Annotated in this window: 430 protein-coding genes, 4 tRNA genes, 2 pseudogenes and 2 riboswitches (1 of these 438 running past the window's edge); of the genes and pseudogenes, 237 read left to right on the forward strand and 199 right to left on the reverse strand. The window is 70.0% G+C overall.

The window, feature by feature from the left end; all coding sequences use genetic code 11:
* The 4 genes from BLS25_RS16810 to BLS25_RS03330 form a co-directional block, all read left to right on the forward strand.
* Positions 1 to 273, forward strand: a 273-nt coding sequence (locus BLS25_RS16810; protein WP_218128152.1) for a hypothetical protein, incomplete at its 5' end; no start/stop codon positions are given.
* Positions 274 to 514: 241 nt separating this feature from the next.
* On the forward strand, positions 515 to 1756 hold the full coding sequence (locus tag BLS25_RS03320; RefSeq protein ID WP_074694431.1) for an aminotransferase class V-fold PLP-dependent enzyme: 1242 nt from the start codon (positions 515 to 517) through the stop codon (positions 1754 to 1756).
* Positions 1753 to 2214: a Fe-S cluster assembly sulfur transfer protein SufU gene (sufU, locus tag BLS25_RS03325; RefSeq protein ID WP_074694432.1), complete on the forward strand. Its 462-nt coding sequence runs from the start codon at positions 1753 to 1755 to the stop codon at positions 2212 to 2214. The genes BLS25_RS03320 and sufU overlap by 4 nt, the downstream gene beginning before the upstream one ends.
* 141 nt (positions 2215 to 2355) lie before the next feature.
* Entirely contained in the window at positions 2356 to 2799 is a 444-nt protein-coding gene (locus BLS25_RS03330; RefSeq protein ID WP_056225365.1) for a hypothetical protein, read from the forward strand.
* Positions 2800 to 2991: 192 nt separating this feature from the next.
* Here the strand turns inward: BLS25_RS03330 and BLS25_RS03335 are convergent, their stop codons facing one another.
* The 3 genes from BLS25_RS03335 to BLS25_RS03345 are packed head-to-tail and all read right to left on the reverse strand — an operon-like array spanning position 2992 to position 4677.
* Entirely contained in the window at positions 2992 to 3969 is a 978-nt protein-coding gene (locus BLS25_RS03335) for an SRPBCC family protein (protein WP_074694433.1), read from the reverse strand.
* Positions 3970 to 3987: 18 nt separating this feature from the next.
* Positions 3988 to 4362 (reverse strand): ArsR/SmtB family transcription factor, encoded by a 375-nt coding sequence (locus BLS25_RS03340; protein ID WP_056225361.1) that lies wholly within the window; start codon positions 4360 to 4362, stop codon positions 3988 to 3990.
* A gap of 42 nt (positions 4363 to 4404) precedes the next feature.
* The gene (locus BLS25_RS03345; RefSeq protein ID WP_056225357.1) at positions 4405 to 4677 is read right to left on the reverse strand and encodes a helix-turn-helix transcriptional regulator; all 273 of its coding nucleotides are present in this window, start codon (positions 4675 to 4677) and stop codon (positions 4405 to 4407) included.
* A 98-nt stretch (positions 4678 to 4775) separates the two neighbouring features.
* On the opposite strand from BLS25_RS03345, the gene BLS25_RS03350 reads away from it, so the two are divergent.
* The 8 genes from BLS25_RS03350 (at position 4776) to BLS25_RS03385 (ending at position 13585) form a co-directional block, all read left to right on the forward strand.
* Complete coding sequence (locus tag BLS25_RS03350; RefSeq protein ID WP_074694434.1) at positions 4776 to 6251, forward strand: proton-conducting transporter transmembrane domain-containing protein; 1476 nt, start codon at positions 4776 to 4778, stop codon at positions 6249 to 6251.
* On the forward strand, positions 6251 to 8797 hold the full coding sequence (locus tag BLS25_RS03355) for a DUF2309 domain-containing protein (RefSeq protein WP_074694435.1): 2547 nt from the start codon (positions 6251 to 6253) through the stop codon (positions 8795 to 8797). The genes BLS25_RS03350 and BLS25_RS03355 overlap by 1 nt, the downstream gene beginning before the upstream one ends.
* On the forward strand, positions 8797 to 9120 hold the full coding sequence (locus BLS25_RS03360) for a P-II family nitrogen regulator (protein WP_074694436.1): 324 nt from the start codon (positions 8797 to 8799) through the stop codon (positions 9118 to 9120). Before BLS25_RS03355 ends, BLS25_RS03360 begins: the two co-directional genes overlap by 1 nt.
* Positions 9120 to 9953 (forward strand): DUF6671 family protein, encoded by an 834-nt coding sequence (locus BLS25_RS03365; protein WP_074694437.1) that lies wholly within the window; start codon positions 9120 to 9122, stop codon positions 9951 to 9953. The genes BLS25_RS03360 and BLS25_RS03365 overlap by 1 nt, the downstream gene beginning before the upstream one ends.
* 490 nt (positions 9954 to 10443) lie before the next feature.
* Positions 10444 to 12228, forward strand: coding sequence for a putative T7SS-secreted protein (locus BLS25_RS03370; protein ID WP_074694438.1), 1785 nt, complete (start codon positions 10444 to 10446; stop codon positions 12226 to 12228).
* A gap of 83 nt (positions 12229 to 12311) precedes the next feature.
* Positions 12312 to 12731, forward strand: coding sequence for a hypothetical protein (locus tag BLS25_RS03375; RefSeq protein WP_143017811.1), 420 nt, complete (start codon positions 12312 to 12314; stop codon positions 12729 to 12731).
* A gap of 15 nt (positions 12732 to 12746) precedes the next feature.
* Positions 12747 to 13031 carry a WXG100 family type VII secretion target gene (locus BLS25_RS03380; protein ID WP_176786306.1) on the forward strand — a complete coding sequence of 95 codons (285 nt, stop codon included), beginning with the start codon at positions 12747 to 12749 and terminating at the stop codon, positions 13029 to 13031.
* A gap of 134 nt (positions 13032 to 13165) precedes the next feature.
* Complete coding sequence (locus tag BLS25_RS03385; protein ID WP_143017812.1) at positions 13166 to 13585, forward strand: hypothetical protein; 420 nt, start codon at positions 13166 to 13168, stop codon at positions 13583 to 13585.
* A gap of 126 nt (positions 13586 to 13711) precedes the next feature.
* Here the strand turns inward: BLS25_RS03385 and BLS25_RS03390 are convergent, their stop codons facing one another.
* Both BLS25_RS03390 and BLS25_RS03395 read right to left on the reverse strand, forming a co-directional pair.
* The gene (locus BLS25_RS03390) at positions 13712 to 14785 is read right to left on the reverse strand and encodes a DUF4241 domain-containing protein (protein WP_074694442.1); all 1074 of its coding nucleotides are present in this window, start codon (positions 14783 to 14785) and stop codon (positions 13712 to 13714) included.
* Positions 14786 to 14794: 9 nt separating this feature from the next.
* Positions 14795 to 15544 carry a DUF429 domain-containing protein gene (locus tag BLS25_RS03395; RefSeq protein WP_074694443.1) on the reverse strand — a complete coding sequence of 250 codons (750 nt, stop codon included), beginning with the start codon at positions 15542 to 15544 and terminating at the stop codon, positions 14795 to 14797.
* An 83-nt stretch (positions 15545 to 15627) separates the two neighbouring features.
* Here BLS25_RS03395 and BLS25_RS03400 point away from each other — a divergent pair, with 83 nt between their 5' ends.
* The gene (locus tag BLS25_RS03400) at positions 15628 to 15999 is read left to right on the forward strand and encodes a hypothetical protein (RefSeq protein ID WP_056225328.1); all 372 of its coding nucleotides are present in this window, start codon (positions 15628 to 15630) and stop codon (positions 15997 to 15999) included.
* Between the two features lie 4 nt (positions 16000 to 16003).
* Here BLS25_RS03400 and BLS25_RS03405 read toward each other — a convergent pair whose 3' ends face one another.
* Positions 16004 to 17086 (reverse strand): citrate synthase, encoded by a 1083-nt coding sequence (locus BLS25_RS03405; RefSeq protein WP_074694444.1) that lies wholly within the window; start codon positions 17084 to 17086, stop codon positions 16004 to 16006.
* Between the two features lie 52 nt (positions 17087 to 17138).
* Between BLS25_RS03405 and BLS25_RS03410 the strand changes: the two genes are divergently transcribed.
* The 4 genes from BLS25_RS03410 to BLS25_RS03425 are packed head-to-tail and all read left to right on the forward strand — an operon-like array spanning position 17139 to position 19479.
* The gene (locus BLS25_RS03410) at positions 17139 to 18320 is read left to right on the forward strand and encodes a citrate/2-methylcitrate synthase (RefSeq protein ID WP_074694792.1); all 1182 of its coding nucleotides are present in this window, start codon (positions 17139 to 17141) and stop codon (positions 18318 to 18320) included.
* A gap of 39 nt (positions 18321 to 18359) precedes the next feature.
* The gene (locus BLS25_RS03415) at positions 18360 to 18611 is read left to right on the forward strand and encodes a type II toxin-antitoxin system Phd/YefM family antitoxin (RefSeq protein WP_056225319.1); all 252 of its coding nucleotides are present in this window, start codon (positions 18360 to 18362) and stop codon (positions 18609 to 18611) included.
* Positions 18608 to 19021: a type II toxin-antitoxin system VapC family toxin gene (locus BLS25_RS03420; protein ID WP_056225317.1), complete on the forward strand. Its 414-nt coding sequence runs from the start codon at positions 18608 to 18610 to the stop codon at positions 19019 to 19021. Before BLS25_RS03415 ends, BLS25_RS03420 begins: the two co-directional genes overlap by 4 nt.
* Positions 19021 to 19479, forward strand: a complete 459-nt coding sequence (locus BLS25_RS03425) for a hypothetical protein (protein WP_056225314.1) — start codon at positions 19021 to 19023, stop codon at positions 19477 to 19479. Before BLS25_RS03420 ends, BLS25_RS03425 begins: the two co-directional genes overlap by 1 nt.
* Before the next feature lie 3 nt (positions 19480 to 19482).
* On the opposite strand, the gene BLS25_RS03430 is transcribed toward BLS25_RS03425, so the two are convergent.
* The 4 genes from BLS25_RS03430 to BLS25_RS03445 are packed head-to-tail and all read right to left on the reverse strand — an operon-like array spanning position 19483 to position 22438.
* Complete coding sequence (locus tag BLS25_RS03430) at positions 19483 to 19902, reverse strand: YkvA family protein (protein ID WP_056225311.1); 420 nt, start codon at positions 19900 to 19902, stop codon at positions 19483 to 19485.
* 7 nt (positions 19903 to 19909) lie between these two features.
* On the reverse strand, positions 19910 to 20737 hold the full coding sequence (locus tag BLS25_RS17110; RefSeq protein ID WP_256335523.1) for an NTP transferase domain-containing protein: 828 nt from the start codon (positions 20735 to 20737) through the stop codon (positions 19910 to 19912).
* Positions 20734 to 21930, reverse strand: coding sequence for a molybdopterin molybdotransferase MoeA (locus tag BLS25_RS03440; RefSeq protein WP_074694446.1), 1197 nt, complete (start codon positions 21928 to 21930; stop codon positions 20734 to 20736). The genes BLS25_RS17110 and BLS25_RS03440 overlap by 4 nt, the downstream gene beginning before the upstream one ends.
* A gap of 49 nt (positions 21931 to 21979) precedes the next feature.
* Positions 21980 to 22438 (reverse strand): GNAT family N-acetyltransferase, encoded by a 459-nt coding sequence (locus BLS25_RS03445; RefSeq protein ID WP_074694447.1) that lies wholly within the window; start codon positions 22436 to 22438, stop codon positions 21980 to 21982.
* 97 nt (positions 22439 to 22535) lie between these two features.
* On the opposite strand from BLS25_RS03445, the gene BLS25_RS03450 reads away from it, so the two are divergent.
* The 5 genes from BLS25_RS03450 (at position 22536) to BLS25_RS03470 (ending at position 26865) form a co-directional block, all read left to right on the forward strand.
* Positions 22536 to 22781 carry a hypothetical protein gene (locus BLS25_RS03450; protein WP_056225304.1) on the forward strand — a complete coding sequence of 82 codons (246 nt, stop codon included), beginning with the start codon at positions 22536 to 22538 and terminating at the stop codon, positions 22779 to 22781.
* A 22-nt stretch (positions 22782 to 22803) separates the two neighbouring features.
* Entirely contained in the window at positions 22804 to 23298 is a 495-nt protein-coding gene (locus BLS25_RS03455; protein ID WP_074694448.1) for a DUF1990 family protein, read from the forward strand.
* Positions 23299 to 23610: 312 nt separating this feature from the next.
* Entirely contained in the window at positions 23611 to 24534 is a 924-nt protein-coding gene (locus BLS25_RS03460; protein WP_074694449.1) for a carbohydrate ABC transporter permease, read from the forward strand.
* Positions 24534 to 25475 (forward strand): carbohydrate ABC transporter permease, encoded by a 942-nt coding sequence (locus BLS25_RS03465; RefSeq protein WP_056225295.1) that lies wholly within the window; start codon positions 24534 to 24536, stop codon positions 25473 to 25475. The genes BLS25_RS03460 and BLS25_RS03465 overlap by 1 nt, the downstream gene beginning before the upstream one ends.
* Positions 25476 to 25503: 28 nt before the next feature.
* Complete coding sequence (locus BLS25_RS03470) at positions 25504 to 26865, forward strand: ABC transporter substrate-binding protein (protein WP_074694450.1); 1362 nt, start codon at positions 25504 to 25506, stop codon at positions 26863 to 26865.
* Positions 26866 to 26915: 50 nt separating this feature from the next.
* On the opposite strand, the gene BLS25_RS17245 is transcribed toward BLS25_RS03470, so the two are convergent.
* The 7 genes from BLS25_RS17245 to BLS25_RS03505 form a co-directional block, all read right to left on the reverse strand.
* Complete coding sequence (locus BLS25_RS17245; protein ID WP_074694451.1) at positions 26916 to 28481, reverse strand: putative Ig domain-containing protein; 1566 nt, start codon at positions 28479 to 28481, stop codon at positions 26916 to 26918.
* 277 nt (positions 28482 to 28758) lie between these two features.
* Complete coding sequence (locus tag BLS25_RS03480) at positions 28759 to 29646, reverse strand: Asp23/Gls24 family envelope stress response protein (protein ID WP_074694452.1); 888 nt, start codon at positions 29644 to 29646, stop codon at positions 28759 to 28761.
* Between the two features lie 20 nt (positions 29647 to 29666).
* Positions 29667 to 30254, reverse strand: coding sequence for a hypothetical protein (locus BLS25_RS03485; protein WP_056225284.1), 588 nt, complete (start codon positions 30252 to 30254; stop codon positions 29667 to 29669).
* Complete coding sequence (locus tag BLS25_RS03490; protein ID WP_074694453.1) at positions 30254 to 30832, reverse strand: DNA/RNA endonuclease G; 579 nt, start codon at positions 30830 to 30832, stop codon at positions 30254 to 30256. Before BLS25_RS03490 ends, BLS25_RS03485 begins: the two co-directional genes overlap by 1 nt.
* Positions 30832 to 31224, reverse strand: a complete 393-nt coding sequence (locus BLS25_RS03495; RefSeq protein WP_056225279.1) for an Asp23/Gls24 family envelope stress response protein — start codon at positions 31222 to 31224, stop codon at positions 30832 to 30834. Before BLS25_RS03495 ends, BLS25_RS03490 begins: the two co-directional genes overlap by 1 nt.
* On the reverse strand, positions 31221 to 31409 hold the full coding sequence (locus BLS25_RS03500; protein WP_056225276.1) for a DUF2273 domain-containing protein: 189 nt from the start codon (positions 31407 to 31409) through the stop codon (positions 31221 to 31223). The genes BLS25_RS03495 and BLS25_RS03500 overlap by 4 nt, the downstream gene beginning before the upstream one ends.
* Positions 31406 to 31885, reverse strand: a complete 480-nt coding sequence (locus BLS25_RS03505; RefSeq protein ID WP_056225274.1) for an Asp23/Gls24 family envelope stress response protein — start codon at positions 31883 to 31885, stop codon at positions 31406 to 31408. Before BLS25_RS03505 ends, BLS25_RS03500 begins: the two co-directional genes overlap by 4 nt.
* A 301-nt stretch (positions 31886 to 32186) precedes the next feature.
* On the opposite strand from BLS25_RS03505, the gene fdhD reads away from it, so the two are divergent.
* The gene (fdhD, locus tag BLS25_RS03510) at positions 32187 to 33065 is read left to right on the forward strand and encodes a formate dehydrogenase accessory sulfurtransferase FdhD (RefSeq protein ID WP_056225272.1); all 879 of its coding nucleotides are present in this window, start codon (positions 32187 to 32189) and stop codon (positions 33063 to 33065) included.
* A 61-nt stretch (positions 33066 to 33126) separates the two neighbouring features.
* Complete coding sequence (locus BLS25_RS03515; protein WP_074694455.1) at positions 33127 to 35448, forward strand: FdhF/YdeP family oxidoreductase; 2322 nt, start codon at positions 33127 to 33129, stop codon at positions 35446 to 35448.
* 59 nt (positions 35449 to 35507) lie between these two features.
* On the opposite strand, the gene BLS25_RS03520 is transcribed toward BLS25_RS03515, so the two are convergent.
* Positions 35508 to 36503: a glycerate kinase family protein gene (locus BLS25_RS03520; protein ID WP_074694456.1), complete on the reverse strand. Its 996-nt coding sequence runs from the start codon at positions 36501 to 36503 to the stop codon at positions 35508 to 35510.
* A 226-nt stretch (positions 36504 to 36729) separates the two neighbouring features.
* Between BLS25_RS03520 and purL the strand changes: the two genes are divergently transcribed.
* The 4 genes from purL to BLS25_RS03535 all read left to right on the forward strand — a co-directional run bounded on the left by purL (position 36730) and on the right by BLS25_RS03535 (position 41217).
* Positions 36730 to 39069: a phosphoribosylformylglycinamidine synthase subunit PurL gene (gene purL / locus BLS25_RS03525; RefSeq protein ID WP_074694457.1), complete on the forward strand. Its 2340-nt coding sequence runs from the start codon at positions 36730 to 36732 to the stop codon at positions 39067 to 39069.
* A gap of 79 nt (positions 39070 to 39148) precedes the next feature.
* Positions 39149 to 39286, forward strand: a complete 138-nt coding sequence (locus tag BLS25_RS16815) for a hypothetical protein (RefSeq protein ID WP_164481587.1) — start codon at positions 39149 to 39151, stop codon at positions 39284 to 39286.
* Positions 39287 to 39444: 158 nt separating this feature from the next.
* Positions 39445 to 40437, forward strand: a complete 993-nt coding sequence (locus BLS25_RS03530; RefSeq protein WP_143017813.1) for an efflux RND transporter periplasmic adaptor subunit — start codon at positions 39445 to 39447, stop codon at positions 40435 to 40437.
* Between the two features lie 33 nt (positions 40438 to 40470).
* A complete protein-coding gene (locus BLS25_RS03535) occupies positions 40471 to 41217 on the forward strand; it encodes a hypothetical protein (RefSeq protein ID WP_074694459.1) in 747 nt (248 codons plus the stop codon).
* An 83-nt stretch (positions 41218 to 41300) separates the two neighbouring features.
* Here BLS25_RS03535 and BLS25_RS03540 read toward each other — a convergent pair whose 3' ends face one another.
* Positions 41301 to 41528, reverse strand: coding sequence for a DUF3253 domain-containing protein (locus BLS25_RS03540; RefSeq protein WP_256335524.1), 228 nt, complete (start codon positions 41526 to 41528; stop codon positions 41301 to 41303).
* Between the two features lie 80 nt (positions 41529 to 41608).
* Between BLS25_RS03540 and BLS25_RS03545 the strand changes: the two genes are divergently transcribed.
* A complete protein-coding gene (locus BLS25_RS03545; RefSeq protein ID WP_074694461.1) occupies positions 41609 to 42340 on the forward strand; it encodes a YqjF family protein in 732 nt (243 codons plus the stop codon).
* 53 nt (positions 42341 to 42393) lie between these two features.
* Here BLS25_RS03545 and BLS25_RS03550 read toward each other — a convergent pair whose 3' ends face one another.
* From BLS25_RS03550 to BLS25_RS03565, 4 genes are all read right to left on the reverse strand, one after another.
* Positions 42394 to 43299: a glycine betaine ABC transporter substrate-binding protein gene (locus BLS25_RS03550; RefSeq protein WP_074694462.1), complete on the reverse strand. Its 906-nt coding sequence runs from the start codon at positions 43297 to 43299 to the stop codon at positions 42394 to 42396.
* A gap of 133 nt (positions 43300 to 43432) precedes the next feature.
* Complete coding sequence (locus BLS25_RS03555) at positions 43433 to 44437, reverse strand: ABC transporter permease (RefSeq protein ID WP_074694463.1); 1005 nt, start codon at positions 44435 to 44437, stop codon at positions 43433 to 43435.
* The gene (locus tag BLS25_RS03560) at positions 44437 to 45771 is read right to left on the reverse strand and encodes a quaternary amine ABC transporter ATP-binding protein (protein WP_074694464.1); all 1335 of its coding nucleotides are present in this window, start codon (positions 45769 to 45771) and stop codon (positions 44437 to 44439) included. Before BLS25_RS03560 ends, BLS25_RS03555 begins: the two co-directional genes overlap by 1 nt.
* Positions 45772 to 46157: 386 nt before the next feature.
* Positions 46158 to 46463, reverse strand: a complete 306-nt coding sequence (locus BLS25_RS03565; protein WP_074694465.1) for a chorismate mutase — start codon at positions 46461 to 46463, stop codon at positions 46158 to 46160.
* An 80-nt stretch (positions 46464 to 46543) separates the two neighbouring features.
* Here BLS25_RS03565 and BLS25_RS03570 point away from each other — a divergent pair, with 80 nt between their 5' ends.
* Complete coding sequence (locus BLS25_RS03570; RefSeq protein WP_074694466.1) at positions 46544 to 47668, forward strand: AI-2E family transporter; 1125 nt, start codon at positions 46544 to 46546, stop codon at positions 47666 to 47668.
* A gap of 13 nt (positions 47669 to 47681) precedes the next feature.
* Here BLS25_RS03570 and BLS25_RS03575 read toward each other — a convergent pair whose 3' ends face one another.
* The 3 genes from BLS25_RS03575 to BLS25_RS03585 form a co-directional block, all read right to left on the reverse strand.
* Positions 47682 to 48884: a lactonase family protein gene (locus BLS25_RS03575; protein WP_056225215.1), complete on the reverse strand. Its 1203-nt coding sequence runs from the start codon at positions 48882 to 48884 to the stop codon at positions 47682 to 47684.
* Positions 48884 to 50170, reverse strand: a complete 1287-nt coding sequence (locus BLS25_RS03580; RefSeq protein ID WP_056225212.1) for an adenylosuccinate synthase — start codon at positions 50168 to 50170, stop codon at positions 48884 to 48886. Before BLS25_RS03580 ends, BLS25_RS03575 begins: the two co-directional genes overlap by 1 nt.
* A gap of 73 nt (positions 50171 to 50243) precedes the next feature.
* Positions 50244 to 51029: a hypothetical protein gene (locus BLS25_RS03585; protein WP_074694467.1), complete on the reverse strand. Its 786-nt coding sequence runs from the start codon at positions 51027 to 51029 to the stop codon at positions 50244 to 50246.
* Between the two features lie 104 nt (positions 51030 to 51133).
* Between BLS25_RS03585 and BLS25_RS03590 the strand changes: the two genes are divergently transcribed.
* From BLS25_RS03590 to BLS25_RS03615, 6 genes are all read left to right on the forward strand, one after another.
* Positions 51134 to 51859 carry a Pr6Pr family membrane protein gene (locus BLS25_RS03590; protein ID WP_056225206.1) on the forward strand — a complete coding sequence of 242 codons (726 nt, stop codon included), beginning with the start codon at positions 51134 to 51136 and terminating at the stop codon, positions 51857 to 51859.
* Positions 51860 to 51891: 32 nt separating this feature from the next.
* On the forward strand, positions 51892 to 52569 hold the full coding sequence (locus BLS25_RS03595) for a peptidylprolyl isomerase (protein WP_256335525.1): 678 nt from the start codon (positions 51892 to 51894) through the stop codon (positions 52567 to 52569).
* Between the two features lie 79 nt (positions 52570 to 52648).
* On the forward strand, positions 52649 to 54091 hold the full coding sequence (gene argG / locus BLS25_RS03600; protein WP_074694469.1) for an argininosuccinate synthase: 1443 nt from the start codon (positions 52649 to 52651) through the stop codon (positions 54089 to 54091).
* Between the two features lie 202 nt (positions 54092 to 54293).
* On the forward strand, positions 54294 to 54899 hold the full coding sequence (locus BLS25_RS03605) for a TetR/AcrR family transcriptional regulator (protein WP_056225198.1): 606 nt from the start codon (positions 54294 to 54296) through the stop codon (positions 54897 to 54899).
* Positions 54896 to 55510 (forward strand): hypothetical protein, encoded by a 615-nt coding sequence (locus BLS25_RS03610; RefSeq protein WP_056225196.1) that lies wholly within the window; start codon positions 54896 to 54898, stop codon positions 55508 to 55510. The genes BLS25_RS03605 and BLS25_RS03610 overlap by 4 nt, the downstream gene beginning before the upstream one ends.
* Positions 55507 to 57444, forward strand: a complete 1938-nt coding sequence (locus BLS25_RS03615; RefSeq protein WP_074694470.1) for a YhgE/Pip domain-containing protein — start codon at positions 55507 to 55509, stop codon at positions 57442 to 57444. Before BLS25_RS03610 ends, BLS25_RS03615 begins: the two co-directional genes overlap by 4 nt.
* 14 nt (positions 57445 to 57458) lie before the next feature.
* On the opposite strand, the gene BLS25_RS03620 is transcribed toward BLS25_RS03615, so the two are convergent.
* The 7 genes from BLS25_RS03620 to BLS25_RS03650 form a co-directional block, all read right to left on the reverse strand.
* Positions 57459 to 58817 carry a COG1470 family protein gene (locus BLS25_RS03620; RefSeq protein WP_074694471.1) on the reverse strand — a complete coding sequence of 453 codons (1359 nt, stop codon included), beginning with the start codon at positions 58815 to 58817 and terminating at the stop codon, positions 57459 to 57461.
* Positions 58818 to 58876: 59 nt separating this feature from the next.
* Entirely contained in the window at positions 58877 to 59503 is a 627-nt protein-coding gene (locus BLS25_RS03625; RefSeq protein ID WP_256335526.1) for a hypothetical protein, read from the reverse strand.
* 59 nt (positions 59504 to 59562) lie between these two features.
* Positions 59563 to 62445: a carbohydrate-binding protein gene (locus tag BLS25_RS03630; RefSeq protein ID WP_074694473.1), complete on the reverse strand. Its 2883-nt coding sequence runs from the start codon at positions 62443 to 62445 to the stop codon at positions 59563 to 59565.
* A 226-nt stretch (positions 62446 to 62671) separates the two neighbouring features.
* Positions 62672 to 64033 carry an ABC transporter substrate-binding protein gene (locus BLS25_RS03635; protein ID WP_074694474.1) on the reverse strand — a complete coding sequence of 454 codons (1362 nt, stop codon included), beginning with the start codon at positions 64031 to 64033 and terminating at the stop codon, positions 62672 to 62674.
* An 86-nt stretch (positions 64034 to 64119) separates the two neighbouring features.
* Complete coding sequence (locus BLS25_RS03640; RefSeq protein ID WP_074694475.1) at positions 64120 to 65073, reverse strand: carbohydrate ABC transporter permease; 954 nt, start codon at positions 65071 to 65073, stop codon at positions 64120 to 64122.
* Positions 65074 to 65082: 9 nt separating this feature from the next.
* A complete protein-coding gene (locus tag BLS25_RS03645; RefSeq protein ID WP_074694476.1) occupies positions 65083 to 66027 on the reverse strand; it encodes a carbohydrate ABC transporter permease in 945 nt (314 codons plus the stop codon).
* Positions 66024 to 68213 carry an alpha-galactosidase gene (locus tag BLS25_RS03650; protein WP_256335527.1) on the reverse strand — a complete coding sequence of 730 codons (2190 nt, stop codon included), beginning with the start codon at positions 68211 to 68213 and terminating at the stop codon, positions 66024 to 66026. The genes BLS25_RS03645 and BLS25_RS03650 overlap by 4 nt, the downstream gene beginning before the upstream one ends.
* A 137-nt stretch (positions 68214 to 68350) precedes the next feature.
* Between BLS25_RS03650 and BLS25_RS03655 the strand changes: the two genes are divergently transcribed.
* Positions 68351 to 69376 carry a LacI family DNA-binding transcriptional regulator gene (locus BLS25_RS03655; RefSeq protein WP_074694477.1) on the forward strand — a complete coding sequence of 342 codons (1026 nt, stop codon included), beginning with the start codon at positions 68351 to 68353 and terminating at the stop codon, positions 69374 to 69376.
* A 102-nt stretch (positions 69377 to 69478) separates the two neighbouring features.
* Here the strand turns inward: BLS25_RS03655 and BLS25_RS03660 are convergent, their stop codons facing one another.
* Positions 69479 to 70915 carry a sensor histidine kinase gene (locus BLS25_RS03660; protein WP_074694478.1) on the reverse strand — a complete coding sequence of 479 codons (1437 nt, stop codon included), beginning with the start codon at positions 70913 to 70915 and terminating at the stop codon, positions 69479 to 69481.
* Positions 70912 to 71634 carry a response regulator transcription factor gene (locus BLS25_RS03665; RefSeq protein ID WP_074694794.1) on the reverse strand — a complete coding sequence of 241 codons (723 nt, stop codon included), beginning with the start codon at positions 71632 to 71634 and terminating at the stop codon, positions 70912 to 70914. Before BLS25_RS03665 ends, BLS25_RS03660 begins: the two co-directional genes overlap by 4 nt.
* Before the next feature lie 133 nt (positions 71635 to 71767).
* Between BLS25_RS03665 and BLS25_RS03670 the strand changes: the two genes are divergently transcribed.
* The 3 genes from BLS25_RS03670 (at position 71768) to BLS25_RS03680 (ending at position 74701) form a co-directional block, all read left to right on the forward strand.
* Positions 71768 to 73228, forward strand: coding sequence for an ABC transporter permease (locus BLS25_RS03670; protein WP_074694479.1), 1461 nt, complete (start codon positions 71768 to 71770; stop codon positions 73226 to 73228).
* 31 nt (positions 73229 to 73259) lie between these two features.
* Complete coding sequence (locus BLS25_RS03675) at positions 73260 to 73967, forward strand: ABC transporter ATP-binding protein (protein ID WP_074694480.1); 708 nt, start codon at positions 73260 to 73262, stop codon at positions 73965 to 73967.
* A 191-nt stretch (positions 73968 to 74158) separates the two neighbouring features.
* Positions 74159 to 74701, forward strand: coding sequence for an SRPBCC family protein (locus tag BLS25_RS03680; RefSeq protein ID WP_074694481.1), 543 nt, complete (start codon positions 74159 to 74161; stop codon positions 74699 to 74701).
* Positions 74702 to 74708: 7 nt separating this feature from the next.
* Here the strand turns inward: BLS25_RS03680 and mnhG are convergent, their stop codons facing one another.
* The 7 genes from mnhG to BLS25_RS03715 form a co-directional block, all read right to left on the reverse strand.
* Positions 74709 to 75089 carry a monovalent cation/H(+) antiporter subunit G gene (gene mnhG / locus BLS25_RS03685; protein WP_074694482.1) on the reverse strand — a complete coding sequence of 127 codons (381 nt, stop codon included), beginning with the start codon at positions 75087 to 75089 and terminating at the stop codon, positions 74709 to 74711.
* Positions 75086 to 75355: an MrpF/PhaF family protein gene (locus BLS25_RS03690; protein ID WP_056225177.1), complete on the reverse strand. Its 270-nt coding sequence runs from the start codon at positions 75353 to 75355 to the stop codon at positions 75086 to 75088. The genes mnhG and BLS25_RS03690 overlap by 4 nt, the downstream gene beginning before the upstream one ends.
* Entirely contained in the window at positions 75352 to 75966 is a 615-nt protein-coding gene (locus BLS25_RS03695; RefSeq protein ID WP_056225174.1) for a Na+/H+ antiporter subunit E, read from the reverse strand. Before BLS25_RS03695 ends, BLS25_RS03690 begins: the two co-directional genes overlap by 4 nt.
* Entirely contained in the window at positions 75963 to 77519 is a 1557-nt protein-coding gene (locus BLS25_RS03700) for a Na+/H+ antiporter subunit D (protein ID WP_074694483.1), read from the reverse strand. The genes BLS25_RS03695 and BLS25_RS03700 overlap by 4 nt, the downstream gene beginning before the upstream one ends.
* Positions 77516 to 78109: a Na(+)/H(+) antiporter subunit C gene (locus BLS25_RS03705; RefSeq protein ID WP_074694484.1), complete on the reverse strand. Its 594-nt coding sequence runs from the start codon at positions 78107 to 78109 to the stop codon at positions 77516 to 77518. Before BLS25_RS03705 ends, BLS25_RS03700 begins: the two co-directional genes overlap by 4 nt.
* Positions 78106 to 81033, reverse strand: a complete 2928-nt coding sequence (locus BLS25_RS03710; RefSeq protein WP_074694485.1) for a Na+/H+ antiporter subunit A — start codon at positions 81031 to 81033, stop codon at positions 78106 to 78108. Before BLS25_RS03710 ends, BLS25_RS03705 begins: the two co-directional genes overlap by 4 nt.
* A 95-nt stretch (positions 81034 to 81128) precedes the next feature.
* Positions 81129 to 82178, reverse strand: coding sequence for a LacI family DNA-binding transcriptional regulator (locus tag BLS25_RS03715; protein ID WP_074694486.1), 1050 nt, complete (start codon positions 82176 to 82178; stop codon positions 81129 to 81131).
* Positions 82179 to 82256: 78 nt separating this feature from the next.
* Between BLS25_RS03715 and BLS25_RS03720 the strand changes: the two genes are divergently transcribed.
* Genes BLS25_RS03720 through BLS25_RS03740 form a run of 5 tightly spaced genes read left to right on the forward strand, consistent with a single transcriptional unit; the run spans position 82257 to position 88286 of the window.
* Entirely contained in the window at positions 82257 to 83513 is a 1257-nt protein-coding gene (locus BLS25_RS03720) for an MFS transporter (RefSeq protein WP_056225160.1), read from the forward strand.
* 9 nt (positions 83514 to 83522) lie between these two features.
* The gene (gene nucS, locus BLS25_RS03725; protein ID WP_074694487.1) at positions 83523 to 84221 is read left to right on the forward strand and encodes an endonuclease NucS; all 699 of its coding nucleotides are present in this window, start codon (positions 83523 to 83525) and stop codon (positions 84219 to 84221) included.
* Positions 84222 to 84268: 47 nt separating this feature from the next.
* The gene (locus BLS25_RS03730) at positions 84269 to 84973 is read left to right on the forward strand and encodes an HAD hydrolase-like protein (RefSeq protein ID WP_074694488.1); all 705 of its coding nucleotides are present in this window, start codon (positions 84269 to 84271) and stop codon (positions 84971 to 84973) included.
* A complete protein-coding gene (locus tag BLS25_RS03735) occupies positions 84966 to 86162 on the forward strand; it encodes a hypothetical protein (protein WP_074694489.1) in 1197 nt (398 codons plus the stop codon). The genes BLS25_RS03730 and BLS25_RS03735 overlap by 8 nt, the downstream gene beginning before the upstream one ends.
* A 60-nt stretch (positions 86163 to 86222) precedes the next feature.
* The gene (locus BLS25_RS03740; RefSeq protein WP_081349674.1) at positions 86223 to 88286 is read left to right on the forward strand and encodes a bifunctional lysylphosphatidylglycerol flippase/synthetase MprF; all 2064 of its coding nucleotides are present in this window, start codon (positions 86223 to 86225) and stop codon (positions 88284 to 88286) included.
* 60 nt (positions 88287 to 88346) lie between these two features.
* Here the strand turns inward: BLS25_RS03740 and BLS25_RS03745 are convergent, their stop codons facing one another.
* Entirely contained in the window at positions 88347 to 88553 is a 207-nt protein-coding gene (locus BLS25_RS03745) for a cold-shock protein (RefSeq protein WP_056225145.1), read from the reverse strand.
* A gap of 308 nt (positions 88554 to 88861) precedes the next feature.
* Here BLS25_RS03745 and BLS25_RS03750 point away from each other — a divergent pair, with 308 nt between their 5' ends.
* The 3 genes from BLS25_RS03750 to BLS25_RS03760 all read left to right on the forward strand — a co-directional run bounded on the left by BLS25_RS03750 (position 88862) and on the right by BLS25_RS03760 (position 90447).
* Positions 88862 to 89470 (forward strand): GntR family transcriptional regulator, encoded by a 609-nt coding sequence (locus BLS25_RS03750; protein WP_074694491.1) that lies wholly within the window; start codon positions 88862 to 88864, stop codon positions 89468 to 89470.
* Positions 89471 to 89518: 48 nt separating this feature from the next.
* Positions 89519 to 89947, forward strand: a complete 429-nt coding sequence (locus tag BLS25_RS03755) for a GNAT family N-acetyltransferase (protein ID WP_074694492.1) — start codon at positions 89519 to 89521, stop codon at positions 89945 to 89947.
* Positions 89948 to 90117: 170 nt separating this feature from the next.
* The gene (locus BLS25_RS03760; RefSeq protein ID WP_074694493.1) at positions 90118 to 90447 is read left to right on the forward strand and encodes a hypothetical protein; all 330 of its coding nucleotides are present in this window, start codon (positions 90118 to 90120) and stop codon (positions 90445 to 90447) included.
* Positions 90448 to 90451: 4 nt separating this feature from the next.
* Here the strand turns inward: BLS25_RS03760 and BLS25_RS03765 are convergent, their stop codons facing one another.
* Both BLS25_RS03765 and BLS25_RS03770 read right to left on the reverse strand, forming a co-directional pair.
* Complete coding sequence (locus BLS25_RS03765) at positions 90452 to 91450, reverse strand: endonuclease/exonuclease/phosphatase family protein (RefSeq protein ID WP_074694494.1); 999 nt, start codon at positions 91448 to 91450, stop codon at positions 90452 to 90454.
* A gap of 83 nt (positions 91451 to 91533) precedes the next feature.
* The gene (locus tag BLS25_RS03770) at positions 91534 to 91800 is read right to left on the reverse strand and encodes a GlsB/YeaQ/YmgE family stress response membrane protein (RefSeq protein ID WP_056225127.1); all 267 of its coding nucleotides are present in this window, start codon (positions 91798 to 91800) and stop codon (positions 91534 to 91536) included.
* 176 nt (positions 91801 to 91976) lie between these two features.
* Between BLS25_RS03770 and BLS25_RS03775 the strand changes: the two genes are divergently transcribed.
* Both BLS25_RS03775 and BLS25_RS03780 read left to right on the forward strand, forming a co-directional pair.
* Positions 91977 to 92900, forward strand: coding sequence for a DUF368 domain-containing protein (locus BLS25_RS03775; protein ID WP_074694495.1), 924 nt, complete (start codon positions 91977 to 91979; stop codon positions 92898 to 92900).
* A gap of 77 nt (positions 92901 to 92977) precedes the next feature.
* The gene (locus BLS25_RS03780; protein WP_074694496.1) at positions 92978 to 94396 is read left to right on the forward strand and encodes a ferredoxin reductase family protein; all 1419 of its coding nucleotides are present in this window, start codon (positions 92978 to 92980) and stop codon (positions 94394 to 94396) included.
* Positions 94397 to 94451: 55 nt separating this feature from the next.
* Here BLS25_RS03780 and BLS25_RS03785 read toward each other — a convergent pair.
* Positions 94452 to 94538 (reverse strand) — tRNA-Leu (locus tag BLS25_RS03785).
* 152 nt (positions 94539 to 94690) lie between these two features.
* Between BLS25_RS03785 and BLS25_RS03790 the strand changes: the two genes are divergently transcribed.
* The 7 genes from BLS25_RS03790 to pknB are packed head-to-tail and all read left to right on the forward strand — an operon-like array spanning position 94691 to position 103622.
* Positions 94691 to 95428, forward strand: a complete 738-nt coding sequence (locus BLS25_RS03790) for an FhaA domain-containing protein (RefSeq protein WP_074694497.1) — start codon at positions 94691 to 94693, stop codon at positions 95426 to 95428.
* Positions 95425 to 95964 carry an FHA domain-containing protein FhaB/FipA gene (locus BLS25_RS03795; RefSeq protein WP_074694498.1) on the forward strand — a complete coding sequence of 180 codons (540 nt, stop codon included), beginning with the start codon at positions 95425 to 95427 and terminating at the stop codon, positions 95962 to 95964. The genes BLS25_RS03790 and BLS25_RS03795 overlap by 4 nt, the downstream gene beginning before the upstream one ends.
* 9 nt (positions 95965 to 95973) lie before the next feature.
* A complete protein-coding gene (locus BLS25_RS03800; protein ID WP_074694499.1) occupies positions 95974 to 97212 on the forward strand; it encodes a PP2C family protein-serine/threonine phosphatase in 1239 nt (412 codons plus the stop codon).
* Positions 97209 to 98612 carry an FtsW/RodA/SpoVE family cell cycle protein gene (locus BLS25_RS03805; RefSeq protein ID WP_074694500.1) on the forward strand — a complete coding sequence of 468 codons (1404 nt, stop codon included), beginning with the start codon at positions 97209 to 97211 and terminating at the stop codon, positions 98610 to 98612. The genes BLS25_RS03800 and BLS25_RS03805 overlap by 4 nt, the downstream gene beginning before the upstream one ends.
* Positions 98613 to 98661: 49 nt before the next feature.
* Entirely contained in the window at positions 98662 to 100116 is a 1455-nt protein-coding gene (locus tag BLS25_RS03810; RefSeq protein WP_074694501.1) for a peptidoglycan D,D-transpeptidase FtsI family protein, read from the forward strand.
* Positions 100113 to 101891 (forward strand): serine/threonine-protein kinase, encoded by a 1779-nt coding sequence (locus BLS25_RS03815; RefSeq protein ID WP_074694502.1) that lies wholly within the window; start codon positions 100113 to 100115, stop codon positions 101889 to 101891. The genes BLS25_RS03810 and BLS25_RS03815 overlap by 4 nt, the downstream gene beginning before the upstream one ends.
* A 30-nt stretch (positions 101892 to 101921) precedes the next feature.
* On the forward strand, positions 101922 to 103622 hold the full coding sequence (gene pknB, locus BLS25_RS03820; protein ID WP_074694503.1) for a Stk1 family PASTA domain-containing Ser/Thr kinase: 1701 nt from the start codon (positions 101922 to 101924) through the stop codon (positions 103620 to 103622).
* Here pknB and BLS25_RS03825 read toward each other — a convergent pair.
* From BLS25_RS03825 to BLS25_RS03830, 3 genes are read right to left on the reverse strand one after another with little or no spacing between them, the layout of a single operon-like run.
* Complete coding sequence (locus BLS25_RS03825; protein ID WP_056225097.1) at positions 103594 to 104250, reverse strand: anthranilate synthase component II; 657 nt, start codon at positions 104248 to 104250, stop codon at positions 103594 to 103596. The two genes, pknB and BLS25_RS03825, sit on opposite strands and share 29 nt — an antisense overlap.
* Positions 104247 to 104402: a hypothetical protein gene (locus BLS25_RS16820; RefSeq protein WP_164481586.1), complete on the reverse strand. Its 156-nt coding sequence runs from the start codon at positions 104400 to 104402 to the stop codon at positions 104247 to 104249. Before BLS25_RS16820 ends, BLS25_RS03825 begins: the two co-directional genes overlap by 4 nt.
* On the reverse strand, positions 104402 to 105196 hold the full coding sequence (locus tag BLS25_RS03830) for a class E sortase (RefSeq protein WP_256335528.1): 795 nt from the start codon (positions 105194 to 105196) through the stop codon (positions 104402 to 104404). The genes BLS25_RS16820 and BLS25_RS03830 overlap by 1 nt, the downstream gene beginning before the upstream one ends.
* Positions 105197 to 105250: 54 nt before the next feature.
* Between BLS25_RS03830 and BLS25_RS03835 the strand changes: the two genes are divergently transcribed.
* On the forward strand, positions 105251 to 105490 hold the full coding sequence (locus BLS25_RS03835; RefSeq protein WP_074694504.1) for a cell division protein CrgA: 240 nt from the start codon (positions 105251 to 105253) through the stop codon (positions 105488 to 105490).
* 51 nt (positions 105491 to 105541) lie between these two features.
* Here BLS25_RS03835 and BLS25_RS03840 read toward each other — a convergent pair whose 3' ends face one another.
* On the reverse strand, positions 105542 to 106468 hold the full coding sequence (locus BLS25_RS03840) for a rhomboid family intramembrane serine protease (protein ID WP_074694505.1): 927 nt from the start codon (positions 106466 to 106468) through the stop codon (positions 105542 to 105544).
* Positions 106469 to 106486: 18 nt separating this feature from the next.
* Entirely contained in the window at positions 106487 to 107044 is a 558-nt protein-coding gene (locus BLS25_RS03845) for a peptidylprolyl isomerase (protein WP_056225086.1), read from the reverse strand.
* Positions 107045 to 107144: 100 nt separating this feature from the next.
* Between BLS25_RS03845 and BLS25_RS03850 the strand changes: the two genes are divergently transcribed.
* On the forward strand, positions 107145 to 107717 hold the full coding sequence (locus BLS25_RS03850) for a hypothetical protein (protein WP_056225083.1): 573 nt from the start codon (positions 107145 to 107147) through the stop codon (positions 107715 to 107717).
* Positions 107714 to 108187, forward strand: a complete 474-nt coding sequence (locus BLS25_RS03855) for an aminoacyl-tRNA deacylase (RefSeq protein ID WP_056228145.1) — start codon at positions 107714 to 107716, stop codon at positions 108185 to 108187. The genes BLS25_RS03850 and BLS25_RS03855 overlap by 4 nt, the downstream gene beginning before the upstream one ends.
* A 3-nt stretch (positions 108188 to 108190) precedes the next feature.
* Here the strand turns inward: BLS25_RS03855 and BLS25_RS03860 are convergent, their stop codons facing one another.
* A complete protein-coding gene (locus tag BLS25_RS03860; RefSeq protein WP_074694506.1) occupies positions 108191 to 108622 on the reverse strand; it encodes an NUDIX hydrolase in 432 nt (143 codons plus the stop codon).
* A gap of 76 nt (positions 108623 to 108698) precedes the next feature.
* On the opposite strand from BLS25_RS03860, the gene BLS25_RS03865 reads away from it, so the two are divergent.
* Entirely contained in the window at positions 108699 to 109961 is a 1263-nt protein-coding gene (locus BLS25_RS03865) for an acyltransferase family protein (RefSeq protein WP_074694507.1), read from the forward strand.
* A 57-nt stretch (positions 109962 to 110018) separates the two neighbouring features.
* Here BLS25_RS03865 and BLS25_RS03870 read toward each other — a convergent pair.
* The 9 genes from BLS25_RS03870 to dnaA form a co-directional block, all read right to left on the reverse strand.
* A tRNA-Ala gene (locus tag BLS25_RS03870) sits at positions 110019 to 110091 on the reverse strand.
* A gap of 14 nt (positions 110092 to 110105) precedes the next feature.
* Positions 110106 to 110179 (reverse strand) — tRNA-Ile (locus tag BLS25_RS03875).
* 65 nt (positions 110180 to 110244) lie between these two features.
* The gene (locus tag BLS25_RS03880) at positions 110245 to 110646 is read right to left on the reverse strand and encodes a DUF3566 domain-containing protein (RefSeq protein WP_056225075.1); all 402 of its coding nucleotides are present in this window, start codon (positions 110644 to 110646) and stop codon (positions 110245 to 110247) included.
* The gene (gyrA, locus tag BLS25_RS03885; RefSeq protein WP_056225072.1) at positions 110643 to 113273 is read right to left on the reverse strand and encodes a DNA gyrase subunit A; all 2631 of its coding nucleotides are present in this window, start codon (positions 113271 to 113273) and stop codon (positions 110643 to 110645) included. The genes BLS25_RS03880 and gyrA overlap by 4 nt, the downstream gene beginning before the upstream one ends.
* Before the next feature lie 47 nt (positions 113274 to 113320).
* Entirely contained in the window at positions 113321 to 115354 is a 2034-nt protein-coding gene (gene gyrB, locus BLS25_RS03890; protein ID WP_056225069.1) for a DNA topoisomerase (ATP-hydrolyzing) subunit B, read from the reverse strand.
* 119 nt (positions 115355 to 115473) lie between these two features.
* Entirely contained in the window at positions 115474 to 115962 is a 489-nt protein-coding gene (locus BLS25_RS03895; protein ID WP_056225066.1) for a DciA family protein, read from the reverse strand.
* Positions 115955 to 117109 carry a DNA replication/repair protein RecF gene (gene recF / locus BLS25_RS03900; protein ID WP_056225064.1) on the reverse strand — a complete coding sequence of 385 codons (1155 nt, stop codon included), beginning with the start codon at positions 117107 to 117109 and terminating at the stop codon, positions 115955 to 115957. The genes BLS25_RS03895 and recF overlap by 8 nt, the downstream gene beginning before the upstream one ends.
* A gap of 45 nt (positions 117110 to 117154) precedes the next feature.
* On the reverse strand, positions 117155 to 118306 hold the full coding sequence (gene dnaN / locus BLS25_RS03905) for a DNA polymerase III subunit beta (protein ID WP_056225062.1): 1152 nt from the start codon (positions 118304 to 118306) through the stop codon (positions 117155 to 117157).
* A gap of 451 nt (positions 118307 to 118757) precedes the next feature.
* Positions 118758 to 120182 (reverse strand): chromosomal replication initiator protein DnaA, encoded by a 1425-nt coding sequence (dnaA, locus tag BLS25_RS03910; RefSeq protein ID WP_056225058.1) that lies wholly within the window; start codon positions 120180 to 120182, stop codon positions 118758 to 118760.
* Between the two features lie 295 nt (positions 120183 to 120477).
* Between dnaA and rpmH the strand changes: the two genes are divergently transcribed.
* The 6 genes from rpmH to rsmG are packed head-to-tail and all read left to right on the forward strand — an operon-like array spanning position 120478 to position 123548.
* Positions 120478 to 120615: a 50S ribosomal protein L34 gene (gene rpmH / locus BLS25_RS03915; RefSeq protein WP_013584598.1), complete on the forward strand. Its 138-nt coding sequence runs from the start codon at positions 120478 to 120480 to the stop codon at positions 120613 to 120615.
* A gap of 8 nt (positions 120616 to 120623) precedes the next feature.
* On the forward strand, positions 120624 to 120962 hold the full coding sequence (gene rnpA / locus BLS25_RS03920) for a ribonuclease P protein component (RefSeq protein WP_056225054.1): 339 nt from the start codon (positions 120624 to 120626) through the stop codon (positions 120960 to 120962).
* A complete protein-coding gene (gene yidD, locus BLS25_RS03925; protein ID WP_143017815.1) occupies positions 120959 to 121315 on the forward strand; it encodes a membrane protein insertion efficiency factor YidD in 357 nt (118 codons plus the stop codon). Before rnpA ends, yidD begins: the two co-directional genes overlap by 4 nt.
* Positions 121316 to 121317: 2 nt before the next feature.
* Complete coding sequence (yidC, locus tag BLS25_RS03930; RefSeq protein WP_176786308.1) at positions 121318 to 122391, forward strand: membrane protein insertase YidC; 1074 nt, start codon at positions 121318 to 121320, stop codon at positions 122389 to 122391.
* A gap of 15 nt (positions 122392 to 122406) precedes the next feature.
* On the forward strand, positions 122407 to 122910 hold the full coding sequence (locus BLS25_RS03935) for a Jag family protein (RefSeq protein ID WP_056225050.1): 504 nt from the start codon (positions 122407 to 122409) through the stop codon (positions 122908 to 122910).
* Positions 122911 to 122918: 8 nt separating this feature from the next.
* The gene (gene rsmG / locus BLS25_RS03940) at positions 122919 to 123548 is read left to right on the forward strand and encodes a 16S rRNA (guanine(527)-N(7))-methyltransferase RsmG (RefSeq protein ID WP_056225045.1); all 630 of its coding nucleotides are present in this window, start codon (positions 122919 to 122921) and stop codon (positions 123546 to 123548) included.
* 123 nt (positions 123549 to 123671) lie between these two features.
* Here the strand turns inward: rsmG and BLS25_RS03945 are convergent, their stop codons facing one another.
* Positions 123672 to 124250, reverse strand: coding sequence for a TetR/AcrR family transcriptional regulator (locus BLS25_RS03945; RefSeq protein WP_074694508.1), 579 nt, complete (start codon positions 124248 to 124250; stop codon positions 123672 to 123674).
* 399 nt (positions 124251 to 124649) lie between these two features.
* Between BLS25_RS03945 and BLS25_RS17125 the strand changes: the two genes are divergently transcribed.
* The 4 genes from BLS25_RS17125 to BLS25_RS03965 all read left to right on the forward strand — a co-directional run bounded on the left by BLS25_RS17125 (position 124650) and on the right by BLS25_RS03965 (position 130996).
* The gene (locus BLS25_RS17125; protein ID WP_256335529.1) at positions 124650 to 125015 is read left to right on the forward strand and encodes a hypothetical protein; all 366 of its coding nucleotides are present in this window, start codon (positions 124650 to 124652) and stop codon (positions 125013 to 125015) included.
* Between the two features lie 3649 nt (positions 125016 to 128664).
* A complete protein-coding gene (locus tag BLS25_RS03955; RefSeq protein WP_371129306.1) occupies positions 128665 to 129591 on the forward strand; it encodes a ParA family protein in 927 nt (308 codons plus the stop codon).
* Complete coding sequence (locus tag BLS25_RS03960) at positions 129591 to 130565, forward strand: ParB/RepB/Spo0J family partition protein (protein ID WP_074694509.1); 975 nt, start codon at positions 129591 to 129593, stop codon at positions 130563 to 130565. Before BLS25_RS03955 ends, BLS25_RS03960 begins: the two co-directional genes overlap by 1 nt.
* Positions 130566 to 130648: 83 nt before the next feature.
* Positions 130649 to 130996: a tryptophan synthase subunit alpha gene (locus BLS25_RS03965; protein ID WP_074694510.1), complete on the forward strand. Its 348-nt coding sequence runs from the start codon at positions 130649 to 130651 to the stop codon at positions 130994 to 130996.
* A 242-nt stretch (positions 130997 to 131238) separates the two neighbouring features.
* On the opposite strand, the gene trxA is transcribed toward BLS25_RS03965, so the two are convergent.
* The 4 genes from trxA to BLS25_RS03985 all read right to left on the reverse strand — a co-directional run bounded on the left by trxA (position 131239) and on the right by BLS25_RS03985 (position 136526).
* Complete coding sequence (gene trxA / locus BLS25_RS03970) at positions 131239 to 131562, reverse strand: thioredoxin (protein WP_056225032.1); 324 nt, start codon at positions 131560 to 131562, stop codon at positions 131239 to 131241.
* A gap of 61 nt (positions 131563 to 131623) precedes the next feature.
* Entirely contained in the window at positions 131624 to 132610 is a 987-nt protein-coding gene (trxB, locus tag BLS25_RS03975; RefSeq protein ID WP_074694511.1) for a thioredoxin-disulfide reductase, read from the reverse strand.
* A gap of 74 nt (positions 132611 to 132684) precedes the next feature.
* Positions 132685 to 134283, reverse strand: coding sequence for a murein biosynthesis integral membrane protein MurJ (murJ, locus tag BLS25_RS03980; RefSeq protein WP_074694512.1), 1599 nt, complete (start codon positions 134281 to 134283; stop codon positions 132685 to 132687).
* Entirely contained in the window at positions 134280 to 136526 is a 2247-nt protein-coding gene (locus tag BLS25_RS03985; protein ID WP_143017816.1) for a DUF6049 family protein, read from the reverse strand. The genes murJ and BLS25_RS03985 overlap by 4 nt, the downstream gene beginning before the upstream one ends.
* Positions 136527 to 136633: 107 nt before the next feature.
* Between BLS25_RS03985 and BLS25_RS03990 the strand changes: the two genes are divergently transcribed.
* Complete coding sequence (locus BLS25_RS03990) at positions 136634 to 138148, forward strand: DUF7059 domain-containing protein (RefSeq protein WP_074694514.1); 1515 nt, start codon at positions 136634 to 136636, stop codon at positions 138146 to 138148.
* A gap of 53 nt (positions 138149 to 138201) precedes the next feature.
* Positions 138202 to 139629: a CCA tRNA nucleotidyltransferase gene (locus BLS25_RS03995; RefSeq protein WP_074694515.1), complete on the forward strand. Its 1428-nt coding sequence runs from the start codon at positions 138202 to 138204 to the stop codon at positions 139627 to 139629.
* A 198-nt stretch (positions 139630 to 139827) separates the two neighbouring features.
* Here the strand turns inward: BLS25_RS03995 and BLS25_RS04000 are convergent, their stop codons facing one another.
* The gene (locus BLS25_RS04000) at positions 139828 to 140862 is read right to left on the reverse strand and encodes an NAD(P)-dependent alcohol dehydrogenase (RefSeq protein WP_074694516.1); all 1035 of its coding nucleotides are present in this window, start codon (positions 140860 to 140862) and stop codon (positions 139828 to 139830) included.
* A 312-nt stretch (positions 140863 to 141174) separates the two neighbouring features.
* Here BLS25_RS04000 and BLS25_RS04005 point away from each other — a divergent pair, with 312 nt between their 5' ends.
* From BLS25_RS04005 to BLS25_RS04020, 4 genes are all read left to right on the forward strand, one after another.
* Positions 141175 to 142461, forward strand: coding sequence for a GAF domain-containing protein (locus tag BLS25_RS04005; RefSeq protein ID WP_056225008.1), 1287 nt, complete (start codon positions 141175 to 141177; stop codon positions 142459 to 142461).
* A gap of 79 nt (positions 142462 to 142540) precedes the next feature.
* On the forward strand, positions 142541 to 143065 hold the full coding sequence (locus BLS25_RS04010; RefSeq protein WP_056225005.1) for a hypothetical protein: 525 nt from the start codon (positions 142541 to 142543) through the stop codon (positions 143063 to 143065).
* A gap of 300 nt (positions 143066 to 143365) precedes the next feature.
* On the forward strand, positions 143366 to 144916 hold the full coding sequence (exaC, locus tag BLS25_RS04015; protein ID WP_074694517.1) for an acetaldehyde dehydrogenase ExaC: 1551 nt from the start codon (positions 143366 to 143368) through the stop codon (positions 144914 to 144916).
* A 116-nt stretch (positions 144917 to 145032) separates the two neighbouring features.
* On the forward strand, positions 145033 to 145422 hold the full coding sequence (locus BLS25_RS04020) for a DUF779 domain-containing protein (protein ID WP_056225001.1): 390 nt from the start codon (positions 145033 to 145035) through the stop codon (positions 145420 to 145422).
* Here BLS25_RS04020 and BLS25_RS04025 read toward each other — a convergent pair.
* From BLS25_RS04025 to BLS25_RS04040, 4 genes are read right to left on the reverse strand one after another with little or no spacing between them, the layout of a single operon-like run.
* Positions 145419 to 146024 carry a response regulator transcription factor gene (locus BLS25_RS04025; protein WP_074694797.1) on the reverse strand — a complete coding sequence of 202 codons (606 nt, stop codon included), beginning with the start codon at positions 146022 to 146024 and terminating at the stop codon, positions 145419 to 145421. The two genes, BLS25_RS04020 and BLS25_RS04025, sit on opposite strands and share 4 nt — an antisense overlap.
* Complete coding sequence (locus BLS25_RS04030) at positions 146021 to 147130, reverse strand: sensor histidine kinase (RefSeq protein ID WP_056228136.1); 1110 nt, start codon at positions 147128 to 147130, stop codon at positions 146021 to 146023. The genes BLS25_RS04025 and BLS25_RS04030 overlap by 4 nt, the downstream gene beginning before the upstream one ends.
* A gap of 19 nt (positions 147131 to 147149) precedes the next feature.
* Positions 147150 to 147947 (reverse strand): ABC transporter permease, encoded by a 798-nt coding sequence (locus BLS25_RS04035; protein ID WP_074694518.1) that lies wholly within the window; start codon positions 147945 to 147947, stop codon positions 147150 to 147152.
* The gene (locus BLS25_RS04040; protein ID WP_074694519.1) at positions 147944 to 148879 is read right to left on the reverse strand and encodes an ABC transporter ATP-binding protein; all 936 of its coding nucleotides are present in this window, start codon (positions 148877 to 148879) and stop codon (positions 147944 to 147946) included. Before BLS25_RS04040 ends, BLS25_RS04035 begins: the two co-directional genes overlap by 4 nt.
* 164 nt (positions 148880 to 149043) lie before the next feature.
* On the opposite strand from BLS25_RS04040, the gene BLS25_RS04045 reads away from it, so the two are divergent.
* From BLS25_RS04045 to BLS25_RS16555, 4 genes are all read left to right on the forward strand, one after another.
* Entirely contained in the window at positions 149044 to 149334 is a 291-nt protein-coding gene (locus BLS25_RS04045; RefSeq protein ID WP_143017817.1) for a type VII secretion target, read from the forward strand.
* The gene (locus tag BLS25_RS04050) at positions 149331 to 151100 is read left to right on the forward strand and encodes an alpha/beta hydrolase (protein ID WP_074694521.1); all 1770 of its coding nucleotides are present in this window, start codon (positions 149331 to 149333) and stop codon (positions 151098 to 151100) included. Before BLS25_RS04045 ends, BLS25_RS04050 begins: the two co-directional genes overlap by 4 nt.
* A 194-nt stretch (positions 151101 to 151294) precedes the next feature.
* Complete coding sequence (locus BLS25_RS04055; protein ID WP_074694522.1) at positions 151295 to 151585, forward strand: hypothetical protein; 291 nt, start codon at positions 151295 to 151297, stop codon at positions 151583 to 151585.
* 163 nt (positions 151586 to 151748) lie between these two features.
* On the forward strand, positions 151749 to 152066 hold the full coding sequence (locus tag BLS25_RS16555; protein WP_143017818.1) for a hypothetical protein: 318 nt from the start codon (positions 151749 to 151751) through the stop codon (positions 152064 to 152066).
* Between the two features lie 12 nt (positions 152067 to 152078).
* Here BLS25_RS16555 and BLS25_RS04060 read toward each other — a convergent pair whose 3' ends face one another.
* The gene (locus BLS25_RS04060) at positions 152079 to 152993 is read right to left on the reverse strand and encodes a class I SAM-dependent methyltransferase (protein ID WP_074694523.1); all 915 of its coding nucleotides are present in this window, start codon (positions 152991 to 152993) and stop codon (positions 152079 to 152081) included.
* A gap of 101 nt (positions 152994 to 153094) precedes the next feature.
* Between BLS25_RS04060 and BLS25_RS04065 the strand changes: the two genes are divergently transcribed.
* Both BLS25_RS04065 and BLS25_RS04070 read left to right on the forward strand, forming a co-directional pair.
* Entirely contained in the window at positions 153095 to 154036 is a 942-nt protein-coding gene (locus BLS25_RS04065) for an ATP-grasp domain-containing protein (RefSeq protein ID WP_074694524.1), read from the forward strand.
* Entirely contained in the window at positions 154029 to 155342 is a 1314-nt protein-coding gene (locus BLS25_RS04070; RefSeq protein ID WP_056224991.1) for an O-acetylhomoserine aminocarboxypropyltransferase/cysteine synthase family protein, read from the forward strand. The genes BLS25_RS04065 and BLS25_RS04070 overlap by 8 nt, the downstream gene beginning before the upstream one ends.
* A gap of 315 nt (positions 155343 to 155657) precedes the next feature.
* Here BLS25_RS04070 and BLS25_RS04075 read toward each other — a convergent pair whose 3' ends face one another.
* Positions 155658 to 156719, reverse strand: a complete 1062-nt coding sequence (locus BLS25_RS04075) for an LLM class flavin-dependent oxidoreductase (protein WP_218128157.1) — start codon at positions 156717 to 156719, stop codon at positions 155658 to 155660.
* A 123-nt stretch (positions 156720 to 156842) separates the two neighbouring features.
* Between BLS25_RS04075 and sfnG the strand changes: the two genes are divergently transcribed.
* On the forward strand, positions 156843 to 157976 hold the full coding sequence (gene sfnG, locus BLS25_RS04080) for a dimethylsulfone monooxygenase SfnG (RefSeq protein ID WP_074694525.1): 1134 nt from the start codon (positions 156843 to 156845) through the stop codon (positions 157974 to 157976).
* Between the two features lie 131 nt (positions 157977 to 158107).
* Positions 158108 to 159139: a putative FMN-dependent luciferase-like monooxygenase gene (locus tag BLS25_RS04085; RefSeq protein ID WP_074694526.1), complete on the forward strand. Its 1032-nt coding sequence runs from the start codon at positions 158108 to 158110 to the stop codon at positions 159137 to 159139.
* Positions 159140 to 159146: 7 nt separating this feature from the next.
* Here BLS25_RS04085 and BLS25_RS04090 read toward each other — a convergent pair whose 3' ends face one another.
* Positions 159147 to 160052 (reverse strand): LysR family transcriptional regulator, encoded by a 906-nt coding sequence (locus BLS25_RS04090; protein ID WP_074694527.1) that lies wholly within the window; start codon positions 160050 to 160052, stop codon positions 159147 to 159149.
* 104 nt (positions 160053 to 160156) lie between these two features.
* Here BLS25_RS04090 and BLS25_RS04095 point away from each other — a divergent pair, with 104 nt between their 5' ends.
* The 6 genes from BLS25_RS04095 to BLS25_RS04120 all read left to right on the forward strand — a co-directional run bounded on the left by BLS25_RS04095 (position 160157) and on the right by BLS25_RS04120 (position 168161).
* Positions 160157 to 161551, forward strand: coding sequence for an MFS transporter (locus tag BLS25_RS04095; protein WP_074694528.1), 1395 nt, complete (start codon positions 160157 to 160159; stop codon positions 161549 to 161551).
* Positions 161548 to 162297 carry a 3-hydroxybutyrate dehydrogenase gene (locus BLS25_RS04100; RefSeq protein WP_074694529.1) on the forward strand — a complete coding sequence of 250 codons (750 nt, stop codon included), beginning with the start codon at positions 161548 to 161550 and terminating at the stop codon, positions 162295 to 162297. The genes BLS25_RS04095 and BLS25_RS04100 overlap by 4 nt, the downstream gene beginning before the upstream one ends.
* A 266-nt stretch (positions 162298 to 162563) precedes the next feature.
* Positions 162564 to 164195, forward strand: coding sequence for an ABC transporter substrate-binding protein (locus BLS25_RS04105; RefSeq protein WP_074694530.1), 1632 nt, complete (start codon positions 162564 to 162566; stop codon positions 164193 to 164195).
* 120 nt (positions 164196 to 164315) lie between these two features.
* Positions 164316 to 165389, forward strand: coding sequence for an ABC transporter permease (locus BLS25_RS04110; protein WP_074694531.1), 1074 nt, complete (start codon positions 164316 to 164318; stop codon positions 165387 to 165389).
* Between the two features lie 13 nt (positions 165390 to 165402).
* Complete coding sequence (locus BLS25_RS04115; RefSeq protein WP_074694799.1) at positions 165403 to 166473, forward strand: ABC transporter permease; 1071 nt, start codon at positions 165403 to 165405, stop codon at positions 166471 to 166473.
* A complete protein-coding gene (locus BLS25_RS04120; protein WP_056224976.1) occupies positions 166470 to 168161 on the forward strand; it encodes a dipeptide ABC transporter ATP-binding protein in 1692 nt (563 codons plus the stop codon). The genes BLS25_RS04115 and BLS25_RS04120 overlap by 4 nt, the downstream gene beginning before the upstream one ends.
* 121 nt (positions 168162 to 168282) lie before the next feature.
* On the opposite strand, the gene BLS25_RS04125 is transcribed toward BLS25_RS04120, so the two are convergent.
* Positions 168283 to 169377, reverse strand: a complete 1095-nt coding sequence (locus BLS25_RS04125; RefSeq protein ID WP_074694532.1) for a hypothetical protein — start codon at positions 169375 to 169377, stop codon at positions 168283 to 168285.
* 2 nt (positions 169378 to 169379) lie between these two features.
* Positions 169380 to 170540, reverse strand: coding sequence for a hypothetical protein (locus tag BLS25_RS04130; RefSeq protein WP_074694533.1), 1161 nt, complete (start codon positions 170538 to 170540; stop codon positions 169380 to 169382).
* A 190-nt stretch (positions 170541 to 170730) separates the two neighbouring features.
* On the opposite strand from BLS25_RS04130, the gene rpsF reads away from it, so the two are divergent.
* From rpsF to BLS25_RS04180, 10 genes are all read left to right on the forward strand, one after another.
* A complete protein-coding gene (gene rpsF / locus BLS25_RS04135) occupies positions 170731 to 171123 on the forward strand; it encodes a 30S ribosomal protein S6 (protein WP_056224969.1) in 393 nt (130 codons plus the stop codon).
* Positions 171124 to 171128: 5 nt separating this feature from the next.
* On the forward strand, positions 171129 to 171650 hold the full coding sequence (locus tag BLS25_RS04140; RefSeq protein WP_074694534.1) for a single-stranded DNA-binding protein: 522 nt from the start codon (positions 171129 to 171131) through the stop codon (positions 171648 to 171650).
* 101 nt (positions 171651 to 171751) lie between these two features.
* Entirely contained in the window at positions 171752 to 172006 is a 255-nt protein-coding gene (gene rpsR / locus BLS25_RS04145; RefSeq protein ID WP_055832386.1) for a 30S ribosomal protein S18, read from the forward strand.
* A 10-nt stretch (positions 172007 to 172016) separates the two neighbouring features.
* The gene (rplI, locus tag BLS25_RS04150) at positions 172017 to 172469 is read left to right on the forward strand and encodes a 50S ribosomal protein L9 (RefSeq protein ID WP_056224965.1); all 453 of its coding nucleotides are present in this window, start codon (positions 172017 to 172019) and stop codon (positions 172467 to 172469) included.
* A 192-nt stretch (positions 172470 to 172661) separates the two neighbouring features.
* Entirely contained in the window at positions 172662 to 174032 is a 1371-nt protein-coding gene (locus tag BLS25_RS04155; RefSeq protein ID WP_081349677.1) for an adenosylhomocysteinase, read from the forward strand.
* Positions 174029 to 175333 (forward strand): amidohydrolase family protein, encoded by a 1305-nt coding sequence (locus tag BLS25_RS04160; protein WP_074694535.1) that lies wholly within the window; start codon positions 174029 to 174031, stop codon positions 175331 to 175333. The genes BLS25_RS04155 and BLS25_RS04160 overlap by 4 nt, the downstream gene beginning before the upstream one ends.
* Positions 175323 to 175754, forward strand: coding sequence for a cupin domain-containing protein (locus BLS25_RS04165; RefSeq protein ID WP_074694536.1), 432 nt, complete (start codon positions 175323 to 175325; stop codon positions 175752 to 175754). Before BLS25_RS04160 ends, BLS25_RS04165 begins: the two co-directional genes overlap by 11 nt.
* 114 nt (positions 175755 to 175868) lie before the next feature.
* The gene (locus BLS25_RS04170) at positions 175869 to 176735 is read left to right on the forward strand and encodes an ABC transporter substrate-binding protein (RefSeq protein ID WP_256335530.1); all 867 of its coding nucleotides are present in this window, start codon (positions 175869 to 175871) and stop codon (positions 176733 to 176735) included.
* Positions 176736 to 176739: 4 nt separating this feature from the next.
* Entirely contained in the window at positions 176740 to 177606 is an 867-nt protein-coding gene (locus tag BLS25_RS04175; protein WP_074694538.1) for an amino acid ABC transporter permease, read from the forward strand.
* Entirely contained in the window at positions 177603 to 178346 is a 744-nt protein-coding gene (locus tag BLS25_RS04180; protein WP_074694539.1) for an amino acid ABC transporter ATP-binding protein, read from the forward strand. Before BLS25_RS04175 ends, BLS25_RS04180 begins: the two co-directional genes overlap by 4 nt.
* A gap of 389 nt (positions 178347 to 178735) precedes the next feature.
* Here the strand turns inward: BLS25_RS04180 and BLS25_RS16825 are convergent, their stop codons facing one another.
* Entirely contained in the window at positions 178736 to 180493 is a 1758-nt protein-coding gene (locus BLS25_RS16825) for a hypothetical protein (protein ID WP_081349678.1), read from the reverse strand.
* 78 nt (positions 180494 to 180571) lie between these two features.
* A complete protein-coding gene (locus BLS25_RS04190; protein WP_074694540.1) occupies positions 180572 to 181603 on the reverse strand; it encodes a hypothetical protein in 1032 nt (343 codons plus the stop codon).
* Positions 181604 to 182300: 697 nt separating this feature from the next.
* Here BLS25_RS04190 and dnaB point away from each other — a divergent pair.
* Entirely contained in the window at positions 182301 to 183596 is a 1296-nt protein-coding gene (gene dnaB / locus BLS25_RS04195) for a replicative DNA helicase (RefSeq protein ID WP_371129313.1), read from the forward strand.
* 9 nt (positions 183597 to 183605) lie between these two features.
* Here dnaB and BLS25_RS04200 read toward each other — a convergent pair whose 3' ends face one another.
* Positions 183606 to 184184 (reverse strand): hypothetical protein, encoded by a 579-nt coding sequence (locus BLS25_RS04200; protein ID WP_056224939.1) that lies wholly within the window; start codon positions 184182 to 184184, stop codon positions 183606 to 183608.
* 209 nt (positions 184185 to 184393) lie between these two features.
* On the opposite strand from BLS25_RS04200, the gene BLS25_RS04205 reads away from it, so the two are divergent.
* From BLS25_RS04205 to BLS25_RS04215, 3 genes and pseudogenes are all read left to right on the forward strand, one after another.
* Positions 184394 to 190882 carry a DUF3320 domain-containing protein gene (locus BLS25_RS04205; protein WP_074694541.1) on the forward strand — a complete coding sequence of 2163 codons (6489 nt, stop codon included), beginning with the start codon at positions 184394 to 184396 and terminating at the stop codon, positions 190880 to 190882.
* A 47-nt stretch (positions 190883 to 190929) separates the two neighbouring features.
* Positions 190930 to 192150: an exonuclease domain-containing protein gene (locus BLS25_RS04210; RefSeq protein WP_074694542.1), complete on the forward strand. Its 1221-nt coding sequence runs from the start codon at positions 190930 to 190932 to the stop codon at positions 192148 to 192150.
* Between the two features lie 9 nt (positions 192151 to 192159).
* Positions 192160 to 192633 (forward strand): annotated as a pseudogene (locus BLS25_RS04215) (DnaB-like helicase C-terminal domain-containing protein).
* A gap of 120 nt (positions 192634 to 192753) precedes the next feature.
* Here BLS25_RS04215 and BLS25_RS04220 read toward each other — a convergent pair.
* The 10 genes from BLS25_RS04220 to BLS25_RS04270 all read right to left on the reverse strand — a co-directional run bounded on the left by BLS25_RS04220 (position 192754) and on the right by BLS25_RS04270 (position 210341).
* Complete coding sequence (locus BLS25_RS04220; RefSeq protein ID WP_143017820.1) at positions 192754 to 193236, reverse strand: hypothetical protein; 483 nt, start codon at positions 193234 to 193236, stop codon at positions 192754 to 192756.
* Positions 193229 to 194971 carry a GTPase gene (locus BLS25_RS04225; RefSeq protein WP_143017821.1) on the reverse strand — a complete coding sequence of 581 codons (1743 nt, stop codon included), beginning with the start codon at positions 194969 to 194971 and terminating at the stop codon, positions 193229 to 193231. The genes BLS25_RS04220 and BLS25_RS04225 overlap by 8 nt, the downstream gene beginning before the upstream one ends.
* Positions 194968 to 197142 (reverse strand): GTPase domain-containing protein, encoded by a 2175-nt coding sequence (locus BLS25_RS04230; RefSeq protein ID WP_081349679.1) that lies wholly within the window; start codon positions 197140 to 197142, stop codon positions 194968 to 194970. The genes BLS25_RS04225 and BLS25_RS04230 overlap by 4 nt, the downstream gene beginning before the upstream one ends.
* 12 nt (positions 197143 to 197154) lie before the next feature.
* Positions 197155 to 198213 carry a DUF3644 domain-containing protein gene (locus BLS25_RS04235; RefSeq protein ID WP_074694546.1) on the reverse strand — a complete coding sequence of 353 codons (1059 nt, stop codon included), beginning with the start codon at positions 198211 to 198213 and terminating at the stop codon, positions 197155 to 197157.
* A 4-nt stretch (positions 198214 to 198217) separates the two neighbouring features.
* The gene (locus BLS25_RS04240) at positions 198218 to 201613 is read right to left on the reverse strand and encodes a DUF499 domain-containing protein (protein WP_074694547.1); all 3396 of its coding nucleotides are present in this window, start codon (positions 201611 to 201613) and stop codon (positions 198218 to 198220) included.
* A 5-nt stretch (positions 201614 to 201618) separates the two neighbouring features.
* Positions 201619 to 204396: a DUF1156 domain-containing protein gene (locus BLS25_RS04245; RefSeq protein ID WP_074694548.1), complete on the reverse strand. Its 2778-nt coding sequence runs from the start codon at positions 204394 to 204396 to the stop codon at positions 201619 to 201621.
* Positions 204397 to 204419: 23 nt separating this feature from the next.
* The gene (locus BLS25_RS16565) at positions 204420 to 205595 is read right to left on the reverse strand and encodes an MBL fold metallo-hydrolase (protein ID WP_143017822.1); all 1176 of its coding nucleotides are present in this window, start codon (positions 205593 to 205595) and stop codon (positions 204420 to 204422) included.
* Positions 205592 to 209188 (reverse strand): helicase-related protein, encoded by a 3597-nt coding sequence (locus BLS25_RS04255; RefSeq protein ID WP_074694550.1) that lies wholly within the window; start codon positions 209186 to 209188, stop codon positions 205592 to 205594. The genes BLS25_RS16565 and BLS25_RS04255 overlap by 4 nt, the downstream gene beginning before the upstream one ends.
* A gap of 556 nt (positions 209189 to 209744) precedes the next feature.
* Positions 209745 to 209894 (reverse strand): helix-turn-helix domain-containing protein, encoded by a 150-nt coding sequence (locus BLS25_RS17040; protein WP_218128158.1) that lies wholly within the window; start codon positions 209892 to 209894, stop codon positions 209745 to 209747.
* A gap of 57 nt (positions 209895 to 209951) precedes the next feature.
* On the reverse strand, positions 209952 to 210341 hold the full coding sequence (locus tag BLS25_RS04270) for a hypothetical protein (RefSeq protein ID WP_074694551.1): 390 nt from the start codon (positions 210339 to 210341) through the stop codon (positions 209952 to 209954).
* Positions 210342 to 210468: 127 nt separating this feature from the next.
* Here BLS25_RS04270 and BLS25_RS16575 point away from each other — a divergent pair, with 127 nt between their 5' ends.
* The gene (locus BLS25_RS16575) at positions 210469 to 210972 is read left to right on the forward strand and encodes a hypothetical protein (protein WP_143017824.1); all 504 of its coding nucleotides are present in this window, start codon (positions 210469 to 210471) and stop codon (positions 210970 to 210972) included.
* A gap of 197 nt (positions 210973 to 211169) precedes the next feature.
* Here BLS25_RS16575 and BLS25_RS04275 read toward each other — a convergent pair whose 3' ends face one another.
* On the reverse strand, positions 211170 to 211625 hold the full coding sequence (locus BLS25_RS04275; protein WP_074694552.1) for a VOC family protein: 456 nt from the start codon (positions 211623 to 211625) through the stop codon (positions 211170 to 211172).
* Between the two features lie 98 nt (positions 211626 to 211723).
* Between BLS25_RS04275 and BLS25_RS04280 the strand changes: the two genes are divergently transcribed.
* A complete protein-coding gene (locus BLS25_RS04280; RefSeq protein ID WP_074694553.1) occupies positions 211724 to 212719 on the forward strand; it encodes a helix-turn-helix transcriptional regulator in 996 nt (331 codons plus the stop codon).
* 4 nt (positions 212720 to 212723) lie between these two features.
* Positions 212724 to 213284: a dihydrofolate reductase family protein gene (locus BLS25_RS04285; protein WP_074694554.1), complete on the forward strand. Its 561-nt coding sequence runs from the start codon at positions 212724 to 212726 to the stop codon at positions 213282 to 213284.
* 53 nt (positions 213285 to 213337) lie between these two features.
* Here the strand turns inward: BLS25_RS04285 and BLS25_RS04290 are convergent, their stop codons facing one another.
* Complete coding sequence (locus tag BLS25_RS04290; RefSeq protein ID WP_074694555.1) at positions 213338 to 214414, reverse strand: alkene reductase; 1077 nt, start codon at positions 214412 to 214414, stop codon at positions 213338 to 213340.
* Positions 214415 to 214574: 160 nt separating this feature from the next.
* On the opposite strand from BLS25_RS04290, the gene BLS25_RS16830 reads away from it, so the two are divergent.
* The 4 genes from BLS25_RS16830 (at position 214575) to BLS25_RS04305 (ending at position 217687) form a co-directional block, all read left to right on the forward strand.
* Positions 214575 to 214727, forward strand: a complete 153-nt coding sequence (locus tag BLS25_RS16830) for a hypothetical protein (protein WP_156371591.1) — start codon at positions 214575 to 214577, stop codon at positions 214725 to 214727.
* Positions 214728 to 214859: 132 nt separating this feature from the next.
* Positions 214860 to 215501 carry a pyridoxamine 5'-phosphate oxidase gene (pdxH, locus tag BLS25_RS04295; RefSeq protein ID WP_074694556.1) on the forward strand — a complete coding sequence of 214 codons (642 nt, stop codon included), beginning with the start codon at positions 214860 to 214862 and terminating at the stop codon, positions 215499 to 215501.
* 108 nt (positions 215502 to 215609) lie between these two features.
* Entirely contained in the window at positions 215610 to 216413 is an 804-nt protein-coding gene (locus tag BLS25_RS04300; protein WP_074694557.1) for a formate/nitrite transporter family protein, read from the forward strand.
* A gap of 113 nt (positions 216414 to 216526) precedes the next feature.
* Positions 216527 to 217687 carry a GTPase family protein gene (locus BLS25_RS04305; RefSeq protein ID WP_074694558.1) on the forward strand — a complete coding sequence of 387 codons (1161 nt, stop codon included), beginning with the start codon at positions 216527 to 216529 and terminating at the stop codon, positions 217685 to 217687.
* Here BLS25_RS04305 and nagA read toward each other — a convergent pair.
* The 8 genes from nagA to BLS25_RS04350 form a co-directional block, all read right to left on the reverse strand.
* Positions 217671 to 218801, reverse strand: a complete 1131-nt coding sequence (gene nagA, locus BLS25_RS04310; RefSeq protein WP_074694559.1) for an N-acetylglucosamine-6-phosphate deacetylase — start codon at positions 218799 to 218801, stop codon at positions 217671 to 217673. The two genes, BLS25_RS04305 and nagA, sit on opposite strands and share 17 nt — an antisense overlap.
* Positions 218798 to 219568, reverse strand: a complete 771-nt coding sequence (locus BLS25_RS04315) for a glucosamine-6-phosphate deaminase (protein ID WP_056224903.1) — start codon at positions 219566 to 219568, stop codon at positions 218798 to 218800. The genes nagA and BLS25_RS04315 overlap by 4 nt, the downstream gene beginning before the upstream one ends.
* A complete protein-coding gene (locus BLS25_RS04320; protein WP_256335533.1) occupies positions 219565 to 221358 on the reverse strand; it encodes a copper homeostasis protein CutC in 1794 nt (597 codons plus the stop codon). The genes BLS25_RS04315 and BLS25_RS04320 overlap by 4 nt, the downstream gene beginning before the upstream one ends.
* Complete coding sequence (locus BLS25_RS04330) at positions 221322 to 222329, reverse strand: asparaginase (protein ID WP_074694560.1); 1008 nt, start codon at positions 222327 to 222329, stop codon at positions 221322 to 221324. The genes BLS25_RS04320 and BLS25_RS04330 overlap by 37 nt, the downstream gene beginning before the upstream one ends.
* Positions 222330 to 222362: 33 nt before the next feature.
* Entirely contained in the window at positions 222363 to 223229 is an 867-nt protein-coding gene (locus BLS25_RS04335) for an amino acid ABC transporter permease (protein WP_074694561.1), read from the reverse strand.
* Positions 223226 to 223870, reverse strand: coding sequence for an amino acid ABC transporter permease (locus BLS25_RS04340; protein WP_056224894.1), 645 nt, complete (start codon positions 223868 to 223870; stop codon positions 223226 to 223228). Before BLS25_RS04340 ends, BLS25_RS04335 begins: the two co-directional genes overlap by 4 nt.
* A gap of 79 nt (positions 223871 to 223949) precedes the next feature.
* A complete protein-coding gene (locus tag BLS25_RS04345; RefSeq protein ID WP_235556917.1) occupies positions 223950 to 224903 on the reverse strand; it encodes a glutamate ABC transporter substrate-binding protein in 954 nt (317 codons plus the stop codon).
* Between the two features lie 61 nt (positions 224904 to 224964).
* Positions 224965 to 225735 carry an amino acid ABC transporter ATP-binding protein gene (locus tag BLS25_RS04350; RefSeq protein WP_056224891.1) on the reverse strand — a complete coding sequence of 257 codons (771 nt, stop codon included), beginning with the start codon at positions 225733 to 225735 and terminating at the stop codon, positions 224965 to 224967.
* Between the two features lie 149 nt (positions 225736 to 225884).
* On the opposite strand from BLS25_RS04350, the gene BLS25_RS04355 reads away from it, so the two are divergent.
* The gene (locus tag BLS25_RS04355) at positions 225885 to 227075 is read left to right on the forward strand and encodes an ROK family transcriptional regulator (RefSeq protein WP_074694562.1); all 1191 of its coding nucleotides are present in this window, start codon (positions 225885 to 225887) and stop codon (positions 227073 to 227075) included.
* A 67-nt stretch (positions 227076 to 227142) separates the two neighbouring features.
* On the opposite strand, the gene BLS25_RS04360 is transcribed toward BLS25_RS04355, so the two are convergent.
* Both BLS25_RS04360 and BLS25_RS04365 read right to left on the reverse strand, forming a co-directional pair.
* Positions 227143 to 228078: a nuclear transport factor 2 family protein gene (locus BLS25_RS04360; RefSeq protein WP_074694563.1), complete on the reverse strand. Its 936-nt coding sequence runs from the start codon at positions 228076 to 228078 to the stop codon at positions 227143 to 227145.
* Between the two features lie 236 nt (positions 228079 to 228314).
* Positions 228315 to 228668: an SdpI family protein gene (locus tag BLS25_RS04365; RefSeq protein WP_074694564.1), complete on the reverse strand. Its 354-nt coding sequence runs from the start codon at positions 228666 to 228668 to the stop codon at positions 228315 to 228317.
* A 48-nt stretch (positions 228669 to 228716) separates the two neighbouring features.
* Here BLS25_RS04365 and BLS25_RS04370 point away from each other — a divergent pair, with 48 nt between their 5' ends.
* Complete coding sequence (locus BLS25_RS04370; protein WP_143017825.1) at positions 228717 to 229244, forward strand: hypothetical protein; 528 nt, start codon at positions 228717 to 228719, stop codon at positions 229242 to 229244.
* A gap of 56 nt (positions 229245 to 229300) precedes the next feature.
* Entirely contained in the window at positions 229301 to 229960 is a 660-nt protein-coding gene (locus BLS25_RS04375) for a HEAT repeat domain-containing protein (protein ID WP_074694566.1), read from the forward strand.
* Positions 229961 to 229967: 7 nt separating this feature from the next.
* On the opposite strand, the gene BLS25_RS04380 is transcribed toward BLS25_RS04375, so the two are convergent.
* On the reverse strand, positions 229968 to 230984 hold the full coding sequence (locus BLS25_RS04380) for a serine/threonine-protein kinase (protein ID WP_143017826.1): 1017 nt from the start codon (positions 230982 to 230984) through the stop codon (positions 229968 to 229970).
* 53 nt (positions 230985 to 231037) lie between these two features.
* Positions 231038 to 231301, reverse strand: coding sequence for a DUF6458 family protein (locus tag BLS25_RS04385; RefSeq protein ID WP_056224881.1), 264 nt, complete (start codon positions 231299 to 231301; stop codon positions 231038 to 231040).
* A 138-nt stretch (positions 231302 to 231439) separates the two neighbouring features.
* Between BLS25_RS04385 and BLS25_RS04390 the strand changes: the two genes are divergently transcribed.
* From BLS25_RS04390 to BLS25_RS04400, 3 genes are all read left to right on the forward strand, one after another.
* A complete protein-coding gene (locus tag BLS25_RS04390; protein ID WP_056224879.1) occupies positions 231440 to 232102 on the forward strand; it encodes an arsenate reductase/protein-tyrosine-phosphatase family protein in 663 nt (220 codons plus the stop codon).
* Positions 232103 to 232273: 171 nt separating this feature from the next.
* Positions 232274 to 233080 carry a hypothetical protein gene (locus tag BLS25_RS04395; RefSeq protein ID WP_074694568.1) on the forward strand — a complete coding sequence of 269 codons (807 nt, stop codon included), beginning with the start codon at positions 232274 to 232276 and terminating at the stop codon, positions 233078 to 233080.
* Positions 233081 to 233163: 83 nt separating this feature from the next.
* On the forward strand, positions 233164 to 233910 hold the full coding sequence (locus BLS25_RS04400; RefSeq protein ID WP_074694569.1) for a L,D-transpeptidase family protein: 747 nt from the start codon (positions 233164 to 233166) through the stop codon (positions 233908 to 233910).
* A 15-nt stretch (positions 233911 to 233925) separates the two neighbouring features.
* Here the strand turns inward: BLS25_RS04400 and BLS25_RS04405 are convergent, their stop codons facing one another.
* Both BLS25_RS04405 and BLS25_RS04410 read right to left on the reverse strand, forming a co-directional pair.
* Positions 233926 to 234852, reverse strand: a complete 927-nt coding sequence (locus tag BLS25_RS04405; RefSeq protein ID WP_074694570.1) for a DUF1295 domain-containing protein — start codon at positions 234850 to 234852, stop codon at positions 233926 to 233928.
* A complete protein-coding gene (locus BLS25_RS04410) occupies positions 234849 to 236684 on the reverse strand; it encodes an AMP-dependent synthetase/ligase (RefSeq protein WP_074694571.1) in 1836 nt (611 codons plus the stop codon). The genes BLS25_RS04405 and BLS25_RS04410 overlap by 4 nt, the downstream gene beginning before the upstream one ends.
* Before the next feature lie 342 nt (positions 236685 to 237026).
* Between BLS25_RS04410 and BLS25_RS04415 the strand changes: the two genes are divergently transcribed.
* From BLS25_RS04415 to BLS25_RS04420, 3 genes are all read left to right on the forward strand, one after another.
* Entirely contained in the window at positions 237027 to 238217 is a 1191-nt protein-coding gene (locus BLS25_RS04415) for an acyltransferase family protein (protein WP_143017827.1), read from the forward strand.
* 9 nt (positions 238218 to 238226) lie between these two features.
* Positions 238227 to 238373, forward strand: a complete 147-nt coding sequence (locus tag BLS25_RS16840; protein ID WP_156371588.1) for a hypothetical protein — start codon at positions 238227 to 238229, stop codon at positions 238371 to 238373.
* A gap of 164 nt (positions 238374 to 238537) precedes the next feature.
* The gene (locus tag BLS25_RS04420; RefSeq protein WP_056224861.1) at positions 238538 to 240025 is read left to right on the forward strand and encodes an SDR family oxidoreductase; all 1488 of its coding nucleotides are present in this window, start codon (positions 238538 to 238540) and stop codon (positions 240023 to 240025) included.
* 32 nt (positions 240026 to 240057) lie between these two features.
* Here BLS25_RS04420 and BLS25_RS04425 read toward each other — a convergent pair whose 3' ends face one another.
* From BLS25_RS04425 to BLS25_RS04445, 5 genes are all read right to left on the reverse strand, one after another.
* Positions 240058 to 240468, reverse strand: coding sequence for an NUDIX hydrolase (locus tag BLS25_RS04425; RefSeq protein ID WP_074694803.1), 411 nt, complete (start codon positions 240466 to 240468; stop codon positions 240058 to 240060).
* 118 nt (positions 240469 to 240586) lie between these two features.
* Complete coding sequence (locus tag BLS25_RS04430; RefSeq protein ID WP_074694573.1) at positions 240587 to 241915, reverse strand: FtsX-like permease family protein; 1329 nt, start codon at positions 241913 to 241915, stop codon at positions 240587 to 240589.
* Positions 241912 to 242742, reverse strand: a complete 831-nt coding sequence (locus tag BLS25_RS04435; RefSeq protein WP_081349681.1) for an ABC transporter ATP-binding protein — start codon at positions 242740 to 242742, stop codon at positions 241912 to 241914. Before BLS25_RS04435 ends, BLS25_RS04430 begins: the two co-directional genes overlap by 4 nt.
* Positions 242743 to 242946: 204 nt before the next feature.
* Positions 242947 to 243318: a type II toxin-antitoxin system death-on-curing family toxin gene (locus BLS25_RS04440; RefSeq protein WP_074694574.1), complete on the reverse strand. Its 372-nt coding sequence runs from the start codon at positions 243316 to 243318 to the stop codon at positions 242947 to 242949.
* Positions 243315 to 243512, reverse strand: a complete 198-nt coding sequence (locus tag BLS25_RS04445) for a ribbon-helix-helix protein, CopG family (RefSeq protein WP_176786309.1) — start codon at positions 243510 to 243512, stop codon at positions 243315 to 243317. The genes BLS25_RS04440 and BLS25_RS04445 overlap by 4 nt, the downstream gene beginning before the upstream one ends.
* A 197-nt stretch (positions 243513 to 243709) precedes the next feature.
* Between BLS25_RS04445 and BLS25_RS04450 the strand changes: the two genes are divergently transcribed.
* Positions 243710 to 244012, forward strand: coding sequence for an LPXTG cell wall anchor domain-containing protein (locus BLS25_RS04450; RefSeq protein ID WP_074694576.1), 303 nt, complete (start codon positions 243710 to 243712; stop codon positions 244010 to 244012).
* A gap of 265 nt (positions 244013 to 244277) precedes the next feature.
* Here the strand turns inward: BLS25_RS04450 and BLS25_RS04455 are convergent, their stop codons facing one another.
* Positions 244278 to 244934 carry a type 1 periplasmic-binding domain-containing protein gene (locus tag BLS25_RS04455; protein WP_256335534.1) on the reverse strand — a complete coding sequence of 219 codons (657 nt, stop codon included), beginning with the start codon at positions 244932 to 244934 and terminating at the stop codon, positions 244278 to 244280.
* A 124-nt stretch (positions 244935 to 245058) separates the two neighbouring features.
* Here BLS25_RS04455 and BLS25_RS04460 point away from each other — a divergent pair, with 124 nt between their 5' ends.
* From BLS25_RS04460 to BLS25_RS04470, 3 genes are all read left to right on the forward strand, one after another.
* On the forward strand, positions 245059 to 246276 hold the full coding sequence (locus BLS25_RS04460) for a HupE/UreJ family protein (RefSeq protein WP_074694577.1): 1218 nt from the start codon (positions 245059 to 245061) through the stop codon (positions 246274 to 246276).
* Between the two features lie 131 nt (positions 246277 to 246407).
* Positions 246408 to 248399: a purple acid phosphatase family protein gene (locus BLS25_RS04465; protein WP_074694578.1), complete on the forward strand. Its 1992-nt coding sequence runs from the start codon at positions 246408 to 246410 to the stop codon at positions 248397 to 248399.
* A 64-nt stretch (positions 248400 to 248463) separates the two neighbouring features.
* Positions 248464 to 249525 carry a WxL protein peptidoglycan domain-containing protein gene (locus BLS25_RS04470; protein ID WP_074694579.1) on the forward strand — a complete coding sequence of 354 codons (1062 nt, stop codon included), beginning with the start codon at positions 248464 to 248466 and terminating at the stop codon, positions 249523 to 249525.
* Between the two features lie 272 nt (positions 249526 to 249797).
* On the opposite strand, the gene BLS25_RS04475 is transcribed toward BLS25_RS04470, so the two are convergent.
* Both BLS25_RS04475 and BLS25_RS04480 read right to left on the reverse strand, forming a co-directional pair.
* On the reverse strand, positions 249798 to 249983 hold the full coding sequence (locus tag BLS25_RS04475; protein ID WP_056224839.1) for a hypothetical protein: 186 nt from the start codon (positions 249981 to 249983) through the stop codon (positions 249798 to 249800).
* Positions 249984 to 250068: 85 nt separating this feature from the next.
* A complete protein-coding gene (locus BLS25_RS04480) occupies positions 250069 to 250704 on the reverse strand; it encodes a TetR/AcrR family transcriptional regulator (protein ID WP_074694805.1) in 636 nt (211 codons plus the stop codon).
* 73 nt (positions 250705 to 250777) lie between these two features.
* Between BLS25_RS04480 and BLS25_RS04485 the strand changes: the two genes are divergently transcribed.
* The 3 genes from BLS25_RS04485 (at position 250778) to BLS25_RS04495 (ending at position 252509) form a co-directional block, all read left to right on the forward strand.
* On the forward strand, positions 250778 to 251410 hold the full coding sequence (locus BLS25_RS04485) for a GNAT family N-acetyltransferase (protein ID WP_074694580.1): 633 nt from the start codon (positions 250778 to 250780) through the stop codon (positions 251408 to 251410).
* Between the two features lie 104 nt (positions 251411 to 251514).
* Positions 251515 to 252147: an acyl-CoA synthetase gene (locus BLS25_RS04490; RefSeq protein ID WP_081349683.1), complete on the forward strand. Its 633-nt coding sequence runs from the start codon at positions 251515 to 251517 to the stop codon at positions 252145 to 252147.
* Entirely contained in the window at positions 252144 to 252509 is a 366-nt protein-coding gene (locus BLS25_RS04495; protein WP_074694582.1) for an amino acid transporter, read from the forward strand. Before BLS25_RS04490 ends, BLS25_RS04495 begins: the two co-directional genes overlap by 4 nt.
* Positions 252510 to 252530: 21 nt before the next feature.
* On the opposite strand, the gene BLS25_RS04500 is transcribed toward BLS25_RS04495, so the two are convergent.
* The 5 genes from BLS25_RS04500 to BLS25_RS04520 form a co-directional block, all read right to left on the reverse strand.
* Positions 252531 to 253568, reverse strand: a complete 1038-nt coding sequence (locus tag BLS25_RS04500; RefSeq protein WP_074694806.1) for a zinc-dependent alcohol dehydrogenase family protein — start codon at positions 253566 to 253568, stop codon at positions 252531 to 252533.
* A gap of 160 nt (positions 253569 to 253728) precedes the next feature.
* Complete coding sequence (locus tag BLS25_RS04505) at positions 253729 to 257049, reverse strand: OmpL47-type beta-barrel domain-containing protein (RefSeq protein ID WP_256335535.1); 3321 nt, start codon at positions 257047 to 257049, stop codon at positions 253729 to 253731.
* A gap of 326 nt (positions 257050 to 257375) precedes the next feature.
* Positions 257376 to 258755 (reverse strand): adenylosuccinate lyase, encoded by a 1380-nt coding sequence (gene purB, locus BLS25_RS04510; RefSeq protein ID WP_056224831.1) that lies wholly within the window; start codon positions 258753 to 258755, stop codon positions 257376 to 257378.
* A 27-nt stretch (positions 258756 to 258782) separates the two neighbouring features.
* Positions 258783 to 259289, reverse strand: coding sequence for a low molecular weight protein-tyrosine-phosphatase (locus BLS25_RS04515; protein ID WP_074694583.1), 507 nt, complete (start codon positions 259287 to 259289; stop codon positions 258783 to 258785).
* A 34-nt stretch (positions 259290 to 259323) separates the two neighbouring features.
* Entirely contained in the window at positions 259324 to 259728 is a 405-nt protein-coding gene (locus BLS25_RS04520; protein ID WP_056224828.1) for a phage holin family protein, read from the reverse strand.
* A 145-nt stretch (positions 259729 to 259873) separates the two neighbouring features.
* Between BLS25_RS04520 and BLS25_RS04525 the strand changes: the two genes are divergently transcribed.
* The 4 genes from BLS25_RS04525 to BLS25_RS04540 all read left to right on the forward strand — a co-directional run bounded on the left by BLS25_RS04525 (position 259874) and on the right by BLS25_RS04540 (position 264541).
* On the forward strand, positions 259874 to 260950 hold the full coding sequence (locus BLS25_RS04525) for a histidinol-phosphate transaminase (protein ID WP_074694584.1): 1077 nt from the start codon (positions 259874 to 259876) through the stop codon (positions 260948 to 260950).
* 98 nt (positions 260951 to 261048) lie between these two features.
* Positions 261049 to 262179 carry a thiamine pyrophosphate-dependent enzyme gene (locus BLS25_RS04530; RefSeq protein ID WP_074694585.1) on the forward strand — a complete coding sequence of 377 codons (1131 nt, stop codon included), beginning with the start codon at positions 261049 to 261051 and terminating at the stop codon, positions 262177 to 262179.
* 8 nt (positions 262180 to 262187) lie between these two features.
* The gene (locus BLS25_RS04535) at positions 262188 to 263153 is read left to right on the forward strand and encodes an alpha-ketoacid dehydrogenase subunit beta (RefSeq protein ID WP_081349711.1); all 966 of its coding nucleotides are present in this window, start codon (positions 262188 to 262190) and stop codon (positions 263151 to 263153) included.
* A gap of 59 nt (positions 263154 to 263212) precedes the next feature.
* Positions 263213 to 264541, forward strand: a complete 1329-nt coding sequence (locus tag BLS25_RS04540; protein WP_074694807.1) for a dihydrolipoamide acetyltransferase family protein — start codon at positions 263213 to 263215, stop codon at positions 264539 to 264541.
* A gap of 32 nt (positions 264542 to 264573) precedes the next feature.
* Here the strand turns inward: BLS25_RS04540 and BLS25_RS04545 are convergent, their stop codons facing one another.
* Positions 264574 to 266013, reverse strand: a complete 1440-nt coding sequence (locus tag BLS25_RS04545; RefSeq protein ID WP_074694808.1) for an MFS transporter — start codon at positions 266011 to 266013, stop codon at positions 264574 to 264576.
* Positions 266014 to 266176: 163 nt separating this feature from the next.
* Here BLS25_RS04545 and BLS25_RS04550 point away from each other — a divergent pair, with 163 nt between their 5' ends.
* From BLS25_RS04550 to BLS25_RS04570, 5 genes are all read left to right on the forward strand, one after another.
* Positions 266177 to 267079: a MetQ/NlpA family ABC transporter substrate-binding protein gene (locus BLS25_RS04550; protein WP_074694586.1), complete on the forward strand. Its 903-nt coding sequence runs from the start codon at positions 266177 to 266179 to the stop codon at positions 267077 to 267079.
* The gene (locus BLS25_RS04555) at positions 267076 to 268101 is read left to right on the forward strand and encodes a methionine ABC transporter ATP-binding protein (RefSeq protein WP_074694587.1); all 1026 of its coding nucleotides are present in this window, start codon (positions 267076 to 267078) and stop codon (positions 268099 to 268101) included. Before BLS25_RS04550 ends, BLS25_RS04555 begins: the two co-directional genes overlap by 4 nt.
* A complete protein-coding gene (locus BLS25_RS04560; RefSeq protein ID WP_143017828.1) occupies positions 268098 to 268757 on the forward strand; it encodes a methionine ABC transporter permease in 660 nt (219 codons plus the stop codon). Before BLS25_RS04555 ends, BLS25_RS04560 begins: the two co-directional genes overlap by 4 nt.
* A 119-nt stretch (positions 268758 to 268876) precedes the next feature.
* Complete coding sequence (locus tag BLS25_RS04565) at positions 268877 to 269287, forward strand: DoxX family protein (RefSeq protein ID WP_074694588.1); 411 nt, start codon at positions 268877 to 268879, stop codon at positions 269285 to 269287.
* A gap of 315 nt (positions 269288 to 269602) precedes the next feature.
* Entirely contained in the window at positions 269603 to 270988 is a 1386-nt protein-coding gene (locus tag BLS25_RS04570) for a GmrSD restriction endonuclease domain-containing protein (protein WP_074694589.1), read from the forward strand.
* Between the two features lie 138 nt (positions 270989 to 271126).
* On the opposite strand, the gene BLS25_RS17045 is transcribed toward BLS25_RS04570, so the two are convergent.
* The gene (locus BLS25_RS17045) at positions 271127 to 271756 is read right to left on the reverse strand and encodes a TetR/AcrR family transcriptional regulator (RefSeq protein ID WP_200914111.1); all 630 of its coding nucleotides are present in this window, start codon (positions 271754 to 271756) and stop codon (positions 271127 to 271129) included.
* Positions 271757 to 271766: 10 nt separating this feature from the next.
* Positions 271767 to 272528 (reverse strand): acetoacetate decarboxylase, encoded by a 762-nt coding sequence (locus BLS25_RS04580; protein WP_074694590.1) that lies wholly within the window; start codon positions 272526 to 272528, stop codon positions 271767 to 271769.
* Positions 272529 to 272625: 97 nt separating this feature from the next.
* Here BLS25_RS04580 and BLS25_RS04585 point away from each other — a divergent pair, with 97 nt between their 5' ends.
* Positions 272626 to 273504: a 3-hydroxyacyl-CoA dehydrogenase family protein gene (locus BLS25_RS04585; protein WP_074694591.1), complete on the forward strand. Its 879-nt coding sequence runs from the start codon at positions 272626 to 272628 to the stop codon at positions 273502 to 273504.
* 11 nt (positions 273505 to 273515) lie between these two features.
* On the opposite strand, the gene BLS25_RS04590 is transcribed toward BLS25_RS04585, so the two are convergent.
* A complete protein-coding gene (locus BLS25_RS04590; RefSeq protein ID WP_074694592.1) occupies positions 273516 to 274841 on the reverse strand; it encodes an aspartate aminotransferase family protein in 1326 nt (441 codons plus the stop codon).
* Between the two features lie 84 nt (positions 274842 to 274925).
* On the opposite strand from BLS25_RS04590, the gene BLS25_RS04595 reads away from it, so the two are divergent.
* Complete coding sequence (locus tag BLS25_RS04595; protein ID WP_074694593.1) at positions 274926 to 276503, forward strand: PucR family transcriptional regulator; 1578 nt, start codon at positions 274926 to 274928, stop codon at positions 276501 to 276503.
* A 136-nt stretch (positions 276504 to 276639) separates the two neighbouring features.
* Here the strand turns inward: BLS25_RS04595 and BLS25_RS04600 are convergent, their stop codons facing one another.
* Positions 276640 to 278154: a CoA-acylating methylmalonate-semialdehyde dehydrogenase gene (locus BLS25_RS04600; protein WP_074694594.1), complete on the reverse strand. Its 1515-nt coding sequence runs from the start codon at positions 278152 to 278154 to the stop codon at positions 276640 to 276642.
* A 159-nt stretch (positions 278155 to 278313) separates the two neighbouring features.
* Here BLS25_RS04600 and BLS25_RS04605 point away from each other — a divergent pair, with 159 nt between their 5' ends.
* The 11 genes from BLS25_RS04605 (at position 278314) to rpsN (ending at position 286390) form a co-directional block, all read left to right on the forward strand.
* On the forward strand, positions 278314 to 279315 hold the full coding sequence (locus BLS25_RS04605) for a metal ABC transporter solute-binding protein, Zn/Mn family (RefSeq protein WP_074694595.1): 1002 nt from the start codon (positions 278314 to 278316) through the stop codon (positions 279313 to 279315).
* Positions 279312 to 280127, forward strand: a complete 816-nt coding sequence (locus tag BLS25_RS04610) for a metal ABC transporter ATP-binding protein (protein WP_074694596.1) — start codon at positions 279312 to 279314, stop codon at positions 280125 to 280127. Before BLS25_RS04605 ends, BLS25_RS04610 begins: the two co-directional genes overlap by 4 nt.
* Complete coding sequence (locus tag BLS25_RS04615) at positions 280124 to 280984, forward strand: metal ABC transporter permease (RefSeq protein WP_056224793.1); 861 nt, start codon at positions 280124 to 280126, stop codon at positions 280982 to 280984. The genes BLS25_RS04610 and BLS25_RS04615 overlap by 4 nt, the downstream gene beginning before the upstream one ends.
* Positions 280985 to 281072: 88 nt before the next feature.
* Positions 281073 to 281486, forward strand: coding sequence for a Fur family transcriptional regulator (locus BLS25_RS04620; RefSeq protein ID WP_056224791.1), 414 nt, complete (start codon positions 281073 to 281075; stop codon positions 281484 to 281486).
* Complete coding sequence (locus BLS25_RS04625) at positions 281467 to 282501, forward strand: permease (protein ID WP_056224789.1); 1035 nt, start codon at positions 281467 to 281469, stop codon at positions 282499 to 282501. Before BLS25_RS04620 ends, BLS25_RS04625 begins: the two co-directional genes overlap by 20 nt.
* Positions 282494 to 283351: a TIGR03943 family putative permease subunit gene (locus BLS25_RS04630; protein ID WP_074694597.1), complete on the forward strand. Its 858-nt coding sequence runs from the start codon at positions 282494 to 282496 to the stop codon at positions 283349 to 283351. The genes BLS25_RS04625 and BLS25_RS04630 overlap by 8 nt, the downstream gene beginning before the upstream one ends.
* Positions 283341 to 284765, forward strand: coding sequence for a hypothetical protein (locus tag BLS25_RS04635; protein ID WP_056224784.1), 1425 nt, complete (start codon positions 283341 to 283343; stop codon positions 284763 to 284765). The genes BLS25_RS04630 and BLS25_RS04635 overlap by 11 nt, the downstream gene beginning before the upstream one ends.
* Complete coding sequence (locus tag BLS25_RS04640; protein WP_056224782.1) at positions 284765 to 285436, forward strand: DNA-3-methyladenine glycosylase; 672 nt, start codon at positions 284765 to 284767, stop codon at positions 285434 to 285436. Before BLS25_RS04635 ends, BLS25_RS04640 begins: the two co-directional genes overlap by 1 nt.
* 237 nt (positions 285437 to 285673) lie before the next feature.
* Complete coding sequence (gene rpmB / locus BLS25_RS04645; RefSeq protein WP_055832508.1) at positions 285674 to 285910, forward strand: 50S ribosomal protein L28; 237 nt, start codon at positions 285674 to 285676, stop codon at positions 285908 to 285910.
* Entirely contained in the window at positions 285910 to 286080 is a 171-nt protein-coding gene (gene rpmG / locus BLS25_RS04650) for a 50S ribosomal protein L33 (RefSeq protein WP_013584775.1), read from the forward strand. Before rpmB ends, rpmG begins: the two co-directional genes overlap by 1 nt.
* Before the next feature lie 4 nt (positions 286081 to 286084).
* Positions 286085 to 286390, forward strand: coding sequence for a 30S ribosomal protein S14 (rpsN, locus tag BLS25_RS04655; protein WP_022878196.1), 306 nt, complete (start codon positions 286085 to 286087; stop codon positions 286388 to 286390).
* Positions 286391 to 286504: 114 nt separating this feature from the next.
* On the opposite strand, the gene BLS25_RS04660 is transcribed toward rpsN, so the two are convergent.
* Positions 286505 to 287956 (reverse strand): helix-turn-helix transcriptional regulator, encoded by a 1452-nt coding sequence (locus BLS25_RS04660; protein ID WP_176786310.1) that lies wholly within the window; start codon positions 287954 to 287956, stop codon positions 286505 to 286507.
* Between the two features lie 414 nt (positions 287957 to 288370).
* Here BLS25_RS04660 and BLS25_RS04665 point away from each other — a divergent pair, with 414 nt between their 5' ends.
* Both BLS25_RS04665 and BLS25_RS04670 read left to right on the forward strand, forming a co-directional pair.
* The gene (locus BLS25_RS04665; RefSeq protein WP_013584778.1) at positions 288371 to 288658 is read left to right on the forward strand and encodes an HU family DNA-binding protein; all 288 of its coding nucleotides are present in this window, start codon (positions 288371 to 288373) and stop codon (positions 288656 to 288658) included.
* A 77-nt stretch (positions 288659 to 288735) separates the two neighbouring features.
* Complete coding sequence (locus BLS25_RS04670; protein WP_074694599.1) at positions 288736 to 290718, forward strand: bifunctional copper resistance protein CopD/cytochrome c oxidase assembly protein; 1983 nt, start codon at positions 288736 to 288738, stop codon at positions 290716 to 290718.
* A gap of 7 nt (positions 290719 to 290725) precedes the next feature.
* Here the strand turns inward: BLS25_RS04670 and BLS25_RS04675 are convergent, their stop codons facing one another.
* Together BLS25_RS04675 and BLS25_RS04680 are read right to left on the reverse strand one after the other, a co-directional pair.
* Positions 290726 to 291805: a hypothetical protein gene (locus tag BLS25_RS04675; RefSeq protein WP_074694600.1), complete on the reverse strand. Its 1080-nt coding sequence runs from the start codon at positions 291803 to 291805 to the stop codon at positions 290726 to 290728.
* A gap of 42 nt (positions 291806 to 291847) precedes the next feature.
* The gene (locus tag BLS25_RS04680; protein WP_074694601.1) at positions 291848 to 292681 is read right to left on the reverse strand and encodes an NAD(P)/FAD-dependent oxidoreductase; all 834 of its coding nucleotides are present in this window, start codon (positions 292679 to 292681) and stop codon (positions 291848 to 291850) included.
* A gap of 51 nt (positions 292682 to 292732) precedes the next feature.
* Between BLS25_RS04680 and BLS25_RS04685 the strand changes: the two genes are divergently transcribed.
* Complete coding sequence (locus BLS25_RS04685; RefSeq protein WP_074694602.1) at positions 292733 to 293218, forward strand: helix-turn-helix domain-containing protein; 486 nt, start codon at positions 292733 to 292735, stop codon at positions 293216 to 293218.
* A gap of 9 nt (positions 293219 to 293227) precedes the next feature.
* A complete protein-coding gene (locus BLS25_RS04690) occupies positions 293228 to 294601 on the forward strand; it encodes an ATP-dependent DNA helicase (RefSeq protein WP_074694603.1) in 1374 nt (457 codons plus the stop codon).
* Between the two features lie 3 nt (positions 294602 to 294604).
* Here BLS25_RS04690 and BLS25_RS04695 read toward each other — a convergent pair whose 3' ends face one another.
* Positions 294605 to 295258, reverse strand: a complete 654-nt coding sequence (locus BLS25_RS04695; RefSeq protein ID WP_074694604.1) for a biliverdin-producing heme oxygenase — start codon at positions 295256 to 295258, stop codon at positions 294605 to 294607.
* A gap of 188 nt (positions 295259 to 295446) precedes the next feature.
* On the opposite strand from BLS25_RS04695, the gene BLS25_RS04700 reads away from it, so the two are divergent.
* The 5 genes from BLS25_RS04700 to BLS25_RS04720 all read left to right on the forward strand — a co-directional run bounded on the left by BLS25_RS04700 (position 295447) and on the right by BLS25_RS04720 (position 300704).
* The gene (locus BLS25_RS04700) at positions 295447 to 296718 is read left to right on the forward strand and encodes a serine hydrolase domain-containing protein (RefSeq protein WP_074694605.1); all 1272 of its coding nucleotides are present in this window, start codon (positions 295447 to 295449) and stop codon (positions 296716 to 296718) included.
* Between the two features lie 7 nt (positions 296719 to 296725).
* Positions 296726 to 297634, forward strand: coding sequence for an EamA family transporter (locus tag BLS25_RS04705; protein ID WP_074694606.1), 909 nt, complete (start codon positions 296726 to 296728; stop codon positions 297632 to 297634).
* A 70-nt stretch (positions 297635 to 297704) separates the two neighbouring features.
* Positions 297705 to 298031: a DUF3140 domain-containing protein gene (locus tag BLS25_RS04710; RefSeq protein ID WP_074694607.1), complete on the forward strand. Its 327-nt coding sequence runs from the start codon at positions 297705 to 297707 to the stop codon at positions 298029 to 298031.
* Between the two features lie 71 nt (positions 298032 to 298102).
* Entirely contained in the window at positions 298103 to 299101 is a 999-nt protein-coding gene (gene corA, locus BLS25_RS04715) for a magnesium/cobalt transporter CorA (protein ID WP_056224766.1), read from the forward strand.
* Positions 299102 to 299252: 151 nt separating this feature from the next.
* Positions 299253 to 300704 (forward strand): amino acid permease, encoded by a 1452-nt coding sequence (locus BLS25_RS04720; RefSeq protein WP_074694809.1) that lies wholly within the window; start codon positions 299253 to 299255, stop codon positions 300702 to 300704.
* A gap of 9 nt (positions 300705 to 300713) precedes the next feature.
* Here BLS25_RS04720 and BLS25_RS04725 read toward each other — a convergent pair whose 3' ends face one another.
* Positions 300714 to 301895, reverse strand: a complete 1182-nt coding sequence (locus BLS25_RS04725; protein WP_074694608.1) for a 4-hydroxybenzoate 3-monooxygenase — start codon at positions 301893 to 301895, stop codon at positions 300714 to 300716.
* Between the two features lie 205 nt (positions 301896 to 302100).
* The gene (locus BLS25_RS04730; protein WP_056224762.1) at positions 302101 to 302853 is read right to left on the reverse strand and encodes an IclR family transcriptional regulator; all 753 of its coding nucleotides are present in this window, start codon (positions 302851 to 302853) and stop codon (positions 302101 to 302103) included.
* 90 nt (positions 302854 to 302943) lie between these two features.
* On the opposite strand from BLS25_RS04730, the gene pcaH reads away from it, so the two are divergent.
* From pcaH to pcaC, 5 genes are read left to right on the forward strand one after another with little or no spacing between them, the layout of a single operon-like run.
* Entirely contained in the window at positions 302944 to 303756 is an 813-nt protein-coding gene (gene pcaH, locus BLS25_RS04735) for a protocatechuate 3,4-dioxygenase subunit beta (RefSeq protein WP_074694609.1), read from the forward strand.
* Positions 303753 to 304310, forward strand: a complete 558-nt coding sequence (gene pcaG, locus BLS25_RS04740; RefSeq protein WP_176786311.1) for a protocatechuate 3,4-dioxygenase subunit alpha — start codon at positions 303753 to 303755, stop codon at positions 304308 to 304310. The genes pcaH and pcaG overlap by 4 nt, the downstream gene beginning before the upstream one ends.
* Positions 304300 to 305670: a lyase family protein gene (locus tag BLS25_RS04745; RefSeq protein ID WP_074694610.1), complete on the forward strand. Its 1371-nt coding sequence runs from the start codon at positions 304300 to 304302 to the stop codon at positions 305668 to 305670. Before pcaG ends, BLS25_RS04745 begins: the two co-directional genes overlap by 11 nt.
* A complete protein-coding gene (locus BLS25_RS04750; RefSeq protein ID WP_074694611.1) occupies positions 305667 to 306455 on the forward strand; it encodes an alpha/beta fold hydrolase in 789 nt (262 codons plus the stop codon). The genes BLS25_RS04745 and BLS25_RS04750 overlap by 4 nt, the downstream gene beginning before the upstream one ends.
* Positions 306455 to 306862, forward strand: a complete 408-nt coding sequence (gene pcaC, locus BLS25_RS04755) for a 4-carboxymuconolactone decarboxylase (protein WP_074694612.1) — start codon at positions 306455 to 306457, stop codon at positions 306860 to 306862. Before BLS25_RS04750 ends, pcaC begins: the two co-directional genes overlap by 1 nt.
* 169 nt (positions 306863 to 307031) lie before the next feature.
* Here pcaC and BLS25_RS04760 read toward each other — a convergent pair whose 3' ends face one another.
* From BLS25_RS04760 to BLS25_RS04770, 3 genes are all read right to left on the reverse strand, one after another.
* Positions 307032 to 308351: a cytochrome P450 gene (locus BLS25_RS04760; RefSeq protein ID WP_074694613.1), complete on the reverse strand. Its 1320-nt coding sequence runs from the start codon at positions 308349 to 308351 to the stop codon at positions 307032 to 307034.
* A gap of 70 nt (positions 308352 to 308421) precedes the next feature.
* On the reverse strand, positions 308422 to 309507 hold the full coding sequence (locus tag BLS25_RS04765) for a Gfo/Idh/MocA family protein (protein WP_074694614.1): 1086 nt from the start codon (positions 309505 to 309507) through the stop codon (positions 308422 to 308424).
* On the reverse strand, positions 309480 to 310187 hold the full coding sequence (locus BLS25_RS04770; protein ID WP_074694615.1) for a ThuA domain-containing protein: 708 nt from the start codon (positions 310185 to 310187) through the stop codon (positions 309480 to 309482). The genes BLS25_RS04765 and BLS25_RS04770 overlap by 28 nt, the downstream gene beginning before the upstream one ends.
* A gap of 131 nt (positions 310188 to 310318) precedes the next feature.
* Between BLS25_RS04770 and BLS25_RS04775 the strand changes: the two genes are divergently transcribed.
* From BLS25_RS04775 to BLS25_RS04790, 4 genes are all read left to right on the forward strand, one after another.
* The gene (locus BLS25_RS04775; RefSeq protein WP_074694616.1) at positions 310319 to 310708 is read left to right on the forward strand and encodes an ester cyclase; all 390 of its coding nucleotides are present in this window, start codon (positions 310319 to 310321) and stop codon (positions 310706 to 310708) included.
* A gap of 121 nt (positions 310709 to 310829) precedes the next feature.
* Positions 310830 to 311114: a hypothetical protein gene (locus BLS25_RS04780; RefSeq protein WP_056224746.1), complete on the forward strand. Its 285-nt coding sequence runs from the start codon at positions 310830 to 310832 to the stop codon at positions 311112 to 311114.
* Entirely contained in the window at positions 311111 to 311548 is a 438-nt protein-coding gene (locus BLS25_RS04785; protein ID WP_074694617.1) for a BLUF domain-containing protein, read from the forward strand. The genes BLS25_RS04780 and BLS25_RS04785 overlap by 4 nt, the downstream gene beginning before the upstream one ends.
* 40 nt (positions 311549 to 311588) lie before the next feature.
* Complete coding sequence (locus BLS25_RS04790; protein ID WP_074694618.1) at positions 311589 to 312221, forward strand: Pr6Pr family membrane protein; 633 nt, start codon at positions 311589 to 311591, stop codon at positions 312219 to 312221.
* Here BLS25_RS04790 and BLS25_RS04795 read toward each other — a convergent pair.
* Positions 312216 to 312905 (reverse strand): SGNH/GDSL hydrolase family protein, encoded by a 690-nt coding sequence (locus BLS25_RS04795; RefSeq protein ID WP_074694811.1) that lies wholly within the window; start codon positions 312903 to 312905, stop codon positions 312216 to 312218. The genes BLS25_RS04790 and BLS25_RS04795 overlap by 6 nt on opposite strands.
* Before the next feature lie 20 nt (positions 312906 to 312925).
* Complete coding sequence (locus tag BLS25_RS04800; protein ID WP_074694619.1) at positions 312926 to 313510, reverse strand: YdeI/OmpD-associated family protein; 585 nt, start codon at positions 313508 to 313510, stop codon at positions 312926 to 312928.
* Between the two features lie 125 nt (positions 313511 to 313635).
* Here BLS25_RS04800 and BLS25_RS04805 point away from each other — a divergent pair, with 125 nt between their 5' ends.
* Entirely contained in the window at positions 313636 to 313992 is a 357-nt protein-coding gene (locus BLS25_RS04805; RefSeq protein ID WP_056224738.1) for a hypothetical protein, read from the forward strand.
* Positions 313993 to 314211: 219 nt separating this feature from the next.
* On the forward strand, positions 314212 to 314973 hold the full coding sequence (locus BLS25_RS04810; protein WP_074694620.1) for an SDR family NAD(P)-dependent oxidoreductase: 762 nt from the start codon (positions 314212 to 314214) through the stop codon (positions 314971 to 314973).
* A 13-nt stretch (positions 314974 to 314986) separates the two neighbouring features.
* On the opposite strand, the gene BLS25_RS04815 is transcribed toward BLS25_RS04810, so the two are convergent.
* The 3 genes from BLS25_RS04815 to BLS25_RS04825 all read right to left on the reverse strand — a co-directional run bounded on the left by BLS25_RS04815 (position 314987) and on the right by BLS25_RS04825 (position 316629).
* Positions 314987 to 315526 carry a DUF6611 family protein gene (locus BLS25_RS04815; RefSeq protein ID WP_074694621.1) on the reverse strand — a complete coding sequence of 180 codons (540 nt, stop codon included), beginning with the start codon at positions 315524 to 315526 and terminating at the stop codon, positions 314987 to 314989.
* A 291-nt stretch (positions 315527 to 315817) separates the two neighbouring features.
* A complete protein-coding gene (locus BLS25_RS04820) occupies positions 315818 to 316228 on the reverse strand; it encodes a hypothetical protein (RefSeq protein ID WP_074694622.1) in 411 nt (136 codons plus the stop codon).
* 330 nt (positions 316229 to 316558) lie between these two features.
* A tRNA-Gly gene (locus tag BLS25_RS04825) sits at positions 316559 to 316629 on the reverse strand.
* A gap of 263 nt (positions 316630 to 316892) precedes the next feature.
* Here BLS25_RS04825 and dcd point away from each other — a divergent pair.
* Positions 316893 to 317498, forward strand: coding sequence for a dCTP deaminase (gene dcd / locus BLS25_RS04830; protein WP_056224730.1), 606 nt, complete (start codon positions 316893 to 316895; stop codon positions 317496 to 317498).
* 58 nt (positions 317499 to 317556) lie between these two features.
* Here dcd and BLS25_RS04835 read toward each other — a convergent pair whose 3' ends face one another.
* Entirely contained in the window at positions 317557 to 318330 is a 774-nt protein-coding gene (locus BLS25_RS04835) for a MarR family winged helix-turn-helix transcriptional regulator (protein WP_074694623.1), read from the reverse strand.
* Positions 318331 to 318438: 108 nt separating this feature from the next.
* Here BLS25_RS04835 and BLS25_RS04840 point away from each other — a divergent pair, with 108 nt between their 5' ends.
* Positions 318439 to 318960 carry a MarR family winged helix-turn-helix transcriptional regulator gene (locus BLS25_RS04840; RefSeq protein ID WP_074694624.1) on the forward strand — a complete coding sequence of 174 codons (522 nt, stop codon included), beginning with the start codon at positions 318439 to 318441 and terminating at the stop codon, positions 318958 to 318960.
* 18 nt (positions 318961 to 318978) lie between these two features.
* Here BLS25_RS04840 and BLS25_RS04845 read toward each other — a convergent pair whose 3' ends face one another.
* Positions 318979 to 320349: an MFS transporter gene (locus BLS25_RS04845; protein WP_074694812.1), complete on the reverse strand. Its 1371-nt coding sequence runs from the start codon at positions 320347 to 320349 to the stop codon at positions 318979 to 318981.
* A 128-nt stretch (positions 320350 to 320477) separates the two neighbouring features.
* On the opposite strand from BLS25_RS04845, the gene BLS25_RS04850 reads away from it, so the two are divergent.
* From BLS25_RS04850 to BLS25_RS04870, 5 genes are all read left to right on the forward strand, one after another.
* Complete coding sequence (locus BLS25_RS04850) at positions 320478 to 322232, forward strand: DEAD/DEAH box helicase (RefSeq protein WP_074694625.1); 1755 nt, start codon at positions 320478 to 320480, stop codon at positions 322230 to 322232.
* Positions 322233 to 322630: 398 nt separating this feature from the next.
* The gene (gene dnaK, locus BLS25_RS04855) at positions 322631 to 324505 is read left to right on the forward strand and encodes a molecular chaperone DnaK (RefSeq protein ID WP_074694626.1); all 1875 of its coding nucleotides are present in this window, start codon (positions 322631 to 322633) and stop codon (positions 324503 to 324505) included.
* Between the two features lie 9 nt (positions 324506 to 324514).
* Entirely contained in the window at positions 324515 to 325132 is a 618-nt protein-coding gene (locus BLS25_RS04860) for a nucleotide exchange factor GrpE (protein ID WP_074694627.1), read from the forward strand.
* An 8-nt stretch (positions 325133 to 325140) separates the two neighbouring features.
* Entirely contained in the window at positions 325141 to 326121 is a 981-nt protein-coding gene (locus BLS25_RS04865) for a DnaJ C-terminal domain-containing protein (RefSeq protein ID WP_056224719.1), read from the forward strand.
* A gap of 92 nt (positions 326122 to 326213) precedes the next feature.
* The gene (locus BLS25_RS04870) at positions 326214 to 326651 is read left to right on the forward strand and encodes a heat shock protein transcriptional repressor HspR (protein WP_056224717.1); all 438 of its coding nucleotides are present in this window, start codon (positions 326214 to 326216) and stop codon (positions 326649 to 326651) included.
* Positions 326652 to 326766: 115 nt separating this feature from the next.
* Here the strand turns inward: BLS25_RS04870 and BLS25_RS04875 are convergent, their stop codons facing one another.
* Positions 326767 to 327360, reverse strand: a complete 594-nt coding sequence (locus BLS25_RS04875) for a hypothetical protein (RefSeq protein WP_056224715.1) — start codon at positions 327358 to 327360, stop codon at positions 326767 to 326769.
* A gap of 159 nt (positions 327361 to 327519) precedes the next feature.
* Here BLS25_RS04875 and BLS25_RS04880 point away from each other — a divergent pair, with 159 nt between their 5' ends.
* The 4 genes from BLS25_RS04880 (at position 327520) to BLS25_RS04895 (ending at position 334167) form a co-directional block, all read left to right on the forward strand.
* Entirely contained in the window at positions 327520 to 329247 is a 1728-nt protein-coding gene (locus BLS25_RS04880) for an ABC transporter ATP-binding protein (protein WP_074694628.1), read from the forward strand.
* A complete protein-coding gene (locus BLS25_RS04885) occupies positions 329244 to 331421 on the forward strand; it encodes an ABC transporter ATP-binding protein (protein ID WP_256335536.1) in 2178 nt (725 codons plus the stop codon). Before BLS25_RS04880 ends, BLS25_RS04885 begins: the two co-directional genes overlap by 4 nt.
* 217 nt (positions 331422 to 331638) lie before the next feature.
* A complete protein-coding gene (locus tag BLS25_RS04890) occupies positions 331639 to 332895 on the forward strand; it encodes a glycosyltransferase (RefSeq protein WP_074694629.1) in 1257 nt (418 codons plus the stop codon).
* Positions 332896 to 332898: 3 nt separating this feature from the next.
* Positions 332899 to 334167 (forward strand): glycosyltransferase, encoded by a 1269-nt coding sequence (locus BLS25_RS04895; protein WP_074694630.1) that lies wholly within the window; start codon positions 332899 to 332901, stop codon positions 334165 to 334167.
* Here the strand turns inward: BLS25_RS04895 and BLS25_RS04900 are convergent.
* Entirely contained in the window at positions 334104 to 334409 is a 306-nt protein-coding gene (locus BLS25_RS04900; protein ID WP_074694631.1) for a hypothetical protein, read from the reverse strand. The two genes, BLS25_RS04895 and BLS25_RS04900, sit on opposite strands and share 64 nt — an antisense overlap.
* A gap of 86 nt (positions 334410 to 334495) precedes the next feature.
* Between BLS25_RS04900 and BLS25_RS04905 the strand changes: the two genes are divergently transcribed.
* The 3 genes from BLS25_RS04905 (at position 334496) to rraA (ending at position 338376) form a co-directional block, all read left to right on the forward strand.
* Positions 334496 to 335500, forward strand: a complete 1005-nt coding sequence (locus tag BLS25_RS04905; RefSeq protein ID WP_056224707.1) for a GlxA family transcriptional regulator — start codon at positions 334496 to 334498, stop codon at positions 335498 to 335500.
* A gap of 137 nt (positions 335501 to 335637) precedes the next feature.
* Positions 335638 to 337836, forward strand: a complete 2199-nt coding sequence (locus BLS25_RS04910; protein ID WP_074694632.1) for an ATP-dependent Clp protease ATP-binding subunit — start codon at positions 335638 to 335640, stop codon at positions 337834 to 337836.
* 72 nt (positions 337837 to 337908) lie between these two features.
* Positions 337909 to 338376, forward strand: coding sequence for a ribonuclease E activity regulator RraA (gene rraA, locus BLS25_RS04915; protein ID WP_074694633.1), 468 nt, complete (start codon positions 337909 to 337911; stop codon positions 338374 to 338376).
* 190 nt (positions 338377 to 338566) lie between these two features.
* Here the strand turns inward: rraA and BLS25_RS04920 are convergent, their stop codons facing one another.
* Positions 338567 to 339151, reverse strand: a complete 585-nt coding sequence (locus BLS25_RS04920) for a nitroreductase family protein (protein WP_074694634.1) — start codon at positions 339149 to 339151, stop codon at positions 338567 to 338569.
* A gap of 159 nt (positions 339152 to 339310) precedes the next feature.
* The gene (locus tag BLS25_RS04925) at positions 339311 to 340672 is read right to left on the reverse strand and encodes a glucose-6-phosphate dehydrogenase (RefSeq protein WP_074694635.1); all 1362 of its coding nucleotides are present in this window, start codon (positions 340670 to 340672) and stop codon (positions 339311 to 339313) included.
* Between the two features lie 113 nt (positions 340673 to 340785).
* Here BLS25_RS04925 and BLS25_RS04930 point away from each other — a divergent pair, with 113 nt between their 5' ends.
* From BLS25_RS04930 to BLS25_RS04940, 3 genes are read left to right on the forward strand one after another with little or no spacing between them, the layout of a single operon-like run.
* A complete protein-coding gene (locus BLS25_RS04930) occupies positions 340786 to 342567 on the forward strand; it encodes a glycoside hydrolase family 15 protein (protein ID WP_256335537.1) in 1782 nt (593 codons plus the stop codon).
* Positions 342568 to 342606: 39 nt separating this feature from the next.
* Positions 342607 to 343392, forward strand: coding sequence for a hypothetical protein (locus BLS25_RS04935; protein ID WP_074694637.1), 786 nt, complete (start codon positions 342607 to 342609; stop codon positions 343390 to 343392).
* 14 nt (positions 343393 to 343406) lie between these two features.
* Entirely contained in the window at positions 343407 to 343787 is a 381-nt protein-coding gene (locus BLS25_RS04940) for a VOC family protein (protein WP_074694638.1), read from the forward strand.
* Between the two features lie 6 nt (positions 343788 to 343793).
* Here the strand turns inward: BLS25_RS04940 and BLS25_RS04945 are convergent, their stop codons facing one another.
* The 5 genes from BLS25_RS04945 to BLS25_RS04965 all read right to left on the reverse strand — a co-directional run bounded on the left by BLS25_RS04945 (position 343794) and on the right by BLS25_RS04965 (position 349235).
* Positions 343794 to 344951 carry a hypothetical protein gene (locus tag BLS25_RS04945; protein WP_074694639.1) on the reverse strand — a complete coding sequence of 386 codons (1158 nt, stop codon included), beginning with the start codon at positions 344949 to 344951 and terminating at the stop codon, positions 343794 to 343796.
* 97 nt (positions 344952 to 345048) lie between these two features.
* Complete coding sequence (locus tag BLS25_RS04950; RefSeq protein WP_371129309.1) at positions 345049 to 346194, reverse strand: ABC transporter permease; 1146 nt, start codon at positions 346192 to 346194, stop codon at positions 345049 to 345051.
* Positions 346191 to 347075 (reverse strand): ABC transporter ATP-binding protein, encoded by an 885-nt coding sequence (locus BLS25_RS04955; RefSeq protein WP_074694814.1) that lies wholly within the window; start codon positions 347073 to 347075, stop codon positions 346191 to 346193. The genes BLS25_RS04950 and BLS25_RS04955 overlap by 4 nt, the downstream gene beginning before the upstream one ends.
* A 230-nt stretch (positions 347076 to 347305) precedes the next feature.
* Entirely contained in the window at positions 347306 to 347983 is a 678-nt protein-coding gene (locus BLS25_RS04960) for a response regulator (RefSeq protein ID WP_074694640.1), read from the reverse strand.
* Positions 347976 to 349235 carry a sensor histidine kinase gene (locus BLS25_RS04965; RefSeq protein WP_074694641.1) on the reverse strand — a complete coding sequence of 420 codons (1260 nt, stop codon included), beginning with the start codon at positions 349233 to 349235 and terminating at the stop codon, positions 347976 to 347978. Before BLS25_RS04965 ends, BLS25_RS04960 begins: the two co-directional genes overlap by 8 nt.
* A 144-nt stretch (positions 349236 to 349379) precedes the next feature.
* On the opposite strand from BLS25_RS04965, the gene BLS25_RS04970 reads away from it, so the two are divergent.
* Positions 349380 to 349952 carry an NADPH-dependent FMN reductase gene (locus BLS25_RS04970; RefSeq protein ID WP_074694642.1) on the forward strand — a complete coding sequence of 191 codons (573 nt, stop codon included), beginning with the start codon at positions 349380 to 349382 and terminating at the stop codon, positions 349950 to 349952.
* Between the two features lie 80 nt (positions 349953 to 350032).
* Here the strand turns inward: BLS25_RS04970 and BLS25_RS04975 are convergent, their stop codons facing one another.
* The 3 genes from BLS25_RS04975 to BLS25_RS04985 all read right to left on the reverse strand — a co-directional run bounded on the left by BLS25_RS04975 (position 350033) and on the right by BLS25_RS04985 (position 352686).
* Complete coding sequence (locus BLS25_RS04975; RefSeq protein ID WP_074694643.1) at positions 350033 to 351292, reverse strand: RNA polymerase sigma factor; 1260 nt, start codon at positions 351290 to 351292, stop codon at positions 350033 to 350035.
* Between the two features lie 6 nt (positions 351293 to 351298).
* On the reverse strand, positions 351299 to 351724 hold the full coding sequence (locus BLS25_RS04980) for a YciI family protein (RefSeq protein ID WP_056224684.1): 426 nt from the start codon (positions 351722 to 351724) through the stop codon (positions 351299 to 351301).
* Positions 351725 to 351840: 116 nt separating this feature from the next.
* Positions 351841 to 352686, reverse strand: a complete 846-nt coding sequence (locus BLS25_RS04985) for an exodeoxyribonuclease III (RefSeq protein WP_056224682.1) — start codon at positions 352684 to 352686, stop codon at positions 351841 to 351843.
* Between the two features lie 83 nt (positions 352687 to 352769).
* On the opposite strand from BLS25_RS04985, the gene pyrE reads away from it, so the two are divergent.
* Complete coding sequence (pyrE, locus tag BLS25_RS04990) at positions 352770 to 353348, forward strand: orotate phosphoribosyltransferase (RefSeq protein ID WP_056224681.1); 579 nt, start codon at positions 352770 to 352772, stop codon at positions 353346 to 353348.
* Positions 353349 to 353495: 147 nt separating this feature from the next.
* On the opposite strand, the gene BLS25_RS16845 is transcribed toward pyrE, so the two are convergent.
* From BLS25_RS16845 to BLS25_RS05000, 3 genes are all read right to left on the reverse strand, one after another.
* A complete protein-coding gene (locus BLS25_RS16845; RefSeq protein ID WP_176786312.1) occupies positions 353496 to 353642 on the reverse strand; it encodes a hypothetical protein in 147 nt (48 codons plus the stop codon).
* 18 nt (positions 353643 to 353660) lie between these two features.
* Positions 353661 to 354491, reverse strand: coding sequence for an HAD-IIA family hydrolase (locus tag BLS25_RS04995; RefSeq protein ID WP_056224678.1), 831 nt, complete (start codon positions 354489 to 354491; stop codon positions 353661 to 353663).
* 111 nt (positions 354492 to 354602) lie between these two features.
* On the reverse strand, positions 354603 to 354773 hold the full coding sequence (locus tag BLS25_RS05000) for a CsbD family protein (RefSeq protein WP_055832729.1): 171 nt from the start codon (positions 354771 to 354773) through the stop codon (positions 354603 to 354605).
* A gap of 192 nt (positions 354774 to 354965) precedes the next feature.
* Between BLS25_RS05000 and BLS25_RS05005 the strand changes: the two genes are divergently transcribed.
* Positions 354966 to 355913, forward strand: a complete 948-nt coding sequence (locus tag BLS25_RS05005) for an SDR family NAD(P)-dependent oxidoreductase (RefSeq protein ID WP_056224676.1) — start codon at positions 354966 to 354968, stop codon at positions 355911 to 355913.
* A 56-nt stretch (positions 355914 to 355969) separates the two neighbouring features.
* On the opposite strand, the gene BLS25_RS05010 is transcribed toward BLS25_RS05005, so the two are convergent.
* Together BLS25_RS05010 and BLS25_RS05015 are read right to left on the reverse strand one after the other, a co-directional pair.
* Positions 355970 to 356605 (reverse strand): metal-dependent transcriptional regulator, encoded by a 636-nt coding sequence (locus BLS25_RS05010; RefSeq protein WP_056224675.1) that lies wholly within the window; start codon positions 356603 to 356605, stop codon positions 355970 to 355972.
* A gap of 9 nt (positions 356606 to 356614) precedes the next feature.
* Positions 356615 to 357958, reverse strand: a complete 1344-nt coding sequence (locus BLS25_RS05015) for an Nramp family divalent metal transporter (RefSeq protein WP_074694644.1) — start codon at positions 357956 to 357958, stop codon at positions 356615 to 356617.
* Positions 357959 to 358192: 234 nt separating this feature from the next.
* Here BLS25_RS05015 and BLS25_RS05020 point away from each other — a divergent pair, with 234 nt between their 5' ends.
* Positions 358193 to 358783 (forward strand): TrmH family RNA methyltransferase, encoded by a 591-nt coding sequence (locus tag BLS25_RS05020; protein WP_256335547.1) that lies wholly within the window; start codon positions 358193 to 358195, stop codon positions 358781 to 358783.
* 59 nt (positions 358784 to 358842) lie between these two features.
* Here the strand turns inward: BLS25_RS05020 and BLS25_RS05025 are convergent, their stop codons facing one another.
* A complete protein-coding gene (locus BLS25_RS05025; protein ID WP_056224671.1) occupies positions 358843 to 360177 on the reverse strand; it encodes an MATE family efflux transporter in 1335 nt (444 codons plus the stop codon).
* Positions 360178 to 360280: 103 nt separating this feature from the next.
* Between BLS25_RS05025 and BLS25_RS05030 the strand changes: the two genes are divergently transcribed.
* Together BLS25_RS05030 and BLS25_RS05035 are read left to right on the forward strand one after the other, a co-directional pair.
* On the forward strand, positions 360281 to 362260 hold the full coding sequence (locus BLS25_RS05030) for a M13 family metallopeptidase (protein WP_074694646.1): 1980 nt from the start codon (positions 360281 to 360283) through the stop codon (positions 362258 to 362260).
* Positions 362261 to 362308: 48 nt separating this feature from the next.
* Positions 362309 to 363274 (forward strand): serine hydrolase, encoded by a 966-nt coding sequence (locus BLS25_RS05035; RefSeq protein ID WP_074694815.1) that lies wholly within the window; start codon positions 362309 to 362311, stop codon positions 363272 to 363274.
* A 5-nt stretch (positions 363275 to 363279) separates the two neighbouring features.
* Here BLS25_RS05035 and BLS25_RS05040 read toward each other — a convergent pair whose 3' ends face one another.
* A complete protein-coding gene (locus BLS25_RS05040) occupies positions 363280 to 364485 on the reverse strand; it encodes an MFS transporter (RefSeq protein WP_074694647.1) in 1206 nt (401 codons plus the stop codon).
* A complete protein-coding gene (locus BLS25_RS05045) occupies positions 364482 to 365006 on the reverse strand; it encodes a winged helix-turn-helix domain-containing protein (RefSeq protein WP_074694648.1) in 525 nt (174 codons plus the stop codon). The genes BLS25_RS05040 and BLS25_RS05045 overlap by 4 nt, the downstream gene beginning before the upstream one ends.
* Before the next feature lie 154 nt (positions 365007 to 365160).
* Here BLS25_RS05045 and BLS25_RS05050 point away from each other — a divergent pair, with 154 nt between their 5' ends.
* On the forward strand, positions 365161 to 365436 hold the full coding sequence (locus BLS25_RS05050; RefSeq protein ID WP_056224661.1) for a hypothetical protein: 276 nt from the start codon (positions 365161 to 365163) through the stop codon (positions 365434 to 365436).
* 14 nt (positions 365437 to 365450) lie between these two features.
* Entirely contained in the window at positions 365451 to 366344 is an 894-nt protein-coding gene (locus tag BLS25_RS05055) for an FHA domain-containing protein (protein ID WP_074694649.1), read from the forward strand.
* A 122-nt stretch (positions 366345 to 366466) separates the two neighbouring features.
* Here the strand turns inward: BLS25_RS05055 and purU are convergent, their stop codons facing one another.
* The gene (purU, locus tag BLS25_RS05060) at positions 366467 to 367348 is read right to left on the reverse strand and encodes a formyltetrahydrofolate deformylase (protein ID WP_074694650.1); all 882 of its coding nucleotides are present in this window, start codon (positions 367346 to 367348) and stop codon (positions 366467 to 366469) included.
* Positions 367349 to 367486: 138 nt separating this feature from the next.
* The gene (locus BLS25_RS05065) at positions 367487 to 368605 is read right to left on the reverse strand and encodes a zinc-binding alcohol dehydrogenase family protein (RefSeq protein WP_074694651.1); all 1119 of its coding nucleotides are present in this window, start codon (positions 368603 to 368605) and stop codon (positions 367487 to 367489) included.
* A gap of 80 nt (positions 368606 to 368685) precedes the next feature.
* Here BLS25_RS05065 and BLS25_RS05070 point away from each other — a divergent pair, with 80 nt between their 5' ends.
* The 3 genes from BLS25_RS05070 (at position 368686) to BLS25_RS05080 (ending at position 371441) form a co-directional block, all read left to right on the forward strand.
* On the forward strand, positions 368686 to 369246 hold the full coding sequence (locus tag BLS25_RS05070) for a TetR family transcriptional regulator (RefSeq protein WP_074694652.1): 561 nt from the start codon (positions 368686 to 368688) through the stop codon (positions 369244 to 369246).
* Positions 369247 to 369399: 153 nt separating this feature from the next.
* Positions 369400 to 370722 (forward strand): MFS transporter, encoded by a 1323-nt coding sequence (locus tag BLS25_RS05075; RefSeq protein ID WP_074694653.1) that lies wholly within the window; start codon positions 369400 to 369402, stop codon positions 370720 to 370722.
* A 32-nt stretch (positions 370723 to 370754) separates the two neighbouring features.
* On the forward strand, positions 370755 to 371441 hold the full coding sequence (locus tag BLS25_RS05080) for a GNAT family N-acetyltransferase (protein WP_056224649.1): 687 nt from the start codon (positions 370755 to 370757) through the stop codon (positions 371439 to 371441).
* Between the two features lie 36 nt (positions 371442 to 371477).
* On the opposite strand, the gene BLS25_RS05085 is transcribed toward BLS25_RS05080, so the two are convergent.
* Positions 371478 to 371687 (reverse strand): hypothetical protein, encoded by a 210-nt coding sequence (locus BLS25_RS05085; protein ID WP_056228063.1) that lies wholly within the window; start codon positions 371685 to 371687, stop codon positions 371478 to 371480.
* Positions 371688 to 371692: 5 nt separating this feature from the next.
* The gene (locus tag BLS25_RS05090; protein ID WP_056224648.1) at positions 371693 to 372508 is read right to left on the reverse strand and encodes an SDR family oxidoreductase; all 816 of its coding nucleotides are present in this window, start codon (positions 372506 to 372508) and stop codon (positions 371693 to 371695) included.
* Positions 372509 to 372715: 207 nt separating this feature from the next.
* Here BLS25_RS05090 and menC point away from each other — a divergent pair.
* A pseudogene (gene menC / locus BLS25_RS05095) lies at positions 372716 to 373848 on the forward strand (o-succinylbenzoate synthase).
* Between the two features lie 99 nt (positions 373849 to 373947).
* The gene (locus BLS25_RS05100; RefSeq protein WP_056224644.1) at positions 373948 to 375336 is read left to right on the forward strand and encodes a glycine--tRNA ligase; all 1389 of its coding nucleotides are present in this window, start codon (positions 373948 to 373950) and stop codon (positions 375334 to 375336) included.
* Between the two features lie 80 nt (positions 375337 to 375416).
* Here BLS25_RS05100 and BLS25_RS05105 read toward each other — a convergent pair whose 3' ends face one another.
* Positions 375417 to 376427 (reverse strand): LacI family DNA-binding transcriptional regulator, encoded by a 1011-nt coding sequence (locus tag BLS25_RS05105; protein ID WP_074694654.1) that lies wholly within the window; start codon positions 376425 to 376427, stop codon positions 375417 to 375419.
* Positions 376428 to 376637: 210 nt separating this feature from the next.
* Between BLS25_RS05105 and BLS25_RS05110 the strand changes: the two genes are divergently transcribed.
* The 3 genes from BLS25_RS05110 (at position 376638) to BLS25_RS05120 (ending at position 384137) form a co-directional block, all read left to right on the forward strand.
* Positions 376638 to 377888: a hypothetical protein gene (locus BLS25_RS05110; RefSeq protein WP_056224640.1), complete on the forward strand. Its 1251-nt coding sequence runs from the start codon at positions 376638 to 376640 to the stop codon at positions 377886 to 377888.
* The gene (locus BLS25_RS05115) at positions 377885 to 379525 is read left to right on the forward strand and encodes an amidohydrolase (protein ID WP_074694655.1); all 1641 of its coding nucleotides are present in this window, start codon (positions 377885 to 377887) and stop codon (positions 379523 to 379525) included. Before BLS25_RS05110 ends, BLS25_RS05115 begins: the two co-directional genes overlap by 4 nt.
* A gap of 103 nt (positions 379526 to 379628) precedes the next feature.
* A complete protein-coding gene (locus tag BLS25_RS05120) occupies positions 379629 to 384137 on the forward strand; it encodes an SCO7613 C-terminal domain-containing membrane protein (protein WP_074694656.1) in 4509 nt (1502 codons plus the stop codon).
* A 12-nt stretch (positions 384138 to 384149) separates the two neighbouring features.
* Here the strand turns inward: BLS25_RS05120 and BLS25_RS05125 are convergent, their stop codons facing one another.
* Genes BLS25_RS05125 through BLS25_RS05135 form a run of 3 tightly spaced genes read right to left on the reverse strand, consistent with a single transcriptional unit; the run spans position 384150 to position 386425 of the window.
* Positions 384150 to 384728, reverse strand: a complete 579-nt coding sequence (locus BLS25_RS05125) for an HhH-GPD-type base excision DNA repair protein (protein WP_074694657.1) — start codon at positions 384726 to 384728, stop codon at positions 384150 to 384152.
* Between the two features lie 37 nt (positions 384729 to 384765).
* On the reverse strand, positions 384766 to 385047 hold the full coding sequence (locus BLS25_RS05130) for a hypothetical protein (protein WP_143017832.1): 282 nt from the start codon (positions 385045 to 385047) through the stop codon (positions 384766 to 384768).
* Positions 385048 to 385087: 40 nt separating this feature from the next.
* Positions 385088 to 386425 carry a glutamyl-tRNA reductase gene (locus BLS25_RS05135; RefSeq protein WP_074694816.1) on the reverse strand — a complete coding sequence of 446 codons (1338 nt, stop codon included), beginning with the start codon at positions 386423 to 386425 and terminating at the stop codon, positions 385088 to 385090.
* A 100-nt stretch (positions 386426 to 386525) separates the two neighbouring features.
* On the opposite strand from BLS25_RS05135, the gene hemE reads away from it, so the two are divergent.
* The 5 genes from hemE to BLS25_RS05160 all read left to right on the forward strand — a co-directional run bounded on the left by hemE (position 386526) and on the right by BLS25_RS05160 (position 390263).
* Complete coding sequence (hemE, locus tag BLS25_RS05140) at positions 386526 to 387563, forward strand: uroporphyrinogen decarboxylase (RefSeq protein ID WP_081349685.1); 1038 nt, start codon at positions 386526 to 386528, stop codon at positions 387561 to 387563.
* Entirely contained in the window at positions 387560 to 389068 is a 1509-nt protein-coding gene (gene hemG, locus BLS25_RS05145; RefSeq protein WP_074694660.1) for a protoporphyrinogen oxidase, read from the forward strand. Before hemE ends, hemG begins: the two co-directional genes overlap by 4 nt.
* Positions 389069 to 389179: 111 nt before the next feature.
* Complete coding sequence (locus tag BLS25_RS05150) at positions 389180 to 389581, forward strand: hypothetical protein (protein WP_056224623.1); 402 nt, start codon at positions 389180 to 389182, stop codon at positions 389579 to 389581.
* A gap of 3 nt (positions 389582 to 389584) precedes the next feature.
* Entirely contained in the window at positions 389585 to 389995 is a 411-nt protein-coding gene (locus BLS25_RS05155) for a phage holin family protein (protein WP_056224620.1), read from the forward strand.
* On the forward strand, positions 389985 to 390263 hold the full coding sequence (locus BLS25_RS05160; RefSeq protein ID WP_074694661.1) for a hypothetical protein: 279 nt from the start codon (positions 389985 to 389987) through the stop codon (positions 390261 to 390263). The genes BLS25_RS05155 and BLS25_RS05160 overlap by 11 nt, the downstream gene beginning before the upstream one ends.
* A gap of 103 nt (positions 390264 to 390366) precedes the next feature.
* On the opposite strand, the gene BLS25_RS05165 is transcribed toward BLS25_RS05160, so the two are convergent.
* Positions 390367 to 391155, reverse strand: a complete 789-nt coding sequence (locus BLS25_RS05165; RefSeq protein ID WP_074694662.1) for a bestrophin-like domain — start codon at positions 391153 to 391155, stop codon at positions 390367 to 390369.
* A 137-nt stretch (positions 391156 to 391292) separates the two neighbouring features.
* On the opposite strand from BLS25_RS05165, the gene hemQ reads away from it, so the two are divergent.
* The 6 genes from hemQ to BLS25_RS17135 all read left to right on the forward strand — a co-directional run bounded on the left by hemQ (position 391293) and on the right by BLS25_RS17135 (position 396408).
* On the forward strand, positions 391293 to 391964 hold the full coding sequence (gene hemQ, locus BLS25_RS05170; protein WP_074694663.1) for a hydrogen peroxide-dependent heme synthase: 672 nt from the start codon (positions 391293 to 391295) through the stop codon (positions 391962 to 391964).
* Positions 391961 to 392962 carry a hydroxymethylbilane synthase gene (hemC, locus tag BLS25_RS05175; RefSeq protein ID WP_056224616.1) on the forward strand — a complete coding sequence of 334 codons (1002 nt, stop codon included), beginning with the start codon at positions 391961 to 391963 and terminating at the stop codon, positions 392960 to 392962. Before hemQ ends, hemC begins: the two co-directional genes overlap by 4 nt.
* The gene (locus BLS25_RS05180) at positions 392959 to 393774 is read left to right on the forward strand and encodes a uroporphyrinogen-III synthase (protein ID WP_056224614.1); all 816 of its coding nucleotides are present in this window, start codon (positions 392959 to 392961) and stop codon (positions 393772 to 393774) included. Before hemC ends, BLS25_RS05180 begins: the two co-directional genes overlap by 4 nt.
* Entirely contained in the window at positions 393771 to 394754 is a 984-nt protein-coding gene (hemB, locus tag BLS25_RS05185) for a porphobilinogen synthase (RefSeq protein WP_074694664.1), read from the forward strand. Before BLS25_RS05180 ends, hemB begins: the two co-directional genes overlap by 4 nt.
* A gap of 103 nt (positions 394755 to 394857) precedes the next feature.
* Entirely contained in the window at positions 394858 to 396198 is a 1341-nt protein-coding gene (hemL, locus tag BLS25_RS05190; protein ID WP_074694665.1) for a glutamate-1-semialdehyde 2,1-aminomutase, read from the forward strand.
* A 78-nt stretch (positions 396199 to 396276) separates the two neighbouring features.
* On the forward strand, positions 396277 to 396408 hold the full coding sequence (locus tag BLS25_RS17135; protein ID WP_256335538.1) for a hypothetical protein: 132 nt from the start codon (positions 396277 to 396279) through the stop codon (positions 396406 to 396408).
* A gap of 2 nt (positions 396409 to 396410) precedes the next feature.
* Here the strand turns inward: BLS25_RS17135 and BLS25_RS05195 are convergent, their stop codons facing one another.
* The 8 genes from BLS25_RS05195 to BLS25_RS05225 all read right to left on the reverse strand — a co-directional run bounded on the left by BLS25_RS05195 (position 396411) and on the right by BLS25_RS05225 (position 400764).
* Positions 396411 to 396680, reverse strand: a complete 270-nt coding sequence (locus BLS25_RS05195) for a hypothetical protein (RefSeq protein WP_074694666.1) — start codon at positions 396678 to 396680, stop codon at positions 396411 to 396413.
* Positions 396681 to 396762: 82 nt separating this feature from the next.
* The gene (locus BLS25_RS05200) at positions 396763 to 397284 is read right to left on the reverse strand and encodes a hypothetical protein (protein WP_074694667.1); all 522 of its coding nucleotides are present in this window, start codon (positions 397282 to 397284) and stop codon (positions 396763 to 396765) included.
* A 40-nt stretch (positions 397285 to 397324) separates the two neighbouring features.
* Positions 397325 to 397672 (reverse strand): hypothetical protein, encoded by a 348-nt coding sequence (locus BLS25_RS16590; RefSeq protein ID WP_143017833.1) that lies wholly within the window; start codon positions 397670 to 397672, stop codon positions 397325 to 397327.
* A 73-nt stretch (positions 397673 to 397745) separates the two neighbouring features.
* Positions 397746 to 398285: a hypothetical protein gene (locus BLS25_RS05205; protein ID WP_074694668.1), complete on the reverse strand. Its 540-nt coding sequence runs from the start codon at positions 398283 to 398285 to the stop codon at positions 397746 to 397748.
* Positions 398282 to 398647, reverse strand: a complete 366-nt coding sequence (locus BLS25_RS05210; protein ID WP_081349686.1) for an SseB family protein — start codon at positions 398645 to 398647, stop codon at positions 398282 to 398284. Before BLS25_RS05210 ends, BLS25_RS05205 begins: the two co-directional genes overlap by 4 nt.
* Before the next feature lie 70 nt (positions 398648 to 398717).
* Positions 398718 to 400046, reverse strand: coding sequence for a hypothetical protein (locus BLS25_RS05215; RefSeq protein WP_074694670.1), 1329 nt, complete (start codon positions 400044 to 400046; stop codon positions 398718 to 398720).
* Positions 400043 to 400357, reverse strand: coding sequence for a hypothetical protein (locus BLS25_RS05220; RefSeq protein WP_074694671.1), 315 nt, complete (start codon positions 400355 to 400357; stop codon positions 400043 to 400045). Before BLS25_RS05220 ends, BLS25_RS05215 begins: the two co-directional genes overlap by 4 nt.
* 5 nt (positions 400358 to 400362) lie before the next feature.
* The gene (locus BLS25_RS05225) at positions 400363 to 400764 is read right to left on the reverse strand and encodes a YbaB/EbfC family nucleoid-associated protein (protein ID WP_170210724.1); all 402 of its coding nucleotides are present in this window, start codon (positions 400762 to 400764) and stop codon (positions 400363 to 400365) included.
* A gap of 140 nt (positions 400765 to 400904) precedes the next feature.
* Between BLS25_RS05225 and cofD the strand changes: the two genes are divergently transcribed.
* Entirely contained in the window at positions 400905 to 401870 is a 966-nt protein-coding gene (gene cofD / locus BLS25_RS05230; RefSeq protein ID WP_074694672.1) for a 2-phospho-L-lactate transferase, read from the forward strand.
* A gap of 13 nt (positions 401871 to 401883) precedes the next feature.
* On the opposite strand, the gene cofC is transcribed toward cofD, so the two are convergent.
* The 4 genes from cofC to cofG all read right to left on the reverse strand — a co-directional run bounded on the left by cofC (position 401884) and on the right by cofG (position 407456).
* A complete protein-coding gene (cofC, locus tag BLS25_RS05235) occupies positions 401884 to 402519 on the reverse strand; it encodes a 2-phospho-L-lactate guanylyltransferase (protein WP_074694818.1) in 636 nt (211 codons plus the stop codon).
* Between the two features lie 88 nt (positions 402520 to 402607).
* Positions 402608 to 403618 carry a glucose-6-phosphate dehydrogenase (coenzyme-F420) gene (fgd, locus tag BLS25_RS05240; protein WP_074694673.1) on the reverse strand — a complete coding sequence of 337 codons (1011 nt, stop codon included), beginning with the start codon at positions 403616 to 403618 and terminating at the stop codon, positions 402608 to 402610.
* Positions 403619 to 403635: 17 nt separating this feature from the next.
* Positions 403636 to 405105 (reverse strand): flavin-containing monooxygenase, encoded by a 1470-nt coding sequence (locus BLS25_RS05245; RefSeq protein WP_074694674.1) that lies wholly within the window; start codon positions 405103 to 405105, stop codon positions 403636 to 403638.
* On the reverse strand, positions 405102 to 407456 hold the full coding sequence (cofG, locus tag BLS25_RS05250; protein ID WP_074694675.1) for a 7,8-didemethyl-8-hydroxy-5-deazariboflavin synthase CofG: 2355 nt from the start codon (positions 407454 to 407456) through the stop codon (positions 405102 to 405104). Before cofG ends, BLS25_RS05245 begins: the two co-directional genes overlap by 4 nt.
* 111 nt (positions 407457 to 407567) lie before the next feature.
* Between cofG and BLS25_RS05255 the strand changes: the two genes are divergently transcribed.
* Positions 407568 to 407966, forward strand: a complete 399-nt coding sequence (locus BLS25_RS05255) for a hypothetical protein (protein ID WP_256335539.1) — start codon at positions 407568 to 407570, stop codon at positions 407964 to 407966.
* A 10-nt stretch (positions 407967 to 407976) separates the two neighbouring features.
* On the opposite strand, the gene BLS25_RS05260 is transcribed toward BLS25_RS05255, so the two are convergent.
* The 3 genes from BLS25_RS05260 to BLS25_RS05270 all read right to left on the reverse strand — a co-directional run bounded on the left by BLS25_RS05260 (position 407977) and on the right by BLS25_RS05270 (position 410934).
* Positions 407977 to 408795, reverse strand: coding sequence for a sulfite exporter TauE/SafE family protein (locus BLS25_RS05260; protein ID WP_056224583.1), 819 nt, complete (start codon positions 408793 to 408795; stop codon positions 407977 to 407979).
* A gap of 64 nt (positions 408796 to 408859) precedes the next feature.
* Positions 408860 to 409678: an ABC transporter permease subunit gene (locus BLS25_RS05265; protein ID WP_056224581.1), complete on the reverse strand. Its 819-nt coding sequence runs from the start codon at positions 409676 to 409678 to the stop codon at positions 408860 to 408862.
* The gene (locus BLS25_RS05270) at positions 409675 to 410934 is read right to left on the reverse strand and encodes an ABC transporter ATP-binding protein (RefSeq protein WP_074694676.1); all 1260 of its coding nucleotides are present in this window, start codon (positions 410932 to 410934) and stop codon (positions 409675 to 409677) included. The genes BLS25_RS05265 and BLS25_RS05270 overlap by 4 nt, the downstream gene beginning before the upstream one ends.
* A 109-nt stretch (positions 410935 to 411043) precedes the next feature.
* Between BLS25_RS05270 and BLS25_RS05275 the strand changes: the two genes are divergently transcribed.
* From BLS25_RS05275 to BLS25_RS05285, 3 genes are all read left to right on the forward strand, one after another.
* Positions 411044 to 412132: an enoyl-CoA hydratase/isomerase family protein gene (locus tag BLS25_RS05275; RefSeq protein WP_074694677.1), complete on the forward strand. Its 1089-nt coding sequence runs from the start codon at positions 411044 to 411046 to the stop codon at positions 412130 to 412132.
* A gap of 128 nt (positions 412133 to 412260) precedes the next feature.
* Positions 412261 to 413187: a DnaJ domain-containing protein gene (locus BLS25_RS05280; RefSeq protein ID WP_074694678.1), complete on the forward strand. Its 927-nt coding sequence runs from the start codon at positions 412261 to 412263 to the stop codon at positions 413185 to 413187.
* A gap of 38 nt (positions 413188 to 413225) precedes the next feature.
* Positions 413226 to 413408, forward strand: coding sequence for a DUF5302 domain-containing protein (locus BLS25_RS05285; protein WP_056224573.1), 183 nt, complete (start codon positions 413226 to 413228; stop codon positions 413406 to 413408).
* Positions 413409 to 413472: 64 nt separating this feature from the next.
* Here BLS25_RS05285 and thiD read toward each other — a convergent pair whose 3' ends face one another.
* From thiD to BLS25_RS05335, 10 genes are all read right to left on the reverse strand, one after another.
* On the reverse strand, positions 413473 to 414909 hold the full coding sequence (gene thiD / locus BLS25_RS05290; protein WP_074694679.1) for a bifunctional hydroxymethylpyrimidine kinase/phosphomethylpyrimidine kinase: 1437 nt from the start codon (positions 414907 to 414909) through the stop codon (positions 413473 to 413475).
* Positions 414906 to 415583 carry a thiamine phosphate synthase gene (locus tag BLS25_RS05295; RefSeq protein ID WP_074694680.1) on the reverse strand — a complete coding sequence of 226 codons (678 nt, stop codon included), beginning with the start codon at positions 415581 to 415583 and terminating at the stop codon, positions 414906 to 414908. Before BLS25_RS05295 ends, thiD begins: the two co-directional genes overlap by 4 nt.
* Entirely contained in the window at positions 415580 to 416404 is an 825-nt protein-coding gene (thiM, locus tag BLS25_RS05300; RefSeq protein WP_074694681.1) for a hydroxyethylthiazole kinase, read from the reverse strand. Before thiM ends, BLS25_RS05295 begins: the two co-directional genes overlap by 4 nt.
* Positions 416396 to 416487: riboswitch (TPP riboswitch) on the reverse strand. Its footprint overlaps the gene before it by 9 nt.
* Positions 416488 to 416540: 53 nt before the next feature.
* Complete coding sequence (locus BLS25_RS05305; RefSeq protein WP_074694682.1) at positions 416541 to 417920, reverse strand: hypothetical protein; 1380 nt, start codon at positions 417918 to 417920, stop codon at positions 416541 to 416543.
* Positions 417917 to 419170: a S8 family serine peptidase gene (locus BLS25_RS05310; RefSeq protein WP_176786313.1), complete on the reverse strand. Its 1254-nt coding sequence runs from the start codon at positions 419168 to 419170 to the stop codon at positions 417917 to 417919. Before BLS25_RS05310 ends, BLS25_RS05305 begins: the two co-directional genes overlap by 4 nt.
* A 44-nt stretch (positions 419171 to 419214) precedes the next feature.
* Positions 419215 to 419628, reverse strand: a complete 414-nt coding sequence (locus BLS25_RS05315; protein WP_074694684.1) for a hypothetical protein — start codon at positions 419626 to 419628, stop codon at positions 419215 to 419217.
* 149 nt (positions 419629 to 419777) lie between these two features.
* Entirely contained in the window at positions 419778 to 420443 is a 666-nt protein-coding gene (locus tag BLS25_RS05320) for an SDR family oxidoreductase (RefSeq protein ID WP_074694685.1), read from the reverse strand.
* Between the two features lie 237 nt (positions 420444 to 420680).
* A complete protein-coding gene (locus BLS25_RS05325) occupies positions 420681 to 422024 on the reverse strand; it encodes an HNH endonuclease signature motif containing protein (protein ID WP_074694686.1) in 1344 nt (447 codons plus the stop codon).
* A gap of 229 nt (positions 422025 to 422253) precedes the next feature.
* Positions 422254 to 422610, reverse strand: coding sequence for a GntR family transcriptional regulator (locus tag BLS25_RS05330; protein WP_056224558.1), 357 nt, complete (start codon positions 422608 to 422610; stop codon positions 422254 to 422256).
* Between the two features lie 3 nt (positions 422611 to 422613).
* Entirely contained in the window at positions 422614 to 424278 is a 1665-nt protein-coding gene (locus BLS25_RS05335) for a D-alanyl-D-alanine carboxypeptidase family protein (protein ID WP_081349688.1), read from the reverse strand.
* A gap of 29 nt (positions 424279 to 424307) precedes the next feature.
* A riboswitch (TPP riboswitch) is annotated at positions 424308 to 424418 on the forward strand.
* On the opposite strand from BLS25_RS05335, the gene BLS25_RS05340 reads away from it, so the two are divergent.
* The 3 genes from BLS25_RS05340 (at position 424410) to BLS25_RS05350 (ending at position 427275) form a co-directional block, all read left to right on the forward strand.
* Entirely contained in the window at positions 424410 to 425045 is a 636-nt protein-coding gene (locus tag BLS25_RS05340) for an ECF transporter S component (protein ID WP_074694687.1), read from the forward strand. It overlaps the preceding riboswitch by 9 nt.
* Positions 425045 to 426493, forward strand: coding sequence for an ABC transporter ATP-binding protein (locus BLS25_RS05345; protein ID WP_081349689.1), 1449 nt, complete (start codon positions 425045 to 425047; stop codon positions 426491 to 426493). Before BLS25_RS05340 ends, BLS25_RS05345 begins: the two co-directional genes overlap by 1 nt.
* The gene (locus BLS25_RS05350) at positions 426490 to 427275 is read left to right on the forward strand and encodes an energy-coupling factor transporter transmembrane component T family protein (RefSeq protein WP_074694688.1); all 786 of its coding nucleotides are present in this window, start codon (positions 426490 to 426492) and stop codon (positions 427273 to 427275) included. The genes BLS25_RS05345 and BLS25_RS05350 overlap by 4 nt, the downstream gene beginning before the upstream one ends.
* Positions 427276 to 427355: 80 nt before the next feature.
* On the opposite strand, the gene BLS25_RS05355 is transcribed toward BLS25_RS05350, so the two are convergent.
* Complete coding sequence (locus BLS25_RS05355; protein ID WP_056224552.1) at positions 427356 to 427850, reverse strand: GNAT family N-acetyltransferase; 495 nt, start codon at positions 427848 to 427850, stop codon at positions 427356 to 427358.
* A gap of 130 nt (positions 427851 to 427980) precedes the next feature.
* On the opposite strand from BLS25_RS05355, the gene BLS25_RS05360 reads away from it, so the two are divergent.
* Genes BLS25_RS05360 through BLS25_RS05375 form a run of 4 tightly spaced genes read left to right on the forward strand, consistent with a single transcriptional unit; the run spans position 427981 to position 431356 of the window.
* Positions 427981 to 428946 carry a hypothetical protein gene (locus BLS25_RS05360; protein ID WP_074694689.1) on the forward strand — a complete coding sequence of 322 codons (966 nt, stop codon included), beginning with the start codon at positions 427981 to 427983 and terminating at the stop codon, positions 428944 to 428946.
* Positions 428947 to 428991: 45 nt separating this feature from the next.
* On the forward strand, positions 428992 to 429753 hold the full coding sequence (locus tag BLS25_RS05365) for an SDR family NAD(P)-dependent oxidoreductase (RefSeq protein ID WP_074694690.1): 762 nt from the start codon (positions 428992 to 428994) through the stop codon (positions 429751 to 429753).
* Entirely contained in the window at positions 429750 to 430529 is a 780-nt protein-coding gene (locus BLS25_RS05370) for an enoyl-CoA hydratase/isomerase family protein (RefSeq protein ID WP_056224547.1), read from the forward strand. The genes BLS25_RS05365 and BLS25_RS05370 overlap by 4 nt, the downstream gene beginning before the upstream one ends.
* Positions 430526 to 431356 (forward strand): SDR family oxidoreductase, encoded by an 831-nt coding sequence (locus BLS25_RS05375; RefSeq protein WP_074694691.1) that lies wholly within the window; start codon positions 430526 to 430528, stop codon positions 431354 to 431356. The genes BLS25_RS05370 and BLS25_RS05375 overlap by 4 nt, the downstream gene beginning before the upstream one ends.
* A 138-nt stretch (positions 431357 to 431494) precedes the next feature.
* Here the strand turns inward: BLS25_RS05375 and BLS25_RS05380 are convergent, their stop codons facing one another.
* Positions 431495 to 432352: a Cof-type HAD-IIB family hydrolase gene (locus tag BLS25_RS05380; protein ID WP_074694692.1), complete on the reverse strand. Its 858-nt coding sequence runs from the start codon at positions 432350 to 432352 to the stop codon at positions 431495 to 431497.
* Between the two features lie 315 nt (positions 432353 to 432667).
* On the opposite strand from BLS25_RS05380, the gene BLS25_RS05385 reads away from it, so the two are divergent.
* The 5 genes from BLS25_RS05385 (at position 432668) to rlmN (ending at position 438663) form a co-directional block, all read left to right on the forward strand.
* Complete coding sequence (locus BLS25_RS05385; protein WP_074694693.1) at positions 432668 to 434569, forward strand: beta-glucoside-specific PTS transporter subunit IIABC; 1902 nt, start codon at positions 432668 to 432670, stop codon at positions 434567 to 434569.
* Positions 434556 to 436007 carry a glycoside hydrolase family 1 protein gene (locus tag BLS25_RS05390; RefSeq protein WP_074694694.1) on the forward strand — a complete coding sequence of 484 codons (1452 nt, stop codon included), beginning with the start codon at positions 434556 to 434558 and terminating at the stop codon, positions 436005 to 436007. Before BLS25_RS05385 ends, BLS25_RS05390 begins: the two co-directional genes overlap by 14 nt.
* Before the next feature lie 44 nt (positions 436008 to 436051).
* A complete protein-coding gene (locus BLS25_RS05395) occupies positions 436052 to 436882 on the forward strand; it encodes a PRD domain-containing protein (RefSeq protein ID WP_074694695.1) in 831 nt (276 codons plus the stop codon).
* 18 nt (positions 436883 to 436900) lie between these two features.
* A complete protein-coding gene (locus BLS25_RS05400; RefSeq protein ID WP_056224536.1) occupies positions 436901 to 437167 on the forward strand; it encodes an HPr family phosphocarrier protein in 267 nt (88 codons plus the stop codon).
* A gap of 212 nt (positions 437168 to 437379) precedes the next feature.
* Positions 437380 to 438663, forward strand: a complete 1284-nt coding sequence (rlmN, locus tag BLS25_RS05405) for a dual-specificity RNA methyltransferase RlmN (RefSeq protein ID WP_074694696.1) — start codon at positions 437380 to 437382, stop codon at positions 438661 to 438663.
* A 105-nt stretch (positions 438664 to 438768) separates the two neighbouring features.
* Here the strand turns inward: rlmN and BLS25_RS05410 are convergent, their stop codons facing one another.
* Genes BLS25_RS05410 through BLS25_RS05425 form a run of 4 tightly spaced genes read right to left on the reverse strand, consistent with a single transcriptional unit; the run spans position 438769 to position 444781 of the window.
* Positions 438769 to 440409: a class F sortase gene (locus BLS25_RS05410; RefSeq protein WP_081349690.1), complete on the reverse strand. Its 1641-nt coding sequence runs from the start codon at positions 440407 to 440409 to the stop codon at positions 438769 to 438771.
* Positions 440406 to 441287: a DUF4397 domain-containing protein gene (locus BLS25_RS05415; RefSeq protein WP_074694697.1), complete on the reverse strand. Its 882-nt coding sequence runs from the start codon at positions 441285 to 441287 to the stop codon at positions 440406 to 440408. Before BLS25_RS05415 ends, BLS25_RS05410 begins: the two co-directional genes overlap by 4 nt.
* 30 nt (positions 441288 to 441317) lie before the next feature.
* The gene (locus tag BLS25_RS05420) at positions 441318 to 443306 is read right to left on the reverse strand and encodes a glycosyltransferase family 39 protein (RefSeq protein WP_074694698.1); all 1989 of its coding nucleotides are present in this window, start codon (positions 443304 to 443306) and stop codon (positions 441318 to 441320) included.
* The gene (locus BLS25_RS05425) at positions 443303 to 444781 is read right to left on the reverse strand and encodes a glycosyltransferase family 2 protein (RefSeq protein WP_256335540.1); all 1479 of its coding nucleotides are present in this window, start codon (positions 444779 to 444781) and stop codon (positions 443303 to 443305) included. Before BLS25_RS05425 ends, BLS25_RS05420 begins: the two co-directional genes overlap by 4 nt.
* A gap of 243 nt (positions 444782 to 445024) precedes the next feature.
* Between BLS25_RS05425 and BLS25_RS05430 the strand changes: the two genes are divergently transcribed.
* The 6 genes from BLS25_RS05430 to BLS25_RS05455 form a co-directional block, all read left to right on the forward strand.
* Complete coding sequence (locus BLS25_RS05430; RefSeq protein ID WP_074694699.1) at positions 445025 to 445900, forward strand: ABC transporter ATP-binding protein; 876 nt, start codon at positions 445025 to 445027, stop codon at positions 445898 to 445900.
* A complete protein-coding gene (locus BLS25_RS05435) occupies positions 445897 to 446700 on the forward strand; it encodes an ABC transporter permease (protein ID WP_074694700.1) in 804 nt (267 codons plus the stop codon). The genes BLS25_RS05430 and BLS25_RS05435 overlap by 4 nt, the downstream gene beginning before the upstream one ends.
* The gene (locus BLS25_RS05440) at positions 446700 to 447923 is read left to right on the forward strand and encodes a sensor histidine kinase (protein WP_074694701.1); all 1224 of its coding nucleotides are present in this window, start codon (positions 446700 to 446702) and stop codon (positions 447921 to 447923) included. Before BLS25_RS05435 ends, BLS25_RS05440 begins: the two co-directional genes overlap by 1 nt.
* Complete coding sequence (locus tag BLS25_RS05445; protein WP_074694702.1) at positions 447920 to 448552, forward strand: response regulator transcription factor; 633 nt, start codon at positions 447920 to 447922, stop codon at positions 448550 to 448552. The genes BLS25_RS05440 and BLS25_RS05445 overlap by 4 nt, the downstream gene beginning before the upstream one ends.
* 109 nt (positions 448553 to 448661) lie before the next feature.
* Positions 448662 to 449675, forward strand: a complete 1014-nt coding sequence (locus tag BLS25_RS05450) for an aldo/keto reductase family protein (protein WP_074694703.1) — start codon at positions 448662 to 448664, stop codon at positions 449673 to 449675.
* Between the two features lie 147 nt (positions 449676 to 449822).
* Positions 449823 to 450146, forward strand: partial view of a DUF4407 domain-containing protein gene (locus tag BLS25_RS05455; RefSeq protein ID WP_074694704.1) — the 5' end (the start) only. Its footprint extends 1317 nt past the window's final position; 324 of the gene's 1641 nt are visible here — the first part of the coding sequence; its start codon is at positions 449823 to 449825; its stop codon lies off the right edge, out of view.

Genomic DNA, 450146 nt, shown 5'->3' on the forward strand with positions numbered 1-450146 from the left:
ACCGCCCACACCGACCTCCCGCACAACACCCGCCGCGTCAGCGGCGGAGGCGGCATCAACGTCAACGGCGTCAAATATCAGCTCGGCAGCCACCACACAGGAGCGCTCATCACCATCGTCCAAGACGACACCACGATCGCCTTCTACGACCTCGCCACCAGCGAGCTGATCATCGAGCACCCCCACCCCGCCCCCGGCATCACCTACGTCAGCAACGGCAACCCCAAAGGCCCCCGCCGCAAACGCTCGATCGAACCGTCACCGATGTCCTGAGACACCAACTGTCACCGATGTCCTGAGGCAGAACTGTCACCAAAGTCCTGAGACATGACAATCCTCGCCGCCGGATGACGCAGGGTTGTCGGCGAGATGCAGTCTCGCGGTGCTGCGGCGGGGCGTCGAGGCCGGCGCCGCGCTCAGGACGCGTCGCCCGCGATCTCGCGCGAGGTCGCGAGTCGGCTTCGTGCGAGCCGCACATGGCACCCACCCACCCGGCGCGACGTAGCCTGGAGGGGTGAGCCTCCCCTTCGACGTCGCCGCCGTGCGCGCCGACTTCTCGATCCTCGAGACCGAGATCGACGGTCGCCCCCTCGTGTACCTCGACTCCGGAGCGACGAGCCAGAAGCCTCGTGCCGTGCTCGACGCCGAACGTGAGTTCCTCGAGCGGGCGAACTCCGCCGTGCACCGCGGTGCCCACACCCTCGCGGCCGAGGCCACCGAGCTGTTCGAAGACGCGCGCGTCACGGTCGCCGAGTACGTGGGCGCCGAGCCCGAGCAGCTCGTCTGGACAAGCGGCGCGACGGCCGGCCTCAACCTCGTGGCGGGTTCGCTCGGCTACGCCGGGCGCCTCCGCGCGGGCGACGAGATCGTCGTGACCGAGGCCGAGCACCACGCGAACCTCATCCCCTGGCAGGAGCTCGCCGCCCGCACCGGGGCGCGCCTGCGCCACATCCCCGTGCTCGACGACGGCATGCTCGACCTGCACGCCGCAGCCGACCTCATCGGCGAGCGCACCAAGGTCGTCGCCTTCCCGCACGTGTCGAACGTGCTCGGCATCGTGAATCCCGTCGCGAAGCTCGTCACCCTCGCCCGCGGCGTGGGCGCGCTGACCGTGCTCGACGCGTGCCAGTCGGCACCTCATCTGCGCCTCGACCTGCCGGCATCCGGAGTCGATCTCGCCGTCTTCTCGGGCCACAAGGTCTACGGGCCCTACGGCATCGGAGCGCTCTGGGGTCGCGACGAGGTGCTCGAGTCGCTGCCGCCCTTCACCACGGGCGGGTCGATGATCACCACCGTCACGCTCGACACGGCCGAGTACCTGCCCCCGCCGCAGCGCTTCGAGCCCGGCACGCAGCCGGTGTCGCAGGCCGTCGCCCTCGCTGCCGCCGTCCGCTGGCTCGGCGCGCACGACCTGGACGCCGCGCACGCGCACGAAGCTGCGCTCGAGAAGCGCATGCGCGAGGGTCTCCGCTCGATCGACGGCATCCGTCTTCTCGGAGACGCGGATGCTGCGGAGCGCGTCGCCCTGCAAGCCTTCGAGGTGCAGGGTGTGCACGCGCACGACGTGGGCCAGTTCCTCGACTCGCGCGGCGTCGCCGTGCGCGTCGGACACCACTGCGCACAGCCCCTGCACCGCCGCTTCGGGATGACGGCGTCGGTGCGCGCGAGCGCCGCGATCCACACCACGGAGGACGAGATCGACACCTTCCTCGACGCCGTCTCGGGCGTGCGCGGCTTCTTCGGTGCCGGCGCATGAGCGGGCTCGAGTCGCTGTACCAGGAGCTCATCCTCGACCACGCGAAGAACCGCCGCGGCTTCGGCCTGGCCGCCCCCGGCGCGCGCAGCGCCACCGTGCACCAGCGCAACCCCATCTGCGGCGACGAGATCACCCTGCGGGTCGAGCTGTCGGACGACGGCGAGCGCGTGGCATCCGTCACCTGGGAGGGAGCGGGCTGCTCGATCTCGCAGTCGTCCGCGTCGATGCTCGTCGCCCTGCTGCAGGAAGACGGCGGCGACGAGGGCATGGCGAAGGCCGACGTTGAGGCGCTGATCGCGCAGTTCCGCGAGGCGCTACGCTCCCGCGGCAAGGTCCCCCTCGACGAGGAGACCTTCGCCGACGCCGCCGCCCTCTCCGGGGTCTCGAAGTTCACCGCGCGCGTGAAGTGCGCGATGCTCGCGTGGGTCGCCCTCGAAGAGGGACTGCGGCAGGCCTGAGCGCCTCGGCGCGCAAGCTCGGCGATACGCGCAAGCTCAGTCGGCATCCGCCGGTTCTGGCTGAAGGTGTGCGGATCGCGGAGGATACGACCGGGACGACGCGCGCTACCCTTCCGTCAGACGAATGAGAGGGCGGATGCCATGGCCACCGGCGGAGCAGGATTCAGCGACGAAGAACGCGCGGCGATGAAGCAGCGCGCCGAAGAGCTCAAGGCCATGAAGGGCCTGAAGGGCGCGGCGAAGCTCGAGAAGGAGAACGAGGCCTGCCTTGAAGCGATCGACAAGCTCGAGGGCGTCGACCGCGCGGTCGCCGAGCGCCTGCACGTCATCGTGCTCGAAGAGGCCGCGCACCTGAACCCGAAGACGTTCTACGGCTTCCCGGCGTACGCGAAGGACGGCAAGGTCGTCGTCTTCTACCAGCCGGCGTCGAAGTTCAAGACGCGCTACGGCACGGTGAGCTTCGACGACAGCGCGCAGCTCGACGACGGCCCCATGTGGCCGGTGTCGTTCGCGGTCGTCGAGGTGACGGACGCGGTCGAGCAGCGCATTCGCGAGGCCGTGCGCCGGGCGGCGCCCGCCGCCTGAGCGCGATGGCGCCCGCTGCTCGCCCGCATCGACCCCGCCGCTGCGCACAGCTCCTGCACAACCCGCGCGAAAGCGATGTTCCGGCTTGCGCAGGGCGTCAGGTGCAGGAGTTATGCATCGCACGTGCCCGGAACCCAGAGCGACGCTCCGACCACGAGTGGGCCCCCCGCTCCGCGCGCGCCACCCGCCCCCTCACCCGAGGACGACCCGCTCCATCCGCCGGAAGCTCTGCTCCATCCCCTCGACCATCCCCGTGGCGAGCACGGCGTCGCGGGTCTCGGCATCCGGATACTCGATCAGCAGGGTGACCAGCGTCGCCCCGTCTTCTTCGTAGAGAGACAGGTCGTTGATCGTCGAGGGGTAGTCGGTGCCGGTCATGTGCTCGGTCTGCACCATGCGGCGCGGCTCGTCGAGCAGCAGGATCTCGCCGTCGAATCCGAAGGGCTCCCCCTCGGTGCCGGGTTCGGGCTCCCACCCGATGCGGTACGCGCCGCCCTCGCGCCGGTCGACCTCGCGGTGGGTCATGCGCCATCCGTCGGGCCCGAGCATCCACTGTCGCATCAGCTCGGGGTCGACGTGGGCCCGCCAGACGAGCTCGCGCGGCCCGTCGATGAGCCGCGTGATGCGCACGTGCTGGTCGTCGAGGATCTCGAGCTGCGTGCCCTTGCCCTGCGCGAACTCCCGTAGCCCCTGCAGCACCGCGTCGAGCTGGTTGATGGCGAGGGTCGACCCCTCGACGGCGCCCATGGCGAGCACCGTTTCGAGACCCTCGAGGGAGTCGAAGTACGTCACGTTCGTCAGCCGCGAGCCGCCCTCGGTCTCGTCGAACGCGAAGGTCATGCGCATCGCGGGCATGCCGGGGATCGCCTCGCCGTCCTCGTCGACGAACGAGTCGACGACCTCGAAGCCGCGCGGAGCGTCGATGCCGAGGAACTCCCAGCTCCCGCGTGCGATCTCGCCGCTCGCGCTGGTCATCGAGTATCGGGCGCGACCGCCGACCTCGAAGGCGAACGATGCGAACGTCGCCGGCCATCCGGGGGGACCCCAGAAGCGTTCGAGCTGCCGCGGGTCGGTGAAGACCGTCCATAACCGTTCGGCGCCCACGGGGAAGTCGGCGACCAGGGTCATGGTGAGCGCTTCGGCGTCGCTCTCGACGGATGTGACGGGCATGACGGCTCCTTCGTCGGTTCAGTTCTCGGTGGGTTCGGAGGGCGGGAGGGATGCCGGCACCCCGGCGTCTTCGAGCAGGATCGCGTCGAGTCGGTCGATGCGTCCCCGCCAGAGCTCTTCGTACGAGCGCAGCAGGTCCTGCGCCCGGGCGAGCGCGGTGGGGTCGGCGGACACGAGTCGCACCCTCCCCTCCGCGCGTTTGGTGATGAGCCGCGCGTCGGCGAGCACGGCGATGTGTTTCGACACGGCGGCGAACGACATCGCGTAGGCCGCGGCGAGCTGCGTCACCGACTGCTCGGAGACGAGCGTGCGCCGCACGATGTCGCGACGGGTCGCGTCGGCGAGGGCGTGGAAGACCCGGTCGATGTCGGCGTCGCTTTGTTGTTCAACCATTTGGTTGCACGTTAGCGCGGAGGGCCGTGGCCCGCAAGGGCGTCAGCCGCGCAACGCCTGCAACAACGCGCCGACCGGGTGGTCGCTCTCGATCGGATGACGCAGCGGCAGGTCTTCGACGCACTCGTAGCGGTTGCGTCGACCCTCCTTCTCGCGCTTGAGATAGCCGGCATCGACGAGATCGGCCAGGATGCCGTGCGCCGTGCGCTCGGTGATGCCCACGGCATCCGCGATCTCGCGGACGCGGGCCCCGGGGTCGCGGGAGACGTAGATGAACACGTGGGCGTGATTCGTGAGGAACGTCCAGGTGGTCATCGCCACAGCATAGTGACCCGAGGTACCGGAATCCAAGTACCGGTTATTTGTTACCTGCGTTTTGACACACGCAATTTGTTGCATGTAACGTGCTGCGCATGTCCCTTCTCGCCCCGCTCACGATCGCCGCACTGCTCGCCGCGGTCGTCGCCGCCCTCCTCCCGGATGTCGCGCGTCGGCGCACCCCGGGCTCTCTCGCCGTGTGGCCCGCCGGCGCCGCCACGGTCGTCGCCACGATCGGTCTGGCCTCGGCCCTCGCCGCCGACGACGACGTGGCCGGTGCCGCGCTGTCGCTGCTCGTGGTCGCCCTCACCGTGGTCGTGCAGTCCTACGCCAGCCGCAACCTGCGCGGCGACCCGCGTTCGCGCAGCTTCTTCGCGTTGTCGTCGCTCGCGGCCGTCGGGACGACCACCGCCATCGCGGCCGGAGACGTCGTCTTCCTCGCCGCGGGGTGGACGCTCGGCACGGTCAGCATGATCGCGCTCATCCGCACGGGCGGCGCAGGTCCGCAGACCCGCGTCGCCGTCTCGCGGAGCGCGGTGGCCCTGCTGCTCGGAGACGCGGCGCTCTGGACGGCCGTCATCATCGCGGTCGCCTCGACCGGATCGGCGTCGCTGGCAGCTCTCGGAAGCGTCGACGCGATCTCGGCGGCGGTGGTGAGCGCGCTCGTCGCCCTCGCGGCGGTCGCCCGCGCCGGCGCCTTCCCCCTCCACGGGTGGCTCCCCGCCACCGCGGCCACGACCACTCCCGTGTCCGCCCTGCTGCACGCGGGCTTCGTGAACGCCGGCGCCCTGCTTTTCCTCCGTTACGCGGCCGTCCCCTCCGTCGTCGGCCCCTGGATCGTGGCCGCCGCCGGTGCGATCACGATGATCGTCGCGGGCCTCGCGATGCTCACGCGCCCCGACGTGAAGGGCCGCCTCGTGCAGTCCACGGCCGCGCAGATGGGCTTCCTGCTCCTGGCCTGCGGTCTCGGCGCCTTCGGCGTCGCCCTGGTCCACGCGATCGGTCACGCGCTCTACAAGGCGAGCCTCTTCCTCGGCGCCGGCTCCGCGGTCGAGCACGCGCTGAAGGCGCGGGGCGTCGCGCATCCGGCTCGGTCGACCGCGGGAGCGATCGTGGGCGCGGTGATCGTTCTCCTGACCGGGGTCGCGGCGATCGCGGCATCCGGCGCGTGGGAGCACAGCGCGGCAGTACTCCTGCTCTTCGCCGGGGCCACCGCGGTGGTCGCCGGGGCGCGGATCGGCGCAAGCTCCCGGTCGGTCGCCGCGCGCGCGGCCCAGCTCGCGGGCCTGGCCGCCCTCACGGCCGCCTACCTCGCGGTGGTCTTCCCTGCGGCCGAGGCCCTCGCGCCGGTCACGGCGGCAGACCCGGTCCCCGCCCTGTTCGCGGTGGCCGTCTTCGTCCTCGCCGCCGCATCGGGCCTGGCCGCCCGCGGCTCCGGTCCCCTCGCGGATCGACTGTTCGCCTCCGCCTTCTCGTGGGGCCGACCGCCCCTCCCTCCGACCGCATCCCGCATCGACACGCCCTGGACCCCGGCACCCGCCGACGGCCCCCTCGAGTACCGGAGATTCTGATGACCACCCCCGCCTCCCCTCCCTCTCCCGCCGTCATCCGGGGCTGGATCGCCGCCGCCGGCCGCGCCATCTCGCCCCACTTCCCCCTCGAGACCTTCATCGCCCGCAACCCCGTCGCCGGGTACGAGAACCTCGACTGGGAAGAGGCGATCGGACTGATCGCCCGGGATCACGGCGTCCTGCTCTCCCTTCCGGAACAGCGCTTCCGCGACCTGTACGCGCAGGGGCGGATCAGCCCCGCCGACCTGCAGGCGGCCCTGCGGTTCACCGTGCCCGAGGCGGGCGCCCCGCGCTCTCTCGACATCGGCGGCACGCGCGTCACGGTGGGCGAGATCCTCGGCCATGACCTGCTCGTCGCTCCCCCGCTGACTGCGGCCGCGCCCGAACCCACCCCCGCCGCACGGCTGTCGCCGCGGATCCACGCGCGCATCGACGACCTCACCGCACGTTGGATCGCCGCATCGCTCGGGAACGCCCCGTGGTCGCCGACGAACGACGAGAGCATGTGGGTGGCGTGGCGGCGCCTGACCGCGCTCGACCCGACCCTGTCGCGGAAGGTGCGCAGCGGCATCCGGCATTCCTCCGACGACCCGGCCGCGGCCATCGGCGACGCGCTCGCCCGGTGGGAGCTGGACGGGCCGGCCGCGGAATCGTTCCTCCGCGCCCACGTGCTCGCGTTGCCGGGGTGGGCGGCGCTCGTCCGGTACACGGCCGCGAGCGGCGTCGATCTGACCTCGCTCGTCGCGATCCGCGCGACGCTCGAACGGCTCCTGCTGCCCGCCGACGTCGCCCTGCCGGCAGCGTCCCCGACCGAGAAGGGCCCGACCGATGACGCCGCGCGGATCGGCACGGTCGCCCTCGCCCTCGGCGTCGACCCCGCCGACGCGGCGGTGCGGACCGCCCTTCGCCCCGTCCTCTCGCTGATCAACCCGGCCGCGCGCCTCGCCGTCTGGCAGGAGGCGTACGAGCGGGGAATCGCGCGCGAGCTCGCCCCCGCGACCGCCCCGGTGCTCCGCGAGAGCACGGCGCCGCAGCGGCCACTCGCGCAGGCCGTCTTCTGCATCGATACGCGGTCCGAGAGCTTCCGCCGGCACCTCGAGGCCGCCGGAGCCGTCGAGACCCTCGGTTTCGCGGGATTCTTCGCGGCGCCCATCTCGTTCCGGCCCGCCGACGGGTCGTTCGAGGTCGCCTCGTGCCCGGTGCTGCTCACGCCCCGCGTGGCGATCACCGAGTCGTCCGTGGAGCGCGACGCGATCGCGCGCTGGAAGCGGCAGCACGAGACGAGCGTGGAGCGGGATGCCACCATCGATTCCCTCAAAGAGTCCGCCGTGGCCCCCTACGCCTTCGCCGAGACCGCCGGGTGGGTGCTGGGCGCGGTGAGCGCCGCGCGAACGCTCGCGCCGGAGGGCTGGCGGGCGATGGTGTCGCGCATGCGGCCCAGCAAGCCGTCCACGCACGTCGATGCGAACGTCGTCTTCACGCTCGAGGAGCGTGTGCTGTACGCCGAGACCGCGCTGCGCATGATGGGCCTGGTCGAGGGATTCGCCCCGATCGTGCTGCTGTGCGGGCACGGCGCCACCGTCGCCAACAACCCCTTCGCATCGTCGCTGCAGTGCGGCGCATGCGGCGGCCACGAGGGCGAACCGAACGCGCGGGCGGCGGCGATGATCTTCAACGACCCCGAGACGCGCGACGCCCTCGCCGGACGGGGCATCTCGATCCCCGCCGACACGCTTTTCGTCGCGGCGCAGATGGACACCATCACCGACGAGGTCACCCTGCTCGAGCCCTGGGCCATTCCGGCGACGCACGAGACCGTCACGCTCGAGGTGACCCGGCTGCTCGAGACCGCGCGTGCGGCGAACGCCGCCGAGCGCAGCGCGAGCCTGCCCGGGTCGGGAGGGCGGCACGGCGCCGTCCGCGACACCGAGCGCCGGTCCGCGGACTGGGCCGAGTCGTACGCGGAGTGGGGTCTCGTGGGTAACGCCGCGTTCATCGTGGGTCCGCGCTCGATCACCGCGGGCACTGACCTCGGTCGCCGCGCCTTCCTGCACAGCTACGACGCCGCCGCCGACCCCGACGGCGCGGGCCTCGAGACGATCCTCACCGCGCCGATGATCGTGGCGCAGTGGATCAACGCGCAGTACTCGGCCTCGACCGTCGCCCCCGACCGGTTCGGCGCCGGCCCCAAGCCCCTGCACAACGTGGTCGGCACCGTCGGCGTGCTGTCGGGCTACGGCGGCGACCTGCGGCTCGGCCTGCCCTGGCAGTCGGTGGGCGTCGGCCGCGCGAGTCGGCACGAACCGATCCGGCTGCAGGTGTTCGTCGAGGCCCCGCTCGCGCGGGTGAACGACATCATCGACGCCTCCGAGGCCGTCCGCACCCTGGTCGCCAACCGGTGGATCACCCTCCGCGTCCGCGAGCACGACAGCGCCCGCTGGATGCGGTGGGGCCGCTACGGCTGGCAGGCCGACGACCTGGACACCCCCACCCCCACCGGCATCCCCGCCGCCACCGAAGAATCCACCACGAAGGAGATCCGCTGATGAGCCTGTCCGAACTGACCCCGATGGCCAAGATCGAGGTGGTCGTCGCGAGCGACGACGTCGCCGAGGTGTCCGCCCTCATGCAATCGCTCGGCGCGCGCGGGTACACCGCGATCACCGGCGTGGCCGGGGTGGGCCACCACGGACCCCGCGGCGGCCGCCTGCTCTTCAACGACCACGACACCCTGACTCTTCTCGTCACGGTCGTGGCGCCCGAGAAGGCCGATGCGATCATCGCCGGCATCCGTCCGGTCCTCGACCACGCCTCGGGCGTGATGTTCGTCTCGCCGACCTCGGTCAGCCGCGCGGACTACTTCGCCTGATGCGCACCGCGACGAGTCACCGGGGGGCGCCGTACGCCGGCGAGACGATCGCCGTTGGCACCCTGCACGGCAAGGAGTCCGCGTTCGCCCCGGCCTTCGCCCGATGGCTCGACGCGGGCGTCGCGCCGACGGCGCAGCTCGACACAGACTCCCTCGGCACGTTCACCCGAGACGTGCCGAGGGCGGGCACCGCCGAGCACGCGGCCACGGCTAAGGCCCGGGGGGCCGCGCTCGAGTTGGGGACGGCCACCGGTCTGGCCACCGAAGCGTCGTACGCCCCGGCGCTGGGCGGCTTCGGACCCATGATGCACGAGGAGCTCGCCGTCTTCATCGACCTCGAGCGCGGCATCCGCGTACGTCACGGCATCCGCCAGTACACGCACGTCGCCCCGGCCCGCACCGTGCGCACGTCGGCAGAAGCGCGGCGCTACCTCGCCCGCGCCGGATTTCCGCACCACGGCGTCGTCGCCCGCACCGCCGACGGCGTGCAGAAGGGCATCCAGGATGCCGCGGTCATCGACGCCCTGCTACGCCGCGGCCCCGTCGAGCTCGAGCCCGACCTCCGCGCGCACATGAACCCCACCCGGCGGCGGGTGCTGCGCCGCCTGTCGTGGCTGCTCGCCGCCCGACTCACCCAGCTGTGCCCGGGGTGCGGGTGTCCGGGCTTCGGAGCGGTGGGCGTGGTGCGCGGTCTCCCGTGCGCAGCGTGCGGCAACGCGACCTCGCAGGTGCGTCTCGACGTCGACGGCTGCCCCGCCTGCGACGAGCAGCGCGAGCGCCCGCGGCCCGAGCGGCAGGCCGACCCGGCGACGTGTGACGCCTGCAATCCGTAGCGGATGTCGCGAGGCCGGCGGGAGGGGAAAGGGATGCAGCGCGGTTGTGTCGCCGTCTCAGCCGACCGTGACGCGTCGGCCTCAGCCGCGACGGGACCCCCCCTAGCCGGCTTCTCCCGTGGAGGCGGGACGGGTGATTTACGGGCGGCGTCGGGGTGAAAAACCCCTGAAGTCCGCTTCGGCAGGGCAAGCTGGCGACTGCTCACGGACCGTCACCGAGGGGGGTAGTCATGTCGACGTTCTGCGTGGAACCCGAAGCACTGCGCGTCGCGGCGGCACAGCTGAGGGGCGCTCGGCAGGCTGAGCCGCCGCCACGGTGGCCGACGCTGCCGAATTTCGGGGAGCAGGTCCTCCAGGCTGCCGCCCGAGCCTTCGCTCAGAATGTCGCCGCGGTGTGGTCAGCCCGAGCGGAAGAGTTCGACGAACTTGTGGAGCGATTGCGGGCGTCTGCCGACGCCTACGAACAAGCGGATCTCGACGGGGTTCCTCGATGACGGAACTCGGCTCGACGCACGACCCCGTCGCATTGATTCCAGGCTCGCCCGATGGCATCGCAGATGCGGCGGTGGCGTGGCGCGCTGCCGGTCAGAGCGCCTCGCGGCTCAGCGAGTCGGTGTTCGGGGTCTCCCCCGCGGACTCTTGGACGGGGTCGTCAGCGGAAGCGTTCGAACACCGCCGGACGACCATCGCCGACAACTGGTCTGCGATGGGGGAAGCACTCACTCTGAGCGCCGCGGCGTGCGATGCCTACGAGGCCACGCTGCGGTGGGCGCAAGAACAGGCGGCCGAGGCGATACGTCTCTGGAACGACGGCCAGGCCTCCACGCGGAACGCGCAGATCGCTCATCGCGAGCAGGAGAGAAGTGCGGGCGGGCTGTCCATCGTGCCGACCTTCGTCGACCCGGGCGACGCCGCTCGGATCGCAGCCGCCGAGGTCTTGGAGACGGCGCGCGCGGCGGTGGAAGAGGCCGCGGCCGAGGCGACGATGCAGCTGCGTGTCGCATACGAGGCGACTCCGGAGAAAGGGCTCTGGGGAGTCTTGCTGACCGGAGGACCAGCGCTTTCTCTCACCGATCAGACGCCACGAGCCGCATCCGACCGACTGATCTTGTCGATCCTCGAGCGCTTGTCGCGCTCCGACGAGGAACAAGTCGCAGAACTCATGAAGCTCCACCCCGAATGGGTCTCACTGCTCAAAGATCATCAACCCGCCTCCGAGGTCCTTGCGACGTGGTGGAGCGAGCAGGACCCAACCGTGCAGCACGCTTTGCTGTCCTCCGCCCCCGGAATACTGGGCTCGCTCGGCGGCCTCCCTCCTGCTATCCGCGTGGCAGCGAACAGAGCGAATGCGGCCGCTCGAATCGACGTCATCGACAGCGCTCTCGAGGCCTCGGACGTCACCGGCGACGACCGTGCCGCGCTGGAACGGGAGCGCCGCTACCTCAGGGCCGCCGTCGATGGAGAGGTGCAGCTATACCTGTACGACCCCGAACGCGGAGACATCATCGAGATGGTCGGTCAGCCCTCGGACACGACATCAGCCACCGTGACGTACGTCCCGGGGACCTTCACCACCACGGACAGTTTCTACGGGAATGACGTGCAATCGGTGGCCCGGTGGCTGCACGGACGCGATCCGAACATCGTGGCATTCGTGTGGAAGGAGGGCACATTCCCTGGGGAGGTCGACAAGTCGCCCTATGGATCGGGAGTCCTCATTGAAGTTCCTGCGGCGACCGGGTTCATGGAGGCGAACGATCCGAAGCTCGCGGATGCGCAGGCCGAGCTGCTCGCCGGTTTCGAGAAGGAGATGAGGGCCTCTGACCCACGACTTTCCGCCGCTGAACAGATCGGCATGGGGCACTCGTGGGGGCTCGTCCCGATCACCGGGTCCGAAACTGACGGTGTTCACTACGATCAGGTGCACTCATTGGCCGGTGCCGGAATGCCTCCGGGCTGGGCACCCGCTCCCGGCACTTCCTACAACCACTGGAGCTATACGGACGCGCTGAGTATGGCGCAGCAGCTGGGCGTGGTGTGGGATGGGCAGAACCCGAATACGCACGCAGCATTCGACTCCCACGTGTACGCGAGAGAAGGGGACTTCGTGGTGCCGATCGGAGACCCGGAAGTCCCGCGGGTAGAAGGAATGGGAATAGAACAACCGACGTTCCGCGGCTCTCTTTCGCCGGTGGAGAATCACAATCTCATCGCGAGCGGCAGGGCAGAAAATCTGCAGGCCCTCGAAGAAATCCTCCGAAAGGTGAATCAGTGAAGCGAGGACTCTGCGCAGTGCTCGGGGCCACGGCCCTCATCGGAGCGCTCGGTGGCTGCTCGACGACGACGAATGGGTTCACGGTGGACGAGACTTTGGACGTGCACGGCGCGAAGGCGGTTGCACAATCGATGGAGAACGAATTGGCCGACTACGTGCCTGCCAGCGGTGTGTCTTCAGTCGAGCAGCTCGACAAAGGCGTCCTCATCACCTGTGGACTTGACGGCGTGTTCCAGTGGACGGGACACAAGTATTTGACCCTTTCCCGTCCGGTGGATGTGCGGCAGACGGTCGACGAGATCGAGCAAAGGTTCGCCAATAGATCGCCTTTCGCGTCGCGAGTCGAGATGACGCAGGACGGTGTACCTCGGGCACGGGTAATCGGGCCAGCGGGCTCTTCGTATTCGCTCACTCTCAGCGTCGATCGCTCGCGCATCGAGATCTTCTCCTTCTCACCGTGCTTCCGGCTGCCCGACGACATGAGCCCGTTCGCGGAGTATTGAAAGCAGAGAATGCTCATGCAGATCAAGCTCGACCCCGCGAAGCACCTGTTATTTCTCGACGAGATCAACGCGAGCATCTCGGCGATAGACGGTGAGTTGAACCGCCTCGATGCTTCCGTGAAGACGCTTCAATCGGCCTGGTCCGGAGAAGCGCGCGACGCCTATCGCGTCGCGCAATCGGAGTGGTCCCGTTCGATGCGCGAGCTTCGTGCGTTCCTCGATCATGCACGCGAGGGGGCAGCGGACGCGGGACGTAAGCTGCGGGCCGCCGACGAGGGTGTTCGAGGACTCTGGGACTGACGCCTCAGCCAAAAGGCCCCGAAAGACGCGCTTCGAAAGGTGATTCAGTGAGACGAGGACTCAGCCCCCTGATCCTGACTCTGGTCCTCATCGGCGCGCTCAGCGGGTGCGCGACAGCGGGGAGCGGAGCCGCGGTGGACGAGACCTTGGACGTCTACGGCGCGAAGGCGGTCGCGCAGTCGATGGAGAACGAGCTAGCGAGCTACGTCCCTACGAGCAGCGTGGCCTCGACAGAGCAACTCGACAAGGGCATCCTCTTGAGCTGCGGCGCCGATGGCATCTATCAGTGGACCGGACACAACTACCTGACTCTCTCCGGTCCGGTCGACGACCGAGAGTTGGTGGACGAAATCGCACAGGCATTCGCGCGCAGACCGTCTTTCGCAGCGCGCCTCGAGATGACGCCAGACGGTGCCCCTCGGGCGCGGGTAGTCGGACCAGCGGGCTCGTCCTACTCCCTCACTACCAGCGTTGATCGGTCCCGCATCGAGATTTTCTCCTTCTCGCCGTGCTTCCGACTGCCCGATGACATGAGCCGGCGCGCAGACTACTGATCAGGAAGAATCCTCAGGGGCTTTGCGATGAGGCCATCAGTGCCGGCACCCTCGCTCCACCCGGCCCCGAGGACCACACACTGACGGCCGCGCAGAGCGCCCACCGGCAGGATCAACCCCCAGATGTCACAGGTGCCGCCAGTTCCCCTCGTCATCCGCGGTGACGAGCACCAGGAAGTCGACGACGAGTTGGGCGACCGCGCCCGTCTCATCGAGCCCCCAGTACACCGGGTACTGGCCGTCGCCGTATCCGGATTCCGCGACGATCCCCACGTCGCGGGAACCGAGCGCGACCTCCTGCACGCTCGGTGACGGCGCGTACATGTACTCGGTGAATGCCGCCGCCTTGGCCCGGCGGCTCATCGTCGCGTACGCGGGCAGGTCGACGATGCAGGCGGAGCCGGCGTCGACACCGAAGAAGTGTCCCGGGCCGGACGGCAGATCGGCGGGATGCCAGGTCACCGGCATCCGTTCGCTGAAGCGCACCCGCAGGGCGGCGTTGCGACCGAACCCGGTCACCCGCTCGACGGGGTACGACCCCGGGGCCACGCTGCGGGCGAGGGGGCGCGCGCCGTCGTTGTCGTAGCCGAAGTCGAGCACCGCGAGCACACCCGATGAGGTGACGAGTGTTCCCGCCGGCGAGACGCGCACCTCCGATGATTCCTGGCTGCGCCGGTGGACGACCGTGCGCTCGGTGAAGTTGCGGACCTCGTCGAGGCCGCGCTGCTCGTCGGGCACGTCGTCGAGGCGAGCGTCCGGCATCGCGTCGGCGGCGAGGGCGCGTGCCTGCTCCGCACCCAAGAACGGGGTCCGCGGATCGTCGAAGTGCTGCTCGATCGCGGTGATCCTCCACCCGCGCCCATCGCGCTCGAGAACGTATTCGTGCTTCTTGCGCGTCTGCGATTCGAACACCTCGGTCAGCACGAACGCGCGGTCGCCCTCCACCTCCGACCGCACGATCCGTTCGACGGCCACCCCGTACTGCGGCGGCGTCCCGAACGACGAGTCCAGCCGAACGCGGTCTCCCGCAACGTGATCCCGCATCAGGGGAATCGTGAGATCCCGCCACTCGGCGAACGCATCACGCCTCGTGGCACGGTCCTCGAAAGCGGGCGCCGCCCGCCGCCACTGCGCGTCGTAATCCTCGAGGAAACGCTGCACGCGCTTCTCGGCCGCCTTCGCCCCGCGATCGCCCCACATGCCGCCAGCCTAGGTCGTCGCGAGGGCCTCGAACGGTCCGTCCGGCAACACGACCCAGCCCTCGCGTCGGGCGACGGAGAGCTTCTCGGATGCCGGGCGCGCGAACGACCCGAGAGCTCCGGCGCGCGTGGCGAGAGCGGCGATGACGGCGTCGAAAGCGTCGGCCTTCGCGATGGCGAGGTCGTCGAACCCGCCGAGGTCGAGCCACGGCGCGCGCCGGGTCAGTGCGTCGAGCAGGACGGCCCGGCGGGTGGCATCCACTCGGTATCCGCTCGTGTCGAAGCCCCACAGGCGCAGCGACCCACCGGGGTAGACCTCGAACAGGCGCCCCTCGGCGGCGCGGTCGACGGGGAATCCCGCTGCGGCCAGGCGGCGCAGCAGACCCGCGCCACGCAGAGCGGTGACCCCCAACCGGTCGGTCGAGACGCTCAGCGGCCAGCGGCCGATGCGCTCCCGCACGACGTGGTCGGTGTGGCGGTAGACGAGCGTGCGACGCCAGTCGGCTCCCCCGTCGACCGGCCCGAGCCGCGGGTCGACATCGGCGTGGTGGGCCTGCACGAAATCGACGAACGCGTCGGGCCAGCCGAGCGGACAGTCCACCCCGAGCCACGTCTCGCCTGCCGAGACGGATGCCACGATGTCGGCATCCTGAATCCCGATCTCGAGCCGCATCAGCCGAGCGGAGGCGTCCGCCCACTCGACCTCGGCGAGGGCGGTGCCGGGGGCTCCGGCGGCGAGGTCGACTCCGACGGTTCTCATCCCGTCGAGCCTAGGCGCCGTGGCAGACCGCGCGGCCCGTCAAGACCTCGCCGAAAGCCCACGCGACCTGGGAGGATCGGGACATGGCAGACGACGATCTCCCCGATTCGCTCGAACCGGCCGTCGACATCCCCCCGCGCGAAGAACCGCCCGCACCCCCGACGCCGAAGGGCGATCTCCGCGCCGTGTCGATCGTCGCGATCGTCACCGGCGTGATCGTCATCGCCTGGTACCTCTTCATCGCCACGGCGAGCGCGATCGCCGAGATCGACAACCTCCCGTTCATTCAGATCGGCATGTGGGTGCTCGCGGTGGTCTCGTTCGTGTGCGGAATCCTGAGCCTGAACGCGCGCATGGCGCGCGAGCTCGCCGCCGCGGGGTTCATCGCCGGGGTCGCCGCCGGTCTGCTGTCGGTGACGATCGGTCTGTTCAGCGGTCTCGAGCTGCTGGGCTGACGGCTCAGCCCCCGAACGACGGCCCCACGTACCGGGCGGCCGGGCGGATGATCTTCGGGTCGGCCGCCTGCTCGAGCACATGCGCGGTCCAGCCGATCGTGCGGGCGAGGGCGAAGGTGGGTGTGAACATCGCGCGCGGGATGCCGCACTGCTCCATCACCACGGCCGCGTAGAACTCGACGTTGGCGTGCAGCGGGCGCTCGGGGCGGCGCTCCGCAAGTTGCCGCTCCGCCTCGCGCTGGAAGGCGAGTGCCTGGGCGACGCGGTCTCCTCCGAGTCGTTCGGCGACCCCGCGGAGCAGCTCGGAACGCGGGTCGCTCGTGCGGTACACCGCGTGTCCGAAGCCCATCAGACGCCGCCCGGCGGCGAGCTCGCCCGCGATCCAGGCGGCCGGGTCGTCGCCGGCGCGGTCGAGGCTGTCGAGGGCGCGGGCCGGAGCCCCGCCGTGCAGGGGTCCCGACAGCGCGCCAAGCGCGCCGGACAGGCAAGATGCCATGTCGGCACCGGTCGAGGCGATCACGCGGGCCGTGAAGGTCGAGGCGTTGAAGCCGTGGTCCATCGCCGCGACGAGGTAGGCCGACAGCGCGCGCACATGCTCCTCGTCGGGCTCGCGGCCCGTCACGCGCTCGAGGTAGTCGGCGACGACCCCCCGGCCGCTCGGGCTCCCGGGAGCCAGCGCGAGCGGTGCCATCGCGGCGAACGTGATCGCCTCGTCGAGCCGCGCGGCGGGAGCGAGGTCGTACAGCGGCGCGGAAGAGCGGGCGGATGCCGCGAGCGTCCACACCGCGCGCAGCGCGGCGAGGGGCTGGTCGGTGCGGGCCGCGACCGCGCCGACCAGTTCGGGCAGGGCCGGATCGGCCTGGGCGGACGAGACGCGCGCGGCGAAGGCGGCCCGGGTCGCGGCATCCGGGAGCTCTCCGACGACCAGCAGGTGCCAGACCTCCTCGAACGACCGGGTGCGCGCGAGGTCGACGGCGGAGAATCCTCGGTAGTGGTAGACGCCGGCGTCGCCGTCGACGTCGCTGATGGTCGTCTCGGCCGCGACGACGCCGTTCAGTCCGCGGGGCACATCGATCAGGTCGCTCATGCGCTCAGTGTGCGAACATGACGACGACAGCGTCAACGTTGATCGGATCAAGATGAGCGCGCCTCTCCCCCGTCTTTCCGCCGCTCAGGTGGCCGCCCGGCTCGGCGTCAAACCCGAGACCGTGTACGCCTACGTGTCACGCGGCCTCCTCACCCGTGAGCGCGACGCCCGCGGCTCTACCTTCGACGCACTCGAGGTCGAGGCTTTCGCCGCCGGTCGCCGTCGCGCGGCCGTCCGGACGCCCACCCACCCCACGACCGGCATGCCCCTCGGGGTCGTGCAGACCGACGTGGCCGACATCGAAGACGACGAGCTGCTCTACCGGGGGCGGCGTGCCCGCGACCTGATCCCTCAGCCGTTCGCCGAGGTCGTCGCCTGGCTGTGGAACGCGGAGCGCATCGACGCCCCGGACCCCGCTATCGGCAGCGCCCGCGCGATGGTCGAGGCGCTCCCGCTCCCGGCCGGGGCGATGGACCGCCTACGCGCCGCTCTCACCGGATTCGCCGCCGACGATCCCCTGCGTTACGACGCCTCGGCGGACACCGCCCACCGCATCGGCTGGACCCTTCTCACGGGCCTGCCCGTCGCCCTCGGCGGGCGCCCGCACCCCGATCTCGCGCGTTCGCTCACGAGCACGTGGACCCCCACCGCCGACGACGCGACCATCACCGCCGTCAACGCCGCACTGGTCCTCGCCATCGACCACGACCTGGCGGTCTCGACGTTCGCCGCGCGCGTCGCGGCCTCGGCACGCGCCGACGGCTACGCCGCCGTCAGCGCCGCCCTCGGTGCGGCCGACTCCCCGCTGCACATCTCCGCCGCGACCCGCACAGCGCGACTGCTCGCGCGGGTGAACCGCGGTCAGGAACCCGAGCGGGCACTGACCGACGCGCTTCAGGAGGGCAACGGCATCCCGGGCTTCGGTCATCCGCTCTACACCGGGGGCGACGACCGGGCCGCGGCACTGTTCCCCCTTCTGGCCGGACTGCCCGACGGAGACCGGACGATGGATGCCGTGCACCGGTTGTCCGAGGTCGTCGCCGCCCGGACGGGGTTGCTGCCCAACGTGGACCTCGCGCTGGCGGCGCTCGTCTCGGGCGCCCGCCTGCCCCACGATGCCGCGAGCACGATCTTCGTGCTGGGGCGGATCGCGGGATGGATCGCGCACATCGCCGTGGAGTACGCCGAACCCGCGATGCGACTGCGCCCGCGCGGGGAGTACGTGGGGCCGTGAGGGTTGAACCTAGCCATATTCCTGGCTAGGTTGCACGGCATGATGTACAACGTCCTGGAGGCGCGGAACAGCCTCTCGAAGCTGATCGCCGACGTCGAGTCGGGCGCCGAGGTGACGATCGCTCGGCGAGGTGTCCCGGTCGCGAAGATCGTGCCGATCGATTACGTGCCCCGGCGCGCAGGCAACGCTTTCGCGCAGTGGCTCGAGGAGCATCCCCTGAGTCCCGAGCGCGCCCGCCCGGTGAACGAGATCGAAGCGATCATCGCCGAGAACCGAGCAGCCGGGGCGTGATCTACATCGACAGTTGCCTGGTGATCTACGCGGTCGAACGCGACGACGAGATCGGTGAACGCACACGCGCCACCCTCGCTCGCGCCGACGAGCCCCTCGCAACGAGCCCCCTGGTCATGATGGAGGCGTTGGTGAAGCCGATGCGGGCCGCCGATGCCGAGGCGCAGCTGACCATGTGGAGCGCCTTCGATGCCTTCGAGCTGCTCCCGGCCGACCCCGATGCGTTCCTCGATGCCGCGCTGTTGCGTGCTCGATACAGCGGGCTGCAGACGGCCGATGCCCTCCACCTCGCGATCGCCCGCCAGGCCGGATGCCGTTCGCTGTGGACCAACGACTCGCGCTTGGCGGTCGCATCCGGCGGTCTCGCCGTCGACATTCTCAACGATCCCGATGCGGCCCGGGTCGCCTGATGCGCCGCACCGCAGCCCTCGTCATCGCCGCCCTCTGCGTCTCGCTCTCCGCCTGCTCCGCCCCCGCGCCCGAGCCGCAGACCGCGGCGAAGCATAGCGACGGGCGCCTCCGCACCGACCTCGCCCCCCTCGCCGAGAGATACCCGCAGCTCGCGTCCGCCGAGTCGGTCGAGTGGATGGGCGGCACGCTCGGCTCGCGCGATGTCGGCCCCTCGACGTACTGGGTCGACGTGATCGCGGTCATGCCGGAGTCCGAGATCGACGTCTACCGGTCCACCGCGGACCTCGTGAAGGTCGATCCGCCCACCCTCGTCGACGATCTCGCGCCGAAGCTCCCGACCGGTCCGTTCGAAGGAAGCCCGGAGCTCGACGACCTGTTCTCGTCGGGCGGTCACGGCGCGACGGTCGCCATCGACCCGCAGACGCGCACGGTGGTGCTGTCGGGGGTCTTCGGCTGACATTCAGTCCTTCGCCGCGCCGACGAGCGTGAGGACGCTGCTCAACCCCTCGGGCGTTCCCGGCCAGTGGCGCTCGATGGCCGGCATCCCGGCATGACGGATGGCGAAATGCAGCGCGATCGCGACCACGATCGCGTCGTCGGCGTAGCCGATCACCGGCAGGAAGTCGGGCACGAGGTCGATCGGCGAGAGCAGGTAGGCGAGTAACCCGATCAGCCACCACCGCGTCGCCCGCGGCACGGCCGGATCGACGGCGAGGCGGCGCACCAGGCGGATCACATCGGGCGCCAGGCGCAGCACGGCCCGCCAGTCGACGTCGCCACCCGAGCGCCGTTGCTGCCACCACAGCACGGCGATGAGCGCCCCCCACACGAGCACGAAGCCCGCCACGACGCCCAGGGCGACGATCAACCACTCGGGCATGGCCCGCTCAGTCGTTCTTCCACCCGCGGGCCATCTCGACGACCGCGGCGACCGCGGCTTCGGTGTCGGCGGGTGAGACGCCGGCGCGACCGGCGACCAGCCCCGCGACGAAGGCGCTGAGCGGCGCGGCCGGCCGGGCCACCCCGTTCGCGACGTCGCGCGCGAGGTCGAGGATCAACGAGATGGGGATGTCGCCCTCGGCCAGGCCGAAGCGCTCCGCGAGCGCAGCGCTCCAGTCGTTCAGCGCCTCGGGCGGCAGGGTGCGGGAATCGGTCATGGCTCCTCCTCGGGCTACCCGGAGATCGTCCCACGTGTCGATGTCGCGCGTCAGGGACGCGTCCGCGGCGATCGCGGCGATGCGCAGTCCGCCCAGCAACGCGCGCATGGAGGCGTCGCGCCCCTTCTCGGGGAGGCCGGATGCCGCTTCCCGCAGCGCCGCGGCACGGTAGCGACCGATGAGCCACTGTCGGCGGCCATCGTCCAGGCAGGCGCCGTCGATGTCCGGGGCCAGTTCGTCGGGCAAGAGACCGACCGCAGCGCGAGCGGTCGGCAGGTCGCACGCGAGCACGAAGACCTCGTCGGCGCGTAGGCGGGTCAGGGCGGCGACGATGGCCGCGACCGGTCCACCGAAGGGCGGGTCTTCGCGCACCCACTCGACGTCGAGGTCGTCGGCGAGCGCGGGTGCGGCCACGACGATCCGTTGCGCACCACGGGAGCGCACGGCCCCGATCGCCGCGTCCAGCAGGGTGATTCCGTGCACCTCGAACAACGGCTTCGTCGCCCCGTCGACGCGCGAGGCGCGTCCACCGGCGAGCAGGATCGCGTCCACGCTCACCACAGCAGCACCTCGACGGGATCTCCCGCGCCGGTCGCGCGCGTCCCCGGGGGGATCACGGCGAGGCCGTTCGCCTCTCCGAAGCCGCGCGTACCGCGTTCGACAGGCTCGGCCACCGGGAACGCCGGGTCTGACCGGTCGATCCGAACGGGCACGTACTGCGCCCGCTCGGGCCGCGCGCGCCACTCGGCGGGGAACGGCACGACGGCACGGGAGCGGTCGAGTTCACGATCACCCTCGAGCGCGCGCAGGGCGGGTCGCACGAAGAGCTCGAACGACACCGCCGCGCTCACCGGGTTGCCCGGCAGCCCGAACAGCAGCGTCCCCGCCTCGGAACGACCGAAGCCCTGCGGCTTGCCCGGCTGCATGCGCACGGGCTCGAACCGCATGAGATCGCCGAGGGTGTTCTTGACGACCTCGTAGGCGCCCGCGCTCACCCCGCCCGAGAACACGACGACGTCGGCGCCCGCGGCTTCGGCGGCGGCGATCGCCCGACGCGGGCCGTCGCCGCTGTCGTCGACACTGGTGCGCAAGACGACCTCGGCCCCCGCCTCTTCGGCGAGGCCGGCGAGCAGCAGACTGTTCGACTCGGGAATCTGCCCGCGTCGCAGCGGTGTTCCCGCCGGTCGCAGCTCGGATCCCGTCGACACGATGGCGATCCGTGCGGCGCGAGCGACCGAGACGGTCCCGACCCCGGATGCCGCGATCGCACCGACCCGACCGGCGGTGAGCCGCACACCGGCGGCGACGACGAGGGCCCCCTCCCGCACGTCGGACCCGCGACGACGGATATGCGCGCCGGGTCCGCGGGGCACCGTGAGCACCGTCACCGGACCGAGTCCGCCCGCGAGCCCGTCGGCGGTGTCTTCGAACGGCACCACGGCGGTCGCGTGCGTGGGCACGGGGGCTCCGGTCATGATGCGAGCCGCCTCGCCGGCCGCGATCGGCGGGTCGAGGTCGGCGCCTGCTGGCAGGTCGGCGACCACGCGCAGGGTCGTCGGCACGCCCGTGACGTCGTCTGCACGCACGGCGAAGCCGTCCATCGCGGAGCAATCGAACCCCGGCACGTCGACAGCGGCGTGCACGGCGACGCGCAGCACCCGGCCGCGCGCGGCCGCGACGTCACGCGGCCCGGGCTCGAGCGGCACGACCGTCTCGAGGATCGCGGCGAGGTGCTCGGCGACGTCGATCACGCGAGCGGACCGGGGACTGTCGACACCATCCCCTCAGCGTAAGCGCGCGTCAGAGGTCGTAGCGGTGCGGGATCGCGCCGTCCGTCTCCCGGTAGGGGACGAAGCCCATCGCCCGGTAGTAGGCCAGGGCGGGCTCGCTGTCGGCGCCGATCGTGGCATCGATGTGCCGCAGCCCCGTGGCGTGCGCCGCGGCGACCGATCGCGCGAAGAGGCTCCGCCCGATGCCGCTGCGCCCGAAATCGGGGTGGATGTGCGTGCCGATGATGCCCCACCCCTCTTCGACCCCGTACGGGTTGCCGGGCCACGCCCGCTTGAGCGACTGGAAGCCGACGACCACGCCGTCTCGCACGGCGACGGTGCACGCGACGGAGTGCTCGGCGTCGAAGTATCGTTCCTCGACGAGAGCGGCGTCGACCGGCCATGACCGCAGGCCCGCGCGGTGGATGGCGTTCTGCACCTCGACCATCGCGTCGATGTCGTCGAGGCCAGCTTCGCGGAAGTCGATCATCGCGTCATCCTCGCATCCCCCTCCGACGCCGCCTCGCACCTCGCGTGCGGGCCGCGCAGGAGGAAGCCCCCGAGACCCCTTCATCTCATTCACTCGAATGGGTACCCTCGTTGTCGATCCCGAGTTTTCCCGCGTCGGTTGTGTGGAGGAGCACGAGAACGTGATGAAAACGTACGTCGCCAGAGCCGTGGACAAAGTCTTGAGCGAGAGGCCTCACGTCGAGGTCAGATTCACGTCGGCAATCCACCCGGCGTGCCACTTCGAGAGCCCGACCGCCCTCTACCTGCACCCTGCTCACCGGGAGCTGATCGTCGGGATCCGCAAGACCCACCCGCCGCACTGACGGCCCCCGATAGCGTGAGGCCATGGGCGAGCTGACGTACGACGAGGTCGGCGCGACCGCCGGGCAGATGCCCGCGGGCTACCACCACGTGCGCGCCCGCCGCGTGATCGGTCGGGGCCCCGAGGACTTCGCCAGGGCAGCCGATGCCCTGCTCGCGGGAGAAGCGCAGCGCCGCGCCGGTGCGCGGATCGACCTGTCCGACACCCCGACGCGCGCCGGCACGCGCGTGACGATGCGCCTGGGTATCGGCATCCTGAGCCTGCGCATTCCGTGCCTCGTCGTGTGGGCCGACCGCACCGAGACCCTCGCGGGTTTCGCCTATGGCACCCTGCCCGGGCACCCCGAGCGCGGGGAAGAGCGGTTCACCCTGACCCTCACGCCATCTGGTGAGGTGGTGTTCGACATCGCCGCGTTCTCCTCGCCCGGGCGCTGGTTCACGCGTCTCGGTGCTCCCGTCGGCCGGCGGGTGCAGTCCTGGATGACGCGGCGGTACCTCCGCGCACTCGACGGGCGCTGAGCCAGCCCACCCTTGCGCGCGCGCACAGGATCGTGCGATGTCACGCGGTCCGAGCCGATCCTTCCCCGTGATCTCGCGCGAGGCGGGTGTCCTCGTGCCGGGGGACGCGGCTTATCCCACGTTCGCGCGCGCTTGGCAACGCCCTGGACCCCTTCTCCCCCCTTCTCGACCCTGGCGAAGCGCTTCTCGACGACGAAGGCGCACGCGAGAGGAGACCCCCATGAGCATCGAGACCACCGCCCCCGACCGGTTCTTCCGGTGACGCTCTCCCCCGCCCGGCCCAGAGACGACGACACCACCGATCCACCCTCCATGAAACGCGGCGTCCCGCGGCAGAAGGTGAAATACAACCGCCGTGAGGCCCTCGCCGGCTACCTGTTCATCTCGCCCTGGGTCCTCGGGTTCCTGATCTTCACCGCCGGGGCGATGATCTACAGCCTCGTCATCTCGTTCTCGAGCTACAACCTGGCAACGGGCGCCGCCCGGCCGGTCGGCACCTCGAACTATGCGCAGCTCTTCGAGGACCCGCGCGTCGCCGTCTCGCTCGGGAACACCCTGTTCTACGCGGTCATGGCCGTTCCGCTCGAGATCGCCTTCGCCCTGATCCTCGCGCTGCTGCTCAGCCGGGTCGGCCGGGGCGCCGGCGTCTTCCGCACCCTGTACTACCTGCCCAAGATGACGCCCGCCGTGGCGACCGCGGCGGTGTTCTTCCTGCTGCTGAACGGCAATTCCGGAGCGGTCAACCAGGCGCTCGGGGCCATCGGCATCCAGGGTCCGCAGTGGCTCGTCGATCCCGCATGGGTCAAGCCGAGCATCGTGATCATGGCGCTGTGGACGGTCAGCGGCACGATGGTGATCTTCCTCGCCGCGATCAAGAACGTGCCCGTCGACCTCTACGAGGTCGCGCAGATCGACGGAGCAGGTCCCGTCCGCCGCTTCTTCTCCATCACCCTGCCGATGATCTCGGGCGCGATGTTCTTCAACGTCATCGTGCTGACGATCGCGGCGTTCCAGGTCTTCGATCAGGCGTACCTGCTGTTCTGGCGCGATCAGAGCAACGCCTCGCCAGAGGCATCCCTCTTCTATGCCATCTACCTCTTCCAGCAGGCGTTCCGGCAGTTCAACTTCGGGTTCGCCGCCGCGATGGCGTGGCTGCTGTTCGTGATCATCCTGCTCATCACCCTCGTGCAGGTGCGCCTCGGCAACCGCTTCGTCTACTACGAGGGGGACCGCTGATGACGAACACCCTGCAGACCCCGGGCGTCGCCCAGGCCCGCCCCGAGCTCGCGGCCTCCGCCGCCCGGCCGTCCCGGTGGCGCCGGGCACTGAAGCAGCCGAAGACGCTCGCCGGCCGGGTCATCCTCGCCGGCGTGCTCGTGCTGTTCGCGTTGCTGTTCCTCTACCCCTTCGCGTGGCTGCTCGCTGCGAGCCTCAAGCCGCGCGGCGAGGTGTTCGACAACGCCCTCATTCCGAAGACCTTTCTCCCCGGCAACTACGTCGAGGTGTGGAACCAGCTGCCTTTGCTGAGCTGGATGTTCAACAGCGTGGCGATTGCCTTGCTCGCCGCGACCACCGTCGCCGTCATGAGTTCGATCGTCGCCTTCGGCTTCGCGTACTTCCGCTTCCCCGGCCGAGGGCTGCTGTTCGGTCTCGTGCTCGCGACGATGATGCTGCCGGGCGCCGTGACGATGATCCCGATCTACCTCATCTGGAAAGAGACCGGGCTGCTCGGCACGTGGGTGCCGCTGTGGGGCATGAACCTCTTCGGCTCGGCCTTCTACATCTTCCTGCAGCGGCAATTCTTCCTCGGCGTCCCGCGCGAGCTCTTCGAGGCGGCACGACTCGACGGGTGCAGCGCGTGGGGCCTCTTCTGGCGGATCGCCATGCCGTTGTCGATCCCGTCGTTCATCATCGTGTTCCTCTTCGAGTTCCAGGCGAGTTGGAACAACCTCCAAGCAGCGCTCATCTACCTGAACGCGGGCAGCGTCGAGGAGTTCACCGCGCCGCTGGGCATCGCGTACGCGATGACGAAATACAGCCCCAGCGCGGGCGGACAGGGCGACTACCAGTACGTGATGGTCGCCTCTCTTCTGGTGACCCTCCCGATGCTCATCATCTTCGCCTTCGGCCAGCGGTATTTCGTCGAGGGCGTCGCCACCCAAGGCCGTAAGGGCTGAGATCCCCCCGTCTCGAAAGGACCCCATCATGCGCAAACGCTCCCTCGCCGGTGTCGCCGCGGTCGCGGCATCCGCGCTCCTTCTCACCTCCTGCAGCGGGAGCGGCGACGATCCCGCCGCCGGCGCCGACTTCTCCGCCGCACCGAGCGGCACCCTCGCCGCCTGGGGCTTCGAGAACGCCGACGACGTCGGGCAATCCCGTCTCGACTATGCCGCCGAACAACTGCCCGATGTCGAGGTGACCCTGGATGCCACGGCCTTCGACGCCCAGAAGTTCACCACGCGCATCGCCAGCGGCGACGTGCCCGATGTCGTCCAGATGGATCGCCGCTACGTCACAACGTATGCCGCTCAGGGATTGATCATGCCGCTGAACGCATGCTTCGAGGCGAAGGGCGTGGATCCGACCGAGCGCTGGTACCAGAACGTCGTCGACGACGTCACGTATGCGGATGCCGTCTACGCGGTCTCGCAGTTCTACCAGCCGCCCGCGATCCTGCTGAACATGAACGTGCTGAACGAGGCCGGCGTGACGCCCGAGCAGTTCGACACCTCCGACATGGACGGCCTCCTGGCCGCGATCAGCAAGATCTACCGGGCGTCGGGCAGCAACCCCACGCGACTCGGCCTCGACCCGGTCGCCACCGGACAGGGCGGCCTCTGGGTGCTCGGCATGGGCGGACAGCTGACCGACGCCGACGGGAAGCCCACCCTCGACGACCCGGCCAACGCCGCGGGTATCGACGCGCTCAAGCAGATCACCGATGCCCAGGGCGGCTACGCCGCCGTGAAGAGCTTCACCGACTCGTTCGACACCTTCGGCGACGCCAACCAGTTCGTGCAGAACCAGGTCGGCGCGCAGGTCGCGAACCAGTGGTACCCCAACGTGCTCGGCGCCTACCGCGACCGGATCTCGCTGGAGGCGGTCCCGTTCCGGGATGCCGACGGGAAGCCGTTCTCTCTCGCCTCGGGGACCGCGTTCGTGATCCCCGCCGGTGCGAAGAACCCCGCCGCGGCGTGCGCCTGGATGACCGACCTCACGTCGACGGACGCCTGGATGGCGGCCGGGACCGCACGCGCGGAGACCATCTCGGGCAAAGGCGGGCTCAACACCGGCCTGTTCACCGGCTCACCCGAGGCCGACACGATGATCCGCGACCGATTCGTCGAGCCGACCGGCGACGCCGGCTTCGACCAGGTCATCTCGACCTACTACGACGTCGTCGAGAGCGGGAAGTCGTTCGGCTCATCTCCGGCGGGGCAGGACATCCAGAACGAGCTGAACAACGCCATCACCGCTGTGCTGCTCGGCGACAAGACGACCGAGCAGGCCTTGGCCGACGCGCAGCAGGCCGCGCAGCGCGCGTACGACAACGCCACGGCGAACTGACCGTCGAGGGGTGCCCGCAGAGATGCGCGGGCGCCCCTCGACCGTCGGGATCAGCTGCGGCGACGCCGACGAGCGACCAGGGCGACCGCCCCGGCGAGCAGAAGAAACGCCCCCACGATTCCCGCGACGATGACCGGGGTGCTGTCGACTCCTGTGACGGCGAGCCGCTTCGGACCCGTGGACGTCGCCCGTGCCGGCGCTGAGGCGGGCGTCGCCGATGACGACGGCGTCGTGCTCGACGTGGGGCTCGGCGACGACGTGGGGGCCGGCGCGGCGGAGATAGCGATCGTGTAGGGACGCGAGTCCGTGCCGCCGGGACCGGTGGCCTCGACGATGACCGTGAACGTGCCCGACTGCGTCGGCTGACCCGAGATGACCCCACTGACGGGGTCGAGAGTCAGCCCCGGCGGGAGGGTTCCGCCCGCCACGGCGAACGTCAGAGGACCCGTACCCGTTGCCTGCACCGTCTGCGCGTACGGTTGATTCACCGTGCCGCCCGCGAGTGCCGGGGTCGTGATCTGCGGGGGCAGCAGGCGCGCGAACACGATGTGCGTCATCGCCTGCTGCGTGGCCGTGCCGTCTTGCGTCGTCTGCGTGAAGACCACACCGGGCGGGCCCGGCAGTACCGTCGCCGTCGGTGACGACGCCCGGGGGCTGGTACCCGAGGTCGCGGTCGGCACACCCGCGCCGATCAGGGTGAGGGATCCGGGTGCGCGCAACGGCCCGTTTCCGGGGGTGTATCCCGATCCGAGCGCCGCGCCGTTGAAACCCCCGCTGGCGGCGGTGGATGCGGTCAGTTCGCCCCCCGACATCGTGATGTTCGCGCCGGGACTGTCGATGACACCCCCGATGCCGGCGCCTTGCGTCGCGGTTGCGGTGATGACACCGCCGGTGATGGTGATGTTGCCGCCGGATGCGCCGGCCGCACCTCCGATTCCCGGGCTCCCGCATGAGCCGTGGGCGGTGACGGTGCCTCCGGTGATCGTGATGTCCGCCGCGACGGTGTTGTACTCGCCGGCTCCGATGCCGGGGCCGCAGTCGTACGCCGTGGCGGTGATGTCTCCCCCGTTGATGGTGATCGACCCGCCTCCGGCATTCGAGAGGTTCGCACCCCCGATTCCCGCGCCGTCCCACACGGTGGAGACGTTGATCGTGCCGCCGTTGATGATGATCGTCCCGAGGTCGTCCCCGTTGTGAGCGCCGATCGCGGCCGACAGCGCTCCCCCGCTGATCGTGAGGGCGCCCCCGCCCGTGGCCTCGATGGTGAGCGTCTTGCCCGCACTGACGTCGATGCCCGCGTCGGGAGAACTGGGGCCTCCGGGGTTGAGCACGCTGGTCAGAGAGTGACCGTTCAGGTCGAAGATCACGTTCGACCCGACGGGCTGATTGAGGGACAGGTTGACCGTCGGTGACGCGGGGCTCGTGATGTCGGCCCCGAGGCAGATCACCGCCCCCGCCAGGGGGGCGTTCACGAAAGCGTCCTGTAGGTCGACCCACGTCGTGGGGGTCGTGGTGCAGCCCGCGGCCGCCGCGGGCGACGCGCCGACGGCGACGCCGGACGCGATCAGGCCGACGGCCAGAGCACTGACGGATACCGTCGTGGCCAAACGCTTCATGAGCTCTCGATTCACAGGAAGGACCGCAGCGCGGAGGGATCACCGAGAGCGGACGCGGCCGCTGGCATTGCTGTCTCATCGCGTGATCGACTCCGGCTCACGGGCACCGAAGGGAAATGCTGCCCATCATGCAGGCATGTCGCTTCTCGGGGTGGGATACCTGCCCGAGCGACAACTTCCGGTGACGTGTCCGGGACGTGTCGGGTGGGGTGCGTCTGCCGTGGCACGCGAGAGGGCGCCCCGGTCGAAGCCGGGGCGCCCTCTCGGATCTCGCGGTTCAGGCGCGGGGGCGCTCGTCCTCCACGACCGACTGCACACTGTCGGTCGCCGGGGTCTTGTCGTCGGCGCGCACCTCGTCGGCGGCGATCGCGATGTCGATCGCGGCGTCTTCGAGGGCCTCGGCGACGACGTCGCTCACGTCCCCGCGGTCACCCGCAGCCGGCGCGGACCGCTCGGGCTCGAGGCCCTCGGTCACGCGATCCGCGGCGTCGATGTCGGACTCCGCGTCGGCCGCGACCACACGCTCGCGTGCCTGACGAACGGTCTCGTTCACCGCAGCCGCTGCGCCGGCGGCGACATCCTTCGTCTTGGAGACGGCGGTGTTGATCGTCTCCGAGGCGCTGGCCGCGAGGTCCTCCGACCGCGACCGCAGATCTTCGGCCACCTCCGAGGCCCGGGACTTCGCGTCGTCGGCCACGGCCGACGCCCGGTCCGCGACGTCCTTCGCCTTGGCCTTCGCATCGTCGGCCACCTCGGATGCGCGGGCGGCGACGGCATCCGCCCGCTCTTCGGCCTCGGCCACGACGTCGCGGTCGAACGGCCCGAAGACGCCCGTCACCACCACGTCGACGTCGACCCGACCGCGGCCCAGCGGCTCGAGCGCGGTACGAACGGCCCGGCGGACCTCGTCCGACACCTCGCGCAGTTTGTGCGGGTAGTCGACGACGAGCGAGATGGTCGCGGTGACCGCGTCGGCCCGATCGGTGTCGATCTTCACGCCCGGAGCGGTGCTCGCGAGACCGACGCGCTCGCGCACGGCATCCGACGCCCGTCCGATCAGGCTGCCGAGCGCGTGGACGCCCGGGACCGAGCCGGCGGCGGTCGCCGCCAGGGTCGCCGCGGCGTCGAGGTCGGGCGGGTCGATGGTCGCATCGATGGTGGACATCACGTCTCCTCGTGGGGGTGTCAGTGGACGCGGGTGTTGTCGCGTGCGAGCTTCGCGCGCAGACCCGAGTGGATGGAGATGTAGGCGCGCAGGTTCTGGCCCGTGAGAGCGGCCAAGTTGGTGACCAGCGTGTCGACGTGCTCGGCGACGTCGCGGGGCGAGGTGTTCTGGCGCGGGGTGACGGCCACGTGCAGGACCGACTCCTTGCCGACCTCGCCGGCGCTGACGCGGGACGAGAGGATCTCGTCGCGCTCACCCAGGGCGTTCTTGAGGGCTTCGGACGCGAACCCGTCGGTGACGGTGATGCGTCCTTCGTCGTTCGCGCTGCCGGTCGACTGCAGCGGAGCCTGGCGGCGCCCGCGCACGGCGGCCGAGGCGATCAGGATCAGGATGATCGCCAGGACCACGATGGCCGCGACGGCGCCCCAGCCGGCGGACTCACGGCCCAGCGACTCGAGCCAGCCCTGGAAGCCGCCCATGACGGAGGTCCAGGTGTCGGTCCCGCCCGGGAGCAGACCCACGGCGAGCGCAAGGGCTCCCAGGCCCAGCAGCACCACGGCCACCAGGAAGAGGAGGAAGCGGTTCAGACCGCGTCGCGTCGCGTTCATCAGGACTCCTTGGTGTCGGGACGCTGTACGCGCAGGTGGGTGCGCACGGCGGGCGAGAGCTTGTACGAGCTGACTTCCTCATCGACGATGCGGCGCAGCTGCGCCTCGTCGACGGGGATGCCGACCGGGGGCCGCACCGTCACGTCGACGGAGCGGTGGGCGACGCCCACGACAATGTCCTCCCGAGCGATCCCCGACTCGTTGCTGAGGTGCTGGGCGAGGGCGGATGCCACGACGCCGTTGTCCACGACGACGGCCCGCTCCCCCCACGACATCTCGTGGCGCGAGAGGCGGCCGGGCTTGAGGGACAGGACCAGGACGATGACCCCGACGATGGCGAGCACGACCCCGCCGACGATGAAGGCGACCGGCATGAGAGCGGTGGGCGCCGCGACGACGGCGTTGAGGGCCTCGCCGGGGGCGACCAGCAGCGGCTGGGCTCCGGACAGGTCCAGGATGATCTCGACCGCGGCGTAGGCGAGGGCGAGCAGCAGCAGCACGACCACGACGAGCATGGCCACGGTGCGGGGCGAGTGGGTCTCGCGACGCACGACGGTGCGGAGCACGGTGTCAGTCATCACAGCACTCGCTTTCGCTGAGGGGCGGTGGCGCCCGAGATGGTGAGGTCGACGCGCGAGATCTCGCGGCCGAAGAGACGGGTCAGACGCGAGCGCAGCTCGGTCTGGGCGACGCGCGCGGCCTCCAGCACGGGAGTCGCGGCGCGCACGGCCTCGGTGTCGTCGAGGCGGGGGACGGGGAACGCAGTCGTCACACGCACGGCGGCGGTCTGACGGGCCGAGACGATCTCGACGCGGACGCTCTTGGCGTCCACTCCGATGATGTCGGCGGCGGCCCGCTCGGCCGTCTTCTGCAGCACGCGGTCCGAGATGGTCACCCGGCCGGCGGGGAGGCCGGGGCCGGCAACCGTGGTGCGGTTGCCGACCCCGGGGGAAGCGGTGACGGTGGTCACGATGTGCTCCGACCCTTGAAGGCGTTGACGATGTTGCCGAAGTCGAGTTCACCCGCCGTGATGCGGGCGACGACCACGCCGATCGCCATGAAGAGGGCGACCAGGATGAATCCCCAGAAACCGAAGATCAGGGCGCTGAGGGCCAGGACGAGGCCGACCAGGGCGCCCTTCGTGGTGGCGCTCACTGGACGCGCTTCTCGGACTCGGCGTCGTTGTTCTCGTCGCCCGGGATGTGGACGTCGTTCACGTCGACGTTGACCTCGACGACCTCGAGGCCGACGAGACGGTTGATGGCACCGGCCACGCGGGCGCGGACCTGGTCGGCGACCTCCTGGATGGGGGCGCCGTACTCGACGACGATGGTGACGTCGGCGGCGGCCTGGGTCTCGCCGACCTCGACCTTGACGCCCTGCGTCAGGTCGGTGGCGTTGATGGCGTCGCGGATGGCGCCGAGGGCGCGGGCTCCGCCGCCGCCGAGGGCGTAGACGCCGTTGACCTCGCGGGCCGCGATGCCGGCGACCTTCGCGACGACGCCTTCGGCGATCGTGGTCTTGCCCTCGGTGTGGGCTTCCTGACCGCGACCGGCGAGGGGACGGTTCACGCGCGACGCCGCCTGGGGGACGTTCTGCGCAGCGGGGGTGGTGGGGGCGTTCTCAGCCATGTCCGTGCCTTTCGAATGTCTGGACCCGGGTATCCGGGGTGGGCGCTTCGGCCTACATGACTAAGACGTACCGGGTGGGGGAATCGTCACGTCGGACTTGAAAAACTTCTGCGGATCTGTATTCGCATGAATGCGAATGGCCGGAAACCGCAGGATTTCGGGACTGTGCACGTTCCCATGGCGACCGGGTCTCGGCATCCCCTCGTTCGGTCATTTCGTCGCGGAAGAGCGCGCCGCGGTGTCGGAGGCCCGGCGTACGCTCGACCCATGTCCCCCTCAAGCTCTCGGATTCGGTCCTGACATGGGCCGCCTGACCGCGTCGCGTCGCGTGACGCGCCTCACCCTCGACGGCGTGAACAGACAGCGGCCGGATGCCGTGGCCGTCGAAGAACCGCTCGAGATCCGCGTCGCCGGTACGCCCCTGTCTGTGACGATGCGCACCCCCGGGCACGACGTCGAGCTGGCGGCCGGCTTCCTCGTGTCGGAGGGCGTCATCAGTCGCGGCGACGAGTTCGCCCGGGCGATCCACTGCGGCGGTCCCGGAACGGGCGGAGCCGACGGCAACACCTACAACGTGCTCGACCTCACGCTCGCACCCGGCGTGGAACTCCCCTCCCCCGACATCGCGCGTTCCTTTTACACGACGAGCTCGTGCGGAGTGTGCGGAACGGCGTCGATCGACGCGGTCGAGAAGGTGTCGAGCTACGACGTCGCCTCCGACGGCATCCGGATCCCCGCCCAGGACGTCGCTGCCTACCCCGATCGTCTGCGCGAGCAGCAGAAGACTTTCGACAAGACCGGCGGTCTGCACGGCGCCGCGCTGTTCGATGTCGCCAGCGGCGATCTTCTCGTCGCCCGCGAAGACGTCGGCCGGCACAACGCCGTCGACAAGGTCGTCGGCTGGGCCCTGCTGAATGACCGCCTGCCCCTGCGCGGCACCGTGCTGCAGGTGTCGGGCCGCGTGAGCTTCGAGCTCGTGCAGAAGGCCGTGATGGCCGGCATCCCGATGCTCTCCGCCGTATCGGCGCCCTCATCGCTCGCGATCGAGCTCGCCGAGCGGGCGGGTCTCACCCTCGCCGCCTTCGTGCGGGGCAACAGCATGAACCTGTACACGCGGACGGATCGCATCATCGCGCCGTCCACAACCCCCGCGACGACCGATCTCGCGAGCGTACGCTGACGACCGAGTGCAGGGCGAGTGGATGCCACCACCCCTGCGCCGCAATCCACGGAGGGTGAACATGGGTGAATCGTTCGGGCTGATGACCGAGGAACCGCGCCAGGGAGGCCTCGGCCCGCAGGTCGAGGGCGAGTGGTCGAGCACCGGCCCCTACGAGCACCCCGCGGCCGGCTGGGGCGCCGCCCTCACCGTCGGCAAGGTGCTCTACCAGCAGCGCCAGCCGGTCGCCGGCACCAGAGCGATGTTCACGATGAACCACCCGAAGAGCGGTTTCGACTGCCCCGGGTGCGCCTGGCCCGACGACAAGGGCGTCACCCTCGACATCTGCGAGAACGGCATCAAGCACGTCACGTGGGAGATGACGCACAAGAGGGTCGGCAAGGAGTTCTTCGCCGAGCACTCGGTGACCGAGCTGTCGCGATGGAGCGACTTCGAGCTCGAGGACGCCGGTCGACTCGTCGGTCCGATGGTCTACGACGCCGAGACCGACCGCTACGTGCCGATCTCGTGGAACGACGCGTTCCGCACGATCGCGCAGCACCTCACCGCGCTCGACTCCCCCGACCAGGCCGCCTTCTACACCTCGGGCCGCCTCAGCAACGAGGCGTCGTTCCTCTACCAGCTGTTCGCGCGCGAGCTCGGGACCAACAACCTCCCCGACTGCTCGAACATGTGCCACGAGGGCTCGGGCCGTGGACTCACGGCATCCCTCGCCACCGGCAAGGGCACCGCCGACCTCGAGGACTGGGAGAACGCCGACGCGCTGTTCATCCTCGGCGTCAACGCGGCTTCGAACGCGCCGCGCATGCTCACCAGCCTCGCCGAGGCGATCGACCGCGGCGCCCAGGTCGTGCACGTGAACCCGCTGCGAGAGGTCGCCGGCACCCGCACGATCGTGCCGCACGAGATCGTCGACATGGCGACCTTCCACTCCACCCCGACCAGCACGATGAACCTGCAGGTGCGCCCCGGCGGCGACCTCGCCCTCATCCGCGGCATGGCCAAGGTGGTCTTCGAAGCCTCGGCGACCGACCCCACCGCGATCGATCAGGCGTTCCTCGACCAGTACACCAGCGGACTCGACGAGTACCGCGCGATGGTCGAGGCGACGACGTGGGCCGAGCTTGTCGAGCAGGCGGGACTGACCGAGGCCGAGATCCGCGGAGCCGCGGCGGTGTACCTCGCCTCGGAACGCTGCGTCATCAGCTGGTGCCTCGGCGTCAGCCAGCACCAACACGGCGTCGACACCGTGCGCGAGATCGTCAACCTGCTGTTGCTGCGCGGAAACGTCGGGCGCAAGGGCACCGGCCCCTCGCCCGTGCGCGGCCACAGCAACGTGCAGGGAAACCGCACCTGCGGCATCAACCACAAGCCCACCGAGGACTGGCTCGCCAAGCTCGACGAGGTCTGCGGCATCACCTCGCCCCGCGAGCCCGGCCTCGACACCGTGCACACGGTGGCGGCGCTGCACCGCGGCGACCTCAAGGTCTTCCTCGGCATGGGCGGCAACTTCGTGCGGGCCGCTCCCGACACCACGCTCACCGCCGAGGGCATGGGCCGGTGCGAGCTGACGGTGCACGTGAGCACCAAGCTCAACCGCAGCCACCTCACCCACGGCAAGCAGGCGCTGATCCTGCCGTGCCTCGGCCGCACCGAGCGCGACGAGCAGGAGTCGGGACCCCAGTCGATCTCGACCGAAGACGCCATGAGCTCGGTCATGCTCTCGCTCGGGTCGCGCAAGCCCGCCTCGCCGCACCTGCTCAGCGAGCCCGAGATCATCGCGCGCATCGCCCGCGCCACCATGCCCGAGTCGGCGACGCCGTGGGAGTGGTACGTCGGCGACTACGACCGCATCCGCGACACGATGGCCAAGGTGCTGCCCGGCTTCGAGGGCTTCAACCAGCTCGTGCGCCAGCACTACGGCTTCCGCATCCCGCAGCCCGCGCGCGAGCGCGACTTCCAGACGCCGTCGGGCAAAGCCGAGTTCTCGCACGCCGAGCTGCCGAACGTCATCCCCGAAGAGGCCGATGTGCTCGTGCTGCAGACCATGCGTTCACATGACCAGTGGAACACCACGATCTACTCGGCCGACGACCGCTATCGCGGCGTGCGCAACATCCGCGAGCTCGTGTTCATGAACCGGCGCGACATGAAGCAGCGCGGCATCGCCGAGGGCGACCTTGTCGACATCGTCGCCACTTCGCGCGACGGCTCGGTGCGCAGCGTCACGGCGTTCCGCGCCCTGGAGTACGACACCCCGCGCGGCAGCGCCGCGGGCTACTTCCCCGAGCTGAACGTGCTGCTCGGCCCCGACGACTACAGCCGTCAGAGCGACCAGCCGCTGATGAAGGACATCCGGGTGCGCATCGCGAAGACGGCCTGACGCCGAGAAGAGTCGAGGCCCCCGCCGAGCCGAGCCTGCCCCGCGGAGGCCGCGACCCCTCAGAGGTCGAGCTGCCAGAGAGCCTGCGTCGTCGTGACGCGCAACGCTTCGGCGGCGTCGGCGAGCGCGCGCTCGGCCCCGACGATCTCGCTCATCGAGAAGACGCGCGAGCCGACGGCGTCGGCGGCGACGACCCCCGCGATGACGACCGCCGGCACCCGGTGGCGCGCGGCGACCGAGAGCACGTGCCCCGGCCCCTTGCCCGCAAGGCTCGTGGCGTCGAACGCCCCCTCCCCGGTGAGGACCAGATCCGACTCGGCGAGCGCCTCGCTCAGCTCGAGCGCCTGCGCGACGTAGGCCGCGCCGTCGACCACCTCGGCGCCGGCCGCGAGCAACGCGCCGGAGAGACCACCGGCGGCGCCCGACCTCGGCACGACCGAGACGTCGAGCCCGAAGCGCTCGGCCCAGTCCGCGGCATCCGCCCGCAGGCGCTCCGTCAGGCGCTCGACGAGCTCGACGTCGGCGCCCTTCTGCGGACCGAACACCTCGGCCGCGTGGACGAACGTCGTGGTCGTGTCGGTGAGCACCGTCACCTGCCCGGGAGCGAACGGCACGTGGTCGCCGAGCGCCTCGATCGCCGCGCGTCCGCCGTCGGTCGCCGCCACGCCGCCGGTGCCCACCACGATGCGGACCGACCCCGAGTCGAGCGCGAGCCCGATGAGCTCGCCGACGCCGCGTGTCGTCGCACCCCAGGGGTCGTTGGCCTCCGCTCCCCCGGCGAGGACGAGTCCGGATGCCGCCGCCGACTCGATCACGGCGGCTCGACCGTCGAGGCGCCAGGCCGCGCGCACGGGTGCGCCGAGCGGTCCCGTCACCTCGTCATGCACGTTGGCCCCGCCGAGGGCGTCGAGCGTTCCGTCTCCGCCGTCGGCCATCGGCACGATCGCGATCTCGGCACCCGGCCATCGGTCGCGCACGGCCAGGGCCATGGCATCCGCCGCCTCCCGCGCGGTCAGCGTGCCCTTGAACTTGTCGGGGGCGATGACGATGCGCATGGGCGTCCTCTCAGCGGGCTGCTGGCGGCGCAGCCCCGACCATCTTGCCCCGAGCAGCCGCACGGGCTCGGCGATCCGCACATCCTCAGCCCGGATGCCGGGAACCCGGCCGACTTTCCGAGGATCACCGAGGTTGCGCCCTCACGCTGCCGTCGACCCCGGGCATGTCGGCGCTCCCAACTAGACTGACTGGCGTCCGGCCCCTGCGATCTTGGAGCTCAGCCGCGTGACCACCCCGAACCCCGCCGCCCGTACCGCTCTTGCGGACACCGTCGACAACGCGATCGCCACTCCCGAGAAGGATCAGCCGTACGGCGCCCTCGGCCTCAAGAGCGACGAGTACGCGAAGATCCGCGAGATCCTCGGCCGCCGCCCCACCAGCGGCGAGCTGGCGATGTACTCGGTCATGTGGAGCGAGCACTGCTCCTACAAGTCGAGCAAGATCTACCTCCGTCAGTTCGGCCAGAAGGTCAGCGACGAGATGAAGACCCGCCTCATGGTGGGCATGGGTCAGAACGCCGGCGTCGTCGACGTGGGCGACGGCTGGGCGGTGACCTTCAAGGTCGAGTCGCACAACCACCCCAGCTACATCGAGCCCTTCCAGGGCGCGGCCACCGGCGTCGGCGGCATCGTGCGCGACATCATCTCGATGGGCGCGCGCCCGGTCGCGGTCATGGACCAGCTGCGCTTCGGCGCGATCGACCACCCCGACACCCCGCGCGTCGTGCACGGCGTGACCAGCGGCATCTCGTTCTACGGCAACTGCCTGGGCCTGCCGAACATCGGCGGCGAGACCGTGTTCGACGCGGTCTACCAGGGCAACCCGCTCGTCAACGCCCTCGCGGTCGGCGTCATGCGCCACGAAGACATCAAGCTCGCCAACGCCACGGGCGTCGGCAACAAGGTCGTGCTGTTCGGTGCCCGCACGGGCGGCGACGGCATCGGCGGCGCGAGCATCCTGGCATCCGACACCTTCGCCGACGGCGGACCCACCAAGCGCCCCGCGGTGCAGGTCGGCGACCCGTTCGCCGAGAAGGTGCTCATCGAGTGCTGCCTCGAGCTGTACCGCGACGACCTCGTCGAGGCCATCCAAGACCTCGGGGCCGCCGGCATCTCGTGCGCCACGAGCGAGCTCGCCGCCAACGGCGACAGCGGCATGAAGGTCGAACTGTCGAAGGTGCTGCTGCGCGACCCCTCGCTGACGCCCGAAGAGATCCTCATGTCGGAGTCGCAGGAGCGCATGATGGCGATCGTCGCGCCCGAGAAGCTCGACGCGTTCCTCGCCGTCGTCGGCAAGTGGGACGTCGAGACCAGCGTGCTCGGCGAGGTCACCGGAGACGGCCGCCTCGTCATCGACTGGTACGGCGAGCGCATCGTCGACGTCGACCCCTCGACCGTCGCGGTCGACGGCCCCGTCTACGAGCGACCTGTCGCGTACCCCACGTGGATCGACGCCCTTCAGGCCGACTCCGCAACGACACTGCCTCGCACGACCGACAACGACGTGTTGCGCGACCAGTTCACGACCCTCGTCGCGAGCCCCAACCTCGCCGACACCTCGTGGATCACCAACCAGTACGACTACTACGTGCTCGGCAACACGGCGCTGAGCTTCCCCGACGACGCCGGCATGATCCGCGTCGATGAGGAGACCGGTCTCGGCTTCGCGATCGCGACCGACTGCAACGGCCGCTACAACCAGCTCGACCCCTACAACGGCGCGAAGCTCGCCCTCGCCGAGGCGTACCGCAACGTCGCCGTCACGGGAGCGGTGCCCACGGCCGTCACCGACTGCCTCAACTTCGGCAGCCCCGAGAACCCCGAGGTCATGTGGCAGTTCAGCCAGGCCGTCGAGGGTCTGAGCGACGGCTGCCTCGAGCTCGGCATCCCGGTCACGGGCGGCAACGTCTCGTTCTACAACCAGACCGGCGACCAGCCGATCCACCCGACCCCGGTCGTGGGCGTTCTGGGCATCATCGACGACGTCGCCGCCCGCATCCCCAGCGGATGGCAGGACGCCGGCGAGAACCTGTACCTGCTCGGCGTCACCGCCGACGAGCTCGACGGCTCGCAGTGGGCCGGCACGATCCACGACCACCTCGGCGGCCGCCCGCCGAAGGTCGACCTCGGCATGGAGCGCAAGCTCGCCGAGCTGCTCCAGGCCGCAGGCTCCCAGTCGCTCGTCTCGAGCGCGCACGACCTGTCGTCGGGCGGTCTCGCGCAGACCCTCGCCGAGGGCGTCATGCGCTTCGGCGTCGGCGCGCGCGTCTGGCTGACCGAGCTCATGGAGCGCGACGGCGTGGATGCCACGGCCGCCCTGTTCAGCGAGTCGACCGGCCGCGTGCTGGTGAGCGTGCCCCGCGAAGAAGACGTGAAGTTCCGCGGACTCTGCGACGGTCGCGGCTACCCGGTGCTGCGCATCGGCGTGACCGACGTCGAGCCCGGCACAGAAGCCACCCTCGAGATCCAGGACGTCTTCACCGTCCCCGTCTCGGAGCTGCGCCGCCTGTCGAACGAGACGCTACCCGCGGTCTTCGGGCCGACCGTCTCGGAGCCGGTGGCCTGAGGCCCGGGCTCCGGCCCTGCACCGCACCCCCGCACCCCCCGCACCCCCGCACCCCCGCACCGACGAGAGGAGACGCGCGATGACCGATGAAGACGACGACATGACCGTGTTCAGCGACAAGCGTCAGAAGCGCGTCAAGATCACCGCGTGGGTCGTGATCGGCGCGCTCGTGCTCACCGGCGGCGGTGCGACGGTCATCTCGCTGATCCTCGGCTGAACCCCGCGATCCCCGCGTGAGGGGTCATCTCCTGTCGCCTGGCGAGCGCCTCGGCGACAGAAGATGACCCCTCACGCTTGTGACCCACCGGTCCCGCCGCTGCGGATTCCGGCTCGACACCCAGCCGCACGTCGGACCCCCGGCATAGCATGGGGACCGTGGAACCGCTGATGGCCCTTCTGGTCGACTGGTGGTGGATCGGCCCGGCCGCGGCCGGTGCGGGCACCGTCGGCTGGCTCGGCGTGCGTCGTTCCCGCCAGCGGGCTCTTCCCGCGGGCACCACGACCACCACAGATCGCGCCGTTCGCGCCTGGTCGTCGCGCCCTCTCGGCAAGGCGGCCGCGCGCCGCCTCGAGCTCGACGCCGCCGTGCTCGATCTCCAGACCGCGCGCCATGCCGTCACCCGCGGCCGCGCCGACGTGAAGGTCGCCGACGCCGAAGTCGTGCGCGCCCAGGCCGAGCGGGCGGCATCCCGCATCCCGTCCGACGCGGTCGCCGCCGCGCGGGGGCGGTTGACCGACGCTCAGCGCGACCTTCGCGCCGCCCTGGCCGAGGTGCGCGCGCGCCGCGCCGGGGTGAAGGCCGCGAAGGCGATGCTCCCCGCTATCCGCTCGGGCAGCGCGCCGTTGCCGGTCGCCCGCCTGCTGGCGGAGCACGACGCGATCCTCGCGCGCTGGATGGCCTACGAGACCGACCCCGGGCTCGCAATCGACTATCCGCAGATGAGCGACTCCCGCTCCCCCCTGCTCGCGGAGTTCCTCCGCGCGCACGAGAAAGCGCAGTGGCTCCGGCCGGCCTCGGTGCAGACGCGCCTGTCTCCCGCCGACTTCCTCGCCTACCGCGACGCCGTGCGCCGCACCGCTCACGCGTTCGACCGCGCCGAGCGAGCGGCCCGCCGCAGTGCCGGCGAGCAGCCGAGCGTCGAGGGTAACGACGCGTGGAGCCGCGTGGCATCCGACCTCGCCGAGACCGCCCAGCGCGCCCTCGCCCGCTCGATGGAGTCGGTGGGGCGTGCTGCCGCCCGCAACTGGAGCGAGCGGGGCGCGAGGCGTGCCCAGAAGAAGTCCCCGGATGCCGGGAGCCCGCCGCCGTCGAGCGGCCCGGTCTGGCCGCCGCCCGCACGCGACCGGCCGCCGGCGTCATCTTCCTGAGAACCGCTTGAGGCAGCGGCGTAGCATGACGCTGTGACGGAGCTGTTGAACTTCCTCGGCCACTACTGGTGGTTGGCCTTCCCCGTGTTCGGGATGACGATGGGAGCCGTCAACGCGCGCGTGAAGCGTCGGGAGCTCGCCGCCCGCCGTCGCCACCGTGAACAGCTCGAGCTGATCCGCGCTCAGGGTGGTGCGATCGAGACACCGGGTGCGGCGCCGATGCCCCTCGCCGCCCCGACCGACGGTCAGCAGCGCCTGATCGCCGCGCAGGACGCCGTCACGCACCGCTGGCTCGAGTACGAACTCGACGCGACGAAGCTCATCACCTACCCCGCGATGAGCGACGGCCGCCAGCCTCTGACCGCCGCATTCCTCCGGGCGAAGAAGGCCGCGGACAACCTGCGCCCCACCGAGGGCGAGACCCTGTCGCCCGAGCGGCTGCGGGAGTACCGCGACGCGGTCACCGACTACGAGGTCGCCTTCGACGTGGCCGAGCGCGACGCGCGACGCGTGAAGGACGCGGCGTTCACGGCCGACGAGCGCAAGCGCCTCGACACCGCCAAACAGTTGCTGACCGTCGCGACCGATCAGGCTGCCACCCCGAACGAGCGCCAGCTCGCCTATCGGCGGGTCCGTGAGGAGCTCGACGGGCTGATCCTGCTGTCGGACGAAGCCGTCGACGTGCTCGAGAAGAAGGTCGCGCTCGAGCTTCCCCGCGAGCGCACCGCACCCCCGGCATCCGGGCCCCCTGCCGAGGCGGCGCCCGGCTCCGCCGCCTGACCGCGTGGGCTCCGCCGGATCCGACTCCGGGTGGCGTCCGCAATCACGCCCAGTCCCGGTCCACCGGCTGAACACGCGCGCCTTCAGCCCACCCGACGGATGCGCACCGGCCCCCGGGCGGTGTTCACGTCGACCACTTCACCCTTCTGCGTCACCTCGACCTCGCCGAGCTCGACCAAGGAGTGCGCCGCGTCCCGCGCGGACTGCATGAGGTCGCGCCAGTCGTCGCCGCCGACCGCCCGCGCGGCCTCGGAGGGGCAGATCGTCTTCCCGGCGTCGCGCGCCGCGAGCAGCTCGCGAATGGATGCCACGAGCCGAGGGTCTGCACCAGATGACGGGGCCATCTGTCCAGTGTCCCTCCGCGCCGAGGCGACGGGGCCAGAATGACCCGGTGATCACCGAGCGACACGCCCCCGACCTCCCCGGACGCGCCGTCATCGCGCAGCGATGGAACCGAGCGGTCTTCGTGCATTGGCGCATCGACCCCGACGAGGTCGCTCCGCTGCTTCCTCGGGGTACGCGTCCCGACGTGCACGACGGCTCCGCCTGGGTGGGGCTGGTGCCGTTCGTGCTGAGCGAGTTCCGGTTCCTACCGCTGCCGCCGGTGCCCCTGCTGGGCACCTTCACCGAGATCAACGTGCGCACGTACGCCGTCGACGACGAGGGGCGTCGGGGGGTTGTCTTCCGCACGCTCGAGGCCGAGCACCTCGCCCCGGTGCTGGCGGCGCAGGCCCTGTTCGGACTCCCCTACCGCTGGGCGCGCGCGGGGGTCCGCACCGACGACGCGCGGATCGAGTTCCGGTCGCGGCGCCACGGGGGTCGACATCCGGGAACCCGCGTGCGGGCCACCCTCGGCACCGAGACGGTCGACACCCCGCTGTCGCGGTTCTTGACGGCACGCTGGGGATTCCACGAGCGGCACCTCGGCCGCACGATCTGGGCCGCCAACGAACACGAGCCCTGGCCCCTCGTCGAGGCAGCCCTCGACGTGCTCGACGACGACCTGGTCGCCGACTCCGGCTTCCCCCAACTCGCCGGTCGCACGCCCGACTCCGTACTGGCGATGCCAGCCGATCACCCCGGCTTCATCACGCGGTTCACGGGCGCGCACGCGATCGCCTGACACGACAACGCCCCCTCCGCCGCGAAGCGAAGGAGGCGTCATCGAGCGGGGCGTCAGTCGCGCTGCGTCGAGAACGCCGAGGGGTTCTTCTCGAGCCAGGCGTCCACGGCCTCGGCCTCGCGGCCCTCGCCGTACTCGTTCACCACGAGGTCCTCGAGCGAGCCGTACTGCTCGTCGTCGAGCTGGATCCCCTTGATGAGCTCAGCGGCATCCGGGTACTTCTCGGCGAAGCCGGACGTACCGAGGAAGTGCAGCGCCTCGGGGTCGCCCATCAGACCCTGGGGGTCTTCGAGGTCCTTGACGTCATAGGTGTCGTTGGCCCAGAACGGACGCCACAGCGTGACGGCGATGTCCTTCTGCGCCGCGATGGCGTTGTCGAGCTCGGTGAGCATCGCCGCGGTCGACGAGGTGACGAGCTCGAAGTCGCCGTCCAGCCCGTAGCCGGGCATCATGGTCTCCTGCGTCTGCGTGGTCAGGCCTGCGCCCGGCTCGATGCCGTAGATGCGGCCGTCGAAGCGCGCGGCGTTGGCCTTGAGCTGTTCAATGGAGTCGATGTCGACGTAGCTGGGGACCGCGATGGTCAGCTTGGCGTTGTCGTAGTACGCGCCGAGGTCTTCGATCTTGTCGCCGTAGCGGTCCATGTACGACTTGTGCGTCAGCTCGGGCCAGGCCGAGGGGTAGATGTCGACATCGCCCTGGGCGAGGCCCGTGTACAGAGGACCCGCCTCGGTGAGCGTCTGCATCTCGACGTTGTAGCCGAGCTTCTCAAGCTGGTCTTCGAGGAGGTACGCCGTGCTGAGGCCGTCCGTCCACGAGGGCAGGAAGCCGAGCGTGATCGTGCCCTTGTCGCCGCCGCCGCCGTTGCCGCCTTCGGCCTGGTTCCCGCTGGCGCAGCCGGCGAGGGCGAGGGCGCCCACGGCGCCGAGGGCGAGGGCAGAGGTGAGGTGTCGCGTGTTCATTGCTGTGTTCTCTTCCTTTTCGTATGTGATTCCGTGGGTGCCTTCCCGCGTGAGGGGTCGATTCGTGTCGCCTGGCGCGAGCCGGAGCGACCGGAAGCGACCCCTCACGCGGAAGAGGGAGGGATGCCGGGACTCAGTGCCCCGTCGACACCGGCGCTCGACGCGGCGAGGCCTTCTCGCGCTCGGCCTCGCTCGCGGCATCCGACGAAGACGTGTCGGCGTGCGGCGCAGCGGTGGGTCCGGCCGTGGCGGCGGTCGCGGAGCGCGCGGCGCGGCGACGCGAGAGCAGACCCAGCAGGGAACCGCGGTTGTCGGCACGGTTGCCGAGGGCCGCGGTCAACCGGTCGAGGTAGACCGCGAGCACCACGACGCTCAGACCCGCCTCGACACCCTTGGGCAGGTTGACGGTCGAGATCGACTGCACCACTTCCTTGCCCAGGCCGTCCGCCCCGACGATGCCGGCGACGACCGCCATCGACAGCGCGAGCATGATGACCTGGTTGACGCCCGCCATGATGGTGGGCATCGCGAGCGGCAGCTGGATGCCGCGGAGGATCTGACCGGGGGTCGCACCGAACGCGTGTCCGGCCTCGACCGTCTCGGAGTCCACCCCGCGGATGCCGAGCTCGGTCAGTCGCACGCCCGGCGGCAGAGCGAAGATGACGGTCGAGACGACACCGGGAACGACGCCGATCGAGAAGAAGGTGATCGCCGGGATCAGGTAGACGAAGGCCGGCATCGTCTGCATGAAGTCGAGGATCGGCTTCAGGACCGCGCGGACGGTGGGGTTGCGAGCCGACCAGATGCCGAGAGGCACCGAGATGGCGACCGCCACGATGGTCGCCACGAGCACCAGGGCGAGAGTCTGCATCGCGGTGACCCACTGGCCCATCGCCAGGATCAACGCGAAGCCGATGACCGTGCCGAGCGCGAGCTTCCACGAACGCAGCAGCCACGCGAGGGCCGCCGCGACCACGATGACCACGATGATGGGCGCTGCCAGCAGCACGTCGCTGAGCCCGCCGACGAGAAAACGCACGACCAGGGCGACGACGTCGAACAGGCCCGAGAGGTTGTCGCGGACCCAGTCCACGCCGGCATCCACCCAGGATCCGACCGGAATGCGGAAACCATCCATCAGCGCACCCCCTCGGTCTCGGATGCCGAGACCCCGGCATCGGCGGGAGTCCCGTCGAGGGCCGCGTCGATCTCGGCGGAGGGAAGGGGCTGGGGCAGCACGGTGAGCTCCTCGGTCGCGGTGGGGCCGGGGCCGAGAGCCGCGAGCAGGGTCACGCGGGGGATGACCCCGGCGAGGCGCCCGTCGGCGTCGAGGACGGCGAGGGGAAGGGGCGATTCGACCGACGGCACGAAGAGGTTCATCAGGACGTCGTCGACGCCCACGCTCTGCGGCAGCGGCCTGAGCGTGCCGAGCAGCGAGTTCTCGCCGGCGCGCACGAGCTTGATGGCATCCCGATCGGTGATGATGCCGAGCGGCTTGCGATCGCGGTCGGTCACGTAGACCGCGGACATGTAGGCGTCGCGCATCTGACGGAGCGCGGTGCGGGGACCGGCGGAGGCGTCGACACGGGGACGCGCACGCTCCATGACGTTGCCCGCGGTGAGCACGCGGGCGCGGTCGACGTCCTGCACGAACTGCTCGACGTAGTCGTTCGCCGGGTCGGTGAGGATGTCCTCGGGGGTGCCGATCTGCACGATGCGACCGTCGCGCATGACGGCGATGCGGTCGCCGAGGAACATCGCCTCGTTGAGGTCGTGGGTGATGAAGACGATGGTCTTCTTCAGGGTGCGCTGGAGTTCCAGCAGCTGCTCCTGCATCTCGCGACGGATGAGCGGATCGAGGGCGCTGAACGCCTCGTCCATCAGCAAGATGTCGGTGTCGGCGGCGAGGGCGCGGGCGATGCCGACGCGCTGCTGCATGCCGCCCGAGAGGGCCGAGGGGAGCTTGTCACCCCACCCGTCGAGACCGACGAGGGCGAGGATCTCGTTCGCTTTCGCGAGGCGCTCGGTTTTGCCGACGCCGCGGAGCTCGAGCGGGTACGCGACGTTCGCCGCGACCGTGCGGTGCGGGAGGAGCGCGAAGTGCTGGAAGACCATCGCGAGGCGATCGCGGCGCAGGGACCGCAGGCGCGCGGCGCCGACGCCGGTGAGAGCGTCGCCCTTCACCTCGACGGTGCCGGCGGTCGCCTCGTGCAGGCCGTTGAGCATGCGGATGATGGTGGACTTGCCCGAGCCGGAGAGGCCCATGATGACGAAGATCTCGCCGGGCTGGACGTCGAAGCTGGCATCGATGACGGCGGCGGTTCCGTCGTCGGCCACGTCTTCTCGTCGGGCACCGGAGCGGATCTTGTCGACGGCGGCCTGAGGGGCTCGACCGAAGACCTTGAACAGATTCTTGGCGGAGAGAGCGGGCGCCGCGGTTGCGGGCGGCGCGGAGGCAGGCGGATGGGTCACTGTGTGCACCTCAGCGGCCTCGGGTGGCCGCAGCGGTCACGCCCGGGTGGCAGCCGTCGGCGCTCTCCGGGGGTGGAGCGCGTCAGCGCCGGATATCGGATCCGGCGCTCAGGCCGCCGACCGTACGCTCACCGGGTCGACTCCCCCGAGTCGTCACCGGCGACCGCGGACTGGTCGGGTGGGCGGCCCGAGAACGGGCCTCCACAAACGTTTCACGCTGATGGAATCCCTGGCAAATCGCCCACGACCTTGCGATCCCGGATGCTGTGTGGCACGCGTGCGCGTGTGGGTGAGGTGGCTCCGCAGCCCCTACCGTCGACGCCGCCGATGTCAGCCCGGGCGTGTCGCCGACCCCGTGCGCGGGAAGGGAACGGTGCGGCGACGCCTCAGTCGACGGCCGGCTGCGCGGCGGCGGAGCGGTGGTGACGGATGACCTCGGCCACGACGAAGTTGAACCACTTCTCCGCGAAGGCCGGATCGAGGTCGGCCTGCTCGGCGAGCTGCATGAGCCGGGCGATCTGCTGTTCCTCACGAGAGGGGTCGGATGCCGGCATCCCGTGCTTCGCCTTGAGCACGCCCACCTGCTTGGTGCAGCGGAAACGTTCCGCCAGCAGGAAGATCAGGGCGGCGTCGATGTTGTCGATGCTGCCGCGGAGCCCCTGCAGAATCGTCGAAGGATCGGCCTCGGTCATGTGTCCTCCTCAATCGCTCCGACCCTACCGGTCGGCGCCGCCGCCCGAGCACGACTCTCAGCGAGTCCTACAGTGTGAGCATGAGCCGATCCACGCGCCCCGACCCGACCGCCGAAGGCGCAGACGCCGGGGCCACCACGTCGCGCGACAAGCCGGTCTGGTCCGCCCTGGCCCGCCCGTACGCGGCCGGGTTCTTCCTCACCCTGGGCGGACTCACGGCGATCCTGCTCGCACTCGCTCTGTCGAACCTCTCGACGGTGCTGATCTACATCGCCATCGCACTGTTCATCGCGCTCGCCCTCGACCCCCTCGTGCGTCTGCTCGTGCGGCGCGGGCTCTCCCGCGCGTGGTCGATCGTCATCGTGTTCGGCGGGCTCGCGGTGATCCTCGCCGGCGCCCTGTGGCTGCTCATCCCTCCCGTCGTGCGCCAGATCGAACAGTTCGTCGGCGACATCCCGACGTTCGTGAACGACCTCATCGACAGCGAGGCCGTGCGCTGGGTCGAGACCAACTTCGGCGACAGCCTGGGCGACGTCCTGAAAGAAGTGCAGGGCTTCGTCACCAACCCCGCCAACATCGCCGCGATCGGCGGCGGGCTGCTTCAGGTCGGGATCAACATCGGCACCTTCGTCTCGGGTGCGATCATCGTGCTCGTGCTGAGCCTGTACTTCTTGGCATCCCTGCCGAAGATGAAGAACTCGCTCGTGCGCCTCACCCCCGCCCGCAGCCGGGAGACCGTCGCCGACATGACGGGCCAGATCACCGATTCCGTCGGCGGCTACCTCGCGGGGATGGTCGTGCTGGCCCTCTGCAACGCGGTCTTCGCGTTCATCGTGCTGACCATCCTGCAGCAGCCGTTCGCCGCCCTGCTCGCCGCGCTCGCGTTCGGCATCACCCTCATCCCGCTCGTCGGGTCCGTGCTGTTCTGGGCGACCGCGACGATCTTCACGCTCATCGTCAGCCCGAGCGCCGGCCTGATCTTCGCGATCGTCTACCTCGTCTACATGCAGATCGAGGCATACATCCTCACGCCCCGGGTGATGAACCGCACGATCTCCGTGCCCGGCGCTCTCGTCGTCATCGGCGCGCTGGTCGGCGGCACGCTCCTCGGCCTGCTCGGAGCGCTCGTGGCGATCCCCGTGACCGCGTCCGTGCTGCTGATCGTCAAACAGATCGTGATCCCGCGACAGGATGCCAAGAAGTAGCGCCTGAGCCGGTTCAGCGCATCGGCAGCAGGCGCGTCGGAGACGGAGACGGGGTGCGGTGGCGCACCTTGCCGGGGATGCCGGTGCGGCCATCGAGCGGCAGCGAGACGATCTCGTGCGCCAGCTGACCCGCGACGAGCAGGGTGTCGTCGACGACGACGTGATGTCGCGGCCAACGGGTGCCCGTCTCGGCGAGAGCGAGCAGCTGCAGCTCTTCACCGTGCCCGCGCACCGAGAGCACGCCCACGGTGTCGCTGCCGCGCACGCCGGCGTACAGCGTCGACCCGTCGCGACTGCTCGACAGCTCGGCGGCGGTGTCGGTGTCGAGGGTGCCGAGCAGCGGCTGACCCGAGACGAGGTGCCACCGTCCCGCGCGGTCGGGCGCGAGGACGAAGACCTCGCAGCTCAGCTCGGTCACGACGTAGAGATGACCCGAGGGATGCCACAGACCGTGGCGTGGACCGCTGCCCTTGGGGAGGGCGACCTCTTGCGCGAGCCGTAGCCCGCCCTCGTGCGTGCGCCAGAACCGCACGAGGTCGAAGCCCATGTCGGTCGTCGCGATCAGGCCGCCGGGCAGGAACACCGCCTGGTGAGCACGCGACACGCGGGCTCCCGCGACGGCCTCTTCCGACTCGGCGTCGGTGACGGGGACATCGTCGTACGCGGGCACGAGGTGGGAGTACTCCTCCCCGGCTGCGTCTCGAAGAGCCCGTGCCGCGGCGGCCAGGTCGGGCACCACCGCGCCCGAGACCCGGGCGCCGGTCGAGACGGTGCCCTCGTCCGATGCCGCCCCGTGCGGATCCGCGGCCTCGGCGGCGACGACCGGGCGCGACGGCCGACCCTGGGCGTCGAGCGCGATGCGGACGATCCGGCCGTCCCCCCAGCAGCTCGCCACGAGGAACGAGGCGTCGGACGCGACCGCGATGTGGCAGACGGCACCACCCGCCTCGACGGGCGGTCCGAGAGATGTCAGGCGGGTCTCGGCGGTCCGTCGGAACGCCTGCACGGTCCCGTCGAACTCGACAGCGGCGTAGACGATGTCGTCATTCGACGGGTGCGCGGCCACCCACGAGGCGGAGCCCGGCACGGCGGCGGCGGTCGCGACCATGCCGAGGGGACCGCCGGCCCCGAGCGAGTCGGATTCGCCGGCCTGCAGGATGCCGATGCCCTCGGCCACCCCGGTGTCGGGGGCGTAGGCGCCGACCCAGAACCGCATCAGTCGATCAGGTCGTGGCGCACGATCACCTGGTCGCGGGCCGGGCCCACACCGATGACCGAGATCCGCGTGCCGCTCATCTTCTCGAGCGCGAGCACGTAGTCCTGCGCGTTCTGCGGCAGGTCCTCGAAGGCCCGCGCGGTCGAGATGTCCTCGCTCCAGCCCGGGTAGTACTCGAGGATCGGCTTCGCGTGGTGGAAGTCCGTCTGATTGACGGGCAGGTCGTCGAAGCGCTCACCGTCGACGTCGTAGGCGACGCAGACGGGGATCTGCTCGAGCCCGCCGAGGATGTCGAGCTTGGTCAGCACGAGGTCGGTGATGCCGTTGATCCGCGTCGCGTAGCGCGTGATGGGCGCGTCGTACCAGCCGACGCGACGGGGGCGTCCGGTGGTCGTGCCGAACTCGAAGCCGCGCGAGCGCAGCCAGTCGCCGCTCTCGTCGAACAGCTCGGTCGGGAAGGGACCCGAGCCGACGCGCGTCGTGTACGCCTTGACGATGCCGACGATGCGGTCGAGACGGTTGGGACCGACGCCCGAACCCGTCGAGGCGCCGCCGGCCGTCGCCGACGACGACGTCACGAACGGGTAGGTGCCGTGGTCGACGTCGAGCATGGTGGCCTGGCCGCCCTCGAAGACGACGACGTCGCCGGCCTCGAGCGCGTCGTTCAGCAGGAGCGAGGTGTCGGCGACCATCGGGCGCACGCGCTCGGCGTACGAGAGCAGGTCGTCGACGATCTCGTCGGCCGTGATGGAGCGGCGGTTGAAGATCTTCACCAGCAGGTGGTTCTTCTGGTCGAGGGCACCCTCGACCTTCTGACGCAGGATGTTCTCGTCGAAGAGGTCCTGCACGCGGATGCCGACGCGGTTGATCTTGTCGGCGTAGGCCGGGCCGATGCCGCGACCGGTGGTGCCGATCATGCGCTTTCCGAGGAAGCGCTCGGTGACCTTGTCGAGCGTGCGGTGGTACTGCGTGATGATGTGCGCGTTGGCGCTGATCTTGAGGCGGCTCGTGTCGAGGCCGCGGGCGTTGAGGGCCTCGAGCTCGTTGAAGAGCACCTCGAGGTCGACCACGACGCCGTTGCCGATCACGGGGGTGACCCCCGGAGACAGGATGCCGCTGGGCAGCAGGTGCAGCGCGTACTTCTCGTCTCCGATGACGACGGTGTGCCCGGCGTTGTTGCCGCCGTTGAACTTCACCACCCAGTCGGTGCGCTCACCGAGCAAGTCGGTGGCCTTGCCCTTGCCTTCGTCGCCCCACTGGACGCCGACGATCACGATTCCGGGCATGTGCGCTCCTCGCGTCTGATTCCGGCGGTACACCCCATCCTATCGAGCGGGTCCGATACGGCCCGCGCGCGCCCTATGCGCCGAAGGTGCTCGTGATGTCGTGCCAGGCGATCGACGCCGGGACGCTCGCGCCCTGCGCCGATGCGAGCACCAGGGTCACGGCATCCGGAGCCGACAGGACCTCGTTCGGCAGGACGCGGAACGAGCGCGTCGCGCCCGGGAGATCGACGAGGTCGCCCGCGGTGCTGGCCGAGGTGGCGGCGACCGTGTGCCGGAACCCGGGCGGGGTGGCTGCCGGCGTGCGCCTCTCCACGGTGAGACCGTCGCGCCCACCCGCGTACTGGACGTAGTCGTCCTCGCCGAGGTTGAGGATCGCGAATGCAGGCCCGCGGTGGTCGGCGATCCAATCGACCGACGCCGCCAGCAGCGCGGGGCTCGGATCGGCATGGGTTCCCCCGTTCTCGACCGTCAGGCTCGCTCCCCCCAGGGGGGTGGGATCGACCTGACGCGCGGGATCCGGACGCCAGAGCATTCCGTCCGTCACGCTGACGTCGTCGAAGCCCCATCCGTGCTCCGTGGCAAGACGGTGGACGACGGCGGTGAGGTCTTCGGCGTCGTACCACGGCGCGGAGAGGGACAGGAGCGCACCCTCGGGGGCGTAGTCGGCGAAGTGCTCCCCCTCCGTCAGGGTGTCAGGGGCCTCGGACAGGGGCCGGTAGAACTGCTGCAGGACACCGACGGCCCGGGTGATGAGCGCGCTGGGCTGCTCGTCGCGGGCGGGTCCAGCGAGCCATGCCCGCAGCGCCTCTCGTCCGATGGGGGCGGCGGCGGGGTCGAACACGTGGATGTCGTAGCTCACGTCGCACTCCTGGGTCGGGGTGCGACCACCCTAGCGGCCCGCTCGCGCGGGCCGCCCCGCCGCAACCCCTGCCCCCGCGTGCGGCCACTCACTAGCCTGGGGCAATGCAGACATCGCGCGGGTGGACGACCGGGTGGAACGCGGCACGCGTGGCGATCGCGGTGCTCATCCTCGTCGCGGTGGGGGCGCAGTTCTCGTCGTCGGTGGCCGAGGCGGTGGCGCGCGACCGCGACGTGGCGACCGTGACCGCGAATTTCTTCAGCTTCTTCACGATCCTGTCCAACGTCTCGTCGGCCGTCGTGCTGGTGCTTCTGGGCGTGCGGTTCTTCGCACGCGGCCGCCGGGTCGAGGTCGATCCGCCGGCCCTCGCGACCGCTCTCGCCTTCGTCTCCACGTACATGATCGTGACCGGCATCGTCTACAACCTGCTGCTGCGCGGCATCCCCCTCCAGCCCGAGACCGTGCCCTGGTCGAACGAGATCATGCACGTCTGGGGTCCGCTCTTCCTCCTGCTCGACGTGCTGCTCGGGCCGACGCGACGCCGCTTGCCCTGGTCGGCGGCGTTCGCCGCGGCGATCTTCCCCATCGTGTGGATCGTCTACACGCTCCTGCGCGCGCCCCTGATCACGAACCCGACCACGGGGGCGCCGTTCTGGTACCCCTACCCCTTCCTCGACCCGAACACCGGCGGGTGGGGCAGCGTCGCGGTCTACATCGTCGTCATCGCCGTGGCCATCATCGCCCTCGCGGTCGGTGTCGTCGCGATCGGTCGGGCACGTGGCATCCGGATGCCGATCGACCCGACGCCCGCGACGCGCGCACGGCCCTGACGAGTCGACGTCGACGCCCTACCCTGGAACCCGTGCGCACTCGACTGATGTCTGCGGCCCTCGCCGCTTCCACCCTGCTCCTGCTCGCCGGCTGCGCCGGTGGCACGTCGTCCGCCCCCGCCCCCGCGGCGAGCGCATCGAGCGCGAGCACCGCCTCGGGCGAGTGCTCGTACCCCGCCTCGGGACAGCCGTCCGTCGACGTGACTCCCCCGTCGGCGGGCACCGAGCGTCCCACGGGCACCGTCGACGCGACGCTCGAGACCTCGGCCGGGGCGATCCCGATGACCCTCAGCGGCGAGCGCACCCCCTGCACGGTCGAGAGCTTCGTCTCGCTGGCCCAGCAGCAGTACTTCAGCAACACCGAGTGCCACCGCCTCACCACCCAGGGCATCTTCGTCCTGCAGTGCGGTGACCCGACCGGCACGGGCCGCGGTGGCCCCGGGTACCGCTTCGCCGACGAGCTCGACGGCAGCGAGACCTACCCCGCGGGCACGGTCGCGATGGCGAACGCGGGCCCCGGCACGAACGGCTCGCAGTTCTTCCTGGTGTACTCCGACTCCCAGCTGCCCCCGGACTACACGGTGTTCGGCACGATGTCGCCCGAGGGGCTGCAGGTCGTGAAGAACATCGCCGCGGCGGGTACGGCCGGCGGCTCGACCGACGGCGCCCCCGCCACCCCGGTGACGATCAGCGCCGTGACGATCGGCTGACGCTCCTCATCATCGCTTTGGGCGCCCGATCCTCCCCCGGAGTCGGGGCTCGGCATCCCTCCGCTCTAGAATCGAGGGCATGTCCAAGGTCTTGCAGTCCCTTCCCGTCGGCGAGCGCGTCGGCATCGCCTTCTCGGGTGGTCTCGACACCTCGGTGGCCGTCGCGTGGATGCGCGACAAGGGCGCCGTCCCCTGCACCTACACGGGCGACCTCGGGCAGTACGACGAAGACGACATCGCGTCGATCCCGGGCCGCGCGACGCAGTACGGCGCCGAGGTCTCGCGCCTCGTCGACTGCAAGACGGCGCTCGTCGAAGAGGGCTTCGTCGCCCTCGCGTGTGGCGCGTTCCACATCCGCTCGGGCGGACGCACCTACTTCAACACCACGCCGCTGGGCCGCGCCGTCACCGGCACCCTGCTCGTGCGCGCGATGAAAGAAGACGGCGTCGACATCTGGGGCGACGGCTCCACCTACAAGGGCAACGACATCGAGCGGTTCTACCGCTACGGCCTGCTCGCCAACCCCGCGCTGCGCATCTACAAGCCCTGGCTCGACGCCGACTTCGTCACCGAGCTGGGCGGGCGCAAAGAGATGAGCGAGTGGCTCGTCGCGCACGACTTCCCCTACCGCGACAGCGTCGAGAAGGCGTACTCGACGGATGCCAACATCTGGGGCGCCACGCACGAGGCCAAGACCCTCGAGCACCTCGACGTCTCGCTCGAGATCGTCGAGCCCATCATGGGCGTGCGCTTCTGGGACCCCGAGGTCGAGATCGAGACCGAAGACGTCACCGTCGAGTTCGAGGCCGGTCGCCCCGTCGCCGTCAACGGCACGCGATTCGCCGACCCCGTCGAGCTCGTGCGCGAGGTCAACACCATCGGCGGCCGTCACGGCCTGGGCATGAGCGACCAGATCGAGAACCGCATCATCGAGGCCAAGTCGCGCGGCGTCTACGAGGCCCCGGGCATGGCCCTGCTGTTCCTGACCTACGAGCGCCTGGTCAACAGCATCCTGAACGAAGACACCCTCGCCACGTACCACGAGCAGGGCCGCCGCCTCGGTCGCCTCATGTACGAGGGCCGCTGGCTCGAGCCGCAGTCGCTCATGCTGCGCGAGTCGATCCAGAAGTGGGTCGGGTCGACCATCACCGGGTCGGTCACCGTGCGCCTGCGCCGCGGTGAGGACTACACGATCCTGAACACCGTGGCATCCGGAATGTCGTACTCGCCCGAGAAGCTCTCGATGGAGCGCGTGGGCGACGCCGCGTTCGGCCCGGTCGACCGCATCGGTCAGCTCACCATGCGCAATCTCGACATCGCCGACTCGCGCGCACGCCTCGAGCAGTACGCCGCGATGGGCCTGCTCGGCGGACCGACCGGCGAGCTCGTCGGCGACGTGGCCGCCGGTGGCGCGCAGGACATCATCGAGTCGGCCTCGCCGCTCGACGCGGCCGGCGAGCGCCTCGCCGACGCGACGGATGCCGCGGGCGAGGGCGCCGCGTTCGACGCCGGCACTGACTGACGCTTCCTCTCGGAAAGAGCCCGCGGTGCCCCTCCGGCACCGCGGGCTCTTTCGTGTCAGGGGGGCGCGTTGCGTGAGGGGTCGGAAATTGTCGCCGACGACGACGCCAGGCGACAAAACGTGACCCCTCACGCGCGGGGACGCTGACGCGGTGGCAGTAAGTTGCACACGAGCGTGCACTTTCGGCGTACACTGGTCACCCGTGAGTACCCCCACCCGCCGCGACGCCGTCGAGAACCGCGCCGGCATCCTCGACGCCGCGACCGCGGCCATCGGCCACGACCCGCGCGCCTCGATCGACACGATCGCCCGCCGCGCCGGCCTCTCGCGCCGCGCCCTCTACGGCCACTTCGACGACCGCAACGCCATCGTCCGCGAGGTCATCGCCGCCGGAGCGACCCGCTTCAACGCCATCGCCGCCCGCGTCGACGACCAGGACTCCCGCGTCGCGCTCGCCCGCCTGGCATCCGAACTCTGGCGCGAAGCCGCCCACGTGCAGGCCGCCGCCGCCCTCGCTCTCGACGACGCGCACCTCGCCGAGACCTCCGACGCGCTCGCCCCGCTCCGCCGCCGTATCGACCAGATCGTGCGCCGCGGGCAAGAAGCGGGAGAGCTGCGGACGGACCTTCCCGCGCCGACCCTCGCCCGCCTGCTCGAAGAGACCGGCCGCATGGTCGTCGCCCGAGTGGATGCCGGCTCCTCGACGGCCCGCTCGATCGCGGTGTGCGCGGTTCTGAGCATCGCCGGCCTGTCGTGGATCGAAGCGCGCGCCCTGCTGGAACAGCACCCCGACCTGGAGGCGCAGTGAGAATCGTCCTGACCGCCGTCGCCAAGGGTCGCGCGCAGAGCGCCCTGCCCGAGACGTCCACCGCGTATGAAACCGGCGGCGCGACCCTGGTGGTCGCCGAAACCGAGCAGCGTCCCACGGTGCTGGGCCTGGTGGCATCCGGTCGCATGAAAGTCGACAGCGGAACGGTCACGATCGACGGTCGCGCCGACGCGTCGGCCATCCGCCGACGTGTCGCCCTCGTGGACGCCCCCGTGGTGTCGGAACCCGAGTCGAACGTCACCGTGACCGGTGTCGTCGCCGAAGAGCTGATGTTCGCCGGACACGCCCCCAACCCGTTCGCCGCCGCGCGGTGGCTCGAGGGCGTCGGGCTCGAGTCGCTCGCCACCACGGCGATCGGCAACGTCGAGCCGGCCGCCCGCGTGCGTCTGCTGCTCGAGCTCGCGGCGCTCCGAAAGGACGTCGAGGGGCTCGTCCTGGTCGCCCCCGATCGCCACGGCGGAGAACCCCTCGCCTGGTGGCGGATCGCGCAGGAGTTCGCCGAGCGCGGCTACGCGGTGCTGGTGATCGCCGGCCACGCGTCGAAGACGACGATCGACGCCCTCGACGAGACGGTGGAGGCCGCCCGATGAAGATCCCGCAGATGATCACGGCCGAACTGCGCCGACTCACTTCGACGCGCATGTCGGTGATCGCGTTGATCGCGCTGCTCGCCGTGCCGATCCTGTACGGCGGCCTGTACCTCTGGGCCAACCAGGACCCCTACGGCAACCTCTCGAGCGTGCCGGTCGCTCTCGTGGTCGACGACCAGGGCGCCGACGTGAACGGTCAGCAACGCAACCTCGGCGACGAAGCCGCTGAGCAGCTGCTCGACAGCGACACCTTCGAGTGGCACCGGGTCTCGTCCGACCAGGCCGACGCCGGTCTGCAGGCGGGCGACTTCGACTTCATCGTGACGCTGCCGGCCGACTTCTCCGAGGCCGTCGCGACGCTGTCGAGCAACGCTCCTCGCCAGGCCGACATCGAGCTGCGTACAAACGACGCGAACAACTACCTCGCCTCGACGATCGGCACGCAGGCGGTGGCGAAGATCCAGGAGTCGGTGGCGAAGAAGGTCGTCAACGAGGCGGGTCTGTCGCTTCTCGACGCCCTGCACACCATCCGCGTGAAGCTCGTGGATGCCACGAACGGGGCGACCCAGCTCGTCGACGGCCTCGCGACCGCGAAGAACGGGTCGTCGCAGCTCGCGAGCGGCTCGACCACCCTCGCCGACGGCGCCGCGACCCTCGCCGACGGCAACGCGCGACTGGCGGCGGGCGCCGATCAATTGCGCGACGGAACCGCTCAGCTCCGCGACGGCTCGGCCCGTGTGGCTGACGGCGCCCAGCAGGTCGCCGGTGGCGTGGACCGCCTCGACGCCGCGGCCCGTCAGGTGGGCTCGGTCGCGGGCGATGCCGCATCGCAGCTACCGCAGGCCCGAACGGACATCGCGAAGGCGCTGGCCGACTCCGGACTCGACCAGTCCCGCATCGACGAGATCCTCTCGCGCCTCGACCCGGTGGGCGAGCGCCTCACGACCGCGAACTCGCGCGTGCAGGACACGGTGAAGCAGATCGATCAGCTCGACGACGGCGCCCGCCAGGTCGCCTCGGGAAGCGCCGCCCTGGCCACCGGCGCCGCCACCGCGGCCGATGGCGCATCGGCCCTCGCCGACGGCGCCGCCACCGCGGCATCCGGGGCCTCCCAGCTCCGCGACGGATCCGCTCAGCTGCGCGACGGAGCGACCCAGCTGGATGACGGCATCGGGCAGCTCTCGACCGGCGCCACCCAGCTGCGCGACGGTCTCAGCGCGGGCGTCCAGCAGATCCCCGACTCCGACGACGCCACGCGCCAGGCGCAGGCCTCGGCCATCTCGGACCCCGTCGCCGTGGGCACGAGTTCGGTCACGAAGGCGCAGAACTACGGCGCGGGGCTGGCCCCGTTCTTCGCCGCGCTGGCCGGATGGATCGGCATTTACGCGCTGTTCCTCATCGTCAAGCCGGTGTCGAAGCGCGCCGTGACGGCGCTGCGCTCGCCCTTCCGCGTCACCCTCGCCGGGTGGCTCACGCCCGCGGGCCTGGGGGCCCTGCAGATGGTGGGGCTGTTCACGATCCTCGCGTTCGCGCTGCAGTTCTCGTTCGCGAACCCGTGGGCAGCGCTCGGCATCCTGCTCTTCGCCTCGGCGACGTACGCGGCGATCGTCCTCGCGCTGAACGTCTGGCTCGGGTCGGTGGGTCAGTTCCTCGGCCTCGTGCTGATGGTGCTCCAGCTCGTCACCGCCGGGGGCACCTTCCCGTGGCAGACCCTGCCCGGGCCCCTCGCGGCGCTGCACCACGTGCTGCCCATGGGTTACGTGGTGGATGCCATGCGCCAGGTCATGTACGGCGGAGACGTCTCGAGGGTCGGTCAGGACCTGTTGGTGCTGGGTGCGTGGATGGTCGGCGGCGTGCTGGTCGCGGCGATCGGCGTGACGCGCATGACGCACCACCGCACCCTGCGCGACCTGCAGCCGAGCCTGATCGGCTGAGCAACGACCTCAAGTCACGCCCCTTGTCGTCGCACCTCGGCGGCGGGGTCCGCGCGACGTCGTCCTCTCGCGGTGTGGAGGAGCACGAGCGCGCCGCCGACCAGGACCACCCCCGCTCCGCCGACCATCAGCATCTCCGGCGCCGCGGTCCCGGTCTTCGCGAGCGTAGCGACCACGTCGGGGCCCGTCACGCTTGCGGGTGTTGCCGTCGGCCGCGGCGTGATGTCGACATCGACGATCACGGACGCCTCCGCCGGTGAGGCCAGCATCAGCGGCATCCCGAGTCCCCACGCCACGAGGAGCGTCAGCGCCGCGCCGAGCTGAGCCGCGTGGAGACCCTCGCGTCGCGCCTGCTCGACCTTCTGCTCCCACCGGCGCCGGCGCCGGAGGCGATCCCGGTGCGCGAAGAAGACCAGGATCGCGATGGCCGCGAGCACGACCAACTGACTCCACGGAACAGTGGCGACGATCGCCTGCGACTCGGCTCCGGCCGTCTCGCTCGCATCGGTCGCCGAGGTTCGTACGAGGGCCGTCGTCGCGAAGATGGGCCACACGTCGTCGATGACGGTCGTTGTCTCGCGCACATCGCCGGGGGCCATCTCGGGCAAGGGTCGATCTGGCGCGGACTGAGAAGCGACGCCGAACGGTCCTGCGGCGGCAACGGACTGTCTGACCGCGAGGCGCGTGTTGCCGCTGTTCGTCGTGGTGCTCACGACCGTGAGGCGTCCGGGTAGAAATGGATTCCACGAGGAGGCGTAGTCGGCGCTCACGGTAGAGGCGACGGCGGGAGCCAGCTGGCCGCCGACCCGCGTCATGACGCGGAACCCGATACGAGATTCGACGGCGACGCGCTCTCGCTCGGAATACACACCCGCTGCCACTCCGGCCAGATGGTCGCCCGGCGTGGCGTGCGCGGGCACGGCGAGCACGAACGGGACGACGGCGCTCGCGCTCGGGTCGATCGAGACCGAATCGGCCAGGGTAATCCACGTTCCCGCGTCGACCGACGTCTTGTCGGCGGGGAGCATGGAGAATCGACCCGAATCGGTGAAATACCCATCGGCGGCCGACAGCGCGAACGTCGCCCGCTGACCCCCGCGGTTTGTGACGCGCATGTATCCCTCGACCCGCTCACCGGGGTCGAGGGTGTATTCAGCCCACGGCTTCCCTGTGGGCTCGCCGTCCTCTCCGGCGGGCTCGACCGACCAACTGACGGCGGCGAGGACCGCGGAGTCGGCTCCTACGGGCGCCGCGGACGCCGCCGCGGTGGGCGAAGGGGCCGGGGTCGCTGCCGCGGCGGGCGGCGCGAGGTTCAGGAACAGCGCGGCGGCGAGCACGGACATAGCGGTCGTCGCCGTGAGAAGAGAGCGCATCAGAGATCCTTCGCGAAACGGCGCGCCCGCACGCAGAGCTGGCGCGCCGCTTCGATGCATCATTCGAACAGGGAGAGGGTGATGACCGACGAGTACGCGCCCGCGGGCACGGTGGACTCGACCTTGAGCGTGAGGTCAGCCGTCGCCGTCGAAGTCACTCCCCCGTCGGGCAGCGACTGCGGGTCGCCGAGCGCCAGCAGCTCCTTGTCGACGAGCCCGCGGTTGGTGTTGGCGTTTGCGCCGGTGCTCTCGTCGAGAGACGTTCCGACGTCACCGCCGATGGAGACCGCATCGGCATCGCCGGTCACCAGCTTGGGGCTCCACCCCAGGTGATCGGCACCGATGCTGGCGCCGCCGGCCCCGGTGAACGCGCTCGCACTGCCGAGCACGTACCACCCGGAGCTCGTCGCCAGCTGCGCGGAGTCCCGCGTGTCGGTGACGGTCACCTGAGGCAGCGAGCCGGTGAAGCGACGCACCGTGTCGGTCGACCCGTCCTCCGCGAGGGTCGCGCGACCGGGAGCCACGGTCATGACGAGCGCTCCCGGGGTCGTGACGCGGGTGATGTCGACGTCGACTCCGACGTCGCTGCTCCCGCCTGGTTCGACGGCCACCGCGATGGCCGATCCGCCGCAGACGAGCAGGGTTGCCGTCAGCGCGCCGACGCCGACAGCGAGGTGAATCCTCATGGGCATGTCCCTTCGAGTGGGGTGAATGAGTGGGGGCGGCGGCCCGCCCCCACTCGATGTCAGTTCTGGGCGTTGTACGAGGCGGTGATCTTCTGCGTGACCGGCCCCCCGTTGACGGTTCCGCTCAGCGTGATGGTCGCCTGCCCCGCGGGGATCGACGACTTCGTCGTGTTGATCGAGACGCTCACCTTCTTGCCGGGCTGCACACCCGTGAAGGTCTTGCTGCCGTACGCGGTCGCGATCGCGACATCCGTCACGACCGACGAGGTGTTGGTGACGTCGACCGTGATGTAGACCTTGCCCGCGAGCTTGCGGGTGGATGCCGTGGCATCCGCCTTCAAGACCGCATCGGCCGCGTTGGTGGTCTTGGTCACCAGAGGCGAGAGCGCGAGCCAGTCGATGTTCGGGGCGTTGCCGGTGGTGTTGCCCAGGCGCAGCGACCCGCTTGTGGTGGACACGTCCAGCGGAACCGTGTGCGTCCAGAATCCCTTCCACGAGTAGTTGTTGCGGAACGCACCGCGGGTGGTGGCACCACCGTCTTCCGTCACGTCGAGGAAGCGGGTGATGACGTCGGTGTTGTACGCATGACCGGTGTTCTTCTCGGCGTTGGAGTAGCGCACCGTCAGGTCGTACTGTCCCACCCCGAGCCCGCTCGGGCGGGTGAGGGTGGCGTAGTTGTCGGCGCCGCCGCCGAGGTAGCCGAGCTGCTTGCCCGAGACGTTGGTCGGCGCACCCGGGGTCTCCAAGCGGGCCGCCCCGTGCAGGGCGATACGCGAGGAGTCCTCGCCCTCGACACGCACGCTGGATGCGTCGCCGTCGACGGCTCGGGTGATCGTCACCGACTGCACGGCGGCCCACTCGGCCGATGCCAGACGCAGTTCGCTGATGCCCTCGGCGAGGTGCACCCGTGCCGTCGACGTCCAGGTGCCCGCCTTGTCGGCGCCGAGTCCGGTGACCGTGCGGTCGTTCAGACGCAGGCCGAGACCCGCGGCTCCGGTCGTGGAGTAGCGCACGGCGACGTCGTAGTAGCCCGTCTCGCGCGCGGATGCGAAGAACGTGGCGCTCTTGTCCCCGCTCAGCACCGCCGCGCCCTTGCCGTAGTCCAGCGGCGCGTCGGTGCGCGAGAGAACCGCCGGGTAGGTCGTCGTCTCGGGGCCGTCGATGCGCGTCAGGTCGAATCGGTCGAGCGAGATGTCGGAACCGGGGAGCAGTGTCGAGCCGTCGGCGCTCATGCGCACGGACAACTCGTGGCTGCCCTGGGTGAGCGAGACGAGGGTCTCGCCGCGACCCCGGTAGCTCCAGTCGAAGCCCGCCTCATAGTCGATCGTGGCCGCCTTCTGGCCGTCCACGAACAGCGCGTGCGAGCCCGGGCCGATCTTGCTGCCGTTGACGCCCGCGATCGCGCCGAAGCGGTACGTGCCCGTTGTGGGAACGTCGACCTTCCAGGTCAGCGATGACGTGACCTTGTTCGTCGACCCGACGTCACGCCCCCCGGAAGCCGAGAACGTCCAGTCCGCGGCCGGATCCTGGGCGTACGCCGTCACGTCTTTGAGGGCGGTGTTCTCCGCCTCGATGCTCGTCGACCACGTGGAATCGACGGCGGGGGCGGTGGGCAGGGCCGGCGTGATGACGGCCTGGTAGGCGTCGAGTCGGTTAGAGCTGGGCACGTCGATCTGGACCGTACCGCCGACGGCCACCCGCTTGGTGACGACGACGGGCGGCGCTTGGGCCTCGCCCTCCTGGCCCGACCACTCGGCCTCGCGCACCTGCACGTCGACGGTGCTGCCGAAGACGGCCGGGTCGAGACCGGACAGGTCGAGACGCGTGGCGTTGTTCGTGCCGCCGAACAGCACGGTCGCCTGCTTCTTCGCGGTGTCGACCGCGCCGATGCCCTGCAGGGTGTCGGGGGCGTTGAGGGCGGGCGGGGTGACCGAGACGGTCTGGCCGGAGAGGTCGCCGTACCACTTCAGGAGCCACCACGCGCCGTTGGCGCTGTTGTTCTTGGCCATGTTGTCGTTCAGGTTGCCGGCATAAGTCCAATACGCGGTCTGCGCGTCGACCTTCTCGTCCTCGAACATCGCCAACCACTGCACGAGGTTGCCGGGCACTGACATGTCGCGGCGCATGGCGTACTCGGTGATGTTGACCGGGCGCGCCGAGATGCCGAGGTCGCTCTCGATCTTGCGGTAGTCGGTGAGGTGCTGACGGAAATACTGCAGGCTGCTCCGGCTGAGCTCGTGCCACGTGAACATGTCGGGCAGCACGTTGTTGGCCTTGGCGTACGTGAGGAAGTCGCGCGTGCGATCGGGCTGCCAGCGGGTGTCGCCATTGCCTGCGATCTTGGCGTCGGGGTAGACCTCCTTGATGGCCTGGTAGACGGCCTTCCAATCCTGGAGGTAGGTGTCTTTCATGGCACCCCAGTCGCCGTACCAGTTGCCCCCGTCGGGCTCGTTGAACGGCGTGAAGACGTACTTCTCGGGGTGGTCGGATTCATCGACGACGCTCTTGACCACCTTGCGCACGATGGTGAGGTAGGTCGAGAAGTCCGACGGACGCTTGCCGCCGTTGTACGCCCAGTCGGGGTAATAGTCCTGGATGTTGGTCATCAGATACTGCCCGCCGTTGTCGAAGAACGAGTCCTCGACCTGGAGCGGGTCGCCGTTGGGGTGCTGCGCACCGTGCGGCGCCTTCTGGGTGACGTTCTTCGGGCTCGCGCCCGCGATGATCGGGTCGGTCGGGACGCCGTCGTCGGACAAGCCGTACAGCATGCCCGACGCGCCGCCCTTGACGGCCCCATCGGTCTTGCTGAAGTCGACGCCGATCACATCGACGGTCGCGGCGTTCGCGGGTGCGGCAGCTCCGACGGCGAGGCCGGAGATCACCAGCGCGGAGAGCGCCGTGCAGGCGGTCACTCGCGCGAGGTTCGGGCGGGGGCGGGTCACGTGTACTCCTTCGTACGGTGGGGCGGGTTCGGGCGGTGGAACGCGAGGCGATGATTCGTGGTGTTGGATGCGCCGGTCGCGACGGAAAGACGGATGCCGAGCCGGGGCGGGACGGATGGATGCCGAGCCGGAGAGCGGCGACGGGGAGAGGGATTCCGAGCGAGGCGCCGAGACGAGCGACGTGGTCCCGGGGTGCCCGACAGGGAACGGGCACCCCGGTGTCATGTCACTTGAGGAGGGCGTTCACCTGATCGTTCGCGGTCTTCAGCGCACTGGCGTCGGATGCACCCTTCAGGTACGACTCGATCGCCGCCTTCATGGTGTCGTTGACGTCCGACCAGTGGTCGGCGATGGGGAGCAGCTTCGTGGTGCCGTCGGTCACCTGGTCGGTGAAGCCACTGACGTCCCAGCCCTTGGCCGTGAAGGCCGCTTCGGCCTTTGCCGTCGACGTCTTGACCGCGGGGAAGACCACGGCGGCTTCGCCGATGACGTCCTGGCAGTCGGCCGAGGCGAGGTACTTGACCCACTTCCATGCGGCATCCTGGTTCTTGCCTCCGGCCCAGATGCCGTCGGAGAGACCGTTGAAGAGGCTGGCTCGCTGACCGCTCGGGCCGACCGGGGTGGGGGCGACCTTCGTGGCGACCTTGTCCTGACCGAGGTACGAGCCGTTCATCCAGCTGCCGTCGGTGACGAGCGCATAGCGACCGGCGAGGTAGCCGTTGAGGGGGTCCTGCTCCGACAGGGCGATGTCGACACTGGGCATGTAGCCCTTGTCGATCAGGCCCTTGTACCAGGCGAGGGTGTCGCTGAAGGCCTTGTCGCCGTAGTTCCACGAGCTGGTCCACGGCGTTTTGTCGCCGTAGTACCAGTCGTTGCCGAGGGCGTAGGGCGACCACGTCTGCTGACCGGCGGCGTTCAGACCGTTGCCGCTGAGGGCGAGACCGTAGACCGCGACCTTCGACTTGTCGAAACCGGCCTCGTCGCCGCGCACGCCGTTCTGATCCACCGTGAGATGGGCCACGAGCTTCTCGAACGAGCCGTTGCCGGCCGTGTTCCACGCGAGCTGGGACAGCTGGTCGGCCGTGTAGCCGGCATCCGCCACCATCTTCTCGTTGTAGAACGTCGCGACGGTGTCGAAGTCCTTCGGCAGTCCGTAGCGGCCGCCCTCCTGCGTGGTCCACAGGTCGGCGAGGCCGTCCTGGTAGATGCCGAGGTCGACACCGTCTTTCTCGACCCGGTCGGAGATGTCGAGCAACTGACCCTGCGAGACGAACTCGGGGTAGTACGACAGGTGGTCGGCGAAGACATCCGGGGCGGTGCCCGACGCGAAGCCCGTGGTCAGGCCCTGCCAGTAATCCGACCAGCCGTACTGCTCGATCTTGACGGTGATGCCCGACGACTTCTGGAAGTCGTCTGCGCACTGCTGGTAGGCGGGCTGCTGGTTGCTGTCCCAGAGCCAGTAGGTGATCGAGTCGCCGCCGGATGCCGCGGTTTCACCCGCGGAGGAGCACCCGGCGAGGATGACGGGTACGGCCGCGGCGACGACGGCGACCGCGACGGTGCGGCGCGCGCGTGAGGTGGTGCGCATGGAGTTGCCTTTCAGGGAGTGGAGGTGCGGGTGGGGCTCCCCGCCCGACGTTCGGGTCGCCGGGCGGGAGATGAGGGGCGGGGGAATCACTTGATGCCGGAGTAGCCGAGGTTGTCGACGAGCTTGCGGCCGAAGAGGACGAAGAGGACGAAGATCGGCAGCGCCGCGATGAGGGTCCCGGCCATGAGACCGGCCCAGTCGGGGCCCGTCTGCGGAGTCTGCGAGCGGAAGATGCCAAGAGCCACGGTGAGCACGCGCGATTCGTCGGCGCGACCGACGAGGAGGGGCCAGAAGTACTCGCCCCACGCGGTGATGTAGGCCAGCAACGCGAGGGTGAACACCGGTGTGGATGACATGGGCAACACGATCCGGAAGAAGATGCGTAGATGCCCGGCGCCGTCGATCTTGGCAGACTCCTCCACCTCACGGCTGATGCCGAGGAAGAACTGGCGCATGAAGAAGATCGCGAACGGGGTCATGAAGAAGAACGGCAGGATGATGCCGGCCAGGGTGTTCAGCAAACCGAGATCGCGGATCAGGATGAAGTTCGGCAGTTGCACGAAGATCGGCGGGATCATCAGGGCCGTCAGGAAGAGGAAGAACACCGCGTCGCGGCCCTTCCACTCCAGACGGGCGAAGGCGTACGCCGCCATCGAGGAGAACAGCACCTGACCGACGGTGATCACGGTGGCGACGATCACGGTGTTGCGCAGATACAGCCAGAAGTCGATCGATCCGGTCGTCCCGCCCTCGGCCGCCGCCTGCTCCGGTGACGACAGTCCCAGGACGCGCGCGAAGCCGCCCCAGCTGAACTCCACCGGAAGGAGGCTGCCGGCATTGGTGTAGAGCGCGGTGTTGGTCGAGAGGGCGGTGCGCAGCATCCAGTAGAACGGGAAGAGCGTCACCACGAGCAGCACGATCAGGGCGGCCCAGGCCAGCATGCGGCCGAAGCTCGCGCGGCGACGTCGGGGTCCGCGGGGTTCTTCGGCGACGGTCGGCTCAGGCCGAGTGACGCGGGGAGGAGTTGCGACAGCGGTCATGAGGGGCTCCTATGCCAGATCCGACGAGTTCGAGCGCATGATCTTGAGCTGGAAGTACGCGACGACGGCCAGCACCACCAGCAGGAAGACCGACATGGCCGAGGCGTAGCCCAGGTCGAACTTCTCGAAGGCCTGTTGGTAGATGTAGTAGTAGATGACCCGGGTGGAGTTGATCGGTCCCCCCTCGGTCGTGACCGCGACGGTGTCGAAGATCTGGAACGATCCGACGACGGTGATCACCAGCACCAGCGCCAGCACGGGGCGCAGCAACGGCAGCGTGATGGAGCGGAACATCCGCACTTCGGACGCACCGTCGAGAGCTGCCGCTTCGTACAACTGCGTCGGGATGGTCTGCAAGCCCGCGAAGACGAGCAGCGCCGTGTAGCCGACGTACCGCCACACGTTGATGAGCGCGATGGTGGGGATCGCGAGCGACTCGCTGCCGAAGAACGCCATGCGGTCGCCGCCCAGGGCGTCGAGGAAGACGTTGATGATGCCGGTGGAGTAGTCCATCATCCAGAACCAGACGAGGGCGACCACCACGTTGGCGACGAGGTAGGGCAGCAGGATGATGCCGCGGATGACGGCCGAGCGGGTGAGACGGTGCATGAGCACCGCGATGCCGACGGCGAGCACCGTCTGCACGCCGATGTTGATGACGACGTACTCGACGGTGACGGCGAGCGAGTTCCAGAACAGCGGGTCCGCCAGCATCCGGGTGTAGTTGTCCAGCCCCACGAAGGTCCCGGCGCCGATGAGGTTCTGATCGGTGAAGCTGAACCAGATGCCGCGCAGGGACGGGATCAGGTAGAAGGCGAGGAAGCCCAGGGCGGCGGGAGCGATGAAGAAGAGGGCGATCTTCGCGTCACCGCGCCGACGGCGCTTCGTCTTCGGGGCGACGATCGCGCGCGTGTCGAGCGAACGCGTGTCGACCGAGCGGGTCGGAGTGCTCATCGCACGGCCTCCACTTCGAGAAGGGCACTGTTGTCGGGGTCGAGCGCGGGCACGTGCAGACCGATCTGCTGCAGCACTGCTCCCGTCAGGGTGGTGCCGTTGCGGAACCACGACGGGTGGATGCGGGGGTCGTACGTCGGCAGCGGTCCGGGGCCACCGATGCGCACGCGGTATTCCTGGTCGGGATCGAGGCCCGGCAGTTGCACGCGCCCGGCCGGCCAGGTGACGTGACGCTCGCGAAGGACGACCGCGAACAGCGCCCGGTCGCGATCGGCACTCACGGCGCCGTTCAGCCACACATCGCCACCCTCGAGCTCCCGGCGCACGGTCATGCCGGTGTGGATGAGCTCGCGCACGTCTTTGTAGTAGGCGACCCAGGCTGCGAGTCGCTCGATCTCGTCGGCGGAGGCGGCGACGAGATCCCACTCGATGCCGAAGTGCCCGAACAGGGCTGTGGCCGCCCGGTAGTCGAGGTCGAGACGCCGGCGGGTGGTGTGCGCGCGGTCGGCGCCGACGTGACTGCCCACGAGCTCGGGGGGCAGCAGCTGCGCGGTCCAGCGCTGGATCTGCTGCCGTTCGCGGGCGTCGATGCAGTCCGACGCCCAGACGCGGTCGGTGTGCTCGAGGATGCCGAGGTCGACGCGCGCGCCTCCCGATGAGCACGACTCGATCTCCAGCCCCGGGCAGGCCCGGCGGATGTCGTCGAGGAGACGGTAGGTGGCGAGGGTCTGCTCGTGCACGCCCGCGCGCCCGGTACGGGTGGACCCTGCCTCCATGAGGTCCCGATTGTGGTCCCACTTGATGTAGTCGATGCCGTACTCCCGCACGAGCGACACGATCTGGTCGTGCACGTGGTCGAACGCGCCGGGGTGCGACAGATCGAGAACCTGCTGGTGGCGGAAATCCACCGGCAGGCGACCGGGCACCTGCAGCAGCCACTCCGGATGCGCGAGGGCGAGTTCGGACGCGACGTTGACCATCTCGGGCTCGAACCACAGGCCGAACTGCATGCCGCGGTTCTTGACCCCGTCGACGAGGGCTCGGAACCGTCCGCCGCCCCAGACGTCTTCGGCGATGACCCAGTCGCCCAGACCCGAGGTGTCGTCTCGCCGCGAGCCGAACCATCCGTCGTCGAGCACGAACCGCTCGACGCCCACGTGCTGGGCGGCGTCGGCGAGCTCGAGCAGACGAGTGAGGTCATGGTCGAAATAGACCGCCTCCCACACGTTCATCACGACCGGACGCGCGGAGCGCGGGTGCGACGGGCGCGATCGCAGGTAGGTGTGGAAACGTGCAGCGACGTCGTCGAGCCCGCTGCCGTATCCCGCATAGATCGCCGGCGTCGAATAGGACTCCCCCGGCGACAACGGCAGCTCGCCGGGCAGCAGTAGCTCGCCGCCGTAGAGCAGGCGCTCTCCGGAGAACGCGCGCTCGGCGAGGACGCGGTGATTGCCGCTGAAGGCGACGTGCAGGCCCCACACCTCGCCCCGTGCGAAGTCGAGATCCGTCGTCCCGGCGGAGAGGAAAGCAGCCGCGTCGGCACCCGTGCGTCCGTGCCGCCCCTCGCGCACGTGTGAGCCCACGGTGAACGGCCGGGACTGGGCAACCTTCTCCTTGCCCCAGCGACCGGCCATGTCGTGGACGATGTCGGCGCGGGTGGGAACGGGCAGAGCGAGCTGCAGGGCGTCAACGGTGTAGACGTCCGCGCCGTCGTTGCGCAGCTGCGCCGACAGGCGCAGCAGCCCGCTCGGGAGCATCTCGATCACGAGTGTGAGCGCGAGCTGCGCGTCGGGGTCGAGCGCTTCCACCCGGACGGTTCCCCCGACCGGGACGTCATTGACGATGTCGACGTTCACCGGGACGAACCGAGTCGACCAGGCCTGGCCGGCACGGTGTCCGGACAGTCCGGGCGTGCCCGTCCACCCGGCGGAGTTCTCGGGAAGGAGCCCGACGATCACAGGGATGTCGACCCCGTTGGTGGCGAGGGGAGGCTGCGCGTGGAGCGAGAGTTCACGGAGGGAGTCGGCATCCTGTGCGCCAATGTCGCCGCCCCAGTGGATGACGAAGGGAAGCGTGTCTGCGGGCAGACCCAGGATCACGGCCACCCCCGCCGCACGCAGCGTCACGGCCGCCGGCCAAGAGGCTGCGAGGTCGTCTGCGATCTCGGTCATCACGTGGGTGGTCACTGCGTCTTCGCCTTCCGTGGGGACCCCTCGTCGGGTCCTGCAAACGTTGGTCAAAGTAGCACGGAGACCGCATCCCTGCAAACGTTGGTCAGAGAAAGTCGCCACGGACAGAAAACGTTGGTCACTAGGATCGGGTGATGCCACTCGATCGAGATGTCCCCGGAATCGTCGACGTGGCCGAGAAGGCGGGGGTCAGCCTGTCAACGGTGTCACGCGTGCTGTCGGGCCGCACCCCCGTGAGTGATCGGCTGCGCCGGAAGGTGGAGGCCGCGGTCGCCGAGCTGGGCTATCGACCCAACGCGGCAGCGCAGTCCCTGGTGAGCGGACGCCGCTCGACCGTGGCGGTTTTCGCTCGCAACACGATCCGCTACGGCTACGCCGCGACCCTCCAGGGAATCGAGGAGGCCGCGCGGGCTGCCGGCTACGTGGTCATGATCGCCGTCGTCGAATCCGACGACCCCGCGGCCATCTCGGCGGCGGTCGACGGCGCCCTCTCGCAGCCCCTCGCCGGGGCGATCGTGATCGAGTTCGACGAGCTGGGTGTGGCCACTCTGGCGGCCATGCCCAAGACGGTGCCCGTGGTGGCCGCGGCGGGTGCCCGCCGCCCGCCGGGCGAGACCCCCCACGCGTTTCTCGACGACTACGTCGGCGGCCACGAGGCGACGACGTACCTGCTGGCCCAGGGACATCGCACCGTGCATCACGTCGCCATCCCTGCGACCCGGCCGGGCACAGGTCGAGCTTGGGGCTGGCGCGCCGCGCTCGAGGAGGCCGGCGCGAGCGTTCCGCCCCTGCTCCAAGCGAACTACTCCCCCACGTCGGGCTACGACGTGGCGCAGAGCATGATCGACGACGCTTCCGTCACGGCCGTGCTGTGCGGCAACGACGAGCTCGCGATCGGCGTCGCCCGCGCCTACCAGGAGGTGGGGCGTCGCATCCCCGACGACGTCAGCATCGTGGGCTTCGACGACCAGCCGTTCGCGCGCATGTGGACACCCGCCCTCACCACCGTCCGCCAGGACTTCGTCGACCTCGGCCGACGCACTTTCGCCCTGCTGGGCGAGTGGCTGGAGCACGGACGCGCCCCAGAGGACTCCGCCGTCACTCCGCAGCTCGTCGTTCGAGAGAGCGCCGCGGCGCCGCGCCCCACCGCGATGTCCTGAGTCGGATGCGGTGCGTCCCGCCGGCGCGGGGCGAGTGTGCACACGGCCCCGGGGTAAGGGAGGGCCCCCCGGACCACCCTCGTCGCCACCCGCCGGCGTGCCTCACATCGGCAGCCGCACCGCGAACACCGTCCGCGCTGGCACGCTCTCGATCGAGATGCTGCCGCCGTGGGCCTCGGTGATCGCCTGCGCGATCGAGAGCCCCAGCCCCGTGCTGCCGTCATCCCGGTTGCGGGAATCGTCGGCGCGCGCGAACCGGTCGAACAACCGGCCTGCCACCCCCGGGTCGATACCGGGTCCGTCGTCGGCGACGCGCAGCACGGCCTCCGCCCCGTCGCGAGCGAGCGAGAGGGTCACGGTCGTCCCGGGCGGGGTGTGCGTCTGGGCGTTCCGCAGCAGGTTGGCGACGACCTGGCGCAGGCGGTTCTCATCGCCCGTGACCGAGATGAGGTCCTCGCTGACGTCGAGCCGCCACTCGTGCGTCGTCGCCGCCGCCTGCGCGTCGCTCACGGCGTCGACGGCGAGCAGCGTCAGCTCGACCTCTTCGCGGCGCAGGGGCTGACCGGCATCCAGGCGAGCCAGCAACAGCAGATCGTCGACGAGCGAGGCCATCCGTTGCGCCTCGGACTCGATGCGGTCGAACGAGCGCGCCTGGGTCGGCGTCATCGGGGCGTCCTCGCCCAGCGAGAGCTGCGCGTAGCCGCGGATGCTGGCTAACGGCGTGCGCAACTCGTGACTGGCGTCCGCGATGAAGCGTCGCAGTCGATCCTCGCTGTGCTGACGTGCGGCGAGGGAGGACTGCACGTGACCGAGCAGCTCGTTGAGCGACGAGCCGACCCTCCCCACCTCGGTGTCGGGATCGGTGTCGACGGTCGCGACCCGATCGGGGATCTCGACGGCCCCCGCCCCGAGCGAGAGGGTCGACACGCGCCCGGCGACGGCGGCGACGCGGTCGAGGGGGCGAAGACTCCTGCGGACGAACACCGACAACCCGACCACCGCGGCGAGCAGGACGAGAGCGCCGACCGCCGCCAGGATGACCGTGAGCGCGGTCGTCGTGGCGCTGACGTCAGCCTCGGATTCCCCCGCGAACACGGTCGCGCCGGAGTTCTCGGCGGCGGCCACGCGGAAGGCGCCGAGGTCACCGCCCAGATCGACCGTGGTCGGTTGCCGATCGGTCGACACCGAGGAGCGCAGCAGGGCGATCTGGTCGGTCGAGAGCGACACCTGCGTGCCGTCGGAGCGCGTGTATCCCGAGCGCTGCACCGACCCGTCACCGGCGAGGACGAGCTGCAACGACCCGATCCGCCCCGCCGGACGATCGGTATTCGACCCCGGAGGGCGCGTGGCGCCGCCGTCGCGCCCGGCGAATCCCGCCGAGAAGCTCAGGCCCTCGCGCACCTGGGCGTCGAGTCGGTCGAGAGCGAACGAGCGAAGGGCGACGATCGTGGCGATGCTCATGACGACGAAGGCCAGCGCCACCAGCACGCTCGTGCCGACGACCAGGGTGCGACGCAGCGTCCACCGGCGGCGGGTCATGACGCCTTGATCGAGTAGCCCACGCCCCGCACCGTGTGGATCAGCGGATCGCCGAGGGTGTCGACCTTCTTGCGCAGGTACGAGATGTAGATCTCGACGACACTGCCGTCGCCCCCGAAGTCGTAGCTCCACACCTGGTCGAGGATCTGCGCCTTGCTGAGCACGCGGCGCGGGTTCTGCATCAGATAGCGGAGCAGCTCGAACTCCCTCGCGGTGAGTTTGATCGGGATGCCGCCGCGCTCGACCTCGTACGACTCCTCGTCGAGCGTGAGGTCGCCCACGCGCAGGCGGGGGTCGGCGTCGGCGACTGCGGCGACGTGCCGGCGCGCCATTCCGCGCAGCCGGACGACGACCTCCTCAAGGTTGAAGGGCTTGGTCACGTAGTCGTCGGCTCCGGCGGAGATCCCGGCGATGCGATCTTCCACGTCGTCCTTCGCCGTGAGGAACAGGACGGGGGCATCATTGCCGGCCGCGCGGACGCGGGTCAGCAGTTCCATGCCGTCGAGCCCGGGCATCATGATGTCGAGCACGAGCAGGTCGGGACCGAATTCGCGGATGGCTCCCAGGGCCTCGTGCCCGTTGGCGGCGGTGCGGGCCTCCCAGCCCTCGTTCTGCAGGGCCATGCGCAGCAGGTCGCTCAGGTTGGCCTCGTCGTCGACGATGAGCGCGCGGACGGGGGAGCCGTCGGGGCGGGTGAGGGGGGCGGGGCGGGATGCCATGACAGCCAGCATGCCCTGTCGATGCGGCCCCCGTCACCCGGCATACCCGCTTCATAGGAACGGTGAGGGAGCGGTGAGGGTGCCGTTCTTACGGTCGGTCCGACGGCCGCACCCCGCGTCCGGAAGGAGAAGCATGTACGGCACCTACCTGCGGCGCGAACTCGTCGGCCGCACCAAACAGACCGTGATCGTCGCGGTCGGCCTCGCGATCGCCATCGCGCTCGTGATCGTCGTGAACGCCCTCTCGGCCGGGGTGCGAGACGCGCAGTCGCAGGCCCTCTCGTCGGTCTACGGCGTGGGCACCGACCTGACGGTCACCGGTGCGCAGACCGAACCGGGTCAGGGCGGCGGGGCGCGCTTCGACTTCGGCGCCGGCGAGGGCGCCACCTCCGACGGTACGACCACCCTCAACCAATCGCGCCTCCTCACCGAGCGCCGTCGAGCGACCCTCGACGCGTCGACCGTCAGCACGGTGAGCGGCGTGGACGGCGTCTCGGCCGCGACCGGAGCCCTCGCTCTCACCAACACGACGTTCTCGGGTCAGGTTCCCGAGCGCCGCTCGCAGTCCGGAACCGACACCGGCACGGGCACAGCGCCCGGAAGCGGGACGGGCGAGCCCCCCGCGGGCGGGCCGACCGGCGACGGGGGCAGCGCCTTCGGCGTGGACTCGTTCAGTGTCCTCGGCGTCGACCCCTCGGCATCCGTCGGTCCGCTCTCGTCGGTCACGGTCAGCGCGGGGCGCGCCCTCGCCGCGAGCGACGCCGGCACCGACGTGGCCGTGGTCGACGCCACGTACGCGGCGAGCGCGAGCCTGAGCGTCGGCGGCACGATCGACGTCGGCGGAACCGCCATGCAGATCGTGGGGATCGTCGCCTCGACCTCGGCGGACGCCGACACCGCGGCCAACGTGTATCTCCCCCTCGACGTCGCGCAGGCCCTCTCGGGCGCCGGGAACGTCGTGTCGACCGTCTACGTACAGGCGGAGTCGGCGGATGCCATCGACGCGGTGCAGTCGAAGATCTCGGCGGCTCTCCCCGACGCGACCGTGAGCTCGCAGGCGCAGCTCGCCTCGAGCGTCTCGGGATCCCTCTCGAGCGCGTCGTCGTTGATCTCGAACCTCGGAACCTGGCTGTCGGTCGTCGTGCTGCTGGTCGCGCTCGCCCTGGCCGTGCTGTTCACCATCTCGGGTGTCGCGCGGCGCACGCGGGAGTTCGGAACGCTGAAGGCGATCGGCTGGTCGAACGGCCGCATCGTGCGCCAGGTCGCGGGAGAGTCGCTCGTGCAGGGTCTCATCGGCGGCGCGGTGGGACTGCTGCTCGGGCTCGGCGGCATCCTGCTCGTCAACGTCATCGCGCCCACGGTGTCGGTCGGCTCGGCGGCCACGGCGGGACCCGGTGGCCAGGGCGGACGCGGCGGCGGCTTCGGCCAGGCCGCGGCTCAGGCGACCGACATCGTCCTCCACGCGCCCCTCACCCCGGTGGTCATCGTCGCCGCGGTCGGGATCGCCGTCCTCGGCGGGGTCGTCGCGGGTGCCTTCGGCGGGTGGCGTGCCGCTCGTCTCAGCCCGGCCGCCGCCCTCCGTTCCGTCGCGTGAGCGGCATCCCCCATCCTCCGAAGGAGACATCATGACCCTCACCGCTCCCCCGTCCGTCACCACCGCGTACCGCCTCGAGGGAGTCACCCGCACTTACCGCCAGCGCGACCGCACGGTCCAGGCGTTGGCGGGCGTCGACCTCGAGATCGCCGCGGGCGACTTCGTCACCATCCAGGGCCCGACCGGCGGCGGCAAATCGACGCTGCTGCAGATGCTCGGCGCCCTCGACCGCCCGTCCGCCGGGTCGGTGGTGCTGGGTGACCTCGATGTCGCCCGGGCCTCGAACGCGCAGCTCGCCCGGCGGCGTGCCGAGGAGATCGGCTTCGTCTTCCAGGGGTTCAACCTCATCCCCACCCTGACCGCCGCCGAGAACGTCGACACGGGGCTCGAACCCCTCGGACTGGACCGCGACGAACGCCGCCGCCGGGTGACCGAGGCCCTCACCCGCGTCGGGCTCGCCGACCGCGCCGACCACCGACCCGGCGAGCTCTCGGGCGGACAGCAGCAGCGCGTCGCGATCGCCCGCGCCGTCGCCAAGCAGCCGCGGGTACTGCTCGCCGACGAGCCCACCGGAAACCTCGACGAACGCATGCGCGACGAGATCCTCGACGTGCTCGAGGCGCTGAACACCGAGGGGCTCACCCTCATCGTGGTCACCCACGATTCGGCGGTGGCGCGCCGCGCGCGCCGTCGCCTGCGCCTCGACAAGGGGATCGTGACCGACATCACCCGCGGCTGAGCGGGTGCCTCCCGCCCGCCCCGGGCCGTGCCTGGCGCCACACGCGTGAGGGGTCAGTTCCTGTCGCCTCGGGCACCTCCCAGGCGACAGTTCTCGACCCCTCACGCGAGGAGAAGGGGCAGTGCGTCAAGGGGCACGGGCGGGATCGAGGCGGCGGAATAAGGTCGGAGTACGCCGACCGGAGGGATGCCATGGCCGCCCGCAACACGCGACTGATGCGCTGCACGCCCGACGATCTGTTCGCCGTCCTCTCGGACGGGTGGCTCTACCCGGTCTGGGTGGTCGGTGCCGCGCGCATGCGCGACGTCGACGAGCAGTGGCCGCGAGAGGGCTCGCGCATCCACCACTCCCTCGGAGTGTGGCCCGTGATGATCCACGACGAGACCGAGATCGTCGAGTGGGATCCCCCGCGCCGGATGCGGCTGAGGCCCGAGGCCGGCATCCTGGGTCGCGGCGTGATCCGCATCGACGCCCGCCCCCACGCCGGCGGCACGGCGGTCACGATCGTCGAAGAACCCGTCTCGGGAGCCGCCTCGCTTCTGCCCCGACGTGCCTGGAAGCCGATGCTCGTGGCCCGCAACCACGAGTGCCTGAACCGCCTGGCCTTCCTCGCAGAGGGGCGACGGGAAGAACGCGAGGCACGCGAACTCGACCACCGCACCTCGACACCCGACCCGGCCGAGGGCACCGCCTCACCGCAGGCGCAGGACGACGTGCGCGAAGCGGGGATCTGAGCGCGGGTCAGCTCTCGGGTCGCGACTGCGCCCCCGTGGAGCCGGGTTGCTCGGTGCTGTGGTGGAGTTCGTCGATGAAGAGGTTCTCTTCGTCGGTCGTCCGGTTGCGGTACGCGGCCCGCCCGACCATGTGCGCGGCGAGCGGCGCGGTCGCGAACTGGATGAGGATGATCGGGATGCCGAAGGCCAGGGCCTCCCACTTGCGCGTCGACAGCGCGACCGCCGCGACGATGAGCAGCACACCCAGCACCTGCGGCTTGGTCGCCGCGTGCAGACGTGTGGGCACGTCCCGCCACCGGAGCAGTCCGATCGTCGCGGTCAGGCAGAGGATCGCGCCGAGCAGGACGAGCACGAGCGCGACCGTGTCGAGAACGTCGTCGAGGGTCATCTCGGGTTCTCCTTCCGCGCGACGAAGCGGGCCACGGCGATCGAGCCGAACACCCCGACGGCGGCGATGATGAGCATCGCCGGCAACGAGCGCGTGTGGTGGTTGATGACCATGTCGGCACCGAGGATGCAGAGCACCTCGGTGAGCAGCACGTCGGCGGCCACGGCTCGGTCGAGGATCGACGGGCCGATGACCAGACGGATCAGCGCCAGCACGGCGGCGACGGCGAAGACGACGACGATGACGGCGACGAGGGCGGTGTTCACAGCAGGGTCCTCCCGTCGCGCGGCGTCTCGGCGCCGTGACGTGCATCGGCGTCGGACTCGGCGATCTTGGCCCGCAGCTCCTGCAACTCTTCCTTCGAGCCCACGGCACGCGTGATGCGGGCTTCCCACCCGAGCACGACGCGGCGCTGGTGTTCGGCATCCGCGTCGCTTCTGACGCCGATGGTGTGCAGGAACAGGGTGCGGTTCTCGCGGTCGACGTCGACGATGAGCGATCCCGGAATGAGGGATGCCGTGACGGCGGTGTGCGCCATGATCACGTCGTCGTCGACGCGCAGCGGGACGGCGATGATGGCGGCGCCGGGCTGACGGCGGACGTCGATCACCTGCCACGCGACGATGAGCGATCCCTTGATGACCGCGCCCAGGAAGGTGACGACGAACACGAGGCCGTACCAGAGGTTGATGCGACCCGAGAGTTCGACCGGGGGCAGGCGGAAGACGCGCGTGACGAAGACCGCCATGACCAGACCGGTGAGGAACGCCAGCCAGGTGAACTGACCCCACAGCAGCATCCACAGAGCGACCAGCCACACCAGGAACGGCAGCTGGTGCAGGAACAGCGATACCTGCGATCGGCGGGAGGGGCTCATCCTTGACCCACCTGTTCCTGGATCTGCACGAGGCTCACGCCGTCGGTGATATCGACGCCCGCCCGCAGGCACATGTCGAGCAGGGGTCCGGCGAACACGGTCAGCGACACCGTGACGGCCACCATGCCGACCGTGGCGAGGGTCATGATCTTCGGCGTCGTGCGGCGCTCGGTCGAGATGGTCGCGGCCGGGGCGTTGCCGAGGTAGGCGATGCGCTCGGTCGTCTCGGCGGAGTCGTCGTCTTCGCGCCAGAACGACAGGTTCCACGCGCGCATCAGGGCGTAGAGCGTGAGGATCGAAGTGACGACGCCGCCGACGATCAGCACCATCATCACGGGGGTGCCCACCTGCGCCGCCGCGTCGAACAGGGCGTACTTGCCGATGAAGCCCGAGAACGGCGGCAGACCGCCGAGGTTGATCGCCGGGATGAAGTACAGCACCGCGAGCAGGGGCGCCGCGCGCATGAGGCCCTTCACCTTGAGGATCGAGGTGCTGCCCGCCCGGCGCTCGATGAGACCGACGGCCAGGAACAGGGTCGTCTGCACGATGATGTGGTGGACGATGTAGTAGATCGTCGCCCCCACCGCGAGCGGCGTGTTGATCGCCAGCCCGAAGATCATGTAGCCGATGTGGCTCACCAGCGTGAACGACAGGATGCGCTTGAGCTCGGCCTGCGCGACGGCACCCAGGATGCCGACGATCATCGTCGACAGAGCGACCATCATCAGCAGGAAGTTGAGGTCGTTGGCGACGAAGAGCTGCGTCTCGGTGCGGATGATCGCGTACACGCCGACCTTGGTCAGCAGACCCGCGAACACCGCCGTGACGGGAGCGGGAGCCGTCGGATACGAGTCGGGCAGCCAGAACGACAGCGGGAACACCGCCGCCTTGATCGCGAAGGCGAGCAGCAGCATGAGGTGCAGGATCGTCTGCGTGTCCTGCGGGAGCAGGGCCATCCGTTCGCTGATCTGGACCATGTTGACCGTGCCGAGCGCCCCGTAGACCATCGCGATCGCCGCGAGGAACAGGATCGACGACACCAGCGAGACGACGATGTAGACGACGCCGGTGCGGATGCGCGACTCGGTACCGCCCAGGGTGATCAGCACGTACGAGGCGACGAGCAGGATCTCGAAGCCCACGTAGAGGTTGAACAGGTCGCCGGCGATGAAGGCGTTGAAGATGCCCGCACCCAGGATCAGGTACGCCGGGTAGAAGATCGAGACCGGGGTGTCTTCGTCGTTGTCGGCCGCGCCCTGCCCGATCGAGAAGAGCAGGACCGCGAGTAGCACGATGCTCGTGACGACGACGAGAAGAGCCGCGAGCACGTCGACGTAGAGCACGATGCCGAACGGGATGTCCCACGCGGCGATCGCCACCGCGATGGGCCCGCTCGTGTCGACGGTGACGAGAAGGATCGCACCGAGCACGAGCACGGCCGCGAGGGAGGCGACCGACACGACGATCTGCGTCTTCTTGCGCCGACCAAAGATGAGGTTGATCGCGGCACCGATGAGAGGGATGCCGACGAGCAGGGGCACGAGGGCGCTCACGAGCGATCACCGTCCTGGGGGTCGCGGGGGGCGTCGGTGTCGTCGTCTCGCGCCGGGTCGGACTCGCGCGAGACGGCGACGCGATCGACCGGGGCGTCGTCGACGAGCTGCGACAGGTCGCCCTGGTGCAGCACGCGGATGGGCGAGGCGACGTCGCCGACGAAGTCGGTGGTGACGTCCTCGTCGTCGGAGCGGGACTCTTCGTCCATCGCGTCCTCGGGCTCGTTCGCCGTGCGGGCGCGCAGCGCCACGTCGTCCGCGTCGTCGATGACCGTGTCGGCCTGACCGAGCTGCCAGGAGCGGTAGATCAGGGCGAGCAGGAACGCCGAGATGCCGAACGTGATGACGATCGCGGTGAGCGTCAGGGCCTGGGGAAGAGCGTCGGACATGTCCGCGGCATCCGTCTGCCCTCCGTCGTAGAACGGGGCCCGGCCGGGCGCGCCCATGACGATGAGGAGCAGCAGGTTCGCGGCGTTCCCGAGCAGAAGGAAGCCGATCAGCACGCGGGTGAGGCTGCGCTCGAGCATGGCGTAGACACCGCAGGCGAAGAGCACGGCCATGACGATGACGAGGACCAGCGAGATGGTCATGAGCCCACCACCTCCGCGTCCTCGGGGAGTTGCGACTGGCGGTCGACCTCGGCGCCGAGGCTGCGGAGCACGTCGAGAACGAGGCCGATGACGACGAGGTAGACGCCGACGTCGAAGATCGTGCTGGTCACGAACTCCCAGTGACCGATGATCGGCAGTTCACCCTCGAAGGTGAAGCTCTGCAGCGGCGCGAAGCCGAACACCATCGGAACGAGGGCGCACAGCACGGCGATCGCCATGCCCGCCCCGAGCAAGCGACCCGCGTCGGTGGGGGCGGCGGCGCCGAGCTCCCAGCGACCGCCCGCGATGTAGCGCATGACCAGGCCCATACCCGCGACCAGGCCACCGGCGAACCCTCCGCCGGGCAGGTTGTGGCCCGCGAAGAGCAGGTAGAGCGACACGATCATGATCGAGTGGAAGAGCACCCGGATGATGATCTCGAGCAGGATCGAACGGTTCTCGGGCTGCACCTTCGCACCCGAGATGAGCCACGCGCGCGGGGCACCGGTTTCGCCTACGCGCTGCGCACGCACGCCGCTGTCGGTCTCGACGAGGGGGCGACGACGGCCGAGTCCCACCCGCGCGCGGGCGGTGCCCGATCGACGTGCGAGATTGTCGCTGCGGTTGGTGATGAAGACGAGGGATGCCACGCCGGTGGCGGCGAGGACCAGCACCGAGAGCTCGCCCATGGTGTCCCAGCCGCGGAGGTCGACGAGAGCGACGTTGACGACGTTGCGACCGTGACCGATCTCGTAGGCGAGGGGCGGCCACTCGAGCGAGACGGGGAGGTCCTGCCGCGCGCCGGTCGCCACGATCGCCACGAGGGCCATCGTGAGGCCCACGCCCGCACCGAGGACGGCACGCGCCAGCGGGGCGACCGACTCGTTCTGCTCGCCCATGCGGGCCGGCAGACGCCGGAGCACCAGCGCGAACACCACGAGGGTCACGGTTTCGATGAGCACCTGCGTGAGGGCGAGGTCGGGGGCGCCGCTGGTGGCGAAGAGCACCACCATGCCCAGGCCCGTCACCGAGACGAGGGCGACACCGGTGTACCGCTTGCGGGCGCGGACGGCCAGGATGCCGGCGGCGATCATGATCGGTGCCGAGATCAGCTGCGCCGGCGACTGCCACGCGGCGAGCTGGGCGCGCCACTCGCTCGAGGCGAGCAGCGCCGTGCCTTCGGCGACGACGAGCACGACGAAGATCGTTCCGACGTAGAACGGCAGAGAACCGCGCTGGAAGCGGGCGGTCACCCACTCGGACGAGTGGTCGATCCCGCGCAGGGCCACGTTGTAGGCGTCGTTCGCCGTGAAGGGCAGCACGCGACGGCGCTTGTGCAGCTGCGTCTTGCGCACGACCCAGAAGATGCCGGCGCCGAGTGCGAGCGTGCCGAGCGAGATGAACAGCGCCGGCTCGAGGCCGTGCCAGAGCGCCAGGTGGTACGGGTACGCGGGAGCGGAGACGCCCGCGGTCGCTTCGGGCAGGCCGTCGGCGTAGGGCGCGAGCCAGTGGTCGACGATCGGGGCGAGGAATCCGAGCCCCAGTGACGTCGCTGCGAGGAGCACCGGCGCCGACAGGAAGCCGATCGGCGGGTCGGGCCACTCGGTGGTCTCGACGTCGCGCTTGGTCCCATACGCCCCCCACAGGAAGCGGATGCCGTACGCCGCCGTCAGCGCCGAGCCCAGCACGATGCCGATCAGGGCGACCCATCCCCACGCAGCTCCGCCTTCGGCTTCGTGCAGCAGGGCCGTCAGCGCGGTCTCTTTCGCGACGAACCCGAGAGTGGGGATGACCCCCGCCATCGAGAAGATCGCGATGAACGACGCGGTGGCCATGACCGGCGCCTGTCGGCCCAGGCCGGAGAGCTGGCCGATGTCACGGGTGTTCAGCTGACGGTCGATCACACCGACGACGAGAAAGAGACACGACTTGAACAGCGCGTGGCTGAGCAGGAGCGCGGCGCCGGCGAGAGCGGCATCCCTCGTCCCGTATCCGAGCATCACGGTGAGGAAGCCGAGCTGGCTCACCGTGCCGAAGGCGAGGATGCGCTTGAGGTCGCGCTCACGCAGAGCCTGGAACCCGCCGAGCAGCATCGTGAAGACACCGAGGGCGATGAGGGTGGGCCGCCAGAACGGCGTATCGGCGAAGCCGGGGGCGAGGCGGGCGACCAAGTAGATGCCGGCCTTGACCATGGCAGCGGCGTGCAGGTACGCACTGACCGGGGTGGGGGCGGCCATGGCCCCGGGGAGCCAGAAGTGGAACGGGAAGATCGCCGACTTGCTGAGCGCTCCCACCAGCAGCAGCAGGACGGCGATGTCGACGACGGCGCCCGTGGGCGGGTCGGCGAGGATCGTCGACAGGCTCGAGGTGCCCGCCTGGACGACGAGCAGAACCACGCCGATGAGCATGACGAGTCCGCCGAGCGTGGTGACGAGCAGCGCCTGCAGGGCGGCTCGACGGCTCGCGGAACGGCTGTGGTAGTACCCGATGAGCAGGTACGACAGCACGCTCGTCGCTTCCCACAGCATGACGAGGACGACGATGTCGTCGGTGAGGACGAGGCCGTACATGGCGCCGGCGAAGCCGAGCAGCACGGCGGAGAACTGCCCGACACCGGCGGTCTTGCCGCGGAAGTACCACCGGCAGTAGAGCATCACCAGCGCACCGACGCCGGTTACGACGAGCGTCAGCAACCAGCCGAGCACGTCCATGCGCATCGACAGCGAGACGTCGATCGCCGGAATCCAGCGATATTCCTCGAAGGGAATGTCCCCCGCGAACACCGCGGGGGCGAGGACGATAGCGTGCGCGAAAGCGAGAGCCGGGAGCACCGCCGCCACGTAGAAGGCGCGGGCACCGATGCGCGAGACGAGCCACGGCAGAAGAAGGGGCACGGCCGCGAAGGCGCCGAGGAAGATCAGCACGGTCGGGCCTCCTCGGGGTCGACGGGCGGGTGCCCGGGCTCTCGGGGTGTCGTCCCTATTCTATGCGGAGCATGAGAGTCCCAGCACCCGTCGACTCATGTGGTACGCGGCGGAGCGGTCGTGGTCCCCTCGCGGAAGGTGCACCGCAGGTCGAGCCCCGAGGGCGTCTCGTCCTCGAGCATCGCGGCGACCGCCTCACCGGCCGCCCGACCTTTGGCGGTGGCGGGTTGGACGAGCGTGGTCAGCACGTGCGGGGCGAGGCCGTCGACGACCACGCCGTCGAATCCGGTGACGCTCACGTCATCGGGGACGCGGAGCCCCGCCTCTTCGGCCGCGCGGATCACCCCGGCCGCGAGCAGATCGCTCTGGGCGATGACAGCGGTCGGGCGGTGGTCGGGATCGGCGAAGATCGCCCGACCGGCGATGGTGCCCTCGTCGATCGAACTGGTGGCGGCGGCCACCGCGGGCGCGTCGGGGAACACCGCGCGGGCTCCGGCCAGACGGTCGGCGGTCACGTCGACGCGCACCTCGGCGTCGTCGGCGATCCAGCCGCGACGACGAGCGGTGTCGGTGGGGAGGGTGACGATGACGACGTCGTGATGGCCGAGCGCCGACAGGTGGCGCGCGGCCGCGCTCTGGGCCTCGGTGTTGTCGAGCAGCACCTGCGGCACGCCCTCACCCGCGTCGCCTTCCACGACCACGACCGGGATGCCGCGGCCTCGGACGATCTCGAGCGAATCGCGCATGCGCGGGCTGCAGCCGATCAGGACGGCGGCGTCGATGGGGGCGGTGTGCAACGAGGGTTCGCTCACCGTCTCGCCGTCGTCGCGCAGCAACAGGAGCGCGGCACCCAGGCGCGAGACGCCGTCGGCCAGTCCGTCCATCATGTGGGTGGTCACGGGATCGAGGAACGCGGTCCCGAGGTGCTGGTCGAAGACCACGCCGACGATGCCCGAACGTCCGCGACGCAGCGAGGCCGCGCGCGGATCCGGTCCGGTGTAGCCCAGGCTCTCGGCGGCGGCCAGCACGCGGGCCCGGGTCGCCGGCGAGGTGGGCGTCTTGCCGCTGAACACCACCGAGGCGGTCGACGCCGAGACGCCGGCCTCACGGGCGACATCGCTGATGGTCGCGCGACGGGTGCTCACGGGCCGATCGTACCTGCCGACCGGGCGCCCTGCCGAATCGATTCGATATGCGTCGAATCGATTCGGTACAGTGTCGACATGCACTCGACGCTCACCCGATCCCAGCTCGTCCGCTGGCACATCGCGATCTGCGCCATCTTCCTCGCGAGCGGGCTCAGCATCTCCACCTGGGCGTCGCGGGTGCCCGCGATCCGCGAATCGCTCGGCATCGAGAACTCCGGCGTCGGGCTGCTGCTGTTGGGCATGGGCGTGGCATCCATCATCGGTCTGTCGATCGCCCCCGCCGTGATGGCGCGCATCGGCGCGCGCCGCGGAATGCTCGTGGCCCTGCTGCTCGTCGGCATCGGGCTCATGATCATCGGCTTCGGGGCGGACTCCCTGCAGCTCTTCGCCGTCGCCCTCGTGGGCCTCGCGCTCTTCGGATTCGGCAACGGCGCCGTCGACGTGATGATGAACGTCGAGGGAGCGGCACTCGAGAAGGCCACCGGGCGCACGATCATGCCCTTGCTGCACGCCTTCTTCAGCTTCGGCACCGTCATCGGAGCGGGCCTCGGCTTCGTCGCGGTGAGCCTCGGCATCCCGGTGATCGCCCACTGCGTCGCGATGGGGGTCGTGATCATCGTCGTCGCCTTCGTGTCGGTCGCGAACGTGCCGCGGGCAGAGGTCGCGATGGACGCCCCCGCCGATGAGGAGCGCGCCCACTGGCGCGAGCGCCTCTCGGTGTCGCTGCAGGCCTGGCGCGAGCCGCGCACCTACACGCTCGGCGTCATCATGCTCGGCATGGCCTTCGCCGAGGGCAGCGCGAACGACTGGTTGCCCTCCGCGGTGGTCTACGGCCACGGCGCGCCCGAAGAGGCGGGGCCGGCGGTGCTGGCGGTGTTCTCCGTCGCCATGACGGTCGGCCGCATCGCGGGCGGTCCCGTCGTCGATCGCCTCGGGCGCGTGCTCGTTCTGCGGGTGCTCGCCGGCACCGCCGCCGCCGGCCTGCTGCTGTTCATCCTGGCTCCGTACGGCCCGCTCGTCTTCGTGGGCGCCGCCCTGTGGGGCCTCGGCGCCTCGCTGGGCTTCCCGATCGGCATGTCCGCCGCTGCCGACGACCCCGCCAAGGCCGCCTCCCGCGTGGCCGCCGCCGCCACCATCGGCTACGTCGCCTTCCTCTGCGGTCCCCCGATCCTCGGATGGATCGGCGACCACATCGGCCTGCTCAACACCCTGCTCATCGTGGTCGGCCTGATCGTGGCATCCGGACTCTTCTCCGGCGCGGCCAAGCCGCTCGTCGCCTCCGAGAAGGCGGAGGCCGAGCCCGCGCGACGCGACGCGGCGGGGCGCAATTAGGCTGAGTGGGTGCGTCTCGTCATCGCCCGTTGCTCCGTCGATTACACCGGCCGCCTCAACGCGCATCTCCCCCTCGCCACCCGCCTGCTCGTCCACAAGAACGACGGCAGTCTGCTGGTGCACTCCGACGGCGGCTCGTACAAGCCGCTGAACTGGATGAGCCCGCCGTGCTCGCTCACCCTCGAGCAGCCCGACGAGGTCGACGTCGAAGACGGCGTGATCGAGCGGTGGCGCGTCACCCATGCGAAGACCGGTGATGCGCTGCTGGTGCGCATCCACGAGGTCATCCACGACACCGCCCACGACCTCGGCGTCGACCCGGGCCTGATCAAGGACGGCGTCGAGGCCGACCTGCAGCGGCTGCTGGCCGAACAGGTGTCGGTGGTCGGCGAGAACCTCACCCTCGTGCGCCGCGAGTACCCCACCGCGATCGGCCCCGTCGACCTGCTCCTGCGCAACGACGACGGCAAGGGAACGGTGGCGATCGAGGTCAAGCGTCGCGGCGACATCGACGGCGTCGAGCAGCTCACGCGCTACCTCGAGCTCCTCAACCGCGACCCCCTGCTGGCGCCCGTCACGGGCGTCTACGCCGCGCAGGAGATCAAGCCGCAGGCCCGCGTCCTCGCCACCGATCGCGGCATCCGGTGCCTGGTCCTCGACTACGACGAGATGAAGGGCGTGCAGTCGGGCGCCCCGCGCCTGTTCTGACCGCGCCGGATCGAGCCGGGCGGATGCTGCGCCGGTAGCGTGGACGCATGTCTGCACGCTCTCCCTTCTCCTGCGTCCTGTGGGACGTCGACGGAACCCTCGTCGACGCATCGGAGGGCATCCTCCGCCGGTTGACCATCACGCTGGAGCACTTCGGGCGGACGCCCCCGGTGCGCGGAGAGCTGTCGCGCTGGATCGGTCCGCCGATGTACGAGTCGTTCCAAGTGAACGTGGGCATGACGCCCGAGCAGGCAACCGAGGCCGTCACGTTCTACCGCGGGCTGAACAAGAGCGAGGGCTACACGGTCAGCGCGCGCCTGTACCCGGGTGTCGGCGAACTGGTGCACCAGCTGCACGCGGCGGGCATCCCGCAGTCGACGGCGAGCTCGAAGCCCGAGGTGCAGGTCGTCGCCCTCATGGACCACTTCGGTCTCGCCCCCTCCCTCGAGGCCATGGTCGGCGCCACCCTCGACGAGCGCACCCTGAGCACCAAGGCCGACGTCGTGCGCGAGGCGCTGCGCCGCCTCGAGGCCGCCGGAGCCGACACCTCGCGCCCCATCCTCATCGGCGATCGACACCACGACGTCGAGGGAGGGGCGGATGCCGGGGTGCCGGTGATCTTCGTGCGCTGGGGCTTCAGCTGGCCCCACGAGGCGGACGGCGCCCAGGCCGCCGTCGACGACGTCGACCAGCTCCGCGCCCTCCTGCTGATCGACGACTCGTCGGAATCGGACGCCTCCGCCGGTGTCTGAGCTCGAGGGGGTGATCCCCGCGGCGGTCGCCCTCCTCGTGGCGGCCCTGGTCGTCGGGGTGATCGTGATCGCCGTGCGGTTCTCTCGTCGCTCCCCGCGGGCGCGCGCGACGGCTGCCCGGGCCGTGACCGCAGCGGGCGAGGCGCTCCTGCGTCTGGATGACGCTGTGTCCCGGCTCGACGTGGCCTTCCGCGCCGTCGATGCGATGGATGCCGCGGACGAGCCGGCCGATCTCCGCCGAGCCCGCGCGGCGGCCGTCCGGGCGCGCGACCGCGGATTCGCCGACCTCTCGCGGCTCGAGGCCGACACGGGCGTCGCGGCCCGGCGCGCCGACGACGCGCGCAGACTGCGCGCCGGGTTCGACGATCAGATCCGACGAGTCGAGCGCACTCGGGAGCAGTTGCAGGAGTGGGCGCGGGCGCACCGTACCCCGGCCGACCTCCTCGAGCTCACCCGCCGTCGACGCGACGAGCTGATCGAGACGACAGGCGACCCCGAGCCCTTGGTGACCGCTCTGCGCGATCGCTTCACGCGCGAAGACCGAGACGATGCCGAGACGGCCGCGCGGGCGGCATCCGACGCCCTCCGTGAGGTCGACGACGCCCTCGAGCGCGCGGCCTCCGAGCCCGATGGGGGCCACCTCGTCGCGGCCACCGCCGCGCTCCTGCGCGCCGAACGGCAGCTGCGCGCCGTCGAAGACGCGCATCGCATCGCCCTGCAGGCGGCCGAGAACGCGGACGCCGAACTCGTTGCCGCGCGGGCCGAGATCGAGGCGGCGACCGCGTCGGCATCCCGCCGCCCGACCGAAGCGGCACCCGACGCCCTCGACCGTCTGCGCGCCGCGGCGCGCGACCTCGACCTGGCCGCCGCGGAGGCCGTCCGTCGGCCGCGGTGGGCGATCGCGACCGTCGCCCGGGTCCGCGAGACGCGCGACGACGCCCTCGGCGAGGCGATGAGCCCCCGCGAGCGTCTCGAGGCCGCTCGTGCCGCCCTCCCCGGCACCCTCGCGTGCGCGCGCGCCGCTCTGGCCGCCGCCGAGGCACGCGGGTCCACCGCCGCGATCGGCGAACGACTGCGCCTCGAGGACGCGCGTCGGCAGCTGGCCGCGGCTCGGGCGGCGACCGATGCGGAGCAAGCCCTCGCCCACGCGCGTGCCGGGTGGCACGCCGTCTCCGATCCCGTGGCCTGAGCCGCCGCCCGCCGCACCTGCTCCCCACGGGCGGGTCGACCGTGCCCTATCGTGAGCGGCATGGCGGAGAACTCGACGTTCCGACGGGCGACGCACCTCGCGCGCCGATTACCGGCCACGCTCGTCCTGGTCGGCATCCTCGTGGTCGTCGGTGTCGCCACCGGCGCCCTCTGGAGCCCGTTCGCGGCCTCTGACGCCTTCGCCTCGCTCGCCTACGGCCTTCCCGCCCTCGAGGCCGGTCGCTGGTGGACGCCGGTCACCGGCACGTTCGTGGTCGGTGCGCCCTGGCTGTACCTCGTCGGCATCCCGACGCTCGTCGGGATGGGCTTCCTCGAGGTGCGCCGCGGCACCCGCGTCGCCGCCGCGTACTTCACCGTGGGACAGCTCTTCTCGATCTTCGGCGCGTCGCTGCTCCTCTGGGTGGCGGCCTTCCTGCCGTGGCCGTGGGCTCAGCAGCAGGCCATGGCCCTCGACGTCGGTCCGTCCGGCGGCGTCTTCGCGTGTCTCGCCGCCGCTCTCGCGCTGCTCCCCTCGCCGTGGCGCCTGCGCGGCTGGACGGTCATGATCGCGGGTCTGGCCCTCACGTTCCTCTACTACGGCTCGCTCCCCGACCTCGAGCGCGTCCTCGCCGTCGCCCTCGTGCTCGGTGTCGACCGGTCGTTGCGCCCTCAGCGCGTGAGCGTCCGCGAGCAGCGCCTGATCGCTTTCGTGGTGCTGTGCGCCCTCGGCGCGTTCGAGATCCTCGGGTACGTCGCCCCGATGACCGGTCCGTTCGGCTCGTCGGCGGCGACCTCGGGCTCGTGGATCGACGTCGCCGTCAACACGCTCGTCGTCCTCGTGGTGGCAACCGCCCTGCGCCGCGGCCGCCGCTGGGCGTGGGTCGTCGTGATGCTCTACAGCGCCCTGAACCTCCTGCTCGTGGTCCTCCTCTTCGCCGTCCTGCTCCTGGTGGGCCTCACCGGGGTCGAAGCGGATCTGGATGCCGATTTCACCAGCGTTCTGGCCTCGTCGGCGCTGTGGCTCGTGGCATCCGTGTACTTCTTCCTCGTGCGGGCCGCGTTCCGCTCCCGGCCGCGCGCGGCGCTCGGGGAAACGCCTGCGCCGACCGTGGAGGACGTGAAGAAGGAGCTGCACGCGAGCGGCGGGGGCACACTGTCGTGGATGACGACGTGGGACGGCATGTCGTACGCCCGCTTCGGCCGCGGAATCGTGGCCTACCAGCGACGCTCCGGGGTGGCCCTGGCGCTCGGGGATCCGCTCGGCCCCCCGTCCTCCCGCGATCGGACCGTCCGCTCGTTCATCGACGCCGCCGAGGCCGCGGGTCTCGCGCCGTGCTTCTTCAGCGCCGGAGACACCACGGCCGACGCCGTTCCGGGCGACTGGCGGCGCATCGTCGTCGCCGACGACACCGTGGTCGATCTTCCGGGATTGCAGTTCACCGGAAAGGCGTGGGGCGCGGTGCGCACCTCGCTCAACCGCGGCGAGCGCGAGGGCATGACGTTCCGCCTGTCGAGACTCTCGGACGAGACCTGGGGCGTGCGCCAGCAGCTTCGCGCGATCTCCGAGAGCTGGGTGGGCGATAAGGGGCTGCCCGAGATGGGCTTCACCCTGGGCACGCTGCAGGAGGCGGCCGATCCCGAGGTGCGCCTCGCGTTGGCGGTGTCACCGCAGGGCGACGTCGACGGTTTCCTGTCGTGGCTCCCGATCTACGGCGAGGGCGGGATCCGCGGGTGGACGCTCGACCTGATGCGCCGGCGCGACGGCGGTTTCGGGCCCGTGATGGAGTTCTTGATCGGTGCGTCCGCCCGGCAGTTCTCGGCAGAGGGGGCACAGATCATGTCCCTGTCGGGTGCTCCGCTGGCGCACGAGTACCCCGCGGATGCCGGCGCCATCGCCGACCTGCAGGAGCGCATGGCCGCGATGCTCGAGCCCGTCTACGGCTTCGCCTCGCTGCACCGGTTCAAGCAGAAGTTCCACCCGCGCTACGAGACGATGTACCTGCTCTACCGCGACGAGGCGGATCTCACCCGCATCGGCGCCGCCCTCACGCGAGCGTTCCTTCCGCACGCGACGCTGGGCCAGTTCGCCGCTGCGGGGGTCGACCTCGTGCGCCACGAACGCTGAAGGCCCCGGCCGACGCGAAGAACGCGCGCCCGGGGCCCGACCGGCCGGAGCCGGAGAAGATCAGAGGGGGCGGATGTTCTCCGCCTGCAGGCCCTTGGGGCCCTGGGCTACCTCGAACTCGACGCGCTGGTTCTCTTCGAGCGAGCGGTAACCGCCCGACTGGATCGCGCTGTAGTGCGCGAAGACGTCCTGGCTGCCGTCATCGGGGGCGATGAAGCCGAAGCCCTTTTCGGAGTTGAACCACTTGACCGTGCCCTGCGTGCTCATTCGTTGTGCCGTTTTCCGCTTGAGCCGGCGCCGAGCGCGCCGGTCTGTGCCTTCACGGTAACGGCCGGACTCTTCTCGCGCACGGGTCCGTGACACAAACGTTGCGCGGCGTCATACGCCGTAAGCCCATACGACGCCCGGGCTGAGCAAGCTCGAAGCCCGGGCGTCGACGGATCCCCCCGGATATGTCACGCGAGGCGTGACGGCGATCACTTTACCGGCGCAGAGGCCCGCGCGCGACACGAAAACGAAGAATCAGCAAGTTCTGTCCATGTGCTGTGGTAACCGAGGGCCGTAAAATCCGGCTGATGGATAGTCGTCGGCGTGCTTCCGCCCTCGTCGACGAGGCCTATAGGGCCCTCGGCGAGGCGATCGTCGACGGTCGGCTCCAGGCGGGTGACCGGCTGCGGGATGTCGAGCTGGCGACGCTCATGGGCATATCCCGCACTCCGGTACGCGAGGCTCTGCAGAGGCTGGAGCGCATCGGGCTGGTCGAAGTCGCGGCGAACCGGTACACCCGCGTGGCCGCCCTGACCGATCGCGCTCGCAACGACATGCGCGAGTACGCCGCGCACACGATCGCCGCCGTCCTGCACGTGGCCCTGCCCCGCTGCTCCGACGACGAACTCGTCGAAACGGCGCGCATCGTCGAAGAGCTGCATTCCGCCGAAAGCTCGCCCGAATACGTGAACGCGATGATGGCCCTGGCTTCGCACCTCGTGGCCATTTCGCGCAATGTCGTCTTCCAGAAGACCTTCGTGCAGATCGATCTCGTGCTGCGTCGCAATCTCGAGGGATGGATGAGCGTCGACGACGGCACGCGCGACACCCTGTTCCGCCACCTGCACGAGCAGATCGCCCGTCGCGACACGAACGGCGCCACGTGGACCTTCCTCGCCCTGCACGGTTTCGCCTGAGCGCACAAGAGCGGTGACCCGCTCCCCCGCTCCCGTTAGCGTGACGCCATGCCCCACATCGAGCTGCGAGCCCTTCAGGACGACGACCGGGATGCCGCTTTCCGTGCGGTGTCGGCGAGCACCTCCGCGTGGCCGCGCGCCGCGTTCGACGATCGGGCGGCCTTCGACCGCTGGAGCGACGACGCGAAGGTCGACGCACACGTCATCGTCGAGGACGACGCCGTGGTCGGGCTCGCCGCCGCTCTCGACGTCGACGGGGAGCGCGAGATCCTGCTCGCGATCTCGCCCTCGGCGCACGACGACGCCCCGACCGAAGCGCTGCGCCTGCTCACGTCGCACGAGGCCGAGCGTCCCCTCTACGCGTGCGTCTCCGTCGACGATCAGCCCTCGCACGCGGTCCTGGCCCGCATCGGTTTCGTCGAGCACGAGCGCGATGGCGACGACGTGGTCTACGTGTTGCCGCCGACGTTAGAGTGACGCGGTGCCGACGAGTGACGAAGAACCGAACCCCCGTACGGCGGATGCCGAGGGTTTCACCCGCATCCTGAGCCGTCCGCGCGGGGTCGGGGTATGGCGGGCGGCCCCGCGCGGCAGGCGCCAGCGGCTGCCCGGTTGACCGCTCTGATCATCCGTGTTGGGCTGAGGGCATGACGAGCGAATGGGCGTGGAGCATTCTCGTCGTCATCGGCGCCGCGCTCTGGTTCTGGTCGATCCGTCTAACGCTGCGGGCTTATGCCGGTGAGCGCCTGCCGATGTGGGCGAATCCGCGTAAAGCGCCGGGCCGCGCCGTCGCCGCCCGCGCGTTCGGTATCGGCGCGGCGATTCTCGGCGTCGGCATGACGAGCAGGGCCATCGACAGCGAGCCCTGGATAGCTGCGGTCGTCTCGGCGACCGTGATCGCCGCGGTCTTCTTCGTGCCGTTGATCGTGTCCGTCGCAGCGCACAACGCTCGCGTCGACATCACCCGCACGACCTGACTTGTCAGTTGCGGCTGAGCGTCGCGACGATGGGGCGGTGGTCGCTGCCCGCAGCGTCGTAACCGTCGAGCACGGCGAAGCCGTTCACGCGCCACGCGGAGCCGACCAGCACGTGGTCGATCGGCGATGCCAGCCCCACGGGCATCCGGACGGGCCAGGTCCCCGCGGCGGCCGAGCCCGCGTCGGCGGCGGCGTCGCGGCATCCGCCGATCAGTCCTCCCCCGCGTCCGAGGCCGCTGAAGTGATCGACCGTGGAGTTGAGGTCGCCCGCGACGATGACCTGGCTCTCGGCGCAGCGTCCGGCGATCCACTCGAGCCCGAGTTCCCAGCGGTCGGTGACGCCCGGGAGCGGCGGCATGGGGTGCGCGGCCACGAGGATCGGTCCTGAGCCGTCGACCGGTCTCCACACGCCGCTCGGGAGGCCGACGGTCGAACCGATCCCGGCGTCGAGTGCGTAGTCGCCGAGTTCGCGCGAGATGAGGATCGATGTCGGGATGGTCTCGCCGTCCGGCGCAGCGGCCACGGTGTCGTGAGTCATGGGAATGCCCTCCCGGCTCAGGATGCCGACGACCTCGGCCGCCGCGATCGCATCGGTCTCGGGAAGGCTGACGACGTCGGCCCCGGTCTCACGCACCATCCGGGCGATCGTCTCGGGAGAGACCGATCCTCCGTACGTGTTCCAGGCGGCGATCGTGAGCTCACCCGGCTGCATGGGACCTCCCCCTCCGCGGGTCAGCAGCACGGCGCCGTTGCCCACGGATGCCGCGGCGAGCGCGATCGCGAGAGCCGCGGCCACTCCCCATCGGCGGCGCCACACGGCCACACCGGCGACCAGTAGCGCGAGAACCCCGAATCCGAGAGCCAGCAGCGCACGGAGCGAGATCGCATTCGCGATGAGGGGAAGACGATGGATGCCGACACCTTGCGGCCACACCACGAGGAACGCCGCCACCGATCCCCCCGCGAGAACGAGGAGGAAACGGAGGCGGCGGTGTTTCGGCATCCTGCCCAGTAAAGCGGGTGGACGACCGAAGACAGGGAAAGGCCCGGGACGCGGTCCAATCGCCCCGGGCCTTCCGTCGTCGATCAGCGCGCGGCGCGACGACCCACGATGAGGCCGTAGATCAGCAGAACGATGATCGAACCACCGATGGCGAGGAGCCAGGTCTGGAGCGAGAAGAAGTCCTGCAGCGGAGCGTTGAACAGGACACTGCCGAGGAATCCGCCGAGCAGAGCGCCGACGACGCCGAGCACCAGGGTGATGAGCCAGCCGCCACCCTGCTTTCCGGGGAGGATCAGCTTGGCGATGGCGCCGGCGATGAGGCCGAGGAGAAGAAATCCGAAGAATCCCATGATGTGTTCCTTTCGCGAGTGTGAACCGATGCCCGCTCGAGGCGGGACTCTCGTTGCATCCAGCTTCCTCTCAGGAAAGACATTTCCAGGGTGGGTTGCATAAGCCGCTCATTTCTGGTGCGATCACGCGTCCGCGCGAATCGCATTCCCGAGCGGTCTCGCATAGCGTTGTCCGAATGGCCGACACCCTCGCCGACCGACGTTCACCTCTGCGCCCCCTGGGAAACCTCGTGCGCGGCACGCTCATCGGGGCGGTGGAAGTCGTCCCCGGGGTCAGCGGCGGCACGGTCGCCCTCATCGTCGGGGTGTACGCGACGTTGATCGACGCGGCCAGCCACATCGTGCGCGGGCTCGTCGCGAGCGCCGACGTCGTGCGCGGTCGAGGCATGACACGAACCGCCGCGCATTTCCGGGCCGTGCGCTGGAGTGTCGTCGCCCCGGTGCTGCTCGGAATGGTGGTCGCCGTCGTCGTGGGGGCCCGGGTCCTGGCGCCGCTGGTGTCCGCGTATCCGACCGAGACGAGAGCCGTGTTCGGCGGGATGATCGCGGCATCCCTCCTCATCCCCGTCCGCATGCTCGGCCGAGGCTGGACGTGGCGTCTCGGTCTCATCGCGCTCGTCGCGAGCGCCGCGGCGTTCGCCCTGACCGGTCTGCCGACGGCCACCGTCGCGGAGCCGCCGCTGGTGATCGTCGCCCTCGCGGCCTCGGTCGCAGTGTGCGCCCTCGTCCTGCCCGGCCTGTCGGGCGCTTTCCTCCTGCTGGTGTTCGGCCTCTACGAGACGACGCTCGTGGCCCTCAACGAACGCGACCTGCCGTACATCGCGGCCTTCGCCCTGGGCGCCGTCGTGGGCCTCAGCCTCTTCGTCAACCTGCTCCGCGTGATGCTGCGCCGGTACCACGCCCTCATGCTCGCGCTGATGACCGGGCTCATGTTGGGCTCGCTCCGCGCGCTCTGGCCCTGGCAGGACGAGTTCGGTCAGGCGTCCGCTCCGGGCGCCGACGCCGGTGCGATCGCCCTTCTCGCGGCGGCCGGGGCGGCGGTCGTTCTTTTTGTCGTGGCGCTGCAGGCGGGGGTGGCGCGCGGTCGTCGCGCGACCTGACGAGCCGGGTCCCGCCCGGGCGGGGGGTGCGAAACTGGGAGAGGCCCGCTCCACGTCTGCGGGTTGAAGGGCATCCCGTGAGCAGCACGATCCGATCGAACGGCCCCTCGCCGTCCGTGCGCGAGGCGACCGCGCAACGGGATCGCGTTCGTTCCCTCCGCCGACGAGAACGGGCCGAGGTCGTCCTGGTCGCGGCCTGCTTGGTCTCGGTGATCGTCGCGGTGATGCTGTTCCTGACGTCGGGGCGACCGGCTCAGATCGCCGACCTCGCCAGCGCAGTCACCGCCGCAGGGATTGTGACGGGCCTCGTCGGCTCCGACCTCCTGCTGCTGATGCTCGTGCTCGCCGCGCGAATCCCCTGGGTGGACCGTACGTTCGGCCAGGACGCTGCGATCCGGCTTCACCGGCGCCTCGGCAAACCCGCGGTGTATCTCATCCTGGGTCACGGCGCCCTGATCATCGTCGGATACTCCCTGCGAGACGGCCTGTCGCTCTGGCACCAGACACTGTCGTTGTTCTCCGGCGCCGACATGCTGCTCGCGTGGCTGGGTACGGGTCTGCTGCTCGTCGTCGTCGTGACCTCTCTCGTCGTCGTGCGTCGCCGACTCGCTCACGAGGTGTGGCACGCGGTCCACCTGGTCAGCTACGCGGCCGTTCTCGTGGCGGTCCCGCACCAGCTCTCCGCGGGCCAGGTCCTCGCCGGGAGCACCGTGCAGACCTTCTACTGGATCTGCCTCTACGTGCTGGCGTTCGGATCGATCGCGTGGTTCCGCTTCGCCGCCCCTCTGCTCGCCACCGACGAACACCAGCTCCGCGTGACCGCTGTCGAGCCGCTGAGCCCCGGTGTGTTCTCGATCCACCTCTCGGGCCGCGACCTGTCGCGCCTCGGTGTGCGCGGGGGCCAGTACGCGATCTGGCGGTTCTGGAGTCGCCGCACCTGGTGGCACGCGCACCCGATCTCGTTCTCCGCGGTGCCGATCGACACGGAGGCCCGCCTCACTGTGCGCGCACTCGGTGCGGGAACAAAGCGTCTTGCGCGGCTGAAGGCCGGAACGAAGGTGTCGTTCGCGGGCCCCTACGGAATATTCACGGATGCCGCGCGCACCGCGCCGCGCCTCGCCGTCGTCGCGGCCGGGATCGGCATCACGCCCGCGCGGGCGCTGCTCGAGGACACCGACCTGGCACGGGGCGAGGCGACCGTCGTCCTGCGTGCCACCGATCGATCGCAGGTCTTCCTGTGGGACGAGACGGAGAGGCTGGTGGAGCAGAGCGGCGGCGCGGTCGTCGAGATGATCGGCCGGCGCCCCTCCGGGCAGTCGTCCTGGATGTCGGCGGATGCCGTCACCCGAGGAGCTTCGATCGTCGCCGTCCTGCCGGACCTGCTGGACTCGGATCTCTTCGTCTGCGGTCCCGGCGACTGGGCCGACCTGGTCGTCGGCGAGGCGAGAGCCGCTGGCCTCCCCGAGCGTCGGATCCACGTCGAGAAGTTCGTGTGACGACTGCTTTCCGCAATGAGAAAGACCCCCGGACGAACCCGGGGGTCTTTCTCATTGGTGCGCGAGGGGGGACTTGAACCCCCACGCCCTTGCGGGCACTGGCACCTGAAGCCAGCGCGTCTACCTATTCCGCCACTCGCGCGTTGCGTGGCACAGGATGCCACGCGACCAACTTCCCGAGAATATCACGGCCGCGACCGCGTCACGAAACGCGGCTCCGAAGCCCGCGTCCATGACCTCCCCAGCCGCGCTGACTACGATGTGCCTACTGGTCTGCCTGCCTGAAGGAGTCTCGTGGGGCTACTCGACAGTTTCGAGAAGGGTCTCGAACGCGCCGTCAACGGTGCGTTCGCGAAGACCTTCCGCAGTGGCATCCAGCCGGTGGAGATCGCGTCCGCTCTGCGCAGCGAACTCGACAAGAAAGCCGTGGTCGTCACGCGTGAGCGCATCCTCGCGCCGAACACGTTCGCGGTGCGCCTTTCGCCCGCCGACGACGAGAAGATGAGCGCGCTGGGCTCGACCCTGGTGTCCGAGCTCGACACCCTGGTCAAGAAGCACGCCCGTACGCAGGGCTACTCCTTCGCCGGTCCGGTCGCGATCACGATCGAACGCGACGGGTCGCTGTCGACAGGCACGCTCCGTGTCGAGTCGCAGACCACCGAGGGGCAGGTCGCGTGGCGCGGGGTCGTCGACATCGACGGCACTCGTCACCCTCTGACCGCTGCCCGCACGGTGATCGGCCGCGGCAGCGACGCCGACATCACCATCCCCGACGCCGGCACGAGCCGCAAGCACGTCGAGATCCTGTGGGACGGCGAGCGCGCGATGGTCCGCGACCTCGGTTCGACCAACGGCACCACCCTCAACGGCCGCAAGGTCTCGGAGGCCGCTCTTCCGCCCGATTCGACGATCTCGATCGGCCGCACCAATATCGTGTTCCGTGTGGTCGCCCAGGCGCAGCCGCCGCGACGCCCTTCGGCGTCCGACGCCACGAGCATCTTCGACGTCCGGGAACGGGGACCCCTCTCATGAGTCAGCTGACTCTCCTTCTTCTTCAGGGCGGCTTCCTCGTCCTGCTGTGGTTTTTCGTGTTCGGTGTCGTCTATTCGCTGCGCGCCGACCTGTTCGGCGTCAAGGTGCGCAAGCTCCCCGAGCCCACGGCATCCCCCGCTCCGGCGGCAGCCGCCCCCACGTCATCGCCTGACGCCGTGACCACGCAGGTCAAGCGCCCCGCCCCTCCGGCCCCGGCGCCCGCGGGGGGTCTGGCGACCACGTCGGCCGTCTCGCGCATCGTCATCACGAGCGGTCCCAAGGCCGGCCTCGAGCTGCCCCTGGGCACCGAGCCGCTGACGATCGGTCGCTCCAGCGAGTCGGGTCTGGTCATCCGCGATGACTACACCTCGAGCCACCACGCCCGACTCGTCCTCTGGGGCGAGCAGTGGATGCTGCAGGACCTCGACTCCACGAACGGCACCTCGCACGACGGCGTCCGCGTCGCCGCACCGGTTCAGGTCAAGGTGGGGGCTCCGATCAAGGTCGGCGCGACGACGTTCGAGTTGAGGAAGTAGCCCTCCTCCATGGTCTTCCAGGGCTCGAGCGCCGCCATCTCCCACACGGGCAAGGTGCGCTCCAACAACCAGGACTCCGGCTACGCCGGGTCCAACCTCTTCGTGGTCGCCGACGGCATGGGCGGCCACGCGGGCGGTGACGTCGCCTCGAGCCTGGCGATCCGCCGCCTCACCGAGCTCGACCAGCCCTTCGGCTCCCCCGCCCAGGCCGAGCACGCCATCCGCGACTCCCTCGCCGACACGGCGGCGGAGCTCATCGACACCGTGGCCCGCCGCCCCGAGCTGGCCGGCATGGGAACGACGGTGAGCGCTCTCGTCATGGTCGACGACTACGCCGTCATCGGCCACATCGGCGACTCGCGCATCTACCTGTACCGCGACGACACGCTCACGCAGATCACCGCCGACCACACGTTCGTCCAGCGTCTGGTCGACTCGGGCCGCATCACGCCCGAAGAGGCCCGGTACCACCCGCGGCGCTCGGTGCTCATGCGGGTACTCGGCGACATGGATCCCGACCCCGAGGTCGACAGCTTCATCATGCCGACGCAGGACGGCGACCGCTGGCTGCTGTGCTCCGACGGCCTCTCGGGCGTCGTCGACGACGCCCACACCGCCAAGACGCTGGCCCTCGGTATGCCCCCGGCGCGCACGGCCGACGCCCTGCTCAAGCAGGCGCTCGACGGCGGCGCTCCCGACAACGTGACGGTCGTGCTCGTCGACGTCGGCGGCCAGCACCCGGTCTTCATCGGAACCCCCACGATCGTCGGCTCCGCGTCCACCCCCAGCGGCGTGGTCGTGCCCGCCGCCCGTCCCAGCCGGTCGGGGTGGCTGCACCACGCCCGCCAGGTCGCGAACGAGCCCACCCACTTCGAGCCGGCGGCCGAGTTCCTCGAGGAGCTCATCGAAGAAGACCGTCGCCGCGCCCGCCGCCGCCGCTTCGGCTGGCTCGCCGCGCTGATCCTGGTACTTGCCGGCATCGGCGTCGGCCTGTTCGCCGGCTACAACTGGACGCAGACGCTCTACTACGTCGGCGCCGACAGCGACTCGGTCGTGATCTACCGCGGCATCCAGCAGTCCATCGGTCCGATCTCGCTCTCGACGGTCTACCAGGACACGAACATCCCCCTGTCCGAGCTGTCCGATTTCGATCGGCAGACCGTCCAGGCCACCATCTCCGCGCCGTCGTTGAACGACGCGGAGAAGATCGTCGAACGCCTGCGTCCCGCGGCGGAGGGAAGCGGATGACCGACCAGAAGCTCACCCGATCGGGCGACGCCGTGTCCACCGACACGGCCGTGATGCGCGCGCTCAAGAAGATCCGCGTCCCCGCGAAGCAGCGCAACCGCGAGCTGGGCCTGCTCCTGTTCGCGATCGCCGTCTACGGCGGCGCCATCGTCCTCGTGCAGCTCGGTGTGAACAACACCGTCGAAGCCGGTTACCTCTCGGTCGCCGCGATCCCCGCGGTCCTCGCGCTGATCATGCACGTGGTGCTGCGCCTGCGCGCCCGCGATGCCGACCCGTTCGTGCTTCCCATCGCCACCGTCCTCACGGGCCTGGGCATCGCGATGATCTATCGCATCGACCTCGCCGACAAGGCGAGCGGGTGGGATGCCACGGGCAACCGCCAGATCGCCTGGGCGGCCATCGCGATGGTCGCAGCCCTCGCCGTGCTGATCTTCGTGCGCAATTACCGGGTGCTCTTCCGCTACACGTACCTGTTCGGCCTGATCGGCATCCTGCTGCTCCTACTGCCCTTCGTCCCGGGCCTCGGGACCGACCAGAACGCCGACGTGTGGGTGTCGCTGGGCTTCGTGTCGTTCCAGCCGGGTGAGCTCGCCAAGATCTGTCTGGCGATCTTCTTCGCCGGCTATCTCGTCCGCACCCGCGAGAGCCTCACCTCGACCGGCACGCGGTTCCTGTTCATGACGTGGCCGCGCGCCCGCGAACTCGGCCCGGTGCTGATCATCTGGCTCGTCTCGCTCGGCATCATCGTGCTGCAGCGCGACCTCGGCACGGGCCTGCTGATCTTCGGCATGTTCGTTGCGATGCTCTACGTCGCCACCGGCAAAACGAGCTGGGTGCTCATCGGCCTGGTGCTGGTCGCGAGCGGTGCCTTCCTGGCATCCCGGGTCCTCCCCTACGTCAACGGGCGCTTCGCCAACTGGCTGAGCGCCTTCGACCCCGAGGTCATCAACCGCGACGGCGGCAGCTACCAGCTCGTGCAGGGCATCTTCGGCCTCGCGCACGGCGGTCTCTTCGGCACCGGTCTCGGTCAGGGCCGGCCGTACATCACCCCGCTGTCGCAGAGCGACTACATCGTGCCGAGCCTCGGCGAAGAGCTCGGTCTCGTGGGCCTGTTCGCGATCCTCGCGCTCTACATGGTCTTCACCAGCCGTGGCATCCGCATCGGTCTCGCGGGGCAGGACGACTTCGGCAAGCTGCTCGCGACGGGCTTCTCGTTCACGATCGCCCTGCAGGTGTTCATCATGGTCGGCGGCGTCACCCGCGTGATCCCGCTGACCGGCCTCACCACCCCGTTCCTCGCGGCCGGTGGATCGTCGCTCATCGCGAACTGGATCATCGTCGCGTTCCTGCTGCGGATCTCCGACGCGGTGCGCAGCCGCCCCCGGGTGGTGATCGGCTGATGACCCGCCCGTTCGCCCCCGTCGACGCCCCGATTCCCGAGGAGGCACCGTGACCAAAGAGCTCCGACGCCTCAGCATCGTCATGCTGGCGATGTTCCTGGCCCTGTTCGCCTCGACGAGCATCATCCAGGTCGCCCAGGCCAACTCGTTGACCAACACCACCGGCAACACGCGTGCGCTGTACGACTCGTACCAGATCCAGCGCGGATCGATCATCGCCGGCGGCACCGCGATCGCCTCTTCGGTTCCCTCGAACGACGTCTACAGCTGGCAGCGCCAGTACACGGATGCCGACATGTGGGCGCCCGTGACCGGCTACATGAACCCGGTGCTCGACGCGAAGACCCAGATCGAGGCAGCCGAGAACAGCGTGCTGAGCGGGTCCGATTCGAACCAGTTCTTCTCGCGCATCGACCGCGCCATCACGGGCCAGGCGCCGCGCGGTTCGAATGTCGAGCTCTCGGTCGACCCGAACGTGCAGAAGGCCGCGTGGGACGCCCTCGGCGACCTCCAGGGCGCCGTCGTGGCGATCGAGCCCTCTACCGGGCGCATCCTGGCGATGGTGTCCAAGCCCAGCTACGACACGAACATCCTCGCCTCCCACGACACGGATGCCGTCAACGCGGCGTACGACCAGCTGGTCGCCGATCCGTCGAAGCCGATGGACAACCGCGCGATCGGCGGCAACCTCAACCCTCCGGGCTCGACCTTCAAGCTGGTCGTCGCCTCGGCGGCGCTGGCATCCGGTCGCTACACGCCGGACTCGGCCTTCCCGAACCTCGCCGCCTACACGCTGCCCCAGTCCACGAACGTCGTGAGCAACGCCGGTGGCGGCACCTGCGGCGGCGGCGACACCGTGACCATCGCGACGGCGCTGCGGCTGAGCTGCAACATCCCGATGGCCGAGCTCGCGGTCGAGCTCGGCGACGACGCGATCCGCGCCGAGGCCGAGAAGTACGGGTTCAACACCTCGTTCAGCCTGCCGCTCGAGTCCACGCCGTCGACCTACCCGACCTCGCCGAACGCTCCGCAGACCGCCCTCAGCGGCTTCGGTCAGGGCGACGTCCGCGCGACCCCGCTGCAGATGGCGATGGTGTCGGCCGGCATCGCGAACGACGGCGTGGTGATGAACCCGCGGATGGTCGATCGGGTGATCGAGCCCAACCTCTCGGTGAAGGACGAAGCGAGCAGCAGCGAGTTCGGACGTGCTCTGGACTCCTCGATCGCCGCCCAGATGGTCACCATGATGACGGCGAACGTCCAGGACGGCGCAGCATCGAATGCAAGAATAGACGGGGTCGCGGTGGCGGGTAAGACCGGCACGGCGGAGAACGATTCCCGTCCCTACACTCTCTGGTTCACCGGCTTCGCACCGGCGGAAGACCCCAAGGTCGCCGTCGCCGTGGTCGTCGAAAACGGTGGAGGCCAGGGGCAGAACGGGAGCGGCAACGAGATCGCCGCCCCGATAGCGAAGAAGGTCATGGAGGCGGTGCTGGGTAAATGAGACCGACGCAAGGTGTGACCTTCGGAGGACGCTACGAGCTCGATTCGCGGATCGCGATCGGCGGTATGGGCGAGGTCTGGGAGGCGACGGATCACGTCATCGGACGTACCGTCGCCATCAAGATCCTCAAAGACGAGTACATGGGCGACCCGGGCTTCCTCGAGCGCTTCCGCGCCGAGGCGCGCCACGCCGCCCTCGTCAACCACGAAGGCATCGCCAGCGTGTTCGACTACGGCGAGGAGGACGGCAGCGCCTTCCTCGTGATGGAGCTCGTCCCGGGTGAAGCCCTGTCGACGATCCTCGAGCGCGACGGGTCGCTCTCCACCGACAAGACCCTCGACATCGTCGCCCAGACGGCCGCCGCGCTCCAGGCGGCGCACGCCGCGGGCCTCGTGCACCGCGACATCAAGCCGGGCAACTTGCTGATCACGCCCGACGGTCGCGTCAAGATCACCGACTTCGGCATCGCGCGCATCGCCGACCAGGTTCCGCTGACCGCCACCGGTCAGGTCATGGGAACGGTGCAGTACCTCTCCCCCGAGCAGGCGTCGGGTCACCCCGCGTCGCCCGCGACCGACACCTACTCCCTCGGCATCGTCGCGTACGAGTGCCTGGCCGGCAAGCGTCCCTTCACGGGCGAGTCGCAGGTCGCGATCGCCATGGCGCAGATCAACGAGCAGCCCGCTCCCCTGCCCCCCACGGTGGCGCAGCCCGTCCAGAACCTCGTGATGGCGATGATCGCCAAGAAGCCCGACGACCGTCCGGCCTCGTCGGCCGCCGTCTCGCGCGCCGCAACCGCTCTGCGTCGCGGCGACCTCGCGGCCGCGGCCGCCGCCGTCCCCGCGATCGCGGCGGGTGCCGCTCTTGCCGATGACGCGACCCAGCTGCTCACGGCCGGGGGGCAGACTTCGGCGACCACGCGTCTCATGCCCGCCCCGGCGGCGGCGACGTCGCTTCTCACCGAGGAACACACCGAAGAAGACCCCGCGCCGCAGAAGAAGAAGCGCAGTCCCTGGACGTGGCCGCTCATCGCGCTCATCGCCCTGCTCGCGCTGGTGCTGATCGGCACGCTCGTCACGCTGTTGACGAACCAGGGCGACTCGAACGCGGCTCCCGCCAGCCCGTCCGCGTCCGCCTCGACGCCGGCTCCGACGCCGTCCTCGCCGTCCCCGAGCCCGACCCCGTCGAGCACCCTCGTCGACGTCGATGCCCTCAACCTCATCGGCAAGACCTGCGACGAAGCGCGCACGGCCCTCCGCAACGCGAACCTCGGTGCCACCTGCACCACCGGGAACGCGGCCGAGAACGCCGACCAGGTCGGCAAGATCTACGTCGTCGATCCGACGGGACGCAACCCGCAGGGTACGAACATCGAGGTCACGGTCTACGGCGAAGAGACGCCGCTCTCGACGCCCGGCACGCCGACCCTCCCCGGCACCTCGGTGACGGCGGGCAGCGACATCCAGGTCTCGTGGCAGCAGTACTCGTGCCCCTCGGGCACCGGGTCGGTCACGTCGTATAACTTCACCGCCACCAATGGCACCTTCGACGCCACGGGACAGTCGACCGCGGTGTTCGCGCCCGACGCGCGCAACGCGAAGCTGACGGTCAACAACGCCGCCGGTCAGACCCTGCGGGTGACGTACACCGTCAGCTGCTCGGGCGCCGGCGACCGGACGGCCGGTCCCTCGGGCGAGGCGTCGGCGACGATCACGGGCGGCAGCTCGTCTTCGCCGTCGGCGACGCCCGCGGCGGTTCCCACCGTCAAGCCCTGATCCCCATCCCCCACGCCAGGAGCTCCACCCGTGACCACTGAGACGCGCGTCCTTTCCGGGCGCTACCGCGTCGACGACCTGATCGGTCGCGGCGGCATGGCCAGCGTCTATCGCGGGTACGACCAGACGCTCGGGCGCACGGTCGCGATCAAGGTCCTGAAGGCCGATCTGGCGGGCGACGCCGCTTTCCGCACGCGGTTCAGGCTCGAGGCGCAGGCGGCCTCGCGCATGGCCCACCCCACGATCGTGCGGGTTTTCGACGCGGGTGAGGACGTCGAGACGGGCGTCGACGGCCACGAGCGCCCGGTTCCGTACATTGTCATGGAACTCGTGCACGGCCGTCTGCTCAAGGACGTCATCGCCGAGGGACCCGTGCCCACCGATGACGCGCTGCGGTACGTCGACGGCATCCTGGAGGCTCTGGAGTACTCGCACCGTGCCGGCGTCGTGCACCGCGACATCAAGCCCGGAAACGTGATGATCACCGACTCCGGACGCGTCAAGGTGATGGACTTCGGTATCGCCCGCGCGGTGTCCGACTCCTCGTCCACGGTCGCCGAGACCACGGCCATCGTCGGCACGGCGGCATACTTCTCGCCCGAGCAGGCCAAAGGCGAGTCCGTCGACGCCCGCGCCGACCTCTACTCCACCGGCGTCGTGCTGTACGAGCTCCTCACGGGTCGACCCCCGTTCCGCGGCGACACCCCCGTGGCCGTCGCCTACCAGCACGTCAGCGAGGCCCCGGTCCCGCCCAGCGAGATCGTCGAGACGGTCCCTCGCGCGCTCGACGCCATCGTCCTCCGCGCCCTCGCGAAGGACCCGTTCCAGCGCCCGCAGGACGCCGCGAGCTTCCGCGAAGCCCTCGACGAAACCGTCGACGGCAAGGGCCCCACCAAGCGCCAGATGTCGGCGCTGTCGAACGAACTGTACGGCCCGAACCCGCGTCAAGCGGCTGAGACCGCGCGTTCGCTGCGGCAGCTCAGCACCGACACCACGATGCGCCGCACGCAGCCCGGCCCCCCGGTGGCCTGGATCTGGGCGGGCGTCACCGTGCTCGCCGTGCTCCTCGTGGCCGTCCTCATCTGGGTCATGCAGATCCAGCCGAGCAACGACGTGCCCACCAGCGCGTACACGGTCCCCAACGTCGTCGACATGTCGTACGACCGCGCGGTCGAGACCCTCGAGGGCCAGCAGCTGACCACCAGTCGCGTGAACGAGTCCGACGAGAAGGTCGCCGCCGGAAATGTCGTGAGCACGGTCCCCGAGGCCGGGACGAACGTCACCGCCGGGCAGAGGATCACGGTCTACGTCTCGACCGGACCCGATACGGCCACGGTTCCAACCCTCGACGGGATCACCGAGAGCGAGGCGCGGGCAGCGCTGCAGAACGCGGGACTGTCGGTCGGCTCGATCCGCCGCCAGGACGATCCCGCTCTCGCCGCCGGAACGATCATCTCCTCGAGCGTCGAGTCGGGCGCCGAGGTCGCGAAGGGCACCACGGTGAACCTCGTGGTCGCCAGCGGACAGGTGGTCATCGTCGACTACACCGGCTACACCCTCGAGGCGGCCCAGCGCGAGCTGGAGTCCGACGCGAAGCAGTTGACGGTCAAGACGCAACAGGATCCCGGCTGCAAGGCCGCGACGCCCCCGACGGTCAAGACGCAGTCTCTCGCCCCGGGTGAGGTCCCGGTGCACAGCGAGATCACGCTGACGGTGTGTTCGGGCGCCTGACCCCGCGCGGGTGAAGTCGGGAGCCGCGTACAGCGGCGCCCGAAAGTCCGGCGTTCTCGAGCCAGCGGCCGAGCAGCACATGTCCGCCCTCGGTCAGCACGCTCTCGGGGTGGAATTGCACGCCCTCGATCGACGCGGTCCGGTGCCGGAGGCCCATCACCACTCCTGCGTCGGTCCGCGCCGTCACCTCCAGCTCCGCCGGGAGCGACTCCGCGTCGACGGAGAGCGAGTGGTAGCGGGTGGCGACGAAGGCGTCGGGAAGATCGGCGAACACCCCGTCTCCCCCGTGCCGGATGACGCTCGTGATCCCGTGCAGCAGTTCCGGCGCATGCCCGACGCGTCCGCCGAACGCCGTCGCGATGGCCTGATGTCCGAGACAGACCCCCAGAAGAGGGATGCCGGCACCCAGCGCCGCGTGCACCACGGCGACCGAGTGCCCGGCGTCGTCGGGGTGACCGGGGCCGGGTGAGACGAGGATCGCCTGTGCGTCACGCACGGCGAGATCCGGCAGCCCGGGATCGTCCGCCGCTATCATGATGGTCTCGGCCCCGAGGTCTCGGACGTAGCCGGCGAGGGTGTGGACGAAGCTGTCGCGATTGTCGACGACGACGACGCGCCAGGGACTCACTCGACCGTGACCTCCTGGGGATAGACGAGGTCGCTCACCCAGGGGAAGACGTAGAAGAAGAGGCCGTACAGAACGGCCGCGAGCAGCACCAGGACGATCAGCAGACGCACCCACCACGGACCGGGGAGGACGCGCCACAGGGCTCCGTACATCAGGCTGCTCCAGAGGTCAGAGACGTCGGCGGACCGGCGTCGGTCCGCGGGGTGAAGGACTCGAACACGCCGTAGCCGATCGCTCTCTCCGAGAAGCCGTAGCGCGGGCTGCAGGTGGTCATCGTGATGACGCGGTCCGTCGCCTCGATCTGCGGCTGCTGGGGTGTCGGCAGCAGGACGTTCACGCCGTCGGGACGCACGTATTCGATGTTGCGGAACCGGTAGGTGTACCACCCGCCCTCGGTCTCGACGACAATGGCATCGCCGATGCGCAACGACGGCAGGTCCGCGAACGGCGCCCCGTGGCTGCCGCGGTGGCCGGCGATGGCGAAATTGCCCACCTGCCCGGGCATGGCGGAGTCGGGGTAGTGACCGAGACCGATCGGATCGAGGGTGCGGGACGAGCTGACTCCCCCGGCGACCGGGAAGTGGTAATCAGGGCCGAGGCGCGGGATGTAGACGACGCCGAAGATCTGCGCGTCTTTCGATTGCTCGAGGGCGGGCGGGTCGGCCGTGGGGGGTGCTGCCGGTTGAGCGGGAGCGGTCGTCGTGGGCAGGGGCGCCGACGGCGGCGGATTGGTGGCCCACTGCTCGCTGATCTCTCTGCCCTGATCCTTGAACTGCGCGCCGATGATGGCGTCGCCGATCCAGAGCTGCCAGACGACGAAGAGCAGGACGAGAACGCCCGCGGTGACCAGCAGATCACCGATGACCCCGATCACGGACACCCGCCGGCGCGGAGCGCGACCGCGCCGTGATCCCCGGCGGGTCTGCGGCTGGTCGATGGTCTGCACGGGGGCAGTCTAGTTCCGCGGGACCACGCGCACCTGACCGTTAGACTGTCCGGCATGGCTCGAACTGGCAAAGGCGAAGACCCGATCGCTGAGCGCAACGAAGGCGGATCGGCTCCGAACCCGGTGTGGTTCCTGCCCATCATGATCGGCCTCATGCTCATCGGCCTCGTGTGGGTGTTGGTGTTCTATCTCAGCAACTCGCAGTTCCCGATCCCCGGCATCGGTCCGTGGAACCTCGTGATCGGCTTCGGCATCGCGTTCATCGGGTTCCTCATGACCACGAAGTGGCGCTGACTTACACACGTGTAATTCATCCCCACCTGTGGATGGGGCTGTGGATAACTCTCAGACGTAGAACACAGCAGGGATCGCGAGCAGTGCGATCAGGAGCACGCTGAGAACGACGAGCAGGACGATCTGTACCCGCTTCTGCGTCGCTGCGCGCGTTCGCGCGTAGATCAGTCCGACGCCGGCGCCGGTGATCAGTCCGCCCAGGTGCGCCTGCCACGAGATCCCCACCGCGGCGAGCGAGCCGGCGAAGTCGCCCGACCCGATCGCGTTGATGCCGGCGATCGCGAACGGCCACGCGAAGTTGATGGTGATCAGCACGGCGATGACGCGGATGTCCGCGCCGATGTGGCGTCCGATCACGAGCAGGGCACCGAAGAGCGCGAAGATCGCGCCGGACGCTCCCACGGTCCACACCCCGGGGGCGAGGAGCGCGACGGCGACCGAGCCGCCGAGGGCACCGATCAGGTAGAGCGCCAGGAACCGCGCGCGACCGAGGAGCGGCTCGAGGCTGCGCCCGATGAACCAGAGCGCGAGCATGTTCAGGCCCACGTGGAAGAACCCGCTGTGGACGAGGGCCACGGTGAACAGGCGCCACGGCTCGATGAAACCGGCCTGCGGCAGCACGTAGAGGCTGTTGAACGCGAGCAGGTTCGACACGACGCCGCCCACGCCCGGGATGAGCCCGATGATGTAGACCAGGCCCGTGACGGCGATGATGCCGAGGGTCATCTGCGGTCGGCCGGACGACACGACCGACATGGGCCGAGAGGCCCAGCGGCGCTGAGCCTTCTTCTGCGCGGGGGTCTGCGCGGCGCGTTGCTGCGCCATGCACTCCGGGCAGATGACGCCGACGGCGGCGGGTGTGCGGCACTCCGAACACACGGTGCGCATGCACCGCTGGCACAGCACGAAGCTCTGCCGGTCGGGATGCCGGTAACAGAAGTTGTCGCTGTTGCGACGGAACTCCTCAGTCGTGGACACCCGCCGCCGCCTGAGAGGTCAGACCGAGACGACGTCGACCGACTGGAGCACGACGGGCTCGATCGGACGGTCGCCCGCGGCGGTGGGGACGGAGGCGATCTTGTCGACGACGGCCTTGGACGCGTCGTCGGCGACCTCGCCGAAGATCGTGTGCTTGCCCTGGAGCCACGGGGTCGGGTCGGTCGTGATGAAGAACTGCGAGCCGTTGGTGCCCTCGGCCTGGCCGGTGATGGCGTTGCGGCGCAGACCGGCGTTGGCCATGGCCAGCTTGTAGGGCTGGGTGAAGTCGAGCTCGGGGCTGATCTCGTCGTTGAAGTTGTATCCGGGGCCACCGATGCCCTGACCGAGGGGGTCGCCGCCCTGGATCATGAAGTTGGGGATGATGCGGTGGAAGATGACGTCCTTGTACAGAGGACCCTCACCCTTGGCGCCCGTAGCCGGGTTCGTCCACTCCTGGGTTCCGTCGGAGAGCCCGACGAAGTTACGGACGGTACGCGGAGCGTGGTCTCCGAACAGGTTGACGACGATGTCGCCGTGGTTGGTGTGCAGGGTCGCGACGGCGGTGTGGTTGGCCATGAGTACATTCTCTCAGAGTTATCTGCAAGGGTCGGCGGCGTCAGCGACCCGTTCTGGCAAGATGAACGAACGTACATCCCATCGACAGGGAGGATGAGCCGTGGGCCTCAGCCGCAAGAGCAAGAAGGAACTGCGCAAGCTCCAGAAGCACGCCGCGAAGGTGTGGGAGTCGCAGCAGGTGCTGCTGGGCGAGAGCGGGAAGGTCGCTCGTGAAGCCGGCCACCAGCTCGGTCGCTTCAGCCGCGAAGACCTCGTCCCCGCCGTGCAGGACGGGTACAACAAGTACGCCGCTCCGTACGTCGACAAGAGCGTGAAGTACAGCAACCGCTTCCTCAGCCACAAGGTGGTCCCCGCGGCCGGTGCCGTGGTCGGCGGAGCGATGTCGGTGTGGGACGCCGCGGGCGACACCCGCGACCGTCTCGCCAAGGGTCGCGGCTTCGAGCTCGACACCCACAAGTACGCCAAGCGTGCCGAGAAGTACGGCAAGCAGGCGTCGAAGCGTCTCGCCAAAAAGCTTCCCTCGCAGCACGACGGCATCGGCGCCGGCGGCGTCATCGCCATCATCCTGGGCGTGGTCGCCGCTGCCGGCGTCGCGTACGCCGCGTGGCAGACGCTGCGCGCCGACGACGAGCTGTGGGTGGCGGACGACCCGCTGCGCGCGCCGGACGCGTGAGCGATCCCACCATCAGAGTCAGAGAGGCCGCGCGAGAGCGCGGCCTCTCCGTCGATGTGCGCGAGCGTCCCGCGGCGTCGAGCCTCGACGAGGCGGCCGAGTCGCTCGGCATCCCCTCTGCCTCGATCGTGAAGACGCTGGTCGTCAAGCGTTCGGACGACACCTATCTGTTCGCGCTGGTCCCGGGCGATCGCGCCATCTCGTGGCCGAAGCTGCGCGCGGTGGTCGGCGTGAACAAGCTGCGCCTGCCCGAGCCCGAGCTGGCCCTCGCCGCGACGGGTTATGAACGGGGCACCATCGTTCCGATCGGCAGCTCGACCGACTGGCCCGTGTACGCCGACGAACGCATCGTCGGGTCGCGGATCGCCATGGGCGCGGGAGCGCACGGATACAGCTTGTTCGTCGACGCGGACGATCTGATCGCCGCCTACGGCGCGACGGTCGCCGACATCACCGCCGAACGCGCCTGAGGCTCACGAGCCGAGGATGCCGGCCATCCGCAGAGCCACGTCGACGAGCTGAACCCGCCGGAGCTTGCGGGTCGCGGCGAGGGTGAACCACTCCGCGCGATCGGTCGAACCGTCCTTCTCGAACCGCAGGCGACCGCCCACGACGCGAGCCCGGTAGACGATCCGGAGCGCGTGCAGAGGGCCTGTGGCGCCGTCGGCGAGCCGCGCCTCGGCGGGGATGACTCGAGAATGGATGCCGAGCAGCTCGTCGACCACGACACGAAACCCCGTCTCCTCGCGCACCTCCCGGCGCACCGCCTGGGCGGGGTCTTCACCGTCCTCGAGGCCGCCGCCCGGCAGGGTCCACGCTCCCCGTCGTCCGTCGATCCAGTGGGCGAGCAGCACGCGGTCGTCCGCGTCGGTCACGACGGCGTACGCGGCCACGCGCATGTCCATGACCGAACTCTAGCGACGGGTTTCACCCGCGTGTCGGAGTTGACGACGGACGTCCGGGTCGCGCCACGATGGTCCCATGCGCACTGAGCTCTCTCCGTCGACGCCCGACGTCTCGCGCCGCGACCTCACACTGGATCTCGCCCGCGTCACGGCCGTGTGCTTCGTGGTCGTCGTGCACCTGCTCCAGGTGGGCGTCGGTCGGGGTCCCGACGGCGCCATCGTGACCTCGCGACCCGCCGAGATACAGCCGTGGTTCGACACCGCGACCTGGTTCGGGCAGATCATGCCGCTCTTCTTCGTCGTGGGCGGTTTCGCCTCGGCCGCCGGCTGGGCGACGTGGACGAGTCGGGGTGGCGACGCGCGCGGCTTCATTCGCTCCCGCGCTCTGCGACTCGCGCAACCGGCGCTTCCGCTGTTCCTCGTCGTCGCGGCCGTCCTCGTGGTCGCCGCCCTCGTCGGAGTGGATCCGTCGCTCGTCGATGCCGCGGTGGTGGGAGTGGGGATGCCGCTGTGGTTCCTCGCGGCGTACCTGCTCTGCCAGGCCGTGGTTCCGCTCACGACGCACTGGCACGAGGTCGCGCCCCGCCGCACGGTCGCGATGCTTCTGGTCGCGGTGATCGCGGTCGACGCGCTGCGCTTCGCCTCGGGGGTCCAAGAGCTGGGGTACGTGAACCTGTTGTTCGTCTGGCCCCTGATCCAGCAGCTGGGCTACTGGTACCGCGACGGATGGTTCGACCACCGTTCGTCGCTGTCTCTTCTCGGTCTCGCGGCCGGCAGTTACCTCGTCGTCGGTGCCGTCGTGATCTGGGGGCCCTACTCGAACAACATGCTCGCCAACCTCAACCCGCCGACGCTCCCGCTCGTGCTGTTCGGGCTCGCGCAGGCCTGCCTGCTGCGTCTGGCCAAGCCCCTTCTCACCGCCCTGATGCGCACGAAGGCCGCCCAGGCGGTCGTGTTCGTGATCGGCTCCCGGCTGATGACGGTGTACCTGTGGCACCTGCCCGTCATCCTCATCGTCTCGGGTGTCGCGCTGCTGATCCCCGGTGCTGCGCCGACCCCGGCGAGCCCGGAGTGGTGGGCGACCCGCCCGCTCGTCTTCGCCGCGACGGCCGTGGTGCTGTGGCTGCTCTCGCTGGTCCTGGTGCGGTTCGAGGCACTGGGCGAGCTGCCCCCGCCTCCGGGCGCTGTGGTGCTCGCGATCGCGTGGGTGTGTGCGTTCCTCCCGCCGTTCGCCGTCACGCTGGAGGGCATGAACACGGTGCTGGCGGTATCGGGAGCCGTGCTCTCCGCGGTATCGGTGATTCTTCTCCGTGCGGGGCGACGACGCGCCGCGGGGTGATCCACGGGGAAAAGGCGAAGAGCCGGTCCTGAGGGACCGGCTCTTCGTTCTCGAATGTGGAGCCTAGGAGATTCGAACTCCTGACATCCTGCTTGCAAAGCAGGCGCTCTACCAGCTGAGCTAAGGCCCCGCGAGGGAAAGGGGTGGGGCTACCAGGACTTGAACCTGGGACCTCTTCATTATCAGTGAAGCGCTCTAACCGCCTGAGCTATAGCCCCGTCTCGCTGACGTGATGTCAACCTCGAAGACTTTACCGGACTCGCGAGGTTTTGACGAATCGGCGTCAGTTCGAGGTGAACCCGACGAGAAGGCCACCGGTGACCTTCACCGCCAGGTTGTAGATACCCGCCATCACGGCGCCGAGCACGGTGACGATGACGAGGTTGAGGATGGCGACGATGGCGGCGAACGCCATCACCTGCGGCAGGCCCACGTACTGCGACAGGGTCGCCCCACCGTCGGTGAAGCTCGTGAAGAACTCATCGAGCTTCGTCAGCAGCGTCGCCGAGACGACGAGGTAGATGAGGAAGTACGACACGACGGTGACGATGGCCAGAGCGACCGCCGCCAGGAACGACAGCTTCACCGCCGACCAGAAGTCGATGTACACCAGACGCAGGCGGACCTGCTTGGCGGGGGTCTTGTGAGTCGACTTCTTGGCGAGCTTGTCGGCTACCGTGCTCATGCGTCAGTACTTTCCTCGGGGGTCTCGGAAGAGGAGGCGTCGGCCTCATCCGCGGAAGAAGCGGTGGGCTCCGTGATCGTCTCCGTCGTCTCGGTCAGGTTCCGCTCTGCGTTGCGAGCGATGGCGATGATCCTGTCATCACCTCCGGCTCGTGCGAACACGACACCCATGGTGTCGCGCCCCTTGGCGGGGACCTCGGCCACGGCAGAGCGTACCACCTTGCCGCTGGCAAGAACCACGAGGACCTCGTCGCCCTCCGACACCATCATTCCGCCCGCGAGCACGCCGCGGTCGTCGGTCAGACGGGCCACCTTGATGCCCAGACCGCCGCGATTCTGCATCCGGTATTCGGTGACGGCGGTGCGCTTGGCATAGCCTCCCTCGGTCACGACGAACACGAACTCGTCGTCCTTGGCGACGGATGCCGAGAGCAGGCTGTCGCCCTCACGGAAGTCCATGCCCTTCACGCCCGACGTCGACCGGCCCATGGGGCGCAACGCGCTGTCGGTGGCGGAGAAGCGCAGCGACTGCCCCAGGCGGCTGATCAGGAGGATGTCGTCGCCCTCGTCGACCAGCATTGCGCTGACCAGCTCGTCGGCACCGCCCTGCTCGGCGTCGTCGGTGTCGTCCGCGACCTGGCCGCGGAGCTTGATGGCGATGACGCCGCCCTGGCGGTTCGTGTCGTACTCGTCGAGACGGGTCTTCTTGACCAGACCGTTGCGGGTGGCGAGCACGAGGTACGTGGCGACGCTGTAGTCGCGGATGTCGAGGATCTGCGCGATCTCTTCGTCGGGCTGCAGCGCGAGCAGGTTCGCGACGTGCTGGCCCTTCGCATCGCGCCCGGCCTCGGGGACCTCGTACGCCTTGGAGCGGTACACGCGGCCTTTGTTCGTGAAGAACAGCAGCCAGTGGTGGGTCGTGGTGACGAAGAAGTGCTCGACCACGTCGTCGGCGCGCAGCTGCGCACCCTTCACGCCCTTGCCGCCGCGGTGCTGCGAGCGGTAGTTGTCGCTGCGCGTGCGCTTGATGTAGCCGTCGCGGGTGACGGTGACGACCATCTCTTCTTCGGCGATGAGGTCTTCGATCGAGACGTCGCCGTCGAACCCGTGCAGGATCTCGGTGCGACGGTCGTCGCCGAAGCGATCGACGATCGCCGTGAGCTCGTCGCGGATGATGGTGCGCTGGCGGGAGGGAGTGGCGAGGATGTCGTTGTAGTCCGCGATGCGGGCTTCGAGCTCGGTCGCCTCGTCGACGATCTTCTGGCGCTCGAGGGCGGCGAGACGACGCAGCTGCATGTCGAGGATCGCCTGCGCCTGGATGTCGTCGATGTCGAGGAGCTTCTGCAGCCCCTCGTTGGCATCCTGAGCAGTCGGCGAGCGACGGATGAGCGCGATGACCTCGTCGAGCGCGTCGAGCGCCTTGAGGTAGCCGCGCAGGATGTGCATGCGCTCTTCGGCCTTGCGCAGGCGGTAACGCGTGCGGCGGACGATGACCTCGACCTGGTGGTCGATCCACAGGCTGATGAAGCCGTCGAGCGAGAGCGTGCGCGGCACGCCGTCGACGATCGCCAGCATGTTGGCGCCGAAGTTCTCCTGCAGCTGGGTGTGCTTGTAGAGGTTGTTCAGCACGACCTTCGCGACCGCATCGCGCTTGAGCACGACGACGAGGCGCTGGCCGGTACGACCCGAGCTCTCGTCGCGGATGTCGGCGACGCCCGTGATCTTGCCCTCGCGGGCGAGGTCGCCGATCTTGACGGCGACGTTGTCGGGGTTGACCTGGTATGGCAGCTCGGTGATCACGAGGCACGTGCGGCCCTGGATCTCTTCGATGTTGACCACGGCGCGCATCGTGATCGAACCGCGCCCGGTGCGGTACGCGTCCTTGATGCCACGAGTACCGAGGATCTGGGCGTGCGTGGGGAAGTCGGGGCCGGGGATGCGCTCCATGAGCGCCTCGAGCAGTTCCTCGCGCGTGGCATCCGGGTTCTCGAGGGCCCAGAGGGCACCGGCCGCCACCTCGCGCAGGTTGTGCGGCGGGATGTTCGTGGCCATACCGACGGCGATGCCGACCGAGCCGTTGACCAGCAGGTTCGGGAAGCGCGCCGGCAGGACCGTGGGCTCCTGCGTTTGGCCGTCGTAGTTGTCCTCGAAGTCGACGGTCTCTTCTTCGATGTCGCGCACCATCTCGAGCGCGAGGGGGGCCATCTTGGTCTCGGTGTAACGCGGGGCGGCCGCGCCCTGGTTGCCGGGTGAGCCGAAGTTGCCCTGGCCGAGCGCCAGCGGGTAGCGCAGCGACCACGGCTGCACGAGACGCACGAGGGCGTCGTAGATGGGGGCGTCACCGTGCGGGTGGTAGTGCCCCATGACCTCGCCGACGACGCGGGCGCACTTCGAGAACGACTTGTCAGGGCGGAAGCCGCCGTCGTACATGCCGTAGATCACACGGCGGTGCACGGGCTTGAGGCCGTCGCGGACGTCGGGCAGGGCGCGCCCGACGATGACGCTCATCGCGTAGTCGAGGTAGCTCCGCTGCATCTCGAGCTGCAGGTCGACCTGGTCGATCTTGCCGTGGTTGTGAGCGCCTTCTTCGCGCGCGTCGGCGGGCCCGGGAGTGGTGTCGTCAGCCATGTCTTCTCAGTTTCGTGAATACGTCGGAGCGAGATCTGTCGTGCGGATCAGATGTCGAGGAAGCGGACGTCTTTGGCGTTGCGCTGGATGAAGCTGCGACGCGACTCGACGTCTTCTCCCATGAGCACCGAGAAGATCTCGTCGGCCGAGGCGGCGTCGTCGATGGTGACCTGCTTCAGCGTGCGGGTCTCGGGGTCCATCGTGGTCTCCCACAGCTCGTGGTCGTTCATCTCGCCGAGACCCTTGTAGCGCTGGATGCCGTTGTCCTTGGGGATGCGGCGTCCGGAGGCCTGACCGTCGACGAGCATCGCGTCGCGCTCGCGGTCGCTGTACGCGTACTCGTGCGGGTGGTTCGACCACTTCAGGCGGTACAGCGGGGGCTGCGCGAGGTAGACGAAGCCCGCCTCGATGAGTCCGCGCATGTAGCGGAAGAGCAGGGTCAGCAGCAGCGTGGTGATGTGCTGGCCGTCGACGTCGGCATCGGCCATGAGCACGATCTTGTGGTACCGGGCCTTGGCCATGTCGAAGTCTTCGCCGATACCCGTGCCGAAGGCCTGGATCATCGCCTGCACTTCTTTGTTGCCCAGTGCGCGGTCGAGGCGCGCGCGCTCGACGTTGAGGATCTTGCCGCGCAACGCCAGGATCGCCTGCGTGTGCGGGTCGCGACCCTGCACGGCCGAGCCGCCGGCCGAGTCACCCTCGACGAGGAAGATCTCGCTGATCGAGGGGTCCTTCGAGGTGCAGTCCTTGAGCTTGTCGGGCATCGCGGCCGACTCGAAGACGCTCTTGCGACGAGCGGTCTCGCGCGCCTTGCGGGCGGCGAGACGAGCCGTGGCGGCGTCGATCGCCTTGCGGATGATGTTCTTCGCCTGCGCCGGGTTGCGGTCGAACCAGTCGCCGAGCTTGTCGCCGACGACCTTCTGCACGTAGGCGCGGGCCTCGGTGTTGCCGAGCTTGGTCTTGGTCTGGCCCTCGAACTGCGGCTCCGACAGCTTCACCGAGATGACGGCGGTGAGACCCTCGCGGATGTCGTCACCGGTGAGGTTGTCGTCTTTCTCTTTGAGTAGGTTGTTCGCGCGCGCGTAGCGGTTGACGAGAGTCGTCAGCGCGGCGCGGAAGCCCTCTTCGTGCGTTCCACCCTCGTGGGTGTTGATGGTGTTCGCGTAGGTGAAGACGTTCTCGGTGTACGCCGTCGTCCACTGCATGGCCAGCTCGAGCGCGATCTTGCGCTCGGTGTCCTCGGACTCGACCTCGATGATCTCGTCGTTGACCACGTCGGCCTTGCGCACGCGGTTGAGGTGCTCGACGTAGTCGACGAGGCCGCGCTCGTAGAGGAACGTGTCGTGGCGGGCGTCGGTGACCTCTTCACCCGGCTCGCCCTCGGTGATCAGCGACTGGGGGCGCTCGTCGCGCAGGCTGATGCGCAGGCCCTTGTTGAGGAAGGCCATCTGCTGGAAACGCGTGCGCAGCGTGTCGTAGTCGAAGTCGATGGTGTCGAAGATCGTGGCATCCGGCCAGAAGGTGATCGTCGTGCCGGTCGCGTCGCTCTCTTCGCCCTGCGCGAGGGGAGCGAGGGGCACGCCGCCGTCGCGGAACGACTGACGCCACACGTGACCCTGACGCTTGACCTCGACCTCGAGGCGCGTCGAGAGGGCGTTGACGACGGACGAGCCGACACCGTGCAGACCGCCCGAGACCGCGTAGCCCCCGCCGCCGAACTTGCCGCCGGCGTGCAGGACGGTGAGGACGACCTCGACGGTCGACTTGCCCTCGGTGCGGTGCATGTCAACCGGGATGCCGCGACCGTTGTCGACCACGCGCACGGCGCCATCGCTCAGGATCGTCACCTCGATGGTGTCGCAGTAGCCGGCGAGGGCCTCGTCGACGGAGTTGTCGACGATCTCCTGCACGAGGTGGTGCAGGCCGCGCTCACCGGTGGAGCCGATGTACATGCCCGGTCGCTTGCGGACCGCCTCGAGACCTTCGAGCACCTGGATGGCGTCTGCCCCGTACTCGTTGGGAACCTTCTTGCTGGTCGCTTCGGGTTCCTCGGAAACGCTGTCGGGGTTTTCGGACGTCATGGGTACGCGCGCTCCAGATCGGTTCGTCGGAACCTCCATCCTATCGCGGAAGGGCCTTCGAAATGGCTTGTACGCCCCAATGCGGGGATAAATCACGTCAAGCCGGGATCGACCATGGCTCAGCCGTAGGTATCGCGCGGACCGCGGCCTGGAACGGCTCTGGGCCCCCATTTCCAAGAGGGGACGTCGGGGCCCACGAACCGGATCGCCTCGACACCGGCATCGGGGAAGCGGCGGAGGATCTCCGAGAGGATCTGCGCGCGCATGAACTGCAGTTGCTTGGCCCACGCCGTGGAATCGGCCTGGACGGTGAGGGTTCCGCCGTCCAGGGCGACGGGACGTGTGTGCGCCGCGGTGTCGGCTCCGGCGACTTCGTCCCACGTGCGCACGAGGTCCTCACGCGAGAGCTGGGGGTCCCATCCAGCGGACTTGGTGAGCGAGGACAGCACATCGCCCAACCCGCGCGGGTCCCGCCCCGGGGTGAACGGGGCGTTCTCGCCGTCGTCGGCGCGGCGCCGACGCTTCTTCTTGCGATACGGCGACGGCTCGAGACCGCGCAGACGCAGATACGTCGACATGGTCTCGGGGATCTCCGCGTCGTCATTCATCGTCGATGTCCCGAATGCGCCCGGCGTCGACGCGCACGACATGGGCGCGCAGCCCGTCGGGGACATCTTCTTCGACGGCGGCGGTCACGATGACCTGCTCGTACCCGCCGGCGAGCTCCGCCAATCGCGTCCGGCGTCCGGCGTCGAGCTCGGCGAAGACGTCGTCGAGGATGAGGACGGGGTCCCCCAGCCGCGACTCCGCGCGGAGGATCTCGGCCGAGGCCAACCGCAGCGCGAGCGCGACGGACCACGATTCGCCGTGCGAGGCGTAACCCTTCACCGGCAGGCCGCGCACGCGCAGCACGAGGTCGTCGCGGTGGGGTCCGACCAGCGTGAGTCCGCGCTCGAGCTCGGCCGGTCGCTTCGCGACGAGGGCCGCGCGGAACTGGTCGGCCAGCGGCTCGCTCGAGCCCGCACCATCGACCGCGTCGCCCTCTTCGGGGTCGCCCCCGCCGACCGAGAGCGCCCACGACAGGCGCGGTTCGTGATCGGCGCCGGCGATCGCGGCGTACGCCCGGGCGACGGGATCGGAGAGATCGGATGCCAACGCGCTCCGCGCCTCGATCACCTCGGTGCCGAGGGTGACCAGCTTGTCGTCCCACACGTCGAGGGTGCTGAGCGCGTCGCCGCGGAGGCCGCGGGCGCGCGCCGATTTGAGCAGAGCGCTGCGCTGGCGCAGGACCCGGTCGTAGTCGCCGAGGACGGCGGCCATGCGCGGGGTGCGCTGCACGATCAGCTGATCCGCGAAGCGACGACGAGCGGAGGGATCCCCCCGGACGATCTGCAGGTCTTCGGGCGCGAACAGGACCACCTGCGCGTACCGGGGAAGCTCCGATGTCCGCACATTGACGCCGTTGACCCGTGCCTTGTTGGCGCCCTGGCGATTGAGTTGGAGCTCTAGGAGCACGCTCCGCTCGCCGTGGGCCAGTCGCGCGCGCACGATCGCGGCATCCGTTCCGTCTCTGACGAGGGGCGCGTCGTTCGAGACGCGGTGCGAGCCGAGGGTGGCCAGATACGCGACGGCTTCGACGAGATTCGTCTTGCCCTGACCGTTGCGACCGACGAAGACGTTCGCTCCCGGAGAGAGCGAGACGTCGGCTTCCGCGTAATTGCGGAAGTCCTTCAGTCCCAGCTGCTCCACGATCACCGAGTCAGACTACCCGCCACCTCCGACACGGCAGCGAGACGCAGCTCAGCGGAGGAGGAGGTTGGGCTGCAGGAGGTACTTGAACGTCCCCTCGCCGCCCTTCTCGACCGACGTCTGCGGAGTGACCAGCACGGGGCTGAGCTTGTTCGCGTTGTCGCTCGAGGTGAAGGTGATGCGCGTGAACTCGCTGCGCACGGCACCCAGCGACTCGATCAGGTACTGCGGGTTGAGACCGAGGGTGACCTCGTCGCCGACGAGCGTCGCGTCGACGGACTCGGTGGCGCGAGCCTGCTCGGTGCCGGACGCATCCATCGAGACGCCGTCGGGACCGAAGGTGAAACGCAGCGGCGCGGAGCGGTCGAGCACGAGTGCGACACGACGGACAGCTTCGATGAGCTCCGCGGTGTTGACCACGCTGTGGTGCTCGGTCTGCGCGGGGAACAGGCGACGGACCGGCGGGAAGTTGCCCTTGATCAGCAGCGAGGTGACGGTCTTGTTGCCCGACGAGAAGGCGATGATCTCGCGATCGCCCGAACCCGAGAACGCGATCGAGATGTCGCCACCGTGGGCGAACGTCTTACCGACCTCCTGGAGAGTACGGGCCGGCACGAGGGCCGAGGTGGGCTCGTCGGATGCCGCGGCACCGCCGTCCCACGGGATCTCGCGCAGGGCGACGCGGTAGCGGTCGGTCGCGACCAGGCTCAGCCGCGTGCCGGAGACCTCGAGCTGCACACCCGTGAGGACGGGCGTGACGTCGTCGCGCGACGCCGCGAAGGCGACCTGCGCGATGGCCGTGGCGAACTCGTCGGCCGGCACGAGGCCGGATTCTCCGGTGACCTCGGGGATGGCGGGGTATTCCTGCACCGGCATGGAGGCGAGCGTGAACCGCGCCGATCCGCACGTGAGCAGTATGCCGCCGTCGTCGTCGACGGCGATCTGGATGGGTGCGTTCGGCAGACGGCTGGCGATGTCGCTGAGGAGGCGGCCGTGGACCAGGATCGTGCCCGGCTCGTCGACGGTCGCTTCGATCGTCGTTCGCGCGGATGCTTCGTAGTCGAAGGCGGCGAGGGTGAGGCCCTGCTCGTTGGCCTCGATCAGCACACCGGCCAGGATCGGCTGCGGATTGCGCTGCGGCAGGAGCTTGACCACGAACGAGACGGCTTCGCTGAACACATCGCGATTGACGTGGAACTTCACGGGTGCTCCCTTGACGGCGGGTATGGCTTACCCATGCTAGTGCCCACGTCCGACCGAGCCTGTCGACCGACGTCTCCACGGCAAGGTCATCGAATCTCTCTTAACAATGATTTGGGATCTTCATCTTGTTAACAGCTGTGGAGAGTGTGGATAACTCTCGACACGCGTGTTAACAGCAGGGATGTCGGGCTCCGTTAACTGTGGAGGAGCTGCGGACAGCCTGGGCACTTAACGCGTCGGGGTCGCGGGGTCGATCGCCCGTCTTCCACAGTGTTAACAGCGCAGTGCACAGATCATCCCGAGGAAAAGAGAGTTATCCACAGGTTTTCCACACTGTGCAGAACCTCGGTGAAACTACTGCTCAGCGCCCTTCAGGACCTGATCAGGGGCCGAAAACGAGAAAAGGGGCCCGAACCACGATCGTGGTCGGACCCCTTCCGCAGACGGGCGCTCAGCGCATGCGTCCGAGTTGGCTCGTGATCTCGGACACCTGGTTGAAGATCGATCGACGCTCCTTCATCAGGTCGCTGATCTTCTTGTAGGCGTACATCACGGTCGTGTGGTCGCGGTTGCCGAAGAGCTGCCCGATCTTCGGCAGCGACAGGCTCGTGCGCTCGCGGCACAGGTACATGGCGATCTGTCGGGCGGTGGCCACGGCCTGGGAGCGGCTCGAGCCGTACAGGTCGTCCACCGACAGCTTGAAGTACTGGGCGGTCGCCGTGATGATGTCGGTCGGCGAGATCACGTTCGCGTCGTCCTGGTCGATGATGTCGCGCAGCACCGTCTGAGCCAGGGACATGTCGAGCGTCGAGCGGTTGAGGCTCGCGAACGCCGAGACGCGGATGAGGGCGCCTTCGAGTTCACGGATGTTCGACGACACCACCGTGGCGATGTATTCGAGCACGTCGTCGGGGATCAGCAGGCGCTCGCTCTGGGCCTTCTTCCGCAGGATCGCGATGCGGGTCTCGAGGTCTGGTGCCTGCACGTCGGTGATCAGGCCCCACTCGAAGCGACTCCGCATGCGGTCTTCGAAGCCGGTGAGCTGCTTCGGCGGAAGGTCGCTGGTGATGACGACCTGCTTGTCGTGATCGTGCAGCGTGTTGAAAGTGTGGAAGAACGCTTCCTGCGTCTCGGCGCGACCCTGCAGGAACTGGATGTCGTCGATCAGGAGGATGTCGACGTCGCGGTAGCGCGCTTGGAAAGCAGAGCCGCGGTTGTTGGCGATCGAGTTGATGAAGTCGTTCGTGAACTCCTCGCTCGACACGTAGCGGACACGGATGCCGGCATACATGCTCGCGGCGTAGTCGCCGATCGCGTGGAGGAGGTGGGTCTTGCCGAGCCCGGAGTCCCCGTAGATGAACAGCGGGTTGTACGCCTTCGCCGGCGCCTCGGCCACGGCGACCGCGGCGGCGTGGGCGAAGCGGTTGGACTGGCCGATGACGAAATTGTCGAAGGTGTACTTCGGGTTGAGGCGCGTGTCGTTGCGGGACGCGGGAACGATCGGCTCGGGTGCCTGCTCTTTGAGGGCGGCGTGCGTGGGGGCGGCCTGTATCGCGCGCTCTTCACTCGGCGCCGCCGACGAGCTGCGCTGGGTTTCGATAACGTCGGGGTTGACGACGACTCGGAACGTGCCGATCTGCGGGTCGTCTCCCTGTACCTGGGCGAGCGCCTCGAGGATGGGGGCGCGCATGCGCTTGTTGAACTGCGCCGCGGTCAGATCGTTCGGCACGTCGAGATAGAGCGTCCCGCCCATCACACCCTGCGGAACGGCGAGGTTCAAGAAGCCGTGGAGTTGCGGGGTGACGCGATCATCGGTGAGAAGCTGGTCCAGCACGGATGACCAGACGGGCACATCCGGTGCTTCGTGCAGAGACATATCCCCTCCGGGATCTTGACGCGACGGCAGATCGACGTGTCGCGTCGAACCTGTGGATAACTTCCGGGGCCACGCTAGTTCGCGGCTCAGTCGGAGCAAAATCCACTGTAGGACTCGGTCGCGTGTCTTTGCCACGCTTGTGGACAACGCCTGGGGATAATAGGCGGTCGCGTTCTCGGTTTGAGTTAACGCCGCTCGCGACGTAGCCTTAGTCGGTTGACTTATGCCTATACGGCAGTCCCGACCCCCGTCCCCGGCAGAAGAGCATCGGGCGACATCACCTCCGGAGTGACCCATGAGCAAGCGCACCTTCCAGCCCAACAACCGCCGCCGCGCCAAGAAGCACGGCTTCCGCGCCCGTATGCGTACGCGCGCCGGCCGTGGCATCCTCGCGGCCCGTCGCGCCAAGGGCCGCACCGAGCTCTCGGCCTGACAGCCCCGGTGCTCGCGAAGCCGAACCGACTCACCCGCGGATCGGACTACAAAGCCACGGTCCGACGGGGCACTCGCTGTGCCGGAGCGCACACCGTGACCTACGTCGGAACCTCGGCCGAAAGTGGTTCGCCCCGGTTCGGCTTCATCGTGAGCCGCCAGGTCGGCTCCGCGGTCACCCGCAACACCATTCGCCGCCGCCTCAAGGCGGTGTGCGCCGAGGCGCTCCCGTCTGTTCGCGGGGGCGCCTCGATTGTCATCCGTGCGCTGCCATCGGCGGCGACCGTCGACTACCCGACGCTTCGCGCCGATGTGGTGCGATGCCTCGAACGAAAAGCATCGGTATGAGCGCTTCGACTCTCCCGACCTCCTCCACGGGGGCTGGCCGTCTCTCGGCCGACGGTGTCGTGGCGTCCATCCCGCTCCTCCCCCGCAATGCGGGGCTGGCGCTGTTGCACGCGTATCGAGCGACCATCTCGCACGTCTACGGCGACGTGTGCAAGTACTACCCGTCCTGCTCCGCCTATTCGGTGGGCGCCGTGCAGCAGCATGGACTCGTGAAGGGCATCGCGTTCACCGCGGCCCGTCTCGCACGCTGCCATCCCTGGGCTCAGGGTGGCATCGACGACGTCCGTCCTCATCGGGCCTTCCGCCACGAACTCACTCGGCACGGATTCGTCGTGCCCTCCCGAAAGGACTGATCGTGCAATTCGATCTCATTGGGACCATCCTCTGGCCATTGAAATGGATGGTCGAACTCGTGCTGGTCGGATGGCACGCGCTCTTCACCGCGCTGGGCATGGCCCCGGCCGCCGGTCTGACCTGGGTGCTGTCGATCGTCGGCCTCGTGCTGATCGTGCGCGCCGCTCTGATCCCGCTGTTCGTGAAGCAGATCAAGAGCCAGCGCAAGATGATGGAGATTGCTCCTGAGCTGCGCAAGGTTCAGGAGAAGTACAAGGGCAAGCGCGACCAGCTCTCCCGCGAGGCCATGAGCCGCGAGACGATGGCGCTGTACAAGAAGCACGGGACGACGCCCGTCTCGAGCTGCCTCCCGCTGCTCGTGCAGATGCCGATCTTCTTCGCCCTCTTCAGCGTGCTGAACGACGTCTCGAAGCACGCGGCGAGCGGCATCGGTGGCGTGGGCCTGCTCACGCCCGAGCTCACGACCGAGTTCTACGACGCGCGCCTGTTCGACGTGGCATCCATGCACGTCAACCTCGTCACGGCGTGGAGCCAGCCCGACGGGCAGGTCACCGTCGCTATCCTGCTCACGCTCGTCGTGCTCATGATCGGTTCGCAGTTCTTCACGCAGCTGCAGATCATCTCGAAGAACCTGTCGCCCGAGGCCAAGACCGGTCAGGCGTACCAGATGCAGAAGATCATGCTCTACATCCTGCCGCTGGCCTTCATCTTCTCGGGCGTCTTCTTCCCGCTCGGTGTCGTCATCTACTGGTTCGTCAGCAACCTGTGGACGATGGTGCAGCAGTTCGTGGTCATCCGTGAGATGCCGACGCCCGGTTCCGACGCCGCCAAGGCTCGCGAGGAGCGCCTGGCGCGCAAGGGCAAGGCCATCGACTCGTCGGGCAAGGTCGTCCCGGTCGAGAAGTATCGCGCCGAGCAGGAGCGCCTCCTCGAAGAGGCTGAGAAGGCTCGCGCAGCCCAGCCGAAGCGTCAGCAGCCGGTCGGAAAGCAGCGCGCGAAGAAGCAGCAGTCCACGAAGAACACCGGTGCCGCGGGTGGATCCGCCGGCAACGCCGGCTCCGCACCCGCCTCCTGAGAACCGGAGATCACGATGACGACGTCCGATCAGATCGCCCCCGACCAGACCGCCGCCACCGAGGAGCAGCTCGAGCAGGAGGGCGACATCGCCGCCGATTACCTCGAGGGTCTCCTGGACATCGCCGACATCGACGGCGACCTCGCCATGGACGTGCGCGCCGGCCGCGCGTACGTCTCTGTGGAGGCCGAGGATGCCGCGGCGCTGTCCACTCTGTCGCACCCTGACACCGTGCAGGCGCTGCAGGAGCTGACGCGTCTGGCGGTGCAGAACTCGACGGGACGGTTCTCGCGCCTGATCCTCGACATCGGCGGATCGCGCGACGCCCGTCAGCGGCAGCTCGAGAACCTCGTCGACCGGGCCATCGCCCGTCTCGACGAGGGAGCATCGCAGGCGTCGCTGCCGGCCATGTCGAGCTACGAGCGCAAGCTGGTGCACGACATCGCCGCCGACCGCGGGTTCACCTCCGAGTCGTTCGGTGAGGGTGCCGACCGCCACACCGTGATCCGTCGCGGCTGAGTGATCGGATGCCGGAACAGCTCGAGGCCGAGCCGGGCGCAGCGCTGACGCTGTTCGGCGATCACATCGAGAAGGCCCGTCGTTTCACGAGGAATCTCGCCGTTCACGGGGAGGAACGCGGGCTCATCGGCCCGCTCGAGGTGCCGCGACTGTGGACACGCCACATTCTGAACAGCGCGATCGCCGCGCCCTACTTCTCGGGGCGCGCCGTCGACGTGGGATCGGGTGCGGGTCTGCCGGGACTCGTGCTCGCGATTGCCCGTCCGGACGTGGAGTGGACGCTCATCGAACCGATGGAGCGCCGTACCGCGTGGCTGTCGGAGCAGGTGGCTGAGCTCGAACTCGAGAATGTGACCGTCGCTCGTATGCGTGGCGAGGAGTGGTCCGAGGGACGGGTGTTCGACGTGGCGACGGCCCGCGCGGTCAGCGCTCTGCGCACGCTTCTGCCGTTCACCGCTCCCCTGGTTCGACCCGGCGGCAGACTTGTCTTCTTGAAGGGCGCCAACGTGGGCGCCGAGGTAGACGCGGCCGCGAAGCAGGTGCGGAAGTTCGGGCTGACTGACGTCGCGATCGAGGTCGTCGGCGAGGGAGTGCTCGACGAACCCACGCGCGTGTTCGTGGCCACTGTTTCGCGCTGAGAGACCTGCGAGTCGGACTGACGGTCGCGAGCGAGCCGAATCACACGGCACCCCCGCCCTCACGGGTCGTCGTCGACGAGCGCGCGAGGGCGTGGTCGACCGCCGGCGGGGCGCCGGTCCGAGCTACGGGTCGTGCGGACGTGACACCTCGGGTGCACCCGGGTCGATGCTCCGGAGGAACATGGTGAAGGCCTGATCGACGCGGCGGAAGTCCGCCGTCGCATCCAGGTCCATGATTAATCCGCGGATGACGGCGAGGACCAGCGTTGCGGACGGCGGCGGGTCGATCGTTGACAGACCCTGGGCGAGCAGCGGGAGCCAGTCGGTGGTCGCTCGTGCGTGAAAGCCCGGCCACAGCGAGTTCTCGCGCTGCTCAGGGAGGTGCGTGAACATCCGCAAGAAGGACTGGCCCTCGGGTTCGGTCATGCCCACCCAGGCTGTGGCCAGCGTGCGCGTGTAGCTCTCCCCCGGGACGACCCGGAGCAGCTCGCCGTAGGAGGCGAGGTGCATCTCGCGTGCGCGACGCAGCACGGCGCGGAACAATTCGTCGCGGGTGCCGAAGTGGTAGAGCAGCATCCGAGCGGATGTGCCCGTCGCCTGGGCGAACGGCCCGAGGCCATCGGGGAGCCCGTGAGTGAGAGCGTGCTCGGCGCACTGGTCCAACAGGTCTTCTGCGATTGCCGGCTGCTTCTGTCTGCCCACGGTGCGATCATTTCACGTAATATCAGGTACGTCTAACCTTGACGCGGGGTCAACACGAACGGGCGTGACCATGGAGGTCGTGTCTGCGCACGGAGCATTGGTGCGGGGTGGCGCGTGGTGATGGAAGCCGACGGCTGATCTCCTACGGGACCGTACCGGGATCGTGAGCCGCGCTGTCGCGCTTCCTTCGTGCGGTGAGACGGCTGGCCCGCGTCTGGAGGTCTGGTGGCGGATGCCGCGGACCTGCGTTTCGCTCTGATTCAGGTGGATGCGGCGGTTGTCGTCGGCCCCTCCTGCGGTCGCACCGTCATCGCAGAGGCGGGCCATCATCCTGCGGTGAAGAAGCCGCCGTACGTAACCTCCTATCTGCCGCAGGTGGGTCAATCTCAAGGAACCATCATGAGCGATGACCCTGACCTGGTGCGCGCGAAGCTCGGCGGTGGAGGGCTCCTCGAGCTCGAGGGAGAGGATGTCTCGTCGTTCGGGCGGCGATTCCTCCAAGACGCCGATGCCGCCATCCAGTCCCGAGCCTGGGACCGAGTCACGATGCAATCCACGGCGGCTTTCGCGACTCCGGTCTCGTGCGCGGGCTGGCACGGGGTGGATTCGACGTACATCGTGTGCCAAGAGGACCGCAGTACGTCTGTCGTCCTGCAGCGCGTTGATGCTGCTCGTGCGCAAAGGTTCGTCGAGCTTGCGCCCGGCCACCATCCCTTCGTCCCGGGTCCCGATCTCGTCGTCGATCAGCTCGAGCTGCTTCTGTGAGACGCGAACGTGATGCTTGCGCTTTCAGCAGGATCGAGCGCGCGTGCCTTGCAGTGGTGGGACGGTGGGACACCAAGAGCGAGACGCGTGCGTTTCACGTGAAACGGGAGCTGAACAAGGCCGGTGGGGAGGTTGTCTCGACGTGGCGGTTGTGTGGAGCGAACCGGGGTCCGGGTGTCAGCGCCTGGTCGTTCGCAGGACCTCGCGTCTGGTGGGGTCGGGCGGCCTTTCCGCTGAGAGTGGTCCACGCTAACTCGGCATTCCATGGGTATGGATGTCTCGTGCGCTCTCTCATGGTGGTGATCGAACGACTGTCCGGGTCCGGGTGGGTGTTGTCGGCGATCGGGGACAACACTCTGCGGCTGTACTCGGGGAGTACGTTAAGTGTCCCGAGCCTTTCAGCAAGCCGCCGGTCGGCCGCTAGGGGTTTCGTCCTCGATGGGTGTGTGCCGGCCGCGGGTGGGGTGGGATGCCGGGTCCTGGTCGCATACCGAATGCTGCGCTCCCCCCGGCCGGCGGCAGTGCGAACGCTCGGCTCTGATTGCGATGTTTCACGTGAAACCTTTGACGATCGCGGATGGTGCTGGAGCTGGGCTTCTCTGCAGACGATCTCGAGCTCGGCGAGTGGTGGAGATCATCCTGGTGCAGCGGGTCCCTGTCGGCTCGGTCCATGTCGAGAGGTGTGGAAAGAGTGGATCGCTTTAGCGATGGGTGATCTGTTCTGCTCCGCCGGCCTTCGCGCTCGTTCGCGGCGACCCTGCGCCTATCGGTGGGCCGAGTTCGTCGTCTTCCGAGATTGGCGCGATGCCATCCGCGGGGGTGAGGCATGAGGCCCTCCTTGGGGCTGCGGGGAGTCTCTAAGGGCGGGCTAGCCAGCGTTTGGCGGTCCGATGCGTCCTCGAAGGTCGAGGGCGCTGCTTCACAGCACCGAATCACCTTTGGTCGCTCTACTCGTGTTGGTATGGGGAGCGCGGGGTGTCGCAGTGGTGCCGCCCTCCTCCCTGAAGTGCTTTCCGCCACGGAAGCGCGACACGGACGGCGCTCTGACGTAGGCACGCAGCCCCTCCCCCGACACCGCTTCGCGTGGCGCTCGGGCCGCCACCTGAAGAAGACTGCTCCCCCGGCGAACGTCATGCACCGAGAAGCGGGAATCCCCTCCCCCGGAACCCGTCGTGATGGAGTGGGTGTCACGGACCGGGCGCTGCAGCCGTGCGCGATTGATCACGCGGAGCCGGCAACCTTGCTGCGTCAGAAGGTCAGCCACGACCCACCTGGTCGCTTCGTGCGGAAGGCGCGGGGGTATGTTTCACGTGGAGCATGTCGTCGGTCATGTTTCGCGGGACGAGCCGAAAGGCAGCAGGACCTCCCTTTGACAACGTGAAGCGCGGCTTCACGGCCGTCCGTTCGCGCCCACGAATACGACCGCGACCGTCGGGATGGCACCACGGTGAAGGACGCGCGCGGCAGTGGCTCGCCTGCTTCCAGCGGTGGAGTGATCTGGGCTGGTGACCAACACCTCTTTGGGAGCGGGCTCAGCGCGGACGGAGCGCGTGCGGTTGCTCTCCATTCGGGTATCCGTAGGCAATGGGTGTGACAAAGCCGTTCCGCGCTGGCGGTCGATCTCTTCTCGCTCGTGCACTGGTCTTCCTGGGGACGGAAGAGGGCTGCCTGCGTGCGGGCCCGAGGCCCACGGCCTGATGCTGTCGAGCACCGGGGAGTGCAGGGCACGCCTGAATAACGGACGATTTGATTGCCAACCCTTGGAAGAAGGCCGAGCCCTACTGGGCTCAACTCACGCGACGTTTCACGTGAAACATCGCACCGCGCGGGACGTGCGTGAAGCTGGTAGGCCCACGTCGGACGCGCGTGCCAATATCGACGCGTAGCGCTGTGGCCACATGGTGGCGGAGCTCGGCGCTTAGGTGGCCGTGCGCAGAACCCCTGATTTCCCCGCGCTGACGTGAACGCCCCAGGTGGCATCCGAACGCGCATGTATCGCCGACGGTCCGACGATCGAGCGCAGCTGTCGAGCCGCAGTCTGGAGACCCGGCCGGTGAGTCTCCGGTATCCACCCAATCGAGCCTGAAAGCCGGCGAGATCGCAAGGCTTTCGGCTCGTCTCGAGAGTGGCCTCAGTCCCCGGCCAAGGGGCGAAGGTGAGTCAGGCCTGGGCATTACCCGCCTGCGTGAGGTGCGTGCGTCCGTTCACCGCGCAGGCCTCGCGGGAGGACTGGTGGCGGGCGCGGCCGGCGGAGCGCGCTCTACGCACGGCGGCCGCGGGTTCATGCCGTTGTGGTGCGAGTTCTTCTCCCCTGCCGCTCATCGCCAACGTGGGCATCGAGCGACTCGCTGGTATCGGTGGCCGGCGGTCGTCTTCTGGCGGTACTGCTCGACGCGTCCTCATCTCGGTCCGCTCCCCTGCGTCGTGCCCTGGCACTTACGCCAGCGTGGCTCGCACCGGGTCGGCGGTCGTCGTTGCACGGAGCTGCTCAACCCCGCGCGATCCCGGCCGACCGCTTTGCCCCGCGCGGCTCTTACGAAGGCGTGGCTCGCACCGGGTCGGCGGTCGTCGTCGCACGGAGCTGCTCAACCCCGCGTGATTCCGGCCGACCCCCTGGGCCATGCCTGGCTCTCGCGGAGGTGTGGATCCCCTCAGGCTAGCGCCCGCCGTCTCGTGGAACTGCCCGACTCCGTCTGATTCCGGTTCGCTCCCGTTCGCGGTGCGTGATACCCGCGGCGCGCGGCTCGCATCGCACGTGCCAAATCCGCTGCCGTGTGATCTCCCGGAGCCATTGCCGGTTCGGAGGTCCAGGACGTGTGCCGCCAGCAGCCGTACGAGTGCTCTCGGGTGTGTGCATCGCGCGCAACCGTGCGTCACACGCCCAGGTTGTGAGGCCAGCCTGAAGACTGTGCGCTCGCGCGGGTGACCAGAACGTAAACGCCTCCCGGAGACACGGGCTGGCTGGTCGCGCTTGCGACGAGACTCGGAGTTCCCTGCTGTCACCAGGAGCCGCCGTCATCCTGTATCGCTGGGGCGCATCGACATCGGCTGATGATGGCGGTCAGTTCCTCGCGCCCCGATGGACTACGCCCTCCCCGTCCTGGGTGGGGTGTTCGCAGTGATCGCGAGACTGCGCAACTTTCGTGGATAGTCGCGGAAACATGAACTCCCCAGCCGAACGAACGCATGGGCGCGCTCACGGCGGTCGCACCAAGCCAGCCCAGCATGAGGAGGTGCGGAGCAAGCCGCGGCATCGCATGTTTCACGTGAAACGTCTACCAGCTCAGCTCGAGCAGAGAACCTGCAGCTGACGCAAAGCGCCGAACGCACGAAACTGGTTGTGTGGCGACCTTCCTCTGCGCATTTTCGGGTGAGTCTCAATTCTCCGCACACGTTTCACGTGAAACATCCCTCACAGGGCGACGCGTACTCAACTTTGCAGCGCGAGACCACAACCGCCGAATGGTCAGACCAGAACGCGACGTTTCACGTGAAACGAACACTGAAGCCCTCTCCGGGGGGTGCGACCCCCTTCTGAGTCGGGCTGAGCCCCCGGCGCTCATGCCTCTGCTGCACGTGATCCAATTCATCCGCCCATCAGGAATGTCAGCACCCGCGGGTAGACTGATCGGGTTGGCGACGGGAAGGTGTGTTTCACGTGAAACAGTCCGATGAGGCAGCCACGCCGTCATCCTTCGAGGACTCCCCCATTGCACGTGAGATCGCGAATCTCTCGGCGCGGAGGCGTGTGCTCGACGAGACCACCGTCGAGTTGTCCGGTCGAACCCGTGTCTTCACGGTCTCTAACCAGAAGGGCGGAGTGGGCAAGACCACGACCGCTGTTAACATCGCTGCCGCACTCGTTTCGGTCGGTGCTCGCGTCCTCGTCATCGATCTCGACCCCCAGGGAAATGCGTCGACCGCCCTGGGCGTTCCCCACAACGCTGATACGCCCAGCGTCTACGACGTGCTCATCGATGAATTCCCTCTCGCGGATATCGTGCAGGTCAGCCCCGAGTCCCCCGACCTGCTCTGTGCTCCGAGCACCATCCACCTCGCCGGTGCCGAGATCGAGCTGGTATCACAGGTCGCGCGTGAACATCGCCTTCGGGGTGCGCTGCGGGATTATCTCGCGATCGAGGGCAATCACCTCGATTTCGTCATCATCGACTGCCCTCCCTCGCTGGGACTGCTGACGATCAACGCGTTCACCGCGGCCGACGAGGTCATGATCCCCATCCAGTGCGAGTACTACGCGCTCGAGGGGCTGAGCCAGTTGCTCGGCAGTGTGCAGATGATCCAGAAGCACCTCAACCCTGGTCTTCACGTATCGACAATCCTCTTGACCATGTATGACGGGCGTACGCGTCTCGCACAGCAGGTCGCGGAGGAGGTTCGATCGCACTTCACGGACGAGGTGCTCGACACCGTCATTCCTCGATCCGTCCGTGTGTCCGAGGCGCCGAGCTTCGGGCAGACCGTCATCGCGTACGATGGCCAGTCAGCGGGCGCCATCGCCTACCGCGAGGCAGCAGTAGAGATCGTCGCTCGCGACACCACCAAGAAGGGCTCCTGATGGCCAAGAGGACCGGTCTGGGGCGCGGTATCGGCGCCCTCATCCCCACGATGGAGCCGTCGGAGGCGCGTCCCGTCGATGTCTTCTTCCCCGACGGGGTCGCCGCGGCGAAGGATGCGGCGGCGAAGACCGACGCGGGTCGCACCGAGGACGACGCGGCGCTGGTGTCGGTGCCGGGCGCACGCCTCGTGCACATCGACCCGAAGACCATCGTCCCCAACCCTCGTCAGCCTCGTACGCACTTCGATGCGGATGACCTCGCGGAGCTCGTCCACTCGGTCCGCGAGTTCGGTGTCCTTCAGCCCGTGGTCGTTCGCGACAAGGGCGACGGTACCTATGAGCTGATCATGGGTGAGCGACGCACGCGTGCCTCCCGCGAGGCCGGGCTCGAGAGCATCCCGGCGGTGGTCCGCGAGACCGATGACGAGTATCTCCTTCGCGACGCTCTGCTCGAGAACCTTCATCGTTCTCAGCTGAACCCCCTCGAAGAGGCATCCGCGTATCAGCAGCTGCTCGAGGACTTCGGCATCACTCAGGAAGAGTTGGCGACGCGCATCGGTCGCTCGCGTCCGCAGATCAGCAACACGATCCGCCTGCTGAAGCTGCCCGTCCCGGTGCAACAGCGCGTTGCTGCCGGCGTTCTCAGCGCCGGGCATGCTCGCGCGATCCTCTCTCTGGACGACCCCAAAGAGATGCAGAAGCTCGCGGATAAGATCGTCAACGAGGACCTGTCAGTTCGCGCGGCTGAGGCTGCCGCGAAGATGCCGGGTGTCGCCCCGGTTCGTCAGAAGCCGAAGGCCGGATCGCGCCGGTCGGGACTCGACGACATCGCGGATCGTCTCGGAGACAGGTTCGACACCAAGGTCCGCGTGTCTCTCAACGCCAAAAAAGGCCAGATCAGCATAGATTTCGCCAGCATTCAGGACCTCAATCGCATCCTCGCGACGCTGGGTGAAGAGGGCTACACCGGCTGAAGCGGGACCGTCGGCAAGCTGATCTCGCGGCGAGCGAACGCGGCCCCGCGCCCGGTGTCGGTAGGTCGACGTACGCTGGAACGGTGACAGCGAACGACGATACCCCGCGCCGTCGCGCCAGCCTCGAGCTCTTGCGCGCGGAAGCCTCCGACGAACTCGCGGTCCTCATTCACGAGCGTCTGCGCGGCGGTGAAGATCCGTGGGACTTCATGGAAGACCTGCCCAGTGTCGACGAACTCGTCGTCCTCACTCTGCGCGCCGACAACATCTTCGAGAACGGCGGAGTTCGCCCCAACCGCTCGCGCAACTACCGTGTGCTTCGCCAGATCGCGCTCGACTACCCCCCGCTCACGAAAGCCGTGTGGAGGATCCTGGGCGAGGAAGAACCCCACCGCCGGTGGGACGCCAACGTCAGGCTCGACGCCTCCTGAGCCCCTCGGTCGCCTCCGGGGTCGATAAAGGCTCGAACGGCCCTCAGATCGCCGGTGAGCGCTCGCACAGCGGGCGTCTGTGTGAACGACCCCGTCCTCCACGCCTGGTCGATCAGATCCGTCGTCATCGCCGTTGTCGGGGTGATGGCATCCTGAGTCGGCTTTTCTGCTTCAGCGGGGACCGCCCGCACATGCGAACGTCCCCGGCGCCCTGAGGCACCGGGGACGTTCAGTCAGAGGTCTCAGCCGAGGAACGCGGCGAGGTCCTGCTCGAGCGCGTACTTGGGCTTCGCGCCGATGATGGTCGTCTTGACCTCACCGCCCTGGAAGACCTTCATCGCGGGGATGGAGGTGATCTGGTACTTCATCGCGAGGTCCGGGTTCTCGTCGACGTTGAGCTTGAGGACGGTGATCTTTCCCGCATTCTCGTTCTGGATCTCGTCGAGCACGGGGGCGACCATGCGACATGGTCCGCACCACTCAGCCCAGAAGTCCACGAGAACGGGTCCGTCGGCCTGCAGGACGTCCTGCTCGAACGTTGCGGAGGTCGTCGCCTTGGCAGTCATTGCATTTCTCCTTAGTGAAAGCGTCAGTTGATGAAAACGCCGGTGAACCGGGTTTTGTTCCTCAGACGACCGCGGCGTCCGGGAGGCCCTCGATGGGGCTCTCGGCGACAGCGGGCTCGCCGGCCTCGCCGCGGGCGGCGAGGAAGTGCTCCACGTCGAGAGCGGCGACGGTTCCGCTGCCCGCGGCCGTGATGGCCTGGCGGTAGGTGGGGTCGATGACGTCACCGGCGGCGAAGACACCCTCCACCGAGGTGCGCGACGAGCGGCCGTCGACCCAGATGGTGCCCTGGTCGGTCAGCTGCAGCTTGTCGTGGACGAGGTGCGTGCGGGGGTCGTTGCCGATCGCGACGAACAGACCGTCCAGCGGCAGCTCACGCGTCGAGTCGTCGACCGTGGAGCGCAGGCGCACACCGTTCACGGCCTCGTCTCCGAGGATCTCGTCGACGGCGCTGTTCCAGATGAACTCGATCTTCGGGTTCGCGAACGCGCGCTCCTGCATGATCTTCGACGCGCGAAGCGAGTCCTTGCGGTGGATGATGTACACCTTCGACGCGAACTTGGTGAGGAAGTTCGCCTCTTCCATCGCGGAGTCGCCGCCGCCGACCACAGCGATCGTGCGGTCGCGGAAGAAGAAGCCGTCGCACGTCGCGCACCACGAGACACCGCGGCCGGACAGGCGCTCTTCGCCCTCGAGACCGAGCTTGCGGTAGGCGGAACCGGTCGCGTAGATGACCGAGACGGCCTCTTCGACCTTGCCGCTCCCGAGCGTGACCTTCTTGACAGGACCGTCGAGCTCCAGCGACACGACGTCGTCGTAGAGCACCTGGGCGCCGAAGCGCTCGGCCTGGGCCTGCATCTTGGCCATGAGGTCGGGCCCCTGGATGCCGTCGGGGAACCCGGGGAAGTTCTCGACCTCGGTCGTGTTCATGAGGTCGCCGCCGGCTTCGACGGAGCTCGCGACGACGAGGGGCTCGAGGTTGGCTCGGGCAGCGTAAATGGCGGCCGTGTATCCGGCCGGGCCCGATCCGATGATGATGACGTGACGCACGTTTGCGCCTTCCTCTCGTTGATTCCGTCGGATGAAACCCATGGTAGCCGCGGGGTATTCCACGGCCCCGGGGGCTAGCGCTTGGGGAGGAACCGCCGGCCGAGCGCGAGCGCCGGGGCGAGTTCGGGAGTGCGGAACAGGGCCAGGATGCCGATGTACACGGCGAGGACGACCAGACCCAGCACCGCGGCACCGGCGATCCCGGCCGCGACGCTGCTCGTCATCCATCCTTCGGGGCCGCCCAGCAGGATCAGGACGCCCCACCCGGCTGCGGCGGCGGGGATCGCGGCGAGGGCGAAACGTCCGAGTGCCGACAGCCAGGAGCCCGTGCCGATGCCGGAGAGGCGGCGGCGCAGCAGCACCGTCGCCACGACCACCTGCACGATGCTCGCGAACGACTGGGTCAGGGCGACGCCGGCGGCCAGGTCCGACCGATCGACGAACGCGCCGGCCGCGATGGCCCCTCCTGCGACGAGCGCGCACTGCAGCAGGGTGAAGAAGAAGGGGGTGCGAGTGTCGTTGTAGGCGTAGAAGGTGCGCTGGATGACGAAGAGCACGGCGAGGGGCACAAGGCAGACCAGGAAGCACCACAGGACGGGAGCGGCGGCGAGGGCCTGCTCCGATCCGTTCGTGAAGATCCGGCTGGCGGGGACGGCGGCCACGGCGAGGGCGGCGGTGGCCGCGACGATGAAGAACCCCAGGGTGCGGATGCTGCGAGCGATGTCGGCTCGTACCTCGTCGTCGCGTCCCGCGGCGGCGTGCTCGCTGAGCTGCGTGAAGTAGGGCGTTCCGATCGACAGCACGATGATCGAGTACGGCAGCATGAACAGCAGCCAGGCGTTCTGCGAGGCGAAGATCGCGGGATCGTTGCCGGAGGCGCCCGAGAGCACGTTCGACTGCACGATTCCGGCGAGCTGGCCGGCGACGACCATCAGGAAGGTCCAGCCCGCGAGGCGGCTGATGTGTCGGAGCCCCACGCCTCGCCACTGGAAGTCGGGACGCAGGGTCAGTCCCGCGCGGCGCCAGAAGAACATCAGCACCGCCGTCTGCACGACGATGCCGCCGGTCGCGGTGGCGGCGAGAACGGCGATCATCGAGGGCGTCCACGCGTCGACGCGCACCTGCTGTCCCCCGAAGAGCAGGATGAACGCACCGAAGCCCGCGATCGACACGATGTTGTTGACGATCGGCGCCCACGTGTACGGACCGAAGACGCGACGGGCGTTGAGGATCTCGCCGAGCAGGGCGTAGAGACCGTAGAAGAAGATCTGCGGCAGGCACCAGTAGGCGAATGCGGTGGAGAGGGCCAGCTGATCGTCGGTGAACTTGCCCGCGTACACGTGCACCAGGAGTGGTGCGGCGATCATCGCGAGAGCGGTGGCGCCGAGCAGGCCCACCGTGCCGAGGGTGAACAGCTTCGAGATGAACGCCTGTCCCCCGTCCGCGTGCGCGGCGGCCTTCACGATCTGCGGGACGACGACGGCGGTCAGCAGACCGGTCGAGATGATCGCGTAGATGTTGTTCGGCAACTGGTTGGCGACGGCGAATGCGTCACCCGCGCTGCTGATAGACCCGATGGCGGCCACGAGCACGATGGTGCGCAGCACCCCGCTGACGCGCGACACGATGGTCCCGGCCCCGATGAGCACACTGGCCCGTCCGATGCTGCTCACGGGCGTGTCTCCTGCTCGGTGTTCGAAGGGTTCTCGTGGGGGGCGTGCTCGTCGGTGAGGGGATCGTCGGCGTCCTCGGCGGGGCTGCGCCCGTCGGCATCCGGATCCTTCACGCCGATCCCATCCACGGGCTCGTCGTCATCGGAGACCGGGGACGACGCCTCCTCGGCGCGCAGCCGGCGACGGCGCGCGACCGTGCGGACGACCCCGAGGCTCAAGAAGCCCACGATGAGGGCGATGACGACGACGATGCCGATGTTCTCCCACTCCGCGCGCACCTCGACGTCGACCGCCTGGGGTGATCCGATCGGCACGCCCGAGGGGCTGTACAGCTGCAGGTCGACGCTGACCTCGCCGTTGGCGATACGCGCCTCGACGGGCACCTCGACGCGTGTGTTGGCCGAGGCCTGGGCATCGATCGTAGTGCGGTCCTGTACGCGCAGGCGGACGTCGTTGGTGCGGACGGACATCACGACGGTCACCGGCCACGGCAGGTCGTTGCGCACCCACGGGCGCAGCGGCGCGCTCGAACTGACCAGACGGAAATCGGATGACAGGATGCCGACGGAGTCGAGCGTCGTGCGCGTGGCGGCGCGGTGGTCGGCGACGGCCTGGCGGGCGGCATCCCCCGTCCATGACACGTTCGTGACCTGGAGGAGCTCCGCGCGTTCGCGTCCGGTGAGCAGCTCGGGCTGATCGAGGATCGACGCGAACCGATCGACGTTCTGTTCGTCGCTCACGAGGTTGCGGACCTCGTCGACGCGAGCCGCGTCGACGTCGGGCGCCTCGAGTGAGATGTCGGATGCCGGCACCGAGGCGACAGCGCGCAGGGTCGACGCCGTGTACCCCGGCGCGGTGGCGGCGAGGCCGAGGGTCGCGCGCAGGCTCACGCGCGAACGATCGGTGCCCCGGTCGAGGACGGCGAGGACCGGCTGGTCGGCGGTGACGGTGCGGGCGATGGAGAGGTAGGCCTGGGCGGCCGCCAGCGAGGCTCCGCGACGGGTGCTGTCGTTCTGACCGGCCGCGTCGGCGAGGGCGCGCGAGACCTCCGCGTCGTAGACCGGCGTCGAGACCCCTCCGACGCGGGCGGAGGCTTGCCGCCCCCCGCCGGAGACGCTGGTCGACGGGATGAGCACGTGGGTGGGGTCGTCGGCGCTGCCGAGCGCGCCGAGGGTGGCGACGGTGTCCGCTCCCGCGGTTCCGGTCGCGGGCCAGTACACGTTGGGGGTCGCGACCCCGATGTCGAGCAGCGTGGAGAGGGACGGATACGAGGGCTGGCCGGGCGTCGTGCTGGACGCCGGTTCGGGCGTCGACACGGCGGACACCGCCGGGGCGGGCTGCACGAAGTCGGCCGCGGCCATGTAGTTCTGCAGCGAGGTGGGGCCGAGCGGGGCCGTGAGCCCGGCGTGCAGCTGCGCGGCGACGTCGGAGTCGCCGAACTGGAGGGCGAACCGGTCATTCGGCAGGGCCAGAAGTCGCTGGAGCCACGCCACCGCGGTGGGCGGGGCGGCCGAGCCGAGCACCCGTATGGCCGCGGGGATGGCGGGATCGACGGCCAGGGTGGCCGCGGTGCCGTCCACCGCGTCGAGCTGCGCGGACAGACCGCCGTCGACCGCGGTCAACTCGGCCAGCTCGTTCGCGGTGAGAAGACCGCGCGTCAGGGGGGCCGCCGTGATCGGAACGACGAGGGCGATCGGCGTCTGCGCCCCCGCGTCAGCCGGAACGACGACCACGCTCGGTGCCGTCAGCCCGCCGCTCGTCGCGAGGACCGGGTAGACGCCGGTGGCGCGGTTCGCGAGGGCCGGGTCGGTCCCCGGTGCCGTGAGGGTGGTCATCGACTGGGCGCCGGAGGCGGTGGCATCCAGGGTTCCCGTCGCGACCTGCTGGAAGGCGATGCCGGAGGCGTCACCGCTGAGCCATCGATCGATGGAGGCGTCGTCGGCCAGAGGGGCGGACCCGATCGACAGGGCGACGGGACCGGCGGGCGCAGCCGATGACCCTGCCGCGAGACTCACGACGACCGACAGGGCGTCACCGGGACGCAGGATGCCGTTCGCCGAGGGAGCCGCGATGAGCACGGACGGCGAGCTCGAAGCCGACGGAGAAGGGCTCGGCGTCGCAGCGGAAGCCGCCGAGACCGGCAGCGCCACGCCCGCGACGATGGCCCCGGCGGCGAGGGTCGCCAGGAGCCGGCGCGTGAAGGAGCGCCGCGGCACGGGTGCGCCCGAAGGCTGGGAGGTCACGGTCATACGAGCGTCGGTGGAGCGAGGGGGCCTCGCACCGCCTGCGAGTCTAGGCCCGCCTACCTACAAGCCCCCCGATAGCCTCGCGCAGACGGTTGAATGGACCGGTGCTTCCCGAACCCGATCCCCAGCTGTGCCAGGCCCTCGCCGACGACCTCCGCACCGCGGACTACACGAGCGCCGCCCTCCGCGCCGCCTGGGGACCCCAGGCCGACGACGCCGTCGCGAGGGGTCTCCGCCGCCCGGCCACGCGCGCGTTGGGTGAGCGCGGCGATGCGCTCGCCGTGCTGGGTCGTCTGTGGGGGCTCGGGCTGCCCGTCCCGCGCGGTGACGCCGAGGCGGCGCTGCCGACGTTGCGCGTCGACGGAGCTGCCGCGCTCGGACTGCTGGAGATCTCGGGGGATGCCGTGACTCCCGCCGTGCTGGTGAGGCCTCAGGCCTTCGCCGACGACGAGGGAGAGGTCGAGTGGTGGATCGCCAGTGACCTCGACGAGGCGGCCCTCGAGGGTCCGCTCCCCGAGGACCACGTGCTCGGCGTCGGCGGGGCCTCCCAGACCCTCGCGCGCCTGCAACTCACCCGCCGAGCGCGCACGGCCCTCGACATCGGCACGGGCTGCGGCATCCAGGCGCTCCGACTGCGCCGGCTCGTCGACCACGTGGTCGCGACCGACATCTCCGAGCGCGCGCTGCGCTTCACCCGCCTCAACGCCCTCGTGAACGGCGTGGACGGGATCGAGACCCGCCTGGGCTCGCTGTTCGAGCCCGTCGCCGGCGAGACGTTCGACCGAGTGGCATCCAATCCCCCGTTCGTCATCACGCCGCGCGTCGCCGGCGTTCCGGCGTACGAGTACCGCGACGGCGGAATGGAGGGCGACTCCCTCGTCGCGGCGGTCATCTCGGGCGTGGGGGAACATCTCGCGCCCGGGGCGGTGGCGCAGTCGCTGGGAAACTGGGAGTACCGGTGGGGAGAGTCGGGGCTCGACCGCGTGCGCGGGTGGGTCGGCTCGTCGCTCGACGCGTGGGTGATCGAGCGCGAAGTGCTCGACCCCCTCGCGTACGCCGAGCTGTGGGTGCGTGACGGTGGCACCGTTCCCGGCACACCCGAGTACGCGCGGCTCATCGACGCGTGGCTCGACGACTTCGCGGCACGGGGAGTGACCGGCGTCGGGTTCGGGTACGTGCTGCTGCGGCGCCCCCTCGCGGGCGGGCCGACCCTCGCGCGGTACGAACGCGTCTCGGGCGGAGGCGAATCGGCGTTCGGACCGCACCTCTCGGCATCCCTCGCCGCCCATGACCGGGCCGCCCTGCTCGACGACGACGGACTGGCCTCGAGCGTGCTGCGCGTGGCTCCCGACGTCACCGAGGCGCGCCACCACCGACCGGGCGAGGAGGACCCCTCGGTCATCGAGCTCCGACAGGGCGGCGGCTTCGCGCGCACGCTCGAGGTCGACCCGGGGCTCGCGGCCCTTGTCGGCGCCTGCGACGGCGACCTGGCCGTGGGAGCCCTCATCGATGCGATCGCCCAGCTCATGGAGGTGGATGCCGAGGCCCTGCGCGCCGACCTGCTGCCGCGGGTGCGCGAGTTGCTGGTGACCGGGTTCCTGGGCTTCGCCGACGACTGACGCGCCCTCAGTGCCCGACGGAGCCGTCGGCGGCCCCGGATAGGCTCGAAGGCATGCTGAACATGGCTGAGGGTCTCGCGCGCCTCGAGGAGCTCGCCGCGCATCCCGTGGTCGCCACGCTCGCCCGGGTCTTCGCCGATGCCGGTCGCGATCTCGCGATCGTGGGCGGTCCCGTGCGCGATGCCCTGCTGGGGCGCGTGACCCACGATTTCGACTTCACCACCGACGCTCGCCCCGACGAGATCCTCGCGCTCGTGAAACCCGTCTCGAGCGTGCAGTGGGACGTCGGACGGGCGTTCGGCACCATCGGCGCCCGGGTGAAGGGCGAACAGGTCGAGATCACCACGTACCGCGCGGACAGCTACGACGGGGTCACCCGCAAGCCCACCGTCGAGTTCGGCGACACCCTCGAGGCCGACCTCAGCCGCCGCGACTTCACCGTGAACGCCATGGCGCTCCGCGTTCCCGCCCGCACGCTCGTGGACCCCACCGGTGGTGTGGAAGACCTCATCGCCGGGCGCCTGCGCACGCCTATCGATCCCGCCGTGAGCTTCGGCGACGACCCCCTACGCATGCTGCGCGGAGCCCGCTTCGCGTCGCAACTCGACTTCGTCGTCGACCCCGACACCCTCGATGCGATCCGCGAGCTGCGCAGCTCTCTCGCCATCGTCAGTCCCGAGCGCGTGCAGGCCGAGCTCGTGCGCCTCCTGCAGACGGATGATCCCGTCCGCGGCATCCGCGTTCTCGTCGAGACCGGGCTGATCGACGAGTTCCTCCCCGAAGTGCCCGCCCTGCGCCTCGAGGTCGACGAGCACCACCACCACAAGGACGTGTACGAACACTCGCTGACGGTGCTGCGCCAGGCGATCGCGCTCGAGAAGCAGCGACACCCGGATGCCGCCCCCGATGTGCCCCTGCGGCTGGCGGCGCTCCTGCACGACATCGGCAAGCCCGCCACCCGACGCCTCGAAGCGGGCGGGGGCGTCACCTTCCACCACCACGACATCAAGGGCGCGCGCATGGCGCGAAAGCGCCTGCAGGCCCTGCGCTTCGACGCGGCCACGACCACCGTCGTCACCCGACTGGTCGAGCTGCACCTGCGCTTCTTCGGCTACGCCGAAGGAGCGTGGACGGATGCCGCGGTCCGGCGCTACGTGCGCGACGCCGGAGACGAGCTCGAACGCCTGCACATCTTGACCCGGGCCGACGTGACCACGCGCAACAAGCGCAAGGCACAGCGCCTGGCATCCGCGTACGACGACATCGAGGCCCGCATCGCCGTGCTCCGCGAGCAGGAGGAGATCGACTCGATCCGCCCCGAGCTCGACGGCAACCGCATTCAGGAGGTCCTCGGCCTCACGCCCGGCCGCGAGGTCGGCGAGGCCTACCGCTTCCTGCTCGAGCTGCGCCTCGACGAGGGCGTGCTGGGCGAAGAAGAGGCCGAGAAGCGCCTGCGCGAATGGTGGGCGGCGCGGGGCTGAAGTCCGCGGCTTCGGGGTGACGGGGTTCGGGGCGCCCGGCGAGGGGGCGACACCCCCTGGTATCGGGCAGGGGCGTGGTCCGGTGATGCTGACATCGGGGCGTCGTTCGTGGACCCGGGGCGTGGTTCGCGGCCCCGGGGCCACGAACGCGCAGGGGGTGGCATCCATGATCCGGATGCCACCCCCTCGAGGTTCGCGTCAGGGCACGACGACGGCGCGGCCGCGCACCTGCCCCTTGTGCAGCTTCGCGTACGCCTCGACGGCGCCGTCGAAGCCGTAGCGCTCGACGTGGACGCCGACCGCGCCGCTGCGCGTGAGGTCGAGCACCTCGATGAGCTCACTGCGGGTGCCCCAATAGGGAGCACGCACCGCGGCGCCCATCGGCGTGGAGAAGAACCCGGCAGGCATGATGCCTCCGCCGATGCCGACGATGTGGATGAAGCTGTCCATTCCGGCGACCGCGCGCGCGAGGTCGATCGTGGGCTGCACGCCGACGAAGTCGAAGACCGCGGTGGCGCCGAGTCCGTTCGTGAGATCGCGGATGCGTTCGGCCGCGTGCTCGTCGGAGTTCACCGTGTGGTGCGCACCCACCTCGCGAGCGAGGGCCAGCTTGTCTTCGCCGAGGTCGACGGCGATGACCGTGGCCTGGGTGATCGCGCGGAGGATCTGCACACCGACGTGACCGAGGCCGCCGACGCCGATGACGACGGCCGTCGCACCGGGGTACAGCTTCTCTTTCGCCGAGACGATCGCGTGGTACGGGGTGAGTCCGGCATCGGTCAGCGAGACCGTCTCGACGGGATCGAGGTCGCCCAGCGGGGCGAGGTGTCGCGGGTCGTCGACGATCACGTATTCGGCCATGGCGCCCGGGCTGCCCAGGCCCGGAGGGGTGATGCCCATCTCGGCCGCGTAGGGGCAGTAGTTCTCGGCACCCTGGGCGCACGCGTGGCAGCGCCCGCAGCCCCACGGTCCGTAGATCGCGTAGGCCGCGCCGATCTCGACGCCCTCGACGCCCTCGCCGAGTTCGTCGACGATGCCCGCGCCCTCGTGGCCGAGGGTGAGCGGCAGGCCGTAGGTGTACTGGTCCTCGGGGAGGTCCATCACGAACCAGTCGGAGTGGCACAGCCCCGCCGCGGTCACCTTCAGACGCACCTGGCCCGGGCCCGCGTGGGGCTCCTCGATCTCGACGACCTCGGGTCCTTTGCCGATCTCGCGGTACTGCACAGCCTTCATGGCGTTCCTTTCTGTCGGTCCTTCCACCGTGCGCTCGCCGGCCGTGGGCGGTGACGGGGGTTGACGGCGTTTCGAGGGGATCGGGAACCGTTCTCATCGGCAGGGGACGAATGGATGCCTCGCACCGGTGCCGCTGGGCCGCGCGCACGTCGTGTCGTGGGAGGTCGCGCCGTGACGGGGCGCGTGTCGTGCAGTGGGGTGGTCGACGACCGCCCCGGTGCACCGAGAGCGCCCCAGTGATGCCCGCCCTCCCCCACGCGCACCACGCGACCTACACTGGGAGCCACCTCCGTCACCGCCGATGGGAGTCCCGTGCCCTCTCCATGGTCGCGACCGACTGTTTCCCCCGAGACCTCGGGGCTGTTGATCGCGCGTGCTCACGAGGAGCTCATCGCCGGCAACGACGACCGCCGACTCGACGACGTGCGACCGCTCGTGCAGGAGTCGTGGCGGAGGTCCTTGGCATCCCTCGTCGGCCCCGAAGGTCTTCCTCCGCTCGACCTTCCCAGCGGCGAGCTGGAGGCCTACCGCCGCGCTCACCCGCTCGCCGGGGTCATGGACATGGTGCGTTCTCTGCTCCTGCCCGGAACTGCGGAGGAATCGGGCGTGGTCGTGGCGGTCGGCGATGCTGCGGGCCGTCTGCTGTGGGTCGAAGGCGATCGTCACATCCGCGCCCTGACCGGCGACATGGGGTTCGTGGCGGGGGCGAATTGGGCGGAGGATGCCGTGGGCACGTCCGCTCCCGGAACGGCGCTGACACTCGACAGGTCGGTGCAGATCCGCGGTGCCGAACACTTCAATCGCCTTGTGCAGCCGTGGTCCTGCACCGCGGCGCCCGTGCACGATCCCGAGACGCGGCGTCTGCTCGGCGTGATCGATGTCACCGGAGGGCCCGAGGCCGTGACACCTCAAGCCCAGTTGTTGGTGGATGCCACGGCCCGGGCGATCGAGAGCGAGATCCTCGTGGGGCGGCTGCGCGCTCAGCAGGCTCCTCCCCCGCGGCGGTCCGCGCCGGCCCGGGCTCTGCTGCGCATCCTCGGACGAGATCGCGCGCTGCTCGAGGTCGGGGGTGCGTCGGTCGAGTTGAGCGCCCGGCACGCGGAGATCCTTCTGCTGCTCGCCGTGCACCGGGAGGGGCTGTCGGCCGAGGCCCTGAGCGAGGCGGTGTACGGCCACGCCGCCGTCGAGACGCTGCGCCCCGAGATGGTGCGGCTTCGGCGCGCGCTCGTGCCGGTGGCGCCGCGTCTCGTTCCGGCATCCCGTCCCTATCGACTGCCCGTGGGCCTCGAGACCGACGCCCAGCACGTGCTGTCGCTGCTGGACAGGGGTGCGCATCGCGTGGCGCTCGCCGCGTACGCCGGACCGGTGCTGCCGGAGTCGGAGGCACCTGGAGTGGTCGAGGTACGCGAATCGGTGCGCTCGACCCTGCGAGAGGCCCTCATCGAAGAGGCGGGGGTCGACGTCCTGCTCGCCTACGCCGAGACAGCCGATGCGCGCGATGACGAAGAGGTGCTGCGGCTCTGCCTCGAGCTCGTTCCCGCCCGCTCCCCCAAGCGAGCGGGACTGGTCGCTCGACTGGAGCGTCTCGCTCGGGGGTGACACTCCGCGCTCGCCCGGCGCAACCAGGGGATTTCCCGAGAGCGTCCCCGATGTCGGAGGCCCTCGTTACGCTGAACATATGGACGAAAACGCGCTCGACATCTTCTCGGCAGCACGCGCCCGTCGCGACGTGGGGCGTATCCGCGAGGCCCTCGCCGAGGTCAAGGCGGGTGACGTCGCGCGCGTCATCGTCCGCTCCCCGCGCTACGGCCTGTACGCGCTCGAGGGCACCGTGCGCATCGGCGTGGGCGGGCAGCCGCTCGTGGGCGACGTCATCCTCGCCACGAGCGCCGAGATCCAGCGCATCGACCTCGGCATCGAGGCTCCCCAGCCCGCGCTCGAGGCCGACGTCGTCGATCCCTCGACCCTCCCCCACGGAACGCCCGTGCGCGTGACCTTCCTCACGCCGACGCACCAGACCTTCGCCCTCACCGGCCCGATCACGGCGGGCAACGACCGCTTCCTGCTCGTCGGCAGCTGGATCGTCGCCGACGACCGCGCGATCGCGCCGCGCGTGCAGAGCATCGAGCGCCTCGACGGCGTCGACCTGCACGAGGTCAACGTTCCCCCGCTGCGCTCGGTGCTCGCCGACGCCGACGCGTAGACAGCGTTCGCTCGAACGGATGCCGCGGCCCGAGGGTCGCGGCATCCGTCGTTCTGTCCGGCCGTCCTGCCCGCGTCGGCGTCGGGCTTCTGGCGCGGTCCCCGCGCCCGCGTCGAAGACGCATTCGTTCGCCGACGACGCACCCGTTTCGCGTCGAACTGGTGCGGTCTCGTCGAACGAATGCGTCCTGAGCGCACGCCCGCTCGCCCGTGCAACCCGATGCAACCTCCTGCGGCGTACCGTCGGCGCATCGCCGCCCGAAGCCGACGCGGCGACTCATGACCGTCGAAGGAGACACGCATGACCATCGTCGAAGAAGGCGTATCCAGCGTCTACGCCGCCCCGGGAACCCGCGGGGCCGTCGCCGAGTACCGCTCGCGGTACGGGCACTACATCGGCGGCGAATGGGTCGAACCCCACTCCGGGGAGTACTTCGAGAACATCACCCCCGTCACCGGCAAGCCGTTCTGCGAGGTCGCCCGCGGCGACGCGCACGACATCGACCGCGCGGTCGAGGCCGGGTGGAAGGCGTTCGCGTCGTGGAAGAAGACCACTCCCGCCGAGCGCAGCGTCATCCTGAACAAGATCGCCGACCGCATCGAAGAGAACCTGGAGAAGATCGCCGTCGCCGAGACGTGGGAGAACGGCAAGCCGGTGCGCGAGACACTCGCCGCCGACATTCCCCTCACGGTCGACCACTTCCGCTACTTCGCGGGCGTGCTGCGGGCGCAGGAGGGCTCGCTCAGCCAGCTCGACGAGAACACCGTGGCGTACCACTTCAACGAGCCGCTCGGTGTGGTGGGTCAGATCATCCCGTGGAACTTCCCGATCCTCATGGCCGCGTGGAAGCTCGCTCCGGCCCTCGCCGCGGGCAACTGCGTCGTGATCAAGCCGGCCGAGCAGACGCCGGCGTCGCTGCTCTTCCTGTTCGACATCATCGGTGACCTGCTCCCCGCGGGCGTGGTGAACATCGTCAACGGCTTCGGCATCGAGGCGGGTGCACCGCTCGCGCAGCACAAGCGGATCCGCAAGATCGCCTTCACCGGCGAGACCACGACCGGCCGCCTCATCATGCAGTACGCGTCGCAGAACCTCATCCCGGTGACGCTCGAACTCGGTGGCAAGAGCCCCAACGTCTTCTTCGAAGACGTCGCCCTGCACAACGACGACGCGTACTACGACAAGGCGCTCGAGGGCTTCACGATGTTCGCGCTGAACCAGGGCGAGGTCTGCACGTGCCCGTCGCGCTCGCTCATTCAGCGGTCGATCTACGACCAGTTCCTCGGCGACGGCCTCGAGCGCGTGAAGAAGGTGCGTCAGGGCAACCCGCTCGACCCCGAGACGATGATCGGGGCGCAGGCCTCGAACGACCAGCTCGAGAAGATCCTGTCGTACATCGACATCGGCACGCAGGGCGGCGCGAAGCTCCTCACGGGCGGTGAGCGCGTCGATCTCGGCGGCGACCTGTCGGGCGGCTACTACGTCGCCCCGACCGTGTTCGAGGGCACGAACGACATGCGCATCTTCCAGGAGGAGATCTTCGGCCCCGTGCTGTCTGTCACGTCGTTCGACGACTTCGACGACGCCATCTCGATCGCCAACGACACGCTCTACGGCTTGGGCGCGGGCGTCTGGGCACGCAGTGGCGACACCGCCTACCGTGCCGGTCGCGCGATCGAGGCGGGCCGCGTCTGGACGAACACGTACCACCAGTACCCCGCGCACGCGGCGTTCGGCGGATACAAGCAGTCGGGCATCGGTCGCGAGAACCACCTCAAGATGCTCGATCACTACCAGCAGACGAAGAACCTGCTCGTGTCGTACGCCGACGGGGCGATGGGCTTCTTCTGAGTCGCAGCGGCGCCGGGGCTTTCGGGCCTCGGCGCCGCCTCGCCATGTCCCACAAATGGTCGTCTGAGCATTCCCCAGACGACCGTAAGTGGGACATCGTTCGAAAGGAACGGGACATGGCCGAGTTTTCTCGCGTCGATGTGACGGATGCCGCGGCCGCGCTGCTGCGCGAGCTCACGGCCACGCACGGGCCGCTGATGTTCCATCAGTCCGGCGGTTGCTGCGATGGCAGCTCCCCCATGTGCTACCCCGTGGGCATGTTCATCACGGGTCCGAGCGACGTGCACTTGGGCGACATCGACGCGGGTCTGGATGACCCGATCGAGGTCTACATGTCGGAGTCGCAGTTCGAGTACTGGAAGTTCACGCACCTGACGATCGACGTCGTCCCCGGTCGTGGCGCGGGCTTCTCGGTCGAGGGACCGACGGGCATGCGCTTCCTCATCCGCTCCCGGATGCTGACGGAGGAGGAAGCGGAGGCGTTCGGAGTGGGCGCCGACCGCTAGAGCCACCCGCGCTCGACGGCCACCCGCACGGCATCCGCACGATTCCGCCCGCCGGTCTTGCCGATCGCGCTCGAGAGGTGGTTCTTCACGGTGCCCTCCGAGAGGTGGACGGTCCGCGCGATGTCGGCGATCGAGCCGCCGTCGCGGGCAGCGACGAGCACGTCGGTCTCCCGCTCGGTCAGGGGCGAGTCGCCCTGCGCCAACGACTCGGCTGCGAGAGCGGGGTCGACCACGCGCAGTCCCTGGGAGACCCGCCGCACCGCGTCGGCCAGCTCGGCCGCGGGCGTGTCCTTCACCACGAAGCCCGAGGCGCCGGCCTGCATCGCCCGCGCCAGGTAGCCGGGGCGTCCGAAAGTCGTGACGATGAGGGCACGGCATCCGGGAACTTCGGTCCGCACCCGCGCGGCGGCGGCGATCCCGTCGATCCCGGGCATCTCGATGTCGAGCAGGGCGACCGTGGCCTCCGACGTGCGCGCCGCCTCGACCACCTCGTCTCCGCGCCCGACCTGGGCGACGACCTCGATGTCGGCCTCGAGTCCGAGCAGGGCGGCGAGGGCCCCACGCACGAGGGCCTGATCGTCGGCGATGAGCAGTCGGATCACCACGCCACCTTCACTTTGAATCCGCCGAGGTCGCTGCGACCGATGGTCAACCGTGCTCCGGAGGTCTCGACGCGCTCGCGGAGTCCCGTGAGTCCTGAGCCGGTGGAGGCCGTGGACGCCGGGCCGCAACCGTCGTCGGCGACCTCGATCGAGCGGTTGTCGAGTCGCACGCGGCAGGCGCTCGCGCCCGAGTGACGCACCACGTTGGTGACGGCCTCGCGCACGACCCATCCCGCGAGCTCGCGGCGGTCTGCGGGCACCTGGTCGGTGGAGCCGGGGAGGTCGGCCGAGACGCCGGCGCTCTCGAGCGCGGCGCGGGCCGCGGCGAGCTCGCCGCTGATGCTCACGCCGCGGTAGCCGTGCACGGTCGCGCGCACGTCGGCCAGGGCTCCGCGGGAGAGACCCTCGATCTGGGCGATCTCGTCGCGGGCGGCCGGGGAGCCGGCATCCATCAGTCGTCCCGCCAACTCGGCCTTCACGGTGATCACCGTGAGCGAGTGTCCGAGGATGTCGTGCACGTCGCGGGCGACGCGGCCGCGCTCGCGTTCGGCGGCGAGTTCGGCGATCTGCTCTTGTGCGGCACGCAGCCGCTCGAGGGTCGAGATGTTCTCGACGAAGCTGAACATCATGATCGAGATCGAGAGGATGATCGCCGAGTTCACGACGTTCGAGAACGCGTCGGCCCCCATCGCCTCGCCGACGACGAACGACAGGGCGCTGAGGGCGGGGACGAAGAGCCAGGTGGTCCTGCGGCCCATCGCCGAGACGGCGAACGCGACGCCGACGAAGGTCCACATCCAGCGGACGTCGGTGCCGAGCCACGGAAGCAGCGCGAGGCTCAGCGCGAAGAGCACCACCGTCGGCAGCAGCCGGCGAAGTCGCGACGTGGTGACGCGGGCGTAGGGAACCGTCGCCATGAACACGGCCGCGAACACGACGATGATCGCGGTGCCGACGAGGTGACCCGCGACGCTCGGACCCTCCCACAATTCGACGAGGACCGGGAAGGTCCAGATCAGCGAGATCGACGCCCCGATGAACCAGCCGCGGCGGAACGGACGGCGGCCCGGAACGCGGGTGCGCTCCGGGCCGGTCGTCGTGCTCACGTCGTTCACCCTAGGCGTGTCAGCCGCGACGCGTGTCGCGACGGAAGAAGGAGACGGTGCCGGCGACGAACACTGCGAGCCAGACCACCGCGTTGACGAGGGCGCCGAGGTCGAATCCGTCACCCGTGAGGGGCGAGCGGGCGAGCTCGCCGATGCCGTAGACCGGCGTCAGCTTGCCGATCACCTGCAAGAAGTCGGGCATCGACGACAGGGGGAAGAACAGGCCGCCGAGGAACGACAGCAGCACCACCGCGAGGCTCGTGATCTGCGCCGCGTTCTCGCCCGGCACCATGTAGCCGACCATCAGGCCGAGGGTGGTGAAGACGGCTCCGGCGAGCACCCAGGCCGAAAGACCCGTGACGATCCACTGCACCGGGGCGAGCTGCACGCCCGCGCCGGCGGCCACCGCGTAGGTCGCGATGACCGCGATCAGGCCGAACATCATGCCGGCGAGCATCTTGACGACGACGTTCGAGATCGGGTTGAGAGGGGTGAGCCGCAGTTGCCGCGACCAGCCCTGCGCGCGCTCGACCGCGACCGATGCCCCGGTCTGGGTCGCCGACATCATGGTTCCGTACATCGCCATCGAGACCATGATGTACGCGGCCACCGACACTCCCCCGGACGCCAGCGGCGTATCCGTCAGCGGGACGTCGAGGGTCTGGAACCCGACGATGAAGAACATCAGCACGGGGAACGCAACGGTGAAGAAGATGCTGCGCGGATTGCGCAGCTTGCGCACCAGTTCGATGCGCAGATAGGTCAGTGTGAAGCCGCCCATGGCGGGGAGCGGGCGGTCGAGGGCGATGGCGGTCATCGGAGTGCTCCCGTCGAGACGAGGTCGGATGCCGAGGGCTCGGCGGTGAGCGTCAAGAACACGCTCTCGAGGTTCTGGGCGGTGATCTCGAGATCCCGCGCCGAGGTGGAGGTGAGGAGGTGACGCGCCAGGGCGTCGGAATCCCGCGTGTGCACGGTGATGCGCTCGCCGGCGGCCTCGACCGAATCGACGCCCGGAACGGCCGCGAGGGCCGTGAGGTCGGCATCCGGAAGCGTCACCTGGACGACCCGCCCCGAGACGAGGTTCTTGATCTCGGTGGTGCTGCCGTCGGCCACGATCTGCCCGCCGCGCATCAGGATGATGCGGTCGGCGTACTCGTCGGCCTCGTCGAGGTAGTGCGTGGCGAACATCACGGTGCGTCCGCGCGCGGCATCCGCCCGGATCGCGTTCCAGAACGACCGGCGTGCCTCGACGTCCATACCGGTCGTGGGCTCGTCGAGGATCAGCAGCGCCGGGTCGCTGACCAGCGCCATCGCGAAGCGCAGACGCTGCTGCTCGCCGCCCGAGCACAGGCCCACCTTGCGGCGGGCGAGGTTCAGGATGCCGGCCCGCTCGAGGGCCTCGTCGACGGGGCGCTTCTCGGCGAACAGGCTCGCCGTCAGCTCCACCGTCTCGCGCACGGTCAGGTCTTTCAGCAGCCCGCCCGACTGGAGGACGGCAGAGACGAGGCCCCGGGCGACGGCTCCGCGAGCGCTGTGGCCGAACACCTCGATGCTGCCGGCGTCGGGGTTCGTGAGGCCCAGGATCATGTCGATCGTGGTGGTCTTGCCCGCGCCGTTCGGGCCGAGGAAGGCCACGATCTCGCCCGGTCGGACGGTGAGGTCGACGCCGCGGACGGCGTGGACGGAGCCGAAGCTCTTGACGACGCCCCGCGCGTCGATCGCGGCGGGGGTGGGGGTGGAGGAGGTCATGTGTTCATGCTCGCCCCGGGGCGCTCGCCGCACATCGGACGGCTGTCACCATTCAGAGGTGACGTTCGTCATGGGTGGATCAGCGGGTGAATTCTGCCGCGTACGCGGGTGATATCTGGGGATAACTCTCGAGGGTGGCCGCCGAATTCGTCTACCTTTCCGGCATGCGCGAAATCTCGGTGGACCCGGAAGACCTGCGTCGGGCGGCCGGAATCCTCGACGTGGACGTCCGGCGTGCCGAGGCGAAGACGACTGTGCCCGACTCCCGGAACCTCGGTCACGCCGAACTCAGCGCTGCCGTGGGCGAGTTCGTGCAGGCGCTGACGGGCGGGTGGATGGAGGCGGTCACCCAGGCTGATGACCTGGTCTCGGGTCTTCGGGACTCCGCCGAGATCTTCGAGAGGGCGGATGCAAAGGGCGGTGAGACGTTGAGGGCTCTGAAGGACGGGCGATGAGCGGGCTGGGGTCGACGTCGGTGGCGCAAGAGCTGGTGCCCGGCTCGGTCGAGGCGGCATTCGAGGTCGCTCATCTCGTGTCGGAACGCAGCGTCGCAGCGGGAATGTTGGCGGAGGCCCTCCGGTGGAGACGCGAAATCGAGGGCTGGACCGGCGAAGGGGCGGACGCATACACCGCGCGCACGGTTGCCGTGGCTCAGCGGTGGACGCAGATCGGTGACGGCGCTGCCGCGATCGTCGAGCCGATGCGCGTGTACGCGCTCGTCCTGAGGAAGGCGCAGGCATTGGCGGCCGAGGCGATCGAGGGATGGGCGTTCGCGGAGTCGTTGTCGGACCACGCGACGAATGCGCCGTTCACGTCGTTCACGCAGGGGTGGCCGGTCTTCGCAACCGATCCGCGACACGTCGGTGCGGCTCCCACGTCCAGCGGCGAGGCTCGGGTGAAAGCCGAGGCGATGCTCGCGGATGCCCGCGCTGACGTGCTCGCGGCCGGTGCCGTGGCCGCGGCGGCGGTACGGGCGGCCCTTGAAGCGGTTCGTGCACGGGGCGCGACTTGGGCGGCGGTCGGCGTCGAGCTCGGTGTCGCCGCGGTGGCCGGGGATCGGGTGCTGTCGGTGATGCGCTCCCTCGACGGCGCGGCCCTCGAAGCGCTGCTGAACGCCCGACCCGACCTGGCGACACGGTTGTCGCAGATTGCCCCGAGCGAGGTGGCGCCGTGGTGGCGAGAGTTGAGCGCAACGCAGCAGGACGCTCTGATCGCGACGGCCCCCGGCGTGATCGGCAATCTCGGAGGCGTCGCCTACGCCGCGCGGGACCGGGCGAATCGCATCGTATTGGCCCAGGCTCTGGAGGAGGCGCGGAACAGCGCGTGGGATCAGTCGGAGCAGCTGGCGGCGTTGGAGGCGCTGGATCGCGCGTCGCGCGGTAACACCCTCGCCTCGCTGGTGCTGGATCGACCGCCGTTGGCCCAGGTCGCGGTCGGGGACTTGGACGCCGCCGAGCATGTGAGTGTGATTATTCCCGGAATGGCTACGACTGTCGGCAATAGCATTGAGGACTACGTGATTGCGGCGCGCCAGCTGCGGCTGGCCGAAGCGCGGGCGGGTTCCGTATCGCTCGACGACGTGGGCGTTATTGCGTGGATTGGATACCATCCGCCAATGCCTGACCCGTTCACGAGTGCCGTCGAGGTCGCCTCCGACGAGCGAGCCATCGCGGGCGCTCAATCACTGGCCCATGATCTGCGTTCTTTCGTCGAGACGCGTGCCGCAGCTGGCGCTTCTAGTTGCTTATCGGTCATCGCGCATTCGTACGGGACCGACGTTGCAACTCTCGCAATTGAGCGAGCACCCGTTGATCACCTCGTTCTCTTGGGTTCTGCGGGGGTCTCGGATGAGGTGGAGAGCGTAGGAGCCTTGCGAGTTCCTCAGGGCGAGGTCTATGCATCGCAATCAACCAAGGACGGGTGGGCTCCTGTCGGCCAAGGCTTGTCGTCTCGGAAGGATCCCACGTCGCCTGACTTCGGTGCACGTCCCTTCAGCTCAGAAGAGTCGTTTGTGAACGGCGAGCACACGCTTGCCGTGGGGATGCACGGCCCATTTGGCGATGGAGAGGGGCGAGACAGTTACTTTGACTCCAACTCGACGGCACTGAGAAGCGCGGCGATGATCGCTATGAATCGAGGTTCCGAGTTGCCGGAGGTGGGAACTCCGGCGGACCGGTTTGAATGGCGAGTCGAGTCCGACATGAGACGGGTTGACAGATGAGAAGGTTGGCCGCGATTGCCGCTGGCGTGGGTCTGATATTGACCGGCTGTGCGGCGCAAGGGTCCGCCATGGAGCCCGATGCTGCCGAGCAGGATGCTCGGGATGTTCTTGCAAGAACGTCCGCGGTGGTACCCGCCGGAGGGTGGACGACCGAAGTCACCTGGGGACCCTGTGAGAAGCCCCGAGAGGGTCACGTGCAGCTGACGTTCGTTGCCCAAAGCCTGACCGAGAGGCCCGAACCGACTCCTGCACTTGCTCAGGCGGTGGTTGACGCTTGGCAGCTCGTCGGCAGGAAACCCACGGTGACTTCCGAAGTCCTCGCAGGAGGCGATGCGGGTCTTGTCGTCTCGGATCCCACATACCTGACGGGCGCCAATCCCGACGGAAGCCTCACTCAGCTCTCCCTCTCCACTAAGGCGATCTTCCTGCAGGTGATGAGCCCGTGCATCGAGGGGGACCTCGATCGACTTCTCGCAGGCTCCTGAGGTTGGACCCTACGCGTCCAAAGCTCTCGTGTATCTCGCCTCACCGTCATTTGGCTACGTCGAGCCCTTGCGTATTCGGCGACTGAGGAGTTTGGTCTCGCTGGTTGCTATGTCGATCATGGCGACGGGGTGTACCCCGAATGACTACGGTCAGGAAAATCGCATGACCGTCCAGACCGTCGAGAAGCGCGCACAACAAAACCTACGAGCAACTCAGGATGTTCTCGGAGAATCTGGTTGGAATCCGCGGCCAGCGTGGGTGGAATGTGATGATCAAGGCGGACGGCTCGTTCGGCTTCTCTTCTTTGTGGAACGCCTAGAACCCACGAAAGGTGATTTGGGGGCGCTGTCTGCGGAAGTCGCCGAGAAGTGGGATGGGCTCGGACTCTCCGCTCGCGCCGAACCCGTTTCCGACAGACCCGGGACCTATGTCGTGTCGGATCCACCCTTCCTGCAGGCTCGAAGCAGGACGGAACTCTGACCCAGCTGCAGTTCAGCGCCACGTTCGCCGGTCTTCAGGTGCTGAGTCCCTGCGTAGAGGGAGATCTGACTGAACTGAGTTCACCCCAGCCGACCCCTTCGCCGCCTTCGTCGCCCTGATCGTGTAGCTGAGCGGCATGACCGACGGCTGCCCGGTCAACGCGTATTCGCCGTTGTTGCGAAGCGTCATACGGCCGGGCAGCGCTTCCCACGGCACGCTGTCGTGCTCGACCAGCGTGTCGAGGCGCAGCCCGCGCTCGAGCAGGGCCGTGACGATCTCGCCGAGACCGTGGTTCCATTCGTACGTCCGCGTTGATTTCAGGGGCGCGGCCACCTCGACGTACGTGCCGTCGTCGTCCCACTCCAACGGGATGGTCTGCTCGAAGTACGGAAATGCCAGGGACAAGCCCGGCAGGTCCTCATTCATGGCCCACAGGACGGGATGCCCCTCGCGGATGTGCAGCGTCCCTCCCGGTGCGAGCAGCTCGGCCACGACGCCGGCCCACTCCGAGATCGATGGCAGCCAGCACAGAGCGCCGATCCCGGTGTAGACGAGGTCGAAGCTTCCGCGGGGCAGGACGTCAGCGGCATCCCGGACATCCGCCTGGACGAACTCGACGTCGACGCCCGCGTCGGCAGCGAGGCGGCGGGCCTCGACGACGGCGTTCTCGGAGAAGTCCAGACCGGTCACCGTCGCGCCGAGACGGGCCAGAGACAGAGTGTCGGTGCCGATGTGGCACTGCAGGTGCGCGGTGCGCTTGCCTGAGATGTCGCCCAGCAGCGGCCGGTCGAAACGCACGACGTCCGAGAGCGCGTCGGCGTCGTCGATGTAGCGCGCGATTCCGTATCCCGATCCGTCCCGGGCGGCGTGCAGCGTCGCGCGCTCGTTCCAGTTGGCGCGGTTGGCGTCGATGTAGTCGGAGGTCATGGCATCCCTTTCCGGGAATCGAGCCTAGGGATGCCATGACCCGGTGTCGCCGCGTGACGCGGGGCGGGCGTGATGTCGGAGGTGCGGGTTAGCCTGGCGGCATGTCGGGCAAGGTCTATGTCATCCACGAGAACCCCCAGTGGATTCCGCCGTTCGCGGCGGCGTTCGAGGCGGAGGGCGTGCCGTTCGAGGAGTGGCTGCTCACGGACGGGTCGATCGACCTCGCGGTCGAGCCTCCCGAGGGAGTGTTCTGGTCGCGGTTGAGCGCATCGGCGCACACACGTGACCACGCGCACAGCAAGGAGTTCGGTCGGGCCGTGCTGCGATGGTTGGCGTCGTGGGGACGAACGGTCATCAACGGTGCCGACGTCCTCGAGCTCGAGGTCAGCAAGGTGGCGCAGCATGCCGCGCTGCGTCACGCGGGGATCGACGTTCCGCGCACGGTGGCCGTCTTCGGCACCGACGATCTGGTCGCCAAGGCGCGGGAGTTCGGGGCGCCCTTCATCAGCAAGCACAACCAGGGCGGAAAGGGCCTCGGCGTGCGCCGTTGGGATTCCGTCGACGAGTTCTCGTCGTGGGTGGCCGGCGCCGACTTCGAGCCCTCCCCCGACGGCATCACCCTCCTGCAGGAGCTGCTGGTCGCGCAGGCGCCCTTCATCACGCGCGCCGAGTTCGTCGCCGGTGAGTTCGTCTACGCGGTGCGCGTCGACACGAGCGCGGGCAGCTTCGAGCTCTGCCCGGCCGAGGCCTGCGCGATCCCGGGCGCCGACGGTGTCGAGCCCGAGCCGCTGTTCCGTCGTCGCGACGACGTCGATCCGGCGCTCATCGACCGCTACCTCGCCTTCCTCGCGGCAGAGGGTGTGGGCATCGCGGGCATCGAGTTCATCGAGACGCGCGACGGCCGGACCGTCACCTACGACGTCAACACCAACACGAACTACAACCCCGACGTCGAGGCGACCGCGCCGCGCTCCGGGCCGCGCGAGATCGCTCGCTGGCTCGGCTCGCTGCTGCCGAAAGAAGCGGTCGGTCTCCGTGGCTGAGGCCGCTCCCCCGCACTCCGACTGGCGCGGCTTCGGCTTCGCCACGCGCCAGGTGCATGCGGGCGAGGTCGAAGACCTGACGCACGGCTCGCGCATCACACCGGTGCACCTGTCGGCGGCCTACCGGTTCGACTCGTTCCAAGAGGCGACCGACCGGTTCGCGGGAGCCGATCTGGGCCACCTCTACTCGCGCAACGCCAACCCCACCAACCAGGTGGCCGAGGCGCGATTGGCGTCGCTCGAAGGCGGTTCGGGCGCGATCGTCGTCGGCTCGGGCCAGGCGGCGATCACCATCGCCCTGCTCGGTCTCGCCGGCAGCGGCGAGCACATCGTCTCGACCGCCAGCATCTACAGCGGAACGCGCGTGCTCTTCGACCGCACCTTCGCCCGCATGGGCGTGACCGTCGAGTACGTCTGGGACCCCGCGGACGACGCCGAATGGGACGCCCTGATCCGCCCCGAGACGAAGGCGATCTTCACCGAGACGCTGCCGAACCCCAAGAACGACGTCGTCGACATCGACGCCGTCGCTCGCGTCGCGCAGCGGCACGGCATCCCTCTCGTCGTCGACAACACCATCGCGACGCCGTTCCTCATCCGCCCGATCGAGCACGGAGCCGACATCGTCGTGCACTCGGCGACGAAGTTCCTTTCTGGGCACGGCGCGAACCTCGCGGGCGCCGTGGTCGACGGTGGGACGTTCGATTGGGTGGCATCCACTCGGTCCTATCCCTCGCTCACCGACACGGCCATCGCCGGGCACGCGTCATTCGTCGATGCGTTCGGGCCGCGCGCATTCGAGCTGTCGCTGCGGTTCGGCATCGCGAACGACACCGGGCCGGCGCTCTCGCCGCTCAACGGGTTCTTGCTGCAGCAGGGCATGGAGACCCTGTCGGTGCGCATGCGCCAACACCTCGCGACCGCCCGCACGGTCGCCGAGTGGCTGGAGGAGCACGCCGCCGTCGAGAGCGTCGACTACGCGGGCCTGCCCTCGCACCCGCAGCACGCGCTCGCGGTGCGCGATTACGGCGGTCTCTCGGGTTCGGTGTTCTCGTTCACCGTGCGCGGGGGCCGTCCCGCAGCCGAGCGGTTCTTCGACGCCCTGCGCTTGTTCAGCCGCATGACCAACATCGGCGACACCCGATCGATGGCCCTGCACCCCGCGACCACGACGCACCTCGGCTTTACGCAAGAGACGCGCGATCGCCTCGGCATCGGTGACGGCCTGATCCGCCTGTCGATCGGCCTCGAAGACGCCGAAGACCTCGTCGCCGATCTCGATCAGGCGCTTCGCGCGTCGAGCTGACGCTCCCGTCACGGGGGGTTCCGGCGCCGCCGGGCCCCGGTGTGCGCACGGTCGGACCTTCGCGCACGGCCGGGTTCCCGGCATCCAGCCCCGGAGTCCCGGCGCAGGCCCCACCTTCCGCGGGGCCCGACCTTCGACACGCGCTCGGGTTCCCGGCATCCGGCCCCGCCACCCCCACGAGTGTCCAAAACACGCGGACGGTCTTCGATGTCGTCCGGGTGTTTTGGACACTTCAACAAGAAGGGAACGGCACGGCACGAGCCCGCACGCCGATGCGCGCCTCACACCGGACGAGCCCGCCTTCGCGACGCCCCGTCAGGCGTCGCGCTGCGCCTCCAGGCGCCGCACGCGCGGGATCACCTCGGCGGCGAAGCGCTGCAGCTCGGGCAGGTGCGGCGAGAACTGCAACAGCAGGGTCGAGACGCCGACGTCCGCGAAGGCGACGATGCGTTCCGCCACCTGATCAGGGGTTCCGACGAGGTTCGGCCGCAGGCCGCGGTTCGAGACCGAGTACTCCTTGAGGTCGACCTGGGTGTCCAGCTTCGACTTGCTGACGAAGTCCTGGTACGAGCCGTAGGCCGCTCCCCCGCGCACATCCGTGATGCGGTCGATCTCGGCCTGCGCCTCGTCTTCGGTGTCGCGCACGACGGCGTACGCCGCCATTCCGAACGCCTCGAACGGCGTGGCCCCGGCCTCGGCCCGGCGCCGGCGCATGTCGGCGACCTTCGTCTCGAGCTCCTCGAGGGTGCCGCCGTGCGTCAGATACGCGTCGGCGAAGCGCGTGATCGCGTTGCGTCCCGCCTCGCTCTCGCCGCCCGCGTACAGGCGCGGCCGCACCTGCGGCTTCGGCTCGAGGTACGTCCCCTCGGTGCGGTAGTACTCTCCCTCGTACGCGAACGGCGTCTCGGACCACAGGCCGCGCAGCACCTCGACCCACTCGATCGTGCGGGCGTAGCGGTCGTCGTGGGCGCTGAAGAGGCCGTCGTACTGCGTGGCCTCTTCGGCCCACCACGCCGAGACGACGTTCAGGGTGAAGCGTCCCCCGCTGATCTCGTCGATGGTCGCCGCCTGCTTGGCGGTGTGGAAGGGATTGTGGAAGCCCGGGCGCACGGCCGCGAGCAGCTCGAGCTTCGAGGTCACGGCGGCGAGTCCCGCGGTCACCGTCCAGGCGTCGAGCGACGGCGCCTCGACGCCCTTGATGTCGTTGAGATTCAGCTCGGGGATGAGCGTCAGATCGAATCCGCCCTCTTCGGCCGCCCGGGCGATCTCGGCGATGTGGGCGAACGACACGGGTGTCTGCTCGTCGTCGACGTTGCGCAGCCACCCGCCGAAGATGGGGGTCCAGTAGCCGAAACGCACGCGCTGGGGGGAGGTCATGGCTCCATCCTCACCCGGTCGGCGTCGCCCGGCGTCACGGGGCGAAACGGTCCGTCACATGTCGTTGACCGATGGCCGAAGCGGTGCGAAGTTTGCCGGGTTCCGATCCGCGAGGAGAACCCCATGACCGACTTTCCGCCCACCCACGAGCCGCTGAAGTTCGCCTACTGGGTGCCCAACGTCAGCGGCGGGCTCGTCATCAGCTCGATCGAACAGCGCACCGACTGGGACTACGACTACAACGTGAAGCTGGCTCGCACGGCCGAGCGGGTCGGGTTCGAGTACGCCCTGAGCCAGGTGCGGTACGCCTCCAGCTACGGCGCCGCGCAGCAGCACGAGTCCACCTCGATCAGCCTGGCCCTGCTGCTGGCCACCGAGAAGCTCAAGGTCATCGCCGCCATCCACCCCGGCATCTGGCATCCGGCTGTCCTGGCGAAGTTCATCAACACGGCGGATCAGTTCTCGCACGGTCGTGCGGCGGTCAACGTCGTCAGCGGATGGTTCAAGGACGAGTACACCGACCTGGGGCTGGAGTGGCTCGAGCACGACGAGCGGTACGAGCGCGCGGCCGAGTTCATCCAGGTGCTGCGCGGTCTGTGGACGCAGGAGAAGTTCTCGTTCCACGGCACGTACTACGACATCACCGACTTCACGCTGCGCCCGTTCCCGTTCGAGGTGCCCGGGCGGACGCACCCCGACATCTTCCAGGGCGGCAACTCCACGGCTGCGCGCTTCAACGGCGGTGCGTTCTCGGACTGGTACTTCTCGAACGGCAAGGACTTCGACGGTTTCACCGAGCAGTACGACGACGTCACCCGCGTCGCGGCCGAGCACGGTCGACGCACGCGCTTCGGGCTGAACGGCTTCGTCATCCAGCGCGACAGCCGCGCCGAGGCCGAGGCGCAGTTGCGCGAGATCATCGCCCACGCCGACTCGGGCGCCGTCGAGGGCTTCCGCAAGAGCGTGCAGGAGGCGGGCAATTCCACGGCCGACAAGAAGGGCATGTGGGCGGACTCTTCGCTCGAGGACCTCGTGCAGTACAACGACGGGTTCCGCACCCAGCTGTTCGGAGATGCGCAGCAGATCGCCGAGCGCATCATCGAGTACAAGAAGCGCGGGGTCGATCTCTTCTTGCTCGGCTTCCTGCACTTCCAGGAGGAGCTGGAGCACTTCGGCGAGACGGTGATCCCGATCGTCCGCGAACTCGAGGCGGACCTGGCGCGGACGGGCGATCCGATCGGGGTAGCCGCGCGCTGAGTTTCCGCCGAACGGCTCCCGAGATCGGTCCCGGCGCGCGTATCCAGGCCTAGCCTGGGAGTATGGGGGTATTCCACTCCGTGCATACGTCGAGAAGGGGGCCGCGCGGCGGCCCGGGAGGGACAGGTCGCATGAGCGGCGCACGCCTCGGATTCTTCACGCGGATCTTGGATGCCGGCACCGACGGCGACCGCTATCGAAAGGCGCTCGAGCAGGTCCGTTCCGCCGATCAGCTCGGATTCGCCTCCCTGTGGGTGGCGCAGCATCACTTCGATCGCGACGAGGGCGGCTTGCCGTCGCCGTTCCCGTTCCTCGCGGCGGCGGCCGTGCAGACCGAGCGCATCGCGCTGGGAACGGGGATCGTGACCCTCCCCATCGACGACCCCGTGCGCGTGGCCGAAGACGCCGCGTTCGTCGACGCCCTCAGCAGCGGGCGCGTGCAGCTGGGCATCGGGATGGGCGGCACACCCTCATCGTTCGCGGCGTTCGAGCGGTCGTCCGACGACCGCCGGGCGATTCAGGCGGCGCACGTCGAGGTGCTGCGCGACGCCTTCGCCGGGCGCGGCATCCGGAACACCGATCTGCGCCTCAACCCCCCGGCACCGCACCTCGGCGGTCGGCTCTGGCAGGCGACGTTCTCGGTCGATGGCGGCCGTCGTGCGGGGGCCGCCGGTGATGGACTGCTGCTCTCGCGCACGCAGCCGCGCGATGACGGTCACGATCTGCACGAGGTGCAGGTGCCGATCGTCGAGGCGTACCTCGCGGCACTCCCCCGCGGTGTCGCTCCGCGTGTCCTGGCGTCACGCACCGCCGTGGTCGTCGACGCCGATCGCCGCGAGGAGGTGTGGGCGGGGGCGGATGCCGGCATCCGGCGCCTCGCGCGTACATTCCTCCAGCGGAATGCCGACGGTGACCTGCGCGATCTGGCGGCGCTCACCAACACCCACCTGGGCACGGTCGACGACGTCGTCGCGTCACTCCACAAAGATCGCACCCTGGAGCTCGCGACCGATGTGGCGTTCCAGGTGCACTCCGTCGATCCGGTCCACGAGGTGACACTCCGGTCGATCGAGCTCCTGGCGACCGAGGTCGCGCCTCAGCTCGGCCTGCGGACGGGCGCCGAGGCTGCGGACGAGCTCCGCGCGCTGGGCACCGCGGCCTGACGACGCCTCATCCCACCCCGTCGAGCATCGCCTTCGACCACGCCGTCTGCTCCCTCAGCGCGTCGGCCAGGGCGACCACGGCGGGGATGCGCATCGAGTCGGCACGCACGACCATCCAGTAGGGCAGCCGCTCGGTCATCGTCTCGGGCAGCAGACGCTCGAGGTCGGCGTGGCGGTCGGCGACGAAGCACGGGAGCATGCCGATGCCGGCCCCGGCGCGCGTCGCCTCGACCTGCACGAGCACGTTCGTCGAGGTGACCCCGTCGCGCATGCGGGGCACGACGCGGCGGGGCAGATCGAGGGCCTCGACCTGGAGCATCGCGTCGACGAAGTACACGAGGCCGTGCGTCTGCAGCTCGTCGAGATCGCGTGGGCGCCCGTGGCGTTCGAGGTACGAGCGCGAGGCGTACATGCCGAGAGCGTACGAGCCCAGCTCGACGGTCGTCCCGCGCGAGGTCTGGGGCTGACCGACGACCACCTCGAGATCGAGGCCGGGGCGGTGCAGGGCGGCTCGGCGTTGGGCGGCGACGACCTCGACGACGAGATCCGGATGCCGTTCGCGCAGGCTCGCGATGGCGGGAGCGGCGATGTAGGCGCTGAACCCGTCGGTGGCCGACATGCGGACGACCCCCGACACCGGGTCGGGCTCAACTCCCCCGGCGGCGAGCTGCGACATCGCCGCCTCGATGCGCCCGGCGGTCTCGGCGGCGTGCGCACCCAGTGTCGTGAGCTCCCACCCGCGGCCGGATTGCGCGACGAGCCTGCCGCCCAGGGCCTCCTCGAGGGCGGCGATCCGCCGCGCGACGGTGGTGTGATCGACACCGCGCAGTTGTGCGGCCGCTGTGTACCGACCCGTGCGGGCCACGGCCAACAGCATCAGCAAGTCATCTGCGCGCACGCTTCCGGCATCCATGTGTGCAATTCTGCACAGCGGGGGAGCGGGACTGGGCATTGTCGCGCGCCGCGGACCACCTCAGACTGAGGCGCGGTCGTCACCGTCGACACCGAAGGAGCAGCATGGAACCCCCCACCGCCGCGTCGCGCCGCAGCGCAGACGCCCCCGCCTCGAACCGCATCCGTCGGGTCGTCGCCGCCTCGATGGCCGGCACGGTCGTCGAATGGTACGAATTCTTCCTCTACGCCACGGCCGCGAGCCTGGTCTTCGGCACGTTCTTCTTCCCCTCGTCCGGCTCGCCGCTCGACGGCATCATCGCCGCGTTCGTCACCTACGCTGTCGGCTTCATCGCGCGCCCCCTCGGCGGGATCGTATTCGGCCAGATTGGCGACCGCTTCGGCCGCAAGCCCACGCTGCAGGCCACGATCATCATCGTCGGCGTCGCGACCTTCCTCATGGGCTGCCTGCCCGGCTTCGCGAGCGTCGGCTACTGGGCTCCCGCGATGCTCGTCGCCCTGCGCTTCATCCAGGGCTTCGCGGTCGGCGGGGAGTGGGGCGGCGCAGTGCTGCTCGTGGCCGAGCAGAGCCCCGACCGTCGTCGCGCGTTCTGGTCGAGCTGGCCGCAGGCCGCCGTTCCGGTGGGCAATCTGCTGGCGACCCTCGTGCTGCTGATCACCTCGTTCGTGCTCAGCCCCGCCGCCTTCCTCGACTGGGGCTGGCGCATCGCGTTCTGGCTGTCGGCCGTGATCGTGCTCGTCGGCTTCTGGATCCGCCGCCACGTCGAAGAGGCCCCGATCTTCCTCGAGGCCAAGGCGCAGGTCGAGAAAGAGAAGGCGACGTCGTTCGGTGTCGTCGAGGTGCTGCGCCGCTACCCGAAGGGCGTCGTGCAGGCGATGGGCGTGCGCTTCGCCGAGAACATCGTCTACTACATCGTCGTCAGCTTCTCGATCGTCTACCTGAAGATCGTGCACTCGTACGACACCAGTCAGCTGCTGCTGGCCCTGCTGATCGCCCACATCGTGCACTTCGCCGTGATTCCGCCGCTCGGCCGCCTGTCCGACCGCGTCGGTCGCCGCCCGGTGTACCTCGCGGGGGCGGTCCTCAGCGCAACCTGGGCGTTCTTCGCCTTCCCGATGTTCGACACGCTCAACCCCGTGATGATCGTGCTCGCGGTGACGATCGGTCTGATCTTCCACGCCGGGATGTACGCCCCGCAGCCCGCGGTCATGGCCGAGCTGTTCCCGACCCGCATGCGCTACTCGGGCGTCTCGCTGGGCGCGCAGGTCACGGCGATCCTCGCGGGTTCGCTCGCCCCGATCCTGGCGACGCAGTGGCTGCGCGACTTCGGCTCGTGGCTGCCCATCGCGATCTACATCGTCGTGGCGTGCATCGTGACCTCGATCGCCGTGCTGTCGTTGAAGGAGACGCGGGGCATCTCGCTGCGCGACATCGACGCCGCCGACGCCGCACGCACCGCGGCGGCCCCGGCGACGACGGGGGTGAGGGGAGCCCGATGAGCACCGACCTGACCGGCCGCCGCGCCCTCGTCACCGGGGGAGCGAGCGGGATCGGCGAAGCGATCGTCCGCGCCTTCGCCGGCGCCGGGGCCCACGTCACCGTCGCCGACGTGAACGGCGAACAGGCAGAGTGCGTGGCGGCCGAGGTCGGGGGCGAGGCGTGGCACGTCGACCTCTCCGACACGGCGGCCCTGCGCGAGCTGCACCTCGACGTCGACATCCTCGTCAACAACGCCGGCATCCAGCACGTCAGCCCCATCGAGGAGTTCGACCCCGAGCGTTTCTCGTTCATGCTGCGGCTCATGCTCGAGGCCCCGTTCCTGCTGATCCGCGCCGCCCTGCCCGGCATGTACGAGCGCGGGTTCGGGCGGGTGCTGAACGTTTCGAGCGTGCACGGCATCCGCGCCTCGGAGTACAAGTCGGCGTACGTCACCGCCAAGCACGGCCTCGAGGGGCTGTCCAAGACCACCGCGCTCGAGGGCGGCCCGCACGGGGTGACGAGCGTGTGCATCGATCCCGGATACGTGCGCTCGCCGCTGGTCGAGAAGCAGATCGCCGATCAGGCCCGCACGCACGGCATCGCCGAGGGGCAGGTGCTCGAGACGATCCTGTTGAAGGATGCCGCGATCAAGCGCCTCGTCGAGCCCGCGGAGGTCGCCTCTCTCGCCCTATGGTTGGCGGGTCCGGATGCCGCGATGGTCACCGGCTCGAGTTACCTCATGGACGGCGGGTGGTCGGCGCACTGACGGTCGGGGACGCCCCGGGGCCCGCAGCGGGTGAATTCTCTGTTCGCGGTCATCGCGAGAAGGCCTCCCGAACAGGAATATTTCCGCTCCTGGGGGGCTGAACGCCGGAACGCATCCGACGGGAATCGGTACCCGGTGCCGTCTCCGGCGGGTTTCGGTCTCGTAAATATGCGCGGATCGGGTTTACCGTTGACACTTCCCCGGTCAAGGATGTCCGAGGGACTACGGCGCTTGTCGCAGTCGACACTTCACAGCAGAGGTAATTCATGACACTGCACATCAGTGGGCGGGGCCGTCTCGGCCTCGTCATCGGCGCCTTCGGCGCCTCGGCCCTTGTTCTGGCAGGTTGCACGACCACCACCGGAGGCGGCGCCTCCGACGGCGGCTCGACCGACCCCCTCGTCATCGGCACCACCGACAAGATCACCTCGATCGACCCGGCCGGCTCGTACGACAACGGATCGTTCGCCGTCATGACGCAGATCTACCCCTTCCTCATGAACAGCCAGTACGGCACGTCCGAGGTCACCCCCGACATCGCCGAGTCGGCCGAGTTCACCTCGCCGACCGAGTACACGGTCACGCTCAAGTCGGGCCTGAAGTTCGCGAACGGCCACGACCTCACGTCGTCCGACGTGAAGTTCTCGTTCGACCGCCAGGTCGCGATCAACGACCCGAACGGCCCCGCGTCGCTGCTGGGCAACCTCGAGAGCGTCGCCGCTCCCGACGACACGACGGTCGTGTTCACGCTGAAGAACGGCAACGACCAGGTCTGGCCCCAGATCCTCTCGAGCCCCGCCGCGCCGATCGTCGACGAAGAGGTCTTCTCGGCCACCGCCGTCACCTCGGACGACGCGATCGTCGAGGGCAAGGCCTTCGCCGGTCAGTACACGATCGACTCGTACAAGCCGAACGAGCTCATCTCGTACAAGCCGTACGCCGACTACATGGGGTCGCTTCCCAAGGCGGCCAACGGCGGCATCTCGACCAAGTACTACGCCGACTCGTCGAACCTCAAGCTCGACGTGCAGTCGGGTGCGATCGACGTCGCCTACCGCAGCCTGAGCGCGACCGACGTCGCCGACCTGCAGAAGGACGACGCGGTCAAGGTCGTCGACGGCCCCGGCGGCGAGATCCGCTACATCGTCTTCAACTTCGACACCATGCCGTACGGCACGAAGACCCCCGATGCCGACGCCGCCAAGTCGCTCGCGATCCGTCAGGCCGCGGCCGACCTCGTCGACCGCCAGGCGATCGCGACCGACGTCTACAAGGACACCTACTCGCCGCTGTACTCCTACGTGCCGCAGGGTCTCGCGGGTGCCAACGAGGCGCTCAAGGACATGTACGGCGACGGCAGCGGCAAGCCCGACGCCGCCAAGGCCAAGGCGACCCTCGAGGCGGCCGGTCTGTCGACCCCCGTCACGCTGAACCTGCAGTATAACGGCGACCACTACGGCCCCTCGTCGGGTGACGAGTACGCCGCGGTCAAGGCGCAGCTCGAGAAGGACGGCCTGTTCACGGTCAACCTCGCGCAGACCGAGTGGGTGCAGTACACCAAGGACCGCAAGGCCGACGCGTACCCCGCGTACCAGCTCGGCTGGTTCCCGGATTACTCGGATGCCGACAACTACCTCACCCCGTTCTTCGCGAAGGACAACTTCCTGCTGAACCACTACGACAACGCCGAGGTTCAGAAGCTGCTCGTCGACCAGGCGACGCAGACCGACAAGACCACGCGTGAGCAGGAGATCGGCGAGATCCAGGACAAGGTGGCCGCCGACCTCTCGACGCTGCCGCTGCTCCAGGGCAAGCAGGTCGCGATCGTGGGCTCGAGCGTCGAGGGCGCCGTCCTCGACGGGTCGTTCAAGTTCCGCTACGCACCGCTGCACAAGTAAGACCGAATCGGCGCCTCGCGCGATTCCGCTCACCCGACGACCGGGGTCACGTACCCTCGGTCGTCGGGTGAGAGCGGAGCGATGAGGCGCCGTTCCCCCGTTGAGTGAGGTCTCTCCCGTATGGTCACCGCCGTCGACGCTGCCGACATCGCCAAACCCGTCTCTCCCAAGGGCGGAGGACTGTGGCGTTACATCCTGGTCCGTCTGCTCCTGATCATCCCGACGGTGTTCATCCTCGTCACCGTGGTGTTCGTGCTCATGCGCATCACGGGCGACCCGATCACCGCCGCCCTCGGCGGCCGTCTTCCCCCCGATCAGCTCGCGGAGCGCATCGCGCAGGCCGGTTACGACCGGCCGCTGATCGTGCAGTACTTCGAGTACATCGGCGGCATCCTCCGCGGTGACTTCGGCACGACGCTCACCGACAACCGTCCGGTGATCGAGATCCTGCTGCAGTACGGCTCCGCCACCCTCGAGCTCGCGATCTACGCGCTCTTCGTCGCGTTGCTCATCGGCATCCCCTTCGGTCTGATCGCCGCGTACAAGCGCGACCGCTGGCCCGACGCGACCCTGCGCATCGGGGCGATCCTCGGCTACGCGACGCCCATCTTCTTTGTCGGGCTGCTGCTCAAGCTCGTCTTCTCGGTGTGGCTGAGCGTCCTCCCGGTCGCCGGTCGTGCGAGCACCCGCACCGAGTTGAAGTTCGCCTCGATCGAGAACCCCACCGGCATCTACCTGCTCGATGCGATCCGCCTGGGCGACGGGGCGGCCGCGGGTGACGTCCTCATCCACGCGATCCTGCCCGGTGTGGCTCTCGGCATCTTGACGGCGGGGATCTTCCTGCGTCTGGTGCGCACGAACGTCATCGGCACCCTCGGTGCCCAGTACGTCACCTCGGCGCGCTCGCGCGGCGTGGGGGAGTACCGCCTGGTCACCAAGCACGCCTATCGTCCCGCGCTGATCCCGATCATCACCGTGATCGGCCTGCAGATCGCCCTGCTGCTGTCGGGTGCGGTGCTGACCGAGACGACGTTCGAGTGGAAGGGCCTCGGATTCATGCTCAGCGAGTACCTCAAGGCCCGTGACTTCGTGGCGGTGCAGGGCATCGTCGTGATCATCGCCGTGCTGGTCGCCTTCACCAACTTCCTGGTCGACGTCATCGCGGCGATCATCGACCCGCGAGTGAGGTACTGACATGTCGGATGCCATGACCCCCGCCCTCTCCGACGACAGCGTGACGGTGCGCAAGGTGCCGCTTCGCGACCGCCTGCCGGTGATCTCGCACCTGCGCCGCAGCGTCGGCCTGCAGCGCACCATGCTCGTGCTCGGCCTCGTGATCACCACGGTGTTCCTGTTGACGGCTCTGTTCGCCCCTCTTCTCGCGCCCTACGGGTTCGCGCAGCAGGAGGCCGACGGTGTGAAGTTCGGCACCCAGCAAGCGCCCAGCGCGATGAACCTGCTCGGCACGACCGTCGGCGGGTACGACGTCCTCTCGCGCGTGATCTGGGGAGCGCAGACCGCGCTGCTCGTGATCCTCTGCGCGATCGCGTTCTCGATCTTCCTCGGCATCTTCCTGGGTCTCGTCGGCGGCTACTTCGGCGGCTGGCTGGACCGGATCCTCGTGGTGCTGTGCGACGCGATCTACGCGTTCCCCTCGCTGCTGCTCGCCATCGTCATGTCGATCGCGATCACCAAGGGGCAGTCGACCCTGTGGGGTGGCATCCTGGCCACCGCCATCTCGATCACCGTGGTGTTCGTGCCGCAGTACTTCCGCGTGATCCGCGCCGAGGTGGTGCGCGTGAAGGCCGAGCCCTTCGTCGAGTCGGCGCGCGTGATCGGGGTGCCCACGGCACGCATCCTGCTGCGTCACGTGCTGCGCAACTCGACGCGCTCGCTGCCGGTCGTGGTCACGCTGAACGCCTCCGAGGCGCTGCTGACCCTGGCGGGCCTCGGCTTCCTCGGCTTCGGCATCGAGGCCACCGCCGCCGCCGAGTGGGGCTACGACCTCAACCGCTCGGTGAGCGACGTGACCAGCGGAATCTGGTGGACGGCGATCCCGCCGGGAGTTGCGATCGTGCTCGCCGTGCTCGGCATCACCCTCGTCGGCGAGAGCCTCAACGACCTGAGCGACCCGCGTCTGCGCACGCGCCGCCGCGCGGGTCGCGCTCCCGCTCCCGTCACCGCGGTCGATCCGTCGACGTCTCCGGCCGAAGCCTCGACCACCGTGTCCCCCGCCGGGTCCCCGGCATCCGCCCCCTCCGATGGGAGCCCCTCATGACCGGCACCACCGCCCCCGTCGCCCGGATCGACGACCTGCGCGTCGCCTTCGCCACCGATGGCGAGCCGGTCGCGGCGATCAACGGGATCTCGCTCGAGGCCCACGCGGGCGAGGTGCTCGCGATCGTCGGCGAGTCGGGCTCGGGCAAGACCGTCACCGCCAACACCCTGCTGGGGCTGCTGCCCGAGACGGCGACGCTGTCGGGCGCGGTCATCGTGCGAGGTCGCGACGGCGACCAGACCGACATCGTGCACGCCACCCGCGCCCAGTTGCGCGAGATGCGCGGGCGCGACGCGGCGATGGTGTTCCAGGAGCCGTCGACCGCCCTCAACCCGGTCTACACGGTCGGGTGGCAGATCGCCGAGGGCCTGCGCGCGCACGAGAAGCTGTCGAAGTCCGAGGCGAAGACCAAGGCCGTCGACATCCTGCGCCGCGTCGGCATCCCCGATCCCGAGAAGCGCGTCGACGACTACCCGCACCAGTTCTCGGGCGGGCAGAAGCAGCGCGTGGTCATCGCGATGGCCCTCGTGCTGAACGCCGGCCTGATCATCGCCGACGAGCCGACCACGGCGCTGGATGTGACGGTGCAGGCCGAGATCCTCGACCTGCTGCGCACGTGCCGCGACGAGTTCGGCGCGACGATCGTGCTCATCACGCACAACATGGGCGTCGTCGCCGACCTCGCCGACCGCGTGATCGTGATGTACCGCGGCGACATCGTCGAGCAGGCGCCCGTGCGCGAGCTGTTCGCCGCCCCGCGCGAGGAGTACACGCGCGAACTGCTCGCGGCCGTGCCGCACGTGGGTCGCGGCAAGAGCTCGCGGCAGTCGCTCGCCGATGCGGCACCCACCTCGCCGCCGGCGGGAAGCCTCGTCGTGGCCGACAAGGTCGAGATCGGGTACCCCGGTCGCTTCGGGTCGCCGGGGGTCGTCGCCGTGAAAGGCGTGGACTTCTGGATCGGCCCCGGCGAAGTGCTCGGTCTGGTCGGAGAGTCCGGCTCGGGCAAGACCACGATCGGTCGCGCGATGGTCGGTCTCACCTCGGTCGTCGGGGGATCGCTCAAGGTCCTCGGCACCGAGATGAACGGCGCGAAGCCCCGCACGCTCGCCAAGACGCGCCCCGACATCGGCTTCGTCTTCCAGGACCCGGCGACGAGCTTCAACCCGCTGCTCACGATCGCGGAGTGCATTGCCGAGCCGCTCGTGGTGCACCGTCGCGTCTCGGGAGCCCGCGCCGCCCGCCAGCGCGTGAACGAGCTGCTAGATGCCGTGCAGCTGCCGACCGCGTTCGGCGATCGCTACCCGCACGAGCTGTCGGGTGGTCAGCGCCAGCGCGCTTCGCTCGCTCGAGCCCTCGCCCTGGACCCGAAGCTGCTCATCGCCGATGAGCCGACCTCGGCGCTCGACGTGTCGGTGCAGGCGCGTGTGCTGCAGCTGTTCGCGCAGTTGCAGGCGGAGTTCGGGTTCGCGTGCCTGTTCATCAGCCACGACCTCGCCGTCGTCGACGAGGTGGCCGACCGCGTGGTCGTGCTGCAGCGGGGCGTGATCCGTGAGCAGGGCACGACCGTGCAGGTGCTCACCGAGCCGCGCGACGACTACACGAAGCGCCTGCTCGTGTCGCTGCCGGTGCCGGACCCGGTCGAGCAGGAGAACCGCCGCGAGCTGTGGCGGTCGACCCGCGGGGTCTGACGACTGACGAGAGCGGGGCCCTCACGTACGCAGCGTGGGGGCCCCGAGTCGTATCGGCTGACATTGCGCAGGGTCAGTGATTCAGCGCGATGGGCCGGACGCCGGCGGAGCGTGCCCCGCGTCAGCGCCCGAAGACCGTCGTAAGGATCCACCACGCGGCGAAACCGGCGATCACGACGAACGACCACACGGGGATTCCCCGCTTCAGTCGCCGCCCCTCGCGGGCCACGCCCGCGGGCGGCGGGGTGAGCAGGGGAGCGCCCTGGATGGTGGCCCCCGGGATCCCGGATGCCACGGCCCCGGTCGTCGCTCGGGTCAGGCGGTCGTCGCGCCAGCGCGCCCACTGCGCGAGCTTGTCGTCGATCGCGGCGACCGTGGCGAACAGCCATTCCCAGGTCGCGGGGTCGAGGGTCGTCAGGTCGCGCTTGGCGTAGAGGAACAGCCAGTCGTCGACGATCTCGACGTCGAGGGCCGCGGCGTTGTCGACGAAGCGGGCCATGACGTCGGGGGTGAAGAGGTAAAGCGCGTCGCGCTCGTAGCCCTCGGGGCAGTACAGCGCGAAGTGCTGGTCGAAGTCGCCCTCGAGGCTCAGGCGCTGGTCGCGTCCGAACGTGATCGGCAGGTTCGAGCCGCCGAACAGACCGTTGTTGCCCGCGGCATCCAGCACGATGTGGGGCAGAGGGGTGTCGAGCCGCAGCGCCACGTATCCCCAGCGGTGGGTCTGCTTGTTCTTGCCCGACCCGGTCTCGTACGTGTAGTTGGCCACCTCGAGGGTGCGCGGCTGCGTCCGCCGCATCACGTCGTGCAGCTCCTGGTTGCGGCCGAGGTCGAAGATCATGCCCGGGAGTCGGGGGTTCGAATATCCCGGATGCCACGTCATGCCGTTCGCGCTCGCGAACAGGCTCAGCCGGTAGCGGCGTGCCGCGGCGCCGCCGACCCCGCGGATGACCGCCCACGCGATGAGCCCCGCGACGACGAGCATGATCGCGAAGGGCAGGAGCCCGAAGACGCTGCCGCTGCTGCCCGTGAACGCGATCGCCATGAACGAGACGAAGGTCGGAACGACGATGAACAGGGCCGCGAGGCCCACGAACGCGAACACGATGATCGTGAACGCGCGGCTCTGCAGCATTCCCTTCTCGCGCAGCGCCTTGCTGAAGGCGCGGACCTTCGCCCGGTCGATCGGCTGGGTCAGGGCGGTGGTGTCGAGAGTCATGTTCACTGTGCCAAGAAGAAGAGGAAGCCGGCCGCGAAGACGACGAGCGGGATGACGACGAGGGACCCGGCCACGACGAGCAGGGCGATGAGCCAGGCGTTGCTGCGTTTGAGCCTCTGACCGGGAGGGGCGACTCCGACCGGCGCGGGGGTGAACGTCATCGGCAGGGGCGCGGGTGTCGGCGCCGCGGCTGTCGGTGCAACGGCTCCCGGCGTCGCGGCGACCGGAACGGGTCGCGGTGCGAAAGCCCCCTCCTGCAGCCTGTCGTCGCGCCACCGCCCCCACTGCTCGAGCTTGTCGAGCAGCGCCGAGACGACCGCGAACGCCCACGCCCACCGGGCCGGGTCGAGGGTCGAGAGCTCGTCGGGCGAGTAGAGGAACATCCAGTCGTCGACGATCTCGACCTCGAGCGCCGAGGCGTTGTTGATGAAACGCGCCATCACGTCGGGGGTGAAGAGGTACAGCGCGTCGCGCTCGTAGCCCTGGGGGCACGACAGGTGGAAGTACCGGTCGAAGTCGCCCTCGAGGCTCAACCGCTGCCCGCGCTCCCACAGGCCGAGTTTCACCCCGTTGCCCACGGCATCCAGCACGATGTGGGGGAGGGGGACGTCGAGGCGGATCGCGATGTAGCCCCAGCGCGAGGTATGCGTGTTCTTGCCGTCGCTCGTCGTGTACGAGTAGTTGCCGATCTCGACGAACCGCGGCTCGCGCCCGCGCAGGATGTCGTAGCCCGTGCGGTCGCCGCCGACCCCGAACAGCACCCCCGGAAGCGGGGGAGTCGGCACCGCGGGCACGTACTCCATGCCCACGTCGCGGCTGAATCCCGCGAGCCGCCAGCGGCGGTCCTCCTGGGTGCGCTGGGTCCTCTGGCCGAGGAACCACGCCAGCGCCAGCCCGCCGAGACCCAGCACGATCGGGAAGAGGAACAGGATGCCGAGGATGAACGACCCTTCGCGCAGCACCGGCGCCAGCAGCACCGCCGCGACGATGATGACGACGCCGATCCCGCCGATGAGCGCGAACGCGATGGCGAAGGTGACGACGGCCGCACCCGTGCCCGGGAGCCGGCCCCTTTTGCGCAGGTCGGCGGTGAATGCCTTCGCGGCCCGGGGGTCGGGCGGCGTCAGCAACGCTCGTGCGTCGAATGGTCGGATCCCTGCCATGCGGCCCTCCGCCGTCGTCTGGTCACGTCCACGCTACCGATGTCCGATTCCCCGAGGCGAGCGGCATCCGTTAGACTACGAAGGTTGTCCGGCGACGCCCATGCGCGTGTGAGCCCGTGACGACGTGCAACACACCCTCCTGCTGCCGGGAAATGCCCGTCAGCCGTTCTAGTCCGAAGGAGGTGGGTTAGTGACGCACCAGTACGAACTCATGGTCATCTTCGATCCCGAGATCGACGAGCGCCAGGTCGCTCCGAAGCTCGACGGATTCCTCAAGGTCATCACGGCCGATGGAGGAACCATCGACAAGATCGACATCTGGGGCCGCCGTCGTCTCGCCTACGAGATCCGCAAGAAGAACGAGGGCATCTACGCCGTCGTCAACTTCGTCGCGACCAGCGAGGCCACGAACGAGCTCGACCGTCAGCTGAAGCTGAACGAGCAGATCATGCGCACCAAGGTCCTGCGCGCCGAAGAAGCGATCGCCCAGGTCGCCGCCGAGGCCAAGCGCTCCGAGGAGAAGGCCGCCCGCAAGGCCGCCGCTCCCCGCAAGGTCGAGTCCGCCGAGAAGGCTGCGAAGTAACGACGATGGCCGGCGAAACCGTCATCACCGTCGTGGGTAACCTCACGGCCGACCCCGAGCTGCGGTACACGCAGAACGGGCTCCCGGTCGCGAACTTCACCATCGCGTCGACCCCCCGCACGTTCGACCGTCAGGCGAACGAGTGGAAGGACGGCGAGGCGCTCTTCCTGCGTGCCTCGGTGTGGCGCGAATTCGCCGAGCACGTCGCCGGTTCGCTGACGAAGGGCAGCCGTGTCATCGCGACCGGTCGCCTCAAGCAGCGTTCGTACCAGGACCGCGAGGGAAACAACCGCACCTCCATCGAACTCGAAGTCGATGAGATCGGTCCCTCGCTCCGCTACGCGACCGCCCAGGTCACGCGTGCCGCCGGTGGCGGCAACGGTGGCGGTGGCGGTCAGCGCGCGCAGGTGCAGCAGTCGAACGACGAGCCGTGGTCGACGCCCGGTTCGAACAACGGCGGCGGCAACAACGGCGGCGCAGACGCGTGGAGCACTCCTGGTTCCTACGGAGACGACACCCCGTTCTGAACTTCGCCCCGCTCTCGAGCGAGACGACCCCTGAAATTCCGGATGCCGTGTCCCGGTCCGCGTGACCGACTCGGCGTCCGAACCACACGAAAGAAGGAAGCATGGCTGGAAAGGCCACTGGTGACCGCCGCAAGCCGCGGAAGGGCGCGAAGAACGCAGCCCCCGCGAAGGCGATCCGCGTCGGCGTCATCGACTACAAGGACGTCCCCACCCTCCGCAAGTTCATCTCGGAGCGCGGCAAGATCCGCGCCCGTCGTATCACCGGTGTCTCCGTGCAGGAGCAGCGTCTGATCGCCCGCGCCATCAAGAACGCGCGCGAGATGGCTCTTCTGCCCTACGCCGGCGCCGGCCGCTAAGGAGCACCCGATGGCAAAGCTGATTCTCACGAATGAGGTCACCGGGCTCGGTAGCGCCGGTGATGTTGTCGAGGTCAAGAACGGGTACGCCCGTAACTACCTCATCCCGCAGGGCTTCGCCGTGTCGTGGAGCCGTGGTGGCGAGAAGCAGGTCGCGTCGATCCGCGCTGCTCGCGAGACCCGCGCGATCCACGACCACGAAGAGGCCGTGTCGCTGAAGAACACGCTCGAGTCGAACACCGTCAAGCTGGCCGTCAAGGCCGGCAACGAGGGTCGCCTCTTCGGTTCGGTCAAGCCCGCCGATGTCGCCGACGCCGTCAAGGCTGCCGGTCTGGGCGAGCTCGACAAGCGCAAGATCCAGATCACCTCTTCGATCAAGTCGGTCGGCGAGCACGAGGCGACCGTTCGCCTGCGTGACGACGTCACCGCCGTGATCACCCTCCAGGTGGTCGCCGCGAAGTAATTCGCGACGCACGATTCGGCCCCGCTCCTGCTTCGGCAGGGCGGGGCCTTTTCGCGTTCGCCTTCATCGGTTTGGGGCGGGTTTCTGCGGTTGGGGCGTGAATTTTCCGCCCCGACGTGCGGGATGCGCCCCGAACCCGCCCGCCGCGGGGGTCGTCGGGGGGAGGGATGCCGTGACCCTAGGCTGAGTGCCGTGACCGACCATCGCGCACCCGAGCGCATCGTCCGCCGCTTCGCGCGCTCATCGAACCTCATGATCGCCGGACGCCCCTTCGCGGCGACAGGGGCCGGCGCCGATGCGCTGGCGGAGCTGTTGGTGGGGCTGGGCGGCATCCCGAGTCCCTCTCCGAGTGCGGGACGCGTCGAGTTCGACCTGGATGCCGACCGGATGCTGCTCGACGGAAAGCCCCTGCCCGAGCGGGGCGATGCGGCGGGGCGGATCGCCTTCGCGCGAGAACACATGCCCGTGGCCGCGGCCCTCGCCCAGCGTCTCGATCTGACCGGTCTGCGGGTGGGCGTGGCGATGGTGCTCGAGCCCAAGACGGCCGTGCTGTCGCTGCTGCTGCGAGAGCGCGGCGCCGAGGTGTCGGTGTACGCGCACCCGGACGAGACCGACGTCGCGGTCGCCGACGACCTGCGCGAGCGGGGCTTCGCGGTGACGGCGGATCCGGCGCTCGCGGGTGCCGAGGAGCGCGCGGCGGCCCTGGGGTTCCTCCGCGCGGGGCTCGACGTGCTGCTCGACGACGGGGCGCACCTGATCCGTCTGGCGCACGAGGCCGATCCCGCGCTCGTCGGCGGTTGGATCGGGGCCTGCGAAGAGACGATGAGCGGGCTGACCCCGCTCCGCCGGATGCAGGATGCCGGTCTGCTGCGCTGCGCCGTGATGGCGGTGAACGACGCGCGCACCAAGACCATGTTCGACAACCGCTACGGCACGGGGCAGTCGTGCGTCTTCGCGATCGCGGATCTGCTCGAGGAGCGGGGAATCGCGCTGACGGATCAGCCGGCCCTCGTCATCGGCTACGGGCCGGTCGGGCAGGGTGTGGCAGCGCACCTCCGCGCCCTTGGGGCAGAGGTGCGCGTCGCCGAGACCGACCCCGTGCGAGCGCTCGAAGCGCGGCACGACGGGTTCCGCACGGGCCGGGCGCTCGAACTGGCCGAGGGAGCCCTGGTGGTGTCGGCGACCGGCGCGCCCGCGACCGTGACGCCCGAGATCGCCGCCGGGGCCCGCGTGGTCGCGGTCGCCGGGGGCGTGCCGGGCGAGGTCGTCGAGGCGGGGTCCGCTCTGCTGCTGGGCGGCGGGGGAGCGGTGAACATCACGGCGGCCGAGGGCAACCCCATCGAGATCATGGACCTGTCGTTCTCGGTGCAGCTCGCGGCGCTCGGGGAGGTGCTCGAGCGGCGGCCCGCGCCGGGTGTCCACGCCCTGGGGCCCGAGGTCGACGACCTCGTCGCCCGCACGGCACTCGCGGTGCGGGGAGCGGCGGTCGACATCCGACGTGACCTCGACCCCGAAGGCCTCGACGACTGGCGGTCGCCGCGATTCGCGGGCGGTGACGCATGAGCGCCGTGTTGTATTCGGCATCCCTCGTCGTGCCCGTGACGGCACCGCCCATCCCGGGCGGGGCGATCGCCGTGGCCGGGGGGCGCATCCGGCATGTCGGGGATCGCGACTGGGTGCGTCACGAACTGCGGGCGCGCGGGGTCGCCTTCGACGAGGTGCACTGGCCGGGCGTCCTCACCCCCGGACTCGTCAACGCCCACTCGCACCTGCAGTACACCGGCATGGCCGAGGTCGGCCGGGGCTCGTACGCGGGCTTCGACGACTGGGACGAGGCGTTCACCCCCGTCTATCGCGCCGGTCACGACTGGGCGGCGGATGCCAGGACCGGAGCGCTCGCGATGATCGCCGCGGGGACCACGGCGGTGGCCGACATCGTCACCGACGTCGAGGCGGCGTCGGCGTTGCACGACGCGCGGCTGCACGGCATCACCTACTGGGAGGTGATGAGCTGGACGAACGCGGCGTGGGCCGAGCGCGGCCGCGCCGAGGTGGAGGCGCGCCTCGACGCGCTGCCCGCTCCTCCCGGGACCGGCCTCTCTCCGCACGCGCCGTACTCGCTCGACGTGGAGCCGTTGCTCGAGATCCCCGACATCGTGCGCGAGCGCGGCAGCCGTCTGCACCTGCACCTGGGCGAGGCCGCCTTCGAACGCGAGCACGGTGAGGCCGTGCCGTGGCAGCTGCACCGGCCGACGAGCTTCCGCGCGCTCCGCGACGAGGGCTTCGGCACCGGGGCGACCGAGTTCGTCGACGAGCTCGGCGTGCTCGGCCCCGATTGCCACATCGCCCACGGGGTCTACATGACGGCGCGCGATCGGGCGATCCTGCGCGCGCGGGGGACGACCGTGGCGCTCTGCCCGCGCTCGAATGCGGTCATCGGTCTCGACGAGCCGCCGGTCGCCGCGTACCTGCTCGAGGGCAACGCGCTCGCCGTGGGCACCGACTCGTTGGCATCCAGTCCCTCGCTCGATCTGCTCGCCGACGTGTCGGCGCTTCACCGCCTGGCGCGTGCGCAGGGGTACGTGAACCGCGACCTGTCGGAGCTGCTGCTGCGCGCGGCGACCCTGGGCGGAGCGCACGCGATGGGGCTCGACACCGGGCCCGCTCGCACGGGGTATCTCGCGGTGGGGGCCGTGGCCGATCTCGCGTTCTTCGACGTGCCGGTGTCGGAGGTCGATGACACCATCGAGCACCTCGTCGTCGACGGCGAGGGGCGTGCCGCCGCGACGTTCATCGACGGCGAGGTGCGCTCGGCATCCGCCGCCTTCACCCGAGAGACCGGAGTATCCGCCGATGACCGCTGAGCGTCCCGCCACCGCCGTCCTGCTCGATCTCGAACCGCACGCCGAGGGCGGGTGGTTCCGCCGAATGTGGACCGGCAGCGTCGAGGTAGACACCCCCGCCGGCACGCGGCCCGCGGCCACGTGCATCCACTACCTGCTGACCCCGGGCGAAGAGAGCGCGTGGCACGTCGTGACCAGCGACGAGGTGTGGCTCTGGCACGGGCCGGGAGCCCTCGAGCTCTCGCTCGGCGGCGGCGGAGAGCAGCCCGGGGCCGCGCGCACCGTGACGCTCGGGCCCGATCTCGCCGCGGGGCACGTGCTGCAGCACACCGTGCCCGCGGGGGTCTGGCAGGCGGCCCGACCGGCGGGTGACGCCGAGGTCGTGGTCAGTTGCGTGGTCTCTCCCGGCTTCAGCTTCGCCGACTGGCGCCTCGCCGAGTAGCCGCGTCCCGTGTCCCCAGGTTTCACCGGCGACATCCCCTGAAACATCCGCTCGGTACGCTGTGCACATCACAGCACTCCGGGGATGACCCCGATACGTCCACGAGGAGACATCGTGACCGCTTCCGCACGCCTGCGCCGCGCCGCCGCCCTGACCGCCGTGGCCGCCGCCACGCTCGTCACGCTGACGGCCTGCGCCTTCGCCCCCACCGGATCCGACGCCGGTTCCGCCCCCGCCACCGAGGGCGCCCTGCAGACCGTCGCCGCCGGCAAGCTCACGATCGCCACCGGGGAGCCCGCGTTCTCGCCCTGGGTCGAGAACGACGACCCCGCCTCGTGCCAGGGCTTCGAGGCGGCCGTCTCGTGCGCCGTCGCCGAGAAGCTCGGCTTCACGAAGGACGACATCGTCTGGGTGCGCTCCAACTTCGACAGCGCGATCGCCCCGGGCCCGAAGGACTGGGACATGAACGTCCAGCAGTTCTCGATCACCGACCAGCGCAAGCAGGCCGTCGACTTCTCGTCGCCGTACTACACGACCACCCAGGCGATCGTCACGACGGGCACCTCGCCCGCCGCCTCGGCCACGACCGTCGCCGAGCTGAAGAACATCCCCGTGGGCGTCATGAGCGCCACGACCAGCTACCAAGTCGCCCAGGACCAGCTGGGCACGGCCAACCTCAGCGTCTTCAACTCCAACGACGACGCCGTCGCCGCTCTCCAGTCGGGCCAGGTCGATGCGATCGTCGTCGACCTGCCGACCGCGTTCTACCTCGCCGGGGCCGTGCTCGACAACGGCAAGGTCGTGGGCCAGCTGCCCGACTCCTCCGCCGGTGGCGACGAGCTCGCCTACGTCCTGCCCAAGGGCTCGGCCCTGACCACCCCCGTCAGCGACGCGGTCGACGCCCTGAAGGCCGACGGCACCCTCGACCAGCTGCAGCAGGAGTGGCTCGGTGGCACGGCCGCCGCGCCCGTGCTGAAGTAACTCCGTGGCATCCACGTCTTCCGACACCGCGTGGCGCCCGAGCGAGCTCGAGCTCGGTCGGCGCGCCACGCGGCGTCAGCAGTCGACGAAGTCGGTGCTGATCGCGCTGGTCAGCTCGGTCGTCTTCGTCGTGGTCGTCGGCTGGGCGATCCTCTCGAGCCCCGGCTGGGAAGACGTGCGCCGCAGCTTCTTCGACCTCGACATCGCGGTCAAGAGCTTCCCCTCGATCCTCGCGGGGCTGTGGGTCAACATTCAGGTGCTCATCGTCGCCGCGCTCGCCGTGGCGGTGCTCGGCACGACCCTCGCGGTCATGCGCTCGCTGCGGGGGCCGGTGTTCTTTCCCCTGCGCGCCCTGGCCACGATCTACACCGACCTGTTCCGCGGCATCCCTTTGCTGATCGTGCTGTACCTGGTGGGCTTCGGCCTGCCGGCGCTCGGGATCTTCGGGCGCGTGCCGGTCGTGCTGTGGGGGACCATCGCGATCGTGCTGACGTACTCGGCGTACATCGCCGAGGTGCTGCGCGCGGGCATGGAGGCCGTGCACCCCTCGCAGCGCGTCGCCGCCCGATCGATGGGGCTGACCCACGGGCAGACGCTGCGGATCGTCGTGATCCCGCAGGGCGTGCGCAAGGTCGTGCCAGCGCTCATGAACGACTTCGTGTCGATGCAGAAAGACGTCGGGCTGATCTCGGTGCTCGGAGCGGTGGATGCCGTCCGCGCGGCGCAGATCGCCGCGGCCGAGTACTACAACTTCACGCCGTACATCGTGGCGGCGTTGCTGTTCGTGGCGATGGCGCTGCCGATGATCCGCCTCACCGATTACGTCTCGGCGCGGTTGGCCAAGCGCGAGCAGATGGGCGGGATCGTATGAGCGTGCTCGACGTCCGCGCGGTGCGGAAGGCCTTCGGCGACCACGTCGTACTCGACGGCATCGACCTCGACATCGCGAAGCACGAGGTGGTCGTGCTGATCGGTGCCTCGGGCTCGGGCAAGTCGACCCTGCTGCGCACCATCAACCTCATCGAGCGCGTCGACGACGGCCAGATCCTGCTGAACGGCGACGATCTGACCGACCCGACCATCGATCAGGATTCCGCCCGGTCGCGCATCGGCGTGGTGTTCCAGCATTTCAACCTCTTTCCGCACCTGCGCGTGATCGACAACGTCACGCTGGCTGCGCGCAAAGTGCACGGGATGCCGAAGGCCGAGGCCTACGCCCGCGGCACCGAACTGCTCGAGCAGCTGGGTCTCGGTGCGAAGGCACGCGAGTTCCCCGACCGGCTGTCGGGCGGTCAGCAGCAGCGCGTCGCGATCGTGCGCGCCGTGATGACCGACCCCGAGCTGCTGCTGCTCGACGAGATCACCTCGGCCCTCGACCCCCAGCTGGTGGGCGAGGTGCTCGACCTGGTGCGGGTGCTGCGCGACCGCGGGTCGACCATGCTCATGGCCACGCACGAGATGTCGTTCGCGCGCGAGGTGGCCGACCGCATCGTGTTCATGAAGGGCGGCAAGATCGTCGAGCAGGGCACGCCCGCGCAGATCTTCGACGCCCCGCAGCAGCCCGAGACGATCGCGTTCCTCGAGCGCGAGAGGCGCGGCGGGGCGCTGTAACCCGACGGGGTCGCGGCGCGCGGGTGCGGTGGCTCGGCGTGTGGGGCGGGTTTCGTATTTCGGGGCGCGAATTGCACGCCCCAAAGTGCAAAGTTCGCCCCAAACGCCGGCGCAGGCCGGTGCGGTGGCCCTGCGCGCGGTGACGGAGCGCAAGTGCCGGGGTCGCCGCGCGGCGCGCGGTGGCTCGGCGTTTGGGGCGCGTCTTGCGCTTCGGGGCGAGATTCGCGCGCCCCGAACGGCGAGATCCGCCCCGAACCCCGCGTAGGGCGACGCTCGCATTGATTCGGGTCGGCCGCCGTCCGCGAGTCACGTCCGGGCACGCCGCGACACCGGATGCCGGCCCGAGGGCGTGGCATCCGGTGTCGCGTTCTGTGGGCGAACGCTCCGGGTCAGGCGACCGAGCGGCGGCGACGCAGCAGCAGACCGGCTCCGAGGAGCAGGGTCAGCAGACCGGCGATGCCGAGACCGGCGGCCATCGAGCCGTCGGTGCCCGTCACGGCGAGGGTGCCGCGGGTGGTGCCCATGCCGGTGGCGGCCACGGAGCCGACCGACGCGACCTTACCGGTCACGGCGGGGGCGCCGTTGGTGCCGTTGGTGCCGTTCGTTCCGTTCGTTCCCGGGGTGCCGGGGGTGCCGGGGGTCCCGGGGGTGCCAGGCGTTCCGGGCGTTCCCGGGGTACCGGGGGTGCCGGGCGTTCCGGGGGTGCCGGGCGTTCCGGGCGTTCCGGGGGTGCCAGGCGTTCCGGGGGTACCGGGGGTGCCGGGCGTTCCGGGGGTGCCGGGCGTTCCGGTGGTCGAGCCGGTGGTGGTGCTGTCACCGATCACCGAGACCGCGTTGCCCCCGATGGTGACGGGGATGTTGATCGGCAGACCGATGATGTTGCCGCCGCCGATGCTGCCCGTGCCGTCGGTGCTGGAACCGCCGGTCGAGCCGGTGGTGCCGCCGGTGGTGGTGGCGTTCTCGGAGGTGCTGTCGCCGACACCCGAGACGGCGTTGCCGCCGATGGTGACGGGGGCGTTGATCGGCAGGCCGATCACGTTGCCGCCGAGGATGCCGTCGGTTCCGTCGGTGACGGTGGTGCCGGTTCCGCCGGTGGTGGAGCCGCCGGTGGTGGTGGCGCCGTCGGTGACGCTGTCGCCGATGCCCGAGACGGCGTTGCCGCCGATGGTGACGGGGATGCCGACCGGGAGGCCGATCACGTTGCCGCCGAGGATGCCGTCGGTTCCGTCGGTGACGGTGGTGCCGGTTCCGCCGGTAGTGGAGCCGCCGGTGGTGGTGGCGCCGTCGGTGACGCTGTCGCCGATGCCCGAGACGGCGTTGCCGCCGACCGTGATGGGCACGCCCACCGGGAGTCCGACGACGTTGCCGCCGAGGATGCCGTCGGTGCCGTCAGTCACGGTGCCGCCGGTCGAGCCGGTGCCGCCCGTGGTGCCGCCGGTGGTGTCGGCGTCGTTCGAGACGCTGTCACCGATCACCGACACGGCGTTGCCGCCGATGGTGACGGGCAGGCCGACCGGGGCGTCGACGACGTTGCCGCCGCCGATGCCGTCGGTGCCGTCGGTGACGGTGCTGCCGCCGGTCGAGCCGGAGGTGCTGCCGCCGGTGGTTGCGGCGTTGTCGGTGCTGCTGTCGCCGATCACCGAGACCGCGTTGCCGCCGATGGTGACCGGAGCCTCGACCGAGATGACGCCCTGGTTGCCGCCGGCGACGCTGTCGCTGCCGTCGGTGCTGCTGTCAGCCGCGGGGGCCGCGGCCTCGGGTGCGGGCGCCGAGGTGTCGGCATCCGTGCTCTGGCTGTCTCCGATGACCGAGACGGCGTTGCCGCCGACCGTCACGGGGACGTTGACCGACACGAGGCCCTGGTTCCCCGAGCCCACGCCGTCGCTGCCGTCGGTGATGGTGACGGGTGCGGGTGCGGGGGCTGCGGGGGCCGAGGTGTCGGCGCCGTCGCTGGTGCTGTCTCCGAGCACCGAGACGGCGTTGCCGCCGACGGTGACCGGGAGGTTCACCGAGACACCGACCTGGTCGCCCGAGAGCAGACCGTCGACGCCTGAGGTGTCTGCGGCATTGGCGATGCCGGCTCCGAGGACGGCGAGGCCGCCTCCGACGAGCGTGCCCAGAAGGACACGCGAGTAGATCTTGCGCATGAGAGTTTCTCCTGTAGATGAATGAGGGTGCGCGAAAGCGCGGGGTCGTCTGCCGTGCGATGCACGGTGCGACCGTCCTCAGTCAGGAGAGACGTCGGTGCCGAAGACCGGGGTGCCGGGCAGGTCGTCGTCGACGACGTTCCGGCGGTCGAGAAGAAGCGAAGCGGTGAAGAGCTTGGCGCTGTCGGCGGTGGCGGCGCCCATGCCGCCCGAGCCGGAGTTTCCGGATGCCGACGAGCTGGTGCCCGTGCTGGCGCCGAAGGTCGTGAGGGGTTCGTCGGATCCCCGCGGCCCGGAGGGGGCGCTCTGCGCACCGGCGACGGCGGCAGAGACCTCGCCCGTCGAGGTGGCGCTGAAGACCGTCGCCGCCCCGCTCGAGGGGGCCGTGCGGGACGACGACGGAACGAGGGAGGGATCCGTCGAGAGGATGCCGGTGACGACCGCCGTGGCATCGCTCACGGCCGCTGCCGAGAAGATCTCGGCGGGCACGATGTCGATGATCGGGGTGGTGATGTCGCCACCGGGAACCGTCGGGACGCCCGGAATCGTGGGGATGACGGGGGAGATCGGGGGGAGGGTGCCGACGATGACGGGCAGGGCCGCGTCGACGGCGTCGGTGACGCCCGAAATGAGGTCTCCGAGGCCGATCGAGCTGACCACGTCGCCCACGACGGGGACCGTCTGAACGGTGTCGACCACGGGGGCGACGACCTCGCCCACGACCCCCGAGCCGGCGACGTCGGTGACGACGTCTCCGACCGTGTCGACCGTGCTGCCGACGGTGGAATCGGCGGTGTCGACGACCTCGGACACCGTGTTCGTAACGGTGTCGGTGGTGGTCGTCACGGCATCGGCGACGGGGGCGGGTGCGACCTCGGTGACGACCTGCGTCACGGGAGCGACCGTCTCGGTGACGTGCTCGACCGTGGGCGAGACGACCGTTCCGACGACCTCGTCGACCGTGTCGGTGACCTGGTTCACGGTGGAGCCGATGGTGCCGAGCAGCCCGCCCGAGCCGTCGTCCGCAGAGGCGGGAGAGGCCGAGAGAGCGACGGAGAGAGCTGCTGCTCCGAGGGCGGTGGACACGCCGACGAGGAGCATCCGCAGCATGTGCGGTGCCCCCCGACCGGACGCGTTCTCCATGATTCGCCCCCCAAAGGTGAATCTCCGAAACCTGTGGGCGGCGACGTTACGCCCGGATTCACCCGGGCGGAAGAGGTCGGGTGAAATCTAAGTAGTTGGAGGGTGACGAGCGGGTGAAAGGCGACACGCCGGAGGGTGAAGAAAAATTTGACACGGAGGGCTCCGGGTCGGTAGGCGATCGGCGAGTTATCCCCCGAGTTGTACACATGTGAATGCTCCTAGCAGGAACCTTCAACGTTCACTTCACACGGGATTTCCCCAGGAAAACTGTGGACAAATAAAGCCCAGATCAGCAGCGCATACACGCCCGATATTCGTCTCCATCCACGGAGTTCTCCACAGCACTTGTGCACAGACCTGGCGGCGTTTCCCGCAGTCTCTCCACAGAGTTATCCACAGGGTCATTTGCGTGTGGAGGAAGCGGTATCTAGCGTGGGTGCAGCCCCTCGGGCAGCTGGATGGCGTTGCCGCGCGCGTCGATGTCGGACGTCGGTGATTTCATGCTGCCGAGGCCGCCCCGAGCCCCGTTTCCGCGTCGTTCTGCACGCGCGCGAGGCCCGGCCGGGGGTGCCCGAGAACCGAAGGAGAGCCCGTGTCGATCGCCGATATCGCCGAAGAACGTCTCGGAAAGGCGCCGCGCCCCGAGCGCACGCCCCCGCACGACATGCTCGCCGAGCAGAGCGCTCTGGGCGGCATGCTGCTGTCGAAGGACGCCGTGGCCGATGTCATCGAGTCGCTCCGCGGACCCGACTTCTACGTGCCGAAGCACGAGCTGATCTTCGAGGCCATCCTCACCCTCTACTCGCACGGCGAGCCGACCGACGTCGTCGCCGTCACCGACGAGCTGATCAAGACGGGCGAGTTGCAGCGCGCCGGGGGAGCGGACTACCTCCACACGCTCACCTCGATCGTGCCGACCGCCGCCAACGCCGGCTACTACGCCTCGATCGTCGCCGAGCGCGCGATGCTGAGGCGCCTGGTCGAGGCCGGCACGCGCATCGTGCAGATGGGCTACGCCGGCGAGGGCGACCCGGTCGAGCTCGTCAACAGCGCCCAGGCCGAGATCTACAACGTCTCGGGCGATGACAGCGCCGAGGACTACATCCCCCTGACGACGGCGGTGGATGCCGCGGTTGAAGAGATCGAGGCCGCTCGCGGCCGCGACGGGTCGATGACGGGCATTCCCACCGGCTTCGCCGGTCTCGACCAGCTGACCAACGGTCTGCACCCGGGCCAGATGATCGTGCTCGCCGCGCGCCCCGCCATGGGTAAGTCGACACTCGCGCTCGACTTCGCCCGCGCCGCCGCGATCCGCGCCAACGCGCCCTGCATCTTCTTCTCGCTCGAAATGGGTCGCAGCGAGATCGCCATGCGCCTGCTCAGCGCCGAGGGTCAGATCCCCCTGCAGAGCATGCGCAAGGGAACGCTCGACTCGCGCGACTGGACCACGGTGGCCTCCACCCGCGGCCGCATCAACGACGCGCCCCTCTACATCGACGACAGCCCCAACATGACGCTCGTCGAGATCCGCGCGAAGTGCCGTCGTCTCAAGCAGCGCGAGGGTCTGAAGATGGTCGTCATCGACTACCTGCAGCTGCTCACCAGCGGTAAGCGCGTCGAGTCGCGCCAGCAAGAGGTCAGTGAGTTCTCGCGTGCGCTCAAGCTGATGGCGAAGGAGCTGCAGGTTCCGGTCATCGCCCTGTCGCAGTTGAACCGTGGTGCCGAGCAGCGTGCCGACAAGAAGCCGGCGCTTTCCGACCTGCGTGAGTCGGGCTCCATCGAGCAGGACGCCGACATGGTGGTACTGCTGCACCGCGAGGCCGCGTACGAGAAGGACTCACCGCGCGCCGGCGAGGCCGACCTGATCGTGGCGAAGCACCGTAACGGTCCGACCGACACGATCACGGTGGCGTTCCAGGGTCACTACTCGCGGTTCACGGACATGGCGCCGGGGATGTAACTCCGAGGCTTACGGCTTCCAAAACCCCAGCGTGCACAGCAGCACGGTCTCGTCGTCGGCGCCCGCCGGCGGGTCGATGGCCGGCGGGAAGACGCCCCACTGACGCCACTCGTCGGCGTGCGGGGTGACGTGTTCATTCATCCCCTCGATGAGCTCGGGGGAGAGGTGGAACGGGATGCCGAACTCCTTCGCGATCGACCACGCCTGGAAAGCGCGGTACGTCGCGAGGTGCGCGAAGCCCTCGTCGGCGGGGTAGTCCCCGTAGGTGAAGTGGAAGGTACCCGCGAACTCACCCGCGCGGACCGCGGCCGTGGCCTTGTCGTTGAGGGCGTCGTACGAGGCGATCGGATCGTCGCCCATCAGGTCGACATCGGCGAAGGGGTCGCCGTCGGCGGCCGCGCGTCCCGCGATCACGGCGGGAACCCAGGCTTCGTCGTAGGCGTGGCGCTCGAGGATGCCGAGCAGCGTCGGCGACTCGAGCTGACTCCACTCCTTCGGCACGGATGCCGAGAAGTCATCCGGATCGAGCTGATCGACGACCTCGCGGAGCGCGGCGTCGGCGTGGAGGAACAGAGTGGCGGGGCTCATGGTGGGGAGGGTACTCCGGGGTGACGACATGGGCTAGGCCAAGCCAGGACCGTCGCACGTCGGCGCCGGAGTCGACGACCTGCGCCAGTGCAGGCGTGAGTGGGCGCGAGCGAGCAAGATAGAGAGGGTTGCGTCCCGAAGCGCGTGCTCCCGAGTCATTCAGGCTCCGAGACCGCGGCTGATTCACAACGGGCGCTGGGGGGAATGTCTTGACTATCGATACGCGTCAGATCATCGGCGGCTCCGTCGACGACCTGGCAGAAGGCCTGCGCCCGTTCATTGAGCGAGTATTCGCGGAACGTCTCCCCGGGGGACCTTCGTGGGTTCAGATCGTGGCTCACAAAGATGAGCTCGCGGGCAGACCCACCTCCCACCATCACGCGAATGACGTCGGACTGATGTTGCGAGTGATGACTGAGAAGCTGGGTAACCTCGGGTACCCCTTTGATGGTTACCTTTCTCGCCAAGCCACGAATTGGGCGAGCGAGATGCGCGAGGTGCGCAACAAGCATGCGCACCAGGTCGAGTTCAGTCTCGCCGAGACGTACCGCGCTCTCGACTCGGCTGAGTTGCTCCTCCGCGAAGTCGGCGCGATCGACGAAGCGCAGCGGATCGCGGCACGTAAGCCGGTAGTGCTCTCGGCTTTGGGTGGCGGGGCTGCCGGCCGCTCGCTCCCCGCGCCGCCGAGCGCGCCGACGAGCGCGAGGCTCCCCGCGCCACCGACAACCGTGCTCCCTTCATCGACCTACCCGGCCGCCTCCGCCGCACAATCCGTCGCGTCGGAAGCGGAGACGACATCGCCGCTCACCCGCCGTCAGCTGCGCGAGCAGCCCGAGACGGAGGCGTCGGTGCCCCCGCCTGCGCCGACGTCGAGCGCGCGTCTTTCGCTCGACGCGGTCAGCGAGCTCAGCTACGCGATGGCGCACGCACGCATCGTGCCCGTGCAGGAGGTGCGGGTCTCGTACGGTGGGCCCGAGCTTCGCGGAGCATCGCTCGAGATCGAGGCCGCCACGGCCAGCGGTTCCCTGGGGGCGCCCAAAGTCGTGATTCTCGACCTCGCGCCCGGCCTTAAGACACTCGCGGGGCTCGACCTGCTCTCCCTCGATCCCGCTCCGATGCTCCAGGTCGATACGGAGCAGCCTGGCTCCATCACTCTCACTCTGCGCGGACCGGACGGTGCGGTGATCGCTGAGCATCGGCATCCGGTCACTGTTCTGGCCGCGAACCAGTGGATCGCGCGGGAGCTGCACCTCGGCCTCGAGCTCCTCGCATCCTTCGCTCAGCCGCAGGCGCCCGCACTGACGCCCGTCCTACAGCGTGCCTCGGACCTGCTGGGGGAGTCGAGCGGTCGCACAGAGCTCGACGGTTACCAGAGCGACAACCCGGCGAGGGTGGATGCCATGGTGACGGCCATCTGGGATGCCGTGCGCGAACGCGACATCCGCTACGCGGAGCCTCCGGCCAGCTGGGGCCTGCGCGGCCAGAAGATCCGCACGCCGCAGGAGGTGCTCGAAGGGCGACTCGGAACGTGTCTCGACACGACGCTGACGCTCGCCGCGCTGCTCGAGCAGATCGGCATCAACTCGACGCTGTGGATGGTGGACGGACACATCTTCCTCGGGTACTGGCGGGAGAACGGCAGCCTCGGTCTGCCCGCGACCACCGACATCGAGGAAGCGGTCAACCTCACGAAGCTGGGTCGGATCTCGTTGCTCGAGACGACGCAGGTGACCGGTGGTGCAGCATCCGCCACGTTCGACGTCGCCCGCGCCATGCCCCAGGCGTACCTCGAAGCCCGTCGCGATGAGATCCTCGGCATCACTGACGTGCGCGCGGCCCGGGAGAACGGCATCTTCCCGCTGCCCAGTCGTACCGTGGGTCCCGATGGTGAGGTGACCGTCGTCGAGTATCGACCGCTCGACCGCGTCCTGGCGCCGTTCGTCGCCGACCAGCGCGATGCGCAGGGCCGCGCACTGGCTCCACCGCGGGTGGCGCAGTGGAAGAACGCACTGCTCGACCTGAGTCTCCGCAATCGCCTCATCAACTTCACGAGTCGTGCCGGGTACCAGCTCGCGGTGCCCGGCGCGGCACTCGGCCGGCTCGAGGACATGATCAACGGAGGCGCCAGCGTCACTCTTCTCGCGTCCGACGATGTTCCCGAGATCGCGCGAGAGCGTGGCATCCGCTTCGGTCGCGATCGCGATCCCGCCGATCGGGAAGCGCTCCTGGCCGATAAGAGGCAGGCGCACCTCACCGACGTCACACAAGCGGCGTATACGACGAGGCTGCGGGCCCTGGCCGCGAAAGCGAAGACCGTCACCGAAGAGACCGGCGCGAACAACCTGTACCTCGCGTTCGGCACCCTGCGCTGGGAGTTCAACGACCGGCAGCTGCAATCGCCGCTCGTTCTCGTCCCGGTGACGTTGGAAAGTGTGTCGCGTGGCCAGTCCTTCCGCCTCGTCCTCGACGAAGCGGGTGCGTCCACGCCGAACTACTGCCTCCTCGAGAAGCTGAAGGTGAGCTTCGGCATCGAGGTGCCCGGGCTCGCAAATCCGGCGACGGATGCCGCGGGGATCGACCTCGGCGCGGCGTTCGATGCGGTGCGCCAGGCGATGGTCGATGCCAAGCGACCCTTCGTCGTCGAAGACACCGTGCACCTCGGCATCCTGCAGTTCGCGAAGTTCCGACTGTGGAAAGATCTCGACGACAACTGGGAAGAGCTCGCGACGAACTCGCTCGTCACCCACCTCATCAGTTCGCCGAATGAGGCGTACGTCGACGCTGTACCGGCGCCGGTCGACGTCGATCTCGATGCGCTCTCGGCGCAGGTTCCCGTCTCCGCCGACTCTTCGCAGCTCGAGGCCGTCGTCGAGGCCGTCGAGGGCCGCACGTTCGTGCTCGAAGGTCCTCCGGGCACCGGCAAATCGCAGACCATCACGAACCTGCTGGCTCGGTCGTTGGCATCCGGGAAGCGCGTGCTCTTCGTGGCAGAGAAGCGTGCGGCGCTGGAGGTCGTGAAAGACCGATTGGATGCCGTCGGGCTCGGCTCCTTCTCGCTCGACCTGCATGACAAGGGTGCGCGGCCGAATGCCGTGCGCGAGCAGCTGCGGGCGGCGCTCGACGCCACCGCCCGGCCCGATCGGGCCGCGCTATCCGCACAGCGTGAGGCGGCGGAGTCCAGTCGCGGCGCGCTGTCGCGCTACGCGCAGCGAGTGCACGAGCCCAACGCGGCGGGTCTGTCCCTGTACTCGGCGCGATCGCAGCTGCTGGCATCGGCGACGGACATCCCGCCACTGGATGTGCCGCATTCCCTGGTCGCGTCGGGCGATCACATCGACCAGCTGCGCACACTTCTGCGAGAGCTGCCGGCGGTCAGCGATCTCGCCCGCCCGGCTGCGACGCATCCGTGGGGGTTCGTCGATGATCCCGGTATCGACGCGACCTCTCTCCATGGTGCGGCCCGCACCTTCGACGACGCGCTCGCGGCCGTCGGTCCGAGCGAACTGCTGTCTCGCGTGCGCGCCCCGCAGCAGCTGGAGGCGTGGGCGGGTGTCGCCCGTGCGCCGCGCCATGCGCTCGATGCCCTCGACCGCGTTCACCCTGGCTCAGTCGATGACCTCGCTCGGCGGCTGTCAACCGCGGCCGCGCAACCGCCCGCATGGCTTGCTCAGGTCGATCCTCGTGTCCTCTCGCGGAATGTTCGCGACATCCACGCAGCCGCCCTGGCCGCCGATGTGTCCTCGTTCTTCGGTCGCAAGAAGCGTCGGCGTGCGGTACTCGCCCAGTTCGCGACCGACCTGCGCGTCGAGCAGACTGCGATCGACCTGCGCAGCCTGTCGGCACTGACCGGCGCCATGGCCGAGACGGCCGCGCAGGTCGACGAGATACGTGGTGAGCTGCAGCGCCTGCCCGTCGTGGTCGCGGCCCCCGACGTCAATCCCTACATGCCGGGCTCGGCGGACCAGGTCGTCGCCGCCCTCCGGTGGGCGGGTTGGCTTTCGATGACGCTCGCATCCGATGCCTCGACCGTCGGAGATCTCCGCTCGGACCTGCGCCGCATGTACGAGACGACGGCCCCGGACGCGGGGGCGGCTGAGCGGTACGCGGCGCTCGCCGCGGCGTGGCGCGCGGTCGTCGCTGCTGCGGCAGATGGCGCGTCGCCTGACCAGCTCGCCATCTGGGCTGGGGATGACGGAATCGCGTCGACCTGGGAACGCACGCGGACGGCGCGCAACCTGGCGACGACCGATCCGGTCACGCTCGGCCGCTGGATCGACCTGCTCCGGCACGTGGAACCCCTTCGGCGCCACGGGATGACCACGGCGCGGGAGGCGATTCTGGCCGGGCGCATCCGTGCCGACGACGCGGCGCTCGCCTTCGACAGGGGCGTCGCGGCGGCATCCCTCGGTGAACGCGAAGACGCCACCGCCCTCAGCGACTTCGATCCCGCGGCGCACAACCGGACGATCGAACGGTTCGCCGCGAGCTCGGCAGCCATCCGCGGCGAGCTTCCGCGGGCTCTGCCGGCTGACATCCTCTCCCAGCGGCGGTTCGACCCAAAGTTCGACGGCGGCGACATGGGCGCGCTCAAACGTCAGCTCTCGCGGCAGCGTGGTGGGGACAGCGTGCGGACGCTCATGGACAAGTACGGCGAGCTGATCACCCAGATCACGCCGTGCATGCTCATGAGCCCGGAATCCGTCGCGCGGTTCTTTCCGGCTCGAGCCGGGATGTTCGACATCGTGGTGTTCGACGAGGCTTCGCAGATTCGCGTCGCGGATGCCGTGGGGGCGATGGGGCGAGCGCGCTCTGTCGTGGTGGTCGGAGACTCCAAGCAGATGCCTCCGTCGACCTTCGCCGAGGTGACGGCCGACGTCGATGAGGCTGAGGCGGATGCGGGCGTCGTCGCCGATGAGGAGTCCATCCTCACGGAGTGCACGCAAGCGCGCGTTCCGAGCAAGTGGCTCTCGTGGCATTACCGCAGCCAAGACGAAGCGCTCATCGCCTTCAGCAACCACCAGTACTACGAGAGCCGCCTGTCGTCGTTCCCGGCGCCACTGCGCGACTCCACGGCGTCTGCGCCCGGCGCGCTCGCCGCGACGAAGCCCGACTACGGTCTCTCGCTCGTGCGCGTCAACGGTCGGTTCGAGCGTTCGGGTGGGCGTGGAGTCCTTCGAATCAACCTCGTCGAAGCGCAGGCGATCGTCGACGAGGTGACCCGTCGGTTCGTTGCCGCCGGCGACGTGGCGCCGTCGATCGGCATCATCACGTTCAACGTTCAGCAGCGAGACCTCATCGACAACATGCTGCGTGATGCTTCGGATGAACGCATCGGTCGCGCGCTCGACGAGCGCGATGGATTGTTCGTGAAGAACCTCGAAAGCGTGCAGGGCGACGAGCGCGACACGATTCTGTTCTCGGTCGCGTTCAGCAAGAACGACCGCGGAATGCTCCCGCTGAACTTCGGGCCGCTCTCCCGTGCGGGCGGAGAGCGCCGGCTGAACGTCGCGGTCACTCGTGCGCGACGGCAGGTCGTGCTGTACGCGAGCTTCGATCCCGCTGAGCTGCGCGCTGAGCAGACCTCAGCTCGTGGGCTGAAGGACCTGAAGTCCTACCTCGAGCTCGCCGCTCGCGGGGTCGCGCCGACCGATGACTCCACGGTTCGCGTCCCGGTGGTCGATCGCCACCGCGATGAGATCGCGGCGGTCCTGAGAGAGCGCGGACTCGTCGTGAAGACGGACGTTGGGCTGTCCGACTTCCGTATCGATCTCACGCTGGCATCAGCATCCGACCCCGCTCAGCCGCTTGTCGCCGTTCTGCTCGATGGAGAGGGCTGGCGCGCGCGCCGCACCGTGGCGGACCGCGATGGGCTGCCTGTCGATGTCCTCGGCGGACTGATGCGCTGGCCGGGGATCGAGAGGGTGTGGCTACCGGAATGGCTCGATGATCCGGATGCCACGGCCGACCGACTCGTCGCGGCGGTGGAGGCCGCCAAGGCCGGTGGTCGGTCTGCGCCAGACGCGCCGGTGGAGCGGGTCGAGGATCTCGATGAGCCCCCAATGGAGGAGCCGGTTGAGCTTCTGCGCGCGGCAGTGCCGGCAGAACAGAAAGACGAGGATGCCGTCAGCGTGGCGCATCCGCACGTCCGCGCCTTCGTGCCCTGGCCGATCCCCGTGTCCGGGGGAGTCTCTGTGCTCGACGCTCTCCCGAGCCCGTCTGCTTCCGGGCGGGTTCGCTCCGCCATCGTGGAGGCCATCGCCGCCGAGGGGCCGATCTCTCGAGCACGCTTGGCGCGAGTGGTGGCGGAAGCATTCGGACTGTCACGTGTATCGGGCGCCCGGGCCGCAGCGATCCTCCGGCTGATCCCGGATGCTCACACTCGCCAGGGCGACGGGCAGTTCGTCTGGCCTGCGGACGCGGATGTGTCGACGTGGCGAGACGTTCGCACGAGTAGCCCGGGGGAGAGCCGACCGCTCGAGTCCGTCGCTCTGGAGGAGATCGCGAACGCGATGGCCGTTGTCGCTGAACTCGGCGGTGGGGTGCGCGAGGACGAGATCAAACGAGAAGCTCTGCGGCTGCTCGGTGGAAAGCGGATGACGACGCAGATCTCCGAGCGACTTGCCGAGGCGCTGACGGTGGCGGTGGCCACCCGACGGGTCGAGCTTGCGCCGTCGGGAGCGTATGTCGCGCGATTCTGATTCCCGACGGCGGATAGAGTGACGTCGATTTACCTTGGGGGCGCAACATGGTGCGAGGATTCGCAGTCATCGATCTCGAGACGACAGGTCTGTTTCCGCAGAAGCACGATCGCATCGTGGAGGTGGCGATCGTTCATGTGTCGCCCACCGGTGTCGTCGAGGGAGTCTGGGAAACACTCGTCAATCCGATGCGCGACATGGGTGCGCAGCGCATCCACGGCATCAGCGCCGCTGCGGCGGCGCGAGCTCCGGAGTTCGGCGCACTCGCCCCGTCCATCGCCTCGCTCCTGCGCGGGCGGGTGCCGGTCGCGCACAACGCCAGTTTCGACGCACGGTTCTTGGCTCACTCGATGCAGCAAACCGGCCTCATGTGTCCGGAGTACGAGTACTGGATGTGCACGATGCAGCTCGCGGGCACATTCCTGCCGGGCAGTCGGAGTCTCGCTGACTGCAGCGCTGCGATCGGATACGCGATGGAGAACGCTCATCGCGCCTCGGCCGATGCCCTCGCTGCGGCGGCGCTCCTTCGCGCCTACATCGGTGCCGGTCACGACCCCGCCTGGTGGGATGGGTGGCTCGCGACCCCGGGGGAGTGGCCCGATGAGCCGTTCGATACGACGGCCTGGCTGGCGCGCACGGACTCCGACACGGCACCGCGGTCGGTTCTCGAGCGGTTGCACGTGGACGTCGCGACTGACGCCGCAGTCGACGACGGCTCCTTGAATCTGGATTACCTCGCTCTGCTCGATCGTGTCCTCCTCGATCGGTATATGTCCGCGACGGAGACCGATGACCTCATCCGGTTCGCCGCTGAGCTGAACCTTTCGAGCACCGCAGTCCGCCGCATTCACCGCGCCTACTTCGACGGGTTGGTTTCGGCGGCCTGGGCGGACGACCAGCTCACCACTGACGAGTGGGCTGACATCCAGAAGATCGGTACCTTGCTCGAGATCGACGCCCAGACGATCGCCGGCGCCGCGTCGAAACCGGATGCCGCGGCCCCGACCCTCACCACCGGCTTTCGCCTGTCGCCCGGTGACACCGTCGTCATCACCGGCGAACCGCGCCGAGATCGAGCCGCGTGGTTCGACATCCTCACCGAGCGCGGTCTGATTCCAAAGGACAGCATGGTGAAAAAGGCCAAGGTGCTCGTGGCCGCCGACCCCGACTCGATGTCGGGGAAGGCAAGGCAGGCGCGGGCGTGGGGGATTCCGATCGTTACGGAGGAGGGGCTGGAGAGGTTGATGGGGTTGGGGGCTGACGAGTAGCAGCCGCTCATTCGCGTTCGGGGCAGCCCGAACATGACGCTGGTCGAGATCCGCGCGAAATGCCGTCGTCTCAAGCAGCGTGAGGGTCTGAAGATGGTGGTCATCGACTACCTCCAGCTGCTCACCAGCGGCAAGCGCGTGGAGTCTCGTTAGCAAGAGGTCAGTGAGTTCTCGCGTGCGCTGAAGCTGATGGCGAAGGAGCTGCAGGTTCCCGTCATCGCCCTCTCGCAGCTGAACCGTGGCGCCGAGCAGCGCGCCGACAAGAAGCCCGCCCTGAGCGACCTGCGTGAGTCGGGCTCGATCGAGCAGGACGCCGACATGGTGGTGCTGATGCACCGCGAGGCCGCCTACGAGAAGGACTCACCGCGCGCCGGCGAGGCCGACCTGATCGTGGCGAAGCATCGTAACGGTCCGACGCACACGATCACGGTGGCGTTCCAGGGGCACTATTCGCGGTTCGCGGATGTGGCACTGGGGATGTAGCGACGCCTGTAAGTTTTTTTGGAGTTGTCCATTTCGCGGATGAAATGTCCGCGGTGTGTCCATCTGGACATTTGTGCGTCTACGTGGCCCCGCGAGTGAGAGATCGCCCGCGGCGATATCTCACTCCGAGAAGGACTTCTCGATGAGTTCCATGCCAGCGCGGATAGATTTCACCTGGCCACGGTGTCGGCCTTCGTCGTCGATCACGTCGAAGCTTTCGCCGCGCCCAGGCCGCAGCTCCCCAGCAGGGGAGCGCGTCGAGTTCCAATAGACACTGTGAACTCGGGTCCGCAGGTTCAGCGACGTGTGCAGCCTGCCGTGTGTGACCTGGCCAGGCATGCTGATCGATGCCCGGCCAGTCCTCGCTGATTTGCTCTCGGTCGACGGGGCCTTACCGGACTCCGCGCTCATGCTTACTGGAGTGGGTCGATGCGCGATGAAGGTCGCAATCAACGCCGTTGTCAATGCCCCCGATACCAGACCGATTAGCAGGACGATCCAGTCCCGTCCCGTGAGCTGTTGTGTAGCAACGAAGAAGATGACGCCGAATACGAGCGAAGCGGCGGTGAGAAAGCCGAAGAACCAACTCCACTTGCTACTCAACGGCATCTCCTTCGCCCTGCGCCGGAGCAACACCTTCACTGAGCGACAGCAGTCGGTCCGCTTCGGTGGCGATCTCTCGAAGCTCGCCAGCGGCCGAAGCGCGGGTGGTCTCCGCGTTTAGGATCTGATCCTGGGAAACACGGATCTCGTCGAGGAGCTTGTCCAGCGGCGGGTCGATGATGGCGGCAAGCTCGCGACGTGCATCAGATGCGATCTTGTCGGCATGACCCATGATCTCGGTGACGAGCGCGGAGTGCTGGCGTTCGCTTTGGATCTGCGCGGCTCGCGCCTCGCGTTCGTTCTTCCAGACTTCGTAACCCGCTGTCCCGGCCGAGATGACGAATCCACCGACCTTCGCGGCTTTGCCGATCTTGTCTGCGATCTTCAGCGCTTGCCAGGGCTTGAACTTGTAGCCGAACGTGTGGCCGACGTCCTTGACGAGCTTGTGACCGAGCGAACCTGAAGCCTCACGCAGTCCGTTGCCTGCACCCCACCAGCCCTGTCCGCGCTTGATGAGGTCGCCGATCTTCTGCCAGTCCACCGCGATCGGTGTCCCCGCTTGGGCTGCCGATGCCGAAACACTGGAGTGGACTCGATCGGGAGTGTCGAGCGAGACCGCGCCCGCCGGCCGGAGCAGCAGACTGAGTCGATTGCTCTCGCCAATCTCCAACAGCTCTTCGGACAATGTGTCGAACTCGGAGTCGGCGAGTCTGTTGATCCGTTCGGCGAACGCCGTCGCGTGACGTTCGAGAGACTCGATGAGACGAGCCTCTGCGTCGGCGAGCATCTCGCGAGCCTGCGTCTGGTCGTCCGGGAGCGTCGAGGCCGTGTCGACGAATCCGACGACATCCACGAGACAGTCCCGCTTGAAGTCAGCATCCGCTCTTCCGAAGCTCTGATCGAGCATGAAGCGCCGCTGCGAGATTGCACGGCTCTGCGCGGCAAGCAGTGCGAGGGCGGCGCGAGACGTGTCATCGGGCGCGAACAGTTCCTGCGCGTCATCGCAGAGCTGTCGGATCAGATGCAGCGGCTGGCGCAGGCGAGCGAGCTCGCCTCGTTCAGCGCTGACCTGGTTGATCATCGCGCGCAACTCGTCGATTCGGGACCTATCTCTGAATGCCTCGGCGCGGCTTCCACCTTGGAGGCTTCGCAGGTAGTCGACCGAGTCGACCTCGACGATGGGCAAGTTGAAGGTGGCGGTTCCGAGCGCGTCTTGCACCGCCTGATGTCTCACGCCTTCCGCGGCGGAACGCTTGCTTGTCTGTGTGATGACGACGATCATCTGCCCATGCAGCTGTAGCCCATTGGCCAGGCGTCGGAGAAAGTCGCGGGAAGCGTCGTCGAAGAGGCTGACGGTAACGACGAACAGGATGAAGTCGGCGTTGCCGATCGCATCCATCGCGAGTTCGTCGTGGCTACGCAGACCCGATTGGACGCCGGGTGTGTCGACGAGCACAACGGCGCCGTCCCACTCGTACTCGGTGACTTCGCCCGTGGCGACATCCGCGTCGATGAGCGGTTCCACCGCACCATCGGTCAGCGCCTTGATGAGACTCGACTTTCCGCTGCTGTACTGGCCGGTGAGAACCATGCGCGGCTTCTCGGCGTGATGGCTCGTCGCGCGCGCGAGCAACCCTGCTGCCGTGCTGCCCGATGCTTCACCCAGCAAGGCTTGAAGCCGTGCGAGCAGACGCTCCGATTGCCCTGGCAGTTCGTGGATGAGAACCTTTGTCACAATGCGTCTCCTTCGATGTGCTCGCTGATGTTCAATCTGACTCCCGTGTGGGCCAATGCCAGGGACTGCCACACTTCTTTGGCTCCGAGCGCGAGCGGATGTGCAAGTGCAACTCTCACCTGCGAGTCCGTCCACTCATGGACCGTCACCGCACCGTCCGACAGGTTTCGAACAAGCTGGATAGCGCTGGCCGAGGACGTCGCGGATGCTGCCGCGGGCAGCACGCGCTCGATGTCCTCCGCGATTGGGAAGAGGACCAGTTCGCTGAACTCAGGCTCGGGGAGTTCCACGGCCATACCTGCGCCTTGCCAACGAGTGGCGCGTATCAGTGCCGAGGCAGCCCGGCCTCGCCCCATAATCCGCAGGAGCTCACGTGCGATCTCGGTATCGACCTGGGAGAGTATGGGCTCGAGCTCCAACTCGATGGTGTGGTCGATGGTGTGCTCGGCCCGCTCAAGCATGTCGATCCAGACCGAGTGTCGTGCCGCCTCCTGATCCACTGCCTGCTGCCACACGGCACGGACCACCTCGCCTGACTGCGTCAACCGCTCGCTGACCTGAACCAGCAGCGGCGACAGCTGGTCGCGTACTTTCACTCGCCGTCGTTCGCGAACTTCGGCGGCGTTTCGGAAGACCTTGTCGCTGACCCAGTCGATGCCACGACTCAAGCCGAGCAGTCCGGTCAGAAGACCGACGATCGCGCCAAGGCCGAGCCCGATGGCGTTTCCCAACCCGGGGCCCAATGCAGTGCCAGCAAGTGCGCCGATCTTCGCGCCGAGAACGGTCGTACCGACCGCCGCAGCGAATCTACCCCCGACCTTTACCAGACGATTGCCCCAGATCGCGCCCCGACCCCCGAGTTCCTGGAACTCGCCGACGTCGAAGTGTGCCCAGTCATCGGCGACGTCGAAGGCAATCTGTTTCAGATCCCGCTCGAGGCGTCGGCCGGCATGGTCGACGTCCGCACTGATCTCGTCCTTGAGCACGACCATCTCGCTGGCCCACGCCGCGGTGATTTTCTTGTCGCTTAGGCCGACGTCGACACCTTCGATCCAGCGTTCTCGACGTGAGAGCGCCACGGAGAACGCGGCCATGAGTTCGATGTGCGCGTCATCTACCCGACGGTCGGCGCGCCGCTTGAAGTCGTTGAGGCTTCCTCGGGTGGTGTCGAGCATCGCTCGCGCAACCTTCGCCGACGCGGCGGTTGTGCTTGCGGCATCCAGCAATTCCGCACGGGTGAAGTCTCCGATACTCGCTGCGCGTCGAGCGTCCGCAGTTCGGTCCTTCTGAACATCAATCTCGGCGAGAAGTCGTTCGACCCTGCTCGCTCGACGTATTTCGCTCGCGTCCTCGGGAGTCAGATCGCTGGCCTCAGACATCAGCGCGGCTTGGGCATGAATCAGCACTGCCGAGATGTAGCGGCCGCCGGCACGTGCGAGGTGGCGGTCAATCGGCTTCAGATTGCCGAGAGTGTCGCCGCCGAACACGAAGTCCGGGTCCTCCAACAGCTCAAGCAAATCCAGCTGGTCCGTGACGTCTCGGAGGCAGTTCAGGGCCACCAGGATCGGCTTGCCGTAATCGGCGAGTTGCTCAAGCGCGCGGCCGGTTCGTTCCTGCGTAGCTTCGTTGGTCGCGACCCAAAGGATCAAGTCCGCGTCGGCAACCTGGCTGAATGCTTCCTCGTAGTCGGCGTCCCCGTCCATCGCGCCGACTCCGGGCGTATCAACGATCTCTATGTCGTGACCAAGGACTGTCCCCGTGTGCGACGCACGAGTCGTGCGCTGGCCTCCGCGGCCGACACTCGCACCATCCCCACCGGTAAGAAACTCGAACAATGTGCTCTTGCCAGCCATCGTCCGCCCCATAAGGACGATCCGGAAGGGGCGATCCACGTCACGACCCAGCAGTTGACGGCGAGCCTCGGCCACGCGATGAGTCGCCTCGGTCAGAGGAGTGAGGATCGCGTTACGCATCGCAACGACGTCTGGCGAATCCAGTTGGGATCTGACAGCCTCTGTCGACCGGGAGAGTGTCGTTTCCACGGCTCGCGCGAGCTCGATCAAACATGCCTTCAACGTGGCTGGAGAAGGCTCGCGCTGCGGATCGTCGCCATAGAGTTGCTGGCGCGACCGCTCATCGCCCGGGGTTCTAGGCTGGCTCGGGAGGATCATCAACGGGAATCGTTAACTGGCGGGCTTCAGTATCGGAGTGCGTCCGATCAGCTTCTCGAAGTCCTCCGCATTCGATGTCGCTTCGACGATGCGCTCCACGAGCTTCGGACGGTAGACGAACTGCTTGAACGCGGGCGAGTAGACGCAATAGCCGTCTGACTTAGGGAGCTGCTCTTTCGAGCCGCTCTTGGCCGGACCGATCTCCCAAGCCTTCCGCACGATGGTGAAGTCATTGACGCTGAAGACGAACGGAACACGCGCCATCACGGCATCCGCTGCAGCCTTCGGCAACATCTCGTCGCCGTGTACAGCTTCGCGATACTTCTCAGCGACAATCACGCTGCCCTGCTGCCCGAGCAGTGCCTGCAACTCCTCCTCACTGAGCTCATCCTGGCGGACAAAGTTCAGCGCGAGATCTGCCTCAGTCTTGGGCCCCTTCATGGGGAGGAGGAGTAGTCGGTACGCGAACCGTTCGTCACTACGCACCTCGTCCGTGAGACTGCTCTGGAACTCGGTGATGAACGTAGAGACCGTTGCGGGGAGGCCCCGCCGCAAGTCTCGCTGCTCCTCGTAGCGTGACGGGCTCAGAGACTGGACGAAGACGGGGAACTTTAGTTCGGTGCCGAGGGTCTCGGACGCACCGAATCGCCGAACGAGCTCGGTCTCGAAGTTGATGATGCATGCGTGCGCTTCCGCCGCGGTAGCAACGAGCACCGAGTCCTGGAATCGATGCTCAACGCGATTGCGCAGTCCAATGAAGAACTCGACGTTCGCCCTGATCGGGTCGTTGTCATTGAACTCATGCTTAACGCATAGGCTGAGGTCCCACGTCTTCTTCGAGCCGTCTGGGTTGCGCTTGAAGAGGCGGCGACCGCCCGACTCGCGATAAAAGATCTCTGCCTTGCGTCGGATGCGATCAGCGTGCAGGAGGTTCTGCCAGGAGAGATGGATGTGCACGATGAAGTCGCTAAAGCTGCGGCGATCACCCGGCCGGTTGTAGAAGTCGATCGCCACCAGCGCCTGCCGACGCGCCTCATCGAGCGTGTACCTCCACGCAGGTGGTCGTGCCATCCGCTCAGCTCGTCTCGAAGCCGGAGCTGGAGTCGAACTTGAGCACGCGCGCGTTCTCAGAGATCGTCCGCACCTCGCCCTCGTCGAAGCCGTCGCTCTTGCTGGCCTGGATGTCGATCGTGATCTCGAGCCTGGCGCCGGCGCCAGCGAGGCGATCGATGATCTCGCGAGTCACATTCCCTATGTCGCGTGAATACCGATCAGGATCGACCTTCACGGAGCCGAAGTAGCGGCTGGGGCGTCGCGCCGCCAAGCTCGCATCACTCGGCGCCTCCGCCTGGTCTGACTCGTCATCGATCATGACGATGTCGATCGGCCCGACCTCCGCGGCACCTTCCTCCGCGGCTCGCGCAGCAGCCTCGCGAGCCGCGGCGATTCGATCGGCGGACGCTTGTTCCTCAGCCTTACTCCAGTCCACGAGGAGCGTGCTATCGGTGACCTGGATCGCGGTGTCGTGCGCCGGCGGCACGATTAGCCCGCGGTAGCGGTCAGCCTCGGTGTCCTTTGCTGTCGCGACTGCGAACTTCTCGCCGTCGACCAGGACGGAGTTGAGTGACCGTTCGATCGCGGAGTCGAGAGTTTCTCGGCGAACGAGGCGCGGCAGGTAGACGTACCGAGTGAAGTATCCCCACAACTCGCCGACGCTAATCTCGCCCTTCTCCCGCCACAGCTGTCCAAGCTCCTGATGCAGCGTGGCGCCGAGGATCGGCGCACCCAGCTCGGTGACGAGCTGATCATCACGGGAGAGCTTTGCAGCCACGCGCTCCGCAAGAGAGCGGCCGTTGGAGTCGGGCACCTTGTCCGTGATCAGCTCGAACGGTTTGGTGGCGTCGAACTGCTCGGGATAGACCGCCCACACGAATGTGTCGCGGACCCGGTCCGACACGGTCCGGTCGAGGCGAGTGACCCAGTCATCGGTCTGCTTGCGCTGCTGCACCGACAGGTTGAGGCTCTCGCTGGTCGCCTGCACACGCTTCCACGCGAGGTAGCTGCGCGCAGCGGCCTCGAGGCTCTCGAGCTCGCTCTTGTCGGCGACGAGGAAGACGAGGGTGTTGCGGTGCACGCGCTGGCTGGCGCCCTTGGTCTCGATCGCGTCGCGCACCCACTGGTGAGCGGACGAGTCGGCGCAGTCCGACTTCCGCCGCGAGTGGCGCGGATGCACAATGACCAGTCGCGCGTTCTCGAGGTCGGGGATGTCGGCGCTGGATGCCGGGGCGACGTGAACCCGATCGAAGACACCGCGCGCGCGTTCTTCGCTGCGGAGGCGATCGGTGATTTCGTTCCACACTGTCTCGACATCTTCACGGAGTCGCTCGGCGTAGTCGTTCGCCGTCTTGGTCACCGAGGGCTGAGTGTCGAACCAGTAGTGGCCTTGCTCCTCGTAGAAGTAGGTCGAGCGCTGCGCGAGCAGCTCGATCGCGCTGCCGAAGTTGCCGAGCGTGTCACCTGGCGCTGCCGTGCCGAGCCAGACGTACTGCTTGTCGAGGCCTTTCCGAGACGCCTTGATCCGCGGGGCGGCGCCCATGAAGATCGTTCGCGCGATCCGCTGCGTCACGAACCTCTGTCCCAAGTTGGGGCGATCCAGGTCGATCTGCTGCGCCATCGATCCTGGCCCGTCGATGTCCGAGTCGATGATCGGCTTCCACTGGTCCTCAAGGTACTGGGTTAGGTCGGTGTTGACGGTTGTCGCTTCCAGCGGCACGTTGCCGGGGAGGATCAGCGGCGACGTGTCGTTGGAGGCCCACAGCTCGTGGACGATCGACGACACGAGCTTGAGCACGCCACGGGTGCGCTGGAATCGCTCCAGTGTCGACCAGTCTTCGTATAGTCGGTCGAGCAGTTCCGGGTGTAGCGGGTACGACGCGCGAATCCGCTGCTCGTAGTCGTCGCTCGGCGTCGCGGCGTCGCGCGGGAACAGTGCAGTGTTGGTCCGATACAGCGTTACGAAGCTGCGCGCGACTGCCGAGATGGTCGTGAGGCCTTCGGCGTTCGGTGCCTGGAAGAGCCGACGTCGCACGATCTCGAAGGACTCGTCTTTGCTCGACGGACGCCACTGGTCCGCGACGCGGCGGATCACGTTCTGCAGGCGCTCCAGCGCAAGCTGGCCATTGGCACCACCGATCTCGATGTCGCTTCCGCTACCCGCGTCGCCGGTGTCGGATGCCGGAATCGAGACGACGAGCATCGCGCCGGGCACCGAGCGCACGACCTCCGTCAACGACTGCGCAAATGTGAACTGCGTCTCGAACGAGCCTGACGGAAGCTCCTTGTCCGTGACGAGCTGCCGCGCGTACGCTACCCACTCGTCGATCAGGATCAGCGCCGGCGAGTACTTCGCGATCAGCGTCCGTAGCGATTCTCCGGGGTTTGTCCCAGCTCGGTCGTCATCAGCGACCAGGTCGTAGGCCTCACGGCCGCCGAGCTGCCAGGCGAGCTCGCCCCAGAGCGTACGCACCTCGGTCCCGTCATCCTTGATGAGCGGTGATCCCGCCTTCAAATAGGTGCCGACGAGCGCGACTCGCTTCACACCCAGCGTCGCAAGATCCGAGTTCCCGGTCTCGGCGATGAGCTCCTGTAGCTCCTGCGGGAAGTCCTTTGCTGGCGTGCCGCTGAAGAGGTGGTAGAGAGCGAGCATCGAGTGCGTCTTGCCGCCACCGAAGTTGGTCTGCAGATTGACGACCGGGCTCGCGTTCCCGTCCCCGTCGCCCACGCGTCGGAGCGCCCGCGACAGCAGATCCCGCAGACCTTCCGTCAGGTAGGTGCGGGTGAAGAACTCCACGGGGTCGCCATACTCGGGACTCGTCGCCTGACCGGTTCGCACGAGATGCAGGTCGGCAGCGAACTCGGATGCCGTGAACTCGCCGCGCGCCACATCATCATGCGGGCGGATCACCTCGCGCCAGGGCCGCAGACCCGAACCCGGGTCGAGCGTCACCGTCGTCCGCTTGACCTGCTTTCGTGTTTGATCTTCGAAGACCGTGCGCTGCAGGTCGACCCGGAGCTTGCGGACGTCCTCGGCCGAGTCGACCGCGCCGACGGCATGGAGCAGCCGTTCGATCGTGTCGAGGGCGCGCGCCGCGTCATCAGAACTGAACGGCTCGTTGTGCGCCCACAGGTTTCGCGTCTCGCGTAGTTCGGAGCCGAACCCCTGCTGCGCACGCGACAGAACGTCCTTGAATCGGTACCCCTGCTCGGTGATTGCGCGAAGCTGCACCTGGACATCGTGCTTCGTTAATGTTCGGGCAGGCCCACCTCGGCGCTGGGCGTCTTCTTGTGCCCACGCGGCGGGCCAGTCCGAGGTGCCCCAGGCGGCGGTCATCACTTCGTCGACGGAATCGAGCAGTCCTTCCGAGAGTAGGTCGAAGGCCTTGCCCACGCGGTCACGGTTGTTCATGGCCATCGAGATCAGTCCCCATCCTCATCGAAGTCGAACGCCTGTTGTACCGCTCGGGGAGAACCGGCGTGCTTTCGCGCCTGCTCGTTCACATCACCCCACGCGCTCACAAGGCCGTTGAAGAGAATCGCATCCTTGGTGTCGTGCTTCTTCTCCGCTTCATGGAAGAGGAGGAAGCCGAGCTCCTTCACCGCATCGAGATTCACCCGCGTCTGCACCGACGGGAGCAGTGAGGCGACCTGATCTGCGCCGTGCTTCGCCATGACCGCCGCGAGACGCACTGTCGCTTCCCAGACGCTGACGCGCTCATCTGCGCTCACGTCCCAGGCGTCCTCGAGCTGAGTCGGCGAGAGGAGGCGTGCTTTCCCGCCTCTCGCCTCGAAGATGCCGCCGCGCTCAAGCGCTCCGATCGATGTATCGGACGAGCGCGCGAGTTGGTCGGCGATGCCCGAGTTCTCCTGCATCCAGCCGTACTGGCGGTACCACTTGACGGCGAACCGGGTGTCGGGGTCGAAGTCGGCCTCCTGCTCGCCGATTACTTCATCGAGTGTTGCGTTCACCAGCAGTAGCGCATCCTTCACACTCATGTCGGAGCCGTCTGCCTCGCGTACTCGTGAGTACCGAGAGAACACAGAGATGCCAGGACCGATGGCTGCCTGCGCTAGGTCAACAGGTGCGATAGTTCCCTGCATGAGCGTGCGTAGCGCGGCGGGGAGCTCGGACTTGAGCGCTGCAACGAAGGCTCTACGAGTGGTGGCGGGTGCGGCTGTGGGCCGAGGGCGACATGCCAGGACGATCGACGAGGCGAGCGCGTTCGATCCGCTGGCGATCAGGCGGTTCCCGGTCTCGGTCCTCATCGGCCAGGTCGCGGTAATCTCCCAGCCGCCGTCTATCAGCCCGTCGAGCAGCGTGTGCCAACCAGTTGACGAGGTTCCGTCAGCACTGGAATCCTGCTGCTTGTAGGCGTAATACACCGTCAACGGAATATCGGGACGAGCGCCGTCGCGAACGCGAGCAAATACAGAGTTAAAGCCGTCGATGAAGAACCTCTCGGCTCCGGCCCTCCCGTTGTGACGGTAGGGGTTTGCCACGAGTTCCTCGGACTTTGGCGTGAGCATCGTTCCCACAGTCTTTGACTGGATGGTCGACAGTGACCGGCGTAGCCACACGTAAAAGAAGTCGGACAAGTCGGAGTAGCCGATGTTGTCGTAGTACGGCGGATCCGTTGAGACCACGAGCCCGGAGTAATCGCGTGACGCCGCATCTGCTTGGCGAACAAATGCTGCACCCTCGACGGGGAGCCGAAGCAGCGCCTTCAGCAGACTACCGAGGCTGACAGTGAATCCACCTGCAGCGGTGCCGAAAGGCATCGTCTCGGCGAAGTCCCAGACCATCGGAATCGCCTGTCGCCCGAAGAGATTTCGGACCTGCGTCTTTGAAACCTCCCAGCGGCAAAGTGAGTTCGAGATGTCGGTGAGACGGCTGACACCGAACGCGAGGTAGGTCGCCACCGCATCGGCGTATGCCTCTGCACCCATACCTCCGTCCTGCAGCGAGTCTTGATGGGCGAGCCCCGCGGCCACGGCATCCTCGAATGCTCGGCTGCGTGCCTCGCTCACCAAGTCGCTAAGTGTTGTGAGTGTGACGAGTTGGCGATTGGTGAAGAGATCGGCCCACTCGGTCATCCCATAGCGGTACACGTTGATGCGCCCGGGCCAGTCGAAGATCTCGCCCAGAGGGACGTCGTTTGGGCGTGCTACGTCAGCGGCGTCCCGCTGTTCCGTCGTGGGCGACAGAAACAGCCTGCCGCGGTCTCCCTCAGCCACCACCGCCATGAGTTGCGCCCCCATGCGGCCAGCACGTGCCTCCGCACGGATGTAGTTCAGGTCGATCGGTGTTCCGTCGGCGATCGAGATGGCACCCTGGCGATTGACTGTTCCGTCGGCATCAGGATTCGGCCCGCCTGCATCGTGTCGGACTTCGTAGCGGACCTCTCCGTTCACTACTTCGGCACGGATCCAGGCCTCGTTGCCCTTCTTCTTACTCAGCCACCAGGAACGTACCAACGGGATTTCGATCGGATTCGCCGGGTTCGGACTCTTGACGGTCCGCGCCCAGATCCACGCGATGACTGCGCGCGTGGTTCCATCACTGCTGGTCGCCTTCGGGTAGATGTGCCCGATGCGGCGTTCCGCTTCATCTCGCATCCATTGCCCGTACGCCCTCACATCCTCAGCGAGTCCCTCCGCCCCGCTCCACCCATTCCGGGTCTCTGCCCGGCCAGGAAAGACTGGTGCCCGCCCGGTGAACTTAGGGGGGATCTCGATTAAGGCCTTGTTGATGAGCACCGCAAGAGGGTTCAAGTCGCTCGCGTGCGCTTCCAGTCCGAGTCGCTGCGCTTCTAGAGGGATGGCACCGCCGCCGGCGAATGGATCGAGGACGGCTGGAAGCTCACCGTTGTTGCTCTTTCGGATCTCGGCTCGAGCCTGACTCAGCAGAGTCTCGTCATTGCTGTTCTCCCAGATGACCAGCTGCTCGAGAAGCCGGTGAAGACGAGCGCGCTCGGCGTCCTGCTCTTCAACGGTAGGGAACTCCGCAGGCCGCGAGGCCGGGTCATCCACTAGCTGTGCGAACAGAACCGCGCGTGCTGCGGCCAGTGGCCGACGCGCCCAGTACAGGTGCAGGGTCGAAGGATGCCCATGCCGGATGGACTTCTCTCGCGATGCCTCGGCGTTGATGGCTTCGAGCGGCAGAGACGTCTCGATGAGCTTCTTCTTGTACGGGGCCATATTCTCGATCCTTGAATGTGTGTCTACGCGTCGAAGGTATGGGTCGAGGTGAAGCGCATCGGCCCATGAAGCTGGCTAACGGGTACTGGGACGAGTCCAGCCGCTTCGATGTCATGGAGAGTGCGAGCGTGAGGGTGGCCGTAGAGGCCTTGTGCATGAGTAGTCACTCGCGTCCCGCGACGAAAATGCCGCCAGAAGTCCTCATCTGAGTTGTGCTCGGAACCGTGGTGGGGCGCACCGACGTATGCGACTGAATCAAGCCGGGGCCTACCGTAGTAATTGACGAACCCCGCGGACCCCGCGTCTCGGAGAACTGCGTCACCTGTGCCGAGCCATGCGGCGGGTGAATGGTCGGGCAGCAACTGAGAGCTACCCCAGGCATGATCGTGGGTGACCCGCCCGCTTGCGGGCATGGCATCTGGCCCCGCCCAGAGACACACAGAATTGGCATTGACGCCACCATGTCCGAACATGTCGGCGCTGAGCAGCTTGATCTTTCGGAGGGTGCCTCGATCGCCGCCGATCGTGCGCAGCAGTTCATCGAAGTCGAGTCTTTCGATGTCGATCTCGAGCGCAGTTCTGACCAACGTGACGAAATCTTCTCGACCGGAGATGGCGAGCTGATGTGCGTACGGGATCGCTGCCCAGACATGGCGCATGTCAGTAGCGTCCAATGACACCGAGTGAGGCGAGCGACCCTGCGACTGGGGTCGCTCATCCAGGTCGGCGAAGTCCGGGGCGGTGGCCGGTTCGAGCAACGCCACTTCTGCACCGGGAAAGAGAGATGACAGTTCGCCGTAAGGGTTCGCGAGGAGGTTCACGTACCACCTCGTTGGTGGATCGTTATGAGCGATCAACAGCAGTGACTCAAGCGGTGTGATCGCTGGCGCGAAAACACGGCCGACCTTGACATTGTGCCGCCGGAGCATCTTCGACAGCCAGGGCAGGCCGCTGACGTGGTCGTAGTCGAAGTGGGAAAGGATCACGAGATCGAGTGCACCAACTCTGTCGACCTCTAGGCGCCCGACATACTGGGTTATGCAATCTCTTAGTGGACCCTGACTGTTCTTCGTCCCGCAGTCGTAGATGAACCGGAAGTCAGTGACGGACGATCCAGGCGCGATCACCTGCGTGAGCTGGGTGTGGAAACCGCCATGGCCGACCCCCCACTGAGTGCCTTGCGTAACAACTGTGATCACGAGGGTGCACCTCCGCGGTCCCAGTAGTCGCGCCATTCCTCGTTGTACGACCGAGTTGTGGCGGACGGCTCGATGTGGGTGAACGCGTCGAGCACGTAGCGGAGACGATCCCGCTTCTCGCCGTCCGGCGACACGAGAACGAGGGCGAGTCGGTGGCGGTCGCCCTGAGTCTGAGCGAAGGTGACCTCGTTCGTCGTGATCGTGAAGGTGTCGGACCCCTCGATTCGTCCCTTCACCTCGATGTAGTGAATGCGCCCGTCGAGATCGAAGGATTGGATGTCGTACCCGGGATTGTTCCTGGGCATCTCGCGTGGTGTGCGGCCGAGTGCGCGTTCGGTGGCGAGGACGGCCTCGACCGCTCGGCGTTCGACGAGCTCGGTATTGCGCGCGAAGGTCTGGGGTGCGGCGTCGTCGACAGTCGACAGTCGTTTGCTCGGCACGATGAGTGCCGATCCGCGGACGACCGCGGGAAGTGCGACGAGTTGCGTGCTTTCGTCGAGCGCACGGAGTCGCTTGTCGAGACGCTCGTCGAGTTGGCGCGCTCGTTGCAGCGCTGTTTCCGCGCGAACCCTACCCACGGTCCCCGCGCGTTCGAGTGCTTCGAGGCGGTTGTGCTCACGGTCCCAGTGGTTGATCTCGGCGAGGAGACGTTCCTTGACCTGCGCGCGGGTGCGGTCGACGTCCACGGTGATGCGGGTAGCGAGCTCGTCCATACGGGGTGCGAGACCGTCTCGATACGCCCACGCGCGGATCGAGCGTTCGTGGTCGCTCTTCACCCACTCGTCGGCGAGAACCTCGGCGATTGCTTGAGCTTCATTAGCGTGTGGTGCGTCGTATTCGAGGTAGGGCGGCGAGGCAGCCAGAGTGACGGTGCCTTCGGTGTCGAGGACGGGGTAGTCGAAATGGTGCGACACAGTGTCGGCGCCGATGGTGGCGTTCTGTACGCGCTGCTCAACCGCGTACAGCAGCGCAGTCTGCTCGGATTGCTGCTCGCGACGGTCGATGAACACAGTTCCGCGTTTGAGCACGGGCCCGAGGTCTTCGATGGTGAGCTCGATGACCGCTTGCAGCAGCGGGTGGCCGGGGGCGAGGAGCGCGGCCTGTGTCTGATGCTCGGGTCGAACGAGTGCGGTCTCGAAGGTGACGCGTTCGTACCGTTCCGGCACGGGAGACCACCGGTTGAGCCTGCGGGCCGTGTCGATGACGCGCTGGGGCACACGGGTGATCTCGTACCTGCCCTTCTCGCGCCGACGAATGCGACCGCCGAGGCGTTCGAAGGCCGAGATGAAGAACGCCGCGATGTATCCGGGCTGCAGGCGTCGTTCGCGGGCCTTCTCTATACGTCCGCGGATCTCTTCAAGATTGAGTGACGAGTACATCTCGGGGTGCAGTGCGCGCTCGGCGACCATGGTGTCGAGCCCGTGGGCGACGCTGGCGTCGATGACGCGGTCGAGCTCGGCTTTGCGTTCGGGTTCGTCGCCGTACCGGATCGCTTCGATCAGCAATTCGCGGAGCGATTTCTCCTGGAAGGCATCCGCATCGCCGAGGACGTTGAAGAGGTTGCCGTTGTATGCGATCGACATCTGGTCGATCTTTGACAGCAACCGGGTGAACACGTCCCCTTCGCGGGTGTCTTTCGCGACCATGTTCCACAGGTGGCACACCTCGCGCTGGCCGATGCGGTGGATGCGGCCGAAGCGCTGCTCGATGCGATTCGGGTTCCACGGCAGGTCATAGTTGACCATGAGGTGCGCACGCTGCAGGTTGAGGCCTTCGCCCGCGGCATCCGTCGCCAGGAGCACGACTGTGCTGCGGTCGTAGGTGAACTGCTCGCGAGCCGCTTTGCGGTCTTCGCGGCGGGTGCCGCCGTGAATCGTGATGACCGACTCGGGGCGTCCCAGCTGCGTCGTGATCTTCTGGCGTAGGTAGTCGAGGGTGTCTTTGTGCTCGGTGAAGATGATGATTTTGCGCGGTTCGCCCGAGTCGTCGTGGACCAGAAGCTGGTCGTCGAGAATTGTGCGGAGCTGCACCCACTTCTTGTCGTCGTCGAGCAGGCGGACGCGCCGGGCGACGCGGATGAGGTCTTCGAGGATCGCGATCTCTGCCCGTAGTTCGCCGATTGACTCGGCAGCCGTGGCGAGATCGACGACCTCGTCGACACGGGCCTCGAACTGGGTGCGTTCTTCTTCCGTGACCTCTTCATCGAGATCGTCGAACTCGTCGGTGTTGAAGCTTGGCGCCGAAGTAGAGGCGTCTTCGAAGTCGAGTGCGACACGCCCGGTCGACCACTCATCGATCGCCGCGGTCATCGAGGTGCTGTACCTCGCCTCGTCGGTCGCGCGTTGCCACTCCCGCAAGCGCGTCTCGAGTCGCACTTGGCGTCGCTCAAGTGATCGGAGGATGGCTTCTGGGCTCGAGGCGAGGCGTCGCTGCAGCACGGTGAGCGCGAAGCCCACGTTGTTGCCTCGCTTCTTGTCGCCGGCCTGCGCGAGGCGTTCCGCCCGCCCCATCTCGGTGCGTACGTAGCCGGTGACTAGCTCGTAGAGCTCGCGCTCGGGGTCGCTCAGCTCGTACTCGACGGTGTACGCACGACGCTCAGGGAACAGCGGCTTGCCCTCGAAGGTGAGGAGCTCTTCCTTCACCATGCGCCGCATCAGACCGCGCGTGTCAGTACGGTGCACCCCCGCACGGAATTGGCCCTCGAAACGATCGCGATCCAGCAGCGACATGAACAGCTGAAAGTCTTCTTCCTTGCCCGCGTGCGGGGTTGCGGTCATGAGGAGGAAGTTGTGTGCAGTCTCCGCAAGGAGCCGTCCCAGTCGGAACCGCTTTGTTTCGTCGACCTGACCGGCCCACGATGAATAGTGCGCCGACATGCGATGCGCCTCGTCCACCACGACAGCGTCCCAGGCGACGTCGGAGAGTTGCTCGATGAGGTCGTCGCTGCGGGACAGCTGGTCCATCCGTGCGACCAGGAACGGGTGCTCAGTGAACACGTTGCGGCCCTGCGCGTCGTCGACCATCTGACGGTTGAAGATCTCGAACGAGAGATCGAACTTCTGCGACAGCTCTTCGCGCCACTGCTCCACGAGCCCGCCCGGTGCCACGATCAGCGCCCGCTCGCAGTCGGCGCGGAGGATGAGCTCCTTCAGGTAGAGCCCAGCCATGATCGTCTTGCCCGCGCCGGGGTCGTCGGCGAGCAGGAAGCGCAGCGGGATCCGCGGGAGGAGTTCCTCGTACACCGCGCGGATCTGGTGCGGCAGCGGGTCGACGTCCGAGCTGTTCACCGCGGCCATCGGGTCATAGAGGGCGGCGTACTTGATGCGCAGTGCCTCGGCTGCCAGCCGGAACTCGTCGGGGTCGCCGTCGAACGCTGGTGCGTTCCCAAGATCGGTGACCAGCTCGAGCTTGTCCGCGTCGAGTTTGGTGATGGTGCGTTCGCCGGTCCGACCCGAGTCGTCGCGGAAGAAGATCTCGACGAGGGCGTCGTCGAGCGGGCTCACACCGACGAGGGTCACCGGCTGCCCAGGAAGAATCCCGCGCAACCGCTGCCCGGCACGCAACGAAGCGAGCGTCACCGTGGGTGCGTCCACGTGGTTCCTCCCCTGGAAAATGGCAAGTCGATCAGGATACGTCAGGCCGCCGACATCGCGACCAATCGGGTCAGTCCGTGGCGCCGGCATCCCCTCGACGCCCCCAGCCGTCGACCGCGCTCGCCTGGAACTTCCACAGGCGTCCGACCTTGTGTGCCGGCCCCTTTGTCGGAGATCCAGGCGTGGACGGTGTTTTTGGTCACTCCGAGATGCTCAGCGATGTCGTCGGCAGAGAGCCAAGGCTAGGACATTTGTGCCCCATGCGGGTTGAGCCGGATGTTTCCGGGTATTACCGATCCTATCCAGAGCGACCAGATTCTGAGTCGTCGCCATTCGCCCGTGTCGTGCCCTCGTCGTCGATCGCGTCGAGCAGCGCCTCAAGCTCAAGGCGGAGCACGCCGCAGGCCAGCGGGTGTTCGAGGTCAGCGGAGCCGCAGGTCCGGTGCGCGCCCCGGAAGGATGTCTGTGAGCGCGACGCCCAGCACCTGCGACATCGCGCGCAGAGTTCGGATCGTCGGGTTCGCCGGCGTCCCGGCTTCGACTCGCCCTTCGCGTACTACTGGTACGTGTAGCGCGTCAGCCCCGAGCGGTACGCCACGTCTTCCTGGCTGAGACCCGCCTCAGGGCGTAGGCGCCGGAGGTTGATGGCGAGCTGAGCGGCATAGTCGGTCCAGGCCTCGTCTTCGGGTCTGGTGCGCCTCGCCACCAGCCCAGCGTTCCGACTAGGTCAAACGAGTGCGGCCTAATCAGCATGGCAACTCGCTCACCGTTTGCCGATGGCCGCCTTGAAACGTCCGGCGCGGGCGTCAATTCGTGCGCGCAGCAGCCGGACGTCGGCGGACGCGGCGTAGTCGACGTCGGCCGCGGCGACCCGATCCCAGCGTCGTGCCGCCTGGGCGAAGGCGCCGCGTCGTGCTTCGGCCGCCAGAGCGAGGGATGCGAGGGCGCTCGACAGCGCGCGGTGGCCAGCCGCATCGATGATCGCGGTGAGCTCGCGTTCGGTATCCGGGATGCGGCCGATCGCGATCCACAGGAGGGCGCGGTTTGAGCGGACGATCGCGATGTTCACCTTTTCGCCGGCGTCGGTGGCGATGGTGAGGGCTTCGGGGAACTCGTGGTCGGCGTCGATGTAGCGGGCGAGGACGCGCAGCACATTCGCCCGCGGCGTGACCGCGGGCCGAGCACCGGCCCGGCCCGAGCCTTTCGTGTTAGTCCGGTGGCGCATTTCAATTCGAGCGCGTCGCCGATGCCAAGCAACTATTGACTCCGATACTTGATGCATGAACGACGACTATGAATCTCGCTGGCGGCAGGTGGAGGCGAGCATCGGAAAGGCCGTGGTGATGTGGTCGCGGCTTGAGTTCTTCATAGGCATGACATTTCGAGCCTCGCTGCAAAATAGCCCCACTGCGGTAGGGGCTTTCCTGGCGAGACAACTTCAAGTCAGCGCGCTTCTTGAAGCCCTGAAAATCGCGGCCACGGAATTTCCTGACAAAGGGTCGGAATCGATCCGGGATTGGGTGGGGCAATGCAAATCCCTGAGTCAAGAGAGAAATCGTCTGTTCCACGGCTCGTACGCCGACCAAAGCGATGGAATCGAATGGCATCCCACTATTATTTGGACGAGCCGGAACGCTGGCGGCGAGGCCCCGGCCCACCTGGAGTTTGAGCGCTTCGACGCCTCAAACATTTACAATTTCGTTCACGGGTGTCAGGCCGCGCTCGAGGCGCACGCAAGTCTTCCCAGTTCGCTCGTCGACTGGGTGAAGAACGCTGACGAGTAGCAGGTTAGCCATCGCGGGGCTTGGCTCGCTGCCGGTCGCCGGCAGGTGCCCCTCCGCGGTGTCGCCGCCTCTCGCGTCCGATCGGGTGCGCTCGACGGCATGGGGAACTATCTGGGTCGGTGTTCTTGCCGGATGCGCTGAGGAGATGTGGGCGGCCGGTCGCGACGCGCAGCGAATGCGCGCCGCGACCGCACACGTCACACCGCGGTGACCGACGCGCTCCACGTCACGCCGAATCTGTCGGTCAGCATGCCGAAGCCGGCGCTCCACGCCGAGGCGGCGAGGGGTTCGACGATCGTGGCATCCGTCGACAGGGTGTCCCAGTAGCCCTGGAGCTCCTCGAGGGTGGGGGTGCTGATCGAGACGAACAACGACTGGTCGGTGACCGTGGTGTTGTTCTCGCGGTGGGTGGAGCCGGGGGCTGCGATGCCGCCCTCGGTGCGGCCGGGGATGTCGTAGCCCATGATGCGGAAGCCGTTCTCGCCGGCGACCAGGCCGAAGACGACCTTGTCGGAACCGGGGATCTCGGCCGGCATGCCGAAGTCGGCGTAGGTGTTGACGACGAGGTGGCCGCCGAAGACGGACTGGTAGAACTCGAGCGCCTGGCGGGCATCGCCGCGGAAGTTCAGGTGGGTGGTGGTCTGCACGGGCATGTCTGCTCCTCGATGAATCGGCCGGGATCGGCTCGTGAGATCACGTTCCCACCCGTATAGGTCGGTTTCTGTCCTAGACCGCGAGTACCGTCGGATGCATGGCCACGACGTCGCGATTGCTCACCCTGCTGTCGCTGCTCCAGGCCCGACGGGACTGGCCGGGGTCGGTGCTGGCCTCGCGGCTGGACGTCAGCGATCGCACGGTGCGGCGCGACATCGATCGCCTGCGCGAGATGGGCTACCGGATCGAGACGACGATGGGCCCCGACGGGGGATACCGCCTCGACGCGGGCGCCGAGATGCCGCCGCTGCTGTTCGACGACGACCAGGCGCTCGCGGTGGCGATCGCTCTGCGCGCGGCTCCCGCGTTGGGTTCGGACATCGGCGAGGCGGCGGTGCGCGCTCTCGCGACGATGCGGCAGGTGCTGCCGTCGCGGCTGCGGCATCGGCTCGACGCAGTCGAGGTGACGACGGTGGGCCGCCCGGGGGAAGCGCCGGTCGCTGCCGTACCGCTGGAGGTGCTGCTGACGCTCGCGCAGGCGGTGCGCGATCGTGTCTCCATCCGCTTCGACTACCTGCCCCGGGAGGGGGACGGCACTGAGCCCGGTCCGCCGCGGCGGGTGGAGCCTCATCACCTCGTGGCATCCCATGGTCGGTGGTATCTGCTCGGGTGGGACCTCGAGCGCGAGGACTGGCGGCTCTTCTCGGCGGATCGCGTGCGACCCCGGGTGCCGCACGGCGCTCCCTTCGTGCCGCGGGTCGTGCCGGGCGGTGACGTCGACGCGTTCGTATCCGCGCGGTTCAAGGGGTCGGACAAGAACGAGTGGCCGTGCCGAGGGACCGTGCTGTTGCACGCGCCGGCGCGAGACGTGCTGCCGTTCGCGGGCGACGGCATCGTCACCGCCGTCGACGACGAGCGCTGCACTCTCGAAGCGGGGTCGTGGTCGTGGGGTGCGCTCGCCGCATCGTTCGGGAGGTTCGAGGTGGCGATGGAGGTCGTCGGGCCGCCGGAGTTGGCGGAGGCGTTCGCGGTGCAGGCTGGGCGGTTTGCGGCGGCGGGCTCTTCCGCGGGGGAGCCCCGGCGAGGAAGCTAGCGGCATGACCCAGCCTCTCCGCTACGCCATCAACGTCACCCTCGACGGCTGCGTCCATCACGAGGCGGGTCTGCCGCCGGATGCCGAGTCCATGGCGTTCTGGACCGACGAGCTGCGCCGCTCCGACACCCTCCTTTACGGCCGCGTCACCTACGAGCTGATGGAGGGCGCGTGGCGCCAACCGGAATCGGGGGAGTGGCCGGACTGGATGGATGCCAGTGAGGTCGCGTTCTCGGAAGTGATGGATCCGATGCGGAAGGTCGTGGCATCCGGGACTCTCAACTCTGTCGACTGGAACGCCGAACTGGTCCGGGGCGACGTGGTCGAGGCTGTCCGCCGGCTCAGGGAGGAAGCGGGGCGAGGGATCGCGCTCGGTGGGGTGAAGCTTCCTGCGGCGCTCGCAGCGGAGGGGCTCATCGACGAGTTCACGTTCGTGGTGCATCCGGTGATTGCGGGGCGGGGGCCGCGGTTGCTCGAGGGCGTGCGGGACCAGATGAAGATCGAGCTCGTGGAGCGGTGGGAGTTCCGGTCGGGCGCCAGCGTGCAGCGCTACCGACCGGTGTAAAGCGAAAGGGCCCCGCGCGATCGATTCGCGCGAGGCCCCAAAAGCAGGACGGATTACGCCTGCAGGAACGGGTAGTCCGTGTAGCCGTGCTCGTCGCCGCCGTAGACGGAGGCCTGGTCGACCTCGTTCTCGTCGGCGCCCTTCTCCCAGCGGGTGACGAGGTCGGGGTTGGCGATGGCGGGGCGACCGACGGCGACCAGGTCGGCGAGGTCCTTCTCGACCACCGAGACGGCCTCGTCGCGCGTGGTGACGCTCGAGAAGCCCGAGTTGATGATGAAGGTGCCGCCGAAGGTGCGGCGGAGGTCCTGGATCAGGTCGCCGGCCGGGTCGGCGTGCAGCACGCTCAGGTACGCGAGGCCCAGGGGAGCGAGGCCCGACACGAGCGCTTCGTAGGTGGCGCGGGTCTCGGCGTCGTCGGTCTCCCAGACGTCCTGGATGTTGTGCGCGGGCGAGATGCGGATGCCGACGCGCGTGGCGCCGACCTCGGCCACGACGGCCTGCGCGACCTCGATGACGAAGCGGGCGCGGGCCGCGGGGGATCCGCCGTACTCGTCGGTGCGCTGGTTCGACGCGGGCGAGAGGAACTCGTGCAGCAGGTAGCCGTTGGCGCCGTGCAGCTCGACGCCGTCGAAGCCGGCATCCACGGCCTTGCGGGCAGCGGCGACGAACTCGTCGCGAACCGTGGCGAGCTCCGCGGTCTCGAGAGCGTGCGGCACGGCGTAGGCGACCTTCGTGCCGTCGGCGAGGCGCGTGTCACCGTCGATCGCGATCGCCGAGGGGGCGACGATGCGGTCGGTGCCCGTGATCTCGGGGTGCGTGACGCGTCCGCCGTTCATGAGCTGCATGAAGACGGTGCCGCCCTCGGCGTGCACCGCGTCGGCGACCTTGGCCCAGCCCGCGGCCTGCGCGTCGGTCACGATGCCGGGCTGACCCGGGTACGCGCGCGACTCATCGCTCGGGAAGACACCCTCGGTGACCAGCAGGCCGATGCCGGCGCGCTGCGCGTAGTACTTCGCGACGATCGGTCCGGGGACGCCATCCGCGCCGGCGCGCAGGCGGGTCATCGGGGCGAGCGAGACGCGGTTGCGGACGCCGATCTCTCCGACGGTGGTGGGGCTGAACAGGCTCATGGGTGTCCTTTCGTGGGGGAACAGGGCCGTGCCTCCCAACCCGCGGTGCGCAGCGGATATTCCGCATGCGCAGGTTGTCGGCGTGTCGTCAGGCGGGGTTGTGGCCGACGGGCGGGCTTCGCCAGGATCGGGGCATGAGCACTACCTCGAGGAAGCGATGATGGCGCGCGCTCCGTGGAACCGTCCGGGTGAGTCGGCGCAGACTCGTCGGCTCCGCATCGCGATGTTCTGGACGGCGGTCGTCCTCGTCGTGGCCGTCGTCGGCATCCTCGTCTACTTCGTCGTGCGGTCGGCGGGGATCGCCGGGCTCTGAGGGGCGCCCGCGTCAGCGCTGGTGGCTGAGGCGGCGGGAGGCCCGGGAACGGTTTGTCGTCACGTGCGACCGCCTCAACAGGCGTCGCGCAGACATACGCTGGCATCCCAGCCACCCACCGGAGGACCCGCGATGACCGAGAACCCCCTCGCCCACCGGCTCGACTACACGCTCGCCGAGCTGGATGACGACGCCCTCTCGGCCTCGCCTTTCGAGCTGCTGCAGCAGTGGCTGACGGATGCCGCTGACCAGCCCGAACCGAACGCGATGGTCGTGTCGACGGTGGGTGCCGAAGGCCGGCCCACCTCGCGGACGGTCCTGCTCCGCGGAATCGACGACGACGGGGCGCTCGTCTTCTTCACCAACCGGCAGTCGCGGAAGGGCCGCGCGCTCGCCGGGAACCCGGCGGTGTCGATCCTCTTCCCCTGGTACGCGCTGCAGCGACAGGTCATCGTGCTCGGCACGGCCACGCCGCTGCCGTCGGAGCGCGACGACGCGTACTTCGCGTCGCGGCCGCGCGGATCGCAACTGTCGGCCTGGGCGAGCCGTCAGTCGGAGCCGGTGGCATCCCGAGCCGCTCTCGAAGAGCAGATGGCCGAGGTCACCGCCCGGTTCGCCGACGATGAGGTCGTGCCGCGGCCTCCGCACTGGGGCGGGTACCGGGTCGAGCCGCGCGAGATCGAGTTCTGGCAGGGCCGGCGGTCGCGGCTGCACGATCGGGTCGTGTTCACGCGGGACGGGGACGGCTGGGTGGGGATGCGGCGGCAACCGTGACGCGTGGGGGCGCCCGCCCTGTACACGCGCCAAGACTCGCGCGCAGCCGGGTTGTGCGGTCGCGGATCGAGAGCGACAGTGAGGCATGAGCACACGACAGAGCCCCCGGTGAGCGACGACAGACGCCGCGAGGTCGGCGAATCCGACGAGGTCGTCGAGGACGAGCTGGCCGAATCGTTCGACGCCACCGTCTCCGAGGGCGCGGAACGTCTGCAGAGACCCTGGCGCATCGTGCTGATCACCGGGTTCTTCGGCGGGCTCGAGGTGGGCCTCGGCGTCGCCGCGTACCTCGCGGTCCTGCACCAGACGGGCGATCACCTGTTGGCGGGGGTGGCGTTCAGCATCGGACTCATCGCCCTGCTCCTCGCACACAGCGAACTGTTCACCGAGAACTTCCTCATGCCCATCGCCGCGCTGGTCGCCCGCGAGGGCACGATCGGTCAACTCGCTCGGCTCTGGGGCGGGACCCTCGTGGCGAACCTCGTCGGCGGGTGGGTCTTCATGTGGCTGCTGACCACCGCGTTCCCGCAATGGAACGACACCCTCGCCGAAGCCGCGCTCCACTACGTCGAGGCTCCGTTCGGGCTGCAGAGCATCGTGCTGGCCGTCCTGGGCGGCAGCACCATCACGCTCATGACGCGGATGCAGCAGGGCACCGACTCCGAACCCGCCAAGATCGTCGCCACCGTCATCGGGGGGTTCCTCCTCGCCGGGCTGCAGCTGTTCCACTCGATCCTGGATTCGCTGCTCATCTTCGGGGCGATCCAATCCGGGGCCGACATCACCTACCTGCAGTGGCTGGGGTGGTTCGGGTACACCCTGCTGTTCAACGTGCTCGGCGGAATGCTGCTGGTCACGGCACTGCGCCTTCTGCGGACGAAGGAGCTGTTCCAGCAGCGCAGGCCCGACTGACCCCCGCGCGCAAGGGGTACGGCCGAAAACGGCGTGGGGCACCTCGCCCCGTAGATTCGATCCATCCCGCACACGCGGGTCGCGACGCGAATCATCGGGGGTAGGGCCAGATCATGGCGAAGAAGAACACCGATGCCCGTCAGCTCGACGACAAGGCGTTCGTCCAGGCGACGTCCGAGGCGAAGTCGCGGTACGGCCGGTTCAACCTCGCGATCGTCGGTGCTTCGGGCGTGGGCAAGTCGTCGCTCGTCAACGCGGTGTTCGGGCGCGACTGGGCGAAGGTCGGGCGCGGCCTGCCGGTCACGCGCGGCGTGCACTTCTACAGCGACGACTCGCTCGGTATCTGGGACGTCGAGGGGTTCGAGATCGGCTCGCCCGTTCCGCCGGATCAGCAGCTGCGCACCCACCTCGACGCGATCGCCGCCCACCCCGGCGACCACCAGATCTCGGTCGTCTGGTACTGCGTGCGGGCCGCCGACGATCGGCTGACCCCGGCCGACATCGCGATGATCCGCGAGCTCGACGCGCGGGGGCTGCCGGTGATCCTCGTGTTGACGAAGGTCGACTGGATCAAGAACCCCCTCACCGGGCACCAGGGCATCGCGAAAGATCTGGAGGCGTTCGTCGAGTGGCTCAACGACCCCGTCGACCCGAACACCGGTGAACGACTGCGCATCCCCTACCGGCAGGTCGTCCTCACCTCGACCCGCGACAAGAACGGGAAGGGCAAGGGGCACGGCCTCGGTGACCTTGTCACGCAGACCCTCGAGCTCGCCCCCGAGCGCGACAAGGACGCGTTTCGCATCGCACAGCGGCTCAACCTCCCGTGGAAGAGGGAGATGGCGCGGCCGATCATCGCCGCGGCGGCCGCGGCCGCAGCAGGGGCTGCGACCGTTCCGCTTCCTGTCTCGGATGCTGTCACGCTGGCGCCGATCCAGCTGACGATGATGGGCCGCATCGCCGCGATCTACGACCTCGAGGTCAAGACCATGCTTTCGGCCGGTGCGCTCGCGCAGTTCGGCGTGCAGGTCGCGGGGCGGGCGCTCGCGACGAGCTTCCTCAAGCTGATCCCGGGCGCCGGGATCGTCGTGAACGCGGCGGTCGCGGGTGCGCTGACGGCGGCGACGGGCGAGAGCTGGCTGAAGATCTGCGAACTGTTGCACACCGGCAAGATCGACGTGCGCAAGCTCGACCAGGAGTGGGCGAGGTACGCGCCCAGCTTCATGGACGTCGCACGCAAGCTCGTGGAGCGGCGCGTCACGAAGAGGGGCTGAGCCACACCTTCCGCACGCGCCAGTCCGCGTCCCACGCGACGAGGTCGGCGCGCATTCCCGGCTCGAGGAGCCCGCGCGCGGGGTCGCCCAGCGCCGCCGCGGGAACGGCCGTCGCCGCTCCCACGGCATCCGACGCGGCAAGACCCAGGTCGACGATGGCCGCGCGCACCGCGCGGTCCAGCGTCAGCGTCGACCCCGCGATCGTGACGCCGTCGTCGAGCAACGCGCGGCCGTCCGCGACGTGCACGTCGAGCTCGCCCAGGCGGTACGCGCCGTCGGCGTGGGCGGCGGCGGCCATGGCATCCGTGATCAGGGCCACCCGGCGCGGCGCCGAGGTCAGCAGCATGCGGGCGACCGCGGGGTGGACGTGCACGCCGTCGAGGATGAGCTCAAGGGTGACGCGGTCGTCCTCCAGAGCGGCCGGCACCGGACCCGGCAGCCGATGGCCGATCGCGGGCATCGCATTGAGCGCGTGGGTGAGCAGGGTGGCGCCACGCGCGATCGCCTCGCGCGTGAGGGCGTAATCGGCCTCGGTGTGGCCGATCGCGACGCGGATGCCGAGGGCGGTGAGCTCCGTGATCGCGTCGAGAGCTCCGGGGAGTTCGGGCGCGAGGGTGACCTGCCGGACGAGGCCGGGCTCGGCATCCCGCACGAGGTCGAGGACGGGTCCGTCGGGGAGAGCGAGCGCGCCGGGGTCGTGCGCCCCGCGCCGGGCGGGTGAGAGGCAGGGGCCCTCGAGATGCACGCCCAGAATCGCGGGATCGGACCGTCGTGCGACGGCGACGTGAGTGAGCTGCCGACGCAGGACGTCGAGCGGAGACGAGACCAGGCTCACGAGGGTCGCCGTCGTACCGTGGCGGCGGTGCGCGGCGACCCCGGAGGTGATGGCATCCGTTCCGTCGTCGAAGGCGTGCCCGCCGCCCCCGTGGACGTGCAGGTCGATCAGGCCGGGGGTCAGGGTCGCCCCGCCCAGGTCGATGCGCTCGGACGCGCGCGGAGCGAGCCCCGTGCCCACCTCGGCGATCAGACCGTTGTGCACCCGCATCCACGCGTCGGGCAGGTCGCGCCGCGCATCGACCACCCGGGCGCCCGTGAGCAGCAGGTCGGCGGTCATGCCGAGGCGATCTCGCGGTGGTCCCAGGCGAAGCGGTAATAGTCGCGGTGCTCGAGCTGAGCGGCGGCCGCCTCATCGACGATGACCACGGCCCGGCGGTGCAGCTGGATCGCGGATGCCGGGCACGACGAGGTCAGCGGCCCCTCGACGGCCGCGGCGACGGCGGGGGCCTTCGCCTCGCCGAAGGCGAGCAGCACGAGCACGCCCGCGTCGAGGATCGTGCCGATGCCCTGCGTGAGGCAGTGCGTGGGGACCTCGTCGATGCTGTCGAAGAACCGCGCGTTGTCGGCGCGGGTCGCGGGCGTCAGCGCCTTCAGGCGCGTGCGCGAGGCGAGCGACGAGCCCGGCTCGTTGAACCCGATGTGCCCGGTGCGGCCGATGCCCAGGATCTGCAGGTCGATGCCGCCGGCCGCGGCGATCGCGGCTTCGTACCGCTCGCCGGCCTCGGCGAGCGGACCCTCGTCGTCGCCCGGAACGCGCACGAGCGACGGGTCGAGTCCGAGGGGGCCGACGATGTCGCGATCGACCACGGCGCGGTAGCTCTCGGGGTGTCCGGCGGGCAGGCCCACGTACTCGTCGAGGGCGAAACCCCGCACGGCCGAGAGGTCGAGCGAGCGCTCCGCCAGGGCCGCCCACACCGGCAGGGGCGTCGAGCCGGTCGCGAGTCCCAGCGTCGGGTCGCTGCGGCGACTCAGCGCGGCGACGATGAGGTCGGCGGCGATGCGGCCGGCATCCGCCTGGTTCTGCACGATCGCGATCTCGGTCACGAGCGGGCCTCCGTTCGGGGGGTGGTCGGCTCAGCCAGGATGACAGGTGCGGTCCACGAGCGGGTGACCTCGGGTCGCTGCGCGGCCTCGAAGGCCAGCATCGCGGCCCCGATCCGGCCGGCGTGCGTGCCCAGGGCCGCGGTCGTCAACCGGGGGGCTTCTCGCCACGCGAGCGCCGCGGTCAGCCGTTCGCGCAGGGGCTCGAGGAACGCGTCCCCGGCCTGCGCGACCCCACCGCCGAGAACGATCACCTCGGGGTCGACGAGCAGGGTCAGGGTCGCGAGCCCCGTGGCCAGGGCGTCGAGCCCCTCCGACCAGACGCGGGCGGCGACGGGATCCGTGTCGACGCGGGCGATGACCGACGCGGCATCCGGAGTCTCTCCGTCGATCAGCGGGGCGCTCGCCGCGTACCGCCGGGCCAGGCCCGCGCCCGAGAAGTACACCTCGAGGCAGCCGCGCTGACCGCACGCGCAGAGCTCGCCGCCGGGCACCACCGGGATGTGACCGAGCTCGCCGGCCCCGGAGATGGCCCCCTCGACGGCCCGTCCGTCGGAGGTGAGGGATGCCGCGACCCCGGTGCCGATCGCCGCGAAGACGACGTTGCGCGAACCGGCGGCCGCGCCGTAGGCCCCCTCGGCCGCACCCGCGGCGCGCACGTCGTGGTCGACCGCGACGGGGAGTCCGGTGGCGTCGGAGAGGAGACGGGCGAGGGGGACGTCGGTCCACCCGAGCGTCGAGGCGTAACGGACGGTGCCGGTGGCGCTGTCGATCAGGCCGGGGCTCACGACGCCCGCGCCGACGACCGAGCGGCCGAGGGCCTCGGCCGCCGCGATGAGGTCGGTGAGCAGGTCCGCGATGCGCGTGACCGTCTCGGCACCGGAACCGCCCGTCGCGATGCGCGAGCTGTTCAGCACGTGGCCGTCGATGTCGACGAGCGCGCCCTTCGCCGAAGTGCCGCCGATGTCGACGGCGATCACGGCCGGGTGCGACGCGCGGTCGCTCTCGCTCACCGCGAGCACCGTGTCGCGGATCACCGACTCGTCGGTGACGAGGTGTCCCCGTCCGGAGGCGACCTGCGCGCGCAGGTGCACCTCACGGGCGCCGGTGCGCTCGAGCAGCGCTGTCACGTTGTGGGCCCGGACCGAGCCGCCGACGAGAACCGTCGGCATCCGGGTGCCCTCCGACCGCGCGCGCAGCGCGGCGAGCACGTCGGCCCCCTCGCCGGCCGTGGCCTTTCCCCCGGAGGTGAGCACGCGGGCGATGCCGTGGTGGGCGAGCGTGTCGTAGGCGTCGAAGAGGTCGACGGTGTCGTCGAAGGCCTTATGGAAAGTGATCGGCACCCCTCCCGCGGCGGTCCGGATCGCCTCGAGTGCCTGTTCGTCGACGTGGCCGTCGACGGTGAGCGCGCCGAAGACGATGCCCACGGGCACCCGACTGGTGCGCGCCAGGGCGGCGATGGCGCGGACGTCAGCCCGCATCACGCGCAGCTCGTCGTCGGAGTAGACGAAGTCGCCGCCGCGCGAGCGGACCATGATCTGCACACCCACGCTCCGCACCGCGTCGAGGACGGACTCGATCATTCCGAGGCTGGGCGTCGTGCCCCCCTCGAGAAGGTCGGCGCACAGCTCGACGCGATCGGCGCCCGCCCGCTCGGCGGCGAGCACCCCCGCGAGGTCGTCGACGCAGATCTCCACGAGGGCGCGGGCGCGCGCGGAGGACTTCTCCGCGAGGGATGCCGGGTCTGCGGCGGTCGTCACGGTGCGGCGCTCGCTGCCGAGGCGTCGAGCCACGCCCGCACGTCGCGACCCACCTCGATCGAGCCGACCGGGACCCCGCCGCCGAGGATCGGCAGCTCGACGAGGTCGCCCGCGTCCGAGATGTCGGCGCCGAGGGCTTCGAGGACGGTGAGGGCGACGAGCGTCGTCGCGCGGGGGTTGCCGTCGAGGATCTTCATCGACACCGCGGCCCCGTCGGCCGTCGCCATGCCGATCACCCCCTCGGCGCCGCCCTTCGACAGCAGCCCCGGTACGCGCAGCATGGCGTCGGTGTTGGCATGGTGGTCGCCGCCGACGAAGCGGGGGTGCGACCGCATGGCATCCGCCACTCTCCGCTCCGACGTGCCGGGGGCGCCCGTCACGAGGGCGCGGAAGATGCGGGCGATGCCGAGGGGCGAGACGCTGAACAGGGGCGCTCCGCACCCGTCGACGGCGTCGTGCGCCACCGTCTCGCCCGACAGGCGTTCGAGCGTCGCGCGCACGAGCCGCTGCAGCGGGTGCGAGGGGTCGAGGTAGGTCGCCGTGTCCCACCCGTTGATCGCGCAGGCGAGCAGCATCGCGGCGTGCTTGCCCGAGCAGTTCATGCGCACGCGCGAGCGCTGCTCGCCGTTGCGGATGAGACGTTCGCGCGTGGGCTCGTCCTCGGGCCAGTCGACCGGACACCCGAGGGCGCTCTCGTCGAGGCCCGCACGGGTGAGCAGATCGCGCACGACGTCGACGTGCACGTCTTCGCCGGTGTGGCTGCCCGCGGCGATGGCGAGGTCGGCTCCGTCGATGTCGGCCCCGGCGAGCAGGCATGCGAGGGCCTGCACGGGCTTGACGGTGGAACGGGGCAGGATCTGTTCGCCGCTCCCGGTCTGCCAGGCCACCGATCCGTCGGCGGACAGGGCGGCGATCGAGCCGAGGTGGCGGCTCTCGACGACACCCGAGCGGATGACGACGGCGAGGTCGGCCAGGGGGGAGGGAACAGGGGGAAGGGACGTCATGGGTGGTTCTTTCGATGCCGGGGCGAAGGCGGATCAGCGGTCGACGGGGGCGTTCGGGGTGGTGAGGCCGGCCGGGGCGACCTTGGCGGGGGTCGCGAGGCTGCGGCGGCCCGGTCGCTTCTGCAGGCGAGCGGCCAGGCCCGAGAGGCCGCCGTTGAGCGCGAGGAAGATCACGGTCACCACGACGAAGGTCTGGATGAGCAGGCCGTTGAAGCTCGACAGCACCTGCCCGCGGTACAGCAGCTCGGTGAACGCCACGATGTAGCCCAGCGACGTGTCCTTGAGCAGGCTCACCAGCTGGACCACGAGCGAGGGCGCGACGAAGCGCAGCGCCTGGGGCAGGACCACCTTGCGGTCGACCTGCCAGCGGGTCATACCGAGGCTGAGACCGGCTTCGGTCTGCCCGCGGGGCAGGGCGAGGACACCCGCGCGGATGATCTCGGCGAAGGCGGCCGCGTTGGCGATCGTGAGCGGGATGACGAGCTTCCACAGCACCGGGAAGTTCAGGCCGAGCTGGGGGAGGCCGAAGAGCATCAGGTAGATGAGCAGCAGCACGGGGACCGTGCGGGCGATCTCGATGTAGGCGGTGCAGATCCAGCTGATCCAGCGGACGCGGCTGAGACGCCCGAGGGCGAGCAGCAGGCCGAGCACGAATCCGAACACGGCGGTCAGGGCCGCGGCCTGCAGTGTGCCGAGCAGGCCGACGCCGAGGTACTCCCAGATCGCGATGTCGAGGAACGGCAACCACCGGTCGCTGTCGAGCTGGCCCTTCGACGCGAACTGCACGAGGGCGAGGGCGATGAGGCCCAGGATGACGACCGCGCTGACGATCGACCAGATGAGGATGCGGCGGCGAGTACGGGGCCCGGGCTCGTCGTAGAGCGAAAGGGGGGAGGTCATCGGCGGATCCTCAACTTCTTCTCGAGGCGGCCGGCGGTGAGGCCGATCGCCAGCGCGAGCACCATGTAGATGAGCCCCGCCGCGGTGAAGATCAGGATGGGCTGAGCCTCGACGAGGTTGAGCTTGTTGGCGGCGCTCGTCAGCTCGACGACGCCCACCGCCGCGGCCAGGGCGGTGTTCATGGTGAGGGCGATCATGACGTTGCCGATGGGCTGGATCGCGGCCCGCAGCGACTGGGGGATGACGAGCACGCGCAGGGTCTGGCCGAGCGAGAACCCCAGCGCGCGGCTGGCCTCGATCTCGCCGCGGCTCACGGTGTTCACGCCGCTGCGGACGGCCTCGGCGACGTACGCCGCTTCGTAGAGCGTGAGCACGATGATCGCCGTCGGCGTCAGGGGCAGCAGGAATCCGGCATCCGGCAGGGCGAACACCGCCAGCACGAGGAGAACCAGAAGCGGGACGTTGACGAAGAACTGCACGTAGGCGAAGGCGGCCCAGCGCAGCACCGGCACCGGGCTGATGCGCGCGGCGGTGACGAGCGTGCCCAGCACGATCGATCCGATGCCCGCTGAGACGGCGAGCAGGATCGTCGTGCCGAGCGCTTGCGCGATCGGCCCGGCGCTCGAGGCGAAGAAGTCCATGGGGTCCTCAGAGGAGCGTGAGAGGGGAGGGGAGACCGGCGCCCGTCATGTGCGGAACGGACGCCGGTCGGTCAGGGGATCAGGAGCCGGGGACGCTGCCGATCGCGGGGGGAGTCGGAGCGCTCGACTCGACGGCCGAGCCCAGGGTGGCGTCCCAGATCTTGGCCCACGAGCCGTCGTCCTGGATCTTCTTCAGCCAGTCGTTGATGAACGACTTGAACTGCGCGTCGTCCTTCTTCAGACCGATGCCGTACGCCTCACTGGTGAAGGGCTGGCCGACGACCTTGATGCTCTTGTCGTCGATGGCGTGGCTCGCGAGCAAGGTGAAGTCCTGCACGTACGCGTCGCCGCGGCCCTGGGTCAGGGCCTGCAGGGCCTGCGGGTCGGTGGCGAAGCTGACGATGTTCGCGGTGGGCTGCTTCTCGGGCACGGCCGTGACAGCGGGGGTGTTCGCGCCGACGATGACCGTCTTGCCGCCCAGGTCGTCGATGCCGTTGATGTCGGTGTTGTCACTGCGGACGGCGACGGCCAGACCCGACTCGAGGTAGGGGCCGGCGAAGTCGACCTGCTCGGCGCGCTTCTCGGTGATCGTGTACGTGTTGAAGACGACGTCGACGGTGCCATTGGCGAGCAGGGCCTCGCGGGTCTCGGACGCCGGCGGGACGATCTCGACGTTGGGCTCGCCGAGGATGTAGATGGCGAGCATCTTGGCGAGGTCGGCGTCGAAGCCCTGCACGTCTTCGGGATTCGTGGGGTCCTGCTGCGACAGCAGGGGGGCGTCGAGTGCCTCGGCGACGATGAGCTTGCCGCGTGCCTTGATCTTGGCCATCGTCGAGTCGGAGATGAGGGCCGCGGCGTCGGCGACGGGCGCGTTCGCGTAGACCTCTTCGAGGCTGCTGGCCTTGGCCGACGCGCTGGGGTCGGACCCCGGGACGGCCGCGGTGCCGGACGAGCACGCGGCGAGAGACGCGACCGTGGCCGCGGACGCCAAGAGGACGAGGCCTCGGCGAAGGATCGAGCGAGAGGAGATCACGGGTACTGCCTTTCGGTTGCGGGTGCGTGCGGAACGAGCCGCGTCGGGGGCGGGGAGGATGTCAGTGGGCGAGGATCTTCGACAGGAACGCCCGAGCGCGGTCGCTCTCGGCGTGGGTGAAGAAGCGCTCGGGGGTGGTGTCTTCGACGATGCGTCCGTCGTCCATGAAGATCACGCGGTCGGCGGCGCGGCGGGCGAAGCCCATCTCGTGCGTGACGACGACCATCGTCATGCCCTCTTCGGCGAGCGAGGTGATCACGTCGAGCACCTCGCTGACCATCTCGGGGTCGAGGGCCGAGGTCGGCTCGTCGAAGAGCATGAGCTTGGGCTTCATCGCCAGCGCGCGGGCGATGGCGGCGCGCTGCTGCTGACCGCCGCTGAGCTCGCCGGGGAAGCGGTCGGCCTTGTCGGCGATCCCGACGCGGTCGAGCAGGGCCAGGCCCTCTTCCCGCGCCTTCTTCAGCGGCACCTTCGACACGATGCGCGGGGCGAGAGCGACGTTGTCGAGAACCGTGCGGTGTGCGAAGAGGTTGAAGGACTGGAAGACCATGCCCACTTCGGCGCGCAGGTCGGCGAGCCCGCGCCCCTCGCTCGGCAGCGGGACGCCGTCGATGGTGATGGTGCCCGAGGTGATGGTCTCGAGACGGTTGAGGCAGCGGCACAGCGTCGACTTGCCCGAGCCCGAGGGCCCGACGATGACGACGACCTCGCCGCGAGCCACGTCGAGATCGATGTCCTTGAGCACGTGGTGGTCGCCGAAGTGCTTCTGCACCTCGCGGACCGCGACGAGGGGCGCGGAGGCGGGGGCTGCGGGGGAGGCGGGCGTCGACACGGGGGTGGATCCTTCCCGCGGACTCGCCGCGATATCGGTACAGCCGACGCGGGAGGTGATTTCCGCGTCCTTGGTGAAATCAAACTAACGAGGCCATGTTACAGAGATAATTCGAGACAGAAACTCCAAGTTTGGAATAAGATACGGGTGTGAAGCCTCTCCACGCGGCCCTGCCGACCTACAGCCCGCAGACGCTCGCCGTGCTGACCCCGCTGCGCACGGGCGCTGCGCGATCTCGAGCCGAGCTCGCCGCGCACACAGGTCTGTCGCCGTCGACCGTGACCGCGCGCGTCGATCCGCTGATCGCGGCGGGCGTGATCGTCGAGGACGGCACCGACGATTCACGCGGCGGTCGCCGACCCCGACGCCTCGCGGTCCGCGGCGACCTCGGCACGGTGGCCAGCATCGACCTCGGGGTCGAGCGCAGCACGATCGGGCTGGTCGACTACGCCGGCTCCTCCCTCGCCCACCGGCACCTCGTGCTGGATCTGGCGGAGGGCCCGGATGCCGTTCTCCGCCGCGTCGCAGAAGAACTCGCTGCGCTGGCGGCGGCGAACGGCGCGCCCACGGTGACGGGGGCGGCGATCGCGCTGCCCGGGCCGGTGTCGGCGGAGACGGGTCGGCTCGTCGCGCCGTCGCGCATGCCCGGCTGGCACGACGTCGACGTCGCGGCCCTTCTGTCCGACGTCCTCGGGGTGCCGGCCCTCGCCAGCAACGACGCCAACTGCATGGCGGTCGGCGAGCTCGTCGGGGGCGATCCCGAGGCCCTCAACCAGGTGTTCATCAAGGCCGGATCCGGGATCGGGTCGGGGGTCGTCGCGGGCGGACGGCTCTACACGGGCCGGAGCGGGGCCGCCGGTGACATCAGCCACGTCACCGTGCCCGGTGCGGCGCCGGTGCCCTGCTCGTGCGGGCGCGTCGGCTGCCTCGACGCCGTGGCGAGCGGGTCGGCCCTCACCCGCGCGGCCCAGGAGGCCGGACGCGACGTCTCCGACGTCGAGACGGTGATCGATCTCGCCCGAAACGGGGACGCGCTCGCCACCGGCCTGCTCCGTGAAGCGGGGAGCATGACCGGCGGTGTCCTCGCCACGATCGTCAACTTCTTCACCCCCGACCGTCTCGTCGTCGGCGGCTCACTGAGCGCGTCCGACGTCTTCATCGCCGCGATCAAGTCGAAGCTGTGGGCCGACTGCCTGCCCATGGCGACGGAGAAGCTCGAGGTCGCCGTGCCGCGCCACCCGCGCACGGGCGGCATCCTCGGGGCTGCGCGCCTGTTCCTCGACGCGGCCTTCGGGCCGGAGTCCGCTCGTTCGGCCCTGCGGGTCTCGGCTCGCGCCTAGCCCGCGGGGCCCGCTCGGGCGCGGCGGTGGGCCCGTCCCGCAGCGGGCCCACCGCCTCTGCGGTTCCTCAGCGGGTCGGAACCACGTCCCAGTGCTCGCGGATCAGACCGCCGTCGACGCGGAACAGGTCGGCCGCCAGCAGCGGGTCGTCGGGCTTGGCGCCCACCGCCTGCGAGAACGTCCAGACGATGTCGCCGTCCGACAGCGAGATGACCGACTGCTGCGCCGGGAACTGGGCACCGCTGCCGAAGAGCTGCTTCAGCGCGGCCGTCCCGTTCGGGGCGATGGAGTTGTGCTGCAGGTACGCGGGGTCGAACGCCCGGTCGAGAATCGTCACGTCCTTGTCGCGGAACAGCATGTTGTAGGCCGAGACGGCGAAGACGCGGTTCTTCTCCTCCTGCTGCTCGGTCGGGGGCGGGGTGGGCTGCGACGGACGGTACAGGTCGCTGAACATCGTGTTCGTGTTGCCGCTGGCCGGGGTTCCGGTCGGTATCGCCTGGTCGAGCGACCAGTGTTCGACGATCTTGCCGTCCTGCAGGCGGAACAGATCGACGGCCGCGTCACCGCGGCGCTCATCGCTCGGGTCGGGGGCGATCTGCCAGTGCACCGCGACCAGGTCTCCGTCGGACGCGAGGTGTTTGATCACGGCCTGAGCGCCGGGGAGGCGTTCCCGGTCGGCCGCGAACTGGGCGAGGAGCCCCTGCGGGCCCGATGCCGTTCCGCTGCCGTGAGCGATGGCATCCGGAGCCACGAGCTGACCCGCGATCGCCTGCGCGAACGGGCTGTCGGGATCGGCGAACGTCGTGGCGAAGAGCGTGCGGATGAGGCAGGCGTCGAACTCCTCGGCGCCGACGTTCTGCCGGTCGTCGGAGGAGGCCGTGGACGCGGGCGATCCGGTCGTGGGTGCGGCGTTGGCGGGTGCGGCGACGACGAGTCCGGCGATGATGGCCGCCCCGGCGACCAGGGTGGCCGCGCGGGTGATTCGGGGGGTGAAGGGGGGCATGGTGTTCTCCTACGCAGTGCGGATCTTCGAGTCACCGTTCCGTCGACTCGTGGTCCTCTCGGCGACGGTGACCGGTGGAGACACGAGCACGCGATCGGCGGCTCGTGGAGTACCGGCAGGATCGCAAGATCTCGTCGCGCGCACACGTACGCACCTGACCGTTAGGTACTGACCCCGAGGTCGGATTCGTGGCGACGGCGGTCGACGCTGGGCGGATTCATAAGCCCGCCGGCCGCTCAGGCGTCGCGCAGATCGCGGTCCGACGCCACCCGGTCGGCCGCGCGACTGCCGACGATGCCGCCCGCGACGAGTCCGGCGATGATGACCACCGCGGTCAGGGCGGGATCGGCGTCCGACAGGGCCGGGACCGCCAGCGGCAGGACCGCGACACCGACCGCCACGAGAGCGAACACGCTATAGGGGAGCACCGCGGCGCGGTGCCCGGCCCGCCACGCCGCGTCGCTCTGCTGGATGGCGGGAAGCCGGATGCCGACTCCCCAGCCCCTCGGGATGACCCCGCGCCCGCACAGGGCGAGGATGGGGATGAAAGCGAGACCGACGACGGCGAGGATGATCGCCCCTGTGCTCATGGCGAGAGGATACGCCTGACATACGCTCGCCGTCGTACGCTCCACGTGATGTCCTCGTCAGATCGCGCCCCGCGGCGTCCACGTGTGTTCCGGGAACGCCGGGGCCTGCTGTTGGCGATCGTGGTGCTCGTGATCGCGGTCGTCGCGGGGGCGAGTCTCACCAGCGCCAAAGATCACGCGGTGCGCGATTCCGTCGCTCCCGTCGAATGGCGCGGGGCCTTGGACGGAGCCGCGCCCGGGAGCGAGATGCGCATCCGGCTGCAGCGAGACGGTACGGCGGAGGTCGTCGACGCCCCGCGCGGAGACGTGACGCGTCAGGACCGCGACGAGGCCCGGCAGAACCGCAACGGCCGCCGGCACCTCTGCTTCGCGCCCGCGGGGACGGGCGTCTACACCGGGCCCGCCACCTGGGAGGTCGTCGGCGAGTGGGGGATCCGGGTGCAGTTCGACGATTCGTCGCTCATCCTGCGCGCGGGCAAGGGCGGCTCGGTGCTGCGCGACCCCGACTGGAACAGCCCGCGCATGCCCGAGTGCGGCGAGAACGGCAAGAGCTGGCGGTTCACGCGCGTCGACTGAGCACGGCCCACCCCGCCCCGGGCCGTGAAACGCTGGATCCGAAGGAGGGATCGACCATGACCGACCCCACACCCGCCGACCGGCTGCGCGCGGCCCTCGAGCACTCCGACGCCTCGGCCCGGCTGCAGGCCGCGCTCGCCGCGGGAACGCGACCCGATGATCGCTACGTCGACGTGCTCGTGGCGCGGTGCGCGGTCGAATCCGACTTCTTCGTGCGCGACATGCTCACGTGGGCGCTCACGCGCCACGACCCCGCGCGCACCGTGCCCGCCCTGCTCCCCGCGGTGGGGTCCGAGATCCCCCAGGCGCGGAGCCAGGCCCTGCACACCCTGTCGAAGATCGGCGACCCGGTCGCCTACACGGCGATCACGCCGGCGGTGCTGCGCGACAGACTCCCCGAGGTGGCCCGGGCGGCCTGGCGGACGGCATCCGGACTCGTTCCCGACGATCAGCGCGAACGCCTCGCCGACGAGCTGTCGACGCAGTTCGGCCGGGGCGACCACGACACGCAGCGGAGCCTCAGCCGGGCGTTCGCCGCGATCGGCTGGCGCGCCGAGCCCACCGTCGAACGCGCGGCGGCCTCGCCGTACGACGTCGTCAGCGCGCACGCGCGGGCCACCGCGATCATCATGGACGACCCGGACGACGACTTCGCCGCCGCCGCGGTCGAGGCGCGGCGCCTGGTCGCTCAGCGCGCGCTGCCCGCGGAGGACTGAACGCGGCTCAGTGGTAGTGCGTGACCCAGGCCCACAGCGGGGGCCGACGGCGTCGCGCCGACGTCTCCCGGGCCTGGTTCACGGCGCGGAGCGCGGTGACCGGCTCGGCATCGGTGGTGACGGCGGCCACGGCGGTGGAGTCCGCCGAGACCGCGGCGACGGCCGGTGAATCCTCCGGCACGGGCCCGCTCCGCAGCTCGCGCGCGAGATCGGCCACCTCGCCGGCGGTCGGACGCCCCGCGGGGTTCGGGTCGGTCATGGCCGTGAGCAGCACCTCCCAGCCGTAGCCGAAGCCCTGCGGCACTTCGGGGTCGTAGTCCAGGGGGCCGAGCACGAGCTCCTGCATCGCACCGCCGCTCAACGGGCCCTCGGCCGTGAGCATCTCCTGCGCCAACAAGCCCAGGGCGTAGATGTCGGATGCCGGTGTCGCGGGCTCTCCGTGCAGTCGCTCGGGCGGGAGGTATTCGGCATCCGGATGCGTCTGCGCGGTGGCGGGCCGAGCGCCGAGCACCTGCGTCACGCCGAAGTCCGCGAGGACGGCGGTGAAGGGGCGGGGCGCGGCGCGCTCGGGGCGCAGCAGCACGTTCGACGATTCGAGGTGCTGGTGGACGATGCCGACCTCGTGGATCGCGGCGAGGCCCTCGGCCACGTCTTGGAGCAGTCCCGCGGCGAAGTCGGGAGCCAGCGCGCCGTGGTCGTCGAGATGCTGGCGCAGGGTCGGCCCCGGGATGAGCTCCATGACCAGATAGCCATGACCCTCGCGCGTGAGGTGCGCGTCGTACAGCGTCACGAGCGACGGGTGATCGAGGGCCGTGAGGATGCGCGCGGCCGCGAGTCGCCGCCGGGGATGAGCGACCTCGTCGGGGTCGAGCGGAAAGACCTTCAGCGCCACATCGCGCGCGAGCACGTCGTCGCGCGCACGGTAGACGGTGCCCTCGCGGTCGGAGCCGAGGGGCTCGATCAGCCGGTAGCGCCCCGCGAAGGCACCCCTGAGCGACGGGAGCGTCGCGTCGGGGGTGCTCATCGGATCTTCGTGGAGAGGCCGGTCGCCGTGCGGGTGGAGCTCGGACAGGGTCGTCACACGAGGGGGTCGCCGTTGTCGCTGGTGCGACGGGTGGTGACGCTCTGGCCGCTGGCCGGGTCGACGGTCGAGCGGGTCGTGGACTCGACCGAACGACGACGGAACATGAAGACCAGGCTGATCAAGAAGATGACGACGCCCGCGGCCATCAGGATGTACCCGATGGTCTGGAGATTCGCCACGCCACCGAGGTCGAGATTGACCGCGAAGGCCAGGATCGCGCCGATCACGAAAAGTGCGATGCCGCTGCCGATACCCATGGGAAACTCCCTCGTTGCTGTGCTTGTCTAGGGATCGCAACCGGTGATTTGGACCTTCACTGGTCGCGATCGCTCAAACGTTACTGAGCGAAACGCTTTTGCTGCGACCGATGGCGCGGCGCATTCCCGGGGTGCATAATGGACGACCTTCAGCGCAGAGTCGACGCTTTCGCGGCGCTCGGAGACCGCGGTCGTCTGCAAATCGTCGACCTTCTGGCGGTCGGTGACATGTCGTCGAGCGAGATCGCCGCCGCCCTCGGGATGAAATCGAACCTCGTGGCCTTCCACACCAATGTGCTGCACGAGCGGGGAATCGTGCGGAGGGTGCGATCCGAATCCGACGGGCGCCGCACGTACCTGCAATTGATTCCCGAGGCGTTCTCGGCGCTCGGGGCCGTGCCCACCCCGGTCGCGGGGCGCGTCGTCTTCGTCTGCACGGCCAATTCCGCGCGGTCACAGCTCGCCCAGGCGATCTGGGCGGACCACAGCGACATTCCCGCCGCCTCCGCCGGAATGCATCCCGCCGATCGCGTGAATCCCGGAGCGATCGATGCGGCCACCCGACATCGCATTCCCCTCGACCCGGATGCCGTGCCCCGATCACTCGACCAGGTGGCGCGTCCCGGCGATTTCCTGATCAGCGTCTGCGACCAGGCGCACGAGCAGATGCGCGGTCGCGACGATGTGCATTGGTCGATCCGCGACCCCGCCAAAACCGGCAGCGTCGAGGCGTTCGACACGACCGTCTCCGAGCTGCGATCGCGCATCGCGACGGTGGCCGCGCAGCTCGTCGGGGCGTGATCGAAACGAGAGCTGAGGGAATTCATAAGAATCTCTCGGGTTGTGATTCAATGCAGTAGCTCACCTCGCCGATCGTCGGAGATCGGGACATTCCGGGTGCGGCCCATTCCATTGGCAATGCTCCCGATCGCCCGCGCGTGCGCTGCCTTTTCTCCTGAGAGGGACACCCATATGTCTATCGACACTCCGCGCACCGCCACGGCATGGCGCCGCGCCGCAGCCATCGTTTCCGCCGGAATCCTCACCACCGCTCTCGCGGTCGGCGGGGCCAGCGCCGCGCAGGCCGTTCCCGTGCCGGTTCCCACGCTCGAGTCGAGCTCCGCCGTGGCGACGCCCACCGGTGCGCTCACGCTGACCGCGAAGGACTTCGCGCCGAACAGCGCTCTGGCCTTCACCCTCGACAACGAGCCGCTGACCGTCTCCTCGGTCAACGGCACGGCCGAGGTCGCGGACCAGAACGGCGCGTACGAGGGCTTCACCCTCCTGCCCGCGACCACGACCCCGGGTGAGCACACGATCACCGTGACGGGCGAAGTCGACCCCTCCGCCGTCCTCCTGCGCGCGCTGCCCGCCTCGGCGAGCACCACGATCACCGTCGTCGCCCAGCCGTCATCGTCGGTGACCCCGGCGACGCAGTCGCTGTCGTCGTACCTGAAGAACGGCGTCACCGCGACCTTCTCGGGCTTTGCCCCCGGCGCCACGGTCTCGTTCGGCATCTCCACCCCCGGTACGGGCGACCAGGCCGGCCCCGACGCCGTCGCCGACGCCACCGGCACCGTCACGCTGCGCTTCGTGCCCGAGGTCGGCACGAACTACGCCAACGAGGGCGAGTACTTCCTCAGCGCCTTCAGCGACGGTGGAGCCGTCCGCGCCGCGCCCCTCACCTTCGCCGTGACCGCTGACGCGGCTGCTGCTGCCCCGGCCCCCGTCGCGGGCCCGGCCACTCCGGTCAAGCGCGCCGCGACCTTCACCGGCTGATCGACTCGGCTGTTCGACGCCGGGCCGGGACTTTCGTTCCGGCCCGGCGTTCCCGTTTTCCGTTCCATCCCAGGAGATCCCCCGTGTCCACCCGCACGACCGCAGGCGTCGGCGCCTCGGCGCTTCTGACGATCCTCCTGCTCGCGGGATGCACTCCCGCGGCCACTCCGGACGCAGCCCCCTCAGCGACCGTCGAGGCGCAACCGACCCCCACCGCGACCCCGACGGCTTCGGCCCCCGCGGCGACCGCGACCTCCGCCACCGCCACGGGGTCGACGCTCGAGGTCTTCGCGGAGCCCGGCGGCAGCGTGACCACCACCCTGCAGAACCCGCAGGAATCCGGCGCCCCCCTCACCCTTCTCGTCGCCGCGACGCAGGGGGACTGGCTGCAGGTGCACCTCGCCCAGCGGCCCAACGGCAGCACCGGGTGGGTCAAGGCCGACGCCGTCCAGCAGCACCGTCTCGAATACAGCCTCGAAGCCTCCACCGAAGCCAATACGCTCACCCTGCTCAAGAACGGGCAGGTGGTGAAGTCGTTCAGCGCAGCCACCGGCACCGGCGGCACGCCGACCCCGCACGGCGCGTTCTTCGTCACCGAGCTGCTCGAGCCGACCAACGAGGGCTACGGCCCGTTCGCCTTCGGGCTCTCGGCGTTCTCGGACGTCCTCTCGAGCTTCGGCGGCGGGCCCGGCCAGATCGGCCTGCACGGTACCGACGACGTCGAGAGCATCGGCCAGTCGGCCAGCCACGGGTGCATCCGTCTGTCGAACGCCGACATCACCGAGCTGGCGAACCTGCTGCCGCTCGGCACCCCCATCACCATCAGCTGACGGCGGGGGCGGTCCTCACGACCCCGACCGCGCGGTCAGCGCGGGGATCAGCACCGGGGTGCGATCGCGGTAGGCGCGGTAGTCGGCCCGGTCGCCCCAGCGCTCGTCGGCGCGCTTCTCGAGCAGAGGGATGCCGCTGACCCGGGTCAGCAACAGCACCACGAACAGCGGCGACAGGACGGCGACCCACTGCCAGCCCTGCAGCACGGGCACGGCGACGACGAAGACGCCGACCCACACGAGGATCTCGCCGAAGTAGTTGGGGTGGCGCGACCGCGACCACAGGCCCGTGCGGATGAACTCGCCCTTGTTCGCGGGGTCGGCGCGGAAGGCCTGCTTCTGCAGGTCGGCGACGACCTCGAACACCATCCCGGCGAGCCACACGACGACCCCCGCGACCGCGAACCCGTCGAGGGGCGCCCGGTCGGCGGCATCCGCGCTCATGGCGATCCACGCGGCCGAGGCGGTGAGGGCCACCCAGAGCCCCTGGATGCACCACACCTGGAAGAAGCGCAGCGGGTTCGTCTTGATCTCGTCGAAGCGTCCGTCGGTGCCCGCGCGGTGCACGCGCGCGAAGAGGAACGAGCCGAGACGCGCCGCCCACACGACGACCATCGCGGCGAGGATCCACCCGCGGGCGTCCTGCGCGGGGGCGAGCAGGGCGAGGGCGATCGAGACGGCGATGAAGGTGAGGCTGCCGGTCAGGTCGAAGAACCGCTCGGTGCGACGCAGGGCCGAGGGGATGAAGACGAGGAACTGGATGACGAAGGCCGCCGTCACGGCGATCGCGAACACCGGGATGCCACCGACCTGCGCTCCGCGGAAGCTCCCGGCGGCAGCGAGCCCCGCGCCGACGACGAGGGCCACCACCACCGCGATGAGCGCCGTGCGGTTCTGGGCCGCGGGCGATCGTTCCGAGGTGGAGGGAACGGGTGCGGTCATGATGCGGCTCCTCGGTACAGGGTGTCGATCGTCTCGGCGGCGCGGTGCAGGACCTCGCGGCGCTTGATCTTGAGGGTGGGGGTGACGAGCTCGCGGTCGTCGAGGTCGGCGAGCACGAGAGTGAAGCGACGCACCTGCTCGCTGCGCGACACGAGGGCGTTCGCCGCGTCGACGGCGGTCTGCAGGTGAGCGGTCAGGCGGGGATCGTCGACCGCGCGCAGGGCCCCGGGAGTGCCGGGCTCGAGCGCTGAACCGTTCGCGGCCAGCCACGCGGCCGACTGCTCGGGATCGAGGATCAACAGGGCCGAGAGGTAGGGCTTGCCCTCGCCGACCATGACGGCGTGCTGAACGAGCGGGCTCGCCTCGACCGCGCCTTCCCAGCGCGCGGGCACCACCGTCTTGCCGTTCGAGGTGACGATGACGTCTTTCAGACGCCCCTCGAGGATCAGGCGCCCCGCGTCGTCGATGCGCCCGAGGTCGCCCGTGCGGAAGAACCCGTCCACGAACGCCTCGGCGTCGTGTCGCGGATCGCGGTACCCCGAGAACACGCCCACCCCCCGGGCGAGCACCTCGCCCTGCGGGCTGATGCGCACGGTCGAGCCGGGGAGCGGGAGCCCCACGGTTCCCGAGGCGATCCGCCCCGGGAGATTGCCGGTGAGCGGCGCGGTCGTCTCGGTCAGGCCGTACCCCTCGATGACCGGAACACCGATACCCCGGAAGAACAACGACAGATCGCGGTCGAGCGTCGCCCCGCCCGACAGGATGTACCCCACGCGACCCCCCATCACCGCGCGCAAGCGCGAGTAGAACAGGGCGTCGAAGACGGCCTGACGCACGCGGAAGCCGAACGGAACGCGGCGCGGGAAGCCGGCATCCTGGAATTCGGCGAAGCGACCCCCGCGGATCGCGGTCGAGACCGCGCGGGCCCAGACCCGGTCGAGGTTCTTATCGGCGGCCTTGTCGGCGGCGGCGGACTGGATCTTCTGCAGCACCCGCGGAACCGCCACCAGGAAGGTGGGACGCAGCACGGCGAGAGCGGGGACGACCTGCGCCGGCTCGGAGAGATGCGCGATGCGCATGCCGCTCGCGATGCAGATGAGCTGCAGGCCGCGGGCGAGCACGTGCGCGAGCGGCAGGAAGATGATCGTGTTGCCCTGCGGGTTGACGACCTCGCGGTAGGCGGCGGCGATGTTCAGCACCTGACCGAGGAAGTTCGCGTGCGTGAGCACGGCCCCCTTGGGCTCGCCCGTGGTGCCCGAGGTGTAGACGATCGTCGCCGGGTCGTCGTGGCCGGCGAGGGTGCGTCGGCCCTCGAGCTCGGCATCCGAGACGTCCGCGCCCCGAGCGCTGAGCTCGTCGAGCGAGGGGACTCCGTCGACGCCCGCCATCGCCCAGGTGCCGAGCGTCTCGCCCCCGGCCTGCGCGAGCGCGGCGGTCAGCAGGTCGGCGTGGGCGCGCGTTCCGGCGACGGCGAGGCGCACGCGCGCGTCGCGCACGATCGCCTCGACCTGCGAGGCCGACGACGAGTCGTACACGGGAACGACCACACCCCCGGCGAACCAGGCGGCGAGGTCGGCGACCGCCCACTCGTAGCGCGTCGGCGCCATGATGGCGACGGTGTCGCCGGGCTGGAGCCCCGCACCCACCATCCCCTTCGCGAGGGCGCGGACCGCGTCGAGGAACGCGACGGTGGTGACCGGCTCCCACCTTCCGTCGGCCGGCACCTCGAAGGCGATGTGATCGGGCGCCTCCTCCGCGCGGCGGACGAGCAGATCGGTCACGTTGGTGAACGCGTCCAGGCTCGCCAAAGCGGGCGTGTGCGTCTCGAACATCATTCCTCCGGGCGAGTGCACGGCCCTCGGGTGGGGGACCGCCACGCATTCTTCGGAGGAAGACGCCGATCGGATTGCCGCCGCGCGAGCGGGGTCAGGTGCTGTGCACCTCGACTGCACGGCCGGGAACCGCCAGCGTAGCCACGACGCCCCACGGGAGCCAGGAGCACGCACCTTTCCGTGCACGAGAAGGGATGCCGTCGCCGTCAAGCCCCGGCCCTTCCAGGCATTTCTTGACACTCGACCGGTAACTTCTCCCGGGTCGGTGTGGACTCGTGCGCCCCGCACGGGTCGCTCATCGCCGGCGCGAGAGACGACACGGAGGCGACGACCATCAGCACCATGACGGCACCCGTGGCTCGCGTGACGGCCGCGCCGACGGCATCCCGTCCCGCGAATCCCGCCCGTCACCTGCCCTCTCTGACGGGGCTCCGCTGGGCGACGGCGATGCTGATCTTCGGCCACCACCTCATGGCGGTCGAGTACTTCGGCGGCACCGCCGGGACCGTCTGGGCCTTCGTCTTCGAGGCCGGCAAGACCGGCGTCACCCTGTTCTTCATCCTGTCGGGCTTCGTGCTCGCCTGGGGTCACAAGCCGCACCAGAGCGCCGGGTCGTTCTACTGGCACCGCTTCGCCCGCATCTACCCCCTGCACCTCGTCGGGGTGGGGCTCGCCCTCGTCGCCGCGGCGACCCTCGTGCCGGAGATCCAGACCGCGGGACGAGCGCCCCTGGTCGCGAACGTCTTCCTCGTCAACGGCTGGGTGCCGGACTGGTGGCAGGCCGGCAACCCCGCCAGCTGGTCGCTCGTGTGCGAGGCGTTCTTCTACCTGAGCTTCCCGTTCCTCATCCGCCCCCTCGTGCGCCTGTCGGACCGCGCGCGCGGCGGCGTGGTCGTGGCCGCGCTCGTGCTCGTCGCCCTGGCCCCCCAGATCGCCGCGATCTCGCCCGTTCCGATGTCGGCGGCATCCACTCCACTCCTGCGCCTGCCCGAGTTCGTGCTGGGCGTCACCCTCGCGCTGCTCATGAAGAGCGGAGGCTGGATGCCGTGGAAGCTGCGCTACACGCTTCCCCTCGCGGTCGCGGGCTACGCGCTGTCGGAGGCGCCCCCGATCCCCGGCACCGACATCCACCCGGGCCTCGCCGCCACCGTCGGGTCGTTCGCGCTGCTGGTCGCCTCGCTCGCCGCGGCCGACGCGCACGGTCGCTCGACCTTCCTCGCCCGCCCGCTCTGGCAGGAGCTCGGACGCGTGTCGTTCGCCTTCTACCTCGTGCACCTGCTCGTGATCGCGTCGGTGTCGTCGTCGTGGCCCGAGGGGCATCCGCAGCTGCCGTGGCGGCGCGCTCTGCTGCTCGCGCTCGCCGCGTTCGCCATCGCCCTCGCGATCGCGTGGGTGCTGCACCGGGCCGTCGAGATCCCCGCGCAGAAGTGGCTGCTGCGCTACGACCGCTCGCGGCGCGTGTCCGAAGGCACCGGGGCTGCCGTCGGCGGGACGACGGGCGCGTCGACGGCCGCTCGCGCCGCCTCTCGCTAGGCTCGCGGAATGTTCGGAGCCCACTTCCTCTACCTCTTTCTCATGTGGGGCGTGGCCCTGGTCGCCGTCGGGGCCGTGCTGTACGTCGCGGTGCGCCTCGCCGTGCTGCACGCGCTGAAGTCGCACACGCGCTGGGTCGAGTCCGGCCAGCGCTGACGCGGACCGCGCCCGCCGCGAGAACAGGGGGCGCGACGAGAACAGGCCGATTCGCGGCGGATCGTCCTGTTGCGACGACTTCTCCTGTTCTCGTGGCGGGCGGGGCGCCGGGGTCGCCACACCCGACCCACCGATCGTTCAGAGTCGCCTCGGTACACTTCCCTGTGCCCGAAACACCCCTGAGCCCCGATCGAGACGCCGCGTCGGCGGCATCCATCGATCCGACCGAGCTCGAGATCGCGCTGCGCGTCATCGACGCCGCCTCCTCGCTCGACCCCGAAGACCCCGCGTACATCGCCCTGCGCCGCCAGACCGGCAAGCTCTACAAAGACGTCAAGCGTCAGTCGCGCAAAGAGAAGCGCCAGCGCATCGCCGACGCGGATCGCGCCGTCGTCGCCGCCACCGCGACCGGAGCCGCCGACCGCATCGACGACGAGACGCGCGGCATCCCGCTCGCCACGCGCACGACCACGCCGTTCGCGGGGGAGCTCATCAAGGCGCGCGCCTGCTACATCTGCAAGCAGGACTACACGCTCGTCGACGCGTTCTACCACCAGCTCTGCCCCGACTGCGCGGCCATGAGCCACGCCAAGCGGGACGCCCGCACCGACCTCACCGGCAAGCGCGCCCTGCTCACCGGCGGCCGCGCCAAGATCGGCATGTACATCGCGCTGCGGCTGCTGCGCGACGGCGCGCACACCACCATCACCACGCGCTTCCCGCGCGACGCGGTGCGCCGCTTCTCGTCGCTGCCCGACAGCGCCGACTGGATCCACCGGCTCAAGGTCGTCGGCATCGACCTGCGCGACCCCGCTCAGGTCATCGGGTTGGCGGAGTCCGTGGCATCCGACGGTCCTCTCGACATCCTCATCAACAACGCCGCGCAGACGGTCCGGCGCTCACCGGGGGCGTACAAACCCCTGGTGGATGCCGAACTCGCACCGCTTCCGGACGGCCCCCTGCCCGAGCTGGTCACCTTCGGCCACACGAACGACGCCCACCCGTTGGCGCTGGCGCAGTCGGTCTCGGCGCATCCGATCCTCGCCGCGGCCGCGCGCACCGCCGACGAACTGACCGCCGAGGCGATGGCCGCCGGATCGTCCTCGCTCGAGCGTCTCGCCGCGGGCACCGCCATCGACGCGGGCGGTCTCGTGCCCGACGAGGACCGCATCAACAGCTGGACGCAGCACGTCGACCAGGTCGAACCCCTTGAGATGCTCGAGGTGCAGCTCGCCAACATGACCGCGCCGTTCCTGCTCGTGAGCCGCCTGCGCCCCGCGATGGCCGCATCGACCGCTCGTCGCAAGTACATCGTCAACGTGTCGGCGATGGAGGGCGTGTTCGGCCGCGGATACAAGGGCCCGGGCCACCCCCACACGAACATGGCCAAGGCCGCTTTGAACATGCTGACGCGCACGAGCGCGCGAGAGATGTTCGAGACCGACGGCATCCTCATGACCGCCGTCGACACCGGCTGGATCACCGACGAGCGCCCGCACTTCACCAAGGTGCGCCTGGCCGAAGAGGGCTTCCACGCCCCGCTCGACCTCGTCGACGGCGCGGCCCGCGTGTACGACCCGATCGTGCGCGGCGAGGCCGGCGAAGACCTGTTCGGCATCTTCCTGAAGGACTACAGCAAGGGCAGCTGGTGAGCTGACGCGCGAAGCGCGGCGGTCGCAGCGGGTCAGCCCGCGGGCAGGAAGTACTCGCGAGCGAGGGGCGCGATCTCGAGACCGGATGCCGTGGCCGCGGTGACCCAGCGGAGCTCGGCGATCTCGGCATCCGGGATCGGCTGCTGGTCGCCGATGTCGACGCGGAAGACCTCGGCCACGACCTCGAACCCCGGTTCGTTCGCGGCGCTCGCGGCGTACGACCCGAGGGGCTCGAGCTCGTCGGCGCGGACGCGCAGACCGACCTCTTCGGCCAGCTCGCGCGCGAGGGTCTCGGCGGGCGTCTCGCCGGCCTCGGGCTTGCCGCCGGGCTGCATGAACGCCGTCGTGCCGGCCTTGCGCACGAGCAGCAGGCGCCCGTCGGCGTCGGTGATGACCGCGGCCGAGACGTGGATGCGGCGCGGGGGAGGGTCATCCGGGATCACTTGGGCACGGTAGCACTCGGGCGGGGAGGGCCCGAGCGCGTCGAGCGTCCAGAACACCCGGACGTCTCTCGAGATCGTCCGGGTGTCGTGGACACTCACGCACGGGGGTGGCCCCGGGTCAGAGCGCGCCGCGCCGGATGCCGGTCACGATCGGCCGCGTCGACGCCAGGGCCGCGGCGACCAGCGCGAAGCCCGCGGCGAAGGTCAGCGCGATCGTCAGCACCGACAGGGGCGCCACGATCAGGCTGATCCCGACGATCGGGAACGCGAGCATCAGGCCGAGCGCGGCGCCGCCCACCGAGGCCCATCGCAGCGGCACCATCACGGTGATGCGGCGGGCGCGGCGGAGTTCGGCATCCGGGATGCCGAGCCGGTCGAGACCCACGATCAGCTCGCGCTCCTCGAGCACCGACGCCGCCTGCGTCACCCCCACCGCGCACGCGAGCAGCACGAAGGCGATGCCGAGGGTCACGAGGACCCCCGTGCGGATGTCGGACATCAGCGGCCCGGCGTCGCTCGCGACATCCGCGATCGAGAGACCGCATCCGGCCACGACGGCGATGAACGACACGAGCGCCATGCCCGACACCCGGCGCCACGCCGGTCCCGCGTGCGCGGCGAGCTCGCGACCGGCGACCAGCTGGGCGGCGGTGCGGGCATGACGGGCCATCGCCCGACCGCGGGCGGCGACGATCGGCGCGCCGATGAGGTTGAGCAGCGCGAGGGCCCCGGCGAACAGTCCCAAGAGCACGGCCATGGTCACGGCCGGCCCGAGCAGCTGACCGAGGGCTCCGAGACTCGACACGAGCATCACGACCCCGACGATCAAGACGCCGCCGACGACGAAGGCGGTCGTCCTCTTCGCGGGCGCCTCGCTGCGGGTGCGCACACCGAGCGGAGTCACGGCGACCTTGCGCAGGCTCGCGGCCGCGCTGACCGCACCGATGAGCACCACGGATGCCACCACCCCGGCGCCCAGCAGCGGATCGACGACCACGGCCCCGACGCCCACCGGGCCGCCGAAGAACGGCAGCAACCCGACGAGGGGGAGGAGCGCAGCGTAGAGGGCGACCCCCGCGACGGCTCCGGCGGCGGCGATCGCGGTGGCCTCGAGCACGGTCAGCGACCACAGCTCGCGCGTGCTCGCACCGAGCAGGCGGAGGGTCGCGAGCCGGTCGTTGCGGCGACGACTCGTCAGACGAGCCGCCGCGGCGCCCAGGGTGATCAGGGGCACCGCGAGCAGCACCAGGGCGAGGACGGCCAGGATGCCGTACATCCCGCCCTCGGCTCCGGCCCGGGGATCTACGAGGAACATGCGCGCGCCGCCGGCGACGACCAGCAGCAGCGCGGTGGTGACGGCGAACGCGACGACGGGGAGGGCGATCGCCGCCCGGCCCTGGCGCGCGGGGCGCGAGAGCAGGCGGGCGAGAGGCAGGACGGTGCTCATCGGGTCGCCTCCGTCGAGGTGGAGGGGGAGGTGGGGGCGGAGGTAGGGGCCTGGGCCGAGGTCGCGGCGGGGGCGGGCCAGAGCGGAGCCGCCTCCGGCGTCGCGCTCGCCGGACGCGCCGGCTCCGCGGCATCCCGAGCCGAATCGCCCACGATCCGCCCGTCGCTCACCCGCACGATCCGCGAGCAGCGGCGGGCGACGTCGGCGTCGTGCGTGACCATCACCAGGGTGCGGCCCTGGCCCGTGGTCGCGCGCAGCAGGGCGTCGAGCACCTCGGACGAGGTGGCCGAGTCGAGGGCCCCGGTCGGCTCGTCGGCGAACACGACGGGAGCGCCGGTCACCTGGGCGCGCGCGATCGCGACACGCTGCGCCTGACCACCCGACAGCTGCCCGATGCGCCGGCCCTCGAGGCCCGCGAGTCCCAGGGCGGCGAGCCAGACGGCCGCGTGCCGCTCGGCATCCGGCCGGCGCATGCCCTTCAACAGCAGGGGGAGTGCCGCGTTCTCGACCGCGGTGAGCTCGGGCAGCAGCAGGTGCTCCTGGAAGACGAATCCGAGCGACTCGCGGCGCACCCGAGCCCGCTCGCCCTCGCTCAGTCCGACGAGCTCGCGCGGGGCCGTGCCGGGGGCGCTCAACACGATCGAGCCCGCGTCGGGGGCGATGACCGCCGCGAGGCAGTGCAGCAGGGTGGTCTTGCCCGAGCCCGAGGCGCCCATCACGGCGACGGACTCGCCGGCGCGGATCGTGAGCGAGACGTCGTCGAGGGCGCGCAGCTCGCCGTACTGCTTGACGAGGCCGGAGGCGGTGAGCACAGGTGAGGAGGTCATGGTTCCATCCCAGCGATCCGGGCCACCCGGGGCGTCCGTCCCGCGAGGTATCCGCGTCGTCCTCGGGATCGATCTGTCGTTCACTCTCCGAGTTGGTCTTTCGCCCGCAGAGATCGCACGCATGAGGTCCGCTCGAGCGTGCTCGGCGCCGGGCAGCGGAGGACGGCCGCCCCTCTTTGGTCGGCTGGCTCAGATCCCTGGGTGTCAGCCCGTGCGGAGGGTGTGTTCCTCGAACCACTGCTGGACATTGCTGAGTGAGGGCGGATTCTCGCCAGCGACCGTCCGAACGAAGCGGTCGCCCTCGTCGGGGTCGGCCGTCAGGGTGTACCCGTTGAAGTCGTAGAACACTGCGGTGAGGTACCAGCTCAGCCGTTTGTTGCCGTCCAGGAGTGGATGGTTGTGGTTGATCGCGGTGAAGAGCACGGCGGCTTTGCGGTGGATGCCTTCGTGGACCTCTTCGCCGAAAACCGGCATGGGGGCGGCGAGGGCGGAGAGCAGGCCGCCCCGATCTCGGTAGTGGAAGCCTTTATCCGCGATGAGCTCGTCGACGTCCTCGGGATGGAGGTATTCGGTCACTGGGAGAGTCGGTCGAGGAGCTCGGCGTCTCGGTTGTCCACCTGGGCGATGGCGTCGCGGAACCGGCGGCGCCGTTCGGCGCGTTCGTCCATGTGCAGGACTGCCTGCTCGATAACGGCGTTCTTGCTCATCTGCATCACGGCGGCGAGGTGTTCGAGGCGCGCTTCCGCCTCGTCTGACAGGCGAACCGTCATGACCATGGTGGCGTCCTCCCTCTCTGGTTGCATCATGATACCGCGAGGGTCGCGGAGGGGGTGGCGCCAGCGGTTCAGTGCCCCGTCTGGGCGGCGATCGCAGAGAACCCTGACAGATACGGCAAGGGCGCGATACGCGGTCCGCCGTTCACTCTCCGGTCGCCTCGCGCTCACCCGCGGCCGCCACACTGGGCTCCGTGATCCCCTTCAAGGCGACGGCGGCGGTGCTCGTGGCATCCGCCGTCTGGCTCCCCCTGGCCGCGGACGGCGCCGCGCCGAGCGATGACTCGATGGTCATCCAGGTGCAGGTGCCCGCGCGCACGGGCGCCCCGACCACTCCCACGCCGACGCCCGCCTCGAGCGCGGTTCCGGATGCCACGACCCCCCGCCCCGGCGCGCTTCCCGCCACGGGGGCCGAGGTTGCGCTGTGGGGTGCGGCCCTGGCCGTCGCGGCCGTGGTGGCGGGCGTGGCCATCCGCTCGCGGCGGCGCCGCGCCTGAGGCCCTGCGACGCGCGGCATCCCCGCCCCCAGGCTCGGTGATTCGCGCAACCTCAGCCCGAATCAGGCTCCGGCAACGGAGGTTGTGCGAATCCCTGAGCCTGTGCTCCCGGTCGCACCCGCAGCGCGGGGTTCGACCGGCGGCCGCGACGCACCCGATCTCAGCGATTCGCACAACCTCAGCCCTGGCCCGGCGCCGGCGACAGAGGTTCGGAGGATTCCTGAGCGTGTGCCACGGAGCGCGAACGCCGAGGCGGGGCGCCCGCTCAGTCGATCCAGAGCACGATGCCGCGAAGACCCGTGAGCACGGCCGCGACTCCCGCGCGCACCGCCGCGCCCGCGCGCTCGGGTGTGAACGTCGACGGATCGTACGCGGCGGCGGTGCCCAGACCCTCGCCGCGGTAGGCGGCCCCGGTCCAGTCCGCCGCGGTGACGTTCTCGGTCGGCTCGGCGAGCTCGGCGCCGACGATGAGGAACTGGCGGTCGAGGTGATTCGCGGTCACCGTCGCGAGCGGGTCGACGAGGGCGTCTCCCGCGCTGATGATCAGGTCGGGATTGAGCTCCATCGCGCGCACGGCCCCGTCGATCATGTCGTCGTCGGCGTGCACGACGCGCAGGTCGGCGTGGGTCTCTTCCGCCCAGTCGCGCACCGCGGCGACGAGGGTCGCGGTGGGAGCGTCATCGCCCACGGTGAGCAGGGCGACCCGGTACCCCGCGGGGGCGGACACCCCGTTCCACGAGCCGGGGGCGGGAGTGTGCGTCGACTCGGGCGCCGGAGCGGTCGCGGGGGCGAAGCCCGGCGCGGGGGACCCCACGGCCGCGGGAGCGGGACGCATCGCCGACCAGCCCTCGTCGCTCGCGCAGCCCGCCAGGACCGCCACCATCGCCGCCGCCGACACCGCGGCCAGGACCCGTCGCTTCACCCCCTCACCCTGAACCGTGCAGGTGGCGCGCAGGAGAACACCGCCCGCACGTTTCGTTTCCGTTCGCCCCACCGCGGGCAACCGTTCACGACGAGCGCGCACGATCTCCGACGGAAAGGTGCACATGTCTGACTCTGTTCGACGCGTCCTCTCGCGCGTCCTGCTCGTGGCCGCGGGGATCGCGGCGCTGCTGTCCCTGGCGGCTCCGGCCTCGGCCCACGGCATCCTGTCGGTCGTCTACGCGAACCTCGAGAGCGGCGGCACCGGCGTCGTGCGCGCCGAGCTGCAGCTCGAGTACGACCTGCTCGTCGTCTCGGCCGCCGACGCCGAGAAGGACGACCCGCTCTACCAGGAGGGGATGGCCGCGTTCCAGGACGGCGACGCGACAGCGCAGGCCGCCGTGCTCATCTCGCACCGCGACACGATCGCCCGCTACGTCAGCGAGCGGTTCCGGATCACCGCGTCCGGGGCGGCGTGCACCGCGCGCATGGACGACGACATCTCGATGACGCAGCAGGACGGAGTGCCCTACGCCGTCGTCACCCTCGAAGACGCCTGCCCGCCGTCCGAGAACGGGCACGAGATCGCGGCCTCGCTCTTCCCCGACGCCGAGGGCTACGTCACCGACACCAAGACGATCCTCACGTACAACCTCGACCTGCACGAGGGCAGCACGGTGCTGGATGCCGAGCACCCCTCGTTCACCACCGCGCAGTCGCCGCTGGAGCGGTTCTGGGAGTTCTTCCGCCTCGGCGCCGAGCACCTGCTGACCGGGATCGACCACATCCTCTTCCTGCTCGCGCTGATCGTCGGATCCCGGCGCCTGCGCGAGATCGTGATCGCCGCGACGACGTTCACCATCGCGCACTCGGTGACGTTCATCCTCGCCGCGACCGGGGTGATCGCCGCTCCCCCCGAGGTGGTGGAGCCGACCATCGCCCTCTCGATCGCGGTCGTCGCAGCGTGGTACCTCTGGCGTCTCGTCCGCCGCGATCAGGCCGACGAAGACCTGTCGAAGGCCCACGGCTTCCTGCGGCTCGACCGCGCGGGCTGGCTGCGCGTTGCGGTCGTGTTCGTCTTCGGTCTCGTGCACGGTCTCGGCTTCGCCTCGGCGCTCGGCATCGACGAGCCCTGGTCGTGGACGCTGCTGTGGTCGCTGCTGGTGTTCAACGTGGGCATCGAGGCCGTGCAGATCGGCATCATCGTGATCGTCTTCCCCCTGCTGGTGCTGCTGCGCCATCGCGCCCCGCGCGTGGGGATGTGGGTCAGCGCCGCGATCGCGGTCGTGGTCACCGTCGCGGGACTCGTCTGGTTCGTGCAGCGCATCCTCGGCATCGAGTGACGGGTGTTGGCGCAGCCGATACGTGTGCTGAGTCAACAATTCACTCGGACGACACCCGGCGGGCGGAGCGTGGGATGCGCTCGCCATCGGTGAGTGTGCACCAGAGACCCCCTCGAAAGAAACGGACAGCCATGTTCCTCACCGCATCGACGTCGCACGGGACGCGCACGCGTCGCCGTGTCTCGTGGATCGCAACCGCCGCGGTCGGCGCCTCCCTCGTCCTCACGGGCGTGGCGAGCGTCCCGGCGGCGATGGCCGACACCACGGCCACCCTCACCGGCGTCATCCTCGGCGTCGGTGCCGACCAGTCGCAGCGCATCGTGACCTGGTACTCCTCGGCCGACACCGCCCAGACGGTGCAGCTCGCGCCCACCTCGGCGCTGACGGGCGGCCAGTTCCCGGCGTCGGCGACGACCTTCTCGGCATCCGGAACGGCGAACATCGCCACGAGCGGCGGCTTCAACCGTCACGCCACGATCACCGGGCTCGCCGAGAACACGGCGTACTCGTACCGCGTCGGCTCCGAGGGCAACTGGTCGGACACCTACGCCTTCAAGACGCAGTCGTTCGAGGGCGACTACGACTTCCTCTTCTTCGGCGACCCCCAGATCGGGTCCTCGGGCGACATCGCGAAGGACCAGGCCGGCTGGCAGGACACGATGAACGTCGCCGTCTCGGCCAACCCGAACGCCGAGATGCTCGTCTCGGGCGGCGACCAGGTCGACTCCGCGAACCGCGAGGACCAGTGGAACGCCTTCCTCGCCCCCGACGCCCTGCGGCAGATCCCGTGGGCGGCCACCATCGGAAACCACGACGTGGGCGGCAAGGCCTACGAGCAGCACCTGTACACCCCCAACACCGATCGCTCCGGCGCCTACTACCGCAAGGGCTCGGGCAGCATCGGCACCGAGTCGGGCGGTGACTACTGGTTCATCTATAAGGACGTGCTGTACATCGACCTGAACAGCAACAGCTACGCCACCTCGCAGGGCGGCGGCGGCGACGACGCGCACATCTCGTACGTCACCGACGTCGTGAACACCCACGGGGCGGATGCCAAGTACACGGTGCTCGTGTACCACCACGCGATCTACTCGCCGGCCGATCACGCGAAGGACTCCGACAACAAGGTGCGTCGCACCGACTTCCCCACCGCGTTCTCGAAGCTCGGCGTCGACCTGGTGCTCCAGGGCCACGACCACAGCTACTCGCGCTCGTACGAGATCAAGAACGGCGCCAAGGCGAACGCCGACGAGAAGCCCGGTCAGGACGAGGTCTTCGAGGGCCCCGGCGGCGTCGTGTACGTCACCGCCAACACGGCATCCGGATCGAAGTACTACGACATCACCACGCCCGACAGCAGCGGAACGAGCGGTGCCGGCAACGGCGCCGACCCGCTCAACCCGGCGAACTACTGGTACAACTCCGTGCAGAACCAGGAGCACGTGCGCTCGTACGTGAAGGTCCAGGTGAAGAAGGACCAGCTGGTCGTGCAGAACATCCGCTCCGGAACCTGCGACGCGCCCAACGCGGCCGTCGAGCTGAAGAAGGTGCTCTGGTGCGGCCCCGAGAACGGCTCGAAGCCCGCCGAAGCCGTGGGCACGATCCAGGACGAGGTCACCATCCACCCCAACCACGGCGACGGTCAGGACATCCAGGTCGACGTCCCCACGGGCGCTCCCGGTGAGTTCGGGTGGACCATCAACGGCCACAACGGCCTCGTCGACATGGGCACCGCGCAGGAGAAGAACCTGCAGTACTTCGAGGCCACCGGTCAGATCAACCCGATCACCGTCACCGACACCCGCGCGAGCAAGTCGCCGTGGTCGGTCTCGGCGTCGGTGGGCGACTTCGTCGACGACGGCAAGACCTTCAAGGGCTCGTTCCTCGGATGGGCGCCGAAGGTCGTCACCCCGGGTGCCGGAGCCGTCGCGGGTGCCGCGGTGAACTCCGGGTACGACGGTGGCGACGGTCTGTCGGTCTCCCGCCTGCTCGGTTCGGCTCCCACCGGTCACGACCGCAGCGCCGGAGTCGTCGGCGCCGACCTCGACCTGAAGATCCCCAACACCATCGACAAGGGAAGCTACCGCGCGACCCTGACCCTCACCGCCCTGGCCGGCTGACCAGAGCGAACAGCGCCGGCGGGGAGCTCGTCTCCCCGCCGGCGACCCTCTCGAAGGATCCCCCATGACTCGACTGCCCTCCCTGTCGCGGGTCGCCGCCCTCGCCCTCGCCGCCGCTGTGATCGCCGGGGGCGCGTGGAGTGCCGCGCCCGCCCTGGCCGCGACCGACGACGTGACCTGGACCGTGCGGACCGCCTCGAACGCGCTCGGCGCCGATCGCACGAACTACAGCTACGCGCTGAACCCCGGCGCCCACCTCGACGACGCCCTCGTGGTCGCCAACCGCGGCGCCGAGGCCGTCGAGCTCGACGTGTACGCCGCTGACGGCTACACCACCTCGACCGGCGCTCTCGATCTGCGCGTCGCCGGCGAGCAGTCGGTGGGCGTGGGCGCGTGGGTCACCGTGCCGCAGCGTCACGTGACCGTCCCGGCCGGTCAGACGGTCGAGGTGCCGTTCGCGGTCGACGTGCCCCAGAACGCCACTCCGGGCGACTACGCGGGCGGGGTCGTCACCTCGCTCACGGTCGCCGACGCCTCCGCGAACGTCAACGTCGATCGTCGCCTGGGCATCCGCACCGGCATCCGTGTCGGGGGAGACCTCGCCCCGGCGCTCGCCGTCGACGACCTGCGCGTCGGGTGGGACGGCGGTTTCGTGCCCTTCCTCTTCGGCGATGCCACCGTGCACTACCGCCTGCACAACACCGGGAACGTCTCGCTCGCGGCCGAAGAGGCCGACGCGGTCACGGGTCCGTTCGGGCTCGCGCGTCTCGATTCCGCGCCCGACGACGCGGCCCCCACCCTGCTGCCCGGCGAGAGCTGGGAGCGCGACGTGCGGGTTCCCGCGGTGGCCGCGATGGGTGTACTGATCGCGTCGGTGTCGGCGACCCCGATCGTGACGGATGCCGCGGGCTCCATCTCGACCCTCGATCCGATCGAGGTGTCGACGTTCGGGTGGGCGATTCCGTGGCCGCTGCTGCTCCTGGTCGTGCTGATCGTCGCGGGGGCGGTCTTCGGTCCGCGTCTGCTGCGCGAGCGCCGTCGCCGGGCCCAGCAGGCGGAGGACGAGCGCGTGGCCGCCGCCGTCGAGCGCACGCTGGCCGAGAAGGAGCGCCAGCTCGTCGAGTGACCGGCGGGTCATCGACCTCGTCATGGGGATCGACGTCGGTGACCCGCCGGAGCGTCAGTTGTACCCGAGGATCGCGCCCGATTCGAGGTCGACGTCCGAAGACGCGAGGGCGGGGTGATCGGAACCGTCTGCTTCACTCACCCGGCGATTCTGCCGCCGCCCCGGGGTGGGGCGAGGGTTCCTCACGGAACGCACACGGGAACGATCCGCGACGTGAGGACGACGAAGGGACCGGGCCCCTCGGCTCGGTCCCTCGGTCGCGTATCGGGCGGTCAGAAGTGGATCGACGGCCCGTGCGCGATCGGTGTCGCGGGCCGGTAGTGGATGACCTCCGCCTGGACGGTGGCGGGCACGATCGCGGCGGTGACGGCGGGGCCGACGGTCAGCAGCGCCCCAAGGACGACGGCGACGACGGCGAGACGGGATGATCGGGCGGGGCTCACGGACGGGGGGATCACGGCTTCTCCTTCGATCGGTTCGGCAAGACGATCGTATGGTGAAAAACCTACGCGAAGGTGAGCAATCGGCTGAGAACGCCGTCGGCTACCCCCTCGGTGCGGGCGTCCGACCCGCTTCCCGGCCCTCGAACGCCGACGCCACGACATCCGCCACGTCGTCGAGAGCCGCGTCGTCGCGACTGCTCAGCCACCACTCGACCAGCCCGTCCACGCTTGCGCGCAGGGCGGCGGCGACGATCGGGATCGGAGTCTCGAGCGTCCGCCCCGTCGCCGTCGACCAGCGCTCGATGCTGTCCGAGATGGCGCGGATGCTCGCTTCGATCTCGCTCTGCGCGGCGGCCCGCAGGTCGGGATGGGAGCGGGCGGATGCCGTCAGCTCGCTCACGACGCGGTACTCGCTCTCGTGTCGGCGCAGGTCGCGCGCGAGTCCGCGCAGTGCGAGACGCGCGGCCGCGGCGAAGTCGTCGAGGGCGAGGTCGTCGGCCCACACGGCCTCGAGGGTGCGCTGGGATGCGCGGTGGAGCACGGCCTCGACGAGGGCGGTCTTGGATCCGAAGGCGTAGGTCACCACGCGATGCGCGACGCCGGCGCGCTCGGCGACCCGGCGCAGGCTCAGTGCCGACGCGCCCGCATCGGCCACGACGGCGAGGGCGGCGTCGAGCAGGCGTTCGCGGCGCTCTTCGAGGGGGAGGTAGTCACGGGTGGGGGCCTCGGCGTTCACGGCGTTCTCCAAGCGATCGGGGCGGTCGAGTCTCGCATACTGAATATATCCACACGGACCAATTGGAGACGAGATGACCGACCTGCACATCACCCCCGCTCGAGAGGCCGACCTCCCCGCCGCCGCGCGCGTGCTCGCGGAGGCCTTCCGCGACGATCCCGTGATGGCCGCGATCCTTCCGGGCGGTCGCCGCATCGAGCGGCTCACGACCCTGTTCACCGCGCTCCTGCGGGGCGCCGCCTTCGAGACCGGCAGCGTCGACCTCGCTCGTCGCTCCGACGGGGACGAGATCCTCGGGGTGGCCGCGTGGGAAGGCTCCGGCGCGGCATCCCTCCCCTGGCGCCAGCTCCCCGGCTACCTGTCGGCCCTCGGCGTCGCCGGCATCGTCCGGGCGGCGGCCCTGTCGTCGCGGCTGGCGCGTCACCGCCCGCGGTCGCCGCACTGGTACCTCGCCCAGATCGGCGTCTCGCCCGCCGCGCGCGGACTCGGTGTGGGCGGTGCTCTCCTGCGCTCCCGCCTCGAGACGCTCGACGTCACGCGCACGACCGCCTACCTTGAGTCGTCGACCCCCGACAACCGCCGCCTCTACGGCCGCCTCGGCTTCGAAGAGATCGCGCCGATCCCGGGGATCCGCGGGGCCTCGCCGATGGCCATGCTCCGCCCGCCCGCGCCCGCGCGGCACGCGGTGCCCGCCCGAGCGGTCTGAGGGGGCGTCCCGGGCAGGCATCTCGACGTCGAGCGTCCACAAAGTCCGCTCAGGCGCCGAGGAATAGACTGGGCGACATCGACACCGTCTCTCCGGGACCCTCCGTGACCACTCCTTCTTCCGAGCGCGCCTTCGACGTTCGCCACGTGCAGCTCGCGCGCGCCCTTTTCGCGGCGCTGGCCGCCGTCATGGTCACCTTCTCGTCCGACCACTCCGCACCCCTCGGCTTGGGAGTGTTCAGCGGCTTCGCGCTCGCGACCGGGCTCGTCTTCGCCCTGTCGGTGTGGCTCGTCCACCCGCGCGGCGAGCGCCTGATCCCGGCGCTCCTCGCGATCGTCTCGATCGTCGCGGGCATGGTCGCCAGCGTCGGCACCTGGCGCACGACCGGCGTCTTCTTCGGCGTCGTGATCGCGTGGGCTCTCGTCTCGGGTGCGATCGAGCTGATCGGCGCCCTGCGCCAGCGCAAGACAATCGGGGCCGCGGGTGCGCGCGACGGCGTGCTCATCGGCATCCTGAGTCTCGTCCTCGGGGTCGTGCTGCTGCTCCCGATCCAGCAGTACGCGCTCGACTACAGCATCGCCGGGGCGGGTTCGTTCACGCTGACCGGCATCACCATCGCCGTGGGTCTCTTCGGCGGGTACGCGGCGGTCGTCGCCGTGTTCCTCGCGATCGCGGGGTTCTCTCCGCGCCGCACCGAGCCCGTTCCGGCCGTACCCTCCGAGGAGGCCGCGTCATGACCGACAAGCCCACCACCCGCCGCGACCTGATGAAGCCCGTTCAGCTTCTCGGTCTGGCTTTCATCGCCGCCCTGTTCGCCGGGTTCGTCACGCTCATGTCGATGGGCTTCTTCCAGACGCGGCCCGCCGACCAGATCCAGCGCGCGCTGATCGTGGGCCTGATCGCCGCGGGAGCGACGTTCATCGTCACTCTCGTCTCGCTGGCGCTGCTGCTGCTGGCCGTCGACCCCTCCAAGGTCACCGCCACGGTCGACCGTCCGCTGCTTGTTCCGAAGAACGCTTCGGATGCCGACGCCCCCGAGGCCGCGGCCGCGCCCGAGTCTCCGCGTGCCGACGACGGCCCCACCGAGCCGCGCGCCTGACGCGCCGATCGCGACCCGCGACTACCGGCGCGGGTCGATCATCGTCATCCCCGCGGGTGACGCCGAGTCCATCGTCGGCAGCAGGTCGGCCGCCTCGGCGAGTCCCACCACGCGCTCGATGAGCTCCTGCGGTCGCAGGGCGCCGCTCTCGATGAGCGAGAGCATCTCGGGATAGTCCACCGCGGCCATGCCGTGGCTGCCCAGCAGGTCGAGTTCCCACGCGATCACGCGGGCCATGGGCATCGAGGTCATGCCGTCGGCGGTCGGGAGCAGCCCGATCTGCACGTGCCGCCCGCGTCGACGCAGGCTCAGGACGGCGTCGCGCGCCGTCTGGGCGCTGCCGACCGCGTCGACCGAGACGTGGCTGCCGCCGCCGGTGATCTCGTGCACGGCCGCGGCGATGTCGGACCCGTCGGCGACCAGCGTGTGCTCGGCCCCGAGCCGCTTCGCCGCGTCGAGAGCCGCCGGGGTGCGATCCACCGCGATGACGCGCGCGCCCAGGGCGGCGCCGATCATCACAGCGCTGAGGCCCACGCCGCCCGCGCCGACGACGGTGATCCACTCGCCCGCCTGCACGCGCGCCCGCCCCGTGAGCGCGCGGTAGGCGGTGGCGAAGCGGCAGCCGAGGGCGGCCGCGGCCTCGAACGAGACGTCGTCGGGAATGCGCACGACGTTCGTGTCGGCCGCGCGCAGCACGACGTGCTCGGCGAAGCTCCCCCACTGGGTGAAGCCCGGCTGCTGCTGGTCGGGGCAGACCTGTGCGTTGCCGCCGAGGCACCACTCGCAGGCCCCGCAGCCCATCACGAAGGGCACCGTCACGCGGTCGCCGACGCTCCAGCGCTGCACGCCCTCGCCGACCTCGACGATCACGCCCGCCAGCTCGTGCCCCGGAACGTGGGGGAGTAAGACGTCATCGTGCCCGACCCACGCGTGCCAGTCGCTCTTGCACAGGCCCGTCGCGTGCACCTCGACGACGACCCCGCCGGTGGGGGCGCTCGGGGCCTCGACCTCGCGCACCTCGAGGGGTTCGGCCAGGGCATCCATGATCATCGCGCGCATGGCATCCATTCTCCCGCTCCGCGTGCGCGGCCCGCGCGCGGGGGTTCACGCCCGCGGACAGCGCCTCGCGCGCCGCCCGCCCGTCGCGTGTCCAGAACACGCGGACGCTTCGGGACTTCGTCCGGGTGTTCTGGACACTCACGTCGCGTGAGCGGCGACGTCAGGCGTGCCGGCGGCGGCGCAGAAGAAGCAGACCCGCGCCGAGACCCCCGAAGACCAGGGCCAGGATGCCGAGGGCCAGAGGCATCTCGGAGCCGGTGGCGGCCAGACCGCCGCCGGACGCCGCGGTCCCGCCGGATCCGCCGGATCCGCCGATCGTGCCCGCCGGGGTGCCGGGGGTACCCGTGCCCGTTCCGGAGCCGTCGCCCGCTCCCGCGCCCTCCCCCGGTGCGGCCCCCGCCACGACCGTGACGGTCGCGGACCGCGCCTGCTCGAGGTTGCCGGCCACGTCGGTGGAGCGGAACTGCACGAGGTGGTCTCCGGCGCCGGTGAGCGTCACGCTCGAGCCCGCGGTCCACGTCGTCCCGCCGTCGAGCGAGTACTCGGTCAGGGCGACGCCCGAGGTGGCATCCGTCGCCTGGAACACCACCGTCGCCTCGGCGGGTGCCAGGGCCTGGAACACCGCGGCCGGCTGCATGAGGCGCAGCAGCGTCGAGGGCTTCTCGGTCGAGGCCTCGGTGGTCGGGGCGGCCGTGTCGATGCGGATGGGGAGCGATCCGGCGACCTCGGGCACCTCGGTGCCGTTCCACAGGGCGCGGTAGTCGACGGTGTGGTCGCCGTCGGTGGTGACGTCGAAGTCCGGCCCCGTCTGCCACGCCCCGCCGTCGATGCGGTACTGCACCTCGACGTCGGTGTTGCCGTCGTGCGACAGGCTCACCGGTACGGGAGCGGCGGTGTACCAGCCGGCGGCGTTGGGCTGCGTCCGCAGGAACGGCTCGATGTGCGCGATCCCGCCGGCCTCGGCCACGAAGAACTCGGGGATCTTCAGGTACGACCCGGGGGTCGCGAAGGTGAAACGCAGGCCCGTCGCCAGGACCTTCTGGAACGACAACGTCGTCTCGACGCCGTTCGTCACCGTGGGCGCGTCACCGGTGAGGGGCAGCGGCTTCCACTGGTTGTCGTGGTCGTCCCGGTACTCGAGCGAGACACCCGCGATCGATCCCTCGAGGTTCGTGAAGCGCACCTCGTTCAGACGGTGGATCTCCAACGTCTCCATCGTGAAGGTCGCGGAGTCCTTGTAGCCCGCGTCGGTCCAGGTCGACCACGCCGTGCCGAGTCGGCCGTCGCACGCGTTGGAGGCGGGCATCGTGGCCCACTTCGTCTGGTGGAAGGATGCCGACACCGTCGTGCCCATATCGCGGCACACGTTCACGGCCGAGGCGTTGCCCCACACGTCGACCTCAGAGATCGACTGCCACGTGTTCGCCTGGCTCGTCAGCCGGAGCCGCAGGGCGCTGGCCGCCGGAAGCGTGCGGGCGTCGATCACGGCCGTGGGGGCCGGGGCGCTGGCATCCTGAGCGAGGGTCGCCTCGATCGCGGTGTCCTTCCATGCGCCCGAGGCGTCGCGGTACTGCACCTGGATGCGCGAGGGCCAGGTCGCCGTCGCCCCGTCCTTGTAGGTGTGCACGACGATCGAGTCGAACGTGCGGTCGGTGCCCCAGTCGAACTGCAGCCAGCTGTCGCGCGGGTAGCCGTTTCCGGTCCAGTCGTCCCAGCCCTTGGCCGTGGGGTTGCCGTCGGTGAGGGAGGCGACGAGGTCGGAGCGGCTTGACGCGGTGACCGTCGCCTCGGGGGCGATGTCGGCGATGCCGGGCTCGGCGACCGTGATCGTGCGTTGGAACGAGCGACCGGCGGTGAAGTTCGCGTCGGCGGCGAGGGTGCCGGTGATCGTCTGCGGGCCGAGCGCGCTCGTGTCGACCGTCGACCAGGTGACGGCGACCGGGGCGGTGCCGGCGGAGGTGTCGACGGGGACGCTGGTGGGCAGCTGCGGGGTGGCGCCGCGGCGGACGGTCTCGGGCAGACCGGTGGTCACGGCGCGCCAGGTGCCGTGGCCGAAGCCCTTGTCATCCCAGTACGAGGCGTCCCATCCCTTGCCGTAGCGCGCGGGGTCCTCGGCGGCGGGGTTGTGCATCTCGAGGCGTCCGTTCTCGCCCACCGTGAGCGGGAGCCAGACGTAGGTCGAGTCGGACTTGCCCTCGTTCCAGCGGTCGCCCATGTAGACGAACTTGCCCGGCTCGAGTTCGAACACGTTCGTCGTCTGCGAGCCGAACGTCGAGCGGCGCACGTCGCCGATCGAGAGCAGGCCGTCACCCCCGTCGGGGATGGCGTTGTACGAGACGGTCTCGTTCACGTCGTTCGCGTCGACACCGCGGATCCACGTGCCCATCAGGTTCTTCGTCGTGTAGTACGTCTGCGGGTTGGGCGCCCAGCCGGTCGCGCCCGAGGTGACGACGCTGTAGGTGCCGTCGCGCTCGAAGATCGCGGGCGCCTCGAGGTGGCCGCACTCCTTGACGATCTGGAAGTCCTTCCCCCGTTCGGGCGCCGCGGGGGTCCCGTCGGCGAAGACGTAGGGGTAGCGGCCGTCTTCGGAGTACTGGTTGACGTCGAGGGTGTCGCGATCGGTGGTGTGGGTGACGTTCGTGTAGGCGTCGTCGAGGGCGGCGACGTAGAGGCTGTAGTTCTCCTCCGACGAGTACGAGATGTAGGCCTTGCCGTCGTCGTCCTGGAACACCGTCATGTCGCGCGCCTGACCGGGGACCGCGTACTGCGTGCAGGCCTGGTAGTCCGTGCGGTTGGGCATGCGGAAGGCGCCCGTCATGCGGAACGGGCCCGCGGGCGAGTCCGATACGGCGACGGCCGCCATCGACCGCGCGTAGGTGCTGCCGCCGGGCTCGGTGCGCCCGTCGGCGTGCCACCACATGACCCACTTGCCGGTCTTGGCGTTGTGCAGCACCTTGGGGCGCTCGAAGATCGCGGTGTAATCCGAGTTCTGCGTCGAGTTGAGGTGGTACGCGAGGGCGTCGATCTTCTCGGTGCGCGGCTGGCCGTTCTCGTCGACGGTGTCGTACAGATCCTCGAAGTAGGGCGTGAGCAGGTCGTCCCGCGTCGAGATGCTGCGGAGCGCGTCTCCGAGGTTCGTCCAGTTCTTGGCATCCGTCGATCGATACACCGCGACGCCGGGGCTGTTCCAGTAGCCGTTCGTGCGGTCTTCGCCGTACCAGTAGGAGACGGTCTGGCCGTTCTCTTCGGTCGTGACGACCTGCCCGCCGTGCGCCTGGATGTGCCGGCCGTCGGTGTCGTACCAGGCCGGTTGGAAGTAGTCGGCCGCGCCGAGGCCGGGGTCGGCGAGCGGCTGGAAGTTCGTGTAGGTGACGGGCGGGTCGATCCGGGGCACGCCGTCGTTCGGATCGGTCGGCACGCCGCCCGCGGCGCTCGCCGCGAGGGGGGATGCCAGGGTTCCGGCGACCACGGCAGCGGTCACGGCCGCGAGGAGCGTGCGCACGAAAGAGGAAGAGGGGCGTCGAGGCGTCATCGCGTCTGTTCCGATCTGCGCCGCGACGGTGCGGCGCACGACGGCCCGGGGGCCGCGGTGGGGGATGTTGACGTCAACACTATGGGGCACCGGTGCGCGACGTCCAGGGGCAGTTCGCGGTGGGGTGCTCGCCGACGCGAATGCCGCGCCGGCACGACGCGGGCGCGAGAACACGTCGAGTGTCCAGAACACCCGGACGCTTCCGAAGATCGTCCGGGTGTTCTGGACACTCACGGAGGGGGCGGGGCGGCGGCGCGTACCGCGCCCGCAGCGCGTTACAGCGCGTCGACCACCTGCGACGCGAGGCCCGCGTACGCGGCGGGGGTCAGCGCGAGCAGGCGCTCTTTCGCGGCGTCGCCGATGTCGAGACCGCGCACGAACTCCGCGAGCTCGGGGCCGCCGACGCGGCGTCCGCGCGTGAGGTCCTTCAGCAGCGCGTAGGGGTCGGTGATCTGCGAGCGACCGGCGGCGATCTCGGCGCGCACGACGGTCTGGATCGCCTCGGCGAGCACTTCCCAGTTCACGTCGAGGTCGGCCAGCAGCACGTCTTCGGCGAGCGAGATCTCGGTCAGTCCCCGCTGCAGGTTGTCGAGCGCGAGCAGCGAGTGTCCGAAGGCGACGCCGATGTTGCGCTGCGTGGTCGAGTCGGTGAGGTCGCGCTGCATGCGGCTGGTGACGAGGGTGGATGCCAGAGTGCTGAACAACCCGCCGGCGATCTCGAGATTCGCCTCGGCGTTCTCGAAGCGGATCGGGTTGATCTTGTGCGGCATCGTCGACGAACCGGTGGCTCCCGCGACGGGGATCTGCGTGAAGTAGCCCAGCGAGATGTAGGTCCAGATGTCGGTGGCGAGGTTGTGCAGGATGCCGCCCGCGTGACGCGCGCGGTCGTACAGCTCGACCTGCCAGTCGTGCGACTCGATCTGCGTGGTGACCGGGTTGAAGCCCAGGCCGAGCGACTCGATGAACGCGCGCGTCAACTCGGGCCAGTCGACGTCGGGCTCGGCGGCGACGTGCGCCGACCAGGTGCCGGTGGCCCCCGAGAACTTGGCGAGGTACTCCCCGGCGTCGAGCTGACGGATGACGCGCTCGAGGCGCCACGCGAACACGCCGATCTCTTTGCCCATGGTCGTGGGCGTGGCCGGCTGCCCGTGCGTGCGCGAGAGCATCGCGGCGTCGCGGTGCTGCGTCGCGAGCTCGGCGAGGGCGGCGGTGACCGAGCGGAGCTTCGGCAGCCACACGCGCTCGACCGCGCGCTGCACGGTGAGGGCGTAGGCGGTGGAGTTGATGTCTTCGCTGGTGCACGCGAAGTGGGTCAGCTCGGCGAGGGCGGTGAGGCCCAGGGTGTCGAGGCGGTCGCGCACGAGGTACTCGACGGCCTTGACGTCGTGGCGGGTGACCGCTTCTTTCTCTTTCAGCCACGCGATCTCGTCGGCGCCGAACTCCTCGTAGAGGGCGCGCAGGCGCGTGCGGTCGGCGTCGGAGACGGGCGAGGTGCCGAACAGCGAGCGGTCGGTCAGGGCGAGCAGCCACTCGACCTCGACCTCGACGCGGGCGCGGTTGAGACCGGCCTCCGACAGGTAGTCGCCGAGGTCCGCGACGGTGGCGAAGTACCGTCCGTCGAGCGGGCTGAGGGGCTGCGGGGGCAGAGAGGACACGGGTCTCCCGGGGGTTGCGCGAACGGGTCAGCCCGCGGAACGGATGGCGGGCTCGAGCTGTCGGAACAGGGCCCTGCTGGCGCGTTCGATCATACCGAGCACCTCGTCGAACATCGGGGCCCCGGCGTAGTACGGGTCGGGGACATCGAGGGTCTCGGCATCCGGAAGGAAGGACTGCAGCAGGGCGATCTTGTCGGCGTCGTCGTCGTCGCGCGCCCACCCGCGCAGCACGCGCTCGTGGCTGCGGTCGAGGGCGACGACGAGGTCGTTGCGCTCGAAGTCGGCGTACTGGAACTGCCGGGCGCGGTGCGAGGAGCCGTCGTAGCCCAGGCGGTCGAGAGCCGCGAGGGTGCGGTGGTCGGCGCGCTCGCCGACGTGCCAGTCGCCGGTGCCGGCCGAACTCGACGCGATGTGCGCCCCGAGGCCCGAGGTGTCGGCGATACGGCGGAACACGACGTCGGCCATCGGCGAGCGGCAGATGTTGCCACTGCATACGAACACGACGCGGAACGGCGCGTCGGGGTTCGCGGTCATCCCCCCATCATGGCGGTGATGGGCCTCGAACGCATCAGCGGCGTTCGCGCTCCTCGCGCCGCGGACGCAGGATGCCGCCCAGGACGGCGTTGATGATGCCGATGAGCAGCGCCGCCACGACCGTCAACCAGAACTCGCCCGTGCGCAGGCCCCAGTCCCAGTTCTCGGTGATGACGCCCGTGAGCCACAGCAGGAAACCGTTGATGATCAGCGAGATGAGCCCGAGCGTCAGGATGTAGAGCGGGATCGCGACGATCTTGACGACGGTGCCGATGATCGTGTTGACCAGCGCGAAGATGAGCCCGACCACGAGCAGCGTGAGCAGGACCTGGAACCACTCGCCCGGGGCGAAGGGGATGAGCCGCACCTGCAGGGCGGGCAGCAGAGTGACGATCCAGATGGCGAAGGCGTTGACGGCGACGCGGACGACGAAGCGCATGCCCCCATCGTGGCACGCACCCGCCGTCGCGCCACGGGGTTGTGGAGAACGCCCCGCGCGCTCGAGGCCTGGGGAGGACTCGCCGGGGGAGATGCCCCCGAAAGTGGGACTGACGCGCACGGCGGGCCCCGGTTAGGCTCGCGGGGTGAGTGAAGAGCCGGTCCTGCCCCGTATCCGCCCCGAGATCGCCGCGCTGCCCGCGTACCGGCAGGGACGACAGGCCAGCCCCGACGCCTTCAAGCTCTCCAGCAACGAGAACCCCTTCGAGCCGCTTCCCGGCGTCCTCGACGCGGTCGTCGCCGCGGGAGCCTTCAACAGATACCCGGATGCCACGGCCGCCCGCCTGCGCGAACGCCTGGCCGCGCGGTATGGCGTCTCGCCCGACGAGGTGCACGTCGGAGCCGGCAGCGTCTCGGTGCTGGCGCAGCTCCTGCTGGCGACCTCGGGCCCCGGCGACGAGGTCGTCTACGCCTGGCGCTCGTTCGAGGCCTACCCCTCGCTCGTCGCGGTTGCCGGGGCGAAGAGCGTGCAGGTGCCGTTGACCGCCGATTCTCGTCACGACCTCCCCGCGATGGCCGCCGCCGTCACCGAGCGCACGCGCCTGGTGATCGTGTGCAGCCCCAACAACCCCACGGGGCCGACCGTCGGTTACGACGAGTTCGCCGCGTTCGTCGACGCCGTGCCGCGCGACGTGCTCATCGTCCTCGACGAGGCCTACGCCGAGTTCGTTACCGACCCCGCGTCGGTCGAGGGCAGTCGGGTGCGCGCGGTGCTCGGTCGCCCCAACGTCGTCGTCCTGCGCACCTTCTCGAAGGCGTACGGGCTCGCGGGTCTGCGTATCGGCTACGCGATCGGCCACACCGGGGTGCTCGATGCCTCGCGCAGCACCGCCATCCCGCTGTCGGTCACGGCGGCCGGAGAGGCCGCGGCGATCGCGAGCCTCGATGCCGAGAGCGAGCTGCTGCACCGCGTGAAGGTCATCGCCGAGCGACGCGACCGCCTCGTCGGCCGCCTTCGCGAGGCCGGGTGGGACGTCCCCGACGCCCAGGGCAACTTCGTGTGGCTCGCCGCCGGCGATCGCACGGTCGAGGTCGCCACCGCTTTCGAAGAGGCCGGGCTCATCGTGCGTCCGTTCCCGGGCGACGGCATCCGCATCTCGATCGGCGAAGAGGAGTCGCTCGACCGCGTGGTCGAGGTCGCCGCGGCCACGGCCCCGCACTGATCCGCGGCGGCGCCTTTGTCGACAACGAACGCCGAATCACGGCATCCGTTGTGCACCTCATGCGGTCTCGCGCATGGGTCGCGCGTTAGCGTGGGTTCATGACCCCGCTCGACGACCCCGCTCTCGTGCGCGTTCTGGCAGCCGACGGCACGCTGGCCCCCACGCCCGCCGCCGAGCGCTACCTGCCGCTCATCGACGCCCTGACCGACGCCGAACTCGAGACCTTCTACCGCGACATGGTCTCGATCCGCGCGTTCGACGTACAGGCCACCAACCTGCAGCGCCAGGGGCAGCTCGCCCTGTGGCCGCCGTCTTTCGGGCAAGAGGCGGCGCAGGTCGGCTCCGCTCGCGCGGCCCGCGCGCAGGACCACGTCTTCCCCTCGTATCGCGAGCACGTGGTCACCCGCATCCGCGGCGTCGACCCGCTCGACATCATCCGCCTCATGCGCGGACTCACCCACGGCGGGTGGGACCCGACGGACCCCAAGAACGGCAACACGCACATCTACACGCTCGTGCTCGGTGCGCAGACGCTGCACGCCACGGGCCTGGCGATGGGCCTGGTGTTCGACGGCAAGAGCGGCAGCGGCGACCCCGAGCGCGACGAAGCCGTGATCGTCTACTACGGCGACGGCGCCTCGAGCCAGGGCGACGTTCACGAGGCGATGGTCTTCGCCGCGAGCTTCCAGACCCCCGAGGTGTTCTTCCTGCAGAACAACCAGTGGGCCATCTCGGTGCCGGTCGCGACGCAGTCGCGCTCGCCGCTGTACAAGCGCGGTGAGGGCTACGGCATCCCGAGCCTCCAGGTCGACGGAAACGACGTGCTCGCGAGCTACGCCGTGTCGAAGGTCGCCCTCGACGAGGCGCGCGCAGGCGGCGGCCCCCGCGCGATCGAGGCGATGACGTACCGCATGGGCGCGCACACGACCAGCGACGACCCCACCAAGTACCGCACCTCCAACGAAGAGAAGGCGTGGGCCGGGCGCGACCCGATCGCCCGCATGCGCGCCTACCTCGAGGGACGCGGCGCCTCGCAGCAGTTCTTCGACGACGCGGATGCCGAGGGAGCAGCCCTCGCCGACGACGTGCGCGTACGCACGAACGAGCTCGGCGGCATCCCGCGCGTGCACATGTTCGAGAGCGTCTATTCCGAAGCCCACGCGTTGATCGCCGAGGAGCAGCGCTGGCTCGACGACTACGAGAACTCGATGGAAGGGGGCGCGCAGTGACCGACAACATGCCGATCAGCCGCGCGCTGAACGCCGGACTCCGTCGCGCGCTCGAGACCGACGACCGCGTGCTGCTCATGGGTGAGGACATCGGCCCGCTCGGCGGCGTCTTCCGTGTGACCGAGGGCCTGCAGAAGGACTTCGGTCCGCGCCGGGTCATCGACTCCCCGCTCGCGGAGTCGGGGATCGTCGGCACCGCGATCGGTCTCGCGATGGGCGGCTTCACGCCCGTGCTCGAGATCCAGTTCGACGGCTTCGTCTTCCCCGCCTTCGACCAGATCACCTCGCAGCTCGCGAAGATCACGAACCGCCACGAGGGCGCGGTGCGCATGCCCGTCGTCATCCGCATCCCCTACGGCGGACACATCGGCGCGGTCGAGCACCACCAGGAGAGCCCCGAGGCGTACTTCACGCACACGGCAGGGCTCCGGGTGGTCAGCCCCTCGAACGCGAACGACGCCTACTGGATGATCCAGCAGGCGATCGAATCGCCCGACCCCGTCGTCTTCCTCGAGCCGAAGGCGAAGTACTGGCAGAAGGGCGAGGTCGACCTCGAGGCCCCTGCGCTGCCGCTGCACGCGAGCCGCATCGTGCGCCGCGGCACCGACGTCACGCTCGTCGGACACGGCGCGATGGTGACGACCCTGCTGCAGGCCGCCGCTCTCGCCGAGAGCGAAGGCACGAGCTGCGAGGTCATCGACCTTCGTTCTCTCTCGCCCGTCGACTACGGCCCCCTGCTCGACTCGGTGCGCCGCACCGGCCGCATGGTCTACGCGCAGGAGGCGCCGGGCTTCACCTCCCTCGGCTCCGAGATCGCCGCGACCGTCATGGAGAAGGCCTTCTTCGCCCTCGAGGCACCCGTGCTGCGGGTGTCGGGGTTCGACGTGCCCTTCCCGCCCGCGAAGCTCGAGGGCACCTATCTGCCCGACGCCGATCGCATTCTCGAGGCCGTCGACCGGTCTCTCGCCTACTGACCTGCTTCGTGACCGCGAGCGGCGTCGATGAGATGCTGTTCGCGAGCAAAGGACACACCGTGACCGACCAGACCTTCGTTCTCCCCGACGTCGGAGAAGGCCTCACCGAGGCCGAGATCGTACAGTGGCGCGTCGCGCCCGGTGACGCCGTCGCCGTCAACGACGTGATCGTCGAGATCGAGACGGCCAAATCGCTCGTCGAGTTGCCGTCGCCCTACGCGGGCACGGTCGGAGAGCTGCTGGCATCCGAGGGCTCGACCGTCGAGGTCGGCGCGCCGATCATCACGATCGGATCGACGGATGCCGCCGCCCCGGCGCCCGCGGCCCCGGTCAGTGTTCCCGAGCCCAGCGACCCCGGCGGAGCGGTCCTCGTCGGGTATGGCACGGGTGGCGCGGTGTCGTCACGTCGCCGCAAGCCCGCCGAGCGCCCCGTGAAGGCCTCGGTCGGCGTGGTCGCCAAGCCCCCGATCCGCAAGCTCGCGCGCGACCTCGGCGTCGACCTCTCGGCGGTCACGCCCAGCGGCCCCGCCGGAGAGGTGACCCGCGACGACGTCGTCAAGCACGCCGAGCAGGCGAGCGTCTTCCGCAACATCGAGACGCCTGCGTGGGGCGCCGTGCGCGAGGAGACGATCCCGGTGGCTGCTCCCGCGGCGCCCGCGCCCACGGCATCCGCCCCCGCCTCCGACGCCCGCGAGGAGTCGATCCCCGTCCGCGGCGTCCGCAAGGCGACCGCCAACGCGATGACCTCGAGCGCGTACTCGGCGCCGCACGTGTCGGTGTGGGTCGACGTCGACGCTTCGCGCACGATGGAGCTCGTCAAGCGCCTCAAGGCCTCGCCCGACTTCGCCGACGTGAAGATCTCGCCGCTGCTGATCATGGCGCGCGCCGTCATCTGGGCGCTGCGTCGCACCCCGATGATCAACGCCGCGTGGGTCGACACCGAAGACGGCGCCCAGATCTCGGTGCGCCACTACGTCAACCTCGGCATCGCCGCGGCGACCCCCCGTGGCCTGCTCGTGCCGAACATCAAGGACGCGCAGTCGATGAACACGCGCGAGCTCGCCAAGGCACTCGAGCACCTCACCCTCACCGCACGCGAGGGCAAGACCAGCCCCGCCGACCAGACCGGTGGCACGTTCACGATCACGAACATCGGTGTGTTCGGAGTGGATGCCGGGACCCCGATCATCAACCCCGGCGAGGCCGGCATCATCGCGCTCGGCGCCATCCGTCAGAAGCCGTGGGTCGTCGACGGCGAGGTGCGCCCCCGCTGGGTGACCACGGTCTCGGGCTCGTTCGATCACCGCGTGGTCGACGGCGACGGGATCTCGCGGTTCATCGCGGACGTGGCATCCGTGCTCGAGGAGCCGGCGCTGCTGCTGGACTGAGCGGCGCGCGCCACTGCCGGCGCGCAGGGGGCTCAGGGTAGCGAAGGGTGCTTTTCGACCGGCGTGGGCCGCGTGGGGATCAACAGCGCCAGCACCAGGGCGATCGCGGCCGCCCCGATGCCCATCAGGAACGACACCTGGAACGCCTGCGAGGTCGGGACGCGCGTCTCGCCCGAGCCGGTCGACAGGGTCGCGAGCACGACGCCGACGATCGCGGCGGCCGTGCTCGTCCCGAGCGAGCGCGCGAGGGCGTTCAGGCCGTTCGAGGCGCCGGTCTCGCTCGGCGGCACCGCGCGCATGATGAGCATGGGCATGGCGGCGTAGCCGAAGCCGATGCCGAAGCCGATCAGGATGTTCGCGACGACGAAGTGCCAGACCTCGGTCGAGAAGATCAGGCTGAAACCGTAGGCGAGGATGAGCGAGATCGAGCCGGCCACGAGCAGCACACGGGGTCCGATCGTCCGGGCCAGGGTGCCCGAGATCGGCGAGAGCACCATCATCACCAGGCCCGAGGGCATGACCACGAGGCTCGCGGCCAGCAGCGACAGGCCGAGTCCGACGCCGGTCGCGACAGGAAGCTCGAGCATCTGCGGGTATGCGACGTTCGAGGTGAACAGAGCGAAGCCCATGGCGACGGATGCCAGGTTGGTGAGCAGCACGGGGCGGCGCGCGGCGACGCGGAGGTCGAGCAGCGGGTTCTCGACGCGCAGCTCGTACCAGCCCCACACGAGCAGAACGAGGATGCCGCCGATGGCGAGGCCGAGCGTCAGCGGCGAGGTCCAGCCCCACGAGTTGCCACGCGAGACCGCGAGCAGCACGCCGATCAGGCCGATCGCGAGGCCGACGGCGCCGAGGTAGTCGAAGCGTCCCGCGGTGCGCAGCACGCTGACGGGGACGATCCACAGGATCAGCACGAAGACGACCGCGCCGAGGGCTCCGGCGATCCAGAACAGCCAGTGCCAGTCGGTGTTCTCGGCCACGAGGGCGCTGATCGGCAGCCCCAGGGCGCCGCCGACGCCGAGCGTCGCGCTCATGAGGGCGATCGCGCTGTCGACGCGGTTCTCGTGCAGCACGTCGCGCATGATCGAGATGCCCAGCGGCACGACGCCCACCACGGCGCCCTGCAGCGCGCGACCGATGATCATGCCGATGATCCCGGTCGACAGCGCCGCCACGACCGAGCCGAGCATCATCACGATCAGCAGCACGAGCACGATGCGGCGCTTGCCGTACATGTCGCCCAGGCGGCCCGCGATGGGGGTGATGACGGCGGCGGCGAGCAGCGTCGAGGTCACGACCCAGGCGGTGTCGTCGCGCGAGGCGTTCAGCAGTTGCGGCAACTGCGACTGGATGGGCACCACGAGGGTGAACATGAACGAAGAGCACAGGCCCGCCAGGGCCAGGATCGCAACGACCAGCCCCTGGGGGCTGTTCCGGGACAATCTCTTACGCGCGCTTTCATCCCGTGACATCGCTCTCCAGGCTACGCCTCCGCTGTGAGCCCGCGGGTCGATGAGGCGTGCGATCATCGCCGATGCCTCGGCATCCACCCAATCGATTACTCCGCGTGACAGCCCGTTACCGGTCGTAACGCCTCGAATTCCGATCCCGGATGCCACGTGCTGACGTGGTCTCATGACTACTCGCCGCACCGCACGACTGGCCACGATCCTCAGTGCTTCCGCCGCTGCCCTGATGCTGACCCTCACCGGTTGCGCCGGGGGTGCGGCATCCGGAGACGACTCCTCGCGCATCGTCCTCGGCGCCGACGACGGCAACGAGGCGCACTGGACGGTGCTGAAGCAGAAGCTCGCCGAGGAGGGCATCAACCTCGAGGTGCGCACAATCAACGACGGCGTGCAGCTCAACCAGGGCGTGCAGGACGGCGAGCTCGACGTGAACCTCTTCCAGCACCTCATCTACCTGTCGCAGTTCAACGTCGAGAACAACGGCTCGCTCGTGCCGGTCGGTGCGACGGCGGTGTACCCGCTCGCGCTGTACTCCGAGAAGTACCAGGACGTGAAGGACCTGCCCGAGGGCGCGAAGGTCGCCATCCCCAACAATCCGACCAACCTCGCCCGCGGTCTGCTCAACCTGCAGACGGCGGGGCTGTTGACGCTCAAGGACGGCGGCACCGCCTTCTCGACGCCGGCCGACATCGTCTCGACCAAGGTCGAGCTGCTGCCCGTCGACACGAACCAGACCGTCACCGCGCTCAAGGACGGCAGCGCCCAGGCCGCGATTGTCAACAACACGCAGGCGCAGAAGGGCGGGCTCGGCGACGAGCTCATCATCTTCAAGGAAGACCTGAACAACCCGCAGCTCGCTCCGTACATCAACGCGTTCGTCACGCGCGACGACAAGAAGGACGACCCGCGCTGGGCCAAGCTCGTCGAGGCGTACCACTCGACCGAGGTCGAGGCGGCGGTCACCGAGCTGAACCAGGGCAACCTGCAGTTCAAGACCGAGTGGACCGGCGCGCAGCTGCAGGACGAGCTGACGAGCCTCGAAGACGCCCTCAAGGCCCAGAAGGGATGACCGCGGTCATCGAGCTGCGGGGCGTCACGAAGAGCTTCCGCACCGATCGCCGCACCTCCACCACCGCCGTCGACGACGTGTCGCTCTCGGTCGAGGAGGGGTCGATCGTCGGGGTGATCGGATACTCCGGCGCCGGCAAGTCCACCCTCGTCCGGCTGCTCAACGGGCTCGAGCAGCCGACGTCCGGCACCGTCGAGGTGCTGGGAGTGAACGTGGGGGATGCCACGGAGGCGAAGCTCCGCGACCTGCGGCGCCGCGTGGGGATGATCTTCCAGCAGTTCAACCTCTTCACCTCGCGCACGGTGGCGGCCAACGTCGCGTACCCGCTGAAGGTGGCGGGGTGGAAGAAGGCCGACCGTGACAAGCGCGTTGCCGAGCTGCTCGACTTCGTCGGCATCGGCGATAAGGCGAAGCAGTACCCGCGGCGCCTGTCGGGCGGGCAGAAGCAGCGCGTCGGCATCGCCCGTGCGATCGCGACCGACCCGCGCATCCTGCTCGCCGACGAGGCCACCAGCGCCCTCGACCCGCAGACCACGGCCGAGGTGCTCGACCTGCTGCGAGAGATCAATCGCCGCCTGGGCATCACGATCGTCGTCATCACGCACCAGATCTCGATCGTGCACGAGCTGTGCGATCAGGTGATCGTGATGGACGGCGGACGGGTCGTGGACAGCGGGGACACGTACCGCGTGTTCGCCCACCCCCGCGCCGACCTCACGAAGCGCTTCGTGGCCGCCGTGACGCAGGGCGTGCCCTCGGGCGAGGCGCTGGCGGCGCTCGCCGCGGGCGGGGGAGAGCTCGTGAGCGTCGAGGTCAACGAGTTCTCGAGCGAGGACGTCTCGGCGGTGTTCCACCGCCACGGCGTCCGTCATTCCGTCGTCTACGGCGGGGTGACCGACGTCCTCGGCCGACAGCTCGGCACCCTGACCTACCGCGTGCACGCCGACGACCTCGATGCGGTGGTTGCGGAACTGCGCGCGCACACCGAGGTCGTCGTGCCGGCGAGGGAGGTGCGCTCGTGAACAAGTGGGACACCCTCACCCCGGTGCTGATCCAGTCGATCGGCGAGACCGTCTACATGGTGGCCGTCTCGCTGCTGATCTCGGGCGTCGCGGGACTCGTCATCGGGGCGCTGCTGTACGCGACGCGCCCCGGGAATCTCTTCGCGAACCGGGCGGTCTTCGCGGTCGCGAACCTCGTGATCAACCTCATCCGGCCGATCCCGTTCATCATCTTCCTCACCGCCGTGGCCCCGGTCACGCGCGCGGTGACGGGGACGACCCTGGGAACGGATGCCGCGATCGTGCCCATCACGATCATGGCCACGGTCGTGATCGCCCGCGTCGTCGAACAGAACCTCGTGGCCGTCGATCCCGGAACCGTCGAGGCGGCCCGGGCCGTGGGCGCGCGCCGCATCGGCGTGCTCTTCGGCGTGGTCATTCCCGAGGCCCTCGCCCCGCTGATCCTCGGCTACACGTTCATGTTCATCGCGGTCGTCGACATGTCGGCGATGGCCGGGTACATCGGCGGCGGCGGACTCGGAAACTTCGCGATCATCTACGGCTATCAGCAGTTCAACCAGCAGGCGACGTGGGTGACGGTGGCGATCATCGTCGTCATCGTGCAGGCGGGCCAGCTGATCGGCAACGCACTGGCGCACCGCATTCTGCGCCGCTGACGGGGCGGGGCAGGGTGGCGCACCTGGGCACACGTGCCGGGTGCGCCACCCCGCGCCCGCCCCGGCCCGCGCTCGGCGTGCGCTGCCCGCCCTCGTCCCGGCCCGCTTAGCCTCGGAGGATGAGCCTCCCCCGCACACTCGCTTGCTGGCTGCTCGGTGCCGCACTCGTGTTCACCGGCACCGCGCATCTGACCTTCGCCCGCGACGCGTTCGTCGCTCAGGTGCCCGCGTGGCTTCCGCTTCCGGTCGACGTGACGGTCGTGGCATCCGGGGTCGTCGAGATCGCCCTCGGACTCGCCCTCCTCGTCCTCGGCCGCCGGCGCGTCGCGGTCGGCTGGATCGTCGCGGCCTTCTTCGTCGCGATCTTCCCCGGCAACATCGAGCAGTTCGTCCGGGGCACAGACGCCTTCGGCCTCGACACCGACCTCGCCCGCGGCATCCGCCTGCTCTTCCAGCCCGTGTTGGTGATCTGGGCGCTGTGGTCGACCGGGGCGTGGAAGGCCTGGCGCACGCGCCGACGAGCCCGCTGAGCCACATCTCGCATCCCGCGCCGCGCCGCGGCACCCCCTCTCGAGTGTCCAAAACACCCGGACGATTCTCGAATCCGTCCGAGTTTTCGGACACACAACGGAGTGAGGGCCCCGCTCCGTGGAGCGCGCGCGGTATCGATTTCGTCTCGACATTTCCCGCCCGCGCATCCTGCATTCGTAATCCGTCCAGGTGCCTTTAGCGCGGTCGGGCGACCTGCATTCCCCTGAATAGACTCGCGAAGTTGTCCACACGGGGGAAGGGGAATCCATGCGATTCCGGAATGCAGTGGTCCGAACGAAGGCGGCGGTGGCCGCGTGACGAATGCGACGCCGGGGTGGTACCCCGACACCGAGACTCCCGGACGCCTGCGCTGGTGGGACGGCCGCCAGTGGACGAATGACTTCACCCCGCTGCCGCCCGCGCCGACCGTGACCACCGCCCCTCCGCCGGCGGCACCGGGCGCGGCGCGCCCCTGGTTCTCGCGCGTTCCGATGTGGGGCCGGATCGTGGCCGGCCTCGTCCTGCTCGTGGCGCTGTGGCTGCTCGCCCCGTTCGTCGCAATGGTCGCCCTCGTGGTGCTCGTCACCGGGATCGTCTCGCTCGCGCGCGACACCCCGACCTGGTTGCGGTTCCGCTCGCGCTCCAGCGCCGCGATCTGGACGGTCGCCGCCGTCGTCGCCTTCGGGGTCGCGGGAGGCATCACGGGGGCCACCTCTCCGAAGCACGCGACCCCGGTCGCCCAGGCGGTGCCGGCCGCGGCGGCTTCTCCGACGCCGTCGCCCACTCCCACGGCATCCGCCACCCCCTTCGCCGACGATCAGGCCGCGCTCGCCGCATTCGCGGGACAGCCGGGTACCGTCGCCGACGCCTCGGCGACCACCGACAAGACAGCGCTCTCGGTGCTCGACACTCTCGCCGTGAAGGGGCGCGCGCCCAAGACCGGGTACGACCGCGCCCAGTTCGGGCAGCGCTGGCTCGACGTCGACCGCAACGGATGCGACACCCGCAACGACATCCTCGGCCGCGACCTGAAGGATGCCGTGCGCTCCGGAACCTGCCGAGTGACCGGCGGCACGCTCGCCGACCCGTACACGGGGCGGAGCATCGCCTTCGTCCGCGGCCAGGGCACCTCGGAGCTCGTGCAGATCGACCACGTCGTCGCGCTGTCCGACGCGTGGCAGAAGGGCGCCCAGCAGCTCACCGCCGACCAGCGCGCGAGCTTCGCCAACGACCCCCTCAACCTGCTCGCCGTCGACGGCGCGGCCAACACGCAGAAGAGCGACGGCGATGCGGCCACCTGGCTCCCCGCGCAGAAGAGCTACCACTGCACCTACGTCGCCGCGCAGATCGCGGTCAAGGCCACCTACGGGCTGTGGGTGACCGAGGCGGAGCGCGATGCGATGAAGCGGGTGCTCGAGGCGTGCCCCGATCAGCTCGTGCCGACCTCGGCCTTCGCCGCTCCGGCGCCGGCCCCGGTCGTGGAGCCCGAGCCGGTCGTCGCTCCGGTCGTCGCGCCCGAGCCGGCCCCGGCGCAGCCTCAGCCCGCCCCCGCCGAGCCCGCGCCGGCGCCGCCCGCAGAGGACGCGTACTACGCCAACTGCGACGCCGTTCGCGCGGCGGGCAAGGCGCCCCTGTATCGGGACCAGCCGGGTTACCGGTCGAAGCTGGACCGCGACAACGACGGCGTGGCCTGCGAGTGATGAGCGCGCCGCTCACCCGCTGAACGCCTGAGACGCGCCGCTCCCTCATCGGGGGCGGCGCGTCACACATAGTCGGCAGAGGGCCGTATGCCATGGCCCCGGGCCCGGGCCGGGCGAGACCGGCCATGGTCCCTTCGCTCAGGCGGAGGCGGCCCCGCGCGTCAGCCCGAGGATGCAGCCCTCGACCGCGGCGACCCGCACCCGCTGGGTGTCGGCGTGCAACACGCTCTGGCTCACCGCCCCGACGTGAGCGGCGACGACCGCGCGCGTGAAGAGGGCGGGGTCGATCACCGGATGCAGGCCGATGCGCGAGAGGCACTCGACGAGCAGCGGCTGCAGCGTGTCGTGGAAGTGATCGGTGTGCGCGGTGAGCAGCATCCGGACCTCCTCGTCGTGACGCGCCCGCGTGATGAGCACCGAGCGGATCGCGTACCACTTCTCCTCGGGAGGGAGCCCCTCGACGACGCCGCGCACGATGTCGTCGAGGGTCGGCTGCTCGCTGCTGCGGGCGTCGCCGAGCATGTCGCTCAGCAGCTCGAACACCAGCTCCGCCTGCTGCTCGTAGACCGCGAAGAACACCTCGTCGACCGAGCGGAAGTTCGAGTAGAACGCCCCGCGCGTGTACCCCGCGCGCCGCGTGATGGCCTCGACGCTCACCGAGGTGCTGCCGGTCTCGTCGAAGATCGCCTCGGCGGCCGCGATCAGTGCGGTGCGGGTGCTGCTGCGGCGTCGCACGGGCTTCGGCGCCTCTGCGGGGGTGGTCGTCACGGGCTCCACGTTACGCAGCGGCGGCGCGGTTCACCTCGTCGAGGTAATCGACGACCGGGCGGACGGGGGCGAGGGTCAGGTCGGTGACGATGTGCGAGGCGCTGACGATCTCGCGCACGGGGAGGTCGGCCATCGGGGCGAGCGCGTGCTCGAAGAGTTGCAGGCGGGCGGGTCCGGTCCACGCCTCCTTCACCACGATGTCGGTGATCTCGGTGCGCACGAGGTGCGCCGCGCGCACACCCTGCGTGAAGACGTCGGGCACGAGCTTGACCATGAAGGTCGGCACCGTGATCTGCGCCTTCGCCTCGTCGAGGTCGAGCGGCTCCCACTTGTAGCCCATGGTGGCCGTGGCCACGCGCTCGCCGCCGCGATCGAGGGTGCCGACGAGGGCACCCTGGTCGACGCGCAGGTCGGGGGTTCCGGTCACCTTCGGGTAGGCGCTGAGCTCTCGCCCCGACACGGTGGCGGCGAAGTTGTCGAGGTACATCGCGTGCAGGTACTCGCCGCGCTCGCCGTCGAGGGTGACGGGGATCGCCTGTCCCGACTCGACGTAGGGGCCGTAGCCGTCGACCTCGCCCATCTTCATGACCTCGAAGCGCACGAGCGGCTCGTCGATCTCGAGCGGCTCCGGAACCACGGCGCGCAACGCCTCCGCATCCGTTCGATAGACGACGTTGAAGTACTCGCGGTTCAGGAAGCGCGTGGCCCGCAGCGGGTAGACGGGGGCGGTCAGCGGCGTGGTGCCGCGGCGGAGGATCTCGAGGGGGTTCATCGGTCATCACCTGTTCAGTACGAAGTGTATTGAGTACAGTGTGTATCGAGGGATTCGCATCCGCAAGGCGAGCCTCTGCTCCACGAGAGGAAACGACATGAGCGTCCAGCTGCCCCAGAACATCGCCACCCGACCCGTCACCGTGATCGGGGGTGGCACGCTCGGTCGTCGCATCGCGCTGATGTTCGCCAGCGGAGGGGCCGACGTGCGCATCTTCGATCTCGCGGATGCCGTGCGCTCCGCCGCCGTCGCCTACGTCGAACAGACGCTGCCCTCGGTGGTGGCAGCCCGTGAGGGGGCCGTCGCCGGAACCGTGCAGGGCGCCGACGAGTTGGCATCCGCCGTCTCGAACGCCTGGCTCGTCGTCGAGGCCGTGCCGGAGCGCATCGAGCTGAAGACGTCGGTGTTCGGCGACCTCGACCGCCTCGCGCCGGCGGACGCCATCCTCGCGAGCAACTCGTCGTCGTTCGCGTCGCGCCTGATGATCGACGAGGTCGCGACGCCCGAGCGCGTGCTCAACATGCACTTCTACATGCCGCCGCAGCAGAATGCGGTCGACCTCATGAGCGACGGAAAGACCGCGTCGGAGGTCATCGCCTTCCTGCAGGAGCAGCTCCCGAACTTCGGGGTCTTCCCGTTCGTCGCCCGCCAGGAGTCGACCGGCTTCATCTTCAACCGCATCTGGGCCGCCATCAAGCGCGAGGCCCTCGCGGTCGTGGCCGACGGCGTCTCGACCCCCGAAGACGTCGACGCCATGTGGCGGGTCAACTCCGGCGCTCCCGCGGGCCCGTTCCAGATGATGGACCAGGTCGGCCTCGACGTCGTGCTCGACATCGAGCAGCACTACGCCGACGAGAACCCGCACCTGCCCGAGGGCCCGCGTGAGCTGTTGAGGAGCTACGTGGATGCCGGCAACCTGGGCGTGAAGTCGGGCCGCGGCTTCTACGACTACAGCGAGAAGACCGCCGCCGCCTGACCCGCGGGGCGTCAGGCGCGCGTGGCCTCGGCCTGCAGAACCTCGACCAGCACGTCGAGGCCGCGGTGGGCGTCGGCATCGCCGATCACGGCGGGCGGCACCACGTGCACGCGGTTGTCGGCGGTGAAGCCGAGCACGCCCTTCTCGAGCATCGCGGCCTTGATCGCGCCGATGCGTGCGGCGGCCAGAGGCTCGCGCGTGGCCTGGTCGGCGACGAGCTCGACGGCCCAGAACACGCCGCGACCGCGCACCTCGCCGACGAGCGGCGAGTCCTCGGCCAGCTGGCGCAGACGCGGGCCGATGACCTCCTCGCCGATGCGGCGAGCGTTCTCGATCACGCCCTCGTCGGCCATCGCCTGCTGAGCGGCGACGATGGATGCCGCAGCGAGCGGATGACCCGAGTACGTCAAGCCACCGGGGAAGACGCGTCCGTCGAATACTGAGGCCACGGCATCCGAGATCGCCACGCCACCCACCGGGACGTATCCCGAGTTCACGCCCTTCGCGAAAGTGATGAGGTCGGGCCGCACGTCGAACGCATCGAACGCGAACCACTCACCCGTGCGGGCGAAGCCGGCCATGACCTCGTCGAGGATCAGCAGGATGCCGTAGCGGTCGGCGATCGCGCGGACGCCCTCGAGGTATCGGGGCGGGGGTACGAGCACGCCCGCGGTGCCGGGGATCGTCTCGAACAGGAACGCCGCGATCGTGTCGGGGCCCTCGGCCTGCACGGTGCGCTCGAGGTGGCGGAGGGCGCGCTCGCACTCCTGTTCGGGGGTCTCGGCCCAGAACTCCGACCGGTAGAGGTAGGGGCCGAACACGTGCACGTGTCCGCGCGAGTACTCGTTCGGCATGCGGCGCCAATCGCCGGTCGCCACGATCGCCGACCCGGTGTTGCCGTGGTACGAGCGGTAGTGCGACACGATCTTGTCGCGACCCGTGGTCAGGCGGGCCATGCGGATGGCGTTCTCATTGGCATCCGCCCCGCCATTGGTGAAGAAGACCTTCGAGAACCCCTCGGGGGTCCGCTCGAGGATGAGCTCGGCCGCGTGCGCGCGCGTCTCGTTCGCGTGCGCGGGAGCGACCGTGGTCAGCTGCGCCGCCTGCTCCTGGATCGCGGCGACGACCCGCGGATGCTGGTGCCCGATGTTGACGTTGACGAGCATGCTCGAGAAGTCGAGGTAGCGTCGGCCGTCGGCATCCCAGACCTCCACTCCCGAGCCCCCGGCGAGGGGGAGCGGTGCGAGCGAGCCCTGCGCCGACCACGAGTGGAAGACGCTCGTGCGGTCGCGGTCGCTGATCTCGGCGTTGCGGGGAGTCGAGAGGGGTGTCGGCATGCCTCCAGTGTGAAAGCGTCGCGCCGTGTCGGGGAGCGCCGATCTGTCGGTAATCTCTACGGACGATCGACAGTTTGGCCCGCCATGCCCGCGACGCTCCGCACCCTCCTCGACGACCCGTCGTTCCCCCTGCGCGTGCTGACCCGACTCGACGACGACGCGCTCGATCGGCCCCTGTCGTGGGTGCACAGCTCCGACCTGCTCGATCCGACCCCGTACCTGGAGGCCGGCAACCTGCTTCTGACCAACGGGGCGCAGTTCTCTCCGGATCCGGATGCCGATGAGGCGCTGGCCTATTGCCGACGCCTCCGTGAGCTCGGGGTGGCGGGCCTCGGCTTCGCGACCGACATCATCCACGACCGCGTGCCCGAGACCGTGGTGCGCGCGGGCGAGGCGGCCGACCTGCCGATCGTCGAGATCGCCGATCGCGCGCCGTTCATCCGCATCATCCGCTTCGTCGCCGACATCATCGCCGCCGAAGGAGCCGCGCGCCTGTCGTGGCTGCTCGATGCCCAGCGCGCGGTGGCGCGTGCCGCGGTGCGCGAGGACGGCCTGCGTGAGATCCTCGCCACTCTGTCGCGCCTGCTCGACGCCTGGGTCGAGCTGTACGACGCGGTCGGCGGTCGCCTGTCGTCTCCGGGCCTGCGCGGGGCGCCGGCCGAGGTCGAGGCCGAGGTCGGCCGCGACGTGCGGCGCCTGCTCGAACGGCGGACCGCTGCGAGCCTCGTCGTGCCCTCGGCCGGCCACGCGCTGGTCCAGACGATCGGGCAAAGCGGGCGACTGCGCGGCGTGCTCGCGGTAGGCGGACCCGAGCCGCTCGACCCCGCGGGCCGGGATCTCGTGGCCTCGGTCGTGGCGCTGGCGAGCATCGCGCTCGAGCAGCAGCGCGGACTGCAGTCGGCCCTGCGCGGCGTGCGCGCGGGCGTCATCGACCTGCTCGTCAACGGACACGGCGACACGGCCCGGCGCGTGGCCGCGTCGGCGCTCGGGGGTCTCCCCGCGGCGCCGTACCTGGTCGGGGTCGTGCGCGGGGCGGCAGCGCTCGGGGGTCTCCCCGCGGCGCCGTACCTGGTCGGGGTCGTGCGCGGGGCGGCAGCGCTTGCGGGACTGCACGACGAGCTCGACCTCGTCTCGAGCGACCCCGCCCGCATGTTCTCTGCCGAGCGCGACGACGACATCATCGTGCTCGTGGCGGACGACGCGGCCCCCGCGCTCGCGGCGCTCGCCGCGCGACGGGGTCTTCACGTCGGAACAGCGCGCCACGAGGCGGGTGACGATCTCGCCGAGAACCTGCGCCGTGCCGTGCACGCGGCTCGCGACGCCGAGGCGGGCACCCTCCGCGCCTACGACGACCTGGCCGGCCGCGGCCTGATGGGCGCGCTGCGCGAACGCGGCGGCGAGGTGCTCGCGCGCTCCCTTCTGCAGCCCCTCGAGGCACTGCCGGCCGCCGAGCAAGAACGCATGCGTGAGTCGGCGCGGGTCTGGCTCGACGCCAACGGCGCCTGGGATCCCGCGGCGCGGAGCCTCGGCATCCATCGCCACACCCTGAGGGCGCGCATGGCGCAGCTCGAGCAGGTGCTCGAGCTCGACCTGTCGAGCTTCGCCGCGCGCGCCGAGCTGTGGGCCGCACTGGAGCTGGCGGGTCCTCCCGCCCGCGCGTGAGGGGTCACCTTCTGTCGCTTCGGCGCGCGCCAGGCGACGCTTCTTGACCCCTCACGCGAAGCGCGGGACGGAACGACGGATGCCGCGACCCCAGGCTCGCGGGGAGCCCGGGGGCACGGCATCCGGTGCCGACGACTCAGCTGTTCTGGGGGAAGCCGAGGTTGATGCCGCCGTGGGTGGCGGGGTCGAGCCAGCGGCTGGTGACGGCCTTCTCGCGGGTGAAGAAGTCGAAGCCGTGCACGCCGTAGGCCTTCGCGTCGCCAAACAGGCTCTTCTTCCACCCGCCGAACGAGTGGTACGCCACCGGCACGGGGATCGGCACGTTGATGCCGATCATGCCGACCTGCACCTCGTGCTGGAAGCGGCGGGCGGCTCCGCCGTCGTTGGTGAAGATCGCCGTGCCGTTGCCGAACTCGCCGCCGTTGATGAGGGCGAGGCCCTCTTCGTACGTGTTCACGCGCACGACCGAGAGCACGGGGCCGAAGATCTCCTCGGTGTAGGCGCGCGACGTGGTCGGCACCTCGTCGAGCAGGGTGGGGCCGAAGAAGAAGCCCTCCTCGTGCCCGTCGACCGAGAATCCGCGGCCGTCGACGACGATGGTCGCGCCGTCGGCTTCAGCGATGTCGACGTACGAGGCCACCTTCTCGCGGTGCGCGCCCGAGATGAGGGGGCCCATGTCGGGCTCGTCGGCATCCGCTCCGTTTCCGATGCGGAGCTTCGTGATCCGCTCGGTGACCTTGGCGATCAGCTCGTCGGCGACCGGCTCGACGGCCAGCACGACCGAGATGGCCATGCACCGCTCGCCCGCGGCGCCGAAGCCGGCGTTGACGGCGGAGTCAGCCACGAGGTCGAGGTCGGCGTCGGGCAGCACCAACATGTGGTTCTTCGCGCCGCCCAGGGCCTGCACGCGCTTGCCGTTCTTCGACGCGGTCTCGTAGATGTACTGAGCGATGGGGGTGGAGCCGACGAACGAGATCGACTGCACCTCGGGGGCCTCGAGCAGTCCGTCGACGGCGACCTTGTCGCCCTGCAGCACGGTGAAGGCGCCGGCGGGAAGGCCCGCCTCCTTCCACAGGCGCGCGAGCCAGAGCGAGGCGGAGGGATCTTTCTCGCTCGGCTTCAGCACGACGGCGTTGCCGGCGGCGAGGGCGATGGGGAAGAACCACATCGGCACCATGGCGGGGAAGTTGAAGGGGCTGATGATGCCGACGACGCCGAGCGGCTGCTTGAGCGAGTACACGTCGACGCCGCTGGAGGCGTTCTCGCTGTAGGCGCCCTTGATGAGGTGCGGGAAGCCGGTCGCGAGCTCAACGACCTCCTGGCCGCGGGCGATCTCGCCCATCGCGTCGGAGAGCACCTTGCCGTGCTCGGCGGTGAGGATCTCGGCCAGCTCGCCCTTGCGCGCGTTCAACAGCTCGCGGAACGCGAACAGCACGCTCTGGCGCTTCGCGATGGAGGAGCCGCTCCACTCGGCGAAGCCGCGACTGGCCGAGGCGATGGCGGCCTGGATGTCGGCCTCGCCGGCCAGGGCGACGTGCGCCTGCACCGCGCCGGTGGCGGGGTTGTAGACGGGGGCGGTGCGTCCGCCCGTCGGGGCGCTCTCTGCGCCGTCGATCCAGTGCGCGATGACGGGGAGGTCGTGGTCGGTCATGGATCCCAGTAAAGAGATCCCGACCCGGGTCCGCCGTCGACAATCGGGCGACCGCACCCGTGAAGGGAGGACAGATCGGCAGGATGCCGGATCCTGAGAACCTCGTATGCGGTACACCCTGAGTTTGAGAACGATTATCAACGGCGATACGGTTTCCTTATGACCCGCCGCATTCTCGCCCCCGTCGTCCTCGGGGCCGTCTCCGTTCTCGCGCTCGCCGGCTGCGCCGGAGGCACCGCCTCGCCCGCTTCGTCGGACTCGTCCGGAAAGGTCAAGGTCGTGGCATCCACCGACGTCTACGGCTCGATCGCCCAGGCGGTCGGCGGCGAGTACGTCGACGTGGCCTCGATCATCACCTCGCCCAGCCAGGACCCGCACGAGTACGAGGCGAGCGCGCAAGACCAGCTGACGCTGAAGAACGCCGGTCTCGTGATCGAGAACGGCGCCGGTTACGACGCGTTCATGGAGTCCCTCATCCAGGCCAGCGGCACGTCGGCTCCCGTGCTCACCGCCGTGGAGTACAACCACGACTACCCCGGGTCGAAGGATCACTCCGACGACGACGCGAGCCCCGCCCCGAGCGAGAGCGCCGACGATCACGCGCACGCTGAGGGCGACGGTCACGACCACATCGAGGGCTTCAACGAGCACGTCTGGTACGACCCCCACACCATCGAAGACCTCACCGAGGCCATCGCCGACGAACTGGGCAAGATCGCGCCCGACCACGTCGCCGACTTCAACGCCAACGCCGAGGCCTTCACCCAGCAGATCGCCGGTCTCGAGGACTCCCTCGACGCGATCAAGGCGAAGGATGCCGGCAAGAAGATCTTCGTGACAGAGCCGGTGCCGGTGTACCTGACCACCACCGCGGGCCTCGACAACGCGACCCCCAACGAGTTCAGCGAGGCGGTCGAAGAGGGCCAGGACGTCCCGCCCGCGACCCTGCTTGAGTCGCTCCAGCTGTTGGACTCGGGTCAGATCACCGTCATGATCGTCAACCCGCAGACCGGCGGCGCCGAGGTCACACAGGTGCAGAACGAAGCGAAGTCCAAGAACATCCCCGTGATCGAGTTCACGGAAACGCTCCCCGAGGGACAGACTTACATCTCGTGGATGCAGAGCAACATCACGGCGCTGTCCGACGCGCTGGCGGCGTGAGCGCGACCGCACCGCTGCGCATCCGCGGAGCCGCCCTCGAAAGAGGGGGCCGGGAGCTCTGGGCCGGGCTCGACCTCGAGGTCGAGCCCGGCGAGCTCGTCGCGGTGCTCGGACCCAGCGGCTCGGGCAAGACCACGCTGCTGCGCGCGATCCTCGGGCTCGAACGCCTCAGCGGGGGATCGATCGAGGCGCTCGGAGCCCCGGTGCGCCGCGCCGGCAACCGCCGCATCGGCTACATCCCCCAGCAGCGCCCCCTGCCGCGCGAGACGCCCCTCCGCGGCCGCGACATCATCGGTCTCGGGGTCGACGGGCACCGACTCGGCCTGCCCCTGTCGCGCAAGAAGGATCGCGCGCGCATCGACGAACTGCTCGAGGCGGTGGGGGCCACCGCGTTCGGCGACCGCCCCGTGGGGCTCCTCTCCGGCGGAGAGCAGCAGCGACTGCGCGTGGGCCAAGCCCTCGCCGACGACCCCGCCCTCCTGCTCTGCGACGAGCCGCTGACGAGCCTCGACCTCGCCAACCAGCAAGCCGTCGTGCGACTCATCGACCGCCACCGTCGCGAGCGCGACGCCGCCGTGCTGCTGGTCACCCACGACATCAATCCCGTGCTGTCGCGCGTCGACCGCATCCTCTACATCGCCAACGGGCGCTTCACCCTCGGGACTCCCGACGAGGTGCTCACGACCGCGACCCTCTCGGCCCTGTACGGCGCCCCCGTGTTCGTCGTCCGCGCCGGCGACCAGCTCATCGTCGTCGGAGCCCCGGATGCCGAGGACGCCCACCACCATCACCACGACGAGGACGACGCATGAACTGGTCCGACGTCGGCACCGCCCTCTTCGGCGGGGTGAGCCAGTACGGCGCGATCCTCGAGCTGGTGCAGAACTCCGTCTACGCGGGTGCGGTCCTGGGCCTGGTGGGCGGCCTCATCGGTGTCTTCGTCATGCAGCGCGACATGGCCTTCGCCGTGCACGGGATCAGCGAGCTGTCGTTCGCCGGCGCCGCGGTGGCCCTGCTCATCGGCGTCGACGTCGTGTCGGGCTCGATCGTGGGCTCCCTCATCGCGGCCGCACTGATCGGGGTGCTGGGCGCCCGCGCGCGCGATCGCAACTCGATCATCGGCGTGCTCATGCCGTTCGGCCTGGGTGTCGGCATCCTGTGCCTTTCGCTCTACAACGGGCGCAGCGCGACGCGCTTCAGCCTGCTGACCGGGCAGATCGTGTCGGTGCAGAGCGAGCAGCTCGGGTGGCTCGTGGTGATCGGCGTCGCGGTGCTGGTCGCCCTGCTGCTCATCTGGCGCCCGCTGCGCTTCGACTCCCTCGACCCGCAGTCGGCGGCCGCACGCGGAGTGCCCACCACCGCCGTGTCGCTGGCATTCATGCTGCTGCTCGGCCTGATCGTCGCCGTGGCGGTGCACATCATCGGCGCACTGCTGGTGATGGCGCTGTTGGTCACGCCCGCCGCGGCGGCCATGCGCGTGGCATCCGGTCCCCTCTCGGTGCCGCTGCTGGCCGCGCTGTTCGGCTTCGTCTCGGCCGTGGGCGGAGTGCTGCTCGCGGTGGCCGGAACGCTGCCGGTGAGCCCGTACATCACGACCATCTCGTTCGCGATCTACCTCGTGTGCCGCCTGGTCGGCGCCCGCCGCGATCGCACGACCCGGGCGGTCTGAGGGCGCCGACCATCTCCGGGCCGTGTGTGCCCAGGCGACATCGCCCGCGCCCAGCCGATTCACCGATCGCCTCGCTAGACTCGCGGCCATGGTCCAGCGCAATACGTGGCAGCGCGAACGCGTGCGGGAGGCTCTGTCCGGAGCTCCCGGCTTCGTCAGCGCCCAGTCGCTGCACGCGACCCTGCGCGACGAGAACACCGGCATCGGCCTCGCGACCGTCTACCGCACCCTCGCGGGTCTCGCGGCCCGCGGCGATGCCGACTCCCTGCAGAGCCCCGACGGCGAGAACCTGTTCCGCGCCTGCGAGACGCGCGGTCACCACCACCACCTGATCTGCCGTTCGTGCGGCAAGGCGGTCGAGATCGCAGCGACCGACGTCGAAGAGTGGGCGCAGCGCACCGCCGCGCAGCACGGCTTCAGCGAGGCCGAGCACGTGGTCGACATCTTCGGCATCTGCACCGATTGCGCCCACGCCCGGGCTCGTGAGCGTGGCGACGAGTAGTCGCACCACGGCACCCCCGCCGCAACGCTCGGGCGCCTCCCGCACCCTCGTCGCGCTCGGCCTGGGTGTCGTCGTGGTCACGGGGTTGTTCCTCGTGGACGCCTTCGCCCCCACGTTCTTCGCGCAATCGCTCCCGACCCGCGCGCAGGACGGGCTCACGCTCGCGCTCAGCGTGCTGATCGAGTCGCTGCCGTTCGTGGTCCTCGGCGTCGTGCTGTCGATCATCGTGCAGGTCTGGGTGCCCCCGGGGGCGATCGAGAGATGGATGCCCCGCGCGCCGTGGGCGCGCCGGGCCGTCCTGTCGCTGCTGGGCATGTTCATCCCGGTCTGCGAGTGCGGAAACGTGCCTTTCGCCCGCGGCCTGCTGATGCGCGGCTTCGGGGTGAGCGACACGCTGACCTTCCTGGTCGCCGCTCCCATCGTCAACCCGATCGTCATCATCAGCACGCACGCCGCCTTCGGCTTCAGCGACGGCATCCTGGTGGCGCGTCTGATCGGCGGCTACCTCGTCGCCAACCTCATCGGCTGGCTGTACAGCCGGCATCCCGATCCCGACAAGCTGCTCACCGAGCGCTTCCTCGAGACGTGCGAGATCGTCGTCCAGGAGCGCGGTGACCGCGGCCGGCGCACCCTGGCCCAGTTCGTCGTCGAGCTGCGCTCGGTCATGCCGGCGCTCATCATCGGTTCGCTCCTCGCGGGGGCCGTGCAGGTGCTCGTGCCACGCAGCGCCCTGCTGGCGATCGGATCCGACCCCGCGCTGTCGATCGCCGCGATGATGGCGCTCGCGATCGTGGTCTCGCTCTGCTCGAACGTCGACGCGTTCTTCGCGTTGTCGTTCGCCTCGACCTTCACGCCCGGCTCGATCGTGGCCTTCCTCGTGGTGGGGCCGATCATCGACCTCAAGATGATGGCGCTGCTGCGCACGACCTTCTCGTCACGGGTCCTCGTGGGCATGACGGTGGTCGTCGTGCTCTTCGCCTTCACGCTCGGAACGGTGGTGAACCTCCTTGTCTAGAACGGGTGCTCTCGCCACGCGCTGGCTCGGGGTGGGCCTGACCGCGTGCCTGTCGATCACGACGATCACGCTGTGGGCGACCGGGCGGATGGCGCTGTACATCAACCCTGATTCGGCGTGGTTCGCCGTCGGCATGGCCTTCGTCGCGCTGATCGGCGCGATCGCCTCGTTCGCCCTGCCGCTCGGAGCCGAGGCCGATCACGGCCACGACCACGAGCACGGGCATTCCCCCGCCGCGGCCTCCGCCCGCCGCGAGGCGTTCGCTCACGCCGATCACGCGCACGCCGACCCGCTCGACGAGCACGATCACGTCGCGCACGACCACCTGGCGGCCCGCCCGCGCCTGACACCCGGCGGGATCGCCGCCTTCACCGGAGGCGTGTTGGCCTCGGGGGCGGTGATCGCCGTGCTGCTGACCCCCGCGGCCTCGCTGTCGACTGAGCTGGCGGTGTCGCGCGACGTGGGTGCGCCTCCGTTGTTCGCAGGCTCCGACGCGGTGACCCTGGCCGCCTCGGGCGACACCTCCAAGTTCGGCATCGGCGACTGGTCGGCGGTGTTCGCGCACGCCACCAACCCCGAGACCTTCGACGGCAAGCCCGTCACCCTCACCGGGTTCATCACCCCGGCGAACGACGGCTCGAGCTTCGATCTCACCCGGCTCGTGATCACGCACTGCGTGATCGATGCGCAGACCGCGCGTCTGCCCATCGCCGCGACGACCGGTGCCCCCTCGACCGGCCAGTGGGTGACCGTCACCGGGACGGTGCGCTCGAGCGGAGACGGCAAGCTCGCGGTGCACGCCGATCAGGTCGCCGCGATCGACGAGCCCTCGGACCCGTATGAGTACTGACTCCCGTCGCGGCGGCGACTCCCGCCGTTCGCGCGCCCGCCGCCGGCGCGGGCGTGGATTCGCGATCGCGTTCGCGGCCGTCCTCGTCGGTCTCGTGGTCGTCGGCGGCCTCGGCGGAGTGGTCGCGGTGGCGCAGGGACCACGCGTCACGGACGTGCAGGTCGATCCCGCCGCGGCCGTCGCGGCATCCGGGTCGCGCGTGATCCTCACCACGACGCAGTCGCTGCAGAAGGTCGACCCCTCGCAGGTCGAGGTCGACCCGGCGACACCGTTCACGGTCGACACCTCGGGGCGCAGCGTCGGCGTGCGTTTCACGCTGCCGTTGCGCGACGACACCGACTACCGCATCACCGTCAACGGGGTGAACGGCCTGGGCGCGGGTCCGGCCTCGACGCTCACCGAGACCTTCCGCACCCCTCCGCTGCAGGCCTACCTGATGCAGCGCGGCACGCCCGAGGGCGACACGATCTTCCGCACCGACCTGCAGGGTCAGGCGGGGCTCCCGGTGTTCGTGAACCCGCACATCGAGGACTTCCGCGCCACCGCCAACCACCTCGTCATCTCGGTGCGCGACGGCGACACCCCGCGCGTGATCGTGACCGACCCCGACGGCAAGAACCAGCGCGACATCGCCCTCCCCGGCCCCGGGTACGTGACCAACCTGCAGTCGGCAGACCGAGGGGAGCGCATCGGATTCACCTTCTCGGATGCCGACCTGGGCGCCGCCGGAGGTCGCGAGAGCCGCCTGTTCACGGCGTCGGCGGCCGACGACTCCCCGCCCGTCGAGGTGGGGCTGAACGGCGGCGACGTGCGCATCGCCGACTATCGCTTCGTGCCCGACACCGACAGCATGCTGGTGCTCACCTTCGACTCCCGCCTGCTCCTGACCGACGCCCAGGGCGGCAACGCCGCGCCCCTCGGCAGCGCCGTGTCGATCGACGGCATCGCCCGCGGTTCTTCGGTCGCGATCGTCGAGAGGCTCGAGGGCATCCGCGAGATCGATCTGACCGACGGCTCCGAGCAGGGGCTCGTCGAGCCCGTCGACCCGCCGGGGATGGCGGGACGGGCGACGCCGATGCCCGGCGCGGGGGCGGGGACGATCCGTTCGTTCGCCGACATCAGCTCCGACGGGGTCTCGCGATCGACGATCGTCTCGCACGTCGACACCGACGGCACCGTCCGCCAGCTGCTGAGCGTGCCGGGCTCCGACACCGTGCTGCAGACGTGCGTGTCGCCGAGCGGCCGCTATGCCGCGGTGCTGGTCGCGCCGCGCGCGGTCGACAATCCCTTCGACCGCTATCAGCTGCCCCTTCCGCAGCGCCTGCTCACCCACCTCGTCGAGGTCGACACCGGGCAGGAGATCGTCGCGCTGCAGGGCTTCGACCTGTCGTGGTGCCAGGTGCCCCCGCAGTGATGCGCCCCGCGACCCGCGCCGACCTCGTCGATCTGCCGGTCGAGGTCGCTCCCCGGCTGCTGGGCGCCCTGCTCGAGACCGAGGTCGGCGGAGAACGGGTCGTGGCCCGGCTCACCGAGGTCGAGGCGTACCACGGCCTCGGCACCGGAGAGCAGCCCGATCCGGGTTCGCACGCCCGCATGGGGCCGACGGCGCGCAACGCCACGATGTGGGGGGAGCCGGGGCACCTCTACGTCTACCTGAGTCACGGCATCCATTCGTGCGTGAACGTCGTGTGCGGCCCCGAGGGTGTCGCGGGCGGAGTCCTGCTGCGCGGCGGCGAGATCGTCGAGGGGGCAGACATCGCCGAGCGGCGGCGGCTCGAGCGCCGCGGGGCGGTGCGGGCGTCGCGGGATCTCGCTCGCGGTCCCGGACGATTCGGCGACGCGGTGGGTCTTCGGCATCCGATCCACGACGGCATCGACGCGGTCACCGGCGCGGAGCGGGCCGGGGCTCGAGCGCGGCTGCTCCTGCCCGAGGCGCCGCCGCCGGTCGTGGCGACGGGGCCGCGCGTGGGGGTCGCGGGTATCGCCGGCACCGACGCGTTCCCGTGGCGCTTCTGGATCGAGGGGGACGCCACGGTCTCGGCGTTCCGGTGGGGCCGGGGTGCGGCGGAGGCGGGTGGGGCGTGAGGGGGCTGAGCCCGTCGAAGCTCCCGCTCCCTCGACAGGCTCGGGGCCCTCGCGTTCGATGACCTGATCAGGTCAAGGCGACACGCCGTGCTAGACTGACCCCTTGTCTGCGCGCACTCCAGCACGCAGTTCGCATCCCTGCTCTCGATCCCGGCCTTCCGCCGTGCTCGAACGGGGTGCAGACAAGGGATCTTGGGTGACACCGTCCGGTGTCACGGTACAGAAGGAGACATCACCATGGCAGCAGTGTGCCAGGTGACTGGAGCGGTTCCCGGCTTCGGTCACAACATCTCGCACTCGCACCGCCGGACGAAGCGCCGCTTCGACCCGAACGTGCAGAAGAAGACCTACTTCGTTCCGTCGCTGGGTCGCAACATCAAGCTCAACGTTTCGGCGAAGGGCATCAAGGTCATCGACGCTCGCGGCATCGAGTCCGTCGTCCGTGACCTGCAGGCGAAGGGCGTGAAGCTGTAATGGCGAAGAAGGCTCAGGACGTTCGTCCGATCATCAAGCTGCGTTCGACCGCCGGCACGGGATACACCTACGTGACGCGCAAGAACCGCCGCAACAACCCCGACCGCATCGTGCTCAAGAAGTACGACCCCGTGGTCCGTAAGCACGTCGACTTCCGAGAGGAGCGCTAAGCACATGGCTAAGAAGAGCAAGATCGCGCGCAACGAGCAGCGCAAGGTCGTCGTCGAGCGCTACGCCGCGAAGCGCGCCGAGCTGAAGAAGACCCTGGTCGACCCCAACGCGACCGACGAGGCCCGCGAGGCCGCCCGCGTGGGTCTGCAGAAGCTCCCCCGCAACGCGTCGCCCGCGCGCGTGCGCAGCCGCGACGTCATCGACGGCCGCCCCCGTGGTGTCCTCACGAAGTTCGGCGTCTCGCGCGTCCGCTTCCGTGACATGGCCCACCGTGGCGAGCTGCCCGGTGTGACCAAGTCGTCCTGGTAAGCACCAGACACCGTACGAGAGGCGGGGGCCCCAGCGGGGCCCTCGCCTCTCGTCGTTGACGGCGTCGATCGGCGGCGGCTCCATCAGGGTCCGGAGCGCGGCGCTGTACGACGCTCATTTGTCGAGGGCGGCGAGCATCTCGACGGCGTCGGTCCGACCGCGCACGCCCAGTTTCTGGTAGATCGAGCGCACCTGGCTCTTGACCGTGTTGAGCGAGACGCCGCGCTCGCGAGCGATCTCGACGAGGCTCAGCGACTGCCGCAACAGGTCGGCCGTCGCCCTCTCGGTCGGGGTGAGACGAGCCGCCGCGACCGGCGAGTGGGCTTCGCAGCCGGACGTGGCGACGCGCGCGAGTGTCGCCTGCAGGTGCGGGAGGGCCGCGGCGAGCACGGTGTCATCGTCGGCCACGGCGTCCATCAGCGCCCGGGTCTCGTCGTGCGGCAGAGCGAGGAACGGCGTCGCCGAGGAGCCGGTGCGCACGATCAGATGCAGGGCCGCCTGCATGCTCTGGCGTGCCCGCCGGGTGTAACCCAGCCGGTTCTGTGCCAGCGCCCGTCTCACCAGGGCGGGGGTCAGGGTGCGCAGGCAATGATTCGATCCGGGTGCGACGCAGGCGTCGGTCTCGAGCAGCAGCTCGCGCTCGCGGCCGAGCCCGAGCAACGCGCCGGTCCGCTGCATCGCGAAACAGGAGCCGTGACCCTCGGGGGACTCGAAGGGATCCAGCGTGGTCAACGCCTCACGGTGTTCGCCCTGCGCGACGAGGATGTCGGCGAGCATGCAGACGAGGAGATGCCGGACCATGCGTTGGCTGCTGAGTCGGCGGCTGCCGTGCAGGAGTCGTTGACATTCGGCGCGGCCGGTGCCCAGGTCACGGTCCAGTACCATCGCCACCACCTCGACGACGCGTGCCGCGTACCCCGCGTAGGGGTCGTCCGGATGCGCGCATCGCATCGTCACCGCCACACCCCGCAGTCGCGAGACGTTCAGATCGGCGGCGGCGATGAGAGCCTCGGCGAGCTGAAGCAGGGGGGAGATGTCGGCGGCAGGCCATTCCCGAGCCGTGAACAGCTCGGCGGCCTCGGCTCGGGCGCTTTCGGCCGCCAGGTATTCGCCGTTCAGTGCGTGTCCCAGGGCGCTCACCGACAGCGCCCGGTACCTGGTCGCGTCGGTGTCGGCGAACAGGAGGGCCTCGACTCCGAAGCGTGCGCCCACCTGCGGCCAGCCGATGGCGGTGCCGTACTCGCCGGCGGAGGCGTACAACTGGGACCGCGCGCCGGACGACAGCGTGGCCGGTCGCCGCAGGCGGACCTCGTCGAAGTAGCGGGAGAGGGCGGCGGTGCCCTCGGTGAGGGCGTCGCGGCGGGCACGGGCGGCCAGGAGGGCTGCCAGCGGCAGAGCCGTGGAGTCGGTCCAGACCGCGGGCGGCTCGGGAAGCTCCGCCTCCGAGAGCAGTGCGAGGTGGCGGGGTGCGGGGACTCCGTGACCGGGCAGCAATCGCAGGGCCGTCGTCGTGGCGGCCGCGCGGAGTATGGCGCGTGCCTCCATCGAGGTGGGTGAACCTGGCATCTCTCCCCCTTCGTCGCTGCCCAGCGGGTGGAGTGCGCGCGGAGCGCAATCCGGCCGAATGTACTTCGGGTGGGTCTCGCCGAGCGCGTGAGCGGGGCATGCTGTCAACAACGCGTGACAGCGTGTCGCGGCGTCGCGGACGGCCGGCGACGGGGCACGCTCGGACGAGCGCGGACTCTCGACTCCGGGCCCGGAGCTGGGCGGTGACGCGGGCGGGCTCACCCGACCCATCCGCCTCACGCGTCCCATAGGTCGCACGACACGCCGGTCGAGAATGGGTCGAAATCCGTCAGAATCCCCGTAATTCCGCGGTTCGGTTGATACTGTCGAGGCGGTCTCCCGACCACCGAGGAGGATTCCCCCCTCGTCCGCGTAACGAGAGGCGACCTACGTCGTCGCCTGGAGGACAACCACATGGCTGACAAGTCCATCACCAAGACCGAGCTCGTCGCGAGCATCGCCAGCGCGACCGGGCAGAGCCAGTCCGCCGTGTCGGGCGTGCTCGACTCCCTCTTCTCCACCGTCTCCGAGGCGGTCGCCAAGGGCAGCAAGGTTTCGATCCCCGGTTGGATCGCCTTCGAGCAGGTCGCGACGTCGGCTCGCACGGGCCGCAACCCCCAGACGGGCGAGGAGATCTCGATCCCCGCCGGCAAGCGCGTCAAGGTGACCGCGGGCTCCAAGCTGAAGGCCGCCGTCAAGTAAGACGACGTCGAACGACAGAGGGGGGATGCCACACGGCATCCCCCCTCTGTGGTTCTCTCGCGACGTAGGCTGAGGGGGTGAATCCCCGCCTGCTCCGCGTCGCGGGACCCGTCATCCTGGTCGTGGTCTCGCTGATCGCCGTCGCGGTGGGGCTCGCGTACGGAGGCGGAGCGGCTCCCACGCAGCTCGCCGACCCCGGCCCGGTCGTCCGGTGGGGCTTGCCGATCGCCACCGTCGTCGTCAACCTCGCCGCCGCCACGATGGTCGGTTCGCTGGTCCTGGCGCTGTTCGCCCTGACGGCGGGGGAGCGACCCTTCGAGATCGCCCTGGACACGGCATCCATCGGCGCCGCCGTGTTCACCGTCTCGGCGGCCACCACGGGGTATCTGACCTTCCTCAATGTCCTGAATGCGAAGCCGACGCTCGACGCGGTGTTCGGGCAGCAGCTCGGACGCTTCCTCGTCGAGAGCTCGATCGGGCAGGCGTGGCTGATCACCACCATCGCCGGCGCCGTGCTGACCGTGCTCACCTTCGCCGTCCGCTCGTGGATCCCCACGCTCGTCGTCGCGATCCTCGCCCTCGCCTCGCTCATCCCCATGGGCACGCAGGGCCACGCGGGCGAAGAAGCCAGCCACAACGCGGCCGTGACCTCGCTCGTTCTGCACATCATGGCCGCGGCCGTGTGGCTCGGCGGGCTGATCCTGCTGGTGGTCGTCCGCCCCGCGATGTCGCGCGGGCAACTGCAGACCGCGCTCCTGCGCTACTCGTCGATCGCCCTCGTCGCCTTCATCGTCGTCGCGATCTCGGGAACCGTCCGCGCTTCGATCGGCCTCCTGGGCCTCCAGAACCTCTGGTCGGCCTACGGCGTCCTCGTGCTCGTCAAGGTGGGCGCGCTGATCGCCATGGGCGTCCTGGGCGCCTGGTACCGCCGTCGACTGATCTCGCGCATGGCCGACGAGCCCGGCTCCCGCCGCTTCTGGGGCGTCATCACCCTCGAGCTGGCGTTCATGGGCATCGCCAGCGGTGTCGCCGCCGCCCTCGCGCGGACACCCCCGCCGGTGCAGCCCCCGCTGGTGGGACAGACCCCGGCCGAGGTGCTGACCGGCGCGCCGCTGCCTCCCGATCTGACCATCGAGCGCTGGTTCACCGCGTGGGACGTGGATCTGCTCTGGACCCTCGTGGTCGCGTTCGGGATCTTCTTCTACCTCGCCGGCGTCTGGCGTCTGCTCCGCCGCGGCGACTCGTGGCCGATCTCCCGTACGGTGCTGTGGGTCCTCGGCATGCTGAGCGTGTTCTGGGTCACGTCCGGTCCGATCAACGTGTACCAGGACTACCTGTTCAGCATGCACATGATCGGCCACATGCTGCTGTCGATGGCGATCCCGCTCATGCTCGTGGCGGGGGCCCCGGTCTCGCTCGCGGCGCGCGCCATCCGCAAGCGCACCGACGGGACGCGCGGCGGCCGCGAGTGGATCCTCTGGGCGGTGCACAACCCGGTCGCGAAGGTGCTGACCAACCCCTACGTGGCGGCGGGCCTGTTCATCGGCTCGCTCTGGGCGTTCTACTACACCGACCTGTTCCGCTGGTCGCTGTACGACCACGTCGGGCACATCTGGATGGTCGCGCACTTCCTGGTGACGGGTTACCTCTTCGTGCTGAGCCTCATCGGCATCGATCCCGTTCCCTACCGCCTGCCCTACCCCATGCGCCTGCTCGTGCTCATCGCGATCATGGCGATGCACGCCTTCTTCGGCATCGCGATCATGATGAACTCGGGTCTGATGGTCGCGGAGTGGTTCGGCGCGATGGGCCGGACCTGGGGGGCGACACCTCTTCAAGACCAGTACGTCGGCGGCGGTGTGGCCTGGTCGGTCGGCGAGATCCCCACGCTCATCCTGGCGATCGCGGTGGCCATCCAGTGGAGCCGGAGCGACGAGCGTCAGCAGCGCCGCCGCGACCGTCACGTCGACCGCGTCGGCGATCTCGAGCTCGACGCGTACAACGAGGAGCTCGCTCGCCTCGCCGAGCGCGACGCCCGGGTCGCATCCCGCGGCAACTAGGCGGGACTCAGTCGGACGATCCGCCGACGAGGATCGAGGCGGTGCCGTCCGGCAGGACCGTGATCTCGCCGTCGACGCGGAACGCGACGTCTTCTTCGACCGTGCGGACGCTGCCGTCGAAGATCGAGCGGATGTCGACGACGATGTGCGCGACGGCCTTCGCCGAGGGGATGCGCCACCCGGCGCCGTCGGGGACCACGGTCACCTCGGGTTGCTGCACGATCGACCAGGTGGGCGCGTCGTCGATGCGGTTGCGCACCGTGAAACCGAAGGGGCAGCCGGTGGGTTGCAGCACCTTCTGCTGGGCGCACGTGGTCAGGAAGTCCTCGACGCGCGACTGCACGACCGAGATGAACTCGTCGGTCGGCTGCGCCTGCACGTCGACCGGGATGCCGGCCAGCGGCGCGTCGGCGAGCACGGCGACACCGGGGGTCGCCGAGATCGCCGTGTCGACGTCGACCGAGTAGAGCCCCGGCGAGAACACCAGCAGCGGGACAGCGGCCGTGGGATCGACGTCGGCCCCGTCGACCGAGACCTGTCGCTTGTCGACCTCGAACCCGTTCACGGCGAACCGCATCGACCCCTCGACCGTGAGCTTCATCACCGACAGCGGGCTGCGGGCGAACCGCCACCGGGGGAGCAGGCCCTCGTTCGTGTCGTGCTGCACCGAGAAGGTCGTCTTTCCGGCGTACCCGCCCGCGGTGTACGAGACCGTGACCTGCGTCTCGTCGCCGTCGGCGCTCTCGCCGGTGATCTCGGCATCCGTCAAGGACGTCAGGGCATCGGGACGCAGCAACGCCTCGGATGCCGTGGCCGGCAGACCCGCCGACTGCAGCTCGGCGGAGTCGACGGCCACGCCCGGAACCGCGAGAGCCTCCGCCGTGCGGCGCTCCTGCAGGAGCTCGAGGTAGTGCTGGACGAAGGCGCGGGGGCTGTAGAACTCGCGGTACAGCGAGGCGGCTCCCGCCCCGAGCGCGGCGATCAGCAGCACGCCGACCAGGACGATCCCGGTGATCGTGGCCGCGGGGCGTGGGCGCGCGCCGCGAACGCCTTCGGGCGTCGCGGGGCCCCCGCCTGCGGTGTCCACGCCTCCAGTGTAGGAAAAGCTCCTGTGGAGGCGCCGCGCGCGTCAGTCCATGACGAGCGACTGCACGATCGCGACAGCCGCCAGCTGACCGCCGGCGATGGCCGCGGCGAGCGAGAACAGGGGTCCCGGCAGGTGATCGGGGTGCGCCAGATCGCCCACCGCGTAGACGTTCTCGATGCTCGTGCGCCCGAAGGGATCGGTGCGCACGGCTCCCGACTCCTGCAGCTCCACGCCGAGTCCGTCGACGAAGCCGGCACGCGAGCTCCACGTCGGGGCGACGAACGCCCCGGCGACCTCGAGCACCGAGCCGTCGGCGCGCTCGAGCGCGAGCCCGTCGGTCGTCCCGGTGACGCGGACGACGTCGGCGGGATCGATGAGATGGACTTCGGATGCCACGGGCTCGAGCATGCGTCCGAGGACTGCGGCGTGGGCGCTGCCATTGACGATCGCCACCGGTCGACCGGAGAACTCGTGACCGTGGCAGAACGGGCAGTTGGCGACGCGGTCGCCCCACTGCTCGGCGAGGCCGGGGACGTCGGGCAGCCGGTCGGCGACCCCCGTGGCGAGGATGACGGCATGGGCGCGGAGGATCTCGTCGCCCACCGTGACGGTCAGGACGTCGGTCTCTCGTGCGACGGCCGAGACGGCGGCATCCCGGATCTCGACGTCGGGGTAGGCGGCGATCTCCTCCCGGCCGAGGCGGCGGAGCTCGGCGGGGTCGCGCCCGTCGTTCGTCAGCAGGTTGTGCGCGTGGCGCACGGTGCCGTTGCGGTAGTCGCCCGAGTCGAGCAGCAGGGTCCGGCGGTGCATGCGACCGAGGGTGAGGGCCGCCTGCAGGCCCGCGGGGCCGCCTCCGATGATGATCGCGTCGTACACGATGAGCTCCTTCCGTTTGCGTTCTCGTCCATCCTGTGACTTCATGTCGACATGAAGTCAAGCGCGGCGAAGGACGGCGAGTCGATCGGCGAGGCGGCGGCGCGGTTCGGTCTCGAGACGCATGTTCTGCGGCACTGGGAGGACGCGGGACTTCTGGATCCGACTCGGGATGCCGCGGGCCGACGCCGCTACACCGAGGGCGACAGCGTGCGGATCGCGGTGATCCTGCGGAACAAGGCCGCGGGGCTCTCGCTCGACCAGATCCGGGTGCTGCTCGACGACGGAGCCCCCGATCGGCATCGCGTGCTCGAGGAGCACGTCGCGGAGTTGGACCGACGTGCGGCCGACATCGCCCAGGCCCGCGCCATGACCGAGCACGCCCTGCGCTGCCGCTCGCACGACATCACCGAGTGCCCGCGCTTCCGCAGCCACGTCGCCGACGTGCTATCGGGGGAGGCGCGGTGGCTGCTCGTCCACACCGAGCCGATGGGCGGGCCCATCCCCAGCTCGCCGTCTGAGGCGACCTGCGCGAACTAGCATGGGCCGGTGACCACGCCGCCCCTTTCCGCCGAGCAGCAGGCGCTGTTCCGGCTGATCGAGGACACCCGCGAGCACGTCTTCGTCACCGGGCGCGCGGGCACGGGCAAATCGACCCTCCTGCAGCACCTGGCGTGGAACACCAAGAAGCAGATCGCGGTCTGCGCGCCCACGGGGGTGGCCGCGCTCAACGTCGAGGGACAGACGATCCACTCGCTGTTCCGCCTGCCGATCGGGCTCATCGCGAACGGCGACATCGACCAGAACGACGCCACGCGCAAGATCCTGAACGCCATCGACACCCTCGTGATCGACGAGATCTCGATGGTCAATGCCGACCTGATGGATGCCATCGACCGCTCGCTCCGCCAGGCCCGCGGTCGACGGTCGGAGCCGTTCGGCGGCACTCAGATCGTCATGTTCGGCGACCCGTACCAGCTGGCGCCCGTGCCGCCGCGAGGGGACGAGGCGCGCTACATCCGCGACCACTACCGCTCGTTCTGGTTCTTCGACGCGAAGGTGTGGTCGGGCGAGGCCGCCAGCGACGGTCTCATCGACATCGGCCGCCACGGTGCCGACCTGCACGTGAACGAGCTCGTCGAGATCCACCGGCAGTCCGACCCCGGGTTCAAACAGCTGCTGAACGCCGTGCGGTACGGCCGGGTCACCGCCGAGATGGCCGGGGTGCTCAACACCGCGGGTGCGCGCACACCCCCGCATCCGGCCGACGGCGAGCACCCGATCATCACGCTCGCGACCCGCAACGACCGCGTCAACACGATCAACCGCAAGCACCTCGACGAGCTCATCGGCCGCACGCAGACCGCGAACGCCGAGATCTCGGGCGACTTCGGGCGCGGCGAGGCGAACTATCCGGCCGAGATGGAGCTCACGCTCAAGGTCGGCGCGCAGGTGATGTTCCTGCGCAACGACGGCGCGCAGTTCGGCGAGGCCCCGCGCTGGGTCAACGGCACGATCGGCACCGTGACCCGCATCGCCGGCGACAGCGTGCGCGTCGAGGTCGACGGCATCCAGCACGATGTCGAGCCGGCCGTGTGGGAGAGGTACCGCTACGCGTACGACCCGGGGACGAAGAACCTCTCGCGCGAGATCGTCGCGGAGTTCACGCAGTTCCCGCTGCGCCTGGCGTGGGCCGTGACGATCCACAAGTCGCAGGGCAAGACCTACGACCGGGCGGTCGTCGACCTCGGAGCGGGGGCCTTCGCCCCGGGGCAGACCTACGTCGCCCTCAGCCGCCTGACCTCGCTCGACGGCCTCTACCTCACGCGGCCGCTCAAGCCGAGCGACATCCGGGTCGACGAGGACGTCCGACGCTTCATGAAACAGGCGTGGCTCACGCGGCAGGACGCCGCGAAGGCGTGAGCCTCACGCGACCTGGTGGGCCTTCGCGCGGGTGAGGTCGGCGAACAGCTCCGTGGTGAAGCGGTACGCGACGAGCACCTCGGCGATCACCCGCTCCTTCTCGCGGTCGTCCCACGGCGCGGCGTCGAGCTGCTCGCGATAGACGGTCTTGAACGCCTTGGGATCGGCGATGTCGCCGAACAGCAGGAAGCCGATGCCGTTGGTCTCGAAACCGAACCGGCGCCGCATCAGGCGGCCGATCGACGGACCGCCCGACAGATCGCCGAGCAGGCGGGTGTAGTGGTGGGCGACGAAACCGCCGGGCCAGGTGGCGGCCACGCGGCGGATGCGCGACACGTAGGCCTGCGTCGTGGGAAGAGGGGCGATGCGCTCGCGCCAGTCGGCACCGATCAAGAAGGCCAGGTCGGCCTCGAGAGCGGGAAGGCGCGAGAGTCGGCCCTGGAGGAACACGGATGCCACGGGATCGGTCCGCATGCGGGTCGCCGCCTCTTCGAGGGCCGCGTAGATGAACCAGTGCTGGGCGATGAGGGCGATGTAGTCGTCGCGCGTGCCGGCCCCCGTGAGCAGGTCGGTCATGAAACCGTCGCACTCGCTGGGCGAGTGCGCGTCGCTGGAACGCTCGCGCAGAGCTGTCGAGAACGGGACGACGGCGTTCATGCGGCCATCTTACGCACAGAGTTAGGTTCCCCTAACCCCTATTTCCCTCCGAGCTCGCTCGGCGTCGGCCGCGTCGTGATGCAGACGTGACGGTAACGGGAGCGCAAGCGGCCCTTTCGTTCAGGTGCCGTGTGTTTGAATCTTCGGAGCGGGCGCTTCGTCGCGCGCGGAAGTGCTGGGGGTTTCACATGCGGGCATGGCGTCGTTCCGCGGCCATCGCGATCGCGGGCGCGAGCGTGCTCGCCGTCATCCTGAGCGGCTGCACGCCGGAAGGCTCGGTGTCGGTCAACGTCCCCGCGCAGGTCGACGCGCCGCTGCCCGAGGCGACGGTGACCGAACTGCAGAACGCCGTGACCGCCGCCATGACCGCGACGGGCTCCACCGGCGCGATCGTGGGCGTCTGGGCGCCGTGGAGCGGCACGTGGGTGTCGGGCATGGGAACCCAGGGACCCGGCGGCGCAGAGGTCACCACGGACCTCGCATTCCGCGCGGGCGATGTCACCGGCGCGATGACGTGCGACGTGCTCTACCGCCTGGCCGCGGACGGCAAGGCGTCGATGAGCGATCCCGTCACCAACTGGGTCAGCAACCTCCCCGGGTACGAGGACATCACGCTCCGTCAGCTCTGCGACGGCACCTCGGGCCTCGCGTCCTACACCTCGGTGCTCGACGGCCAGGTGGCGAAGAACCCCGAGCGCGTGTGGAACCCGCGCGAGCTCATGACCTACGGCATCGCAAGCCCCCGGACCAACGCCCCCGGTGTGGCCTTCTCCGACTCGGCGACCGACTACGTGCTCGCGGGTCTCGCCGCCGAGCGCATCGCCAACGAGCCGCTCTCCCAGCTCATCGCCGACCGCGTCACCGAGCCCCTGGGCCTCGGCGCGACCGGACTCCCCGACCCCGCCCCGGCCGATCCCGCAGCGGCCTCGCTCTCGGGCTACTGGTCGCAGCAGAACGCCGAGGGCGCCTGGAACTGCACCGACCCGGGCGACTACACCGACATGTCCTCGAGCTACGGCGGCGCCGCGGCGGGAGCCGTGACGAACATCACCGATATGGGGCGGTACGCGCAGGCGCTCGCCACGGGTGCGCTCCTGCCGGCCGGGAACGACCGATTCGCCGCCCCCGTCCCCGTCGGCGGCGATCAGCCCACGTGGTTCACCGCCGCGGGCGGCGCCTTCCAGGCGGGATCGCTCATCGGCCAGTACGGATCGGCCCCGGGGTACCTGGTCGGCGCCTTCGCCGACCCGACGACGGGGATGTCCATCGCGGTCGTGCTGAACAACTCCGGCGGCAATAAGACCACCGGCGCGTGGTTGGCCTGGGAGCTCGCGGCGATCGCGTCGAAGGCTCCGGCCGCCCAGGGGCAGACGGCTCCGCAGGCGGGGCTGCCGTGGACCGCCGAGCAGATGCGCGACAACATCGCCGGCAACGCCATCTGCGCTCCTCCCGCCGGATGACCTCGCGATGACCGCGCGCGGCGGGCAGGGGTCGGCCGCCTCGCTCGTGCTCGTCGGACTGGCGTGCCAGGAGGTCGGCGCGTCGTTCGCCGTGATGCTGTTCCCCGAGACCGGGCCGCTCGGCATCGTCATGCTGCGGCTGCTCTTCTCGGCCGTCCTGCTGCTCATCATCGCCCGCCCGCGTCTGCGCGGTCACACGGGCTCCGCGTGGCGCTCCGTGGTCGGGTTCGGCGTGGTGCTGGCATCCATGAACGGACTGTTCTACCTCGCACTGGAGCGGCTGCCGCTGGGCGTGACCGTGACCATCGAGGTGCTCGGGCCCCTCACCCTGTCGATCCTCACCGCGACGGGTGTCGCCCGCTGGGTGTGGGCCGGACTCGCGCTCTGCGGCGTCGTCGCCCTCGGAGCCGGAGGGTGGGACCGCCTCGACGCCCTCGGCGTGCTCTTCGCCTTGGGCGCGGCGGTGAGCTGGGCCCTGTACATCCTCGCCTCGGCGCGGGTGGGTCGGGAGTTCCCGCGACTCGACGGCCTCGCGCTCGCGATGGCCGTGGGGGCCGTCATCGCCCTGCCGTTCGGCATCGCCCAGGCCGGATCGGCCCTCTTCCGCCCCGACATCCTCGCCCTCGGCGCCGCGGTCGCCCTGCTGTCATCCACCATCCCTTACGCCCTGGAGCTCGTCGCCCTCCGCCGTCTGGCGGCGTCGGCCTTCGCGATCCTGATGAGCCTCGGCCCGGCCACCGCCTCGATCGCCGGGTTCCTGCTGCTCGGTCAGCACCTGTCGTGGCTCGAGCTCGTCGGAATCGCCCTGGTGATCACGGCCAGCATCGGCGCCGTGCTCGCCGCCGCCCGCCGCAGCGCCGGGGCACGGCATCCGGGACCGGACACCGAAGAACCCCTCAGCGAGCCGATCGGCTGAGCGGATGCCATGACCCCGGCGACTCCGCAAGGGGTCTCTCGCGCACCCGGGCGGTGGCGAGGATGACCGGATGAGCGACGACGATCAGACCAAGAAGGACTTCGATGAGGCGGTTAACATGACCGCGAGCGAGCTGAAGAAGTGGCTCGACACCGACGAGTCGAAGTCCGTCGGCCAGAAGAAGGACGGCGGGGAGTCGACCGGGCACGAGAGCGGGCGGCACATCGTGCGCATCCTCGAGAAGAAGAAGGCCGACCTCACCGACGACGACTACGCGCACATGCGCAAGGTCGTCGGCTACGTCAAACGGCACAGCGCACAGAAGCCCAAGGGCGACATCACCGACACCGACTGGCGGTACTCGCTCATGAACTGGGGCAACGACCCGAAGAAGTGACCCCGTAAGGACTTCGTGAGGGTCGGCGCGACGGGGCCCGGGCGCATAGGCATCCGGGGTACAACGGACACATGCCCATCATCGACAGCGCCGTGTACGTCGACGGTCACCGCATCGAGAACCCGGCCAGCCTCGACCAGACCTTCGAGTACATGGAGGCCCACGGCGGAATGGCGTGGATCGGCCTGTTGCGGCCCTCGCCCGAGGAGCTCGAGCGCGTCGCCGCCGAGTTCTCGCTGCACCCGCTCGCCGTCGAGGACGCGCTCGCCGGCCACCAGCGCGCGAAGCTCGAGCGCTACGGGGGCAACCTCTTCGCGGTGCTCCGACCCGCGCGCTACATCGACGAGACCGAGACGGTGGAGTTCGGCGAGCTCCACGTCTTCATCGGCCCCGACTACGTCGTGACGGTGCGTCACGCCGAGGTGCCCGACCTCTCGCAAGTGCGGCGGAGACTCGAGAAGAACCCCGACCTGCTCGCGCGCGGCCCCGAGGCGGTGCTCTACGCGATCCTCGACGAGGTCGTCGACCAGTACGACCCCGTGGCCCGCGGCTTGCAGAACGACGTCGACGAGATCGAGGACCAGCTGTTCGGCGAGGGCGGCGCGGATCTCACGCAGCGCATCTACGAGCTCGCGCGCGAGGTCATCCACTTCCAGCGGGCGACCGAACCCCTGCGCGACATGCTCGAAGCCCTGCTGCGCGGGGCCGACAAGTACGGCGTGGACCTCGAGCTGCAGCGCTCGCTGCGCGACGTGCTCGATCACGTCCTGCGACAGTGCGAGAAGCTCACGGCGCTCCGGGCGATCCTCGACAACGCCCTCACCGTCAACGCGACGCTGGTGACCCAGCGACAGACCGAGACCTCGCTGAAGCAGAACGAAGAGGTCAAGAAGATCTCGGGGTGGGCGGCCATCCTGTTCGCGCCGTCCCTCGTTGGGGGCATCTACGGCATGAACTTCAAGAACATGCCCGAGCTCGATTGGACCTTCGGGTACCCCATGGCCCTCGCCCTGATGGCCGCCACCTCGATCGGACTGTGGTTCGCGTTCAAGCGCAAGCACTGGCTCTGAGCGCTCGCGTGGGGGCACGGCATCCGGTCCGGGATGCCGACACTGCGGCGCGCTTGCTGGACAGACGCTGCGCAATTCGCACGATGGGTACGTGACCGACTCCTCCCCCCGCTCGAGCGATGCCGCAGAGCCGCCCCGCACCACCTCGACCGTGCAGCTCGAGGACGACGGGTACCACAAGCGCCTGACGTCGCGTCAGGTGCAGATGATCGCGATCGGCGGTGCGATCGGAACCGGCCTGTTCCTCGGCGCCGGCGGACGCCTCGCCCAGGCCGGCCCCGCGATCGTGCTCTCGTACGCCGTCTGCGGGTTGTTCGCGTTCTTCATCCTCCGCGCGCTCGGCGAGCTCGTCCTGCACCGCCCCACGTCGGGGTCGTTCGTGTCGTACGCGCGCGAGTTCTTCGGTGAGAAGGCCGCGTTCGTCTCGGGCTGGTTCTACTGGATCAACTGGGCCACGACCACCATGGTCGACATCACCGCCGCCGCGCTCTACATGAACTTCTTCGGCAAGTACGTGCCGTGGATCGGCGCCGTCCCGCAGTGGGTGTGGGCGCTCGCCGCCCTCGTGACGGTCCTCGCCGTCAACCTCGTCTCGGTGAAGGTGTTCGGCGAGCTGGAGTTCTGGTTCGCGCTCATCAAGGTCGCCGCCCTCGTGGCGTTCCTGCTCGTCGGCATCTACTTCGTCGTGTTCGGCACCCCCACGGGTGCGCCCACCGGGTTCTCGCTGATCGCCGACAACGGCGGTTTCTTCCCCAACGGCATCCTGCCCGCCGTCATCCTCATGCAGGGCGTGGTGTTCGCGTACGCCTCGATCGAACTCGTCGGCACCGCCGCCGGCGAGACCAAGAACCCCGAGAAGGTCATGCCCCGCGCGATCAACTCGGTGATCTTCCGTGTCGCGGTCTTCTACGTCGGCTCGGTGCTGTTGCTGTCGCTCCTGCTGCCCTTCACCGCGTACTCGAAGGACGAGAGCCCCTTCGTGACCTTCTTCGCCTCGATCGGCGTTCCCGGCGTCGACGTGATCATGAACCTCGTCGTGCTGACCGCCGCGCTGTCGTCGCTGAACGCGGGGCTGTACTCCACCGGCCGCATCCTGCGCTCGATGGCGGTCGCGGGCTCGGCGCCGAAGTTCGCCGCGCGCATGAACAAGGCGGGCGTGCCGTACGGCGGCATCGCGATCACCGCGTTCGTGGCCCTCTTCGGTGTCGTGATCAACTTCGTGGCACCGAGCGACGCGTTCGAGACCGTGCTGAACGTCGCCGCCGTCGGCATCCTGGTCACGTGGGCGACCATCATGCTCTGCCAGATGAAGTTCAAGCGCCTCACCGACCGCGGCGAGCTGGTGCGCCCGGCCTTCCGACTGTTCTGGGCGCCGTACACCGGCTACGCGACGCTGCTGTTCCTCGCCATCGTGCTCGTGCTGGTGTTCATCGACTCGCCCGCGACCCTGCTCGTGGCCGTCATCGCGAGCATCGCCATCACGATCGGGTGGTTCGCGTGCCGCAAGCGCATCGCGGAGCTGGCGGCCGAGCGCGAGGGGTACACGGGCACGGTGCCGGTGGTGCCGAGCCCCTTCCCGAAGCCGCGCGACAAGAAGGACTGAGCCGGCCGGTCAGTCGGTGAAGGGCCAGCCGCAGTAGGCCTCGGCGAGGGAGGCGCGGGCGTGCTCCGATTCCACGACGGTGCGCAGTTCGCCGACCTGGCGTCGGCGGTCGAAGTCGGTGGCATCCGGAGCCACGTGCAGCAGGCTCGTCATCCACCACGAGAAGTGCTGCGCCTTCCAGATGCGCCGCAGGGCCTTCTCGGGGTAGGCGTCGAGGCCGCGCTCGTCGCCCTCGAGCAGCAGGCGCCGCAGGGCGTCGGCGAGCAGGCGCACGTCGGCGATCGCGAGGTTCATGCCCTTCGCGCCGGTCGGGGGCACGGTGTGCGCTGCGTCTCCCACGAGGGCGACGCGGCCGCGACGCAGCTCATGTGCCACGAAACTGCGGAAGCGCAGCACGTCGCGCTGAAAGATCGGTCCCTGCTTCAGCGTCGTTCCGGGCACGCGTTTCTGCAGTTCGTCCCACAGCTGCGCCTCGCTGAAGGCCGCGGTGTCGGTGTCGGGGTCGCACTGGAAGTACATGCGCTGCACGGTGTCGGAGCGCTGGCTGACCAGGGCGAAGCCGTCGCGGGAGTTGCTGTAGATGAGCTCGTCGGCGCTCGGCGGGGCCTCGCACAGGATGCCGAACCACGCGAACGAGTACTCGCGGAAGTAGCCGCCCTGGCGCGATCCCGACACGGCGGCCCGAGCGACGCTGCGCGACCCGTCGGAGCCGACGACGAACTCCGCCTCGATCTCGAACGGCCGCCCGTCGGCGTCGCGGGCGATCACGCGAGGGGTCGAGGTCTCGGCATCCGCGATGTTCTCGGCGGTGACGCCGAAACGCAGGTCCTGCCCCGCCGCGAGGCGCGCGGCGATCAGGTCTTTCAGCACCTCGTGCTGCGGATACAGCCACACGGCACGGCCGACGGATGCCGCGAAGTCGATGCGGTGGCCCTCTCCCTCGAAGCGCAGCTCGATGCCGTCGTGACGGTGGCCCACGGTGCGCGCGCGCGAGTGCTCGCCGAGGGTGTCGAGCAGTTCGACGGTGCCCTGCTCAAGGATTCCGGCGCGGATGGTGCTCTCGATCTCGTCGCGCGAGCGCTGGTCGATGACGACCGAGGCGATGCCGGCCTCGTCGAGCAGATGCGAGAGCAGGAGCCCCGCGGGGCCGGCGCCGACGATGGCGACGCGGGTGCGGACGGTGGTGGTCATGGCGTCTCCTTCGACGGTGGCTGTGTCGATGGTGCGCGCCGCCCGCGCTCCTCGTCGCCACATTCCCGTTGATCAGGAACCGGCGCTCTTCGCGTGAGGGGTCGGTTTCTGTCGCCTGGACGCGCCCCAGGCGACAGTTCATGACCCCTCACGCAAGGGAGACACGCGCGCAGGCGGAAGGCGACGGGGCAGAGAAGGCGGCGGGTCAGCGGCGGAAGCCGAGAGCGCGCTCGGTGTCGCGGGCGGCGCGGTGCAGCTCGACGAGGGCGAACTGTGTCTCGGCGTCGCGCGGGAGCACGGCCGACAGTGCGGCGATGACCGCTCCGGTCTCGTCGCGCACGGGCACCGCGACGCCGGTGGAGACCTCGTCGACGTAGCCGGGGGCCACGACCCGACCGAGCGTGCGGATCTCGGCGAGGGTGCGGCGCAGTGCTGCGGGGTCGACGATCGTATCGGCCGTGACCCGCGCCAGGGGGCCGGCGAGCACGCGCTCCTGCAGGTCGCGCGGGGCGAAGGCGAGCAGCACGAGTCCCGACGACGAGGCGTGCAGGGGAAGGCGCCCGGCGACGCGGGTGATGTTCGCGCCGGAGTCGGGGGCGCTGAGCCGCTCGAGGAACAGCGCCTCATCCTGCTCGAGGATTGCGAGCTGGGTGTGCTCGCGCACGCGCTGTTGCACGCGTTCCATGTAGGGCAGGGCCGCCTGGCGCAGGCGCAGCGCGTGCGAGGACCGGGTGGCCAGTTCCCACAGGCGCATCCCGACGCGGACGCGGCGCTCGTCGTCGCGCTCGAGCAAGCCGGCATCCACCAGCTCGTTCACGATCCGGTGCGCCGACGAGCTCGGCAGACCCGCCCGGCGGCCGATGTCGGCCGTGGTCTGCGCGGTGCGCGTGGGGGTGAAGGTCTCGAGGATGCGCACGAGGCGGTCGGTCACCGAATCGCCGGAGGGGGAGTTCGCCACGCGTCCAGAATGGCACGACTCCCATTCAGCGGGAACGTCTCGCCGCGAGGCGAGAGGGTGACGGAGCATGGAGGGGTCGAAGGAGACCCCATGACGAACGCCCCCGCCGCGGCCCCCGAATCGCTGCTGGCCGCTCCCGACCAGGCGACGCAGGACGAGATCGTCCGCGAGATCCACGCCCGCCACGCCGAGCTCGACGCCCTCGACGCCGCGGGCGAGCGCGTCGCCGCCACCGCCCACGACTTTCCGGCCTATCGGTCGAGCGTGCTGCGGCATCCGACCAAGAATCCGAAGCTCGTCGACCCCGAGACCATCGAGCTGTTCTCGCCCGCGTTCGGGCAGCGCGACGTCGCGGCGATCGAGTCGGACCTCACCCTGCAGCACGCGGGGGAACCGCTGGGCGAGCGCATGACGGTGCAGGGCCGGCTGCTCGACTCGTGGGGGCGCCCGGTGGTGAACCAGCTCATCGAGATCTGGCAGGCGAACTCGGCCGGCCGTTACATCCACCAGCGCGACCAGCACCCCGCGCCCCTCGACCCGAACTTCACCGGAGCCGGCCGCGCGATCACGAACGAGAACGGCGAGTACCGCTTCACGACCATCAAGCCCGGCCCGTACCCGTGGAAGAACCACCGCAACGCGTGGCGTCCGGCACACATCCACTTCTCGGTGTTCGGGTCGTCGTTCACGCAGCGGCTGGTGACGCAGATGTACTTCCCGGGCGACCCGCTGTTCGCGCTCGACCCGATCTACAACTCCATCCACCGCCAGAAGGACCGCGACGCCCTCGTGGGCGTCTACGACCACGACCTCACCTCGCCCGAGTGGGCGACGGGATACCGCTTCGACATCGTGGTCGACGGGCCGGATGCGACCTTCTTCGAGCAGGAGGGCGACGAGTGATTCCCGCCAAGACGCACCGCGCCACCCCCGGTCAGACGGTCGGACCGTTCTTCGCGTACGGGCTGGAGTACCCGAAGCAGTACGAGGTGGTGTTCCCGCACTCGCCGGGTGCGATCGTGCTCTCGGGCACCGTGTACGACGGTGGGGGAGCGCCGATCCCCGACGCCCTCGTGGAGATCTTCGGGGCGGATGCCGACGGCTCGGTGCCCCGCGCGCGGGGCGCGTTCCGCCGTGACGACCACACCTTCACCGGGTTCGGACGCGCCTTCACCGACGACGAGGGGCGCTACTCGTTCTGGACGCGCGAGCCGGGCGGCATCCGGGGGCGGGCGGGGTTCTTCGCCGCGATCGTGTTCGCCCGCGGCCTGCCCGACAAGCTGCACACTCGCATCTATTCGCCGGCCGACGACGACGCTCTCGCCGCCGATCCGCTGCTCTCCACCCTGACATGGGAGGAGCGCGCTAGCCTCGTCGCGACCCGGACGCCCGACGGGTACCTGTCGCACGACATCCGGTTGCAGGGCGAGAACGAGACGGTGTTCCTTGCCTTCTGAACCGCTGCCGCGCATCGACCTCGGGCTGCTCTCGCCGGTGAGCGTCGGGCACGACGCCCTGCTGTCGGACGAGTTCGTGCTGGCGACGATGATCCGCGTCGAGTGCGCCCTGGTCGCGGCGTACGTCGCCGTCGGGGTCGCCCCCCGCGAAGCGCGAGCCGACATCGACCACGTCTTCGGCATCGACGAGAAGGGCGGCGCGTCCGCGCGCGTGCTCGACGTCGACGCCCTCGTGCGTGACGCCGTCGCCGGGGGCAACCCGGTGATCCCCCTCGTGGGCGCGCTCAAGGCCCAGGTGCCGGCGGAGCACCGCGGGTGGATCCACCGCGGGGCGACGAGTCAAGACGTGCTCGACACCGCGCTCATGGTGGTCGCGCAGCGCGCGGTCGAGCAGACGCGACGCTCGGTCGCGAATGCGGCGGTCTGGGCGCGACAGCTCGCCACCGCGCACGCCGACGAGGTGGCCGCCGCCCGCACGCTCACCCAGCACGCCGTGCCCACCACGATCGGGGCGCGCGCCGCGACCTGGGCGCGCGGTCTCGAACGGGCCGTCGTGCGACTCGACGCCCTGGTCTTCCCCGCTCAGCTCGCGGGAGCGGGCGGGACGCTCGCCTCGTTCGTCGAGATCACGGGATCGACGGATGCCGCTGACGCCTTGCCCGCGGCCTTCGCCCGGGTGCTCGAGCTCGACGCCCCCGACGCCCCCTGGCACGTGACGCGCTGGCCCGTGACCGAGATCGGCGACGCCCTCGTGCAGGCGATCGACGCGCTCGGCAAGATGGCCGCCGACGTCGCGACCCTCAGCCGCACCGAGATCGGCGAGGTGGCAGAGGGCGTGGGCGGCGGATCGTCGGCCATGCCCCAGAAGCAGAACCCCGCCGAGGCGGTGCTCATCCGCTCGGCCGCTCTGCGCGCGCCCCAGCTGGGCGCGACCCTGCACCTGGCCTCGGCCCTCGCGGTCGACGAGCGCCCCGACGGCGCCTGGCACGCCGAGTGGCCGACGCTGCGTGAGCTGCTGCGCCTCGCGGTCGGCGCCGCCGCGCACGGGTCGTCGTTGCTCGCTCACCTGCGCGTCGATGCCGGGGCCGCGGCAGCCAACGCCGCTCTGACCGGAGGGCGCCTCGTCAGCGAGCGTCTGCGGGGCGTGCTCGTGCCCCTCATCGGCGCCGAGCGCTTCGCGGCCCTGCTCGACGGCGACGACGACCTCGCCCCGCGCCTGCGGGCGCTGCCCGAGGCGGCCGACCTCGACGTCGACGCGCTGCTCGATCCGGCCGCCTACGTCGGCCTCGCCCCCCGCCTCGCCCGCGGCACCCGCCACGCCGGCGGAGGCACCGCGCACGACGAAGGAGCCGACGCATGAGCCTCATCTCGCTGACCGCACCCGTGGGTCCCGCCGACGCACCCCTCGTCGTGCTCGGGCCCTCGCTCGGCACCTCGACCATCCTGTGGGACGACGTCGTGCCCCTGCTTGCCGACGATTACCGCGTCGCCGCGTGGGACCTCCCCGGGCACGGAGCCGGGCCGATCGCACGCGAGGCGTTCACCGTCGCCGATCTCGCGGATGCCGTGGCCGCCGCCGTCCCCGATGACACGTTCCTGTACGCCGGGGTGTCCCTCGGCGGGGCGACGGGCCTCGAGCTCGCGCGGCGTCACGGCACCCGCCTGCGGGGCGCCGCTATCGTGGCATCCGGAGCCGTCCTCGGCGCGCCCGCGTCGTGGCACGAGCGGGCCGCCCAGGCGCGGTCGCAGAGCACCTCGAGCCTCATCGTCGGCTCGGCCCAGCGCTGGTTCGCGCCGGAGTCGATGGCGCGCCGCCCCGAGCTGAGCGGCCGCCTGCTGCACGCACTGCAGGACGCCGACGACGACAGCTACGCCCGCTGCTGCGAGGCGCTCGCCGCGTACGACGTGCGCGCGACGCTGGGCGAGATCGCGGTGCCGGTGCTCGCCGTCTGGGGAGTCTTCGACCAGGTCGCCCCCGAGCCCATGGCCGTCCAGATCGCCGAGGGCGTGCCGCGCGGCAGCGTCGCGCGCGTCGACGACGCCGGCCATCTTCCCCCGGCCGAACAACCCGAGGCCGTGGCGGCTCTGCTGCGGTCGTTCTTCGCCTCCGTCTCGACGGCGACGTCTTCCCGAAAGGACGCCTGATGCCCACCGATCAGGAACGCCACGATCAGGGCATGACCGTGCGCCGCGCCGTGCTGGGCGACGCGCACGTCGAGCGCTCGATCGCCGCGACCACTGACCTCACCGCCGACTGGCAGGACTTCATCACGCGCGTCGCGTGGGGAGACGTGTGGTCACGGCCCGGCCTCGACCGTCGCTCGCGCTCGATCGCGGTGCTGAGCTCGCTCATCGCGCACGGTCACCACGAGGAGCTCGCGATGCACCTGCGCGCGGCGCTACGCAACGGGCTGAGCGTCGAGGAGATCCGCGAGGTCATCCTGCAGTCGGCGATCTACTCCGGCGTGCCGGCGGCCAATTCGGCCTTCCGCATCGCCTCCGAGGTGTTGTCGGCGACCGATGCGCAAACCGCGCGCCCCCGCGAGGAGTGATCCGGAGGCGACCGACGGCTGTCGGCGCTTCCTGGCCCGTGTCACCGGAACCGGGCATGTCGCCGGAACAGGACGATCCGGCTCGGATGGCGCTGTTCCCGTGGCATCCGCCTGTCGCGGTGACGTCGCGGCGCGGTGAGGGACGGCGTCAGCGCCCCCGGCCACCGCGTCAGCGCGCGGAACGACCGAAGTGGAACGGGCACGACGACGGCGCGTCCGCGCGGCGCACGCGTCCACCCGAGCGCGGCTTGGTCGGCATCCGCCGCCTGTTCACGTCGAGCCCGCGGCCGCTGATGCGGATGCGCGGGTCGCTGAGGACGGCGATGGATGCCGCGAGCCCGGCGATCGCGAGCTTCTCTCCGGGGCAGCGGTGGCCGGTGCGGACGTCGGCGCCGCCGTGGGGGACGAACGCGCGGATGGCCTCGTAGTCGTCGACGCCGACGAAGCGCTCGGGGGCGAAATCGGAGGGATGCTCCCACTCGCGGGTGTCGGTGTCGGTGCCGAGGATGTCGAGCACGACCCGGCCGCCCGCCGGCACGCGCTGACCGTCGAGCTCGATGTCGGTCTCGGCCCACGCGGGCAGCATCGGCACGAAGGGGGCGGTGCGGCGGATCTCCTGCGCGAAAGCCGTGGAGAGCTCTCCGCCGACGTGGGTCCCGCGTTCGGTCGTCTCGGCGGCGATGCGCTCGCGCCACTCGGGGCGGTCGTGCAGTTCTTTCGCGGCGAAGGCGACGAAACGCGAGACGGCGATCATGGGCCGGAAGCTGTTCTGGAGCTCGATCCCCGCGGTCTTCGCGGGGAGGAGTTCGCCGTCCTGGTCGCGGTGGTGCGCCCACGCGTGCAGGGCCGTGTTCTCGGCGGGGCGCAGGGTGCCGGCGCGAACCGCGTCGATGAGCTCGGCAGCGTGACGGTCGGACCACCGGCGGTTGATGAGCGCGAGCGCGAACTCGGGGGAGTAGGGGACACCGAAGCCGTCGACGATCTGCGCCTGGCGCTTCGCCCAGCGGGTCTGCGCCGACGCGGTGCCGGGGATGCCGGCCCAGCGCATGATCGACCGGCCGAGGGCGCCCACCGCCGCGTCGTACGCCGAACGTTCGCCGCCGGTGACCCAGGCGTCGAGTTCGCCCTGCCACTGCCGGTCGAGCTCGGGGAGCAGGCGCTGCACCTCGGCGTCGTCGTACAGCACGTCGACGAAGGTCGCCTTGCGGTGGCGGTGCTCGGCGCCGTCGAGGCTGTGCACCGAGCCGTGGCCGAAGAGCGACTCCTGGATGAAGGCGGGCATGGCGCCGTGGCGACGGATGCGCGACTCGTCATAGAAGAGGTCCACACCTTCCTCGCCGCGCACGAACAGCGCCTCGCGCCCGAGCAGGCGGAACGGCACGGCGCGGGCACCGCGGTCGGCCCGACGCCACAGGTGCGAGCCGAAGCCGTAACCACGGATCAGAAGAGCGAGCGAGTCATCTCGGAGCAGGGCGAGGGGGGATGCCATGCCCTCACGGTTCCACGCGGAGCGGCGGTCGCCGAGGGGGCGGCGCGACCGCGGGTCGGTGTGATAACTCTCAGCGCCACTGCTCCGTCGGCGTCAGTGGGACGAGCGGTGGAATGGCGGGCGTCGTGCGGAGGTCGATCCGTCGGCCCTCACGCGCCGACAGCGGGAGCGCCGTCACGATCTCGGTGACGTGCAGGGCGATCTCGCCGCTCGCCCGCCCGTGGCCCCGCACCATGTCGACGAGGCCGACCCCTCGTCCCGCCCCCACGTACCCCGCGCTCACCGGCAGGGCGACCCACCCGTCCGAGCCGACGGCGTGATGACGCACCTCGCCGTCGAAGTCGTTCGGGTCGGGGACGGCCAGCGACCCGGCTTCGCCGTGCACCTCGATCGGCGCGGCCGTGGTCCCGCCCGCGTCGAAGCTGAACGTCACACTCGACAGGGCACCGCTGGCGTGCCGGAGGGTGCCGGTGACGTGGGTGTCGACCTCGACGGGAATGCGCTCGCCTGCGCGCGGCCCCGACCCGATCTCGCGTTCAGTGCGGCCACGGGACACTTCTCCGCTGACCGACACGACCGGGCCGAGCAGGTGCACGAGAGAGGTCAGGTAGTACGGCCCCATGTCGAAGTGCGGCCCTCCGCCCTCGCGGTAGTAGAAGTCGGGATTCGGATGCCAGTGCTCATGGCCCGGCGAGACCCAGGTCGCGGTGGCCGCCGTCGGCCGACCGATGAGGCCGCTCTCGATGGCCGCCCGGGCCGTTTGCACCCCCGTGCCGAGCACCGTGTCGGGGGCGCTCCCGACGGCGACGCCGGCGGCCGTGGCATCCGCCATCACGCGCTCCGCGTCGGCGAACGTCGTGGCCAGCGGCTTCTCGCCGAACACGCCCTTGCCCGCGGCGATCGCGGCGCGAGCGATCTCGGCGTGCGCGGCGGGGACGGTGAGGTTGACGACCACGTCGACGTCGTCCGCGGCGAGCAGCGCGTCGACGCCGAGCGCGCGGGCCGAGGGGAGCGCCTCGGCGACCTCGGTCGCGCGATCGGCGCGCAGGTCGGCGACGGCGACGATCCGGACGGCGGGATGATCCCTCAGGGTGCGCAGGTATTGGTCGCTGATGACCCCGAGGCCGATCAGCCCGATGCGCGTCGGCTCGTCCACAGCAGTCCCCTCTCGATGATGGTCCGCGCGTGCGGGTCGGTCAGAACGCCGGGGTCGTGACCGGGTGTCGCGACGAAGACGCGCCCCCGCCCCCATTCGCGCGTCCAGACCGCGGGCGAGACGACCGGGCGGTGCCACGGCTCGTCGTCGCGCACCGGGTGCGTGGTCGTGGCCAGTACGTCGTTCAGGTCGTCGTGCAGCACCCAGTACTGCTCGGTGACGAGGGGGAAGGCGTCGATCCCGCTCGTGATCTCGTGCGTGCGCCCGAGGTCGGTGATCTCGATGAGGTGCTCGACGAAGGCGTCGGTCGCCGGATCGGCGCGGTCCCCCGGGTCTTTCCGGGGGTGCGCGGCGAACTGCCCGCCCACAAGCTGCAGGTACGCGGCGTCGTGGCGGTAGGAGTCGACGATGCCGCCGTGCCACCCGGCCAGACCCGTGCCCGCGGCCACCGCCGCGCGGAGACCTTCGATGCTCTCGGCGTCGGCCTCGCTCATCGTCGCGGCCTGGACGACGAGGTCGACACCGCTCATGACGTCGGCGTCGGCGTAGATGCGGGGGGACTCCTCGATCCGCACCTCGAAGCCGTTGCTCCGCAGGAACGGCAGGAACATCTCAGTCGTCTCGACGGGGTGGTGGCCGTCCCACCCGCCGCGCACGATCAGCGCCGTTCGTGACGTCATCGTCCCTCCTCCGCTCCGGACGCCGGCCCCGGCTTCCGCATCGACGCCTCACGCTACCGTCGGGCGCCGACATCGCCCAGGGCTCTGCGCGAACGGGCCGGGACCGTGGCATCCCGTCCGATAATGGGGGAGTGGAGGTCTGGGAGACGCGCGAGTGGTTCGCCGACTACCTCGAGGCGCTCAACCGCCACGACCTCGAAGCGGTCCGCGGGCTGCTGCACCCGGCCGTGCGTCGTGCGCACCTTCCCGCGGGGGCGGAGGCCTGGATCGCCGACCTCGCCGAACTGTGGCACGGCTTCCCGGATTGGCAGTGGAAGCGCATCCAGCTGGTCGTCGAGGACGACCGTCTGGCGGTGCACCTGCGGGGCGGGGGAGCGCACACGGGTTCGTTCGGCCATGTGAGCCCGACCCATCGGCGGGTGAACATCGCGTCTTTCGCCATGTACCGCCTCGAGCGCGGCCGGATCGTCGAGGCGAGCGGCACCGACGACCCCGCGCAGATCCTTCTCGCTCTCGGCTGAGTCGGAGCGCGTGCGGTCGGGTCTCTCGCGGCGAGCGATCTGTCAAGGGCGGCCGCCTGTCGGGGGGTCCGGGTACGGTCGCTCTCGCCCGTTTCCATCCCGGGTAGAGAGAGGGGCGACCATGGTGTCTCACGACCGCCCCGGCGCCGGAGTCGTGTGGGCTCGCGTCGAAGACGGCTTCCATGTCGGCAGCAGGAACGGTGTGTTCCTGGGGTACATCGACCGCCAGGCCGGCGGCGCATTCCTCGCGTACGACGGTCGTTCGCGCCTCGTCGGCCGCTTCGACGCGCTCACCGCCGCCATGGCCGCCGTGACCAACGACCAGCCCCCGCAGGACGCCGAGATCACCCTTCGCGAGGTGCGGGTCCCCGCGCCGCGATCGATCGACGGCGGCAAGGCCTCATGAGCTCCGACCTCGTCTCCATCTCGTACGTCAGCGCGGCCGCCGAGCCGTTCGACGACGACCGGTTGCACGACCTGCTCGCGCAGAGCCGCCGCTCGAATCACGAGCACGACCTCACCGGCATGCTGCTGTACCGTCGCGGGCGCTTCTTCCAGGTACTCGAAGGGCCGCTGGATGCCGTGGACGAGCTCATGACGAAGATCCGTCGCGACCCGCGCCATACCGATGTCCGCGTGCTGCTGACGGAGCACATCGACGACCGTCGATTCACTGAGTGGACGATGGGGTACGAGCCGATCGGCATCCCCGCCACCCCCGCTCCCGAGGGCTTCCGCGACACCTTCGACGACCTCGAGGCCGACGACGAGGACGCGAGCATCCGCGCCGTGCGCGAACTCACCGTGTGGTTCCGCGCGCGCACGGCGAGCGACGACTGACGCAGGGGCCTCCACGGGTCGGGCGCGGTAGCGTCGCGGGGTGACCTCCCACCCCGCGGGCTCTCGCCGACGCGTCCGCTCCGTCGCCCGCATCGTCGCTGGCGTGGGCGTGCTCGGGGTCGTGCTGTTCGCCTACGGGCTGCGCATCGCGGCGGACGACCCCGGCTTCTTCGACTTCTTCGGATACTTCACCAATCAGACGAGCAGCCTGACGGCGCTCGTGCTGATCGCCGTGGGTGCCCGGGGCGCGGCGGATCGAACCGTGCCCGTCGGGCTCGCTCTCGCGTGGGCGATCGGGGCGGCCTGCCTCATCGTGGTCGCCGTCGTCTACAACGGTCTCGTCCCGGGGACGGGATCGGCCCCACCGTGGGTGAGCGCGGTGCTGCACCTCGTCTTCCCGCTGCTCGTCGTCGTCGACATCGCCACGGCTCCCGATCGTCCCCGACTCGCGTGGCGCCACCTCTGGTGGGTGCTGCCGTACCCCCTGGCGTGGGTCGCGGTCGTCCTCGCTCGCGGCGCGACCGACGGATGGGTGCCCTACGGCTTCCTCCTGCCCGAGCGGGGTCTCGCCTCTCTCGTTCTGCACGTGGTCGGCATCCTGGCCCTGCTCCTGCTCGCGGCCACGGCGGTCTGGGCGCTCGGTCGTCGACCCCGACGCGCCCCGTCGTCATAGCGGGGGGTCGAGGGCGCGGAGCGCGGCATCCATCCGCTCCGCCATGTACGCGTACCCGGTGTCGTTCGGGTGCAAGCCGTCGGCGGCCATCCAGCTGTCGGTCGAATCGGCGTAGTGACCGTCGAGCCAGTGGCTGGCCCCCGCGATGTGGTCGGCGCCGATCCGCGCGGCGGCGTCTTCGACCCACCCCGCGATGACGTCGACCGACGCCGGGCGGTCCGCGGTGTACCAGAAGGGCTCGACGACGACGATGCGCGCGTCGGGCACGCCCTCGCGCAAGCGCTCGAGGTCGCTGTCGATCGTCTCGCGGATGCGGTCGGCCGCGCGGTCGTAGCTGAAGTTGTCGTTCAGGCCCATCGTGACGAAGACGAGGTCGGGATCGTCGGCGATGACCTGGGCGGGGATGTCGTCGAGGCCCGGCCCCATCGAGGCGCGGCGATTGACGAACCCCAGGCCGTTCTCGCTGCGGTTGATCTCCTGCCACCCGCGCTCGGCCGAGATGATCATCGACCAGCGCTTGTCGTTGGCGCTCGCACCCGTGCCCCGCGTGTACGAATCGCCGTAGAACGACACGACCGGGCCGGTCGCGGCGGGGGCCGGTGCCGTGGTCGGGGCCGCGCACCCCGAGAAGACGAGGAGGAGGGATGCCGCGGCGACCAGGCCGAGGAGTCGTCGCGCACGCATGACCCCATTCTCGGCGGCGATCACTGCTCGGGGGTCAGGGGAACCGATTCTGCGGAGAGGCGTTCGACGTGGCGTGCGATGCGCGCCGCACGGGTGGCCGGCGTCGCCGCCGTGACCACGGGGTGCAGGACGGAGTAGCGCTCCGCCTTCGTCAGGGCGTCGAAAGCGCGCGCCGCGTCGGGGACGGCGTCGAGCGCCGCGCGCAGATCGGCCGGCACCTCGATCGCCGCGGAGCCCTCGTACGCGCGCTCCCAGCGGCCGTCGGCATGGGCGCGGGCGATCTCTTCGGCCCCGCGCGGGCGCATGCGGCCCTCGTCGGTGAGGCGTGCCACGTGATCGACGTTGCGTTTCGACCACATCGAGCGGGCGCGGCGCGGGGTGAAGTGCTGCCGGAAGGTGGCGGCATCCCGAGACTGCTTCCGCCCGTCGATCCACCCGCTGCAGAGGGCCTCGTCGAGGGCCTGGGCGTAGGTGAGGGACGTGGGCGCGGTCGTCCCCTTCTTGGCGAGCACCAGCCATACGCCGTCGCTGGTGTCTTCGTGGGTGTCGAGCCACGACCGCCACCGTGCGGCGTCGTCGACGATCAGTTCGGGGGCTTCGGGCATGATCGCGGTCCTTTCCGACGGCTCACCGGACCTTAGCGCGGACCCCCGACACGCGCGCCCTATCGGAGCGGGCGCCCCACGGCAACCGGCCCCCGCCGACGCGCTCGAGAGGAGATCATCGCTGAATGCGCAGTGTGACCTATGCCGGTGAGACCGTGACCACGACCGACGACGTGGCGGAGGCTCTGGTTCAACTGACGGCGTCGATCGCCGCCGAAGGGCAGGCGGAGGCCGTGAGCATCCCGATCGTCACCGACGGCGGCGCGGAAGAGGCCGAGCTCGTCATCGGCGTCGGCAACGACGTCCTCAGCGCTCCGGCCGACTGGACGGGTGAGGAGCCCGACTTCTCGTGGGCGGCGGAAGAACTCCGTCAGCACAAGCGTTTCCCCCAGGCGCCGGCCATCGCCGTCGAGCAGCCGAGCGATGACGCCAACCCCGACGCGTTCTGGGACCCCGACCTCGACGGGTTCACCCGCGCCTGAGCGGCTCGCCCCTCGCCGGGCCGCGTCCTCGCGACCATCGCCCCCCGCACCCCGCGGGGGAGCTCGTCAAGCCCACCCTCGCTCCCGCGCTCGGACGTAGCGTGGGTCCTCCGCACCGGACGCGACCGGTTCATCGCCCCGGTGCGTGAGCCCCGGACAGTTCGGGCGGCCCGCCGTTTCGCGGTGCCGCCCGGACGCTGGTACCGGGAGGATGGGGGCATGCTGCACTCCCTCGTCACCGGCGCCTCGCGCGGGATCGGCCGAGCCATCGCCGTCGCCCTCGCCGCGCGCGGCGACCGCGTCGTCGTCCACTACGGCCACGACCGCGCCGCTGCCGAAGAGACACTCGCCCTGCTCCCCGGAGACGGGCACACGCTTGTCGGCGGCGACCTATCCGACCCGGCGACGGCGGAGCGCGTGGTCGGCGACGTCCTCACGGCGTTCGGACGCATAGACGTCCTGGTGAACAACGCCGCGATCGCCCCGAGCCCCGAGACCTCGCACCCGATCGCGACCGTCGACTACGCCACCTGGCATCGCACATGGGAGCGGATGGTCGACGTCGACCTGCACGCCCCCGCGAACATGGCCTTCCTCGTCGCGCGATCGCTGATCGAGCGGGGACTGCCGGGGTCGATCGTGAACGTCGGCTCGCGCGGCGCCTTCCGCGGCGAGCCGGAGTTCCCCGCCTACGGTGCGGCGAAGGCGGGCCTGCACGCGATGGGCCAGTCCCTCGCCGTCGCCCTCGCGCCCCACGGCATCGCGGTCACGAGCGTCGCCCCCGGCTTCGTCGGCACCGCCCGGCAGCAGCAGAAGCTGACCGGGGCGGAGGGCGACGGCATCCGGGATCAAAGTCCCTTCGGTCGCGTGGCCACGCCCGAAGAGGTGGCGGATGCCGTGGTGTACCTCAGCGCGCCCGGCTCGCAGTGGGCGTCGGGAACGATCCTCGATCTGAACGGCGCCTCGCACCTGCGCACGTGACGGCCGGCACGAGTCAGGATCCCGCCGGACGCCCTGCGGTCATGTGCTCCACGAGAGTGGCGGGAATGCGCCTTGGCGCGGGCGACAGCGCCGTGTAGACGTCGCCCCACGTGAGCATCAGGTGCGCGCGGCTCCCCGTGACGGCAGTCCATCGCCCGGCCTCGTCCAGTCGTTCCGCGTGATCGCGCAGCGGTGAGGCGTCGGTCATCCATGCTCCCGCGCCGCTGATCTGCCAGGACTCGCGCACGCGACGCGCGAACGGTCGGCTCCTCCACACCAGCCACGCCCACGGTCCGAGCCACACGGCCGCGCCGAACGCCACGCTCCCCGAGACGGAGGCGGCGTGGTGCGCGACGACGGCTGCGGCGATCCCGCAGAAGAAGCCGATGGTGGGCCAGATGACGGCGGCGTTCCAGGCGAGGCGCTCCTCGGGGGTGCCGTTCGGGGGGAGGACCCGCAGATGCTCGACGACGAGCCCGTGTCCGCTCAGCCGACGTTCGTACGAGCCCCAGGTGCCGCTGACGTGAGAGGGGGAGCCGGTGTTCGATCGCACGGAACGATGGTGCGCCCGCCGGATCCGCCCCGCGAGGATCCTCACGATTCCCATGCGGCAGGCGCGGCGCATCCGAGTCGTGCACACCGGCGAACAGTCGTCTCCACAGCTGTGGATAACTTTGTGGAAAGTGTGTGTGGAAACCGGCACCGCCTGTGCAAATAGGTGTGGATAAGCCCGTCATTCGTTAACGTGTTCGAAACTACACGCGCGTAATTCCGCGGAGCGGCGGGTCGTTTTCGGCGCTTCGCCCTGTGGAGAAACCCCGACCGGATGCCACGGCCTCGGGCCTCAGCCCATCACGCTGCCGAAGATCCTGGCGGCGCCCACAACGCACATCGCGACCCAGAACAGCGTCCACGCCAGCAGCGCGTAACCCCAGATTGCCTCGCCCACGCTCATCCGACCGCGGCGGAAGCGGACACCGAATGCCGCTCCGATGACGAGCACGATCGCGACCACGGCCGCGAGGACGGGCTGCTGCCACACGACCAGCAGAGGAAGGGCGAAGATGATCGCCAGCGCCGCAGCGGTGTAATTCACACCGGTGGACTGCGCCTGCACGACCTGCAGGGCGATGAATGCCACCACGATGAGCGCGATCGCGACGACCTGCAGCCACCCGAGCGCCTTCACCCAGAACGGCAGTCCCGGCCTCTCGATCCCCGCGGCATCCGTTCGATCTTCCGAGATCTCTGTCATGACGTCCCCCTTCGTCGGTCCCCACCCTGGCGGGTCGCGGCGACGTGGCCGGGAGGGGTTGACGCGCGGCGGCGCGGCCGCCTCGTCTCTGTCGACGCGGGCCCACCCAAGGGTTCGCTTCACGGCAACACGAAAGCCCTCCCGGGCGGCCGATGGCCACCCGTGAGGGCTTTTGAGGGGCTGACGGGAATCGTCCCCACCGCCTCTCCACGCGCCGCTGCGCAGCGCGCGGAGCCTCTGGCGGCGTGGGCCCACCCGCTGCGGGTTCGGTTCCTACGGCACCCACACAAAAGGTCCGTTCCATCGCCAAGGCGATGAACCGGACCTTTGAGGGGCTGACGGGAATCGAACCCGCGCTATCTGCTTGGGAAGCAGAAGTTCTGCCATTGAACTACAGCCCCGTGCGCCTTGCGGCGACCCGGCCAGCATAACAGCGTCCGCGCGGCATCCCTCGGCATCCGCCCCGAGACCGCATCCACCGGCGAAACCGCACCCGTTCGTCGAGTGCGCGTTCCTTTGCGTGCGAGGGCGTGCGTTCTCGGCGAACGGATACGTCCTCGCGCACCACACGCGAGACGAACCCCGGTCCCCTCGACGCGGCCCACCCGGGCGAACGGGGCGAAACAGGCAGCACCGGCGCGGGCCCCGCCCCTAGGCTGGGGCCGTGCTGCTCTCCGATCGCGACATCCGGGCCGAACTCGACGCGAAGCGCCTCGGCCTCGAGCCCTTCGACCCGGCCATGGTCCAGCCCTCGAGCGTCGACGTGCGCCTCGACCGGTACTTCCGGTTGTTCGACAACCACAAGTACCCCTTCATCGACCCGGCCGAGGATCAGCCCGAGCTCACCCGCCTCATCGAGGTCGAGCCCGACGAGCCGTTCATCCTTCACCCGGGGGAGTTCGCGCTCGGATCGACGTTCGAGCGCGTGAGCCTGCCCGACGACGTCGCCGCGCGCCTCGAGGGCAAGTCGTCGCTCGGGCGCCTGGGGCTGCTCACGCACTCCACCGCGGGATTCATCGACCCGGGTTTCTCGGGCCACGTCACCCTGGAGCTGTCGAACGTCGCGACGCTGCCGATCAAGCTGTGGCCCGGCATGAAGATCGGGCAGGTCTGCTACTTCCGGCTCACCTCGCCGGCCGAGAACCCCTACGGCTCCGGCCCCTACGGCAACCGCTACCAGGGGCAGCGCGGACCGACGGCCTCGCGGTCGGCGCTGAACTTCCACCGCACCGACGTCGGTTCGACCGACGCGGGTTCCGCGGGACGCTGACGAAACGACGACGCGGCGGGCTCCCGAGGGAGGTCCCGCCGCGTCGTGTTCTCGATGATCACTCGGATGCCGCGGACTCGCGCCCACGGATGAATCCGGCGTCGAAACCGCGCTCGTAGGCGCGCTCCGCCGCGCGGTGTCCGCGCTCGTGCCGGTGGCCGGGGTGGCCGGGGTGGCCGTGGCGGTGCTCGCCGTGCGCGCCGGAGCCGTCCGCGGCTGCGTGGTCGCCGTCGGGCCGGTGCCCGTCGGTGTGTCCGCCGTGGCGGGGTCCGAAGCCGTGGTGGGCGTTGCCGCCGTCACCGCGTCGGTGGTCGCGCTCGCCGCCGCCGAAGCGGGGGCCGCCGCGCATGCCGGGGCCGAATCCGCGGCCCGAGCCGGGGCCGAACGGGCCGGGACCGAAGCCGAACCCGCGGGGTCCCCGCGGGCCTGCCGTCTCGGCGTCCTCGTCGAGCCCGAGGGTGGCGGAGATCGCGTCGAGAGCGGCGTTGAGGCGCTCGATCTCGTCGGCCGGGACCTGGGAGAGAAGCGCCTGGCGGTCGGCATCCACTCGATCGAGGACCTGACGACCCTCGTCGGTGAGCGTCCAGCCGTCGCCGGCGGGGGCGATCCATCCCCGGTCGGCGAGGGCGCTGATGCGCTTTCCGCCGCGGGCGATGCGGTCGCTGATCCACGGGGCGTCGAGGCGCCCGTCGATCACGGAGAGGACCATCACGGTCTTCGGGTGCAGGTCGCTGTCGCGCAGCTGTGCGAACAGGCGGTGGTGCAGCGCGTGGCCGACCGTCGTGAGGCGGTGGGCGAGGCTGCGGGGATCTGAGGGGGTGGGGGTGTTCATGGAGGGGTCCTTTCGTCGGCGGTCGATCCGCCATTGCATGTCATGTGACAACGAATGTACTGTGACATGTATTCCGGATGCTTGTCAAGCGACATGTAAAATCTCCTCATGTCCACCGACCCCGCCGACGAGATCGCCGCCGCCCTCGGGCGCCTGCGTGGACGACGACCGCGGCCGCCCTTCGCGGCTGACGGCCACCACCACCCGCACGGTGAACACGGCGGCGGGCACGGGGGGCCGTGGGGGCGGGGCGCTCCGCCCTGGGTCGCCGATCCCGCGCACGGGCGCTTCGGCGGCCCCGCGCGGCTGCGCATGCTCGACGCGTTGATCGCGGCATCCGGGTCGCTGTCCGTCAGCGAGATCGGCGAAGCCGTGGGCGTCGATCAACCCCGCGCATCGCGACTCGTGCAGCAGGCGGCGCAGATGGGACTGGTCGTGCGCGAGCCCGACCCCGACGACGCCCGCCGCACGCGTGTGCGCCTCACCCCCGAGGGGGAGGGGCTCGTATCCGGTTTCCGCGGACGTCGACGGGATGCCGTGCGCTCCGCGCTCGAATCCTTCACCGACGCCGAGCGGGTGGAGTTCGCGCGTCTGCTGGCGAAATTCGCCGACTCCTGGCCGCGCGACTGACGTCGTTCTCCCGGCGGGTCAGACGATGACGGCCGGCTTCGCCTTCACCGGGATGAGCAGCAGCAATCCCGCGCCGAGGATCAGCACGATGCCCAGGATGCCGAGACGCGTGTCGCCCGTGATGCCCACGAACAGGGCGAACAGCCCGGGAGCGAGGAACGACACGGCGCGACCCGTCGTGGCGTAGAGACCGAAGATCTCACCCTCGCGCCCCTCAGGAGCGACGCGGGCGAGGAAGGACCGGCTCGCCGACTGGACGGGGCCGACGAAGGCGCACAGGCCGAGGCCGGTGATCCAGAAGGCGCCCTGCGACGTCCCGATGAAGAGGACGGCCCCGCCGAGCACGATGAGTCCGATCAGTGAGATGACGATGACGCGCTTCGGGCCGAACCGATCGTCGAAGCGGCCCGCGACGAACGTGCTCACCCCCGCCACCACGTTCGCCGCCACCGCGAAGTACAAGACCTGCGTCGAGCTGAAGCCGAACACCTGCGCGGCGATGATCGCGCCGAAGGTGAAGACGCCGGCGAGCCCGTCGCGGAAGACGGCACTCGCCACGAGGAAGAGCAGTACCTCCCGGCTGTCGCGCCAGAGCGAACGCAGCGTGCCCCACAACACCACGTAGGAGCGGAAGAAACCGACCCGCACCTGGCGGCTGCGGGCGGGGATCTCCGGAACGCGCAGCAGCACCGGGATCGCGAACGCACCGAACCAGAGCGCGGATGCCAAGACGGCGAGGCGGATGTTCCATCCACCCTCCTTGGTCACGGCGAGGAGCCCACCGGCATCCGGATCTCCGAAGCTCTGGATGAAGAGCACCAGCAGCAGAAGGAGCAGCACGATGCCGCCGACGTAGCCCATCCCCCAGCCGAAGCCCGAGACGCGGCCGATGTTCTCGCGGGTGGAGACCTGCGTCAGCATCGCGTAGTAGTTGACGCTCGCGAACTCGAAGAAGACGTTGCCGACCGCGATCAGGGTCGCGCCCAGCACGAGGAACCCGGGGGTGCCCTCGACGAACACCATCGCCGCCATGGCCAGCACGACGAGGCCGGTGTTGATGCCGAGCCAGAGCTTGCGGCGGCCGGTTCCATCGGAGCGCTGACCGAGCACCGGGGCGACCAGGGCCACCACGATCCCCGCGATCATCAGCGCGACACCCACCAGGCTCGCGTTGTCGGCGAGGGCGCGCACGAGGGCCGGGTCCTTGTCGCTCCCGTTCGCGGCGGCCACGATCGTCGGGTCGACGAAGAGCTGGCTGGCCAGATAAGTGCTGAAGACGAAGGTCGTCACGACCGCGTTGAACGCCGCCGACCCCCAGTCCCAGAGGGCCCAGGCGATCACCGGTCGACGGTCGGTGGCGGGGGCTGCGGTGGTTCCGGGGGAGGACATGTCGGTCACGCTAGGGTCCTTCGGTGAACGCCCGGTACGGCCGGGGAGGCAGCCGCGCCGTCGTCGGCGCGCGGGTTCAGGTTAGACCCCGGCCCGCGCGAGAGCGCGGAGGAGACTACCGTGGAGGCATGGCATCCGAAACCCCCGTCGACTCCGCTGAAGCCGAGACCACTCCCGAGAAGCTCACCTTCGCCGATCTGGGACTGGATGCCGCTGTGCTCAAGGCCCTGAAAGACGTGGGCTACGAGACCCCGTCCGCGATCCAGGCGGCCACGATCCCCGTGCTGCTGCAGGGCCGCGACGTCGTCGGCCTCGCCCAGACCGGAACCGGTAAGACCGCCGCCTTCGCGCTGCCCGTGCTGTCGCAGATGGAGACCGGGCGCAAGAATCCGCAGGCCCTCGTGCTCGCGCCCACCCGCGAGCTCGCGCTGCAGGTGTGCGAGGCGTTCGAGAAGTACGCCGCGCACATCAAGGGCGTCTCGGTGCTCCCCGTCTACGGCGGCCAGGGCTACGGCCAGCAGCTGTCGGCCCTGCGCCGCGGCGTCGACATCGTCGTGGGCACCCCCGGCCGCATCATGGACCACCTCGACAAGGGCACCCTCGACCTGAGCGAGCTGAAGTACCTCGTGCTCGACGAGGCCGACGAGATGCTCAAGATGGGCTTCGCCGAAGACGTCGAGACGATCCTCGCCGACACCCCCTCGACCAAGCAGGTCGCGCTGTTCTCGGCGACTATGCCCGCGCAGATCCGTCGCATCTCGGCGCAGTACCTCAACGATCCCGAAGAGATCACGGTCAAGACCAAGACCGCGACCTCGACCAACATCACCCAGCGCTACCTGATCGTGTCGTACCAGCAGAAGATCGACGCCCTCACGCGCATCCTCGAGGTCGAGAACTTCGAGGGCATGATCGTCTTCACCCGCACCAAGAACGAGACCGAGACGGTCGCCGAGAAGCTGCGCGCCCGCGGTTACACCGCCGCCGCGATCAACGGCGATGTGGCCCAGGTGCAGCGCGAGCGCACGGTCAACCAGCTCAAGAGCGGCAAGCTCGACATCCTCGTCGCCACCGACGTGGCCGCGCGCGGTCTCGACGTCGACCGCATCAGTCATGTCGTCAACTACGACCTGCCCATCGACACCGAGTCGTACGTGCACCGCATCGGCCGCACGGGCCGTGCCGGACGCACGGGAGATGCGATCAGCTTCGTCACGCCGCGCGAGCGCCGCATGCTCACCGCGATCGAGAAGGCCACGCGCCAGCCGCTGACCGAGATGTCGCTGCCGAGCGTCGACGACGTCAACGCCACGCGCCTCACGCGCTTCGACGACGCCATCACTACGGCCCTCGAGGACACCGCCGCGATCGCGACGTTCCGCGACGTGGTGGCCCACTACGTGTCGCACCACGACGTGCCCGAGGCCGACGTGGCCGCGGCCCTCGCCGTGGTCGCCCAGGGCGACACCCCGCTGCTGCTCGAGGCCGAGGCCTTCCGCCAGCAGCGGTTCGACAACGACCGCCCCGCGCGCGACTCCGGTTCTCGCGAGGGAGGATCCCGCGACGGCGGTCCGCGTCGCGACTCCTCGGGTCGCTTCGCGACGTACCGCATCGCGGTGGGTCGTCGTCAGCGCGTCGAGCCCCGTCAGATCGTCGGCGCCCTCGCGAACGAGGGTGGTCTGCGCCGAAACGACTTCGGTGCGATCCAGATCCGTCAGGACTTCTCGCTCGTCGAGCTGCCCGTCGACCTGTCGAACGACACGATAGACCGCCTCGCCGACACCCGCATCTCGGGCCAGCTCATCGACCTGCGCCTCGACCAGGGCGGCCGTTCGGCCAAGCGCAGCGACCGGCCGCAGCGCCGCGATCGCGACCGCGACTGAGTCCACGGCATCCGTTCGACGCCCCCGTACCCCGGTGAGGGTGCGGGGGCGTCGTGCGTGATGGGATGGCGGGCGCCTCAGGCGGACCATGTCCCACTTTTGGCTGCCTGGGGTGCGCGTGGGCCGCCCATTTTGGGACATGGTCTGCGCAGATGGGGACATGGGTGGAGGGATGCCGTGACACGGCGCTGCGCAGAAGAGCCCGGGGCCGCGCGCGGGTGGGCGCGCGGGGCGACCGAGCTAGGTGGCATCCGGAAGTTGAGCCAATTCATATCAAGTCGCCTTGACCTCGCGAACGGGCTCCGATAACCTTGAGTCATCGCGGCTCAACCCGCGCAGAGACTTTCACCAGAACCCCGAGTGCGGCAACGGCCGCGCTCACAAGCAAGGAGACACATATGCCCCGTGCAGTGGGAATCGACCTCGGTACGACCAACTCCGTCGTGAGCGTGCTCGAGGGTGGCGAGCCCAAGGTCATCGCCAACGCCGAGGGTTTCCGCACGACCCCCTCGGTCGTCGCCTACACGAAGGACGGCGAGGTGCTCGTCGGCGAGACCGCCAAGCGCCAGGCCGTCACCAACGTCGACCGCACCATCTCCAGCGTGAAGCGCCACATGGGCACCACCTGGAGCTTCGACGTCGACGGCAAGAAGTGGACGCCGCAGGAGATCTCGGCCCGCATCCTGCAGAAGCTCAAGCGCGACGCCGAGGAGTACCTCGGTGACAGCGTGACCGATGCGGTCATCACCGTCCCCGCGTACTTCAACGACGCCGAGCGTCAGGCCACCAAGGAGGCCGGTGAGATCGCGGGCCTCAACGTGCTGCGCATCATCAACGAGCCCACCGCCGCGGCCCTCGCGTACGGCCTCGACAAGGGCAAGGAAGACGAGCTCATCCTCGTCTTCGACCTCGGTGGCGGAACGTTCGACGTCTCGCTGCTCGAGGTGGGCAAGGACGACGACTTCTCCACCATCCAGGTGCGCGCCACCTCGGGTGACAACCGCCTCGGTGGAGACGACTGGGACCAGCGCGTCGTCGACTACCTCATCAAGCAGTTCAAGGACACGACCGGTGTCGACGTCTCGGGCGACAAGATCGCCCTCCAGCGTCTGAAGGAAGCGGCCGAGCAGGCCAAGAAGGAGCTGTCGAGCTCGACCTCGACCAGCATCAACCTGCCCTACCTGTCGCTCACCGACTCGGGCCCCGTCTCGCTCAGCGAGACCCTCACGCGCGCCAAGTTCGAGGACCTCACCAAGGACCTCCTCGACCGCACCCGCAAGCCCTTCTCCGACGTCATCCGCGAGGCTGGCGTCAAGGTCGACGACATCGCCCACGTGGTGCTCGTCGGCGGCTCGACCCGCATGCCCGCGGTCGCCGAGCTGGTCAAGAAGGAGACCGGTAAGGACGCCAACAAGGGCGTGAACCCCGACGAGGTCGTGGCCGTGGGCGCAGCCCTCCAGGCCGGTGTCCTCAAGGGCGAGCGCAAGGACGTGCTGCTCATCGACGTCACCCCCCTGAGCCTCGGCATCGAGACCAAGGGCGGCATCATGACCAAGCTCATCGAGCGCAACACGGCCATCCCGACCAAGCGCAGCGAGACCTTCACCACCGCCGACGACAACCAGCCGTCGGTCGCGATCCAGGTCTTCCAGGGCGAGCGCGAGTTCACCCGCGACAACAAGCCGCTCGGTACCTTCGAGCTCACCGGCATCGCGCCGGCTCCCCGCGGCATCCCGCAGGTGGAGGTCACCTTCGACATCGACGCGAACGGCATCGTGCACGTCTCGGCGAAGGACAAGGGCACCGGCAAGGAGCAGTCGATGACCATCACGGGCGGCTCCTCGCTGCCCAAGGAGGACATCGAGCGCATGGTGCGCGAGGCCGAAGAGAACGCGGCCGACGACAAGAAGCGCCGCGAGTCCGCCGAGACCCGCAACCAGGCCGAGACCCTGTCGTACTCGATCGAGAAGCTGATCAAGGAGAACGACGACAAGCTCCCCGCCGAGGTCAAGACCGAGGTGCAGGGCGATGTCGACGCTCTCAAGACGGCTCTCGCCGGTGACGACGACGACGCGGTCAAGACCGCGTTCGACAAGCTGAACGCCAGCCAGGGCAAGCTCGGCGAGGCCATCTACGCCTCGTCGCAGGCCGCGGGCGAGCAGGCCGACCCCAACGTGGGCCAGCCCGGCAACGGCGAGACGCCGAACCCCGAGGAAGACGTCATCGACGCCGAGGTCGTCGACGACGAGAACCCCGACGAGAACAAGAAGTAAGCAGAGAACATGGCACACAAGGACGACGAACAGCCCACGGGCTCGGGCGCCGGTCCTGACGAGACGGGGCCGGAGGAGAACACCTCCGGCCCCGCGCCGTCGGGCGACCAGCCTCAGACCGAAGGGACGGATGCCGATGGCCTGACCATCGACGACATCCTCGGCGCCGAGCAGACGCCCGAGGCCGCTGCAGAGGGGGCATCCTCCGACAAGGAGGCCTCGCTGCTGATCGACCTCAAGCGCCTGCAGGCCGAGTACGCCAACTACCGTCGGCGCACCGAGGAGCAGCGCGAGCGCGAGATCGAGCGCGCCAAGGGCGAGGCCGTGAAGGGCCTGCTGCCCGTCATGGACGACCTCGACCGCGCCGCCAAGCACGGTGACCTCGTCGAGGGCAGCCCGCTCTCGGCGATCGGCGACAAGGTGCGCGCCGTGGCCGAGCGCCTCGGTGTGGTGTCGTACGGCGCCGTGGGCGACGTGTTCGACCCGCAGCAGCACGAGGCGATCTTCCAGGCCCCCACCCCCGGCGTGACCGAGACCACGATCCTCGAGGTCGTCGAGGTCGGCTACCGCCTCGGTTCGGTCGAACTGCGACCGGCCAAGGTCGTCGTCGCCGTGCCGGCCGAATAGGAGGACCCATGGCGAGTCAGGACTGGTTCGACAAGGACTTCTACAAAGTCCTCGGTGTCGACAAGAGCGTCAGCGCTGCCGATCTGAAGAAGACGTACCGCAAGCTCGCGCGCCAGTACCACCCCGACTCGAACCCGGGAGACGCGAAGGCCGAAGCGAAGTTCAAGGAGATCAGCGAGGCCTACTCGGTGCTCAACGACCCCGAGCAGCGCGAGGAGTACGACCAGATCCGGGCCATGGGCTCGGGGGCGCGCTTCTCGGCTCCCGGGGCCGGAGCGGGCGGTGGCTTCGACGACGTCTTCAGCCGGTTCGGTCAGGGGCGGCAGGCGCCGTCGGGCGGCTTCGACGACTTCTTCACGATGTTCGATCAGCAGGGCGGCGGCTTCGGCTCCGGCCGGTTCGGTCAGACGACGGGAGGGTTCCGCGGCTTCGGCGGCCCGCAGAAGGGCGCTGACGTCTCGGCCCGCACGACGCTCGACTTCGTCACCGCGGCCAAGGGTGAGACCATCACCCTCGCGGGCGAGGACAACGTGCCGTTCAAGGTGAAGATCCCCGCCGGCGTGTCCGACGGGCAGAAGATCCGGCTGCGCGGGCGTGGACGCAAGTCCCCCGACGGTGGCGAGAGCGGCGACATCGTCGTGACCGTCGCCGTGCGCCCCCACCCGGTCTTCACGCGCGACGGACTCAACCTGCGCATCACCGTGCCGGTCACCTTCACCGAGGCCGCTCTCGGTGCGACGATCGAGGTTCCGACGCTCGGCGGCGACCCCGTGCGCTTGCGCGTGGCCCCCGGCACCCCCTCGGGACGCGTGTTGCGCGTCAAGGGTCGCGGGATCTCGACCACCAAGGGCACCGGCGACCTGCTCGCCGAGGTCCAGGTCGCGGTGCCCACGCATCTCGACGATGCCGCGCGCGAGGCCCTCGAGCGGTTCCACGAACTGGAGCCGAAAGAGAATCCCCGCGCCGACCTCATGGCCAAGGCGCGATAGACACACGCGCGTCGCCGAGGTTCTCGGCATCCGATACGACAGGATGCCGAGAACCCGGCACCCGCATCCGGCACGACGAAAGAGGTGAAGACGTGTCCGAAAGAGAGATCGACGAAGACGCCCCGATCTTCGCCATCGCCGCAGCCGCCGAGCTGTCGAACATGCACCCGCAGACCCTGCGGCAGTACGACCGGCTCGGCCTCGTCGTGCCCGCGCGGACCCAGGGCGGTTCGCGGCGGTACTCGAGCCGTCACGTCCAGCAGTTGCGCGAGGTCGCGCGCCTGTCGGGCGAGGGGATGAGCCTGCCGGCCATCGCGCGCCTCCTCGCGCTCGAGGAGCGCGTCCACGAGCTCGCGCGTCGCGTGAACGACCTCGAGCGTCAGCTCACGATCGAGCGGCAGTCGCGCCCCGGTGCCCGCGTCTTCGCGGCCGGGGCCACCGGTTCGGTCGTCACGCTGCGCCACGGAGCGCGCGTGCGCCGAGCCACCGACATCGTGCTGTGGCGTCCGCGCGACATGCACGGCGACTGACGCCGCCCCGCGCTGCGCGAGGTCTGTGCGCCGTGCGAGGTTCCTGGGCGTGGCGAAACGGGCCGGGATGCCGCGGGCGCGCCGGGTTTCGACGGGCTCAGCCGCCCCTCCCGGCTCAGGCCGGGTCGATCCGCAACACGGTCGGCGCCTCGCCGACCTGCAGGTCGTCGACCACTCGGATCGTGCGCGCCACGGCATCCACCTCGTCGATCACCGTGCCGAAACGCTGGCGGTCCGAGCACACCGCCGTGACGGTCACGAAGTGCGAGCCGGTGTCCCACGTGTACGTGGCGAACGGAGGAGTGGTGGGATCGTTCGGCAGCGGCATCGCGAGCTTCTCGCCGACGCCGAGGTGCGGATTGCGGAACGACTCGGTGTCGTCGTACTCCATCGGCATCATCGCCCGCGCCGTGCGCAGCTGCGGTGTGGCCTCCTGCAGCTGCGCCATGACGACGAGCAGTTCGGGGTCGCTCTTCCAGACCCACACGAGCACGCGCCCGCCCGCGCGGCGCATGAGCAGGGGCGCCGCCTGGCTGAGGATCCACGCGAAGGCTCCACCGCCCGGGCGGGGAGCAGCGCCCGCGGCCTGATTGGCCTGGCTCAGCAGCATGCCGATCGCCGCCTTGCGGTGGCGTCGGCCGCGGAATCCGAGGGAGCCGGTCACGGGCACCCAGAGGTCGGCGGGAGCGTCGGCCTGCAGTCGAGACATGGGCTCAGCCTACGATCCGGCTCCTGAGAGGGGGATGCCGATGAGCCGCGTTCGCGACGAGAGAACGCTCCCACACGGGGAGGGGTCGCCGATGTCGGAGGTCAGTGCCAGGCTGGACTCCGCGGTCATCGCGACCGCGTCGATCTCTCGGAGGGCCTCGTGCTCGGCAAACTCCTCATCCGCTATCTCTCGCGCTATCGCTGGCTGCTGGTCGCCATCCTCGTCTTCCAGGCCGCGTCCGCGGTCGCGACGCTGTACCTGCCGCGACTGAACGCCGACATCATCAACCTCGGCGTCGCCCGGGGCGACACCGGGTTCATCTGGTCGCGCGGCGGGCTCATGCTCGTCATCTCGCTCGGCCAGATCGTGGCCTCGGTCATCGCCACCTACTTCGCCGCCCGGGCCGCGATGGCCGCGGGCCGCGACATCCGCCTCGACGTGTTCGAGCGCGTGAGCGGCTTCTCCGAGCGCGAGCTGTCGCAGTTCGGCGCGGGGTCGCTGATCACCCGCAACACCAACGACGTGCAGCAGGTGCAGATGCTCGCGATGATGGGCGCCACCATGCTGGTCAGCGCCCCTCTGCTGGCCATCGGCGGCATCGTCATGGCGCTGCAGCAAGACGTCGGGCTCAGCTGGCTCATCGCGGTGGCCGTGCCCGTCCTGGTGATCGTGGCCGGGCTCATCATCGCGCGGATGGTCCCGCTGTTCCGCAGCTACCAGACCAAGCTCGACGGCGTGAACCGCGTCATGCGCGAGCAGCTCACCGGCGTGCGCGTCGTGCGCGCCTTCGTCCGCGAGCGCATCGAAGAAGAGCGCTTCCGCGAGGCGAACACCGACATCCTCGTCGTCGGCCGCAAGGTCGGTTCGCTCTTCGTGCTGCTGTTCCCCCTCGCGATGCTCGTCCTGAACGTCACGGTGGTGGGCGTCATCTGGTTCGGTGGCATCCAGGTCGACGCCGGAGGGGTCGAGATCGGCACCCTGTTCGCCTTCATCCAGTACGTGGCGCAGATCCTGGGCGGCGTCCTCATGGCCAGCTTCATGACGGTGATGATCCCGCGCGCCGCCGTCTCGGCCGAGCGCATCGGCGAGGTCCTCGACAGCCGGTCGACGCTCGAACGCCCGGCGAACCCGGTCGAGCGCCTGCCCGAGCCCGGCGCGGTGCAGTTCGACGACGTCTCGTTCGCCTACCCGGGCGCCGAGTCGCCCGTCGTCTCCGGAATCAGCTTCGCCGCACGTCCCGGTGAGACCGTCGCGATCGTGGGGTCGACGGGTGCGGGCAAGACGACGCTCGTCTCGCTGCTGCCGCGGCTCTTCGACGTGACCTCGGGAGCCGTGCGCGTCGGCGGGGTCGACGTTCGCGAGGCCGACCTCGATGTGCTGTGGAAGAGCATCGGTCTCGTGCCGCAGCGGCCGTTCCTGTTCAGCGGCACGGTGGCGTCCAACCTGCGGTTCGGCCGCGAAGAGGCCACCGACGATGAGCTGTGGCATGCCCTCGAGATCGCGCAGGGTCGCGACTTCGTCGAAGCGATGGACGGAAAGCTCGAGGGGCGCATCGCCCAGGGCGGAACGAACGTCTCGGGCGGCCAGCGCCAACGCCTCGCCATCGCGCGGGCGATCGTCCACCGGCCGGCCGTGCTGGTCTTCGACGACTCGTTCTCGGCGCTCGACCTGAGTACCGACGCTCGGTTGCGACAAGCTCTGTGGCGCGAGCTCCCCGAGGTGACCAAGATCGTCGTGGCCCAGCGCGTGTCGACCATCACGGGCGCCGACCGCATCGTGGTGCTCGAAGACGGCCGAATGGCGGGTCTGGGTACGCACGATGAGCTCCTGGCCACCAGCGCCACCTATCGCGAGATCGTCGAGTCGCAGCTGGGGGTCGAGGCATGAGCACCGTGGACGCCCTCACCGAAGAAGAACGCGCAGAGCTCGAGCTCGCCGAGCAGGCGCGGGTGAACTCCGGCAGCTGGGACAGCGTCGCGCCCGGCAAGGCGTCGAACTTCGGCCCGAGCTTCCGTCGCCTGCTCGGCCTCCTCCGGCCATACGCTGCCGCTTTCGTGTTCGTGTCGATCCTCGGCGCCATCGGCGTCGTCCTCGCCGTGCTCGCCCCGCGCGTGCTCGGAGACGCGACGAACATCATCTTCGAGGGCGTCGTGTCGAAGGGACTCGCGCAGCAGTTCCCCGCCGGCACCTCGCAGACCGAGGTGGTCGACGCCCTGCGGGCCGCCGGGCAGAACGACATCGCCAACATCGTCGGAGCGATGAGCAACTTCTCCGTCGGTGCCGGGGTCGACTTCGACGCCCTGCGCGTCGTCATCGTGACGGTGCTCGCGATCTACGTCGGCTCGTCGCTGCTGTCGTGGATCCAGGGGTACGTCATCAACGTCATCATGGTTCGCACGATGTGGCGCCTGCGCGAAGACGTCGAGGCCAAGATCAACCGCCTGCCGCTGTCGTACTTCGACCGCGTGCAGCGTGGAGAGCTGATCTCGCGCGTCACCAACGACATCGACAACATCACGCAGACGATGCAGCAGTCCCTCTCGAGTGCGCTGACGTCGGTGCTCACCGTGGTGGGCGTGCTCATCATGATGTTCACCATCTCGTGGCAGCTCGCTCTCGTGGCCCTCGTCTCGCTGCCGCTCATGGCGGTGATCTTCGGCGTCATCGGTCCGAAGTCGCAGAAGGCCTTCGGCGAGCAGTGGAAGAAGGTCGGCCGCCTCAACGCCCGCGTCGAGGAGTCGTTCTCGGGCCACGCGCTGGTCAAGGTCTACGGCCGCGAGAAGGACGCCCGCGAGAAGTTCGAGGCCGAGAACGAAGAGCTGTACCAGGCCAGCTTCACGGCGCAGTTCCTCTCCGGCATGATCATGCCGGGCATGATGTTCGTCGGAAACCTCACCTACGTCGGCATCGCCGTTCTCGGCGGTCTCATGGTGGCCGGCGGGCAGATCCGCCTCGGCGACGTGCAGGCCTTCATCCAGTACTCGCAGCAGTTCACCCAGCCGCTATCGCAGCTGGGTGGCATGGCCGCGGTCGTGCAGTCGGGCACCGCCTCGGCCGAGCGCGTGTTCGCCCTCCTCGACGCCGACGAGCAGGAGCCGGACTCGGCCGATGCCCCGGCGCACGTCGACGGCCGGGGAGTGATCGAGTTCGAGAACGTGCGGTTCTCGTATACGCCCGATCGCCCCCTGATCACCGACCTGTCGTTCCGCGTCGAACCCGGTCAGACGGTCGCCATCGTGGGTCCGACCGGTGCGGGCAAGACCACGCTGGTCAACCTGATCATGCGGTTCTACGAACTCGACGGCGGGCGCATCCTGCTCGACGGGCAGGACATCGCCGAACTCCGTCGTGACGACGTGCGCTCCCGCACCGGCATGGTCCTGCAGGACCCGTGGCTGTTCGCCGGATCCATCCGCGACAACATCCGCTACGGGCGCGAGAGCGCCACCGACGAAGAGATCGTCGAGGCCGCCGTCGCTACGCGCGTCGACCAGTTCGTGCACTCCCTCCCCGAGGGGTACGACACCGTGCTCGACGAAGACGCCGCCAACGTCTCGGCGGGAGAGAAGCAGCTCATCACGATCGCGCGGGCGTTCGTCGCCCGCCCCTCGGTGCTGATCCTCGACGAAGCCACGTCGTCGGTCGACACGCGCACCGAGCTGCTGCTCCAGCAGGCCATGGCGGCGTTGCGCGAGGGGCGCACCTCGTTCGTGATCGCGCACCGCCTCTCTACCATCCGCGACGCCGACCTCATCCTCGTGATGGAGCACGGCGACATCGTCGAGAAGGGCTCGCACGACGAGCTCATCGCAACCGAGGGCGCGTACTACCGCCTCTACCGCTCGCAGTTCGAGCAGGCGACCGCCGACCTCGACGCCACCGGGGCCGAGGCGTCGTCGGCCGACGACCCGCAGCGCACCCCGACCACCGACGACGCCGTGGTGGTGTCGGCGCTGGCGGCCGCGGCATCCGAGGTCCCCGCTGCGGCCGGCACCGACGGGCCGCCGCGCCCCGCGCAGGGCGTGCCCGCGCCCGACGCGCGCCTCGACGGACAGCCGTAACGCCGCCCGCCCGCCCCGCCGCGAAGCCCGCTCGGTCTCCCGCCGAGCGGGCTTCGTCGTGTCGGGGTCCACGGGGGCGCCGGCCCGGGCTCCGCACGGGCCGGCAGTGCGACACCTGTGGAGCGCCCCAGAGCCCCGAAACCCGCTCGGGTACAGTGGACGGGCGCATGCACCTGCCTCTGCGAACCGACCGCCGCATAGATAGGCCTCACCCCTCGTGACCACTCCTGCGACGCCCGCCGATCCGTCCGAGCCCGCCGCGTCGACCGACCCTTCGGCTGCCCTCGAAGCGGTGCCGGCCCCCGATCGCCCCCTGCGGATCCTCATCGGCGCCGACACCTTCCTCCCCCACGTGAACGGCGCCGCGCGTTTCGCCGAGCGCCTCGCCGCCGGCCTCGTCGCTCGCGGCCACGACGTGCACGTCGCCGCCCCGAGCGTGGGCCACGGCAACGCCGGCACGGCGACCGAGGTCATCGAAGATCAGCCGATGACCATGCACCGGCTCCCGGCGTACCGCTTCCTCCCGCACGACTGGCTCACCTTCGTGCTGCCGTGGCGTTCGAAGCACTACGCCCGGATCCTGCTCGACGAGATCAAGCCCGACGTCGTGCACATCCAGTCGCACATCGTCATCGGCCGAGGCCTCGCCCGCGAGGCGCGCAAGCGCGGCATCCCCGTCATCGCGACCAACCACGTGATGGCCGAGAACATCCTCGACTTCACCACGCTCCCCGACTTCCTCGACCGCATCTTCGTGAAGCTCGCGTGGGCCGACGCCGAGCGCACGTTCAAGATGACGCGCGCGGTCACGACGCCCACGCGCAAGGCCGCGGACTTCCTCGAGTCGACGATCGACATCTCGGGGGTCATCCCGATCTCGTGCGGCATCGACCGGTCGAACTACCGCCCCGACCTCACCCCGCGCGACGCCAACCGCATCCTGTTCGTGGGGCGTCTGACGACCGAGAAGCACATCGACGTCGTGCTGAAGGCCCTCTCGCAGCTCGACCCCGCCCTCGACGTCACGTTCGACGTCGTCGGCGGTGGCGACCAGCGCGCCAAACTCGAGACCCTCGCGCAGCAGCTCGGTGTCGCCTCGCGCGTGACGTTCCACGGCCATGCGTCGGAAGAAGACCTGCGCACGCTCTACTCGCGGGCCAGCGTCTTCGCCATCGCCTCGATCGCGGAGCTGCAGTCGATCGCGACGATGGAGGCCATGGCATCCGGTCTGCCGATCGTGGCGGCGAACGCGGTGGCGCTCCCGCACCTCGTCCACGAGGGCGAGAACGGCTACCTCTTCGAGCCGGGCAACGCCGACGAGCTCGCCGCGCGCCTGACCGACGTGCTCACGGCCGCACCCGAGGAGCGCACGCGCATGCAGCAGGCGTCGCTCGACGCGGTCGCCGTGCACGACATCAACCGGACGCTCGACACCTTCGAGGCGCTGTACCGCGGTCGGCCGCTGCCGGAGTAACCCGTGCACGTCGTGATGTTCGCCGACCAGCACCTCGAGTCGCTCGGCGGCGCGCAGGTGTCGATGCGCTTGCAGAAACGCTTCCTCGAGCGCGCGGGACACGTGGTCACGGTCGTCGCGCCGCGCCCGCACCGCGAGAGCGCCGGCGACGCGGCCTACCTCGACCTTCCGTCGATCGCGATCACCCCCGACCGCGAGTACGCCCTCACCTGGCCGGGCGTCCGGACGGATCGATTCCTGGATGCCGAGATGGGTGCGCGACTTCGCGTCGACGTCGTGCACGTGCAGGCGGACTTCTGGGGGGCGTTCATCGGCCACCGGTACGCCGCGCGCCACGGATTGCCCGTCGTGCACACGATGCACAACCGCGTCGACGTGGGGATCGAGGCGACCGCGCCCTTCCCGCGGCTCGTGTTGCGGGCGCTCAACGCCTGGGCGGGGCGGGTGCTGCCCGGGGGTGCCGCCGCCCGCGCCGGAGTTCGCGGGCGAGCAGTCGATTCAGGCACGTCGCCCCGGGGTGCCCGCGAAGGCACGGGTTCGTCGCGCGGACCGGCCGACGGGTGGGCGTTCCTGCGTCAGCTGGCCCGACTCTCGCGGGCGGTCACGGCGCCCTCGAGCCACTTCGCCCGCCGCCTCGAGGCGCACGGCGTCGCCGAGGTCGTCGACGTGATTTGGAACGGCATCGACGACGACGTGCTCGACGCCGCCCTGAGCGCCGAGGCGTCGGAACGCCGACCGGGCCGACCGCGTTTCATCTGGCTCGGGCGCATGAGTCCCGAGAAGCGTCTGCTGCCGTTCCTCGAAGCGGTCATCGCCTCGGGCATCGAGGCCGAAGTCGAGATCGTCGGCGGTGGGGCGCAGCTTCGTGCCGCGCGTCGCCTCGTCGAGCGGTCGTCGCCCGCGGCGTCCATCATCTTCGCGGGACGGCTGCCGTACACCGAGACGCTCCGCCGACTCGCCGACGCCGACGCGGTGGTGCAGACCTCGATCGGCTTCGAGACGCAGGGCATGACCGTGTTCGAAGCGGCCTCGCTCGGAACCCCGGCCGTGGTGAGCGACCCCGACATCGCGGCGGAACTGGGCTCGGGGGTGTGGGCGGTGGCGGATGCCACGGTCCCCGCCCTCGCCGAGGCGCTGCGCAGCGCGGCGGCCGACATCGTCGCGGGCACTCCGGCCGTGCCCGACCCGTCGATCGCGGAACGTTTCCGTCAGTCCTCGCGGACGGCGGCGATGGTCGACGTGTACGCGCGCGCGGTCGCCGCGGGGCGCTGACTCGGCTTCGCCGACGCCGCGAGAACGACGGCGGGGGCTTCGGCGACGCGCCGGGGTGTCGGCATCCCGGAACGGCGTGTCTCTCGCGCCGGCCGCCGTCGTGGTCGCGGAGCGGCCGGCCGGCGGGGGCGGACGCGGCGCGGGTCGGTGGGGATCCGGCCGTACCCGTCGGTGCGGACGAGCCACACCGTTCCGACGATGCCGGCGACGGCCAGGATGCCGAGAGCAATGAAGTAAGCCATGACCGAAAAGCTACGACTGGAGCAATCCGGCCACGAGTGGCATGATGGACGGCATCCGTCCGATTTCTGCCACACCGGAGGTTCCCATGCGATCGGTCGCCGTCGTCACCCAGCCGGGGTTCGCTCCGTTCGAGTTCGGTCTCGCGTGCGAGGCGTTCGGTCTCGACCGCAGCGATGACGGCATCCCCAACTTCGACTTCCGCATCGTGGCCCCCGACCCCGGTGTGGTCCCCTCGAACATCGGGTTCTCGATCAACGTCGAGCACGGTCTCGAGGCGGCTGCCGATGTCGACATCCTCGTGCTCGCGCCCATTCCCCGGGAGCAGTGGGATGCCGTCGACCCTCGCGTGATCGAGGTCGTCCGCGCGGCGCACGAGCGCGGCGCCTGGCTGTTGAGCGTCTGCAGCGGGTCGTTCGTGCTCGCGGCATCCGGTGTTCTGGACGGAAGACGCGCGACGACCCACTGGCGCTACGCCGACACCATGGCGCGCATGTATCCCCGCATCGAGGTCGACCCCGACGTGCTCTACGTGCAGGCGGGCAGCATCATCACCAGTGCCGGGACGGCGGCCGGGCTCGACGCCTGCCTGCACCTGCTGCGCCAAGAGCTCGGCTCCGAGCTCGCCAACCGCATCGCCCGCCGCATGGTCGTCGCGCCCCAACGTGACGGGGGGCAGGCTCAGTTCATCGCGTCGCCCATCCCGATCGACACCTCGCTCTCGCTCGCTCCGGTGACGGAGTGGATGCTGCAGAACCTGGATGCCGAGCTCTCGGTCGACCGGCTCGCCGCACGCGCCCACATGTCGCCGCGCACCTTCGCTCGGCGGTTCAAGGCCGACCTGGGGGCCACGCCGGCGGCGTGGCTCGCGCGTCAGCGTCTGCTGCACGCCCAGCGACTGCTCGAAGAGACCGACCTCGGCCTGGACCGCATCGCGGCGGAGTGCGGGTTCGGGTCCGCGGCGGTGCTGCGACAGAACTTCGCCCGCACGATGGGACTGACCCCGACGGCCTACCGGGCGCGGTTCTCGTGCGCGGGGGAGGCGGCATCCGGCTCCGTCGAGGCGGCGACCGCCGAGCCCGTCCCGGCCTGAGCCGCGCCGCGCGCGGAGCCGCGCCCCGCCCGGCCGCGGGGAGTCCGAGGTCCCGGCATCCATTGCTCTCCGCGCGACCCGATGCTAAACTTGAGTCAACGCAACTCAAGTTTGCGAAAAGACTTTCAGGAGACCATATGAACGCCACACAACAGCCGGGGCAGGAGGACGCGCGCAGCGCCCTCGAGCAGTTCGGCATCAACCTCACCGACCGGGCCCGTCAGGGCAAGCTCGACCCCGTCATCGGGCGCGACGGCGAGATCCGCCGCGTCAGCCAGGTGCTCACCCGGCGCACCAAGAACAACCCCGTGCTCATCGGCGAACCCGGCGTCGGCAAGACCGCCGTCGTCGAGGGCCTCGCCCAGCGCATCGTCGCGGGCGACGTCGCCGAGAGCCTCAAGGACAAAGAGCTCGTCTCGCTCGACATCTCGGCCCTGGTGGCCGGTGCGATGTACCGCGGGCAGTTCGAGGAGCGCCTCAAGAGCGTCCTCAAAGAGATCACCGAGTCCGACGGACGCATCATCACGTTCATCGACGAGCTGCACGTGCTCATGGGCGCGGGTGGCGGCGAGGGTTCGGTCGCGGCCTCGAACATGCTCAAGCCCATGCTCGCGCGCGGCGAGCTGCGCCTGATCGGTGCGACCACGCTCGACGAGTACCGCGAGTTCATCGAGAAGGACGCCGCTCTCGAGCGCCGCTTCCAGCAGGTGTACGTCGGCGAGCCCACGGTGGAGGACACCGTGGCGATCCTCCGCGGCCTCAAGGAGCGCTACGAAGCGCACCACAAGGTCGCGATCGCCGACGCGGCGCTGGTAGCCGCGGCATCCCTGTCCAACCGCTACATCCCCGCGCGTCAGCTGCCCGACAAGGCGATCGACCTGATCGACGAAGCCGCCTCGCGCCTGCGCATGGAGATCGACTCGGCTCCGCTCGAGATCGACGAGCTGCGTCGCCACGTCGACCGCCTCAAGCTCGAAGAGCTCGCGCTGAAGAAAGAGAAGGACGACGCGTCGAAGGAGCGCCTCGCCACGCTCCGCGAGACCCTCGCCGCCGAGCAGGCCAAGCTCGACGACCTGCAGGCGCGGTGGGAGCGCGAGCGCGCCTCGCTCAACCGCGTCGGCGACCTGAAGACCCGGCTGGATGCCGCTCGCGTCGACGCCGAGCGCGCGCAGCGCGAGGGCAACCTCGAGCGGGCGTCGCGACTGCTGTACGCCGAGATCCCGGCGCTGGAGCGCGAGCTCATGGTCGCCGAACGCGAAGAGCCCGCGGGCGATCGCATGGTCAACGATCAGGTCACCGACGAAGACATCGCGGCCGTCATCGCGGCGTGGACGGGCATTCCGGTGGGACGCCTGCTGCAGGGCGAGACCGAGAAGCTGCTCAACCTCGAGCGCGAGCTCGGCCGGCGCCTGATCGGACAGCGGGATGCCGTGAAGGCGGTGTCCGACGCCGTTCGTCGCTCGCGCGCGGGCATCAGCGACCCGCACCGACCGGTCGGATCGTTCCTGTTCCTCGGCCCGACCGGTGTCGGCAAGACCGAGCTCGCGAAGTCGCTCGCCGACTTCCTGTTCGACGACGAGCACGCCATGGTGCGCATCGACATGTCGGAGTACGGCGAGAAGCACTCCGTCTCGCGCCTGGTCGGTGCCCCTCCGGGCTACATCGGCTACGAGCAGGGCGGCCAGCTGACCGAGGCCGTGCGCCGTCGGCCCTACTCGGTGGTGCTGCTCGACGAGGTCGAGAAGGCGCACCCCGAGGTGTTCGACGTGCTGCTGCAGGTCATGGACGATGGTCGACTGACCGACGGCCAGGGCCGCACCGTGGACTTCACCAACGTCATCCTGGTGCTCACCTCGAACCTCGGATCGCCCATCCTCATCGACCCGACCCTGTCGATGGACACCAAGCGCGAGCAGGTGCAGGCGCTCGTACGCCAGGCGTTCAAGCCCGAGTTCGTGAACCGTCTCGACGACATCGTGATCTTCCAGGCCCTGAGCCAGGACGACCTCGCGCAGATCGTCGAGCTCGCCGTCGACGCCCTGCACAAGCGTCTTCGCGAGCGCCGACTGAGCCTGGCGGTCACCCCCGATGCCCGGTCGTGGCTGTCCGAGCGCGGATACGACCCGGTGTACGGCGCCCGCCCGCTGCGGCGCCTCATCCAGACCGAGATCCAGAACCGCCTCGCGATGGCGATCCTGGCCGGCTCGGTGCGCGACGGAGACGTCGTGCGGGTCGACGTGGCCAGCGACGGTGACTCGCTCATGCTCGTGAGCACCGGTCCCGCAACGGAAGAACCCGGAGACGACGACGTGATCGAGGCCGAGATCGTCGAGTAGAACCCCGTCAGAAGAGGGGATGCCACCACGGCATCCCCTCTTCTGACGTACCGGCCCCGCTAGCCTGGCGCCATGACGATCGCAACGGCCGACCTGTACGACGAGCGCGGCGACGAACTCGACTCGCTCTCTCTCCCGATGATCGACCTCGGCGGGCACGTCGCCTTCGACGGGCCGATCCGCACGGTCCGCTGCCACCGCGACAATGCGCTGGTCAAGAGAGTGCTCGCGACCCCCGGCGACGGAGCCGTGCTCGTGGTCGACGGCGGTGGTTCGCTCGAGTCGGCGCTCGTGGGCGACCTGATCGCCGCGTCCGCGGTCGACAACGGGTGGGCGGGGGTCATCGTGAATGGGGCGATCCGCGACCGCGCGGCGATGGCCGAGCTACCCCTGGGCGTCAAGGCGCTCGGCTCGAACCCCCGCAAGAGCGCGAAGGACGGCGCGGGCGAGGTCGACGTGACGGTGACCATCGCGGGGGTCGTCTTCGCGCCGGGACGCCACGTGTGGGCGGACGCCGACGGGGTGCTCGTGGAGCGCTGAGCGCGCCTTCCGAGGGTCGGCCTGTCCTACGCGAGGGTGACGCCGTGTCGGCGCGAGCTGCTTCGGCGCGACCCGGGCACCTCCTCCGCCCGTCGGGCCGGGCGCCCATGAAGAACGCCGCCCCGAGCGAGACACGACGCGATGGCGCGTGCTCCCTCGAGACGGCGTTCTTCGAGCGGGATGCCGGGGCTCAGTCGTCGACGAGCAGCGACTCCTCGACCGTGCGGCGCTGGCGCGGAGCGAGCTCACGCTGACGCAGGCCCTCTTCGGCCGCGTCGACGTCGCCGAGCGCGCCGACGGCGATCACGGTGACCGGGGTGAAACGCGCGTCAATGTCGAAGGCGGCGCGCAGGTCGTCGGCCACGAAGCCGCCCATCTGGTGGGTCGAGAGGCCCTCGGCGTGCGCCTGCACGGTGAAGTGCGCGGCGGCCTGCCCGCTGTCGTAGAGCGCCCAGGTGCGCGCTTCGCCGTCTTCGGTCTCGGTTTCGGCGAGGACCACGAGCAGGGCGCCGGCGTCGGGTGCCCAGGCCTGGTTGAAGCCCATGAGAGCCGAGACGACCTTTTCGTGGGCGGCGGTGCCGCGGCGCGCGACGATGAAGCGCCACGGCTGGAAGTTCATGCCCGAGGGGGCCCAGCGGGCGGCCTCGAGGGCGGAGCGCAGAGCGGCTTCGTCGATCGGCGTCTCGGGGTCGAAGACGCGCGTGCTCCAGCGCTCGGCGAGCACGTCGAGGATGGGAGCGTCGGTGGGGGCGGTGCGGTCGAGCGTGAGAGACATGGGTTCTCCTGAGAACGGGGACTGATGCGGGACGCCGTTGACCCGCACCATTGAACGCCGTCGGCGGGCGACGTGTTCCCGTGTGAACTTATGCGTCTCTGATGGGGAGCGGACTCTCAGCCCGCGACGCCGGGTGATGGCGGCGTGCCGCGGGATCGGTCAGTCGTTCCAGGACGACGGTCCCGCGGTGCCCGCCGGGTACTCGTCGAGAGGCACCTCGTTCTTGCGCCACGCGTCGATGACGGGCTGCACGATGCGCCAGCACTGCTCGGCCGCGTCGCCGCGGACGGCCAGCATGGCGTCTCCGTCGAGGATGCCCGAGAGCACCTCGCCGTAGGCCTTGAGGGCGCCCTCGCCGAGGTGGGTCGACAGGTTCACCCGCTCCAGGTCGAGCGGATCGTCGGCGCCGTTGATGTTCAGGCCGAGGCTGATCGTGTCGGGGCCGAGCGAGAACACCATCTCGGAGGGCTCGCTCTCGCCGACGAAGCCGACGGGGAGGTGCCGCACGGGCTTGAACGCGACCGTGACGGCCGGGTCTCCCGCGCCGAGAGCCTTGCCCGATCGCAGCAGGATCGGAACCCCCTGCCAGCGGGCCGTGCGCACCTCGACGGTCATCTCGGCCAGGGTCTCGGTGCCCCGCGACGCGTCGACGCCCGGCTCGTCGACGTACGAGGGGAAGTGGCGGTCGCCCACATCGCCCGCGGTGTAGCGTGCGCGGCGGGAGTTCGTGACGGGGTCGTCGTCTTTGACGTGCGTCGCCCGCAGGACCGCGGAGGTCGCGTCGCGCAGGTCGAGTTGATCGAGGGATGCCGGGGGCTCCATCGTGACGAACGCCATGACCTGCAGCAGGTGGCTCTGGATCATGTCGACAAGGGCGCCGGCGGCGTCGTAGTACCCCGCCCGGCCCTCGAGGCCGAGGGCCTCGGGGAAGTCGATGCGGATCGACGCGATGTCGTCGGCCGACCAGACGCTCTCGATGATGCGGTTCGCGAAGCGCGTTCCGAGCAGGTTCAGCACGGTCGAGCGGCCGAGGAAGTGGTCGATGCGGAAGACCTGGTCTTCGGGCACGAGGGTCGCCAGCTGCGTGTTGAGCGTGTGCGCGCTCGCCTCGTCGGTGCCGAACGGCTTCTCGAGGGCCAGGACCGTGCCCTCGGGGATGGTCACGTCGCTCAGCGCGAGGCAGGCCTTCTCGGTGACGGCCGGGGGCACCGCGAAGTACAGCGCGGGGCGGCCCTCGGCGTCGTCGAGAAGCTTCTGCAGATCGTCGGCCTTCGTGATGTCGGCCTGCGAGTACGTCGTATCGGAAACCGCGGCGAATGCGGAGTCGGCATCCATCGTCTGGAAGGCCTTGCGCACGACCTCGCGCCAATGCTCGTCGGTCCAGTCCTCCACGCCCGCCCCGTGCAGGCGCACCGATCGCTTCGGTTCGCGCGAGAGCAGCTGGCCGAGGGCCGGGAGGAGCAGTCGAGAGGTGAGGTCGCCCGAAGCGCCCAGGATGATCAGGGTGGTGTCCGCCGCCATGGGGCCACCGTAGCGTCCGGTTGCGACATCGCCGTGCCGCTTGCAGCGGGCGCATGGATGCCACTAGCGCGATGTTCGGCCATGATGTCGGCGGCACCTGCCACAATCCGAGGGTGACGACTCCGATCGAGGACTACGCGGTCCTCAGCAACTGCCGATCCGCCGCCCTCGTCTCCTCCGCCGGGAGCGTCGACTGGTTGTGCCTGCCGCGGTACGACAGCGGATCGATGTTCGGTGCCCTGCTTGGCGACGAGTCCCACGGGGCGTGGTCGCTGCGGCCGGCCGATCCCGAGGCCACGGCGACCCGGCGCTACGACGGGGACACCTTCGTCCTCGTCACGCGATGGGAGACCGCGACGGGGGTCGCCGACGTCTACGACGCGATGCCGGTCGACGAGGGCGTCGAGGCGCTCATCCGCCGCGTGGTCGGGGTGTCGGGAGAGGTCGACTTCGTCAGCGAGGTGCGGCTCCGCTTCGATTACGCCCGCGCCGTGCCGTGGGTGCGCCAGGTGGGCCGCGGCGACGAGCACGCCATCCTGGCCGTCGCCGGACCCGACGCCGTCACCCTCCGGGGCCCCCGCCTCATCGCCGTCGACACCGCTCACCGCGGCCGATGGACGACGGTCGCGGGCGCGAGCGTCGACTCGGTGCTGGCGTGGGGGCCGTCGTGGCAGGATCCGCCGGCGCCGTTCAACGTCGAGGCGGCGCTCGAGCGGACCCGCGAATGGTGGGCCGCGTGGGCCGACCGGGTGCAGTCGGCCGGTACGCACGCGGCACTCGTCACCCGCTCGCTCATGGTTCTCCGCGCCCTGACCCACTCCGAGACGGGCGGCATCGTCGCGGCGGCGACCACCTCGCTCCCCGAGGCGTTCGGCGGCTCGCGCAACTGGGACTACCGCTACGTCTGGCTGCGCGACGCCGCCCTCACCCTGAGCGCGTACATCGATCACGGGTACCTCGACGCGGCTCACCGCTGGCGCAATTGGCTCCTGCGGGCGATCGCGGGCGATCCGGCGGACGTGCAGATCATGTACGGCATCGCGGGCGAGCGCGATCTGCCCGAGCGCGAGATCTCCGGTCTTCCCGGCTACGGGGGCGCGGCCCCCGTGCGCATCGGCAACGGCGCGGTCGATCAGTACCAGGCCGACGTCATCGGCGAGGTCATGGTGGCCCTCGAGGCGGCTCGTGACGCCGGCGTCGAAGAGACGACGTTCTCGTGGTCCCTGCAGCGTGCGCTCCTCGATCAACTGGCCGCCGAGGTCGATCGCCCCGATCTCGGCATCTGGGAGATGCGCGGCGACCCGCACTTCTTCACGCACTCGCGGGCGATGGTGTGGGCCGCGTTCGACCGCGGCATCCGGGCCGTCGAAGAGGGCGGGCTCGATGGCGACGTCGAGACCTGGCGCACCCTGCGCGACCGGGTCCGGGCCGAGATCGATGCGCGCGGCGTGCACGCCGGCGGGTGGTTCACCCAGCACTTCGACACCGACGAGGTCGACGCCTCGCTGCTCGTGCTGCCGCAGGTGGGCTTCTGCGCCTACGACGACCCGCGCATGCTCGCCACCGTGGCGCGCATGGAAGAGACGCTCATGCCCGACGGCTGGCTGCTGCGGTACCGGACGACGGGTGTCGACGGTCTCACCGGCGACGAGCACCCCTTCCTCGCCTGCTCGTTCTGGCTGGTCGGCCAGTACGCCCACAGCGGGCGCCGCGACGAGGCCCTCGCTCTCATGCAGCGGCTGACCGCCGTCGCCAACGATCTCGGCCTGCTGTCCGAGGAGTACGACCCGACGACCGGTCGACAGGCCGGGAACACCCCGCAGGCGCTCTCGCACCTCGCTCTGGTCGGTGCCGCCGACGCCCTCGACGCCACGGCGCCCACCCGCGGGGACTGAGTCGGGCCGGTCGCGCCGACCCGGGCCTAGAGTCAACGCATGGACGACGACGTCGAGCTGCACCGCCTGCGCGAGCGCGTGTACGGGGCCGAGGGGGCCACGGCGACGCCCGACATGATCGAGCGCCTCGCCGAGCTCGAGGAACGCGCGCGTCGCTCTGCCGTCCCCGTCACGGCCGCGGCACCCGCCCCCGTCGGAGCGCTCGATCCCACGCGGCCCTCGTCCCCCGTCGGCCCACGGGCCGACCCCTCGACGGCCTCTGACGCCTACGCCCTCTCCGAGCCCGGCACGTCGGAGCCGGACGGCGAGGTGGACCGCACCCGCGCCACGATCCCGGATGCCACGGCCTCGCCGCCGCGTCGCCTCCTCCGCATCATCGCGACCGTCGTCGGCGCCCTCGTCGTGCTCGGGATCGGCATCGCGATCGGGGCGAGCACGGCACCGACCGTGGCGGCGACCCCCGACCCCGCAGCGGCGGCCCTTCCCGAACTGACGTTCCCGCAGACGGTCGAGGACGTCATCTCGGCCGAGATCCTGCGCGACAGCGGGATCGACGCCGGGAGCACGCGCTACATCGCCACGGTCAGCGACTTCCGCATCTACCTCGCCCAACCCGACGACGGGGACGGGCGCTGCATCGTGACGTTCACGTCCACCGACAACCGTCCGTGGTCGGCCGGGTGCGCGAGCGGAGCGCAGGAGGGAGCCGCGATCTTCGGTGTCGACGAGAGTCTGACCGTCGCGATCGGCGACCCCGACGGTTCCGACGTCACCGGCATCCCGATCCGTCTGTCACCGAGCGTCACGGCCTACGTGGCGCAATAGCGAAGGAGGACATCATGTTCCGTGCCGATGGCGCGTTTTCGGGGTTCGCGGTCGACGACCTCGAGGCCGCTCACCGCTTCTACGCGGACACCCTCGGACTCCGGGTGGAGGTGCTCGAGGGGTCGGGGTTCCTCACGCTCCATCTGGGGTCCGGAGGGCGCGTCCTCGTCTACGGCAAGCCGCGCCACGAGCCCGCGTCGTTCACCGTGCTCAACTTCCCGGTGGCCGACGTCGAGGCGGCCGTCGACGATCTGCGCTCGCGCGGCGTCGACACGAAGATCTACGACGACGCCGACTTCCCCACCGATTCCCGCGGGATCATGCGCGAGGGCGGTCCGCTGATCGCGTGGTTCCGCGACCCGGCGGGCAACGTGCTCGCCGTCCTCGACGAGTGACCGGGTTCACCCGATCGGTGTGAGCCGGCTTCCGTCGGCCGAGAGGGTGAAGGACGCTCTGCGGTAGTCGTCGCTGAGTCCGAACGAGACGTCCGGAACCCCCACGCTCTCGGTGAACGTGGGGCTTTCGATATCGCTGTCGCTGGTGCGCCTGATGGACACCGGCGCGCCTTCGATCGGAAGGCCGCTCTGGTCCGAGGCCTCCTGAAGGGCGGGCCACACCCGGTCGAGCGCGAGGTCGCTCCACGAGAACTGCTCCTCGGCGACGCGGGGCTGGCTCAGCGCGGCTCCCTCGTGGGTGACACGCCCCGCGCGGAAGTTCCACTCGTCGGTCGCCTGTTCCCCGGCGCGGATCGGGGCGTCGACGATCACGGCATCCGGGGTCACGACGATCGAGACCACCTGATCGTGGCCGATCTCGGCCTGCAAGGCGCGCTTCGCCGTCTGCAGGGAGTCGGGGGTGCGCATGTCGGCGCTCCAGCGGCCGTCCTGCCACGCGGCGACCGTGAGGGCGATGCCGTCGCGATAGGGCAGCAGGACCACGGTCGCGGCCACGATCGTGGCCATCGCGAACAGGGCCAGGCGCCACGGCCGCCCGCGACGACCCACGCCGAGCAGGGGGCCGCTCCGGCGTCCGTTGCGGACGCGGGTTCCCGTTTCGATCTGCCGCAGCTCGACCGCGGATCGGGCCGGCACGACGAGTCGCTCCCGCTCGGTGGGGGAGAGCTCGCCGTCGGCGAAGACGACCTCGGGGCCGCCGTCGAGCAGGATCACGACATCACGCTCGAGGCCCGGCTGATACGCGGCGAGCTCGATCAGGGGGACGATCCGACGGAGGGTGGTGGCCCACGCCCCGCCGTCGAGGGCGATCACCGTGACGTCGATCTCGCACACCGGCTGGTCGTTGACGAGGGTGCCGGTCTGGCGGACCCCGTCGATGCGCGCGTGGCCGAGACGGCGAGCGTCGCGGGCCGCGGTGACCGCCGCCGGCGAGGGGAGCGCGGGAGACAGGGACTTCGCGACGCTGACGAGCACGGTCGAGATGATGAAGACCGCGAGAGCGATTCCGAAGATCCCGAAACCCGTTTCCTGATCCCCGAGGGCGGCTACCGCGAGACCGCCGAGGACGGCTCCGAGCGCGAGGAAAGCGAGCAGGCGCAGCATGTCATCGAGCCTAACGATGCCTCTTCACGACGACGAAAAGGGCGGGTGGATGCCGAAGCCGCACCATCCACCCGCCCGCCGACCGGACCCGAACCGGTCAGCCCCGCAGAGCCTCGCCGAGCTTGACGCGCGCCCCCATGCGCAGCAGCGAGTTGCGGTAGATGCGCGCGGCGACGCCGATCGCGAGCACGCACGAGGCCAGCAGCACGAGGAGCGAGAGCACGGGCTCCCACCACTGCGCGTCGCCGAGGTACATGCGCAGCGGCATCCCCACCGGAGCCGAGAACGGCACGTACGACATGATCGTCAGCACGACGGGGTTGTCGTTGAAGAAGATCACGAGAAAGTACGGCGCCATGATCAGCATGGTGATCGGGGTGGTCGTCGCCCCGATGTCCTCCTGGCGCGAGACCATCGCCGCGGCCGCGGCGAACAGCGCCGCGAGAAGGACGAAGCCGAACAGGAAGAAGATCGCGAACCACGCGATCGGGGCGCCGAGAGCGTCGAGCACCCCGGCCTGACCGGTGACGGCCAGTCCCACGACCGCGACGGCGGCGAGCAGAACGATCTGGGCCATCGCGAGGATCGTGTTGCCGAGCACCTTGCCCGCGAGCAGGGCCCGCACGGGGATCGCCGAGATGAGGATCTCGACCACGCGCGTCTGCTTCTCTTCCACCACGCTCTGCGCGATCGTCCCGCCGAAGGTCGTCGCCGCGATGAGGAAGACGATGCCGAAGGCCAGCGCGATGAAGTACCGCAGCACGTCGGCGGCGTTCGACCCGGGCTCGAGGCGGTCCACCGGCGGGGTGTCGCTCAGCATCTGCAGGAGCGTCGAGGGGACGCTGTCCTTCACCACGACGGTGAAGTCGAACGCCGACTCCGACGATCCCGAGACCAGGGCGGCATCCACCGTCCCGTCCGCCACGAGGGCGCGCGCGGCGTCGTCGCTGTCGGCGACCGTCACTTCGAGCCCGTCGAGACCCGACACAGCGCTCTGCGTCTGCGAGGTGACGGCGACCGGGATGCCGCTGGCGCTGGCGTTCGAGGCGGTGAAACCGCCCCAGAGCACCGACGCGAGGGCCGCGACGATGAGGATTGCGGTCGAGATGACGAAGGCCTTGCTGCGCAGCTTCGAGCCGATCTCGCGCTCGGCGACCAGCCAGATGCTGTGCAGTTCTCCCGGCGCGCGGTGGGGTGCCGCCGTGGTCGACGAGGGGGGAGGGGTGATGGTCGGAGTGCTCACTGGATGACCTCCTTGAAGATCTCGGCCAGGGTGGGGCGCTGAGGAGAGAAGCTGGCGACGTCGCCGCGGCCGACCGCGTCGCGCAGCACGCGCTGGGCGGTGAGGTCGTCGTCGGCGTCGAAGAGGGCGTATCCGCCGTCGAAGTCGATCACCTGCACCCCGGGCTCGTCGCGCAGCCACCCGGTGTCGCCGCGCGAGACCAGCTCGTAGCGGTGGGTCGCGTGCTCGGCGCGGAGACCTTCGCGGCTTCCCTTCGCGCGGATCGTGCCGTCGGCGATGATGACGAGGTCGTCGCAGAGGCGCTCGACGACGTCGAGCTGGTGCGACGAGAACAGCACGGCCGCGCCGTCGGCGGCCTTCTCCTGGAGCACGCCGGCCACCACGTCGACCGCGAGCGGGTCGAGACCCGAGAAGGGCTCGTCGAGGATCAGCACCTCGGGCTCGTGCACGAGCGAGGCGGCGATCTGCGCGCGCTGCTGGTTGCCGAGCGAGAGCGTCTCGATGAGATCGCCGAGGCGCTCGCCGAGGCCCAGGCGCTCGAGGAGCGTCGTCGCCTTGCGGGTCGCCTCCGCCTTGCCGAAGCCGTGCAACCGAGCGAGGTAGGCGATGTGCTCGGCCACCTTCATCTTCGGGTACAGCCCGCGCTCCTCGGGCATGTAGCCGAAGCGGCGCCGGTCGGCGGTGGTGACCGCCGCGCCGTTCAATTCGACGGTGCCCGCGTCCTTGCCGAGCACGCCCAGCGCGATGCGCATCGTCGTGGTCTTTCCCGCGCCGTTGCCGCCGACGAAGCCCGTGAGGCGCCCGGGGGCGACGTCGAAGCCCACGCCGTCGAGCACGCGGCGTCCGCCGTAGCTCTTGGTGATGCCGTCCAGATGGAGCACGATCCATCCCTTCTTCTCGATGTCTCCCACGCTAGGGATAGGGATGCCGCGCCACCTCCGCCGTGGGGCGGTTCGTGGCTCCACCGTGAGGGGGAGGGGGTGCCGCCCGCCACGGCGCCGCCGAGGTCACCCGCGTCCGTCGAGACGACCCGGCATGACACCGGACGGTCGGTGAGCTCGCGGATCGCAGGGCGTCTCGGTGCGGGAGCGGCGCTCGACAGCGCCGGCGGTCAGGCCAGGCCGTGCCGGTGCGCCAGCACCACGGCCTGCACGCGGTCGCGCGCGCCGAGCTTCTGCAGCACGTTCGACACGTGCGTCTTCACCGTCGCCTCGCCGATGAACAGGCGCGCCGCGATCTCGGCGTTGCTGAGCGCCTCGGCGACGAGGGAGAGCACCTCGCTCTCGCGCTCGGTCAGCGGCTCGCTCATCTTCAGCGGTTCGACGGTGGCGGAGGGAGGGGATGCCGGCACCTCGGCGTCACGCGTCGCGAAACGCGCGATGACCCGGCGGGTGACCTCGGGGGCGAGCAGAGCATCGCCGGATCCGACGATCCGGACGGCCGACACCAGCTCCTCCGGCCCCGCGTTCTTGAGCAGGAATCCGCTGGCCCCGGCGGCCAGCGCCGCGAAGAGGTAGTCGTCGCGGTCGAAGGTCGTGACGATGAGGACGGCCGCCTCCGACGCGGGGTCGGCGGTCAGCTGCCGGGTCGCTTCGAGGCCGTCCATGTCGGGCATCTGCACGTCCATGCAGATGACATCGGGTCGCAGACGGGCCGCGGCGGCGAGGGCCTCGACACCGGATGCCGCCTCACCCACCACGTCGATGTCGGGCTCGAGCGACAGGATCGTCCGGAACCCCGCCCGCATCATGGCATGGTCGTCGACCAGCAGAACGCGCAGCTCAGACATTCGCCACCTCCGCCGCAGCGAGGGGCACACGCGCCCGCACGAGGTATCCGCCGCGTGAGCGCGGCCCGATCTCGATCGTCCCGCCCGAGACGGCGGCGCGCTCGCGCATGCCGAGCTGACCGAGGCCCGGGGTTGCGGAACCGCTGCGCCCGGTGTTCGAGATCTCGAGCTCGACGGCATCCGATTCGAACCGAAGGCGCACGTCGGCGGTGGCGTCGGGACCCGCGTGGCGGCGGGCGTTCGTCAACGCCTCTTGGGCGATGCGGTAGAGGTTGACCTGCACGAGGGGTGGCGGGTCGCACGCGGGTTGGCCGACGAGGGTGAAGGTCGTCGGAAGCCCTGCGGCGGTGGCGTCATCGACCAGCGACGGGATCGACGTCAGGCCATGGGTGGTGGGGGCGGTGTCGGGGGCGCCGTCCGACCCCGGGGCGCGCAGCGTCTCGAGCAGCTGGCGCAGCTCGTGAAGAGAGGTGCGCGCCGAGCTCTCGACGCTCGAGAGCGTCTCTCGAGCGGCGTCGGGGTCGCGGGTCAGGAGCGAGCGGGCGACGCCCGCCTGAACGCCCATCAGTGACACGTGATGGGCGACCACGTCGTGCAGCTCGCGCGCGATGCGCACGCGGTCGAGGGCCACGGCCTGCGCCGCGGTCACTTCGCGCTCGGACTCGAGCTCCGCCGTGCGCTCCTCGAGGGCCGCGCGCTCGCGCATCTGCTGGTAGGAGCGGTCGCCGAAGTAGTAGGCGCCCCCGAAGAACAGAGCGTTCACCCCGATGGTGAGCAGTTGGTACGCGACGAAGGGCGAGAACGACCCCGCCCGAGAGAAGGCCCCCTCGACCTCTTCGCCGACGGGGAGCGTGGCCTGCTGGAACATGACGACGAACAACCACGCGAACATGCCCACGATGAGGGCGATGCGCACGATCGTCGCGCGCCGGCGGTTCGTCTCCCACGCGCCGACCGTGTACAGCGCGATGAACATGGCAATGTTGCCGGCATAGAGCTCGGGGATGCGGAAGGTCACGGCGAGGAAGTACGCGAAGGTCACGATGACCGCCGCCACCGACGGCCACCGTCGGCGGAACGCCAGCGGGATCGCGAGTACGGCGACGTAGCCGAGCGCCACGGCGAGAGAGCCCTGCTGGTCGCCGTAGATGCCCGATATCGACGACAGCACCGCACTCAGCACGCCCCCGAGGAACAGCACGACCGCGAGCACGATGTCGTTGCGCTGTTGCGCGCGCGTGAGTCGTGGCATCCCTCCACGCTAGAGCGGACCGCCGACACCTGCATCCCCCGCGAGGCGGAGTCAAGAGGAGGGGGAATACAGGTTCGATCGTGATGCTTGCACGTGAATGAGTTCGGGCGCCCGGCGCCCCCGTCGTCCAGAAAGAGGATCATCGTGACCGACTACACGATCGGCTACATCGTCGGCAGCATCTCCAGCACCTCGATCAACCGCCGTCTGGCGAAGGCGCTCGAGAAGGTCGCCCCCGAGGGCGTGACGCTGAAGGAGGTCCCGATCAAGGACCTGCCCTTCTACTCGCCCGACTACGACGGCGACTTCCCCCAGGTCGCGCTCGACTTCAAGAAGGCCATCGAAGACACCGACGCCATGTTCGTCGTGACCCCCGAGTACAGCCGCTCGATCCCGGGCGTGCTCAAGAACGCCCTCGACTGGTCGGCCCGCCCCTACGGCGAGGCCTCGTTCACCGACAAGCCCACCGCCGTCATCGGCACCTCGCAGGGCGGCATCGCCACCGCCGCCGGCCAGCAGCACCTGCGCGCCGTGCTCCTGCACTACAACGCGCTCGTCCTCGGTCAGCCCGAGGGCTACATCCAGTCGACCCCCGGCCTGTTCGAAGAGGACGGCACCGTCACCGACGAGGGCACGGCCGCGTTCCTGCGCTCGATCATCGAGGCGCTCGTGACCCTTGCGAAGCGCACCGCTCCCGCCGAGGTCCCCGCCGTCTGAGGCACCTCTCGCGACGGGGTCGGGGGTTCGCCCTCGGCCCCGTCCTCGCGCGCGCCGGGTTCCCGCTCGAAGGACCGGCCCTACCCCTCCGACTGTCCGTCGGAATTGAGAGCCAGCGCCTCGGCCTTGCGTCGGAGCAGCGCCGCCTCGCGCTCGTTGCGCGTGAGCCCGGCGGCGGCGAGCAGCTCCGCGCGCGCCTCGGCCGATCGCCCCAGGCGCGACAGCAACTCACCGCGCACCGACGGGATGAGGTGCGACCCCTTCAGCTTCCCGGTCGCCGAGAGCGCGTCGACGGCCGCGAGGCCGTCGAGGGCACCGGATGCCATGGCCACCGCGACCGCGCGATTGAGCGCCACGACCGGATTGGCTCCGAGCCGACCGAGCGCGTCGTAGAGCTGCACGATGCGCGGCCAATCCGTGGTGTCGACACTCGGGGCCTCGGCGTGACAGAGCGCGATCGACGCCTGCAGCTGGTACGGCCCGGCGCTTCGCCCGAGGGCTTCGGCGCGTTCGAGCAGCGCCCTGCCGCGCGCGATCGCCGACCGGTCCCAGCGCCGACGGTCTTGGTCGGCCAACAGCACGGCATCGCCGTTCGCATCGACGCGGGCGGCGAAGCGCGACGCCTGCAGCTCCATGAGCGCCGACAGCCCGAGCACTTCCGGCTCGCGGGGGAGCAGACGACCGAGCACGCGCCCCAGCCGCACGGCCTCGTGCGCGAGCTCGGTGCGCAGCACCGCGTCACCGGTGCTCGCGGCGTAGCCCTCGGTGAAGATCAGGTAGATCACCGCCAGCACGGCGGTCCGTCGAGCGGGCCACTCCGAGGGCTCGGGCACCTCGAACGGCGCCCCGGCCGCGCTCAACGCCTTCTTGGCGCGCACGATCCGCTGCTGCATGGTGGGGACCGGTACGAGGAAGAGCCGTGCGATCGCCTCCGTGTCGAGACCACCGACGACCTTGAGGGTCAGCGCGACCTGCGCGTCGCGCGCGAGGACCGGATGACACGCCGTGAACACCAAGCGCAGCACGTCGTCGTCGATGGGCTGCCACACGGCATCCGCCAGCTCGTCGAGATCGGCGCCGATGAGCTCGTACTTCTCGCCGCGCACCCGCTCGCGACGCCACCCGTCGATCGCGCGGCGCTTCGCGACAGCGGTGAGCCAGGCCCCGGGGTTGTGCGGCACGCCCTCGCGGGGCCACTGCGCCAGGGCCTCGAGCAGAGCGTCGTGCGCAAGGTCTTCGGCGGTGGGCAGATCACCGACCACGCGCGCTAGCGTCGCGACGATGCGGGCGCCTTCGATGCGCCAGATCGCCGCGACGCGTCGCGAGAGGTCGTCGGTCACGTCGGGTCAGCGCGCGGCCTGCTCCTCGCGCCAGCCCTCTTCCTTCTGGATGTACTCGTTGTCGGCGAAGGCCGCGAAGTCGGTCTCGTCGGTCACGCGGCGCACCTCGAGCGTGTTGCCCGCGATGAGAGGCGCGCGTCGCGCCCATTCGACGGCCTCGTCCTTGCTGGAGACCTCGATGATCCAGAAGCCGTTGAACAGCTCATGGGTCTCGCCGTAGGGGCCGTCGGTGACGACCGGCTCCTCACCGCCGAACTCGACGACGAAGTTCTTGCTCATGTCTTCGGCGAGGCCGTCGCCGGCGACGAGCACCCCCGCGTTGACCATGGACTCGTTGTACGCGCCCATCTCGTTGATGACCTGCTCGAACGGGATCTTCTTGTACTCCGCGTACGCCTCGTCGGTGCCGCGCATGATCAGCATGTACTTCATCGTCGTCTTCTCTCGTCGGTGCTCCGGGGAACCGTTCCCCTACTATCGCGTCGAATGGGCACCGAAGGAATCGACAGGGTGCGGAAAAGAGTTTCCGGATGCCGCTGCGGCGGCGCTCAGCCGAAGATCATCGGCAGGTCGTCCTCGTCGTCGGCGCCCGAGAGGTCGAGGTCAGCGACCACGGGCACGTGGTCGCTGGGGACTTCGCCCTTGCGCTCGTTGCGGTGGATCTCGGCGCCGTGCACCGCGTCGGCGAACGCCCGCGAGCCGAGGATGAAGTCGATGCGCAGGCCCTCGTTGCGGGGGAAGCGCAGCTGCTTGTAGTCCCAGTAGGTGTAGCCGGTGGGGATCAGCGGACGCACGACGTCGGTGAGGCCGGCGGCCTCGAAGGCGCGGAACGCCTCGCGCTCGGGCGGGGAGACGTGGGTGGTCGCGCCCTCGACGACCGTGGGGTCGCCGTTGTCGTCGTCGGTCGGGGCGATGTTGAAGTCGCCGGTCAGCGCGAGCGGCAGATCGGGGCTCTTCTCGAGGGTGTCGGCCGTGTACTGGCGCAGCTTGTCGAGCCAGTCGAGCTTGTAGACGTAGTGCGGGTCGTCGAGCCCGCGCCCGTTGGGCACGTAGAGGCTCCACACGCGCACGCCGTTGACGGTCGCGCCGATCGCGCGCGCCTCTTGCGGCAGGTCGGGGCCCTCTTTGCCCTTCTCGAACCCGGGCATGCCGGGGAAGCCGATCTCGACGTCTTCGAGGGGCTCACGGCTCGCGATGGCGACGCCGTTCCACTGGTTCAGGCCGTGCGCGGCGACGTGGTACCCGGCCTCTTCGAACGCCGCGTACGGGAACTGCTCCGTCTTGCACTTGATCTCCTGCATCGCCAGCACGTCGATGTGCTCGCGCACGCAGAACTCGACGGTGCGGGTGACGCGGGCACGGATGGAGTTGACGTTCCAGGTGGCCAGGCGCATGGCATCCAGCCTACTTTCGGCCGCCGACATCGGCGGCCAGGGTGACCCCGGCGTTATCCGTATGGAGCACTAAACTCGGGGCCGTGACCACCGCCTCCACGCCCGAGCTCGAAGCCGACCGTCAGGCCCTCATCGGCCTCATCAAGGACGAGGCGGTGTTCCACGGCGACTTCACCCTCTCGAGCGGCAAGAAGGCGACGTACTACGTCGACATGCGCAAGCTCACCCTCGACCACCGCGCCGCTCCCGCGATCGGCCGGTTGGTGCTCGACCTGGTGAAAGACCTCGACGGCGTCGTCGCCGTCGGCGGACTCACGCTCGGCGCCGACCCCATCGCCAACTCCGTCATGCACGAGTCGGTGCACGCCGGTCGCCCGCTCGACGCGTTCGTCGTGCGCAAGGAGCCCAAGGACCACGGCCGCGGCCGCCAGATCGAGGGCGCCGATGTGAAGGGCAAGCGCGTCGTCGTCGTCGAAGACACCTCGACCACCGGTCAGTCGGCGCTCAAGGCCGTCGAGGCCCTGCGCCGCGAGGGTGCCGAGGTCGTCGCCGTCGCCGTGATCGTCGACCGCAAGACCGGCGCTCAGGCCGCGATCGAGGCCGAGGGCCTGCAGTGGCTCGGGTCGATCGACCTCGACGACCTGGGCCTCGCCCCGCAGTAAGCCCGCCGCGTCGCCAGAACAGGCAGGTGCGCTGAGAACAGGCCGATTCCGCGCGACTCGTCCTGTCGCGGTGACACGCCCTGTTCTCGTGACGATCAGGGGGTGGATGCCGACCCCGCGCCGCCCCGAACGGCGCGACAGCCGTGCTCAGGGCGCGTCGTCTCCCGGCCCATCGAACGGGTCGCGACGACCGCTGCCGCCGCGACGCGAACGGCGCCACTGCACGATGAAGGCGACGAGTGTTCCCGCCGTGATGACGAAGGCGACGATCAGCCAGAGAGTGCGGTCGTCCATGATGTGGTCTCCTCGGGCTCAGAGTCCCGCTTCGAGGCCCTCTTCGCCGTCGGCGAGATCGGTCTCGACGGGTTCGGCGCGCACGAGTTCGGCGACCGAGCCCAGGATCTCGTCGGGGCGGAACGGGTAGCGCTCGATCTCGCGCTGGTCGCTGATGCCGGTCATCACGAGCACCGTGTGCAGGCCCGCCTCGATGCCGGCGACGATGTCGGTGTCCATGCGGTCGCCGATCATGCCGGTGTTCTCGCTGTGGGCGCCGATGCGGTTGAGGGCGGAGCGGAACATCATCGGGTTGGGCTTGCCGACGATGTAGGGCTCCTTGCCCGTGGCCTTGGTGATCAGGGCCGCGATGGCTCCGGTGGCGGGCAGCACTCCCTCGGTCGAGGGGCCCGTGGCGTCCGGATTCGTCGCGATGAACCGCGCGCCCCCGCGGATGAAGCGGATCGCCTTCGTGATCGCTTCGAACGAGTAGTTGCGGGTCTCGCCCACGACGACGTAGTCGGGGGTGGTCTCGGTCATGATGAAGCCCGCCTCGTGCAGGGCGGTGGTGAGCCCCGCCTCGCCGATGACGAAGGCGGAGCCGCCGGGCATCTGCGACTTCAGGAAGTCGGCCGTGGCGAGCGCCGACGTCCAGATCGACGACTCAGGGACGACGAGCCCCGACGCCCGCAGACGGGCGCTGAGATCGCGCGGGGTGTAGATCGAGTTGTTCGTCAGTACGAGGAACGGCGTGCCCTCGGAGCGCCACTGCGCGAGCAACTCTGATGCTCCGGCGATGGGCGTGTTCTCATGGACGAGAACGCCGTCCATATCGGTCAGCCAGCACTCGATGTCGCCTCGGGTCCGCATGGGGCCCAGCCTAGACCCGGCCATCGACACGCTCCCAGGGGGTGATTTCCCCGTGAACGAGCGCGGGCGGGCCCGACCGGAGTCGTGGCCCGCCCGTCCGCGGAAGCCGACTTACTTGAAGGTGTCCTTCACGTTCTCGCCGGCCTTCTTGGCGTCGGCCTTGACCTGGTCGGCCTTGCCTTCGGCGGCGAGCTTGTCGTTGTCGGTCGCGTTGCCGATCGCTTCCTTCGCCTTGCCCACGATGTCCTGAGCGGCGTTCTTGATCTTGTCGTCGAGACCCATGATCTGACTCCTTCTTGTCGTGTCGGCGTCGGCGGCGGGAGTATCTCGTCGCGACGGAGCGGGTTGCTCACAGAGGAGACGCACCCCGAGCGGGATTCGTCACGCGAGGTCGCGAAAAACTTTTCGTCGGGCGGTATTCCGTCTGCGGAATGCACCCGTGACGGACGGGCTCGATCTCGTTAGGGTCGAAGGGTGACGCGAACCGAATGGGACCCCGAGAACCTCCCGAACCTCTCCGGGCGGTCCTATCTGGTCACGGGCGCCACGCGCGGGCTCGGCTTCTTCGCCTGCGAGCAGCTCGCCGGCGCCGGAGCCCATGTGCTGCTGACGGGGCGCAATCCCAACAAGATGTCCGCGGCCAAGGCCGCGATCAAGCGATCGACTCCGGATGCCAGCATCGAGACGCTGCTGCTCGACACCAGCAACATGGGCTCGGTGCGTGCCGCCGCTGCCACGGCCCGCGCGCGCGGGCGCCTCGACGGTCTGCTGCTGAACGCGGGCATCGTCCACCCGCCCAAGGAGCGCGAGACCGCCGGCGGCCACGAGTTGGTGTTCGCGACCAACGTGCTCGGGCACTTCGCGCTCGCCGGCGAGCTGCTCAAGCCCCTGGCCGCTGCGCGCGGTCGCATGGTGTGGGTCGGCAGCATGTCGACCTCGCTGTGGCGCCACGTCCCCACCGACCCCGAACTGCGTGAGGGTTATTCGCCCTGGCGCGCGTACGTGCAGTCGAAGGCGGCGACGACCGCTCTGGCGCTCGAGGCGCAGAAGCGCCTGATGGCTCACGGCGTCCCGGTCGAGAGCCTCGTCGCGCACCCCGGGTACTCCACGAGCGGCCGGACCCGCGGAGTGCGCGGGGTCAACGAGCCGAGTCGTCTCACCCGCTTCCTCGACAACCTGCAGGCCCCGATCACGCAGTCCAAAGAGCAGGGGGCCTGGGCGCTCGTCCGCGCGCTCGTCGACCCTCTCGCCGAGGGCGGCTCGATGTACGGACCGGCGCTGGTCGCGCGGGGCGCACCGCGAGTGGCGACCCCCGCTCGTCGGACGCGCGGCGGAGAGCTCGGCGCCGACCTGTGGCGCGCGTGCGAGACGGCGACGCACGTGCGGTGGCCGTTCGATCGGGCCCGACGCGCGGCATCCTGAATCCGGGGCTTCACTCGATCTCGGTGAGAGGGCTCAGCTCGCCCCGGTGACGCGTGTCAGCGCGTCAGCCAGACCGAGCTCCCCGCCCCCGCGGGCAACGACACCTCGACGCCGTCGGCGCGCACGACGTCGTCGCTGAGCACCTCGAGTTCATGCCCCACGTCGATGCCGTTCTCCACGAGGGCCCGCAGCAGCTCCGGATCGCGGTCGCTCACGCGCAGGACCCGACCCGAGTGCCCGGCCGGCGCCTCGGCGAGGAGCACGAAGGGTTCGCGGTGCACCGAGCCGTCGGCATCCGGGATCGCATCTCCGTGGGGATCGAAACGCGGGCGGCCGAGCCGCTCGTCGATGCCCTCGAGCAGACGGTCGCTGAGGGAGTGCTCGAGGACTTCCGCTTCGTCGTGCACCTCGTCCCACGAGTAGCCGAATTCGCGCACGAGCCAGGTCTCGATGAGACGATGGCGACGGATGACGCCCGCCGCACGTCGCCCGCCCGCGGTCGTCAGCGACACCGGTCCGTACGGCCGGTGTGTGACGAGCCCCTGCGCGGCGAGCTTCTTGACCATCTCGGTCACGCTCGACGGTGCGAGGCTCAGCACCGCGGCGAGCTGCGAGGGCGTGATCGGATTGTCCTGCCACTCGGTGTGGTGGTAGATCGCCTTGAGATAGTCGTCGGCCACGGGCGATTCCACTCCGTCAGCCTATCCGCCGGTGAACACCAGCCACAGGAGCAGGGCGTTGAGGGCGATGAGGAAGACGGATGCCAGCACTCCGGCCGCCGTGGTCAGCCCCCGGTTGCGGTACTCGCCGAGCACGTCGGGTCGACGGGTGAGGGCCACGAGCGGGACGAGCGCGAAGGGGATGCCGAACGACAGGACGACCTGGCTGAGGACGAGCGCGAGGGTGGGGTCGACGCCGAGGCCGAGGATGACGAGCGCCGGCACGAGGGTCACGAGGCGGCGGGCGAGCAGGGGGATGCGCGCGTGCAGCAGCCCCTGCATGATCTCGGCGCCCGCGTAGGCGCCCACGGACGTCGAGGCGAGACCGCTCGCGAGCAGTCCCACCGCGAACAGGGTGGCGACGAGCGGGCCCAGTCCGTCACGCAGGGCCGCGTAGGCGCCCTCCAGGCTGTCGGTGCCGTCGACGCCGGCGAGGTTCGCCGCGGCGAGCAGCAGGATCGCCAGGTTCACGGTGCCGGCGACGGCGAGGGCGATCGTGACGTCCCAGCGCGTCGCGCGCAGAAGACGGGGGGTCGAGATGCCCCGGGCGTGCGCGAGGGTGTCGGCGCGGCTCTGGGCGATCGCCGACTCCGGTGCGTGGGCGTGCGCCGCGGCGATGCCGCCCGAGGGGTCGGCGGGGTCGCCGGTGGGCGCGAAACGGTCGCGGGCGAGAGCGGAGTGCGCGTAGATCGCGTGCGGCATGATCGTCGCCCCGAGGATCGAGGCCGCCAACAGCACCGAGGTGCTGCCCTCGAATCTCGGCACGAGACCGGCGATCACTCCGGTGGGCTCGGGCGGCGCGAGGAACAGGCCGAACGTGAAGCCGACGGCGATCACGAGTAGCAGGCCGATCAGCACAGTCTCGAAGGCCCGCGCCCCGCGCCGCGTCTGCACGAGCAGCAGGCCCATCGAGATGACCCCCGTGATCGCCCCGCCCCACACGAGGGGGATGCCGAACAGCAGATGCAGCGCGACGGCACCGCCGATGACCTCGGCCACGTCGGTGGCCATCGCGACGAGCTCCGCCTGCAGCCAGTAGGCGCGTCGCGTCCATGGGTGACGGATCCGACGGCCGAGCACCTGGGGGAGGCTCTCTCCTGTGACGATGCCGAGCTTCGCCGAGAGGTACTGGATCAGCCACGCCATGACGTTGCCGAGCACCACGACCCACACGAGCAGATAGCCGAACGTCGCCCCCGCGGTCATGTTGCTCGCGACGTTCCCCGGGTCGAGGTACGCGACGCCGGCGACCATCGCGGGTCCGAGCAGCCAGAGAGCGCGCTGCGGCGCGCGGCGGCGGGGCGCGGCATCCGATGTTTTCGGCACCCCGAAACCGTAGCAATTTTTCGGTTGGCCGAAAAGTGTGCGATGTCGCGGAAAGCGCGGCGCGCGCCCCGACCGTCCAGTGCCGTCGAGACGAGGTCGCCACCGCACCGCGAGTAGCCTGAAACGGTGACGGATGCCGAGAACCCCCCGCCGTCGCAGGGCGACGCCGCCGAGCCCCGATCGACGGATGCCGGCGGCCCGGCGTCGCCGCAGGAAGCGCCCCCCACGCACGGCGTGGGCCCGTGGCCCGGGGGCGCGGACGCGTGGCCCGACGACCCGCGCTACGACCGCGACCTGCTCGAGAACGGCGACACCCGCAACGTGGTCGACGAGTATCGCTACTGGAGCATGGACGCGATCGTCGCCGACCTCGACGCGAAGCGGCATCCGTTCCACGTCGCAATCGAGAACTGGCAGCACGACCTCAACATCGGGTCCATCGTTCGCAGCGCCAACGCCTTCCTCGCGGCCGAGGTGCACATCGTCGGCAAGCGCCGCTGGAACCGTCGCGGCGCCATGGTCACCGACCGGTACCAGCACGTGCGCCACCACGAAGACGTCGCCGCCTTCGCCGCCTGGGCGCGCGAGGCGGGGCTGCCGGTGATTGCGGTGGACAACGTCGAGGGGTCGGTGCCCGTCGATCGCGCCGACCTTCCCGAGGCCTGCGTCCTGCTCTTCGGTCAGGAGGGGCCGGGACTGTCCCCCGAGGCGATCGAGGCGGCCACGGGGGTCGTCGAGATCACGCAGTACGGATCGACCCGTTCGATCAACGCAGCGTCCGCCGCCGCCGTGATCATGTACGAGTGGTGCCGCCGCTGGGCGTGACCCGCGCCCGAACGCGTCGGGCGGATGTCCGCGCGGTGCGCGCCCACCGTGAGGCCGCCTCAGGCGGCGTCGCCCGCGCTCATCCACGACCGGCCGCGCACCCGAAGCCCGAGGGTGAGCGCCCGCGCCACCATGTAGACCCCGAAGAACGCCGCCGAAAGCCACGCCAGGCCGACGGCGCCGCCGCCCGCGAACAGCGCCACGAGGACCAACGCCGGAACGTACGGCACGAGGTTCAGCAGCCCGGCGAGAGCGAGGTAGCGCGCGTCGCCGGCCCCGATCAGAACGCCGTCGAGCACGAAAACGAACCCCGCCAGCGGTTGGGCGAGCGCGAGCACGAGCAACGCGGGCTGAATGAGCGCGGCGATCTCGGCATCGCCCGTGAAGACCACGCCGATGACGCCCGAGGTGGCCGCCAGCACCGCCCCTACCGCCACGCCGAACCAGATGCCCCACGCGCTCGTGCGGGTGAGCACCCGCCCCACCGTCACGGTGTCGGCGGCACCCAGAGAACGGCCGATCAGTGCTTGAGCGGCGATCGCGAGGGCGTCGAGCGCGAACGCGGCGGTCGAGAAGATCGTGAACGCGATCTGCCAGCCGGCCAGCTCCGCCGAGCCGAGGCCCGTGGCGACGGCGACCGTGGCCAGGAACGCGGCGCGCAGGCTGACCGTGCGCAGGAACAGCCACCCGCCGGAGCGCACCGTGCCGCCGAGGCTTTCGCGTTGGAAGCCGAGGGATGCCGTGTGCACCCGCGCCAGTCGCCGTGCGACGAGCACGTAGGCGCCGACCATCCCCCACTGCGCGACGACCGTGCCGATCGCGGACCCGGCGATTCCCCAGCCGAAGCCGTAGATGAAGAGGGCGTTGAGGAGGGCGTTCGCGCCGAAGCCCAGGCCGGCGATCCAGAGCGGGGTGACCGTGTTCTGCATGCCGCGCAGGAGCCCGGTGGCGGCGAAGACCACGAGCATGGCCGGCAGACCCCACATCGAGATCGCCAGGTAGGTGCGCGCGTTCTCGGCGACATCGGGGGCGGCGCCGAACAGATCGACGACCGCGGGCGTGACGAGCGAACCGGCCGCGGCCAACAACGCGCCCAGGCACAGGGCCAGCCACATGCCGTCGATCCCGACGCGCACGGCGCGGCCGTACTCGCCGGCGCCGTAGCGTCGGGCCACCGCGGGTGTGGTCGAGTAGGCGAGGAACACCATCAGCCCGACGATCGTCTGCAGGACGGCGCCCGCGATGCCCAGTCCGGCGAGGGGAGCGACGCCCAGGTGGCCGACCATCGCCGCGTCGACGATGAGGAACAGCGGTTCCGCGATGAGCGCGCCCAGGGCCGGCAGCGCGAGCCGCAGGATCGAGCGGTTCAGCGTCTCGGGCGGATGGGTGGTCACGGTCCGAGCCTAGGGCGGGGTCGCGACACCGCCGCGGCGGCGCACCCGCGGCGCGGAGGGCCGTTCCGAGCCCCCGTGGATGTGTGGCACTTATCCTGTCTCCATGACCGACATCCCCCGCTCCGGTCTCGCGCTCGACGAGCTCAGCGACGAGATCCGCCCGCAGGACGACCTGTTCCGCCACGTGAACGGCAGCTGGCTCGAGCGCACCGAGATCCCCGACGACAAGGCCCGCTGGGGCTCGTTCCACCTCATCGCCGAGCAGGCCGAGGCGGACGTGCGCACCATCGTCCAGGAGTCGCAGGACGCCGAGCCGGGCAGCGAAGCCCGCAAGATCGGCGACCTGTTCGCGAGCTTCATGGACACCGACCGCATCGAAGCCGCCGGTCGCGAGCCGCTCGCCCCGCAGCTCGACCGCGTCGACGGCGTCTCCGACATCCCCTCGCTCCTCCGGCTCATCGGCGAACTCGAGCGCGACGGGATCAGCGGCCTGCTGACCCTCTTCGTCGAGCCCGACCCGGGCGACCCGACCCGTTACGTGCCCGTCGTCTACCAGGGCGGCATCTCGCTGCCCGACGAGAGCTACTACCGCCTCGACAACTTCGCCGACACCCGCGCGGCCTACCGCGCGCACATCGAGCGCATCCTCGAACTCGCCGGGGTCGCCGAGGCCGCGGCATCCGCCGATCGCACCTTCGCCCTCGAGACCGACATCGCCGCGCACCACTGGACGCGCGAAGACAGCCGCGACTCGGTCAAGACCTACAACCTGAAGTCGTGGGACGACACCGTCGCCCTCGCAGGCGTCGACCTCGAGCCGTGGCGCGCGGGGGTCGCCCCCGGACACGAGGACGCGCTCGCCGAGGTCGTCGTCTACCAGCCGAGCTTCGTCGAGTCGCTCGGCGCCCTGCTCGTCGAGGAGCGACTCGACGACTGGAAGGCGTGGCTGCGTTTCAAGATCGTGCACGCCGCCGCGGCGTTCCTCTCCGAGGCCTTCGTCGCCGAGAACTTCGCCTTCTACGGCACCCAGCTCACCGGCGTGCCGGTGAACCGCGAGCGCTGGAAGCGCGGCGTCAGCCTCGTCGAGGCGGCCCTGGGCGAAGCGATCGGCAAGGTGTACGTCGAGCGCCACTTCCAGCCCGCGGCGAAGGATGCCATGGACGGTCTCGTCGCGAACCTGATCGAGGCGTACCGCCGCTCGATCCAGGGCCTGTCGTGGATGACCGACGAGACCCGCGAGCGCGCCCTCGCCAAGCTCGACACCTTCGTGCCGAAGATCGGCTACCCGGTCCGCTGGAAGGACTACTCGGAGCTCGAGATCACCGCGGACGACCTCGTCGGCAACGTCCGTCGGGCGCACGTCTGGGAGCACGACCGCCAGCTCGCCAAGGTCGGCCAGCCGATCGACCGCGACGAGTGGTACATGACCCCGCAGACGGTCAACGCGTACTACAACCCGCTCATGAACGAGATCGTGTTCCCCGCGGCGATCCTGCAGTACCCCTTCTTCGACGCCGATCGCGACGCGGCCGCCAACTACGGCGGCATCGGAGCGGTCATCGGTCACGAGATCGGCCACGGCTTCGACGATCAGGGCAGCCGCTTCGACGCCGACGGGTCGCTTCGCGACTGGTGGACGGATGCCGACCGCTCGGCGTTCGAGGAGCGCACCAAGGCCCTGATCGCCCAGTACGAGGCCCTCGTCCCCCAGGGGTTGAGCGAGGAGCACCACGTCAACGGCGCGCTCACCATCGGCGAGAACATCGGCGACCTCGGCGGGCTGGGCATCGCGATCGCCGCATACCGCCTGTTCCTCGAGAGCCAGGGCGAGACCGACCTCGACGGCCCGGTCGTCGACGGGTACACCGGCATCCAGCGGCTCCTGCTCAGCTGGGCGCAGATCTGGCAGCAGAAGGGCCGCGACGCCGAGACCATCCGCTTGCTCACGATCGACCCTCACTCGCCGAACGAGTTCCGTTGCAATCAGATCGTGCGTAACATCGACGCGTTCTACGAAGCGTTCGAGGTGACCGAGGGCGACGCCCTCTGGCTCGACGCAGACCAGCGCGTCACCATCTGGTGAGGTCGCGTTTGTTGCTCTCCTGACGCGGAAGGAGCCACGCTCGTGGGCATGCCCCCGGTTCCCGAGCCCGCCCTGCCCGATCCCGTCGGCGGGCCGGTGGAGTCGTCTCGACGCGACGCCCCGGCCCTCCGGGGGGCCGGACGCAAGGGGCCCAAGCGACTGCCCCGCCGCGCGGCGGCGGGTCGCCGGTCGTTCACGGCGACCCTGCGCTCTCTCGACGAGCTCGCCGCGTCGGGCGCGAAGGTGTCGGTGCGCATCGACGACCTCGACGGGGGCTCCACCGAGGTGCTCGCCGGCGACGACTTCGTCACGCTGCCGGTCGGAGGTCTCGGCGTCGTCCCCCTGCTCATCGAAGCGGCGGCCGCGTTCGAATCGGGGCGCCTCGACCCGCTCGAGATCATCGATCGCGCATCGGTGCACGGCGCCGCACACGGCGGCGTCTGGCAGCACCTGAAAGCCCCGGCGCTGCCCCTGACCGACGTGGCCATGCTCGCCGCGTCGTCCGGCGACGCCCTCGCCGTCAACGCCCTGCTGCACCGGGTGGGTCTGCAGTCCGTGCGCGCGCGGGTCGAGCAGCTCGGGCTGCGTCGCACGGCCCTGCTCGACCGCTTCCGTGACGACCGCGGTCCCGACGACGCCCCGCATCTCGCCCTGTCGACGGCCCGCGAGATGGCCCAGGTCTTCGCGGGGCTCGTGAACTCCACCGTCGTCTCGCCGGGGGTGAGTGCCCAGGTCGCCGAATGGCTGAGCCTGAACCACGACCTCTCGCTCGTGGCATCCGCCACCGGCCTCGATCCTTTCGCGCACGAGAACGACCAGCACGGGCTGCTGTTCATCAACAAGACGGGGCGTGCCCCGGGCGTCCGCGCCGAGGCGGGCGTGCTCGGCGGGCCCCGCGCGGGGATCTCGTACGCGCTGATCGTGAACTTCGACGACCTCTCGATCGCCCACCGACTGCGCGCGCACGACGCCTTCCGCGTGCTGGGCGTCGAGCTGATGGAGTACGTGTACTGAGGCTGTCAGGTGGTGCGCACGCGCCACACGCTCCGGGAGCAGCCCGCGAACACCGTCGCCACCACGATGACGGCCGCGCAGCCGAGAAGTACCGGGGGTGCTCCGAGTTCGTGCGCCAGGGGTCCCACCAGGATCTCCCCAAGGGGGACGGCCACGAACGAACCGACCATGTCGTACGAGTACACCCGCGAAAGCGCCTCGCGCGGGACCTGGGTCTGCAACGACTGGTCCCAGGCGATCGCGAAGAGCTCGATGGCCACCCCTCCGACGCCGAACGCGACCACGAGCAGCGCGAGCGTCGGCTGCACCGCGAGCACCGCGACGGGGAGAGCGACGGATGCCATGCCGGCGACGCCCAACCCGAGCGCACGTCGCGGGTGCCAACGCAGGGCGATCACCGCACCCAGCGCGAGGCCCGCGGTCTGCGCGGCGACGACGAGTCCCCACCCACCGCGGCCGAAGGTCTCGTCCGCGACGAGGGGGCCGAGAACCGTGGTGGCTCCGACGAACGCGGCGTTGAGGACGGCGAACTGCAGCACGACGATCCAGATCCATCGACGACTCGCGAACTCCCGCCACCCCTCGCGCAGTTCGGTCCAGACCGATGCCGTCGCGCCGGGGTCCGCGGCATCCGACCTCTGCGGGAGGCGCAGGCGGGTGAAGAGGATCGCCGCCACGGCGAAAGCGGCAGCGTCGATCGCGAGACCCCATCCGGGCCCGACCGCGGCGACCACGACGGCTCCGACGGAAGCGCCGGCGATGCTGCCGCCGTTCAGACCGAGGCGCAGCAGCGCATTCGCCGGGCGCAGGAGGGATGCCGGCACCGTGTCGGGAACGAGGGCGGCGGCGGCCGGGAGGCTCACCGCCGATACCGCGCCGTTCACGACGCTGAGCGCGATGAGGATCGGGATGCCGGCCGTTCCGGTCAGCACGAGGGCGGCGATCGTGCCCTGCGTGGCGGCCGCCGCCAGGGATGAGCCCACCAACACGGCCCCGCGGGGCAGGCGATCGGCGAGGACCCCGCCGAACAGCAGCATCGCCACGTTCGCGATCGAGCGCGCAGCGACCACGAGTCCCAGGTCGGCTGCCGAGCCGGTGAGATCGAGCACGGCGAAGGCGAGCGCGATCGGGGCGACGGAATTGCCCACGATCGCGGTGGTCCGGGCGGCGAGCAGCCAGCGGAACGGCGCGTGGGAGAGGGGCCCCGTCACCGCGGGCGTCGGATCGGGAAGAGCGCCGCTGTCATCGACACCGGTCGTGTGCCGGGGGTTCGCGGGGGCTGGGCTGCGGCGTGCAGAAGGGCCGACGCTTCGCCGACGTGCTGCACGATGCGGCTCCAGATCTGCGGGTCGACCCAGAGTTCGGCATCCGTGGTCAGGGCCGGCCCGTCCGTGCGTGCGCGTGCGCGGCGGCGGAGTTCGTCGACGAGCGCGGCGACGTACTCCTCTTCGCCCGCGGGCGCGCGCTCACCCAGGTGCGTCTCCGGGTCGTACCGCCGCGAAGAGCTCTCGTGGCGGTAGCGCCGCGCGTCCCCGCCGCGCAGCCGCACGACCTCGACGACGCGGATCAGTCCGGCCCGTTCGAGCACTCGCAGGTGGTAGCTCGCCGACGCCTGGGAGATGCCGAGCTCGCGACCGGCATCCGCCGCGCTCATCGCCGCTCCGGTGAGCAGCGACAGCAACCGCAGGCGCAGGGGGTGCGCGGTCGCGCGCAGTTCGTCGATCTGGGACATCCCGCCATCGTGGCGCGCCCGCGAGCAACCGTCAAACAGCTCTTTGGGGGTCGGGCAGATGGTCCCGCACCCGACGCCCGAGCGCAATCCCTCCTTTCGAGCCCCGACCCGCTGGGACGCTGGTGGCCTCGAAACGAAAGAAGGGACCGAAGCCATGTCGGACACCACTCCCACCAACGACCCGTTCGCCGCCTCGAGCGGACCCGAGGGCCACTCCATCACCGACTGGACCGACCTCGGCCGCGAGATGTGGTCGTACCTGACCGGCCGCGGCGCCGCGGTCAACTACTCGTTCGTCGATATGACCGTCGAGGTGCCGCGCGACATCGGCCCCGACGCGCCCCGCGCGACCTGGAAGCTCAACGGCACCCTCCGCGTCACCACGAGCGACGACACCGCGGCCGGGTCCGACCCGTACCGCGGCAACTGAGGGGAGGCGCCATCATGGTGCGCCTCGACATCGACCTCGCCTTGTCGGAACACGAGCAGGACCAGGATGCCGACACCCCGCCGTTCGAGGGCACGGTCACGGCCGCGGGCACCGAGGTGCGCATCGTCGTGAGCGACCCCTCGCGGTTGCCCGGCAACGGCCGGCGGACGCTCGCCGAGCTGTCCACGGTTGCCGACGCCCTGGCATCCCGAGGTATCTCGGTGAAGCTCGAGGGACCGGAGGGTCCGATCCTGCATCTCGGCGACGTGAAGAGCAGCGTGCTGCAGCGCGCGATCACGGGGTCGAAGCACATCCGCCTCGGGTCCGTCTCGGCGGTGGCGCCGTTGCTGACGCGGCGGAACAAGGGGCAGGCGCTCACCTTCCCGATTCCGCCTGAGACGCCGCTACCCCTCGTGCCGACGGTCAATCGCACGGTGCGACGGCGCATCACGACGACCCACTACACGCCCGGTTCCGGTCGGCCGCGCCTGATCTTCGCGGTCGGTGACTCGTCGTGGGACGGCTCGCGTCCGCGGGAGTTCGACCTGCTGCCGACCAAGACGGTCATCGGTTCGGGCGAGGGGGTCGACCTGCGGCTTCCCGGTCTCGCGCCGGTCCACGCCGAGATCCGCCACGAGGGCGACGACGAGTACGTCCTCTACGGTTTCGACCAGGTCGGCGGTGGCGGGGCACGCGAGCAGGGCCCCGGACGCGACCGCGGCGGACGCATCCTGCGCACCGGCGCGCGCGTCGAGCTGGGCGGCTGGCGTCTGGCGTACTTCCGCGCGGAGTTCGCCGACCACGGACGCCCCTATGGCGGCCGCCAGGGCGGCGAGCTCTCGGACCAGCGCAAGCAGCCGCCGCGCGGCGGTTCGGGCCCGCTCAGCCGGGCGACCGACCCGGAGTGACCACTCTCGCGTGAGGGGTCGTCTTCTGTCGCTTTGCATCACCGTAGGCGACAGGAAACGACCCCTCACGCCTGCGTGCGGGCGTCGAGCCACGCGCGGCGGCCGGGGGCCGGCATCCGGGATCAGAAGACGATCGTGTGGTTTCCGTGGCGGATCACGCGGTCTTCGGCGTGCCAGAGCACGGCGCGCGAGAGCACCTGGCGCTCGACGTCGGCACCGCGGCGGGCGAGCTCGGCCGAGGAGTCGGCGTGGGTCACGCGGACCGTGTCCTGCTCGATGATCGGACCCTCGTCGAGGTCGCTCGTGACGTAGTGCGAGGTCGCTCCGATGAGCTTGACGCCGCGCTGCTTCGCCTTCTTGTACGGCTCCGCGCCGATGAAGGCCGGCAGGAACGAGTGGTGGATGTTGATCACCGGCACGCCGATCTTCTCGAGGAACTCCGGCGAGAGGATCTGCATGTAGCGCGCGAGCACGATGAAGTCGACGTTGCCGACCAGCAGCTCGAGGATGCGGGCCTCGGATGCCGACTTGTCGGGCCCCGGCGTCGACGGGACGTGGAAGAAGGGCACGCCGAACGAGCGCACGTCCTCCGCCGCCGTCGTGTGGTTCGACACGACCATGGGGATGCTGACGGGGAGGTCGCCGCGGCGGTGACGCCACAGCAGGTCGAGCAGGCAGTGGTCCTGCTTCGAGGCGAGGATCGCCATGCGCTTGGGCGTCGAGAGGTCGGTGAGCGTCCACTCGAGCTCGAAGCCGTCGCCGAGGGTCTTCGCGAGGTCGGCCTCGATCTCGGGGAACGCGGCCGAGAGGTCGGGGCGGTGGAAGACCACGCGCTGGAAGTACGCCCCGCCACGGGGATCGTCGGAGTACTGGTCGAAGGCGACGATGTTGCCGCCCTGGCGCGCGATCAGCGCCGAGACCGCGGCGATGATGCCGGGGGTGTCACTGCCGTGCACGATGAGACAGGCGTGATCGGGCTGCAGGTGGGGGCTCGCGGAGACCATCGGACCATTATTCCGCGCGCGGGTGGCGTCGCCGACCACGCGCGGTGTCGCTTCGGGGCGTGGTTCGTGGCCCCGGGGCCTCTTGTGCCGCCCCGGGGCCATTTACGCCGGCCCGCCGGGGCCCGGCCCCGGCCCGCGTCAGAGGCGCACGACGATCTTCTGCGCCGAGACGCCCGCGCGCTGGCGGTCGAGGGCGCCCTGCACGGTGTCGAGGCCGTCGCCGACGACGAGCGGGGCGGGTGCGGGGCGGAGCGAGCCCTCGGCGAGCAGGCGCGGGACGACCTCGCCCCAGAGGCGCGGGCCCATCTCGTCGTCGCGGAGGCTGCTGCCCCAGACGAAGTTCGCGCGGATGCCGCGGCGGCGGGCGCGCAGCGTCGAACGCAGCGTGCCGAGCCCGATGCGCGTGAAGACCGGCAGCATCGCGGGGAACAGACGGCGCCGACCGACCAGTGAATCGAGCGCGATCGGCGTGCTCGCCATGGCCAGCCGGTTCCCGCCGGTGCGGGTGAGGACGTCGATGCACGCGTCGGTCGAACCGGCCCCGAGCGCCACCGCCCCGACCACGGGGCGTCCGCCGACGGCCGCGACCAGCTCGGCCACGGCGGAGGGCGAGCGGTGGTCGACGACGGCGTCCGCTCCGAGGTTGCGCACGGTCGCCGCGTTGCGGGCGGATGCCGTGGTCACGACGTCGTAGCCGGCGGCGCGGGCCAGTTGGATGGCGTTCATGCCCACGCTCGTGGAGCCGCCCCAGATCACGACGACGCCTCGGGCGGTGTCGGGCGCCGGGTCACCCGGCATCCGGAGTCCGAGGTGCTGGGGTTGGAACAGTGCGCACGCCGCCGTGGACAGGCCCAGCGGGAAGACGGCGGCCTCCTCGTCGGAGAGGCTGTCCGGTGTGGGGGCGGTGAGTCGCTCGAGCAGGGTCGTGTACTCCTGGAACGCGCCTTCGCGCAGCGGATCCCGGCCGCGGTCGGTGCCGGTCGCGAGCCCGAAGACGCGCTGACCCACGCGGAGGCGCGTGACGCCGGACCCGATCGCGACGACCTCGCCCGCGACGTCGGAGCCGAGCACGGCGGGGGTCTGCAGCCATCGGTAGGTGATGCGGCTGGTGCCCTGGATCACCCAGTCGAGCGGGTTGACCGCCACGGCGCGAACGCGCACGAGCACCTCGTCGGCGGCGGGTGCCGGGGTGTCGACCGTGCCGCGGGTGAGAGCGGCTCGAGGCGCGGAGAGCAGGGCGGCGGGGTGCGAGGACATGGGGGACCTTTCGCGTGATGACACGGAGTGCCTTCACTATAGACGTGATGACACACAGTGTCGTCCCATACGATCTCCGTATGGGCAGATGGGCACCCGACACCAGAGAGCGCTTGCGCGAAGCCGCGATGCAGCTTTTCGCGGAGCGCGGATTCGACGCGACGACGGTGCCCGACATCGTCGAGCGGGCCGGGGTGACGCGGCGCACCTTCTTCCGTCATTTCGGCGACAAGCGCGAGGTGTTCTTCGGCGACGACGAGATCCCGAGGCTGGCCGCCGAGATGCTCGCCGCCGCCCCGGCGGACAGCTCGCCCTTCGAGATCGCGTGGGCGGGGTTCCAGTCCCTCGCCACCGACCGCTTCGAGCCCCGCCGCGACGAGATCGCGGCGGCGCGGCGCCTCATCGAGGCCGAGCCCGCCCTGCGCGAGCGCGACCTGCAGAAACAGGCCGACCTGCGGGCGGTGTTGGTCGAAGGGTATCGCGCACGCGGCGTCGAGCCCCTGCACGCGCGCGTCGTGGCCGGTGTCGCGGTGGAGCTGCTGCAGACGGCCCTCGAGCAGTGGGCGGCCGACGCGATGCGCGCGCCCCTGCGTGATCACCTCGAGCGGGTCCGCCGCGAGATGGCGGCCGTCCTGGGCTGACGCGCCACCCGCTGCTCGCCGGCACCGGGGCGCGTCTCGTGCACCGGGGCGGTCGGCGGACGCCCCGCTGCACGGAAGGCACCCCGCTGCGCGCGCCCTGCGCACACCGCCACCCCGCCGCCGATGTCGGTGGCCGGGGCTAGCCTGGAAGACGTGACCAGCACCCTCCGCCTCGACCGGCCGGGGTGGCGTACCTGGACGCTGTGGATCGTCGGCGTTCTCGCGTACGTCGTGTCGATCATCAACCGCACCTCGCTCTCGGCGGTGGGGGTGGATGCCGCTGTGCGCTTCGGAGCCGACGCCTCGGCCCTGTCGATGTTCGCCGTCATCCAGCTCTTCGTCTACGGCGCGATGCAGATCCCGGTCGGACTCCTGCTCGACAAGTACGGCGCGCGACCGATGATCGCGATCGGCATGGTGCTGATGGCCGCGGGTCAGCTCGTCATGGCCTCCGCGGATGCCGTGGGGATCGGCATCCTGGCCCGTGTCCTCATCGGTGCGGGCGATGCGGCGATCTTCCCGAGCGTGCTGCGCGTGATCGCGACGTGGTTCCCCGCGCAGCGGGCGCCGGTGCTCGTGCAGCTGACTGGGATCATCGGTCAGCTCGGCCAGATCGTCGCCGTGGTCCCGCTCGCCGCCCTCCTGCACGCCACGAGCTGGAGCGTCGCCTTCGGCAGCGTCGCGGGTCTCGGCCTGCTGTTCGCGGTCCTGACGTTCCTGATCATCCGCAACCGCCCGCCCGAACGCCGGTCCGACCCGGTCGACACCTCGGTCGACACGCAGACCGGCGCGATCCGCGTGGTGCGGTCATCGCCCGACCTGCGGCAGGGTTTCCGCGAGTCGTGGGCGCACCCCGGCACGCGTCTCGGGTTCTGGTCGCACTTCGCCACTCCCTTCGCGGGCACGGCGTTCATGCTGCTGTGGGGCTTCCCCTTCCTCACCGCGGGCGAGGGCCTCGCCCCCGCCACCGCGTCTCTCGTGATGACCTCGCTCGTGCTCTTCAGCATCCTCAGCGGTCCCGTGATCGGGGCGCTGTCGAGTCGGCATCCCACCCGCCGTTCGCGCTGGCTCGTGCTGCCGACCGTGGTGTTCCAGGCCGTCATGTGGATCGTCGTGATCGTCTGGCCCGGGCCCGCGCCCGTGTGGCTGCTCGTCGTGCTCATGTTCGCGCTGTCGACCGGGGGGCCGGCGTCGATGATCGCATTCGATCACGCGCGCACGTTCACCCCGAGTCACCGCCTCAGCACGGCGACAGGCATCGTCAACGGCGGCGGATTCCTCGCGGCCCTCCTGGCCATCCTGTTCATCGGCATCGCGATGGACGTGCAGGGTGCAGGAAGCCCCGAGACGTACTCGCTCGACGCATTCCGTCTCGCCTTCCTGACGCAGGTGCCGCTGTGGCTCGTGGGCGGGATCGCGATCGTCATCGAGCGCGGGCGGACCATCCGCCACGTCGGCGGGGTTCTGCCGCGCTGACGCGCCCGCGCCGCGGTGCGAGACTCGAGAGCATGAGCGAGATCGACATCCGGACCCTCGACACCGTCGAAGCCATCCACGAGGCCGCGGGTGTGCTCGACCGGGTCTGGGGTGAGCACGGGACCATGCCGGCGAACATCCTGCGGGCTCTCGAGCACGCCGGAAACTACGTCGTCGGCCTCTACGACGGCGACCGGATGATCGGCGCCTCGGCGGCGTTCTTCGGCCCGCCCGCCGAGAGGTCGATGCACTCGCACATCACCGGCATCGTCCCCGGATATCAGGGGCGCGGACTGGGCCGACAGCTGAAGAACCACCAGCGCGAGTGGGCGCTTGAGCGCGGCGTCGGCCGCATCACCTGGACGTTCGACCCGCTCGTCGGTCGCAACGCCCACTTCAACCTCGCGGTGCTGGGCGCGCGCGTCACCGACTACCTCGTGAACCAGTACGGCGAGATGGCCGACGCGGTGAACCGCGGCGACGAGTCCGACCGCCTGATGGTGTCGTGGGCGCTCGCCGAACCTCCCGCGCCCACCCCAACGGATGCCGGGATCTCGGCCGTCGTGCCCGTGCCCGACGACATCGAGGCCCTGCGCTCGAGCGACCCGGCGGCAGCCGCCGAGTGGCGCCGGCGCATGCGTGCCGAGCTGCGGGGGCACCTGGCATCCGGTCGACGGATCGGCGGTTTCGATCGCCGCGGGTACCTCATCGTCGGCTGAGACGGCCCCGCATCCTCGCGCCGGGACGCGGGGGCGTCACTGCTCGGTGATCGGGGTGTCCTTCTCGGCCGCCGGGTCGCCCTGGCCCGGACCCGGTCGCACGGCCGCGTCGTCGCGGACGTCGATCCGCGTGATCCCGTCGTGCTCGCTGACGTCGAAGCGCGGCGCGGCGTCTTCCTCCGTCGCCTTCGGCGCGCTCGTCAGCTGGTCGTGACGGTTCTCTTCGAAGCTCTTCTCGTCGCTCACGGTGGTCACTCCTTCTCGCCGGCCGAGCGCCAGGCGTCCGACTCCATGTGCGAGCCCGCCTGCGGGCCCATGTGCAGCATGCCGCCGTCGACGACCCAGCTGGCTCCGGTGACGTAGGCGCTCTCGCGCGAGGCGAGGAAGCGGATGACGTCGGCGACCTCGTCGGGCTTTCCGGGGCGACCCAGGGGGATGCCGGGGCGGTGGGTGCGCTCGGCGTCTTCGGCCGACATGTCGTTGATGGGGGTGGCGATCTCGCCGGGCGCGACCGCGTTGGCGGTGATGCCGTACTGGCCGAGCTCGAGGGCCATCGTCTTGATGAGTCCGCCGACGCCGTGCTTGGCGGCGACGTAGGGGGCCGAGCCGACGCGCGGCTGGTGCTCGTGCACGCTCGACACGACGATCAAGCGTCCGCCGTTGCCGGCCTTCGCCATGCGGCGGGCGGCGGTGTGCAGGGCGAGGAACGCCCCGTCGAGGTTGAGTGAGATGTCGGTGCGCCAGGTGTCGAAGTCGAGGTCGAGGAAGCTGCCCCCGATGCCGCCTCCGGCGTTGTTGACGAACACGTCGAGGCCGCCGAGCTCGTCGGCCATGGCGTTCACGGCATCCGGAACCGCGTCGAAGTCGGTCGCGTCGAACTGCGCGACGATCGCCTTCACACCGCGCTCGCGCACGGCTGCGGCGGTCTCTTCGGCGCCGTCCTTGTCGGAGTGGTAGGTGACGGCGACGTCCATCCCGGCGGAGGCGAGGGCGAGGGCCGTGGCCGCGCCGATGCCCGAGTCGGAGCCGGTGACGATCGCGTGGCGGGGGGTGAAGTCAGCGCTCATGCGGCCGACGCTACGCGCGGGCCCTGCGCGGGCGCGGTCCCTTGCCAGGTGCACGCGCGGGCGTTACGGTCGCCCGGCCGCGCACAACTCCTGCAGATCGGGAGGTTCAGCTCGGCGTGGACCCGCAGACGTGCCGATCTGCAGGGGTTGTGCAGCCCCCGCCCGGCTGTCGTCCCGCCCGGCCGCCGCCCCCGCTAGCCTGCCGTCATGCCGCTGATCCGCCCCGCCGCGCCCGTGACCCTCGATGCCGTCGACCTGCGCGTGCTGCACATGCCGCTCGTGTCGCCGTTCACCACCTCGTTCGGCACCGAGACGGTGCGCGAGGTGATCATCGTGACCGCCGAGACGCCCGACGGCCGCGGCTGGGGAGAAGTGGTGACGCAGTCCGAGCCGTCGTACTCCAGCGAGTACACGCAGGGCGCGTGGGACGTGCTGACCCGCTTCCTCGCCCCGGCCCTGCTCGCGCGTCGGACCGTGGCACCCGAGGAGGTCGCCGGGGCGCTGCACCACGTGGTCGGTCACCGCATGGCGAAGGCGGTCTCGAGCTCGCGGTGATCGACGCGGCCCTGCGCGCCGAGAACCGCAGCTTCGGCGAGTACCTCGGCGCCGAGAAGGACAGGGTGCCCTCGGGCGTCTCGGTCGGCATCCAGAGCGACCCGCGGGCTCTCGTCGCGGCCGTCGGCGGCTACCTCGACGAGGGGTACGTGCGCATCAAGATCAAGATCAAGCCCGGTCGCGACATCGACGACACGGCCGCCGTCCGCGCGGCCTTCGGCGGTATTCCGCTGCAGGTCGACGCCAACTCCGCGTACACGCTTCAGGATGCCGACACCCTCGCCGAACTGGACCGCTTCGACCTGCTGCTCATCGAGCAACCCCTGCAGGAGGACGACCTGGTCGATCACGCGACCCTGGCGAAGCGCCTGTCGACGCCCGTCTGCCTAGACGAGTCGATCGTGAGCGACAAGGCCGCGGCCGACGCCCTCGCCCTCGGCTCCGCCGCGATCATCAACATCAAGGCGGGCCGCGTGGGCGGCTACCTCGAGGCCGTCGCGATCCACGACCGCGCGCTCGCCGCGGGCGTTCCCGTGTGGTGCGGGGGCATGCTCGAGACCGGCATCGGCCGCGCGGCCAACGCCGCCCTCGCGGCCCTGCCCGGCTTCACGCTGCCGGGCGACATCTCAGCATCCGCTCGCTTCTACACGCGCGACATCGTGACCGAGCCGGCCGTGATCGAGGACGGGCACGTGCGCGTACCGACCGGCGCCGGGCTCGGTGTCGAGATCGACGAAGCCGCGCTCGAGGAGTTCACCGTGCGTCGCGAGCGCCTCACGCGGTGACGCCCGGAGGGCGACCAGGCGGGCACGGGCCTCTTCGATAAACTGGATGCCGCGCACTCGCGCTCGAACCCCACAGCTTTCCCGACCATTGGAGCCACCGTGGCCGAACAGTCCCGCCTCGACAAGGTCATCGCCCTCGCCCGCCATCGCGGGTTCGTCTTCCAGGCCGGTGAGATCTACGGCGGTTCGCGCTCCGCATGGGACTACGGCCCCCTCGGCACCGAGCTCAAAGAGAACATCCGCCGGCAGTGGTGGCAGACCTTCGTTCGCGGTCGCGGCGACATGGTGGGGCTCGACTCGAGCATCATCCTGCCCAAGCGCGTGTGGGAGGCCTCGGGTCACGTCGCGACCTTCACCGACCCGCTCGTGGAGTGCCTGAGCTGCCACAAGCGCTTCCGCGCCGACACCCTCATCGAGGACTTCGAGGCGCGCAAGAACCGCAAGGCCGAGAACGGCCTCGCCGACGTGCCCTGCCCCAACTGCGGCACCAAGGGGCAGTACACCGAGCCCAAGTCGTTCTCGGGCCTGGTCAAGACCTACCTCGGCGTCGTCGACGACGAGTCGGGCCTGTACTTCCTGCGCCCCGAGACGGCGCAGGGCATCTTCGTGAACTTCTCGAACGTGCTCACGGCATCGCGCCGCAAGCCCCCGTTCGGCGTCGGCCAGGTCGGCAAGGCCTTCCGCAACGAGATCACCCCCGGAAACTTCATCTTCCGCACGCGCGAGTTCGAGCAGATGGAGATCGAGTACTTCACCCCGCCGGCCGAGGCGAACGAGTGGTTCGAGCACTGGGTCGAGGCGTGCTGGAACTGGTTCATCGAGCTCGGCATCGACCCCGAGAACATGAAGCGCTTCGACGTGCCCGAAGACGACCGCGCGCACTACTCCGCCGGCACGATCGACGTCGAGTACCGCTTCGGTTTCCCGGGCAAGGAGTGGGGCGAGCTCATGGGCGTCGCCAACCGCACCGACTACGACCTGAAGAGCCACTCCGAGGCGTCGGGCCAGTCGCTCACGTTCTTCGACCAGGCCTCGGGCGAGAAGTACACGCCCTACGTCATCGAGCCCTCGTTCGGTCTGACGCGCGCCATGATGGCCTTCCTCGTCGACGCGTACCGCGAAGAAGAGGTGCCCAACGCCAAGGGCGGCACCGACACCCGCACGGTGCTCAAGCTCGACCCGCGCCTCGCGCCGGTCAAGGTCGCCGTGCTCCCGCTCTCGCGCAACGAGCGCCTGTCGCCGCTGGCCCGCGAGGTCGCCGACACGCTGCGCGCGGCCGGCTGGAACATCGACTTCGACGACGCGGGCGCGATCGGCCGCCGCTACCGCCGCCAGGACGAGATCGGCACCCCGTTCTGCGTCACGGTCGACTTCGACTCCCTCGACGACAACGCCGTGACCGTGCGCGACCGCGACACCATGGGCCAGGAGCGCATCGGCCTCGACGCGCTGCACGGCTACCTGGCGGAGCGCCTGCGGGGAGCCTGACCCGATTCAGCGAAGACCGGATGCCGTGGCCCGAGGCCGTGGCATCCGGTCTTCCGCCGTTTCGGGGCGCCGTCGGCGGCTCACGCGCGGGGGAGGGGCCCCGCGGTGCTCGCGCGGACGACGAGTCGCGGTTCGGCCAGTCGCACCGTCTCGAGGGTCTCGTCGGCGTCCCACACCTCGACGAGCAGTTCCAGACAGGCCGACCCGAGCTCGCGCGCGGCGAGGTCGATCGAGGTGACCGGCGGCGACAGCAGGGAGTGCGCGGGTTCGTCGACGCACGCCGCGACGAGGAGGTCGTCGCCGACGCGGCGGCCGGCGCGAACGGCGGCCTCGAGGGTCGCCGCGGCGGAACCGCTCGGGGCGATCACGAGGGCGTCCACCTCGGGGAGCGCCAGGAGCTCGGCAACGGCCCGGCCGATCTCGTCGGCGGTCGGCACGAACGAGACCCGGCGCGACAAGTCTTCGCGACCGTGCGCGCGGGTCCATTCGGCGTAGGTCTCGGCCAGCTCACGGCTCCACGACGTGCCGTCGGGCGGCAGGATGGCGGCGATGCGCGCGGCGCCCCGGTCGGCGAGATGGGCGAGCAGTCGGGTGAGCGCCGCGCGGTGGTCGGTCGCGACACTGCCCTCGGTGCGCCCCGCGCCGCCCAGGACGTGCTCGCCGCTGACGACGGGGCGGTCCGAGTCGAGCAGGGCCCGGATGCCGGGATCCTCGACGGACGCGTCGACGATCACGTAGCCGTCGACGAACGCCGACGGCGCGGAGGTGTCCGCGGCATCGCGGTGGGGGAGGAGGATCACCGACAGCCCCCGGCGGTCGGCGGCGTCGACGACGCCGAAGGCGAAGTCCGTGTAATAGGGCAGGTGGGTCGTGCCCGCCGGCAGGGACAGGCCGACGGCTCCCGACCGCGCCGTCCGCAGGCTGCGCGCGGGGATGTTGACCGAGTAGCCGAGGTCGCGCGCGACGCCCAGGACGCGGTCGCGGGTGTCGGGGGAGACCCCGGTCTTGCCGCGCAGGGCGAACGAGGCGGCGGCGACCGACACGCCCGCGCCGGCGGCCACGTCGTGGAGCGTCGGCTTGCGCGGGGTCACGAGCAGTGACGTTACCCGACGCGGGGTGGCGGTCGATCCGCGGAGGGGTCTTGCGGCGCGGTGAACTTAAACGTTTAATGTCAGGGAAACAGAACGGGCACGGAGACCGAAACACACGGTCCCTAGCCTCGGGTCCACCGGACGCTCTCGACGAGGAGGCGTCCCGGCCCGTCCCGTGTCCGCCGCACGCCGGCTCCCCGAGAGGTACCCGTGTCCGCTTCCGTCCAGACCGCCCCGACGTCCGTCGGCGCCGCCCGACTCCCCATCCGCTTCTCCACCGCCTCCTCGACGTTCCTCGTCGGCATCGCGGGGTACCTCGGCGTCAACCTGTCGCCGTACATGATCGCCGCCGTCCAGACGGGCGTCGGCGCCGACGTGCTCACGGCGAGCTGGATCGTCACGGCGACCCTGCTGCTCACCGCCCTCGTCGGCCTCGCCGTCGCCCCCGCGTGCGCGGGACCGCGCCGTCGCCTGGTCGCGCGCGTCGGTCTGATCCTCGCGGTCGTCGGCTTCGGCGCCGCGGCGCTCGTTCCCGCGCTCGTCGTGACGGGCCTGCTCCTCGGCGGGGTCGGAGCCGGTGGGGCGGTCGCGGCCGCGGGCGCCGCCCTCGCCGCGTTCCGCAACCCCGACCGCGTCGCCGGACTCAACGGTCTGGCCAACCGCGGGCTCATCACGGTCATCCTCGCCGTCGTCCCGCTGATCGGCCTCGCCCCGATCGACGTGTTCGGCTCGATGGCGGTGTTCAGCGTCCTCGCCCTGCTCACGGTGTCGTGGATGCCCACGGCCCCGGCCGCGACGGTGCACGCGGCGGCGGCGATCGGCGAGGCCGTCCCCATCGAGGTCCCTCCCACCGGCACGCTCCGCTCCGCCGCGCCGCCCTCGCGCACGGTCACGGTTGCGGGCTTCGTGCTCCTCGTCGTGTTCGCCCTGTGGGCCGCGAGCGAGGATTCGCTGTGGGCCATGGCCGGGGTCATGGGCGCCGACAACGCCGGTCTGACGCCCGAGGGGCTCAGCCTCGCCCTCAGCGGCGCCACCGCGGGAGGCCTGCTCGGCACCATCGCGCTCGTGGCCGTCGGAGATCGCCTGGGTCGCGGCATCCCCCTGATCGTCCTGCTGGTGGCCGGCGGCATCCTGAAGATCGTCGAAGGCTCCGTGACCGATCCGACGCTCTTCGTCGTGGTCTTCATCGCGTGGAACACGATCTACGCCGTCGCCTTCATGTACTTCGTCGCCACGGCCGCGGCTCTCGACGCCGACGGACGCTGGTCCGGGCCCCTGCTCGCGACCTACCTCGTCGGTTCGGCGCTCACGCCCGTGATCGGCGCATCCCTGGTGGGGCTCCTGGGATACCAGGGCTTCGCCCTCACGCTCGCCCTCGCGAGCTTCGTCCTGGCCGTTCCGGCCGGCATCATCGGCGTGCTCTCGCGACGGCTCGAGCGCGCCGCGAAGGAGGCAGCATGACGCGCACGCTCTACCGCGGGGGACGGATCTTCACCGCCCACACCGATCCGCGACGGCAGTGGACGGATGCCATCGCCGTCGACGGCGAGACGATCGCGGCCGTCGGGGCCGAGGCGCTGGCGTCCACGGCCGACGAGGTGGTCGACCTGGGGGGAGCCGTCGTGCTCCCGGGCTTCACCGACGCGCACACGCACCTGCTGATGATGGGCGCGTCCCTCGCGCAGGTGCCGTTGACCGAGGCGCGGTCGCTCGAGGCGATCCAGGTCCTCCTGCGCGAGGCGCGCGAGGCGGCTCCCGAGGCGCCCGCGATCTGGGGGCGCGGGTGGCTGTTCGACTCGATTCCGGGCGGGGCGCCGACCGCGAGCATGATCGACGCGGTCGTCTCCGACGTCCCCGTCTACCTGGACGCCAACGACTACCACTCCTGCTGGGTGAACTCGGCGGCGCTGGCCGAGCTCGGCATCACCCGCGACACCCCCGACCCGCTCGGCGGCGAGATCGGCCGCGACGCCGACGGCGAGCCGAACGGGATGCTCTTCGAGACGGCCGCGATCCGCTACGCGTGGGCCCGTCGCGACTCCTCCACGACCGACGACGAGCGCGACGCCGCCGTCGATCGCGTGATCGACGCGTACGTGCGCGCCGGAGTCGTCGGAGTCGTCGACATGGCTTTCAACGAGCACGGCCTCGCCGCCTTCGAGAGAGCCGTGACGCGCCACGGCGGGCGGCTCCCGATCCGCGTCGCCGCACACTGGCTGGTGGAGAACACCGGTGATCGCGAGAAGAACCTCGCCCAGTTGGACCGCGTGATCGACCTCGTCGAGCGCACCTGCTCGTCGTGGGTGCGGGTGATCGGCATCAAGCTGATCCTCGACGGCACGATCGACGCGTGCACGGCGGCGATGGGCGCCCCGTACGCCGACGGTTCGAACGCCGCCCCCATCTGGCCGCTCGCCGATCTCGCGCCGGTGGTGGGCGCTGCCGACGCCGCGGGGCTTCAGATCGCGATGCACGCGATCGGCGACGCCGCGAGCGACGCGGCGCTCGTCGCCCTCGAGCGCGCCTACCGCGCCAACGGCGATCTGCCTCGTCGCCACCGCATCGAGCACCTCGAGTACGCCGCCCCGGGGACGGCGGAGCGCATGGCGCGGCTCGGAGTCACGGCATCCATGCAGCCGGTCCACGCCGACCCGGCGATCTACCCGAACTGGGCCGCGATGCTCGGTGACGAGCGGGCCGACCGTGCGTTCGCGTGGCTCGAGTACGAGCGCGCGGGAACTCTTCTGGCGTTCTCGACCGACGCGCCGACCGCCCCCTACGACGCCCTCGCCAACATGTACGTCGCGGCGACCCGCGCCTCGGCTCTCGACACGACCGTGGCGGCGGTGCACCCGCAGTTCGCTCTGCCCCTGACCGACAGCATCGCCCACGCCACGCGCGATGCGGCCGCGTCGACGGGGGACGGCGACTGGCGCGGGCGTCTCGCTCCCGGGTTCGCGGCCGACTTCGCGGTCCTCGACACGGACCCCTTCGCCGACGGGGCCTCGACGCTCTTGACTGCCCGCGTCGTGCGGACCGTGCGGGCCGGGGAGACGGTCTTCGCCGAGGAGGCGGTCGCCGCGCTGCCGCGCGACTGACGGCTGTGCCCCCGGGCTGGGGAGGAACCGCCGCTGTGCAGGACCCCGGTGGGGCGGCCGGACTTCGCTAGCCTGGGGCGACGACCGACGCCGAGGGGGCACGATGACGGAAGTCGATGACGGGGGAGCACTGTCGGGCATCGCCTGGCCCGAGCAGCCGGGGGCGCTCGTCGACACGTCGCGCTGCCCATCGTGCTTCGCACCCATCACCGTGTCGCCGTGCGCCTCGTGCGGACTCGACCTGACCGATGCGCGCACGGCGCGGGTGCTCGACCTGTCGCAGCGGATCATCGCCCTCGTCGACGAGCGCGCCGACGTCCTCATGCGGGTGCACAGCGATGCGGAGACCGCGGCTGCCCGGGCAGAAGAGGAACGGATGCCGGCTCCCCCGTCGTCCGAGCTTCACCCGGTGCTGCCGTCCCCGGTGCTGCCGTCCCCGGTGTTTCCGTCCCCCGCGCCTCCGTCCCCGGTGGCGATGCCCCCGGGTGACTCCGCGACGGCCGAGCCCGCATCGCTCTCGACGACGGTGTCGGCGCCCGCCGCAGCCGCCGACGTGGCGTTCGCACCGCCGTCGGGGCCGACGATTCCCCCGGGGCCGCTCGTCGAGCCGAGCGCAGGCTTCCCGGCTGTGCCGCCGTTCGACGGTGGTCCTCCGGTGGAGCCGGCCGTACCCGTCCCCGCGGGGCCGGCCGCGCCCCGCCGTTCGAGCGTCCAGGTCTTCCTCCTGTCGGTCGGCGTGGTGCTTCTCGCCGTGGCTGCGGCCTTCTTCCTCACCGTCGCGTGGATCAGTGGCGGGCTCGTCCTGCGCTCCGTCATCATCGGACTCGTCACGGCGGCGATCATCGCCACCGCCTCGCTCCTGCGCCGTCGGGGCCTCGGTGCCACCTCCGAGGGCATCGCGCTGCTCGGGATTGCTTTCGTGGCCCTCGACGTCTGGGCCGTCCGAGCCAACGACCTGGGCGGGGCGGCGAGCCTCGAACCGAGCGTGTACTGGGGCGCGACGACGGTGGCCGCGGGTGTCGCGTTCGTGGGCTGGTCGCGTCTGTCGCGCCTGCGCGCCCCGCTCTCGGTCGCTGTCGCGGCCCTCGCGCTCGGGCCCGCGATGCTGGTCGCCGGTCTCTTCACGCGGGGTGCGGCCCTCGGGTGGTACGCGTGGGGGCTCGTCCTGCTGCTCCTGGCCCTCGCGGCACCCTTCGCACCGCTCCTCGCCCGGGCTCCACGCCCGGCGTTGACGATCGAGATCGCGGTCGTCCGGGCTCTCGCCGCCGTCGGTGCGGTCGTCGCGATGACCTCCGCCCTGATCGTCGACCCGCGCAGCACGGCGACGCCCGCGGTCCTCGGCGCGGCGCTTTCCCTCGGTCTCGCTCTCCACGCCCGGTCGCTCGCGCGCCGAGGTGCCGCGCGCCTGGCGCCGACGGCCGCGGTGGCAGCGGTCGTCGTCCTCGGGCTGGGGATCGCGGGCACGGTCATCCGTGCGGCCGACGCGACCCTGTCCGTCACCGTCCCGGTGCTCGTCGCCTCGGCCGTCGCGTTGGGGCTCGACGTCGCCGCGCGTCGCGCGACTCCGGGCCTCGGGCGGACGACCGTCGTCGTCGCTTCGCTGGCTGCGGCGATCGCCGCCGCTGTCGCCGCGATCCTGCCCCTGGTCGGCGCGATGGATGCCGTCGGCACCGTCCTGGGTCGGTCGATCGTCGTCTTCGGGCGCTCCGCCCTCGATCTCTATGCCCCGGATGCCGTCAGCACGGCGGCCGTGATCGCCCTCGCGGCCATCGTCGTGCTCGCCGCCGTGGTCTGGCGTCTGTCGGGATCGTGGGCGCAGCGCCGGACCCCCGCGCTGATCGCCGGGGCGGCCGTCGCCCTGCTCGCGGGACCCCAGCTGCGCGTCCTGATCCTCGTGGTCGCCTGGTACCTGGCGCTCGCCGTGGTCGCCGTCGTCGTCCTCCGCCGCCGTCGCGGCGACATCGCCCTCGCCGCGGTCGGGGGTTGCCTCGCCCTCGGCGCAGGGTGGGTGTCGTCGTTCTCCTCTCCGCTCGCCTGGGGGCTGTGCAGCGTCGTGGTCGCGGCCGTGCTCGCCGCGGTGGCCGGAGCGCATCCGAGTATCCGGGTGCCGTCCGCGATTGCGGTCGTCCTGTTCCTGACGGGGAGCGCCGTCCTCGTTCCCGGGGCGTTGCGCGCCGGAGCCGACCTCGTCGTCGACGGGGCCACCCCGACGACGGTTCCTTTCGCGATGGCATCCCTCTGTCTCGTCGCTCTCGTCGCCCCGCTCTTCCACCGGTGGGGTCTCGACGTCGCGCAACGAAGCGCCGGCGTGGTCACCGCTCTGGCGGCGATCGTGGTGGTCGCCGCCCCCGCGCTATGGTTCCGCGCGGGCATCGCGACCGACGTGTGGATGCTCGCGTCGGCGCTGGTCGCCGCGGTCGCGTCGGCGGCCGTCCTCACGACGCCCTACCTGCCATGGCGCGTCGCGCGGCCCTTCGCGGCGGTCATGACGCCCCTGCTCGTCGCGGGCGCGGCCGGTTCCGCGCTCCGGCTGATCGACCCGCTGCCGCTGGTGCCGGCGATCGTCTACGCGGCGATCGCCGTCGTCAGTGCCGCGGCGGGCCTGCGCCTGCTCCGCACCGACCCGTCCACCCGCGCCTGCCTTGACGTGGGGGCCGCGCTCGTGGCCGCTCTGTCGATCGTCGTCGTTCCCTCGCAGGGAGTCCGGTGGCTTCCGTTGCTGCTCGCGGCGGTGGCCGCTGTGCTGTGGGCGACCGATGGCGACGGTCTCTTCCGCTCTCGCGGGCCCCGCCGACACCTCATCTGGCTCGCGCTCGTCCTGGGCACCCTCGCGCTGTGGACGCGGCTGCTCTGGCAGCAGACCGAGACGGTCGAGCTCTTCACCGTGCCGGTCGGTATCGCGGTGCTCGGCATCGCGGCCGGCCACGAGCGGGCGCGGCGGGTGGGAGAGAACCGTTCCGCGGTCGTCCCAGCGGTGATCGCCGCCGCGGGGACCACCGTCGCGCTCGCTCCCAGCGCCCTCTCGGCCTCGGGAAACCTCGTCCACGTGCTGGCGGTCGCGCTCCTCTCGGCCGCGGTTCTGGTGGTCGGGGCCTGGGTGCGTCCTCCACGGACCCCCGACGAACTTCCCGTCGCGGTCGGAGCCGCGGGAGCGCTCTCGCTCGTGCTGGTCACGGTCGCGCAGCTCCTCCCCTCCGTCGAGCGGGGTGGCATCGGCATCGCGGATCTCGTCGTCGTGGTGTCGGTCGTGGCGATCGGCGCTGCCGCCGTGGGCGTCGCGCGACGCCCGGCCCCGTGGGCGGCGTCGTCCGCGCGCAACGCTCTGGTCGGCGCCGCCGTACTGCTCGCGCTCGGGTCGGCCGTGCTGGTCGCCGTCGACGGCGGGCCGATCGGGCGCATGGTGATCGCCGTCGCGGTGCTCGGTGCCGTCGGCGTCGCCGCCCTGCGCGTGCGTCACCGGCTCGGGGGGATGCCGCTCGCGATCACCGCGCACTCCGGAGCGGGGCTCGTCGCCCTCATCGGCGTGGGGGCGGATATCCGCCCGATCGAGTGGGCCACGGTGCCTCTCGCGCTCGTGTGGATCGCCGCCGCCCTCCTCGATCGCCGCCGCCCGGTCGCCCCGGCCTCGGTGCTGTTCGCCGTCGGCGGTGCGGCGGTCGGGCTCCTGCCCTCCGCGGCGCTCGCCGACGCGTCGCCGGTGCGCGCGATCGGCGTGACGCTCGCGGCGGTCGCCGTGCTGGTGATCGCAGCCGTTCTTTTCCGCGGCGCGCTCGCCCCGCTGGCGACCCCGGTGATCGGCGTCGCCTCGCTCGGGCTGATCGTGGCCCCGTCGCTGCGCGCCCTGCACGAGCTCGCGACCGCGCTGTTCGACGTCTGGCTCGTCGCCGCGACCGTTCCCCTGGTGGCCGTCGCCGTCCTCCTCCGCCGTCGGCGCGCGGACGTCCTGCCCGGGGTGTCGCAGGCTCTCGCGGTCGCCGCTCCCGCTGTCGCGGTGGTTCTCACCGCCATGCGGCTCTCGGCCACGGGCGAGGGCCCGCTGCGTCTGATCGTGACGCTCGTCGCCGTCCTCGCCCTCGGGCTGTGGTGGCAGGGTGCGGCGGTGCGGTGGACCGCGATCGGTCTGTCGGCCGTCCTCGGCCTCGTGGCGATCGTTCTCGGCAGTGCCGATCCCGTCGAGGCGGCCACGACTCCCCTCGCCGTGGCGCTCTTGATCCACGGCATCCGGACCCTTCGTCAGCGTCCCGCGGTGCGGACGTGGCCGGCGCTCGGGATCGGCCTGGCGCTCCTGCTCATCCCCTCGCTGCTGTTCGACTTCTCGAGCGGCAACGCGCTGTGGCGCGTCCTCGCGCTCGGCGTCGTCGCTCTGCTGACGCTGCTGGTCGGCGCGCGGTTCCGTTGGCAGGCCCCGGTTCTGCTCGGCGGGATCGTGCTGATCGTCCACGCCGTCGCCCAGCTCTGGCCGTGGATCGCGTCGCTCTACGAGAGCGCGTCCGGTCTCTGGTGGCTGTGGCTCGGCATCGCCGGCGTGCTCCTCATCGTGATCGCGGCGACGTACGAGCGCCGCATCCGCGAGGTGCGGGCGGTGGCCCTCGCGATCAGATCTCTGCGGTGAGGGAGCGAGTTCCTACTTCGCCTTCGCTTCTTTCGCCGCGGCCTTCGCGGCGCGCTTGTGCTCGCGCACCTTGGTGAGCGACTCCGGGCTCACGATGTCGGCGACGGAGCGGAACGAGCCCTCTTCGCCGTAGGGGGCCGAGGCCTCCCGCCAGCCGGCGCCGTCGAAGCCGCGTTGCTTGCCCAGCAGGGCGAGGAAGATCTTCGCCTTCTGTTCGCCGAAGCCCGGCAGGGCCTTGAGGCGCTTCAGCACCGTCTTGCCGTCGGGGTCGTCGCGCGTCCAGAGGTTCTCAGCCTTGCCGTCCCAGTCCTCCTCGATCGCCGCGCAGAGCGCCTGAACGCGCCCCGCCATCGATCCCGGGTAGCGGTGGACGGCGGGCGACTGCGAGAACGCGGCGGCGAACTCATCAGGGTCCTGGTGCGCGATCGCGCCGGCATCCATCGATCCGGTGCGCTCCTGGATCTTCAGCGGGCCGGCGAACGCCGTCTCCATGGCGACCTGCTGGTCGAGCAGCATGCCGATCAGCAGGGCGAGCGGGTTGCTCGACAGCAGCTCGTCCGCGGCGGGGTCGTCGGTGATGCGCAGGCTCATACCCTCATTCTCGCGCGAACACCCGCAGGCGCAGCCCTCAAGCCGGGTCCGCGATCCACTTCCGAGCGAACGGCACGGCATCCATCTCGAGCAGATCCTCCGTCGCCTCGCTGATCTGCACCTCGAAGTGGGCGACGCTTCCGGGCTTCAGCCGCTTCACGAGCGATCCGTCGACGCGACGGATGACGGTCTCGGTCACCGAGGGAGCGTCGTCCTCGATGTGCAGCAGGCCCAGGGCGAACGTCGCCACCCAGCGCAGTGCGTTGCCGCGGCGGGGTTCTCCCGCGACGACATAGACCTCGGATGCCGGTGTGCTCACGGCATCCATCCTGCCCGAGGACCCGGGATCAGGCGGGGAGTCAGCCCGCGTCGGCGATGTCGCGACGCGCGGGGGCGGAGGCCGCGGGATCGGCGACCTCGATGCCGAAGAGAGCCGACAGGGCGTCGATGTACTCGTCGGCGCGGCCGGTCTCGGCGAGCTCGTGGGCGCGGGTGGTCGGGGTGTGCAGCAGCACGCCGACGAGGTGGCGGAGTGCCTGCTCGGTCTGACCGCCCTCGTCGCCGCGGGCGCGCACGCGGGCGACCTCGGCGTCGAGCACGCCGAAGACGTGCGCGCGCAGGGCCACGACGGCGGGGGTGATGTTCTTGCGCTCGCCGACCGAGGCGAAGCGGCGGGCGGCGTCGCGCACGAGGTCGCGCGCGGCGTCGGTGGCCTGCAGCTCTTCGAGCGGGGCGTGCAGGCGGATGGTCTCGAGGTCGAGCAGGTCGACGCCGGGAACCGTGGCGACGTCGGGGTCGACGTTGCGGGGAAGACCCAGGTCGATCACGAGGCGACGCGCGGTGTGGTCGACGGGGCAGACGCCCGCGGCCCCGTCGACGGCAGCTTCGAACGCCCCGCGGCCCGCGGCGAAAGTCGCCGCGCTGAGGACGTGGTTCTCGCTGGTGGTGCAGGTGATCACGAGGTCGGAGTGGGTGACGACGCTCGGGAAGGTCTCGGTCGAGATCGCGCGCAGACCGTGCTTGGCCGAGAACTTCGCGGCCCGGCCCGAGGGCGAGTACACCGAGATGTCTTCGGCGCCCTGATCGCGGAGGGCCGCGACCGTGGCCGCGGCGTAGGCGCCCGTGCCGACCAGCAGCACCCGCTGGGTCGACCAGTCGGCGATGCGGCTGTCGGCGAGCTCGAGGCCGAGGCGCACGAGGGAGCGTCCGGCGCGGCCGATCGCGGTGGAGTTCTTCACGCCGCGCTGCGCTTCGGAGGCCCGCTGGAACAGGCGCTCGAGTTCGGCGGAGGTGGTGCCGAGCTGGCGCGACTCGTTGAGCGCGCGGCGCACCTGACCGGCGATCTCGCCCTCGCCGACGACGACAGATTCGAGACCGGATGCCACCGAGAAGAGGTGCTCGGCCACGTCGCTGCCGCCGAGGACGGTGTACGAGCCCTCGAGCTCGCTGGCCGGGACGCCGGTCGCGGACTCGATGGCCGCGAGGGTGGCCTCGATGCCGAGGGCGACGGCCGCGGTGACGGGCTCGTCCATGTCGACGTAGGCCTCGAAGCGGTTGCAGGTCGCCACCACGACGGCGCCCTGGACGCACTCGTCGTGCTCGGCGATCAGAGGGGCGACGGGTGTCGCGGGTACGCTGAGCCGCTCGAGGAGATCGAAGGACGCGGTCTTGTGACTCGCGCTGACGCACAGCAGCACGTCCATATTCTACGCCCGGCTTCCTCGGGGTATTCCGGGTGGCCTCTCGACGTCAAGGCATCCCACGTGCTCCCGCGGGGCGGGTGGGAGGATGGATGCCATGGCCTCCCTCGACGCGCCCCTGCTCCGTGCCCTCCGTGGCGATCGTCCCGAGCGGCAGCCGGTGTGGTTCATGCGGCAGGCCGGACGCTCCCTGCCCGAGTACCGGGAGTTGCGCGTGGGCACGCGCATGCTCGACGCGTGCCTGACCCCCGACCTCGCGGCGGAGATCACTCTCCAGCCGATCCGCCGTCACAAGGTGGACGCCGCGATCTTCTTCAGCGACATCGTCGTGCCGCTGCGTCTGGCCGGCGTCGACGTCGTGATCGAGCCCGGCCGTGGCCCGGTCTTCGCCGACCCCGTCCGCACCGCCGACGACGTGGCGCGGATCACCGCGATCGACCCCGACGACGTCGCCGCGGCGGCCGAGCCCGTGCGCGAGGCCGCCCGTCGCGTGACCGCCGAGCTCGACGAGGCCGTTCCCCTCATCGGCTTCGCCGGGGCGCCCTTCACTCTCGCCGCCTACCTGGTCGAGGGCGGGCCGAGCAAGGAGCACCTGCGCGCGCGCGGCATGATGCACGCCGACCCGGAGTCCTGGCACCGTCTGGCCGGGTGGCTGTCGAAGGTCTCGCGCGCGTTCCTCGACGCGCAGATCGACGGCGGTGCCCAGGCCGTGCAGCTCTTCGACTCGTGGGCGGGGTCGCTCTCGCCCGCCACGTTCCGCGAGTTCATCGCCCCGCATTCTCACGCCGCACTCGAGGGGATCGAGGTCCCCCGCATCCACTTCGGCGTGGGTACGGGAGCCTTCCTCGACGACATGCGCCTGGGCGGTCTCGCCGACGCGGTGGGGGTCGACTGGCGCATGCCGCTCGACGAGGCCGCGGCGATCGTGGGCCCCGACGTGACGCTGCAGGGGAACCTCGACCCGGCGCTGCTGGGCGCTCCGTGGCCGGTCCTGGCCGCGCACGTCGACGACGTCCTCGCCCGCGGTCGCGCGGCCCGCGCGCACATCCTCAACCTCGGGCACGGCGTGCCGCCCGACACCGACCCCGATGTGCTGACCCGCATCGTCGCCCGCGCTCACGGGGAGGACGCGTGAGCGAGCCCCTCGATCGTCTCGTGCGTCACGCGCACGAGACGCGGGTGATCGTCGTCGGCGGCGGGATCTCGGGTCTGGTCGCGGCGCGCGAATGCGCCAAGGTCGGTCTGAAGGTCACGGTCCTCGAGGCCTCCGAGGTGTTCGGCGGGGTCCTGCGGACCGCCGAGGTCGGCGGGATGACCCTCGATGTCGGTGCTGAGAGCTTCGCGACGCGCGGCGGAATCGTGCGCAGACTCCTCGACGAGCTCGGTCTCGCCGACGACATCGTCTCCCCCAACCCGGCCGGGGCGTGGGTCGCGGGTGTGCCGGGAGTCGGGGCGGCGCCGCTGCCGAAGGGCGGGGTGCTCGGCATCCCGGACAATCCCTTCGCCCCCGACGTGCGACGCGTCATCGGCTGGTCTGGCGCGTGGCGTGCCTATGTGGACCGCCTTCGGCCGCCGCTCACGATCGGTCACGCGCACAGCCTCGGAAAGCTCGTACGGTCGCGGCTGGGCGCGCGTGTGCTCGACCGGCTCGTCGCACCGGTCACGAGCGGGGTCTACTCGGCCCGTCCCGACGACATCGACATCGACCTCGCGGCCCCCGGCCTGAACGCGGCTCTGACGCGGACGGGCTCGCTCACGGGCGCCGTCGCCGACCTGCGTGCGAGCCGGGCGGCTGCGCGGCCCGCAGACGCTCCCGCGTCGGACGTTCCCGTCGTGTCCGGCGGGGCCTCGAAGACTCCCGCCCCCGGGGGCGCGGTCGAGGGCATCGCCGGCGGGATGTCCCGCCTCGTCGACGCTCTCGTCGCCGCCCTGGTCGAGAGCGGCGTGGAGTTGCGCACGGGCGTTGTCGCCCGGGCTCTCGAGAAGACCGACGACGGCTGGACGGTGACCACCTCGGCCGACGACGAACCGCTCCCGGCTCGCGCCGTCATCGTCGCCCTGCCCGAGGGGCCCGCCCGCGAACTGCTCGCGCCCGTGGTCCCCGGCCTCGAGGTGGGCGATCCCGTCGCCCCGGTCGTCGAGGTCGTGACCCTCGTGGTGCACGCCCCCGCTCTCGACCGGGCTCCGCGCGGCACCGGCGTCCTCACCGTCCCCGGTAGCCACGTCGCGAAGGCCCTCACGCACTCCACCGCGAAATGGGACTGGGTTCGGGATGCCGCCGAGCCCGGCGTCCACGTGGTGCGCGTCTCGTTCGGTGCCCAGGGCGAAGAGCCCGCGACCGCCGCCCTCGACGACGACGCGGCGGCAGCCCTGGCCCTCTCGGAGGCCTCCGCGATGCTCGGCGTCGAGCTATCGGCATCCGCCCTCCGGGACGCGCATCGCGTTCGATACGTGCAGTCGCAGCCCGCGGCGACCATCGGGCGGGCGGCCGAGACCGCCGCCGCGCGCGGTGCCGTACGCGCGGTTCCGGGCCTCGGGGCGACCGGCGCGTGGATCTCGGGCACGGGCCTCGCCCAGGTCATCCCCGACGCCCGCGATGAGGCCGATCGCGTGCGCAGCGACGCCCTCTGGACGAGCTGACCTCGCGCTCTCTCGACCAAGTCCGCCCGGCTGTCAAGGGTGGATGCCGAGCGCGGCATACATGACTACTGTGAGACTCGACCAGCACTCGTTCGAGCGTGAGGAGACCCCATGAGGGGCAAAGCAGCACTCGTCGTCGGACTCGTGGCGGGCTACGTGCTCGGCGCACGGGCAGGCCGCGACCGGTACGAGCAGATCAAGACTCAGGCCGCGAAGGTCTGGGACCAGCCCGTCGTCCAGGGACAGGTCGAGAAGGTCAAGGCCTTCGGCGTCTCGGCCCTGAAGTCCGTTCCCGGCGTGGTGTGGAAGGGCGCGAAGTCGGTCACCGGTGCCGCGAGCGGCTCGGGCACCGTGCAGGAGCGCGCCGAGCGCGCCGGACGCGCCGCCAAGCAGTCGGCCCACGAGGTCGCCGACGTCGTCGAGGACTCCGTCGACGACGCCAAGCAGGCGGAGAAGTCGGCCACCACGCGGGCGCGTGCGGCCAAGAGCGGCTCCACCTCGTCCGGGAGCTGACGCATGACCACTCCGCGCGGATTCCGCGATCGTTCCGACGACAGCCTGTTCACCCTCATCGGGGATATCCCCGAACTGGTGCGCAACCTCGTCGTCGCCGAGATCAACGGCGCGAAGGCGTGGGCGCAGCGCACCGCCAAGGACGCCGGGATCGGCGCCGGGTGGTTCGTCGGTGCCTTGATCGTCGTTTTCTGGGCCATCCCCGTCTTCTTCGCTTTCGTCATCGCGGGGCTCTCGTCGTGGTGGCCGGTGTGGCTGTCCGCGCTCGTCGTGTTCGGCGTGATGATCGTCATCACCGCGATCCTGGCCCTGCTGGGGTACTTGCGTTTCAAGAAGCTCTCGAACCGCGAGAACCCGGGCACGGCCATCTCCGAAGACGTCCGCATCGTGAAGGAGGCCCGCGATGAGTATTGATCGCCCCGTCCCCGTCCCCCGCACCGCGGTTCCCCTGGGGATCACCGACCCGGTGCAGTCGGCGCGCGCCGAGCTCAAGGCGGCGCTGGCCGCCATCGAGGTGAAGGCCAACGCCCCGCGTCGCGTCAGCGAGGCCATCGACCGGACCGTCGGCGAGGTGCGCGAGAAGGCGCAGCAGAACCCCGGCGCTGCCGCGGCTGCGGTCGCCGGCGTCGCCGCGCTCGTCGGCCTCGCCGTCTGGGGCATCGTCCGCGCCTACACGCGCTGAGACTCCGCGAAGCGGCCCGCCTCCTTCGGGAGTCGGGCCGCTTCGTCGTCCGCGGGCCGGCCCCGGCGACCTCGGATCCGCTCGGGACCGGTCGGCGCGCGGCCTAGGGTTCGTTCGCGAACAGCCCGCGCAGCAGGTCCTCGAAGTACTCCGGCGTGACGGCGATCGGCCCGGCGTACGCATGGTCGAAGCCGGCGATGGCGTACAGCAGCAGAGCGACGAACAACGCGAGCATGCTCGACATCAGCAGGTGAACGCGGAGGTTCCGCACCTCGATCAGTCCGATGAGGATGGCATTGAGCACGGCACCCACGCCCAGCACGATCCAGAGCACGCTCGGCAGGGCGAGGTGGGTCAGGGCGATGCGGTCGCGGCGGTTCTCCACCAGCAGCTGGAACTGGTCGAGCGATTGCTGCACGTAGAGCGTCTCGGCGGCCGTCGTCGGCTGGACGGCGCCGATCGCGCGTTGCATGGCGGAGATATTGGCATCCGTCTCCGCGGGGATCTCGAGACGACGCTGCTCGGGCCAGTCCAGGTCGATGACGTTGCGGGCGTACTGCGTGATCTGCGCCTGCAGTTCGTCCCCCTGCGGGTCCGGAAGGAGTGCCGCCGTTCGGTACAGCGAGGCGAGCGACGACGACTCCTCGAGCACGACGCCGTCGACTTCGGTGAAGTTGCCGTAGGCCGCTGCCGCAATGAGGGCAAGGGTCACGCCGTAGAAGACCCCGTACACACCGACCGCGTAGCTGAGGACGCGGTCCCACTCCTCACCGCGCGGCGCCGCTCTGCGCACCCATTTCCGCAGCGCCAGGAGGATCGCGCACGAGCCCCCCACGACCAGGACGATGAACAGCGGCAGCCCCAGGTACATGGGGAGGTCGTACAGCCACATCGGTGCGCCTTTCGGGCGGCGTGCCCCGACGCCGTCGACGCACAGTACCAATGGGTGCGCCGCCGGCGCACCTGTCGGTGGTTCGGCGGCGAGTCAACCGGTTTGGACCGCCGCCCCGACCGGACGAGACTGGAAGCATGTCCGACGACAGCTCCTCCTCCGTGTACACGCTGTGGGCGGTTTTCCGCCGCGATCCCGAGAACCCGGTCACCGCCGCCGACGCGACCGAACTCGCCGACCTCGTCTCGCTCGTCGAGGCCGACGGTGTCACCGTCCGCGGCTTCTACGACGTCAGTGGTCTGCGCGCCGACGCCGACCTCATGGTCTGGCTCCACGGCGAAGACCCCCAAGCCCTTCAGCGCGACCTGCGACGCCTGCGTCGCACCGACCTGCTGAAGAACCTCCTGCCCACGTGGAACGCCATGGGCGTGCACCGCGACGCGGAGTTCAACCGCTCGCACGTGCCCGGCTTCCTCCGCGGCATCGAGGCCCAGCAGTGGTTGTGCCTGTACCCCTTCGTCCGCAGCTACGAGTGGTACCTCCTGCCCGAGGCCGAGCGTCGCGAGATGCTCATCGAGCACGGCAAGAAGGGCTCGGCCTACAAGGGCGTCATCGCCAACACGGTCGCGTCATTCGCCCTCGGCGACTACGAGTGGCTCCTGCCCATGGAGGCCGACGTCCTGACCGACCTCGTCGACATGATGCGCGACCTCCGCTACACCGAGGCCCGCCGCCACGTGCGCGAAGAGGTGCCGTTCTACACCGGCCGTCTGGTCACGCTCGACGAGATCCCCGAGATCCTTCAGTGAGTGCGCCTCTGCGCCTCGGCACTCGCCGCAGCACCCTGGCGATGACGCAGTCGCAGATGGTCGCCGACGCCGTGTCCGCGGCATCCGGTCGTTCCGTCGAGCTGGTGCCGATCGTCTCGGAGGGCGACGTCAACCGCGCCTCGCTGTCGCAGCTGGGCGGGCGCGGAGTCTTCGCGAACGGGCTGCGCGAGGCCCTCGTGGCGGACCGCTGCGACTTCCTCGTGCACTCGCTCAAAGACCTGCCGACGCAGCAGCCCGATGGGTTGGTGATCGCTGCGACGCCCTCTCGTGAAGATGCGCGCGACGTCGTCGTGACGCGCGAGGGTGTCGCCCTGGGGTCCCTCGCCCCGGGGTCGCGGGTCGGCACCGGTTCCCCGCGTCGCATCGCTCAGGCCCTGCGGCACAACCCGCGCCTCGACATCCGCGACATCCGCGGCAACGTCGACTCGCGTCTCGCCCGTGTGCGCGAGGGAGAATTGGATGCCGTGATCCTCGCGGCCGCGGGAATCTCGCGGCTGGGAGGAGATCTGGGCGGACTCCTCGCCGAAGAGCTCGGTCTCGCGGAGTGGCCGACCGCTCCGGGGCAGGGGGCGCTGGCGGTGGAGACGCGCGACGACATCGACCCGGACATCTACGCGGCCCTCGCCGAGCTCGACGACGAACGCACCCGGGTGGCCATCACCGCGGAGCGCACCGTGCTCTCCGCCCTCGACGCCGGGTGCAGCGCGCCCGTCGGCACGCACGCCTCGCTCGCGGAGGGCGACCTGCGCCTGCGGGCGGTGGTCTACGCGCTCGATGGAACGCAACGGATCGGCATCGACCGGACGGTGCGTCTCGACCCGGGGTATGGTGGGGACACTACGGGCAGTGGCAATGGAGCAGATGCTGCCGACGACGGGGGACCGATCGCGCGAGCGACGCGAGCGGGCCAAGAAGCCGCGCGTCGGTTGCTCGAACGCGGGGCGGCCGACCTGGTACCACGAGAGTCGACCACATGAACGAAGGCCACCAGCACACGCCGAACCCCTCCACGGGCAGCGTGCCGAAACCGCTTGCCGGTCGACGCGTCCTCGTTCCCCGAGGCGGTCCCTGGGGCGACGGCGTCGCGGCGAGCCTTCGACAGCTCGGAGCGGTGCCCGTCATCGCGCCGCTGATCAACTTCGCGCCGACGAACGACCAGGCGACGCTCGACCAGGCTCTCGCCGATCTGGCCGCGGGCGCCTTCGATTGGCTGACGCTCACGAGCGCCACGACGGTCGACGTGCTGTACGCCTATAAGGCGGTCATCCCCGCCGAGACGAAGGTCGCCGTCGTCGGCGAGACGACCGCGGCCGCGATGCAGGCCGTCGGTTATCACGTCGACCTCGTGCCCGAGCGGGACAACTCCGCTCAGGGTATGGCCGAGCAGATGATCGCGATCGAGACCGAGCCGCGCAAGGTGCTGACCCTGCGCAGCGAGATCGCCAAGCCGGTGCTGACGCGACTGCTCATCGAGGCCGGCCACGACGTGCGCAGCGTCGTCGCGTACCGCACGGTGGGCGTGCCGGTGACCGAGAAGATCGCCGCCGACGTGACCTCGGGCCGCATCAACGCCATCCTCGTCACCAGTGGCTCGGTCGCGGAGCAGGTCGTCGATCAGTTCCCCGAGATCCCGGCATCCACCGTCATCGCCGCCATCGGCCCCCGCACCGCCAAAGACGCCAAGCGCGCCGGTCTGAGCGTCGACGTGGTGGCCGAGACCCAGACCGTCGACTCCCTCATCGAAGCCGTCGCCCGCTTCCCCCTGCACTCCGACGAATCGACCTCATGAGCTTCCCCGAGCACCGCCCGCGGCGCCTGCGCCGCACCCCCGCCGTCCGTCGTCTCGCCCGCGAGACGCACCTCGTGCCCTCGCAGCTCGTGCTGCCGATGTTCGTGCGCGAGGGGATCACCGAGCCGAGCCCGATCGGTTCGATGCCGGGCATCGTGCAGCACTCGATGGACTCCCTCCGCCGTGCGGTGGCCGAGGCCGCCGAGCAGCGCATCGGCGGAGTCATGCTCTTCGGCGTGCCCGAGGTGCGCGACGCCGTGGGCTCCGGGGCCGACGACCCGAACGGCATCCTGAACCGCGCCACCGAGGCCGTGGTGGCCGAGGTCGGCGATGCGGTGGTCGTGCAGACCGACCTGTGCCTCGACGAGTTCACCGACCACGGGCACTGCGGCGTGCTGCGCGACGACGGGGCCGTCGACAACGACGCGACCCTCGAGCGCTACACCGCCATGGGGCTCGCGCAGGCGCGTGCGGGCTCGGCGATGCTGGGGTTGTCGGGCATGATGGACGGCCAGGTCGGCGCTGTGCGCGAGGCGCTGGATGCCGAGGGCTTCACCGACACGCTGATCCTCGCCTACTCGGCGAAGTACGCCGGGGCCTTCTACGGCCCGTTCCGCGAGGCCGTCGACTCGCAGCTCAAGGGCGATCGCCGTTCGTACCAGCTCGACCCCGGCAACGGCCGCGAGGGCGTGCGCGAAGCGCTGCTCGACGTGGAAGAGGGCGCAGACGTCGTCATGGTCAAGCCGGCCCTTCCGTACCTCGACGTGCTCGCCGACGTGAAGGCCTCGGTCGACGTGCCCGTGTGGGCTTACCAGGTGTCGGGCGAGTACGCGATGGTCGAGGCCGCCGCGGCCCACGGCTGGATCGACCGCCGCGGCGCGATCATGGAGAGCCTGCTCGGCATCCGTCGCGCCGGTGCCGACGCGATCCTGACGTACTGGGCGGTCGAGGCCGCCCGCTGGCTCCGCGCCGAGCTCTGAGCCGTCTCCTCTCACGCGTGAGGGGTCACTTTTCGTCGCCTGGACGGCGCCGAAGCGACACTTTTCGACCCCTCGTACAGGGGGCCTCTAGGAGGATGGATTCATGACCGATCTCAACGACCAGTGGTTCGCTCGCGCCAAGGACGTCATCCCGGGTGGCGTGAACTCGCCCGTGCGCGCGTACGGCTCCGTGGGTGGCACGCCGCGGTTCGTGCAGTCAGCCTCCGGCCCGCGGATCACGGATGCCGCGGGTCGCGAATATGTCGACCTCGTCGCCTCGTGGGGTCCGGCTCTGCTCGGCCATGCGCACCCCGAGGTGGTCGAGGCGGTGCAGTCCGCGGCATCCCGTGGTCTGTCCTTCGGTGCTCCGACGGGGGCCGAGGTCGAGCTCGCCGATCTCGTCGCGCAGCGCGTGCAGGTGGGCGATCTGAAGCCGATCGAGAAGGTGCGGCTGGTCTCGACCGGTACCGAGGCGACCATGACGGCGATCCGTCTCGCGCGCGGCGTGACCGGTCGCGACCTGCTGATCAAGTTCGCCGGGCACTACCACGGTCACTCCGACGGCCTGCTGGCCGCCGCGGGTTCGGGGGTCGCGACCCTCGCCCTGCCTGGGTCGGCCGGTGTTCCCGCGCCGATCGCCGCGCAGACGCTCGTGCTGCCCTACAACGACCTCGACGCGGTGCGCGAGGTGTTCGAGGTGCACGGCGAGAACATCGCCGCGATCATCGTCGAGGCGGCCTCGGCCAATATGGGCGTCGTTCCGCCGCTCCCCGGCTTCAACGCGGCGCTGGCCGACATCGCGCACAGCCACGGCGCCCTGCTGATCATGGACGAGGTGCTCACCGGATTCCGCGTGCACCCCGCCGGCTTCTGGGGCCTGCAGGCGTCGCAGGGCGAGCGCTACCTGCCCGACATCCTCACTTACGGCAAGGTCATCGGCGGCGGCATGCCGCTGGCGGCCCTCGCCGGTCGCGCCGAGATCATGGACCACCTCGCGCCCCTTGGTCCGGTGTACCAGGCGGGGACGCTGTCGGGGAACCCGCTGTCGGTGGCCGCGGGTCTCGCCACGCTGCGGCTCGCGACTCCCGAGGTCTATGCGGCGGTCGACGCCGCGGCCGCGCAGGTGTCGGAGGCGCTGGACGCTGCGCTGACGGCCGAGGGCGTCGTGCACGCCGTGCCGCGCGCCGGCTCGCTGTTCGGCGTCGCGTTCCTGTCCGAGGTGCCCCTCGACTACGCGACGGCGCTCACGCAGCAGTCCTACCGGTACGCCCCGTTCTTCCACGCGATGCTGGATGCCGGTGTCTCGCTGCCCCCGAGTGTGTTCGAGGCCTGGTTCCTCACCGCCGCGCACGACGACGTCGCCCTCGACCGCGTGCTCGAGGCGCTACCGGTCGCGGCGAAGGCGGCCGCGGAGGCGCTGGATCCGACGCTGCTGGCTCAGTAGCGGGGATCATCCTCGCGGAGGATACGTTTCGTCCTTTGCGATGATGCGCGGGGCAGGTGCGGCCGGAAGGCTGGAGTCATGCTCCCCGCTCGCCCCGCGCCGTCCACCATCTTGCAGCTGTTCTCGCGACTCGTGGCGTGGTGGCCGACGTCGATGGCTCCGCGGCGCCGTCGCGCGACCTGGCAGCCGTGCCCGCGTGGTCAGGTCTGAGATCAGCGCCACGTCCAGCTGAGGAGAGCGGAAAGGGCCCGGATGCCGGCTTCGCCCACGTCACCGCGCTCTGCAACGAGCGCGCGGACAGTGCGGTCAGCCCACGCGGCCAGATCTGTCGCGTCGTCGCCGGGGGCGATGGCATCCATTCGTTCGATCAGGCCCTCGACGCGCCTGCGCAGGGCTCGATCGGGGACGGACTCGGGATGCCGGCCGGGAACGGCGGAGCCGTCGGCCCAGATGTAGGCGGTGAGGGCGGTGTCGAGGGTCATGGTGCGTCCTTCGCTGAGCTCACCGGGGTACCCCGCGGCTCCCTTGGCATTGTGCTGGGCGGTGGCGCCTCGTCCACCTCACTCATGTGTTACCCGAGTTCTCTGCGGCGCGAACGTCGAGGAAGAAGAGTGGTTCGACGAATTTGCCCGGGGTGGTGATTGGTGCCGGCTCGAGGGCTTGCGCCGACCTCAGTGCGTCGTTCACCAGAGTGACCAGGCCGTTGAGAGTCGGCGGGAGGTCACTGGTCGGATCGTGCTCCGCGAGCTGCTCGACGATCACCACGGGACGGCCGTCGGGGAGATTGATGCGCGCGACTTCGAGAAGGACGACTTCGGGAGGCAGGACGACCTCCTGCTCCGCGGGGTGGGCGGAGAAGGCCGCGATCTCGCGTCCTGTGCGGCTGACGATGGCGGCGATCGCGGGGCTCGAGAAGTTCTCGGTCGCGATGCGCGGGTCCTTGCTCGTGGCGGTGACGCCTCGGGTCCACCGGGCAGGTGCGAGCGGGGGGATGTACGGGAGGCCGTGGAAGACGATCCCGGTGTGAGCGGGCAACTTCTCGAGAGCGCTCGAAAACCTTCGCGCGGCTTCGGCAGCATCGGCCATCGGCGGCTCCTCCCTTTCCGTTGTGTGCTGGCGGACGTGCTTATAAACCGAGTGAACGCCGCAGGGCTTCATCCGTTTCGCGGGTGATCCGTTCGGATGCGGCCCTTTCCGCTGCGCCGAGAGGCGCACCCGGTCGGCGGCTTTTCCGAATCGAATCCAGAGCGAAGGCGCACGCGTCCGATTCCGAATCGAACCGAGCGAGTTCGGCCCACTGTCCGCGCTCCTGCGTCCCGACGGCAAACCCGGTCGATCTTTCGTTCAGCAGGACGAGAGTGCCCAGGACGGGGTCCCCGTCGCCGACGTGCGGGTGATCCGGGCTGGACACGGGAGCCGAACCGAATTCGTCTCGGAGAATGTCGCAGAGTTTTTCGAAGCCGAGGTCCTTCATGCTCGAGTCTCAACTTTCGTGCGGTTCGCTCTGGGCCAGCCCTATGTCCGACTCCCAGCGAGGGCAGTGCGTTCTAGAACGGCGAGGTCTGCGGGACCACGGTCGGCCAACGCCACGCTAGAGCGTCTACGGCGTCTGTCGAGAGACGCGGCATGATGGCCGCTAGTTTGGTGCGAACACGCCCGAGAAGCCCGTCGTCCGCGGGCGCGACCTCGTGGAACGCGATGGAGGCCGAACCACGAATGAATGCGGTCAGCACAGGGGTGAGGTCGGAGGCATCATCACCGAATCGGGCAACCACGGCTCCCAGATCATCGCTTGGTTCCGGGGAGACACCCCAGCCGGTGTAGAGCACGATCGCTTCGCTCAGCTCCGCGTCGTCGACGGCGGGTGAGCGTGTAACACCGTGTCCGGGAAAGCGCGCTTCGGCGTCACGAACGGTGACGGGGTTGCGGAACCGACTGTTCCCGGTCCACCACGTCTGGCAGTAGTCGCAGCGGTACAGGAAGTCGTCGGGCGATGTCGTGAGCACCAATTTCGGTTGCTGCTCGCGCATGGCGAGGTCGAGGCACGCCGGACATCCGAGGTCTCTCGACGGCATCAGAGCCGTCACGCCAGTTCGGTTCGGAACTTCGCAATCCCCGCCGGCTCGATGTCGAACCCGAGGTTCGAACCGGGGTTGACGACGAGGCCCTGCGTTGCCGGGGATTGCAGCAGCAGCTGGCTCCCCGACATGGCGACGACGAACGGCGCAAGGTGGGAAACGCGCTCGGCCTCCCGAGGAGACGTGAAGACGGCCATCATCGAGTGGTCGTCTTTCGGGAACAGCACGGGTTGGAAGTCCGTGAACGTCTCTCCCGGGTCCGCTCCGCTCGGAACGTAGAGCGTGCTCGCCGCGAACGTCCAGAGCACTGCCTGCATGGTGAGCTGGCCCGATCGCGCTCGGGCGATCGCTGTCTCGAGCACTGAAGCCATCAGAGATCTCCTTGTGTGGCTGGCGATGAAACGGACGACCGAGACGGCGTGGGGGCGAGCCCGGTGTCACTCAATACTTCCTCACGACCTGCCATGATCCGTCCACGAGCTTGGTGAGGACGGATCCCGGAGGAACGGGCGCGCCGCCGGGATAGATCGTCTCCCGCGTCTGGTTCACGAGATACCCGGAGTCCATCACGACCGCGGTGTGTCCGTAAGTCGGATCGGCGCTCGTGGGGTCGTGGTAGAAGTTCGGGTTGCCCTGCGCGTCTTCAAGCACCGGGCGGCGGAGGTCACGCGGGTCGACCGGGAAGTGAACCGCGTAGACATCGCCGCCGTTCATGTAGGCGTCGGCCGCCTGAGGCGCCATACTTGTTTCTTTCGCGGCTGTGCTCACGCTGTCGATGCGGGCAGCATCAGAGACGGGCATGGCCCAGACATCTCCGTTCGGGGCACCGAGATTGGCGTTGTCGACGTCGTAGTAATGAACGGCGCCATCGCCGAAAAGTGACGAGTGGTAGCCGGCTGCATCCATCTCGGCGAGGTGTGAAGGAGTGAGCGCTTCGCCCGGCTGGACGTCGAGGGGCGCGCGCGGAGCTTCTTCGGAATAGCGCGGAACCCGCGGGGGTGCTTCCCCGTGGGGTGCGCGCCGCGGCACGCTTCCGAGCAGTCCAGCGCCCTTGCTCATCAGGGCCCGAAGCTCGTTGAGAAGATCCCCGAGCTTGCCGCACGAGCGCAGCAGGCCCGTGAGCTTGCCGCTGATCTTCGCTGTCCAGCTGGCGACGCGGGAGGAGACTTGCGAGATGATCCAGGGGGTGGCGAGTCCGACGGTCACGACGGCTTCGGTGGCCCACGAGATGGCGGATCCGACGAGCTGGGAGAGGATGTCGCGGACGAGGTCGTGGACGACCTGGACGATGGTCGAGGCGATCTGCAGGCCGGTGGCCATGGCGCCGGCCCATTGGCCTGAGGCGCGGATGTGGGCGGCGGCGTCGGTTTGGAAGCGGCGGTAGGCGTCGATGGCTTCGCCGGCCATATCGTCGAGGTCGCTGACGACGCGGTCGAGGTAGTCGGCGGAGCTGTTGAGCTGGTTTTGGACGTTGGTCCAGGTCTGGGAGAACCCGGCGACGGCGCCGGCGTCTCCGGTCAGGTCGTTGAACCAGCCTTTGATGGGCTCGAAGTGATCGATCAGCCAGCCGAGACCGGCGGCGATGAGCGACCCGAGGGGGTCGATGGCGGTGGCGACGGTGTCGACGACCGTGCTGAAGGCCGCGAGGCCACCTTCGACCCAGTTGCCGGACTCGATCGCGGATGCCAACTGCGTCCCCGAATCCAGAAGCCCCGCCCCACTGAACGGGGTCGCCGTGTCAACGGGACCGGCGACGAGCGCGTTGCTCACAGACCCGTCTCCAACGCACGGATCGATGCGAGGACCTTCTGCTCGTACGCGTCCATATCGCTTCCGACACCCACGATCTCGGTGGCGGAGCGGCGCACCATGTCTTCGGCGGCACCGATCAACGACCGAGCGGCGTCGGCCACCATCGTCGCGGGCGGCACGAGGAACGAACACAACACCCCGAACGCCTCGGCATGCAATCCGCCCGATGACCCGGCATCACGGGCGACGGAGATGTCGGATGCCACGGCGCTCAGCCGCGAGGCGTGCGAGCCGATCAGTTCGGAGTCGACGGCGATACGGTCGGCCATGCGCGTCAGACCCGGAAACCCATGGGCTGCGACGGCGGCTCACGATCGAGCTCACCCGCGAGGTGACCGACGATCGGTGAATCAGCGCCGAACGCGACCCGCGTGATCTCCAACGCCTGCTCACCCGCCAGCACCTGAGCGCGCCCCGCGGTCTCGACGATCAGCTGCTCCAACGCGTCAGGACGCAGTTCGTACGCGGCGTCGGCGAGGCGGATACCGGCCAGCCGTCCCGCCGCATCGACGGTCACCGTGACCTCGCGGCGCGGAGAAGTCGCCGACGCGCGAACCGCGTCGATGTCCGCCTGCACCTGCTGCGCTTGAGCTGCCCGAACCTGCGCTTCGGCCACCTGCTGCTCGATCCGAGCGATGGCCGCCTCGGCTTCACGAGAGGAGAAGAGGTCTGTCACTCGGGTGATGGTAGTCCCCGAGCCCATGACCTGGGTCAAAGATGTGAGAACTTTCATTTTCGCGCCGTTCGTGCTGGCGCCGTCGGGGTGAGGCGTCTCACCGACGGCGCACACTCCACGTCGGATGGAAGACTGAACCAATGCTTCTCTCGCAGCCCCGTGTCGTCGTGCTCGCCGGTGGAGTCGGGGGGTCGAGATTCTCCCTCGGCGTCCGTGCCGCCCTTCGCCGGCTGAACGCTCCCGAGGCCACCGTCGTCGTCAACACGGGCGACGACCTGTGGCTCTCGGGCGTGCGGCTGCAGCCCGACGTCGACTCGATCACGTACGCCCTCGCGGGGGTGAACGACACCGAGCGCGGCTGGGGGCGGGCCGGCGACACCGAGCGCGTCAACGAAGAACTCCAGGCGTGGGGCGCGGGCTGGCCGTGGTTCACCCTCGGCGACCTCGACCTCGGCACGCACCTCGCCCGCACGGGGTGGCTGCGCGACGGCCTCACGCCGACCCAGGTGCTCGCACGCATGGCGCAGCGGTGGCCGCTCGGCATCCGGATGCTCCCCATGACCGACAGCGAGGTCGACACCCACGTGCTGCTCGAGGACGGCGGACGCCTGCACTTCCAGGAGTGGTGGACGCGCCACCGCGCGAAGCTCACGCCCCGCGCCTTCGAGAACCCCGGGATCACGGATGCCGTGCCCGCCCCGGGCGTCGCCGAGGCGATCGCGGGGGCCGATGTCGTGCTGATCGCACCGTCGAACCCCATCGTGTCGATCGGTCCGATTCTGGCGGTTCCCGGTATCCGGGATGCCGTGCGGCAGACGTCGGCGAAGGTCGTCGGCGTCTCGCCGATCATCGGCGGGCGGGTCGTGCGGGGCATGGCCGACGTGTGCCTGACCGCGGTCGGGGTCGAGACCTCCGCCGCGGCCGTGGCCCGGCACTACGGCGCGCGGTCGGCGGACGGCGTGCTCGACGCATGGTTGCTCGCCGAAGAGGATTCGGCGTCGGCATCCGAGGTCGAGGCCGCGGGTCTGCGCGCCGTCGTCGCTCCGCTCTGGATGCGCGACGAGGCGACGTCCGCCGCAATCGCGAAGGCGGCGCTCGAGGCCTGAAGCGCCGGACCTGTCAGGCCGCAGCCGCCGCCAGCACCGCGGACGTCCGCGGGCCCACGCCCAGCGCCACGGCCTCGGACAGCTGAGCCGCGGTGTCGACGTCGCGGTGCAGCGTCGAGTCGCGCTCGACGGCGAGGTCGGTACAGCCGAGCAAACGGTGGCGTGCGGCGGAGTCGGGGCCGAAGGCCGAGACCCACACCGCCCCGGCGCGGGCAGTGATCAGCGTGGAGCCGGTGCCCTCGGCATCCGGGACCAGACCTCGTTCGACGGATGCCGCGAGCTCGAGCGCGGCGTCGAGATCGGCGGGGCGCAGGGCCGGGACGTCGCCCAGCAGCGCGGCGCGCGGGGCGCCCACACCGGCCGCCTCGGCGCCGAGGGCGATGGCGGCGTCGAGGCCGCGGGCGTCGCCCTCGGTGACGACCTCGACGGTGCGCGAGCGGCGGAACTCGGAGCGGACACCCTCGTCGTCGGTCACGACGATCACGCGCGACACCAGATCGGCTGCGGCCGCCGCGGCGATCGTGTCGAGCGCGATCGCGCGCGCGAGGGCCTCGCGGTCGGTGCCGACGTCGGTGAGTCGGGTCTTGCCGACCGCGGCGGGCTTGACCGGCACGACGATCGTCCAGCCGGAGGCGTCAGGAATGCTCATCGCCTCCATTGTGTGCCGGGCATCCGACATTCCCGTGCGGGGGTGGCGGGGTGCCGCGAAACGTGCAGACCCTGCCACCCCCACCGCCTCAGGCGAACCGCTTGCGCAGGCGCGGGAGGATCTCGTCGCCGTACATGCGCAGGAACTCCTCCTGGTCGTGCCCGGGGTCGTGGAAGACGAGGTGGCGGAAGCCGAGGTCGACGTACCGCGCGATGCGCTCCACGTGCTCGTCGGGGTCGGTCGAGACGATGAAGCGCGAGGCCGCGCGCTCGATCGGCAGCTCGTTCGCGAGGCGCTGCATCTCGATCGGGTCGTGCACGCTCATCTTCTCTTCGGCGGTGAGCGCGAGCGGAGCCCAGAAGCGGGTCTTCTCCATCGCGGTGTCGTGGTCGGGGTGGTACGACACCTTCACCTCCATGAGCGTGTCGACGTCGTCGCGCGAACGCCCGGCCTTCGACAGACCGTCGTCGAGGGCGGGCAGCAGCTTCTCGGTGTAGAGCTCGGGATCCTTGCCGCTCGTCGTGATGTAGCCCTCGGCGATGCGGCCGGCCAGGCGCGTGGCCGCGGGACCCGAGGCGCCGATGTAGATCGGCACCTTCTGCTCGGGGCGGTCGTAGATCGTGGCGTCCTTGACCGAGTAGTAGGTGCCCTCGTAGGTGACGCGCTCACCGGCCCACAGTTCGTTGATGATCGTGATGGCCTCTTTGAGGCGCTGGAAGCGCTCGGGCGGCTCGGGCCATTCGAGGCCCAGGGTCACCTCGTTGAGCGCCTCGCCGGTGCCGACGCCCAGCACGACGCGGCCCGGGTACATCACGCCGAGGGTCGCGAACACCTGCGCGATGACGCCCGGGTGGTAGCGGAACGTCGGGGTGAGAACGCTCGTACCGATGATGACGCGCTCGGTGCGCGCACCCAGCGCGCCGAGCCAGGGGAGGGCATTGGGGGCGTGGCCGCCGTCGTGCATCCACGGCTGCAGGTGGTCGGAGAGGAAGACGGAGTCGAAGCCGACCTCCTCGGCCAGCACGCCGAAATCGAGCAGCTCGTTGGGCCCGAACTGCTCGCTCGAGGCCTTGTAGCCGAATCTCAGGGGAACGCTCATCTGTGACTCCTCCAGTGTCAGCTGCGCACGGGGCTGTGCGCGGGTTCGAACTCCGACCCGTCGGCGCCGGTGAGGCGCTCGCGGAACGCTTGCACGGTGCCCGGCCACAGCAGGGTGAGCCGGCCCGAGCGGGAATCGACGTACCAGTTGCGGCATCCGCCGGTCATCCAGGGGGTGGATGCCGCGGCCGCGTCGATCTCGTCGGTATAGGCGGCCTCGGCCTCGGGGCGCACGCGCAGCACCCGCTCGGGGCGGCGGTCGCGTTCGGCGAGGGCGCGCACCACGTAGGCGGACTGCTCTTCGGCCATGAGCACGGCGGAGTTGTGACCGAGGCTCGCGTTGGGGCCGTTGAGCACGAAGAGGTTGGGGAAGCCGGCGACGACCGTCGACCCGAACGAGGTCATGCCCTCGAACCAGTGCTCGGCGAGGGTCTCGTCGTCACCGCGCACGAGGTCGGCGTATGGCTGCTCGGCCGCGGCGAAGCCGGTCGCGAGCACGAGCACGTCGGCCTCGTACCGCTCGCCGCTCGCGGCGGTCAGGGTCGATCCGTCGACCGCGGCGAGCTCCGTGGGTTCGAGGGTCACGGCATCCGACGCCACCGCCGGGTAGAACGCGTCGGAGAGCAGCACGCGCTTGCAGCCGAAGGCGTAGTCGGGGGTGAGCGCGGCGCGCAGAGCGGGATCCGTGACCTGCGCGTGCAGGTGGGCGAGAGCGGCATCGCGGGCGGCGGCGGATGCCACGGTGTCACCCGAACGCGAGGCGAAACGCCGCTCGCCCTCGGCGTAGAGCTCCGCCCGCAGGCGCGCGAGGGCGCCGGGGCTGTCGGCGAGACGTTCGCGCTCGGAGACGGGGATGTCACCGCCGCCGCGGGGCACGATCCACGCCGGGGTGCGCTGGAAGAGCGTCACGTGGGCGGCGAGACGCGCGAGCTCGGGCACGAGCTGCACGGCGCTCGCCCCGGTGCCCACGACGGCCACCCTCTTACCGGTGAGGTCGATGTCGTGGTTCCACCGCGCGGAGTGGAACAGCGGCCCCGCGAACGACTCCAGCCCGGGGATCGAGGGGACGAACGGCTCGGTCAGGCGACCGCACGCGAGCACGAGCGAGCGGGCGACGAGCTCTTCCGCGCCGGTGTCGATGTGCCACACCGACGTCTCGACGTCCCACGCGGCGCCCAGCATCGGGGTGCGCAACCGCAGCTTGTCGCCGAGCTCTTCGCGGTCGGCGACGTCGCGCAGGTAGTCCTGGATCTCGCCGCCCGGGGCGAAGGTGCGCGACCAGCCCGCGTTGGGGTGTGCGGCGAGGCTGTAGAGGTGCGCGGGCACGTCGCACGCGACTCCGGGGTAGGTGTTGTCGCGCCACGTTCCGCCGACGTCGGCCGCGCGTTCGAGCACGATCACGTCGTCGCGGCCGGCTCGCCGCAAGGCTCCGACCATTGCGAGGCCCGCGAAGCCCGCCCCGACCACGACGGTGTCGATGATCCTCATGCGGGGTGCCCGTCGCCGGGTCGGGGTGCGACCCGGTAGTCGGTGGTCCGCAGTCGGAACGGCCGCATGAGGCTCCGCGCGATGCGCTCGGCGGCCGCGACCGGCAGTTCGAGGCCCTGCTCGATGCCGGTGTCGGACAGCACCCGACCGTCGTAGAGCGTGCCGCCGAGGTCATCGCCGCCCGAGCGCAGCAGCACGGCCGCGGCCTCGCGTCCGACCCGGGTCCACGGGATCTGCACGTGCGAGATGCTCCCCGACAGCGCGAGTCGCGACACGGCGACCATCGCGCGATGCTCGTCGATCGGGCTGCGACCCTCGACTAGGGCCACGTCTCCGCCGGGAAGGGGGATCGGCACGAACTCCGCGAAGCCGCGGGTCTCGGCCTGGATCTCGCGCAGGCGTCGCAGGTGCGCGATGCGCTCCGCGGCGGTCTCGACGTGCCCGTAGAACAGCACGGAGGTCGAACGGAAGCCCGCGCGGTGCGCCGCGGTGATGCCCTCGATCCAGCGATCGATCTCGAGGTCGCCGGGGGCGACGAGGGCGCGCACGCGCTCACTGAGGAGCTTCACGCCCGTGCCGGGCACGGTGTCGACACCCGCATCGCGCATCGCCGCGAGCGCGCCGTCGAGCCCGAGCCCGCCGCGGTCGGCGAGGTCGCGCACGTCGAGCGGTCGGTACGCGTGCACGTGGATGCCGGGAGCCCCGCGCTTCACCGCCCGCACGAGGTCGAGGTAGCCCGAGGGGTCTTCGTCGGGCCGCAGCGCCCCCTGGATGCAGATCTCGGTCGCGCCGAGCGCGGCGGCATCCGCGGCGATCTCGGTGGCGTCGTCGAGGTCGAACTCTCCCGCGCTCCCCCGACCCGTGCGACGGAACCCGGTCGAGGTGAGGTTGCGGTTCTGCACGAGGGTGACGGGCTCGCCGACCGTGTAGCGGCGTGCGTCGTCGGCGGCGGCGGTGAGCTCGTCGAGCTCGGCGCCGGTGGCGCGAAGCAGTCGGACCCAATCGTCGTCGCCGAGGTCGAGAGGGGCGGATGCCGCCCGCTCGGCCAGACGCTTCACGCCGGGGTCGACGGCACGTGCGCCGGGCGTCATCACAGAGGCCGGTACCGCCGCGGGCTTCACGTCGGCCGCGAGTCCCGTGGCATCCGCCAATGCCCGAACAGGAGCGTGCAGAGCGGAGTCGATCCAGCGCTCGGCGCCGCCCACGTACTCGGGGTGCGCGGTCAGGCGTTCGCGCAGGACGTATCCCTGCGCCGCGGTCTGCGCGGCCAGGTCGTCGATCTGCGGCCACGGGCGCTCGGGGTTGACGTGGTCGGCTGTCAGGGGCGAGACGCCGCCCCAGTCGTCGATACCCGCGTCAATCAGCAGGCTCAGCTCGCGCGGGTCGGAGAGGTTCGGCGGCACCTGGATGCGCATGTCGGCGCCGAACACGAGTCGCGCGACGGCGACCGCGGCGAGGTAGTCGTGCATGTCGGCATCCGGAGCGCCCTGCATCGCCGTGCGGGGCTTCGCGCGGAAGTTCTGCACGATGACCTCTTGCACGTGGCCGTGGCGATCGTCGATCTCGCGCAGGGCCACCAGTGATTCGGCGCGGTCGCGCACGGTCTCGCCGATACCGACGAGGATGCCGGTCGTGAACGGGATGCCGGCAGCCCCGGCGTCGTCGATGACCTTCAGTCGGAGTGCGGGGTCTTTGTCGGGCGAGCCGAAGTGCACCTGGCCGGGCTCCTCGTAGAGGCGACGCGAGGTGGTCTCGAGCATCATGCCCATCGACGGGGAGACGGGGCGCAGGGCGGCGAGCTCGTCGGGGTGCATGACGCCGGGGTTGGCGTGCACGAGCATGCCGGTCTCGGCGGTGATGAGCCGGGCGATGCGCGCGACGTAGTCGATGGTCGAGGCGAAGCCGTGCTCGTCGAGCCACGCGCGGGCCTCGGGCCAGCGCTCTTCGGGGCGGTCGCCGAGGGTCAGCAGCGCCTCTTTGCAGCCCATCGCCTGCCCCTGGCGCACGACGGTGAGCACCTGCTCCGGGCTCATGTACGCGGGCTTCCGCAGCAGGGCGAGCTGGCCGGGGGTGTCGACGAACACGCAGTAATGGCAGCGATCGCGGCAGAGGGTCGTGAGCGGCACGAAGACCTTGCGCGAGTACGTGATGACACGGGGCCGGCCGGCGTGCTCGAGCCCTTCGTCGCGCAGCGCCGACGCCACGCGGAAGAGCGCGGGGAGCGGAGCGTGCAGGAGCGCCTCGGTCTCGTCGACGTCGGGGCGGTGCCCCGCCGCGATCGCGGTCAGGAGATCGTCGATCGACGCGCCTCGGGCCGGTGCGACTCGCGGCGCAACGCTGCCCGTGCTCATTGGTCAAGGCTATCCCGCGGCTCCGACATCCGGGCCGTGACGGTGGACGGCTACTGATCGTTGCGGTCCTGTGAGGTGAGAGGCCCGTTCGCCCCGCCCGACGCTGGCAGGATGGAACACATGGTGACCCTGCTGCTCGATTCGACGCAGCTCGAGGTCGTGCTCTCGCCGACCGAGCGTGCGCTGTCCTTCCGCAAGAGCAACATCGTCGTTCCCCGTGAGCACATCGAACGGGTGCAGCTCACCGACGACGCGTGGACGTGGATCCGAGGCGTGCCGAATCCCGGTATCAATCTCCCCGTCGCCCTCGGAGCGGGCACCTGGAAGTCCGCCGGAGGCAACGACTTCGTCATCATCCGCGGTCGCAAGCCGAGCGTCGTGATCGACCTCTCCGGTCACGAGGAGTTCGAGCGCCTGGTGCTGACGACGAAGCACGGGGTCGCCCTGCTCAAGGCGCTGCGCCTCGACGTGGCATCCGAGCCCGAGAACGTCGCCGACATCGTGAGCTGACCAGCGCCGTCTACGACGTGAACTGCACCACGGTGTCCCACGCGAGCTTCACGATCAGGATCGACAGCGTCACGAGGAACACGATCCGCACGAACCCGCTGCCGCGTCGCGTCGCCATGTGAGCGCCGATGAAGCCGCCGGTGATGTTCATGACGGCCATCGCGAGCCCCAGCACGAGAAGGATCTCGCCGTGCACCCCGTACACCGCGAGAGCGGCGAGGTTGGTGGTGAGGTTGGCGATCTTGGCGTTGACGCTCGCCTGCAAGAAGCCGTACCCCAGCACGCTCACGATGAGGATGACGAAGAACGAGCCGGTACCCGGACCCAGGATGCCGTCGTAGAACCCGACCGCGAGACCGATCGCCGCCGCACGCCAGGCGATGGCCGTCGCCTTGTCGTGCCGGGGCTCGTGGTGCAGGCCCATCTGCGGCTTGAACAGCGTGTAGAGCGCGACGGCGATCACCGCGACGAGGACGATCGGGGTCAGCACCTCACGAGGGACGAATCGCGAGAGCGCCGCGCCGACCGTGGAGCCCGCGTACGCCCCCGCCACCAGGGGGATCAGCAGAACGAGCTGCACGCGGATCTTGCGCAGGTACACCCAGCTGGCCGACAGTGTCCCGAAGAACGACGACAACTTGTTGGTGCCGAGGATGAACGGGGTCGCGACGTCCTTCGGGACGGCGATGACCAGCGCGGGGAGCTGGATGAGACCGCCCCCGCCGACGACCGCGTCGACCCAGCCGGCGACCCCCGCGGCGATCAGCAGCAGCAGGAGGGCCGCCACCGAGACGGGGAGCCACTCGGCGATCACCGGTCCATCGAGCACGGTTGATTCTCACCGACCCGGGCGGGGCGACCAAATGCACGGACGCCGCGCGCAGCGGACGCGCTCAGTCGATGTCGCGACGCCAGGTGGTGAAGAGGCCGATGACGAGGAAGACGACGGCGTAGCCGAGCAGCACGAGTCCGCCCGCCCACCACTCGAGCGCACTGTTGTTCCCGGTGCCCATGGTGCCGAAGATCGTCTGCCCCACCAGCGCGTCGCTCGCGGCGCTCGGGAACCACTTGACCACGTCGCCGAACCCCTCGACGAGGCCGCCGATGGTGCGGACGATCGGTTCGATGAACAGCGTGACGGCGAGCACGATGACGATCGCAGCGACCTGGTTGCGGACGACCGTTCCGACGCCGATGCCGACGAGGGCCCACAGGGCGAAGGCGAGCAGCATGCGTCCGATGAGGACCCAGGTGTCGGATTGCCCGAGCTCCGAGTCGATGCCGAAGATGCTCAGCACGCCCGCCCCGGCGGCGACCGCGGCGATCGAGCCCAGGATGCCGTAGAGCAGGCCGACCACGATGCCGACGATGAACTTGCCCACGAGGACGACACCGCGACGGGGAGTCGAGAGAAAGGTCGGCGTCAGCGTCTTATGACGGAACTCGGTGGTGACCATGAGGGTGCCGATGAGCAACGGGAAGACGTAGCCGACCGCCGTGGCGGAGCTGTAGACGAGGGCCGGAACACCCTCGCTCGACATCGCGGGGCCGTTCGCTCCGGTCAGCTCGCCGGAGGCGACGCCGCCGAACACGAACGCGAGGGCGGCGGCGGTGAAGCCGACGTAGGCGACCAGGACGATCGCGAGCACCCACCAGCCGACGGTGGTGAACTGCTTGGTGTACTCCGAGCGCGTGGCGGCGACGAGACTCATCGCGGCACCTCCTGGTCGAGGGGCTGATCGGCGGGTCGGTCCGCGGCCCGGTCGTCGTGGCCGGCGGGCGAGACGATGTCGATCACCCCGGTCGACGCGACGGCGTACGACTGCCGCGGACCCGCCTCGGGGGCCTCCGGCGCGCTGCGCACCGTGCGCGGCGGAGTCATGACCGCGACGAGGGCGGTCGAGGGCCGCGCTTCGTCGGGACCGGGTGCGTCGGAGGAGAGCGCGTCGTGGCTCACCGCGGGGGCCGGTGCGCCGGTGGGAGCAGGGAAGGCGTCGAGGTTCGTGGTGGACGGCGGGGTCTCGGCATCCGGGGCGGGCTCGGACGGGGCGGCCGCACCCGCGCTCTCGTGCACGCGCACCCCGCTGACCAGTTCGAGGAAGATGTCCTCGAGGCTCGCGCCCTTGCTCTGCAGGTTCGACAGGGCGATCCCCGCACCCGCGGCGAGGCCGCCGATCTCGACGGGATCGTGGTGACGGATCGTGAAGCCGTTACGGAGCAGCTGGTACTCGATGCCGCGCTCGTCGAGCACGCGCGACAGACCCGCGCGATCGGGCGAGTCGACCACGGTGGCGTATTCGTCGGGGTCGGCGAGGTCTTCGATGCCGCCTTGGAACACCAGGCGGCCGCGCGAGATGATCAGCAGCGCGTCGACCGTCTGCTGCACCTCGGCGAGGAGGTGCGACGAGATGAGGACGGTGCGACCCTCTTCGGCGAGGTGCCGCAGGAGCGAGCGCATCCACCGGATGCCCTCGGGATCGAGGCCGTTCGAGGGCTCGTCGAGCACGACGACACCCGGGTCGCCGAGGAGCGCCGTGGCGAGTCCGAGACGCTGGCGCATGCCGAGCGAGAAGCCGCCGACCCGTCGACCGGCGACATCGGCGAGCCCGACCAGGCCGAGGACCTCGTCGACGCGGGAGGTCTGCAGGCCCGCCGCGCGCGCGTAGACCTTGAGGTGGTTCGCCGCCGAGCGCCCGGGGTGGAAGCTCGAGGCCTCGAGGGCTGCGCCCACCGTCTGCAGCGGCGAGGTGAGCTCGCTGAAGTGCTTGCCGCCGATCGTCGCTGTGCCCGACGTGGGGCGGACGAGGCCCAGCAGCATGCGCAGCGAGGTGGTCTTGCCGGCGCCGTTGGGACCGAGGAAGCCGGTGACCTGTCCGGGTTCGATCCGGGCCGAGAGATCGTCGACGGCGGAGATCGAGCCGAAGCGTTTGGTGAGCCCGGCGAGCTCCAGCACCTGTCCGTCGGGCATACGGCACCTTTCGTTCTGCGTGCGTTCTTCCCATCTTCCCCGATCCGGGGGCGAAAACACAGTTATCCACAGCCGAGGGCGCGGCGAACCGCCTGTGTAACGTGGCACCGTGCACGCACAGCGAACCGAAGACGTCAGCGCCGGCGACACCGCCGCAGACAGCGTCCTGGTCGGAGGCCGTGGCGGCCTCGGTCATCTGACGCTGAATCGCCCGCGGGCCATCAACGCCCTCGACCTCGAGATGATCCGCGCCCTCCACGTGACGCTCGATCGCTGGGAGCGCGACACCGACGTCGACGTGGTGCTCCTCGACGGGGCGGGGGAGCGCGGTTTCTGCGCCGGTGGCGACGTGCGCGCGCTGCACGAGATGGTCACGGCGGGTCGGGTCGACGAGGTGCACGCCTTCTTCCGCGAGGAGTACGCGCTCGATCACCGCATCGCGATCTCGCGCAAGCCCGTCATCGCGATCGCCGACGGCGTCTGCATGGGCGGAGGGATCGGCTTGGCCGGTCACGCGGCCATCCGCATCGTGACGGAGCGGTCGAAGCTCGCCATGCCCGAGACCCGCATCGGCTTCACCCCCGACGTGGGCGGATCGTGGCTGTTGGGGCGGGCCCCCGGCCGTCTCGGCGAATACCTCGCCCTCACGGGAGGGACGATGGATGCCGCGGACGCGGTGTACGCCGGCTTCGCCGACCACATGGTGCCGACCGCGCACCTCGAGGCGCTGTACGAGGCGCTCGAGAACCGCGCCGACCCGTCGAGTCCCACCGAGCTGGTGCTGCTGTTCGACGAGACCCCGGAGCGGTCGCGACTCGAGGACGCGCGGGAGTGGGTCGATGACGCTTTCGCGGCCGAGGACGTGTCCGGCATCGTGGACCGTCTGCGTGCGAGACCCGAGCCCGAAGCGCGCGACACCGCCGAGCTGCTGGCGTCGTCGGCGCCGACCGCGCTCGCCGTGACGCTCGAGGCGGTGCGTCGCGCTCGCGAGCTGCCCTCGCTGCGCGCCGCTCTCGCCCAGGAATACGGCCTGGTCATGTGGTTCGCGTTCACGCAACCCGACCTGGTCGAGGGGATCCGCGCCCAGGTGGTCGACAAGGACCGGTCGCCGTCGTGGTCGCCTGCGCGCCTCGAGGACCTTCCTGCCGAGCGCGTCGCCGAAGCCTTCGCGTACGCGCCGGAGCCCGCGCTCTGGTGACAGCGCCGTCGCGTCCGCGAGATGTGATCGCGCTCCCACGTCTGCGACCCGACCGTCCGGGCCGCACTCAGCCGCAGCGGGTTAGCCTGAGAGGCGCCGCGTCCTCGCGGCAGAACGGATGAACGCACGTGTTCGACAGTCCCATGTCGTCTTCGGCATACGAGGTGCTCCGGGTCGCGGCCGACATCGATGACGAGGGTCTGCGCCGCGCCTACCGCGTGCGTCTGCGCGAGACCCATCCCGACACCGGAGGCGACGCCGCCCTGTTCGTCCAGGTCCAGCGTGCCTGGGAGCTCGTCGGCACGCCCGAGGCGCGCAGCGCCTACGACCGGGGCCGCGGGACGGCTCCCGGCGAATGGGGCGGTGGGGTGCAGGCATCCGCTCCCTCCCGTCCGGCCGACACGCGACCGCGCGCACGATCGCACGGCCAGCCCGGCGGGTGGCGTCGCGAGCGGTATCTCGGACTCATCCGCGAGTGGGTCGGGCGCGGCGTCGACATCGCCGACCCCTACGACCCCGCTCTCGTGCGGTCGGCCCCGCCCGAGATCCGCCACATCCTCGCCGACGCGCTCGCCGAGGAAGAGACCGCCCGGCTCGTCGCGGAGTTGGGCATGGGCTACACCGTCTGGCACGACGTGTTCGCCGATCGCGACGGACGCGACCCGGAGCAGAAGCTCGACCACCTCGTCCTCGGTCCGAGCGGCCTCTACGCCCTGCTGAGCGAGGACTTCGGCGGCCCCGTGGGGGTGCGCCGTGGCGAGATCACCGGCCCCAACGTGATCGGATCCCCCGTGACCGAGCTCGTGTCGCGCGCTCGCGTGATCGCGCGCGCGGCCGGTGTCCGCTTCAGCGGGGCGATGGTCGTGCTGCCCGACGACGCGGTGCTCGACGCGATCACCGAGCTCGGCAAAGTGCGGGGAACGCCCGTGGCGCTGGTCACGCGCAGTGCGCTCACGACCCTGTTGCGCAGAGGGATCACCGGGGGGCGCGAGGTCGGCGGCACCGAGCTGTTCGACATCCGCACGCGTCTGCAGCAGCGCGTGCGGCACGTCTGACTCGCGACACCCGCCGCGGACATGCCTAGGGTGGAGGCATGAGTACCGACGAGACCGCGGGTGCCTCGGCATCCGACGACATGAAGCGCAAGTTCAAGGAAGCGCTCGAGAAGAAGAACGGTCAGCACCGTTCGGGTCAGGCGCACCTCGACGGCCACTCCGCCGTGCAGGGAACGCACGGAGCGGTCACCAAGCGGGAGTTCCGTCGCAAGAGCGGCTGAGCCTCTCGGCCGACGTCACCTGAGGTGCCGGGGATCACGTCTCGTGCGCGAGACCCCCGGCACCTCACGCGCGTTTCAGGGGCGCGTCGAAGAACGCCAGCTCCAGCGCCATGGATCGGTCGTACGCGGTCGCCATCTCACGGCGGGTGGCGGGGGATGCCGTTCGCGCGGCGGCATCCGCGATTCTCTCGGCCGCGGCCGACGACGCGGCGAACGTCTCGTCGCCATAGGCCGTGAGCCAGTCGGCGTAGGGGTGGGTGGGGCCGAAGGTGCCTCTCCAGCGGGCCCCGATGTCGGTGTAGAGCACGTAGCACGGCAGGATCGCCGCGACCAGGACCGCGTACGACCCGCCGGCTGCGGCGGCGTGCAGGTGGTCGGTGTACGCCCAGGTCGTCGGGGCGGGTTCGAGCCCCGCCGGGTCGACGTGCGACTGATGCAACGTCGCCTCCTCGGCGAGGCAGGCCACCGAGCCCGCGGCCCAGAACCGCTGTTCCTCGGCGGTGGGGGCCAGGGCGGCGACGCGTGCGAGCACGCGGGCGTACTCGCGCAGGTAGAGCAGGTCCTGGCCGAGATACCAGGCGAAGGCGTCACGGTCGAGATCTCCGGATGCCAGACCCCCGACGAACCCGCACGCGTCGACCTCTGCGCGGATGGAGGCGGTGGCATCCCACCGCTCGTTGCTCCACGATCGGCCGAGGTCGATGTGCGGGCGCAGCTCGTGCAGGTGGTCGATCGGGCCGTTGCCGCGACCGACGTGCAGGGCTTCGGCGTGCTCCAGGGCTCCGGTGAGCCAGCGCTTCGCGCGGGTGAGGGCGTCGGGCCAGGGCAGACCGTGCGCGGCGAGGGTCGCCATGGCCGACGACAGCGAGCAGCCGGTGCCGTGGGTGTGCGGGGTATCGACACGGCGGCCCGGAACCTCGTGCACACCGGTGGCGTCGACGATGGCATCCGGGCACTGTCGGCCGTCCAGGTGTCCGCCCTTGAGGAGGACCGCGGTGTCGGCCGTTGCGGCGAGCTGTTCGGCCTGGGCGACCGCGGCCTCCCATGTCGTCGCGACGGGTTCGCGCACCAGTACCGCGAGTTCGGGGAGGTTGGGGGTGACGAGGTCGGCGCGGCGGCAGAGTGCGCGCACGGCGTCTTCAGCGTCCGCCTTGAGAAGGCGGTCACCGCTGGTGGCGACCATGACGGGGTCGAGGACGACGATCGGCGGTCGCGTGGCGGTGAGCCACTGGTCGACGGTGGCGATGACGTCGGTCGAGCCGAGCATGCCGATCTTCACCGCGTCGATGTCGACGTCGTCGCCGACCGCGCGCAGCTGCTCCTCGAGGAAGGCCGTCGGCGGTACGTGGACGCTGCGGACCCCGCGGGTGTTCTGGGCGACCAGGGCGGTGACCGCGGCCATTCCGTAGCCGCCGAACGCGGCGATCGATTTCAGGTCGGCCTGGATGCCCGCCCCGCCGGTCGGATCGGTGCCGGCGATGCTGAGGACGCGGGGGATCATGCTCCGTCCTCCCACGCCGCGCGGAGGTGTCGGACGACCTCGCCCGGGTCGTCGGCCTCGCTCACCAGAGAGACGACGGCGACTCCCGCGGCACCGGCGCGGCGGAGGGCGGTGACGTCGTCGAGGCCGATCCCCCCGATCGCGACGCACGGGAGGGGAGCGGATGCCGCGAGCTCGCCGAACCCGTCGATGCCGAGCGGTCGCGGGTGGTCGGGTTTCGTCGAGGTGGCACGGATGACGCCGACGCCGAGGTAGTCGACCGTGCCCGCGGGCAGCGCCTCCGCCGCGGTGAGGTGCGCCGGGGTGTTCGCCGTCCATCCGATGAGGGCGTCGGGTCCGAGCAGTGCGCGCGCCGCGTCGACGGGCAGGTCGCTCTGGCCGAGATGGACGCCGTCGACGCGAGCGCGGTCTCCGGTGGGACCGACCGTTGTGCCCACGCGTTCGCGCGCGGCGAGGACGATGTCGAGGCGATCGTCGACGACGAACGTGCAGCGTCCCGCGATGACGTCGGCGAGGTCGAGGGTGCGGGCGAACAGTTCTGCGCCGCTCGCGACCTTGTCGCGCAGTTGCACCACGCTCACGCCCGCGGTGACGGCCTCGTCGACGAGGTCGCGCAGGCGCGCGAACGGCACGCGGTGATCGGTGACGAGGTGCAGGGACAGGTCGGCGGTCATCGTGCGACCTCGGTGTCGACGCGGACGCGTCCGTCGAGGTCGGCGGGCTGGATCGCGGCCAGTTCGTCGAGGAACGCCACCGCGAACGACCCCGGCCCTCCTGTTCGGGATGCCGCCCGCTCCGCCGCCACGGCCCAGATCGCGCTGGCGGCGCTCGCCGCATCGAACGCGGGGGCGACGGCGAGGAGGCTCGCCATCGCGGCCCCGAGCGCGCAGCCGCCGCCGGTGACCTTGGTCAGCAGGGCGCTGCCGCCGGTCACGCGCGCCGTGCGGGTGGCATCCACGATGAGGTCGGTCTCTCCCGAGACGGCGACGGTGCCGCCGGTGCGGATCGCGAGGGAGCGTGCGGCGTCGAGGGCGTCTTCGGCGGAGTCGGTGGCGTCGACCCCGCGGCCGCCGGCGCCGGCTCCCGCGAGGGCGAGGATCTCGGACGCGTTCCCGCGGATGATCGCGGGTCGGTGTTCGAGGAGCTCGTGTGCGAGGGCGGTGCGCACGGGCAGGGCGCCGACGGCGACGGGGTCGAGGACCCAGGGGGTTCCCGCGGTGACGGCCTCGCGGGCGGCATCCCTCTGCTCGCTCGTGGGGGTGCCGAGATTGACGAGCACCCCGCCCGAGATTTCGGCGAACATCCCGGCCTCGCCGGGGATGTCGCACATCGCGGGTGCCGCGCCGAGGGCGAGCAGCGCGTTGGCGGTGAAGTTCGTCACCACCGCGTTCGTGACGCACTGCGTCAGCGGGGCGGCCTCGCGCAGAGCGTCGAGGGCTGCTGCGGCGGTGCTGGTTGTGAGGGTGGACGGAGACGACGACGTGCGAACGACCATTCGCGACATCCCTTCGCTAGTACGAACTAGATCAGGTTCGACGGGTGTGTTCTCAGCCCTTGCGGGCACCCCGTGTCACTGTCTGGCACGCTAGCAGGTCGTCGGCATCCGGATGCCGCGCTCCGGATGCCGCGTCTCAGTCGTCGCGCGAGCCCGCGGCGGCGTTCTCGGAACGGGGACCGGTCTCTTCGTCGTCTTCGAGGCGAGGGGCGATGGGGCCGCCGAGGCCGCGTCGCTCGTCGCGGCGATCGGAGCGTGAGCCCGAGCCCGAGCCCATACCTCCGGCGCCCCGGCTGCCGGCGGCGCCGGCCGTGCCGCCGCCCGCCGTGCCGCCCCCGGCTCCACCGGTGGTGGCCGACGTCCCGGCTCCACGGCTTCCGGCCGCGGCGGCGTTCGCGCCGGTTCCGGATGCGCCCGTGCCGCCTGCGCCGCCGCCCAGGGAGCCGGTGCCCGAGCGTCCGCCGAGCCCGGTGCCGGTGGCCGAGGCTCCGCTCTTGCCGAGGAGTCCTCCGCTCCCGCTGATGGGTCGTCCGGCGGCCGCGGTGCTCGAACCCGCCCCCGAGCTCAACCGGCTGAGGGCCGCTGCGCCACCGCCCCCGGCGATCAGTCCGGCCGAGAGGCCCGAGCCGAGGCCCGCCCCGCCCCCGGAGATCCCGCCGGGGAAGGGGCCCCCGATCAAGCCGGGGCCGGAGACATGTCCGGGGAGGGTGCCGATACCCGAGATCGAGCCGTCCGGCGTCGGCGGGGTGTAGTGCGGGGGAACCTGGCCGAGGTCGATGCCGGGGCCACGCGGGGTGTCGGGACGGGGAACCAGGTGTTCCGGCGTGGGCGTGATCTGGACGGGGTCCGCCGGGTCGTATCCGCGGGGAACAAAGGTGGGGGAATCGTTCGTCGATCCCGTCGGCCTAGTGCCGGGACGAGGCCCGCCCCCGGAGGGGTATCCCCCGGTAGTGGTGGGAGTCTCCTCTTCAACGAAGCGTTTCGGCTTGGTCACCTGGAACTCGGCCGGCGGGGGTGAGGGCGGGTTTAAACCCTGCAGCGTGCCGCTGACGGATTCGAAATCCCGCTTCGCCTGAGCCTCGCGCTGCTGACTAAGTTGTCCGTTGAACGCCTGCACAGCCCCTTCACCCGCCAGCAAAGCCAGCGGCCCGAAAATGAGCGTCGTCCCCACAGCAGCGGTTCGAACCAAAGACTCCTGTCCCGAGGTCAGCTCGCCTGCGGGAAGATTGGCAAGCCGTTCACGCGCATCATCTCGAACGCCGTTGGCGGTTTCGAGGGCGGTCTGCAGCGTCTTCTCGAGATAAACGATCTGCTCTCCGATCGTGTTTCTCGCGGCGAGGAACTTCGCGGAGGCTGCGTCAGCAGAATCGCCCTCGATACCCGGCTGCTGCGCGGCCGCGCCGACGACATCACGAAGTTCGACCAGCTTGGCAACCAGGTTTCGCACAATAGGGACGTCGAAGGGGGCACCGCCGTCGGCGATGTTGATGAGACCCTGCTCATAAGGACCGGTCATCGCGCTGCTCCTGTTCGGTTTCTTCTCGTTCTCGTAACCACAACCAGGGTGATGACCGCCCCGGCGAGAACGGCGACAGCGAGAGCGGCGACGGCGATCGGCAGGAGCCAGCTCATGGCGGTCGACGCATTCTGCGGCGAGTCATCCCCGGATCGGGGGGCGGCCGGGCCCTGAGGGGAGTCGGCTTGAACGGCCGGCGGATAGGTGAACCCACGTTGAGCAGCGGCCTCGATATCGGCGTCTGTCGGTTGCGGGTCCCCCCGTGAAAGTAACGGATTCTCTTTCGGGTACTGCGAGGGGCTCTCGCGGAGGAGGTGTGCTGGCCAGGCAAGGCCGTACCCGAATCCGCTCGCAGAATCGTAGATCAGCTCGTGGTCGTCCTTGCCGGTGTTATGGATCGCACTCTGCAAGAGTTGATTGCCCGTGGCGTCTGCGTACTTCTGTTTAGTCAGCGCCATCATGCCCGCGACAATTGGCGCTGCGAATGACGAGCCGGAAGCTGCAACCGATTGAGTCCAGGAACCGCCCACTCTCCCAATCGTGGGGAGATCCACGCCCGGGGCGACGAGTGTCGTCCATGCCAGCGCAAACGGACTTCCATCGGCGGTCTTCTGAAGTGCCCCAGCCTGATCAACCGCGGATATATTCAGCACACCACGGAAGCCGTCGAGACCCTTCCCTTTGGGGGTGGTCGGGTTAGAAGTCGCCGAGATGAGGATGACCCCCTTCGCGATGGCGTTCGCGACGACGTCCGCATCGCCTGAGCGCGGGGAATCGAGCACAGAGGTGGTGACAATCTGAGCGCCCCCATCGACCGCACGTTGGATCGCCAGAGCGCCGGGGCTGAGTGTGTCGGCGTACTCCGATGCGGTACAGGCTTCGCCCTCTTTCGTACCGTAGCTATAGAACGTAACGTCCGCGTCAGGCGCCATCCCCCTGATGGCCCCGGGACCGTCCCCTGTACCGATAATCTGCGCCACGAGAGTCGTCCCGTGAACCGAGTCGCCTGTCACCTCGGTGGTGGTGGGTAGGGGGTACTCGGCGCACAGGGACCGCGCATCCACCGCGAGGCTCCGCCCAAAGAACGAGGGGAGATCCGGATTGATGTTTCCGTCGATCACGGCGATCTTCACGCCTTTTCCGGTCCACCCCTCAGCATGGATGGCGCCGATGCCATAGGCGTCGTACCACCACGAACTGGGCTCATCGGCCGCGGAAGCTGAGGCGCTGCCGCTGGCAACGAGAAGCACCGCCAGGGCCGAGGCGGCGAGCCGGTTCCGAAGCCGCCGAAATCTCATTGGCCGAACCCGGATCGCGACGCTGCAGTATCGGACTCGGTCGGAGTGGTGGCGGCCGGGCTCGAGGGCGAAACCGCCGAGGTTGATGTCGGGGTGCCGACCTCGTCGATCAGAGTCGTCATGCGGCGGGCCTCGTCGGCGCTCATCTGATTTCTTTCCAGCAGCAGCCGGACGGCGTCGGCGAGCGCGTCGGCATTGCGAGCGGTGAAGTCGCGCACCTCCTGGATACGCCCGGCGATCTCGGCGGCGACACCTTCGAGCTTCTTCATGTACGCCTCGGGAGCGTCCTCTTCGCGGTTGCCGTGAACGACGGTGATCACGGCGTCGTCGGGCAGTTCGTCGCTCGCTCGGCGGATGCGCGAGACGTGGTAGTCGCCCACTCCGTCTTCGACGCGGATCATCCCGACCATGTCCAGGTTCCTTTCGCGCGGCACGAACGGGGATCCTGACCGTCGCTGTGAGCGTCGCCCCCCGGTTTCGCTTGCGAGTCAATGATGGCGCATCTGCCGAGTTGAGCAAACCAGTTATCCACAGCAGTCGGCCCTCCTCTCGGGCGCGATCAGTACCGCGCGGAGAACCCACCGTCGGCGTGCAGCAGCTGACCGCTGATCCAGCGGCCCTCGTCGGACAGCAGGAAAGCGGTGATGGCCGCGATGTCGCGGGGTGTCCCGAGCCGAGCCAGGGGATGGTGTGGGGCTAACCCGTCGCGGGTGGTGTCATCCATCCAGCCGGTGTCTATCGGACCCGGATTCACGACGTTGGCGGAGATGCGGCGCGGACCGAGCTCGCGTGCGGCCGAGATGACGATTCGATCGAGAGCCCCCTTCGAGGCGCCGTACGGAAGATTGCCAGTGGTGTGATCGCTTGTGAAGGCGACGATCGCGCCACCCGTGTCAGAGACCTGCCGGGCGAACGCGGCGATCAGCAGGAGGGACGCGCGGGCGTTCACGGCGATATGGCGATCGAAGCTTTCCGCGGTGGTGTCGATGATGCCGGACTTGATGTCGTGTGCGTGGCTCAGGACGAGAGCCTGGATCGGCCCGCGATCGATCGAGACGCGCTCGACGAGCTTGGTGGGGCCCGAGACGTCTGCGAGGTCGCAGGGATAGTCACCATCGGAGAGGTCGCTCGTCACGACCTCCCAGCCGTCACTTCTGAGCCGGGGCACGATGCCCGCCGCGATGCTGTTCGGTCGAGCTGCTCCGGTTACCAAGGCGAGAGGCATGGAGCTGAGCGTAGAGGGCACGGCCGACGCTCTCGTAGACGCCGGTCGGCCGCCCTGTACGCGATCGGATGTTCCCCCAGCTCCGTGCGGGTCGACAAGCGGAGCGGCTCGAGCGCGTGGGCGCCCAGTGACGAGCGTCGCCACACCTGCAGTCCTGCCACGAGAACCCCGCCGAACGAGCCCAGCGTGAAGCGCCCGGGCGCGCACAAAGGCATCCCGGGTAACACGCCACGCGCGTCAGAACGGTGGGGGTGTGCCGTCGTCGTCGGAGTCGGGCGGGGGTGGGTCGTCGGGAAGGAAGCGGACGGCGGGGGAGTAGGGGAGGGGTTCGTCGGTGTAGGTGCGGCCGGTGGGGCTGGTCCATTGGAGGATTCCGCCGGGGAGTTGTTCCACGCTCCAGCGGGTGAACTGCTTCTGGGTGTGGTGGCGTTGGCAGAGGTGGGCGAGGTTCGCGACGTGGGTGGGGCCGCCGAGGGCGTGTTCGCGGGTGTGGTCGACTTCACAGCGGATGGCGGGGACGGTGCACCCGGGCCAACGGCAGCGGCGGTCGCGGGCGCGGAGATAGCGGTCGATGGCGGTGGTGCGGTGGTAGGTGTCGGTGTGAAGGACGGCACCGGTGATGGGGTGGGTGATGACGCGGTCCCAGGGGAGGGTGGTGGCTTCGGCGAGGCCGCGGGCGGTGGCGGCGTCGAGGGGGCCGTGCCCGATGAGTTCGGCGGGGTCGTCATTCTCGGCGGTGGGGTCGAGGATCGTGAGGGCCGGGACGACGACCTGAACGCGGGCGCGGATGGCTCCGAGGGCGCCGGGACCGTCGTCGGTGCGGGTGGGGTCGGCTTCGGGGGCTGCGGTGAGGAGCAGGTCGGTGAGGATGTCGGCGCGGGGCTGCGCGGTGGTGCGTTCGTCGCTCACCGCCTGGGGGTCGTCGAGGCGGGCGTCGATGAGGGCTTTGGCTTGCAGGGTGAGACGGTCGTGGATTCCGACCGCGAGGACGGTGGGGAGGGTGGCGACGAGGTCCGACATTCCGTCGGGGCCGGTCACGATCCTCACGCATCGGGTGTCGCGGCCGCGGCGGTGGCGCTCGGTGAGGGTGGTGGGGTGCAGGCGTTCGGCGAGGGCGGCGAGGCGTGAGCGGAGGCGCCCGGGGCTGAGGCCTTCTGCGGTGCTCACTGCGAGGGCGTCGAACTGTTCCCGCACCTCGACGGGGAGGGGTGAGCCGACATCGAGGATGGTGTTCACGTGGGTGCGGGTCAGGGTCCCGGACTCCCACGCCGACAACGTGTCGGGGTAGTCGTCGACGAGGGTCATCGCCCGGGTCATCTGGGTGTGCACGGTGCGGTCGGAGAGGTTTTCGGCCGCGGCGATCTCGGATGCCACCTCGCGCAGAGCGAGCTCGGCGGCGCGGGAGGACGCGCGCTGTCCCGCCATGACGTCGAGGGCGAGGTGGCCGGCCTCGGCGAGGGCGCGGGTGCGCGCAGCCTCGACTGCAGCGAGAGCGATGCTGGCGCGGCGGACCTCGTCGACGAGCACCGACAGAACGCGGGGTCCGTCGGTGGGGTTCGTCGGGGAGGAGCCATCGTGCATGTGTGCATGCTAGCGGTGACCTCCGACATTGCAGCGGAAAGAAAACTCCAGGTGGGGACAACTAATCGCGGAGCGGGCCTGTGGAGGAATGGGCTTCCGGAGGGACAGGTGCGAGAGGGACCAATGCCGGGTGGGGAGCGGCCGCGACCGACGGGCTCAGCCACCTCGCACGAAAGCCGGCGGCGACTCCGCCCCCACTCACCGGCGAAACGCGGGCGAGCCTCAGTGCTCACCGATCGCGCAGCGCCGCCCGCACGAATTCGACCGCATCGTCCGCGGAGACCCCGAGGCGGCGCACAGCCTCGACGTACGTGCGCGCCGCACCCGCGGCGCGAGCGGAGGCCGCGTCGGCCCCCTTCACGAACGTGCCGGCACGGCCGCGCGTCTCGACGTAGCCCGCCTCCTCGAGTTCCTTGTAGGCGCGTGCCACGGTGTTCGCGGCGAGACCGAGCTCCGTCGCCAGAGTCCGAACGGGCGGCAGACGCGTCCCCGCGACGAGTTCCCCGGTGTCGATCTGCGCGATGACCTGCGTCCGCACCTGCTCGAACGGCGGCACCGACGAGGTGGCATCCACGGAGAGATCCATCGCTCAGTCGTTCAGGCCGAAGAGGTCGAGAGGGTGGGTGAGGCGCCACCACGGGCTCGGCGGGTCGATCTCGCCGGTGAGCTTCACATCCACCGTGTCGGCGTCGACGGGACCGGTCGCGGTCAGCGTCCCGACGGTCGAGCCCGCCGCGGTGGTGTCGCCGAGGCTGAAGGACGTCGAGGTCTGCGCCGCGCCGCCGTTCCACAGCACGACCGTGGCGTCGGACGCGGTCACGAGATCGATGTCGGGACCCCACAGCGTCTCTGCCTTGCCGACCAGCGTCCCGGCGGGCACCGAGGGCTTCGGCTGCAGTTCCTGCTCGATGCGGGCGAAGAGGTCGCGCGCGGCCTGGTTGCGGCTGTCGGGCCCGGGCTGACCGAGCACGGCGGCGTAGGCGCGCACGGTGGCGGTGCCGACGGTGATGTCTTTCGCGGTGAGCAGGTTCCAGGCGTCGAGCGTGCCCGTCTTCACCCCGACCACTCCGGGGTCGGCCAGCAGAGCGTTGCCGTTCTTGAACGTGCCGGCCCCGGGCAGGGTCAGCTCGGGGGTACGCACGATCTCGGCGATCACGGGATTGGCGAGCGCCCGCTCGGCGAGGGCGATGAGGGCGGAGGGAGTCGCGGTGTTGCCGGCTTCGATCCCGGTGGGGTTGACGATCGTGATGCCCTCGATGCCCCGTTCGGCGAGGTACTGGGTCGCGGCGGCCGAGAATTCGGCATCCGTTCCGAAGAGATCCGTCGACAGACGCTGCGCGTAGTTGTTGGCGGAGGCGATGAGCATGCCCTGCAGCATCTGCAGTTGGGTGAGGCTGCCGCCGGCGGGAACGTCGAGCGAGGATTCGCCCCGGGCCCGGTACTGCCAGTAATCGGCGCTGTCGGCCTGCGTGAAGCTGTAGCTCTCGCCCTGTTCTCCCGGGGCGAGGGGCAGCCGGTCGAGAACGACGAGCGCCGTAACGATCTTGGTGATGCTCGCGATCGACTCGGGAGCGCTGGCCGACGACGACAGGGTGTCGGGGACGCCGTCGATCGCGATCGCCGCTTCGCCCTCGGCGGGCCATGCCGGAACGGCCGCCGCGGCGGCGATCGGCTGCACGGCCACGGGGCGGGTCGTCGGCATGACGGCGTTCAACGGCCACAGCAGCGTCGTCGCGGCGTACGCGGCGATGATCAGCACGAAGAGAAGCGTGGGGATGACCGTGCCGGGACGAAGGATCGGCCGACGGGCGCCGGCGAGCAGGTCCGCGGAGCGGGACGTGGCACCCGAGACGACGAAAGCGGGGGCCGGGCGCGGAGCGCTCGCATCGTCGGGATCGATCCACAGCAGCGCGCCGAGCGCGACCGGAAGAGGAGTGGCGGGAACAGATGGCTCGCCCGTCACGGCGGGGGCGTCTCGGGAGGGGGAGTCGGATGCCGCGGGCTCGGTCGCCGCGGCAGGTGCCCCGCCCGTGAGAGAGCCGTTCGCCGCGAGGTCATTCGCCGAGGGAGTGGATGCGCCATGCGCCGCCGGCTCGGAGCGGACAGCCGGGGACGTGGCATCCGGAACCGAGAGGGCCGGGCCCAGGTCGTCCGTCGTCGACAGGGCGGGTCCGAAGTCGCCGGAGGTCGCCGCGCGGGGGGAGGAGTCCTGTGTACGCAGCGCACGCCGTGAGGCCGGGGTCTGCTCGTGCACCCGCCCACGCTACCCCGCCCTATACTCTTCACGACAACCACGGGAGTCCGGTGAGCCGGGCTGAGAGGAAGCGAATCCACGCTTCGACCGTCGAACCTGATCCGGATCATGCCGGCGCAGGGAGGAGAGAAATGCACACGTCCACGTCTGCCCTCGCGAACCGCTCTTCGGTCGCCACCACGGACCGTTTCCGGTGGCGCGTCGTCGACATCGTCGTCGCCGCCGTCCTCGGCGTCGCGATCGGCCTGCTCTTCTGGGGCTGGAACACCGTCGGCGGCCTCTGGTTCACCGCGATGGACGGCCTCACCCCGGGCCTCGGCGGGATCGCCGTCGGCATCTGGCTGATCGGCGGCGTCATCGGCGGCCTCGTCATCCGCAAGCCCGGCGCGGCACTGCTCGTCGAGCTGATCGCGGCGATCGTGTCGGCGCTGATCGGCAACGTGTGGGGCGTCACCACGATCTTCTCGGGGCTGGCCCAGGGCCTCGGCGCGGAGCTGATCTTCCTCGCCTTCCTCTATCTGCGGTTCACGCTGCCCGTCGCGATGCTCGCGGGTGTGGGTGCGGGCGTCGGCGCGTGGGTGCTCGAGCTGTTCCTCACCCCCAACCTCGCCAAGTCCCTCGAGTTCAACCTCATCTACCTCGGCACCCTCGCTGTCTCGGGTGCCCTGCTGGCCGGTCTCGTCGGCTGGCTGCTCGTGCGCGCCCTCGCCGCCACCGGAGCGCTCAGCCGCTTCGCCGCGGGCCGGGAAGCGCGTCGCGACGTCTGATGACGGGCCCCGCACGCGTCGACGTCGAGGGCTGGGGTTGGCGATACGCCGGTCGTAAGCTCCCCGCCACGCGCGAGGTCGACCTCGTCATCGAGCCCGGGGAGCGCGTCCTGCTGCTCGGCGCGTCGGGAGCCGGCAAGTCGACCCTGCTCGCGGGCCTGGCGGGACTGCTCGGCGGGAGCGACGAGGGGGAGACCACCGGCCGCATCCTCGTCGACGGCGCCCCACCCGAGTCGCAGCGGGGCCGTATCGGCCTGGTGCTGCAGGATCCCGAGGCGGGCATCGTGCTGTCGAAGGTCGGCGACGACATCGCCTTCGGGTGCGAGAACCTCGGCGTCCCCGCGGCGCAGATCCCCGCGCGGGTGGCCGAGGCCGTGGCATCCGTGGGTCTCGCCGTTCCCCTCGACCGCCCCGCCAAGGCGCTGTCGGGCGGGCAGAAGCAACGGCTCGCCCTCGCCGGGGTGCTGGCGATGCGACCGGGACTCCTGCTGCTCGACGAACCCACGGCCAACCTCGACCCCGAGGGAGTGGCCGAGGTGCGCGTCGCCGTGGAGGGGGTCGTGGCGCGCGAGGGCACGACCCTCGTGCTCATCGAGCACCGCACGGCGGTGTGGGCCGACCTCATGACCCGGGTCGTCGTACTCGCCCCCGGTGGCGGAGTGCTGGCCGACGGACCGCCCGAGCGCGTGTTCGCCGAGTACGGGGAGGCCCTGGCCGCCGCGGGCGTGTGGGTGCCGGGTCGCCCGGTCGACCTTCCCGTGCTCGCTCCGGTCTCGGCGCTTGATGCCGTGCTGCGCGCGTCCGCCCTGTCGATCGGGCGAGAGAAGGGCGCCGTCGTGGCCTCGGGGCTCGACGTCTCCCTGCCGCGCGCGGCAGGAACGGTGATCACGGGACCGAACGGCGCGGGGAAGTCGACCCTCGCGCTCACGCTCGCGGGACTGCTCCCCGAACTCGCCGGCGAGGTCGTCGCCGCGGAAGAACTCGCCGCGCGCGGGATCCGTCGCCCGGTGCGCTGGCGATCGACCGAGCTGCTCACCCGCATCGGGACGGTCTTCCAAGAGCCCGAGCACCAGTTCCTCGCCGCGACCCTGCGCGACGAACTCGCGGTCGGCCCCCGTGCTCTGCGCATGGCGCCGGCCGAGGTCGACCGCATCGTCGACGAGCTGCTGGAGCGCCTCGATCTGGCATCCCTCGCTCTCGCCAATCCCTTCACGCTGTCGGGGGGACAGAAGAGGCGCCTGTCGGTCGCGACGGTGCTCGCGGCCTCTCCCGAGGTGATCGTGCTCGACGAGCCGACCTTCGGTCAGGACCGCCGCGGGTGGATGGAGCTCGTCGCCCTGCTCCAGCGCGAGATCGCGCGCGGGCGCACGGTGGTCGCCGTCACGCACGACGCCGACGTGGTGCGTCACCTCGGTCAGCACCGCATCCGGATGGGGGATGCCGCGTGAGCGCCGTCACCACCGAGCGTCCGCGCACCGCCTGGCTCGACGGGGTGAACCCCGTCACGAAGGTCGCGATGGTGATCGTGCTGGCGGCCCCCCTGCTCGTCTCGATCGACGCCGTGAGCGCCGCGACGGCGCTGCTGCTCGAACTGCTGTGCGTGCCGCTCACGGGACTGACCTTCGCCGCGGTCCTCACGCGCCTCGTGCCCGTGATCGTCTTCGCCCCCGTCGCCGCGGTGAGCATGCTGCTCTATGCCCGGCCGGGGGGGACCGTGTACGGCACGTTCTTGTTCGCGACGGTGAGCGACGACTCGATCGCCCTCTCGCTCGCCGTGCTGGTGCGCGTGGTCGCCCTGGCCCTGCCGATCATCTTGATCTTCGCCCGCACCGACCCCACCGAGCTCGCCGACGCCCTCGCACAGGTGGCGAAGCTGCCCAGCCGCTTCGTACTGGGCGTTCTGGCCGGAGCCCGGACGGTCGGCCTTTTCGTCGACGACTGGCGCACGATGAGCCTGGCCCGTCGCGCCCGTGGACTGGGCGACCGCGGGGCCCTCCGCCGCTTCTTCTCGATGGCGTTCGTGCTGCTCGTGTTCGCCGTGCGGCGCGGCACGAAGCTCGCCACGGCGATGGAGGCGCGGGGGTTCGGCTCCGACATCGAGCGCACGTGGGCGCGCCCCTCGACTCTCTCGGGTCGGGATGCCGTGGCCCTGGCCGCCGCTCTCGCGCTCATCGCTGTCGCCCTCGGGGCCGCGGTGGTGTCGGGGGCGTTCCGGGTGGTGGGGACGTAGACCTCCGTGGAGGGTCCGCAACGCTCGGCGCGGGTGGGCCCCCGGGCGGCGTGGACCGGAGGCGAGAGCTCGCGCTCGCCTCAGAACACGTACTCGAAGCAGAGCGATCGCGGCATCGTCTCGACGTAGGGCTCGTAGACGGGGATCGGCGTGAATCCCGCGGCGGCGTAGACCCGCAGCGACTCGGGCTGCATGCGACCGCTCTGCAAGATGACCCGGTGCGCACCTCCGGCCCTCGCGAGGTCGACCACGGTCGCGGTGAGCGCCGTGCCGATCCCCCGTCGACGGCCCGCGGGGACGACGATCAACCGCTTCAGCTCCCACTCTTCGCCGAGGCGGCGCAGGATCACGTGTCCGAGCGGCGTGTCGTCCGCATCGAGAGACAGCAGCGTCGCGACGACCTGCTCGGGGTGCACGGCGAGGGCCTCTCCGCGTTTCGCCGCGACCTCGGGGGTGTCGTCGGCGTCGGCGTCGCGGTACCGCTCGTCGAGATCGGCGTCCAGCGCGGCGCGCAGGGCGACCGCGCGGGGATCGTCGACGTCGACCTTCTCGATGCGGAAGTCCGGGAGATGCACCCATCGAGCCTAGGCGCACCGCGCGGCGACCACGGTGCGGGGCGAGGCCGACGCGTGCGGACACGTCCGTAGGGAATGATCGCGGGGGTCGATCGGTTCGGACAGCGGCAGAATGAGCTCGGGGGATGCCATGGGATTGTCGTTCGGAATACTCGCGGTGAGTGTGGCCGTCGCGGGCGCCGTGATGTTCGTCGCCATGCCGCGGATCGGCACTCCCGGAGCCATGACCCTGTTCCTGCGCTTCGCCGCCGTGGCCGGGGTGACGGCCGCGGGCTCCAGTGCGATGTACTTCATCTACGGTGCGGGGGGCGGCATCCTGACCCTCGTCCTGGGCGACGTGGCCATGGTGCTCGCACCGGCCCTGCTCATCGTCGCCTTGAGCGCCCTCGAAGGGCGGCCCGCGCGCAGGACATCGATCGGGATCCTCGTCCTCGCGCTGGCGGTCGCCGTCGTGACCGCCACGGTTCCGCTTCCGGGATCGCTCGCCGTCAAGGCTGTCGCCCTCGCCGCGACCTGCGGCGCGTGCGCGTGGGTCGCGAGCCATTCGCGCGTCGAACCGTTCGGTCCGCTGCGCGTGATCGCGCTGACGAACGCCGTCTTCGCCGTCTATTCGCTCTCGCGGGCGATCGTCGGCGTCGTCGTCGGCTGGGATTCGACGCTGTTCCGCTTCGTCTTCTCGTTCGCCCCGGCGACGGTGCTGGGTGCGGCCGCGGTCCTCGCGATCGGCGCGGCGGTCGTCCGCGTGCGCTTCGGGCCGCGCGTCGCGGCGGAGGTCGCGCAGTGTCCCGCGGGTGCGGCGGTCGTCGTGGGGGACTGGGACCTGGCATCCGCGGCCTACGGCCCCGATCGCATGCGAGGCCTCGTCGCCGACCTGCGCTCCGCGGCACGCGACCTCGACCCCGGCGCCGCTGACGTGCCGCGCGGGACCGAGACCACGGTCCCCGACGCGGTCTCGGCCCTGGGCGCCCATCTGCAGACCGCGTACGGGTGGGAGCCCGAGCAGACGATCCTGCTCGTGGACGGCGCGACGACCGCCGCCGTCCGCACGCAGCCGGGGCGTCGGGCGAAGAAGAGGTGGGGCTCGGCGCGGTCCTGAGTCTCGACTACTGTGGTACTCGGTTTCAGCTTCGAAGGAGAACGCATGGATATCGCAGGAGCATCCGCCCTCGTCACCGGCGGTGCCTCGGGCCTCGGACTCGCCACCGCGCGCCGTCTGGCCGAGGCGGGAGCGCGCGTCACGATCGTCGACCTGCCCACATCGAACGGGGCCGCGATCGCCGAAGAGCTGGGCGGATCGTTCGCCGCCGCCGACGTGACGGATGCCGAGCAGATCGCCGCGGCCGCCGCCCTCGCCGCCGACGCGGGACCGCTTCGCGTCGTCGTCAACTGCGCGGGGATCGCGCCGCCCGCCAAGGTGCTCGACCGCGACGGGAACCCCTCGGCGCTCGCCGACTTCGAACGCGTCATCCGCGTCAACCTCATCGGCACCTACAACGTCATCGCGCAGACCTCCGCCGTCATCGCGAAGACCGACCCCACCGAGGGCGGTGACCGCGGCGTCATCGTGAACACCGCGAGCGTCGCGGCCTTCGACGGACAGATCGGCCAACCCGCGTACTCCGCGAGCAAGGGTGGCGTGCACGCCATGACGCTCCCCATCGCCCGGGAGCTCGCCCGCCACGGCATCCGCGTCGTCACCATCGCCCCCGGGATCATGGAGACGCCGATGCTCAAAGGACTCCCGCAGGCGGCACAGGACTCGCTGGGCCAGCAGGTGCCCTACCCCTCGCGCCTCGGAGCCCCCGACGAATACGCGCGCCTCGTGCTCGCGATCGCCGACAACGGCTACCTCAACGGCGAGACCATCCGCCTCGACGGCGCGATCAGAATGGCACCGAAATGACCGACGGCATCCTGCTCCACATCGAGGACGGGCTCGCGCGCGTCACCTTCGACCGGCCCGCCTCGCTGAACGCAATGGACTTCCCGATGGCCCGCCGCTGGCGCGAGGTCGCCCACGAGGTCACCTCCGACTCCGCAGTGGGAGCGGTGATCCTGGATGCCAACGGCCCCGCGTTCTGCGCGGGCGGCGACGTCGTGGCGATGTCCACTACGGGCGCCGCGGGGAGCGACGTGACCGAAACGGCGCACGCGATCCACGACGGCATCCGCACCTTCGCCGAGGCCCCCCTGCCGATGGTCGCCGCCGTGCAGGGCGCCGTCGCCGGCGGAGGGCTCGGGCTCATGCTCACGGCCGACTACATCGTCGCGAGCGAGAACGCGCGCTTCGTCAGCCGCTACGCCAACATCGGACTCACCCCCGACCTGGGCGTCTCGACACTGCTGCCCGCCGCGATCGGCCAGCGCCGCGCGCTGCAGCTGCTTCTGCAGGACCGCATGCTCACCGCCGCGGAGGCCCTGGACTGGGGTCTGGTGGCCGAGGTCGTGGCATCCGCAGATCTGGTGACGCGCGTCGACGAGATCGCGCGCTTCTGGCTCGAGGGGGCGACCGCCGCGTTCGGGCAGGCCACGCGCCTCGTCCGCGTGGGCGCCGCGCGCACGCTCGCCGAGAACCTCGACGACGAGGCCGCCACGATCGGCGCGGCCTTCGAGACCCCCGAAGCGCGAGCGCGGGTCGCCGCGTTCGCCGCCGCTTCCGCGAAAGGACAACGCTCGTGACGCTTGCCGGGAAGACCATCCTCATGTCGGGCGGAAGTCGCGGCATCGGCCTCGCGATCGCGTTGCGCGCGGCCCGCGACGGCGCGAACATCGCGATGCTCGCGAAGACCGACACCCCGCACCCGAAGCTCCCCGGCACGGTGCACACGGCGGCGGACGAGATCCGCGCGGCCGGCGGGCAGGCGCTGCCGATCGTGGGCGACGTGCGCGACGAGGCCTCGATCACCGAGGCCGTGATGCGCACGGTCGGCGAGTTCGGCGGTATCGACATCGTCGTCAACAACGCCAGCGTCATCGACCTCTCGGGCTCGCTCGAGCTCGCGACCAAGAAGTACGACCTCATGCAGGACGTCAACGTGCGCGGGACGTTCCTGCTCTCGCGCGCTGCGGTGCCCCAGCTGAAGGACGCCGAGAACCCGCACATCCTGTCGCTCTCGCCGCCGCTGAACGTCACGCCGAAGTGGCTCGGGGCTCACACGGGGTACAGCCTCGCGAAGTTCGGCATGACGATGGCCACCCTCGGGCTCGCGGCCGAGTTCGCCGACGCCGGCATCGCGGCCAATACGCTCTGGCCGCGCACGACGATCGCGACCGCTGCCGTGCAGAACGTCATCGGCGGCGACCGGCTCATGGCCGTCTCACGCACGCCCGAGATCTACGCCGACGCGGCCTACGAGGTGCTGATCGCGCCCGCGCGCGAGCGCACCGGGCAGACGCTCATCGTCGAAGACGTGCTGCAGGCCGCCGGGGTCACCGACTTCTCGGGATACGCCGCCGTGCCGGGCACCCCCGACGAGGCGATGTACCCCGATATCTTCCTGGACTGACGCGCGGCGCGGGGGCAGCGGCGACGCCCCTCGCGCCTCGATAAACGCCGATCCTTTCGAGACACGCCGTGCCGCCGCGTGTCTCTGGAGGATCAGCGTTTATCGGACTGAGGCGGGGCTGAGGGGCGGGGCCCGACCTCAGATCAGGCCGAGCTCCGCGAACGCGTTGTGCACGCCGTCGTCGAGGACCGCGGTGGTCACGCGGCCGGCGAGACGCTGCAGCTCCGGCGCGGCGTTGCCCATCGCGACGGGCGTGCCGACGACCTCGAACATCTCGACGTCATTCCAGCTGTCGCCGATGCCGATGGCATCCGTCGCCGACAGGCCCAACTGATCGAGCACCGCCGTGATCGCGGAGCCCTTGGTGACGCCGGCCTGACCGATCTCGCCGTTCGACCCGCCGGGCAGCGGGATCGAGCCCGGGATGACGTGGAAGCCCTCGCCGAGCGCAGCCGCCGCGTGCGCGACGGTGTCGGTCGACGGGCTGACGAACACGGCCTTCGCGACGGCATCGCGGTCGACCTCCGAGACCGGTCGCGGCTCGCGCCAGAGCGGCTGCTCGGGCGGCAAGCCCTCGGCTTCGAGCTCGGCGGCGCGCTTCTCGTGCCGTTCGCGGCGGTACTCGGTCATCACGGGACCCATGCCGGCGCTCGCGTACACGCCCCCGTGGGTCTGGAGGAAGTAGTGGATGCCGTGAGCCTCGAAGTAGCGCTCGAGGGCGTCGACGTCTGCGCGGGGCATCGGCTGCTCGACGAGGAGGGCGTCCTCGTCGGGATCGCCGCCGCGGGTCGCGTACGCGCCCCCGTTGGTGATCGCCCCGTCGAAGCCGATCGCCAGCACCTCGGGGTGGATGTCGCCCGCCGATCGCCCGGTGGAGAGCCACACGAGGTGGCCGTTCTCGCGCGCCTTCCGCACGGCGGTCACCGTCGAGGGGGCGATCACCGAACCGTGCTCGAGGATCGTGCCGTCGACGTCGAGGAAGGCGATGCGGGTCATGTGCACTCCACAGCGATCGGCGCCGAGGCGCGGATCAGGTCGGGGGATCGACGGCGGATGCCGCGTCGAGGGCCATCGATCCCGGTCTCGGGAGAACCGACGACACCGCCACGCTACTCGACCGGCCCGCGCGTTCGACGTCGCGATTCGGCATCCGGGAATCGTCGTGTAGAGTCGCCGACGGACATGTGACTGGTCATGCAGGCAGGATCCGAACGCAGTGCGAGAGCACCGCCTTCGGGTCCTTTTTTGTTGCCCGGGCGACTTCGGAGTCGACGTCGCGACGCGTGTCCTTCGATCCAAGGAAGGACTTCGATGACCACTCAGGACAGCGCCCGCGCGATCCTCGAGCACGTCGGCGGAGCGGCCAATGTGGCCTCGCTCCACCACTGCTCGACCCGCCTCCGCTTCACGCTCGCCGACGACTCGCAGGCCGATGAGGCCGCCCTCAAGGCCACGCCCGGCGTCATCGGCGTGGTGCTGGGCACCCAGACCCAGGTGATCGTGGGCTCGGGCGTCAACGACTACTTCCGCGACATCGAGAAGCTCCGCACCGGGAGCGGCACGCGCGCCGCGGCGCGCGTCGACTCCGCCACGCCGAAGCTGACCCTCAAGCGCGCCGGGTCGGTGTTCATGGACTTCGTCGTCGGCGTCTTCACCCCGATCATCCCCGCCGTCGCCGGTGCGGGAATCTTCAAGTCGTTCCTCATCCTCGCCGTCGCGCTCGGCTGGCTGCAGACGACCGATCAGACCTATCAGGTGCTCACCGCGATCCCCGACGCGGTCTTCTTCTTCCTCCCGCTGCTGGTGACCTACACCGCCGCGAAGAAGCTCGACGTGAACATCCCGCTCGCGCTCGGCATCGTCGGCCTGCTGGTGTTCCCGACCTTCGCGGGTCTTCTCACCCAGGAGGGCGGCGTCGCGCTGTTCGGTCTGACGGTGCCCGCGATCGCGTACAACGCACAGGTGTTCCCCCCGATCCTCGCCGTGCTGCTGCTCGCCGTCGTCGAGCGCTTCGCCCGCCGCATCAGCCCCAGCGTCATCAGCACGTTCCTCGTGCCGTTGATCTGCTTCGTCATCGTGGCGCCCGCCACGATCTTCCTGCTCGGTCCGCTCGGCTTCTTCCTGGGCACCCTGCTGACCGGGGCGATGCTGTGGCTGTACGGCACCCTTGGTTGGATCGCCGTCGCGCTGATGGCCGCCGCCCTGCCGTTCATCGTCTCGGTCGGCATGCACAAGGCGTTCATCCCGCCCACGGTGGCCACGATGGCCTCCGCGGGCAAGGAGAGCTTCTACCTCGTCGCCTCGCTCGCCCACAACCTCGCCGAGGCGGGCTCGAGCCTCGCGATCGCCGTGCGCACGAAGAACAAGACGCTGCGCGGCACCGCGATCTCGTCGGGCATCTCCGCGTTCTTCGGCATCACCGAGCCGGCGCTCTACGGTGTGACGCTGCAGAACCGCCGCGCGATCATCTCGGTCGTCATCGGAGCGTTCGTGGGTGGTTCGTACCTCGGCATCGCGGCGATCTCGGCCTTCGCTCTCGTCAGCCCGGGAGCGGCGTCCATCTCGATGTTCATCGACATGGCCAACCCGTGGAACCTGCTGCACGCGGTCATCGGCGCCCTCGTCGCCATGATCACCTCGTTCATCGTGTCGCTGGTGATCTGGAAGGACTCCGACTCGGCCACCGTGCGTCTGCTCGAGAAGCAGGCGGGCACGTCGACCCCGGTTGCGGCACGCGCCGCAGGCGAGATCGTCGCCCCCATGACGGGTGAGGTCATCGCCCTCGAGAAGGTCGACGACCCGGTGTTCTCGGGAGGCATCCTCGGACCCGGCGTCGCCATCCGCCCCACCGACGGCGAGGTGCGGGCCCCCATCACCGGCACCGTGTCGAGCCTGCTGCCCTCGCGCCACGCGCTCGGCATCCTGGGCGACGACGGCCTCGAGGTGCTCGTGCACGTGGGCCTCGACACCGTGCGCCTCGAGGGCGCGCCCTTCACCGCCCACGTCGCCCAGGGCGACCGCGTCGAGGCGGGTCAGCACGTGCTGACCGCAGACCTCGCGGCGATCGAGGCCGCCGGACTCGACATCACGACGCCCGTCGTCGTGCTCAACGGCGACGCCTACGACGTCGCCCCCCTCGTCACCGGACGCGTCGCCGGGGGCGCCGCTCTGCTGTCGACCGATGCGAAGGAGACTGCGAATGGGATTGCCTGACGGATTCCTCTGGGGCGGCGCACTCGCCGCCAATCAGGCCGAGGGTGCCTGGAACGAAGGGGGCCGCGGTCCCGCGGTCTCGGACGTGTCGAAGTACCGGCCGAACGTCGACCCGCGCGAGTACGCGGTGCACCACCAGCACACGCTGGAGTCCATCGCCGCCGCGATGGCCGATGACGACATCGCCTTCTTCCCCAAGCGCCGCGGCATCGACTTCTACCACCGCTACCGCGAAGACCTGGCATTGTTCGCCGAGATGGGCTTCTCGGTGCTGCGCGTGTCGATCGCCTGGTCGCGGCTGTACCCGACCGGCGAAGAGCTCGAACCGAACGAAGAAGGCATCGCGTTCTACCTCGACCTCTTTACCGAGATGCGCCGTCTCGGCATCCGCCCCCTGGTGACCCTGTCGCACTACGACCCGCCTCTCGCGCTCGCCCTGAAGAACAACGCGTGGGTCGACCGCAGCACGATCGCCCTCTTCGAGCGGTTCTCGCGCACGTGCTTCGAGCGCTTCGGCCACCTCGTCGACCTCTGGCTGTCGTTCAACGAGATCGACGGCATCATCCGTCACCCGTTCACCTCGGGCGGCATCATCGACGAGACCGTCGAGGGGTCGCTGGAACAGGCCTGTTACACGGCGCTGCACCACCAGTTCGTGGCATCCGCGTCGGTGACGAAGATGCTGCACGAGATGTGGCCGGAGTCGGAGATGGGGTGCATGCTCACGATGCTCACCACCTACCCGAACACCTGCCACCCCGACGACGTCGCGGCGACCCAGGCCAAGGAACGACTGCTCTATCTGTGCACCGACGTCCAGGCCGGAGGGGCGTACCCGCGGCTGGCGCTGAAGGCGCTCGAGGCCAAGGGCATCACGATCCCCTTCGCCGAGGGCGACGTCGAGCTGCTGCGCGAGCACCCGGTCGACTACATCTCGTTCTCGTACTACATGACCCTCACCGAATCGGTGCGCCCGGATGCCGAGCGGACCCCCGGCAACACGGTGCTCGGCGTGAAGAACCCGTTCCTGCCGTCCAGCGAGTGGGGGTGGCAGATCGACCCGGTGGGCCTGCGCATCTCTCTCATCGACCTCTACGACCGCTACGGCAAGCCGCTGTTCATCGTGGAGAACGGCCTGGGCATGCGCGACGAGCTGACGGACGACGGCCGTATCCACGACCCGTACCGCATCGACTACTTCCGTTCTCACTTCGCGGAGATGATCCGCGCGGTCGACGAGGGCGTGGAACTGCGCGGCTACACGAGCTGGGCGCCGATCGACATCATCAGCGCCTCGTCGTCGCAGATCTCGAAGAGGTACGGTTTCATCCACGTCGATCAGGACGACCTCGGAAACGGCACCGGCGAACGGCGTCGCAAGGACTCGTTCTTCTGGTACCAGAAGGTCATCGCCTCGAACGGGGCCGACCTGGCGTGACGACCGCACTCGCTGCGCGTCCGCCGGGGTCGACGGAGACACCCATGCAGATCATCAAGAAGGTGCTGAACTCCAGCGTCGTGCTCGTCGAGGACGAGCGCGGCGTGGAGCGCGTGCTGTTGGGCAAGGGCATCGGCTTCGCCGCGCGCCCGGGCGACACCGTCGCCCCCGGATCGACGGATCGGGTGTTCGTCGCGCTCGACGACGCCGATCAACGGAACCTCGTCGAGTTGCTCGCACAGATCCCCGGAGGCTTCGTCGAGCTCACGAGGGCGATCGTGATGGATGCCGAGAAGGCGGGCATCGAACTCGACGCGCACATCTATCTCACGCTCACCGATCACCTGCACTTCGCGGTGGAGCGTCAACGGCGGGGCCTGCAGGTCACCAACCGCCTGGCGTGGGAGGTGCGAACCGTCTACCCGCGCGAATACGAGGTGGGCCTTCGCGCCCTCGGACTGCTCCGCGACCGAACAGGGATGTCACTTCCCGACGAGGAGGCCGCCAACATCGCCTTCCATCTCGTCAACTCCGAGGTGGGACGACCGGCCGTCGACTCGATGCGGGTGGTCGGGCTCGTGTCGGACATCACGACGATCGTCACGCACTCCGGGGGAGTGACCCTGGATGCCGACGACCTCCACACCCGTCGGTTCCTCACCCACCTGCAGTTCTTCGCGGAGCGGTTGTTCAGCGACCGCCTCGCCGGTCAGGACGAAGACCTGCTCTTCGCGACCATGACGGCCAAGCACCCGCGCGCCGTCGCGACGGCCGAACGCATCCGCGCGTTCGTCCTCAAGGAGCACGAGGTGGCCATCTCCGACGAAGAGGTGGGCTACCTCGCCCTGCACATCGCTCGCGCCCAGTCGAGCTGAACACCCCGAAAGGTCCCCATGGCACAGCGCACCGCCGTCTTCGGCTCGTCCTCCGGCCTGCACTCCCGCCCCGCGGCGACTCTCGCCCGCGCGGCCGCGGCGTCGAAGCACACCGTCACCCTCGCCGCCGGTGACACCTCCGTCGACGCCCGCAGCATCCTCGCTCTGCTGCAGCTCGGCGTGAAGACGGGCGACGAGGTGGCCCTCGAGGTCGACGGTCCCGAGGCCGACCGCGTCGCCGACGAACTTCAGGCGCTGCTCGAGCAGGATCTCGACGCCGCCTGACTCGATCGCGTGAGGGGCCGCGCCGGGTGTACCCCCCGACGCCCGGCATCCCGGCCCCTCACGTGCCCTCTGGGGTCCGGCCCTTCTCCGTGGCTCGCGTGAGGGGTCGGAATCTGTCGCCTGCCGCCTCACGAGGCGACACTTCGTGACCCCTCACACGAGCCGGTACCGCGCCCAGCCACGGTGCAGATGCGCCCGGTACCCTGGAAACCATGACTGATCAGCCCCCCGTGCGCACGACGACGCCCCGCTCGGTGCGCCCCGAGGGGGCCCCGGCCGACACCGGCATCCGCCAGGTGCGCCCCAAGACCGAAGGTTGGCAGCAGGCCAAGGACGAGACCGGTCGTCCGCTGCTGCAGTTCGCCAGCCCCAAGCGCGGCAAGCCGCCCGTGCACCTCGCCGACCTCACGCATGACGAGCGCATCGCCAAGCTCAAGGAGGTCGGCCTCCCGGGCTTCCGCGCGAAGCAGCTCGAGAAGCACTACTTCACGCACTACACGTCGGATGCCGCCGACATGACCGACCTCCCGGCATCCGGTCGTGAAGAGCTCGTCGCGGGGATGCTGCCGCCCCTGCTCACCGAGGTGCGCCGGCTCGAGACCGATCGTGGCGACACGATCAAGTTCCTCTGGAAGCTGCACGACGGCGCCCTCGTCGAGTCGGTGCTCATGCGCTATCCCGGCCGCATCACGCTGTGCGTGTCTTCGCAAGCGGGGTGCGGCATGAACTGCCCGTTCTGCGCCACCGGGCAGGCGGGACTGACCCGCAACATGTCGGCCGCCGAGATCATCGAGCAGATCGTGCGCGCCAACGCCCTCATCGCCGCCGGCGGTCTGGGCGGCAAGAAGCGCGACGACCACTCGCTCGACCGCGTGTCGAACATCGTGTTCATGGGCATGGGCGAGCCGCTCGCCAACTACGCGCGCGTCATGCAGGCCGTGCGCGTGATGGTCGACAAGGAGCACGGCCTGGGCATGAGCGCCCGCGGCATCACGGTGTCGACCGTCGGACTCGTCCCCGCGATCAAGAAGCTCGCCGACGAGGACATCCCGGTCACCTTCGCCCTTTCGCTCCACGCCCCCGACGACCACCTGCGCGACGAGCTCATCCCGGTGAACTCCCGCTGGAAGGTCGACGAGGCCCTCGATGCCGCGCGCGCCTACTTCGACAAGACCGGGCGCCGCGTCTCGATCGAATACGCCCTGATCAAGGACATGAACGACCACGCCTGGCGCGCCGACCTGCTGGCCGAGAAGCTCAACGCCCGCGGTCGCGGCTGGGTGCACGTGAACCCGATCCCGCTGAACCCGACGCCCGGCTCGATCTGGACGGCATCCGAGGTGCCCGTGCAGAACGAGTTCGTACGCCGCCTCAACGACGCCGGCATCCCCACGACCCTCCGCGACACCCGCGGCAAAGAGATCGACGGGGCGTGCGGCCAGCTCGTCGCGACCGAAGAAGACGAAGCGGCGGCCGAGGCGACCCCGGTCGGCTGACCCCCCTGCACGAATGCCCCCGGCCCGAGCGGCCGGGGGCATTCGTGCTTACGCGGGCGGACGATGAGGTTCCGCGCGACCCGCCGCATGCATCCGAGGCCGCGATTAGACGGCGACGGCCGTCACGACGAGATTGTCGACGTAGTGGCCGCTGGCCGGGTCCCACGCTCCCGCGCACGTTACGAGCCGCAACTGCGGCGTCGGCGTCGGCGCGTAGACCGACTCGGTCGGGAAGCTGTTCTTCTCAACGGTCTGCAGCCCGGTGACCACGAAGTCGGCGGTCGACCCGTCCGCGCGGCGGACCGACACCGTGTCGCCGGGCGTCAGCCTCGGCAGGTCGTAGAACACCGCCGGCCCCGTGGGTGAATCGACGTGCCCCGCGATGACCGCGGGACCGACTTCTCCGGGCAGGACACCCTTCTCGTACCACCCGACCGCGTCGTAGTCCTGCGGGGACTGGATCCACCCGTCGGCCCCGCGGTCGAGTCCGATGAGGTCCGAGTCCACTCCGATCGCCGGAATCGAGATGTGCACGGGCACGGCGGTATTGCCCGCCGTGGGGGCGACCGGGTTCTGGAATCCGCCCGCGGCGCCGACCCCCGGCGCCGTGGTCCCCGTGTCATCCGCTGCGCCGGCAGGGCCCGCTGTCGTACCGTCGCCGCCGAGAGTCGGGCAGCCGTCGAGCACGTCGTCGGTGAGCATCGCCGTCGCCAGCGCCGTCCAGGCCGCACCGTAATACGTGGGGGTGGATGCCGCGGTGTCGGCCATGCGCTGCAGATCGGCCCGCGCCTCGTCGTCGCGCCCGCTCGCCCCGAGGGCGGCCGCCCGCGCGGCGTACGCGACCGGGTGCCGGTCCGACGTGAGGGCGCCCGCCCCCGCGTCGAGCTCGGCGGGCAGTTCGTCGTCGCCGGGGAGTACCGCCGCCACGCGCGCGGCGAGCGCGCGGTCGTCGTCCCGGCACGACTCGGCGAACCGGATGGTCGTGCGCGCAGCGTCGTACCCGTAGGCCGGCTCGCCCCCGCCGCCCGCGGAACCCGCGAGCGCGACGGCGCCGTCGTCGGCGACCGTGGCCCAGTTGGTCGGCAGGGTGTTGGCATCCATCAGCGCGCTCGTCACCGCTCTGCTGCCCGCGGCCAGTTCTTCCCACCGGGAATCGCCCGATGCGCGCGCGAGCACGTCGAACGCGGCAGGAGACGCGTAGGACGGGTTGTAGGCATGGGGGGATGCCGTCGCCCACGGCCCCGGGAGCAGGATGCGGCCGATCGCGGTCTGGGTCGTCATCTCGTCGAGGACGGCCGCACCCAGGGCCACGCCCTGATCGCGGAGGTCGTCGCGACCGAAGGCGTCGCCCGCGAGCACCAGGGCGCGCGCCGCGTCGAGGTCGGCGTCCGAGGCGGGCTGCTCGTCGACGACCGCGCCGTCCTTCCATTGCCACGCCAGCAGGCCGTCGTCGCGCTGCAAGTGGGTGGTCGTCCACTCCCAGATGCTGTCGAAGCGCGACGGGTCGTCGGCGGCGACAGCGAGGAGCAAGCCGTACGCCTGCCCCTCGCTGACCGTGTCGCCGCCCTGGTCGGTGCGCACCACGCGACCGGCGTCGACGTACGTGTCCAGGAAAGCCTCGGCCGTCGCGGTGGTGCGGTCGGCGGTGTCGGGTTCAGGCTCGGTCGCGGTGCTGCACGCCGCCAACGTCAGGGCGACGACGGCCGCGACGGCGCCGACCGCGGACGCTCGGCGCGCGAACGTCACGCGCCCGCCTCGCCCCGGCGGCGGCGCGCCGCGATCAACGCGACGGCGGCCAGCGCCGCCGCCGCCGCACCGGCGCCCGCCATCGCGGCACCCGTGGGTGCGGTGGTCGCGGTGGAGGTGCCGCCGCCGCCGGTGTGGATGCCGCCGACCGGCATGTCGGCGAGGGTCGCCGAGTCGGTGATGGTCTGCGCCGTCAGCGCGCCCTGGGCGTCATCGAGGACGAAAAGGGTCGAGACCGATCCCGCCGGCAGGTTCACGGCCGAGGTCGCCGAATCGTCCGCCCCCGTCAGCTCGAGGTTCCACGAGCCGGCCGGCACCGCGGCGTAATCGGTTGCCGATCCCGCGGGCACGTCGCGGGCGATCGGACGCCCCTGGGCGGTGTCGACGTTCACCGTCGGCTCGACCGTCGAGGCCTGCACGACGCGCACCCGCGCCTGGCCGGCGGCGGGGGCCGAGAGATCGTCCTGGAAGACCGTGGTCTTCAGGTCGGCGTTTCGGCCGTACGCGGCGACCGTGACGGGCTCGCCCTCGGCGATGTCGATCGACTGCTGCACGACCGGCTGTGTGCCGTCGGTGGCATCCGAGGGCACCATCGACACGACGTACGTGCCGTCGGTGAGGGGGATGTAGGGGCTCACCGCGCCGTAGGCGACGTCGTCGAGCTCGTACACGACGGCCCCGCCGGCGAGCGCCGTCAGCTGCACGTCGACCGACTTGGTGTCGGGGGAGAGGTGCGCCACGCGCGCCCAGCCCCCGGGCGCGGTGGGGGTAGCGGAGGCGGCGGGGGCGGTGGCGACGCCGATCCCGGCGGCGAGCAGGGCGGCGGCGCCGATCGCAGCGAGCCGCGCGGGACGGAGGGAGGGGAGTGCACGGAACATGGCGGTCCTTTCGTTGGGGGGAAGAGAGGATCAGGAGGTGGGGCGGGGGAGCAGGTCGACCGGCTCGTCGGGCGAGAACGTGATGACTACGCCCGCGTCACCGCGTTCGACCGAGACCGGGCGCAGGGGGCCGGTCAGCGACTCGTAGAAGCGCAGCAGGGCGTCGGCCCCGGCGGCATTCCCCCGGGCGTCCTGACCGGCGAACGAGCTGACGACGAGCTGGCGATGGACACCTGAGGGATCGCCCTCGAGCTGCGTAATGTCGGCCACGTCGATCCGGCCCTGCGACGAGAGCTGGCCGAGGGTCAGCAGGATGCGTCCGTCGACGACGCCCGAGGTGAGCAGGTCCTGCTCCTCGCCGGGGACGCCGACGTCGGGGTTCTGCAGCACCTGCTGCCCGGCCACCGATCGGGCGGCGTAGAGGCCGTCGTCGGCGGCCTGCGCGAGCGCCGCCTGCGCGGTGTCGACCAGGCGCACGTCGACCTTCTGCGCGCCCTCGCCGAACGACGCCACGACGGCGCTGTTCTCGATCGCCTGGCGCACGGTCGGGAACTCGGTCGGGAAGGTGCGCATGGAGTCCGTCGTGATCACGTAGTCGTAGTCGCGCCACCCGTCGGGGGCGAGCTGCTGCACGTCGGTGTCGGTGTCGGCCTTGTAGTACCAGACCACGTTCTCGCGCTCGAACCCGGCGCGTACGAGGTCGACCCACATCGCATCGTCCACGAGCATGCGCGAGTCGGCGGGGGCGTTCTGCGACATCCACGCCTCGGCGTCGCGCAGGGGACGATCGAGGTCGGCGAGCAGGAACCCGCGCAGCTGCGCGGCCCACAGCGGACCCGCGGCAAGCACGGCGACGATGAGTCCGACGGCGGTGGCGACGCCGCCGATGCGCCGCAGGGCGCCGTGGGAGCGCAGGGCCTCGACGGCCACCTGACCCATTCCGGCGACGATCACGGCCGCGGACGGCAGCAGCATGATGACGTACGGCACGGGCAGGTACCCCCCGCGGAACATGAACGCCGTCAGGGCCAGCAGGGCGATCGCCCAGGGGCGCAGGCGACGCACGAACAGCGCCGTGACGGCGGCCGCGAGCGCCGTGACGATGAGCACGGCATCGAGCTGCCACCACAATCCGACGGTGCGCGACATGAGGCTCTCGGGGTCGAACAGCGATCCGCTGCCCTCGCGCGAGGACAGCTGGAACGCGAGTCCGTCCCACAGGCTCACGCGCCCGGGGGCGGGAGCGACCTCGCCCTTGACCAGGGCGAAGGCGACGTAGGCGAGGCCGATCAGCCCCAGCACGGCCGCGGCGACCGACAGGGTGTACCGGCGCGTGGTGCGGTCCGCGCCGCGCCACATGAACCACGCCACCAGCGGCAGCGCGAGCAGGTACGTCTCTTTCGTCAGGACGGCGACGCCGAACGCGGCCGCGGCGCCGAGGTAGCCGGCCAGCTGGGCGCGGCGGCTCATCGCCAGCAGCAACGCGGCGAGCAGCCACGCGGTGGCGATGTTGTCGAGGTACACCTGCCGGTGGAACTGCACCGCGAGCGGCGACAGCAGGAACAGGAGGACCGCCGCGGATGCCGTGAACCGGGCGAATCCGATGCGGCGCACGACGAACCACAGCAGAACGGCGGCCGCGGCGGTGGCCGCGAGCATCGCCTCGCGGGCGGCGATCACGGCGATGTCGTAGCGGTTCCAGCCGTCGGTCAGACCGACCCAGGCCGCGATCTGCATCCACCCGAGGGGCGGGTGGTCGTACCAGTACGTGTAGTGCGTGAGCTCGCCTAGGTTGCCGATGCTCCACGCCTGCGCGGTGTACGTGCCCTCATCGTCGATGCGCTGCGGGGAGCCGCCGAGGTTCAGGGCGTTGACCACCAGGCCGAGGACGAGGGGAGGAAGCAGCCACAGCGCGTCGCCGAGCCGGGCGCGCCAGGGCGAGACGCGGCGGCGCAGGCCGGCCGATGCGCGGTCGGAGGGGATGGTCCCGGTGGGGACGCGGTCGATCGTCGAGGTCATCGGGTCACCTCCGAGCCGGCGCCGACGAGGTCGGGTGCGGTGGACGGGGTCACGGCGTCGCGGTGGGCACCGGTGTGCTCGGTCTTCTCCCAGCTGCTGTCGCCGCGCAGCTGACGTACGACGCTGCGCACGGCGGCGGCGGCGAGGAACACCTGGTAGGGCACGAGTCCTAGCACCAGGCGCACGTAGTCGCGCACGCGCACCTTCTTGCCGTAGACGCGCCCGAACTCGGTCAGTCCCGCCGCCTCGGCGACGAGGGTGATGATCGTGGGCACGAGGGGCAGGAAGGTCAGCAGAGCCACCGGGGTCGGCACCTTCACGAGCAGGATGAAAGCCAGCGAGATGGGGATCAGCAGTCCGGTCGCCGCCTGCAGGAACGGCATGTTCAGCAGATAGCGGGCGTACATGCGCTGGCGCAGCGTCGGCAGCGCCTTCCACTCGCCCTTGCCGAGGACCTGCAGGAAGCCCTGGTTCCAGCGCGTGCGCTGCTTGTAGAGCGACTTCAGGGTCGGCGGGGTCTCTTCGCGCGTGACGTACTCGGGGTTGTAGGCGACGACGACCTTCGCGCCGTCGCTCGACAGCCGCACGCCGAGCTCGCAGTCCTCGGCGAGGCACTGGTCGTCCCACCCCTTCGACCACGCGAGGCGATCGCGGGTGACGAACACGGTGTTGCCGCCGAGGGGGATGAACTTGGAGCGGGCGTGGAAGTGCAGGCGCGAGCGGAACCAGAAGTAGTACTCCAGGACGTTGCGCAGCGACCACCAACTGGTCTCGAAGTTCATCAGCTGCACGCCGCCCTGCACGACATCGGCACCGGTCTCCTGGAACTTCGAGTCCACGACCGTCAGCAGGCCAGGGTGCACCTCGTCCTCGGCGTCGAAGACGCCGACGATGTCGCCGGTCGCGATCTGCAGGGCGCGGTTGAGAGCCTTGGGCTTGTTCTTGGGGACGCTGTCGTCCACGACGACCTTGATGAGATCGGGATGCCGTGCGGCGGCCTGACGCACCACCAGCTCGGTGCCGGGGTCGTCGTGGCCGACGATGGCGATGATCTCGAAATCGGGGTGATCCTGTTGCGCGAGGCGGTCGAGCGTCTGGCCCATGACCTCTTCCTCGTGCCGGCCGGGCACGAGCAGCGTGAAGCGGTGCCGCGCGGCGCGGGGCGAGGAGCTGAACTGCGTGGCGCGCAGGTCATCTGCCGAACGCCAGGCGTGGAGCATCCACCACAACGTCGTCGTCGCGACGACGGTCAGGGCGATCGCGAGCACGATGACGCCGCCGTAGCCGAGCCATTCGCCGATCGACCAGTCGGGCAGGAACCCACCCGTGACGGTGGTGCCGGGCTGAACGGGGACGACGGTATCGGTGACGCCGGTCGAGCCCTGCCCGGGATCGGGGGCCACCGGGGTGAGGAGCGGTTCGGGGGTGGGGCCGGGTGCGGCCGCGGTGATCGGGTGCACGTGCGGGAACGACAAAAGACAACCTCCAGCGTCCACGTGGACGGTTCGAGGGCGGTAAGGGGAGATGCGCGACGACCGGGGGTGAAACGTCTCGCACGGGTGATTCGGGGGTGCACGGGGGGAATGGTTTGGATGGCACAGGCGATTGTCAGGGTTCGCTCTCGTCGGCGTCGTGTCGAGGGGCATCCACCGATCGGGGGATGCCGAGTCCCCCGGGTCGTCGTTCCCGTCGGTGTCGCGCACCACCAGACTGAGGGCATGAGCGAGAACGTCGTCGAGGTCCAGGACCTGCGCAAGACCTATCGAGGGGGCCTCGAGGCACTGCGCGGGGTGTCGTTCGACATCCGCCGGGGCGAGACGTTCGCGCTGCTCGGTCCCAACGGCGCGGGCAAGAGCACGGTCATCGAGATCCTCGAGGGCTACCGCGACCGCACGAGCGGCGAGGTGCGCGTGCTCGGCATCGACCCGCACCGCGGCGGCCTCGACTGGAAGGCGCGGCTCGGCATCGTGCTGCAGAACACCGGCGAAGCGCCCACGGCGAGCGTGCGGGAGCTGCTGGCGCACTTCGCCTCGTTCTACCCGCGCCCGCGCGATGTCGACGAGGTCATCGCCTCGGTCGGACTGAGCGAGAAGGCCAAGGTCTCGGTGCGCAAGCTGTCGGGCGGGCAGCGGCGTCGCGTCGATGTCGCTCTCGGCATCGTCGGCCGACCGGAACTGCTGTTCCTCGATGAGCCGACGACCGGCTTCGACCCCGAGGTCAGACGGCAGTTCTGGGACCTCATCCGCGACCTGCAACGCGAGGGCACGACGATCCTGCTGACCACCCACTACCTCGACGAGGCAGCCGAACTCGCGGAACGCGCGGCGATCATCGTCGGCGGAGAAATGGCATCCGTCGGTCGTATCGACGAACTCGGCGGACCGGATGCCCGTGTGCCTCTCGTGCGGTGGCGCGAGGGCGGTGAGACCCGCGAGCAGCGCACGCAGGATCCCGGAGCGGTGGTCGCGCAGCTCTACGCCCGTCTCGGCGAACCCGAGCGGCTCGAGGTCGTGCGCCCGAGCCTCGAAGACGTGTACCTCTCGTTCCTCGGCGACGAAGCGCGCCGCACGACCGCGGCGGGAGGCCCCGCGTGAGCCGCGTGCTGCGGCTGGGTGCCGCCCGTGTCGCGTTCGAGGTGCGCTCGTACTTCCGCCAGGGCGACTCGGTGTTCTTCACGTTCCTGTTCCCCGTGATGATCCTGCTGATCTTCGCCGTCGCCTTCGACGCGCAGACCTTCGGCCCGCCCGGAGACGAGGTGGATGCCGCGCAGTTCTACCTCCCCGCGATGCTCGCCGCGGGCGTGCTGCTGTCGGGTCTGCAGAACATGTCGATCGACATCGCGATGGAGCGCAGCGACGGCACGCTCAAACGCCTCGGCGGAACCCCGCTGAGTCCGGTGTCGTACTTCATCGGCAAGCTCGGGCAGGTGCTGGTGACCGGATTCCTGCAGTCGGCGCTGCTCATCGTGGTGGCCGCGGTGTTCTTCGGCGTACCGCTGCCGACCGACCCGGAGCGCTGGCTGACCTTCGCGTGGGTATTCCTGCTGGGCGTGACCACCTGCGCGATCCTGGGCATCGGCCTGTCGGCTCTGCCCCGCACCGGCCGCAGCGCCACGGGCGTCGTCATTCCGATCGTGCTGCTGCTGCAGTTCATCTCGGGCGTCTACATCAACTTCGCCGCCCTCCCCGAGTGGTTGCAGAACGTCGCGAGCGTCTTCCCGTTGAAGTGGCTCGCGCAGGGCTTCCGCTCGGTGTTCTTGCCCGAGGGCTTCGCGGCGGGCGAGCCGTCGGGCTCGTGGGACCACCCGCTGATCCTGCTGGTGACGGGGCTGTGGCTGGTGCTCGGGCTCGCGCTCGTGCGGCTGACGTTCCGCTGGATTCGGAAGGACGCGTGATGTCGCAACTCACCGCCACCCCGGTCGTCGCCTCGGACGGGGCGGATGTCGGACTCCCCACGACGCGAGGGTGGATCGTCGCCTTCCTCGCGGCGGGAATCCTGGGTGCGGGCATCGCCGTGGCATCCGCGGTCGTCGCCGGCATCCCGTGGGCCTCGGCCGTCGCTGCGCTGACGCTTCTCGGTGCCTACACCGTGTTCATCCTGCTCGTGCTGCCCCGTCTGCTGCGGCGGGAGGCGGGGACGATGGGCGCGCTCGACGTGGTCACCATGGTGGTCACGGTGGTCGTGGTCGCGTTGCTGACCTTTCTCGTGCCGTGGCTCGCGATGCTGCAGTTCTGGGTCTTCCCGCTGCTGTGGACGCTGGCCGCGTCGACCCGCATCGCGGTGGGTGCGTGCTTCGTCTCGGCCGCGTCGATCTTCGCCGCGCTGCTGCCCTGGACCGGTGGAGGATCGTGGGCGGTCATGGCCTTCGTACAGGGCGCGTCGTTCGTCTCCGCCGTCGTGCTGGGGCTCTGGATCAGCGGAATCTCGCGGTACGGCTCCGAACGCGACGTCCTCGTCGCCGAGTTGACGGCAGCGCAGAGCGAACTCGCCTCTCTGCATCACGACGCCGGCGCGATGGCCGAGCGCGAGCGCCTCACCGCCGAGATGCACGACACGATCGCGCAGAGCCTCGCGGGGACGGTCATGCTCGCGCAGCGCGCCCGGCGCGAGCTGGTCGAGGGAGCTCTGTCGCCGTCGACCCTCGAGCTCGTCGAGGAGGCCGCACGGGCAGCGCTCGCCGAGACGCGAGAGCTGGTCGCCGGGGGAGCCCCCGCCTCGGTCGGGGCCGGCGGACTGACCGAAGCGTTGCGCACGGTGGTCGCGCGGGCCGTCCGCGAAACGGGTCTCGACGTCGAGCTCGTGACGTCGGCCGTACCGCCGCTCGATCGTGAGGCCGAGGTGGCGCTCCTGCGGTGCGCGCAGGAGGGCCTGTCGAACGCGAGACGGCACTCCGGCGCCCGTCGCGTCGAGGTGACTCTCGCCGAGCGGCACGGCGTCGTGGAGGTCACCGTGCGCGACGACGGCGTCGGTTTCGACGCCACCGCCCACGCGCACGGCTTCGGCATCGAGGGGTTGCGTGCACGCCTGGGCGCCCTCGGCGGGTCGCTCGAGGTCGACGGCACCCCCGGGGCTGCGACGGTGCGCGCCGGCGTCCCTGTCAGGACGGGACGCTCGTGATCCGCGTCGTCGTCGCGGACGACCACCCCATCGTGCGCGCGGGGCTCGTCGGCTTGTTGGACGCCGCAGACGGGATCGACGTGGTCGGAGCGGCCTCCGACGGGGTGGAGGTCGTGGACCTCGTCGAGAAGGAACGTCCCGATGTGGTGCTGATGGACATGCGGATGCCGCGCCGCGACGGCGACGAGGCGACCGCGATGCTGCGCGAGAGCGTGCCCGCGACGCGTGTCATCGTCTTGACGACCTACGAGAGCGACGACGTCATCATGCGCGCGATCGCCGCGGGGGCGAGCGGGTACCTGTTGAAGGCCGCTCCCGAAGCGGAGCTGATCGCGGGCATCCGCGCGGTCGCAGCCGGCGAGGTGGCTCTCGCGCCGAGCGTCGCCCGGGTGCTGGTGGGGCAGGCGAGGCGGGCGCCCGACGTGCCGACGCTGACCCCTCGAGAGGTCGAGGTGCTCTCGCACGTCGCCGAGGGGCTGAGCAACCGCGAAATCGGCGTCCGTCTTCACCTCGGCGAGGCGACGGTCAAGACGCATCTGCTCAAAGCTTTCACGAAACTCGAGGTGGCGGATCGCACGCGCGCCGTCACGCGGGCGATGGAGCTCGGCATCCTGCGGTCGCCCTCGTGAGAGGTCGGAATCGGTCGCTTCCGGCGCTTCACGCGACACATTCTGACCCCTCACGCGGATATCCGGATGCCGCGGCCCCGGTGTCGGTGGCCGGGTCTAGCGTGGAGGAATGGTCGCTTATCGCTATCTCGGTAACAGTGGATTCAAGATCTCGGAGATCACCCTCGGCAACTGGGTGACCCACGGCTCGCAGGTCGGTGACGACGCGGCGATCGCCACGGTGCACGCCGCGCTCGACGCCGGCATCACGACGTTCGACACCGCAGACGCCTACGCCAACACGGCCGCCGAGACGGTTCTCGGCAAGGCCCTCGAGGGGCAGCGGCGCGAGTCGCTCGAGATCTTCACCAAGGTCTACTTCCCCACCGGCCCCGCGGGCCCCAACGACACCGGCCTCAGCCGCAAGCACATCATGGACTCCATCAACGGGTCGCTCAAGCGCCTGGGCACCGACTACGTCGACCTCTACCAGGCGCACCGCTTCGACTACGAGACCCCGCTCGAAGAGACGTTCCAGGCCTTCGCAGACATCGTGCGCCAGGGCAAGGCGCTCTATATCGGTGTCTCGGAGTGGACGGCAGAGCAGCTGCGCGACGGGCACGCGCTCGCGAAGCAGCTCGGCATCCAGCTCATCTCGAACCAGCCGCAGTACTCCATGCTGTGGCGCGTGATCGAGGGCAAGGTCGTGCCCACCAGCGAAGAGCTCGGCATCTCGCAGATCGTCTGGTCGCCGATGGCCCAGGGCGTGCTGAGCGGCAAGTACCTGCCGGGTCAGCCCGTGCCTGAGGGCTCGCGCGCGACCGACGAGAAGAGCGGTGCCACGTTCATCAAGCGCTTCTTGAACGACGACACCCTCGAAGCCGTTCAGCGCCTCAAGCCCATCGCCGACGAAGCCGGACTCTCGATGCCGCAGCTCGCGATCGCGTGGGTGCTGCAGAACCCGAACATCGCGGCAGCCCTGGTGGGTGCATCGCGACCCGAACAGCTCGCGGACACCGTGAAGGCGTCGGGAGTCACCCTGGATGCCGACACCCTCGCCGCGATCGACTCGGCCCTCGGCGACGCGGTGTACTCCGACCCAGAGAACACCTACGAGGTATCGCCGAAGCAGCGCGTGGCCTGACCCGCGGACGACGGTGGGGCGGGGCTTCGGCTCCGCTCCGCCGCGCTGCGGGGCGCGCTCCGCCGCGCTGCGAGGCGAAGAAGGCCGCTCGGCTGCGCCTCAGGCGCCGCTCAGGAGAGGGCAGGGTGGGCGTCGTACTCTGTGCGAATGTCCTTTTCCGCTCACCGGCCGGGCCGCTTCGGCTCCGATGGCCGCATCGAGTTCACGACGGACGAGGAACGCGAGCAGTATCTCGACGACATCCTCGCCGCGCAGAACGCGGCTCACCGCCCCGCCGAGGCCCAGGACCACACGTCCGAGCCGTGGGGCGCCCCGCCCGCAGACGACGAGCCCGTCGACCCGTTCGTCGTCGACGCGCGCGACGCGGAGCCGGTCGAGACGCCCCGCGACGACGCCCCCGCCGACGACCACGACACCGTGGTGATCGACCGCTCCGAGCGCTCCCGCCCCGACGACGAGACCGCGGTGATC

The sequence above is a fragment of the Microbacterium testaceum StLB037 genome, from assembly GCF_900104345.1.
GTDB classification, from domain to species: Bacteria; Actinomycetota; Actinomycetes; order Actinomycetales; family Microbacteriaceae; genus Microbacterium; species Microbacterium testaceum_A.

What these genes read in the sequence shown, in the direction of transcription:
- sufU (WP_074694432.1), top strand. Translation starts at nt 1,753, where the DNA reads ATGAGCGGGCTCGAGTCGCTGTACCAGGAGCTCATCCTCGACCACGCG.
- BLS25_RS03330 (WP_056225365.1), top strand. Translation starts at nt 2,356, where the DNA reads ATGGCCACCGGCGGAGCAGGATTCAGCGACGAAGAACGCGCGGCGATG.
- BLS25_RS03335 (WP_074694433.1), bottom strand. Translation starts at nt 3,969, where the DNA reads ATGCCCGTCACATCCGTCGAGAGCGACGCCGAAGCGCTCACCATGACC.
- BLS25_RS03340 (WP_056225361.1), bottom strand. Translation starts at nt 4,362, where the DNA reads ATGGTTGAACAACAAAGCGACGCCGACATCGACCGGGTCTTCCACGCC.
- BLS25_RS03345 (WP_056225357.1), bottom strand. Translation starts at nt 4,677, where the DNA reads ATGACCACCTGGACGTTCCTCACGAATCACGCCCACGTGTTCATCTAC.
- BLS25_RS03350 (WP_074694434.1), top strand. Translation starts at nt 4,776, where the DNA reads ATGTCCCTTCTCGCCCCGCTCACGATCGCCGCACTGCTCGCCGCGGTC.
- BLS25_RS03355 (WP_074694435.1), top strand. Translation starts at nt 6,251, where the DNA reads ATGACCACCCCCGCCTCCCCTCCCTCTCCCGCCGTCATCCGGGGCTGG.
- BLS25_RS03360 (WP_074694436.1), top strand. Translation starts at nt 8,797, where the DNA reads ATGAGCCTGTCCGAACTGACCCCGATGGCCAAGATCGAGGTGGTCGTC.
- BLS25_RS03365 (WP_074694437.1), top strand. Translation starts at nt 9,120, where the DNA reads ATGCGCACCGCGACGAGTCACCGGGGGGCGCCGTACGCCGGCGAGACG.
- BLS25_RS03370 (WP_074694438.1), top strand. Translation starts at nt 10,444, where the DNA reads ATGACGGAACTCGGCTCGACGCACGACCCCGTCGCATTGATTCCAGGC.
- BLS25_RS03380 (WP_176786306.1), top strand. Translation starts at nt 12,747, where the DNA reads ATGCAGATCAAGCTCGACCCCGCGAAGCACCTGTTATTTCTCGACGAG.
- BLS25_RS03390 (WP_074694442.1), bottom strand. Translation starts at nt 14,785, where the DNA reads ATGTGGGGCGATCGCGGGGCGAAGGCGGCCGAGAAGCGCGTGCAGCGT.
- BLS25_RS03395 (WP_074694443.1), bottom strand. Translation starts at nt 15,544, where the DNA reads ATGAGAACCGTCGGAGTCGACCTCGCCGCCGGAGCCCCCGGCACCGCC.
- BLS25_RS03400 (WP_056225328.1), top strand. Translation starts at nt 15,628, where the DNA reads ATGGCAGACGACGATCTCCCCGATTCGCTCGAACCGGCCGTCGACATC.
- BLS25_RS03405 (WP_074694444.1), bottom strand. Translation starts at nt 17,086, where the DNA reads ATGAGCGACCTGATCGATGTGCCCCGCGGACTGAACGGCGTCGTCGCG.
- BLS25_RS03410 (WP_074694792.1), top strand. Translation starts at nt 17,139, where the DNA reads ATGAGCGCGCCTCTCCCCCGTCTTTCCGCCGCTCAGGTGGCCGCCCGG.
- BLS25_RS03415 (WP_056225319.1), top strand. Translation starts at nt 18,360, where the DNA reads ATGATGTACAACGTCCTGGAGGCGCGGAACAGCCTCTCGAAGCTGATC.
- BLS25_RS03425 (WP_056225314.1), top strand. Translation starts at nt 19,021, where the DNA reads ATGCGCCGCACCGCAGCCCTCGTCATCGCCGCCCTCTGCGTCTCGCTC.
- BLS25_RS03430 (WP_056225311.1), bottom strand. Translation starts at nt 19,902, where the DNA reads ATGCCCGAGTGGTTGATCGTCGCCCTGGGCGTCGTGGCGGGCTTCGTG.
- BLS25_RS03445 (WP_074694447.1), bottom strand. Translation starts at nt 22,438, where the DNA reads ATGATCGACTTCCGCGAAGCTGGCCTCGACGACATCGACGCGATGGTC.
- BLS25_RS03450 (WP_056225304.1), top strand. Translation starts at nt 22,536, where the DNA reads ATGGGTACCCTCGTTGTCGATCCCGAGTTTTCCCGCGTCGGTTGTGTG.
- BLS25_RS03455 (WP_074694448.1), top strand. Translation starts at nt 22,804, where the DNA reads ATGGGCGAGCTGACGTACGACGAGGTCGGCGCGACCGCCGGGCAGATG.
- BLS25_RS03460 (WP_074694449.1), top strand. Translation starts at nt 23,611, where the DNA reads ATGAAACGCGGCGTCCCGCGGCAGAAGGTGAAATACAACCGCCGTGAG.
- BLS25_RS03465 (WP_056225295.1), top strand. Translation starts at nt 24,534, where the DNA reads ATGACGAACACCCTGCAGACCCCGGGCGTCGCCCAGGCCCGCCCCGAG.
- BLS25_RS03470 (WP_074694450.1), top strand. Translation starts at nt 25,504, where the DNA reads ATGCGCAAACGCTCCCTCGCCGGTGTCGCCGCGGTCGCGGCATCCGCG.
- BLS25_RS17245 (WP_074694451.1), bottom strand. Translation starts at nt 28,481, where the DNA reads ATGAAGCGTTTGGCCACGACGGTATCCGTCAGTGCTCTGGCCGTCGGC.
- BLS25_RS03480 (WP_074694452.1), bottom strand. Translation starts at nt 29,646, where the DNA reads ATGTCCACCATCGATGCGACCATCGACCCGCCCGACCTCGACGCCGCG.
- BLS25_RS03485 (WP_056225284.1), bottom strand. Translation starts at nt 30,254, where the DNA reads ATGAACGCGACGCGACGCGGTCTGAACCGCTTCCTCCTCTTCCTGGTG.
- BLS25_RS03490 (WP_074694453.1), bottom strand. Translation starts at nt 30,832, where the DNA reads ATGACTGACACCGTGCTCCGCACCGTCGTGCGTCGCGAGACCCACTCG.
- BLS25_RS03505 (WP_056225274.1), bottom strand. Translation starts at nt 31,885, where the DNA reads ATGGCTGAGAACGCCCCCACCACCCCCGCTGCGCAGAACGTCCCCCAG.
- fdhD (WP_056225272.1), top strand. Translation starts at nt 32,187, where the DNA reads ATGGGCCGCCTGACCGCGTCGCGTCGCGTGACGCGCCTCACCCTCGAC.
- BLS25_RS03515 (WP_074694455.1), top strand. Translation starts at nt 33,127, where the DNA reads ATGGGTGAATCGTTCGGGCTGATGACCGAGGAACCGCGCCAGGGAGGC.
- BLS25_RS03520 (WP_074694456.1), bottom strand. Translation starts at nt 36,503, where the DNA reads ATGCGCATCGTCATCGCCCCCGACAAGTTCAAGGGCACGCTGACCGCG.
- BLS25_RS16815 (WP_164481587.1), top strand. Translation starts at nt 39,149, where the DNA reads ATGACCGATGAAGACGACGACATGACCGTGTTCAGCGACAAGCGTCAG.
- BLS25_RS03550 (WP_074694462.1), bottom strand. Translation starts at nt 43,299, where the DNA reads ATGAACACGCGACACCTCACCTCTGCCCTCGCCCTCGGCGCCGTGGGC.
- BLS25_RS03555 (WP_074694463.1), bottom strand. Translation starts at nt 44,437, where the DNA reads ATGGATGGTTTCCGCATTCCGGTCGGATCCTGGGTGGATGCCGGCGTG.
- BLS25_RS03565 (WP_074694465.1), bottom strand. Translation starts at nt 46,463, where the DNA reads ATGACCGAGGCCGATCCTTCGACGATTCTGCAGGGGCTCCGCGGCAGC.
- BLS25_RS03570 (WP_074694466.1), top strand. Translation starts at nt 46,544, where the DNA reads ATGAGCCGATCCACGCGCCCCGACCCGACCGCCGAAGGCGCAGACGCC.
- BLS25_RS03575 (WP_056225215.1), bottom strand. Translation starts at nt 48,884, where the DNA reads ATGCGGTTCTGGGTCGGCGCCTACGCCCCCGACACCGGGGTGGCCGAG.
- BLS25_RS03580 (WP_056225212.1), bottom strand. Translation starts at nt 50,170, where the DNA reads ATGCCCGGAATCGTGATCGTCGGCGTCCAGTGGGGCGACGAAGGCAAG.
- BLS25_RS03590 (WP_056225206.1), top strand. Translation starts at nt 51,134, where the DNA reads ATGCAGACATCGCGCGGGTGGACGACCGGGTGGAACGCGGCACGCGTG.
- argG (WP_074694469.1), top strand. Translation starts at nt 52,649, where the DNA reads ATGTCCAAGGTCTTGCAGTCCCTTCCCGTCGGCGAGCGCGTCGGCATC.
- BLS25_RS03615 (WP_074694470.1), top strand. Translation starts at nt 55,507, where the DNA reads ATGAAGATCCCGCAGATGATCACGGCCGAACTGCGCCGACTCACTTCG.
- BLS25_RS03620 (WP_074694471.1), bottom strand. Translation starts at nt 58,817, where the DNA reads ATGCGCTCTCTTCTCACGGCGACGACCGCTATGTCCGTGCTCGCCGCC.
- BLS25_RS03625 (WP_256335526.1), bottom strand. Translation starts at nt 59,503, where the DNA reads ATGAGGATTCACCTCGCTGTCGGCGTCGGCGCGCTGACGGCAACCCTG.
- BLS25_RS03635 (WP_074694474.1), bottom strand. Translation starts at nt 64,033, where the DNA reads ATGCGCACCACCTCACGCGCGCGCCGCACCGTCGCGGTCGCCGTCGTC.
- BLS25_RS03640 (WP_074694475.1), bottom strand. Translation starts at nt 65,073, where the DNA reads ATGACCGCTGTCGCAACTCCTCCCCGCGTCACTCGGCCTGAGCCGACC.
- BLS25_RS03645 (WP_074694476.1), bottom strand. Translation starts at nt 66,027, where the DNA reads ATGAGCACTCCGACCCGCTCGGTCGACACGCGTTCGCTCGACACGCGC.
- BLS25_RS03655 (WP_074694477.1), top strand. Translation starts at nt 68,351, where the DNA reads ATGCCACTCGATCGAGATGTCCCCGGAATCGTCGACGTGGCCGAGAAG.
- BLS25_RS03660 (WP_074694478.1), bottom strand. Translation starts at nt 70,915, where the DNA reads ATGACCCGCCGCCGGTGGACGCTGCGTCGCACCCTGGTCGTCGGCACG.
- BLS25_RS03665 (WP_074694794.1), bottom strand. Translation starts at nt 71,634, where the DNA reads ATGGCATCCCGCCCCGCCCCCCTCACCCGCCCCGACGGCTCCCCCGTC.
- BLS25_RS03670 (WP_074694479.1), top strand. Translation starts at nt 71,768, where the DNA reads ATGTACGGCACCTACCTGCGGCGCGAACTCGTCGGCCGCACCAAACAG.
- BLS25_RS03675 (WP_074694480.1), top strand. Translation starts at nt 73,260, where the DNA reads ATGACCCTCACCGCTCCCCCGTCCGTCACCACCGCGTACCGCCTCGAG.
- BLS25_RS03680 (WP_074694481.1), top strand. Translation starts at nt 74,159, where the DNA reads ATGGCCGCCCGCAACACGCGACTGATGCGCTGCACGCCCGACGATCTG.
- mnhG (WP_074694482.1), bottom strand. Translation starts at nt 75,089, where the DNA reads ATGACCCTCGACGACGTTCTCGACACGGTCGCGCTCGTGCTCGTCCTG.
- BLS25_RS03695 (WP_056225174.1), bottom strand. Translation starts at nt 75,966, where the DNA reads ATGAGCCCCTCCCGCCGATCGCAGGTATCGCTGTTCCTGCACCAGCTG.
- BLS25_RS03705 (WP_074694484.1), bottom strand. Translation starts at nt 78,109, where the DNA reads ATGACCATCTCGCTGGTCCTCGTCATCGTCATGGCCGTGCTCTTCGCC.
- BLS25_RS03720 (WP_056225160.1), top strand. Translation starts at nt 82,257, where the DNA reads ATGCACTCGACGCTCACCCGATCCCAGCTCGTCCGCTGGCACATCGCG.
- BLS25_RS03730 (WP_074694488.1), top strand. Translation starts at nt 84,269, where the DNA reads ATGTCTGCACGCTCTCCCTTCTCCTGCGTCCTGTGGGACGTCGACGGA.
- BLS25_RS03740 (WP_081349674.1), top strand. Translation starts at nt 86,223, where the DNA reads ATGGCGGAGAACTCGACGTTCCGACGGGCGACGCACCTCGCGCGCCGA.
- BLS25_RS03745 (WP_056225145.1), bottom strand. Translation starts at nt 88,553, where the DNA reads ATGAGCACGCAGGGCACGGTCAAGTGGTTCAACTCCGAAAAGGGCTTC.
- BLS25_RS03750 (WP_074694491.1), top strand. Translation starts at nt 88,862, where the DNA reads ATGGATAGTCGTCGGCGTGCTTCCGCCCTCGTCGACGAGGCCTATAGG.
- BLS25_RS03755 (WP_074694492.1), top strand. Translation starts at nt 89,519, where the DNA reads ATGCCCCACATCGAGCTGCGAGCCCTTCAGGACGACGACCGGGATGCC.
- BLS25_RS03760 (WP_074694493.1), top strand. Translation starts at nt 90,118, where the DNA reads ATGACGAGCGAATGGGCGTGGAGCATTCTCGTCGTCATCGGCGCCGCG.
- BLS25_RS03765 (WP_074694494.1), bottom strand. Translation starts at nt 91,450, where the DNA reads ATGCCGAAACACCGCCGCCTCCGTTTCCTCCTCGTTCTCGCGGGGGGA.
- BLS25_RS03770 (WP_056225127.1), bottom strand. Translation starts at nt 91,800, where the DNA reads ATGGGATTCTTCGGATTTCTTCTCCTCGGCCTCATCGCCGGCGCCATC.
- BLS25_RS03775 (WP_074694495.1), top strand. Translation starts at nt 91,977, where the DNA reads ATGGCCGACACCCTCGCCGACCGACGTTCACCTCTGCGCCCCCTGGGA.
- BLS25_RS03795 (WP_074694498.1), top strand. Translation starts at nt 95,425, where the DNA reads ATGAGTCAGCTGACTCTCCTTCTTCTTCAGGGCGGCTTCCTCGTCCTG.
- BLS25_RS03800 (WP_074694499.1), top strand. Translation starts at nt 95,974, where the DNA reads ATGGTCTTCCAGGGCTCGAGCGCCGCCATCTCCCACACGGGCAAGGTG.
- BLS25_RS03805 (WP_074694500.1), top strand. Translation starts at nt 97,209, where the DNA reads ATGACCGACCAGAAGCTCACCCGATCGGGCGACGCCGTGTCCACCGAC.
- BLS25_RS03815 (WP_074694502.1), top strand. Translation starts at nt 100,113, where the DNA reads ATGAGACCGACGCAAGGTGTGACCTTCGGAGGACGCTACGAGCTCGAT.
- BLS25_RS16820 (WP_164481586.1), bottom strand. Translation starts at nt 104,402, where the DNA reads ATGTACGGAGCCCTGTGGCGCGTCCTCCCCGGTCCGTGGTGGGTGCGT.
- BLS25_RS03835 (WP_074694504.1), top strand. Translation starts at nt 105,251, where the DNA reads ATGGCTCGAACTGGCAAAGGCGAAGACCCGATCGCTGAGCGCAACGAA.
- BLS25_RS03845 (WP_056225086.1), bottom strand. Translation starts at nt 107,044, where the DNA reads ATGGCCAACCACACCGCCGTCGCGACCCTGCACACCAACCACGGCGAC.
- BLS25_RS03860 (WP_074694506.1), bottom strand. Translation starts at nt 108,622, where the DNA reads ATGGACATGCGCGTGGCCGCGTACGCCGTCGTGACCGACGCGGACGAC.
- BLS25_RS03865 (WP_074694507.1), top strand. Translation starts at nt 108,699, where the DNA reads ATGCGCACTGAGCTCTCTCCGTCGACGCCCGACGTCTCGCGCCGCGAC.
- BLS25_RS03880 (WP_056225075.1), bottom strand. Translation starts at nt 110,646, where the DNA reads ATGAGCACGGTAGCCGACAAGCTCGCCAAGAAGTCGACTCACAAGACC.
- gyrA (WP_056225072.1), bottom strand. Translation starts at nt 113,273, where the DNA reads ATGGCTGACGACACCACTCCCGGGCCCGCCGACGCGCGCGAAGAAGGC.
- gyrB (WP_056225069.1), bottom strand. Translation starts at nt 115,354, where the DNA reads ATGACGTCCGAAAACCCCGACAGCGTTTCCGAGGAACCCGAAGCGACC.
- BLS25_RS03895 (WP_056225066.1), bottom strand. Translation starts at nt 115,962, where the DNA reads ATGAATGACGACGCGGAGATCCCCGAGACCATGTCGACGTATCTGCGT.
- dnaA (WP_056225058.1), bottom strand. Translation starts at nt 120,182, where the DNA reads ATGTCTCTGCACGAAGCACCGGATGTGCCCGTCTGGTCATCCGTGCTG.
- rpmH (WP_013584598.1), top strand. Translation starts at nt 120,478, where the DNA reads ATGAGCAAGCGCACCTTCCAGCCCAACAACCGCCGCCGCGCCAAGAAG.
- yidD (WP_143017815.1), top strand. Translation starts at nt 120,959, where the DNA reads ATGAGCGCTTCGACTCTCCCGACCTCCTCCACGGGGGCTGGCCGTCTC.
- BLS25_RS03935 (WP_056225050.1), top strand. Translation starts at nt 122,407, where the DNA reads ATGACGACGTCCGATCAGATCGCCCCCGACCAGACCGCCGCCACCGAG.
- rsmG (WP_056225045.1), top strand. Translation starts at nt 122,919, where the DNA reads ATGCCGGAACAGCTCGAGGCCGAGCCGGGCGCAGCGCTGACGCTGTTC.
- BLS25_RS17125 (WP_256335529.1), top strand. Translation starts at nt 124,650, where the DNA reads ATGAGCGATGACCCTGACCTGGTGCGCGCGAAGCTCGGCGGTGGAGGG.
- BLS25_RS03960 (WP_074694509.1), top strand. Translation starts at nt 129,591, where the DNA reads ATGGCCAAGAGGACCGGTCTGGGGCGCGGTATCGGCGCCCTCATCCCC.
- trxA (WP_056225032.1), bottom strand. Translation starts at nt 131,562, where the DNA reads ATGACTGCCAAGGCGACGACCTCCGCAACGTTCGAGCAGGACGTCCTG.
- BLS25_RS03995 (WP_074694515.1), top strand. Translation starts at nt 138,202, where the DNA reads ATGCTGAACATGGCTGAGGGTCTCGCGCGCCTCGAGGAGCTCGCCGCG.
- BLS25_RS04000 (WP_074694516.1), bottom strand. Translation starts at nt 140,862, where the DNA reads ATGAAGGCTGTGCAGTACCGCGAGATCGGCAAAGGACCCGAGGTCGTC.
- BLS25_RS04010 (WP_056225005.1), top strand. Translation starts at nt 142,541, where the DNA reads ATGGACGAAAACGCGCTCGACATCTTCTCGGCAGCACGCGCCCGTCGC.
- exaC (WP_074694517.1), top strand. Translation starts at nt 143,366, where the DNA reads ATGACCATCGTCGAAGAAGGCGTATCCAGCGTCTACGCCGCCCCGGGA.
- BLS25_RS04020 (WP_056225001.1), top strand. Translation starts at nt 145,033, where the DNA reads ATGGCCGAGTTTTCTCGCGTCGATGTGACGGATGCCGCGGCCGCGCTG.
- BLS25_RS04035 (WP_074694518.1), bottom strand. Translation starts at nt 147,947, where the DNA reads ATGACCGCCATCGCCCTCGACCGCCCGCTCCCCGCCATGGGCGGCTTC.
- BLS25_RS04040 (WP_074694519.1), bottom strand. Translation starts at nt 148,879, where the DNA reads ATGACCTCCTCCACCCCCACCCCCGCCGCGATCGACGCGCGGGGCGTC.
- BLS25_RS04045 (WP_143017817.1), top strand. Translation starts at nt 149,044, where the DNA reads ATGCGCGAAATCTCGGTGGACCCGGAAGACCTGCGTCGGGCGGCCGGA.
- BLS25_RS04050 (WP_074694521.1), top strand. Translation starts at nt 149,331, where the DNA reads ATGAGCGGGCTGGGGTCGACGTCGGTGGCGCAAGAGCTGGTGCCCGGC.
- BLS25_RS16555 (WP_143017818.1), top strand. Translation starts at nt 151,749, where the DNA reads ATGACCGTCCAGACCGTCGAGAAGCGCGCACAACAAAACCTACGAGCA.
- BLS25_RS04060 (WP_074694523.1), bottom strand. Translation starts at nt 152,993, where the DNA reads ATGACCTCCGACTACATCGACGCCAACCGCGCCAACTGGAACGAGCGC.
- BLS25_RS04065 (WP_074694524.1), top strand. Translation starts at nt 153,095, where the DNA reads ATGTCGGGCAAGGTCTATGTCATCCACGAGAACCCCCAGTGGATTCCG.
- BLS25_RS04075 (WP_218128157.1), bottom strand. Translation starts at nt 156,719, where the DNA reads ATGACCTCCCCCCAGCGCGTGCGTTTCGGCTACTGGACCCCCATCTTC.
- sfnG (WP_074694525.1), top strand. Translation starts at nt 156,843, where the DNA reads ATGACCGACTTTCCGCCCACCCACGAGCCGCTGAAGTTCGCCTACTGG.
- BLS25_RS04085 (WP_074694526.1), top strand. Translation starts at nt 158,108, where the DNA reads ATGAGCGGCGCACGCCTCGGATTCTTCACGCGGATCTTGGATGCCGGC.
- BLS25_RS04090 (WP_074694527.1), bottom strand. Translation starts at nt 160,052, where the DNA reads ATGGATGCCGGAAGCGTGCGCGCAGATGACTTGCTGATGCTGTTGGCC.
- BLS25_RS04095 (WP_074694528.1), top strand. Translation starts at nt 160,157, where the DNA reads ATGGAACCCCCCACCGCCGCGTCGCGCCGCAGCGCAGACGCCCCCGCC.
- BLS25_RS04100 (WP_074694529.1), top strand. Translation starts at nt 161,548, where the DNA reads ATGAGCACCGACCTGACCGGCCGCCGCGCCCTCGTCACCGGGGGAGCG.
- BLS25_RS04105 (WP_074694530.1), top strand. Translation starts at nt 162,564, where the DNA reads ATGACACTGCACATCAGTGGGCGGGGCCGTCTCGGCCTCGTCATCGGC.
- BLS25_RS04110 (WP_074694531.1), top strand. Translation starts at nt 164,316, where the DNA reads ATGGTCACCGCCGTCGACGCTGCCGACATCGCCAAACCCGTCTCTCCC.
- BLS25_RS04115 (WP_074694799.1), top strand. Translation starts at nt 165,403, where the DNA reads ATGACCCCCGCCCTCTCCGACGACAGCGTGACGGTGCGCAAGGTGCCG.
- BLS25_RS04120 (WP_056224976.1), top strand. Translation starts at nt 166,470, where the DNA reads ATGACCGGCACCACCGCCCCCGTCGCCCGGATCGACGACCTGCGCGTC.
- BLS25_RS04125 (WP_074694532.1), bottom strand. Translation starts at nt 169,377, where the DNA reads ATGACTCTCGACACCACCGCCCTGACCCAGCCGATCGACCGGGCGAAG.
- BLS25_RS04130 (WP_074694533.1), bottom strand. Translation starts at nt 170,540, where the DNA reads ATGGCAGGGATCCGACCATTCGACGCACGAGCGTTGCTGACGCCGCCC.
- BLS25_RS04140 (WP_074694534.1), top strand. Translation starts at nt 171,129, where the DNA reads ATGGCCGGCGAAACCGTCATCACCGTCGTGGGTAACCTCACGGCCGAC.
- rpsR (WP_055832386.1), top strand. Translation starts at nt 171,752, where the DNA reads ATGGCTGGAAAGGCCACTGGTGACCGCCGCAAGCCGCGGAAGGGCGCG.
- rplI (WP_056224965.1), top strand. Translation starts at nt 172,017, where the DNA reads ATGGCAAAGCTGATTCTCACGAATGAGGTCACCGGGCTCGGTAGCGCC.
- BLS25_RS04160 (WP_074694535.1), top strand. Translation starts at nt 174,029, where the DNA reads ATGAGCGCCGTGTTGTATTCGGCATCCCTCGTCGTGCCCGTGACGGCA.
- BLS25_RS04165 (WP_074694536.1), top strand. Translation starts at nt 175,323, where the DNA reads ATGACCGCTGAGCGTCCCGCCACCGCCGTCCTGCTCGATCTCGAACCG.
- BLS25_RS04180 (WP_074694539.1), top strand. Translation starts at nt 177,603, where the DNA reads ATGAGCGTGCTCGACGTCCGCGCGGTGCGGAAGGCCTTCGGCGACCAC.
- BLS25_RS16825 (WP_081349678.1), bottom strand. Translation starts at nt 180,493, where the DNA reads ATGCGCAAGATCTACTCGCGTGTCCTTCTGGGCACGCTCGTCGGAGGC.
- BLS25_RS04190 (WP_074694540.1), bottom strand. Translation starts at nt 181,603, where the DNA reads ATGCTGCGGATGCTCCTCGTCGGCGTGTCCACCGCCCTCGGAGCAGCA.
- dnaB (WP_371129313.1), top strand. Translation starts at nt 182,301, where the DNA reads ATGCTCGCCGAGCAGAGCGCTCTGGGCGGCATGCTGCTGTCGAAGGAC.
- BLS25_RS04200 (WP_056224939.1), bottom strand. Translation starts at nt 184,184, where the DNA reads ATGAGCCCCGCCACTCTGTTCCTCCACGCCGACGCCGCGCTCCGCGAG.
- BLS25_RS04210 (WP_074694542.1), top strand. Translation starts at nt 190,930, where the DNA reads ATGGTGCGAGGATTCGCAGTCATCGATCTCGAGACGACAGGTCTGTTT.
- BLS25_RS04230 (WP_081349679.1), bottom strand. Translation starts at nt 197,142, where the DNA reads ATGATCCTCCCGAGCCAGCCTAGAACCCCGGGCGATGAGCGGTCGCGC.
- BLS25_RS04235 (WP_074694546.1), bottom strand. Translation starts at nt 198,213, where the DNA reads ATGGCACGACCACCTGCGTGGAGGTACACGCTCGATGAGGCGCGTCGG.
- BLS25_RS04240 (WP_074694547.1), bottom strand. Translation starts at nt 201,613, where the DNA reads ATGGCCATGAACAACCGTGACCGCGTGGGCAAGGCCTTCGACCTACTC.
- BLS25_RS04245 (WP_074694548.1), bottom strand. Translation starts at nt 204,396, where the DNA reads ATGGCCCCGTACAAGAAGAAGCTCATCGAGACGTCTCTGCCGCTCGAA.
- BLS25_RS16575 (WP_143017824.1), top strand. Translation starts at nt 210,469, where the DNA reads ATGAACGACGACTATGAATCTCGCTGGCGGCAGGTGGAGGCGAGCATC.
- BLS25_RS04275 (WP_074694552.1), bottom strand. Translation starts at nt 211,625, where the DNA reads ATGCCCGTGCAGACCACCACCCACCTGAACTTCCGCGGCGATGCCCGC.
- BLS25_RS04280 (WP_074694553.1), top strand. Translation starts at nt 211,724, where the DNA reads ATGGCCACGACGTCGCGATTGCTCACCCTGCTGTCGCTGCTCCAGGCC.
- BLS25_RS04285 (WP_074694554.1), top strand. Translation starts at nt 212,724, where the DNA reads ATGACCCAGCCTCTCCGCTACGCCATCAACGTCACCCTCGACGGCTGC.
- BLS25_RS04290 (WP_074694555.1), bottom strand. Translation starts at nt 214,414, where the DNA reads ATGAGCCTGTTCAGCCCCACCACCGTCGGAGAGATCGGCGTCCGCAAC.
- BLS25_RS16830 (WP_156371591.1), top strand. Translation starts at nt 214,575, where the DNA reads ATGGCGCGCGCTCCGTGGAACCGTCCGGGTGAGTCGGCGCAGACTCGT.
- pdxH (WP_074694556.1), top strand. Translation starts at nt 214,860, where the DNA reads ATGACCGAGAACCCCCTCGCCCACCGGCTCGACTACACGCTCGCCGAG.
- BLS25_RS04305 (WP_074694558.1), top strand. Translation starts at nt 216,527, where the DNA reads ATGGCGAAGAAGAACACCGATGCCCGTCAGCTCGACGACAAGGCGTTC.
- nagA (WP_074694559.1), bottom strand. Translation starts at nt 218,801, where the DNA reads ATGACCGCCGACCTGCTGCTCACGGGCGCCCGGGTGGTCGATGCGCGG.
- BLS25_RS04330 (WP_074694560.1), bottom strand. Translation starts at nt 222,329, where the DNA reads ATGACGTCCCTTCCCCCTGTTCCCTCCCCCCTGGCCGACCTCGCCGTC.
- BLS25_RS04335 (WP_074694561.1), bottom strand. Translation starts at nt 223,229, where the DNA reads ATGACCTCCCCCCTTTCGCTCTACGACGAGCCCGGGCCCCGTACTCGC.
- BLS25_RS04340 (WP_056224894.1), bottom strand. Translation starts at nt 223,870, where the DNA reads ATGGACTTCTTCGCCTCGAGCGCCGGGCCGATCGCGCAAGCGCTCGGC.
- BLS25_RS04360 (WP_074694563.1), bottom strand. Translation starts at nt 228,078, where the DNA reads ATGCCCCCCTTCACCCCCCGAATCACCCGCGCGGCCACCCTGGTCGCC.
- BLS25_RS04365 (WP_074694564.1), bottom strand. Translation starts at nt 228,668, where the DNA reads ATGAGCACAGGGGCGATCATCCTCGCCGTCGTCGGTCTCGCTTTCATC.
- BLS25_RS04370 (WP_143017825.1), top strand. Translation starts at nt 228,717, where the DNA reads ATGTCCTCGTCAGATCGCGCCCCGCGGCGTCCACGTGTGTTCCGGGAA.
- BLS25_RS04375 (WP_074694566.1), top strand. Translation starts at nt 229,301, where the DNA reads ATGACCGACCCCACACCCGCCGACCGGCTGCGCGCGGCCCTCGAGCAC.
- BLS25_RS04380 (WP_143017826.1), bottom strand. Translation starts at nt 230,984, where the DNA reads ATGAGCACCCCCGACGCGACGCTCCCGTCGCTCAGGGGTGCCTTCGCG.
- BLS25_RS04385 (WP_056224881.1), bottom strand. Translation starts at nt 231,301, where the DNA reads ATGGGTATCGGCAGCGGCATCGCACTTTTCGTGATCGGCGCGATCCTG.
- BLS25_RS04390 (WP_056224879.1), top strand. Translation starts at nt 231,440, where the DNA reads ATGGACGACCTTCAGCGCAGAGTCGACGCTTTCGCGGCGCTCGGAGAC.
- BLS25_RS04395 (WP_074694568.1), top strand. Translation starts at nt 232,274, where the DNA reads ATGTCTATCGACACTCCGCGCACCGCCACGGCATGGCGCCGCGCCGCA.
- BLS25_RS04405 (WP_074694570.1), bottom strand. Translation starts at nt 234,852, where the DNA reads ATGACCGCACCCGTTCCCTCCACCTCGGAACGATCGCCCGCGGCCCAG.
- BLS25_RS04410 (WP_074694571.1), bottom strand. Translation starts at nt 236,684, where the DNA reads ATGTTCGAGACGCACACGCCCGCTTTGGCGAGCCTGGACGCGTTCACC.
- BLS25_RS04415 (WP_143017827.1), top strand. Translation starts at nt 237,027, where the DNA reads ATGACGGCACCCGTGGCTCGCGTGACGGCCGCGCCGACGGCATCCCGT.
- BLS25_RS16840 (WP_156371588.1), top strand. Translation starts at nt 238,227, where the DNA reads ATGTTCGGAGCCCACTTCCTCTACCTCTTTCTCATGTGGGGCGTGGCC.
- BLS25_RS04430 (WP_074694573.1), bottom strand. Translation starts at nt 241,915, where the DNA reads ATGAGCACCGTCCTGCCTCTCGCCCGCCTGCTCTCGCGCCCCGCGCGC.
- BLS25_RS04435 (WP_081349681.1), bottom strand. Translation starts at nt 242,742, where the DNA reads ATGACCTCCTCACCTGTGCTCACCGCCTCCGGCCTCGTCAAGCAGTAC.
- BLS25_RS04445 (WP_176786309.1), bottom strand. Translation starts at nt 243,512, where the DNA reads ATGACGGTTCGCCTGTCAGACGAGGCGGAAGCGCGCCTCGAACACCTC.
- BLS25_RS04460 (WP_074694577.1), top strand. Translation starts at nt 245,059, where the DNA reads ATGTCTGACTCTGTTCGACGCGTCCTCTCGCGCGTCCTGCTCGTGGCC.
- BLS25_RS04465 (WP_074694578.1), top strand. Translation starts at nt 246,408, where the DNA reads ATGTTCCTCACCGCATCGACGTCGCACGGGACGCGCACGCGTCGCCGT.
- BLS25_RS04470 (WP_074694579.1), top strand. Translation starts at nt 248,464, where the DNA reads ATGACTCGACTGCCCTCCCTGTCGCGGGTCGCCGCCCTCGCCCTCGCC.
- BLS25_RS04485 (WP_074694580.1), top strand. Translation starts at nt 250,778, where the DNA reads ATGACCGACCTGCACATCACCCCCGCTCGAGAGGCCGACCTCCCCGCC.
- BLS25_RS04495 (WP_074694582.1), top strand. Translation starts at nt 252,144, where the DNA reads ATGACCGACAAGCCCACCACCCGCCGCGACCTGATGAAGCCCGTTCAG.
- BLS25_RS04500 (WP_074694806.1), bottom strand. Translation starts at nt 253,568, where the DNA reads ATGCGCGCGATGATCATGGATGCCCTGGCCGAACCCCTCGAGGTGCGC.
- BLS25_RS04515 (WP_074694583.1), bottom strand. Translation starts at nt 259,289, where the DNA reads ATGACCGCGAACCCCGACGCGCCGTTCCGCGTCGTGTTCGTATGCAGT.
- BLS25_RS04520 (WP_056224828.1), bottom strand. Translation starts at nt 259,728, where the DNA reads ATGCGCTTCGTCGTCCGCGTCGCCGTCAACGCCTTCGCCATCTGGATC.
- BLS25_RS04530 (WP_074694585.1), top strand. Translation starts at nt 261,049, where the DNA reads ATGACCCCGCTCGACGACCCCGCTCTCGTGCGCGTTCTGGCAGCCGAC.
- BLS25_RS04535 (WP_081349711.1), top strand. Translation starts at nt 262,188, where the DNA reads ATGCCGATCAGCCGCGCGCTGAACGCCGGACTCCGTCGCGCGCTCGAG.
- BLS25_RS04545 (WP_074694808.1), bottom strand. Translation starts at nt 266,013, where the DNA reads ATGTCACGGGATGAAAGCGCGCGTAAGAGATTGTCCCGGAACAGCCCC.
- BLS25_RS04550 (WP_074694586.1), top strand. Translation starts at nt 266,177, where the DNA reads ATGACTACTCGCCGCACCGCACGACTGGCCACGATCCTCAGTGCTTCC.
- BLS25_RS04555 (WP_074694587.1), top strand. Translation starts at nt 267,076, where the DNA reads ATGACCGCGGTCATCGAGCTGCGGGGCGTCACGAAGAGCTTCCGCACC.
- BLS25_RS04565 (WP_074694588.1), top strand. Translation starts at nt 268,877, where the DNA reads ATGAGCCTCCCCCGCACACTCGCTTGCTGGCTGCTCGGTGCCGCACTC.
- BLS25_RS04580 (WP_074694590.1), bottom strand. Translation starts at nt 272,528, where the DNA reads ATGAACCCCCTCGAGATCCTCCGCCGCGGCACCACGCCGCTGACCGCC.
- BLS25_RS04585 (WP_074694591.1), top strand. Translation starts at nt 272,626, where the DNA reads ATGAGCGTCCAGCTGCCCCAGAACATCGCCACCCGACCCGTCACCGTG.
- BLS25_RS04590 (WP_074694592.1), bottom strand. Translation starts at nt 274,841, where the DNA reads ATGCCGACACCCCTCTCGACTCCCCGCAACGCCGAGATCAGCGACCGC.
- BLS25_RS04595 (WP_074694593.1), top strand. Translation starts at nt 274,926, where the DNA reads ATGCCCGCGACGCTCCGCACCCTCCTCGACGACCCGTCGTTCCCCCTG.
- BLS25_RS04600 (WP_074694594.1), bottom strand. Translation starts at nt 278,154, where the DNA reads ATGACCGACCACGACCTCCCCGTCATCGCGCACTGGATCGACGGCGCA.
- BLS25_RS04605 (WP_074694595.1), top strand. Translation starts at nt 278,314, where the DNA reads ATGACCCGCCGCATTCTCGCCCCCGTCGTCCTCGGGGCCGTCTCCGTT.
- BLS25_RS04615 (WP_056224793.1), top strand. Translation starts at nt 280,124, where the DNA reads ATGAACTGGTCCGACGTCGGCACCGCCCTCTTCGGCGGGGTGAGCCAG.
- BLS25_RS04620 (WP_056224791.1), top strand. Translation starts at nt 281,073, where the DNA reads ATGGTCCAGCGCAATACGTGGCAGCGCGAACGCGTGCGGGAGGCTCTG.
- BLS25_RS04635 (WP_056224784.1), top strand. Translation starts at nt 283,341, where the DNA reads ATGAGTACTGACTCCCGTCGCGGCGGCGACTCCCGCCGTTCGCGCGCC.
- BLS25_RS04640 (WP_056224782.1), top strand. Translation starts at nt 284,765, where the DNA reads ATGCGCCCCGCGACCCGCGCCGACCTCGTCGATCTGCCGGTCGAGGTC.
- rpmB (WP_055832508.1), top strand. Translation starts at nt 285,674, where the DNA reads ATGGCAGCAGTGTGCCAGGTGACTGGAGCGGTTCCCGGCTTCGGTCAC.
- rpmG (WP_013584775.1), top strand. Translation starts at nt 285,910, where the DNA reads ATGGCGAAGAAGGCTCAGGACGTTCGTCCGATCATCAAGCTGCGTTCG.
- rpsN (WP_022878196.1), top strand. Translation starts at nt 286,085, where the DNA reads ATGGCTAAGAAGAGCAAGATCGCGCGCAACGAGCAGCGCAAGGTCGTC.
- BLS25_RS04660 (WP_176786310.1), bottom strand. Translation starts at nt 287,956, where the DNA reads ATGCCAGGTTCACCCACCTCGATGGAGGCACGCGCCATACTCCGCGCG.
- BLS25_RS04665 (WP_013584778.1), top strand. Translation starts at nt 288,371, where the DNA reads ATGGCTGACAAGTCCATCACCAAGACCGAGCTCGTCGCGAGCATCGCC.
- BLS25_RS04685 (WP_074694602.1), top strand. Translation starts at nt 292,733, where the DNA reads ATGAAGTCAAGCGCGGCGAAGGACGGCGAGTCGATCGGCGAGGCGGCG.
- BLS25_RS04695 (WP_074694604.1), bottom strand. Translation starts at nt 295,258, where the DNA reads ATGAACGCCGTCGTCCCGTTCTCGACAGCTCTGCGCGAGCGTTCCAGC.
- BLS25_RS04700 (WP_074694605.1), top strand. Translation starts at nt 295,447, where the DNA reads ATGCGGGCATGGCGTCGTTCCGCGGCCATCGCGATCGCGGGCGCGAGC.
- BLS25_RS04705 (WP_074694606.1), top strand. Translation starts at nt 296,726, where the DNA reads ATGACCGCGCGCGGCGGGCAGGGGTCGGCCGCCTCGCTCGTGCTCGTC.
- BLS25_RS04710 (WP_074694607.1), top strand. Translation starts at nt 297,705, where the DNA reads ATGAGCGACGACGATCAGACCAAGAAGGACTTCGATGAGGCGGTTAAC.
- corA (WP_056224766.1), top strand. Translation starts at nt 298,103, where the DNA reads ATGCCCATCATCGACAGCGCCGTGTACGTCGACGGTCACCGCATCGAG.
- BLS25_RS04725 (WP_074694608.1), bottom strand. Translation starts at nt 301,895, where the DNA reads ATGACCACCACCGTCCGCACCCGCGTCGCCATCGTCGGCGCCGGCCCC.
- pcaH (WP_074694609.1), top strand. Translation starts at nt 302,944, where the DNA reads ATGACGAACGCCCCCGCCGCGGCCCCCGAATCGCTGCTGGCCGCTCCC.
- BLS25_RS04750 (WP_074694611.1), top strand. Translation starts at nt 305,667, where the DNA reads ATGAGCCTCATCTCGCTGACCGCACCCGTGGGTCCCGCCGACGCACCC.
- pcaC (WP_074694612.1), top strand. Translation starts at nt 306,455, where the DNA reads ATGCCCACCGATCAGGAACGCCACGATCAGGGCATGACCGTGCGCCGC.
- BLS25_RS04760 (WP_074694613.1), bottom strand. Translation starts at nt 308,351, where the DNA reads ATGGCATCCCCCCTCGCCCTGCTCCGAGATGACTCGCTCGCTCTTCTG.
- BLS25_RS04770 (WP_074694615.1), bottom strand. Translation starts at nt 310,187, where the DNA reads ATGACGTCACGAACGGCGCTGATCGTGCGCGGCGGGTGGGACGGCCAC.
- BLS25_RS04780 (WP_056224746.1), top strand. Translation starts at nt 310,830, where the DNA reads ATGGTGTCTCACGACCGCCCCGGCGCCGGAGTCGTGTGGGCTCGCGTC.
- BLS25_RS04785 (WP_074694617.1), top strand. Translation starts at nt 311,111, where the DNA reads ATGAGCTCCGACCTCGTCTCCATCTCGTACGTCAGCGCGGCCGCCGAG.
- BLS25_RS04795 (WP_074694811.1), bottom strand. Translation starts at nt 312,905, where the DNA reads ATGCGTGCGCGACGACTCCTCGGCCTGGTCGCCGCGGCATCCCTCCTC.
- BLS25_RS04800 (WP_074694619.1), bottom strand. Translation starts at nt 313,510, where the DNA reads ATGCCCGAAGCCCCCGAACTGATCGTCGACGACGCCGCACGGTGGCGG.
- BLS25_RS04805 (WP_056224738.1), top strand. Translation starts at nt 313,636, where the DNA reads ATGCGCAGTGTGACCTATGCCGGTGAGACCGTGACCACGACCGACGAC.
- BLS25_RS04810 (WP_074694620.1), top strand. Translation starts at nt 314,212, where the DNA reads ATGCTGCACTCCCTCGTCACCGGCGCCTCGCGCGGGATCGGCCGAGCC.
- BLS25_RS04820 (WP_074694622.1), bottom strand. Translation starts at nt 316,228, where the DNA reads ATGACAGAGATCTCGGAAGATCGAACGGATGCCGCGGGGATCGAGAGG.
- BLS25_RS04835 (WP_074694623.1), bottom strand. Translation starts at nt 318,330, where the DNA reads ATGAACACCCCCACCCCCTCAGATCCCCGCAGCCTCGCCCACCGCCTC.
- BLS25_RS04840 (WP_074694624.1), top strand. Translation starts at nt 318,439, where the DNA reads ATGTCCACCGACCCCGCCGACGAGATCGCCGCCGCCCTCGGGCGCCTG.
- BLS25_RS04845 (WP_074694812.1), bottom strand. Translation starts at nt 320,349, where the DNA reads ATGTCCTCCCCCGGAACCACCGCAGCCCCCGCCACCGACCGTCGACCG.
- BLS25_RS04850 (WP_074694625.1), top strand. Translation starts at nt 320,478, where the DNA reads ATGGCATCCGAAACCCCCGTCGACTCCGCTGAAGCCGAGACCACTCCC.
- dnaK (WP_074694626.1), top strand. Translation starts at nt 322,631, where the DNA reads ATGCCCCGTGCAGTGGGAATCGACCTCGGTACGACCAACTCCGTCGTG.
- BLS25_RS04860 (WP_074694627.1), top strand. Translation starts at nt 324,515, where the DNA reads ATGGCACACAAGGACGACGAACAGCCCACGGGCTCGGGCGCCGGTCCT.
- BLS25_RS04865 (WP_056224719.1), top strand. Translation starts at nt 325,141, where the DNA reads ATGGCGAGTCAGGACTGGTTCGACAAGGACTTCTACAAAGTCCTCGGT.
- BLS25_RS04875 (WP_056224715.1), bottom strand. Translation starts at nt 327,360, where the DNA reads ATGTCTCGACTGCAGGCCGACGCTCCCGCCGACCTCTGGGTGCCCGTG.
- BLS25_RS04885 (WP_256335536.1), top strand. Translation starts at nt 329,244, where the DNA reads ATGAGCACCGTGGACGCCCTCACCGAAGAAGAACGCGCAGAGCTCGAG.
- BLS25_RS04900 (WP_074694631.1), bottom strand. Translation starts at nt 334,409, where the DNA reads ATGGCTTACTTCATTGCTCTCGGCATCCTGGCCGTCGCCGGCATCGTC.
- BLS25_RS04905 (WP_056224707.1), top strand. Translation starts at nt 334,496, where the DNA reads ATGCGATCGGTCGCCGTCGTCACCCAGCCGGGGTTCGCTCCGTTCGAG.
- BLS25_RS04910 (WP_074694632.1), top strand. Translation starts at nt 335,638, where the DNA reads ATGAACGCCACACAACAGCCGGGGCAGGAGGACGCGCGCAGCGCCCTC.
- rraA (WP_074694633.1), top strand. Translation starts at nt 337,909, where the DNA reads ATGACGATCGCAACGGCCGACCTGTACGACGAGCGCGGCGACGAACTC.
- BLS25_RS04920 (WP_074694634.1), bottom strand. Translation starts at nt 339,151, where the DNA reads ATGTCTCTCACGCTCGACCGCACCGCCCCCACCGACGCTCCCATCCTC.
- BLS25_RS04925 (WP_074694635.1), bottom strand. Translation starts at nt 340,672, where the DNA reads ATGGCGGCGGACACCACCCTGATCATCCTGGGCGCTTCGGGCGACCTC.
- BLS25_RS04935 (WP_074694637.1), top strand. Translation starts at nt 342,607, where the DNA reads ATGGACGACGACGTCGAGCTGCACCGCCTGCGCGAGCGCGTGTACGGG.
- BLS25_RS04940 (WP_074694638.1), top strand. Translation starts at nt 343,407, where the DNA reads ATGTTCCGTGCCGATGGCGCGTTTTCGGGGTTCGCGGTCGACGACCTC.
- BLS25_RS04945 (WP_074694639.1), bottom strand. Translation starts at nt 344,951, where the DNA reads ATGCTGCGCCTGCTCGCTTTCCTCGCGCTCGGAGCCGTCCTCGGCGGT.
- BLS25_RS04960 (WP_074694640.1), bottom strand. Translation starts at nt 347,983, where the DNA reads ATGTCTGAGCTGCGCGTTCTGCTGGTCGACGACCATGCCATGATGCGG.
- BLS25_RS04965 (WP_074694641.1), bottom strand. Translation starts at nt 349,235, where the DNA reads ATGCCACGACTCACGCGCGCGCAACAGCGCAACGACATCGTGCTCGCG.
- BLS25_RS04980 (WP_056224684.1), bottom strand. Translation starts at nt 351,724, where the DNA reads ATGAAGTACATGCTGATCATGCGCGGCACCGACGAGGCGTACGCGGAG.
- BLS25_RS04985 (WP_056224682.1), bottom strand. Translation starts at nt 352,686, where the DNA reads ATGCGCCTGGCCACCTGGAACGTCAACTCCATCCGTGCCCGCGTCACC.
- BLS25_RS16845 (WP_176786312.1), bottom strand. Translation starts at nt 353,642, where the DNA reads ATGGACGACCGCACTCTCTGGCTGATCGTCGCCTTCGTCATCACGGCG.
- BLS25_RS04995 (WP_056224678.1), bottom strand. Translation starts at nt 354,491, where the DNA reads ATGCGGACCCGAGGCGACATCGAGTGCTGGCTGACCGATATGGACGGC.
- BLS25_RS05000 (WP_055832729.1), bottom strand. Translation starts at nt 354,773, where the DNA reads ATGGGTCTCGACGACAAGATCAAGAACGCCGCTCAGGACATCGTGGGC.
- BLS25_RS05030 (WP_074694646.1), top strand. Translation starts at nt 360,281, where the DNA reads ATGACCGACATCCCCCGCTCCGGTCTCGCGCTCGACGAGCTCAGCGAC.
- BLS25_RS05035 (WP_074694815.1), top strand. Translation starts at nt 362,309, where the DNA reads ATGCCCCCGGTTCCCGAGCCCGCCCTGCCCGATCCCGTCGGCGGGCCG.
- BLS25_RS05045 (WP_074694648.1), bottom strand. Translation starts at nt 365,006, where the DNA reads ATGTCCCAGATCGACGAACTGCGCGCGACCGCGCACCCCCTGCGCCTG.
- BLS25_RS05050 (WP_056224661.1), top strand. Translation starts at nt 365,161, where the DNA reads ATGTCGGACACCACTCCCACCAACGACCCGTTCGCCGCCTCGAGCGGA.
- BLS25_RS05055 (WP_074694649.1), top strand. Translation starts at nt 365,451, where the DNA reads ATGGTGCGCCTCGACATCGACCTCGCCTTGTCGGAACACGAGCAGGAC.
- purU (WP_074694650.1), bottom strand. Translation starts at nt 367,348, where the DNA reads ATGGTCTCCGCGAGCCCCCACCTGCAGCCCGATCACGCCTGTCTCATC.
- BLS25_RS05065 (WP_074694651.1), bottom strand. Translation starts at nt 368,605, where the DNA reads ATGTCCTCGCACCCCGCCGCCCTGCTCTCCGCGCCTCGAGCCGCTCTC.
- BLS25_RS05070 (WP_074694652.1), top strand. Translation starts at nt 368,686, where the DNA reads ATGGGCAGATGGGCACCCGACACCAGAGAGCGCTTGCGCGAAGCCGCG.
- BLS25_RS05080 (WP_056224649.1), top strand. Translation starts at nt 370,755, where the DNA reads ATGAGCGAGATCGACATCCGGACCCTCGACACCGTCGAAGCCATCCAC.
- BLS25_RS05090 (WP_056224648.1), bottom strand. Translation starts at nt 372,508, where the DNA reads ATGAGCGCTGACTTCACCCCCCGCCACGCGATCGTCACCGGCTCCGAC.
- BLS25_RS05115 (WP_074694655.1), top strand. Translation starts at nt 377,885, where the DNA reads ATGACGCGCACGCTCTACCGCGGGGGACGGATCTTCACCGCCCACACC.
- BLS25_RS05120 (WP_074694656.1), top strand. Translation starts at nt 379,629, where the DNA reads ATGACGGAAGTCGATGACGGGGGAGCACTGTCGGGCATCGCCTGGCCC.
- BLS25_RS05125 (WP_074694657.1), bottom strand. Translation starts at nt 384,728, where the DNA reads ATGAGCCTGCGCATCACCGACGACCCCGCCGCGGACGAGCTGCTGTCG.
- hemE (WP_081349685.1), top strand. Translation starts at nt 386,526, where the DNA reads ATGGCCTCCCTCGACGCGCCCCTGCTCCGTGCCCTCCGTGGCGATCGT.
- BLS25_RS05150 (WP_056224623.1), top strand. Translation starts at nt 389,180, where the DNA reads ATGAGGGGCAAAGCAGCACTCGTCGTCGGACTCGTGGCGGGCTACGTG.
- BLS25_RS05155 (WP_056224620.1), top strand. Translation starts at nt 389,585, where the DNA reads ATGACCACTCCGCGCGGATTCCGCGATCGTTCCGACGACAGCCTGTTC.
- BLS25_RS05160 (WP_074694661.1), top strand. Translation starts at nt 389,985, where the DNA reads ATGAGTATTGATCGCCCCGTCCCCGTCCCCCGCACCGCGGTTCCCCTG.
- BLS25_RS05165 (WP_074694662.1), bottom strand. Translation starts at nt 391,155, where the DNA reads ATGTGGCTGTACGACCTCCCCATGTACCTGGGGCTGCCGCTGTTCATC.
- hemQ (WP_074694663.1), top strand. Translation starts at nt 391,293, where the DNA reads ATGTCCGACGACAGCTCCTCCTCCGTGTACACGCTGTGGGCGGTTTTC.
- BLS25_RS05180 (WP_056224614.1), top strand. Translation starts at nt 392,959, where the DNA reads ATGAACGAAGGCCACCAGCACACGCCGAACCCCTCCACGGGCAGCGTG.
- hemB (WP_074694664.1), top strand. Translation starts at nt 393,771, where the DNA reads ATGAGCTTCCCCGAGCACCGCCCGCGGCGCCTGCGCCGCACCCCCGCC.
- hemL (WP_074694665.1), top strand. Translation starts at nt 394,858, where the DNA reads ATGACCGATCTCAACGACCAGTGGTTCGCTCGCGCCAAGGACGTCATC.
- BLS25_RS17135 (WP_256335538.1), top strand. Translation starts at nt 396,277, where the DNA reads ATGCTCCCCGCTCGCCCCGCGCCGTCCACCATCTTGCAGCTGTTCTCG.
- BLS25_RS05195 (WP_074694666.1), bottom strand. Translation starts at nt 396,680, where the DNA reads ATGACCCTCGACACCGCCCTCACCGCCTACATCTGGGCCGACGGCTCC.
- BLS25_RS05200 (WP_074694667.1), bottom strand. Translation starts at nt 397,284, where the DNA reads ATGGCCGATGCTGCCGAAGCCGCGCGAAGGTTTTCGAGCGCTCTCGAG.
- BLS25_RS16590 (WP_143017833.1), bottom strand. Translation starts at nt 397,672, where the DNA reads ATGAAGGACCTCGGCTTCGAAAAACTCTGCGACATTCTCCGAGACGAA.
- BLS25_RS05210 (WP_081349686.1), bottom strand. Translation starts at nt 398,647, where the DNA reads ATGGCTTCAGTGCTCGAGACAGCGATCGCCCGAGCGCGATCGGGCCAG.
- BLS25_RS05220 (WP_074694671.1), bottom strand. Translation starts at nt 400,357, where the DNA reads ATGGCCGACCGTATCGCCGTCGACTCCGAACTGATCGGCTCGCACGCC.
- cofD (WP_074694672.1), top strand. Translation starts at nt 400,905, where the DNA reads ATGCTTCTCTCGCAGCCCCGTGTCGTCGTGCTCGCCGGTGGAGTCGGG.
- cofC (WP_074694818.1), bottom strand. Translation starts at nt 402,519, where the DNA reads ATGAGCATTCCTGACGCCTCCGGCTGGACGATCGTCGTGCCGGTCAAG.
- fgd (WP_074694673.1), bottom strand. Translation starts at nt 403,618, where the DNA reads ATGAGCGTTCCCCTGAGATTCGGCTACAAGGCCTCGAGCGAGCAGTTC.
- BLS25_RS05245 (WP_074694674.1), bottom strand. Translation starts at nt 405,105, where the DNA reads ATGAGGATCATCGACACCGTCGTGGTCGGGGCGGGCTTCGCGGGCCTC.
- cofG (WP_074694675.1), bottom strand. Translation starts at nt 407,456, where the DNA reads ATGAGCACGGGCAGCGTTGCGCCGCGAGTCGCACCGGCCCGAGGCGCG.
- BLS25_RS05255 (WP_256335539.1), top strand. Translation starts at nt 407,568, where the DNA reads ATGGAACACATGGTGACCCTGCTGCTCGATTCGACGCAGCTCGAGGTC.
- BLS25_RS05265 (WP_056224581.1), bottom strand. Translation starts at nt 409,678, where the DNA reads ATGAGTCTCGTCGCCGCCACGCGCTCGGAGTACACCAAGCAGTTCACC.
- BLS25_RS05270 (WP_074694676.1), bottom strand. Translation starts at nt 410,934, where the DNA reads ATGCCCGACGGACAGGTGCTGGAGCTCGCCGGGCTCACCAAACGCTTC.
- BLS25_RS05285 (WP_056224573.1), top strand. Translation starts at nt 413,226, where the DNA reads ATGAGTACCGACGAGACCGCGGGTGCCTCGGCATCCGACGACATGAAG.
- thiD (WP_074694679.1), bottom strand. Translation starts at nt 414,909, where the DNA reads ATGATCCCCCGCGTCCTCAGCATCGCCGGCACCGATCCGACCGGCGGG.
- BLS25_RS05295 (WP_074694680.1), bottom strand. Translation starts at nt 415,583, where the DNA reads ATGACCGCCGACCTGTCCCTGCACCTCGTCACCGATCACCGCGTGCCG.
- thiM (WP_074694681.1), bottom strand. Translation starts at nt 416,404, where the DNA reads ATGGTCGTTCGCACGTCGTCGTCTCCGTCCACCCTCACAACCAGCACC.
- BLS25_RS05305 (WP_074694682.1), bottom strand. Translation starts at nt 417,920, where the DNA reads ATGACCGGTCCTTATGAGCAGGGTCTCATCAACATCGCCGACGGCGGT.
- BLS25_RS05315 (WP_074694684.1), bottom strand. Translation starts at nt 419,628, where the DNA reads ATGGTCGGGATGATCCGCGTCGAAGACGGAGTGGGCGACTACCACGTC.
- BLS25_RS05320 (WP_074694685.1), bottom strand. Translation starts at nt 420,443, where the DNA reads ATGCCTCTCGCCTTGGTAACCGGAGCAGCTCGACCGAACAGCATCGCG.
- BLS25_RS05325 (WP_074694686.1), bottom strand. Translation starts at nt 422,024, where the DNA reads ATGCACGATGGCTCCTCCCCGACGAACCCCACCGACGGACCCCGCGTT.
- BLS25_RS05330 (WP_056224558.1), bottom strand. Translation starts at nt 422,610, where the DNA reads ATGGATCTCTCCGTGGATGCCACCTCGTCGGTGCCGCCGTTCGAGCAG.
- BLS25_RS05340 (WP_074694687.1), top strand. Translation starts at nt 424,410, where the DNA reads ATGCACACGTCCACGTCTGCCCTCGCGAACCGCTCTTCGGTCGCCACC.
- BLS25_RS05345 (WP_081349689.1), top strand. Translation starts at nt 425,045, where the DNA reads ATGACGGGCCCCGCACGCGTCGACGTCGAGGGCTGGGGTTGGCGATAC.
- BLS25_RS05360 (WP_074694689.1), top strand. Translation starts at nt 427,981, where the DNA reads ATGGGATTGTCGTTCGGAATACTCGCGGTGAGTGTGGCCGTCGCGGGC.
- BLS25_RS05365 (WP_074694690.1), top strand. Translation starts at nt 428,992, where the DNA reads ATGGATATCGCAGGAGCATCCGCCCTCGTCACCGGCGGTGCCTCGGGC.
- BLS25_RS05370 (WP_056224547.1), top strand. Translation starts at nt 429,750, where the DNA reads ATGACCGACGGCATCCTGCTCCACATCGAGGACGGGCTCGCGCGCGTC.
- BLS25_RS05380 (WP_074694692.1), bottom strand. Translation starts at nt 432,352, where the DNA reads ATGACCCGCATCGCCTTCCTCGACGTCGACGGCACGATCCTCGAGCAC.
- BLS25_RS05385 (WP_074694693.1), top strand. Translation starts at nt 432,668, where the DNA reads ATGACCACTCAGGACAGCGCCCGCGCGATCCTCGAGCACGTCGGCGGA.
- BLS25_RS05390 (WP_074694694.1), top strand. Translation starts at nt 434,556, where the DNA reads ATGGGATTGCCTGACGGATTCCTCTGGGGCGGCGCACTCGCCGCCAAT.
- BLS25_RS05395 (WP_074694695.1), top strand. Translation starts at nt 436,052, where the DNA reads ATGCAGATCATCAAGAAGGTGCTGAACTCCAGCGTCGTGCTCGTCGAG.
- BLS25_RS05400 (WP_056224536.1), top strand. Translation starts at nt 436,901, where the DNA reads ATGGCACAGCGCACCGCCGTCTTCGGCTCGTCCTCCGGCCTGCACTCC.
- rlmN (WP_074694696.1), top strand. Translation starts at nt 437,380, where the DNA reads ATGACTGATCAGCCCCCCGTGCGCACGACGACGCCCCGCTCGGTGCGC.
- BLS25_RS05415 (WP_074694697.1), bottom strand. Translation starts at nt 441,287, where the DNA reads ATGTTCCGTGCACTCCCCTCCCTCCGTCCCGCGCGGCTCGCTGCGATC.
- BLS25_RS05420 (WP_074694698.1), bottom strand. Translation starts at nt 443,306, where the DNA reads ATGACCTCGACGATCGACCGCGTCCCCACCGGGACCATCCCCTCCGAC.
- BLS25_RS05430 (WP_074694699.1), top strand. Translation starts at nt 445,025, where the DNA reads ATGAGCGAGAACGTCGTCGAGGTCCAGGACCTGCGCAAGACCTATCGA.
- BLS25_RS05440 (WP_074694701.1), top strand. Translation starts at nt 446,700, where the DNA reads ATGTCGCAACTCACCGCCACCCCGGTCGTCGCCTCGGACGGGGCGGAT.
- BLS25_RS05450 (WP_074694703.1), top strand. Translation starts at nt 448,662, where the DNA reads ATGGTCGCTTATCGCTATCTCGGTAACAGTGGATTCAAGATCTCGGAG.